Consider the following 461,373-nt stretch of genomic DNA (forward strand, 5'->3'; position numbering starts at 1 on the left):
ATCAGCACCAATATGCTCGGTTATATGGTGGAGCTCATATCAGGAAAAAGCCTTCGCGATTACATCAAATCGACCATCCTCCTTCCGCTGGGCATGAACGACACGGATTGGTATTATGATTCGGGTGCGCTTAACCGTTTTGTGAAAGCGTACAGTTTGGTAGATGGGAAACTGGTCCCGGAGTCGAACAAATACAGCGAGGCCACGATCAGCCCGGTCCAAACCTACGCAGAAGGCGCGATAGGGCTCAACGGACCCATCGGCGATTATGCGAAATTCTGCCAAATGCTCCTCAACCGCGGCGAATACAACGGCGTACGCATTCTGAAACCGGAAACGATCGACCAGATGACGAAAGTAAACCGCTTGCCAGCGAAAAACTCCGGCGGCAAGGGGTTTCAATTCGGGCTGGGATTCGAACTTTATAACAGTGAAAAGAAGCCGGTTCCCGAAGTTTCGAATACCGCATTTGCCTGGGGCGGCCTGTATGGCACGGAATACATCATCGATCCGGAAAACGATATGATCGCATTGTTCTATCTCAACATGCCCCGCCGCGAGCCGCTTTATCCGAAATTTTTAAACAAGGCTTACCAGCTGTTCAGGTAAATGTGGCTGCTTGTCGGGCGCTGCGATAGGAATCATTGCTGCGCATCTTCACAGGCCTTTCACGGAATAAACATCCGTTTCCCGGAAGTACTTTTTCCAGTCAAAATCCTTGTAGCGCAGCTTGTCACCCTCGCTCATCTGGTGGCAGCTCATGCAGAGCGCGCCCGAGCCGGCGATCATCACATTGTCGATTCCCTGCTGCGTCTCGTCGAGGAATTTCACGGTGTTCTGCTGCGCATTCGTGATCCGTTTTTCCAGTACATCTTTAAATACCCAATTATTGTAATCCGGCGAAGCCTTTGCCAGCTCGTAGATTTTGACGGCCATCGCATGGTCGCCCGTTTTCACGATCATGTCGCCCATATTCAGGAAATAGCCTTCGATGTTGTGCGGCGCGAGCCAGTTGTTGTAGCAGGCGCGGTCTTTCCCCAGGTTGTGGCCCGAGAGGTCGCGGTTGAGAATATGCCGGATGTCCGGATTACTGCGGTCGATCGGTGAGGTGTAGCAATCTTCGAGCGTGGTCCACTGCAATTCCAATGCATATTTGAACGCATCGGCTTGCGGGGGCAGGCCGGTATAGCCAATGCCGATGGTGAATTTGTTGAACTCCGGCCACGCTGCGATCGACTCCTGCCCTTTTTGCATGGCGCTTTGCTGCACGGGCCCCGGCTGGGGCTGCAAGCTCGACCAGGCCATTTCGGCATTGGACAGAAAGCCCAGTATGCGCTTATCATTCGTGTTGAGCTGGTAAGCCCTGCCGAAATATTTGTAAGCATTATTAATGTAATCGGGAATGCTGCCCAGCGGCTGCGTGCTGCGCATTCCCTCCGAAAGCACCCAGAAATTGGCAAAACCCAGATGCGCCGCAACGACGACATTCGTAGAATCCCCGGCGTATTGCTTTTCCAAACGGCTGATCATCGTTTTCACATTGCTGATATTGCCGCTGTGAAACTGCTCCCAGAAATACTCGTTTTCAGGGTCGTTCACGCTATTGTAAGTTTTGTCAAAAGCGGAAGGATCCTGCTGGTGGTCGGAGCAGGCATTCATGCACACGGCACCCGCAAAAATCATGATGGCGATAATGGTCTTTTTCATGTTTGATTTATGGCTAATGGTTGGATTATCAAAAGCGGCCCATGATCCGGGCGACGATACTGCTGACGTTTCTTTCAATGCTTTCCAGGTCGTGGGCGAGCCACTGCCCGCTTTGCAGCGCCAGTTTTCCGTTGATCACGATGGTATCAATGTTGGGTTCCTGCAAATAGTAAAATGCAGGATTTTGCAGAAATGCCCGGTTATTCAAGCCTTCCAACCTGAAAAGCGAGAAGCATGCCTTACTGCCTGCCCCGATGCGTGCGGAGGTGTTCAATCCGGCGTAAGCGTTGGCGCTTTCCATCGAATCGAAAAAGAACTTATTAGCGGCATAGGGCATTTGAACCGGAAATTCCATGTTTTCAATCACGCGATGGTTCACCAGCGAACGGTAATACTGCAGGAGTAATCGCTGCTGAAACAGCAGACTGTCGGTGGACCCCGTGGGGATATCGGTGCCTATCGACCATTTCAACCCCGGAATATCGGCCATAAACCTCGCTGCGGGCTCTCCAAGCCCGGTCTGCATTTCGGCTTCGGGCGTAATGGTTACCAGGCTTCCGGCCTGGGCAATCAGGCTCATTTCCTCGTGCGAGAGTGTATTACAATGCACCAGGTTCAGGTTTTGGGTCAGCAGGCCTTGTTCCGCCAGTTGCAGCGCAGGCTTGTGGATTTTCCCTAAAAGCGAACTGCCGATGTGCATCGACGCCGGAATGCCTAACGCGTCGGCCAGCCCGATGTCTGCCCGGTTCACATCCATGGTCGCGAATTCGGGCCCGCGGATACCCATGCCGATCCGCACGTTGGGAAATGCATGGCCATGCCTGGCAACCAGCGTTTCGATGTACGGATCGTGGCGGGTAATGCTTTGGTTCCAGTACTTGTCGCGCTCGGTAGCGGGCGTGGCGTGCAAAAAGAGCACATTCAGGCCCGAATCCACGGCTGCCTGCACCGCCGCATCGGCATGCTCGGCCGAATTCATGATGTGCGACCAGTCGAAAACAGTGGTAATACCGGCCAATGCGCACTGGATGTAGCCATAAAGATTAATGTAGTACAACTCTTCGGCGCTGATCTGCGAGCCGATGCCGCCCGCCACTTTGTCGAGGTATTCCAGCAGCATCAAATCGGCAGCAACGCCTTTGAAAGGTGCCTGCCACACATGCCGGTGCGCGTCGGTGAGGCCGGGCAATGCGAGCATTCCGCGGCCGTCGATCATGTCCTCGCCCGGCGTCGGGGCGCCGCTGCCGGTGATGGCGGTAATAATCCCTTCCTGCGAAATGTGGATGTCCGAAGTGCCGGTAACCGGCTCCCCGTTAAAAATGTGAACGTTTTGAATGATCATGGCTGATAGCAATTTGTTAAGCGTTACCGGAAGTGCCTCTCCCGATTTTTTCAACAAAAATGCCTCTCTAACCCACTCACGGCCAATCGCAACCGGACGAAGTGGGACATTCGGGGGGCCAACCGGCGGATATCACTGCTTATCCGTAGAAATCCCAGTTCAAACGCTTTTTATCCCCGGCCATCTGAATGCAGTTCGAAAATCCGGGCGCGTCAGCCAATTTTGGAAAAATCAACAGCGAACACAGCATGTCTTCCGTAAGATTACCGAAATACATTACCAGTGAATACCAGCTCATGCTGGGCATTCTGGTCCCGTATTCGGTGCTGCTGAACTTCCTGATTTTCTCCCGGCCCTATTTAACGGAGTCCGTTTTGTTCATTCAGGCGACGCTCATCACAATGTGCGTCAAGGTGGTAGCCTGGCAGCTGCATACCTTGATCGCCATGGCGCTGGCGGTGAAATTTCCCAAACCCGCCGATACCATGCGACGGATAGGCGCTTCGCTGCTCGCTTTTGTGCCGCTCACGGCGCTGGTGAACACGGGTATTTTCATTTTTTACCAAAAAACCGGGCTTGCGGATGGCGATTTTGGCATGGTAAACTATTTCCGGGTGCTGGTATCGGGCATCGGGCTAAACACCCTGGCGACGTTCCTGCACGAGGGAATGTCCAATTTTGAGAAATGGAAAGCCACGCTCACTGAAACCGAACAGCTGAAAACGGAATATGCCAAAAGCAGGCTGGAAGGGCTCAAAACTCAGGTTAACCCGCATTTTTTGTTCAATAGCATCAACACGCTGTCCAGCCTGATCGGCGAAGACCCGGAGAAGGCGGAAACTTTCCTCGACGAAATGTGCAAAGTGTACCGCTACCTGCTCAAAACCGACGAAGGCGAATTTGTGAGCCTTCAAACGGAGCTGCAATTTCTGCATTCATGGTTTTATATCCTGAAAATCCGGTACGGGCATGCGGTCCGGTTCGATATGGACGTCGACAACGAATCGCTCGAAAAACGCATTCCGCCGCTCACCTTGCAGCTGCTGATCGAGCACGTTCTCAACCGGAACATGATCAGTAAAATGAAACCGCTGCACATTAACATTTCAGTGACGAACGCCGGCTGGCTGGCGTTGCAGCATACGGTGGCTTCCAAAATCACCGCCGATGCGCAGCAGGACGATGCGGGGCTCGAAAACGTAATCAACAAGTTCAGGTTGCTCGAATTGAGCCCGATGCGCATTGCGCGGCACGACGATTGGCAGGTGATTGAAATCCCGCTGACCTGAATGCATTTGCTTAACTTATATTAAAATCCACCGACACCAGCGACGAATGCTACAATACCGACCCTCATTTATCGAATGGCTCACGCTCATCTTCATGTTTCCGATTGTGATCGGTACGGCGGGCTACCAGCTTTTCGGCAGCCGGTATTTCCATGATCCGGAGGTTTTTGCAGCAACTACCGCCCTCATCATGGCCATTTCGCTCACCTGCTGGTATTTCCATTTCATGCTCATCCAGCAATTCGCAGCGCTTTTCCCGACATTCAAGGACATGTGGAAGCGCGTGCTGGCGATGATCCTGCTGGATATAGTGGTTGTAAAAATCAATATGGCCATCATTTTCTACGGTTTCGATGCAATGCATTTGTTCGGCTACGTGTTTGTACGGGAGAATTTTGTTTTCAGCAGCATTATCGGAATTACCGTGACCGTGATCGGCATCACGCTTTGTGAAACGGAATATGTTTTCAAAAAATGGAAGGAAAGCCTGGCTATGAAAGAACGGGCGCAAATGCAGTACCACGAGCAGGAATTCGAAAACCTGATCCGGCAGATCAACCCCCATTTTTTATTCAATAACCTCAACACACTGTCGTCGCTGATCACCACCGACCCGCCCAAGGCCGAATACTTCCTCGACGAGCTGAGCAAAGTATACCGCTACCTGATGCGCAACAACCAGGAAGCGCTCTCGACGCTCGGCAGCGAAATGCAGTTCATCGGCTCTTACGTGGCATTGCTCCAAATCCGGCACAGCGATGCCATACGGTTTCACGTGGGTAACCTGGCGCCGTTCGAGGACCGGCTGTTGCCTTCGCTATCGCTGCAACTGCTCGTCGAGAACGCGGTAAAACACAACATGGTGCGGAAAAACCAGCCGCTGCATATTTCGATTTCCGTGGACGCGCAGCAAAGACTGGTGGTAGAAAACAATTTGCAGCAAAAGCCCGGGAACATCCCCTCTAACAAAGTCGGCCTCTCCAACATTTCGCTGAAATACAAGATGCTGGGCCAGCCCGCAGCGGTGATCGAGCAGGACGAGCACTGTTTCAGGGTCCGGCTGGCATTAATGCACCGGAGTTACGTGGAAGAGCACCACCAGGTTCTCGCCCATTTACCTGTATAACAACCTGTTATTCCCATGTTATTTCAAATATGATGAAAGTACTGATTATCGAAGATGAAGACCTGGCCGTGGCCAAACTCAAACGTTCGCTGCAAAGCACCGGACGGGACATTGAAATAGTGGGTACCACCGACAGCGTGGAAGGTACCGTAGAATGGCTGAACACCCACCCCGCCCCTGACCTGATCCTGGCCGACATTGAGCTCGTAGATGGGCAGAGTTTCGAGATTTTCAACCGCGTGGAAGTGACCAGCACGGTCATTTTCACAACTTCCTATGACGAATATGCATTGAAAGCATTCAAAGTCAACAGCGTGGATTACCTGCTCAAACCGGTCCAGAAAGAGGAGCTGGAAGCGGCTTTGAACAAATTTGCCAACTGGATCGAAAAACCCCGACAAACCGGGGCGCAGGCACAGCCGGTCGTAAACATTGAAAACCTGGCCGCACAGCTGCACCAGCGCATGAACACGCAGCAATACCGCAGGCGTTTCCTGGTTAAAAGCGTGCAGAAGCTGGTTTCGATCAATGTGGAAGACATTGCTTACTTCTATTCGGAAGACAAGCTGGTGCTCTTCAAAACGTATAACAACAAACGTTTCGTGGTGGATTACACGATGGACGAGCTGGAAAACATGCTTCCGCCGGAAGATTTCTACCGGATCAGCCGGTCGTTTTTCGTCTCCCCCGCCGCATTGGACCAGATCAGCGATTATTTCGGTCACCGCCTGGCCCTGAAACTCCGCCCCGAACACGAGAAAGAGGTGATCGTGAGCCGGGAAAAGGTGACGGATTTCAAACATTGGCTGGGGAAGTGACGAGGCCCCGCGCTCTTCACCCTCAAATTATTCCAATTCATCTTCTTCCCATCCCACTTCGCGCCAAACGCCCTTGCCGGGGTGGCTGCTTTCAGGCAGTTTTACAGCACGGTGCCGCTCTGCGGCGGCCGTGGAGCATTTAACAGATATTAGTCATGAAAATCACCATCACAGGAGCAGGGATCGCAGGCCTTACTGCGGCCATTGCCTTTTCGAAAGCAGGTTATGAAACGACGGTGTTCGAAGCCGCACCTACCCTCAGTCCCGTCGGGGCGGGCCTGGGGCTGGCGCCGAATGCGATCAATGCACTGGCGGTGCTCGACATTGCCGACGATATTATTCCAATCGGCCGCCGCCTGCCCCATTTCCGCATTCTCGACCGCTCGGGCCGGGTTATTTCCGAGAACGACAGCGACATTATCGGCCGGAAGTTCGGCCTCGATAATTTCACCATCCACCGCCGTCACCTGCACGATGCATTGCTCGGCGGAGTGGACGCGGCCTCGATCCACACCGGAAAGAAGGCCATAGACCTCGAAAACGACGGCAGCCAGGTACGCCTGCATTTCGCCGACGGCACCAGCTACAAAACCGATTACCTGATCGTGGCCGACGGAATCAACTCGAAGCTGCGGCAAAAAGTGGCCCCGCACGCACAGAAGCGTTATGCGGGCTACACCTGCTGGCGAGGCGTGATAGACCATGCCGGTGCGCTCGCCGATGGCGCCTCCGAAACATGGGATACCACCGGGCGTTTCGGCATTGTACCGCTGCCCGATGAGCAGCTCTACTGGTTTGCATGCGTGGCCGCCGAAGCGGGCGACGCCCGGTACCGGACGTTCCTGCCGGAAAACCTGGCGCAGCGTTTCGCCCATTTTCATGATCCCGTCCCCGAAATCCTTTCCAGAGCACAAGGCCGCCCGCTGTTCCATCACGACATTTACGACCTCGCCCCGCTGGACCATTACGCTTATGGCAACATACTCCTGATCGGCGACGCGGCCCATTGCGCAACGCCCAACATGGGCCAGGGTGCATGCCAGGCCATCGAGGACGCCGCCATACTGTACACCGAGCTGCGCAAGGACATTTCACTGGAAGAAGCGTTCATTGCATTCGAAAACCGGCGGCTGGAACGCACGCAATATATCATTAGTCAGTCGAGAAAAATAGGGAGCCTGGCGCAAATCGGGAACCCATTGCTGGCGGGGCTCCGCAATGCCGCCCTCCGCCTCGCCCCGGCATCACTCCGCGAGAAGCAGTTTGAAAAACTATATAATGTTACCTTCTGAGTCCGCGCTTCAATCGTAAATCCTTTGCGCATTGGCAGGAAGTGTTTTTACATGGTTTAAATGCGCCGCCACATGCTGATCCCAGTGTTCCGGGTAGTCGTAACCCAGCTCAGCGGCAATGGATTTTGCCAGGTATCGGAACAAATCCATGCTGGCAAAGGTAGCTTCCCACAGGTCGGGTAAGTTGGCCGTGGCATAGGTTGCGAGCAGTTTTTGGTGTAAATCGGGCGCCAGGTAGCGGTGGTAGAACTTTCCCCATTTACCGGTATCCACCTTGAAATCGTGGCGGCAGGCGATGTACCAATCCAGCATCTGAAGCAGTGCGGCACGGGTGACCTGGTTTGACAATTCCTGGACATATACCACCTCGCCGCGCCAGAGGGCCTTACCCAGGCTGGCGGTTGTGAACCAGTATTCGTTGCAGCAATCGGTAAACGACCGCTCAGAGGGTTTCTGAATCCAGTAGCTGGCATCGCTGGCCTGGGGCAAGGGGCTTGCGTTGAAAATACCGTTTTTGTCCAGCAGCACCTTGCAGAGGCTATCGGAAGTGAACTGATCCAGCTTTTGCAGCGGAATCATCACGAGGTCGATCCGGTTCCCGTCCGTGAACAGCATGAGGTATGAAAATGTGCCGTCGAGCTCGGAATCGGCCGGGTACAGCTCCATATCTTCCGGCATCTGCATGATCATCCTTTCTCCAAACACATCCACCCAGCTGTGGTCCTGCAAGAAGGGCGCGAGATCTTCGATCACGTAAATAATGTCGAAATCCTGAAAAATATCGGGCGTCACATTCGGATTGGACCTGGACCCATCCTGCAACACCGCCAGGATACGATGGTCTTTGCGGGCCACTTCCAATATCAGCTCCGTCATGTCGGAGGCGGTTCTGCTTGTCTTTCCTATTATCATAAGTACTTACCTGCTTCTCAATTTGTGGTTATGATCTTTTGCGTCGTTGCTGAAATCAGGCAGCTGTAAATACTCTGCGCACTGAAAATCAGAATATTATGCCCGGATCGCAACGTTGTCCGGGCCAGGCTTGTCCTAACCATATAGACATTCAAAGTTTTTTTGTCTTTTCCAGCGATTCGCTGGATTGTCTCATTGTTCCACATTTCTCCAACTTGCTATGAAAACGTTTACATTCGCAATTTGCCTTTTGTTTTCAGCGCTTGTTTCCTATGCTACCGCTCCCAAAGGCGGTTATACCGGTGAAATTTTCAGAACTTCCACAGCTGACGCAGCGGCATTTACGCAATGCGTCGAGGCCGAAAACTCCGGGGGCACGGGCCCGGTTAGTGATGATCCCAATGCTTCAAACGGCAAGACCCGCGGGGAGCGCAATGACCAGGACTACTATGTTGATTACGAAACCCACGATGCCCCGGCCGGAAAGTACCAGCTCACGATCCGCTACTATGCCGAATCCAATGCCACTGTGCATGTTGCCGTGAATGACGGTTCCATGTTTGCCGTTAACCTTGCGGCCACGCATTCGTGGAACATCGTGTGGGCGGAACATACTTTCGAAGTTACGCTCCATGAAGGGCATAACAAAATCCGCATTCAGGAGCAATACGGGTACAATGTCCGGCAGGATAAAATCTGCCTGGCGCAAGTGGACGGGCCCATGCCGTGCGACTATTCGATCGGCACGGTGATCAGCAACAATAACCCTTCGTGCGGGCAGGGTGTAGGCGTGAGCGCGAATTGCCAGGGACCTGATTGTGTGGATCTTAATTACAAGTGGAGCGGGCCCGGCGTCGACATTTCGGGCAATTATGCCAATTATATCGCCTTCAACGCACCTTCTGCCAATGGTACGTATATCTACACCCTGACCACCTCCAAGCCGGGATGCCCGGAAACTACCCGCGAAGTTGAGCTCACCGTAAGTGGATGTGACAGCGCGCCGTTCAGCGCCTGCGTGGAAGCCGAGGATTCCGAAGGCAACGGGCCGGTTACAGAAGACCCTAACGCCTCGAATGGCCAAACAAGAGGTGCCCATGATAATTGGGACCATTATGTAGAATATGCCGTGAACGGCGTGCCGTCGGCTGGCCCCTATGAACTGACGCTCCGCTACTACGCGGCGGGTGACGGGGCAGTGGATGTGATCGTGAACGGCGGCGAACTGGTGCCGGTGGTGGGCTTGCCGTCCACCCATTCGTGGAATATTGCCTGGGCAGAGCGGACCGTCACCGTGCACCTGGCAGCAGGCAACAACAAGATCCGGCTCGTAGGGCTGCCGGGTTACAGCCCGGTCCGTCAGGACAAAATTTGTGTCGTTACCAGCAACTGGACCGGCACGCCTCCTGCCTGCAATTACACCATCGCGGCCAATGCCGTCAGGATATCACAGTCATGCCACGACGGCGTCGCCATTGTGGCGCGGTGCCTGGGTGAGGACTGCGAGTCGGTGAGTTACCGGTGGAGCGGCCATGGTATCGATTCGGAAGAAGCGATTGTGCGTCTGCCGCCTTCTGAAACGAACGGGTTGTTTTCGTACACGGTTACGGCTACCAAGAATTTGTGCGTGCCGAAAACCGCGACCGTCGAGTTCACCACTTCCTGCGACATAGGCGCACCATTCGGCGCGTGCGTGGAAGCGGAAATTTCACTTAGCAACGGCCCCATTTCCGACGACCCCAATGCATCCAACGGCCAGACCCGCGGAGCGGAAGACAACTACAACTACTACGTCGACTATGCCATCAACAACGTCCCGGCAATGGGCACCTATCCTGTCAAGCTGCGGTACTATGCGCCTCAGGATGCGCAGGTCACCGTCATTCTCAATGAAGTAATGCTCATTCCGGCACTTCACCTGCCTGCTACTCACAGCTGGAACATCGTTTGGAGGGAAGAAACGTTTTATGTGCCATTGCATCAGGGAAATAGTATTATTCGCATCCAGGGACTTCCGGGACCGGCCATCCGCCAGGATCGGTTGTGCGCATTGCCGGAAGAGCCAGGCGCCCGTATGGCAGCGCCCGAGCGCATTGAAACCAGTAACAATGCTCCTTTGCTGCGGGCATTCCCTAACCCTGCCCCGGGCGCATTCAAGGCAGCGTTCTATCTGGAACCCGGCCAGGCAGGGACTATCCGGGTCACGGACGTGCAGGGCAAAGTTTGGCATACGCAGCAACTCAAGGGCAAAGGCTCCCATGAAGAGCGCATTCCAGTAGGTAATGCCCCATCGGGTATTTACCTGCTGCAAGTGAAGAAAGCCAATTCCGTTGAAACCCAAAAAATCCTCATCAACCGCTAGGCTTACCGCGGTTGCCTGCCCGGCATTCACTGTATTTCGCCGCCGTTCCGGACTGGCGAAATACAGTGGGCGGGATGGAAAATCTTATTTCATTTTTGCAGGCTTAGCCGATTCAGCCGGCATGTCATAGGGCAATTGCCAAACATTCCCCTTGCTGTCGCCGAAATACAGCAGCGATTCGCTCAGCTTGTCGGGGTTGCCGTCGGCCCAGAAGTAGTAGAAAGGGTCGCGGCCGTTTACCACCTTTCTGACATAATTGTGGTTTCGCGGGCTGTTTTTGGTGAGTTGTCTGGTTTTTTTCCAGGTTTTGCCTTTGTCGGTGCTCTTCCACATTTCTATTTCGCCGCCTCCTCCCCATTTTTGGGGGCTGTTCTCCGTCGGCGCCACTACCGTCCATTCATTCCCTTTGACGAACAGGCTTCCCGTGTCATAGTTGTGATCGGAAGTGGTGATTTTGTGGTCTTCCCACGTTTTGCCATTGTAATACAAAATCGACCAGTCCTTCAATCCATTGTGCGGTCCCGGCTGGTGGCCGGTGCCCGACACGTGGAGCGCGATCGGATTACCTTTTTCGTCAAAATTCACATCCTTGATATAGACATTTTGCTTTTTGCTGTAATATTCCCTCAGCATAATGGGCGACGCCGGGTCGGTGACGGGAATCTGAACGGCGTTTCCTTCCACGTCTGTCCAGGTCTTTCCGAAGTCGGTGGTTTGTAAATAGTAAATGTTGGTGCGCTGGTCAACGTTGCCGTTGGGGTGCCAGTTAAAAAAAAACACGACCTTCTCCCCGTGCTGCCCGCTGATCTGGTAATGCCCGCTGTTTTTGTCTTCGGGCCGTTTCATGCCAGCGAGCTTCACATCGTCCGTCCAGGTCACCCCGTCCCTGCTGGTTTCGAAATACAACTCCCGGACACCGGTATATTTCGTAAAAAGGTGCAGGAAGCCTTTTCCGCTGATGTATTTCGGTTGCGGATAGGTCATTTCTTCTTCCCGGATCACCTCAAACCCATCCGTGCTGTATGGAAGTTTGCTGCGGTATTTGAACCCGGGCCTGACTTTCCCCCTGCCGCTTACAAATACCCAAAGGTAGCCGTCATCGTCCATCGCAAGGCTTGGATTATCGTGGGGGTCGTCTACGCCCTTTTTGTCATAAACCACCACTGGCTTGCTCACCGTGCCGGTCTTGTGATCGAAAGAACCGATCATGCACAGCAGGTATCGCTGGTCCGGGCCGGTGGTGCCGCCGTAAACGAAAAAGGTTTTGTTCACCTTTGGCGCGTAGATCGAAAGCGGTATATGCTTGGCGGTGTATGTGCCGAGCCCGCCGGAGTATTTATCCCCATATTCGGAGCGCTGCCCGAGGGTAAACCAGATTCCCTTGTAACCATCTACTTTGCGGACTTCGGTTTGCTGCGCTACCGGCTGGGCGCAGGCCGTAATCGCGCCGGCAATGCACAGCAATGCATATATCAGTGTTCTCATTATGTAATTGTCAATATTTTGGATCATAAAATAAAAGTGGGCTAAAACCTATTGGTAACCTTCGTTCTGGCCGAGGCCCGGAGTGGCGTCCAGCGCTGTTTGCGGTACGGGGAACAGGGCATGATGCGGCCGGATGGATTTTTTGGTAAGGTGAAAAAACGCGGGCTCGTCCATGCTGTATTGCTTCGTGCGTTCGTACCAAAGGCCCAGGCGGTTCAATGTAATCCTCCGGGGTTCTTCGATGATCAACTCCCTGGCGCGTTCGTCGAGGATGTAGGCGATGTTTATCTGCGCGGGTGTGACAGGCTTAGCCTTTGCCCTCGAACGCAGCTGGTTAATGTCGAGTGCTGCCGCTGCCAGATCGCCCTTCATCCAATGTGCTTCCGCCCGGATCAGGTACGCCTCGGCCAGCCTGTACACGATAAATTTGTAGTCGGGCGTGGAGCTGCTGTTGATGCTTTCGATCACGCCCTCCCCTTTCCGCACCATCGGGTAAATGAATTGGATGGTATCGATCAGGCCCGGGGCTTTGAAATCGACTTTTTGGCCGTAAAGCGGGTTGGATTTGTTGTTGTAATACCAGTCGCGCTTGATGTTCCAGGGTGAGTTTCGCATATCATTTCTGTTGTCGCCCGCCCAGATGTCATAATTGAAATAATTGGTTGTGCGCACGTAGCCTACCGGCCTGCCGCCGAGCGAATCGGCCAGGGTCATTCCCTGCTTGCCATTGGGCGCGATGAGGTTTCCGTAATACGGCCCCCAGGTTCTCGATAAGCTGGCGCCTGCCGCTCCGCCGGGCACCCGGTTGGCGGTTTGGATCACCCAGATGCTCTCCATATTCCCTCCGCTCCGGTTAGCATTGTTTTCCCAGAAAAGGTCGGAAAACACGTCGCCGCCGCCTGCCGGGAAGTGGCCGTCATGGGTCGGGTCGCTCCCGAACCGTTCGGTCATGAGCTTGTAATGCCCCGAGTCAATAATGCGCGTGGTGGCGGCAATGGCTTCATCGGGCATTTTCAGTTGGAGATAGAGCGTGGATAGCAGCATATCTGCCGCCGCGCTGGTCAACTGGCCCTCCGCGGCTTGCGCGGGGTTGGATGGCAAATGCTGGGAAGCGAATTCCAGGTCCTGCCGGACCAGTGCCAGGATATCCTCTTTCGAGGATCTTGTGAAATCGAATTGGGGTGTGAGGATCTCGTCCGTAATGAGCGGGACGTCGCCGTACAAATTGGCGATCGTGTAGTAGGCATACGCCCGAAAAAACCTCACCTGGGCGATAATTTTGTTCTTTTCAGCCTCATCTTTCCAGGGGACTCCGGGGACTTCGGCTCTGGCGATGATGGTGTTGGCACGCGGAATGAGCGTTTGATATGCTTTGTCCCAAAAATACCTCGCCGCCTCATGGGTTGCATTGAACAGCGAAAAGTCGACCATCAGGTACGGACGGTGCTTCTGGCCCACACTCGCCACATCCGTCCCTATTCTCAGGTATTCGCGGTAAGGATAGCCGCCGTTGTCGGACCCATTGTCGTTAAAAATGAAGTTGCGCGCGTCGGAATACAGGGTGTTCACGGCAAGCTGGAATGTCTTGGCATCGGTAAACGCGTTTTCCGTACTAAAAAAATCCTTGGGCGTTTCTTTCAGGATGTCGGGATTGCAGCCGCTGCCTATCCAGGAAAGGAACAGGACCAGGGTTACTTTTTTCAAAGTATTGCGATAGATTATTTTCATCATGATCTCAGTATTTAAAGGCTCAGGTTAAGTCCGGCCGTAAAGGATTTCATCGTAGGGTACTGTCCGCGCCCCGACCCGGTGGTCTCGGGGTCCCATCCACCCCATCTGGAAAATAGTACCGGGTTTTTGGCACTCACATAAACCTGCAACCTGCTCATTTTGAGTCGTTCGGTTATTGCCTTGCCAAATTCGTAGGACAACGACACATCCTGCACGCGCAGGAACGTCGTACTTTGCAGCCAGGCAATGCCGTACGAGTTCTGGTAGTCCATGGAGCTGTATTTGTTGGTAGGGTTTTCAGGGGTCCACCAGTCAATGTATTTGTCCCGCACGCGGTAAGTGAAGCTCGATGCCGGGTTGTAGATGCTTGCATTGTTGCGCATTCCGCCTACTGAGCCGCTGAGCTGTACAAACAGGCCCAGCCCTTTGTACCGCAGGTTTGTACTGATCCCATAGGTGAATTTCGGAACATTGTACCCGATAATGGAGCGGTCCGCGTCCGGGGTAATACTGCCGTCGCCGTTGAGGTCTTTGAGCTTGAAATCGCCGGGTCGGAAGCCGGCGGGTATCTCCTCGCCGATCTGCCACACGCCGTCCACCTCGTAGTTATAATACGCTCCTACCGACTTGCCGATAAACCAGTTGTTGCTGATATCGTCCATTTCGCGTCCCGAGGCGTCTTTTTTCCCGTACAGCTTCGTGATTTTATTCACATTGCGGGCCATGTTCAAAGAGGTGGTCCATTCGAAATCCCGCTTACGGATATTGACGGTATTCACCACAATCTCGATACCCTTGTTGTTCACCGCACCCAGGTTGGACAACACGCTGGAAAAGCCGTTGAGCGTAGGAATGGTGCGCGATACGAGCAAGTCTTTCGTGTCGGAGTTATACAGGTTCAGGTTACCGGAAATGCGATTTTTGAATAATTCAAAATCAACACCCAGGTTGGCCGAATAGGTGCTTTCCCATTTCAGGTTTTCGTTGCCCATGCTTGTTTTGGCAATGCCGTACGCCGTGGCGCCCCCGAAAAGATAATTGTAGCCTGTGCCGGGCTCAATCCTGCTGAGGGACTGGTAGCGGTTGATCCCCTGGTTGCCGTTCACACCGTAGGAAAACCGGACTTTGAGGAAGTCTATCGCCCTTACATTTTTCAGGAATGCCTCATCGGAGATCACCCAGCCGAGCGCCATGGAAGGGAAGAATGCAAATTTGTGATTGACGCTGAACACGGAAGCGCCGTCGCGTCGCCCGGTGAGCGTGAGCAGGTATCTGTCCTTGTATTTGTAGTTCAGCCTGGCCATCATCGCAATTGCCCGGTAATCCGAATAGGAGGCATTGGAGATCTGGTTTTCCCCGAGGCTCAGGCTGTAATAGGTAAGCACGTCAGTAGGAAAGGTGTTGGCACTGGCGGTTACGGTATTGTCATGTGCGTAGTTGTAGTTATAAAGAAATGTAGCGTCGATATGGTGATGGGTGCCAAATGCACGGTTGTATTTCACCAGGTTTTCGAGGTACATGTCCTGCGATTCGAAAGTCATGTCGCTTGCGCTGGACACCCGGTTGAGGCCGCCCGCATTGAACGCCGGTGTGAAATTGAATTCCTTCCGGCTGATGATGTTGTTGGAATACGTGAACCGGTAACTAAGTCCCGGCACAAACGGCACGTTGACTTCCCCATAAAAGATGCCGAACAGGTCCTTGCGGTGATTGGTAAGCAGGTTCAGCGTGGGCAGCAATGGATTGGCCACCAGCCCGTCCGTCATCGGGATCGGGTTCAGGACGGTTTGAGCCGAGTCGAGATACCACCTCGCATAAGGACTGAGCTGAAAGGCGGCGCCCAGGTTGGCCGGCGAATCGGAAACATCCACAAAAGAGAATGAGGAGTTTGTCCCGAATTTGAGCCAGTCGGTAATATTCGTTTCCAGATTCAGGCGCAGGGAGGCGCGTTTGAACTGATCGCCCATTACCTTACCCTGCTGATCCGTCCAGCTGCCCGCCAGGTAATAGCTCGTTTTGGCTGTTTTTGCCCCGATATTCAAATTATAACTCTGAATGGGAGCACGCTGGGAGATTTTCTCAATGGCGTCGATCGTCCGTCCGTTCTCGAAATTCTCGATTTCATCCGTATTCAGATACTGGGCCGGCCGGCTCAGGTCGGGCTGAGGTGCGACGCCCCTGAATGCCAGGGTTTTCTGATAGTTCAAACGCTTCTGAATGTACTGCTCCGGCGTTTCCATGTCCATCGACATCAGGAAATCCTGCACGCCGGCGTAGCTGTTAAACTGGATCGTTGGCTTTTCCGTAGTTCCTTTTTTGGTGGTGATCAAAATCACCCCGTTAGCCGCTTTTGCTCCAAAAATGGCGGCCGAACTCGCATCTTTGAGCACGTCAATCGATGCGATGTCGTTGGGGTTCAGGTTGCCGAGCTGGCCACTGTAAATAATGCCGTCCACGACGATCAATGCGGCATTGTTCGCGGTCAGCGAGTTTTGTCCGCGAATGGAAATCTCGTTGCCCGATCCGGCATTACCGCCCGCGCTGATGCTCACCCCCGGTACCGTCCCGCGCAGCGCCTGAATGACGTTCGTGTTGGGTAATGTTTCGTTTTTCGTGTTGTCCACGCTGGAAACCGCCCCGGTAAGGTCGCGCTTCTTCTGCGTGCCATAACCGATCACGACCACTTCTTCCAATGCCTTCTCGTCCGTCGCCAGCAATACGTCCAGCACTTCGCGGTTGCCCACTTCGAGCTCCTGGGCAATGTAACCTACGAAACTGAATATCAGCACGGGATTATCGGCCTGTAATTCAAGGTGATAGTTCCCATTTTCGTCGGTAATGGTACCGTTACTCGTTCCTTTTATCACCACGCTGACGCCGGGCAGCCCCTGGCCGTCCTTATCCGTCACCCTCCCCTTCACCGGGACGCGGGTACTGGCTTCGGGCGAAGCGGCCGCTCGTTCGGTGAGGATGATACTTTTACCTTCCTGCCTGAAAACCAAGCTCGTACGCTCCAGCATTATTTCCAGCGTACGGTGAACGGTACGCGTTTCCTTTCGCATGGTAATGTTGCCGAAGGGTGCAACGGATTTGGAAAGATAGAAGAAATTGTACTTCGATTCCCGTTGAAGCGCTTGCAGCGCTTCCTTCAAAGACGACTTTTCCAGGCCGATGGTGACATTGGTTTCGCGGATGTCCTGCGCACCGCTTACCCCTGCCAGCAGCAGTTGCGTCGCCAGGATGAGAACGCCCATACCATACACACTGATCTTCATGAGGTTGCAAAGATATCGACACAATATCTGTCGCCGTAAGGCCACAGTTCTCCTGCCTACGGATATAGGTTTTTTCATATATTTGTACTGTCTAGAAATTTGTTTTACGGGTTTTCTATTCAAAGCTCCCTATCGCTGTCCAAGGCCGGGGAGCTTTTTCATATCTATTCCGGGAGCTAAGGCGCACGGCCCGAATGGATGGAGTTCTGTTTCATAAGCATTTGGTTATCAGTTATATCAATTACATCCCTCGCCGCTGAGCGTCAGTTCGCCGCCTGCCATCGCGAATTTCGTGTTGCTGGTCATCGAAAGCACCCTGAAAACTTCTTCCAGCGTTTCGGTACCGGCAAACCGTCCGGTAATGAGGCATTTCCGTAATTCCGGGTTCTGAAAGCCGATTTTCACCCCGTACCGCGTTTCCAGCATTTCCGCCAGGGTCCCGAAAGGAATGTCCTGAAAGATCATATCAGCCTGCACCCAGGCGGTCAGCTCTTCCGATTTCACCACCTTTTCGTCTGTAACCGCCGTGCGGGTGTCATAGGTCATTTGCTGGTTCGCGGTCAGCAGCACTGTCTTTTTGTGGCCGTCGTCCACGCTCACCTTGCCCCGGGTCACGGTCACTACCACCTCCGCCTTGTTCGGAAGGGCTTTGATGCTGAATGCCGTTCCGAGTACGGTTGTCCTGATTTTCCCGGTTTTAATGACGAAGGACACCGGCCTTCGGCCTTGCGGATTCTGGTGCACCACATCAAAAAATGCTTCTCCGATGAGCGTCACCTCCCTCGTTTTCTGGTTGAAATCGCGGTTGTATTCGATGCGGGCATCCCCGTGCAATACCACCCGGCTGCCGTCGGGAAGCACCACAAAGCGGGTCTGGTCTTTGGCCGACACGTGCGTCACCTTAGCCGCAACGGACCGTTCTGCCGTGGAATGCTGATTTTTTACCAGGAAAAACCCCCAGGCAGCCCCGAGCACAACGAACACGGCCGCCGCGGCCCGCCAAAACAAGCCACCCGACAGCATGCGCGACTTCGCCGGCGCAGCGACAGTCCGTTTCCTGATATTTCCTTTCATGCGTTGCTGCACATCGGCAAGCTCCTCAGGCGACAGTTCCGACAACCGGTCGAATTTCCCCGCGAAAAGTTCATAGTATTTTTCGACCATGTCGGATTCGTCCTCATCCGCTTTCCCGGCAAGGTATTTCCCTACGATCGACCTAAACTTTCTCCTGTTTTCACTTGGCATGTTTATAGAATGCTTGTTTATCTACCAGTTGAGAAATTCCGGTAAAAGTCCCAGGCAAGCGCCGATTTTTTTTACTTTTTTTTCGGCAAGAAGGATAAATGGCTATTGCAGAAGCCAGTACAGGGCGACGGTCAGGAGCCTGCCGATGCTTTCCCGCAGGCTTTGCTGAGAAGTAAGAAGCTGGTTTTGAACCGTTTTTCTCGAAATATCGAGCAGGTTTGCTATTTCAATGGTGGACAGGCCTTCCAGATAACGTAACCTGAAAATCTCCCGCCGTTTTTCGGGCAGCGTTTCCAGCCACAGCCGGATGCCCGACAGCAGTTCTTCCCGGAGATAGTCGGAGTCGGCGGCGTCGTGGGAAAGCGCCATGTAATCAAGCGGCTCCTCGAATGCAGGCAGGTTTTTCCGCTTGTGATAGACTGCGAAAACCTGGTACCTGACAGCGCTGAGCAAATATCCGTGCAGGTTATCTATTTGCCGCACCTCCCTTTTTTTCCAGAGATCAACAAATACGTCCTGGACAATCTCTTCGCTATCAGAAGAATTGTTGAGCCTTTTATAGGCTTCATTATATAATCTTTTCCAATAGCGCTCGTAAATCAAGTCGAATGCCGACTCCGAACCATTCACGATCATGGCTATCAGGTCATCGTCCGCAGTGTTTTCGTTGATATGCATTCGGGAGGTGTCGAGTTTTACAAAGTAAAAATAACAAAAAAATAAAGAAGTTATATCCAATTTTTTACTGACAATCCAACGGACGAAGTGATAGGCTTGGAAAAAATGCCAAACCCGAAAGTAACGATTATTATTATACGTCATTCCAATTATTTGGCATTGCCTGCATTGTGAACAGTACCCGACGCTGCTGGCGGCGAAGCAATTCGGAAACAGGCCGCATTTGCATTTAGCACTTTAAATGGCATTATTTGCATATTTATAACTATATTCAGGTTTTTGTTGGTTTGAATAATTGGTTTTTTCTGCCGCGTGATGCAAGAGATTTTAACGAATGATGCTGAATTGCTCCAACTCCTGCGGTTGGGCGACCGGGCTGCATTCGAAGAAATTTATAACCGCTACCGGATCAGGATGTACCGCGCTGCGCTCAGCAAAGTCGGGACGAGTGAAAATGCGATGGAGATCGTGCAGGAGATATTTCTGGACTTGTGGCTGCGGCGGGACCAGGTTGTGATCGAAGACCTGGAACGATATCTTTTCTCTGCCACCAAGTACAAGGTCCTCGATTTTTATAAAAAGGAATTTACCCGCAAGCAATATGCCGAATCGGTCCAGGTGACGGGGCCGGGCAAATCGTACGATACCGACGAAACGATTGCCTATAACGAGCTGTCGAGGTCCATTGTCGCATGCATCGAACAGCTTCCTGAAAAAACCCGCGTCATTTTCGACCTGAACCGCATACAAGGCAAGAGCGCCGACGAAATTTCCGGCGTCCTCGGCATTCCGCTGCGCACCGTCGAATACCACATTACCCAGAGCCTGAAAGCGCTCCGCTTCTCGCTGCGCGATTACCTTCTTACCCTGATCGTTACGCTCGGCCCCTGGTGGTAGGCCGAATCCCTGCACTGTGACGAATCCAATATTTTCTTCTTAAAACGCTGCATTATTTATAAACTTTCAAAGATTTTATAAAAGCTTTTGCGGTGTTTGGCGGGTCGTTCTACTTGATTTTAGGACAGACTAATCCCCGACAATTCCCCTGACATAATGATCAAAAATATTAAAGGTTTTCTCCGGCTGCTGGACCGTTACCAGAGAAATCTGGCGGGCCCCGAAGAAAAGAAAACGATGGATATGTGGTATGATTCAATCGATTATACCGCAGAAAACCATCATGTGGCAGACGAGCATGAGGCCGACAAAGCGATGTGGTCGACGATCAGCAGCCGAATGGACCAGCCGTCCGAAGCGGAACACCGGCTTCCGGCGCGGGCGTGGGTGCGCAACTTCTACTTCCGGCTTGCCGCCGCGTGCGTTCTGTTTGTACTCGGGCTCATCGGCTACCGGTTCGCATTCGACGACGCCGAGCAGATCGCCGGGGTGAAGAACGAGCTGATCGAGCACATGAGCCAGGTAACCAACAAAGGGACGGATAGGAAGCGCTTTACATTGCCCGACGGCAGCCGCGTCACCCTGGAACCCGGCGCGACGCTCTACTACCCCGCCGAATTTGCCCAAAACCAGCGCGACGTTTTTTTGAAAGGCGATGTGTTTTTCGATATCGCGCATGACAAATCGCGGCCTTTTTACGTGCATGCCAACAATATCGTGACCAAGGTGCTCGGCACCAGCTTCACGATCAGGGAAAACAAATCGACCAACGCGATTGAAGTGGCCGTTATGACGGGCGTGGTGGAGGTAAAGCAGGTCGATACCGAACCGCGTGCCGAACAGCAGGAACAGAAAGTAGTTTTGACCCAAAATAAAAAGGCGACCTTCTACCCCGAGGAAGAAAAACTGGTGACGGGCCTCGTGGAACAGCCGAAGGTGATCCTCGAAAAATCGGGGCAAATGCCTAAAATCGTTTTCAACTACATTGAAAAACCATTGCCCGACATTGTGAAGGTCCTGGAAGAAGCCTACGGCGTGAAGATCGCGATCGGCAATGAAAATCTGCGGAATTGCATTATCACGGCCGATTTGTCGCAGGAATCCACGCTGTTCAACCAGCTGGAAATCCTTTGCGAGAGTATTGATGCCCATTACCAGCTGAGCAACGACCAGGTAACCGTATCTGGAAAAGGATGTGAACCCACAAAATAGCTATCAACCCTAAACCCTCCTCATGCCTATGTCATAGTGTACGATCAAAAGCAAAAAAAGCCGAAGATGCTGGAAACATCTTTCGGCTTTCTCCCAAACCGCCTGGAAGCGGACATTCATCTGGAAAATGAATGATGGGAGTTGTAAATCACCGTGTTAAGAGATCTAACAATCGCAAATCAATGAAAAAAAGACTTAAAATCATAAGTCCGCTGTGGACAATTATGAAAGTTTCAGGCATCCATCTATTCTTAATGTTTATCGCAACCGCCTACTCCTACGCCCACACCACGAGCGCACAGGAGCTGTTGACGCAGCGCGTATCCATTCGGGTAGAGCAAAAACAGATCCGGGAAGTGCTGAGCACCCTGGAAGCGAGTACCCGCGTGAAGTTCGTATATAGTGTACAGTTACTTCCCGTCGACCGTAAAGTAACGCTCCGCATGGAGAACAGGCCGTTGAGCGAAGTGCTGGAAACGATATTTTCTCCGGATCATATCAGCTACAAGCTCATCCGGAACAAGGTTGTGCTTAAAAAAATGGAACGCGCAGCGGCTGACATTCAGATTATCGAGCCTGCCAATGCGCTGGCCTCCCTGGGGCGTGCGATCGACCGGACGCTGACGGGCGTGGTGAAGGATGAAACCGGGGCGGGTTTGCCGGGCGTAAACATCGCCATCAAGGGCACCACTTCGGGCACGTCCACGGATGTGGAGGGGCGTTTCTCGCTTTCGATTCCCAATGATGACGTCACGCTGGTTTTCTCTTTCGTGGGCTACACGGCGCAGGAAATCCGGCCGGGCGTTCAGAGTGCATTGCAGGTAACCCTCGCAGCCGATACCAGGGCGCTGGAAGAAGTCGTGGTAGTAGGTTATGGCACGGTGAAGCGGCAAGATTTTACGGGATCGGTAGCCTCGATGAAGCTGGAAAACTCCCCGATGGCCATGCTGCCCAGCATGAATGCATTGGAAACATTAAAGGGAAGCCTTCCCGGCCTCGATGTGGGCGCGAGCAACACAGCCGGCGGCCAGCCTACCGTGCAAATCCGCGGCCAGAACTCGATCAACGGCAACAACGACCCGCTTATCGTGCTGGACGGCGTGATTTTCCTGGGTAGCCTGGCGGACATTAACCCCGCCGACATTGCCAGCTTCGACGTGCTGAAAGACGCTACCTCCGCCGCCGCCTACGGTTCCCGATCGGCCAACGGGGTGATCGCGATCACGACCAAAAGAGGAAAAGCCGGCAAGCCGGTGATCACATTGAACTCGTCGACGGGCTTCCAGACGTGGCAGCGACGCCCGGAAATGATGAAAGGCGAAGAATGGCTCAGCGTCGTGAATGCCCGTAACAAATACACCGAAGGATCGACCAACTGGCTCAAACCGGGCGAGATCGCCAACCGCGATGCCGGCCGCGAAACCAACTGGCTGGACGAAACGACCCGCACCGGGGTAATCCAAACCTACCAGGCAGCCGTGTCGGGCGCGAGCGAGAAGGTGAATTACTACCTCTCGACGTCGTATGACGGCAACCGGGGAATTGTGAAAGGCGACCAGTTCAAACGGATATCCGTGCTGGGAAAAGTGAAAACAGAGATCACGAAATGGCTCGAACTCGGCGTGGACGGCAGCTTTTCGAAAAGGGACTACTCGGGAATTGCGGCCAACATCGGCGAAGCGCAAACAATGTCGCCCTACGGCGTGATGTACCGCGACGACCAGGGGAATCTTGAAAAATACCCTTACACCCAATCGGCCGTAAACCCGCTTTGGGGCATCGAAGACGGCACGCGCGACAACAGGGATAACCTCTACAACTACCGCCTGAATACCAACGCGCTCATTACCGTGCCCTGGGTGGAGGGCCTTACCTACCGGGTAAACTTTCTGAACAATGTGAACAAGAACGAAAGAGGCACATTCACCCACGAAAACTTCTATGTACAGGAAGGTGAAGGATTGGACAGGTATTCGCCGGCAGTGATCCAGGGCTTTCTGACCAATGCCACCGGTAACCTGGAAAGAAGCGGCGTCACCAGCTGGGTTCTCGACAACATTATCAACTATAAGAACAATTTCGGCAAACACGGCATTGACCTGACACTGGTAGCCACGCGCGACAACCAAAAGGCGACCTACATGAATGTGACCGGCAACAATTACGCCGCTAACGGAAATACAGCGCTGGGACTCGACGGGCTGCACAAGGCCACGGTGCAAAGGGTGGACCTTACCGGTGTTCCCACGGGGCAGGACATGAGTGTGTTCCAACGTTCCAACATCGGTTACCTCGCACGTGTTAACTACTCCTTTGATGATAAATACTTCTTCACAGGCTCATTCCGCCGAGACGGAGCGTCCGTATTCGGTGCCAACAACAAGTTTGCCAACTTCATGGCGGCCGGCGTGGCCTGGAAAGTGACCAGCGAAGAGTTTCTCCGCAACTTCCAGCAGCTCAACAACCTGAAAGTCAAATTCTCGTTTGGACAAAACGGAAGCCAGGGCGTTGAACCTTACGGAACATTGTCGACCATTGCCAATGCGGCCGGCGGCGGCGTGCGCTACCAATGGGCCAATACCCCCGGGGCGATTTATTACGGCTTGTACCAAAACACGCTGGGCAATGCGGACCTCGGCTGGGAAAAAACCACTTCCTGGAACGCGGGCTTCGAATCGGCGTGGTTCAGAAACCGCGTAATATTCGATGTGGATGCCTATTTCGGCGCTACCACCGACCAGATCTTCACGCGCAGCATTCCCGTAATGACCGGTTTCAAAACGATCAAAACCTCGATGGGCCAGGTTAACAACCGCGGGATCGAGATTACTTTGCGGACCGTCAACTATCAGGATAAAGACCTGACCTGGGGAACGTCGTTCACTTTCTGGCAAAACCGGAACAAACTCGTGAAACTCTATGGTGAGGACAAAAACGGAGATGGCCAGGACGACGACGACATCGCCAACAACCTCTTCATCGGCCATCCGCTGGGCTCCATTTTCGGGTACGAGCAAATCGGCATAGTGCAGGAAAACGACGCGGAATACATTGCACTGACCGGCGCGGCACCGGGAGCGCCCAAATACCGCGATATCGACGGCACGCCGGGCATTTCAGCCACCGACCGCAAAGTGCTCGGGTACAGCAAGGAAAACTTCCGCCTGAACATGAGCAACACCGTGAGCTACAAAAACTTTGACCTGTATGTGCTCGTATCGGGTATTTTCGGAGGTGGAAACTGGTACAAGAAAAACAACTCAGCTGCTTACCTCACTGCCGGAACGGGCCGTTTCAATGACAACATGACCTCGAAGCCTTACTGGACGCCCGAGAACCAGAGCAATGAATTTCCATCGGCATACTTCGCCGGCGACGGCCGCTTCCTGGGTTTACAATCGAGAACATTTGTCCGCATTCAGGATGCGACATTGTCATACCGCCTGAAACCGGAATGGCTTTCGAAAATCAGGATGAATTCCGCGAAGGTGTTCGTGAGCGGCCGTAACCTCGCCACATTCACCAAATGGTTTGGAGGAGATCCTGAAACAGGAACGCCGGTGCGTGAAAACACTTTCCCTGTTCCGTCCACCTACTCCATTGGCGCAAACATTAGCTTCTAAATCCCATTTTCATGAAAAATATATTTTCTAAAAAGACTTTCTGGGCTTTGGTCCTGGTGGCGAATTTTGTGAGCTGCAAGTCCAACGATGATTTTTTGAAAGAGAATCCAGAAACGTTCTATACCGTCGACAATGCATTTGCAACCTCTGCACAGATAGATCAGGCCCTGGTGGCGATCTACTCCCAGATCCGCGATTTGTGGGCCAATCCTTCGGAGGAAGGCTGGATTTTCGTGCTGCGCGGAAACGGTACGGATATGTACGATGTGGCGAGCATCCGCAAAGGCTCGACTTTCAATAACTACGGGCTGATCAACGCCGATAACGGCACTTTCTATAACATTTACAGCACCTACTACCAGATGATCGCCAAGGCGAACCTGGCATTGGAAGCGACCAATCTCCCGCACATATCCTTTGCCTCGGACGCTGAAAAAGCCTCCCTGGTGGCGCAGGCGCGGTTTTTCAGGGCATATGCCTACCGTAACCTGGGCGAGCTGTTCGGCGGCGTGCCCATCGTAACCACCGTTTCGAAAACGCCGCAATACGATTTCAAAAGGACAACACGCGTAGAGACCTACCAGTTTGCCATCGACGACTTGCTGGCTGCCGAGGCCGACCTGCCGGAAACCACTACCGCGGGCGGACGGGTAGTAAAAGGGGCCGCCCAGCATTACCTGGCGGAACTGTACCTCGCACTGGGCACGCAGCTCGCTGCGGAAGGTCAAGGCGGGGATGCACAAGCTGCATTCACAAAATCCATCGCATATGCCAGCAAAGTGATCGACGGCGGCACGTATGCATTGATGAAAACGCGTTTCGGCGCAAGAAGCACCGAGGCGCAGGGTAATGTGTACTGGGACTTGTTCCAGGAGAAAAACGTGAATTTCCAGGACGGTAACCGCGAGGCGGTATGGACCCTGCAAGTGGACTATGCCGCTTACCGGGCCGAGGACGGCAAATCCAAACTGCCTTACTCCCGCACCTACGGGGCTGTTTTCCGTGACGGAGCGAAAGACCACCTCACCGGCACGCTGGAAGACGTGGGCGGCCGCGGCATTGCCCAGATCATCCCGACAATGTACACCCGCGATGACATTTACGCAGGCAAATACGGCGACGATATGCGCAACTCCGACATCGTGTTCCGCCGCACTTTCATTGGCAATGTGAGGACGTCGCCCTACTTCGGCAAGCCTGTCCCCTGGGAAGTGATATACAACGGCAGCCCCGATGCGACCACGAATTTCAATAACCGCAGCCTTTGCTACCCGATCTCCTGCAAGATCGCAACCGACAAATACACGGGCGTGGCCGATGGCGAAAACATGAGCAACCTTTTCCGCGACGACTATTTCATCCGTCTGTCGGAAACGATCCTCCTGCGGGCGGAAGCGAAGCAGCGCAGCGGCGACAAAGCCGGCGCAGCTGCCGACGTGAACCTGCTCCGGGAACGCGCCAATGCGAGCTACAAGGTGAGTGCCGCCGATATGGACGACAAATTCAATACCATTCTCGACGAACGCGCCCGCGAGCTGGTGTACGAAGAAGCCAGGTGGAACACGCTCCTCCGCATGGGCGGCACGATCGCCGTTGAGCGTATCCGCAAGTATGCCTACTGGCCCGAAGCGCAGGCCACGCTGACCTTCGATTACAACCTCTGGCCCATCCCGCAAACCATTATCGACACCAACAAGGACGTCGTTCTGGAACAAAACCCAGGCTGGCAGCGCTAAGCGGCCCGCATTACTTTTAAATTGCTCAGTCATCCTGCCGGCATCTCTGGCAAGGTGGCTGAGCTAAACCTGAAATCCAATGTTTAAGATTTTACGCCCAATAGGCTTCCTCGCGGCACTCTTGCTGCTTACCGGGGAAATGGTAATGGGTCAAAAAAGTACACAAATCATATCCCCTTCTGTTTTTCAAAACCCTCCTTCCACTTACGGCATCCGCTGCTGGTGGTGGTGGCTGAACGGGAACGTCGACAAAGAAGTGATCACCCGCGACCTGGAAGAAATGAAGGCCAAGGGATTCAGCGGGGCATGCCTTTTCGATGCGGGCGGCGCCGAGCAGCGCGGGAACGCGCAGGTACCGGCCGGACCGATGTTCGGCTCACCGCAATGGAGAGAGCTTTACATACATGCCATGCGCGAGGCCGACCGGCTGGGGCTTGTGATGTCCATGAGCATTCAGAGCGGGTGGAACCTGGGCGGGCCCGACATTACCGCCGAAGAATCGGCCAAGCAGGTGGCGTTTTCGCAGGTGCAGGTAAAGGGTAACACCCGAATCTCGCAGGAGCTGCCGATGCCCAAAACGCACCACGATTTTTACCGTGACATTGTGGTACTCGCCATTCCCACGAAAGTATTTGCCAACCGGCCGCCTATCCGGGATTTTGAGAACAAAGCCGCTACCCGCGAAGTAGGCGCTTCGGTGCCCGAAACACGGCCATTGCTGACGGACATCCCCGGCACACCAGGCGAAGAAGACGCCTCCAAAAAGCAGGTATTGAACATTACGAGGCATTTTAAAAATGGTAAACTCGAATGGAGAGCACCGGCGGGCGAATGGACCGTGCTGCGCTTCGGCTACACCGCTACCGATGCCGAAGTGTCCACATCCAGCGGCGACTGGCAGGGCCTGGTGATCGATTATATGAGTGAAAAAGCATTCAACCGGTATTGGGACACGAATGTGGAACCGCTGTTGAAGGCCATTGGCCCGCTCGCCGGGAAAACATTGCGCTACCTGCAAACCGACAGCTTCGAAGCAGGCGGAATGAACTGGACGGACGGTTTTGAAAAGGAATTTATCAAACACCGCGGCTACGACCCGATCCCTTACCTGCCCGTGCTGGCCGGCAAGATCATCGATAGCCGGGAGGTAAGCAACCGCTTTTTATCGGATCTGCGCAAAACGCTGGCCGACCTGATCGCGGAAAAACATTACGGCGTCTTTTCCAAAAGGTCCGCAGCCTACGGTATCGGCATCCAGCCGGAATCCGCAGGGCCGCATGCGGGGCCTTTCGACGGTTTGAAAAACTATGGTTACAGCGAGATCATGATGAGCGAATTCTGGTCGCCGTCTCCCCACCGCCCACGCCCTATCGACCGCTTTTTTGTGAAACAGGCAGGCAGTGCGGCGAAAATTCATAACAAAAAGCTCGTTGGCGCCGAGTCGTTTACGACCATCGGGCCGCATTGGAACGATGTCATGTGGTCGGATATGAAGCCGAGCGTGGACCATGAGTTCTCGGCGGGGCTAAACCTCGTTTACCTCCACACCTTCACCGCCTCGCCGAAAGCGATGGGCATTCCGGGCCAGGAGTATTTCGCAGGAACGCACTTTAACCCGAATGTAACGTGGTGGAACCAGTCGACGGCATTCATCCAATACCTCACGCGCTGCCAGTACCTGCTGCAAAGCGGCACTTCCGTGGCCGACGTGCTGTATTACTACGGCGACCACTCCCCTAACCTCGGCAGGCTCAAAGAAGACGACCCCGCCAAAGCATTGCCCGGTTTTGATTATGACCTGATCAATGAAGACCGCCTGATGGAATTGCAGGCAAAAGACGGCAAAATCTTCCTTCCGCATGGCGTTTCGTACCGGGTGCTCGTGCTGCCGGACCATAAGACATTGTCGCTGAAAGCATTGCAGAAAGTGGAAGCATTGGTGAAAGAAGGCGCGTCGGTGATCGGTTCCAAAACCGTGACGACGGCCAGTTTGGTAAAATACCCTGCTTCGGAACAAACCGTGCGCCAGATCGCCGACGGGCTTTGGGGAACGGGCAATGAAGCAACCGGCAGCCGTAATGTCGGCAAAGGCACCATTGCCTGGGGCATTACCGCCGCCGACTTCCTCCGCTCCAAAGGCGTCCATTTCGATATGGAAATCACGGCACGGGAAACCGGCTCGCGCTACGACTACATTCACCGCGAAGATACCGGTGCGGACTTCTATTTCATCAGCAGCCAGAATCGCGCCGCGTCCAAAATGACGGCCGCTTTCCGGATGACCGGCAAGCAACCCGAGCTTTGGAATCCCGTGACGGGAGAAACAAGACCCGCGACATCGTTTTACCAGAAAGACGGCAAGACTTACATTCCGTTGGAATTCGATCCGTACGGATCGGTGTTCGTAGTCTTTCGGGATGACATTGCCAAAGATCAGAACGGCTCGGCCGCGTCTAATTTCGTACACCTCGAAACGGCCACCACGCTGCACGGCTCGTGGGATGTGGCCTTCGACCCCGCCTGGGGCGGCCCGGCGGCGGTCGTTTTCAATGAGCTTGTGAGCTGGCCCGATCGCAACGAGGAAGGCATCAAGTATTATTCCGGAAAAGCCGTTTACAGCAAGAAATTCGATGCCAGCCAGGACGTTGCAGAAAGCAAGCAGGTGTTCCTTGACCTGGGCGAAGTGAAAGACATCGGCATTGCGAAGGTTACGCTCAATGGAAAAGATCTCGGCATCCTGTGGGCGCCGCCGTTGCGTGTACCGGTAGGAGGTGTGCTCAAAGAAAAAGACAATGTCCTGCAAATCGAGGTCGTGAATACCTGGCGCAACCGCCTGATCGGCGACCGGACGAAGCCGGTTGAAAAGCGGTTTACCAAAACCAATGTGAAAGTGCTGGAAACCTGGCAGTTGACACCCTCCGGCCTTCTCGGGCCTGTGAGGCTGCTGACCGGCTCCGAGCAATAAGGAATGAAGAAGATCAATACGGGAATGTGCCCTCGGCACCTTCCTGTATTGATCTATCAAATGTCCTGTTACAAGTCAATTACTTTTCCATCCTGCACAAACCGCGTGTCTTTCACTGCCCCCGTGCCATTGAAACGATATTGCACCCCTACAATATCGGCAGGCTGGTGGTCGAAACGCAGCGAATATGCTTTGGTGTCATTGACGTAGATCGTGACATTTTTGTTTACCACTTCCAACCTTAGCTTAGTCCAATTACTCAGATCTGCGCCAAACCCGGACAAGTCGGCATTTTCGCTGTTGACGTCCTGTCCGCAAACCCACAACTTCAAATCGCCCACGCAGGGTTTGGCGGCCAGAGGCAGAATAATGATATCGTCCTTGCATTGAATCAGCACTTGCATTTTCTGGCACGCATTGCTTCCGGATTTAAATGTGTTTTTTACAAAGGTTTCAAATGTAAAGTTGTCGTTTCGAAGCGTTCCAAAATCGCGCTGGTTGAACAATCGGATGCGCGGCGCCTGCGGATGCAGTGAAAGGTCGTACTTATTCAATACCTGCTCACTAACCTCCACGCCCCCGTTTGCGACGCATTCTTCTTTTTTGAAATAAACAGGCATTTCTTTGCCCTCCGCCAGGCATAACCAACCATTGGAAGTGATCTGCAAGTCGTGCGTTCTCACGACCTCATTGTCCGCAATCAGCTTTGTGCGAAAGTAGCCGGGATAGTAGTAAATCGCAGAATGCGCCTGGCCGTGTTTCGGCACCCTTTTTCGACGTCTGCTGTCCCAGGTCTGGACGATAAACACACAATCCGTTTTGGCAGCGCTGGCGTTGTAGTGGAATACGACCGAGTTGGGCACGCCATCCGTAAGGATCTTATTCGCCCTGAATGAAAATAATGCGTGATTTGCCTTGTCGGTTACCTTCTCGGCGCTGATAAATGTCAGCGCGTAAATGCCGGCCAATATTGAAATGATCAGCAGCCCGAATAATGTGAATCTTTTGTGACCGGATTTTGCGGGCAAAGTCTTGGGCAATGCAGTTTCGGGTGAAGGGCTGGCCCTGTCATTGTCCGCCTGGGTAAAAGTTCGCCAGTCGGCGTAGCCGGCAAATTGGGCGAGTGTGTTTAATGTCGTCTGCGTCGGAGCGCTTTCGTATTTCAATTTTCCCCATATTCTTTTCAGCGTCGTAACGCTCAGCCGCACGCCGGTGGTCAGATTTACCTGATCGCTCAATTTCTCAAAATCATAATTTGTCCAGTTAGCACTATCGCCCCAACCCAGCTTTTGCTCAATGAGCGAAAGACACCTGTCGATGGCCGATTCCTTGCTGTTTATATCCATAATGCTTCCTTTGGCTGAACTTGAACGTACTTGGCGCGGCTTTGAACAAGCATTCCAGCGATCGCAAATCCATATTTGCACACACCATTGCCCAGATTAAACATCAATGACAACGCGATCTACTTGGCTGCCAAAAACACTTTTTTGATCCGCGGAGCCGTATCGCTAACCGAATGCCATTCATTTTAAATCCTACCCCAATGAAAGTATTTACCATGTTCACCGCCTTGTTTTTAGTTGCCTTTTTGTCTGCCAGTTCGCAGAAAACGCCTGCCGCTTGGGAAAGCACCGAAGATTTCATTACTTACAATCGGACAATAGAAGCGATCCGGGAAAACGGCCGGGTGGGAATCCGGTTCAACGAGTCGAAAGGCGCTGGGATGGCCTGGCTGAAAAACAAGGAATTCACCGGCGGCACCATCGAGTTTGACACGAGAGGCCGGGATGTGATGCAAAAGAGTTTCATCGGCATTGCATTTCACGGAACGGGAAATGACCAATACGAAACGGTTTATTTCCGCCCGTTCAACTTTCATTCCCAGGACCCCGTGCGGAAAATACACGCCGTGCAGTATGCATTTGAACCGCGCTTCGGTTTCGAAGCGCTTCGCAACAGTCGGAAAGATGAATTCGAGGCAGCCATCGAACCTTCCGATATTTCAGCTACGGACTGGTTTCATGTAAAAATACAGGTGAAGGACAATAGAATCCGGGTATTCCTTAATAATGCAGAAAAGCCATGCCTGGACGTAGAAACCCTTAACCCCTCCCCCGCTGGCAAGAAGGTCGGTTACTGGGTAGGCAACAATTCAAACGGAGACTTTGCAAACCTGACATTCTCGGAGTAACCCGCGGTCATTAGCAGCATCCGAACTGTCGTGGAAGCATCAAAATAGCGCGTACCCTGGCGCACAGGCAAGCAGTTTTTTCTATTCATACAAATACCCCGGACAGAGCATCCGGGGTATTTGTATTTGAAACCGCTCTGCTTACGGGTTTTGCGTGAGCTTCGGGTTACGATCAATTTCCGCCTGCGGGACGAAAAATATCACGCGGGGGGCTGTGGGCAACACCTGCTGAGTGATGTTCGTGGTCGGCGTGTTGTTCAATGAATGCGTTCCGGGGTAATTCCTTTCCATCGGCAGGTTGTTCCTGAAAAGGTCGTACGCGCGGTGGCCTTCGAATGCGAGTTCGAGCCAGCGCTCTTCCATCACCACGTCCAGCACTTTCTTCGAGCCGAGGTTTGCCATGCTGTACAGCTTATTACCGGTGAGCCCCGCGCGCTGGCGGATCAGGTTCACGTCTTCCAGCGCCGCTGCGGCCTTGCCCAGTTTGGCATTGGCTTCCGCGCGGATCAGGTGCATTTCGGCCAGCCGCAGGTACACCGGCGAGCTCAGGTTGATCACGCCTTCCTGCATGGAGTATTTATTGATATAATACATCGGCGTCGACGGCGTCAGTTTCATATTATGCTGTAATACGCCATTTACCAGGTACGGAGAAATGAAACTGCTTCTGAGATCGTCCGGATTTTTGCCGAGGAAGTCGACGTACTTTTGCGAAGCATAAATCTCCGCCCAGCCGCTCACGCCCTGGCCCTGCGCCGCCCCGGATGCATCGCCGCTGAAATACATCGAGCCGATGGCCGAAAAGCCCCTGTCCTGCACCCTCATGTGCCGGATCGCGAAAATCGTTTCCGCATTGCTGGCAGGGGCCGTTCTGAAATAGCCTGTAAATTCTCCGCCCTGAACGAGCTTGTACCGGCCCGAATTGATCACCAGGTCGGCGTACTTAACCGCATTCTCATTGTCGCCCTTATACAGGTAAACCCGCGCCAGCAGGGCCTGCGCCACTTCTTTCGACGCAAAAGAGTTCGATTTGTTTTCCGACATCAGGTCGGCGGCCTTCGTCAGATCCTGGATCACGGCGTCGTACACTTCTTTCACCGAACTGCGGGTAATGTTGTTGATCTGGTCGTCGCTCAACCCGTCCATCAGAAGCGGAACACCCGGATTGCCGCCATTGTCCTGCGGGTACGGACGACCGAACACGCGCACGAGGTTGAAATGCATCATTGCCCGCAGATACAGGTTTTCGCCTTTCAGCTGCCGCAATGTCACCGACGACTCGTCGGGAACGTAGGCGATAATTTTGTTGGCCGCCGCGATCACCTTGTAAGCCTGGCCCCAAAAGTTGGTGCAATGCCCCGACGTGTTGATATGCGTATACCGGTAAGCCCGCGTGAGGTCGTCACCCGAAGACTGCCCCTGCGCGATCTCGTCACTCGGATATTCCATCAGGAAGTGCACGCTGCGGACATAGGCCGCATTAAGCAGCACCGCATAGGTCCCGATGGTGGCGGTTTCGACGTCCCCCGCATTGGTAAGCGCCGATTCTTCGTCGATGGACGTCGTGGGTTCGTAGTACTTTTCACAGGATGCCGTACCGAGCACGAGCGTTCCCATTAATAGTAATTGATGTATCGAATATTTTCTCATGTGATTTTAGAAGGAAAAGTTGATCCCGAAAAGGTATTTTTTGCTGATGGGATATCGGAGGCTGGATAGGCCGGAGCTCAAATCGACCTGTGACAGGGAAACTTCCGGGTCGGTGCCTGAAAAACGGGTGCCGGTCCAGAGGTTATCGCCGCTCACAAACACCGATACTTTCGAAAACCCGCTTCTGCCCAGCAGATTATCCGGCAGCGAATAGCCCAGCCGGACGTTTCTCAACCGGATGTAACTTCCGTCTTCCAGGTAGCGTGATGACGATTGGTTCGAATCCTTGTTACCGCCCACGATGGGTTTTGGGTGGGTCGCATTATCGCCCGGTTTTTCCCAGCGGCTCCATCCCTCGGCAAGCACCATCTGGTTATAGCTTTCGTAAAGGCCGTCGTTGTCGAAGTAAACGCGGCTCTCGTTATACACCCAGTTGCCATACACGAAGTTGAAGAATGCCGATAAGGTAAAATTCTTGTAGGTCAATGTATTGGAAATACCTCCTGTGAACTTTGGTGCAGCGGTTTTTCCTGAAAACTGACGGGAATCGGCCGTTTGTGCCTGGCTGTAAGTGCTGGTCAGTTCCTTGGTCACATTGCCATTGGCATCCTTCACGATCCGCTCCCACTGCGGGTCGCCGTTTTCCGGATTCACGCCCGCCCAGATCGGCAGGTTGTACTCATCCATATTATGCCCGACAGCGATCGGCTGGCGCGCGCCGGAATTGAACACCGTAGCGCCGTCGCTCAGTTCGAGGACCTTGTTGCGGTTAAAGGCCATATTCAGGTTGGTTTCCCAGTTGAAATCCTTGCCTTTCACATTTGTAGATGTCAGGCTGAATTCAATCCCCTTGTTACGGATTGACCCTGCATTGACCCAAACATAGCTGTAACCGGTGGTAGCTGCCAGCGGCTTGCGATAAAGCAGCTCAGACGCCTCTTTCACGTAAGCATCCACTACGAGATCAATGCGGTTGAAGAAGCTCAGGTCAAACCCGATGTTGGACGATTTGATTTTCTCCCAGGTCAGATCGGGGTTGCCTTTCTGCGAAGGCGCCGCACCGGGCAGGCCCGAGTAGGAAGCATCGGTCGAAATCGTGTACAAGCCCAGCGAAGCGAAATTGCTGATCCCATCCGCATTGCCGACGGTACCATTGCTGGCGCGGAGCTTGGCGAAAGTGATGGTTTTGTTGTTTTTCAAAAACTCCTCATTACTCAATATCCAGGACGCGCCCAGCTGATAAAAGTTGGCCGTGGAATTGTTTTTACCGAAAAGCGATGAGAATTCGTTGACGAACGATCCGACGAGGAAATACTTGTTGTCGTAGTTGTAATCCAATTGCCCCAGAAACTTCCGGAAAGCGACCTGCTCGTTGAAGCCGGTAGGGTTTGTGAGCACGTCTGTCGCGACGGACATCACATCACGGCCGGGAGGCAATCCCTTACCCGCGGCGCTGCTGCTGCTGGAATAAGTAGTCTCCGCCTCGGCCACACCGAGCAAGGTAACACCGTGCCGCCCGAAATCCTCCGAGTAGCGGATGCGGTTCGATGTCAGCAGGCGGTTCGAGTAGGTCGTTCCATTATAGAGCTCCCCGCTGTTGGCACCGCCTTGCTTGGTGCGTTTGTCATTGTAGCTCGCACTCTGGCCGTTTAAGAAATTGATCCGGTTGTACGACGATAGCGTGATCTTGTCTGTGAGCTCGTAATCAAGATTCACATCGGTCGAAACATTCAGGCTTTGCGCTTTGGAATAATTGTATTGGATGGAATGCAGGAAGTTCTCCCGGTCGCGTCCCAGCCACCCCGGATAGCTCCTCGCGTCGATCGGGGCGCCGGCTTCGTCATAGGCCGGGTCGAACGGGAGGTTGTTGTAGGCGTCGTACAGCGTGTTGCTGTTGGCATAATTATCCTTATTAAACACACCGTTGAAAAGGACTTTGGCGGCCAGCTTCTTTGTCAGCTGCGTTTGCAGGTTTGCGCGGAAGTTGTAGCCGGTCTTGTCGTTCTCGACCTGCGTGCCCTGCTCTTTGTAGTAGTTGGCGGAAACATAGTAGGTAGTTTTTTCACTTCCACCGGATGCCGAAATGTTGTGGTTGTTCACAAACCCGGTCCTGAAAGCCTCGTCCCACCAGTTGGTATTGGTTCGCAATACAGAGGGGTCGCGCGGGTAGAAAGTGCTCTGGAAGTCGAACAGCTCCTGCGAATCCATCAACCGGAACTTGCCGGTAGTAGCCTGGGCAAATCCGAGGGTGTTGTTGAATGAGATCTGCGTTTTACCCGCTTTCCCCATTTTGGTATTGACGATAATGACCCCATTGGCCGCCCGTGAACCGTACAAGCCCGTCGCCGCCACGTCTTTCAGCACCGAAATACTCTCCACATCCACCGGGTTGTAACTTCCTCCGATGTTACCGTCCACAACCACCAGCGGCGAGGTGCCCGCCGAGATGGTACCTGCACCGCGGATGAGTATACGTCCCGCGCTGGTGGGATCGCCCGACGAGCTCGAAACCACCACGCCCGGCGCTTTGCCCTGCAACAGATTCGGCAGTTCGTTGGACGTCACATCCCGCAGCTTCTCGTTGTTGATCGTAGACACGGAGCTGGACAGGAATTTCACCTTCTTGGCCGAGTACCCCACGATCACGACCTGATCGAGCTGGCTGATCGACGAGTTCATGGCGATGTCCAGCCTGGTTTGGCTGCCCAGCTCCGTTTCCATCGGCGCATAGCCCACGAAACTGAACACCAGCGTGGCATTATCCAGAAGATTCTGCGGAATCGTGAGCGAAAACTCGCCATTGAGGTCGGTGGTGGCGCCGATGGCATTGTTGTTCTTGACGGTGACCGTCACGCCGACGAGCGGTTCGCCCTTCTCGTCTTTCACGCTGCCGGTTACCGTGCGGTCGGCCTGAAAAATCCCCGACGGGGCTCTGCCGGCGAGCGGAAGCGCGATGCCGGGGGAAGCGCTTGCGAGGGACAGCCCTATCATCCACGCGAGGGGACATCGCAGCGACCGGGCCATTGTGTAACTGAGAATTGGTTTAGGATCAGGTTTTTTCATATAAGCAAAAGGTTAGTTACAAAGCAATGTAACTAATATTGCACTTATAATTACCATCGCGGTTTACTAAAATAATGCAATTTTATACGGACGTATAGTAAGTTTCGCCGAAGAACTTTTGCCAGTTGCATTATATGTCCCAATAACACTTCCGGATTTCCGGGCACCGTTACATACCAAATGTGCACGAGAACACGCCCGGAAGCACTTTGTCACTGCCTTCCAACAGGACAGGCAGCGGCATTCCCGGTATGCAAATAAGGCTTCTTGGATTAAGCCTATTCACCTTCCCGACTGACTGCCGCGCCCGCATGTCAGCGGACAGGCGACGGGATTTCCCCGCTTACGCCGAAATACCTTTCGAAAAATGCCTGGATGGCATGGAAATTTTGATTCGCCGGCATGGATTAAGTTATATCACCAAAAACGTCTAGTGTTATGTCCAAAACAGTCGTCGGGATTTTTGAATATGAAAGTGATGCGCAAAATGCACAAAACTATTTGCTGGCAAACGGGTTCGGTGATGGCGATGTCGACATCAAAACCGCCAGCTACAAGCCGGAAGTGAACGATACGGAAGATGGCCTGCTCGACAAGATCGGCCATTTCTTCAGGGAGCTTTTCAATGGCGATAATGATGACGAAACCGAACGGTATATCGAAGCCGGTAAGCGCGGGACCATTGTGACCGTACATGCATTGAGTGCGGACGAGGCCGTGGCCGCCGCACACATTATGGACGAATACGGCGCCCTGGATGTGACAGACAGCAAGCATGCCCCACAACCGGGCGCGCAATATGAAGATGCGATCGTAAATCCGCCGAGCACCGCCGAGAGCGATCAGCCCGTTCCCGATAGCGTGCCTGCCCGCGGTTTACATTTGCGGAGCCGCATCATCGACCGCACTTTACCGCAAGAGCACCGCCTGCGCCAGCGGGCCGCCGATGGCCCTCCCGGCTCCGATCCCGGCCAGCAAACCACGGAGCTCCACAAGACCATCGCCGAGCGCGACGCGTTGATCAACGAGATTGTGAGCAATGAACCAAATAATAAGGCATAACAAAACGATAACAGAACATCTGGCAAAACCGATAGTAACCTTGCGGCGAATTGCCGTATTGATTCTACTGATCGATGTTATTTACAGATGTTTCTAAAATCCGCCTTTATTTTCGCAAGCTGCCTCCTGGCATTCACCGGTTACAGCCAGCCGGGGACAAGTTCCACCGCATTACCCCGGCCCAAGCTGGTCGTAGGCATTGTCATCGACCAAATGCGCTACGATTATCTGTACAGGTATTACGACAAATACCAGGAAGGCGGCTTCAAGCGGATGCTGAATGAAGGGTTCAATTGCCGCGACCACCATTACCATTATGCCAATACATCCACCGGGCCCGGTCACGCGTCGGTGTATACCGGCTCATCCCCTGCCATTCATGGGATACTCGCTAATGACTGGTATGTGCCGGCATTGAACAAAAACATCAATTGCGTTGCCGACAGCACGGTTTCAGGGCTTGGCACGGCGAAGAACGGCAAAGGGTCGCCGCGCAATATGCTGGTGACCACCGTTACGGACCAGCTTCGGATTGCCCAGAATTTCAGGTCGAAAACAATCAGCATTGCATTAAAAGACCGCTCGGCAGTGCTGCCCGGCGGGCATACGTCCAACGCCAGCTACTGGTACGACGGCGACACGGGCAACTTCGTCACCAGCTCCTATTACATGTCGGAATTACCGGAATGGGTACGCGCATTCAATGCGAAAAAACTGCCTATCAAATACCTCGACAAAGGCTGGAAACCATTGCTCCCGCTTCGCGCCTACCAGGAAAGCACTGCTGACGACCAGGCTTATGAAGAAGGCCTGGATGGGAATGAAAAGCCAGTATTCCCCTACAAACTGGCCAGCTCCGAGCCCGACCTGGCAGGCTCCACGCCCTGGGGCAATACCCTTACGAAAGACATGGCGCTGGCGGCAATCCGTGCCGAGAAGCTGGGTCGGGGCGAGTTTACCGATTTTCTGGCATTGAGCTTCTCCGCGCCGGACGGCGTCGGCCATAAATTCGGGCCGAATTCCATTGAGCAGCAAGATCTTTACCTCAGGCTCGATCAAGAACTGGCCGAGCTGTTCTCATTTCTGGATAGCTGGACCGGCAAGGGCAACTACACGGTTTTTCTCACAGCGGACCACGGCGTGATGGATGTACCGGAGTTTTTGGTTAATAACAAAATTCCCGCGGGACGTTATAGTTCGTCGGAGATTTTTGGCAAAATAAAGAAAGATATAGCCAGCGAATTCTCCGAGGATTTTGTGAAAGCCATCTCGTCGGGCCAGATACATCTGGACAAAAAGCGAATGAAGCAAAAGGGCGTGAGCGTGGCGGCGATCCAGGATGTGATCCGGCAGTCGATCAGTGAAATGCCTGCTGTGGCTAATGTAGTGAACCTTCGAAATCTGGAACAGGAACCGCTTACCGATCTGCAAAAACAGCTTTTCAGGAATGACTATAATCCCAAACGCAGCGGCGATTTGCTCCTGGTAATGCAGCCGCACTGGATCGGCCGCGGCAAACACGGTACCACCCACGGGACATCCTATAATTACGACACGCAAGTTCCATTCCTGCTGTTCGGATGGGGCGTCAAGCACGGGGAAACGTTCGACCGCACGTACATCAGCGACATCGCACCCACCGTTTCCGCACTGCTTCACATTCTGCCGCCAAGCGGATCGATGGGAAAAATAGTGGGACCGGCGCTGGTGAGCACTCCGTAACCGTCTCAGGCTCTCATTGGTCGACAAATCGGACATATCTCCAAAAGTGTGAAAGAGATGTATTAAGTTTAGGATAACTTAATTCACTACTCATTTTCCAGTCCTTTTCAGTAATACGGATGATTTCACCTTCAAAAAAGGCTGCTGTGGTTTTCATGCTGGCCTTGCTTGCCACCAGTTGGAGAGTAGCTGCCCAAAGCTGCATTGTAACCGGCCAGATCAACGGCGTTGGCGCTATACCCATTCAATTCAGATACATACAGAATGGCGTGGATAAGATAGATACGGTATTCGCCACGGGTGATCGGTTCCGGTACGTCGCCCAGAAGCCCGACAATGGTATGTTCGATATTTTCATCCAAAACCCGGCGTGGACAGCCGTGTGGTATGAGGCCGGAAACCTTACTGTTTCGGGCAACATCGACAAAGCGGGCCAGCTGGAAGTGAAAGGCACTAAGGAAAACGACCTGCTCACGGCCTTCAACCAACTGAGGTGGGCCTACCGCGAAAAGGCTCAGGGGCAGCCTGCCGAAGCGGTGGATAAACTGATCGAAGAACACACGCGGAAGACCTGGGCATTTATGAAGGTAAACACGCCATCGTTAACCGCCATGTACCTTTTGAACGGGCTGACCAACGGCGCCGATGTCAAAATTGAAGACCTGGACGAAGCATTCCACGAATTCCCGCCCCAAATCCGCGAAAGTTACTATGGAAAAAGGGCCAAAGAACGCATTGAAATTGTAAAAAACCAGCCTGTAAAAGGCAAGAAAGCGCCTGATTTCAAACTGGTTTCGTCGAAAGGCGACTCGGTGCAATTGTCTCGGCATTCAGGTAAATATGTACTGCTGGATTTCTGGGGACATTGGTGCGGGCCGTGCATCCGGTCCATGCCGGAACTGCGGGAATTTCATGAAAAGTATAAAAGCAAAATCACCCTTATCGGCATTGCCGCCGAATGGGGCGACGACAAGGAAACCTGGCTCAAAACGATCGAAAAGCACCAGGCCAACTGGATTCAGCTCACCGATTTCCGGTTTGACCAGGGCGACATCATGAAAACCTACAATATATCCGGGTTCCCCACTTATCTTCTCATCGACCCGAAAGGAATGGTGGTAGCGAGGGAAAACAATTTCCAGGCGATAGCAAAAATCGTCGCCGAAACGAAAGCGCTCCGATAGCACGGCATTGTGCATGAAGGCGACGGACAACTACCTGCCCCTGCTCAGCCAAAGCTGGTAAATGTACAGCGGCACCGACCACCCCATCCAGAAAAGCGACGGGGAAATGTCCGCAAAGCTGCCCAGCGATTGCACGATGGGAAGTTTGACTGCCAAACCTGATATGATAAATGCCAGCGTAACAAGGTAGCTTCTCACCATCCACTCTTCATGCAGCCTGAATTTACGCTGGATGGCAGCATAATAGGCCACAACGGTGGCACTGATCCACACGGTGACCCAAACCTGTAATGAAAAAGCGTAGGCCCAATTGACTGCTTTGGCGGTGGTGAAAGCCAGGATAACGGCGCAAAGACTGCTCAACAGAACGGCGAGCAGATACAAAAAGCCGATAACCCGGTGCAGTTTCCGGCTATAAGTGCGCAGCTTTTTCCAAAACTGAACAAAACCCAGGACAAGCGACCCGCCCCCCGCGGTGATGTGGGCAATCAAAACCCACCTCCATTCGAAATATTTGCCCAGGGCCGCGGGCGTCAGCAACAGGAAATGGTCGGCACCGTGCATGAAAAGCCAGGTGAGAAAGAAAATCAGTCCCCAGGTAAGCACCGGTACGAGGTCGGAGACAGTCAAGGCAAAGCCGGCCCAGTTGTCAGTTTTAGTCGTCATGATCGATAGATTTATGACCACAAAATTGACTAACCGGACCGCTTGGGGCAATAACCGAGAAAAGATTCGGTAGGTGGATGGGAATTTGAGACGGATTTAATGGTAGGTATGGAAAGATTGCCCTAGAGGTTCACGAAGAAAGTGATGCATTAACCTCATCCGCTGCGTGATATCCCGCTTGAATAGCTCCCTCCATGTATCCATACCATTTCGTAGCCATTTCGCTTCCTGCCCAGTGAATATTTCCAATCGGGTTGCGAAAATCTTTGCCGGTCTGGCTCCATAAGCCTTTTGGGAAACTTGCGGCATATCCACCTCCCGACCATCGTTCTTCGATATCATTCCAGATATGATCTTTATAGGCAAGAATATTGGCGCCCTCCGGGCCATACAATCTCACTATCTGATCGACAAGTAGCGCCTTTCGCTCCTCCATCGAACGGGATGTAAATTCACCCGTGGTTTTCTCTTTTACGAAGAATAAAAGTACGCCAGGACCCGTTCCGGGAGAGCAGTCATAACTTGCTACAAACGGATAACGGTCGGTAACTACCTGGCCCGACAATGCGCGTTCACGATAAAACGGCCGTCTCTCACGCCAGAACGGGCGGTCGTAAATTGCAAAGCACTTAATAGGTGTTCCGAGTTTCAGCTTTTCAACCAGGCTCTTTCTCTTTTCAAATAAAGGATTACTTCCTAAATCAATCGGCAGCAAATGTGCCGGAGGAATCGCCAGGATTACCTTTTGAGCATAAACGGATTCGTTCGAAGTGAAAATTCTTACGCCAGTATCGGTATGAGCTATCTTCATGACAGGCTGGTTAAATCTGATCCTGTCTGAAAATTTTGCCGAGATATTTGATAACAGATTTTGAGAACCTTCTCGAATGATGGACTGCTGCGCGCCGCCATCGACTTTGATTATTTTCCTGAACTCTCCGGCCGAATAAATATTGTGAAGCGCATGCAATAATGACATGTCGCCGCTGCGCTGGGCAGAGGATATTTCAAAGCCTTTGCTAATGCCAAAATAAGATCTTCCGGTAAGAGGTTTGATGCATTTGAAAAAATCCTGAACCGTATACTTGTCCAGGATCTCGCTCAGACCATTAGGGAAATTATTCCAGGTGAGCCTGGCAAAAGCGTCTGAAAGGCCGAGTACAGCCCGAAAACCGGCGCGATATACAAAGTTCATATCAGGGCCTTCCTCCGCAGAAGTGTAAAAACTTTGGCGGCCTTTATGTTCGTAGATGTGATGCTCGTGATCAAAAGTATCAAATGTATGATAGCCGGCTTCCGCGATCCATTCATACATCAGATCATGCCCCGGCCCAATCCATTGAGCTCCCAATTCAATATTCATATCATGCTGAATCGGATAAGTAAGCACCCTACCACCGATGCGGTCACGGGCTTCAAGAACCATGAATTCTACGTTTTTTTCGTACAATCTTTTAGCTGCCGCGATACCCGAATATCCGGCGCCAACAATAACCACCTGGGTGTCGAATTTGTCGCGCTGCATAATACACACGTTTTGAATGTTAAGTCATTCGTTTGTCAGGGATTTCAATCAGGCAAGTGAATCCTTTCCCCGGAAATGAGCTGATTTCCATACTTCCCCGAAGATATTCAAGCCTGTAACGGATATTCTGTAGTCCCATTCCTTCCGAACCAGTCAGCGTTTCAATTTCAAACCCATTTCCATCATCTTCATACATGAGTGAAACACTGTCACTCAAATCGATCAACTGAATGCCTATTTCGGACGCATTCCCATGCTTTACGCTGTTGCTGACCAACTCCTGGATAATTCTTAACAAAATAATTTCACTGTCCTGAGCCAGGCGTCTGCTCCCAAACAACTCCGGCAATAATTCTGATTGCCGGAGTTGTTTGTTTTGAATAAATTTCTTCCAATGCGGCTAACACCCCATTATTCGCGAGGCTTACAGGCATAACGTCATGAGATACCCGTCGCACCTCTCTCGCCGTATGATCCAGCAAATGGTAGGTTGCCGTCATAGCCTCCTTTTCTTGACGGGGAATAAGGTCGTCAATCGATCCGAGTTTCAGACGCAATGCGCTAAGCAGCGAGCCGACCGAATCGTGAAGGTCCCTGGCAATTCTCTGCCGCTCTATTTCCTGAGTTTGGTTGACTGCCAGGAGCATGTCCGTTTTTGCCTGACTTAACTTCAGGATAGCGGCATTCTGAAGTTTCAAGGTATTTTGATAAACAAAACAGACTACCACGCTCAAAATCAGAATTTCCCATATCGGCCCGTACTTGTACAATTCAAATATGAACCAGCTTTCTGGCAAAAAACCTAATGTGCTCGAACTGATATAGACGGAACATATTGTAAACGGGGTGATCGCAACCAGATACATTCGCGCCACCGGACGCCTGGCCCGAAATGCCAGCAGATTGTAAAGCACATTGAGAATGCTGAAAGCCAGACCTGTAAATAGCGCAGGAGCATATATGACACGTGCCGCTCCTGGTATGAATGCTATTAAAAATATAGTCGCTGCAACAAAAGTCAGCATCTTCCCTGCCATTGCCCAGTAGCGGTGCCCCGAATCTTCTATCCCCAGAAATATAAGTGAGAAGCGGACATGGCAAATCACACCTATCGCGAGAAAATAAATCCAGGTATTGTGTGTCGGCAGGATGTAGTATAGTTGCGGGAGGTATTGATTAGGTAGCCCTGCTCACTTACCACCATGCCGCTAACGGAAAATATGTACCCGCTATAAAATGCATACATGACGTCCCGGGACAGCAGGTATAAAGCCAGTCCCATGACAATCCCCAACAGCATGATACCGACAGCGATCCCATGTGCATTATAATTGATTTTGGAAAGATGCACGAATTCGTGATAATCAAACATTCTTAACGGGACAGCCAGATAGCCGTCTTTCTTTTGTATTCTTAACGCCCAGACATAAGCACTATCAGGTGCAACCGGGAAGTCAATGGCAAACACACGATGAGGTATCGGGCGGAGCCGGGATGCAGTTCTCCAAGAAAAGTTACGGACGGACTTGATCAGCTTCCCCTCCTCCCACACATAGAAATCTAACCTATCCATGTAAACAAAATCAACCTCCACTACAACTCTCCGAAGTTCCGAGGTAACATTTTCAACCTGCATGCCCAACCACCAAAATGAGTCGCTTTTGTCGAAATACGGCATTTTGGAATCACCCACGTCGACCTTTCCCTGCTGATACAGCCGGTAGAAATCTTCCGGAGTCATTGAACCTTGTTTGTCTTCAATATGAAAAACCCGGCCGTGACCGGGGTAAACGTATTTGAAATCTGCTGTAATCTTGACTGTACTCACATTGTGACCATATGCAGTATACGCAGGGGCAAAAGTTAAGAGAAACAGGACATGCAAAACATTTATTTTTGTCTCCATATCCGGTATCATTTTAAATCAATTTCCATTTGTGGGCAAAATTGACCAAGCTAGCAATATTTTTTGCTGCCAGCTTTCGTATGATACTTTTCCGGTATGTTTCCACGGTGTATTCACTCAGGCATAGCTTATCGGCAATCTCAGCGGTGCTGAACTCCCTGGCAACCTCTGTCAGGATATCAACTTCCCGTTTTGTAAGATTATACATTGAAACAAAATCATCATGGGGATCGGGACGGCTCTCGCGGGTTTTGATTATCTCCTTGACGGAATCCGGCAAATACGGTTTACCATCCATGATGCTTCTTACAGCTGCGTGCAACTCCTCCTTCCCTGCGTCTTTCGGCACATATCCCATAATGCCCATATTCAGAACCTTTTTGATCAGCGCGTAATCCAGGTAATACGAAAGCACCAAGATCTTTGCTTTCAGCGACGATTTCTGAATATAGCTAAGGATTTCAACGCCGTCCTTTTGGGGCATATTCACATCAAGGATCAACAAATCCGGCGAAATGGTTTCGAGCTTATAAATCACGTCATTTCCCCGACTCACTTTTGCAACAATGTCTATTTCTTCGATTTCGCAAAGCGTCTTTTCCAGACCATCCAGGAAAATCTCATGATCGTCGGCCAGGATCGTACGAACTCTGTTCATATTGAATGACAAGGTTTTAGACAATTCAATAATAACAAAAAATCATGGAATATTTCTAACATACCGGAGAACCTGGCAGAAGGCCTGATTCCTCCGGCATGTAGACTCATCTGTTAACGCTTTGCCCAGTCATTAACCTGAGGCTCAATCTTCATCGTCGAATTGGCTATATATCCTGCGCGCTGATCCGCCCAGGCTTTCCTCGCTTCGTCTTCCGAATTATGCCACTCTGTTGCTTCATTGATAACCTGATATCTTTTGCGTTTGAGATATTGTTGCCATGAATCCATGATTTTACTCATATTTGACTCATGGGTGCTCGGGTTTCCGCTTACTATGAGATGATCTACTTTCGAGTACAGCACGTGACTTTCCCTGGAAGAGGGATTGGTCTTATAGATCGCCCAGGAATAGTAGAAAAGTTTCTTCTGTTGGATTGGCCTGGCTGGCGACATAGTGCCTATGTTACAAGCCAGGAGCAGGATCAGAGTTAAAGTTTTCATAAGATACAGATTGAATGTGATACAAAGATTTTGAGATAAAAGAGTCGGCATGAAAAAGCTGTTATGATTGCTGGTGTTAAAATCTTGCGGAAACACCCAGCGAAACAGTTCGTAAGCCTGAATTCAACGTTGGAGTCAATCGAAGGGATACTGTTTCGCCCCTTCGGGAAAGTTCATTTCTGATGATATGGACTCGCCTGGCCCTTTTCGAGGCCGTCCGGTAGATCAGGAAGCTCAAACCGCCGCCCACCACTGTACTTGTGACGACTGTTCCGATAGCCAGGGCCCTATAATCGCTAAGTTCTTCATCATAGGACGCATGCCCGTATTTTACGGCATGGGAATTTAACGCAGTGTCCTTGGCATCAGCAAGCTGGACAAATCCCACAATCGTACCAATCAAGGCGGCACTTCCGAAGAAGGTTCCCCAAAAGACGCCAGCACCCTTCGCTCTTTGCTCTTCTTTGAACAGTTTCCGTAAGTCAGGTGTACTTTTGCCCTGAACGTCCCTGGCATACGTGAGCATAGAGGGTCGAACGCTTTGATTTACCGGAGGGGATAACGCCTCGCCTGACGGCTTTCGAATAGCATCTACCTCACCATTTGCATATAGGATTGTTACGACCTCTTCTTTCTTGATCGTGTATTGCGGGCCATTGGGATTGCTGAAACGCTTGTATTTAACCGTCGTTTCATCAATCTCCTTTATGACCGCATCTATTTTGACATTGTCCTTCGTGACAATGACGTCAGCTGACGGTGTTTGTGCCACGCGTTATGTGCCTGGCAACAAGCACAGTAAACCATAGATAATAGTTTTCATGGGACTGGATTAGCGCAGAATTCCTACTCGGTTAAAGGCTTTTCGGATGGGGCCTGGTGCGAGCCATGGCCTCTCAGCTGCGATTCCGTGGTTCGTACCAAAAATATCTCCACGCAGCTCCCATCTTCAATACCTACCAGTAGGTATATTACTGTCAATCAGAACCCTGAATATGAAATAAGGGCATAAGCCGCAGTCTTAATAGCGGCAGATAAAAATGCATGTAAAAATGCCAGAAAGATAATTGTCATTAGCATGGACATCACCAGCGACCTCTGTGACCGCATCGTAGCGCGGCAGCTGCGGCACAGCCTGCTGGATTACTGGAACCCGGATGCCTTCACCACCTTCACACTCTGCCCATCCTGCATCCTGAGCAGGTAAGCGCCGCTGGCATTCAGGTCCAGGCGGAATTTTTCGGCGGTAATGCTGATCGTTTTCAACACTTTGCCTGAGCCGTCGATCAGCGTGGCCTGGCTGCCTATGTAGCGTGGGCTGACGCGCACCTGTACCGGTCCGGAGGCGGGATTGGGGTACAGCACCACTTCGTCGGATGGCTGGAAAGTCACGCTCCGCATTCGACTGTATGTGAAGCTCGCGTCGCGGTCGGTGATTTTGAGCCTGTAAATGTTCTCTCCGCTGCGGGGCGATGAATCTCTGAATGCGTAGGATTGCGTCACCTGGCTGTTGTTCATCGCGGGTACTTTCCCGATGGTTTCCCAAGCCTTGCCATTGGTGCTGCGCTCAACGGCGAAGAAGTCGCTGTTGATTTCCGAGGTGGTTTTCCAGTTCAGCAATACCGCGTTTCCTTCCTTAGCGCCCTCGAACGACGCCAGCGTAACGGGCAAGGGATCGCTGGTGCTTTTGGCAAAAAAACCGCTGAAACCCGTTACGTTAAAGCTTACTTCCCAGCGACTGAGCGAACTGTTCCAGAATATGTCCGTATCCGCCGGGTCAATGGTGGTGATGGCCCCCGCGTAGGTCTCCGGCAGGCCGGTGGCGTCCGCAGCCCCGTTGCTGCTTTGCCCGTCACGCTTTTCTATTTTGAGATTGGCTATGCCGGAAGCATCTCCGGGACCGGTGGGCAGGCCGATGGAGTTAATCGCATTAAAATCGTCAAACTCTTCCTGGGTGAAATAGAGCGTCACCTGCCCTGATCCGTTGGTGGCTGGGGTGATCTCATAGTGGCGCTTCACATACTGTGCCGGCTGGGTGCTTTCGATCCACAGTTTGGCAGTGGTGCTGCCGCTTGCACCGTCCGTGGTGTTGCTGCTTACCCGGGCGATCACCTCCGGGCACGCGCCGTAGTATACCGTACCCTGCTGGGTGGAGACGGACGTTGCCCCATGTGCAGCCAACGCAGCGGCTCCTACCGGCCCCTGGTATTCATAAGCGCCCAGGTCGTAAGTACCCACGCGCGTGTAGCCGGTGATGTCGGTTGGAGCGGCTGTCGATGCCGGGTCACCTGCATTGACAGCCGGGCTGCATGTGATCAGGTGATAATCGCCTGCCATGGAAGGTGTCGTGTAAGTTGCACTATTGTCGGGATTTGCGAATACCTCGGAAGCTGTTATATCTGCGCCATCTATTTTCTTGCTGCTGATGTTGCCGTTATCGGTATTGGTGAGTTCTTCTATAAGGCTAAAAGCGATGACGGGGACAGAATTGGTTACATTGTAAATGCCATTGTAATAAGTGGCGCTGTTCCCCAAAATAATGCTGTTGCGGATTTCGGGGCTGCTGCTATCATTATAGATGCCCCCGCCGTAGGCGTAGGCGCTGTTGCCGCTGATGGTTACGTTGGTGAGCACGGGTTTGGAATTGACAATATTGGATATACCGCCTCCAAAGTTATAGGCACTGTTGCCGCTAATGAGTACATTGGTGAGTACAGGATGACAATTGACTTCGTTATGCATGCCTCCGCCGAAGCGCATGGGTTGCCCGGCACCGTTCTGGCCGGTGAGGTAGTTTCCTTTAATGACCACGTTGCTGAGCACGGGGCTGCAATTTGTGGTACCAAATATGCCTCCTCCACGATCTATCGCATTGTTTTCGCTGATCATTACCTGGTTAAGCATCGGGCTGCTGTTCTCATTATATATACCTCCTCCCCAGTTGGGGCCTGTATTTCTGCTGATGGTCACATTGTTCAGGGTGGGGTTACTACGGAGATTGGCGATTCCACCGCCACGGTCACTGGCTACATTCCCGGTAATCACTACGTTGGTCAGGACCGAAGTGCTCGCGCCATTGTACATTCCGCCGCCATATGCTTCGGTGCGGTTAGAAGTGATGATAAGGTTGCTTAATGTGGGTGAAGCATAGCGGTTGGACATGCCGCCGCCCCGATCGAGGTTGGTGTTTCCGATGAGATGGCCACCACGGAGTACAAAACCATCGAGGACGGCCTCGTCGGTCATGGGATTGGCCTCCGAAAAATGATTGGTAACGATGCGAAAATTGCTAGTTGCGGTGGCGGGGCGAAGCAGTATGCTGCTATCAGCGCCAAAAACCCTTTGCGACAGGTACTCCTCCGTACCGGCAAAACTGCCGTAAATCTTCACACTGTCTTTCATACTGATCGTGGCCGTCAGGCTATAAACACCCTTTTTCACAAACAGGCTGTCGCCGAAAGCGGCATGGTCGATCGCCGTTTGCAGATCGGTGTAGGCATCGGCCCAGGTGCTGCCGTTGTTGGCGCCGCTGGCTGTGGCGTCCACAAAGTACTTGTTCCGGTATTCGTAAGCCCCCATATCGATCGCACTTCCTACTACCCGGGGACCTCCCGACAGATCTCTCGCAAGCGCAAAAGTGTTAAGGCTGCTGTTTCCCTGATTAATGACCGGGGACATGGCCGATGGCCTGAAATCGCTAGCCGCTACACTCACGAATCCCGGCGCGGCGCTGATCACCGCCGACGCGCTAAAACCGCTGGCGGGATTGTTAACATCGGTGGTTTTGATCAGCGAGTTAGCGGCCGTTCCCGTTGCCGCGCTGCCTGCTACCGTAATGGCATCGGCAGCACCATCGGTCCACAATATACTGTTGATCAGCCCGGTAATTACATTATCCTGCACTTTCAGCACCGTGCCGTCAGGATTATATAGCGTGGTGTTGTAAACTTTCAGGTCGGGTATCAATTCGCTTTTTCCGGCTGCATAAATTACCGGCTTATTGCTGGACACGTTGTACAACAAACTATTGGTCACAGCGACTTTTGCACCGTTGCGCAAGCCTATTGCCGCACCATCATTGGTGCTGGTGTTATTGCGAAAAGTGCAGGCATCCAGCCGCAGGTAGCCGCGTCCCGTCGCCGCCACTCCCCCGCCGATGCCGCCGGCTGGGCCGCCCTGCGAGTCGTTATTTGCGCTTTGACCGACGAATTCGGTATTAGTGACCTTTACATTGTAAAACGCATTTGTACCATCGTAACCAATATCTGCCAGGTTAAAAAGCGCCAAACCGCCTCCCTGGTATTCTGCAAGGTTGTTTTCGAAGTGGCAGTCTGCAATCCGTAACGTATCCGTAGCACCCTGTTTGGCGGCAGCGTCAATGTAAACTGCCCCTGTTTGAAATGCCTGGTTGTTTTTAAAAACGCAGTTGCGGATGGCTGGCGTACAGCTCACATCTTCGCCCCAGGTGGTGATCATCATGGCGCTGCCGCTGTGGCGCGGGAAGAGGTTGTTCAACACCGAACCGGCATTGGCGTTACCATCACTGAATTCGAAGCCATCGATCACCGTCGAATTATCTACCGGACTGAATGGTGCAGTTTGTGTTTCGTCAATGCTGACGACCATGATATGATAACTGTTATCCTCGCTACTGGCTGCGTCGCCGATATTCCCGCTGAGTATCGTCTTGTTGGCTGCCCAATCCCGCTGGCTGAGCGATGTTTCGTCGCCAGCAAAGCCGCCGTACAGCTTTAAATTGCTTCTTCTGACACGAAAAAAATCATCGCGGTTGTTGGTGGAAGACGGATAGTAGGTGCCTGCCGCCACCCAAACCTGCTCGATAGCGGTATTGGTATGGGCCTCCTGAAGTACGGTTGCCAGACTGCCCGCGGCATTGGCCCAGGAACTGCCGTCGCCGGTTCCCATGGCAGAGGGCATCACATACACGACCCCGTTAACATCGCCCGAAATCTGTGCAGCAATTGACAGCGGAAAACAAAGTAGAAAGAATAGAAAGCGTAGCTGTTTGTTCATATGTGTCGGCATGGACCATTTACATGGATAAGGCATTCCGAGGTCCAAGCCATGAAATTGGGAAGACAAGGCGGCGCTTTCCGCTTTCCGATGCGGACAAAAAGCGGACAAAGGTTTATCAGCTGATAATCAGTTACTTTTCACCCAAGGCTGTGATAAAGCTTTCCAACTTATCCTGTTCGGGAAGATGTAGTACAGCCCGCAGACGCCGCTTACCGCGGGCCACGCTGGCTTTGCCGATACCGAGGCTGTTGGCTATTTGATAGTTATCGAGCTTCAAAAAAATAAGGGCCGCCAACCGTTCCATAGCCGGGGTGATATTGTCCGAATTTTCTTGGAGTTTAAGGAAGAAATAAGGATAGGCCCTGGAAAATTCCACCCTGAACTTTTCCCATCCCTCGTCGGTAAACAACGGTTCGTTCAGCAGCTTTTCGATGGACGCCGCCGAAGATGATTGTATGTTTTTTAAATCTATTTGCAGCGATTTAATGAGATTGTTCTTTTCAATAATGTGATTCGTAAACAGCGCTATTTTTTCACGGGCATCACTTATTTTTAACTCCGCGGCTTCATGCTGTAAGCGGAGCTCGCTCAGGCGGTTGATATTTTTTATGCGTTTTCGATTGTAGAGAAGCGCAATGATGATGGCGAGCAACACAACACCCGCGATAAGCACTCTCCTGAAATTCCTTTCCTGCCGAACCGACGCTTCCGCCAAAACCAGGGAGTTTTGAAGTTTGTCGAAATCTATCTGTGCTTGAAGCGTTGAAAATTCGCTCTTTTTTAGTTGTTCGCGTTCTACATCCCGGTATTTGTTTTGCAAGTTGAGACAATAAAAAGCGCTGTCATATTGACGGGTATCCTGGTATATGGTGGTCATCCACTTCAATGCGTTGATCATTTGTGGATTCAGGTTTTTGATTCTGGATAAATTCCAGGCTTCCTGCGCCGCTGCCAGCGCCGCTCTGCGATTATTCTGCCCGTAATAGAAAGCTGCGTATGCATTTTGCGCCATAGCGATATTCAACGTATCGCTACAAGCTATGCTGGTATTCAAATAGTTTTGAAGCAATGGCGATGCTTTTCCGTATTGCTTTTCGTGGATATATGTTTTTGCAATATTCCCCTGGGCAATCCCTTCCCATAGCTTTTTATGCCTCGCGTCCGGCTCGGATTTTATCCGTTCGAGAATTAAATGATAATATCTGCGGGCGCTATCGCATTGTTCCAATTGTAAATAACTGCTTCCCAGGAGATCATATTGGAAAATAAAAACCCGCTCGTCGCGATGGAGAGGGTCTTTATCCCAATGTGCGAGGAACCGCTTGCCATAGTGAATGGCACGAGTGTAATCTTTTTGGGAATACAAACCCGCACTGATCCCAAAAAAACGATTGTGGGTAAAAGGGAAATATTTGGTGCCTATTTTTTCCTGGATTTCTACGGCTTTTAAATTGTAAAGCAAATAGGTTTCATCGCCCGGCGGAACATCCGCCCTGATACTGTACAACTCGGCATTAAGTTGTTCATCGTGTAAGGGATAGGCCAGTTTAATGGCTTTCTCCACTTCCGGGTAATACCTTTCCTGCATGCCGTGTTCCCTGGCCGCCATTATTTCAAACATCATCAACCGCACCTGAAGTCTGCGATCCGGGTGTTGGTCAATATAATGACGCAGCTTGTTAATATCCCTCCAATACTTTTTCCGGCTCGCAGGATCTTTTTTCAATCGAAGCGAATCAAAAAAAACCTGCGAAGCATAGCTCTGATCCCTCCCCGATTTCTCCCAGGCTTTTAGATAAGGCCTAATGGTTTCATCCTGCCCAAAAGAGGCGCGGACAAAAACAATAAGAAAGAAAAAGAGGGGCCATTGTAATTTTATTATCATCGACTATCATACTAATATTCCGTCACAGGCGAAACGAATTCACCCCTTGAAGCGATGACAATATAAAGAAAAGATTGAAAGCCGGATGTTTACAACTTAATGCGCCAGACTAACATTTAATGATGGATTTCAGACAATTCAACAAAACGCCTGTTCTTGTACAGAACTTTCTGGTGCACCTTCGCATCGGGAGGCAATCAGCCTCGTGTAAACATGACATTACTTTTAAGCTGGAAACGATGCAAAAACAAGCTTTTCTTACCCTGTTGTTGATACTTACGTCAGTTATTACATATGCGCAGCAGACTGTTAATCGTAAAGATTTGCTCTCGGCGGGGGTGGCCAATCAAACGATTGATAATGTCCAGGCGAAAGAAATCACCATGAACCCGGGCCAGCGTGCGCCGCGGCATCATCATGCCTGCCCGGTGGTGGGCTATGTCGTAAAGGGCACAATTCTCTACCAGATCGAAGGCGGGCCCGCAAAGACACTCAACGAGGGTGAAGCTTTTTTTGAGCCTGCCAATAAGGTTATCACCCACTTTGACAATGCATCGGCAGATACGCCAGCCAAATTTGTTGCTTTCTACCTCCGTAATGGGGAGCAGCCGCTGGTAGAAATATTGCCTGACCCAAAGTGACCATTCGATCCCGGAATTACAATGATCAACAGCAGCAATTTATTGGCTCTGGCCGTGCAAAACAATGCCGATTGGTGTAGTGTTGTTTGTGAAAGCCACGGCGCAGCCAGTATTTGGGAGCCGACCGTCTGGCATTGTTCGGGACAGCCTCCGATGTTTTATCCTGACATCATTTCGCTAAGTCCTGCCTGTGATTTGCAAACGATAGCCGGGAAAATCGAGGATATGGAACGGAATATATCCATCAAAGACGCTTACGACTCGTTAGATCTGCCATCTCTCGGTTTTAACCGCTTGTTCAGGGCACATTGGCTGGTGGCCCCACCCGTAACATCCGGGCCACTAGCCTTCCGCTTCGTATCGACCGACGACGAGCTTTCTCGCTGGCAAAGAGCGTGGAACAACGGCAGCGACCACAATATCTTCCGGACAGGCCTTTTGAAAAATCCCGATGTCCGCTTTGTTGCCATTTACCGGCAAGGCGAGCTCAGCTCCGGAGCGATTATCAACCGGACCGGGCCTGTCGCCGGAATTACTAATTTTTTCTGCAATGCCCAGGATTTTGGCAGCTCTTATCTGACCTGCATCGCTGCTGCGCGCTCAGTTTGGCCTGTTAGCGAGGTTGTAACCTATGAAAGGGAACAAAACCTGGACGACTTCAAGGCCATCGGAATGAAAGAGCTGGGGGCATTATCGGTGTATCTGAGGCGCATTGCAACAGCCAGAAGACAATCGACAGGGCGAAACATTTGCCCAGCTCGTTGAAATGGTTGTGAACCGACGGGATTGTACAGTTTGCCATCCCGGCGACTTATATTCGGCTAATTAAATGAAAGTGACTTGCAGCAAATGGCCATCAACATTATACCACTACAAAAAGACTCCTACCAAGACATCATCCAGGTATGGGAAGCATCTGTCCGTGCGACGCACTCGTTTTTGTCAGAAGCGGATATTCAATTTTATAAACCGCTCATTCTGAATCAATATCTGGATCAACTGTCGCTTTTCGGCATTCTCGATCACGCCAACAAACTTGCGGGTTTTATTGGCATCGAGGGGGTTAAAATCCAGATGCTTTTTGTGCATCCCGACAATTTTCAGCAAGGGGTCGGTCGGGCACTCTGCATGTATTCGGTGGAAGAACTTGGAATATGCCAGGTGGATGTGAATGAGGATAATCCGGGAGCATGCCTTTTTTATTCCAAACTTGGCTTTAAAATAGCGGGCAGATCGCCGTTGGACGAAAGCGGCAAACCGTTTCCTATTTTACATCTTGCAATTTGAAATTGATAATTTCCTCATGAAGCTAAAAGAAGATCAGACCGGCATACTCCTTTCATTTAACATCTGGGCTAACCGACGGTTGACAGATCAGATCAAGTCCCTTTCGCAGGAGGAATTCACGCGCGAAACAGGCGGCAGTTTTCCTTCGCTCCGCCTGACGCTCATTCATTTGCTCGAATCTGACTGGCTCTGGCTCAACCGCTGGCAGGGAAAACCACTGGTTTTACCGCCCGAGAATTGGGATACTCAAACCCCCATATCGATCTCGGAGATCTGGCTGGGGATTCAGGAGCAAATTGAGGAAACTTTTGAGTCGAAAGCCGAAGGGGCCATGCAACAGGTTATTCATTTTGTCACCAAAGCAGGTGCTGCACTTGAAATGCCGTATTGGCAAACCGTGAGTCACATGGTGAATCATGCCACATACCACCGCGGCCAAATGGCGAATATGATCCGCATGATGGGTCACAAGCCCGTGGCCACCGATCTGTTCCTGTTCTATATCGAAGAAAACGGGAGGCCGGAGTAAATTGATTTTTGGCCGGACGCTTAGATTACCTGCATTTAAAGAACTGCTGCCTGCCAGAATTGCCATTTTCCAACGTGAGCGTGCTGTCCGAGAGATCGGTGATTTCGTAGCGGATATCGGGAATGGTTATCAGCCCGTGTGATATACCTACGTAGCGCGCGTGGAAGGTTTTTCCTGTCACCCGATATTCCCAGGGTTGTCCTTCGGCGGGCCGGCAAGTGTCTGAAGCACTTGTTGCGATGTATAGGTAGGCGGGATCGAATGTCCAACGTGTTTTGGACGGGCTGGTTGACGACCGCAATTCCCATGTCCCATGCAACTTATTCGCATCAATTGAAACTTCCGATTTGTTGCAGCAACAAACCAGCACGGTCAAAAGGAAATATAGTATAGCCTTCATCTTGCCTGAGGTTTTATAGATGAAGATAATATTTTTGATCCAAAGGTTGGATTTAGAATATGTAGCAAGTCACCTCAGCTATTCACTCTTAATAACATGATAATCAAAAGAAGAAATCGTTACCGGCCCTAGTAACCCCGAAGGTTGCAGCAGCGAAGAAGCTTTCCAGGGATTTTCCCTTGTCCATGTTTTTCGGTGCGACTCAGGTAAATGCTGATCGCCGATCAACCGGTTCATCCAGTTGTTGACCACCTCCACCCGAAGGGTATTTTCGCCTTTTTGAAGAAAGTCAGTTATGTTTAAGCGGTAAGGTTTTGTCCACACGCCGCCGGCATACTTGTCATTTACATAAACTTTTGCCATCACCATCACATGGCCCAGATCGATGTACTGCGCTTGCTGCGGCAGGGAATCCATGCTGAATGTAGTACTGTATGAAGCGGTACCTGAAAAGTATTTGATGGTGGAATCCTTCGAATCTTTCCAATCTATAAGGTGCTCAAACGTGATAGCCTGCGCCGGGGCGTTGATACCTTTGAAATGGACCTGCCAGGGCCTTTCCAAAGCCAACAAACGCTTGCCCGCGGGGAAGTTTTCAGGTTGTTTTTTTGACTTTGATTCAACCTCATTTGTGCGGGAAAATACGATGAACGTACTTCCGTAAGCCTCTAATTCCAGCGGAAGGGTTGTCGACTGGGCTGTGCGGCTGTGCTCCGGGAGCGATCGCACTTCACCCGTTAAGGGGTCCCAAAGTTGAGGTCGCCCCTGGTTTTGCCGGAATGTGGCCTGGAACTTCACTTTTTGGGGCTGCTGGTTTGATAAAAAATAAATATTTCCATCCGGAAGAGCCCGATGGCAGAACAGCACGGAAGCAGAATCTGCGGCAATGTGTAAGTCGGGTATAACCGATAATGTAGCCAGAATGTTTTCGAGCGTATTCTGATCGCCAAATACATATCCTTTCCCCACCTTTCCAAATCCGGTTGGCGTGGTGGCTTTCCACAGGGCTTGCGCCATTCGCTTCACCTCCTGATCCGCCTGCGGATAATTTGCCAGGCTCGGTGAGCTTTGCGGGGCCGGCCCCAGGATCGCAAGTCCCTGATTCACTAATGCTGAGATTTTACGCAAAACCTCCGGACGCATGGTTGTCAGTCGCGGCAGTACCAACACTTTGTATTGCATTCCGCTTGCCAGTGTGAGTTTCCCATCTTTCACAGATGCCTCCTGCAACAGGACTTCCGCGTTGATGTAGTCAAACGAATAGCCTTTCGGCAGCGCTGGATCACAAATGCCTGTCATTTTGGGCGTGTCTTCACCGATAAAATAGGCCACGTCCGCCACAAATCGCCCCTGTTGAAGCAGCAGATTGGTTCTTTTCAGATAACCGGCAAATACATCCATCTGATCAAACCAGGTGTTCTTACGGTTAAATTCATTCCCAAACTCCGTGTTCATCCCCGGCCAGCGATCTTCATAAGGCTGGTGGATAAATACGTGAAGAAGGGTGCTGTTGATCCCTTCCGTAAAGAACCTGTCCCCCCTGGCTTTCATCACATAAGGATAGCGTGCAAAGGCCTTCCCGCCAGCGGTAAACGATTCGGCCCATACTTTTTGCTTACCATAAATGTGGGCAGCGGAGGACGCAGCTTTATTCTCGATATCACCCAATGAACCTTCGCTCCAGAACTCCCCGCCTACCTCGTCGGACTGCCCGCCGTATTGCAAGAACTCCCCGGGAAATCCCCAGTGCCCGTAGTTTTCGAGCCAGGTGGTAAGCCCGTGCTTGTGACTTTGCTCGCGCAAACCACCCACATAATCGTAAGCGACGCGGTCGGCAATCAGGCGGCGCAAGTCCCAGAGAAAGCGGTCCGATTTGTCCTGACTTTCCACCACCTTGCCGCTCAGTGCCGGCAGAAACGGCACAGGGTTATACCCATATGTTTTGACAAAACGGGCTTCCATATCGTCCGTCCAGTTTTGGCCGCCTGTTTCATAGCTGTCCTGCACCACGACTTTGAATGTCCGCCGGTCCTGCGGAGGTATCCTGCGCAGGATTTCGCCGAGATAGGCGTCGAAGTGGGTGGCAACGTGGCGCTTGCTCATTTTATCCACTTCCAGCCCGGTGCCTTCCGGAGTTGCCGGTGAATTGGTCACGCTGGTGGTTTGCATCGCCAGCCTGACTATCTTCCACTCCCCAGCCGGAACATCCCAGGTTAGCTGCCCATTTTTGTAAAAGGAAGTCAGGTCTCGGACAGCTTTGGCCTGAACAATGGTGCCGGGATCCGTCACCTGCGGCTGCTGCCGCCAGAGATAGTCGGCCCAAAGCGGAAGTGGTGTTTGAAACATTTTGGCCAATGTTTTTTCCGGGTACCGTTCCACCTGCGGCTCCGACGATAGCGAAACGGCTATGCGGGCAGTTCCCGCAGGAGCCACCACCAGCCTGAATGCAGAAGCCTTCACCTCGGGCAATGAAATCACCACCGGGGCCAGGGGCGCAAAGCCCACATTCAGTGCGGTATTACTGCGATCTACTTCAATGCGCAAGAGTTCCCGGTATTCATTTCCTTGCTTATAGTAGAGTACGGCGGAAGTTTTGATGGGCTTGTCCACCTGAATGGTCAGGCTGCGCATGGGTTGATTGCCCGAAACTGGCATTTCAACCGATGCCTCCGCTTTGTCTTTCTTGGCGAGTATTTGGGAATACGCTTCTGGCTTGGTCTGCACGGGATAAGCCAGCACTTTTACGTCCTGCGCGTCTGGCCCCAGCTCGGGCAGCGGGCCCTGCATCTTTTTGGGTCCGGAAACCGGTACCTCGGTAGACGCAAGATACCGCATGCTGGCCTCCGGCTTTATCCACGGCCCGCCGGACTGGCTCCACCCCGGCGAGTTGAAAAGGCCAATTTCAATGTTCAGTTCGCCTGCTTTTTTCAAGGCAGTATGCAGGATTTCCCACCAGGCATCCGAAAATAGTTTGTGCTCACCATAGGGAGCGCCCACATTGATATGCCCGATGAATGCGCGGTTGATCCCCACTTTTTTCATCGATTCCAGATCCTTAACAACTCCTTCTTTAGAAATATGATCCGAAAGCCAGTACCAGTAAACAGCCAGCGGAAGCGAGTCCGGGCCCGTGCGGAAGGAAGTTCGCAAGCTGCTGATCGGCACGTTTAATGGCGGAGATTGCGGTACAATCTGCGCCGAACAGGTAAGCGAAAACGCCAGGCAGACTGCGAGATAGAATTTGTTCATAACGTATACCGGCGTTTTCAGCCGATTGGGTTTCTTGAAAGTAATATTCCTTTTTTAAATTAAACTTTAACAATAATCCAAACGCTTAACCTGCGATTGGTTTTTATCAAAAAGTACAAAATATTGACCAGGAAAGGCCATTTCCACTTGTTGCGACAGCCAGGCTATGTTTCCCTTCTTCGAAACGCAACAGGCGAGAGCCCGTTTTTCTTCTTGAATAGTTTTGAAAAGTAAAAGACCGACTCAAATCCTGTCTGGTGCGTAATTTCACTGATATTCAGGTTTGTATTAATGAGCAGATCGCGGGCGCGCGATAAGCGGAGATTGAGATGGTATTGGTTCGGCGAAACGCCGGTTATCTTCTTAAAAGCCTTTCTGAAAGCGGAATAACCCATGGGCAGCTGGCTTGCCAGTTCTTCCACGTCCACTTGCTTCTCGTAGGATTCCTGTAAAATGAATTCAGCTTTTGCGATCAATCGGCCAACCGGGTCATTGTCATAATCCTTGAATTTCGAAATGGTATTCAATATGCCCAGTATCTGAAGTGTAATGCCCGCAATCTGCTGATGGTAACCCAGGTTAGCCGCTTTTAGCCGGTCGAAAATCCGGTGCAGCAATACCAGGATTTCCTTGTTCGATTTGATATCCACGAAAGGTCGCGCCGGATGGAAGTTCAGATTGTTCATCAGCTGCCGGATGTAATATCCGTTGAATCCCAGCCAGTATTCTTCCCAGCCCGATTTCACATCCGGCTTGTACCGGTGCCACACGCCGGGAAAAAGAAAAAAGCACTGCCCTGCGCTAACTTCCGTCGGCGGCAGGTTTTCCGCTTCAAATATGCCCTTTCCCCTGGTAATGAAAATGATGTAATAGTCATTCAGTATCCGCCCCCTGTTCCAGGTGAGCTTGTGGCTGTCGGGATGCGGCTCATTGGGGTATTGCTGGTTAGGTTCTACTTTGGAGTAACCCGCGGTGGTCAGGTAAAGCCCCCAAAGCTCCTCGGTTTGACTGACATTTAAATACTTGATAAAGTTGTTCGTCATTGTCTCTGCATTAGAATGATTATTCAGATAAAAGCAGCTGCTTTCTCTATGATCAGCGATTTAAATATCAAAAAGTATAAACTATGCTGAAATCTCCTGTTAGCGTTGGTGTACGTGCTTCGACCGCCGGGCGGCCCCGTGCGCTCAACACTAATAATTGACATAATTAAACATAATTTTGTACTTTTTGATAAAATTACGCAGCACACCGAATTGTCTCATATTGGCAAAATGTAATTTAGAATCGAAAAATTACTGTTTTGTAATTTCATTTTCTGACCATAATCCTTTGCCCTATGAGAAAAAACTACCTCGGTGGCTGGACTCCCTGTTCGGTCATTCTCACACTTATTATTCTTTTCAGCCACCTCGAAGTGGTTGCACAAAACCTGAACATCACGGGTACCGTCCGCGACGTGCAGGGAGCTCCGCTTCCGGGAGTCAGCGTTGTGATGAAAGACGCAGCAACGGGCACGATTACAGATGTGGATGGAAAATTCTCCATTCAGGCTCCAGAAGGAAGCACGCTCACTTTCAGCTTTATCGGCTATCAGACAGCAACCGCAAAAATTGCCAATTCGGACGTGCTGAATATCCAGTTGCTCACCGATGAAACCGATTTGAGTGAAGTAGTGGTGGTTGGCTACGGTACGCAAACGAAGCGCGAGCTGACAGGAGCGGTGACGAGCATTAAGGCGGCCGAAATGAAGGACATTCCCGCCACCAATATCAGCCAGCGGCTTCAGGGAAAACTGGCGGGTGTGCAGATCAACCAGAACACCGGCCAGCCGGGGGCTGAGCTGAGCATCCGGATACGGGGCGCGGCGTCCATTAATGCAGGAAACAACCCGCTGATCGTCGTAGACGGTTTCCCGACAACCAGCGGCCTGAACGTGATCAACCCGGATGCCATTGAATCGATAACGGTGTTAAAGGATGCGGCAGCGGCCTCGCTTTACGGCTCGCGGGCTGCCAACGGGGTGATCCTGGTTACCACCAAGCAAGCTAAAAACGGACAAAGGAATGTGCAGTTCAGCAGCTTCGTGGGCGTGCAGTCGGTATCGGACCGCGGTAAACCCGACCTCATGAATGCCCGCGAATTTGCCCAGTTCAAAAAGGAATATTACGAAGATGCCGCGCTTTATGAGGGCTACACAGGCGGCGTTCCCGAACAGTACCGGAATCCCGAACAATACGGCCCGAATGATGGTACAAACTGGTTCGACGTGCTGCTGCGTACGGCTGCCATTCAGGATTATAACCTGTCATTTTCTACCGACGCCAAAACCGTGCAGTCTGTCGTGCATTTGGGTTATAACAAGCAGGATGGCGTGATGCTCAACAACTCGGCCAGCCGGTTCACAGTCCGGGCAAATAATGTGTTTTCCATCTCCGAAAAACTACGGTTTGGTCTTAACCTCGGGGCGACGCATTACACCACCAACATCACTCCCAACCTGGGCGAGGGCCGCAATGTAATCCAGATCGCCTACCTGTCGGACCCTACGCTGAAATACAAAAATGACGATGGCACCTACCCGATCGGTTTCGCGCCTCCCGGGATGTTTTCAACGCCCAATTATTATCAGGTACTTAAACAAACGGTAAACCCGGCCAAGTACATGATCCTGATGGGAAATGCTTATGTGGATTATCAGATATTGAAGGGGCTGACATTCAAGTCGAGCATGAACATCAATACGAGCAATGACATTAACAGGCTATTCCAACCATCGACCATTCTCGGAGGGCCTACGCCCGCAGCCTCGGCCAGCGGAAGCTACAATACGGCCAATTACATGTCGTGGTTATCAGAGAATACTTTGACCTACAACAAATCTTTTGGCAACCATAACCTGGAAGCGCTGGCGGGTTATACCACGCAGAAGGTTACAAATGAGAACAGCAATATCAACGGCAGCCAGTTTCCGGACAACAGCATTGAATGGCTGAATGTAGCCGCCAACCGGATCGGGAATGTGGGCGCCAGCGACTATTCCCTGATTAGCTACCTGGGGCGGTTGAACTATAACTTCAAAGGAAATTACCTGGTTTCCGTGGCTTTCCGAAGTGACGGTTCGTCCAAATTCGGCTCCAATAACCGCTACGGCACATTCCCTTCGGCCTCGCTGGGGTGGGTGGTGTCTGATGAGCAATTCATGAAGCGCTTCAAATCTATCGATTTTCTCAAACTGCGGGCGAGCTATGGAAAGGTGGGTAACAACAACATCGGTAACTACACTTACCTGGCAGGTGTGAATCCGGCCAATTATGTATTCAATAATGCTTTGGCATCCGGCCGCGCACTGGCGGGAATCGGGAACTCCAATCTGACCTGGGAAACGACCACCGGTTACGATTTCGGTCTGGACCTCTCACTGCTGAACAACCGCATCAATTTCACTTACGATTATTACAAAAAGAAAACAGACGGCCTGCTGTATGCCATTGATATTCCGGTACAATCAGGCTACTCGGCGGTTACCTCAAACATCGGACGGTTTGATTTCTGGGGACATGAGTTTGCCATTGACACGCGGAACATTGAAGGGAAATTCAACTGGAGTACCAGTTTCAATATTTCATTCAACCGCAACCTGGTCCGTAAGCTTGGCACCAACGACGCGCCTATCGGTGGCTATCAGGAATATTGGGACGATAACCGCACGGCTGTCGGCAATCCGATCGGACTTTTTTACGGGTACATCAACACCGGGGTGTACATGACCCAGGAGGAATTTGAAAACCAGCCGCATGGCGCCACTTCCATGGTAGGTACTGCGCGTTTTGCGGACATCAGCGGGCCGGATGGAGTACCGGACGGAAAGATCGACATCAACGACCGCACATTTATCGGCAATCCAAATCCCGACTTTGTGTACGGAATGACCAACACGCTAAGCTACAAAAAACTGGATTTCTCCATGGTTATCGCCGGAACAGTTGGTAATGATATCGCCGACGACGCATTCCAGTCCACCGAAAATATCGACGGCGTCTTCAATGTGCGCAAAGGCGTAGCGAACCGGTGGCGCTCGGAGGAGAATCCGGGGGATGGCATTTACCCAAGAACGCGTGCGGGTACCACAGCCGATTTCCGGAATTTCTCCACGCGGCAGGTGTTCAGCGGTAGTTATCTGGCTGTCAAGAATATCACGCTGGGTTACCTCATTCCAATCGGCAGTAAAACAACCGTAAAGAGCGTCAGGGCGTATTTCAGTACGCAAAACCCTTTCATGTTTACCAAATATCCGGGCATGAACCCCGAAGTTGGCCTGGCGGGACTGAACGGTTTGAATCTGGGGCGTGACTTTACCGCTTTTCCGATTGCGAGGGTGTACACGCTTGGCCTTAATGTTAATTTCTAAACCCGCATTTTGAAAACCTACCGGTAATTATGAAAAAGACACTTATAATCGGGATCGTGGCCGTGATGCTATCCGGCTGCAAGGAAGACTTCCTAAACCTCACACCGCCCACCAGCCTGAGTTCCGCAACCTATTTTCAAAACGAAGAACAATTCAGGCAGGCAATCAACGGCGCGTATACACCCATGCGTGAATTGACGGACGTAGGCGTATATGACGACGAAATGCGGTCGGATAACACTTTCTTCACCATTTATCAGGCAAACAGAGGTCTGGATAAAGCGCGCGAAGCTTATCCCCAGTTCCTGATCGATGCAACCGCTTCCGCCATTCCCAACACGCCCGGCAGCCGGTGGCGCGCCAGTTACCGGGGCATTGCGTATGTGAACACGATCATTGACCGGCTGGCAACCAATAACGCGGTTTCCGCCGAAGCGAAGAATGCCATTCTGGGCGAAGCACTTTTCTTACGTGCCTATTACTATTTCAGTCTGGTAACCCATTTTGGCGGCGTTCCTTTGTTGCTGAAAGAAGTTACCAATCCGGAGGAATCTTTCCAGCCACGAAACACGGCTGCGGAAGTGTATGCCCAAATTAAAACCGATGTAAAAAGCGCGATTGACCTGCTTCCTGTTGCCAGCACTTTTCCGCAAAGCGGACGTGCTACCAAGGGAGCGGCCAAGATGTTGCTCGCTTATGCATTGATGTCGGGTGACACCAGGGACTATGCCGCTGCCGAAAAAGAGCTGCTCGATATCACTAAAATGAATTACGCGCTCTTGCCGGATTACGCCAAAGTATTTGACCCCACGAACAAAAACCACCAGGAGTCGATTTTCGACGTGCAATACATGGCCGACCGGGTGAGCGGGCAGCAAAGTGCTTTTGCCTGGCAGTTTATGCCCAAAGTCACCAATCCGCAGTTCCTGATGGGTTTTGATGGTGGCCGTATGAACATTTTTAGCGGCTGGAACGTGCCTACCGATGAGATGGTGGCTTCTTATGAAAAAGGTGATTTAAGGTTGCCGGCGTCGATTGCTGTTGTCGAGGGGACCATCAGCGGAGTCGAAGATTTCACGGCCGAGCTCCTTACTTCTCCTGTCAATTACACGCCGAAGGCCGGGAAGGCATTCCGCTACATGATCCGTAAATACTTCCATCCCCCTTACGATATCGCCTTCAATACGCCGGACAATTTCCCCGTGTACCGCTATTCCGGGGCATTGCTGTTGCTGGCTGAATGCCTGGTACAGCAAAACAAAGCCGCGGCTGCCCTGCCCTATCTGAACCAGGTGCGTCGCCGGGCTGGATTGCCCGACCTGGGAGCTGCTACGCTGGATGCCGTTTCCAAAGAAATGCGTCATGAGCTTGCCTTTGAAAACCGCCGCTGGCAGGACCTGATCCGGATTGGCAAGGCCATTGAAGTAGCCACAGCCAAAGGAAACCGGTTGAAAGCCCAGTACGGCTGGATTCTTCCTGCCGCCTTCAATGTGACACCTCAGAAACTGCTCGACCCCATTCCGTTCCGGGAAACGCAGATCAATACCCAGTTGGAGCAGAATCCGGGTTATTGATTTTCATAAACAAATTGGTTCAAAATCCCTTGCTTATCCGGCTGAAATGTCCCGGCCGGATAAGCATCAGTTTCGCCTCAAATTAGAAAGTATTATCATGTATATCAGAGTACAAATATTGGTAAGAATGAATGCATTGAACCGCTTGCTGGTGTTTGTACTCTGTTTATGCAGTTTGCAGGGGAAAAGTCAGGCAAAGGAGCCTTATCTGCCGTTGTATGGCGGGGAGTTTAAATCAAAGTCTGTTCAAAATTCACCTGATCCGATCATCCATTATCAATGGAAAAATCCCCGGGCCGACGATAGTTTGCAGATTTACACGCTGCTTCCCCGTCAGATAACTCCCAGTCGTTCAAACGCTTTCCGAATAAAGGATTCGGGCATTACCGTCTCAGGCACGGGCGATTTGCAATTTGATTTCGGTCAGGTCAATGCAGGATGGATCGAGTTCGATTCGGACGATCTGAATGGTGATGTGCAGGTAAGCCTCAGCGAATACAACGAACCTGCCATTCTCAATGCAGGCGCGCAGCACCCCGTCAAAACGCTCAAACCCGCGCGATATGGAAACACTTACCGCCTCGAACTGAACCAGCAGCTATATGAAGGTGTCCGGTTTGCGTGGCTGCATGTAAAATCGCTCTCGAAACCGTGGAGTTTGACCAATTTCCGGCTGATCTGTCAGACCAAACCAGTCAACTACCTCGGCAGTTTTTCCTGCAATGATACATTGCTCAACCGCATCTGGTACACCGGCGCATACACCGTAAAACTCAATCTCTTGCAGGATTACCTCGGCGCGATCCTGATGGAGCGCAGCGACCGGCATTCGTGGACAGGCGACGCATATCCTTCGCAGGCGGCGTCTATGGCGGCTTTCGGCAATTTTGATTTTGTTAAAAAGAATATCGCATTTACCGCACCGCAGGACAATGGTATTGCCGCCTATTCCATGTACTGGGTGCTGGGACTGGTGGATTATTTCAGGTATACAGGCGATGCGGACTTTTTCAAAGCGTACCTGGATAACGCCGCAAAACGGCTGGACGCCGCCTATGCGCATTTCGACAAACTACCCAACCTGGCCTTTATGGGCTGGGACGAGCGGCTGGGTGCGGGATTTGAGCGACCAAACCTGCCCGAAAGCGAGCGGGCGTATCGCTGGCTGTGTGTTAATGCATGGTCAAAGTTTTCCGAATGCCTGTCGGTGCTCGGGAACCAAACGCTTGCCGAAAAGTACCGCCAGTATGCGGCCGCTAAGAAGAAACAACTTTCCAATGACCAACTTTCGGGCTACGGCGTACACGCACTTGCCGAGGTTTTCAATGCCGAACCAAATAGCTCTGAAACCGTGCTGAAACTGGCTTCAAAATGGTTTACAGACCGGAATGCGCGCCTCTCCTATTCGCCTTTTAACCAGTATTTTATTTTGCAGGGAATGGCCAGGGCTGGCTACATGCGGGAAGCGCTCACCACAGTCAGAGACCAATGGGGCGGGCAAATCCGGTACGGCGGTACCACATTCTTTGAAGTGTTCCGCCCATCGTGGAACGATGCACTGGCACCCAACAGCGCGCCCATTAACAACCAATGCGGCTACACAAGCCTGACGCACCCCTGGGGCGCTGGCGTAACGAGGTGGTTGTCCGATGAAATCCTGGGTGTACGGCCCGTTTCCGCCGGCTTTAAAATATTCAGCATTATGCCGTTTCTGAACGAATCGCTGACCTGGGTAAAAGGCGATGTACCCACGCCGTCGGGCATTATATCGGCGTCTTTTAATTCGGTAACGGGTGATTGTGAAGTGCAAATTCCAAAAGGTACCACCGCGGCGAAAATCGGACTACCCAAGAATGGAAAGTCCATTAACAGAATTACGCTTAACGACCGCCCGGTAAAAATCACGAGCGAAGATGCGCGCTACGCCTATCTTTCGGACCTGTCGGCAGGCAGCTATCACATCAAAATCACTTACGGAAAATCTGCGCCTGCGGTCAGCAATACCGGAAAGGATGAGCTGACTTATGCGCTGGCCCGGTTTACGGTCGACTCAACGATCGGCGGTAACCGGAAAACCCGTTTAGGCAAAGACGGATACTTCCTGGCGGGCCGCAGTACGAACGAAAACACGCTTAAAAAGCCAGCTTACATTGATTCGATACGGATCGACAGGGCGATCAACCAGACGTGGGCAGATCAGCATTCGGACGAGAATTCACCACAGTCAGCCGGCACGAATGCCAGTGCGTTCGTCACACAAGATCCCAAACCGACGCTGCAGACATTTACGCTGGATATTTTTCAGCACGATTCAACGGCTTACGAGCTGACACTCCATTTCGTCGATCCCGACCGCAAAGGAAGGCGCTCGGCCATTGAAGTGTTCGACGCGCATACATTGGAACTCCTCGCTCCTGTTCAGGTAATCGGCAATTACCAAAACGGGAAATACCTGAGATTTAAAGTGGACCGCTCCATTCGGATACGCGTCAATCACGTGCGGGGGCCCAATGCTGCTCTTGCGGGGATCTTGTTTAATTAATTTAAATCTCACTTGTTAAAAATTCACTTTCATACTCATCATTCAAATAAACAATTGTGTTTCAATAAAGCCATCTCACAAGCTTTGCTAAATAGCATTTCTTCGCAAATCGTATTTCGTATTTCATTTAATTATCTCTTTAAAAATAGATCATTAAATATAAATCAAATGCCATTTTGTATCAATTTAAAACCCACACAAAAACTAATTTAGACCTAGCAAAATTATCATTAAATTATAGTCAATAAATACCAATGAAAACAGAGATCACACCGCAGGATATATCCAGTTACCAACAAAATGGCTTTATTGTCATTGAAGATTTTTTATCCGAGCAGGAACTAGCAGAGTGGCGAAATGCGCTGGACGAAGCATTGGCCAACCGCAAAGGAAACAAACTCCCCGACCGAAAAGAGGTTTACGGAAAAGGCGATGATGCCGACAAATCGTACTACGATAATGTATTTGACCAGCTGCTGAACCTCTGGCAGGATAATGCCGGAATCAGGAAACTGATGCTCGACGAGCGCATTGGGAAAATGGCCGCCCAACTCGCCGAGGTAGACGGAATACGAATCTGGCACGATCAGGCGCTGATCAAAAAACCCTGGGCCAACCCAACCTCCTGGCATTTGGACACCCCTTACTGGTCGTTTACCGACCGCCGGGCATTGTCGATTTGGGTTGCCCTGGACGATGCAACATTGGAAAATGGCTGCCTGTTTTTCATTCCCGGATCGCACCACACGACGACATTTGAAAACCCGGGTATCGGCAAAAACATGGGTGCTATTTTTACAACTTACCCACAATTTTACAAAACCAAATCGGTGGCAGTTCCGATGAAAGCGGGCAGCTGTTCATTTCATAATGGCCTCACCATTCACGGCGCACATGCCAACATGACCCCGGGATACCGGCGCGCCATGACCTGCGCGTATATGCCGGATGGAAATACATTTAATGGTATCCAGAATATATTAAGTGACGAGGAAGTTGCTGGCTTATCGATTGGAAGTTTATTAAATAAAGACGCAATAAACCCATTAATTTATTCGCGTTCCTAATACTTATTTAAAATGAAAAAACCCGCATTCACATTTTGTTTAACAATCTGTTTATTATGTGCAATACATGCATATTCCCAACATCAAACTTACTCCGATGGCCGGCCCGCCGCGCACCGTCGGATTGAATGCCGGGATGAAGGTATTGTGCTGCAATATGGCGATGGGCAGGACAGTTGTGATGTGTACGGCGCGCGGGAAGCTGTCGTGAATAAAGTGGGCAATACGTATTATTTGTTTTATGATGGAGCCGGGAAAGACGGTTGGAAAGCTTGCCTCGCTACCAGCACCGACCTGAAAAACTGGAATAAGAAAGGTGCCGTTCTGGACTTGGGTGATTCGACGAGAATGGATGCAAAAAGCGCATCATCCCCTTGGGTAATCAAAGAAAGAGACACCTGGCATATGTTCTACCTGGGCACACCCAATGCAACAGCCGCTCCCGACCGTGTTCCCGGCTTCCCATACCTGACCATGAAAGCGAAAGCGCCATCGCTGGGAGGTCCGTGGACGAAGCAATATGACGTACAGCCATTCACAACTAAGCCGAATACATTTTATTCACTTACAGCGAGTCCGGGATTTATCGTCAGGAATAACAATGAGTTTTTACAATTTTTCAGTGGATCTGCTCAGGATGGCAAGGTCGTAAAGCGCACCGTTGGCATTGCCCGAACGAAAAACCTCAACGGCAGCTGGGATATTTTGGCAAGTCCGGTCGTGCCGCTCGATGAGCAGATTGAGAATTCAAGTTTATATTATGATAAAGGCCAGAAAACGTGGTACCTTTTTACCAATCATATCGGCATTAATGAAAAAGGAAACGAATTCACGGATGCGATCTGGGTGTATTGGGCAAAAGACCTTTATCATTGGCAAAAAGAAAACAAAGCCATTGTATTGGACAAGCAAAACTGCAACTGGTCCAAAGGTGCCATAGGCATGCCAACCGTAATTCAAACCGGAAATAAACTAGCCCTGCTTTACGATGCGGCTCCCGGCGAAAGCATCAGTCACATGAAAAGGAGTATCGGTCTGGCCTGGATTCCGCTGCCGATTAAAATGGAGAATTAACGAATGGATATTAAAATTCTGAGTCCTCAATGGGGACATGAACACCTGCCAGTGGACGAATTTATTGCCAAAATAGTAGATGCCGGCTATGATGGCATTGATACCTGGCTGCCGGACGATCCGATGACCAGAAAAAGGCTTTTGAATCATATCGAAGAAGAGGGTCTTGTTTTTGTTGCACATCAGCATCAGGCTGCCGGCAATAACTTTAAAGAATTCCAGGCCAGCTTTAAAATTAACCTCGAAGCATGCGCGGCTGCCTCACCCGTTCTGATCAATTCACATACGGGTAGAGACTACTTTACGCACGATCAATTGCTCTCGCTTATTGACATTGCTTCGGAAATAGCAGATCAAACAAACATTCCAATCGTTCACGAAACGCACCGCGGCCGAATGGGCTATTCGCCGCAATCAACAGAACAGCTTTTTATACAAAGACCCGGTTTTGAAATAACCGCTGATTTCTCGCATTGGGTATGCGTCACGGAAAGCATGCTTGGCGATTTTGAATCGGTTTTATATGAAGCGATTGACAGGACGCGGCACGTTCATGCCCGTGTAGGCTATGAGCAAGGACCGCAGGTGACCGATCCCAGATCCCCCGAATGGGCTTATGCACTCAACCGGTTTTTAGTTTGGTGGGATGCGATTGTAGCCGTTAACAGGCAGAAAAACAGGAAAATACTGACTTTTACAACTGAATTTGGCCCGTTTCCATATATGCAAATGATCCCATTTACAAACAAAGCCATTGCAAGCCAATTCGACATTAACTGCTATTTGAAAGATTTGCTCAGGGAGAGATATATCGTGAAAGTAGATCCGGAATCCTGGTCGATAGGCAAGTAGAGTTCAGAATCACGATTAATCTTACCCAGACATGCATTTAAAACCCATATTTACAATAATAGCACTACTGGCATTAAACCTGACAGCTTATGCTGAAACGGAAGACATTGTAATTCAGGATAAAACAAAGTCGGTAACATTAAGTGTTCCCGGCAAGAAATTATCACTGGTAATCGATTACGGGGCCGGGTGCATGGTCAGGCAATTATTGGTTAATGGCGTAGAAACATTGTCAAAGAGTGGTGCTTATACGGGGATCAAAACAGGCGACAGTATTTTCAACTCCACCTCATCACGCCAGGTTAAGCTCAGCCGAAAATCCGACGGCATTACCCTAAGCAATATAACTTATGGAGGCGGTGCAATGATGGTGAATGAAACCTGGGATTTTGCTATTGCAGGTGACCAAATTCACTGGAATATCACCCGAAATTACAGCAATTCGGCCCGGGTACAGGAAGTTGCTTTTCCCAAATGGAATTTTGCCGGACTGGATGTTTGGAAAGGTGGAATTCTGGATAATGGCGGCATGGTTTGGTGTAAATATTTAAAAGGGAATAACGATACGTATGGCGTTCATACCGGCGGCGTTACATTCTGGAACGACAAGTCAGGAAATGGATTACGAATAGCGCCACCGAAAGGAAAAGAGAATTTTTCAACAAAATTCTCCAATGAAAATAATGCTTTTACGTGTACTCAGCAGCTTAGCCCGGTAGCATTAAAGCAGCAACACAACCTCAGCAGGTTCGTTGCAGGCAAGGCGGATGTTTTCGCTCCGTTTATGGTGGAAGCAGGTACTGTGAGCGCTACTTTCTCGCTGCAATATGTTGACTATTTCAAGGAGTATTCGCGGGGGACATTACCGGGTATCGACGCCGGGGCTGTTCGTGAGTTGATGAATACCACCGGACGTTATGGTGTTGTCGATAACAATATCATTGGCGCCAATGGCTGGCTTACCAATTGGAAATGTCTGCATGAGCCCTTTTTCTCGCAGATCGGCATGGCGCTTAACGACATGAACTACACCGCAAACATGGCCGCAACACTTGACCAGGAGCGTGATTTGGCCATGAAGCCCGACGGCCGCGTACTGTCGCGCTGGCATAATGCCCCGGGAGATGAGATACCAGGTACATATAACCCCGAAACCGGTTATTATGAAGCCATGTGGGGTTATACGATCGATTCGCAGCCCGGCTATGTGATCAACACCAGCGAACAATTTGATTTGAGCGGTGATCTGCAGTGGCTGCGTTCGCATAAATCGGCATGCGAAAAAGCGCTGGACTGGCTTATCAGCCGCGATGCCAATCAGAATGGGATTTTTGAAATGATGAACAACAATATCGCCGAGAAAAAAGCCAGTGATTGGCTGGATATTGTGTGGGCAAGTTACGAAAATTCATTTGTAAATGCGCAGATGTTTGAAGCGCTTAATTTATGGGCTAACTGCGAGGATGTATTGGGAGATCGCGACAAAGCAGCATATTATCGGGCGGTCGCGGCAAAACTTAAAACGGCATTCAACAAACCCGTTGAAGAAGGCGGTTTTTGGTCGGCTAAAAAAAAGCAATACGTTTATTGGCGTGATAACGATGGTTCTATTCATGGCGATAACCTGGTTACTCCGGTTAACTTTGCAGCCATCGCATTTGGAATTTGCGATGACAAAGAGCGCATTGCCCAATTGCTTGATCAGATCGAGCAGCATACCGCAAGCGAAGATCTGTTTCACTGGCCTTTATGCTTTGATTCGTTCACGCAGGCGGAGGTATCTCCCGGAAACTGGCCCTTTCCCAAATACGAGAACGGAGATATATTTCCCACCTGGGGATATTTAGGCATTCGTGCCTACACCCAATACGATAAAAGCATTGCGCTAAAATACATCAACAAACTACTGCTTCAATATAAAAAGGACGGCCTCTCATCGCAACGGTATAGCCGCACTACGCAATTGGGTTTAGGCGATGATATTCTTGCAGGTATTTGTACGAGCATTACCGCACTGTATCGGGATATCTACGGCATACGTCCGAAATGGAATAGAATGGGAATTGAACCAAACCTTAGCCAACATCTCAACGGCACACAGTTCAGCTACCGCCTGCGCGATACACTTTATCAAATAAAACTAAACGTTGACGATTACAGCCTTGCTACCGATCGTTTCATGATCAAGAGTAAGCAAAGTTTCGGCGCAAATAATAACGGCAACCTCACTAATATCTATCCGCAAAACCGTGAAGATTTGATATTGCAAATCGAAGCGAATTCAAATAGTCAGTTAAAATGTAATCTTGGCAAATCGTCACCCGAAGGGCTGGCCTGGACAGTGGCATCCGAAGGCACTTACAATTTCAGATTAAAAGGCTTGTTGACCAAAACACAATACCAACTGATCATTGACAATCGCAAGACGTTAGTAACACCCGATTCGAATGGCAATATCGCTTTTAGTCATACATGTAAAGGCTTGTCAAGTTTTGAAATTGCGAAGGTTTTGTGAGGACAACCCGCCTTCATTCCTGCCTTGTTTCGCCGAAAGTACCACTCCACGTTGCCGGCAAGGTCCCATAAAATGGCTGCCCTCCTCCCAAATCTATAAATATATGCTGCAATACCACGCCGGGATCGATCATGTAAATGGCGAGCTTGTGATTACCGGCCGGTAGTGCTGGTATTTCCAGCGTGCGCTTCGCCGAGTTGGCGAGCACGTTTTGCTTCCATTCGGTGCTGCGGCCGATGGTTGTGAAATTGAATATGCTAACAGGTCCATCGTCCACTTTCACGGCATAACGCATTTCGAAATCCTTATTGAGCGGATAAGTGGGCAGGGTACTTACGGTGATGGTCGCCGGGGCGTCCGTGAATGTGTGAAATTCGTATTCCGCCGCCGGGTTGTTGGCAACGTTCGTCGTATCCGGTGTTCCGCTGAATGTGAGCGGGAATGCCTGCAATGCGTCCCCGTTACCTGCCAGCGCATCTACGACTGTCCAGTTACGCGTCGAAGTGTTTTTCAATGCAGTGTACCTGGCCGCATTCATAAAAATGTGCTTATCGCTGGCAACATAGCCTTTGAAACCCGGCAATGTGTTCGCATCCGCGTTGTTGGCGGTGATTTTGAAATCGTAAATATCCTCTCCCGCTTCCACCCGGACGTTACCGCTCAAATCGCCGATGCGCGCTTTCGCCCAATCGACCTCCACCCAAATGCGCTGCTCGCTTTGGGCATTTTCCGGCTGCAATACGCCTTGCGTAGCGCTTACCCTGATCCACGGCTCCGAGGCAGTGACGCGGAAGTTCCTGGTGACATTTTGCGTCAGAAATACGTCGATAAACCGCTTCTGCTTGTTCCACCGGTCGAATGCAGGCAGGGTAAACTGGCGCTTTTTGCCTGATGCCGCGTAGGTAGTGTCCAGGCCTTCGGGCAATGCGCGGAACGCGGGCAGGTTTGGCGTCACAGCAAGTTTGATGTCCGGCATTTTAAACACCGGCAGCCCGCGCGGCATCAGGTCCATCATGCCCTTCCATTTGCCATTCAGTAGCTTTTCGTTGAAAATACCCGTTTCTACCACGATTTCGGCATAAGCCTGCCCCGAAAGCCGGGCGTAATGCGCCGCACTCAGGCGTCCCTGCCGGGCGTATAGCAAGGCTTTGTCGCGGTAAAGGAATTTGCGGTTCATCAGAGCAGCCCCTTTCACGGGGTAACCTGCCAGTTCAAAAAACGCGGGCTGGTCTTTTTCAGCGATTTGCGACTGGATGGCGGCGGTTTCGGATACGAGCTTATTGTGATCGTCGAGCCGGCGCTGCGCCTGGTCGCCGTAATAATTGTGGTTATAAGCGGTATTGCGAATGCCGGTAGTCGGTTCAGTCTGGCTCCAACCCATGTATTCGGGCTTCCTTTCGAATGCGAGGTTGTAATATTGCCAAAGTACCTTCGAAATGGCGACGCTGTTTTTATTCCCGAAAATGCCGGCCAGCCATTGTTGCAAATGCGTTTTGGAATAGCCCGGTTTTTCAAATGGTTTTACATGATAAGCCATATCCAGGAAAAGCTGCATGGCGTATTCGCCGGGTTTGATATCGCCGATATTCAGCACCCACAAATGCCGCGCATTCAATGCAAACGCCTTCGTCATTTCCTCCTGCATATGCGCGGGATGCGTCGTGTTCAGCCACAGATAATCGTGCGGGCGGCCCCAATACGAGGCGTGATAATACACGCCCGAGCCGCCGGAACGCTGGTTTTCTGCCGCATTGCTCAGCCTTTGGATATAACCGTAGTTATCATCCGGCCATACGAGGGTAATGTCTTCGGGGACTTTCAATCCGGCATCGTATATTTCCAGAACCTCCTTATAAGGTGTAAATACCTGCGGTACTTTGGTAATGTCCTTATTCACATACTTTCGGAGCATTTCGCGCTCCACGCGGATGATCGTATCGAGCAATGACACGGTTTCGGGAATGGTTTTCACGCCCTGGATTTCGCCATCGTGCACGCCCCGCATTCCGGTGGTGTAAATGCCGTTGAAATGGCTGCTCTCCTTAATCCGCGATTCCCAGTATTGCTCCACCTTCTTCCGGTTGGTCACAAAATTGAAATGCCCCATCGTCTGCTCGTCCCATTCGCTCACATTGTTGCGGAGCATGGGTTCCGCATGCGACGAGCCCACGACGATCTGGTAATCTTCGGCGGCTTTAATATTGCCCGGATAATGGTAGAATGCCTTGGTGCTCGGGTGCATCGCCGGCCAAATGAGGTTGGCTTTAAGGCGCAAAAGCAGCTCGAACACCTTCGCGTAGGTCTTCGGACCGATGTCATTCGTTTCCGGCTCGAAGGTTTTCGCTGCCCAGGGTTGCAGGCCCCAGTCCTCATCATTAATGAATATCCCCCGGAATTTGACGGACGGCGACGCCGAAGTGTAGTCCGGAATGTCCAGCGAGAGCGTTTTCCGGTGCGCCGGCACCGCATCCGCCCACCAGTACCAGGGCGTAACGCCTATCTTTTCGGAAACCGCAAACGCACCATAGGCCGTCCCGCGCACGTCGCTGCCGGCTACCACCAGTGCCTGTGCAATATTTTTCAAAGGTTTATTCAAAACACGCAGCGAATACCGCTCCCACTGCCCTGTCAATGCGCCATCGGCGTCCTGCTTTCCCAGGCGCCCGACAATTTCCGAACCGGCGCGACCAAGTACGATTACATTCCCGCTTGCATTAGCCAGGTTGGTGCCCACTGTCGGTAAATACCCGCTTACCCGCTCAATGTCCGCCGCCAGCAAATGCGCAACGATCGAATCGAGTTTAGGGCCGCCTTGCTGGTAGTAAACCGAAACTTTGGCGTTGGCAGTGACGAAGTCGAACCGGGCCGAATGGGCCGTATTTAATATAAACAATTGACATAAAACCACTAATGCAGCAGCTGCAATCATTTTGAAGCGCAAAATTTTCATTAAAACTGACATAACACGCCCCGCTTTCAATGCTGAAAATCGAGGACGTTTTCGTGGATTTCCTTTTGTTCCTGCACCTTGCCGGTCGTGATGTTTTTCATCGATACGTTTTTAACCGGCAGCTCTTTCTGCCCCAAAATGCGCGACTCGAACTTCACGTCCTTCACTGAGATATTGCTCAGGTAAATGTCCGAGATCGGCGTCAGTTTGCGGATTTTGGTCGGTACGAGCGTGCGCCATTGGTAAAGTACGTCGGTTTCGATGCCCAGCACGCCCAGGTCTATTTTCCCGGCGGTCAGGTTCGAGGCGTAGATGTTTTTGACATAGCCCCCCATTCTTTCATTGGTTTTAATAAAAAGCAAATGGTTGAGCTTCGCGCCGTCGACCACCTGGCACTGCGAAATGTCCACATTTTCGATCCCGCCCGAAAGCTCGCTGCCGATCGCCACCAATTGGTGCCCGTTTTTGACCGTCAGGTTGCGGATCACGATGTTCTTCGAAGGCGTTTTCAGCCGCCAGCCTTCCGGATTGCGGCCGGATTTGATGGCAATCGCATCATCGCCCTGGTCGAACACGCAATCGGTGATGAACACGTTCTGGCTCATTTCGGGGTCCACGCCGTCGTTGTTATGCCCGTGCGCGTATACCTTCAACCGGCTGATCACGACATTCTTGCACAGGTAGGGATGGATTGTCCAGAATGGGCTATTGGTGACCGTAAAGCCTTCCATCAGCACATTTTCGCACCGGTTAAACTGGATAAACTGCGGCCGCAAATGCGCCGTGTCGTTCACCATCTGCCGCTGCTCCACGGGCGTGTAGTCCTGCGCGAGGTTATAAAGCCGCTTAATGCTCTCCATATGGGGTTTCGGTCGGGCAAACCATTCTTTCCAAACCTCCATTTTCGCCCGCACCTCGCCCTCGCCGGTGATCGCCACGTTTTTGCATTGGTAGGCATAAATCAGCGGCGAATAATTGTAGCATTCAATGCCCTCCCAGCTCGAATGCACCGCCGGCAGGTAATCCTCCGGCTTTTCCGAAAATAGCAGCACCGCACCTTTGTCCAGGTGCAGGTTCACATTGCTTTTCAAATGCACCTTTCCCGTGAGCCACTCGCCCGCAGGTACTACCACCTTGCCGCCGCCTGCCTGGTTCGCCGCGTCGATAGCCTGCCGGATCGCCCCGGAAATTTTTTCCTTATCGCCCGCCACCGCGCCGAAATCGGTAATAAGGAAGCGCTTCACTCTGCTGAAATCGGGTACCAGAATCTCCGGCATCTCAAAACGCGCCGGAACTTTGAGCTTTTTCACCGGCACGTCGGCGCGGGAACCAACGGCAAGCAATGCAAATGCGACGACGAGTAACCGTAATTTTTGAGTCATAAAATATTCCATTAGTGATTTAAAACCGGGGCACAACGACAATGCGCCATGCCCGGTTCACCGTATCAATACTCTGGATTCTGCGGATACCCTTCCGTATCCCGGTCGATGACCGACTGCGGAATGGGGCGCAGGTAATACTTCTCACTCACGCCGCCGGGGTTCGTCAGTTTGGTGAGCGGGTTGTGCTCGAATGCGCGGTCGAGGCGGTGCGTGCGTTTCAGGTCGAGCCAGCGCTTGTACTCGCCTGCTAGCTCGCGGGCGCGCTCGTCGAGGATGAAATCGAGGTCCACATTCGCGGCGGTGACGTTCAGGCTTTGGCCGGTTACCGCGGCGCGCTGGCGCACTACATTCAGTTTTTCAGCGGCTTTGTCTTTTTGACCTAATTTAAAATAAGCCTCCGCAGCGAGCAGATACGTTTCCGCCAACCGGAACAAATAGATGTCGCGCGTGCTGGAATAGGCCCGCTCGTTGTTGCCGGGGAAGTTCGCGAGCGGATCGAAAAACTTGTTGATCATCGGAAATTTCAAAACGCCACCTATGTCCTGGAAATCCTGTTTCCATTTGTCAAAACGGACGATTTCCACATTCGGGTTGGCCTGTTTCAATGCTGCCGAGTCGGCTGCGGTAAAGGGCTGGTCCGGGTAAGGAAAATAGAAGCGCAGGTCGCCCTTTTTGATTGGCTGATTCCCTATTTTATCATCCCTTACCGCGTAGAATTTGCTCAGGAAAGTACCGTCGTAGCGGCTGTCTTTGGCAGTATTATACAAGGTGTACAAAAACTGCGTCGGCATGAAATCGCTCGTGCGGCGGCTGTAAGTCTGGTATTCGCCATCGTAGAAGCCAGGCTCGCGGAAAATGCGCCAGCCGAAAAACAGGTTCTGGCCGTGGCCGATGGTTTTGTTTTTCAAGCTGATCGGGTCAAACTGGATCGAGAAAATGATCTCGCTGTTCTGCTGGTTGGTGGATTTAAAAACGTCCGCAAATGCCGGTACCAGCTTGTAGTTACCACCTGCGATCACCTCCTCGGCATATTGGGCGGCTTTGGTGAAATCCGCCGACCCGCCAAATGCCTTGTAGCCGCGCGTGAGGTGCACGAGCGAGAGCAAATGCTTCGCCGCGCCCTGCGTCACCCGCCCGAACTCCGCCGTAGTTGCGTCCACACTGGCCACCGACGCATTGAGATCTTCCAGTATAAAATCATAAACCGCCTGCTCGGTATTCGGCTCGAAATGCGTCACAGCGGTATTGATCTCCTCCTTTACAATAGGCACACCCCCGAAATTCTCCGCCAGCAAATAATAGTAGTAAGCGCGGATAAACCGTACCTCGCCTACCCGCTTGCTGCGCGCGGCATCGGTCAGGCCGGGGATCGTGGCCGCCTTGTTGATGGCCGTGTTGCATCGCTGAATGCCCGCGTACAGGTTGGAAAACAGCTCTTCCACCGCCGAGTTGTCCGATGAAAGCGTCCGGTACTCGTTCAGCTGCGTGGCGCGCACCACGCGGTCGCCCACGGTACCGCTCACGGGCTCGATCTCGCCGCGGGTGATGATGTCGGTGCCCCAGCAGAAAAGCTTCGGGTCGGTTTCGTACACATCGCGCATCGACGAATAGCAGGAATTGATCAGTTTTTCAAAACCTGCGGCATCCGTATAAAAATTTTCGCTTGTGACGCCGCTGATATTTTCCTCGGTGAGGAAGTCCTGGCAGGACGACAGGCTCATTCCGGCCGCCAGCATTGCTATATATAATGTCTTTTTCATAAATGTCGGGAATTAAAAAGCCAGGTTTACGCCGAAAAGATAGGACGAGGTGCTCACCGCCGTGCCGTAAGTGTTGGTAGCAGGCCATTCGGGGTCAAAACCTTCATATTTGGTGAACAGCAGCGGGTTAGTAGCCGTGGCGTACACGCGCAGATTGCTGATTTTCAGGCGCTGAATAAGGCCGTTAGGCACGTTATAACCGAGCGTAATGTTGCCCACGCGCGTAAAATCCACCTTGCGGAATGTCGGGATCACCGTGTACGGGCCTGGATTGCCGGGACGGAACCAGGTTTGCGACGGGTTCTCCGGCGTCCAGTAGTCTACCTTCACCTGGTTGTAGTCCGAGTTGTAGTTCATCAGCGTCGCATCGAACGAGCTCTGGTATTGTTCGCCGCGGCGGGTGTACACGAGAATGTACAAGTCGAAATTGCCGTAGCGGAATGTATTCCCAAGCGAACCGGTCCAGCTGGGAACGCGCTTGCCGATGATCTGCCGGTCGGCCGCATTGATCACGCCGTTGCCATCGAGGTCTTTCACGCGGATCTGGCCGGGCGTCTGGTTGTATTTTTTCGAGGCTTCGGCCTCGGCGGTCTGCCAGATGCCGTCGAACACGTAATTGTAGTTCACCTGCACCGGCTGGCCGATGAACAGGCTGTTACCCACGTCGTCCTTTTTGCCGCCGTTCAGTTCCAGGATGCGGTTTTTGTTGGAGTCGAAAACAATGTCGGTCTTCCACTGGAACTTGCCCGCAACCACATTAATCGAACTGATACCCAGCTCGATACCCCTGTTCCGCAGCTTGCCCACATTATCCATAATAGAGCCCCAGCCCGACGGCGCGGGGAGCTGACGGCTCAGCAGGATGTTGTTGATCAAACGGTTATACACATCCACGCTACCCGTAATGCGGTTATTGAAAAACCCGAAATCCAGGCCCACATTCACTTCCCGCGTCGTTTCCCAGGTAAGGTTCTTGTTGGGAAGCTGGTTAGGCGCGTAGCCTTGCGCGAAACTGCCGCCGAAATCATAGAACGTCTGTCCCAATGCCGCCTGCGTAGAATAGGCATTTACGCGGTCGTTACCGGTCACCCCGTAGCTCACGCGCAGTTTGAGGTCGGTGATCTGGTGTATTTGTTTGATAAACTGTTCCTCCGACAGTCTCCACGCGACCGAAGCCGACGGGAAGAAACCCCACTGGTTACCTTCCGCTAAGCGCGAAGAGCCGTCCCAACGGCCGGTGGCGGTGAGCAGGTATTTGTCTTTGAAACTGTAATTCACCCGGCCCATTGCCGAAGCCAGCGTCGTTTTGGTGTAGTTCGAGCCGTAAGCCAGCACCCGGCCGCCGGTCGCCAGGTTGTACCAGAGCGATTTGTACGGAATGCCGTCCACGGTAATGTTGCTGGTTTCGATGCGGTCCTTCTGCATGCTTTGCACGATGGTGGCGGTGAGCTTATGCTCGCCGAACTGCCGGTCGTAAGTGGCCTGATTATCCCACACCCACGTAAGCTGCTCGCTGCTGGCATTGCCGGCCTGCGTCGGTACCGAGCCGCCGAGGCTTTGCTTGGACAGCGGGCCAAAGTAAAATCCACTTCTCTCGGTAGAGTAATTCGGCGAGATGGTCGATTTCAAAGTCACGCCTTTCACCGGCTCGAACTGCACGAAAATATTCCCGAATGTGCGGGCATTGCGCACCTGACGGATCTCATTTTCCTGGTCGAACGTCGGGTTGGTCACTGCATTCGTCGTGTACACACGGAATGCGGGCGCGCCGGTTTCGTCGTACGGGTAGGTCATCGGCGGCAGGCGGTAAGCCGAGCGCAGCGCTTCGGAGCTGCCGAGGTTTTGCAGGTTTTGGGAAAAATAAATATTCAAACCCGCTTTCCATTTGTCGGTAATCTGGCGGTCTACATTACCGCGGAGAGTGTAGCGCTTGAAGCTTTCGGGTTTCACATTCCCGTCTTCCTGCAAAAGCCCCGCGCTGATAGCGAAGCGGGTTTTCTCATCGCCGCCGCTGGCGGTAATGTTGTGGTTCATTTGCAGGCCGTTTTTGAGGATCAGCTTCGGCCAGTCGGTAAACTTGCCTTCGTCGATATTCCGCCATTGGTCGGGTGTGAAGAACGCTGCATTGTTGCGGGAAATATCCTTGCCCTGTGCTTTGAACATCTCGGTGCGGAAGGCTACATATTCCTGGCCGTCGAACATCTCGGGCAGGTTCGTGGGCGTGCGTACGCCGGCATAGGCGTCGTAGGAAATGGTCGTCTTGCCCGATTTCCCGCGTTTGGTGGTCACGATCACCACGCCTTTCGCCCCGCGCGAGCCGTAAATGGCCGTCGCAGAAGCATCTTTCAGAATGTCGATTTTCTCGATGTCGGCCGGGTTGAGTTCGTTGATACCCGTCGTCGAGGGAATGCCGTCGATCACGTACAGGGGCGAATTGGAGCCGCCGATAGAGCTGATACCGCGGATATTGATATTATAACCGCTCCCCGGCTTGCCTACGTTTTTCACCACCACCACACCCGGCATTTGTCCCTGCAATGCGCCGGTAGCGTCGGGCGTGGCTGCGCGGGCGATTTTAGTATTGTCCACCGAAGCGATCGCTCCCGTCACATCCGCTTTTTTAATAGCCCCATAACCCACCACGACCACCTCTTCCAGCACCTTGTTGTCATTGGCAAGCTGCACATTGAAAGTCGTCTGGCTGCCTACGGTCACCTCTTTCTGCGAGTAACCCACGTAGCTGAACACCAGCACCGCCGACTGGTCGGGGATATTGAATGTAAAGCCGCCGTCCACGTCCGTTACCGTGCCGCGCTGAGTGCCTTTGAGGATAATGCTCACGCCTGGCAGGGCTTCGCCTTTATCGTCGGTCACTTTGCCGCTTACCGTAATATCCTGGTGTACACGGGCTTCGTCTTTCGGGCCAGGCTTGGCACCGGAGTTGTTTTTCCGGAGAATGATAAAATCCCCGCTCGTCTGGTAACCGATGTTATAAGGCTCCAAAAGGTCGCGGAGCACGTTTTCGAGCGATTCGTTCTTTACTTTCACCGACACCTTCGCGTCCGGCGGGAAAATGCCGGGGAGGTAGGTGAATTTCACATTGGCCTTGTGCCCGATCATCGTCAGCGCCTTTGAAATCTCGCGGTTGCTGAACTGCGCCGTCACGGTTCTTTTCATCAAATCCTGCGCACTTCCGTCGCTGGCAAAGGCGAGCGTCGCCAGCGAGAGGAGGATAAATATGGGAACACCTAGTATTTTCATGATGTGCAACGGTTTGGGGACCGTGTTGAAAAACTTTTGCATATTTTTACCCGTGTTTTGTTTTAAATGTTTTGAAATGAAACATAGGATTCCCGGTTCCTGCCGCGGGCATTGCCTGGCAGGAAAGTCATTTCGCGATGGTTGGGGAATCAGTCAGGACCGGACGCGTGGCAGCGCTTCCGGTTTTTTGTTTTTGGGTTAAATGGGGCTAATGTCTGGTCATGGTGCTGGGGTTCTTGGGTTGAATTTTAGTTTAGCTTGGTCAGAGGTCGCAATCGCCTCCTGTAATGACTATTTCAGTCCCGAATACTTCATAGGTAGCGCCTACCGTCTGGCAGATAATGTCCAGCTTTCGGAACATCGGCATATCGCCCAGCGGCGCGGTGAGTTTGCACGACGCAAAGGCCGCATTATCGTGGCGGATCGTCACGCCGTAGGCCGTTTCGATGGTATGAAGAACATTTTCTACGGAAGTATTGTCAAAGAAAAACTCCTTCACCTGGCCTGTACCACTCACCTGAACGGGCTGATCGACAAGCCCTTTCGCAAATGCCTGGGTATTTGCATCGAACACCACCTGCTGGTTCGGAATGAGGAACACGGGTTCTTTACCTTTCCCTGCCCTCCCGGCAGCAAACACTTTCACTTTACCCGACGTCACCGCCACCCGGCTTTTGATTTTGCCCGTGTTGGAAGTCACACGAAAGCTGGTACCCACCACTTGCACAACAATGCGCCCCGCGTACACAATGAATGGTTTAGCGGGATTTTTAGCCACATCGAAATAGCCCTCCCCGTCGAGATACACCACCCTTTCATTGCCGGAAAAATTGGAATAGCTGAGCTTGCTGCCGGATTTCAGCTCCACCGTGGAACCATCGACGAGCCGGATGGTATGCTGTTTGGCGCTTACATTGACTTCTTCTTTTAATGGAACGCTGGCTACGTCAACTTGCTCGCGGTACACTAACGGTTCGTCCCTAAACGTCCCGCGAAAATTCCACGCCAGTCCGCCCACGATTAATATCGCGGCGGCGGCCATCCACCAGCGGTACAATGGCCGCGCGGGGCGTTCGATCATCATTTCCGGCCCGGCCTCGTCCAACGCTCCGGCCACATTCGCCCACACTTTTTCGCGAAGCCCCGGCTCCGGCTGCTCGCGCATTTCATGCAGCGACGCCCACAGCGACCGCGCCAGCCTGAGCTCACCGGATTGATGAGGATATTGCTGCTGAAAATCCGCCCAGAAACCGGCCTCTTCGTCCCCGCCGGAAACCATCCAGCGGCGGAAGCGATCGTCCCTTAAAAAATCCTCAGCCTTGAAGTCACCGTAGTTGTTCGCCATCTCACTTTTGCATTATATACATACAAAGGAGGCTTAATCCGGGTTGACCCAAAGAATTTTAATATTTTTTTCCAAAAAGCTGATAAATGTGGCTGATCGTGCGGAAACGCGGCATCAATGCCAGATAAAAGCCAGCGCCAGCTCGAAAACCGTGTAGAAAAGGCGGGAATTTTTGCGGAGCAAGGTCAGGGAATTGTGGAGCGTGTTGCGGACGGTTTTGTCGGAAACGTCCATGATTTCGGCGATTTCGCTGATGCTAAAATTTTCGTAATAGCGCAGCGTAATCGCTTCCAGCTGGCGTTTGGGGAGGTTTTGAAGCACCGCTGCGAGCTTTTGGGTGAGCTCTTTTTCCTCGTCGTGAATGCTGTGCTCCTCGCCGGGAAGGTCGTACTCGTGCAGGAAAGCGTCCAGCTCCACTTTCGGGAAATTTTTCTCCTTTTCGGTGATGCGGTAGATGTCGCGGCGAAGGCTGCGGAAGAGGTAGAACTTGATATTATCTACCGGGGACACATTGGCGTGACTGCGCCAGAGGTTGATGAAAAGGTCCTGAATAGCGTCCTCCACGCGGGTTTCATCGGCGATAAAACGCTTGCCGTAGGAATACAATGCATCGAAATACAACGCATAAATCGTCGCAAAAGCGTCTTTGTCCCCCGACCGAAACGCATTCCATATGTCGATATCCCGTTGCAAATCTTTTTCCGCTATCAGAGAGTTTGACGGTCAAAAGCGGGATTTGCCCTTAACTACTATGCTTTTTCTTATAATTTTTATAATAGTTACTACCGATACGAGCAAATAACTATTTTCAACTCGTCATAGCTCCTTTGTAACCATTGACTGCACAGATAAAGGAAGAATGCACGAATGTCTGCGGGAAGTTACCGAGCATCGTGTTCGTTTTCAGATCCATCTCTTCGCTGAAATAGCCCAGATCGTTGGCGCAGCCCAGCACCGCATCCAGTATTGTCTTTGACTTTCCCAGATCGCCGGCCAATGCATAGTAGTGCGCCATCCAACAGCTGGCTGCCAGAAAAACGCCTTCCTTGGCTGAATCAAATTACAATAAATGCCTGCGGTAAAGCGCACCTTCCCGGTATCGATCTTCAATTGCCAGGACGGTGTTTTTTAATACCGGGCTGCCGGGATCATCAAAACCAAATGGCGCAAACAAAGCGCAAGTGATATCAACATCCTCCGACCCGGGGTGAACCGCATAGGCGCCTTCGCTGGTAAGACAATGATCATTGATAAAAGCACGGATAAGCCGGGCATTTTCCAGCCATCGCGATGCTGTATGCAGGTCGGATTGGTAAGGTGCCATCACTTCAAGCGCCCGCGCAGCAAATGCTTTGCTGGTCGTATAATGCTGCTGTTGCTCTTCCTCCCAAATACCGTTATCCTTTCGCTCCCAGTTCTCGCAAATGTAGTCGGCTATTGCCTCGGCAGTGTCCCATTCTATTTTACTGCCATATTTTTGATAAATCCAGTTGCAGGCTAACAGAATATGCGATTCCGCATCGAGCTGAAACTGATTGGCAGCGGTGTTTCCGATGATGGCCGGCACACTGCCGCCGTACCCCCGAAGCGGCAAAGTGAACGCCTCTTTACGAATCGTTTGGTCAATTCCATAAAAGCACGGCACATGCGATAACCCGCTCCTCTTTCTCGCGCCCGCGACAAATGACAGGAACTTACGCTCAACCTCCCCGTTGGTTTCAAGGCCGACCAGCCCGGAGGTAATTAATGCCGCATCACGCATCCACACGTACCGGTAGTCATAGTTTCGCTTACCTCCTATCACTTCCGGCAGGCCGACCGTCGGGGCAGCAACAATTCCGCCCGTAGGTTCATACACCAATTGCTGTAATGCGCGCAGCGAACTGCACACCTCTTTTTCGTAAGGGCCTTCGTATTTAATGTAATCTTCGATCTCGTCCCATTTTGTCAAAGTCGATTGCAATGCATGATCCATTTGCTGCTTGCTGATTACGGCAGCGTCAATCAATGCAACCCATCCTTCCTCCCCGGCGGGCACGCGGTATGTGACCACCTGTCCATCCAGGATCAGCTCATGCGACCCATGTATCCATAATCCATTGGATTTGAACTCAATAGTATGCGGATCAACGACCGAAAGCGCTGCCGGGTCCAGACCATAATTTTCTCTTAGCAATAGCGTGCCGTAAATGTCAACCGGCGTGGGGCCCGTCAGCCTGCAAATTCCGCTAAATCAGTGCAAAGGCATAAAGTCAGTCAGGTGAAACTCGCCATTCGGGACCGAGAATGTCGTGTACAGGACGCTGCTCCGGCCGTCGAACCTTCGCGTAACAAAATTTTTCCCTTCCGCATTGATATCCCAGTAACCTCCTTTTTCTTCATCGATAAGCGAGGAAAAAACTGCTGGCTGGTCGAAGGCACCGGGACAATACCAGCTGATTGTTCCGTCCCGGTCAGGTAATGCGCATGTATGGCGGTCGCTGATCACGGCTAGTGAAACGATATCAGGTTGTCTCATAAGAGAGATTTTGGCATTTTAAAGCAGCAAGCACAACCTGTGAGGCCATGCTTGCTGTGGTTTTCAGAAAGATTTACACATTACGGATGCCCGCTTCCTCCGGCAGATCCGTAGATTTGGCCGGTGGCATAACTGGCATTGGGGTCGGCCAGCTGTACATATATCGAAGCCAATTCAGCCGGTTGGCCGGGCCTTCCCAATGGGGCAGCTTTTCCGAATTCAACAATTTTGTCCTGAGGCTGACCACCGCTCGTTTGCAGCGGCGTCCATACCGGGCCCGGTGCAACACCATTTACACGGATGCCCTTGGGTCCCAATTGCTTGGCCAGCGATTTAACAAAAGCTACATTCGCGGCTTTGGTCTGCGCATAGTCAAACAGATTTTCCGACGGGTCGTAGGCCTGAACAGAAGAAGTGGCAATGATCACCGCACCCGTAGCGAGATGCGGCAATGCCGCCTTGGTAATCCAGAATGGCGCGTAGATGTTCGTTTTGATCGTGGCGTCGAAACTTTCGGAAGTGATGTCAAGCAGTGAATCGACTGCCTGCTGACGGCCTGCATTGTTGACCAGAATATCCAGCCCGCCGAGCTGTTCAACTGCCTGGCTAACGAGTTCTTTACAAAAAGCCTCGCTGGTAATGTCTCCGGGAATAGCGATCGCTTTTCTACCCTCAGCCTGAATGAGCGCAATCACTTCGTCTGCATCGGACTGTTCATCGGGCAGGTAATTGATAGCGACATCGGCCCCTTCACGTGCATAAGCGATTGCGGCCGCCCGCCCAATCCCGGAATCTCCGCCGGTAATCAGCGCTTTCCTGCCAGCCAGCCGACCTGAACCTTTGTATGATTTTTCGCCATGGTCGGGAACGGGGTCCATTTTGGATGCGAGGCCCGGCATTGGTTGTGGCTGTTTATTGAATGGGGGTTGTGGATATTTTGTAACTGGATTTTCAAGCATAATCGGTCTTTTTCGGATGTTTGATGAATTTTTACTGGTTTGTCAACAAAACCTTGCCATCCTAATCCGGCAACGCATTAATATCGGTGGCCCGATCCCTGGAGCAAAAAGCAAATGCCCGTAACTCATTGAATTACGGGCATCTAACAAAATTTGAAATAATTAGAGTGGAGATGGAGGGAGTCGAACTCCTCCCCTACCCCATATGATTATCAAGCAATTAGAATGACCTATAAAATTTGCTCACCGAAGTGCTCACCAGATTGAGCCGACAAACAAAAATACATAATCCTGCGCGAATCGTAGAAGAGCAAGTCGAATAATATAATAAATAAGAGTTTAGGTCTGCCTTTTCGCTGAATAACCCACCAAGGTTGGACATAGGGCTAGATACCCAAACTTTCCCACCAAAGTTACTACCAATCTTCCAGAATTGATGCGGTGCCCGTCAGGATGTGCTTTCAGAGTCGGATTTATTGTACATGCGCTACGAGGATAACTTCTTGTCGTATGGCTGCCAGAAAATGATTTTTTTGCAGTCGCCGCAGTCAGGTCAGGTACGAGTGAGATACCCGAATCCAGAACGTAAGGCGTTACGAAGAGCAGCGCTCGCGGAGGCACCGCTATGTCAATCCTCTTAAATAACTGTAATACATTTGATCATGAATTAATGTCAGGCTATTTCAGGGCAATACCATTCGTTGTATAACCGATTTTATCGTATCTCGAGGCGATGCGATATTGTTCTGCACCAGTGCTAAGGCTTGTAGACAACAGGCGTTTAGACTATGGTCTAAACGCCTTAATTGCCAATACCCGGAATCTTAGCTCTGATCAATAAAATGTGAAGGAGCTCAATACCCCACCGAATTATCTAATTACTAGCGTCTCGTTTGCCGGGAAGTCACCAAGTAGGCTTACGCTCAATAATTTCTCCGAACTTTGTCCAGCTAGCTGGCTGAATTAACTAAATCGTGGTCAATTGCCATCGTTGAAGCCATACTTGCTCCAATACTAAATCATTGGCTTTATAATAAAGCTCTTTTTTGAGTCAACCGGGTGAATTTCGAAGCCCTTCAAAAACATGCAATACAGAACTGTACGTATATATGTATTGCTTGTGTCAGGAATTGAATCTTTGAGTGTAAAAGTCCCAGAACTATCTTGGTCACAAAACCGGGCAGCAAATTCATCAGAGCTAGAATGTTCAAAAATTTCGATTACATCTGCTTCAGGTATAAAGGGGTAGGCCTGACGTCCATCAAAAAACTCTCGTGGAATTTCAAAGTTGCCATTCAGTGATTCAGACAAAAAATCTGAATAATGGTCAAATTCTGTTTCAAAACCAGCTCGATAAATAGAATGCAAGGCATCTACCGACGTTTCAACGATCCTTTTATCATTAGAACGGAAAAACAGGATGTCAAAGTTTCGCCGAGACGGAATTTTGAAATCCCCCTCTGCCAATACACTGACATATTCGTCGGGAATTTTCCCCTGGTCTGCCATTTGAGAACAACTGCAAACCATAATCTGGAAAAGTATTGTCAATCGTCGAACTAATTTCATATCTATTCTTTTAATAGCTTGGGGTCAATTTTCTCTCCGCCATAGGTTGTTCTTAACGGAATCTTCTCAATAGAACGTGCCCGATTTTCATTTTTAACAGCTCTGATCTCTGACGGATCATTTGCAGTATTCAATACTTGGTTATCCTTTGTATTGCCCGATCGATTGTCGATGGAAGCCCAAGTTCAGAGTAGATTTTTTGTATATGATAACGTCCTTTATCAGTTGTATAACGACAGCAAAATTATGAATGAACTGATTCTAAAAGTAGCGGAGCTACCGGCGTTGGTGGTCGGTCCGACGACCGGCACGCTTCCTGGAATTTTTAGTGCCTGCGATCTGCAACCCCAATACCCGTGCGCCTACTGACGGGCGGCCACTGATTTGTTGACCCACTGTGCGGAGCTCGGTGCCAGCTCCATCAAAAAGGACATGCCGCTTCATTTGCAACTTGGATGACAACATCTTGCCGTTCGGCCTACTAGTGAATTGTGGAGGGCGACCTTTATCCCATTTATTGGATTGGCTTGTGACTGGCCAGGTTATCGGGCGTAAATTCGGCATCGTAGCCCCAAGTGCCGCGACATTCTCTTTTTAGGGATAAAGAATCAATATTTTGGGAGTGCAACGCACTCGCACTTAACATAACTGTAAATTATACAATTGTGTCGATTTAAAGACGCCAGCCAGCTTTATTTTAGAATCTCAAATCTTTGCGTTGGCTCATTGTTCAAAGTCGTCACCACCGAGAAATCAATGACCAGATTGTTGTCCGGTGTTGCTGGTCCATTTGTCCATTTACGCACTATGGAATACTTATTTTCAGCAGCTTTTTTCAAGAGAGCAAGTAATTCTGTTTTTGTTCGACGTGAACTGAATAGCTGCATTGTGCCACCTTTAAATTTGTCCAAAAAATCAATATTAAAGCTACCATACTCTTTGGGAAGAGCAATTGATGGATCTGCCCAATATCGTTCAAATGCTGTTGGAGCTGCTGGGAATACCCTGCTTTTATAAATTCCTTGCGCAGGTGCTAAACGAGCCGCGATCTGCGATGTCTGGTTGACATCAAGTGGAACATCGACTACGAATTCAATCTTGTTGACGCTGTAGTTTTTTGAAGCAGTCTTTGCTTTGAAAAACGGCTTCCCATCAATGGTTGAGATTACAATCTTAGAACCTTTAGTTGGATAAAAGATAGCACCTGAACTTACTAGGTATTTATCATTTGGAAGCGTTTTGGACTCGACATCGAAATCTTCGAATGCGATCTTGACATTCCCTCTATTACCGCAGTCAAAGTTTGAACTATCGCAAAACTGGTCTGTTGTTATCGGTAACCGAAACCAAGTGCTTTTGTCATTACTGGGTAAATAGATCAAATTGAAATACTCTATTATGTCGACTGCATTCGTAAACGCCCGAGGACCGAAGAAAAATTGTTCCCCTACCCAACTGATTCGCAAACTTGTTATAGTGTCACCTTTTGCTGGGGTAACAGTGGCCGGGTCAGGCTTGATCGAATCTTCATTCTTCTCTGGACAGCCAAGAAGAAATATGGATGTAAGAATCACAAATAAAGGTAGAGTGAGTTTCATGATTGACACAAAAAATTGGAAGGAATTTACTCTACAACAATAGAAAAACGATATGACTATTCAAAATGGTTTCTTGTTGGCAAAATATCCAGAAAATGCCCATCACATCAAAAATAGCCCAGAATGCCTTGCATCGACTGACCAGTTCTTTTAGAGGCTAGTATTTCATTTAATACAGATTTAGATATCAACAATAACCTTGCGTATCAGCGAAAACTCGTCATGTTCCAAAATATCGATTTTGCCTGAGGTAGCCATATGGACCTGGTCGTGGAACCGCTTCACCCTGGATAGCATCGGCGCGATGATCGTGTTGCTGTGGCTGACGAAGTCATAAAGATCTCCCTGACTTGCCGGCAACTTATACCCGCGCGAACTGCTTGCGATCAGCACGCCGGCGTCACGAAGCTGGGCTATCACCTTTGTCTGAAAAATAATGAAGGGAAACTTTCTTCCCAGTCCTTGCTTTGATATGTTCTATTAATTCAAAACTTGTAATGTAGCGGGTGGGGTTAATGTGCCGGAAATGAAATAACAGATATCCTAAACAGCTTACCTGGTCTTTCACCTGCGGAACGGGGCTCAATGATTTGCGGTGCAGAAAATCATTAGCCAGATTGATACTTAATGTGGCCAGCATCTCATTGTAATCCCCGCCGCTTGCTGGCACGGTTGCCGGACTGTTACCGAAGGAGTCTGGAAAAAACTGGATAGAGATCAATTTGCGCCGGAGCAGCTCAATGAAATCGCCCCGCTGGTCGGTGATGACCGTTTCGTCATAGCAGCGCGCGAGTGTTCCTGCGATGTAAGCCGCTGCCTGGACCAAATCATTGTTTTCAAATCCTACGAACCCAAATGTGGATTCACTGAACAAATTTGAAATATGGTTCTGCTCTATGTACTTGACAAACCCTGTCATGAACGTGTTGTCGCCCAATTTGCTACTTACTAATTCAAGATTTGGCAGCAGCCGGAACAGCTCCCTGTCGGCCAGGCTGTGAAGGAATTTGTAAAATGAGCCTTTGTAACGCAGCCCCTCTCCTATCAATTGCCGCTTGTCGACAATGACCGAGAATACTTTGAACGGTGCTTCGTCCATGTCTTCCAGGACCTCTTGTCGCTTTTGGTGGTTGGTACCTGTAATCTCAGAATCAATGACAGCGCCCGAGAAGTGCCGGTCGCGCACGGCTTGTAGGACCCGCTTTACAAGGGCTATATCTTCTTTGTTTACAATGAGTGCTGTAACGATAAAGTGCGTAGTAGGCACGTCGGCCCCACGCTTAGAAAAATCAAGGGTGTCGTTACCCCATTCGGACAGGAAGGCGACGGTTTGCTGCATGATAATTATTTTTGCTCTGAGGATTGTTTTTCATTGACCGACCGCTGTTGCTGCTCGATCTCTTTAATGTACCGGTAGACAGTAGCCCTGCTGATACCTAAGACCCTTCCGATCTCTTTCCCAGTCTTATCCTTTTTATCGTAGAGTGCTTTGGCGGCATGCGCCTTGGACATTGCGGCTTTGCTCAGGCCTTTGGGCTTCCCTCCCATCCTACCCCTGGCGCGTGCAGCTGAAAGGCCGGCCTTCGTCCGTTCCCGGATCAGGTCACGCTCAAACTCTGCCAGGGATGCAAAAATGTTGAAGATCAAACGGCCTTGCGCAGTCGTCGTATCGATCGCATCGTTCAGGCTCCGGAACCCGATCTGCTTCTGCTGAAATTCAGTGATCAGATGGATCAGGTCTTTCAACGACCGTCCGAGCCGGTCAAGTTTCCAAACGATGATGGTGTCCCCTGCCCTGGCCGTGTCGAGCAGCTTGTTGAGCTCGGGCCTTTCTTTGACCGAAGACACCTTTTCCCGAAAGATCCGGTCACAACCGCACTTTTTCAAGTCGTCGATTTGCAGGTTCAAGTTTTGGTCTTGGGTCGAAACCCGGGCATATCCGAAAATCATATCAATTGTCTCACTTATTCAACCAAAGATAGAAGATAAGACATAGAAATATGAGATAAAGATTTAAGACAGATTCCTATAACTAAATACATAGTAGGTTGATATGTCACCTTGTAAGTATCCCGAAACGACAGACAGTTTGAAATTAGAGATTAAACCTTAATTTTAAACTGATGAAAAAGACCAGATTCACAGAGACGCAGATCGTTTCGATCCTCAAGCAGCAGGAAGCAGGCATCCCAACCAAGGAGATTTGTCGGCAGCATGGCATTTCTGAGGCCACTTTTTACAATTGGAAGAGTCGGTATGGAGGCATGGAAGCTTCCGACGTCAAAAGGCTTAAGGATTTGGAGGAAGAGAATTCCCGGCTCAAAAAGATGTTCGCGGACCTGAGCCTGGATAACCAAATACTCAAAGAGATTTTCGTAAAAAAGGGCTGGGCTCTGCCGCAAAAAGGGAATTGACAGAGGAGATTGTTCGCGAGCACGATATCGCTGTGAGCAGAGCCTGTAAAATCGTTAGCCTTGTTCGCTCTCAATATTATTACAGCAGTAAGAAGGATGATTCTGAGGTAATTGAGTCGTTGCAGGACTTGGCATTCAAACACCCTTCATACGGGTTTAGAAAGCTGTTTGCCTACCTGCGAAGATCAGGTAAGCCATGGAATCATAAGCGAGTTCACCGCATTTATCAAGTTTTGAAGCTGAATAAGAGGCGAAAGGGGAAGCGGCGATTACCCGATCGGGTTAGGCAACCTTTAGCTCAGCCAGCGCAGGTGAATGAAGTTTGGAGTGTCGATTTTATGAGCGACAGTATGGTCGGCAACCGCAAATTCCGAACGTTCAACGTCATTGACGACTGCTCACGTGAGGCATTGGCCATAGAAATCGATACTTCACTTTCCGCGAAGCGGATCATTAGGACTTTGAACCGTATTGGAGAAAGCAGAGGATTCCCAATGGCGATCAGATCGGACAACGGACCGGAATTCACTTCCGGAAATTTCACGATCTGGTGTGAGGAAAAAGGCATTGAAGCCAAATTTATACAGCCAGGCAAGCCAACGCAAAATGGCTATATCGAACGATTTAATCGACTGTACAGAGAAGCTGTATTAGACGCTTATTTGTTCTTCGACCTGGATCAGGTCAGGCAATTAACCGCGGAATGGATTGAAGAATATAACCAGCGACGACCACATGAAGGACTGGGCAATTTGACACCATTTGAATGGAAGGAATCGCTGGTGAAAAAGAAAATTCACCACCAAATGACTGTCTGAGAAACGGGGTACTTACAACCTGTTCTCATAAAACGCACGGAATTTGAGACAAAATGTGTCTAGCCAATGCGGGGAAGCTTACATATTAGTGAGTAGGATCTTTGACTTTCAATGTGAATCCAGCATTGATAGAGCGGAAATCCGTGGTGGATAGAGGATGTGTCAACATTCAATCACCAGAACATGATTAAATGTCTCTTAAACGGACATTATTTGCGACGAGACGATTTATCTCCCCACCAAATGTATGTTAATAGTTGGACTTCGGTTTTCAAGTCTAACTCCGATATTTCCAAAGGACCTTCTGGTTCTGCATTGTAACAATCACAACTAGTAAAAATCCTGTCTATTAAGCGTGCAAATCTTTCATCGTGGTTCTGGCCCGTATCGCGGTCTCTTCTCCACTGTTCAAAGAAGGATCTGATGAATTCTTCTACTACAACGTGATCGTTTAAATATCGGTCAATGAACAGTTTATAGATTGTTTCTGATGGAATAGGTTTTAAAGACATTGCAATGAAATGAGTTAAGCAAGGATTAGAGCCATAGGCAGGTTTTCAAAGCTATAATAGTTACAACCAAGGATTATATTATATAAAATTTTGTCTTTCTCACGAAACCCTGGATTTCGTGACACAATTGGCTATCTACCGCCGACAGCGGTTGACACAACAACCGTGAGTCAAATCTGTGAGTGTGCTGACCGACGGTTCTCCTATCAACCGTTTTTACCGCGTGTTAATCGCTGCTGTCACATATTTCGCAGGTATTTTGAGACAGTACGCGCAAGGTTACCTGTGATTAAAAGGCTCTATGGCGGTATTGATTAAATCGGCAGATTTTTGAGTTCCAATAAGAAATTTGCTGCCATTATTTAGTTCAAGTGCAATCCCTTTATTTCCAGAAACATTATTGACTGTCCCATATTTACTGCTAAACCTCCATCCATAACCTACAAAACTGTAAGTTGTAAATTGGATTGATTTTATTTCTTGCCAAGAAATGGTTTTAGCCTTTTTTGGAAACGGGAGCCAGGCAAAAGATACCCCTTCTTCGCTTATCCTGCTGACTAACCTAACATTGCAAGCATAAATTACTAATAACATGATTGCTGGAAAAAGCGTCATTGATAGATTGAATATCAGCTCTACTGGGCCAAAAGTTTTTCCGTTTAGTATGGAAATCGTTAAGTCTCCAACTAAAATCACTTCGATCAAAATCAAAATAACAACCATCCAAACTGGTCTAAACTTTTGTTCTTCTTGGAATACTATCGGCTTCATAACGGCTATATTTTGTTTTGAGACAAAGCGATGTTTAGGATAAAATACTCGAATAGCTATTCAAAAGGCAAATTCATCCCCTCAGGAGCTCCCTAGGGCATAACCACTCCATGACAACTAGGCAGAGTCGCGTCTTCTTGTACTAATCGAAGAACTTACACAGATCGGCCTGCGTCCCCTTGTTCTATGTTTTCTCATTTATAAAATGAGTTATCTGAACGCGGGTGGCGTTTTCTGGTTTCTGTCCTCTTTTGGCTCTCGCTGATGAAAAGAAAGGATTGGATTTTTCAGGGTCTCATTTAGTCCAGGGAGATTTATTCAAATGTCAATCACATAGATATCCCAACTAAAATTTGCGTTTTGTGTCCAATGATGGTACATAGTAGCAAGATCGATCTATATTTTCAAGTAAACTTCAATGAACATTCACAGATTAGTCGTTGCAGTAGTATTTATCTGCGCATTTGGTTGCAAGGAAAAGGAGGTCTATCCAGCAGAAACCCAACAAGGTCTTAACACTTTTGGAGTTAAGATTGATGGCAAAAAATGGCATCCCAACCAAAAATTAGGAATAATAGTGCCGGACAGACTCTCAGGCGAGTATCATAAACAGGACGGTATTTTGGGAGTTACAGCTACCAGAGATGGTAATGACGAAATAATCGTCCTTACGATTGTTGGAGCTACTAAACCAGGGAATTACACTTTCAACAGCGATTCTAGCAGAAGCACCAGTACACACCTCGGGGGAAATGAAGTTGATGACGAGTATCGATTATTCCCAGGAGGAATTAATGAAGTTAATATTACCAAATTGGACACTATCAACAAGGTAGTAGCAGGTACTTTTAAAATCCAGCTCAAAGGGGTGAAAAATCAGACCATAAAAAACCTTACTGATGGGGTTTTCGATATAAAATGTCAAACGTATTAACAGGCTTAGATACTCATATTCATCCCTTTACCTTTCCCAGTCTCCAGCCCTTTGGTGCGCAGCTGCTGCCGGTATCCGGCCAGTTCCATGGCATTTTTAGCCGTGTCCTTTTCCAGCCATTTCCGGGCGTGCTCCGCGCCAGCGAGGCCGCTATCCTGGGCAACGCTCCAGCAGATCAGCCCGATATCATTTTCCCCCAGGTTTTTCAGGTAAGCCGACACTCGTGGGGCACTGCCTTTGAAATTGGCGAAGATCCCGGCCATGATCCGCTCATAACTCTGCCGGCTGCTTTGCTCGACCTGGTTGCTGCGGATCCGCTCCGAAAATTCCGCCAGCGCTGTACCGCTCGCCCAGCCTTTGTGACGATATCGTTTTTCCTTTCCCATCCTGGGTAGTAGATATCCCCTTCGCCTTGCTCGATCCGGATGCGCCGCTTTGCCAGAAATTCACATTCACAGGTCGAACGCGCTAACGGTTGACGCGACAAGCACACCCCCGATGTGGCCAATGGTGCCTGATGGTTCACCCGTCAACAACTTTTTTGACCTATTAGTGGCGGTTGTCCCATTTTATCCAGGCTATTTGAGACAGGCAATGTTAGGACCCGTCCTAAAAAGTATTGATCGTTTTGCTGTTAATCCTGTTTTGAATTTACTACTTTGAATTTTTACTCAAATTCAGCGTAATCCTGACAGCAATGAATTATCAACCAATTGACGGGTTAAACGTATATTGAAGTGAACCTGGCCACAAAAAATTTATCAGCTTACTAATGTCATCATAAATTGCCCTGATTTTCTCTTGCATGGTTATTTTTACACTATTGAAACCAAAATACGATTGCCATTATCTGAACTGTTTCTACGTAACCTTCTCAAATTGATGTTTTTGCTCCTGTGTTTTACTTGCACAGGTGTAGTCGGGCAAACTGTGAGAAATATTTCTCCCAAAGAAGGCCTTCCGCAATCTTTTGTTTCTGGTTTGGAACAGGATAAGACGGGGTTCGTTTGGGTTGGTACCCGAAATGGTCTTGCCCGGTACGATGGTATCAATTTCAAACTTTTTCAACATAATAATGCTGACAGCTCCTCGCTCTCATCCAATCTGATCCTTAATATAAAAGCGTTTAACCAAGCTATATGGATCGAGCATGAAACTGGCGAAATAGACAAGCTCGACCCGGTTTCTGAAAAGATCGAGCGCTATCCTTTTTCTTTGAAGCTAAAAAGCAATGCCATTCTTCGCCGCGCCTGGTTAGCCGATTCAAAGGGTATAATATGGCGGATCGCGGATGGCAAAGGACTGATTCGATATGCTGCAACAGCACAGATTTACGATAAAAAATCCAGCGGATTCGATAGTGATACATTGTGGGGCCTTTGTGAAGGTGCGGATCGGCAAGTATGGGTTTTGACGCGGTACGGCCTTAGCAAACTCGACAGCAAATCAGGCAAGGTTGAAAATTACGGATGCCCGCAGGTTCCAGACTATCACGATTACCGCTATTCGGTCCGGTTTCCGGTGGGGCTGCATCAGCGCAAGAACGGTGAATTGATGTGGGCCGACAGAAAGTTCCTGTACCTGTTTTCAGTTGCTCAAAAGAAATACGTAAAAAAGATTCCCTTTAATTCACCAAGTGACCGCGGGGTTACCTGGATACGCACGGGTCCCGATGGCCGCGAGTACTTCGAGAGGGGCGAAGCAATATACCGGTATGACGAGCAAAACGGTCTCAATGTGGTGTATGGGCGAACCCAAGTAGATAAGGACCCAATCCAATCCTTTTTAATAGATCAATCAAGCCTGGTTTGGCTGGGAACTAACGCTCACGGTATTTCCCAGGTGGATCTGACAACTCCCTTCTTTCCATCTTTTCCTGTCAAGGAAGGCTTTGCTGGTGATGTGATCAAAGCCGAGTTCGGGCAATCGCTGTCAGCCTTGTTTAACTGGGAGCCAAAAGATGAGCGTTTTGCGGCATCGGGATACCATGTCCGCTCAGCATATTCTAAAACCGGCACACTATGGATGGGTCTGAAAAGGCGGGTTGTCCGGTTTGATGCCAGTACCAAAACATTTTTTCCACTTCCTCAGTTAACCTCCATTACAAACGATTTCGAAACCTCAATAGCAGGAGTGGTTATAAGTCCGGAGGGTGAACCTGTCGTAATGGGTTTCAACCGTATCGCGCTGATCTACAATCCGCGAAAAAATACGTGGGACTGGTTAATACCCGCAGGAGAAATCAGCCGTCAAATCGGCGTAGATGTGACGCCCCAGGACATTTCCATGGATACAGACCATATCTGGATTACAACGGAATTGGATGGATTGGTATATATGAATCGCAAAACAGGCAAAATCAGGCAGCTTAAATATGGCCAAGGACAACAGGGGTTACCGACAAATCAGCTGCTGGGTTTGAGGCCCGACCCCACAAGGCCTGACCTGCTTTGGATCGGCAGCCGAAATGGCTTAATCTGCCTGAACAAAAAAACACTTAAAGCCGAGGTTTTTAACACAGCAGCAGGCCTTCCTGATAATACGATCTATACATTACTAGCCGACAAATATGGCAGTCTATGGTTTGGTACTAATAAAGGACTATGCAGTTTCAGTCCTGTTACGCATAAAGTAAGGATCTTTCAAACCCGTCATGGCTTGTGGGAGGACGAATTCAACCGCTTTCACCAGTTAATGTTTCCCGATGGGCGCCTGGCGTTTGGCGGAACGCATGGCTGGACGGTATTTGATCCGGATAAGATAAAAGATGACAGTTACCAGCCTTCCATTGCCTTAACTGCGCTTAAAATTAATAATGAGACTATAACCCCATCACCCGATGGTTTGCTTACACAGCCCATTAATGCAATGCGTGAACTGGTGCTGCCATACGACCAGAGCACGGTCACGTTTTTTTTTGCCGGACTGCAATTTAATCAGCCGCAGGATTTGCATTACCGGTATCAGTTGTCGGGGTATGACAATGACTGGGTGGCCGCCGGGCAAGTACCATTTGCAAACTACACCAAAATACCGCCCGGTGACTATGAATTTCTGGTCAATGCCAGCAACACAACCGGACATTGGAGTAAGGAAATTAAGAAACTCGTCATCACAGTCAGCCCTCCCTGGTGGCGTACCTGGTGGGCGTATTTGCTTTATGTCGTGATTATAGGAACCAGCATTTGGTATTGGATGCGGCTGCAACTGATCCGCATGGAGCAACGCAAGGCAGCCGAGCTTAAAAAGCAGGAAGCGCAGCAGCTGCGGGTGCTGGTAGACCTGAAAGAGCGCTTTTTTACCAATGTAACCCACGACTTCCGGACGCCGCTGACGCTGATCCTGTCGCCGCTTGCGCCGCTGATCCGCAAATATGCAGGTACGGAGGACGAGGGAAAAATGTTGTCCATTCAAAGAAATGCCCAACAACTGCTGGCACTTATCAACCAGCTGCTCGACTTTTCAAAACTCGACGCCAAGATGCTCTCCATCGAAGAGTCGGCAGGCGACCCCGGTTTGTTTGCGGAAAACGTGTTCGAATTGTTCACCGAAGAGGCCGCCATGAAGGGTGTCACAATCCTTTTCAGCAACGAGCTGCACGGGCATTTCTGGTTTGACGGCCCTAAGCTGGAACGGATTCTGGGCAATCTTATCGGGAATGCGATCAAGTTCACACCTGCGGGTGGAACTGTGAATGTGGCCGCCGCGAAAGTGAACGGGCAGGTATTGTACTCGGTGACCGATAACGGAATTGGTATTCCCGAGGACAGGGTCGCGTATATTTTTAAGCGTTACTATCAGGTGAATGGGAATGAAAGCCAGGCTGTGAAGGGCAGCGGCATTGGATTAGCCCTGGTGAAAGAGCTTGTGGAAATGCAGCAGGGGCGTATCGAGGTTGAGAGCCGGCCGGGGCGAGGGAGTACATTCCGCATCTTCATGCCCTACCGGCCCGCTGCGCAGGTTGCGCCACCTGCTTTGAATGACCGCGTGAAAGAGGAATGGGAAGTGCCGGTAATGGAAAGCGAACAAGTCCGCATTCTCCTGCTAGAAGACAATGCCGAGCTGGCAGACCTGATCGCAGGCAGTCTTCCGCTGCATTATCAGGTCGACAGGGAAGTGAATGGGGCGGACGGCCTGAAAAACGCATTGGAAACAATCCCGGACCTCATCATCAGCGACGTAATGATGCCGGTCATGGATGGTTTTGAGTTCTGCGAAAAGGTGAAACAACACGAGCAAACCAGCCACATCCCGATAATCCTGCTGACCGCTAAAATGGGCTTCGATAGCCGTATGCAAGGATTGACGACCGGAGCGGACGACTACCTTACCAAACCGTTCCACGTTCCCGAGCTGAATTTACGGGTCTACAATTTGCTCGAACGCCAGCGCAGATTGCGCGCGCACATTCAAGGCCAGATCAGCTCACCGCTGTCGGAACCCGGCAAAGCAATAGAACTGGACCCGTTCCTGACAAAATTCCATGAGATGATCGAGCAGGACCTGGACGACTCTTCAGTGAGTGTGGATCAGCTAGCTTCGCGGATGCACATGAGCCGTTCGCAGCTGCACCGCAAAATGCGGGCGGTGGCAGGGATGCCCGTCAGCGATGTGGTCAGGAATTACAGGCTGAACAGGGCGGCGACGTTCCTTAAAGAAGGGTTCGGCAGTTCTGAGTCGGCTTACAAGGCAGGCTTTGACAGTCCGGCCTATTTCAGCAAATGTTTCCGGGCGTTCTTTGGGGTGGTCCCATCCGAGTTTTTAAAAGGGACTATTTGAAGTACCAATATGACAATTCCCATCATGCAACGTCAGTTATAGGATCTGCAACGTCAGTTATAGCCTCAAAAATGATTCCTATCCAATTTTGCATCAGAAAACTTATCTGCAAAATTGTAATACATGAAGCCAAGTTTATTTCCATTCCGTCTGCTTATTATTCCAATGCTGGCCTTTTGCATGCTGCCCTTCTCATGCATTAAAGATCATAAGGTTGAGCACTTCATCATTGATAAGTCTGCTTCTGCCATGGAATGGAAGGGCTACCTAAAAGATGGTAGCGGCAACAATGGGACCATCAAAGTGACAGGAAGATTGTTTGCAGCAGAGCCCGGGATGATCACGGGTGGACAAATCAGTTTCCCACTTTCTTCACTTATCAATATCAACCTGCCTACCGATGAGCTGAAACAGCAGTTGATCCATCACCTGCAAAGCCGCGATTTTTTCGACATGGCTACCTATCCACACATTCGGTTTGACATCATATCCATGGTGCCTGATAAGGATATATCGCATACTTATCACGTAGCCGGCGAACTTATAATGCTGGGGAAATCCAATCCCGTAAGCTTCCCTGTAAAAATAAAGTTGCAGGGAGAAAGGTTGGAAGTGACCGGCGAAACCGGCATCGACCGGACGCTTTGGGGAATGAACTACGCCAGCGACGAAAGCGCACCGGACGGCATGTATGTCAAACCCGGAATCGATGTGCAATTCAAGGTGGTGGCGCTAAGAAAAGTTCATTGACGACTGAACCTATCCGTGCAACGCCATGCAGAAATGTCTCCCCGGGGCGAAGCGCTTTCAAATCTGCTTATTCAATTCTCCACATATAGTTTCAAATAATCAAAACCATCTAGTTATGTCTTTACAAAAATTAATGCACCGCAGGAAATTCATCGAGCGCTCGCTACTCGGGGCGGGAGGCGTGCTGTTTACGTCGGCAGTGTTGGAAAGTTGCACGTTGAAAGATCATGTGATTCCCAATCCGAATGGGCCTGTGATCATGCCGCCCATAGGTGAATACGAACTTGACGTGAATGACTCTATAAAAACCGCTATTGTTACCGGACTAAGCATGATTCCTGTGGCTGGCGAAATTCTTGGAGGCCTAACCGAAATCTTCTGGCCAGCCTCAAAAAAGGATGTCTGGAGCGAAATCCGAAATCAGTTAGACACATATGTATCTGACAAAATTGCTAATGATGACTACACACTAGTCGGAACACTATTGACCGGCTTAGGTGGATCCCTAGATCTTTATACCAAAGCAATTGCTGCAGGAGACATAGCTGATACTGCTAAGCAATGGGATGATACAAGAAACACGTTCGTTACCGCTCTTCCTGAATTTCAATGGAATGGTCACGAGCTGAAGTTACTGCCTCTGTTTGCGCATGCCGTAACTATGTACCTGGGCCTACTACGCGACGGGATACTCTATGGGAAGGAATGGGGCTTCAATGATATTAAAATTCAGCAGTTAGTTACAGATTTGCAGGATCGCATCACAAATTACACCGCATATGTTAATGGATGGACTCAGAACGGAGCTGCTGCATTGCAGGCGGTAACCAAAGTAAACAAAGCGACTTGTGAGCCATTCAAGTCACTTAACGCTTATGATCGTACACTGAAGCTTTCGGTGTTAGACTTTCGGGATACCTGGCCTTATTTCGATGCAACTGTGTATCCTGCAGGAGCCAAGTTCGAATCTTTTCGTGAAGTTTATTCAGATCCGTTTGGTTCGATATCCAACAGCTCTAACAATAGCCCTATCAGCTTACCATCAGTCCCAATGCAGCTTCCTACGAATGTAACTGTGTGGGGTTATAATCGCATTGATGCAGTTCAATTAACCTATCCAACGGGAACTGGCCCCGGAGGCGTTACGCAAACTGCACGAATGGGGGATGCTGCCGGTGGCAGCAATCAGGCCCCACACGGCGGCGTATTTAACCTAGCTATCAATAATCCGATAACTAAGGTCAGGGCCTATTACGCTGCTTACCAGAAAACAGTAGGCGAATCAGACCCCATTGTTGGTGCGATGCAGTTTCAGTTTCATGACGGTACAACAACAGATCTTCTCGGTGGCTTAGACAAAGGAGCTCCTGGTGGTTGGTCAATGGATACAGGCCTTATTGGTTATGACAATAATGTATTGTCTAGTATTTACATTCACGGAATAGAAAAAACGATAGGCAGCGCTGATTGCGTGGTGTTTGGTTTTCAATTTTGGCAGTCACCACAAGCAACGTTTCAGGCGATTGGCAGACTTTACATAACAAGTCCACAAGAGCGAGCAGCAACAGATTTCCATAGTGCTTTTCCACACCTTGGAATATCTGCCGGGTCGATAAGCAATGAACTGAAGTCGGCCCGCGAGGCTTATTGGACCAAAAAGCGCGGATAATCAGCGTCACTGACGGATGTATGTCAATGGCCTGGGCAATTTGCCCAGGCCATTGAGACATGCTGTATGCAGCATGCTCCCAGATTTGATCTCTGGACCACAACATTCTCACAACTTGCAAGATGAAAAGGAACTTTCCGTTTATCGCAGCCATCCTGCTGGCGTTGGCAACCCTGGCCGCATGTACCGATCACAACTTCCCACCGGTGGCGAGTGAAGCTACACCCCCCACCGAACCCCATAAACGCATTGCATTGCTGTGCATGCTCTCCAATGTAAACTACGACCTGGTTGCTGCCTCGGAACAGGAGCTAAGTCAGAACACACTGAGAATCAATGACGCCTTGCAGCACAATGCCGATGTTCGGGATTACCTGGGCACTGACTGGCAGGTGGTTTGGGGGCCGGCGATTTCCAACAGCATGAAAAAATCCACCACCAGCGCCGTGGACAGTTTCGTTACCGATAATACCATGTATGTCGCCCGCGGCACCGACCTGGCGACGGGCAAAGTCATGCATGTAGTGGCCATTGCGGGGACGAATGCGGTGTCGCGGAAAGGTGCGTTTGGAGAAGATTTTAATGTGATCAGAGAAAAGGATTGGGGCGCGCCGAATAGCGGAAAAATCAGCGCGGGCAGCGCGCTGGGGTTCAATATCCTGAATGCAATGACCGATCCTGCCACCGGAAAAACGCTGCTTGAATTTCTGGGTACACTGAATGATGCAGGCCCGGCCGAGGTCGCCTTCACGGGCCATAGCCTGGGCGCAACATTGTCGCCGCTGATGGCCCTGAAATTCATCGAGCAAAAGCAGCAGAAGGGTTACACTAACGTTAACGTAAGCGTTTATCCCATCGCCGGTCCTACGCCCGGCGACAAAAAGTTTGCCGCGTATGCCGGCGGACAATTTGGCGCGGGATATCATTCGGTGATCAACGCCAACGACATTGTTCCTCATGCCTGGCAGAAAGATATGTTCGGGAAAATTCCCTCGATGTACAAAAATGCTCCCCCGTTCAACCCGGGCGGTTCAGGCGGGTTTCACTTGGCGGTTAAGGAGCAGTTGGAGTTTGATGCGCTCAAACTGGTTATCGACTTAAAAACCTACCAGCGCATTGCCCCCGAGCGGGAGTTTGTTTTCCAGGGCAAAGCGAATGTTTACCCGGATGGGTCCGGCACCTACTTTAAAGAAGCCAAGTATCAGCACGTCATTGCGTATTACATCGATGCATTCCAGTTTCCACAATCGGTTATTGATGCCATTTCTGAATGATTTGAAACAGGACTGAAAATGAATGATATGATGGCTAAGCTCTCCGCAGTTATTGTGGTTTAAGTAAATACAAAACATGAAAAGAATATTTAATCTGCTCACCCTGATCATCTTTGGAATGCTTGTTTGGATGACTTCCAGCTGTGATGATAAGGAGGGTAACAAGGCAGGTCCGCAGCCTGGAAATGGTACATTCATTGATCTGGGTGAGATTCCCATGCCAGTTGCCGGACATGCTGACTTTGCTGAAAATGAATTTCAAATAGCCGCATATAGCAACAATGTAGTTTTTGTGGCCACCTCCGATGGTTTATGGAAGAACAATCTGCTTACCAAAGAATGGTCCAGAAGCGGTTTCGATGGAAAAAAAGTTTCCTGCATTTTCAAGCATCCCAATATTGTAAATAAGCTTTTTGCCGGCGTCATGCCAGCCGAAAATTCGACTGAAAAATCGCTGTTTATTTCCAATGACAGTGGTGAAACCTGGAAAGCTGCTCAGTCGCCTGTTCACGATGATCTGGACAATGTTTATGAAACCTACGTGTGCATAGCCGTAAGGCCGGATCATCCCGATCACATTTACGCCAATTTAGCAGGAGGTACCATGATTGCGGTTTCGACCGATGGAGGGAATACCTGGAAACGCATGAATGATGAAGCGCATTCCAGTTTTGGTTACAGAAGCAATATCGTGTTCCTGCCCAATAATCCGGACCAGCTCTTTCAGGGAAGTGAAAACCCCTTCGATGATGCCTGGCTGGGCCGATACGACATTGATGCGAAAGACCCTGCTCGGCTCAAAAATTTTATCAAAGTAGCGGATGTAAATGTCTTCGGAAACAGAAGGCCGGTTGAACTTCAAACTAATGCATTCACGGGCAGCAGCATTTACGTGGGCCAGGAAGGCGCACTGGCCAAGGTAACCGGCTCAGCTACCCAGTTCATATTTAAAGCCCAAGAAGAAAATCCGGCGGTTCCATATACCTATGTCTATGGTATCTGGATAGATCCAAAAGATCCTAAGCATATCCTGTTTGGTGGCAGTGTGAATGGTAGTCAAACATCGGCAAACCTGTTCGAAACCTTCGACGAAGGAAAGCATATCATTACGGTAACGCAAGTTCCAGGTCCGGCCAACATCCAAGTCGCTAAGATACTCGCGACGGAAACAGATCCTGTGATTGTTGCATACGATCCTGACATCAGGAAAATCAGGCTGTTTGTTTACAAGCCAAGGTAAAGCTTTGCAGTATGTCAGCCTGTTCTGAAACAAGAATTTTATCTCATTTAAACTTCAATAACCATGATTTCTGCAAGCATTTTAGCTTTTGTGCGCCTGGGCGGCCAGGAAATGATTTTTCTGTTGGTGGCCATCCTTCTGTTGTTTGGGGCGAAAAAGATTCCGGATCTCGCCAAAGGATTGGGGAAAGGCATCAGAGAATTTAAAGATGCCACCAGCGATGTGAGGAAAAGCATTGAGGATGCCCAATCATGATGCATGCTGTCCTTATTGTAGGCGCGGGCCCGGTTGGCCTGGTAATGGCCGCTGAGCTGGCCAGGCATCATGTCCGTTGCCGCATCATTGATACCCTCCAAAAGCCATTGCCTTACTGCCGCGCGCTAAGCACTACCACCAGAACCCTTGAAGTCTTCGAAGACATGGGTATCCTGCAAAAAGCAGTAGATGCAGGAATCTGGCTCAGCGGGCGCCGTGTCGCCTACGCGGGCGGACCAGCCCGGGACTATCCCGAACAGTCGGGTGATTTTCCCTATTCACACACTTATTTAAATATTCCGCAGCCTGAGACCGAGCGTATTCTCACCGAGCATCTATCTGCATTAGGTATAGAGGTCGAGCGCGGGCTTACCCTCAAAGGATTAACGCAGGATGATGATGCGGTTTCTGTGCTGCTGGAATCCAGCGATGGAAAAATGGAAGAAACCCAATTTCCATACGTAATTGGTTGCGATGGGGCCCATAGCTTTGTCCGCAAAGCAGCAGGTATTGATTTTGAAGGTGAAATGATGCCCTTTGAATTTATGCTAGCCGATGTTAAGATAGATTGGCAACTTCCCAGCGGTTATTCATTCCAGTCAATTCATCCAGCTATTAATACTCCGCCGGATTTTCTTGTTGCAGTCCCCTTGCCAGAGCCTGGCCGGTACCGGGTTTCTATGTTGGCTCCTACCGCTGACATGACATCAGAATTAGGTACGGACCACGGGATCCAATCCGAGCGGCCAGCACCTGGTCTGGATGTATTTCAGAAAAAAGCAAACGATCTGATGGGTGAACCTGCCCGGCTCAGTGCGCTTCGCTGGTCGTCTATTTTCCGGATCAGTATGCGACTGGCAACATCTTATCAGGCGGGTAATGTCTTTATAGCCGGCGACGCTGCACATATCCACCCCCCGACAGGTGGCCAGGGAATGAATACAGGTATACAGGATGCATATAATCTAGCCTGGAAGCTTGCGCTCGTCCTGAAAAAAAAGTCGCCACAGAGCTTGCTGGAAAGTTACACGCTAGAACGGCGGGCAGAAGCCGAAAACGTGATTGAGCGTACGATCCGGGCGACCATGAACACTGGTCCGGCTGGCTTCAAAAGTGACCGGTTGGCTGATAGCCAACTTCTTGTTTCCTACCGGAGCTCTTCCTGGGTTCATCCAATCGGAGACCAGGCTTGGACCTCCGATCTCAGGCCGGGAGACCGTGCCCCTGATTGCGCTGGTTTACGGCAGCAGAGGATCGGTTATCCATTTCGGCTTTTTTATCTTTTGAAAGGCACAGCACATGTTTTGTTGTTTGACTTACGTGATCCTACACCGCACTGCCCGGATGAGCTGCACGCTTTGGTGCGAGACTTGCGGTCCGAGTTTGGTGAAGAAATCGGCCTGTACCTGCGTATCATAGCCATTACCTCAAAGCCACAGCAGTTGAATGTTCACACTGTGTCTGACATTACCTGGGTATTCGATCCGGACGAATCCTTTGCAAGGGCCTATTCCTCACAAAATAAAGCCAGTTGGTTGATCAGACCTGACGGGTATATAAGCTGGTGTCATGTAGGTTATAATAGCCAAGATTTGTTGCCTTATCTGCGAAAGGTCTTTATTAGTGATATGAGTACTTGATAGGCTATATCGAAAAATCCATTACTTTTCTGAGGTATCTTCTATCTGCAGAGTATTGGTATTTAACATAATGTAGGTTGTATAACTTACATTATGTTAAGTAACAATTCTTACAACCATCTACTTTAAGTGAATGCTGCTATGAACTAAAATTAGCTCCGGTTAGTTACATGTTAATTTTCTAACCACTAGCAGGAAATGATACCCTACGATTACCAAAAATTTGTCGACTCACTTCGCAGTCACCTTCAATCCAATATCGAATTTTTAGGACTAGCGGTCGGAGGATCGTGGATAGACAATCAGCTTGATTCGTTTTCCGACATTGACCTTATACTAGTACATCGAAGTCCTCAGATTCCCATGGCTGACCGTCGAGCGCTTGCCAAGGCATTTGGAAACTTATTAGCCTGTTTTTCAGGTGAACACGTTGGGGAACCAAGATTATTGATCTGCCTTTACGACAATCCAATACTGCATGTTGATCTTAAATTTGTGGCAATGACTGACATGAGTAGCCGTATAGAAGAACCTATCATTCTGTGGGAACGCGATAACATGCTGACAGCTTACCTAAAACACTCGCAAGCAAATTTTCCCTTTCCGGACTTTCAGTGGATCGAGGACAGATTCTGGGTCTGGATCCACTATGCTGCTGCAAAAATTGGGAGAGGCGAGCTATTTGAAACGCTGACTTTCTTTTCTTTCATACAGCAGACAGTTTTGGGACCATTACTGCTCATTAGAAATGGCTTACTTCCGAAAGGAGTCCGTAAACTGGAAATGTTACTTCCTAAGGAAGATTTGTTGGCTATGCAAGCCACTATCGCGAAATATGACCAAATCTCTTGCCTCGAAGCATTAAAAAACATCATTGATCTTTATCTAAGCTTGCGCGAAAGCGTTATACCATCTTCGGTGGTCCGCCAAGAGCACGCCGAAGCAAGGGTAAAAGAATATGTAAATAATTTTTCATTTTAGGCCCGATTACTTTAGACAGGTAATTCTCATGAGACACATTGCCCATGTAAGCCTCGTTGTACATGACTATGACGAAGCGATTGCTTTTTATACTCAAAAACTTGGTTTCGATTTGATTGAAGACACTTGGTTAAGCATCGAAAAGCGTTGGGTGCTGGTAATGCCTAAAGGATCTACGTGCAGTATATTGCTAGCAAAAGCGACAACAGATGAGCAGAGCGCCGTGGTGGGGAACCAAACAGGGGGACGAGTCTTTCTCTTTTTATACACTGACGATTTTTGGACCGATTATGCGAGCCTACTCGAAAACGGTGTTTCCTTTGTCAGGCCACCGACGGAGCATGATTATGGCTTGGTAGCTGTGTTCACCGATTTGTATGGCAATATGTGGGACCTGCTACAACCTGCCAGCAACGGGCAAGAGTAGTGCCTTGTAAAGTGTGCACTACATAAAATTTATATAAGTTATCTTATGTTAAATAGAATTTGTAAGGTTAGGAATGCGATTCCTAGTTTTACAGACGTAATCATGTTGGATTTGAATACAAAGCTCTAGCGGACTCCCTGCGTTATCTCATAAGATCGGCACTAACCTGCTGATCGTTTTTACGAGGTTACTATAAGAGGTATTACCCGATATCTTTACACCTTTGCCGGCGACCGTCATCGAAATGGTCGGACACGTATCGATCCGGTTGATAACCGCTTTCTGCTGGTCGTGATGGAGCGCCTTTCGTGAAAAATGTGAGCCTAGATCCCTGCCAAACCGGTTCATTTCAAACATTCCCGAATTGATTCTGCTTACCCGCTTCGCAATCTCAACCAAGGTATCAAGTTTGGAAATATCCAGGTGCTGGTTAATAGACGCATCACGTAGCGCATCCAGGTAAATCCCAGATGCCTGCGCGGATTGCAATGAAACGGCTTTAACGGCCAGTGCTGCATTCTGCCCACTACTTCTCCCCTTCTTTTCTTCCGCATATTCGGGCGTGTTTGTCATACAAATCTGCAATTTGAAGAGCTTGCCGAACTCATCGGTAAACTGCTTCCAGGCCTCACGCATTGCCCAGCTGTCAGTACATGCCGGGTGCGTATAGTAAATTACTCGAAGTTGATTATCAGTATGCATCCTGATTCAGGTTTAGGAATTTCAATATTACTTACTCGCAAAAAGCGAATGGTTCGCACTCTCGAGAACGATCTCATCACAGCTGATGCACCTCCAATCATATACGAGCAGCCGGGATAATAGCGCACATAGCTCAGGATAGGTCGATGGTTTACAGATGTAAGCACTCGCGCCTAGCATTTGTGAGGATTCAATCAATGCCTTCGAAGCTGCTGTCGAAAGCATTATGACCGGTACAGGGTCAACTAGTGCTTTTCTTACCTCAGAAAGCGTCTCCATTCCGTTTTTGATCGGCATATTGACATCTAGAAAGATAATGTCCGGCGTGGAGTCCGCACTAATTAGCTCCTCAACCAACTGCTGACCATTGGATGCAATGTGAAGCTTGTGCGGCAGGTTAATTTCTTCAAGCGCCTGCTGGAAAAACAGGACATCATCACTGTCATCATCTGCTAAGAAAATAGTGATCTCGTCTTTTTCATATGTTTTTTTTGATCCCATCTCATAAAGGATAACGTAGAAAAAGTAGCCTAATGGCTAATGAGAAGAGAGGTTCGCGTGTAAGAATAATCAAGGTACGCCTTTGTCAGCTAAATCACTAATTAAAAGACTGTTAATTCACGCCGAATTAATAGAAGCACCTCGATCAATTCTAACCGACGAGAAAGCATTGAACGCAATATTTTTACCGAAACCTACATTTGCAGATTTCTTCATTGCTAGCAATTTTTAAGCGGTTGCTGACCGCTTGTGCAAATAAGCTGGGTGTATCAGAAACTCGACTGCATCTTGTCGATTCGAGAGGGGTAACGTTGTTGAAACCAGAATGCTGGTTTCATAACTAGCTAAGCACTGAAAGCTCGCCGATAAAATTGAGGTGAGCTCTAGTCTAAATAATTTGAATCTCGTCTGGCCTTCGCTTTTGTCCAGCGAAGCGGACTATCATAACTTTTACTGAAGAATCGACGATTACTGACACTCTGTCCGGTAGGTCGCAGGATCGTGTAATATATTAGATTTTCGACCTTGTGTACCCGATAGAACTCATTCTTATAATATCGGAACATCCGGCCATGTCGATCTTCATAACCCCAAATGCTATCTTTTGGTATTCGTTCAGTATGACCATCCTTATATTTGACCGTTATCACGTTTGAAAAAGCCCAATTCTGTCTAATCGATTTAATAGCTGCCCCTTGGCCAGATTGATTTATGGTATGGCTTGAATACAGTACCCGTTGGGCCTGCCCTTGCCCAGCAAATGCTAGTGTCATTCCGAATAGGCAAATGAATCGATTCATAATCAAAGCCTTTTAAGTTGAAACTACCAATTTACTAAAATTAACTTTGTTGAATCAATGATATGAACTGTCAGAAAGCAATATCGTAATTAAGACTTAGAGACCGGGAACACCCAGCGGCTACAGTACAGACTGAAGGGAGACACATGATCTTTGAAATCATAAGTGTCGTGGACACCATAATTTAATCGAAGACATTTAACGGATACTTTAATTTCGCAGCCCGACTCTTTTTCAAATCAATATCAATAGTTGAAAATCGCGATTTTGACGAAGTTAAAGTTAAAATCGAGCCGGTCACAGGCTCTGTAACCCAACCGGCTCCTCCCCATAAGAACCCGTTGTCCCCTTCGCCGGCACGGTTCGAACTGAGGCAATATGCTCCCGAGACTACTGCTGATACCTTGCCGCAGTCGACCCATTGCTGAACGCTGCCTTGTGACGTAGCCCTGGGACATAATAGCAAGTCGATACCTTGTTTGCCATAGTGGCGCGCCCACTGGTTAAACCATAGCTCAGTACAGAGCAGAATGCCAACACGGTAATCGCCAATATCGACGGAGTCGAAAGTCACCGCTTGTTCCCTTTCAAACCATGTTTGTTCCCAAAAATGCGGCTCCTGCGGAAAATAGGCTTTGCTATGCAGCCGCTGATGTCCTTTTTCTGGCGTATAAACGTAGGCGATATTCAAATACCTGCTGTCTTCGATGGTCGGCATCGAATACACAACTGAGCACACGCCGAGCGCCTCAATTTCAGCTAGCCACTGCTTATGGCGCTGAATACCTCGCAAGCGGAGCTCCTGGGTAAGTTCAGGAGTAGCCGCCATCCACCGGCAGAAAGGCATCTCCGGCAGTAGCACCAGGTCGGGCCGGTTTTCTGCGATGTGAGCTTTCAGGTCCTTCCAGTCCAGCAGGAACTTGGCTTCGTCGTCGCTCAGCTCACAAACTGTTACTCTCATTTTGTGAATGGATATGGTGCTTATTTGATGGTGACGACAATTTTGCCTTGGGTGTGCCCCTTTTCGATTTCACGATGTGCGTCGGCCATTGCTTCAAGAGGATAGCTCGCCGAGATATGGGGCACCAGCCTGTTTTCCTCTAACAGGTTAGCAATGAATTTCATATTCTGTCCATTTGATAATACCATATTATAGAATGCATTGACATTTCGTCGGTCTGCCTCCGCCTTTTCCTCATCGTTAACGTGTGACCATAGGCTGATCAATGATCCACCCGGCTTGACGACCTGCATACTTCTTTGAATATGCCGATCTTGTTTGACTGCCTCTACCACAAGGTCGACGTCTGCAATTTGCTGCTCAAACCGGCCTTGTTGATAGTCGACAAACTCGTCTGCTCCCAATGAAGTTACAAAGTCCTTTTTCCCTATTGAAGCAAGTGCGATTACATGGGCACCAAAATATTTGGCAAACTGAACGGCAAAGTGCCCCACACCCCCTCCCGCTGCTGTGATCAGGACGCGATCTCCATCTTTAATACCGACCTTGATCATCGGTTGCAGGGCAGTAAGCGCCGCAAGAGTGGCAGCGGCAGCCTGCTCGTGACTGATGTTGGATGGTTTATGCGCCAGGTCACCCTCTGGTGCAGCCACGTACTCGGCGTAAGTCCGCCCGATGTACGGGTGCCGCAAGGCGCCGAACACCTGGTCGCCTATTTTAAAATCTGCAACCTTGGTACCAACCCCAACAACCTCGCCTGAAATATCCCATCCCGGGATCAACGGCTGGTCGCTGCCAAACACCCAACTTACATCTTTGTTGCTGCGAACGATAGCGTCTGCCGGGTTAATGCTGATTGCCTTTGTCCGCACCAGGACCTCATTTTCTTTTATTTGAGGAATAGGTAGCAGTGCCATAGCGAAGTTCTCAACTCCACCATGACCTTTAATTGTCATTGCTTTCATAGTCGTTTTGAAACGCTGTCCCGGTTATGAACATCTTTATTAAGTGAAGCCTTTTGCTGGCCACCCGGGACTGCTGAACAAAATTATAGCAAGTTCCGCGTAACTTTGCCGCAGGTATCACCGTTGATACCTCCTCCGGTCATGAACCCAAAAGAAAACACAACCCAGATCCAGGCCCAAATCCGCGCATTGCAGGATACGATCTACGTGATCGGTGGTAAATGGAAGCTACCGATAATCCATTCCATTTGTAAGGGCAATAGACGGTTTTCGGATATTCAGCACAGTATTCCGGGTATTACCAAGCGGATGCTGTCTAGGAGCCTGAAAGAACTAGAAGATAATAAGTTGATCGTCAGGAAAGTGGATCCCGACTTTACAGCAACGATCGAATACGAATTCACCCATTATGCGCTTGAATATGGCAACCTGATACTGGAAATGATTAGGTGGGGCCAGAACCATCAAAAGGTTATTACCGGCAAGGCTATCTCAATGACGAAGCAATAAATGTTATTAGTACGGCTGCGTATATACGGTTGGGGAAAACCAGGCACTAGTGCAGTAGTATCAGCGTGCTCTCAACCATTCTTTCACATTCGGCCTGGGTCATTCCCGCTTTGGCCGAAACAACGATCCCGTTAATACAGTTCTGTAAATAATCTGCCATCGTCTCAGCATCGAGACTATCAGAAAACTTCCCCTCTTTCTTGCCGTCAAGCACAAAATGAAGCAATGCCCCCCTGGTAGCATCAATACTTTTCCTGACGATTTCAACCGCTGCCGGCTCGTCCGGGCCGAACTCGATAATGGAATTGATCAAAAAGCAGCCCTGCGGCATGCCGCCGGGATATGTGCCCTCAATCGACAGTTTGAAGATAAGCTTTATGCCCGCTAGCGGTTCTCTCGTGTTCGAAATAATATTCTCCAGCCCCACAACCGTCTTTTCGTGATACCGGTGAAGTGATTTGAGCAGCAATGAATGTTTGTCCCCAAACGTGTTGTACAGACTGGATCTGCTTATACCCAAGGTGCTCACCAAATCCTCAGGCGTTGTACCACGATACCCGCGAATCTTAAATAGCTCGATTGCCCTGTCTAGAATATCCTGCTCGTCGAAATTACGGTTTCTGGCCATTTAATTGTGATTTAGCTTCAAAAGGTACTGTCGCGATAAAAATACAAACTTATTGGAACTATAATTCCAATATTTTGATTCTGGAACTATAATTCCAAAATCAAACAGTTCAATCATGAAAACTCTAGCAGAAAAGGTCGCATTCGTCACAGGTGGTACACGCGGGATGGGCGAAGCAATCGTCAGAAGACTCGCCTCGGAAGGCGCAAGCGTTGCCTTCACATATGTCAGCTCGCAAGAAAAAGCGCAGAAATTGACGGACGAGATCACACAAAATGGAGGGAAAGCATTGGGGATCAAAGCAGATGCAGCACAGAGTGGCGCACTGACCAAGGCGATAAACGACACCGCCGAAAAATTTGGGAAAATCGATATTCTGGTAAATAATGCAGCAATCGCAGTCGCAGGTCCACTAGATCAAGCTGCCGAAAGGTCTGGGGATTATGATCGTCAGGTTGATGTGAACATCCGGGCAGTGTCCGAAGCTGTGCGCGCTGCTGTGAAATATATTCCAGAAGGCGGCAGGGTCATTAATATCGGCTCGGTAGGTGGCAAAAGGATCGGTGGACCGTTTATGTCAGACTATGCCGCAACCAAAGCCGCCATCAGCGGCTACACCCGTGGACTGGCCTGGGATCTGGCGCCCCGGAATATAACTGTTAATACGGTTGAACCCGGTGCGATCGACACTGACATGATGCCGACCGATCCAGCGGTTCGTGAGGCTTTCACCAATGCAATTCCGTTGAAAAGGCTGGGAAAACCCCAGGAGATTGCTGCGATGGTAAACTTCCTTGCAGGCCCAGAGGCAAGCTACATTACAGGAAGCAGTTTCACTGTCGACGGTGGGATAAATGCTTGATAAGCAGCAGTTGGTTAGGCCAGTATCGCCATTTCAAATAAATTGTGATACTGGCTAAATCTTCGTTGGAAGACACTTTTCTCATATTAAAATCTATAAGACCTAGGGATTGAATTCCTTGATTTACAGGCTTGCACGCGGATGAGTTATTTCCTCTCCTAGCTACGCCATAAACAGAGATCGTGATAAAGCAACATGTTTTGTTTAGCTTCCCGACCAGCTGACCTTCTTCGAGTTTTCTGGTATTTTGTCAAAGGCAGTTTAACGATCATATCAAATGTGATCTGGATATGCCAAGTATAAGTAGTAGAAGTTCAGGAACGACGTTAAGGATTGCCTGCTTACGATGAAAAGCACACTTGTCAAGCATAGAGATCATCCACATCGAGCCCCCACACGGCACCGATCGGGTTGTAAATCTGACTACGACAGAAGTTGTCTTACCGAACATAAAAATAACCTCCCGGCATCGCCAGAAAGCTATTTGTGATACTCAACGTTAATAATGCAAAGGTACGATGTTCCGGCGAGTTGACTTATAAAAGTTGAGCCTAAAGTTGTAGATATGTATCGATTATCCGCGATAATCAATATGAATAGTTCGAAACCCTCGTGATTTACAAAGCCAACATTTGTAGAACAATTTCTATATTTGATACTTCGTCTACAAAGCACCCTTCATACAGGAATGAAACTATTACTTCTTTTTATTGTCCTTTTTACCTTTTCACGAGTATCCTTGGGGCGGCAGGCGGAAAGTGTCCAACTGGACAACTTTCGAATCGAGCAGTTTACAGATGAAAATGGTCTTCCACAAAACAGCGTGTACACAATTGTTAAGGATGAGCTTGGCTTCGTTTGGCTTTCAACAGAAGGTGGCTTGGTGCGCTTTGACGGACAGGAATTTACAATATTTCGTAATTTTGGAAGTACACATTTGTCGGTTAGCATTGGCAACATCGGGATTGATCCGCGGCCAAAGAAGCGGGGCTTGTACGCAGTCAATAACGAAAATGAATTTATCCTCATAGAGAAAGGGGTTGCTTCGGTGGATAAGAGATTCCAGAATCGAAACGGCCAGTCACCGTTCCCATTTGTTCAACGTGGCAAAGGGCATTTATATGAACGGCTGCCAACGTTAAGTCATGACAGGCCTGCGCTGACCCCCTTTGTGATCCCGGCCGGTGAAAATCGCTTTTTTGTATACGATCGGAAAGATCTGTCTTGTTATGTAAACAAAAAACTGATAGGAAAGACGCATTTCGGTAATAAGTATCCGTGGGCTTTTTTTCGCCTGGGCAATAATCTTTACTATCTACAAAAGGGAATATTCACACGCTATAATTGCGTTGAAAGCAAACTCAAAGCTCAGTCGGCAAAGTTATATGGTGATCTGCGGCTAGACAAGCTTTCTGGTCATCCCGATGCGATCGAACTGTTCTGGAACAATGCTAGCGAACAGGCATTGGTACGTTTGGACAAGGCATTGTACATATTGCTTAAAGACAAAAATGGCGACTTAAATTCAAAACTTATCCTGGAAGGATTTGATTTTACAACGGACATCATCAAGTCGGCGTACTATGATCAGAAGACTGACAGGATATTTTTAGGAAGTCAGTTAAATGGGCTTTTTGTCTTTACAAAAAAGAAATTCCAAGTCCAAACCAGTGATTTTCCAGGAACTGACCAGGTTTATTACGGTCAGGCCGCATTCGGTGATCGTCAAGTACTTTCTGCCCAAGGCATCGTTTTTCGAGCCGACCCTTCCATAGGAAAATCCGTAGCCAGCCAGCTCCCTTTGGTAACAGAAAGCGTAACCTGGGATAAGACAAGTATCGCTGTTGATGCTTACGGGGATATTTGGTGTAAAAACCAGAACAGATTAATGGTAATAAGCGCCGATGGCTCTACAATGAAGGCGTCTTGGGAGCTGGCATCGGAAATTTCCCAGCTCTACCAGGCTCCTGATTCGACAATTTGGATCGGTACTCAGACATCGGGCATTTACTACGTTAAACCGTCGTGGAAATTAGGGACTTCACCTAGGCATTTCTTAAATGCGCCAACGGAGATTTCATACATCAAGGACTCATATGGCTTCCTTTGGGTCGGCACAGCACACGGCCTGTTCCGCATTAACAAAACCACACGGCAAATGGTTAGGATCAACGGGCTTGACGGCATGTATATCAGAAGCATTCATCTGACTGATGACGGCCGCCAAGTCTGGATCACCAGCTCGCAACATGGCTTTTTCCTGTTGCGGGACAAGAGATTAACCCGTTTTCCTCTCGATCGGAAGGGTTATCTGGCCAACTCTCATTGCATTCTCGAAGACCGAAACGGCTATTTCTGGATTACAACCAACCATGGGCTTTTTCAAGTGCTCAAATCAGACCTGGTTGAGTATGCAAGGCATGGCGGTATGATCTATTACCATCTCTATTCAAAGTCCGACGGATTTAACACCAATGAGTTCAACGGCAGATGTGAGCCTTGTGCACTGCGGCTGTCGTCAGGGCTGGTATCGCTACCTTCCATGAATGGCTTGGTATGGTTCACGCCAGAGCGCATAACGCCTGAACAGCCAGACAAAGCGATCATAATCCATAGTTTGGAAATTGATCGTAGACCTCTGCCAGTTTCATTTGATAATCAACAGGTGAACTTCTCTCAACAAGCAAAGGAGTTCCGCATCGAAATGTTAACACCATTTTTTGGCAACCCCCAGAACCTAAGGTTTCACTACGCTCTCCAGCCTAAGGGCTTACAGCCGGCAGAAACGGATTGGTTGCCCATTGACGCCATTTTTGGCAACCGGGCGCTGATCACTATTTCTACGCTAAGCAAGGGCGACTACACGCTATTCGTACGAAAAATGGATGGCTTTGTTCAGAAGAACATCTCCTATAAAACGGTTCAGATCACCGTTCCCCCATTCTGGTACCAGACCTGGTGGTTTTACTCACTTGCCGCCGCCCTACTGATCTTGGCCGGCGCGTGGTACATCAGATACCGGATCAACAGAGTCAAACGAGTCAATCTGACACTTGAACAGCAAGTAAATGCGCGCACGGCGCAGCTTCGCGGCGCCCTAAGGGATCTGGAAAAATCCCAGCAGGACACAATTAATCAAATGCAACTGCAATCACGTCTGATGGCCTCCATCGCCCACGATGTTCGTTCCCCGCTTGGTGCGGCGATTACCGTTTCGGAAGAAATGCAAAAAATGATTGCCAGAGGCCAGTACGAAATGGCAACGATGGTAGGAAAAAACATCGAGGACTCTATGCGACAAGTGAAAGCCTCACTGGAAGAAATGCTTTCCTACGTAAAAATTCGCATTTACAAAAAACAAGCGACGACCGAATTAGTCGATTTAAGCGCATTGATTGAAGAAAATATGCAGCTGTATGGTAAAAACACACGGATCAATGCCAACACCTTTCTCAATGAAATACCATTAGATACGTGTATCGAAACGAATGCACCGCTTCTAAAAATAATCGTCCACAATCTGATCGATAATGCCAATAAATTTACAAAAAATGGTGTCGTCCGCGCCTATGTTTCTGTGGAAGAAAAGCAGTTGCGCCTGTTTATCGAAGATTCGGGTCGTGGAATCCCTAGCGAGCTGCGCGATTGGTTCCAAGCAAACGGCAAAAATCAAAGTGAACCAGCACACACCGGTATCGGACTTGTCATGGTTAAAGAGTTGGCTCCTAGCGTGGCCGAAAGCATTGTTTTAGAAGAACTGTCACCCGGGACACGAATAGTAATTACTTTTAAACGGCAGATATTTAATCATCAGTCAGTGCTCACCAGTGACGTTATCGCGCCCTAATTTTCTCTGCCAATTCAATGATATTATCGACGCCAAGCTTCTCAAAAATCCGCGCTTTGTAGGTACTAACGGTGTTAGACTGGATATCCAGCAACGACGCGATTTCTTTTACCCATTTACCGGTAATTAACAGCTCGGCAATCTCTCTTTCCCTTACGGAAAGACTTTTAATTCCGGTCGGACGTTTTCGCGCCTGTTTTTGGAATACTATCGCGTTTAGAAGCCGCTCTTGCACTGCTTCGCTCACATACCGGTTCTTTCTCATGACCGTTTGGATAGCCCGCACTGTTTCGGACTTCTCGGCACTTTTAGACAAATAACCGTTTGCACCGGCCGACACATATTCAAGCGCGTTGAATTGCTCATCAGCCGCGGAGCATACCAGGATTGGCACCAGCTGTTGATGCTCCCGGATACGGGCGATCATGCTCGTACCTACCCCGCCAGGAATGTCAATGTCCAGCAAAATTAAATCATATTGATGATTAAGCAGGTACGACATGGCATCTTCAAAGTCTTCTGCTTCATGGACAATAGAGTGAGGGTAAAGGTCTTCGAGCACCAATCTCATGCTCATCCGTACCAAAAAATGGTCATCAACAACAAGGTAAATCATATCACAAGGCGAACTGGGTGCAATGCTAGCAAGAATTATTATGGAGGGCAACAAAAAAAGATTATCGCTTAGCATCCTTACCTAATTGCCATGTCAATTTCATGGCTAGTTCCTCATTATTGTCCACACTGAGCTTTTCAAAGATAGCTTGTCGATACTCAGAGATTTTTTCAATATTAATCTTTGCAGCCTCCGCAATTTGTCGGTAAGGGACATTTGCGGCCAACAAGTCGGCTATTAGCCTTTCCCTTCGGGTTAGCTCACGGCTAGCCGGATCGGCTGCAATGTGAGAAAGCAACACCTGCTGAACATCAAAACCGATAAACCGGGCTTTGCGCTGAGCAACCTGGATCGCCTCGAGAATTTCAACAGCGTCGGACTTTTTGGAAATCAATGCATGGATACCCGTCCGAATAAAAGCATAGATGTACTGGAAATCATCTCCCAAATGCACGACAACAGCTACATCGGGATGGCACTGCCGGAACGCATCGAGCAGTGATGCATCTTTCCCGTCTGCCACACCAGCGTCAAGAACCAGCGTCTTAACCTGTCCTGCCTGATAGGCAGAAAGGCTGTTTTGTAAACTGTCCGATTCAAGAATGAGGGTGTCATCGAATTCACTGATGATAATTGAACGGAGGCCAATATTTAAAGCGGGATTATCTGTAACGATCAAAATCGCCATTGGATGACGGTGGGTTATTGCTTTCCAGGGTTTAACTAAATTAGAGTCCTTACCATGTAAAAAGAAAGGGTTCCAGGGCTTGAAAATGCGATGCCCTGAAACCCTTAACCAGTGATTACCTTGATACGGCGATCTTTTGTGTGCTAATAGTGCCGTCAAACAGGGTCATAGTAAGCGTATATACACCAGGTGCCAGACTGCTTACATCTACACCACCAGCAGGAATGCTGCGGCTACTGAACACCTGTACACCTGCGACGCTGGTCAGTGTTATCTGTTTAACCTGGCCGTGGTCGGCGATCAGAAGCTTATCTGAAACCGGGTTTGGATAAGCAATCGCCATCACACCTTTCAGCTTCACCTCACGAATGCTGCTGAATGCATAAGTGCCGTCTGTATCCACCATTTTCAGGCGGTACAGATTGGTGCCCATGGCCGGTCTTAAATCGTTATATGAATAATCGAGCAGTGCATTGCTCTCGCCGCGCGAAGCTATGCTACCGATCATTGCCCACGATTTCCCATCTACACTGCGCTCGATCTCAAAGCGGTCGCTGCCTTTCTCTTCGGTTGTAGACCATGCCAGCAGTACGTTGCCAGTTTCGGCCGTTGCCGTAAAACGGGCCAAAGTAACTGGAAGCGGATTTTCAAATGCGATGAAATAATCTTCCACTTCACCGTCCGCTGCTGCGCCGTTGACGCTGGCAGCCGTGAGCGGATCGGTGGTGAGCCTAAAACGTGCGAACACACCGGTAGAACCTGTTGTCCCGCCCAAGGTCGAGCTGGGCCAAATAAGCGTTGCGCTCGACGCGCCGGGGGCGACTGTTGTGCAAACGCCTTCGCTGGCTTCAAATGTTCCGTTGTTATTCCAGTCGATCCAGCCGCAAAGATTCGCCGTCGATGTGGTCAGGTTAACAGTGGCAACATTGACTGTGTAGTTGACGATCGAGGTGGTAGATCCTCCGGCAATCGCAGGGAACGCCGTCACACCGTCTTCATCATTCAAGCCGGTGTTGTTATCACCATTAGCCTGTTGGCCCGGGGCTCCATCCGTTTCCGCGTCTATTGTGCTGCCCATGGTCAGGAAGCTTGTCACGCGGTGCGAGGGGCCGTTTCCGGTCGTGAGCGTACTGTACGAATCCGGTGCGTCGCCATAGTCGCAGCCAATTCCGATGGTTATGTCGTCAATGGCGAAATCGTTGCCGTTGATCCCTGGGACCTGCTGATTGTTGCGGATAATGAAATCAACGGTCCCAGAGGCGTCAGCGACAAATGTCATCGAATACTGGCGCCAGTCGGTTTCGGACGTAAACGGTATATCACCCGTCGATTGCGAGGAAATCAGACCACCTTGCAAGTTTCTTGCTTCCAGTACCAGGTTTGGAAGCACATAGCCCGGCGCGGTTGTTAAGTTAGTGGCCCAAAGTGAAAGTGAATACGATGCACCAGGGAGCAGTCCGCTAAACCTGCGACGGAAAACCTCGTCCTGGCCGAAACCTCCGTTCACATTTAAAAAGTAACCTCCTACATCGCCGGCCGTGTGGTCAGGGGCAACTGTCCCGTAATATAGCGCCTGAAAGTTATTTACTACCGTGTGGGTTTCAGCGCCGTATTCATTGAAGTGGTACGGCGAGTATATCGAAGGAATTGACGAAACTGTTTCAGAACCAGACGCGCCGAATGTCTCAACAAAAGGGGTACCACACGAATTTGAAATCGGTGAAGTCTGGATATTGTAATTGACGAATTCCAAATGTGCCGTCTGACCGGCGGTTACTGTTACAGTCGCTGTCCGGTTAGCAATGTCGGTGCTTACTGATCCGCCGGCAGTGTTGATTTTGATCAGCTCCCATGATCCAGGCGCTGCGTTTTCGGAAATCGTGTATGTACCTGGCGCAACGTTATAAATGATGCTATTGCCGGCACCCGCAGTCCTGACAGTATGGTCATTGAGCCATCCCCCATCTTCCCTACGCTGTATAAGTCTTCCGCGCATCGTCGTTGGAGCATCCGCCTTGGCATTGTAGGTCAGCACTGGTGTGTCCCCATCGGCGCCGGCGGAGATACCGCCATTGTTGCTTCCGGAAAGCGCCCCTCCACTATTGGGGTCTACCACCCAATTGTTTCCGGAAAGACGGTACGCTTGCGCACTGTTGACGGCCCAAACGCTGCCATCAGCAGCAACCGTGATATCTGAGAACCCCTGGGACGGATATGTTTCAGCAATCGTTGCAACATCACCGGAGACTGTGATACGGTAAACCTGTCCAGCCGTTTCACTAAGTACATATACCGACCCATCCGGCGCTACGTCCACCCGGGAACCGCAAACGTTGGGAAAACCGGTATAGCTGTTGCCGCCATTCCACCTGAACAAATTGTAGCAACCGGCTGTGTTGAAAGCAAGCAAATAAGCCGCTTGCGTAGCACCGGCCGACATTCCAATATCAAAAGCGTTGATCGTTGTCGGCGTTGTGGGAATAAAAGCGCTTCCATCCCATGTGTACATAAAACCCTCGGCGTTGACCAGTATGGGCGTACCATTTTGATCTACATCAACGCGTGTACCCAAGCCCGGAGCAGTCGTCCAGCTGGATGAGCCGGCGGCACGGTAGTACACCCCACCATTGCCCGTTCCTGACGCCGGAGCGCCAATGGCCCAAATCGTATTGTTAGTTCCCATCCCCACGTCCTGCAAAGAGACGAATGCCGGATCGTCATTCAGCGTAAATGAGCTGCCGGAAGGCAGGTTGGTTGTGAAACCAAAATCAACACCTGGGCTCACTTCCGATTGCGCTTTCTTTGCAATCACAATCGTGGAAAGTGGCGCCAGCTCGCGCGACGCAAAGGTGTAGGCAATATAGGAGTCCGGTGAAAGGGTTCCTGTCGTGGTAATCGAGCCTGCATTCAGATCACTGCCCCCCCCGAGCACCGACGTAGGGTCAATAGATGAAGGGATGGCTACCCATTTAGTCCCGTCCCAACCGGCGATTGTCAAATTGGCAAGCTGGCTGGCTGTCAGGCCGGCTATGCCGCTGGACGCGTCCCAGGTAAGGGTGAGCGGTGTTTCGCTCGCGCCGTCGATGTCCCAGTATTCTACCGTGCTGACGGCTGTCACGCCTGCACCCCTGCTGCTGGTACCAAACGGACCGCCGGTTGGAAGTGCCGGGTAATCTGTGCCTGAAAACAGGTTGCTGGTCGCGGCTGCATTGGGATCGGCGCGGAAGTAGGCGCCCATCGTTCCATCGCCCGAAGCAGCAAACGGGCCTAGCGAGCCGTTATCGCCCACCGGAAAAATGAACTGTCCTGAGCCGTATTTACGTACATATCCGTCCACATACCCGGCGTCGGATGCGCCATTAGATGTCAGATTGTCACCGACAAAATTAAGAACGCCGAAGTTGCCGGCCGCGCGCTCGGTCAGGATCACACCCGGCTGCACGCCCGCACCGCCTGCTACGAAATCATGATTGGAAAAAAAGCTCATCTGGGCGCCGCCGAAGATCGTGGTATTGCCCTGGCTGCCTTCCTGCGCCCAGCCAAAATGTGCATGGCCCATCAGGGCGGCACAAACCGCGATGCTGGCGCATACCCTTCCAGGTAATTTTGAATGTTTTAGTTTCATATAAAGTATGCTTAGTACTTTGATGTCATAAGGTTTGATCGGTTTGACTGGCAAATGCAAGTCAGCGTATGCTATCAGAATGGCCCTACAGCGTAGGTTTCTACGAATTGTAGCTCTCCGGAAAAGGAACCTGTCCAAAACCAGAAGTGAAGAGTTTGGCCTTCGGTTACAGTTACCCGAAACGCTGGCGTTGTATGGTGAGCCGTTGGTGCCACAAGTACCCATTCAGCGGTAAGACCAGCTAGTTCAAAGGTGGACGAACTGCTCGACAATGCGGTATTTATAAAAACTTGATTACCCACCGGATAGCTGGTCGCACCAGTCGGCATTACCCAACGGGTTGTCACCATATATGTACCTGCTCTCGGGAAAGTAATACTAGCCCCAGAGTAAAATTGCCCATCACCCGGCACGGTTACCAGATTTCCCAACGTACCGTTTACCATCCCCGGGGCCGATGGGGTTTGCCAGGTGGCGCCACCGGCCGCGTCTGAGGTTAAAACCTTTCCCGCCCCTTGCGAACCGTCTGCAATCGTCACTTTGCCAGTGTTCTTGTTGATGCTGACCTTTTTGGCCGGATCGGTACTTTCCACTTCGAGGTTATTGCTTGGATCAATCGTTGTTGGGTTGGAGCCGATTTTTACCTGTGCGGAAACGGCAGTGGCCGCCGCGAGCATCAGACCGATGGTCAATGTCGGAATAAGTCGAATTGTCTTCATAGAAATTTGTAATTGATGCAAAAGAATTGCGATTGAAGTATGCTGTTGAATTTCCGCATGGGTGTTCTAGAGCCAAATTGGCGGTAAACAAACTACTCTATTTTGGTGATCGTCATATAAGCGCGGCCACATGTCCCAGTCCAGATAGGGTTAATGGGCGGGTTCCCGTCGGTTTGCATCGTATACCCTTCCAGTGAAATTGCGTCCCCCGCTGATAACCTTCCTGTATATACGACAGACTGCCAGTCACCCGCAGTGCCTCCCAACGGAGATGTGCCTTTGAAAAGCGGGCCCCCGTTTTCCGAGACAACCCAGATCCTGGTCCAAAGAACTACCCCTGCACCCGTAGTACTGTTACACGACAAACCCACCTGCACTGAGTACGAGCCATCAGCAGGAATTGTGTACCGTTTTTCGGCAGGCAGCCAATTCTCACCGCCGACACTTGGGACCAGGGGCAGACGCTGCGCGGGATCGTCGTGTACCGTAAACGTAGGTACAGTCGTAGGCGCAGTAATCGCTCCATTGAATACCGTCTGAGGTATTTTTGCCGTTGAAAGTGGCAGCCATGTGGCGACTCCATTCGCATCAGATGTAAGCACAAAGCCGTTTCCCTGTGAACCGTCGGCAATAGTGACCTTGCCAGTATTTTTATTTATACTGACTCTTTTGGCCGGGTCAGTGCTTTCCACTTCCAGGTTGTTGCTCGGGTCGATCGTTGTAGGGTTCGATCCGATTTTTACTTGCGCAGATGCAATGGTAGCCGCAGCCAGCATGAAACCAATGGCGAATGTTGGAACAAGTCGAGTTGTCTTCATAAGTATTAAATCGGTTGATATTCGGATAATTGATACGCTCTACCTGAAAAGCGGTAGCACTACTACTTCGAAGTCTTAATGATGCACTCACTACACCGGGCGTCCCTGGTTTAGCATGGCACAAACATAAGTCCGATATCAAATTATTTTTGTCGACATGAAAAATTAGCAGTCGTAGATAGCGCCCTACATTGTAGTATTTATTCTATGAAATTTACGTATTGCAACACTTGACGACGTATAATGCAAAGGCCCAGAATGTTGACTAGTACTCTGAGAGATACGGTGATCACCGCAATTCCTGCTATTGCGCACCATTTTTGGTCAAAACTCTGGCGGTCACATAGCTCTATGGCGTTTGAAAGGCAAGAACAATTGTTCATTTACGATTGACCAGTATTACTCATTAAAATTGCAATCGTCACCTTCTGGCACGACTCAGTAGACAAGACCAAACAAAATATACCATCCTGTTGTTTGGCGAACAGCGTGTATGGCCCGGAAGCGTCCACATATCAGCTCCATGCATCACGTTGCTCAAGGCTTCTGGCGCTCAAGGGATAAAGCATTTTCAAATGGATTGCATTCTCACCGAAAGAGCTATAATTGGTAAACAAAAAGCCAGCAGACAAAAATCTGCTGGCTTCAACAATACATCCTCTATCAGTGAAAACACTGATTTTACAACGAAGCTACAGCTACATCGAAATACCAATCTATCTTCGGACAAGTAAAAGGTGGTTGCTCTAAAAGATTAAGGTGACGATCTGTATGAGGCCTCCCTTTGGATAGCAGCAAGCATATTTGAGCATAAAATGAGATTCGGTTGTCATCAGCTTTCCTAAATCTCCGCAGATTAGCGTAGTTATATATTTGGCGGTAAAATTGATCGTCATAGGAATGACACATGTCAAAGTGAAGAACAACCATAACAATTAGTATTACTACCTTTACAATATTCACCCTTTGATCTGTTGGATGAGTAAGCATTTAAACACTATAAGACCGGCCATAGTTGACCAGATTATTGAAGCAATACTGGAAAGCAGTGCTAACTCTAACTGTTTGTTTTATACCTTTTTTACATCAAAAACGCCTGTTTCTATCATCAAGATGGTGATTGCTGAACTTTCTCACAAAGGCATCCTTGTAGAAGTTGACGAGTTTGCACTGGAAACCCAGCCAGTCGAACCGATGATCAATCTTTACATATATAGAGTAGATAACGACAGACCATTAGCCTGCTGAACTTCCGTTACGAAGCTCTGCTCAAATAATAGTCATGAACAAAGTAAAATCATTGTATAAACCTGGTTAATACACATACAAGTGACCGTTTACCTTTATAGGATAATAGATAGGAGGATTTGATTGCACTAATTGAATTACAGAAGCAGAACTCTTAACCCGGTAGTTGGACTTTTGAATGGCAACACCCGTATCGATTTATCCAAGTCGTGAGGGCCTTCGTACAAGAAAAATCAAACGCGCTAACGTTGCTGCTATCCGGGACGGATCATACCTCGTTCACCACGGAGCCGGAAGACTTTGTTTGAACGGCCAAGCCTTGACGGCGCAGCGCTTGCCTAAACTAAATGGCTGGCCATAAAAAGAAGCCTGGGTGCAGGACAACCAGGCTTTTTACTTAAACCCTCCTCTAAAAGTGTATAGCATAACAGACTGGCAAAGCTATACAAAATGCAAGTCTTCGCCCTTAGTTGATTTGCAAATTGAATTATTGCTACACGACGGTGACCGGTAGTACCGTTTTTGGCTACGAGGCATGAAAGCACAGTTAGTGCGTAAACGGTAATATTACCCACGTCCTTTGGGAATCCCAAAGGAGGTTTTCTTAATTGATAGCCTTACACCAGTGAGCAACTACCGTTATTTTCTGTGTATTGCGCGCTGCCCTGGTTGGAAGACGCCTTCAATCCACCGAATGAAGTTTTCTGAATGCGTTTTATATATTTTAGCTGATAAAGGTTTTAAATCGCTGTTGTCAATTTCGGTGATGTACTGCTCATGCAGCCGCCGGATCTCTGCCAATATGTTCAAATTTGTTCTCATTCGTTTTAAGCGCACTATATATACTTATATAGTAACGTTTTGAACCATACTTTCGGCATTTGGTCCGCGCTTGTCCTAATGAAAAGCACTTTTCTAAGACCATACCAAGAAACCATTGCAAAGAATTTAGATGAACCTGTCGACCTGCCTAGTTTTCAGTTCATGTGGGCTATCTTTGCTCGTATACTCTTATAACCCAGCACCCATGCTATTTAGCAATGTCCCCGATTGGGGACATTGTGCTGGCTTCTCTTTTATACAAAGGTCGATACACACGTACACCCGGAACACTTGAATTCTTAATTGCTGGCCCATTCTTGATGCTGTGGCTGTCCAACTATGGCGCAGCATTATCTGGCCTTGCAACTATCTTCTCCTGAATTTCTTTGAGCTGCTTCAAGATGGTGTCCATAGTTTGCGAAATATGCTGCACCTCTGACACCCTTTCAGGCACATCCTTAGAAAAGTAGCTGTGAAACTTCCAGATTTCAAGCACGTCTCCGGCACTGATCTCATATGGCTCATAAGCCCGGTTCAAAGATTCCAACCGCATCTTATTCCCTTCTGGCAAAATAGTGACCTTCTTAAAGACAAAATCCTGCTCGCCATCCAGGATCACAATGCATAGCGTCCCCGGCTTCAAGGCCGTCCAGTCCTCGACATACCGGCAGATCACGTCCGCGCCCTCCGGCACCGGCAGCATCGAGTCGCCCGTCGTCGGAAACATCCGGAACGTCCCTGTCTGCGGAAGGCCTGGCACAGAAAACTTCGGAAGCGAAGCGATAAATTCTGGGTTGGCATACCCGCTCCGGTAGCCCGCCTTCGCCTTGACTGGCACATACTCAACGTTTTCCTTATTGGCTTTGTCTGTCGAGATAGCCAGCACCCGAAGGTTCGTCCCTTTCATGTAGAGCGGGCTCCCCGCTTCCAGCTCGCGGAGTGGCAGCTCCCCTACCCCACGCAGATCGATCCTAAAAAGATTATCGATCGAAAGCCCGAAAAAATCAGAGATTTTGATCAGGTCAACTGCTGACGGGTTTTCCGTCCTTCCAGCCTCTATGGCAGCAAGTTTGACGCGAGTGACGCCCAGCTGCTCGGCGAAATCTTCCTGGGTGAGCCTGCGTCGCTCGCGGAGAAACCGGATGTTGCTACCGAAAAAAAGTTTTGCGCTTGTCATGGCATAATGTTATTATTGAAATCACATCAATGGTACTATTAATACCAAAGATAGCAAAACATTCATACTATGGAAACTGCATTGAAAAAAAGTGAGCTGGTTGCCAGGCTCAGAAGCGACATCGCCGCTTTGCAGGGCTTCCGTGCGCCGGCGTTGGGCGTAAAACACGACGACTTTGGCCTGGGGCCAGTAATGAAAGCTTTCCCGCAGGGCGTATTCCCTCGCGTGGGGATGCACGAGTTTATCAGCCAGTCAGCCGAGCAGACTGCGGCCACATCGGGCTTTATGGCCGCCCTGGCCGGTAAGATGATGAAACAGGACGGGCTCTGCGTCTGGGTGGGTACACGCCGAACGGTCTACCCTTTCGGTCTGAGCCAATTCGGAGTGTCACCCGACCGGGTGATCTTCGTCGATCTGAAAAAGGATAAAGACCTTCTGTGGGCTATCGAAGAAGCGCTCAGATGCGATGCGCTATCAGCGGTCGTAGGCGAAATCAAGGAGCTGAACCTGACCGAGTCGCGAAGATTACAGCTGACTGTCGAAGAAAGCAAGGTCACAGGCCTTCTGCATAGGGTTTCGCCCCGGCTTTCAAACCCGGTTGCCGCAGTCTGCCGCTGGCGGATCAGCCCGCTCCCCGGTGTAGAAGACCAAGTTCTGCCTGGCATCGGCTTTCCACGCTGGCAGGTTCAGATCGAGAAAGTACGTAACGGCGAGCCAGGCAGCTGGCCACTGGAATTCCGCGATGGCAATTTCGAGCTCGTTGGTGACTCTGTTTCTTTTCACCAGTATATATCCAAGGTTGGGTAGCGGTCATGAAAAGGTATGTGACGATATGGCTTAGGCACCTTTTGGTAGACCGCGTGCTGCTTACCCAGCCCGAGCTGGAAGGCAAACCTTTTGTGCTTGCCGCCAAGGAGCGTAACCGCATGGTGGTGAAAGCATCCAGCCGGGATGCTTTGAAACTGGGTATCGAGGTGGGCATGGTGCTCGCCGACGCCCGCGCGGTACAGCCGGATTTGCAGGTACTCGACTATGATCCGGCCTTACCTGAAAAGCTGCTACGCGCCCTGGCAGAATGGGCCATCCGCTACTCGCCGCTGGTGGCTGTTGACCTGCCTGACGGGTTGATCCTGGACGCTTCTGGCTGCGCGCACCTTTGGGGATCGGAAGCAGCTTACCTGAAAGACATTGCAACGCGCCTGAAATCCTCTGGCTATGATGTGCGTACCGCTATGGCTGACACGATCGGCACGGCTTGGGCGGTATCTCGCTACTCGCGCAGTTTCCCGATCATAGCGCCAGGCGAGCAGCTGTCTGCGCTCTTGCCGCTGCCGCCGCATGCGCTGCGGCTACCGGCCCCGGTAATTGAGAAAATGCAGAAACTGGGGCTCTACCAAATCAAAAGCTTTATCTATATGCCGCCCTCGGTGCTGCGCCGAAGGTTTGGCCAGGCGACGCTCGACCAGATCGGCAAAGCGCTTGGCACGACGCACGAGGCCTTTGAGCCCGTCCAGCCAGTAGAGCCCTACCAGGAGCGGCTTTCCAGCCTGGAACCGATCCAGACAGCTTCCGGCATCGAGATAGCGATCCAGAAGCTTTTGGAAAAGCTTTGTGAAAGGCTGGTCAAAGACGGCCAGGGTGCGCGCCAGGCTGTGCTGCGCTGCTACCGGATCGACGGACAGATCCAGCAAGTCCAGATCGGCACCAGCGGGCCCTCATGTAGCGCTTCGCATATGTTCAAGCTTTTCGAGCTGAAAATTGCCAGCATCGAGCCAGCCCTGGGCATTGAGCTGTTTGTGATGGAAGCCCCGGTTGTCGAGCCGCTGGCCAACGCGCAGGAAGCGCTTTGGGACTTAAACAGCGGTAATAAGATCACGCGAATCGCAGAGTTGATCGACCGGCTCTCGGCGCGGGCGGGCACAGGCGTCATCCACCGCTATCTTCCTGCCCAGCACCACTGGCCAGAGCGCGCGATTACCGAGGCAACCTCCCTGACCGATCAGCCGGAAATAGACTGGCGGACCGACCAGCACCGGCCGGTGCAGCTGCTGCCAGAGCCCGAGCGCATCATTGTCTCCGCGCCGGTACCGGATTACCCGCCTATGCTCTTTCGCTATAAAGGGGATATCCACCGCATCAAAAAAGCGGACGGACCAAACCGGATCGAGCAGGAATGGTGGATTACCGGCGGCTTGCACCGCGATTATTACGCTGTCGAAGATGAGCAGGGAGGCCGCTACTGGATCTTCCGGCTTGGCCACTACAATGAAGAGCTAACCGCCGAGTGGTTCATCCACGGCTTTTTCGCATAAATCCTTCCTGACCTCATGCAGTACACCGAATTACAGGTAACCAGCAATTTCAGCTTCCTTCGTGGGGCTTCGCATCCGGAAGAGCTCGTCGAGCAGGCGATGCACTTTGGCTATACGAAAATAGCCATCACAGACCGGAACACGCTGGCAGGGATTGTGCGCGCGCATTCGGCCGCACGCGGCAAAGGGTTTGAGGTCATCCCAGCCGCGCGGCTGGATCTGATCGATGGGCCCAGCCTTCTGGCCTACCCGACGGATAAGCCCGCTTACGCGCGGCTTTCGGCGCTGTTATCACTGGGAAACCGAAGGACTGAAAAGGGAAAATGCGACCTGTACCGAAGGGATGTGTATGAACACGCCGAAGGGATGAAGTTCGTTGCCGTCGCGCCGGTGACACTAAATGCATCCTTTGAATTTGAACCGGGCTTTGAAAGGGCGCTGCGCGAATACCGCTCCGAGCTGGGCAGTGAGCTTTACCTGGCTGCTACCCGCTCCTACGTGGAAAGCGATGTCAAAAAGTTCTTCCGGCTGTCCGAAATCTCAAAGCGCCTGGATGTACCGCTGGTGGCCACCAACGATGTGCATTACCATCACCCGGAGCGCCGGCAGCTGCAAGACATCGTTACCTGCGTGCGCGAGAAATGCACGATCTACAATGCCGGCTTCCGGCTGCACCAGAATGCGGAGCGCTACCTGAAAGACCAGGCAGAGATGCTGCGCATCTTCCGCGGGTATCCGGATGCCATTGCCCGCACGCAGGAAATCGCAGAAGCCTGCACCTTCTCACTGGACACCTTGCAATACGTGTATCCGGAAGAGATCACCGGCGGCGACCGCAGCCCGCAAGAAGAACTGACCTACCTGGCCTGGAAAGGTGCCAGGGACTTTTACGGGGAGCCGGTGCCTGAGAAAGTTGCCAGCGCCATCGAGCATGAGCTCAAATTTGTAGCCGAAATGGATTATGCGGCTTATTTTCTGACAGTTTACGATATTGTCCGTTTCGCTCGTGAGCGCGGCATCCTTTGCCAGGGCCGCGGCTCTGCGGCCAACTCGACCGTCTGCTTCTGTCTTGGGATCACCAGCGTTGATCCTACCAAATTTGATCTGCTCTTTGAGCGCTTCATTTCATCAGCCCGTAACGAGCCGCCGGATATCGACGTAGACTTTGAGCATGAGCGCAGGGAAGAAGTGATCCAGTACATCTACCAGAAATACGGCCGTGACCGCTCAGCGATCGTGGCCACTGTCACCCAGCTGCACCAGAAAGGCGCTGTGCGCGATGTGGCCAAAGCGATGGGCATGTCCGTGGATGCGATAAACAAACTATCCAGCTCGATCTGGGAATTTACCGATGAGTGGTTTGAAGGAAAACGGATTTCGGATCAAGGCTTTAACGCGAGTGACCCGCACCTTATGAAAGTGGCGGATCTGACCAAACAGTTCATGGGCTTTCCGCGGCAGCTGGGCCAGCATACCGGCGGGTTTGTGATCACCCAGGGCAAGATCACTGACCTTTGCCCGATCATCAACGCCCGGATGGAAGACCGCACCAATATCGAATGGAACAAAGACGATATCGATACGCTCGGCTTTCTGAAAATTGATGTGCTTGCCCTGGGCATGCTTACCTGTATCCGCAAAGGCTTTGACCTTTTAAGAAACCATTATGACAAGACCTACACGCTGGCGACTATCCCGCAGGATGATCCGAAGGTGTATGAGATGATCTCGCATGCCGATACGATCGGGGTTTTCCAGATCGAAAGCCGGGCGCAGCAGTCGATGCTGCCCAGGCTTAAACCAAAAAACTTCTATGACCTGGTAATCGAAGTCGCCATCGTCCGGCCGGGTCCGATCCAGGGGGATATGGTGCACCCCTACCTGCGCCGCAGGAACGGGGAAGAACCGGTAGAATATCCTTCCAAGGAGCTGGAAGACATTCTCGGCCGCACGCTGGGGGTGCCCCTGTTCCAGGAGCAGGCGATGAAGATCGCGATCGTGGCGGCCGGCTTCACTCCTGCCGAAGCCGATAAGCTCCGGCGCAGTATGGCGACCTTTAAGCTCAACGGGCTTGTCACCCAGTTTGAAAAGAAGCTGATTGATGGGATGACCGGACGTGGCTATACGGAAGAATATGCGCGCCGGATCTTCCGGCAGCTGGAAGGGTTCGGTAGCTACGGGTTTCCTGAAAGCCACGCGGCCAGCTTTGCGCTTTTGGTCTATGTCTCCTGCTGGATGAAGTGCTACTATCCCGATGTATTCGCGACAGCGCTGTTGAACTCTCAGCCTATGGGCTTCTACCAGCCCGCACAAATTGTCATCGACGCGCGTAAACATGGGGTTAAGGTGCGGCCGGTGGATGTGAACATTTCCAGCTGGGACAATACGTTAGAGGAACCAGAAGGGGAATATAGGGCGATCAGGCTGGGCTTCCGTCAGGTGAAAGGGCTTGCGAAAAAGGACGCTTTGGCCCTTTTGGCGGGGCGCACCGGGCCCTATAAGGCCATTCATTTGATGCGGGACGCTGGGGTCTCCCAAGAGGCGCTGGAAAAGCTCGCTGACGCGGACGCCTTCCGCTCGATGGGCATGGACCGGCGTCAGGCGATGTGGGAGGCCTCTGCCCTCTCCGAACGGCCGATGGGCGCTTTTGCGGGCCACAAGTCAGCCAGCGAGTTTGAAGCGCCCGTCGAGCTTCCCAAGCTCTCGCTTTCCGAGCATGTCGTCCAGGATTATATGTCCACCTCGCTTTCGCTGAAAGCGCACCCGGTTTCGTTTGTCCGCCAGGATTTGGTAGCGAAAAGGGTGATCAAGACTGCGGATCTTGCGGGGTTGCGCGATAAACAGTTTGTCCGGGTAGCAGGCCTGGTGCTCGTGCGCCAGCGGCCAGGTACTGCCGGCGGGGTCTGCTTTATCACCATCGAGGACGAGTCGGGCGTGGCTAACCTGGTCGTGTTTCAAAGCCTTTTCGAGAAATACCGTAAGGAGATCCTCCGGTCGCGGCTTTTGATGGTCGAAGGAAAGCTGCAAATCGAAGGGGAAGTGATCCATGTGGTCGTCCGGCGCTGCTATGATATGTCCCCGCTGCTGCGAAATCTTAATCAGAAAGATGAAGATCCGGATCTGCTTACGTTATCGCGCGCCGACGAAAAAGACGAATATGTATCCCAGGCTGTTAACCGCAAAACACAGGTCCGAAAAAAGGCGGTGCAATTGGAAATCTTTCCTTCCGGCCGTAATTTCCGTTAACCAGTATCACCTGCCATGGTAGCCGCATACAACCCTTTCGAAATCCTGAACCTGCCTATGATCCGGCGTATCACCCAGCACGGCAATCATTTCATTGTGCTGCAACGCTTCACCTGGTCAGGGATCAAGGAGGGCTTTGGGTTTATGGCGACTCCTTACAAGGATGAGAAATCAGGGAAGGTGCATGCGGCGCAGCTCTCCGGGAACGAAGGAAAGCTGCTCAATCTTTCCGCTGATATCGAAAAGATCACAGCCCTAATCAACGATCCGCGGTACAGCCTTTTCCTTTGCACGTTCCGGGAAGAGTCCTGGAACAAGAAAATGATCAAATTATATCAGCGGAATATGGATATCTTACATTAAAGCTCACATGCCGGTCGCTTCCAACGATGCGATCGTCATTCAAATGGATTTGAAATTCGGAAGGCTCAAAGCCACTGTTACGGCCAACGGGCCCGAGCATGAGTTTGACCTGTATGAAATGATCAGATAAGCACCCCTTTTATATATATGATTCCGTATCTGCGCGGGCGTCAGCTCTGTTACGACATATCCCTTCACAGCGATATTGAGCTGACCAAGGAGGTTTTTCCCAAAATCAAAGACAAGCGGATTATTCAGGACTCACCTGTCTATGACCACATCAGCTCTTTCGCGTTTCCACAGTATCCAGTGATAACACGTCAGGGCACTGAGTTGATTCTTTCAGAGCTGGAATGGTCGCTGGATCCTGTCTACGAGAAAAATCCGGTCGAGCGCCGCAAGCGCCGTACCAAAATGGCGGACATACAGTCGGAGCGGGTGCTCGGCGACAGTCGCTCCTACGCGCATCGAATCAGGCAGAACCGGTGCCTTATTCCAGTAACGGGTACTTACGAGCATCGTGCGATCCAGGGGTGGGCAAAGAAAGTCCCCTACTACATCTGGCCAAAAGACCGGAAAATGCAGTTTCTGCCGGGGCTGTTTCAGATCATTGAAACGACCGGTCCAGCTGGTGAAAAAAAGCAAAGTAGCAGTTTTGGGATGCTCACCCGCACGGCTAACGAGCTGATGGCCAATATTCATAACGACGGCGAGTTCCGTCACCGGATGCCATTGTTTCTCACGCCAGAGCTGGAAGAGTTTTGGCTATCTGAGCATTTCTCGGACACGGATATGAAGGCGGTGTTTGATTTCATGTCGCCTTCACAGGCGCTGGACTATCGGACAGTTTTTAGCATCAGAGGGACAAAGCCGCGGCCGGATGGTGAGCCAAAGTTTGAGTTTTGGCGGTATGAGAATCTGCCACCGCTGGGGAATGACGAAGGACTCCAGTCTCAAATGTCTCTTTTTTAAAGCTGCTTTTCAATACAAAATATGCCATTCCGTCTCATTTCTAGCAATTAAAGCACTGCTATTCAAGAAGATCACTATGGTCGTACCACTCTAAGTGTTGTGGCTTCCGTCGGTGTAGAAATTCTAAACAAATAAATCCCTGACTGGCGCAGTAGAATAGCTATTTCTTGCCGGTTCGGGCGCAAATGTGATGATATGAGTGTGCCGTTTTGATCGGAAATTGTGAGCTGAGAAGTGTTTGCTGGTAGTTTTAGGTTTACTTTTCCATCAATGGCTGGGTTCGGATAGGCCGCTGCCATTCTAATAGATTCATGCATAGGAACGATCGAAACAATTCTAGAGAATGTCGAGCTTTCGTCCCAGTCGATCTGTTTGAGCCGGTAGTAACTTGTAGTATATAGGTCATTATCGGAAAAGCTATAAACGCCGCCCCGGTCCCCTTTTCCATCAACCCACCCGGCCTTTTCAAAATATTTCCCGTCAACTGATTTCTGGATTTCAAAACCTGCATTCGATGTCTCACTGGCCGTCATCCAAGTTAGCTCTGCCTGGTTTGCCCCGGTGGAAACCCCTTTAAAGTAGATAAGTCTTACCGGAAGCGCCGCGTATACCTCGTTTGTCGCACCGACGCTACCAAGCGACCAATCCAGTGAAACGTTCTCGCCAGAGCCACTAGCGGACGCCCCGAAAATTCCCAGGGAAAAGGATTGTGCCCAAATTGCCTCGCCCAAAAATACCAGAAGAAGAGTAATAAATATTGTTTTCATTGATACAATGATTTAGATACGGCAAACACTTGAAAATCTCATGATTCTCCGTTAAAAGCAATCAATATTCTAATGTGACAGTGCCAAGGCTAAGCCCGCCGTCATTCCAATTTGCTGCGGTGGTAGCATTACTAGCAAAGCCAACCATTCCGACTTCATAAGTTCCAGGTTCAAGATTGGTTTGATAAACACCATGGAAAGGAATAAACAAACGCGTTCCCAGAGATACACGGAAACCTGGGACAGCATGTGAAGGATCAAATTCAAGAATGGGCTGATTGGGAATATCCACGCGACGATACCCGAGATTTAGCGTTAAACCAGTTCCTCCCCCAGTGGCAACTGACCCAAACGCTTTTGAAAACATCAGGGTTAGTATCGGATTAGCTTGATTAACTTGAATTTGCACCTTAACGGACAGAAAATTCATCGCCGTGCTAGGTGGTAAACCAAATCCTGTATTGTGATGATACCTCCGTTCAGGCCGCTTCTGCCACTGATCTCCTTTGAAAACCATCATATCCCCTTCCTGAGGATCATTGATCCCTTCTAGATTCTTGGCCATGAGTGCGTAAGGAACACTTTGCAGCTGAGACGTGCTTACATTTAAATAATTACTTCCACCAGCAGCATCCAGCTCCACTTGTAAGAAATACGTTCCGCTACTCCAATGGATATTTGCGAACGCTCCTGATTGTACGTTACCTGCTCCGACCGCTACATTGAACGTGCCGTTGGCGGTGGTCTGCGGCGTATGTATTTCCTGATACACCGCAGCGCCTGATGCAGAACCTTGATGCAAAGTGAAGCGGACCGAAACGGTTTTATTTGCGACCGGTTTATTGGATACATCACGCGCCACGCCTTGAAAGGCGAATTGCTGCGGGATCTGAGCATGGGCGGTCAAGGCAAGCAATATGCCGATGAATAGAAAGAATTTATACTTCATGATCTTTCGTTTAGTAGTTAATAACTTACTTCTACGAATCCCGTCGATGGACCGTTGTCATTCCAGGATCCCCCGTTTGACGATTTGCCCAACATACCAACCTCGTAAACCTCACCAGCCTTGAATGTTGTTGCATATGAACCTGTTAGCGTAAAAGGCAACCGAACCCGCGTTGTTACACGAAAATTGTTGATTACATCCGTTGTAATAAAAGGAGTATAGTCTTCCTGTGTATCGCCTACTTTTCGGTACCCTAAGACAAGGCTCATGGACTCTCCACCATCAGTCAGGTTTGACCCGAATGTTTTCGTTGCTGAAAGAGAAATGTTGGGATTGTCTTTTTCGATCGTGATCGTGGCCATAGCTGAAACAAACCGAAGGGTACCTATAAGATTACTTCCAGATCCACTAAAATGGTAGCGTTTTGTCTTAGGCTTCTTCGTCCAGGACCCGTCTTGAAACTCCAACATATCCCCGTTTTTTGGGCTACTGACGCCTGTAAGGTTGTCAGCATGGGATGAAACCAATGCATAAGGTACACTTTGCAGCTGGGTTGTGCTCATCGTTTCATAGTCACTTCCCCCGGCAGCATCCAGTTCTACCTGTAAGAAATAAGGCCCGGCGTTCCAATTGATCGCCGAGAAACTGCCCGACAATGTATTTCCCGCACCTACGGAAATATTAAATACACCGCTTGCCGCTGTTTGCGGTGAATGTGTTTCCTTGTAAACCGTGGGTCCGGCCTCGGAACCCTGGTGCAGCGTGAAGCGGACCGAAACGGATTTATTTGAGACCGGTTTATTGGCTGCGTCACGCGCCACGCCTTGGAAAGCAAATTGCTGCGGAACCTGGGCGTGGGCGAACACAGCTGCTGTAAGCGCTGCCAGCAAAAAAATGAACGATTTCATGACTGTTTGATTAAATAGATGTTAGAGACTGAGCAAATACCTATTCAGTAAGCTTTTTTCGCACGCATTCATCCTCTTTGAAAGTAATCGTCCAGTCATCCCAGATGCCTACTTCTTTGTTTTCAAGGATTTGCTTCACCTCGATCGCTCGCGGTCCGGCGGTTACCGCCGTAGTAAAAACTGATTCGGTCGCCTGTTTCCCGCAATCGGGAATGGCGGCGGATGTCGCAGTGATGCTTCCGGCCAGCTTTCCGTCAATGTAAACATCCAACCGGTCGAAATCGGATTCAATTTGCGTGTAGAGCGTGAAATACGCCTGGGGAGCTGGGTCTTCATCCTTTTTGCACCCCGATACTGAAAAGGCAAGCAGAAAAAGGATTGGAAGCAGACGCGGGCTTGATAGCAGTTTTATCATAACAGTACTATTTTGTTAAATTGATCATCGTTAAGCGGCATTTTCACAAAAGAGAAGGATAGCGATTACCCAATGCATTATTGACGCATCAAAACTAGTTCGCTCCTGGATGGTGGTAAAATTGAAGTTGCTAAGGCGTATAGGATCAGCTGCGGAAGCGGGCATGATCTCCGCTGGAACCGCTTAATCAATTGCTTTCCTTTTTGGCAATTTGAAACCGTTAAATATGGATTTTCGCTACGCTTCGAAAGCGGTTCTTATACGTTTCGCCAAATTAAAGTGGCAACCTTTCGTTCGGATTAACATTTTTGTGCAAGACATATTAGAAGTCCAATCTTGATCCGCTTGCCCACCTTTAACTTTAATCTGAGCCTGATGAAACCTGGCAGATGCTGGAAATCTTTGCTGCTGTGCATTCAGCTATTGGCCGGTTGGGTGCATGCACAGGACCGGGTCTTCGAGGTGAATCAATACGACGAGCGCCAGGGGCTCAGCAGCCGGCTGGTGCATTGCATGATCCAGGACAAAAAAGGATTCCTATGGCTGGGCACATCCGACGGGCTGAACCGGTATGATGGTCACGGCTTCATCACGTTTCGGAGCAGCGCCGATAACCCCAAAAGCATGGCCGGCAACTACATCACCGCTTTGGCAGAAGATCTGAACGGCAACATATGGGTGGGCTTCTACACCGGCGGGATCAGCTGTTACAATCCGGTGCGCGGCCAGTTTACCAACTACGAGATGACCGACGTGCAGGGCCGGGACCTGTCAGGCGAAGAAGTGAAAATGCTGTATATCGATCGTCAGAATACGGTCTGGACCAGCATTAAGGGAGAAGGGCTCATACGATTAGACCAGGCCGGCGGAAAGCACAGGCAATATAACATTGTAGAAACAGCGACCGGAATAAACCAGCCCGAGTACCGCAAAGCTTTCAACATCGTCTACCGCGTTTACGAGCAGCCGGGCGGCCGCTTTTACCTGCTCACGCACACTGGTTTGTATTTATTCAACAAAACGAGCGGCAACTTGAACGCCATTCCCGACCCGGATGCAAGCGGGCACCTGGTGCCGCAGAACCTGTTCATTTCCTATACAGTAGAAGATGACGTGCTTTGGCTGGGCTCTTGGGCCGGGGGCCTTGCTGCTTTCAACATAAAAACCGGCGGATGGAAGCGCTACCGGTTTGACCCGCGCATACTCCCTACGACCAACATCATTTCTGGCATTCACCATTCCGGCAGCGATACCTTGTGGCTTACTTCCATTGACCGGGGGTTTGGATATTTTGACAAGAAAAAGGAGGAATTTGTTTTTCTGGCTGGCAAACAGGGGTTTCCCACCGGTTCCTATAATGGCCTTTTGGCCGATCGGGAAAATAACCTTTGGCTCAATACCGAGAACATGCTTGTTGCCGCATTCCGGCAATCCAAACCATTCACCTTTGTGCCGGTCAATGTTAAAAAACGTGACCATTCCGTATTTCATTCCATTACTTCCATTATCGAAGATGATCATTTCAAGCTAACGGCCACCCTTTGGGCCGATGGGCTGCAAGTGCACAACAAGAAAACCGGGGTGACGAAAGCATTGGGTGTCGACACGCACATGGACGAGCCCTTGCAGCGGGTGAATAACATTTGGAAGGACAAGAGCGGAACGGTCTGGGTGATTTCGCGGGATGTCATTTATACATTCGATCCCGTGCGGGAAACGCTGGTCAAAATCCCGCAACCGCCCGCATGGACGGCAGAGAAGCCCAGCAATTTCTTTTTATCCATCCGGCAAGACAAGGCAAACACGTTTTGGATAGCCACCGCAAGAAACGGCCTGTTCAGGTACGACCCGCGCAATGCGAAATACACGCATTACGCACCTTCGGCCACAAGACCGATCGCGACTCGGCTGATTTCGGCCATCGATACCGACGAGTACGGCACGCTTTGGGTGGCGGGCAAAAACGGGTATCTGGCGTTTTACGATCAGAAACAGGACGCATTCCTACCGGTGCCGGTGGCCTACAAGGACCGAAAGGCTAAGAGCGTGAGCTCGGTGTTCTGTCAGCCGGGCGGACGCTTGTACGTAGGTACGGAGCTCGGCCTGCTGCTCTACGACATTTCAAAGTCCGAAAAACGGCCTGTTAGTCTCTACACTGGCAGTGATGGCTTGAAAGGCGATATCGTCAGCAGCATGCAAAGCGATCGGTCCGGGAAAGTTTGGTGTATTACTCAAACGGCGCTTTGTAGAATTGATCCTTTAACGCACAGGATCAGTTCCTACGGGCTTTCTGATGGCATTACCAAGCCCGACATCGGCTACGGGATCAGTCATTTGCCCGGTGGTTTTCTGGCGGTTACGGCCAACAACGGCTACTACCAGTTTCATCCGTTCACCTTGCTCGGCCAGAAGGCCGCAAAAGTGCCGGTGATCACCTCATTCAAGGTCTATGGTCAGGAATATTATTACCAGAAAGAGCTTTCACGCAATGGCTTTGTGCGCCTGGAACCCGACGAAAACAGCTTCTCCTTCGAGTTTTCCGTTCTTGACTATAAAACACCCGATGCCTATCAGTATTTCTACAAACTGGAAGATATCGATGCGGACTGGGTGCGAGCGGGGAGCCGCAGGTATGTAGGCTACACCAATATTCCCGGCGGCCGCTACAATTTCCGGGTGAAAGCGGCCATTCATCCCGACGATCTCACGCAAGCCGAGCTTACCATACCCTTTTACGTCGAAACGGCCTTCTACAACACCTGGTGGTTCAGAATTGCGGTTATGATTTTCCTGGCAGGCCTTGGATTTCTTTATTATCAAAATCAAATACGGAGCAAGTCGCGGATTTACGGGTTGCAAAGCCGGGCGGCAACGCTTGAAAAAGAAAAGGCGATGATCATGTACGAAAGCCTTAAACAACAGCTCAACCCCCACTTTCTGTTCAATTCGCTCACATCACTGGGAAGCCTGATCTGGATCGACCAGAAGCTTGCCACCCGGTTTTTGGAAAGCCTGGGCAAAATGTACCGCTACATTCTGCAAAACAGGGATACCGAGCTGGTGCCACTGGAAGACGAGATCCGGTTTGTGCAGATGTACATTGACCTGCAGCAAACCCGATTCGAGCAAAGCCTGCTGGTGACTTTTGATGTCGATCAGCAGTTATTGAATCTCAAAATCGTGCCTGTAACCCTTCAAAATCTGATTGAAAACGCGATCAAGCACAACATCATTACCATCGAAGACCCACTGAAAATCTGCATTTACACGCAGCAGACCTGGCTAGTCGTCGAGAATAACCTGCAAAAGAAAAACTTCGTCCAGACCAGCAACCGACAAGGGTTGGCCAGTCTGGTTTCGCTGTACCGCTACCTGTCGCAGCGGCCCGTGGAAATCGAGGAAACGCCCAACGCATTTAAAGTAAAAATCCCCCTGATATGAAAGCTGTTATTATTGAAGACGAGAGCCTGGTTGCGCGCCAGCTCAAACAAAAAATCTCGAATGTTGCAGCAGACGTAGAAGTCGTTGCGATCCTGCATAGCATCAAAGCCGCCCGGAATTGGCTTTCCCAAAACAATGAACCCGACCTGATGTTTATGGATATTCAGCTGGGCGACGGGCTGAGTTTTGAAATATTCGACCATTTCCAGTTGGAGTGCCCGGTGATTTTCACAACCGCTTACGATGAATATGCCCTAAGGGCATTCAAGGTCAATGGTATTGACTACATCTTGAAACCAGTCGACGAGACCGACCTGAAACGTGCGCTGGACAAATACCGGTCATTGGTGAATGGTAAAACTGCATTACCAATCGACATTGCTAGCCTGATGGCTACGCTGACTACACGCCAGCCTGCTGCCCAAACCTACCGCGAAACCTTCATTGCTACAAACCACCAACAGTGGGTTCCTTTGAAAACGAAGGATATAGCATGCTTTTCGAAAGACCACACGCTCATCGTGTCCACACTTCAGGGCGAACACCACAGGATCAACAACGACAGTTTGGAAGAATTGGAGGAAGTCCTGGATCCTGACCAGTTTTACCGTGCAAACCGCCAGCACATCGTCGCAAGGGAAGCCATTCATCGTATCCAGCTGGCCGATAACAACAAGATCATCCTGGTGCTCAGGCCACCGTTGAAGTTGCAGGTCGACATCAGCCGCGAGAAAGCGCCAGCATTCAAGAAATGGTTCGACAGATGAACGCTGAGATATGAAACCTGACACTAAATCCATCTTGCGGAAGGAGCTCCGGGTGATGTTTCACAAGGATTCCCAAAAGCCGGGCGTCCGGATCGTGAAATATCTGTCGTTATCGATACTAATCCTCGTTTTCTGGCGCTCCTGGCTCTTTTGGTGGATCATGGCCGGCCTGGCGCTGAGCGCCGTACTACTCCACAGTTTTTACCGCTACAAAACCCGCGGCTGGACCCGCAGCTACGGCAAGGGAATATTCCGCTGGGACTATGAAAAAGTCTTTCATGCCCACCAGTGAAACCCACATTGGTCTAACTACCCATTGATTAAACGGTTCGAAGCCTTCGACTACCCTGCTCAGCAACCGCTTCTCACGCTTCGGATTCTATTTTTTTCCTCCGCCCTGCTGCCCCGTTAGTTTTGCGGGCGTCAATAATTGACGCTCACATTTATTTAAACAAACAATTCTCAAACTGGTCATGAAATTCAAAATGAGACATTTATGTCAACAATGCCGTTATGGCATGGCAGTACTCGCGTTGGTATCGCTCACAATGCAAAGCTGCAAACAGCCAGACGAACTGGTTTCGCAGCCACCGGTTGCGGGTACGGAAACCGGCCATTCCGATACACAAGCGTTGGCTGCTTTTCTGAGCAGCGAGCTGGGTGTTGCCTCAACAGAGATCGTTTACGAAGATACAGTCCATGCTTTTGTAGTCGAAAAAGACATGTTAGTATCCGAAGCAGATGTAAGGGTGCGTATGAAAGCAGGCATCGGTGCCAAAACCACCCAACGCCGGGCAAAATGGTTACTGTCCGATGCGGTCGTCGGCTCGCTGGGTATTTCGATCGATGCGAATTTTCCAGCCGAATGGAAGCAGGCGATCAACGAAGTGGCACTGACGTGGAACCATAATAATCCAAAGGTCAAATTTTACATCACCAACGACAATCCCAAAGTGCGTTTGAAAACATACTTCTCCGGGAAAAACGATTTGTCGTACATCGTGAAGGCGCCATTGCCAGCACAGGACGGCAACGTGGGCGGAGAAGTGCTGGTCAATTACAACTACTGCTATTACGGACCGCAGATACCGCTTTCCATGAAAAAAGCGGCAATCGTTCATGCACTGGGTCATGTTCTCGGACTTACACATACGAATCCCGACGGTTCATACGATAATATGCATATTCCGGGCACTCCGACTGTTGACAATGCCTCGGTAATGAAAAGTACATTCGCTGCGTGGACGTCTCTTTCCTGGGGAGACTGGATGGCTGCAAAGTACCTGTATCCGAGTAATACGGGATGGTCGACCATGGGGACCGGCTACGATCTTGCCGCTGGTGGGGGAAGCGACGCAACACTTTGGAAATTAGGGACGATTCCCCTACCTAAAGGTATGATGGTTCATAAATTCAACTGGTCAACCAAGAATTGGGATACAGTACCTTGTCAGGGCGCAGCCCGAATAGCGGTAAATCCGATTACGGAGCGGCCCTGGATCGTTGACAGCACCGGCGACATTTTTGAAATGCTTGCTAACGGAACTTGGAAGAAGTACCCAGGCAAGGCCGGAGACATCGGCGTGGGAGCAAATGGGCAGGTTTGGATTATCGGCACCACATTCATTGATGGTGGCAAGTCCGGATGGTCTATTCACAAACTGGAGAACGGTAAATGGGTCCAGAAACCTGGCGGGGGTGTTTACATTGCCGTGGACGCTGACGGGAACGCATGGGTAGCAAACTCAAAGGGTGAAATATACCGATACAACGGGACCAAATTTGTGCAATTGCCAGGATTAGCTTCCGACATCGCCATTTCAGCTGACGGTTATGTCTATATTACTGGCCGGTCCGACGCTTTAGGAGGCAAAATCTATCGTTGGCAAGGTAATAGTTGGACCCAACTAGGGGGATTCGGTTATAATATTACTGCGCTTGAAGCTCCCTACGGCCCACTTGTTTCCATTAACGGTACTATCCAGTCATGGTTTAACTTCAACATGTAAAGGATTAAGCTGCCAGTAACCCGATTTTGAAGCGATAGCAGGCCAAAAGTCTGCTATCGTCTTTTATTTATATTGCAGAGAAGCGCTTTTTGTCAAATGCTTTTAAGAATATTCTTAAATAGATCGAGCTAGCCAATTTTAGTATCCCTATGGCGACCATATACCGCTTTTTATGCATGTCTCAGCTTTATAAAGATCAGGGTAAAATGCTTGATACTGCTGCTACCAATGCCTATGTTATTAACCAATAAGCAACCCTCAACCTCATTTTAGCATCCATTCCGTAAAGTCTGCTCCATCTTGATGAAACACAGCCTGCCCCGTCTATTTTATTTCGCATTATCGCTTATTTCAGCAGCAATAATCGCAGAACCAAACCCAAGCATGCCAACTGGCCAGCCCAGCCCTGTCGCCAGCGCTTATTTCGAGCAGGCATTTACTTTCATCAAAGACAATGCCTACTTCCATAAACATCTGGATTTCGCCAAAATTAAGCAGCAAGCACTTACCAAAATGGTGCATGCCCAGTCGCCAGCCGACACGCACGAGGCGATTCGTTTTGTATTATAACAACTAAATGACCGACATAGCTTCTTACAGCCTGCATCAAAGGTCCCAGGTCGGCCGGTTAGCAATGTAGCCGCTACCCGTGCGAATATTCCATTCGATGTTTCGGTGGAAAGAAACTATGGAATTATGAAATTGAAATCCTACAATTCAACCGATGCAGCAAACTCTCATAGAATTTCAGATAGCTTGTATAATTGTCTGCTGTATTTCGATAGAGTGCAGGTGAAAGGCACCATTATCGATCTGCGGGAAATGGAAGGCGGAACCTACATTCCCTTCGTCACTGGTCTGGCACCGCTGATAGATGCTGAACAATTGATTGGCTTTGCTGACCGAAACGGCAAAAAGAGCCGCACGGTCCGCTACAAGAACGGCATATACTATCAACAAGGCAGAAAGAAGTCACGGCTCGGCTACCTTTCTCGCTACGAGCGCCCCGGCGTTGCAGATCTCCCTATTGCGGTACTAACAGGACAATACACAGCCAGCTCAGGCGAAATGATTCTCTTATCGCTAAAAGGGCTTTCGCAAGTACGCACCTTTGGGGCGGCCACTTATGGCGTTCCTACCGGGAAAACGAACTTCTTCCTTTCGGACAGCAGCATGATTTCACTTACCAATACTGTTTGCTGTGACCGGCAAAAACGAATCCATTCAGGCCCCATACAACCAGATTCAAGCTGCGCGGAAAACGAAGCAATGCAGTCGGCGAAAGCCTGGATCGACGGTCATTGATGCAAACAGCTGAAATGGCCACATAGGGGGTTGGCACCAAAGTCCTTCTTGTATTTGTCACTTAACATAGTATTCGTTATCAGAACAAAAGCGGATTTTCACAGTTTTGTCATATTGACTTGCACATTGATTGAAAAATATTCGGGAGGTGGCCGCCAAAAACAGCAAGTCCCTCAAAAGCATCTAATTCGTCGCAATTAACAACAGAAACTACTAAACACCTGTTTCTCGAAAATTCACTGCTGGATTATTTGAAAGGCAAGCTCGATATATGTATATCAGGCTTTATACCAAGGTTTCCCAAATGATAATAAAACGCCGATGCCCACTCGTCCGGTTTATGCACTTTCGGCCCAAGAGTTATTTTAATGATGCTAGAACAAATCGGAAATGTTTTTATATAAACTCTTGGCGGATTGAAGCTGGTGTCAACAGATTTCGGAAACATACCTCCACGGATAATGATTCGAACCTCCTGCTCATGCTTATAATCATCAGTTTTAAAAAGATATTTAATCTGATTCAATAACGAATCTAATTCATACATCCTTTGCCCGCGATTCAAGGAATAAACATTCCAATCATCGACCCATCTCTTGGCGCACAAGCTGCAAGTGCAGGTATCGAAGCTGCGAAGACATTTCTCGGCCGAAAAACAAAGCTGATCCAGGTTTCAGTGAAAGCCGGCTACAAGGTGCTTCTCAAAGACGCCAACGCCAAATCAATCTAGTCTCCATTCATTCTAAGAGTCAATTATCATGAGAAATTTTCTTTTGAGTCAGCTACTGCTGTGCCTCAGCTTGTCCGGAACAGCCATTTGCCAAGGCGTCGAAACGATCGTTATAAAGGCAATTCCACTTGAAATCACCACCAGCAAAACTACCCACCTTGTATTTCCATACAACATCAAAACGGTGGACAGAGGGAATGGAGAAATTCTTGCGCAAACGGCGGCTGGCTTTGACAACATCCTGCAAGTCAAAGCCGCTATGGCATCTTTCGATACGACCAATCTGACTGTTATCACAGGTGATGGGACGCTTTATTCGTTTCTAGCGAGCTACTGTCCGAATCCTGTCTCAATCAACATAAGAATCGGCAAATCAATGAACGTTGGCGCTACGTCAGTAGCAGAACCAAACGAAGCTGAGATTGAGCAGGCGTTGATCCAAGCAAGTCAAAACGATTCCAGTAATGTCAGTATAAAAGACCAATCTTCTCAAGCAAAATTGGAGCTATCAGGCATTTACATCTGCGGCGATATTTTGCTTTACAAATTGATACTTACCAATAACTCGCCTATCAAATATGATATAGAGACCCTCAGGTTTTACATCAGGGACAAAAAACGTCCCAAGCGTACAGCGATTCAGGAAAGCTATATCACACCATTCCGCGTGCTGAGTGATACGACCTCAGTCGGCCCAAGCGCGCAGCACACTTTCGTTTACGCAATACCAAAGATGACCATTCCGGACAAAAAGCTTTTGTCAATCGCGCTCTATGAAAAAAACGGCGGCAGACACCTACGCCTGAAAGTCAGAAACCGTCACATTCTGAAATCCATCCCATTGCAAGTAAGTCCATCAAACCTTTAAACTTGAAAATCATGAACGAGAAAAACTTTGAATACCTAAAAGACCAGGTCAAATATTCCGGCTTTGGCGATGAATTGGAAGCACAGCTCAGGGAGCAGATCAAAAAGCAGCCGTCGGAATTCACTTTGCAGCACCAAACCACATTTGGCAAAGATGCATTGGATTCATCCCTGCATTTCAAACGGTCGAGTGTAACCGACATGTACTTCTTCAATAGCTACACCGCAGCACTCAAACAGGAACAAGCAGCTGAAAACTTGAAGCAAACCTTTTATATCGGCCGGGATAATAATGTCACCTTGAAGGAAGGATACAACCTAATGAATGGACGTGCGGTAAACAAAGACCTTACCAATAAAGAGGGAAAAATCTATAATGCCTGGCTGCAAATGGATTTCAAGCAGACAGACAACGCAGGGAATTTCAAGCTAAAACAGTTTCACCAAAACTACGGCTTCGATCTGGAAAAGGAACTGGGTAAGCTCTCAATCAAGGAGATGGGGAACGCTCAAGACAAGTCGCGAGTCATTGAGTCGCTGCAAAAAGGGAACCGGCAAGTTGTAACTATTTCCGAAAATGGCAACGAGCAGAAACGCTACATTGAGGCCAATCCGCAATTTAAATCTGTGACTGTTTATGATGCTAACCAGCATCGCATGCAGAATAAGCAGTCACAAAATGTTTCAAAGTCTAAACAGCAAGAACAGTCTGCCGCGCCGGACGTCGATGGAGAAAAAGGCCGAAAGCAAGAGCGGAAGCAGAAGAAGGACAAAGGTATGTCAATCAGCGGATAAGCTATGGATATCACAAACCACCTTGACAGGTTCTTCGCCGGGATCAGTGTCGACGCCAGGATAAGTGTTACCCATATCAGCGTCTTCACTGCGATCTTGCAAACCGCTGGTAGACTCGGCAGCAGTACGCTTTCCATGTTCGGGTTTGAGCTGATGCAATTAGCAAAAATTTCCAGCGGCAAGACCTATTACCGGACAGTCCGGGAACTGAGCGAATTTGGCTACATCGTTTATGAACCGTCTTTCAAGAAGAACCGGCCCAGCACCATCACATTGCCTGAGCAATCAGTCTAAATCTGTACAGAAATGAATATTGAAGTCATCACCAAAGAGGATTTGCAGGTACTAAAAAGGGAGCTTTTGGAAGATTTAAAACAGATTCTCAAAGCTACCCAGACAAAGCCACATCAATGGCTCAAAAGTGCCGACGTGCGTAAAATGCTTAATATTTCGGCGGGTACACTTCAAAACCTGCGAATTACCGGCCATTTGAAACCCAACAAGATCGGAGGATCATTTTACTACGCACTCGGGGATATTGAGAACCTCTTGCTCCCCGAAACAAAACGAAAGAAATAATGGAAAGATCTATTTCAAAATATCTCACGAAGATCCTGAAAGACAACGGGGTGAAAGTCTGGCACGTGGGGACTTACCTGGCATTGGTGCTGATCTGGGACAGGAACCGAAAGTCTAGTCCATTTCAGGTTACCCGCAAATTGATCATGCAACTGGCAATGACACGAAGTTCGGCAACCTATCACAAATATCTTAAAGAGTTAGAGGTACTGGGCTACATTCATTATCAGCCGTCCTTTCACCCCAAACAAGGTAGCAAGGTGTGGCTGCTAGACTGAGCATAAATTCTGTGCAAGCCTGTATCAGATCTGGAATCGCGTAGCTGACAAATTTACCTTGTAGCGAAATCTGAACCAAACTTTAATTTGATATGATCTTGGCTTTCAACATCACCTCGGTAATGATGTATGGTTTTGTTCTCCTCGCGACCGGGATCGCTATCCGGTTTGTTGTAAACAGGCGAAGGTTCAACCGGCGGGGAATTGGCGGCGCTCAATTCTATGACAGCTATTGGAGCTCCGTCCTTATATCAACCTTGGAAGGTTTATCAATGCTCGCTTCCGCAGGGTGTATTGTGGTAGGGCTTTTGCTATTTTTCATTGAGCTTTTCAACAGCCATTGATTTCATAATTCCTCAAAAAAATCCGCCTTCGGGCCGGAGCTGGTCAAAGCTTCGGCCCGAAGGCGGATTTTTTTGAGCAAATCAATTAGTGGATTTTAGCGCCCACCAAACCAGTACAGGCTGGAAAAATAAACGAGCGAAACGCTTTTGATCTGTATCCAGACCGAATGCATCCCGGTGCTCGGTGTATTGGGCGATATTACCGGGGAAGATCGCAGTGAAAAATGAAGCAGCTACTTTGCCAACCGTTTCACGGTACTTTTTCGGGGCTGCCACCAGCGCGGCACCCATGCCAATCTCTACCAACCCGGAATAGACAACCGTATCATCCTTTTTTAACGGTACAAAGTCCGGTACCTGCGCTTGAAATTCCTTCCGTGCAAAAGTTAAGTGGCTGATGCCCGCGTAAATCAATCCCGCACCTAGCAGGAGCCGTCCCGCTGTTTTGATATTATCCTCGTTCATAGTTGTCGATGTTTTCAAGCCATCCGAAAAGAACCATACCCGCCCCGCTGACGGGGCGGGCGAAAATTTGGTCAATTCAGGCTTAGGCAATCTATACCATGCAAGGCAAAATCCGCACAAAGGTTAAAAGCAGCTTGCCCGCGAAGCTGCGCTGTACCGCCCAATACAATCGATTTCAATTTTGATTCATCGTCAGCAAACTTGCGTACGTGTTGGAAATAGCCTGTTATGGCATTGTATGCACCGAAAACGGTCCCCATGGTGGTTGGCATCTGCTGCGTCGGATTGCTTAATGCATATTCATATACATCTTCAACAATGTTAACAAACTGGGTGGATAGGGCGTTGGCTTTGCCGTCACGAACATTTGCCAATACCTCCTTATTGGGAGCCATTGCAATTTCAATCAATTTTTTAAGCTGCGGATCTGTGATTGGCTTCTTCGCCCATTGATTGAAGATTTCGCCAACCTCATCGCTGAACCGGTTAGCTATCCCCATTACTTTGTGGGCGGAGCGGAGCCGTTCCGAGGCATTGCTCGTATGACGAATTTTAACAACATTGGTCATATTTTTCATTGCAGCGTTGAGAGTGTTAGCACAAACAATCCTAATCGGGGTGAATGCTGCTGTGATACTACCGCTTCCATCATGCGAGGTTGTGAGGAAAAGATACTTTTCGATCAAATCATCGGATCCAACGTGAATATAACCGGGCATTTTAGCTGTGATAAATATCCGCTCACCTTTGCCTAGTGCTCCGGCAGTTTCGTATAAAATTCCATCCCCCCCGACTATACTATCAAAGAAAGTGAACGCGTCGCGATTCTGTACAATTTGGTATTCCCGCCCAACCACTCCCAGGACAGCCTTTGTATCTGTGCGCATCGTTGCGAAGTATCCGCCAACCGGAACAGTTTGCTGTGCCTCCACGTTTCCTGCATTGCAAAGACTGGCCAGAAGTGGCACTTTATCAACTTGATAATCAAGCCCTGCAAACGCGATCGCTTCGCTACTTGTCGGATACTGCTCGACGATTTGGCCTAGTCCGTGCCACGCTTTTTCTTTTACTGAGAAGAAAGAGAAGTTACCAGTGCTTTCGTTGAAATTCAGATTGTGAGCCATGATTTTGACATGTTAGAAGTTAGAAAATCGTTTTCTTTCTTCCTCTCGCTCCCTGAAAATGAATGTTTGACAAAGAAAAAGCGAGAAAAAGAAAGCCCTTCTAACAGTGGCCCTCAACAGCCAAAAGGAAACGGAATAAGTGCCCGGACGGGCTGGCAGCTTAAATTTTTGAAGTTGATCTCGATAGAGAAAGCCGCCATTATGCCGTAAGCTTTTGGCGGCTTCTAACAATCCTGAAAACTAGGGCCACTTATTTAGCTGCCCTTTTGCCGAGTTTGTTTGTCAAATGTTGAATTCTTTTGGAACCCTACTCTTCTTTGCCAATACAGCACCCAATGCCTTCATATCTTCACCGACCTTTTTATCAATCACCTTCGCGTAATGCTGAGTTGTGCGGATATTCTTGTGACCCAGCACTTTAGATACACTTTCAATCGCTACTCCATTCGCCAGAGTAACTGTTGTCGCGAAGGTGTGGCGGGCAAGGTGAAATGTGATATTTCTATCGATATGGCACAAATCCCCAATCTCTTTTAAATATGAATTCATTTTCTGATTAGATAATACGGGTAGCAACTGATCCGCAACGGCGCATTGAGCGTGGTCTTTATACTTATCAAGGATTTTAGCGGCCGAATCGAGAAGCGGGATTCGTGATGCCGTGTCTGTTTTCTGCCGCTTTAGTGTTATCCATCGATTTTTGTCAACCCCTAGTATGACCTCGCTTCGTTTAAGTTTGTATACATCTGCATAAGAAAGCCCAGTGTAACAACAGAACACAAAGATGTCTCTCACCTGATCCAAGCGTGTAGTTGGCATCTTCTTCGACATAATTGAAAATAATTCTGCCTCAGAAAGGACCTCACGATCCACATCATGCTTACCCAATTTAAACGATACAAATGGGTCTCTAGGAAGCCAGCCGCGTTTAACGCAGGACAAAACAATTTTTTTGAAATTTGCCAGATATTTCATGGTTGTATTATGGTTACAACCCCGTTGACTTTTCAACCAAAACTCATAATCCGCTATGAAGTCAAAATCAAGCTGGGTGATTTCCAAATCATCACATTGATACTTCCAACGGATAAACGCTCGCGAATGAAGAAGCGAAGTCTCATATCGGATGTATGTATTTTTCGAAAATTCTTTTCCGATCAAAGCACGTACCCTATCGTTGTGTTGCTGGAACAACTGTAAAACCATCCTCTTCTCTTCTACGGAACCGCTGAGCTCTGCCTTTATTTGCTTACAGGTTATTGTACCACCCCTCGTAGCCAGCTCACGATAGATTTCATAAACCTTACCTTGAAGTATATCAAGATACGCGTTCAGCTTTTTAATCTCCTCTTTGTTCCCGGATGCCCGTCCCGATGAAGAGTTCCAACGAGCTGGTTCGCACTCCGACTTCACAGCGATCTCAGCCCGCTTTCCGTCGATGGTAATTCGCATGTATACTGGCAACTTTCCTTTTGTTTGCCCAGTTCTCTTTTTAAGGTAAAAGAGTAAACCAAAACTTTTTGTCAACATACCATTCTTGATTAAGTGGTAAAGAAACTTTCTCTGTCGACTAAAATCAAGATGCTCACGACGTGAACAGGCTATGAATCAGACCGTTACTACCGATGTGGTGAGCTAATTATTAACGTCAAATTTGCTCACCGAAACGCTCACCCAAACTTTGAGAATTTTTGAAAGTTTTGGTACGGCCGAATAATGAAAAAAGTCTGCAAATCAACGATTTACAGACTTTTGATAGCTTTTACAATTGCTTTTGGTGGAGATGGAGGGAGTCGAACCCTCGTCCAGAACAGGGAAAACCTGCGCCTTCTACATGCTTATCCGTGATTCGGTTTTCGAGCCTGACAAGGTTCCCGGCGGACCTGCGTCATAGCCTTAGATACTAGGGTCTCGTTGGTTTTACGCATCAATATACCAACCAGCGCTGCGGTTCGACACCTCTGAACCCACCCGGCAGCACGTGAGGTGGAGAGATGATGGCATTTGCTTAATCCTCCGGATTAGGCAGCCATGGCGTAAGTAGATTCGCCAGTTATTGTTTGAGAATATTATTTCCGGGAGGTACTCTCAACTCCCGACATGCTTACACACAAGCCCTCAGCCCGCTGTCAAAACCGGTCACCCCCATTTTGTTGGTAGTGCAGCCTCAAACAAAGCCAAAGTTTGATTGCTAAAAACTTACAATTTTAAAACCCAGAAAGTTCAAAGCATTTAAAAAAACAGAATCTCATTAAAAGTAAATCACTGGCAAACAATCCATTGCAGGAGAATAAATTTTCAGCCACTCCCCATCCACTCATTCCCCGTTCCACGGCGGCTCATTCACCCATTCACTCATTCACTCATTCACTCATTCAATCATTCAATCATTCAATCATTCAATCATTCAATCATTCCGCGTTCCACCGCGGCTCATTGCCCTTAAAACTCCCACCGATAACTCAGCACCGGAATCAGCCCGAGCTGTTTTTGAACCACTATCTGTTTCAAGAAAGCGTCGTACCGGTGGTAACCCTCGTTTTGCGTTCCCGACACGTTTTGCAGATCCAGCGCAAGTGTGCGGCTGTATTTGCGGTGACCCTTTTTCCAGTAAATCCGCAGGTCCGGGCGGAAGTAGTCGCGGAGTTTTACGGAGTAGATATTGCTGCTTTCAATGGCGAAGTTCAGCTTTTGCGAATATGCTTCGTCGATCGGGCGCTCGCGAAAGCCGCCTATCCACAGGATTTTCGCATTGATTCCCCAAATGCTGCGGTCGCCGCTTTTGATTTCTTTTCCCGCCGTGAGGCTCAGCGTGTGGTGGCCGTTGAACCGCGCGTCGCGGCGCACGCCGGTCCGGTCGACGTACGTGGCGCTGTACAACGAGCCGGTTGCGAGCAGGTAGAAGTCGCTCGTGAGCAGTTTCTGGTAGGTAACCTCGATGCCGTAGTTCCGCGCGGTGCCTTCGTTGACGAACCGTTCGTCGGGGATTTTCTCGATCAGGTTCACCGCCGAATAGTTTCTGAACTCGTCCCCAGCCACGGGAATGTCGTACTGATGCTGCCAGTAGGCTTCCAGTTTCAGCGACGATCCCTTCGGCAGTTCGCGCTGGTAGCCCATTGTGAGGTAATGCCCTCTGGATGGCGCCAGGTGGAGGTTCAGCACGCGGGTGCTCATCCCGTAAGGCGCCATGTACAGCATGTCGTTCTGCATCTGGCTATGCATTCCATAAGAAATCGTCCACCGCGATGCTGCCGAAGCCTGCCATCTCACGGCCAGCCGCGGCTCGATGTTCGTGTGCACGTCCGCGATATCGGCGCGCACCTTGCTGATCATAGCGTGCAGGCCGACTTCCGTCGTGACTGATTCCGCGACTTTCCACGACCAGTTCAGATAAGGCTGTACCGTCCATGAACGGAAGTGGTCATCCGGCCAGTCCGGGGCGGTATCCGAGTGCTGGAAAAGCACGAATATTCCTGCCGAAAGCCTGCTTTTTGCGCTGATCCTGTGGGAATAGGAGGTATTGAACGATATTTTACCCGTGTAGAGATAATTTTTACCTTCAATATCACCCGACGAAAGCTGGCGCGGATACAACGGCGATGCGTCGCGTGTGGTGTTGAGCCCCGAAATCGCAAATGCCATGCGGTAAGTGCCGCGGGTGCCGGTGGGTTGCGTGAGCGTAAAGCCGGCCGCGCCCATTTTATTTTTGTAGCGGATGTTGTAGGCATCCTTGTCGGTTTCCCATTGCAATGAATCTTTTTGGCCTGTAAAATCATTGCTGCTGATCCCTCCAAGCCCGAAAAGCGTGAAGCTGCCATTGCCTTTTGTGGGGATTTCGACATGGAATGACAAATCCTGAAACCGGATGTCCTCGCCGCCGAAATTAACGCCCATCGCGCCGAGCAGCCCGGTGAACGAGTACCGGTAATTGACCAGGTAAGAGCCCTTATTGCGCTTTGACAACGGCCCTTCCGCAGCAATATCCAGCCCGATAAGCCCCGCCTGCGCAGTGAATTCATTCTTTTCATTATTACCCTTGCGCAATGTCATATCCAGAATGGCCGACATCGCATTGCCATATTGCGCCGGAAAGGGCCCGCTCATAAAATAGGATGTACCCATGAGCTGCGTGCTCAGGATGTTTACTCCTCCCCCCGTGGATGTCGGCCTGTCGCTGAATGTCCCCGCGTTCGACAAATGGTTCGGGTTTACGATTTCGACACCTTCCAGCCGCCATTGCATGCTGTTGGGCGAGTTGCCGCGCACCACGAGGCCATTAGCCTGGTCGTTGGCGGCCGCTACGCCTGCGAACGAGGTCGCAACGCGCGCCGGATCGAGGTAGGTGGCGGCGTAGCGCATGGTTTGCTCGGCAGTAATGGCCTGAACACTGTTGAATGCCGGCGTTCTGCTGCCCGACACCGTCGCTTCCTCCAACTGCCTGCCCGTGCCGCTCAGCAACACTTCCTGCACGTTTTCCTTGCCCGATTCGAGCAGAATTTCCGAGATCACGCGCGTTTGATAACCCACAAATGAAACCGTGAGTGTGTGCCTGCCCGTGGTGACGCCCTCAAACCGGAACAGCCCCGCCTCATCGGTGAGTGTTCCCTGGCCATCGAGCTGCACGGTTGCAGTGCCGAGCGGCTGACCGCTGTCGGCGTCCTTCACACTGCCCCGAATGACCGACGTGAGTGGTTGCGCCCAGGCAGAAGTTGCAGCAAGAAGTATCAGTAAAAATATGCGGATCATAGAGGTCAGATTGGTATTTAAAACTATCAGTGACAAAAATAGGCCGAATCGTTGCACCTGCCAGCTTTATTTTTGGACTTGGCACGGCCACTGTTGTCATTTGACAGAAAAAATAGTCGACGGCATAGGGGGGAATGCAGCGACGGTTGTCAGGGATTAAATCAATACTCAATTTAACTGACAACAATTATGAAAAAACTGGCATCAATTCTGGCCTTTCTTCTATTTGTGGCTACGGCCTGCGACAAGGATAAAGTAGTGGATGAAGCAGACCTGCCGGTCAATGCAAAAGATTTTATCGAAGCGCATTTCCCCGACGCGCGCATTTCGCAGGTGGTACGCGACCGCGACGATCTCGAAACGAGCTACGATGTGATCCTGGACAACCAGGTGAAACTGGAATTCGATAAAAAAGGTGATTGTTACAGCATTGAAAGCCGCACCACCGAGAAGCTGCCGGATACGGTAATCCCGCTTAAAGTACTCGAATACGTGCAGGAGCATTATCCCGACGAGTTCATTACCGAATGGGACAAAGACCGCACCGACCAGGAAGTACGCCTCTCCAACAGAAAAGAGTTGGTATTTAACCTCTCGGGCACATTTCTTCGTATCGACGACTAATGGATGTATAAATTGAACGGGAAGCAGGGCATTCGTCCTGCTTTTTTTGTGCCGTGCCAGCGCATTTATCGTACTTTTGCGGCTTCAAGCAAGAATCCCGACCATGACAGTTGACCATATAGAGTCCTTTTTCAAAGATTTGCAGGACCGTATTTGCCAGGCCATCGAAACGACCGACGGCGGAGCGACATTCCATGAAGACCTTTGGCAGCACCATTCCGGCGGCGGCGGCCGCACGCGCCTGATCCAGAACGGCGCGGTGATCGAAAAGGGCGGCGTTAATTTTTCGAGCGTGAAAGGCGAAGTGCATCCGCGGCTGCGCGCGCAAATGAACCTGGCCGAAGACGCCAACCCGCAGTTTACAGCCACCGGGGTGTCCATCGTAATGCACCCGCGCAACCCGCATGTGCCCATTATCCACATGAATGTGCGCTATTTCGAGCTCGACAACGGTACATGCTGGTTCGGCGGCGGCATCGACCTGACGCCGCATTATGTGGTGGAAGAAGACGCACGCGCATTTCACCAAACCCTGAAAACCGCCTGCGACAAGCATCACCCCGCATTTTACCCGAATTTCAAAACCTGGGCGGACGACTATTTCTTCATCCAGCACCGCAACGAAACGCGCGGCGTAGGCGGTATTTTCTTCGATTACCTCAAACCCGGCGAACCCGGCCACGGCCAGGGCCTTTCGAAAACTGAGCTTTTCGATTTTGTGAAAGAGGTGGGCGAAAACTTTGCGCCTGTTTACACGGCATTGATGCGGAAATACGCGGATAAGCCGTTTACCGACGAACAAAAACAATGGCAATACCTGCGGCGGGGAAGATACGTGGAGTTCAATCTCGTGTGGGACCGCGGCACGAAGTTCGGGCTTGAAACGAATGGGCGTACGGAATCTATTCTGATGAGTTTGCCGCCTCAGGCCAACTGGGAATACAACCTGATCCCCGAACCGGGCACGCCGGAGGCCGAAACCTTAGGCTGGCTCCGCAAGGGCGTGGCCTGGTAATGTCCAGGCTATTTCTTTCCGGTAGTACAAATGTCCGTCTTCGACCGTGAGCGGCGATTCGAAGTTGTTGGTGTAGAGCTGCCCGGTGCCCAATCCCTGCGGAAGGGGATTATGGAATGAGGCAGTGTACTGTGCAATCGCATTGAGGCCGATGTTCGATTCCAATGCGGAGGTGATCCACCAGCCGATTTGCAGACGGTTGGCGATCTCGATCCATTCGCTTGTGGCGGTGAACCCTCCGAGCAATGTCGGCTTAAGAATGATAAACGGCGGCGCGAGCTTTTTCAGCAATGCAAATTTCTCACGGTAGCTGGTAACGCCGATCAGTTCCTCGTCCAGCGCCACCGGCACGGGCGAGGTTTTACAAAGTCCGGCCATCAGTTCGTGCTGGCCGGCTTTCACCGGCTGTTCGATCGAATGCAGGCCGAATGCGCCGAGCCGCTCCAATCTTTCATGGGCGTTTTCAGCCGTGAATGCGCCGTTCGCATCTACGCGCAGCGTGATCGCATTGGGATCAAACCTGCTCCGCACCGCTTCCAGTATCCGGCATTCCTGCTCAAAATCAATCGCCCCTACTTTCATTTTGAGGGTCGTAAAACCCTGCGAAAGCTTCTCTTCCACCTGCGCGAGCATGTTTTCAAAAGATCCCATCCAGATCAGCCCGTTCATCAGAATGCCTTCGCCGCGGTCGGAAAAGCCATTTTTGAAAAGCATTCGCTGCCCGCCGTTCATGATATCGAGCAGCGCCATTTCTACTCCGGCGCCGATAGACGGCAGGTTTTCGGGAATGAGCTGTTCGAGTATAATGCCGAGGTTGAATGGAAAAACTTCCAGATCGAGCTCGTTGAAAATGGTGCAGACATCCGCCAGCTGCGCTTCGAAATCAGGGATATCGTCGACGCTCAGGCCGGGCAATGGTCCGCATTCACCATACCCTGCGACACCCGGCTTCTCGGAATCGGTCACGATCACAATCCAGGATGTCTTTTGTGTAAGTACCCCGCGTGAGGTGCCCGCTTCCTTGCGAAAATGAAGCGTATGTGGCTTATACACAATTTTTAACGGCATGATTTTGCGGTGTCAGATATTAAAAGGGGCACAATATTAGACAAAATTTACGTAATTATGCACCAGGATGAAAGAACTGCGCCTGATAAAAAAAGCATTGCTGCCCCTCTCGTGGGTTTACGGTTTTATCACCGATGTCAGGAACTTCCTCTTCGACCGCCAGTGGCTGGCATCCGAAAAAGTACCCCAATTTGTGATCGCCGTCGGCAACCTTACCGTCGGCGGAACGGGCAAATCCCCGGTTATTGAATACCTCACGCGGCTCTTCGCCCCGCAAACGCCCACGGCCATCCTGAGCCGCGGCTATGGCAGGGAAACGCGTGGTTTTATCCTGGCCGATGCCTCCTCTTCCGCCGCGACGATCGGCGACGAACCTTTCCAGTTTTACAGCAAATTCAGCGGCCAGGCAGTAGTAGCCGTTTGCGAAAAACGGGTGGAAGGCGCGAAACGCATTCTCAGCCTCCATCCCGAAAACCAACTCTTGCTGCTGGACGACGCCTACCAGCACCGCGCCATTCGCCGCGACCTCAATATTTTACTGAACGACTACAACAGGCCGTTTTACGAGGACCATCCATTCCCGGCCGGCCGGCTGCGCGAAAGGCGGCAGGGTGCAAAGCGGGCCGATGCGGTGATCGTGACGAAATGCCCGGCGTCGCTCGCCGATCAGGAAAAGGAACAGATCAGGGAAGATATACTCCGCTACACCCGCCCAGGCGTGCCGGTTTTCTTCGCTACCATCCGCTACGACGTCGCCAGGTCGTACGATGGCTGGCCGGTGGAGTTAAAGAATGTTAAAATGGTGGCCGGAATCGCAAATCCGTTGCCATTCGCCGCATATTTGAGCACCCGGTTCAGCGTTACTGACCAGAAGGTTTTTCCCGATCACCACAATTACACGCCAAGTGACGTGGAAGACCTTATTAAGAACCTAAAAAACGATACTTTTGTGGTCACGACTGAAAAGGATATGGTCAAATTAAAACCAATGGTTGTCTCAAAAAGCTACGCTGCGCGCTTCGCGTACATTCCGGTTTCCGTGGATTTCGGTAGCGGGGAGCAGGCTTTCAGGCAATGGGTCACATTACAGGCCGGCAACCGGTTTTAAAACGGCAGAACGAGTTTCCCCTTTATGAGAATTGTTTTATATAGCTTACTGTGTGTTTTATGCAGCTTCATCCTAACCATACCGACAGCCAGCGGCCAGGTGAGGTTGCCGGGCAACATGCGGATGCCGGGCGGCGGCGGTGGAAGTGGCGGAGGAGGAGGTGCCGGCGGCGGCGGGCAGGCCATCCTGGATGATAGCACGAAAACGATCTACGGGCCGCAAACTACCCTGCATTTTTACGAAAACGACATTTTCAACAACCGCGATTCGGTCCGGTACCGGGTGGATACGGGCCTCACCAACTTTCACCGGTGGATGCCGATGGACAAGGCCTGGGGCAAGCTCGCCGACCTCGGTAACCATGTGACCGCAACGCGCAACCTCTTTTTCCAGCCGCGCGAGGACATTGGAACCCAACTCGGCCTCCGGGTCTACGACGCATATGCGATCCGGCAGGAAGACGTAGCCTATGTGGATACGAAATCGCAGCATACCGAGCTGGATTTTATGTCGGGGCCTAAAAAGACATCGCTCGGTACATTCGCCTACACGCAAAATGTGCATTCGCGGTTCAACTTTGGTATCCGCGCCACGCGGTTGACGTCCAATAAGGTCTATGGTTTTGCCAATACGATTAATTCGGGCGCATTGCTGGGCCAGAACTGGACGTTCCTGGCACACACGAGTTTTTTTTCCAAAAACAAAAAGTACCTCATCCTCGCGCATTACCGGCACCTCAACATGCGGGTGAAGGAACAAGGCGGGGTGATCCCGGACGTGGACGAGAACGGCGTGATCGACAAATACTCTTATGACGGTGCAGCCAATATCAGCGATAATGCCAATTCCTGGGAGCGGCGGCATGTTTTTCACGTGTACCAACAATACAGGCTGGCAAATGGCTTCCAGGTTTTCCAGCAAGCCGATTTCCAAAGCACGATCGACCATTACACAGACCTGCAACTGACGCGCGGGCTGGAAAAGAAAGTATACCCGGCCGCCCGCTTCGATACGACGCAAACGAGGCAGGACATTTATTACAAATTGTTTGATAACAAGGTCGGTATCAAAGGGTTTTACGAAGGCTTCAACTACCGTGCTTACGTCCGGCAGCGGTTTTACGGCATGCGCGGCGGGGCGCAATCGCCGAATGAACGAGGAGCCCCTTACCTCACCTACCGCAGCGGGCTGAAATTCGACAACATCATCGGCGCCTGGCTGGGTTATTATCTCAAAGACTCCGTGCAATACCTCACCGCCGAGGCCGACCTGAACCTGGCCCGGAACGTGGAATACCGCCTGAAAGGCGAGCTGAATACCCGCTGGGGGAAAGCCGGCTTCCAGAGCATCCAAACCGCCCCCGACCTGCTGGTACAGCGGTACATCAGCAACCATTTCGACTGGCGTAACAACTTCGACCCAACCAAGGTCCAGACCATTTACGCGTCACTGGTGCTGAAAACGAAGAAAATCGAGTTTGTGCCCGAGGCGCAGATCCACCAGATCAACGACTACATTTACTACGACACCGCCGCCGTGCCCCGGCAGCTCAATTCCGGTTTCAGGTTGCTGCGGCTAGGCTTCAACTCGGGCATTCATTTGAACCGATGGAATTTTACCACCATGGGTTACCTCACGCTGAACGACAATAAGGACGTGATGCGCATTCCGACGGTATTTGCCAGCGGTGAAGTGACCTTCGATTTTGTGTATGCCAAAGTGCTCTTCATCCAGCTCGGACTGGCGGCACGCTACCGCTCATCGTACCTGGCTGACGCCTACATGCCCGTAACCCAACAATTTCATTTACAGGACACTACGAGGCTGGACCAGAATGTGGTGGTGGACGGGTTTGCCAATGTGCGGATCAAAAGGGTGCGATTGTTCTTTAAAATGTCTTATCTTAACCAGGGAGGCAACTTTGGCCTTTTCCCCAAAGGGTATTATGTTACGCCCGGTTACCTGGGCCTTGCGAGATCATTTTCATTCGGTGTCAACTGGCCGCTGTTCGACTAGCTGACGCATACTTTTGATCCTATGGCTACATCACTCACTACGCTCGGACTGGAACTTCCGACCGATCCCCGCTGGACCAATATTGCCGCCATGCAAATCGGCGACGTGCTGATAGACCACGCGTATTGCGAACAAAAAGCGGCATCGAGCTGCATTTCGCTCATTGTTCATTATCCCGATAAAGCATTGCTCGTTGAAACCCTCACGCCCATTGTGGCCGAAGAATGGGGGCATTTTCAAAGGGTTTTAAAAGAATTGAAGAAAAGAAATATCCCGCTGGGGCGCCAGAGAAAAGACGAATACGTGAACCAGCTCATGCAGCTGATCACCAAGGGCGACCAGGAGAAAATGTTCCTCGACCGGCTGCTCATTTGCGGGCTTATCGAGGCGCGGAGCTGCGAGCGGTTCAAGCTGCTTTCGGAGAACCTGGAAGACGAATCGCTGCAAAAATTCTACCGCGAACTGATGATCTCCGAAGCAGGCCATTACCGCACGTTTCTGGAACTGGCTGAAACCTACGTCGCCCACGACAAGGTGCGGAGCCGGTGGAAGGAGCTGCTGCATGCAGAGGCCGCGATTATGAACACATTGTCGCCGCGCGGCGACCGCATCCATTGAAATAATTACCCGCATTCCCATTCCGATTCCCGATGCCATCATTCCTGAACCTCATAGCCAAACGCATTCTCGCCAACCATACCTCGCTCGATCGCGTGCAGATCGTGGTGCCGACGCGGCGGGCGGCATTTTTTCTGATGCGGGAAATGGCCGGCGAAACAACCGAGCCGCTCATGAGCCCGGGCATTATGGCCATCGACGATTTTGTGGAAAGCATCTGCCGACTCGAAATCGAGGACCCGGTGCATTTGCTGTTCGATCTGTACGAAACATTCCGGGAAATAGACCCCGACGTGCAGTTCGACCGGTTTATGGGCTGGGCTTCGGTGCTGCTGAGCGACCTCGATAAGATCGATCAGTACCTGGTGAAAACCGATTTCCTGTTCGAATACCTTTCGGAAGCGCATGCGCTTTCGCGCTGGCAGGAAAGCTTGCCCGAAGGCCGGTCGCTCAACAGCGAGGGCGGTTCGAGGCAGTATTTCTCGCTGTTTGAGAACATCCATCAGGTGTACCGGTCGTTCAGGCAGCGGCTGCTGGCCAAGGGGAAAGCCTACCGGGGCATGGCCTACCGCGAGCTGGCGACGGACATTGCCAACCTCTCCGCCGATCTCCCCGAGATGGAACGGATTTATTTTGCCGGTTTCAATGCATTCACAACTTCCGAACGGGTGATCGTGACGGCCCTGGTGAAGGCCAAAAAGGCCGAGGTACTATGGGATTCGGACCGGTATTATATGTCGGAAAATACGGTGGTGGAAGCCGGGAAAAGCCTGCGCGAATACCAGCGGAGCAAGGAGTTCGGTGAATGGAACTGGACCGGCGACGAACTGCTGTCTACCGAAAAGCACATTACCCTTTACGGCGTTCCCAATGCCACGCTTCAAACCAAGGTAGCCGGAGAGCTTTACCAGCGCATGAAACGCTTCGAAGCGGAAGACGCGCCCGTGCCTACGGCCATTGTACTGGCCGACGAAAACCTGCTCCTTCCAATGCTCTATTCGCTGGACGAAGAAGTGCGGGATCTGAACGTGACCATGGGGCTATCCATGCGAAATTCGCTGCTTTACACGCTGGTGGACGGCATTTTTGAGTTGCAGCAGAATGTAGTCGAGCTCCGCAGCAGGAGCGGCAAACTGATCCGCATTCCGAAATTCGGGCATAAGTCGGTGGACAAAATCCTTAACCACCCGTTTATCCGGCATTACGAACACGTAGCGCTCACGCCGCTGGAAGACGGCCAAACGATCATTCAGCGAACCCTGCGCGAGATTACCGAAGGCAACCAGGTGTTCCTGAGCTCGGAGGAACTGGTAACATTGGGCGATAACCACCCGCTTTTTCAGATCCTTTTCACGCATTGGCAGAAAAACAATGCACAGCAGGTGATCCGCTCGTTTTACCAGCTGATCGAGCTGTTGCGGGAGGTTTACAAGGATTACAAGAATGCCCTGGAAACGGAATACCTCTATTTGTTTTACACCTTACTCAAACAATTCGAACAGACTATCGAGGAGCGCGCCGAGCTGATCACGCTGCGGACGCTGAAATCGTTTATGTTCGAACTGATCCGCCAGACGCGCATTCCATTCAGCGGGGAGCCGGTGAGCAACCTGCAAATTATGGGAATGCTCGAAACAAGGGCACTGGACTTCGAGCGGATCATTATTCTATCTGTCAACGAAGGTGTGATACCGCAGGCGAAGCGACAAAACTCGCTGATCCCGTTCGACGCCGCGCAGGCTGTGGGCCTGCCTACGCACCAGCACCAGGAGGCGGTCATGTCGTACCATTTTTACCGGCTGCTCCAACGCGCTTCTGAGGTGCATATATTGTACACCAGCACCAACGACGCGCCCGGCGGCGGCGAGAAGAGCCGTTTTGTGCGGCAAATCGAATATGAGCTCGCGCAATACAACCCGCTGATCCGCATCGAGAACAAAACCGTGGTTTTCGAAGCCCAGGCCCGGCAGGAGCTCGAAGAAGTGGTGCACAAAGACGACGCCCTCATTGCTGCCATCCGCGCTTATCTCGACGGAAAAGGCATTTACCCAACGCATTTGAATGAGTTTATCCGCTGCTCCATGCAGTTTTACCTCAAACACATTGCCGGCGTGAAGGAAAAAGAGGAAGTAGAGGAAGAGCTCGGAATGGACAAAATCGGGACCTGGCTGCACGCTTCGCTGGAACGCCTGGACCTGGAATTTTTCCTGCTGGACAAAGATCCATCCGAAGAAGAGATCGTGCAGGTGCTGCGCGAGGAATTCGACCGGCTGTTCAAAGGCTATGTTACCAACCTGGGTCTCAACCGCATTTACTACCAGATCGGCGAACAGCAAATCCTGACCTTCCTGCGCCACCACATGGCGCAAAAGCCCCGCCGGCAAATCCTGGCCGCCGAGCAGCCGCTGCACACGCGCATTCAGCTCGTGCTGCAAGGCGCGTTCACACCCGTGCGCCTGGGCGGGAAAATCGACCGTATCGAGCTGGGGGAAGACGGCATATTGTATGTGATGGATTACAAAACCGGCAGCGTGGAGCTGACGGGCAAGCAAAAACTGGCCGATCCTGTGGCCCGGGAGGAAGTAATCCGCGCCGACCCGGACCGCAAAATGGGTTACGTCCGCCAGCTCTGGATTTACGAATACCTGATGTACCGCAGGATGAAGGAGGAAAATGGATTGAAACTACGCGGCAACACGTACAATTTCGGCGAATATGCAGTCAAATCGGGCTTCTATTCCTTCCGCGACCCTAAAAACCTGATCGCCAACCCGCTTGAACTTACCGACCAGCTGGCCCCAGGAGAGTTTATCGAAAAATCGGAAGTGATCCTGACTGACATCCTGAATGTAATGCTCGATCCCGATGTGCCCTTCCGCAAAACGGACGACCTTACTACCTGCAAATTTTGCGATTTCACCGGCATTTGCGGGCGGTAACCTGCCGCAATGCCTCTCAAAAGCAAAAGGCGGACGAGTGATCCCGTCCGCCTTTCGCGCCGTTGAGAATTCAATTATTTCTTCTTGAATTCGAGATAAATTTCCTCGTCGGGCAGGCTTGTGCTGGCTTCGGAGGATTTCAGGGTAATGTTGATCTGCGGGATGCCGTTGGTATTCACGATCCGGCTGCCGATGCCGCTCACGCGGACGTTCAGCGCTTCGCCTGTGCTCTGGGTCACATTCACTTTTTCGTTGATCTCGAAATTATCCTGAGCCGTGGTTTTCACCGCAACGAGCGGATATTCCTGGTTCAGCGTGACTTTCGTGCCGGAAATGGTGATTTCCGTGTTCTTGGTATATTTGATGTTCAGCTGGTTCTTGGTTTCCGTGGTAATATCCCATTTATAACGACTCGTCACACCTCCTTCCACAGTGATGGTTTCGTAAACCCCTACAAAGCTCGGTGCATAATCCGCCTCCGGTTCAGGATCTTTCTTGTCATCCTTGCAAGCGCCCATTAAAACGACCAGACAGCAAAAAATCAGCTTTTTCATACTTCAATTTTAAGAGTAAACAATTTTCAAATATAAACACGCATCTCAAATTTCCTACTATAACGGCGTTGCCCCGGAATGCGCATATCGGGACAGGAAAAACTTACGCTCAACGCTTTGTCAAAACGGCAGCCTACCCATGTCCACATTACCACCGGAGATGATGATCCCGACGTTTTTCCCCTCGAAAACAGCCCGGTTTTTAAGAACAGCTGCCGTAGAAACCGCTCCCGACGGCTCCACGACCATTTTCATGCGTTCCCACAAATACCGCATCGCCTGAATGATCTCCTCGTCGGAAACCGTGAAAATATCGGTCACTTCCGATTTGATGATCGGGAAAGTTTTATCGCCCAGGTGCGTAAGCAGCCCGTCGGCAATGGTGTTCACGTAGGACGCTTTTTCGATTTTACCGCTCCGGAATGATAATACCGCGTCCGCCGCGCCTTCGGGCTCTCCTGCGTACACCTTCGTGCCGGGCGAGAAATACCGGGCGGCCAGTGCCGTTCCGCTCAGCAAGCCGCCCCCTCCTACCGGCGCCACAATCGCGTCCAGTTTCGCACCGGCGTCCGCGATGAGCTCCTTCGCGGCGGTGGCCTGGCCGGCTACCACTTCGTAATTGTTGAATGGATGTAAAAAAGTCGCGCCTGTGCGTGCAACGATCTCGTCAACCGTGCGCTGCCGGTCCTCGGGGGTGTTTTTACAAAAAGTAATGTCGGCCCCATAGCCTTCCACGGCAGCTATTTTCACCTTCGGCGAGTTGTCAGGCATGACGATGTAGCATTTCGTCCCGGTTTTCCGGGCGGAAAAAGCGATGGCCTGCGCGTGGTTGCCGGACGAATGCGTGATGACCCCGTTGGCCAGCTGCGCCGCCGACAGCGAGAGCACCGCATTCAGTCCGCCGCGCGCCTTGAATGCCCCGATCTTCTGGAAGTTTTCGCATTTGAAATACAGCCGGGCGCCGGAGAGGCCGTTCAGGAATTGGGAAGTAAAAACGGGGGTTTGATGAATGTAGGGCTTTACGCGCTCGTGGGCCGCTTCGATGGTTTCCCGGGTAGGTACAGTTTCTGGCATATCGGTGAATGTTATGAAAATTGTTCCTGCTGTTAAAAGAAAAAGGGCCCGTCCTGTTACCGGAGGGCCCTCATTTCGAAAATTGGTCAGTTTACCTTATTTACCGGCGTTCGGTGTATAAAGGTTGAAGAACTGATCGAGTTTCGGCGTAATGATGATCTCCGTGCGACGGTTCAGGCTGCGGTTAGGCGCTGAATCGTTAGCCACTTTGGGGAGATATTCGCCACGGCCGCCGGCGATCATACGTACCGGCTCAACTCCGTATTTCTTTTGAAGCGTACGGGCAACGGCAGTTGCACGCAGTACGGAAAGATCCCAGTTATCCGCCACTTTGTCTGTCGCGATGGGTACATTATCCGTGTGACCCTCGATCAGGATTTCGATCTCTTTGTAGTCGTTCAGGATCTTCGCCACTTTGCTCAACACATTGTCAGCAGCAGAGTTGATCACAGAGCTTCCTGAGCGGAAAAGCATTTTGTCGGAGAGGGAAACGTAAACTACGCCTTTTTTCACTTCGATCTGAACATCCTCGTCGCTTACATCAGCCAATGAACGTTTCAGGTTCAGTACCAGCGCCATGTTCAAAGAATCCTTGTGCTGGATGCTCTTGTTCAGGTCGCGGATCTGAGCGCCCTGCTGGTCCATCATAGCCAGTGATTTCTTGATGCTTTCTGAACCTTCTTTCGAGATCACGGAAAGATCCGACATGCGGTCCAAAAGGTTGTTGTTGTTCTTTTTAAGGAATTCAACCTGGTCTTCCAGCTCTTTCATTTTCGCGTTTTTGCTGGTCAACTCGTCATTTTTTGCCTTCAAATCATTATTCAAACCAGCAGTTCTGCTGTCACAATCATTCAGGTCGGCTCTTGCTTTGTCCAGTTGGATTTGGATCTCATTGGCTTGCTTCTGTGCGGAGAGCAATTTTTTCTTGCTGGCACATGAGCCCAGTACAAAGAGCATAGCAACGGCTAAAAGCGTTTGTTTCATAATCGTCTTAGGGTTGTTAAAAATAGATAAACACTGTTAAGTAAAACATTTGGTACTCCACTGATCGCTATCAATAATCGAGCCACAGACATTGAAAGTCGCCGCCCGGGGTGCATTCAAAACGCGAAAGTACAAAAAAAAGGGGACAATGCCGTAGCGGATCGTCCCCTTTTTCTCAATGAATGAAGTAATTAACTAGTAAGGCATCGACCAGAACGGATTTCGCCGCGCCTTGATACTGTCGCGGATATGCGTTGACACCAAATCCTCGTATTGTTTATTATTGAGCTTGCGTCCTTTTACCTTTTTGGGAAGATTAATATCCTCTGCCGCAACCGGTTTCATTTTAATGTCAATGGCGCTAATCACAATGTCGCCGTCATTGATGTCCAGTTCGAGAATCATCCCCGGCAGGCCCGCGTACATTTCCGGCCCGGCCGATACCGGCAGGTCGTTCGCAAACCAGGCCGTGATCTTCTGGTCCTTGATGGTATCCTGCGTTACCGCCATCATACACATCCGCCCGGCCACTTCCTTGATCTTGTTCATTACCTTCCAGCTCGGAGTTTTCAATGAATCTTCTATCACATAGGTTTTACCGAGCATGCCGATGATATCCGTGCGGGTTTCCTTTTCGAAATTCCGGTAAATCTTGTAATCCGCCTCGGACCACGACCAGCCGTGCTCGTTCTCGATCACCTTCGGGTAACCATAGAAGCTCTGTTTTTCATTGAAATACAGGGTCATTTTCTGCTTATATTCGTCGTTTTTGCCCCAGGTTTGTTTCATCCTGTCCTTTTCCTCGTTGCTCAGGAATGACAAACGGGAGTTGATCCTCGTCCAGTAATACACCCTTTCATAAGTAATCTCGCCTTCCAGCTGCTGTGCGAATAATGGCGCGGAAGACATCACCATCATCCATATCAATGTTACGACTGTTCTCATAATCTGGTTTAATAAGTATTTAAAAGAATCCCGGACCGCGTTTCACCGATGCCGTCATACCGCGCATGTTGTAGGTAAAGCTCAGCATGAAGTACCGCGACAATGTGGCCACACGGCGTTCGGAATAGAAGTTCTGGTTTGCATTCTGCGTGATACCCAGGTTTTTCTTGAACACGTCGTTGGCGGTCAGGCGGACCTCCCCTCTTTTGTTTTTCAACACTATTTTGTACACCGAGAGGTTCAGGATCGGCACCTGCTGGTTGAAACCGAATTGGTCGTTTTTATAGCTCCGGTAGTTCAGCCGGCCGCTGAAATAGATTTCCTTCGGCATTTTAATGTTCATTTCAGCATTGTAGGTCGCATTGACGATCTTCTGGTTCTGGCTTGTGTTAATCGAGTATTTGGTGTCGCTGATATTCCAGTTTGCATTGGTATAAAGCGTAAACACATCGCTCGGGGTCAGGTCCAGCCGTGCGCCGAAGTTATATCCGTCCGTCTTCGTCTCGTTTTTGACATTATTGATATAAGTCAGGTTGTTGCTAAAATTAATCCCCGTGTTCACTCCAAACGTCGCTTTTGTTTTCTTCAACGGAAACCCGAACCCAATGTAGCTGCCGTAATTGTTCCCGCCGCTGATGTTCATCGGCTTGGTGGTGGTCACGAGGTCTTCGCTGATGGTGCGGTTGTACACGATCTGGTCCTCGTTGTAATTATAATAGGCATTCACATAAAGGTTGGTAAAGCTCGCCGGATTGAACATGTTGAAACCCGCGTAGGCATTATGGGTAGTTTGCGGGATCAGGTCGGGGTTACCTTCCACGATGTAGAGCGGGTTGCTGTTGTCCACGATCGGCTGCAAGTCGGTAATGGATGGCTCGCGCACGTTCAGGCCGTATTCCGCATACACGTATTTGTTGTTTTTCAGACTGTAATTCAAAGACACATTCGGTACCAACTTTTTGAATGTACGGTCTACGCGCGTCATATCCTGCTGCGATTCGTCGAGCGCGAACTTACCGCGGAGGTCAAACTGCACACCTGCAAGTCCCATAGCGAGATTCAGGCCCTTGTGCGAGTAGCGAACACTCGTTCCGAGGCGGTTGTAGGAGAAGTCGTTGGTGTAGTACCGGGTCAGGAAGGGGTTCACTTTGTCCACATTGCCTTCCACGTCGAACACGTCGCGGTCCACCTTGTCCTTCCGCGTGCTGTAATTGTAAAAGGTTTCCCAGAAAAACTTCTTCGCAAATGGCTCCACGAACGACAGGCTTCCCTTGAAGTTGCCGCGGGTGCTTTCGGTTTGCTGCAACTGGTTGATCACGCTGTTTTTCGTAGAATCCTGCAAGAAGAGGTTCACCGAATTCTGATGCCGGTCTTCATCCGAATTGTTAATGTTATAACCTACGCTGGCGGCGAAGTTCCGACCTTTTTTCTTGAATTTGTGACGGTAGAGCAGCAGGTTCGCCATTGCAAACGAGTTGTAATCGCTCAGGTTGTTCACGGTCGACTGGTTGGTGAGCATGCTCTCATTGCGGTACGAGCGCTGCTCGGCGGTATACTCATTATCGCCGCCATTGATCCGCGAGTTGCTGATCAGGATAATGGTGTTGAGCGAATCGATATTGTGCTCGAAACGGAATGCCGGGCGATGGTTGCCGGTAAATGCAATCGTTTTGTTTTTACCGTCGGTGAGGTAGGAATCGTTGGTGAGGAAGTTCTCGGAGCTGGTTTGCACGTCCGTAATGGCACGTGTGGAATTATAGAAATAGCTGGTGCTCAGCTTTGTCTTCTTCGTATCGAAGTTGTAATTGGCGCCGCCAGCCCAGTTTTTGGTAAACCCTTCCGAGCCCTGACCGCCCCAGTTGGGCTGGATCGTGATATCGTCGCCGCCGTAGTACCGGCCGCTGCTGAATCCGAAATCCCCGTCGTCGCCCCAGTTGAACGACTGGCTGCCTTTGAAATCCTGGTAATCGTTACGCGCAATGCCCGACTGGTTGGTATTATTCCCGAAACCAAGCAATGCAAACTGCTGCTTCTCATCGAAGCGGTTGTAGCTCACCTTCCCTTCCATCCGCGAATCCGTCCCGACGCCCGCAACTGCCTTTCCGAAACCGCCTTTTTTATGGCTGTCCTTCAATTCCAGGTTCAGCGTTTTTTCGCGCTTGCCGTCGTCCACGCCGGTAGCTTTGGCCTGCTCGGTTTTCCCGTTAAAGACCTGCACCTTGTTGATCGCCTCGGCGGGCAGGTTTTTGGTGGCCATTTTGGGATCGTCGCCGAAGAAGCGCTTACCGTCCACCGTTACACGTTTAATCTCTTCACCCTGCGCACGAATGTTCCCGTCGCCATCCACCTGCACACCCGGAAGCTTGCGCAGCAGGTCTTCCACACTCGATCCCGGCGGTACTTTAAATGCCTTGGCATCAAACTCCACCGTATCGCCCCGGATGCTCAGCGGCGCCCGGGCCGTTTTGATCACGACTTCGTACAGTTCTTTTTGCAAAACCTTCATTTTGGCTTTACCAAGATCCACAACTTCCTGATTTTTAGGATCGACAATCTCCTGATAAGGCACATAACCCACGTACGACACTTTGAAAATATAGGTGGTACGTCTCAGGTTTTTCATTTCAAAAGTCCCGTCTTTGGCCGTTCTGCCGAAGTTGACGAGTGAAGAATCTTTGGGGAGCAGTAACATGATGGTCGCTTCGGGGAGCGCTGTGCCGGAAGTGTCGGTAACGGTTCCTTTCAGCGTGAATCGCCCCCCGGTTTGCGCGTGCGCAACCGCCATCGAGAGACAGAAACATAACAGAAGTAGGATTTTTTTCAAGGCTAGCTGGTGGTTATGTGAATAGAGGTTTGTAACTGTTCAATTACATTTTGCAATAATAGATAAAGCACAACAAGTTTACAACTAAAAAATTAGTTTAAAGTTGTTTTTAGACGCAGAAAAGAAACATTTAACTTTTATTAAGATTTCAACCATTAAAGTACGCGTTTTGGTATATATAAGTTACTTTAATTCGATAAATTTTTCGTTAAATTATTTCCGTACGAATTTCATTGACCATATTTGCCCTCTAGTTGTTACTCTCTTAGTGTTTAAATGAAAAGTATCGGAGTATTATCAGACACACACGGCTATCTTGACGAGCGTATTTTCGATCATTTTGCCAATTGTGACGAGATATGGCACGCGGGTGATATCGGTTCGGTGGAGATCATCGGGCAGTTGCAGGCTTTCAAACCTACCCGCATTGTTTACGGCAATATTGATACGCCCCAGGTGCGTGCGCTCACGCACGAGAACCTGCATTTCGAAGTAGAGGGTTTCAGGGTCTGGATCACGCACATAGGCGGCGCACCGCCGCGCTACAACCCGCAGGTCATGCCCGTTTTAAAGTCGAACACACCCGACATTTTCGTATGCGGGCATTCCCACATCCTCCGCGTAATCCGCGACAAGGCATTAAATAACATGCTGTACATAAACCCCGGCGCCGCCGGCCGCGAAGGCTTCCACAAATTCCGGACACTACTCCGTTTCAACCTCCACGAAGGACTCATCAGCCAGATGGAGGCGATTGAGCTGGGGAAGCGAGGGGTGGTGTACAATGATTGAATGATTGAATGACTGAATGACTGAATAAATCTAATATTCAATCATTCAATCATTCAGTCATTCAATCATTCAGTCATTCAATCATTCAAAATTAATCTCTCAAAACGTCACCTTCACCCTCCTCGTCTCGCTGCCGCGCTGGAATTCTGCTTCTACGGTTTGGCCTTTTTCGTGCTTGCCGAGGATTTCCATGTAGTCGTAAATGGTGCCGATGGGCTCACCGCCGAGTTTGGTGATGATGTCGCCGGCTATGATGCCTGCCTTCTCTGCCGGCCGGGCTTTCGAAACGCCGTCGATTTTCAGGCCTTTTCCGGTGTAACTGTAATCGGGCATTACACCCAGCGTAACTTTGAAATTGCTGGTAGTACTGCCGGAATGCGGATTGCCCGCGGTGAGGAATTCAGGCTCGGTGGTTTCCTTGTCCAATCCTTCGAGGAGTTCGGATATCAGAGTAAGTATTCTTACTTCGCCTTCATAGTTGATCTTATCGGGATCGTCCGAAATTTTATGGTAATCGCCGTGGCCGCCGGTGAAGAATTGTACCACGGGAATATTTTTCAGGTAAAACGAAGTGTGGTCCGAAGCACCTACGCCGGAGGAATCGACCGTATAGTTCAGTTTTTGCTTTTTAGCGAGGTCGGGAATCAGTTTGCCCCAAACCTTACTCGTGCCCCAGCCCGACACGATAATGCCTTTCTGCTCATCCAGCCTGCCGATCATATCCATATTGATCATCGCCGAAAAGCTGTTCAGCGGCAAGGTTGGTTTTTCCACATAATGCTTTGAACCGATAAGCCCCAATTCTTCGCCGGAAAAGGTGATAAACAGGAAGTTATGCTTCTCTTTCACCTGATTACCCGCAAAGTAACGGGCCAGCTCGATTACCCCGGTCGTGCCCGAGGCATTGTCGTCGGCTCCATTATGGATTTTGTTCTTGCTGTCGGGAGAAAGCGAACTTCCCTGAAACCCCTTGCCCAGGTGATCGTAATGGGCGCCGATCACGATCGTTTTAGGAGCACCGTTATCAAGAAACCCGACCACATTCCTGCCCGTGAGGTCATGGGCTTCGCCATCCACCGCGAACGACACTTCGAACGGCTGGAAATACCCTTTCGTGCCCGCCGGTTTCAAACCGATTTCCTTGAATGCTGCCGCTATGTAGTTGGCTGCCCGCACTTCGCCGAGGGTGGCCGTTCCGCGACCTTCGAGATCGTCGGATGCGAGGTATTCGATGTGCTTGCGGATCGGTGCGGTTTGAAAACGCTGCGCAAGCGCGTCCGAGGCGCCCGCGAGCGCCAGTATGGCAGAAAACAGGTATTTCATTGGTTGATGTGTTGATATGAGAATGCGTATGCTGCGTCGGGACACCGGGCTGGTCAGAGCACGTCGTGAATGTCCGTCAAAAACTTCCGCACCCGCAGCAGGCGCTGAACGAGCAGCTGAGCCTCTTCCTTCCGGCGCAGCTGCTCGCGTGTACCCTTGATGGTGCGCCCCTGCTTGTCGCGCTGGTGCATGATCTTGCGAATGATCTCGATGTCGCGCTCGGTGTAGCGCCTCCGGTTGCGGGAATCGCGCTTGGGATTGAGCTGCGGGAATTTTTTCTCCCAAAAGCGGAGCGCCGAAGGCTCGCAACCTACCATTTCGGCAACCTCGTTGGTGTCGTAGTATAATTTGGTATTCGGTTCCATATCTTTGAAGCGGTTACTACAAAGATAATCGCCCCTGCTATTAAAGTCTGTTTTCGGACAAATTTTTGATTTTTGCCAGGGCCGCCGTCGCAAATTCTTCCGAAGAGGCGTAATAATCCTTCCCATCGGGCAATGCCGAAAAATCTCCGATCTCTGTTTCCAGCATGGTCCCATTCTCCTGTTCAGCCAGCCGGTAGCGGTAGCTGATGTCATAATGCGAAGGCGGCTGCTCCCATTTGGACACGTAAAGCGACAGTTCGAGGAGTTTATTGGGCTCATAGCCGGTAACGGTCAGGCGTGTCATGCCCGTCCAGTCGATCACCCTGCCGAGTTCGAGGTAATAGTCTTCGAAATCATTCGGCAGGTCGTCCCATTGCCGGATGTATTTCGGGGCGATCAACACCTCCCACACCTTCGCCGGAGGTGCGTCTATCGAGATTTTTTTGCTAACGGTAAGCTGCTGTGCCATAAAGCGAAATTTGAAGTTGTAAGGCTTATCCGGCAAAAAACTGTGCCGCATCCGGTGTACAACTATTTACTTGTTGTAAATGCGAAACACTTTTTGTTATCTTTCGTTTACAATTCAATTCACTACCGCTCAACGTTATACTGTTATGAATAAAACCAACACACTGTCTGTCAGGACAATGCACCCATATTCGTTATCAGAAACCCGCAATTTTCCGATCTGTGACACGGGCCATCGATTTTCTGTGTCAATGATTTAAGTAACGGATAATTAACTTATCAATTCTGATCGGTATGGGACAGGAGCATAGCCTGGGCCGCGCAACCCGTGAATCCAAGTTAAACAGTATTCAGGTTCTGAGGGGCATCGCCGCATTGTACGTCACGGTTTACCATTTGAAGGATGTCATGAAAAAAGGCGATCCCTTCGAAAAGGAAATCGACTTTCTTGTCGGCTCCGGTCCTGCCGGCGTGAGTCTTTTTTTCGTGATCAGCGGCTTCATCATGGTGTACATCACCCGCAACACGGAGCTTACCGGCAAAAACATCTTAAAGTTTATTGCCAAACGACTCATCCGGATCTGGCCCGCCTACGCCATTGTAACCCTGGCCTACTGTTTCCTGCAAAGCCGCCTCTCGCTCAGTCCGGAATGGCCTTCGGAGCTTGTCAAAAGCCTTCTCTTCATTCCGCTGGACACCACACCGCCGCCGTTCTACGGTTATGCATTGCTGAATGTGGGTTGGAGCCTTAATTATGAAATCTATTTCTACCTGCTGATCGCCGTGTCGATGCTTTTCGGGCGGCTTCGCTGGTATGTTTTCTTTCTGGCAATAGCCGTCACGCTCGTGGGCATTCCTACCTATTATGGCGTTTTCACATTAAAGGCCGACAAGATGCCCGGCCTCGGCGTACCCTATCTCAACATGCTCACCAATCCGATTATCTGGAACTTCGTGTGCGGCGTGTTCCTCGGCCTCGCTTACTACCACCGTGCACTTCATGAGCGGATTAGCGGTTTCTTATCAATCAGTCTCGTGGCGCCGGCTTTCGTTTGCCTGGCCATCTGGCAGTTCATTTCCGGCTTTTCGGGCGGTTTTGGGCCATTTGAATGGGGAATTGGCTCCGCGGCGATTTTCATCGTTTTTGTTTTCCATTACCAATACCGCATCGGGCAGTTCCCGGCGTGGCTGGTAAGGCTTGGCGATATGTCGTTTTCGGTGTACCTGCTGCACGTTCCGGTGGCGGTAGGGACTGCTTTTTTGTTCCGCAAAATGGGCTTCCCGATTTACAGCACCGGCAGCGCCATGTTTTTCCTCACGCTCACCCTCACGCTCATTGCCTCGCGCATTTCGTACGAATTGATCGAAGTGCGGCTTACCGCTTACCTAAGCCGGCTACTTCCGGCCGGCAAACGATTGGTGCTGAAAGAACCCGTCAGCCGGTGATCATTGGAGCGCTACGTCTTCCACGTTTTTATAGCCGTCGTTGGTGAGCTGCCGCAGGTTTTGCGACCATAGCCGTTTCATAAATTCGGCATAGCGATCCACCACGTAATCTTCGGGATAGCTCAGATGATGCCCTTCAAGGTTTTCATAGTTGAGTTCGAACGGGATTTTGAATTGTTTCAACCGGTCGGACGCCATTTTTGCACCTTCCATGGGCAGGTATGTAGGGCAGGAAAGGAATGTACCTTTATAATAGGGCAGCACGTTATCCCCTATTCGCTGGAAAAACAAGGTGGGCATGGCCTTGCTCTCGGTGATGTATTCGCTGCGGAATATGCCGTAGCCCAGTTGCGTGAGCAGCGCGCGCACGCGGAAAGGGCTGTTCTCAGCCTGGGGATCCAGCGGGCCCAATGCCTGGGTAATGCCTGGCGAAAGCGCCTCGAAATCGGCCTCTCTCATATATACGAGCGCTGTGGCCGTAATGGCCCCGGCACTGCTGCCGGCCAACATCAGCTGCCGTGTATCGATCCCGAACTCGTCTGCCCGGTCGACGAAATAATGAATGGCAGTATACAAATCCTGCACCGACCGGTAAACCGCCCGCACTGCTCCATTGCCGTTGCCGCCGCATGGGTTTTGTTCACTAGCACCGTCGAACCCGAGCCGGTAGCCAATGGAAGCCGCCGCAAAGCCGCGCTGCGCAAGCCCGCGGGCCTTGCCCATTTCGTTGTTCAGATCACCAAAAAGAAATGCGCCTTCATGTACCATCAGCACAAACGGGCGATGTTTCATGGTATCGTTGGCGGGAGCTATGAATTCGTATTTAAGCTCGGTATTCTGGCCGCGGTAGTCGGCCGCGGTGCCATAAATGCCACCGCTTTGGGTCAGCGCTTCGATCGCGAAGAGTTTTTCGGCAGTAAAACGGGAAGTGCGCGCGAGCAGCGAATCGGGATTCTTGGCTGGAATGGTGTCAATAATCACCGTGTCGGGGTTATTGGGGACAGTCGTGTCAGCGCCGCCGCCATCGACAGGGCCCGGTTCAGCTGCGGGATAGCGGCAACTGAGAGATAGGCCGACCAGAATTACCAAACTATATGCCCAGTAGAGTTGCTTCAACATTTGTAAGGATCGATAATGCGTAGTTCATTCATGCTTACACGGGAAAGCCGGACGTTTGCGGTCCGGCTTTCTTGTGTTATACCCGGGGCTATTGCATGCGAAATTAATCTGTTTTCAATTCAGATTTCAACTGCTGTGCCCGGAACGGCTCATTTATTTACATTTTTCGTAACCGGCATATCCTGTACTGGCCAGCTGGCCGGATATGCCCCCGTTTTGTCGCGTGGTTCTGCATCGTTTCTCCCCACATCTTCGCCGATTGTCCGCCTCGTCATGCCGCACGAGATCACAAACAGAAAGACGACGATCCCCGTTATAATGCCGATGATTATACTTTTCTTCATTTCCCTCCCGGTTTAGTTTATTGATATTCAAACCGGTGCCCTGCAAAAAAGATACCAAAGCCGGTTCGGGGAGCGGGCCGGGAAACGCTTCTGGTACGGTTTTTACTGATTATCAGCAGTCACCCACTATATGAAGTTATGGACATTATCATTTTTCTGAAAGCAATCGGTAACCTGCTCTTCGCAGCGATCCTCCTGATGGCGGTCGCGTTTTCCACGGCATTTTCGATGCTTACCTATATGTTCCGCGGCTCGCGGCCTTCGCTGGCAGGCATCAGAAACATCGTCCGCAGAAAGTCGCGCTAATCTTTAAGAAAGCAGATTTTGGCGCAGCAGGAATTCCAGCTGGCCGTTCACATCGATGAGTTTCTCGATCAGCTCCTTGTTTTCTTCCCGCAGGTGGAAAATTTCGTACGCATTTTTGATGATAATGCGAAGCTGCTGCTCATCCCAGGGTTTATTGAGGTAATAATAAATGTGCCCTTTGTTCACCGCGTCGATCACGGCGGTAATGTCCGTGTAGCCCGTGAGCAGGATACGGACGGGGTCTGCATAGTCCTTCAAAACTTCGATCAGGAAATCCACACCGGTCATTTCGGGCATCCGCTGATCGGTGATGATGACGTGCACGACATTGTGCTTCAAAAGTTCGAGGCCTTCGCGGCCCGAAGTCGCAATTAAAATATTGAAATCCCTTCTGAAAGCGGCCTTGAATGAGTTGAGGTTGTTGATTTCATCATCCACATACAGTACGCTTATTTTTCCTTTTTCCATCCTGAAATACTTGGTGCTTGACGGGGCACGAACTCGTTACGCCCCGAACTAATTGATAATATTATAATATTAATTCTATATTCGCATTAACGGGCACAGCAGTTTCGACAAATTTTTTATGCAACGCACCGGCACAAGGTTCTGCTAATAAGGGAATTTTTGGCACATACGTCCAAATATTTTACCCTCCAATGAACCAGAGGTTAGTTTTACAAAAATAAATTCAGCAATTTGTGTAATTATTGAAGCAAGTAAAAATGCGTGAATATACGGCATTCGGGGTATGCAATTGCTGGTTCGGTGATTTTTATACGAAGATCGGCACAATTTTGTGATTTGTTAAATCAGGCCACGGCCCATTGAAGGACAGGCTTCAGAATTATTCTAAAATGTACCATAACACAAAGATCAACTATATCTACAAACCGGTTTTCATCTCCAAAGAGCGCTACGCAGATAAAGAAAAATTCCTTTCCTTCATAGAAGACTATCGCGGCAAAACCATCCTGGATTTATTTGCTTCCCAGAAACAAGAACTTATCCGAATCCGGCACCCCCGAAAACGGCTCGCGACCGCCGAAATCGAGGCGCTATACCGCGATTGGGCCGAGGGGAGGGATGTCGAAACAGAAGGTGTATGGGTGTATTACCCGTGGTCGGAGCGGCTTCTGCACCTGGTGGACGAGGCCGAATTCACCGAACTGAGGACGAGCCGCAATCAGTATAAAATCACTCCCGAAGAGCAGCAGCACCTTGCCGGACGCTCAATCGGCATTATCGGACTTTCCGTGGGACATTCGGTGGCGCTCAGCATTGCCACCGAGCGCGCTTGCGGCAGACTGAAACTCGCCGATTTCGACACGATCGAGCTCAGTAACCTTAATCGTATACGTACAGGCTTGCATAACATCGGCGTCAACAAATGCATTGTTACCGCCCGCGAGATCGCCGAGATCGACCCGTTTCTCGACATTATTTGTTTTCCCGAAGGCATTACGAACGAAAACCTCGACGGCTTCCTGCTCGACGGCGGCAAGCTCGACATCCTGATCGACGAATGCGACGATATCGCGCTGAAAATCAAGTCGCGGCTCCGCGCTGCGGAACTGCGCATCCCGGTAGTAATGGAAACCAGCGACCGCGGCATGCTGGATGTGGAGCGGTTCGACAGCGAGCCCGAAAGGCCTGTTTTCCACGGCTACCTTCAGGGACTGCCGCTGGATAAATTCGAACATATTTCAGAAGAAGACCGCCTGCCGCTCGTGCTCCGGATCGTGAATGCGATCAATGGGTCCAAAAGAGGCAAGGTTTCCCTCGTGGAAATCGGGCAGAGCATCGGCACCTGGCCCCAGCTGGCCAGCGCCGTCACGCTCGGCGGAGGCGTGGTTACCGACGTGTGCCGCCGCATCCTGCTCAACCAGTTCCACGAGTCGGGACGGTATTATATCGATTTGGAAGAACTCATCGGCGACAAATCGCGGAGCCCGGTGACGGCGACGCGCGACAATCCGCACGCGCCTTTCGACGTTTCCGAAGCGGTTCGTATAGCTGATTCGTTACCACAAAAACAGGCCGAAAGTATAGCGGAAAATGTGCTGGCCGACATTGTAAAAGCAGCCTGCCAGGCACCGTCCACCGGGAACGACCAGCCCTGGAAATGGCTCTACCGGCACGGAAGATTATTTCTTTTTCACGACCGTTTCCGCTCGTTTTCCTTCGGCGATTTCGACCAGATCGCTTCCAACATTTCATTTGGGGCCTCCTATGAAAACATTCTGCTGAAAAGCCGCGAGGCCGGCCTGGACGTGGCGGCGGAGACATTCCCGCTCGGCGAAGAATCGACGCTCATTGCCGTGATCGACTTCCACCGCGCCGGGACGGCGGCCAAAGCCGACCCCGTGTATGCTCCCGAGGCGGTGCAGGTGATTTACGAGCGCACCACGAACCGCAACCCATCCACAGCCGTTCCGATTTCGGAAGCTATTTTCCAGCAACTGAAAGAAGCGGCAGAAAGTGTGGACGGTGCGGCATTTCATTATTTTGCCGATAGAAAATCCATTAATGCCATTGGAGAAATAATAGGCGAATGCGACCGGGTCCGCCTGCTGAACCCCGACGGCCATTACGACTTCGTTCACCGCGAAATGAAATGGACGCCGACCGATGCCGAACAGTCACGGGATGGCATCGACGTCCGCACGCTCGGGCTTAGTAATGCACAGATTGCGGCACTTTCTATCATCCGCGACCGCGAAATATCCCAGACATTAAAGGGTATTCAGGGCGGCGGGGCATTGGTGGATGCCGCGCTTAAATCCGTGGAGACGGCCTCGGCGCTGGGTATGATCACCATGCCGCGTTACAGTTACGAAGATTTTTTCCGGGGCGGGATGGCCATGCAACGGCTCTGGCTCCGGGCGGAGCAATTGCAATTTGCGATCCATCCATTAATTTCCCCGTTTTATTTGTTCCCTCGCATTACAAAAGGGCACAATGCCGGTCTCGACGAGTCCGAAGCATCAAGATTACGCACGTTAAGAAAGAGATTCATGGAATTGGTTCCGTTTGGTGAGGATGGCGCGGAAGTGTTTTTATTTAAAATAGCACAGGCTGAAAAGCCCGGGATCAAAAGTTACCGATTGCCGTTGAACGAAACACTTTTTATTGTAAACCCATAACAGTACATGGTAGCACATATTCAAGCATACCGTGCACCGGATGATGTGGAGACGAGCCTGAGATACGTTGAAGGGCACCGCAAGGTATTGGAAGCATACGGCGTGAAACAGGTCACATCGGCCAGCCACACGTGGTTGGAAGACCCTAATACGTATGTGATCATCGTGCAGTCGGAAGACGGGAAAGATATTTACGGCGGCACCCGCGTGCAGGTCCGCTCCCCGAACCTGAAAATGCCGATGGAAGATGCCATCGCGAAAATTGACAAAAGCATTTATGGCTATGTCGACAAGATTGGTGATTACAAAGTGGCCGAGTTTTGCGGGCTTTTCAATTCCAAGGAGGTGGCCGGATACGGGATCGGTAGCGTATACCTGGGGCGGACGGCCATGGCGATTGCATCGAAAGTCGGGATAGAGCACCTGATGGGCCTTTGCTCGCCGATCACACTGGTAATCAGCCAGCGCATTGGATTTGAAGTACTCACGGACCTGGGGAACAACGGGACATTCTATTACCCGAAAGAAGGGTTGATCGCAACATCGCTCATTGCCCGCGACCTGCACAACCTGCCGTTTGCCACAGACGAGGAACGTGAAAAAATATTCAGCCTGAGAGCAAACCCTACGCAAACCGTCGTTGAAACCGGCCGCCGCGGGGACTTAACGATAATTTACGATATCAATAAATGGATGTAAAGTTCTACCGCGGGATTATTGGAACATTCCTCTTGCTCATAAGTGCTCTGCAATGCGCTTGTGCCGGTGAGGTCGTGTTCAAAGGGGACGATGTGACGATCGGCAAGCAGGTTGAAATCCTGGAAGACACGACCTCCGCCATGACGATCGACGACGTGACCGCCCGGGGGATATTTACGCCCAGCACCGAAGAAACGCCCAATTTCGGGGTGAGCGCATCCACATTCTGGATACGCCTCAATATTCGCAACACGAGCGCGGAGGACAATATTTTCCTCGAACTCGCCTATCCGCGTATCGAATCCGTTACGCTGTATTCGTCCGGCGAGGGCAATCCCAAAAAAGAGACCATTTCATGGAACGATGCTTTCGACAAACGGCGCGTCAAGCACCAGAACATCGTTTTTAAACTCAATATTCCCCGGCAAAGCGCGCAAACCTTCTATTTGCAAGTTCACGGAAGCGAGCAGATCGTCGTTCCGCTTATCGTGCGCAGCGAGATGAACTTTTTTCAGTTTGCGCTGACCAACGAGATCATTTCCGGAATCCATATCGGCGTGCTTTTCGTGATGATGCTGTACAATTTCTTCGTGTACTTCTCCATCCGTGAAAAAAGCTATCTGTATTATGTGCTTTACATTCTCTTTATCGGGCTCACGCAGACGACGATTACCGGTTACACATTCAAGTTCCTCTGGCCCGATACGCCCGCATTCAACGAATATTCCATCATCCTTTTCCCCGCGCTGGCCGGCACTTTCGCATTGATGTTCTTCCAGAACTTCCTGCATATCCGTGAGCGATCGACGGCCACTTACCGCATTATCACGGTCATTATCGTTACTTACGGCGTGGCTGTGTTATTTAACCTGATCGGACTGAATATGGTCAGCTACCGGATCATCGACGTGCTGGCGCCGTCTGCGGCGCTGTTTGCGCTCATTGTGGCTGTAATGCTGTCGATGGAAGGTTACCGCCCGGCAAAGTTCTTCCTTGTAGCGTGGTCGATGTTCCTGATCGGCATTGTACTGTACTCGCTGCGCAACCTGAACATTTTGCCTTATAATACCTTTACAAACTATACCATGCAGGCCGGCACGGCGATCGAGGTGATCCTCCTATCGTTTGCCCTGGCCGACAAGATCAACATTTTCAAAAAAGAGAAAGAAATTTCCCAGGCACAGGCGCTGCGCATTTCGATGGAAAACGAGAAGATTATCCTCGAACAGAATGCCTTCCTCGAAAAGAGCGTAAACGAACGCACGGCCGAGTTGCAATTTGCCAATACCGAGCTCAACCTCACACTCACGAAGCTGAAAGACGCCCAGACGCAGCTGATCGACTCGGAGAAAATGGCATCGCTGGGTCAGCTTACGGCGGGCATCGCGCACGAGATCAACAACCCGATCAACTTCGTAAGCTCCAACATCCGGCCGCTGCGGCGTGATATCGACGACGTGCTCGAAATCCTCGATTCGTACGACGGCATCCGGGAGGTCAACTCGGTGGAAACCCTGCAAAGCAAGGTAAGGGAAATCGAACAGCTGAAATCCGATCTGGACCTGGATTATCTCAAAACCGAGCTCAATACGCTACTCAAAGGCATGGAAGACGGGGCCCACCGCACGGTAGAGATCGTGAAAGGCCTGAAAATATTCTCGCGTGTGGACGAAACCGACCTCAACCTGGTCAATATCAATGAGGGAATCGAATCCACACTCATTATCCTCAATTACCAGATGGGCAACTCCATCACCCTCGTGAAGGAACTGGGCAACATTCCGAGCATCGAATGCTATGCCGGAAAGCTCAACCAGGTGTTCATGAATATCCTGACCAACTCGATTTATGCTTTGCAGAAGGATAAACAAGAGGGTAAAACGCCGACTATCTGGGTAAAATCCTGGCTGAAAGACCCTGAAACCGTGGCTATTTCGATGCGGGACAACGGGCCGGGCATGACGCCGGAGGTGCGCGCGAAGATTTTCGAGCCGTTCTTCACCACCAAACAAGTGGGCGACGGTACCGGCCTGGGGCTTTCAATTGTGTTTAAAATTATCGAAGTTCACAGCGGTAACATCCACGTGAACACCGAAGTAGGAGAAGGAACAGAATTTTTGATCACGCTGCCTGTAAAAAGAAAAGCACGCCCAATCCCTGATTTTCAATGAGCGAAAAAGCAATTACCATTCTGTATATTGACGACGAGGAGCACAATTTGCATTCGTTCAAGGCTTCGTTCCGAAAGCAATACGATATCACGATCACTTCCTCGGTAGTAGAAGCAGAGCAAATGCTGGAAGACAAGGATTTCTGCATCATCCTGGCCGACCAGCGGATGCCGGTGATGACGGGCGTTCAATTCTTTGAAAAAATACGGACCAAGTTTCCCAAGCCGATACGTATCCTGATTACCGGCCACACGGACATCGGCGCGGCGATCGACGCGATCAACAAGGGTGAGGTGTTCAGGTTCATCGACAAGCCGTGGGATTACAATTATGTCGAGAATGCGATTTCCAATGCATACGACATCTACAAAACCCGCGAAGACCTGAAACAGCGGAACATCGAGTTGCAGAAGGCCAACGAGGAGCTCGATAAGTTCGTGTACAGCGCGTCGCACGACCTGCGCGCGCCGCTCATGTCGGTACTCGGCATTGTGAACCTCGCATTGCTCGAAGAAGATGTAAAATCGCAGAACGAATACCTGGAACTGATCCGGCAGTCGGTGAAGAAACTGGATACGTTCATCATCAACATTATCGACTATTACAAAAATGCCCGCGGCGTGCCGGTGGTGACGGACATCAGTTTCGAGGAGCTGGTAACCGAGGTGCAGGCTACCATTCAATATCTGCCCGAATACGGCAACCTGAAAATGACCACGGATATCCAGCAGGACGGCGTGTTCAATTCGGACGTGATGAAGCTGCGTATCATTTTCAATAACCTGATCAACAACGCCATCAAATTTCAGGACAAATCCAAGGCCAGCCCGTTTGTCCACCTGACCGTGAAATCGACTGCTTCGGAGGCCAAAATCATCGTAGAAGACAACGGAACGGGCATTAAGGAGTCGGATCAGGACAAAATTTTTAAAATGTTTTACCGCGCCGGGGCCACCAACAGCGGCTCAGGAATAGGACTTTACATTGTCCACGAGGCGATCTCGAAATTAGGAGGAGAAATCAGCGTAACATCAAAAATCGGCGAGGGTAGTATTTTTGAAATCAACATTCCTTCTATTAACAAATAACCCGACATGGAACCACTGCTTAACTTCTTTTTGATAGATGACAGCGCATTCGATCTGTTCATCTACGAAAAGTTATTGATCAAAAGCGGGATTACAAACTCGGTTAAAACCTTCAATTCGGCGCGCGACGCCCTCAAATACCTCGTCACCCAGGCCGATACCCTGCCCGACACCGTTATTCTGCTCGACCTGCAAATGCCCGACATGAACGGCTTCGAATTCATCGACGAATTCGATCAGCTGTCCGACGGCCTGCGGCAGAAAGTCAGGATCTTCATGCTCTCGTCGACCATCGACACCCGCGACATTGAAAAGGCAAAAGCCAGCCAGCATATCATTGATCTGCTGCCCAAACCACTCGAGATACCATTCCTGAAAAAGAAGCTGGCTATCTGATCTTGTAGTATAATTTTTGCTAGATAACTAAATTAACTGGATCAGGTCATAATCGTATCGACTACCGACCGGAGTCCAATATTGCGTAAAACGGCCTTTGGATGCATATTTAATGTATAAGTGACCGATCGGTAATCTTACAAACTGATAGTCAAACAGATAAGCCGGTTTACAAAGCGAAGCAAACCTCCACAAATTGCCCTATTATGTAACAATCCGGACGAGCATTGCAGGCTGCGATGCACGGGCGGAGCTTTGTTTTTGCCCCACTACTATAAGGTTTCAAATCAATAATAGGATTTTTTAAATATTAAAAGATTTTATGAAGGGTCGGGTATGCCTTTATAATACACTGTCCGACAACCAGTGTACACCTTAACACAATGATTTAATGAAAACTGACAGCAAAACCCTGGCCGAGATTCTGAAGTTGCACGCACAGTACGTTAAAGAGGTTGAATTCAGCGGTATCAAGCCTTTATCGATGGAGATTTACAAAACCAACTCCCATAATTTTGTACGCTGGATACAAGACGAATTTCACCCCGGAAAGAAGCTGCGCAAAGCGGCATTGTCCTGATTACAAAAAGCACTCATTTATACTCAACGTTAAGATCATAAGCTGCCGGTGAATGGGAACACCGGCAGCTTTTTTTTATAGCGCGTTCTTTAGTAAGTTTGGAATAGCTAATGGGTTGTTTTCCCCTGGCATCTTAAATCCTATGATATTTACGATTTTCAATCTTCTCAAAGGCCGGTTTTCCAAAGAAGCCATCAACGAAGCCAAGTCCAACGAAAAAGCCATGTCCCGCCAGGAGGCATTGCAGCAAATGCGCAACATCGCCAGCCGCCGGTCGGGAAAGAAAAACTAGCAGCCCTGGCCGTAATAGGCATCTTTGCCGTGTTTCCGGAAGTAATGCTTGTCGATCAGGCTTTGCTTGATGGTCGTGACCGAGGGGTTGATCTGCAACGTGAGATAGGCCATTTTGGCAATTTCTTCCAGCACAATTGAATTGTATATCGCCTTTGCCGGATCTTTCCCCCAGGTAAATGGGCCGTGGCAGGCCACCAGCACCATTTCCACCTCTTCGTAGCTCAGGTTTTCCTTTTTGAACAGATCCAGTATCTGATTGCCCGTTTCCAGCTCGTAGTCGCGCTGGATCATCTCGTCGGACATCACTTCCGTCACGGGAATAGCGGCCGTCAGGTGGTCGGCGTGCGTCGTTCCCAGGTTCGGAATGGGCCGGATCGCCTGTGCCCACGCTACCGCGTATGTAGAATGCGTATGACAAACGCCCCCAATCGACGGGAAGCTTTTGTAGAGCAAAGTATGCGTCTTAGTGTCGGAAGACGGGCGCATATTCCCTTCTACTAACGCATTATCCAGGTCCACGATCACGATATCCTCCACTTTCAGCCGGTGGTAAGGCACGCCGCTCGGCTTGATCGCCACCACGCCTTCCGCCCGGTCTACACCGCTCACGTTGCCAAAAGTCACGATCGCCAGCTCTTCCCGCGGGATTTCCATATTGGCCTCGTACACCTGCTCTTTCAGGTATTTGTATTTAGACATTTCAGTCGATATTTCAGGTTACCGGTAATAAGCCTCGCTCCAACGCAGCTCGTTTTTCAGCTGCCGCAAGGTCGTATTTTTGTCGATCACGACCAGCTCTACGCCCACCATTTCGGCGAATGTTTCGATGTGGTCGGTGGTGAGATTCTGGCTGAATGCCGTATGGTGCGCTCCACCCGCGTGAATCCACGCTGCGCAGCCGGTTTTCATATCGGGCTGCGGCTTCCACAGCACGCGCGCCACGGGCAGTTTGGGCAGCTGCTCGGTCGCTTCCACGGCTTCCACCTCATTCACGAGCAGCCGGAATCGGTTGCCCATATCCACCAACGACACATTGAGCGCCGGGCCGGCAGGTGCATTAAACACCAAACGGACAGGATCTTCCTTCCCTCCTATCCCCAACGCATGGATCTCCACCGACGGCTTGCCTGTGGCAATGCTCGGGCAAATTTCCAGCATATGCGAACCGAGCACAAGGTTGTTCGAAGGATTGAAATGATAAGTATAATCCTCCATGAACGAGTTACCGCCCGGCAGGCCGCTGGCCATCACTTTCAATGCGCGCACCATGGCCGACGTTTTCCAGTCGCCCTCGCCGGCATACCCGTATCCCGCCGCCATCATGCGCTGTGAGCCGATCCCTGGCAGCTGCTTCATGCCGTGCAGGTCTTCGAATGTGTTGGTATAACCTTTGAAATTGCCATCGCGGAGGAAGTATTTCAAACCCAGTTCAATTTTAGCAGCATCGCGCAATGCCTGGTGGCGCTGGCCACCGTTTTCAAGACCGGACGCGAGTTGGTACGCATCCTGGTATTCCTGAATCAACGCAGCGATTTCACTATCCGAAACCTGGTTGATCACCGCCACCAAATCGCCCACCGCGTAGGTATTTACAGAAAACCCGAAGGTCATTTCCGCAGCGACCTTATCGCCGTCGGTAACAGCTACCTCGCGCATATTATCGCCGAAACGGACAAACTTCGCGCCTTTGAGGTCGTGCCGGCCGGCTGCCACCCGCGCCCATTGGCCCAGGCCGTCGAGTACATGATCCTGCTGCCAATGCCCTACGATCACCTTACGGTTCAGGCGCATACGCGTCATCATGAAGCCAAACTCCCGGTCGCCGTGCGCCGACTGGTTCAGGTTCATGAAATCCATATCAATGTCCGCCCAGGGAATATCGCGGTTGTATTGGGTGTGCAAATGCAGCAGGGGCTTTTGCAGGATCTGCAAGCCGCGTATCCACATTTTGGCGGGCGAAAATGTGTGCATCCACGCCACGATACCAATACAGGCGGAAGCGCTGTTAGCCTCCTGAATGATGTTATAAATCTCATCCGGCGATTTCACCACCGGTTTGAAAACAACCCGCACGGGAACCTGCGGGGCCTGGTCGAGGTGCCGGGCAATGATTTGTGAATGCTCATCAACCTGCCGGAGCGTTTCCTCGCCATACAAATGCTGGCTTCCGGTGATGAACCAGACTTCAAACTGTTTTAAATCAAGCATCAGGTAAGTTCTAAATATGCTTTTTGTAAAAATTCATTTTCGATATAAGCCCCCGCTTCGAGGTATTTCTGATAAAGCTGCTGGTAAATGGCCGACTGGGCCTCGCGCGGCTCATACACTGCGTCGAAACCGGAGCTCATGGCCTCCTGCGCTTCCTGCAAATTGGCGTGTACGCCTGCCGCCACCGAAGCGAACATGGCCGCTCCCAATGCACAAGCCTGCTCGGAGGTGGCCACTTTAATAGGCATATTGAGCACGTCGGCCAGCGTTTGCATCACAAATGCCGACTTCTTCGCCACGCCGCCAATCGCGATTACCTGGTGAATAGGCACACCTTCGCTGCGGAACCGCTCGACGATCGCTTTGGAGCCATAAGCGGTAGCTTCTACCAATGCCTTGAAAATCCTTGGGCTGTCGCTGGCGAGGTTCAGGCCGAGCAGTCCGCCTTTGAGCGTATGTTTTGCGTCGGGGGTGCGGCGGCCGTTCAGCCAGTCGATGGCGATGATGTCTTTTTCGGTAACTGGCAACTTCGCCGCTTGTTCGGCCAGGTGCGGGATCAGCTTTTTCGATAGTTCAGCCGCTTCCTCCTCGCCGAGCAATGTGCGTACAGGCTCGATGATCAGTTTGGAAAACCAGGCATAAATGTCACCAAACGCCGACTGCCCTGCCTCCATACCGAGCATACCCGGCACGATGGAGCCATCCACCTGCCCGCAAATGCCCTTGATGAGCAAATGCCCGACTTCCTCGTTCGGTGCCACGAGCATGTCGCAGGTGGAAGTACCGATCACCTTGCACAACGAATACGGCTCGATCAGCGCCCCTACCGCGCCCATGTGCGCATCAAACGCCCCTACGCCGATCACGACGTTTTCGGGAATGCCCAGCTTTGCCGCCCATTCTTTTGAAATGGTGCCCATCGGTTGGTCGGAAGTTTCGGTGGTGCTGAAAAGGCGGTCGCGGAGACCGTCGAGCAATGGGTCGAGCTCGGTGAAGAATGCATTGGACGGTAACCCGTCGAAATCCTGGTGCCAGAGCGCTTTGTGCCCTGCGGCGCAGCGCGAACGTTTCAGTTGGAGCGGATCGGTCATGCCCGTGAGCTCGGCAGAAATCCAGTCGCAATGCTCTACCCATGAGAAGGCTTGCTCGCGCACGGCCGTGTCCACACGTAACGTGCGCAGGATTTTGGCCCAGAACCATTCCGAGGAATAGATCCCGCCTACATATTTTGTAAAATCAATGTCATAACGATGCGCCAGCCGGTTAATCTCCTCTGCTTCGGCATTGGCCGTGTGGTCTTTCCAAAGGATAAACATCCCATTCGGATTTTCGGCAAACTCGGGCAACAGCGCCAGCGGCGTGCCCTGCCTGTCGACGGCCACGGGTGTGGAACCGGTAGTATCCACCGAAATACCGCGCACCTGCTGCCGAACGGCGGCCGGCGCCTGGTCCAATGCTCCGCGAACGGCGCTTTCCATACTTTCCAGATAATCGAGCGGATGTTGCCGGAACTGCGAGCTGCCCGCATCGCAATACTTGCCCTGCTTCCAGCGCGGATATTCCTGCACGGCCGTCCCGGCCTGCTCTCCCGTATTCGCATTTACGACTAATGCCCGCACAGAATCGGTACCGAAGTCGATACCAATGACGTAGTTCTCTTCCATAGATGTCGGTTTAGGATGTTCTCAGACCAGTTTGACGCATTTATTTAACTTATCACCTAACAAATATAAATAAATTTGTTTTTAGTGTATTGTTGACACAATTTAAATTTTAATGAGGGAGGAAAGGGAGGAAGGAGAAAGGGAAGGAAGGAGAAAAGGAAGGAAGGAGAAAGTTGGAAAGGATTCTTTCTAAGACCAAATGCCGTTAGGCATGTAATATTGGTAGCAGCATCATAGTTTTGCGTTGAACAAATGCCCTTGGGCATGCAACAACCACGCATCTGCTATACCCGGCCTCGTAATTTTTGTTGTTACATCCCTAACGGGATTTCCGAAATACCCCGCATTTCCATTGCTACCAATATTACATCGCTACGCGATTTCGCTCATTCCTTGCGCATGGCGCGAAGGTCAACCTTTGTGACTAAATATTCGCAGGCCTCCGGCAGGCCGGTACGGCATAATCGCCTTGCGGTATTGACCGGCCGGAGGCCTGCGAATATTAGGTACAAATCAAGAGATTCGCACCAGCGTCGCACATTTTTGTTCCTCCATCCTCTCCTTCCTCCATCCTCCCCTTCCTCCCTACTGGCTTTTCATCGAGTCCGGCATAAAGTTCCAGAACGAGTGGAATTTCGTCTTGTACCGTTCGGCGTCGAGTTTGTAGAGTGCTGCCTTCTTCGTGGCGCTATTATTGTTTTTAAGCCCCGTATCGATGAGCAGGCCGGTGGAAAGCAACTTCCGGCTGAAATTCCGCCGGTCGATGGGGATGTTGTAAATGGCTTCGTAGAGCTTTTGCAGCTGCGGGATCGTGAAGCGCTCGGGCAGCAGCTCGAAGCCGATCGGGTGCAGGGCGGCATTGTATTTAAGGTGCTCGATGGCCCGCTGTACCATTTTTTCATGGTCGAATATGAGCTTCGGTCGGGCATCGAGGGTGATCCACGAGGCGTTGTGGCTCTTCACCGCGTCGGAGTCGTGGTCGTCGATTTTGATTAATGCAAAAAACACGACGGAAACCGTGCGCTCGCCGGGGTCGCGGTCGGCCCTGCCGAAGGTTTCGAGCTGCTCTACATAAATGTCTTGAAGGCCGGTAAGATTGTAGAGAATGCGGGCGGCGCCGTCGGCCAGGTCTTCGTCGGCATTCAGGAAGCCGCCCATCAGCGACCATTTGCCTTGCTCCGGCTCGAAGTTTCTTTTGATCAGCAACAGCTTGATATCCTTTCCATCAAAACCAAAAATAATGCAGTCGATGGCCACGAGAATCCGGGAGGCCTGGGGATAGTTAGTCATCACAAAATATTTCCCCGGCGAATCCCGGAAAATGTTAAGTTTATGTTAAGAAAGTAAAAAAAAGAACGAGATTACTTAATCTGTTCAAAGAGTTAACTCACAAATTTAAGTACGAATTTTGTACCGCTTCTCAGCGAAAATAATCAGATTATTAAAAGGCTATCTTCATGATGAACAATTTTTACGCTACCTGTTCCGATGAAAATATCCTTGCGCTAATCAGCGAGCAGGACGATGAGCTGGCCTTCGGGGAACTGTACAACCGCTACTTCAAAACGCTGTTCAATTACGCTTATTCAAAGGTTAATGACCGCTTCACGGCGCAGGAAATCGTTCAGGAGCTGTTTGTGAATGTCTGGCAGAAACGCCGCCAGAACCAGGTGGAATGCGGCCAGTCATTTCTTTTTACAATTGCCAAACGGCTGATAATATCTTTCTACCGGAAAGAATACACGCGTCAGCACCACTATGGGCAATGGGAAATCCACCGCAGCGAGGCTTCCGAGCCCGCCGACCAGCCTACTCTCGCCTCCGATCTTCAGCACCGCTACGAAGAAGGGCTTCATTTGCTTTCTCCCAAATGCCAGGAAGTGTTTGTGATGAGCCGCCAGGGCTTTTCCAACAAGCAGATCGGCGAGCAGCTCGGCATTTCGGAAAAAACCGTGGAGCAGCACATTACCAAGGCGTTACGCATTTTGAAAGCGCATTTGAAAGAGCACATGATCTGCGCCCTGCTCCTTTTTGCTTCTATCTAAAAAAATTTTCAAAAGCTACTAAGGGTTACCCTTTCGGCGCGCGACTTCCGGGTTGACAACATCCCCGATCTCATGAAGCCAAACGGTATTCCGCCTGCGTTACTCGAAAAATATCTGTCTGGTGCCTGCACCGATGCGGAGAAAGAAATCGTCGAAGCCTGGTATGCGTCGCTGGACGGCGAGCCGCGCTACCTCGATCATTTGCCGGATGCGGAACAGGACGAACTGCGGCACACGACATTCGGGGAGATACGCCGGGAGCTGGATATGACCGAAGAGCGGCCCGTGCGCCGGTGGCCATGGCATTGGCTGGCAGGAATCGCGGCTTCGGTCCTCGTTGTACTGGGCATTTTCCTGGTTGGCAATATGAAAGCTATCCGGTTACCCGAGCTGACCGTGACGGCCAAAAAGCCCATTCCGTCGAAAGCATTGCCCGTTACCACTTTCGAAAACACCGGCACACAGATCGTACGCCACGAGCTCCCCGACGGCAGCGTGGTGACCATGCACCCGAAAGCGATCATTGTGTACAGTACCGGATTTGCCAACAATCAGCGGCTGGTGCGGTTTTCGGGCGAAGGTTTTTTTGATGTGAAAAAGGATAAAAAACGCCCGTTTCACATCACAAGCGGCGATATGGACATTCGCGTGCTGGGGACGAGCTTCAATGTGAAGGCGATCGAAAACCAGAAGCAATTTGAAGTGGACGTGGTTACCGGAAGTGTGCAGGTGACGGCGCAGGGCCAGTCGTTCGATAAGCAGGAAGTGATCCTCAAACCGAAGCAGCAGGCATTGTTCGAACTCGATTCCAAGCGCCTGATCTCGAAAACCTCGCCCCTGCAAGCCAAAAAGGAGATTTACCAGCCCGTTACCATCATTTTTGAAGAAACACCACTGAACAGCGTGATCGAACAGCTCGAAAAACGCTTCAATGTATCGATCTCACTTGCGAACCCCGGCCTGGCCAAATGCGGCCTCACCGCCAATTTCGAGTCGCAGACTTTCCCCAGCATTCTCGAAATCCTGTGCACATCGCTGGATGTAACTTACGCCATTTCAGACCATAACATTACCATCACCGGAGAACCATGTGAATAATCTTTAATACCCATCCATGAACTTATGAGCCCGTCCGTACCACCGTAAAAAAGGCCGGAAGTGTACCACCACTACCCGGCCCCAATGCCATCCTTTTTCCTCGTACCACCGTTTCAAAAGGATGTTTTATCCAACAGTGCCTAACCATCAGACAATCAAAATTATGCAAAAAACAGTACGTAACAAGCCCGTCGACTGGCGAAAAATTATGCGCATTGGACTGCTTCAATGGATTCTTGCCGTCTCGCTCGCAGCCGGCAGTTATGCGAAGGAAACTGCGGCCCAGTCTGTGCTTAGCAAGGATCTGACGCTCACGCTTCGCAATGTTTCGCTTAAACAGGCCCTGAACGAGATCCAGGCCCGTGCCAATACCCGCTTCGTGTACAGCAGCCGGGTTTCCGTGAAGGAGAACGTCAGCATTGAGGTAAAAAACCAGAAGCTTTCCAAAGTGCTGGACCAGCTGCTGGCGCCTCGTGGAATTAATTACAAACTCATCAACAACCAGATCGTACTCGCCCGGACGCGCGTCAGCCGCGAGGAATCCGTAATCCCCGAATTGGAAGAGAAGTTGCAGCAATACGTGCTGCCCACCGAAATCCAGGTGCGCGGGACCGTGAGCTCGTCCGACGGCCAGGGCACGCTGCCCGGTGTGAGCATTGTCGTGAAGGGAACGTCGCAGGGTACCACCACGGACGGCGACGGAAAGTTTGAGATCACGGTGCCGAATGTGGAATCGGCGCTGGTTTTCAGCTTTGTGGGTTATGTTCCGCAGGAAATCGTGGTGGGTACCCGCACCGAAGTGAATGTGACTTTACAGGCGGATAACAAGGCGCTGTCGGAACTGGTGGTGGTGGGTTATGGCACGCAGAAACGCGTGAACCTGACCGGCGCCGTGTCGCAGGTCCAATCCAAAGACCTGGAAAACAGGCCTTTGAACAACATGTCGCAGATCCTCCAAGGTATGGTACCTAACCTGAACATTACATTCAGCACGGGCCAGCCGGGCAAGGGAGGCGCATTGAATGTACGCGGAGAAACTTCGGTAAACGGCGGTGCGCCGCTCGTGCTGATCGACGGTATCCCGGGCGATATAAACCGCATTAACCCGGGCGACGTGGAATCGGTATCGGTACTGAAAGATGCCGCGGCATCGGCCATTTACGGTGCGCGTGGTGCATTCGGGGTGATTTTGGTGACTACCAAAACTGCCAAAAACGGCAAAACAACCGTGTCGTACAGCAACAACTTCGGCTGGTCGAAACCGACGATCAATACCGATTTCATGACCAATGGCTATGATTATGTAAAAATCAACGATGATGCGTTCATCCGCGCAACGGGGAACAGCTATACCCGCTATTCCGAGGAAGATTATGCGGAAATTGAAGCGCGCCGGTACGATAAAACCGAAAACCCGGCCCGTCCGTGGGTGGTGGTGAAGAATGTGAATGGCAAGGACATTTACAATTATTATGGCAACTACGACTGGTGGAACACGATTTTCAACATGAGCCAGCCCTCGCGCCAGCATAACCTGAACCTCTCCGGCGGCACGGACAAGATCAACTACTTTCTGTCAGGCTCCGTGTTTGAGAAGGACGGGATCATGCGGATCAATACCGATAAATTCACATCCTACACGCTTCGCAGCAAGATCAACGCCCAGCTTACGCCCTGGTTGAAGGTGAGCAACAATACCCAGTATTTTGATTCAAAATACAAATATCCGGGCCTGGAAGGCGGCGCCAACTCCAACTTCGTAGCCATTACCGTGCACGCTTTGCCCATTTACGCACCGCGTAACCCCGACGGCACGCCGACTTACAATACATTGAAAAACAACTATTCGATCGGCGACGGGCTATTCGCCAACCTGCTCAAAGGCATTGCCGGCGGTGAGCAAAAAGTGCATGAGTTGACGACGATCAACACGGTTGAAATGAATCTGGCCAAAAACTGGAACCTCACCGCGAACCACTCCTACTCATTCTACATTACCGACGACTGGTACCGCTCCGCCGTGGCTACTTATTCGATCCAGCCGGGCATTCTCACGACCGTTCCGAACTACAACACCGATCAGTTGAAGAAAACTTTCTGGTTCGATCCGCAGAATGTCGTGAACGTGTTCTCGTCGTTCAACCATACGATGGGCAAGCATTACTTCGGCGCAACGGCGGGTATCAACTACGAATCGCGCAAACATCAGGTGCTGGCGGGCTCGCGTAAAAACCTGCTGTCCGAGAGTATTAACGACCTCAACCTTGGTACCGGCGAGCAGCTTTCGGGCGGTGGTGCGTACCAGTATGAGCTCTTCGGCGCGTTTTTCCGTGCGAACTATGATTACCAGGGCAAATATCTGCTCGAAGTGAATGGCCGCTACGACGGTACTTCTCGTTTCGGTGGCGGAAAACGCTATGGTTTCTTCCCTTCGGTGTCGGCGGGATGGCGTTTGAGCGAGGAGAATTTCTTCGAATCAGCGCGAAATGTGGTGAACAACCTGAAAATCCGTGCTTCTTACGGAACGCTGGGTAACCAGCTGCCTCCGAAGTTCAACGACAACCCGAGCTCAGCAAGCTTCTATCCTTACGTTCCGATGATGCCTACGGCGCAGTCGAACTGGATTACCAATGGCCAGAAACTGCAATATGTGAGCAGCCCGGCACCTATTTCGTCCGGCCTCACGTGGGAATCAGCCACGACGTCCAACATCGGTCTGGACGCCACCTTACTGAAAAACCGCCTGAACCTATCGTTCGACGGCTACATCCGCAACACGACCGACATGCTCATTCCCGGGCAGGTGCTGCCATCGGTGTACGGCGCCACCGTTCCTACCCAGAATGCGGGCGATCTGCAAACGAAAGGTTTCGAGCTATCCATCGCGTGGGCTGATATGTTCAAACTGGCCGGCAAAGCGCTCACCTACAATGTGTCCTTCATTGTTTCGGACTCCAAATCGAAAATCACCAAATACGATAACCCGAACAAAGTGCTTTCCAGTCCTTACGTAGGCCAGACGATCGGTGAAATGTGGGGTTACTCGATTGACGGCATGTTCCAGAGCAATGAGGAAGCGCAGGCTTACAAGATCGATCAGACATTCGTGAACAGACAGCGCCTGAGCGCGCCGGGAGAATGGAGCAAGCTGCAAGCAGGCGACCTCCGGTTCCTCGACCTCAACGGCGACGGCAAGATCAACAACGGCGCCAACACGCTGAGCGACCCGGGCGATTTGAAAATCGTGGGTAACAACCGCGTTCGATTCCGCTACGGCCTGAACCTCGGCGCGTCCTGGAATGGATTCGATATTTCGGCACTCGCACAGGGTATTCTTCGCAGGAACTGGTACCCAGGCAACAATGCCGATAAATTCTGGGGGCCCTATTCAAGACCCTACTATTCATTTATCCCCAAAGATTTCGGCGACGACGTGTGGACGCCCGAAAACCGCGATGCCTATTTCCCGGTATTGCGCGGCTACACGGCACTCAACGACGGTGGCGACCTGCGGGCTGTCAACGACCGTTACATTCAGAACGTGGGTTACCTGCGCCTGAAAAACGTCGTGATCGGTTACACTGTGCCTGAGCGCATCAGCAAGATGATCCGCGTTCCGAGAGCGAGGATTTATATCAGCGGCGAAAACCTGCTGACCTACACCCCGCTCCGCTCGAAATACATCGACCCCGAGCAGTTCGATGGCGACGGCACCAATGGTCGTACTTATCCATTGTCCAAAACCATTTCAGCCGGTCTTAACCTCACATTCTAAATTCCGATGAAAAAAATACTTAGCATCATCGCCATTTCGCTCGGCCTGGTGGCCTGTGATCTGGACCAGCTCCCGCAGGACGCGATCTCGCCGGAGACATTCTTTAATACCGAAAACGACCTTTTGCTTTATACCAACTCATTTTACAATGCACTGCCGTCGGCGGAAGACGTGTATAATGAGGATGTGGATAATATAGTCAAAACCAGCCTGCGCGATGAGCTGCAAGGTACCCGGGTGGTGCCCACCAGCGGCGGCGGCTGGGGCTGGGGCAATTTGCGGAATATCAACTACTTCCTGGCCAATTCCAACAAATGTCCCGACAAACGGGCGGTTGCCAAGTACAATGGCCTCGCACGCTTTTTCCGCGCCTATTTCTATTTTGGAATGGTAAAACGCTTCGGCGATGTACCCTGGTACTCGACCACCATCGAGCTCGAAGATGAGGAACTGCTCACCAAAGCCCGCGACCCGCGCACGCTCGTCATGGACTCGGTAATGGCAGACATCGATTACGCGATCGCGAACCTCGACGCAAGCCGCCAGGTGAATACCATCACCAAGTGGACCGCATTGGCATTGAAATCCCGCGTTGGTCTTTTTGAAGGCACTTTCCGCAAATACCACACGGAATTTAACCTGCCGGATGCGGATAAATTTCTCGACGCGAGCATTTCCGCTTCCGAAGACCTGATGAAAAACAGCGGTTATACCATTTACAAAGCCACGCCGACGACCGCTTATCTGAAACTTTTCTCTTCGGATAATGCCATTGCCGACGAAGTGATCCTCTCACGTGATTTCAGCGATGAATTGCAGGTTTACCATAACCTCAATTACTACACCATGACCGCCTCCTACGGCCGGCCGGGTTTGGAGAAAAAGCTGGTAAACAGCTATCTGATGGCCGACGGCTCGCGCTTTACCGATAAAAAAGGCTACGAAACGATGCAGTTTTTCGAAGAAGTGCAAAACCGCGATCCGCGTTTGGCACAAACGATCCGCACGCCGGGCTACACGCGCATTGGCGAAACGACGAAGCTCGTTCCGGAATTCGGCGCGACCGTGACGGGCTATCAGCTGATCAAATTCGTGTCGGAACCGAAATGGGATACATTCAACAAGGACATTACCGACATGCCGATTTTCCGCTATGCCGAAGTGCTGCTGAATTATGCCGAAGCCAAAGCCGAAAAAGGCACATTGACGCAGGCCGACCTCGACATTTCTACGAAACTCACCCGAGACCGCGCCGGCATGCCGAACATCGATATGGCTCAGGCCAATGCCAACCCGGACCCTTACCAGGCGCAGCAGTACACGCAGCTTACCGGCAAAAATTCGGGTGTAATCCTTGAGATCCGCCGCGAGCGCCGCATTGAACTGGTAATGGAAAACTTCTTCCGCTGGGATGACATCCTCCGCTGGAAAGAAGGCCAGGCTTTGACCAAACAATACAAAGGCATGTACTTCCCCGGCCCCGGCCAGTATGACCTCGACAGAAACGGGACCATTGACCTGGTGATTTATGAAGGCAACAAGCCCGATATCAAAGGAGCTCAGCTGCTGAAACTCGGTAGCGAGATCATTCTCGAAAACGGTGCGAAAGGCGGCAACATGGTCATAAACGGCCACATTACCAAGAAGTTTCTCGAAAACAGGGACTACCTTTACCCGATCCCCAAGCAGGAGCGCTTGCTGAACACCAACCTCACGCAAAACCCTAACTGGGAATAATGCATTATCATTCGACTATTCCTAACCCTTGACTTTATGCTTTCAGACAGAAGGTCGTTTTTGGAGAAAATGTCCCGGATCGGGGCGCTGAGTTTATTGCCGGCCGCGGGCGCACAGGCGGCCGAAATGCAGCCCGCAGCAGCCGAAAAGAACCATTTCGTAGCCGGCCCCTATTTGCAGAATATGGGTTCGAACGAGGTCACGATCATGTGGATTACCCATAAAAACTGTTTCAGCTGGGTAGAATACGGCGCGGGCACTTACACGAGCAAGCGCGAATTCGGCTATAACAACGGGCTTATCGAGGCCAATAACCGGATCAACAAGATCACATTGACGGACCTCAAACCGGGCACGGAGCACAAATACAAGATCGTGTCCACTGAGGTGCTGGGTTACAAAGGCTCGAAAGTGGAGTTCGGCGAAACCATTGCCAGCCCGATGTACGGTTTCAAAACCTGGCCGCAGAATGAGGATGAATTCAAAATGGTGGTTTTCAACGACATCCACGACCGCCCGCAGATCATCCCGCAGCTGCTCTACCGCCATGGGTACACGGGTAATGCCAAAGATTACGATTTCGTCGTCTTCAACGGCGATTGCTTCGACTGGGTGACCGAGGAACAGCAAATGGTGGATCACCTGATCAAACCGTCGGTTGACATTTTCGCGACCGAATTTCCGTTCCTGCTCACGCAAGGCAACCATGAATGCCGCGGCAGCTTCTCGCGTCACATTCCGGAATATTATGCCTACCCCGACAGCAAATACTACTTCGCATTCACCCGCGGGCCGGTGCGGTTTGTGGTGCTGGATTCGGGCGAGGACAAAACCGACGACAGTGTGGAATACGGCGGGCTATCGGCATTTGACCGTTACCGGGAAGTGCAGAAAAAATGGCTGGAAAGAGAAATAGAGTCGCCAGATTTCAAAAAGGCCGATTTCCGCGTTGTACTAATCCACATTTCCCCCTACCATTCGGGCGACTGGCACGGCACGATGCATTGCCGCGCACTGTTCGGGCCGGTATTGAACAAAGCCAAAATCGACTTGCAAATTTCCGGGCATACGCACCGCTACATGACGCACGAGCCCGACGCCGACCATAACTGGCCGATCGTGATCGGCGGCGGACCGCTGGAAGGAAAGCGGACGCTCATCAAGCTCCACGCCACCCGCAAGCAGCTGGACCTCAAAATGATCCGTGACGATGGCGAACTGGTAGGAAAATTCCTGATCCCGAAGAAGGGCAAATGACCCGGATTTTCATCATGAGTTAATATTAATCGCATATTTTTGAATCCGAAACAGGAGACCCTTCGGGGTCTTTTGTTTTATAGTTAACCAATCATCTTTCATACCTAATGAAAAAATTTGCCCTTTACCTGCTTGCGATGCTGCTCGTTACAACGGCATCGTTCGCTCAGAAAACCGCAACTATTAATGTAGCGTCGTACAACCTTCGTTACAACACCCCCAACGACGGCGTGAATGCCTGGCCCAACCGCAAAGAGAATGTCAAAGGCCTCATCCGCTTCCACGAATTCGACATTTTCGGCGTGCAGGAAGCGCTGGTAGGCCAGCTGAAAGACGTGGCCGAGCTCCCCGAATTCGCCTACTACGGCAAAGGCCGCGATGATGGTAAGGAAGGCGGCGAGCATTCGGCTATTTTTTACAAAAAAGACCGTTTCAAACTGCTCAAATCAGGCGACTTCTGGCTGAGCGAAACTCCCGACAAACCGGGCCTGGGCTGGGATGCTACCTGCTGCAACCGCATTTGCTCCTGGGCGCAGTTTGAGGATTTGAAAACTAAAAAGAAGTTTTTCTTCTTCAACGTGCATTTCGACCACCAGGGCGTAGAGGCGCGCCGGCAATCGGGCCATTTGATGGTCAAAAAAATAAAGGAAATCGCCGGCAACAGCACCGCAATCCTGACAGGCGATTTCAATTCCACACCGGAAACCGAGCAGATCAAAACCTTGGGCGCCGCGCTTAACGACACGCACGACGTGACAAAACAAGCGCCTTACGGCCCGGAAGGCACATTCAACAGCTTCAAATTCGATGCGCCGATGAAGGCACGCATTGACTATATTTTTGTGAGCAAAAATGTGGACGTGCTGAAATACGGCGTTCTTACCGATTCCAAAGAGCAGCGCTATCCGTCGGACCACCAGCCTGTGTTGGTGAAAATTGAGATCAAGTAAATTTTACAAATGATCTATCGGCAGCCGGCCCGTCGCATTTCGGAACCTATCCAATCGCGATTGGCCGGCTGCTGATATTATATGCCGGATAAGTCTTAAATTGTAAGCGTGTTACGAATATCGTTTGCTCAAAATGCTTAAAACGCTGCTGCTGTTCCTTACCATTTTCCCGCTTGCTTTCAGCTCCACCGAAAGGGTCAAAATCAAGATTATTGCGCCAAAGGCATGGAACGACAGAAAAGCCATTCTACTGACGCGGGAAAAGGGTTTCGCAGCTGTGGTGCATTCGATCCGCCTCGGTTTCGACACCACGCACCTCAGCATGGACGCCGACCTGCTCCCGGACCTCTACCAATTCCAGGTATCTCAAAAGAAGGGCGCATTAACCTTCTTCTTCGACCCCGGCACCGAAATCCGTCTCGACACATCCAACCTTGCCCGATCACAGGTAAGCCGTTCTAAAAGCAACGAGGAATGGCAGGAATACCAAACGCGCATCCAAACGCCTTCCGACCAGCGGCAGAACGCCTACGTTCACGCCGAGGCGCTTGCAAAAAAGCGCAACCACGCCGACAGCGTAAAATACTGGGTCGTCAGGCAGGCCACGGAACGCGAAATGCAATGGGATTCGACCGCCGCATTCATCACCAGCCACCCGAAATCCTACGTGAGCCTGTATCTTCTGAAAGTGAACTGGTTTGCATTGAAAGACCGCAAACTCTTCGAAAAACTGCATCCTTCACTCGCGCACCATCGGAATTATCGGTTTTTGAGAGAGCGGAGCAAAGGGATCGTCAGAAAGTAATTGAATATAAACGAAGCTTACTCTCGCAAACATTCCAATCAAGGGCAATCGAAAAAAATGCACGGTCCTCCCAAAACTATTTGAAAGAACCGTGCGATTTATAAAGCAACCGTGTACATCATACTGGTCAGGTTCACTCAGTGCGCCGCTAGTTAATCCCGCTACTGAGAGATGTAATTATCGTGTTGTTGGTCGTGATCTGCTCTCCGCCTCCACCTGCGGCAGGAATAATGATGGATACGCTTTGCGTAGTGTTGGCCGGCGTCCCGCTGTTGCGTGTTACCTTAAAACCGATATCGGAATAGCCATTGGCCGCAATGCCATACTTGGAAGTAACTTTGATAAAACCATTATCTTCCGTGAAAGTCCAGAAATCATTATTGTTAAAAATCCCGCCATCAACATCCGACTGCCCGGCTCCGGGATTATACGAAATCGTAAAACCCGGCATCTTGGAAACCATAAAATAAACCGAACAATTGCTATCCTCCGCCTTAATGTTGTGTATCCTGACGACGAAGTCCCTGCTTGCGTTTGGGGCGAAGGTCAAGGAGTTGATACTCATGGTAGGGCCGAGGTTGGGGATGCCAGCATTGACAGCGTTTTCTACATGCACCTTCGAAGTCGTCGCCTGACCTGGCAAAAGAGACCATGTCCCTTCAAGAAAGTCATAATAAAAAGCATAGTAATCGCCGGGAGGGGCGGCTTTGGGGTCAGGGACCGATAATCCCGAATGCGTATCATTGTTATACCAACGCACCTGCATTCCGGGATTTTCCAGCAGCGTTAGGTCAGTCGTAGTAGCCGGGCACGAAATTGTTACGTTTGTCGCTTTGAGCGAAACATGCGTTGGCTGATGCATAAACTTCATTTCAGCCGTAGATGTCGGTACGTTGTAACAATTAAGATCTTTGGCATAATAGAATGCATAGTAAGGCTTCAAGGTTGCCGTTGCATTCGAAATGGGCGCTTTCGCTACCTCTTCCGGCGTCAAGCTTGGATCGGTAGAGTTAGGTCCGGATTTCCATACAAGCTCATAGTTCTGCGGAGGTGTGCTGTTGATTGTCACTGCGTTCAAATTCAACTTATCAGAAGGAAAAGGTGTATTGATCGGCGACGGGGTGCCTATGGAAACCTGAGCGCTTGGTGTACAATCGAAGGGATATTTGTCGATGCTGAAATGTACGTAGCCGGGTGTACTGCCAGGTGTTTTGCCCGACATCCTGAATCGAAGCGTGGGGGACAATGGTTTAAAACTTATAACTCTCGTTGTCCAATGCTGTTGGCTCTGTGCATCGGGGAAATCAGTTGTTTGCGACTTTACTAAAATATCGGGATTTTGACCGACAGTTACAATTTCCATCTTAGCAGATTCCGCATAAATTATCTCATCAGTGTTACCACCATCGTAAACATTAGCTGCACATACGCTATATCTGAATACGTAGGTTTTGTTAACATCGAACCCACTTACATCCACATAAAGTTTGTCGTTCACTGCTCCTTCAGAAGTCTTAAGTGAAACGAACGAATTCTTACCAGCTCCATCAGGTAGACCCTGAGAATAGGTGGATGGAGGAACATCCAGCACTCCCATATAAATGTACCATTGGTAATCAAGTTTTGTAACATCAATACCTGGATTGTAGATATCCGATATAAACGGCGTACCAATGGCATTGTAATTGGTCGGCACACAATTAGGGCACGGCACGCCGGTAGTCGGAGAAAACTGTTGCGCATGAATTGCAACCGAGCAAAGGAGAAGCGCGCCAATAAGGCAAGATAGAATAGATTTCATATATTAATAGAAAATGCGAATGATAGTTTAGCATCCGCGATGCATAGCCACCGCGGACGCGTAGTGATTAATTACTTAGTTAGCCGTGAAAGCGGTAATGACCTGATTATTGTCAAGAACATTCTCGCCACCACCACCCGCGGCCGGAATGATGACGTTTAAAGTCTGTGTGGTTCCGGCAGTGGTTCCGCCATTTCGAGATATTTTAAAACCAATGACAGACTTCTCTCCGGCTGCCATGCCCGTCTTCGATGTCACCGTAATGAAACCTGCATTCTCCGAAAAAGTCCACTTGTCATTGTTATTTGCAGTCCCTCCGTCTACGTCAGATTGGCCAGCAGTGGTTTGGTATTGAATGTTGTAACCCGGGATTTTAGAGACCAGGAAATAAACGGAGCAATTGCTGTTTTGCTGGGCAATGTTATGAATGTTGACAACAAAGTCCCTGACAGCGCCCGGCCCGAAACCTAACGAATTAATACCGAGCGTCGGTCCAAGATTCGGGGTGCCCGCAGCCACTGCATTAACGACAGATACCTTAGGAGCCGCCACCTCCCCTGGTTTAAGCGACCAAGTGCCTGCCGAGAATTCATAATAAAAAGCATAGTAGTCGCCCGGCGGAGCGGCCTTCGCATCGAAAACGGGCAATCCCGAATGCGTATTATTTTTGTACCACCTCACCTGGGCGGCGGGATTGTCTTCCAGTAGTGTCAGGTCAGCCGTGGTGTCAGGGCATGCTATCGCGACATTCGTTTCTTTTAAGGGAACCTGTTGAGAGACATGCATGAATTTCAATTCTGCTTGCGATACAGGTACATTATAACAATTAAAGTCCTTCGCATAGAAGAAAGCATAGTAAGGTTTAAGGTTTGCAGGATCGAGATTTGAAACAGAAACTTTCGATGCTTCCTCAGGTGAAAGTGATGGATCGGTGGCATTAGGGCCAAGTTTCCACACCAGTTCGGCAGACTCCGGTACGCCGCCATTAATGCTAACTGTTGATAAATCGAGTGTGCTTGAAGGGAACATAACATTATATTTGCTCGAAGGAAATGTAAAGTTTACCTGGCTCGATGAAAGTGGACATTCAAGCGGGTACTTGTCAATACTAAAATTGACATAGCCTGCGGATTGACCGGGTGTGCTACCAGACAGCTTAAATCTAAGTGTGGGAGCCAGAGCTTCAAATGTAATTTCCTCGGTAAGCCACTGATTCCGAGTGAGATTTGTAAATGTGGTTATCTTCTCTGCAATGAACAAATTAGGATTCTGCCCAACTGTGAAAATGTTCATAGTTGCGGACTCTCCGAAAGGCGAGTTATTACCAGCTTGATAGTGGATACTTGCGGAAAGGACCGCGTAACTAAACTTATAAGTTTTCCCAACAACAAAACCGCTAACATCAATAGCCAGCTGGTCATTATAAATCCCTTGAGAAGAAGTTTTAAGCGTCACAAACGAATTTTTTCCTTGCCCAGATGGCAGTCCCTGAGAATATGTCGATGGGGGAATCGGCAAGAGCTTACCAGGAAGATTCCAGGAATCTACCGAACTGCCATATGGATCCCAAACATTTGAGATGCTGGGCGACTTTGACATAGAATAGTTAACGGGATGGCAATTGTAACAGGAATGACCCGTAGTTGGAGAAAACTGCTGGGCATTCCCAACACTAATTGCCAGCAAGAAAATGCAAAGAGAAGAAATTAGTAAAACTTTCATACATATGGGGGAGAAAAATGTAAAACATAAATTACCTGACAACTGCAACACTGTACCTGTTTTCGGAACCGTCCGCATTTTTAATCCGAACCGTGTAAATGCCGGGAGTGAACGGTCGCACATCGATTTTGGATTCAGGCTCATTTCCCGAAAAGTACATGCGCCGGCCCGTGTTGTCGTGAATGGACACCTCCGACACCTTCTCCCAATTCTTATCGCTCAAATGCAGAAAATCAACCACCGGATTTGGATATACCATTGCCGAGGCAATTTCGAATCTCAGGCCCTTTACACTGCTGAATGCGGTACTTCCGTCGTTATCGATCATCTTTAACCGGTAAAGGTTTTCGCCGTTCATCGGACTTCTGTCTACTGCTTCGTAGGTTCGGATTGTGGTGCTTTCTCCCGCAGATTGGACCGTTTCGATCGTCGCCCAGGCTTTGCCATCAGCACTGCGCTGCACCTCGAACCGATCACTGTTTGTCTCTTCGGACGTCGCCCAGGTCAGGGACGCATTCCCCTCTTGCTTTACGGCTTCAAACTTTGTTAACTTCACAGGCAGGTTCACAACGACCGGGATGGTTGTAGTACTGTTGTCATCGTTCGGATTGTTGCTCAACGGGGTCGTGTATGCTAAATTTGCCGTGATGAGTCCGGTTCCAATGGCATTCCCTTGCACCCGAATCCGAAAAGTGTAGCAAGTGAAATTCGGCAATTGCGGAAGGTATAGCACTCTCACGTTATGTCCTTGCACCGGATCATTTTCAAGCTTTTGAATCTCGAGTTCAGCGGTAGGTGCGCTTCCATCCAGATTAGTCACTTCCAAAATCGTCAGATTGTCAGGAAAACTAATAAGCGGCCTTAAAACACCTGCGGGAACGGCATCCGCTACAACGTCCTGAGCGCAGATTGTCACGTCCAAAAATCCCTGAGCTCCTTCCATGATGGACGGCTGTGCAGGTTGGATGTTGATGCCTGCATTCTGTGCGCGCACCAGCTGCGGCATCAATAAAACGGTCAGCGCAATGACGCTGAACCACATTCTTCTTGTTCTCATAGTATGCTTGTTTAAAGTATTGATATAGTAGAAATCAAATTTCTGCACTTTGAATTAGGGTTAATGCATGCATTGAGCCTGAGGCAGAAAGAGATGACCGACCGGTTTTCAATGCCCGTAACCCTGGACCTAGCTGCGTATTACGATGAGCCCCATTCACCGAATATTCCGTCACGTCGTTTACGTCGCGGTCATATTAGCCCTCGTCCGATGTACCGTTAACAGACGAGCGGTCGATAGTGCGGCTTATATCCGCGAAGTCAATCATAAGGAGATTGCCTCCGAAAGCGGCATCATCGCCATCATCGGCGCGACCATCATCGACGGGACTGGGAACGTGCCTCTGCACAGCGGCTGCGTCATCGTCGAAAACGGGCTGATCACCGCGGCAGGATCCATGAAAAATACCGTAATCCCACCCCGCGCACAGGTCGTCGATGCCGCCGGCCTCACATTGTTGCCCGGCTTTATCGATGCCCATTTTCATCTGGATGGCGTTCATAACCTTCCGGCCCGGTTTCTCCTTAATGGCGTTACTTCGCTCCGCGACCCGGGTGCATGGATCGAGGCGTACGATGGCGAACGGGCCGGCTCCGAGCCGGTCCCGAGGCTTTTCCTTGCCGGCCCTCACCTGGATATGTTTCCACCTGCCTACCCGCGCGACGCCTACGTGGTGAGGGATGCCGGAGAGGCCGTGCGCCAGGTGAACCGGTTGGCCGACCGGGGAGCGTCGGTGATCAAGGTATATTATCGCCTACCTCCGGCCATTATCCGCGAAGTGTGCAAAGCCGCACATGCCCGCGGACTGCCTGTGACCGCGCATCTCGAAATCACCGAAGCCCGCGAGGCGATCGAAGCAGGCCTGGATGGCATTGAACATATTACGTCGTTCGGGCTGTCGCTCGTTCCGCAAAGGGCCGGCGAGCGGTACCGGCAGATGGTCATGGCCGACAATAATGCGAGAAAACAAGGTCGTTACGACATTTGGAAAAGCATTAATCCCGACAGCCCTATGACCGATTCGCTAGGGATTTTTCTCAAAAGTAAAGGAACATTTGTAACCCCTACACTCGGTGCATTTGAATACCAGGCCGCCGACGGCCAGCCGCTGGACACTGCGCGATTGGAAGGGTTTTTGAAAATGAAAAAGATAACCGGCAAGCTGCACCGCGCCGGGGCAAAAATCGTGGTAGGGTCGCATTCGATGATCCCTTACGCCGAAACAGGCTGGGCTTTTCAGCGGGAAATGGAATTGCTGGTAGCTAGCGGCCTTAGTCCAGCCGAGGTGATTACTGCGGCTACGATGCAAAATGCACGCTTTTTCCGTATCGACAAGCGTCTTGGCAGTATCGAAAAAGGTAAGCAGGCCGATCTGATCCTCATTAAAGGCAATCCATTGAACGACATTTCCGCGTGCCGCAATGTTACCAGGGCAATGTTGAACGGCGTTTGGATTAAATGAGCCGGATAGTTACATTGCTTAAAACATCGAGATAATGAAAACTCGCCTTCTGATCTTGCTGAGTGCGCTGATGCTCTGGACCGGTAGCCGCTCCTTGGGGCAATCCGAAGAAGAGAAACTCGACCTTCCCGGCGATAACCTCAATTTATATGCGGTTTTAAAGCTGTTTCGGGAGTCTGAAACGCTGGAAGGTTTTGAGCGAAAACTCAATGAAGAAGATTCGGAAATCAACAACCTCGACCTGGACGGCGACAATCAGATCGACTACATCCGCGTGGAGGACAATGTGGACGGCAACATGCACACGATTACGCTGAAAGTAGCAGTGAGCAACACCGAAGATCAGAACGTGGCGGCATTTTATGTAGAAAAGAAGGCTGATGGCGAGGTTTGGATCCAGCTGGTTGGCGATGAGGATCTGTATGGAAAAGACTATATTATCGAACCCAATGCACAATCCGGAGCGGTAGCCGAGACGCCCAACCCGGGATACACGGGCGACCGCCAGGTGCAACCGGACAGGGTTCAGGAAAACGTGACCTATGTTTCCAACTGGCCGGTGATTCAGTTCATATATGTTCCCCGCTATGTGATCTGGCGTTCGCCGTGGCGCTGGCATTATTATCCCTCCTACTGGCGTCCGTGGCGGCCCCGGTACTGGCATTACTACTATGGCTATCACTATCATTGGCATTATTACTACAACGGGCATTTCCGTCGCTGGCCGAGCTACCGCAATCCGGTGTGGCACACGCACTACTACGGCGGAGACTTCCGGTCTCGGTCGGTGATCGTGCGGACGCGCTACACGCGCGGAGACTACCGTAAAACATACACAAAGCCTTCATCGGCACGACAAGGTTCGGCGCTGTTTGCAAAACGCTATCCTCAGGCTCCTACCACTCGCGAACGATTGCCTAAGTTTGATAAAACCGGCCGGCCGGTAATGGCCAGGCCTTCGACCGCGCGACCCGGTACTGCGCGACCCGGATCTACGCGACCCGGTACTATGCGACCCGGTACTACGCGTCCGTCAGTAGATAGGCCCGGCAATGGCAACTCGGGCCGACCAGGCAATGAGCGCCCGGATGCAACGCGGCCCGGCACTACGCGGCCGTCCGTGGAAAGGCCTGGCACATCGCGACCTTCCGAACCCGGCTCGGAGGTTACACGCCCGGATATCGAACGCCCGACGCGGCCTGCGCGACCCGATGTGACGCAGCCGTCTCCGCGACCCGAAGTGACGCGCCCCGCGCCCTCGCCAAGGCCGGAGGTAACCCGCCCGAATGTCGAGAGGCCGACACGCCAGGCGCCCGCGGAACGTCCTGCGCCAGCACCACGGCCCACAACGTCACAACCAACGCCGTCGGCACGGCCGGCCACACAGCCTCCGGCCCGGCAGCAGAGCACACCGCGCTCATCCCGAGAAGGAGAACGTTCGCAACCGAGAGGAAATTAAGAGGATAACTATAAGTCAGCCAAATACTTCTGCCCGCCCAGATACCGCATTTGCCGGACGATCTGATTGGTACGCTTGTTCACATACGCAGATGGGTTCTGGATCGAGAAACGGATCGGGTTCGGGAGTACTGCGGCGATCCGCGCGGCCTCGTAGCGCGTCAGGCGTTTGGCCGATTTATTGTAGTAACGTAGCGAAGCCGCCTCCACTCCGAATGTCATCTTACCCATTTCAGCCACATTCAAATACACTTCCAAAATCCGCTTCTTGCTCCAAAGTACTTCGATGAGGACGGTGAAATAGGCTTCAAGGCCTTTGCGGATGAAACTGCGCCCGTGCCAGAGGAAGACATTCTTCGCAACTTGCTGGGAAATGGTACTGGCACCACGGGCACGCTTGCGGTCCTCGGTCATGGCGTTGTAGATCTGGTCGAAGTCGAAGCCCCAATGGTTGGGAAAATTCTGATCTTCGGAGGCCACTACCGCCAATGCGGCCTCTTTCGAAATATTCTCATACGGCTCCCAGTCGTGGTGGATCTCCGTATCCTCATCAGCCTTGAAAGCGTCGATTTTACGGGAAATCATATAGGGCGTTACCCAGACAGGCACAAACCTCAAAACAACCACCCAAACGACTGAAATCACGATAAATGCGAGGAAGATTCGGAGCGCAATGAATTGCAGACGGCGGAGCATAAAACTTTTTTACTTCTACAAATAGAAACCAGGGAACGAAAACAGCGTACAAAGAACAGAAACTAATCAGGTTTAGGCAAAGAAATGTGTGCCTTAATCATCAATTTTTTCAACGACGCTGTTTATGAATGAAGATCTGCTCAGTTTTATCTGGCGCTTTCAGTATTTTGAGAAGAAAGGCCTCCAAACCGACCAAAACCGCCCGCTTTCCATCATTCGCCCGGGGCACAGGAACCACAATGCAGGCCCCGATTTCCCGGATGCCCGCCTGATGATCGACGGCGTGCTGTGGGTCGGATGTGTTGAAATTCACGTCCGGTCGTCGGATTGGTTCGTGCATGAACACCAGCACAATGGCGCTTATGATGGCGTAATCCTGCATGTGGTGTGGGAAAACGATGTGCCCGCTACAAGACGGGACGGCACGACTGTCCCAACGCTCGTTTTGAACGGCCTGGTGACGACATCGGTTATCGAACGGTACCGCCTGTTGCAGGATGAAAAGGAAACCGTGCCTTGCCACAGCCAGTTTGCGGCAGTGAGCCAGATTCAAAAGTATGCCATGCTCGACAGAGTGCTGCTCGAAAGGCTTGAAAGGAAAGCGCTCGAAATCCAGCATTTGCTCGACACTAACCAGCAAGATTGGGAGCAAACCGCCTATCAATGGCTGGGCCGGCATTTCGGGCACAAGCTCAATGACGCACCCTTTTTGCGCCTCACGACGATCGTCCCCTGGAAAGTGATCCGCAAGCATGCCGACCGGCTCATCCAGGTCGAAGCGCTGCTTTTCGGCTGCGCAGGACTGATTTCAGAAGATTCGGAGGATGTGTACATACGACAGCTCCAACAGGAATTCCGGTTTCTGAGCGCCAAATACAAGCTGCACGACCGCATCATGCAGCCCCACGAATGGAAATATGCCCGGTTACGGCCGGCAGGCTTTCCGACAGTACGCATGGCGCAATTTGCCCGTCTGCTATGCAATACAGGCGGTTTTCTCAATCGCGTCGTTGTTTCGGAGCATTTCAATGAAGTGCGGGATTTGTTCCGGATCAGCCAGTCGACCTATTGGCGGGAGCATTTTATCGCAGGCCGCAAAGCCCGGAAACCGGTGCCGGCATTGGGCCAGGAAGCGGCGGATTTACTGATCGTCAACGCCGCGGTGCCATTGCTCGTGGCTTGCTCGCGCCAGCGGCAGCAGCCCGAACTGCTCGACAAAGCGATTTACTGGCTTTCAGAAATTTCTGCGGAAGACAACCGGATCACCCGCGAATGGGCGTCGCTCGGAATGCGTGTCAAAACAGCAGCCGACTCGCAGGCATTGATCGAATGGTTTAATAATTATTGTACGCCAAGGCGATGCCTGGAATGCACTGTCGGCGGAGCGCTAATCCGCGGGACCTAGCCTTTGACGAGGTTCACGCCCGTTAGCAAGAACACCGTCCCTACCAGAAAAGGCACAATGGATTCCCATTTCGAAACCGTAAGCCCCAGCACCGGCTTATCGGACAAAAACGCAACGCATGCGAAAAGGAGTACGGCAATGCCGAGGATCGTGAGCAGCGATCCGAAAAAACGTTTGAACTGGGCGTTTTCCATGAAACGTGTCTATGAGGAGATTAAAAGTTCGCAAAAATATCAAATAACGGTTGTCATTGACGTGGGCTCTAACAAAAAATGTGCCTTACACCTTTTTTAACCCCATTTTTTCGCCTTCCCGGATCATAAACGCATAGGCGGGTTCATACTCGTTCGGCACGATGCCTTCGAGAATAGCCTCCCGAATGGCCTCTTTGATCACCCCGACCTCGCGTGCAGGTTTAAGCCCAAATGCTTCCATAATCATTTCGCCGGTGATAACAGGCTGGAAATTACGCAGCTTGTCGCGTTCTTCAAGGTCTTTGAGCTTCTGTTCTACCAGGTCGAAATTGCTGATGAAGCGCCTTACTTTTTCTGGATTTTTGGAAGTAATGTCCGCCCGGCAGAGGTTCATGAGCGCTTCAATATCCTCTCCCGCCTCCACAAGCAGCCGCCGCATGGCAGAATCGGTAATTTCCTCCTTCGATAGCACGATCGGCCGTAAATGCAGCCTTACCAGTTTTTTTACAAACCGCATTTTCTCGTTCAGCGGCAGCTTCATGCGGCGGAAAATGACGGGCACCATGCGCGCACCCACTTCTTCGTGGTTGTGAAACGACCAGCCGTGCCTTTTATCAAACTTCTTGGTGGCCGGCTTTGCGATATCGTGCAAGATAGCCGCCCAGCGCAGCCAGAGGTCGTCCGAAACCTGGGCCACATTGTCGAGGACCTGCAATGTGTGGTAGAAATTATCCTTATGCCCTTTCCCTTCGATATGCTCCACGCCTTGCAATTCCACCATTTCCGGAAAAATAATAGCGAGCAAGCCGGCATGATACAATAGTTTAAAACCGTAAGAAGGTGTTTTCGAGCGAATGATCTTGTTCAGCTCATCAGAAATCCGCTCCATCGACACAATGGAAATGCGGTCCTTCATCTTCACAATTGCGTCGAACGTGTCGGGTTCGATATCGAAATTGAGCTGGCTCGCGAAGCGGATCGCGCGCATCATGCGCAGGGGATCGTCGGAAAACGTAATTTCGGGATCGAGCGGCGTGCGGATGATCTTCTTGCGGAGATCGCTCATGCCTTCAAACGGATCGACCAGCTCGCCGAACGTGCCCGCATTGAGGCTGATACCCATCGCATTAATGGTAAAATCGCGGCGGTTCTGATCGTCGGCAAGCGTACCATCTTCCACAGCGGGCTTGCGCGACTCTGAGCGGTACGACTCTTTGCGCGCGCCTACAAACTCAATTTCAAGATCTCCCTGGCGGATCTGCGCGGTTCCAAAATTCTTAAAAACGCTCACAAACACATCCGGCCCAAGCCGCCCAGCCACCATTTCCGCCAGCTCGATACCGCTTCCGATCGAAACAATGTCGATATCCTTACTATTCCTTTTGAGTATCAGGTCCCTGACGAAACCGCCGATGATATATGCCTCCACACCCAGCTCCTTCGCAGCCGCTGCAACTTTTTCCAGAACCGGATATGGGATCAATTGCTCTTTAAAATTCATCCCGCAAAGGTAGGGAATTCTTGTTTGGCATGGAGTGGGGCCAAGGAAATGCCGCCTAGTCATTCGCTTTGGCCTCAGGATAAATCTACGAAATGGGTCGAACGAGGAAGCCATAGTTTAGGTGATGCTTACGGTTTCTCCATTTGATAATTCGATCGAGGTATTCAGATTTATCCGAACACTCCGTAACAAGCCCGTCAAGATCTATTTTTCCGGAACACTTTTCCACTACACACTCCGCGATTCTCGAAAAGCAATAGCTCCTGCCTTCTACTACGACCACCACCATGTAACAGGCGTCGAAAAACCGATCACAAACCTCAAAGCGCTAAAAGAAACGTCCTTCGACTCCGATACGCTCTCTTTCGTGATCCTCGACCGATGGCAGCAGGAAGAACTGGGCAACAAGTACCGGCCTGTCTTTGATCCAATGCCTGTATTCATTCATCAAATCAACCACCGGAATTGGATGAAATTAGGGTTTAATTCGTGGAAGCTGTATCAGTTGGAGCCTGGGGATTACGAAAAAAGGGCCAACTCAAAAGGAACTCCTCGCATTGATTAACAGCAGATGACGAAGTTGTTTAAAAATCCGAAATCATTAAATTTGTACAGGAGCAAAATGGAGTAATGCCGTGGTAATCTTGACAAAAAAACAGGTGGGCGATTCGGTGCTGATGGGCTATTTGTCCAGAAAACACGAATTAAAGGAGAAAATCAATATCCTTATAAATAAGTATCACACCGATTTGCAAACATTTGAAGCTCAACTTGAAAATTCCTCTGTTGAAAATTTTGAGGCTTGGGAGGACCTGATCGAATGGAAAGCCTACGATCAGTTTCTACTCGAATTAGAAATCCAAATTACCGACATCAGGAATGGCAATTTTCAAATGGCTGACTGACTATGATGAAATAATTACCAGCTACATTATCCACGATTTGCTCGAATCAGAGGGAATGCATTATGTCCACATGGAAGTTCATCTCAGCGATTCTTCCAGATTATTTATCAGAGAGTTCAGGCAAAGCAGTCGCAGGAAATATGCTTTCCATTGGCAGAAAAACACCGGCGAATTAATTCTCCGTTGGGACAATGCACCGCATTTTCCAGGTCTTCCAAACTTCCCTCACCATAAACATCTTGCTGACTCTTCGGTCGAAGATAGCTATGACATCTCGCTGGACGACGTGTTTCGATATCTTGTAAGTCGAATCCGCTGATTTCAGCTATTCACCATAAAAAACGCCGTCCGCGGAAATCTATCGAATAGCTCATCTTTCAAATCCTTGCTTAGAGGCAGCGACTCTACTGCCGAGGCCATGCATTGCAGCCAGGCTACGGCGTCGTCTTCGGTGATGGTGTGGGGCATGTGGCGGGCGCGCATCATCGGGTGGCCGTATACTTCCGAATAAAGCTGAGGGCCGCCCAGGAATTGGGTCAGGAAGAGGCGCTGCTTTTCTTTGATGAGGTCCTTGTCGGTTTTGAAAAGCCGGGAAATGAGCTCGTGGTTGAAGACGAGGTCATAAAACCGATCGGTGAGCTGGCGCAGCGCCGCGTCGCCGCCGATGCGCTCGTATAATGACTGATGTTCCATAGATAAATCACCGGATTCACGACCGGCCGACTTTACAACTCCGAATCTACCGGCGGAGGTTCCCGCCGGAATGATGACAGTTGTCAGCTCTCGAACCGCAAATGTTTAACCGACTCTCCCGACCGCGCGAGCTCCGTCAACGCATCGATGCCGATCTCGAGATGCTGCATCACATAGCTGGTGGTCACTTTCTTGTCGCTTTCTTCCGTTTTGACACCTTCCGGAACAAGCGGGTTGTCCGAAACGAGCAGCAATGCGCCGTGCGGAATCGAATTGGCGAAGCCGACAATGAATATCGTGGCCGTTTCCATGTCGATTGCCATGGCCCGAATGGCGCGAAGGTATTCTTTAAAACTATCGTCGTGCTCCCAAATGCGGCGGTTTGTGGTGTAAACGGTGCCGGTCCAATAGTCGAGTTTGTGCTTTTTGATGGCGGCGGAGACGGTGCTTTGCAGGCGGAACGATGGCAGCGCGGGGATTTCAGCGGGCATGTAATCGTCGCTGGTACCCTCGCCGCGAATGGCGGCAATGGGAAGGATAAGGTCGCCGACCTGCGTTTTTTTCAACCCGCCGCATTTACCCAGAAACAATACTGCTTTCGGGTTAATGGCTGATAATAAATCCATTACCGTGGCAGCCATCGGACTTCCCATCCCGAAATTGATGATGGTAATGTCCTTCGCCGTGGCGGTTTGCATAGCCCGGCCAGCCCCCCGCACTTCCACCCCGAATTTTTCGGCGAACATAGTCACGTAATTCCCGAAGTTGGTGAGCAAAATGTAGTTCCCAAACTCCTCCACGGGCGTGCCGGTGTAACGCGGGAGCCAGTTTTCGACGATCTGTTCTTTGGTGGTCATGAAATCAGCAGGTTTGTTGGCGGGGCAAGCCGGGGTTGATTATCTTCGTTGATGGAATCATTGAACCTTCCCGGATTCGCCTACAAAGTTAAGCAGGTTAACGGGAAACCGCATATTTTTGACATTATCCGCAGGAAATTCGTGACGCTCACACCCGAAGAATGGGTGCGGCAGCATTTCATTCATTTGCTCATCACCCATTACGGTTATCCCAAATCACTCTTCGCGGTAGAGACTGGCTTGCAATACAATACGCTTGCCAAACGCACCGATATTATGGTGCTCTCAAACCATGCATTGCCGTTCCTGCTCGTCGAATGCAAGGCGCCCTTCGTGCGTGTCACCGACGCCACTTTTGCGCAGATCAGCCGGTATAATTTTACATTACAACCTCAATATCTGGCTGTTACAAATGGCATGTCTCATTATTGCTTTCAGGCCGTGAACGGCCAGATCCATTTCATGGACGATTTCCCTCAGTACCGCGATTTTAACCAATAACAAAAAGAACCTGCCCAGAAGGACAGGTTCTTTCAAAAATTCAGGTCATACAAAATGCAGACGGCCGATACCAGGCGACCGCCGGCGGGTAATTATTTTGCGGCAACCAATTTCACGTCGATCGTGAAATCGTCATTGATCATTTTGTCGCCCAGGTTATCGAAGAAAGACTTCGAGTTGTATTTGATGTCGTATTTCGAACGGTCAACCACCAATTTACCGGTAGCTTCTGCGCCGGCAGCAGTAGTTTTAACGGTTACCGGGAAAGTTACCGGTTTGGTAATGCCTTTGATCGTCAGGTCGCCGGTTACATCGTACACGCCGGTTGCTTTTGGAGTCGCTTTGGTTACTACGAATGTTGCGGTCGGGTGCTTTTCAACGCCGAAGAAGTCGTCGGATTTCAGGTGACCGATCAGTTTGCCATTGTATTCTTTGTCGGTAAGGTCCGTACAAGTAATGCTATTGAGGTCGGCAACGAATTTTCCACCGGTCAGTTTCGCGCCGTCCAGAACGATCGTTCCTTCTTTCAGAGAGATTTTACCTGTGTGCTCGCCGGTAACTTTTTTACCTACCCAGGTAAGCTCGCTTTTCGAAGTGTTCACTTTCAGATTGTTCACCTTTTTACCATTGTCTGCTGACACAGAAGAAGATACAAACAATGCTACTGCAAGAGATGCGACAAAAAATTTAAATGATTTCATTGTAGTTTTAAATTAAAATTAAATTGAATTATGGATTTGTGTTAATTGTGTTTCATGTTAATCGTTCGGTTCCCGGAGCTTGTCGAGCAATGCGCTGATCTGCTCCGCCTCCTCTTCCGAGATGATGTTGAACCGGTTTTCCCAATCCTCGATAAACGGATCGAGTACTTTCAGCAGTTCTAGCCCTTCGCTGGTAATCACCACATCCACCGCACGGCGGTCGCTTTCACACGAAGTCCGTTTGGCCAGATTTTTCGCCAGCAGCTTGTCGATGAGCCGGGAGGTGTTGGAACTCTTATCGAGCATGCGATCGGTAATTTCGCTCACCTTGATCGGGTTGCCTTGCTGTCCCCTCAAAATCCGCAGTACATTATATTGCTGTGGCGTAATGTCGTGCTCCTTGAACGATTCGAGCTGCTTATATTCGAGCCACTTGGTGGTGTACACCAGGTTTAACGCCAACTTTTGGTACGGGCTCCGAAATTTTTTCTGCTTGATATCAGTTTCAATAGACATAGCCAAAAATGTTAAATGCATTAATGATGTATATACATTTAATGTTGAAACATCTATTAGGAAGAGAATAGTTCAGTTTGGGGGAAAAATATTTGGAAAAAGTTTTTGACTGGCTTGAAAGCTTTTTGCGCAACAGTTCAATTCGAACAATAAAATCCTGACTATCAATACTTAACAACGAAAAATGATCGAACTCCAGAAGCCCCTGATCCTGGCTTCCAACTCTCCCCGAAGAAAACAATTATTGCACGACGCCGGCTTTGCATTCACGGTGGAAGTGCTTCCTACCGATGAAAGTTACCCGCCCGGCCTCCCCGCCGAAGAGGTTGCCGGCCACATTTCGAAGGAAAAAGCCCGCATGTTCGAGGGCATCCGGCCTGGTTCGCTGGTACTTACCGCCGACACCGTCGTGATCGCCGATCACCACATTCTGGGCAAGCCGTCGGATTCCGGAGATGCTTTCAGGATGATCAGCATGCTTTCGGGGAGAAGCCATAAGGTCGTGACGGCGGTCAGTTTGCTGGCGGACGGCAGGATCAGCACGGTGGCCGACGCGGCGGAAGTTTATTTCCGCGACTTGGAAGATTGGGAAATCAACTACTATATTGAGCAGTACAAACCCTTCGACAAAGCCGGGTCGTATGGCATCCAGGAATGGATCGGGATGGTAGGCATCGGAAAAATCGAAGGGTCGTTTTACACGATCATGGGCTTGCCCGTCCATGTCGTTTACCAATTATTGAAACCGCATTTCCGATAGCATCGCTATGCCTGCCGACAAGCCAGCTAATGTCCCGAAAATCTGTTATGAGATATTTGTCCGCTCTTTCTGCGATTCGAACGGCGACGGCATTGGCGATCTGAACGGCATCATTTCCAAACTCGATTACCTGGCCGATCTGGGCATCGAGGCGATATGGCTCACGCCGATCCACCCTTCGCCGACCTATCACAAATACGACGTCGTCGATTACTACGCCATCGAGCCCGAATACGGCACGATGGACGATTTCAAGCGCCTCCTTGCCGGTGCCCACGCGCGCGGGATTGCCATTTACCTCGACCTGATTATCAACCACACCAGCACGCTGCATCCGTGGTTCAGGGAAGCGCGGAAAAGCAAGGATAGCCCCTACCGGCAGTTTTACTGGTGGATGACCCAGGACCAGATCGATCACCTGGGCATTTCCGAGCGCGAAACTTCCGACGACTCGCAAGTGGTGTATCCGTGGCACGACAACCCGGACGACGACGAAAAGTACTACGGCCTTTTCTACAAAGGAATGCCCGACCTCAATTATCATTCGGAACCTTTACGGGAAGAAATAGCCAAAATCGTGCACTTCTGGCTGGCCGACATCGGCGTGGACGGCTTCCGCCTCGACGCCGCACGGCACATTTATCCCGAATGGGACAGCGAGCAAAGCATCACTTTCTGGGATTTTTTTTCAAAAGTCGTCGCCAGGTCCAACCCAAATGCATTCACTGTGGGCGAAGTTTGGGCTGATACAGAAGAAGTTGCCCCCTATTTCCGAAATCTGAACGCCACATTTCATTTCGACCTCAGCTTCGCGTTGCAGCGCATGCTCACCGCCGGCCGCGACGAACAGCTGGTGGATAAACTGCTGGCCAGCTTCCAGCTTTTCCAGAAATACAATCCGCTGTTTGTGAATGCAATCATGCTCACCAACCACGATCAGGAGCGGATCGGGAGCGTTGTGGGCGGGGATATGGATAAAATCAAACTGGCGGCTTCCATTCTGCTCACACTTCCCGGCCAGCCTTATCTCTATTATGGTGAAGAAATCGGCATGCTAGGGTCGAAGCCTGATCCCTACATTCGCGAACCGTTTCTCTGGACGGCCGAGCCGGACGACCCGCAGCGTGCTTCCTGGATCACCCCGGAATTTACCACGCTGAAAACAGTGGCGCCCCTTTCGGAGCAGATCGGCGACGAAGCGTCTGTTTATCAACATTACCGAACCCTCATACATCTCCGCAGGACCGAACCTGCATTGAGCCAGATCCTCGCCCCGAACCTGCAACCCGTTCGCCTTAGCGACGACCGGCTGCTCGCCTACTTCCGCCCGCACGTGGACCGGTCGCTGGTGGTGATCCATAATCTTTCCGACGAGGCAACGGAATTCACCATGCCGGAGGATAAATCACTTTACAGCGAAGTACTTTTCTCGACCGACCCGCTGCATGCCACCACGCTCGCCGCGAGCCGTTTATCGCCCCACGCTACGGTCATCCTCGCGCCCGCCCGCACTCGTGCCATGCGCAAAAACCAGTAGAGAACCGCCGTTTCCGTGCTTTGTTGCGTATTCCAAATTGGTACTGCTAATGCACTCCCTATGAAATCCGGTATTATCTCAGTTTGTCTGATCGTTGTTCTGACCTGTACTGCTATGGCGCAAAAGTCCTACCCTACCATGGGCAAGATTGTTTATGAAGATCCGTCGTTCGAAAAGCTTTTGTCCAAAGATGCAAAGATAGAAGTGCTGGCGTCGGGTTTCGAATGGTCGGAAGGGCCGGTGTGGGTGAAAGACGGAGGTTACCTGCTGTTTTCGGATGTACCGAAGAATAAGGTTTACAAATGGGATGAAAAAGAAGGGCTTTCGGTGTTCCTGGAACCGTCGGGCTATACAGGTCGCGGCGTTTACAGCGATGAGCCGGGCAGCAACGGCCTCATCATCGACAACAAAGGCCGCCTCGTTTCCTGCGAGCATGGTGACCGGCGCATTTCGGCCATGCCGTTGCAGGTAGGCGGTAAAATTACCCTGGCCGACCACTTCGAGGGAAAGCGTTTCAACAGCCCGAATGACGTGGTGCAGCACAGCAATGGCGACTATTATTTTACTGATCCGCCTTATGGTCTTGCCAAAAAACACGAAGATCCGACGCGTGAAATCTCTCAGTTTGGTGTTTACCGCATTCATAAGGACGGCAAAGTGACTATGCAGGTAAGCGACCTGAGCCGCCCGAACGGCCTTGCATTCTCACCGGACGGCAAGACATTGTATGTAGCGCAATCCGATCCTGAAAAGTCAATCTGGATGGCCTACCCGATGGATGCGAATGGCAATGCTGGCAAGGGAAAATTGATTTACGATGCTACGCCGATGGGCAAAAAAGGCATTCCCGGCCTGCCGGACGGCCTCAAAATCGACAAGGATGGCAATTTATGGTCATCAGGGCCGGGCGGAATGCTCATCATCAGCCCCGCAGGCAAGTTGCTGGGCCGCATTGAAATGGGCGAACTGACTTCCAATTGCGCCTGGGGAAATGACGGCTCCACGCTGTACATGACCGTGGACGGTTACGTGTGCAGGATCAAAACCAACACGAAAGGCGTGGGTTGGTGATCAGTTTTTCTGACGGTATTCGCGCAAGGTATTGTCCACGTCCCGCTTCACATTAGCCCAGTCGGATTTGCCGTTGCGGTAAATGTTGGTGTAGGCTTTGTAGAGCATCAGCCGGTCGTCGCTAATCTTGTCGAGCTCCATTGCCATCACCTGCCGCGAGGATGATTTCGCATTTTTATACTCATTCAACAGGTTATTATAGCGGTTTTCGAGGTTATCCAGCTCGTACAATACCACTTCTCCCAGCTTGTCCATTTCGGCATACTGGCTCAGAAGACGGTGATTATAATCCGCATTACCGCTTGCCGGCAAGCCCTGAGATCCCGTCTGGCTGCTGCCATCCACCACACGGTCGTAATCCTTTCGGTAAGTGCCTGTCTCGGAATCCCGGTCATTGGTCGGTGTGCGCGACGAGCGGTCTGTCGAAGATGTGCCGTGAATCCTGTCGTGCCGGCGCTGCAATGTCTCCGAGCAGGAGAAGATCAGGGCGGCCAATATCAAAAATGAACCGAGTATATAGAGCTTTTTCACCTGTAATCCCATTAAAAGTTATGTCTCAGACCCATGCTGAGATTGGGATTAAAGTAAAATAATTTGGGAATAAATTCAAGATAACCACCGCCTTCCACGAAAAAAGAAGTCGGTTTTTGTGCGAAGAAAAATTCCAGACCCCCGGTTGCCGAAGGACCGGTGGAAATGTTGGTTGTGTAAACGGAGCGGACATTCCGGTCGGGATAATAGCGCCGCGAGTTGATCTGCACACCCGGGCCGATATAGGCGATCATCCGGTCGTTGAACATTGGCACGTACCACAGATAAGTGGCGTTGAACATCACGCCCAGCCCGCCCAGGTCGTCGTTGCTCACCTTGTAATTGTCCTTGCCCTTAAACATGCCGAGGTAAGTACCAAAACTCACATCGAGCGCATTTCTGTCACCATATTTCCTCAAACTGACGGCAATAGGCTCACCCGCCTCGAAACCGACGGCCCATTTCTGGGTCTGCCCGTACGAAACAAACCCGGTAAGCAACACCACGAGCAATAGACACAACTTCTTCATAATGATACCGATTAGCGATAAACGAACCGGTCTCCCCATCAGCCGGCGAGAAGCGGTTCCGGCCTGAACATTGCAAAAACGGTACCATTACGGGATTGTGCGGCGGAAAACCCATTTACTCAAAATCGGAAATGTGGTTTTGTTTCCAGACCATTTTCTTTCTAATATTGGGGCCTCAATCAGGTTCGCCGTCCAATCTAACTAACACACCAGTGACCCAAATCAAGCAGAACAAGATCTTCAATCCCAAAGATATCATTGCCTATTTTCTTGTTGCGGGTACCGGTGCTTTGATCCAGTTAGTTTCCAGCAGTCTCATTCAGGACTGGTTCAATATCTCGTGGAGCGACTCCATTGTGCCTTCCTACATCATCGGTTTTTTCTGGGGCTTCACACTCACAAAGCTCTTCGCATTCGACGCCCGCCGCAGCAATCAAACGCGCCGCGAAATGGTGAAATTCCTCATGGTTTCGATGGTATCGCTTTTCATTACCTGGGCATTCACCATCGGTTCGTCCAAGTTCCTGGTCGATTACCTCGGCATGGAGGTTTACAAAGTGAAGTTCTCCTTCGCCAAAAAGGAAGTGAATGTAACCGAAATGGTCTGTTACGTGATCGGAATGGGTTTCAGTTTTGTGAGTAATTATATTTTGCACAAAACCTTCACTTTTAAGAGCACCGGTTTCTACAATCGCCTGAAAGTCCTGATCCGCTAGTCGTTACAGCCTCTCCACGATCATCGCCGACGCTCCTCCCCCGCCGTTACAAATGGCGGCCAAACCGTATCGCCCGTTTTTCTGCTCCAAAACAGACAGTAATGTGGTAACAATGCGTGCCCCGGAAGCGCCCAGCGGATGCCCGAGCGACACCGCGCCGCCAAACACATTCACTTTCTCCACATCCAGGTCCAATGCCTGCATATAGGCCAGCGCAACCACCGCAAAGGCCTCATTCACCTCGAAATAGTCGATATCGGAGATTTTTAAACCTGCTTTTTTCAACACTTTTTCCGTAGCCAGCACCGGGGTGGTGGTAAACCATGCCGGCTCTTGCTCAGCGTCGGCAAAAGCCACAATGCGTGCGATCGGTTTCAGGTTCTGCGCATTCACCGCGCGGCTACCCGCTAGCACCAGTGCCGCCCCGCCGTCGTTGATAGTCGACGCATTGGCGGCCGTAACCGTCCCGTCTTTGGAAAAAACAGGTTTTAATGCAGGTATTTTATCAAATTTAACTCGCTTGTATTCTTCGTCCTCGGCTACAACGGTTACGTCTCCTTTGGCAGAAACCACTTCCACGGGCACAATTTCACCCGCTAACGAACCATTGGCCGTCGCTTCCGCGGAACGCTGGTAGGAACGGATGGCAAATTCATCCTGGGCTTCACGGGAAATGTTGTACTTCAATGCAGTTTTATCGCCGCAAACGCCCATGCCGATCTGGTCGTACACATCGGTCAGCCCGTCTTTCAAAAGTCCGTCGATTATCTCACCATGACCGTAACCATAGCCATTACGGCCTTTGGGTAAATAATACGGTATTTGCGACATATTTTCCATTCCGCCGGCCACTACCACGTCCGCATCGCCCAGCTGAATGGCTTGCGCGCCGAAAGCCGCGGCCTTCATTCCCGAAGCACAAACTTTGTTTACCGTCGTACAAATGACCGAAACCGGCAGCCCCGCATAAATGGCAGCCTGCCGCGCCGGCGCCTGCCCCAGATTAGCAGAAACGACATTGCCCATCAGCACCTCGTCCACCGAATCCGGTTCGACACCCGATTTCGAAAGTGCGCCCTGAATAGCCGTAGCGCCGAGTTTCGCAGCATGAATAGAGGAAAGAACACCTCCAAAACTACCAATGGGAGTGCGGGAAGCAGAAAGAATGAAGACGTCAGTTTGCATGATGAATGAGTGAATTTCGAGTAGGCTCACCGGAACTCCAACGGCCGGCACTGGCAAGATACAAATAACCGCTTAATATGAATAAAATGCCGTCAGGCGTGTAATATTTGTGGCAAAGAAGCATCCATCCAACGTTCAGGAAATGCCCTTGGGCATGTAACGACAAATGCACGCGTATCCGCGTAAATGCCGTCAGGCATGTAAAATTGGAAGCAAAAAGCCCCTTATCCAAAGCGCCACAAATGCCGTCAGGCATGCAAAATTGGTAGCAAAAAGTCCCTTATTCAAAGCGCCACAAATGCCGTCAGGCATGTTACAACAATGCACCTGCGCTATCCGTGTTGTTACATCCCTGACGGGATTTGTGGACTATCGGGTAACCATTTTTCTACCAATATTACATCGCTACGCGATTTCTGCGTCTGATCTATTCACTCATTCACTCATTCACTCATTCACCGTTCCACGGCGGCTCATTCACTCATTCACCGTTCCACGGCGGCTCATTCACTCATTCCTCCCACCTCACAACTCCTCCGAGCTCTCCGGGAGGTGGTCGTATTCACCCTTCCAGGCGTAGTAGCCGAAAATGACGAGGCCTGTGCAGATGGGGATGAATATGAGGATGATAATCGCCCATTGCAAGGTTGTGTTGGTGCGGGCGATGCCTTCTGCTGCTTCACCGATCTTGTCGGCTGCCTGCATGAAGAGGAAAACAATGATAACCGGACCAAGCGCGATCCAGAGCAAGCCTAGTATTTTCTTTAAACCACTCATTTTGTATTGGTTATTAAATGTCAAATGCTTTTTTCGAACTCAATCCATTACATTCTCATCCCGCCGGTTGTCGATATACACCGCACCGATGACGAACGACAATGCCGCGATGCCGATGGGATACCAAAGCCCGGAAAGCGGTGTCGAGCCCTGGAAAGAGGCGATGAGCGTGGCGATAAACGGCACCAGTCCGCCGAAAACGCCATTACCGATGTGGTAAGGCAGCGACATGGAGGTATAGCGGATCTGGGTTGGGAAAAGTTCTACGAGAAATGCGGCAATGGGGCCGTAAACCATCGTTACGAGCACCACCTGAAAGAACACCAGGAGGATCACCATGATGTACGACTCCCGCGAAAGCGTCACGTCCTTGATTACCGTTTGCACAGCGGGAACCTCCGCCAGCACATCTTCGGTGATCACTTCTACCTTCGATTCCTTGAATGTCATTCCATTGGTGAGGGTCTTGGTAACGGTGGTTGTGATGAGCGAGTCGGCCTTGTCGGGAACGAGTCCGCGCTCGATCACCGGCTCTGATTCGCTCAGGAGCATGGTTTTCTGCATTTCGGTCACGTTGGTGGCGTCGAGAAAATATTGGTAAATCGGCCGGTAGCAAAGCACGCCGAGCAGCATACCCGTGAGCATGATCCATTTGCGGCCCACCTTGTCGCTCCACGAACCAAAAACGACAAAAAACGGTGTGGCAAAAACGATCGCCCAAAGCAGAATGTAACGCGACTCGTTAAAATCGAGCTTACAGGTATTTTCAAGAAACGATTGCGCATAGAATTGTCCCGTATACCAGACTACCCCCTGCCCCATCGTTGCGCCAAACAGTGCGACAAGCACCATTTTGAAATTGGCCCTTTTCTGAAAACTTTCTTTCAAAGGATTAGCGGAGACTTTTCCTTCGGCTTTCAGTTTCGAAAAAACCGGCGATTCATGCATTTTCATGCGAATGTAAATCGACACCACCACGAGCAGGATCGAAACCAGAAACGGAATGCGCCAGCCCCAGTCGGCGAACTTTTCGGCGCCCATGATATTTTTTGTCAACACGATCACCCCCAGCGACAGGAACAGCCCCAGCGTCGCGGTGGTCTGTATCCAGCTTGTAAAAAAACCTCTCCGGCCTACGGGCGCATGTTCGGCCACGTAGGTAGCCGCGCCTCCGTATTCGCCCCCGAGCGCAAGCCCCTGCACGAGGCGGAGGATCAGCACCAGAATGGGTGCTGCATAGCCGATGCTGGAATAGGAAGGAATGAGGCCGATGAGGAACGTAGAGCCGCCCATGAGCACGAGCGTAAGCAAAAACGTGTATTTCCGACCGATCAAATCGCCAAGGCGGCCGAAGACGAGCGCCCCGAAAGGCCGCACGATAAAGCCCGCCGCGAAAATTGCCAGCGTGTTGATCAGCGCCGAGGCACCGGCGTCGCTCGGGAAGAGCTGCTGCCCGATAATGACCGCCAGGCTGCCGAAAATGTAGAAGTCATACCATTCAATTAATGTACCTAATGAAGATGCAGCGATTACCTGCGTAATGCTTTGTGTAACATTGGATTCGGTGGAACGCATGGGTTTAGGAAAGGTGAGGAATTGAACAATTTAGGTGAATAAGTCACAACCCTCAGTTCATTACTCATAACCCGGACATAAAAAAGCCCCTGAAAATGTTCCAGAGGCAGGTCTTGATTTGCAAACGGATTATCAGAAATCGTCGTCGTCGTCATCGAAATCGTCGAGCCTTCTCAGCAGCTCATCGCCGTCTTCGATCACCACTTCGCGGTCCTCTATATCTTCATCATATTCGTCGATTACCTTTTCATCATCGACATCCTCATCCAGATCTTCATCCTCTTCGTCATCTTCGTACGGATCTTTTTGCGCTACCGTACGGGTCTTTTTTGTGCTCCCTTGGTAGTCAGGGAAAACAGCTGGTTCTAAAATCGCCTCGCTGATGTCAGCAAAGGCCAGTTCTCCACTTTCGCGTATCATGACAGTGTTTTGTTAAATGGTTTCAATTTAAACGTACGACCTAAATTATTAAAATATTCTGCTAGCCTATCTTCTTTGCTGTCGAAAGATTTCATCAATAATTGACACTACAAAAATAATGATTTGGTAAAATGTAAAAACCTCTTGAAATTGCCAGAGATAAAAAAATCGCGGTCTGCTGCCCCGGAATGCCCTGCATGGCCGGTTCGTTTCCATTACATCTGGCTGCAAATGAACACACTTCCCGATACCCGAACCCGTTTTTCCCAATCCTAACCCTTTTGACTGAATGCTGAAAAAATTTGTTCTCATGGGACTGCTCGCGTGTGGTCTTATGCACCGGGGACTCGCCGCCGACGCCGTGCCCGACTCATCCCTGACCGTCAGGAAGACGACCGACTTCAAGGTGAACGGCGAAGGGACTGCCTCCAACTGGTCGGCCGCGCAGTGGTTCAACATCACCGTTCAAAAAGGCCCCAACCAACCCGCGCCCGGCAAGCAATTCCCTACCCGTGTGAAAATACTTTACTCCGAAAAAGGCATGTATTTCCTCTTCGAATGCACCGACCGGAAGCTGACTTCGACGATCATGGAGGACTTTGGCGCGTTGTTCAAAGAGGATGTGGTGGAAGTATTCCTCTGGCCCGACACCTCGGTGCCCATTTACCTTGAATATGAAGTTTCCCCGCTGAACTACGAGCTGGCAATCCTCGTCCCGAATATCAAAGGACGCGCGCAAGGCTGGAAACCATGGCATTACAACGATCGCAACCGCGTCCAGCACGAAACCAGCGCGCAGGGCGGACAAAAGAAAAGCATGGCGGCCGTGGATGGATGGAAAGCCGAATTCTTCATTCCATTCGCACTCATGAACCCGATCGCCAACGCCGCCCCGAAACCGGGCGAAAAGTGGCGCGGCAACTTCTACCGCATCGATTACGACAGCGAACCGACCTATTACTCGTGGCAGAAAACCGGCGGCAGTTTTCATGAATTCAACAAATTCGGCACGTTGGTATTTGAATAGCAGCGTGGGTTAGGAGGCACCTCCGGAGCCCCCGAATGTTGATTTGGACGTGTTTCCTATAAACAGGACGCCCCTCCGGGGCACGATGCCACCGGCCCGGGCCATCCTGTTTATGGCAGTTTACATAAACAAAATGCGCCGCGAAGGTAGCGCGATCGCAGGCCCGGAGGGCCATCCGTTTATGGCGATTTACACAAACAGAAGGCGCCGCGAAGACCGTACGATCACAGGCCCGGAGGGCCTTCCTGTTTCTAGGAACCACCGGTGTACACCTTAATGCCAAACTCCGTGAGGAGTTTCCTAAATTACGCAACCACATCACTTAAAACATTTAACCACGATCATGAAAAGAACCATTCTTTCATTCATTCTTTTATTGTCGGCTATGACTGCATTTGCACAAAAACCCAAAAAGGAAATACTCTACCTGGGTACCTATACGCAGAAAGGCGAAGGCATTTACGTATACGAATTCGATCGCAGCAACTTTTCTTTTAAGGAATTGCAGGTGGTGACCAGCAAAACCAGCCCGTCGTTCCTCGAATTTCACCCCAATAAAAAATACCTCTATGCCGCCAACGAAGGCAGCAATGCGGTTTCTGCCTATGCCATCGACCAGGCCAGCGGCAAGCTCACGGCATTGAACACCCAGCCTGCGCAAGGCAAAGGCCCATGCCATGTAAGCGTTGACCCAAAGGGGCGTTTCATTTATCTGTCGAACTACGGAAGCGGCGATCTGGCGGTGTATAAACTGAACCAGGATGGCAGCATCGGTGCGCTGGCAGATACGATCCAGGACAAAGGCCGGCCCGACCAGAAGCCGCATATGCACTCTATCATTCCTTCTGCCGACGGGAAATACCTTTACGCTTCGGACCTCGGCATTGACAAAATCATGGTTTATTCCATTGATCCACAAACCGGTAAGCTCACGCCGGGCTCCGTTCCTTACGCAGAAGTGAAAGCCGGCGACGGTCCGCGCCATTTCGCCATTCACCCGAACGGCAATTTCGGGTACTCGGCCGGTGAGCTGGCATCCGTCGTGAACTCGTTCAAGATCGTGAAGGGAAGCGGGGCATTGGTGCCGTTTGAGCGCGTGACGATGCTGCCTGCCGACTTTACCGGCAAAAGCTACGCCGCCGACGTCCATTTTTCGCCGGACGGGAAGTTTCTCTACGCCTCCAACCGCGGGCATGAAAGCCTCGCTATCTACGGCGTCGACGCGAAAACGGGCAAGCTCACCGTTGCCGGACATGCCGATACGCACGGCAAGCATCCGCGCAACTTTCTCATTGACGCAAAAGGAGAGTTTGCCATTGCAACCAACCGCGACAATGACAATGCGGTGTTCTTCAAACGCGACGCCGCTACCGGGCAATTGACTTATACCGGGAAAGAGATCAGCGTGCCTACGCCCGTGTGCGTGAAGCAACTGTTCCTGAACTAATTCTTCCTGTTTATCCGCCCTGATGGAAATGGGCGCCAATGGCTGAAAAAACATTATTCAAGAATATTTTCAGCGATTGGCGCTTATTTCCATCAACTTTTCTAATTTTAGAAATCTGAACGCTATTATTCGTTATAATTTGAGATACACCGAAGAAAATATTACTTTTTTGATATTTGGCACAAATTTCACTTGTACCAATTCTAAATAAGCAGTTCGGCCGATCACTCCGCGCCCGAAAGGTCATTGAATAAAGTTTTGGAATTACCTGATACCCAATTTAGCCACAGTTATGATGAACGGCCAGGATGATTTGCTTCTTATTTCCCTGATCAAGCAAGGAGATAACCGGGCGCTCGATTGCCTTTTCCGGAAATACTATTATTCACTTTGCCGTTTTGCCACTTACCTGAACAACCGCAAAGACCTGGCCGAAGAAGTCGTGGCCGACGTATTTTTCAAGATCTGGGAAAAGCGCGAAAGCCTCACGGTTGAAAAGAATGTCCGGTCGTACCTCTTCACCGCCACCCGCCACACCTGCATTAATTACATGAAGCAGGAAAAGTATGTGATGGAGGAGCTCAACGACGATATGATCGAAGAAACGCCCGGCCCGGACGATGAACTGATGTACCACGAGCTCGAAACGCGCATTACCGACCTGATCAACTACCTCCCCCAGAAAAGAAAAGCGATTTTTCAACTGAACCGGTTTGAAGGTTTTACCTACAACGAAATCGCTGAAATCCTCTCCCTTTCCGCTAAAACCGTAGAAAATCAAATGGGTAAGGCCATTAAGCAGCTGAAACTTCTGCAAAAAACTTATCAGATTTAAAATTTATTCTGAAAGGATGGGGGTATCCCCATTTTTTATTTGTCCTAACATTAGAAAGCTCCGAATTTGATGTCTGATCATACCCCATGGCCCCTTATCGCCAAGTACCTTGCTGGCGAATGCAACCCCGAAGAGAAACTGGCTATGGAATGGTGGCTTGAAGACTATGATAATCTCCGGATGTTCAGGCGGATAGAAGCCGCATGGAAGCAGGAAAAAGAACCGGAAAACGATCCGGCGCATAATCTGGAAAGCGGACTTGCGAGGCTGCATGCCCGCATGGCGGAACATGCAGAAGTGCCCGCCCAGGCCCTTTCCGGCACGTCCAGGCTTGTGAAGCTCAGTTCCTGGCTGGCCGCGGCGAGCATTGTACTGGCAATCGGATTGGGCTATTTCCTGGTGAACAGGCCGCACAGCGGCCATTCGAATGCCGGCATTGCGATGGAAACCCGCACCAGCGGCTCGAAAGAAATTGTGAGTATCGAACTGTCCGACGGGACGCAGGTTTGGCTCAATAAAAACAGTAAAATCGAATACCCGAAAGCGTTCGACGGGGACGAAAGAGCGGTTTACCTGCAAGGAGAAGCGTTTTTTGAGGTAGTCCCGAACCCGGACAAACCATTTATCGTGAAGTGCGACAAGCTGTCCACGCGGGTTTTGGGGACGTCGTTCGATGTAAAAGCCTATAATGGGGACGAGACTGCATCGGTGTCGGTTGCGACCGGAAAAGTAGAGGTTAGCAAGGAAATCGAGGAAGGCGAGCCGGTCCGGATTACGCAACTGACGCCCGAGCAGGAACTCGTGATCAATACAGAAAAAGACGAAACGTATATAAATATCGTTAGCGTCGCAAACATTGCGCCGTGGCACCTGGGCCAGCTTGTTTTCCGGGACAATACTTACGACGAGGTAATGCAGGCATTGCAGGAGCGCTTCGGCAAACGGATTGTTTTTAAAAGCAGTATTGGTCAATGCCGTGTAATGGCCAGTTTCAATTCCACTGCATCATTAAATGATGTGCTAAAACTATTGAGTATGTCCAATTCTTTCGACTATGTGATCGGCCGGGACGTCGTCACGATCACCGGGGGGACGTGCCGTTAGGCATTCATTTCCATCCTTTTTCACATACATCTCTAACAGAATCCTTGCGGCCACAACTACCCGCGCGCCATCGGCTGTGTATGAGCCGCCGTGGTAACCGGCCGTGCTTAACCGGCCGTGCTTAACCGGCCGTGCCTAACCGGCTGTGCCTGACCGGCCGTGCCCAGTTGTAAGCAAGGTGTTTTGACTATGAATTATTATGAAGTTGCTCTGATAATTAATTCCCTCAAATCCATTTAACCTCAATCTACTCAAAACAGTATGCGAAAAAAGTTACCCGACACCCAACAGAAAACAGGAACGGCGCTCAGGCGAGGCTTGGCTGTGATCCTGGCATGTTTGATGTTCGTTCAACCGCTCCTTGCAGCAACGCCCCGGTCGATTCAGGGGATCGAGGAGGTCAAGATCTCGCTGGATCTGAAAGAAGTGACCCTTCAGAATGCCTTCATCGCGATTGAAAAGAAAAGCGATTTCAAGTTCATCACCACCATCGAGCGTATCGACAAAAAACGGAAGGTGTCTATCCACGCGGAGAAAAAACCGGTGAAGGAAGTGCTGGAAAGCATCCTGAACGGCACCGGACTGGGCTACACGCAGGTGGATAACAACATCGTGATCAGCAACAAAACTGCTGAAAGAGCCACCGGACAGGTGATCGCACCTGCTCCCACCGCCATTCAGCTCGCAAAGGAGATCAAGGGCACCGTGAAAGACAATGCCGGAGCGGGCATTCCGGGCACGAACATCCTCGTGAAAGGCTCCAACGTAGGGACCACTACCGGCGCGGACGGCACGTACGCGATCAATGTGCCCGACGAAAACGCCGTGCTGGTGTTTTCGTCGATAGGCTATGTATCGCAGGAAGTGACCGTAGGCGGCCAAACCACGATCGACATTACGCTGGTGGAAGATGTGAAGCAGCTCGGCGAGGTGGTGGTAACGGCATTGGGTATCGAACGTAATGCCAAAACGCTCACCTACGCGACGCAGCAGATCGACGGTAAAAAGCTCACCGACGTGCGCGACGCGAACTTTGTGAACACCCTCTCCGGTAAAGTGGCCGGCGCGGTGATCACACAGGGTTCGTCGGGCCCCGGTTCCGCAACCCGCGTGGTACTGCGCGGTAACCGTTCTATTGCCGGTAACAACAATGCATTGTTCGTGGTGGACGGTGTGCCGATCGACAACACGGCGCGCGGCCAGGTAACGAGCGATTTCGGTGGTATCAACGGCTCCGATGGTGCCGCGAACATCAACCCGGACGACATCGAGTCGATGAACATCCTGAAAGGTGCGGCAGCTTCGGCATTGTACGGCAGCCGGGCAGCCAACGGGGTGATCATGATTACAACTAAAAAAGGTAAGGCCGGCAAGGTAAGCGCGGACATTAACTCCGGCGTGGTGGTAGAAACGCCATTTTTGCTGCCTAAGCTTCAAAACACTTACGGACAGGGCAGTGGCGGTGTGGAAAGTACCAATTCCAGCCAGAGCTGGGGTCCTGCCATGCAGACCTATCCGAACAACATCAGCGATTTCTACCGCAATGCGATCTCGACCAACAATTCGATCGGCGTTTCGGCCGGCTCGGAAAAGATCCAGACGTATTTGTCTTATACCAACAATGCCAACCAGGGTATTCTGCGGAACAACAAGCTCATGCGGCATACCTTCAACCTCCGTTTGAACACACAGATTACCAAGCGCCTCTCGGCCGATGCCAAAATCACCTATATCAACTCCGACATTCAGAACAAACCACGTTCGGGTGAAGAGAGCTCTGTAACCATGAACTTGTACAAAATCCCGCGCAGCGTGGATTTGAACCAATACAAAAATTTCGAGGACGCCGCAGGTAAACCTACTTACTGGGCAAGCTCGGGCATTTACATGAACCCTTACTGGACGATCAACCGCACGTTCGAATCGGAAAAACGTAACCGCGTGATTTCCCTGGGTTCTGTTAAATATGAACTGACTGACTGGCTGAACGTGCAAGGCCGGATCAGCTACGACTGGTATGCCGACCGAGTGAATCGTGGTTTTTACAATAATACTTTGCTTTTTGCAGGATCGGGCGGCTCCTACTGGGACTGGACGGCCGAAACTGTGGAACGCAACATGGACGTGATCGTTTCGGGTAATAACAATCTGGGTAAAGACCTGCACCTAACCTACAACTTCGGTGCCGGCCAGACTTACCAAAAATATTCGCAGGTAGGCGGCACCACGACCGGCCTTACCGTGCCTAACTTCTTCGACCTTTCGTTTGCCGCCGCATTGACACAGCTGACTGCATTCAGCCAGAAAGAGCTGCAATATGTGTTTGGAACGGCGTCATTGTCGTACCGCGACTTCATCACGGTTGACGGCTCGGTTCGCAACGACTGGTCTTCGACATTGCCTAAGCCTTATTCATACGCCTACTTCTCATTCGGCGGTAATGTGATCCTCACGGAAGCATTCAAACTGCCGGAAGTGATCAGCTTCGCAAAACTGCGCGGATCGTGGGCGCAGGTGGGTAACGACACCGACCCTTATCGTTTGCTGCAAACCTACACATTCACGCAGGGTGGCAATGGCGGCGGTTATATCAACCGCAACACAACCCGTCCGGCCGAGAACCTGAAACCGGAGATTTCGTCTTCAACGGAGTTTGGTCTGGATCTGCGCTTGTTCTCGGGCAAACTGGGATTGGATTTTACCTACTACAATACCAACACGGTGAACCAGCTGCTCACATTGCCGCAAGCTACGCCGACCGGCTTCCAGAACCAGTTCATCAATGCGGGTAAAATCAACAACAAAGGTTTCGAGATTTCATTGACCGCCTCGCCATTGAAGGGCAAATCGCTGACCTGGGACGCGACGCTCAACTTCGCGCGCAACGTGAACAAGATCATCGAACTGCACCCGAGCATCAAAACCGCCAACCTCGGCGGAAACACCCGCACTACCACGGCCATCGTACGTGAAGGCGGCTCATACGGGGATTTGCAGGCATTTGGCTGGAAAAAAGACGCAAATGGCAATTACGTCGTGAATGCGAAAGGACTTCCGGTTGCAACGGCATTCGATAACATCGTAGGTAACTTCAACCCTAAATTCACGATTGGCTTCAACAACTCGTTCTCTTACAAAAACTTCGTATTTAGCTTCCTCGTGGATGGCCGCGTGGGTGGCGTCATGACTTCCGGAACCGATGGTAACCTCGCTTACGACGGTACCGCCGACTACACCGAAGCGCACCGCCAGGGCGGCTGGGTATTGCCTGGCGTGACCGAAACCGGCGAGCAGAACAATGTTGCGATCGACGCGCAGACATTCTGGCAAACCGTTTCGCAGGGCCGTTATACCTGGGGAGAGTTCTTCACCTACTCCACCACGAACTTCCGTTTGAGAGAGGCGACATTGGGCTACAACATCCCTACCCCTCCGGGATTGTTCATCAAATCGCTGCGCCTTTCGCTCACTGCTCGTAACCTGTTCTTCATTTATCGCGGCTATGCGAAAATGGATATTCCGGGACTTGCAAAACGTAAACTTCCATTCGATCCGGACGTGAACCTCGGTGCAGGTAACTTCCAGGGATCGGAATATGGAGCCCTCCCTTCAACACGTACTGTTGGTTTGAATTTGAAAGTTGGATTCTAATTAAACAGAGACTTAAAATACTGGAACATGAAATTAGCATTGAATAAATATATCAGAGCAACCACATTGGGCGTCCTCACCGGCTCGGCCATGGTCGTGGCAGGTTGTACCGGTGATTTCGAAGAATTGAACACCAGCCGCACGGCGCTCACCTCCATTACCGACGCAGAACTTCCTTACGTGTTCTCGCGGGCCCAGCAGCAATCGTCGTACGCGGCAGGAACTTACCAAACGGCCCAAAACCTGTTTGCCGACCTGTTTGCACAATATTTCGCCACGACCACGCCCAACTTCCAGTCGGACCGCTACTTTATGCACCCGACCTGGATCGACAGCCACTGGAACCCGGTTTACACTCAGGTAGTGCCGCAGCTCCAAATTCTGTTCGAAAAACTCGACAAATCGACGGCGCAGTACGCATTGGCCAATATCTGGTGGGTATTCTCGTTCCACCGCGTAACCGATTACTACGGCCCGATCCCCTATTCGGAAGCAGGCAAGCTTAGCACGCCCATTAAGTACGATTCGCAGGAAGAGATTTACAATGATTTCTTCAAACGCCTTGCCGAAGCCACCGAGCTGCTGAAAGGCAAAACGAGCGAAAAACCTTACGGCACTTACGACATCGTGTATGGCGGTGATGTGAACAAATGGATCAAGTTTGCGAACACACTCCGCCTCCGCCTGGCGCTGCGTATCTCGAAAGCCAATCCTGCCAAGGCGAAAACCGAAGCCGAAGCGGCCATTGCCGGCGGCCTGCTCACCGAAGTTGCTGATAATGCTTACATGTCCAAAAGCCTGCTGGGTGGAGATAACAACGGCCTGGCGACCATTTCGGGCTGGGGCGAGTTCCGCATGAGCGCCGCAATGGAGTCCGTTTTGAAGGGTTATGAAGATCCGCGCATCGGCATTTACTTCCAGCCGGCCTTCAATACCAAATCGTACGAAGGCCTGCGCAATGGCCTCGGCCCAACCGAACTGGCCGTGGCTGCGAACAGCAACGACAACAATTCCAATATCGGAGAGCGCTGGATCCGCAACACCGGCGGCGGCTCGGCATGGGACCGCCAATTGGCTGTGAAACAGGACGTAATGCACACCGCAGAGGCCTATTTCCTCCTCGCGGAAGCTGCATTGAACGGCTGGAATACCGGTACCGGAACGGCACAATCGTTTTACGAAAAGGGCATTCAGGCGTCAATGGAAGGCTGGGGCATCAGCGGTGCTCAGGTGACTACCTATATCAACAGCACAAAAACGCCTGTGGCACCGGGCGATCAGCAACAGTCGCCGGCGATGTCCAACATCCCGGTGAAATGGGGCGCAACCGAAGCGGTGCAGAGAGAGCAGATCGCAACCCAGAAATGGTTGGCGCTCTATCCCGACGGCATCGAAGCGTGGGCGGAGTTCCGTCGCACGCGTCTGCCTAAGCTCTACCGCGTTGTCAATTCGGTTAACACCGACGTACCGACCACAGCGGTAGTGAGAAGAATCCCTTTCCTTTTGCAGGAAAAACAAAACAATGGCCAGGCAGTGGAAGCGGCCGTGCAGCTGCTCGGCGGCCCCGACAATGCTGCTACGCCACTCTGGTGGGATAAAAACTGACAATTCTTATGGAAAACCCCATGCCCTCCGGTCATTTACCGGAGGGCAAAACCTTCCACGGAACAAAAAGGCATCAAAACGGAACATTGACCAAACTTTATTTTTTAATTTTCTCCTAATTGAAAAAATAATCCTACAAAACAGAGTATCGACGCTGCTGGAAAGCATCTTTTCTCTGCATACTGTCAAAGTCGTTTTGTAAAGCCTTAACCAATCTATTCAGTCCTTAACCGATATGATCAACCGTAGAGATTTAATCAAGCATTTGTCCGCTTTCCCGCTCCTGGGCGGATTTTTGGGCAATGGCACGGCCGAAGCAGCCGGCCTGCTCGCGAAGGCACCCGCACGTAACCTCGCCAAGGAACTGGGCATCCGCACGTTCATCAATGCCGCAGGAACTTACACCGCCATGACCGGCTCGCTCATGCAGGACGAAGTAGTGGCAACGATCCAGGGCGCAGCGAAGGAGTTCATGATGCTCGATGAAGTCCAGACGAAAGTAGGCGAGAAAATCGCCGCCATTACCCACGCCGAATCGGCCGTGGTGACGGCCGGCTGTTTCTCCGCGCTCACGCTCGGCCTCGCTGGCGTGCTCACGGGCATGGACCAAAAGAAAGTAGAAGCCCTGCCGCACCTGGAAGGCACCGGCATGAAATCGGAAGTGATTATCCAGAAAGGCCATAACATCGGCTACTCGCATGCATTGACCAACACCGGCTGTAAAATCATCCAGGTTGAAACTGCGGAAGAATTGCAGAAGGCGATCAACGAGAAAACCGCATTGATGTGGTTCCTGCACATCCAGTCGGATAAGGGGCAAATCAACCACCAGCAATGGGTGGAAATCGCTAAAAAGAACGGAATACCCACCATGATCGACATGGCTGCCGACGTGCCGCCGGTCGAAAACCTCTGGCGCTTCAACGACATGGGCTTCGACCTCGTGTGCGTATCGGGCGGAAAAGCGATGCGCGGGCCGCAAAGCGCGGGTATCCTGATGGGCAAAAAGCAGTTCATCGACGCTGCCCGCCTGAGCATGCCGCCGCGTGGCTCCACCATCGGGCGCGGTATGAAAGTGAATAAAGAGGAGATCCTCGGCATGTACGTCGCGCTCGACAATTTTGTCAAAATGGATCACAAAAAAGAGTGGAAAACCTGGGAAGACCGCGTGGCGACGATCGAGAATGCAGTCAAAAGTGTGAAGGGGGTCATGACCGAAGTGACTGTACCTGAACTCGGTAACCACACACCTACATTGAAAGTATCGTGGGATGCCGCCAAAGTGAGCCTGCCTGTGAAGACATTGCAGGAAAGCTTGCGCAAAGGCAACCCGTCTATTGAAGTAATGGCCGGCGAAAACAATTCGCTCAGCATTACCACCTGGATGCTCAAATCGGGCGAGGAGAAAATCGTGGCATCCAGACTGAAAGAAGAACTGTCGAAAGCAGTTGTTTAAATATGTACAGTACCATTTAATATTCCTAAACCCAAACCCTTAACAAGTAACATGCAACACAGGTCCACCCTTATCATTTTCCTGGCCTGTCTGCTCGGCGTGGCCTGCCACGCGCAGACGTACAGCATCCTGATCAAAGGCGGCACGGTGATCGACCCGAAGAATAACATCAATCAGGTGATGGATGTGGGTATTCTCGACGGGAAGATCAAAAAAGTGGCGAAGGATATCGATCCGAAAGAGGCCCGCCAGGTGGTGGATGCCAAAGGGATGTATGTCACACCCGGATTGATCGATATTCATGGACATGTGTTTTTTGGTACCGAGCCAAACCATTATCTAAGTAATGGTTTGGTGGCGTTACCACCCGACGGTTTTACCTTCCGCGTCGGCGTGACGACGATCGTCGACGCGGGCGGTGCCGGCTGGGATTCGTTTTCGGAGTTTAAAAACAATGTGATTTTTAATTCCAAAACCCGCGTGCTCTCCTTCCTGAACATCGTGGGCCAGGGAATGCGGGGCGGGGCCTGGGAGCAGGACACCGCCGATATGGACCCGAACCTGGCCGCCGGCGTGGCGATCAAAAACCGCAACGATGTGGTCGGTTTTAAAGTCGCGCATTTCATGGGCAAAGACTGGAAACCGGTGGATAATGCCGTGAAAGCCGGTAAGCTGGCCAACATGCCGGTTATGATCGATTTCGGCGGCAACACGCCTCCCCTTCCGCTCGAAGAGCTGTTTATGAAACACCTTCGCCCGGGCGACATTTATACACATGCATACACCTTGCTCGAAGGCAATGTAAGAGAAACCATCGTGGATGAAGCCACGCAAAAAGTGAAACCTTTCGCCATTGAGGCCCGCAAAAAAGGCATCGTGTTCGACGTAGGCTATGGCGGCGCAAGCTTTAACTACTCCCAGGCGATCCCGGCCATGAAAGCCGGTTTTCACCCCACCACCATCAGCACCGACCTCCACACCGGCAGCATGAACGGCTCGATGAAGGATATGCTCAGCATTATGTCGAAGTTTTACAATATGGGCATGGACCTGCCGGCGGTGATCAGGGCCAGCACCTGGGAACCCGCCAAAGTGATCCATCGCGAGCAACTCGGCCACATTTCGGAAGGAGCGATCGCAGACGTAGCCGTTTTCTCAATGCGCAAAGGCAATTTCGGTTTTTACGATAAAACCGGCTACAAAGTGGAAGGCAAAGAAAAACTCGAATGCGAGCTAACCGTCATGGGCGGAAAAATTGTATACGACCTGAACGGAATTACTCAGCCGATATATTTGACGAAGTAGGCTATAAGCTGTAAGCCATAAGCTGTAAGCTGTAACCTGTAAGCCATGGACCTGTGAACTACCAGAATTAAAAGCATATAGCCTAAAGCTTATAGCTTATAGCTTACAGCTTACAGCCTAAAGCCCCCAAACCCCTCTTACCCATCTATGCAAAGAAAACGTTTCAAATGGTCTGCCTCTTTCCTGATGTTGATTGCATTGGGTTTCACGCAGCATTCCGACCGGGAATTGCCGGTTGTTAATACGAAAAATGGCGGCCTGTTTTTGCCGGACGGCTTTGAGGCTACGGTGGTGGTCGACAGCCTGCCGGGGCGTGCGCGGCACATTGCGGTGAATGACAATGGCGATATTTACGTCAAAGCCCGCTTTGCCGACAAGGGCGAATCCGTGATCGCATTGCGCGATACCAACAAGGATGGACGTGCGGATATTGTGAAACATTTCGGCGGAGCCGCCAAAGAACGCGCTTATGGAACCGCCATGCGCATTTACAAAGGCTATCTGTATTTCAGTTCCGAGCTTGTTGTTTATCGCTACAAACTGACGCCCGGCAAACTCGTGCCCGACAGCCCGGAAGAAGTGATCCTGACCGACGACCACCCGCACGGCATGCATGAACACATTGCAAAGCCGATCACGTTCGACGATAAGGGCTTCATGTACGTGCCTTTTGGTGCCAATTCCAATGCATGCCAGGAACAAAACCGCACGCCCGGCTCGAAAGGAATGGACCCATGCCCTATCCTCGAAGACCATGGCGGAATATGGAAATTCGACGCGAATAAAACCGGCCAGTTGCAGAAAGACGGGACAAAGTTTGCCACCGGCCTTCGCAGCGTGGTAGCATTGGACTGGAATTTCCAGGATAACAACCTGTACGCCGTTCAGCACGGCCGCGACGACCTGTTGCGCCTCTGGCCGCAGCTTTTCAATGGGTGGCAAAGTGCCATGCTGCCTTCGGAGGAATTTTTGAGGGTAAAAGAAGGCACGCACGCCGGCTGGCCGTATTGCTATTGGGATCAAATGCAATCTAAAAAAGTACTGAACCCGGAATATGGCGGTGATGGTAAAATTGTAGGTCAATGCGATCAATATGAAAAACCTTTGATCGGTTTTCCGGGCCACTGGGCGCCTAATGACATCCTGTTTTACCAGGGCAGCCAGTTTCCGGAGCATTACAAAAACGGTTCGTTCATAGCATTCCACGGCTCCACCAACCGCGCGCCTTATCCGCAATCAAGCTATTTCATTGGTTTCGTACCATTCAAAAACGGCCAGGTTGCCGGTGAATACGAAGTGTTCGCAGACGGTTTCGCCGGCCTCGACCCTATTGTGAACGTAAGCGACGCCGTGTACCGCCCGATGGGCATCGCCATGGGCCCCGACGGCTCGATTTACATTGCTGAAACCGAAAAAGGCAAGATCTGGAAAGTGACCTACAAGGGTAATAAGAAGAAGTTCAACAAAACGGCGATGGCGAAAATGGAGCAGCGCAAAACGATGTCGCACATTCGCACGCCCGATTTTGTAAACGACAACCTGGACAAGGACAAGCCGGTAGCCGGCGGAAAAGTGTACAGCGTGTATTGCACGGCCTGCCACCAGCGCAACGGCATGGGCGACTCACAGCGCTTCCCGCCGCTCGGAGGGGCCGAATGGGTCACCGGCGATAAGGAACGGCTGATCAAAGTGTTGCTGAACGGACTCGAAGGCCCGATTGAAGTAAAAGGACAAGCCTATAACAATGTGATGCCGCAGCACAGCTTTTTGAAAGACGAGGAAATCTCCGAAGTCCTCACCCACATTCGAAGCAATTTCGGCAACAATGCGAGCCCTGTTACCACCGAGGAAGTAGCCAAAGTAAGGGCCTCGCTCAGATAGCAAGCAACAACGCCATTCATCTTCCAACCCCGTTTAAGCGGATATTACTCTCCGGCAATTGAGTGTTCCTTTAAGGGGTTGGAGGAAGAATGGCAAAAGTAACTAATCCACCATTTCTGTATATTCATGCTGAAAAATAAAATAGTAGCCGCAAGCTTTATTATTCTTTCAGGAGCTGCCTTAGCCGGGTTTTCTTCCAAAAAGAATGCATTCACACACCACGCGCAAGATCCGTGGAAAGCCCCCGCCTGGGCCGACACGCTGAAAAGCCCTTACCATGAAGAACCGCTTACCCTCGCGCAAGGAGAAGAGCTGTTTACATTATACTGCTCGTCGTGCCACGGCGAAGGCGGCTATGGCGACGGTGCCGCAGGCGGCGCTTTGGGCCAGCAACCGGCCAACTTTCACGACACCCTCGTGAAGGCGCAAAGCGACGGCGCGCTGTACTGGAAAATGTCGACCGGCCGCGGCAACATGCCTCCTTTCGAGGACGTCTTCACGGCCGAACAACGCTGGCAGCTGGTGGCGTACATCCGGCATTTGGGCAAAAGCGAGTGAAAGTACTTCGGCTTTCGGCGGTCGGCTATCGGCTTTCCCGATATTTGAAAACGCCGATAGCCGATAGCTGACAGCCGAAAGCCGATAGCCGACAGCCGACAGCCGACAGCCGATAGCCGAAAGCCGATAGCCAAAAAAAACTAAACCCCTAAAAAATAACATGTTACAGTACAGCCGCTTTATGAAGTCCGGATTTACGTCGGTGCTCGCCCTGGGCATGGCGTTTCATGCATTCGGACAGCAGCGGGAAGTCACGACTTCCCTCCCCAAGGCACTTCGCGACGACATCACCATCGAAGAGTACATGAAAGTGGAACCGGAAGCCGTCCGCCTGATCCAGCATCCCGTCACGGGTGAAATTTACTACACGACATTCTTCGGCGATGTGGTTAAAATCGTGATCGAAGATGGTAAGCCTGTTAGTAAAAAACTCCTTTCTGTTGAAGATCACGGCATTCCACGCCTGCAAGGTGCTGCTTTTCACGGCAATACTCTTTTCCTGGCGGGTAATGTGAGTGTGAATAACAACAAGGGCAACAAAGGCCGGATGGTCCGCTACGAAATGACAAAGGGCGCGGGAACACCCGGCGCCGCGAAGCCTGAAATGACCGTCGTTTTCAACACGGTTGAATATGGCGCTAATAAAACCACGTTCGATCACGGCTGGAATGCATTGGAAATCAGTCCGGACGGCAAGTACATTTACGTCAACACCGGTGCCCGCACCGACCATGGCGAGGTGCAGGACAATGGCGGCGAATACCCGAATGCCCGTGACAATGCCCTCACCGCAAACATTTTCCGCTTTCCCATCAACTCCAAGGACCTGGTACTATCGACAGATCTCGCGAAACTGAAAGCAGACGGCTACATCTTCGCAGAAGGCATCCGCAATGCCTACGACATGGCCTTCGACGCCAAAGGGAATCTGTTCGCGGTATCGAACTCCGGCGACTACGACCATCCCGAGGACATGTTTTGGGTGCGGAAAGGACATCATTACGGCTTTCCCTGGATCATGGGAGGCATCGAAAACCCGCAGCAATTCCCCGACTTCCAGCCCGATCCCGAAAAAGATCCTTTCCTGAGCAAGTTCGCATTCGCATTCCTCATGAAATACTTCCATAACGACCCCGACTTTCCCAAAAAGCCGGCCGGCGTGAAATTTACACCCGCGGTACAAAACCTCGGCCCCGACGCCAACGAGTACCGCGACCGCAAAACCGGGATCGTCATGGACGGCGACACCACCGGCGTTACCGTGGGAACATTCAATGCCCACTCCTCCCCGCTCGGCATTTTCTTCGACACACACAATGCATTGGGCAAAGAGTTCACGGGCGACGGCTTCGTGATCCGCTACACAGGCGGCCCGCGCAACGGAGTCGTAAACCCAAACCCATTGCGCAGGTACGGCAAAGACCTCCTGCATTTGGAAATGACCTACGATAAAAAGGCGGACAATTACAAAACCAAAACTACCAGCATCGTCAACAACTTCACCGCTCCTACCGACGCCTTGCTGGTGGGCAATACGCTGTACGTGATCGAATATGGCGGTAAGCAAGGCGGCAACAAAGCGGGTGGCAGTCTGTGGAAAATCACCTTGCCGGCCAACGAAAAAATGGCAAAAAAGACCAAAAAGAAAACCTCGTAATTATATCTCGTTCTACATATAACTTTAATTAATCTGTTATGAAATCTGAAAGACGATCTCTTATTAAAAAACTTTTCGCTTCCGTTGCGGGCATAGCCGGCATCGGCGCCGCTTCGAAAGCGGTGGCAGAAGTAGCCCCGGCTGCGCCCCAAAAAGAAGTCGGCGACGTGGTAATGCACCAGGACGTTCCCCTGTTCTCCGGCCATACGAAGTTCAACAATCTGGTGTTCGTAGCAGGCAAAGGCGCCCACTTCGATGGCGACATCACCGCCCACACCAAACACGTGCTCGACGAGCTGGAAAAAGAGCTGATCAAAGCCGGTTCCTCTATGGAAAAGGTCCTGAAATGCTCCGTATTCCTCCACGACTTGAACGACTACAAAGCCATGAACGAAGCCTACAAAGGCCGTTTCGGCAGCAAGCCACCTTGCCGCACCACCGTGGCCGTCTACGGCGGCGTCCCCGGCGATTCCCTCGTTGAAATCGACTGCATCGCTTACGTTTAGGTCGTTTTTAAGGGAGGAAGGGGAGCAAAGTAACGAATGGAGGAAGCGGAGAAAACTGCGAAGCGACAAAAAATCCACAGAGTGGCTGCCTGTTTATAGAAATCAAAAGCCGATTCAGCGGCCGGCTCCGTCGGAGCCTCCTGCGGTCTGTCAGGCGGCTCCTACGGAGCCAGGGCATGGTCGGTATCCGGATTGCTATAAACAGGATGGCCCGCCGGGCCATGTTTCTTCGGACACTTCTTCCATGCTTGGTTTCTCCATGCTCCGTTTCCTCCCTTCTCCGTTTTCTCCTATCTCCTATACTCCATTTCTACATTCCTCCATTCTCCGCATCCGTTCTCACTACATCTACCTTTCATCCTACTTTCCCAATCATTTATCCCATTCAAATCAGCCACTTACTAGCCATTTGTCAAATTTTTATTTTGGAATAATACAATTCACCAGGATTAAATTCGCTAACAAAAAATAAAGTCGCATTTAAATTTTAGATTATGCCGATTAAACAGTTAATTTGTTTAACTGACCCAACGAGAATTGAACAAGAAACAACGCATAGCCGAAGAGAATGAAGTTCTGTTGAATCTCTGGCACCAAAGCCAGGCCGGGGACAGTCTGGCATTTTGCCAACTGGCCGACAAGCAGTATCGAATCCTGTTCAACTACGCCTGCAATTTCACTTCCGACCGCGAATTCATCAAAGACGCAATTCAAGACCTGATGATCCACATCTGGGAAAGGCGCCAGAGTATTCAGATCCAGTTTGTTACCATCTACTTCCTCCGCGCATTGCGCAACCAGCTCATGCAGGAGTTCCGCCGCAATAATGGCTCGCATCCGTTTCTCGACATTGACGAGGCTGGCCAGCTTTCCGACTATCAGACGGTAGAAACCGAAATCGAACGCAAGGAACTACTGAGCGAAAACCAGGTTAAAGTGCGCTGTGCCATCGAAGAGTTACCTCGTCGTCAGAAAGAGGCCGTTTTCCTCAAATACTTTGAAGGCATGGACAACGAGCAGATCGCCGACCTCATGCAGGTAAACCGGCAGTCCGTCGCCAACCTGCTTTTCAAAGCTATCTCGGCGCTCAAACAACACATCCACCCGATCAGCAATCTGCTGCTGCTTTGCTTCGCGCTGAAATTTTAGCCCCGGCGCAACTTCGTGACGCCAAAATTCCAAATCTTCTTTCCTTAAACCCTCCGCTTGATGCAACCGGAAGTTGAATTCGTGCATCCTTCCGACAACCAATCGTAACTCATGCAGCAACTTCCCGGCCGAACCCTCTGGATAGATTACCTTCGCTCATTTCTGACTGTTTTGGTGGTTGCCCACCACGCTTCGCTGGCCTACACCACGTTCGCCAGCTTCGATAAGGTGGCCTATATCCGGTCTACCCATCCGGTGGTAGACAACCGTCGCTGGGTAGGAATGGACATTTTCGAGAATTTCAACGACGTGTTCTTTATGTCGCTCATGTTCCTCATCGCCGGACTTTTCGTCGTCAGAAGCATTCAGCGAAAAGGCACCGCCGCATTCATCCGCGACCGGTTTTACCGGCTCTTTATACCCTTCATCTTCCTGGGCACTATCCTGAACCTGATCGCGCACTACCCTGCCTACCTGCTTGCACACGGAACTACTCCGTTACCCGCATATGTGAGCGACTTTTTCATCGTCGAGCAATGGCCGGTTGGGCCTCCCTGGTTTATTTGGGTACTTTTCGTATTCAATGTGGCATTCGCACTGACCTACTTTTTTGTTAAGAGAAAAGCCTCTGGAACCGAAACCTCACCCATATCAGCACATTCGCCGGAACGCTCGCGCACAACTGCGCCCATACACGCGTACACACACAAACTACACTCATACACGCCGACAAAAACAATCCTCTTGTGGTTCCTCTTCACATTCGCGCTGTATGTCCCATTCGCATTCTGGCTCGGCCCCGGCAAATGGATCGGCTCCGGCCCGTTCGACTTCCAGGCGAGCCGCGCTGCATGGTACTTCGGCTATTTCCTTCTCGGCGCGTGGCTTGGCAATACACGATTTAACGAAGGAATGTTCGGCACTTCCTCCCGGCTGGTCCGCGCATGGCCGCTTTGGTTATTCCTGTGCGTAGGTGCATATACGTCGCTCACACTTGCCTCGCCACTATTGACGCAGCTTGTCAAAAAAGGCACACTCCCGGAACTAACCGGTTACCTCATCTATTTTTCCATCTACGTTCTGTCCTGCACATTCAGCTGCATAGCTTTCCTGACCACATTTCGCGCAGTCGCTAAACAGCCCAATACCGCCTGGGATTCCCTTTCAGATCACGCCTATCTGATCTACCTGCTTCATTATCCATTCGTGATCTGGACGCAATACGCGTTGCTGAACGCTCCGGTTCCGGCGTTTATCAAGTTTGCTATCACTTTCACAGTGTCGTTAGCAGGTAGTTGGCTGCTGGCTATTTAACTGCGAAAAATAAGATTAGTGGCGAAGTATCTTTAGCGTATTCAAATCACCTAGCTAGAATTAATTACTTCTTACTTGCAACTGCCCCTCTTCCGAACAGATAACCTAACGAAGTCCCGGCGAAAGTCAACGCTTTCAGACCCGCATCAGACCAAAACTGCGCGTCAGTTGGCTTCCTATATGCCGCGATCAGGCAGATTGCAAAGATCAATAACCCCGAAAACACAGCCATTAATGCAACGAACGTCAAGGTATTGCGCCCGTCACCGAAAAACCAGCCCAAAAAGCCAAGTTCCGTAGTCCGCATTTCCTTTTCGTGCCGGTTATGCTCTTTGGTAAGTTCGAGCTCCATTTGATGAGCTTCGAGTTGCTTTTCAGTTAATGGAGTCCCGGTCTGATCCTTCTTTATAATCCCCTTCTTGGCCTGAACCCTGTTAGGCTCCATATTCAAAAGAAATCCGGTTTTTGATTACGGGAACGGATACCACGAACAATTGTGAAAGTTGGGTAACAGGTACATCTTCCCAATATTTATCCAGCATAAACCGCGGCACCAACAGGTTGGCCGCGAATACATTAGCCTCGGCTTCCTTGGGATCGCTCGCGCCTCCACCTTCCCGCATAAGCACCTTGTAATCAGAAGACTTAGCCCACTCAGCATGCAGAATCCTGTGGCCTAACTCATGCGCAATTGTGAAGGTTTGCCTCAAAGGATATTCTTCCATGTTCACAAAAATGGTATCCTCCTCAAAATCGTAAAACCCCGAGATATTATTCAATTTCCTCTCAAACTCGACAAACGACACCTTTACACCCAGGTGTTGCGCAATCTCCATCGGATTGACAGGCGGCCTTTCCAGCCCGAATTGGTGCAACAGGTGAATTGCCTCACCTTTCGCTCTTTGATAGTCAGGTGCCATATTGTATTTCATGTCAGTTTCTCCACCTAAGTTAACAATTTATTTTCCAGGATAATCTTGAATTCCTTCCATAAAATTACAAATTGATACCTATTCAACCAAACATATGATACCCAAAAAATCATTCAATGAATCTCCGGTCAACTTCCGGAGATAAACGGTAAAGCCCCAAGTCCCCGCACGCGTTCCCAACATCCTACTCCCCCGATAAATTTTCCCGAAAATTATTTCCAAAAAAGGAGTATCAGCACAATGTTCTCGCATCCTTACTAAAATTAGCCATATTATTATTTGCCCAATATGCTCCATTACCGCAATTTTCTTCCGGAGGAACTGGCCGCCGATCCATCTTTCAGACGCTGGGTGCTGTTTAATAACCCCGCCGACGAGGCCGTATGGACCGAATGGCTCGAACATAATCCGGATAAGCAGGATCTCGTGAACCGCGCCAGGAATTTCCTGACGATGACGGAAACGGCATTCGACCAGATTTCGGATGAGGAGGTGGCTAACGAAATTTACCGGCTGTCGCACGCGATTGGCGAGCATCATGCGAAAAAATCGTCGATCTGGCTGCGTTTCAGGCCAAATTGGTACCATATGGCGGCTTCGGTGCTCATTCTCATGTTTGCCGGATGGTGGTATAACAAGCAAACGCTTTCGCAACAGCAATCGGATCAATATAAGGTGATCCTCAGCCAGATCAGCGAGCCGCTTATCGAGGCGGTGAACCAGGGCAATGAGGCGAAATTGGTGACCCTCGAAGACGGCAGTTCGGTGCTGTTACAGCCCGATAGCCGCATTACCTACCCCCGGCGCTTCGAGGGCCGCAAAAGGGAGGTTTTCCTGAAAGGGGAAGCGTTTTTTGAAGTGGCCAAAAATCCTGACAAGCCCTTTTATGTGTACGCACATACGCTGGCAACCAAGGTGTTAGGCACAAGTTTCAAAGTGAGCGCGTTCGACGACCAGGAAGTGAAGGTGGTGGTTAAAACGGGTAAAGTGTCCGTTTTCCCGATGACGAAGGAGGCGATCGCCAGCCAGCATGCGGACGACAAGCTCGGCGGGATGGTGCTTACGCCCAATCAGCAGATCACATTCGCACCTAATGAGTTACGACTTACGAGAAGCCTCATCCCGGACCCGAAATTATTGGAATTACCGATACAGAGACAGTCGTTTGAATTCAAGGGAACGCCGATCACCGAAGTATTTGCCGCATTGGAAAAATCCTATGGCGTAAAGATCGTGTTCGATGCGGAAGTAATGCAGAACTGCTACCTCACCGCTTCGCTTTCCGACGAGCCGCTTTTTGAGAAAATTAACCTGATATGCAAAACCATCGGCGCGCAATATGAGCAGCTCGATGCCAGCATCATCATCAATAGCAAAGGATGTTAAAGAAACCCCTTTTCCTCAGTACTTTATGACAAATTCACCCGTGCCTATGACCAGAAACCATTACTAATTTTTCAGTTCCAAAGAAGGTCGATGATGCTGCAACACCACCGACCCGACCGACCCCCATGCTTGTGTACGCTTAGCAGCATCTGAATGAGGCTGTTGTGGGAATCATTATGCCGAATTTTAACCCGACAAAAATCAAAATTATGTCAAAAAGAGTACAATTTCACCATGCTTTACAGAAAATCATGCGCATTACTCTGTATCAAGCCCTGCTCGCCATTGCTTTCAGCACGATCGTTCACGCCAACGACGTGCGTGGCCAACGCGTGCTGGAACAAAAAGTGACGCTGCGTTTAACCAATTCCGAGATTGACAAGGCATTGGAGAAGATTGAAAATGTGACGAAGGTTAAATTCATGTACAATCCTCAGATCTTCAATAACCAGAAAAGTACCTACAAATTCCAGGACGAATCGCTGTCCGAAGTACTGAACAAAATTCTGACCCCTTACAAAGTAACTTACGAGGTAGTGCAGGACCGCATTATCCTCCGCCGCGAACAGGCCGTCATCGAAGAAAATCCTGTTAAAACCGCTCCGAAACGCAATGTAACGGGGACGGTAAAGGATGAAACCGGCACCGGCCTGCCGGGCGTGAGCGTGCTCGTGAAAGGCACGCAGCGCGGTACTTCATCCGATGGAGATGGGAATTTCTCGATCGATATCCCCGACGGTGAAGTGGAAACCGCCGTACTGATTTTCAGCTTCGTAGGTTATACTTCGCAGGAGGTAACCGTTGGAAACCAGACCGCCGTGAGCGTGCAGCTCGCTCCCGAAGCCAAGGCATTGAATGAAGTAGTGGTAACCGCTTTGGGTATTGCCAAAGAGAAAAAGGCCCTTGCCTATGCGGTAACGGAAGTGAAAGGTGCTGAATTTACGCAAGCACGCGAAAACAACATCGGTAACGCATTGACCGGTAAAATCGCCGGTGTGAACGCTACCGGTATGGCTACCGGCCCCGGCGGATCGAGCCGCATCGTGATCCGCGGTAACGGCTCACTGAATGGTAACAACCAGCCTTTGTATGTGATTAACGGCATGCCGATGGACAACACCACGCCGGGCGGAACTACTGCCGACGGTAACGGGATGAACGTCGACCGTGGAGACGGTATCGGTGGTATCAACCCCGATGACATCGAGTCGATCAGCGTTTTGAAAGGTGGCCCCGCAGCGGCGCTTTACGGTGCACGTGCTTCAAATGGTGTGATTCTGATCACCACCAAAAAAGGCCGCGCGCAAAAAGGCATCGGCGTGGAGATCAACAGCAACACGACGTTTGAATCGCTGGCGGTGATCCCGAAATGGCAATATGAGTACGGCCAGGGCGTGGACGGCGTAAAACCGACCACTTTGGAGCAGGCCAAAAGCACAGGACGCCTTTCGTACGGTGCGAAAATGGATGGCCAGCCTACCATTCAGGTGGACGGGCAAATGCATCCCTACTCGCCTCAGAAAAACAACCTGAAAAACTTCTATAACACCGGTACCAACTACATCAATTCAGTAGCATTGACCGGCGGTAGCGAGGCGATCAACTTCCGTTTGGGCTTGAACAACACGAAATCGAACAGCGTTGTGCCCAATTCTTCATTCGTTCGCCGCATTGCTAACCTGAACCTGAATGCGTTCCTGGGTAAGAAACTGAGTGTTGAAACGGTATTCCAATACAACCTCGAACAAGGTACCAACCGCCCGAAAGTGGGTTATGCAGACATGAACCCGCACTGGGCTACTTACCTGGTGGCCAACACCGTGGATATCCGCAGCCTGTCGCCGGGATTCGACGCTGTAACCGGCAAAGAAATGGAATGGAACCCGGTACCTGCTGCGCCAAACCCTTATTTTGTGATAAACAAATTCAAAAACGACGATACCAAACATCGCTTTTTGAGCCAGGGAAGCCTGCGTTACGACATTCTTGAAAACCTGTACGTGAAAGGTAGCGTGAGCCAGGATTTTTACAGCTTCACTTCCGAATACGTGCAGCCGACCAACAATGCATTTTTCCCGCTCGGTACTTACGAAGGAAGAAAAACCACTTCTTCCGAAACGAACGGTATGGTAACCGTGAACTACAACAAGGAGTTTGAAAATTTCAGCTTCTCGGCCATGGCCGGTGCGAATGCACAGCGCAGCGTTTTCGACCAAACGGTGATTGCAGGTAGCGAATTCACGATCCCTTATTTTTACAGCTATACCAACCTCGCGGCGATGACCACCACGCCGACTTACATGAAAAGCGCCATCAACTCGCTCTTCGGTTCGGTCGATTTTGGGTACAAAGGCCTGGCTTATCTGACCGTTTCGGGTCGTCAGGACTGGTTTTCGGTGCTGAATCCTAAAAGCAACAGCATTTTCTACCCGTCTGTGGGTGGTTCGGTGATCCTCTCGGAAGCGATCAACTTCCCTTCGGCGATCAGCTTTGCGAAACTGCGTGGTTCATGGGCGCAGGTGGGTGGTGCAACTGTGAATGCGTATCAGATTTATCAGTACTACAATATGCAGCAAGGCGGCCACAACGGTCGTCCGGTACAAGGCCTCGCTTCGTCGCAAGTGCCTAACCCCGACCTGAAACCGCTGACTTCGACAACCTATGAAGGAGGTTTGGAAGCAAAATTCCTCAACAACCGCCTCGGATTGGATGTGACATTGTATAACAGAAAAACTACTGACGACATCGTTACTACCAACATTGCATTGTCTTCCGGCTACACTTCTGCATTGCTGAACGTGGGCGAGCTGAGCAACAAAGGGATCGAGTTGCTGATTACAGGAACACCGGTTCAAAAAGCGAATTTCAGCTGGGATCTGAGCTATAACATGGCTTATAACAAGAGCAAAATCGAACGTCTGGCCGAGGGAATCAACCAGATCGACATTGCTACCGGTGTAGGTGGTGGTGTGGTCCGCAACGCGATCAACAGACCTTACGGAACTGTGTGGGGTTTCCGCAAAAAAACCGATGCAGCCGGAAATATCGTCTATAACCCTGCCAGCGGCTACGCGGTGCGCGGCGACCTCGAAGAAATCGGACAAGGCACGCCTCCTTTGACCATGGGAATCACCAACAACTTCCGTTACAAAAACTTCTCGCTGAATGTATTGGTGGATGGTAAATTCGGAAGCATTGTGTACTCCAACCTTTATCAGTATGCCTACCGTTTCGGTTTGCCGGTTGAAACCCTGCCAGGCCGCGACACCGGTGTAACCGTGGAAGGTGTAACGCCGGAAGGCGCTCCTTTTACCAAAACATGGGAGAAAAAGGATGTGGACACTTACTACGACAACGACAAGAACTACACCGCGATGTTCATGTTCAACAACGACTTCATCAAGCTGCGCCAGGTGGTATTGAGCTACAATATCCCGGTGAACAAGCTGGCGTTCCTGAAACTGCAATCGGCCTCGGTATCATTCGTTGCGCGTAACCTGGCGATCCTTTTCAAAGACAAGAAGCAGCAGTACTTCGATCCGGAGTCGAGCTACACCAGCACCAATGCACAGGGTCTGGAAGCATTCGGTGTACCAAGAACCCGCAGCATGGGCGTGAACCTGATGGTGAAATTCTAAAAAATGAACTGTACGATGAAAAGCTTATTTCAAAAACTCATATATGCGGCCCCGCTGGCCATGATGATCGCCTCTTGTGACAACGGGTTCGAGGAAATGAACGTCGATCCCAACAAATACTCGCAGGTAGTTCCCGAATTTTTGTTCACCCGGGCCCAGCTGGATGGTGTTTCGACCAACTTCACCGGTGCGGCTTACCTCACCATCGGGCAATCCATGCAGCATTTTGCGACCTACAAGGAAGTACCTGCTGCGGGTGACAAGTATTTCAATTTCAGCTACTCGCAGGGAAGCTGGAACGCCTACGCCGGTACTGCACAAGGCCAGGGCTCGGTGATTTCGATTACGCAGGTGATCGAGGCACTGAAAGCCGATCCGCTCGCTGTGAACAAACTCTCGGCCGCCAGGATCTGGAGAGCCTACATTTTCCACCGCCTCACCGATGTGTATGGTGATATCCCTTATTTCGATGCAGGCAAGGCGCTGGCCGACAAAAACTACGGTCCGAAATACGATACCCAGCAGGCGATTTATGCTGACATGCTGAAAGAGCTCGAAGAGTCCATCGCGGCATTCGACGCTTCGAAAGCCAATTTCGCAAACGCCGACCTCATGTACGGAGGCAATATCACCCAGTGGAAAAAATTCGCATACTCGCTGATGCTCCGCCTGGGAATGCGATTGACGGAAGTGGATAATGCATTGGCTAAAACCTGGGTACAGAAAGCCATTGCTGGCGGTGTGATCCTGGACGACGCCGACCGTGCGATCATCGGCTACGTGGACGGTTCACAAACCCTGAGCCGCAACTTTATCGCCAACGGATTGATGGCCACCGACTACATTACCCCCGGCGGCGACAATGTGGAAGGCGGAAAACTGGCCAAGACGCTGATCGACCATTTGAAAACCACCAAAGATCCACGTCTGAACGTGATCTCGATCGTATGGCGCGAAACCGGTAACAATACTTTCGTGGCGGATACTTCCACGGCATTGCAGCAAGGCATGCCCAATGCGGCTTTCAACAGCCGTCCGGCAGAATTCAACTCGTTCTCCGAGCCAAACCCGGCCACGATACTGCGCTATGCATCCCCGCTGATCGTTTTCGGAAATGCGGAAACCAACCTTTTGCTGGCCGAAGCGGCGGTTCGCGGATGGTATACAGGCAGCACGGCGGCTGCGGCATACGATGCGGCAGTAAAGGCAGGACTTCGCCAATGGGCACTTTTCGGCGCTGCCGGAACCATTTCCGATGCCAAAATCAATGCCTACCTCCTTGCTAATCCTTACAATGCAACCGGCACCGTGGCGCAGCAGATCGAGCAGATTTCGACGCAAAAGTGGGTGGCCTTGTTCCTGGAAGATGAATATGAAATCTTCGCAAACTGGCGCCGCACCGGCTTCCCAAGGCTAACCCCGACCAACTACCCGGGTAACCTCACCGGGGGCCAGATCCCGACCCGCTTTGTGATCCCCGATTCGGAGGAACAATACAACAAAGTGAACTTCATGGAAGCACGTACACGCCAGGGCGGCACCAACACGCTTTCCAGCAAAGTTTGGTGGGATAAATAAGCAGTCCCGGCACTGCGCATTTGAAAATTAAATGACCGATACGGATCGCTGACCAAAATCGGCGGTCCGTATCGCTTTTAAAGCCTGAAAATTTTTCCCCTCTGAATGAGGAATTTTCGTGTATTTCTTGTCTTATCCATAACAGCTTTTCCTAAACCAATACCCATGATCAAAAAAGTACTATTCGCCGCAGCGCTCTTGTGCTCTGCCGGCATCGCGCAAGCGCAGAAATACTCGATCGTCATCAAAGGCGGTCATGTGATTGATCCCAAAAACAATATCAACAGCATTATGGACGTCGCCCTGAAAGGCGACACGGTCATGCTCGTTGCTAAAAACATCGACGCCAAGGAGGGCGTGCAGGTGGTGAATGCGAAAGGCCTTTTCGTGACCCCGGGCCTGATCGACATGCATTCGCACAACTTCTTCGGTACCAAAATGGACCAGACTTACAGCAACGGCCCCAACGCCCTCCCACCCGACGGTTTTACATTCCGCACGGGTGTAACCACGGTGGTGGATGCAGGCTGCGCCGGCTGGAAGTCCTTCCCCGATTTCAAGAAACAAACCATCGACGCATCGCGCACCCGCGTCCTCTCATTCCTGAACATCGTGGGTGAAGGCATGCGCGGCGGCACCTACGAGCAGAATGTCGAGGACATGGACGCTGCCGCAACGGCCAGGGTCGCCAAAGAATATCCGGAATACATTGTGGGCATCAAGCTCGCGCACTTCAACGGCTATAACTGGACGCCCACCGACCGCGCCGTAGAAGCCGGCAAGCTCGCCAACATCCCGGTCATGATCGATTTCGGCGGCAGCCAGCCGGTATTGCCCATTGAAGAGCTTTTCATGAAACACCTCCGCCCGGGCGATATCTTCACGCATTGCTTCGGCCAGCTCGCCAGCCGCGAACCGATCGTGGACGTGAAAGCCGGCAAAGTGAAGCCGTTCGTGTATGAAGCGCGCAAAAAAGGCATCATTTTCGACGTGGGTTACGGCGGTATCAGCTTCGCATTCTCCCAGGCGATCCCGGCCATCAAAACCGGCTTTTACCCCAACACCATCAGCACCGACATCCACACCGGCAGCATGAACAATGCGATGAAAGACATGCTCAACGTGATGTCGAAGTTCCTGGCAATGGGCATGGACCTGCCGGCGGTGATCAAAGCCAGCACCTGGGCACCCGCACAAGCCATTCACCGCGAAGAGCTGGGTAACCTCTCGGTAGGCTCGCGCGCGGACGTATCCGTGCTGCGCGTGCTCGACGGCAAATTCCAGATGAACGACACCGGCACATTCGGCTTCTTCGATTACACCGGTACCAAAGTGCAGGGCAAGCAAAAACTGGAAGCAGAAGTGACAATCCGTGCAGGCAAGGTGGTGTACGACCTCAACGGTCTCACCAACCCGATCGTCGTTTCCAGAAGATAAACCTCTAAAAGTGTGATGCAATGATGCTGAAATCCCTCCGCGCCTCCATGCTGGCGGTTCTGGCCATGCTATCGTCCGTGCACGCCCTGCTTGCGGATACCGTGCTCAATGAAGTCCGCATCGAGCGGCACAAGGCTGTCCGCATGCGCGACGGCGTGGTGCTGTATGCCGATGTGTACATGCCCGCGACACCCGGCCGCTACCCGACCATCGTCACGCGTACACCCTACGGCGTGCAGCGCGATGGCGTGCACCAGACGATGATCAAGTTCGCGCAGCGCGGCTATGCGGTAGTGGTGCAGGATGTGCGGGGCCGCTACGAGAGCGATGGCAAATGGGAACCGTTCCGCGACGAGGCCAAGGATGGCTACGACACCATCGAATGGGCGGCTGCGCAGCCGTTTTCGAATGGCAAAGTGGCTACACAGGGAGGAAGCTATCTCGGACATAACCAGTGGCAGGCTGCGAGCCTCAACCCGCCGCACCTGGTGGCGGCGTTCCCATCGCTGGCCTCCACGAATATTTATGCCAACTGGATCACCATGGGAGGCGCATTCCGCCTCAGCTTCAACTACGGCTGGGGCGTGGTGCGCATGCCCAACCGCATTATGCTGCCGCAATACTGGCATACCGAGGCATTCACGCCCGAAGAACTGAAATACGCCAACATCCTCATGCATTTGCCTTTGCAGGACGGCGACCTGCAAAGCGCCGGCGCCGTGGTACCGCATTACCGCGACTGGATCAAGCACGAAAGCTACGACGAGTACTGGAAGGCGATCAGCGACGAAGAGCGTTTCGACAAAATCAAAGTCCCTACCTACGTCTCCGGCGGCTGGTTCGACATTTTCGTGATGGGCACCATTAATGGCTATGTGGGCATGAAAAACAAAGGCGCTACACCCGAAGCGCGCAAAGGCGCACGGATGATCATCGGCCCGTGGGGCCATGGGCCATCGCAGAAATTCGGGGATGTGGATTTCACGGCGGCCGCTTATGTGGACCAGTTCGAAACCGAGCTGTCGTTTTTCGACTACCATTTGAAAGGTATCCGAAACGCCATCGAGACCGACAAACCCGTGCGCCTGTTTTATATGGGTGTAAACCAATGGCGCGCCGAAACCGACTGGCCCATTCCCGGCACGCAGTTCAAAGAGCTGTATTTAGGAGGTGAAAATGCCAACTCGGTGCGCGGAAAAGGAACATTATCTTTTGACAAACCCACCAAAGCGACCACCGATACATACCGCTATGACCCGCAGAGCCCCGTGCCCACCACCGGCGGTAATAATTGCTGCGGCACGCCCACGCCCGCCGGCCCGCGCGACCAGCGCCCGCTCGAACAGCGCGAAGACGTGCTCGTGTACACCAGCGCATTCCTCGAAAAACCGGTAACCATCGCAGGGCCTGTCAAAATGAAACTCCACGCCGCCACCGACGGCCGCGACACCGACTGGATGGTAAAGCTCGTGGATGTACACCCCGACGGCTTCGCAATGCCCGTTTCCGAAGGGATCATCCGCGCCAAATTCCGCAAAGGACTCGACAAGATGAAGCTCCTCACGCCCAACCAGGTTTACGAGTACGAAATAGAAATGACGGGAACAGCGAACGTGTTCCGCCCCGGCCACCGCATACGGGTCGATATTACATCGAGCAACTTCCCGCAATTCGATAGAAACCCCAATACCGGCGAGCCGCTGGGAACAAGCACCAAAACGCGCATCGCCCAGCAGACCGTCCACCATGGCGGCGCCAAACTGAGCCATATTGTGCTGCCAGTTGTCACCGATCTCAGCCAGAATTAATATTTTCCCTAATTTTATTCACTCAATTTCAGCCGAACTCTTTTTTCTTATCTCATGAAATTACCGATTCTCTCTTTAACGACGATCCTTGCCCTCACCTTTGGAAGCCTGCAAACCGCGAAGTCGCAAACCATCCCGAAAGAAGAACTGATTTTCCTGACCTCGGAGTGGAAAGGCGAGCGGTTCCCCGACGGCCGTCCTAAAATCTCCGACGACCTCGTGCGTCGCGCCAGGGAAATCAATATCGAAGAAGCCTGGGTAGTACTCAAAAATGAAGGCTACAACTGCCAGTTCGAAGGCAACTGGAAAATTGTACACGACGACGTGGTGATCGCCGGACGCGCATTGACGGCGCAGTTCCTGCCCTCCCGCCCCGACATTGAGAAGAATATCAAAGACCGCGGCGCCAAACAAGGCCGCATCGGCAATACCAACTCCTGGCCGATCGACATGCTTAGCAAAGGCGACGTATATGTGGCCGACGGCATGGGTAAAATCGTGGAAGGTACGCTCATCGGCGATAACCTCGCCAACTCCATTTACGCCAAAACCGGCAACGGCGTGGTGTTCGATGCCTCCGTGCGCGACCTCGACGGCCTTTCCAAAATCCCCGGTTTCAATGCATTCGTACGCGATTTCGATCCTTCTTACCTTAAAGATGCCGTCGTAACCGGCATTAACACGCCGATTCGCATCGGTCGCGCTGTGGTGCTTCCGGGTGATTTGGTTTTGGGTAAAAAAGAAGGCGTGATCTTCGTGCCTGCCCATATGGTCGAGAAAGTAGTGCAAACGGCTGAATTCATTGCATTACGTGACAAATTCGGCATTCAGATGCTAAAAGAAGGCAAATACACGCCCGGCCAGATCGACAGCCAATGGACCGACGCTTTGAAAAGCGACTTCCTGAAATGGCTGGACAAAAACCCGAACGAAATCCCCATGAAGCGTTCGGAACTCGACGAATACATGAAAAAAAGAACCTGGTAAGCGGGTAGTCCGGCCGGTTCTCAGCATTTCCTGTTTGGTGAAACAGACAGGAATTTTCTTTCGCATTTCAAAAATTGCATTTTAAATACATTAATATGAATATTTACAAGCTCATGTCCGGCATTGCCGCGGTTTGCCTGCTGATAGCGCTTTACCTCGCATTCACCGGAAGCCTCCCTTCGGCCGGTCCCTTCTTTATTGCATTCTTCCTATCCACAGCCATCAGTTTCAGGGGGTATGAAAAACTGAAAGGCTTTACCTACACCACCGTCATCTTTGCGGCGGTGACCACTGCATTATATTATCCGCAGCATTTCCTGACCGTCGGCGACTTTAAACTTGCAGCGCTAATCACTCCACTCATCCAGATCATCATGTTCGGAATGGGCACTTCCATGAGCTTCGGGGATTTTGTGGGGGTAGTTAAAATGCCGAAAGGTGTATTGATCGGCGTGATCAGCCACTTCATCATCATGCCTACGATCGGTTACACGCTTGCTAACCTCAGCGGCTTTCCCCCTGAAATAGCGGCGGGGATTATCCTGATCGGCTGCTCGCCCAACGGCATGGCATCCAATGTGATTTCCTACCTCGCGAAAGCGAACCTGGCATTGTCCATTACCATCACCGCCATTTCCACCATGCTCGCCCCGATCGTCACGCCGCTGCTGATGAGCATGCTCGCGGGTGCATTCGTGCAGATCGATACGCTGCATATGATGTGGGATATTATCAAAATGGTGATTATTCCAATCGGCGCGGGACTGATTTTCAATAAGCTGTTCAGCGGCAAAGTGAAGTGGCTTGACGCCGCGATGCCCATCGTGTCAATGGCCGGTATCGCATTCATTATCGTGATCATCACTGCTGCCGGTCGCGACAGCCTGCTATCGATCGGTCCTGCATTGCTATTGCTCGTGCTGATCCACAACCTGTCGGGCTACACGCTTGGCTACTGGTCGGGCCGCCTGTTCCGCATGAGCGAGCGCGACTGCCGCACGATAGCGATCGAAGTGGGAATGCAAAACGGCGGATTGGCCTCCGGTATCGCCAAGGAAATGGGCAAAATGGCCACCGTAGGCCTCGCCCCGGCCATTTTCGGGCCGCTGATGAACATTACCGGCTCCATCCTTGCTTCCTGGTGGCAAGGCAAGCCCACCGGCGATGAAGAAACTTATGTAGAAACGGGCAGAGCCCATTAAATGCAAACGAGGCGCAGTTATTAGCTGCGCCTCGTTCGTTGTTATGTACTTTCATGCTAAACGCATCCGAATCACTTACGCTAACTTTGCACGTATGGACTGTCTTCGACTGCGCTCAGACTGACAGCTTGCGATTGCCTTCTTTCATTTTCCTTCTTCCCAAATTTCAATCTTCCTCCAATAACAGCTGCATATAGATCAGATCCAGCCACTGATCGAACTTGTAGGCCACTTCTTTCAAATATCCTTTTTCCACAAAGCCGTATTTCTTGTGAAACTCAATGCTGGCGCGGTTCGACGCGTCGATGCAGCCGATCATCGTGTGCAGGCCCGACTCTTTGGCGCGTTGGATCAAGCTGCCGAGCAGTTTGCCGCCTACGCCCATCCCGCGTGACTTTTCATCGAGGTAAATGGAATGCTCCACACTGAATTTGTACCCGATTTTCGGACGGAAAATGTTGTAGGAACCATAACCGATCACTTCGCCTTCCAGCTCGGCCACGATCACAGGCATACCGTCATAGAACATCTGCTCAAACCAGGCCTTTTGTTGTTCCAGGGTCCGGGGTTCGTAGTCGTAAATAGCCGTGGTGTTCAGAATAGCGTGGTTGATAATGTCCAACAGCGAAGGCAGATCCTTAGGAGCAGCACTTCTGATGATCAAATCCATCAAAATAAAGCAGGTCGTTATTTAGGTTTATTATTAAGGCCAAAAATACCTTATAATTTTAAAAAAATTCACGTCCAATCCTTGTAACGGCTTACGTTTTTTTCTAATTCTTTTGAAAATCCTGAATTTCGAATAGCTTTGCCTCAACTTTAGGGGTGTCCCGCATGCGGACTGAGATCATACCCTTTGAACCTGATGCAGCTAGTACTGCCGAAGGGAAAAGCAGGAGTTACTTTGCACGTAGCTCCGTTCCATCTTTTCTTCATAGGTCCATTCCTAAGGTTTTTTGTATCTAAAACTGTATTTGGAATGGAAATCATCCTGAACGGTCAGGCAAAGCCAATCGACGCCGCTTACACGGTAGGGCAACTCGTTTCCGAGCTGTTTCCGTCTGGCAAAGGCATTGCCGTGGCTATCAACCAAGCTGTAGTCCCGAAATCCGACTGGCCTACCCGCCGGCTCTCTCCCAACGACCAGGTTACGCTCATTACCGCCACGCAAGGCGGCTAGTCGCGCATGTCCTGTATTCCCACCATTTAACCCAAAATACCATCATGAAAACAGAGAAAACGCCGGAAACCATCACCCGCGACCCATTCCCGAATTCGAAGAAAATATATGTGAAAGGGCAAATCCACGACATTTCCGTAGCAATGCGCGAGATTTCGCTGAATGATACCCGTATACATGGCGGCCCGCGTCCCGGACGCCTGGGTGCCAGCGAGCCGAACGAGCCGGTAACAGTTTACGACACCAGCGGCGCCTACACCGATCCGAATATTGATATAGACGTCAAAAAAGGTCTTCCCGCATTGCGTGCAGCATGGGTACGCCAGCGGGGCGACGTGGAAGAGCTGGAAACCATCACTTCCGAATACGGCCGAATGCGCCTCGCCGATGCGAAGCTCGACCATTTGAGATTTGCCCACAATGCCAGACCGCTCCGCGCCAAGGCCGGCCAGAACGTGTCGCAGCTGCATTATGCCAAAAAAGGCATCGTCACGCCTGAAATGGAATACATCGCGATCCGCGAAAACCAGCGGATCGACGCGCACCTGGCATCGCTGAACGGCAAGGCGGGCGCATTGGCGCACCAGCATGCCGGCCACAGTTTCGGCGCCAATACGCCGAAAAGCCACATTACCGCGGAGTTCGTGAGGTCGGAAGTGGCAGCGGGAAGAGCGGTAATCCCCTCGAATATCAACCACCCCGAAAGCGAGCCAATGATTATCGGACGGAATTTTCTGGTGAAAATCAATGCCAATATCGGTAACTCCGCCGTTTCCTCATCCATTGAAGAAGAGGTGGAAAAGGCCGTTTGGGCCTGCCGCTGGGGCGCAGATACGATCATGGACCTCTCGACGGGCAAGAATATCCATGAAACCCGCGAATGGATCATCCGCAACTCGCCGGTGCCGATTGGCACGGTGCCCATTTACCAGGCTTTGGAAAAAGTGAACGGCAAAGCCGAAGACCTCACGTGGGAGCTTTTCCGCGATACATTGATCGAGCAGGCCGAGCAGGGTGTGGATTACTTCACGATCCACGCCGGCGTGCTGCTGCGCTACATTCCGCTCACGGCAAAGCGCATTACCGGCATCGTGTCCCGCGGGGGATCCATCATGGCCAAATGGTGCCTGGCGCATCATAAAGAGAACTTCCTCTACACGCATTTTGAGGAAATATGCGAGATCATGAAAGCCTACGACGTGGCATTCTCGCTAGGCGACGGCCTGCGCCCCGGCAGCATTGCCGATGCCAACGACGCCGCGCAATTCGCGGAGCTGGAAACGCTGGGCGAGCTAACCAAAATCGCCTGGAAGCACGACGTGCAAACGATCATCGAGGGCCCCGGCCACGTACCGATGCACCTGATCAAGGAGAATATGGAAAAGCAGCTGAAACACTGCCACGAGGCGCCTTTCTACACGTTAGGCCCCCTCACGACCGACATAGCGCCTGGCTACGACCACATCACGTCGGCCATCGGCGCGGCCATGATCGGCTGGTTCGGGACGGCCATGCTTTGCTACGTGACGCCGAAAGAGCATTTGGGACTACCCAATAAAAAAGACGTGAAAGACGGCGTGATCACCTACAAGATCGCCGCCCATGCCGCCGACCTGGCCAAAGGCCACCCGGGCGCCCAGTACCGCGACAATGCATTGAGCAAGGCCCGCTTCGAATTCCGATGGGAAGATCAGTTCAACCTCTCGCTCGACCCGGACACCGCCCGCGAGTTCCACGACGAAACATTACCGGCCGAAGGAGCCAAAGTCGCGCATTTCTGCTCGATGTGCGGCCCCAATTTCTGTTCGATGAAAATCACCCAGGATGTACGCGACTATGCCGAAGAAAACGGACTGGGCACCGAAGAGGCCGTGGCCGAAGGAATGCAGCAGAAGGCACGTGAGTTTGCGGAAAAAGGCAGTGAAATCTATTTGTAATGGAACTGATCGTTATCACACATCCCGAAATGCTGCCCGGGGAAGCTGGGATCATTAACCAGCTTTTCCAAAGCGGCCTCGCACGCCTGCACCTGCGCAAGCCCGATGTGCCGAAGGAAGTCGTGCAGGATTTGCTGGAAAACATCACTCCCGCATTCCGGAACCGCATTGCATTACACCAGCATCATGAGCTGGCGGACGCATTCGGTATTACGGGGCTACATTTCACGGAGCGCGCGCGCCTGGACGTTGCGCCTGAAACATGGAGCGCATTAAAAAGCAGGGCTTACACGCTCAGCACGTCCCTGCACGATCCCGCGCAACTCGAAACGCTATCCCACGACTTCGACTACGCATTCCTGGGGCCCGTTTTCGACAGCATTTCGAAAGTGGGCTACGCTGCGAAATTGCCTTCCGATTTTAAATTAAACCCATTCACCTTCCCGAACAAGGTAATCGCGCTCGGAGGTATGGATGCCGAAAACCTTGGCCTGGCGTCCCAAATGGGCTTTGCAGGCGCGGCGCTGCTCGGGGCCATCTGGCAGAATCCGGAGCAGGCCGTCACCCGATTTGCGCATTTGAAGTCGTTGCAGGTAGAACGGCCGTTTGTGGACCGCTTGCATTTCATATCGAACGAAACGCCGGATATGTCGCACATCGATAGCATCCGCCTGGCGCTGGAAGCCGGCTGCCGGTGGATTCAACTTCGGGTGAAGCACCGGCCGGAAGCAGAAGTTTTGCCGATAGCCTGGGAAGCCACCCGGCTGTGCGACGCTTACGGAGCGAGGCTCATTATCAACGACTTTCCCCGCGTGGCACTGGCGGTACAGGCTTACGGCCTCCACCTCGGCCTCACCGACATGCCCGTACCCGAGGCCCGCGCGCTGGTAGGGAACAAAATCGTGGTGGGCGGAACGGCCAATAGCTGGGAGGACATTGAGCTGCGTATCCGCGAAGGCGCAGATTACATCGGCCTCGGCCCGTTCCGTTTCACGAGCACCAAAGAGAACCTCAGCCCGATCCTGGGCGTGGAAGGCTACGCGGCATTGATGCAAAAAATGGCCGACGCGGGGTTCAGCAAGCCCATTATCGCCATCGGCGGCGTTACGCCGGCCGACATTCCCATAATCCGTTCCACCGGCATTTACGGCGTGGCCATGTCCGCCGCATTGACGGGCGCGACGGATCCGGCGGAAACTTTTTACGAAATCCAACAAGCATTATGTTAACCATTGCAGATAAAACATTCCAATCCCGGCTTTTTACGGGAACCGGCAAATTCAGTTCGGCGCAACTCATGGAGGAAGCCTTGCTGGCATCCGGCTCCGAGCTGGTGACGGTGGCGCTGCGTCGTGTGGATATGCACGACGCCACCGACGATATCCTGAGCCATTTGACGCACCAGCACATCCATTTGCTGCCCAACACCTCGGGCGTCCGCACGGCACGCGAAGCCGTTTTTGCCGCACAACTTGCCCGGGAAGCGCTGGAAATCAACTGGCTGAAACTCGAAATCCACCCCGACCCGAAGTACCTCATGCCCGATCCCATCGAGACATTGAAGGCCACCGAGGAACTCGCCAAGCTGGGTTTTGTGATACTCCCCTACATCCACGCCGACCCGGTCCTTTGCAAGCGGCTGGAAGCGGCAGGCGCATCGGCAGTAATGCCCCTGGGATCGCCCATTGGGAGCAATAAAGGCCTCAAAACCATCGACTTCCTCGAAATCATCATCGAGCAAAGCAAGGTACCGGTGGTGGTGGACGCGGGCATCGGTGCCCCTTCCGATGCAGCCAAAGCCATGGAAATAGGCGCCGATGCGGTGCTGGTTAACACGGCGATTGCCGTAGCCGGCGACCCGGTAGCGATGGCAGCGGCATTTAAAATGGCCGTAGAGGCCGGGAGGATGGCTTACGAGGCCAAACTAGGTTCAAAAGGCAGCCTGGCCGTGGCCAGCAGTCCGTTAACTGCATTTCTGGATGAGCTTTAAGGAAGAATTCGCGCGGTATTCGTGGGACAACGTGAAGCAGGATATTTATTCCAAAACGGCGGCCGACGTGGAAAGAGCACTCATAGCCCCGAAAAGGACTTTGGAAGATTTCAAAGCATTGATTTCGCCCGCCGCGGCCGCTTACCTGGAACCCATGGCCAGGCTGAGCCGGCAGCTGACGCGCAAGCGCTTCGGCAACACCATTCAAATGTACGTGCCGCTGTATTTGTCCAACGAGTGTACCAATATATGTACCTACTGCGGGTTCAGCCTGGATAATAAAGTGCGGCGTCGCACGCTGACAGAGCGTGAAATACTGCAAGAAGTGGAGGTGATTAAAGGCATGGGCTACGAACACGTGCTGCTGGTGACCGGCGAGGCGAACCAGACGGTGCACGTGGACTATTTCAAAAAGGTGTTGGCCCTGATCCGTCCGCATTTCGCGCAGGTATCCATGGAAGTACAGCCGCTCGACCGCGATGAATACGAGGAACTGATCCCGCTCGGCCTGCATTCGGTGCTGGTGTACCAGGAAACTTATCACCAGGAAGATTACCGCAAACACCACCCGAAAGGCAAAAAAGCGAATTTCAACTACCGCCTCGAAACGCCCGACCGTCTCGGGCAGGCAGGGATTCACAAAATGGGCCTCGGCGTGCTGATCGGCCTGGAAGACTGGCGTACCGACAGTTTTTTCACTGCCTTGCATTTGCATTATCTTGAAAAAACCTACTGGCAAACGCGTTACAGCCTATCCTTTCCGCGCCTGCGCCCATTCTCCGGCGGCCTCGAACCGAAAGTGGAAATGAGCGACCGCGAACTGGTGCAGCTGATTTGCGCCTACCGCATATTTGACGAGGAAGTAGAACTATCCCTCTCCACACGCGAATCGGACCGATTCAGGAACCATTGCATTCAATTGGGTGTAACATCCATCAGCGCCGGCTCCAAAACCAACCCCGGAGGCTACGCCGTAGAACCGGAATCACTCGAACAATTCGAAATTTCCGACGAACGAAGCCCCGCGGAAATAGCACAAATGATCCGCCAAGCCGGCTACGAGCCAGTTTGGAAGGATTGGGACGCTGGGCTAATTTTGAATGAGTGAATGAGTGAATGGGTGAATGAGTGAATTTTGAATGAGTGAATTTTGAATGACTGAATGATTGAATGACTGAATGATTGAATATTTTTGATGTTCAAATCAGCTGTAAATTCAATACAAAAGCATACTATTCGATCATTCAATCATTCAATCATTCAATCATTCAATCATTCAAAAACTCACTCATTCACTCATTCAAAATTCACTCATTCCCCCCCATGACTCCCATCGAACGCAAACGTTATGCTCGCCAGATTATCATGCCGGAAATGGGCCTGGCGGGCCAGGATAGGCTGCGGGCCGGTAAGATTGCCGTCGTGGGTGCGGGCGGGCTGGGCTGTCCGGTGCTGCAGTACCTGGTGGCGGCGGGCGTCGGTGAGATTGGCGTTATCGATGACGACACCGTGGACCTCACCAACCTGCACCGGCAAATCCTCTATTCCGCCGACGATATAGGCAAGAATAAAGCGATCACGGCAGTGGAAAAACTGTCGGTGCTGAACCCTTTCGTGAAGCTCACCGCCTACCCCGACCGGCTCAGTGCCGAAAACGGAGCAGATCTGCTCAATGCCTACGACCTGATCATCGACGGCTCCGACAACTTCGAAACGCGTTATTTAGTCAATGATTTTTGCGTACAGCTGGATAAACCGTTCGTCTTCGGCTCTATCCTGCGTTTTGAAGGACAGGTTTCAGTTTTTAATTGGAATGGCGGACCTACCTACCGGTGTCTTTTCCCGGACGCCGAAGAAGGCGACAATTGCGCGGAAGCAGGCGTAATGGGCGTTTTGCCGGGCATTATCGGCACCTACATGGCTAACGAGGCGATCAAGATTATCGCGGGCATTGGCGAACCGCTTTCCGGCAAATTACTGGTGATCAACACATTGACCAATAATCATTCGGTTTTTCAATTTTCCAGATCAGTGGCGGCGAAGCCTGCTGTCCCGTCCGAAAAAGCCGCGGAGCTGCCATTGGAAGAAAACACCCACGAAATGTCGTTCGACGAGTACGAGGCATTACAGGCAACTGACCCTGAGCAGATTCTACTGGTAGACGTGCGCGAATACTATGAATTTGAGGCGGATAACTTCGGCGGTGAGAATATCCCGCTTTCGGATATTCCTGAAAGTATCGGCACATTCCCATCGGGCAAAAAGGTCGTTTTTTACTGCAACACTGGCAAACGTAGCCTGCAAGCCGCCAAGTTGCTGGCGCAAAGCGGCTACGAGGGACAAAGTTTTTGGGCGCAGCATTGGTAGTTCATTAATTTGCAGGAAAAAAGCATAGCTATGAAACCGATTAAGATTGCCACTGCACAGTTTGAAAACAAGAGCGGCGACAAAGATTACAACCTCGGGGTGATCCGCCAGATGGCGGGGGAAGCCGCTAAGTCGGGTGCCCAGGTGATCGCATTCCACGAATGCTCCATTACCGGCTACACATTTGCCCGCAACCTGTCGCGCGAGGAAATGCTCGCCATCTCTGAACCGATCCCCGACGGCCCGAGCGTGCGCGCGTTGCAGGACATCGCCGCAGAACACGACATTGTGGTGCTGGCAGGCCTGTTCGAGAAAGATGCCGACGATAAAATGTACAAAGGTTATGTATGTGTCGACAAAAACGGCCTCGTAGCCAAGTACCGGAAACTTCACCCGTTCATCAACCCACACCTCACGCCAGGCGACGAATACGTGATTTTCGACCTTTTCGGCTGGAAATGCAGCATGCTCATTTGCTACGATAACAACATTATTGAAAACGTGCGGGCCACGAAACTGCTCGGCGCGGACATTGTTTTTATGCCGCACGTGACCATGTGTACGCCATCCACACGCCCGGGTGCCGGGTTCGTCGATCCAGCGCTGTGGCATAACCGCGAAGCCGATCCTACATCACTTCGCCAGGAATTCGACGGCCTCAAAGGTCGGGCCTGGCTTATGAAATGGCTGCCCGCGCGTGCTTACGACAACGCCATTTATGCAATATTCTCCAACCCCATCGGCATGGACGCCGACCAGCTCAAAAACGGCTGCTCGATGATCCTCGACCCATTCGGCGACATCATCGCCGAATGCCGCAAGCTCGGGAACGACTTCGTGATTGCCACCCTCACCCCCGAGAAACTCCAGCAAGCCGGCGGTCACCGCTACATTCAGGCCCGCCGCCCGGAGCTCTACGGCGATATTCTCGGCCAGGAGCACACGTCAGAGCAGCGGGTTGTTTGGCTTTAAGGTTTAAATTAGTTGTGCCTATTCAATGAATTCAGCTAAATTGGTTGAGTAAATTCAATGAATTTAGCTAAATTCGTTGAGTTGATTCAACCAATTTAGGTAAAATGGATTTTTCGAGACACATTTTTGACCAACTCCTCGCGAAAACTACTTCCAACAAAGTGCTGATCCTTTACGGCGCGCGCCGGGTCGGGAAGACGCACCTGATGCGCGAGGTAGAAGAGCAATTCAATGGAAAATCGTTATTCCTGAATGCGGAGGATCTGGATATTGTGGCGCTGTTGTCCGACCGGCGCGTCGCTTCGTTCCGGCGATGGGTAACTGATGTTGACCTTCTGATCATTGATGAAGCACAGGTCGTGCCTGAAATCGGGAAGTCGCTCAAACTGTTGATCGATTCGTTTCCTAAGCTTACCATTCTGGCGAGTGGCTCGTCGGCATTTGAACTCTCCAATAAAACAGGCGAACCGCTCGTCGGCCGCCAGATCAGCTTCCAGCTCTTCCCGATTGCCCAAATGGAGCTATCCGGACAGGAAAATTACCTGCAAACAAAACAGCAGCTGGAAAACCGGATGATTTTCGGCAGCTACCCGGAAGTGCTGAAACTGGATACAGCCGAGGCAAAATCCGACTATCTTAAAGAACTTGTGAATTCTTATCTTTTGAAAGACATCCTCATGTTTGACCAGGTCCGGTATTCCCATAAAATGCTGCAATTGCTCCAACTCGTTGCCTACCAGACGGCACAGGAGGTTTCGTACGACGAATTGGCTAAAACCCTGCAAATAGACCGGAATACCGTGGAACGATACCTTGACTTGTTCTCCAAGGTGTTCATCATCACCCGCGTTGGCGGTTACAGTAAAAACCTTCGGAAAGAAGTTACCAAATCGTCGAAATGGTATTTTCTGGACAATGGCGTCCGCAATGCGCTTATCAATAACTTTTCCCCGCTCGGCCAGCGGACGGATACAGGTGCGCTGTGGGAAAACTACCTGGTTGCGGAGCGCATCAAATACAATTCCTACACCCGCAAAACGCCGCATACTTACTTCTGGCGCACCTACGACCAGCAGGAACTCGATTGGCTCGAAGTAGCCGACGAGCAACTGAGTGCCTATGAATTCAAATGGAAAGACATTAAAGTGAAATTCCCGAAAGCATTTGTTGAGGCTTATCCCGACGCCGCCAAACACTGGATTAACCAGGGAAATTTCATCGATTTTGTCACGGGCGAAGTGTGATTCAAGGTTACCCTCAGACACTTTTAAGTAAAATTTAATAATCTATCAATTACGTAGATTAAATAGTTTTGCTATTTTTGTAAACTCTTCATTCCAAAATTCTAAAATTCAAGGTATGCTTGCCAAAGTGCTTTCACTCAAATTGCCCTCTTCACGGACCTGGATCATCGTTCCCGCTGCGGCTATCCTGTTGCTGCTGGGCCTGCTTCTGACAAATGGAGTCATTTCCGTTTCATCCGAACAGGTGACCGAGTTCCTTACCGGTGATTTCGCCTTGTACGTCCTGGTGGGACTGGCGGCGCAGCTGGTGGACGGTGCTTTGGGAATGGCCTATGGCGTTACTTCCAACTCCTTTTTGCTCAGCGTGGGTGTTACACCGGCCGTAAGCAGCGCGAGCGTGCACTTCGCCGAGATGTTTACCACAGGCGCGTCGGCGATCTCCCATTTCCGTTTTAAAAATATCAACAAGAAGCTGTTCAAAAGCTTGCTGATTCCCGGCGTTCTGGGCGCGATCGCGGGTGCTTACCTACTCTCGGATGTGATCGATGGCGACTTCATCAAGCCGTTCATTGCGTTCTACATGCTCATTCTCGGAGTGATTATTATCCGCAAAGCATTGCAAAAGACTTTTGTAAAGAATAAAACCAAACGCATCAGCGTCCTGGCAGCGGCAGGCGGATTCCTGGATTCCATCGGCGGTGGCGGCTGGGGCCCTATTGTTACTTCTACACTCCTCGGCCAGGGCCGCGATCCACGGTATACGATCGGATCGGTGAATGCCGCCGAATTTGCAGTTGCATTCGCGAGCGGTATCACATTCATGCTTTTTACGGGTGTGGATAGCTGGAAAGTGGTGCTGGGATTGATCGTCGGCGGTGTTATTGCCGCTCCGGTGGGCGCAATGATGGTGGGCAAGATCAAACGCAAACCGCTCATGCTGCTGGTAGGAACGCTGGTAATCGGACTGAGCATCCGCACCATTCTGCTCAGCATTTAATCACTTCACTTCCTCGATTTCCCGCGCATTTTGCCTAGTTTTGCACAAACCAGGCACATTACCATGCTTTCCGATTTCGGTTACATTCTGCTCTTCATCATTGCCGCGCTGGTATTGCTCGGCCTAATGCTTACTATCGCCAGGTTTCTGCGCCCGCATAAACCCAATGAAGAGAAACTGACCACCTACGAGTCGGGCGAAGAGCCGCTGGGGAATGCCAATATCCAGTTCAATGTCCGGTTTTACGTCGTAGCGCTGATCTTCGTGCTGTTTGAAGTGGAGCTGCTGTTCCTGTTTCCGTGGTCGGTGGTGTTCGGCAGCGAGGAGCTTATCGAACAAACTGGCGGCCAATGGGGCTGGTTTGCAATGGCAGAAATGACCGTTTTCATCGGTATCCTCATCTTCGGCCTCGCCTACGCCTGGGCCAAAGGTTACCTCGATTGGGTACTACCCAAACCTCAGATCCCGGAAGTAAAATCGCCCGTGCCTGCGGATTTGTATGCGAAGGTGAATGAGCGGTATAAGAAGTAGCAACATGTTAGTCTATCCAGTTTTCCAGCCCGCGCAGAGGTAAATTGACAAAATCTTTTGTGTTACGTGTGACCAGCACTAGATTATGGGCGATTGCAGTAGAGCCAATCAGCAAATCAAATTCGCCAACCGGTTTTCCAGCCCGTCTCAGACGAACTTTCTGCTGCGCATATGTTTCGAATCCGTCGCCAATCAACAATATTCTTCCAGAGAAGGCACTTTGTAACCAGTTGAGATTGTCACGATTCGACTCCCGTCGAGCTGGCGCACTGTTTTCCACGCCGAACATTAACTCCAGAACAGTGATTTCCGACAAAAAACATTGAGCTAACCCGATAGCTTCAATTTTACCAAGCAGTTCGTCGTCACCTTTAAACAAGTGGATGCAGATATTCGTATCCAGTAAGTAGCTCATAGTTCAACATCGCGCGGCTGATCGTTTCGGGCATTATATATGGCTGCTTCCAGATCATCCGCCGTCTCGTCCCCACCCCAACTTCCCGCGAACTTCCGCAAGGCGTTTTTCTGATCTGAATGAATGTCATCATCCTCGCCGGAACTTTCCCACACAGACAGGCCTAAACGCTCAGCCAATACTTTCAGCAGCGCCAGGTCATTGTCATTTTTCGTTTCGATGGTTATTGTATGTGTCATATATATCTCTTCTTCGCGCAATCTAGTCAGTACATTTACGGGTCAATTTAAGTCAAATTAATGAGTTCTTCAATACCCGTTCTCCACCTTCTTAAATATATAACTTTCTGATAAACAACCGCATGAATTACCGAACGGCCGGTTTGTTTTATTGAATTATATTGACAGTTACTTAAAAATTGCCGACTTTTCAGGCTTATTACCCAGTTCTGTCATCATCAACAAAACAATATGGAGGCTTTCGCAAAAAACCTGCGCGAGAAGCGGGAGCGGAAAGGATTTTCCGCAGCTCACCTGGCATCGCTGCTCCTGATCAGTGAGGAGCAGTACAACGACCTGGAAAACGGGCACACCAGCCCGAGCGTCGGTACCCTGAAACAACTCTCCGTGATCCTCAACAGCACCGTGCCCGAGCTGCTGACCGACCGCGCCGTGCTGGAACTCGTACACGGCCAGCAAGCCGGGCATTTCACGGCGGAATCGCTGAGTGAGTTGGATAAGGATACCTATATTAAAATACTGGAAAACCAGCTGCGCACGCTCCTGGCTGAGAAAAAGGGCACGCTATCCTAGTGCATTCCGCCCCATTTCTTCATGTTCGGCCGTGGGAAGAATACCAGTCCCAGCTGCACATAGAGCTGGTTCACTTTCAACCGCGAGAGGTCATCGACCGTTACATTATCGCCTTTCCACTTCCGTCTTCCGAGAATGGGCTGGTGGTAAGTCAGCTTGCCGCTCAAGTATACTTTTTCATGGATTTTCGGCAGGAAATCCATCTTATAGTCCACACCGATACCGCCGTGCAGGTTGATATTACCCGTGTAGAGCTTCACCGCTTGGTAACCCGACGGATTGTTGAGCAGCTGCTGGGCAGATACCGAAGCATTGCTCTTGATATTCAGCCGGTAAAGCATGAAATCGGCGCCGAGCGGGATGGTCACGTTCCACCGCTGGTTATTCACGAGCTTCGGCCCGCCGTCCGTTCCGATGCCAATTCCATTCAGGTAAGCCTTGCGGACGTCGCGATCGGACGTGTAGTTAGTGCTGTTCATGAGGATGATCCTGGCCTCCGAAAACCATCTTTGCGATTCGGTGCGGCGTGCGAGCACGAGGTTGCCCATAAAAGAAGTGAACGGTTTCACCTGCAAATCCGACAGCTGGTTGCGCAAGGTCTTGTTATTGGGCAGCGCGCCCAGTTCGACGTAGATTGCCATTCCGCTTTTGAAGATCCGCACGGTTGAATCGGATTGCGCAATGGCGCTTCCCGCGAAACATGCCGAAATCAGGAAACTGAGAAGTAATTTTTGTTTCATACAGTTGAAGTGTTGTCTTTGTTTTGTAACGCGGCCTGAAACCGATTCTTGCCAAATATGGTTAGTTTTGCAGGAGATAGTGCATAAGCAATGCAATATCCATACCAATAGACGCTTCATTACAATATAAATGAGTGAAAGAACCAAAACCGGCGACGGCGGCATTATCCTGACCAATGCAGAGGACCTGATGAACTGGGCCCGGCTGTCGTCGTTGTGGCCGATGGGTTTCGGATTGGCCTGCTGCGCGATCGAGATGATGGCTACCTATGCCGCTAATTACGACCTCGAACGTTTCGGGATCATGCCCAGGCCTTCGCCCCGGCAGTCGGATGTGATGATCGTGGCGGGAACCGTGACTTTTAAAATGGCCGACCGTATCCGCAGGCTTTACGAACAAATGCCCGAGCCCCGCTATGTGATTTCGATGGGCAGCTGCTCCAACTGCGGCGGACCGTACTGGGAACACGGCTACCACGTCGTGAAAGGGGTGGACCGCATTATTCCGGTAGATGTGTATGTGCCCGGCTGCCCGCCCCGCCCGGAAGCGCTCATCGGCGGTTTTATGAAATTGCAGGAGAAAATCCGGGGCAAAGAAGAAGCCGTGCCCGGGCTGTTCCTTGAAATGGAGGCCGCAGGGCAACCAGCCGTTTTATCTTAACCCGAATCATGACTTTTCAGGAAATCACAGACATCGTTACCGGCCGGTTCCCGGAATATACCATCGTGCCCGACACCAGAAACCCGCAGCCTGCGCTGATGGTGCCGGCAGCAGGAATTGCGGCCATTTGCAGTTTTTTACATGAAGACGAAAGGTTGTATTTCGACTTCCTGGCCTGCATTACCGCGATCGACAATGGTGCCGCGGCCGACTCAATGGAGCTGATTTACAACCTCACATCGATCCCCTACGGCATTGATCTGACGCTCAAAACGGTTTTTCCGAGGAATACCGAAGGAGTTGCATTGCCGTCCATACCGACCGTGAGCCACATCTGGCGCACCGCCGACTGGCACGAGCGCGAGGCCTACGACCTGATAGGCATCCGGTTTGAAGGGCATCCCGACCTGCGGAGGATTTTGCTTCCCGAAGATTGGGAAGGGCACCCGCTCCGCAAGGATTACGATGCGCAGGAAAGGTACCACGGTATTTACGTCCGCTACGAGGACGGCCCGACGCTCGAACCGGGAAATGATCCCGACAGGGTTTAGAATTCGCATTCGGTGCATTCGGGCAAATAATCGCGCAGATTTGGTAGCATGGAAAAGCCTCATTATTTTTCGTTACCAAAATTTAATGATCACCCGCATGCGCTTCATCATATTGACAGCCCTCTTTCTCGGTTCTCTGCATTCCGCATTTGCCGTTACCGATTCGCTTATCATCAAGGGCCGTATCACAAACCTAAACGGAAGGCTGTACCGCCAGGCTCCGTTTATTACTTTTTCACGCAATAACATCCTGCAACCGCAGTCGGAGCTGAGCAAACAGGCTGATTTGCAAGCCGACGGCACGTTCCGCGTGTCGCTCCCGATGCTGTTTCCGCAGGAGGAAATTTACCTCGAATACGGTGGACGTGCATTCACGACTTTCCTGGGCTCGCCGGGGACCGTCGAAGTCACATTCGACGGCGATTCCATCGGCAAGGCCAGAAAGCTGTTCTATTTCGCCGGTGTCAATGCCGATGCCAACAATCAGTATCCTTTGTACCTGGCCGCAGAAAACCAGCGGCTGAGCAGCAGCAGAACGCTCGGTACCGAGTTTTTTAAAACTTTTTGGGAGAAAAGCCCGTCGGACGCCCGCTTTGCCGCCGAAGGCCGCGGCGAGCTGCGATTGGGATCGGTGAAAGCTGCCACGCAAAACACGGTCGCCTCCCCGATTTTGTACAATTGGATCAAATCGGTGACGGACGAGGAGCAGTTACAGGTTTTGTATGAACACGCATTGGGCAATCAATATCAGGTCAGTAGAGCCCTGCTCGACAGTCTCAAACGCCTCGACAAGGCGCCGCTGACCGGCCAGCGGGTGATTTGGGCAAACCGGTTTGGAAACTATGCCGACCAGCTTGTGGAGGGCAAAAAGTTCGAAAATCCGAGCAGGACCAACTCGCTACCCGTTAAGCTTATGGCTACCCTTATCCGCGACAATTCGAAAAACCTCTCCGCCGACGACCGCCAGCACCTCGAACGGATCGCGGTGAACGGCCTGGCCGAGAAAGGCGAGCTCGACTTTATGAACAAGCTTTTTGCCCGAAATGAATTGGTTTTGAACCTGTTATTCAATTTTGAGCGTGAAAACCGCATTTACGGGGATTTGTTCGATAGCACTGCCACAGAGTTTCTCAAAGTGCGGTATTTGGCCAAAAACCTGTACAAGTACACCTATCCGCAGCAGATTTTACTCAATAACCACATCAAATCCCGCACGGGCATCCCGCAGTTCAAACAATCGCTCGACGAGATTGTGCAGCTTGAAATCAAGGACAGCGCAGACATCCGTAAACTCGTGAATTTCAAAGATGTGCGCACCGCGCCGGTGGAAGCATTGCCGGGTTATTTCCTGACCGCTTCCAACGACAGGGGCAATTCCTGGTTCAATGGAGTTCTCGATGGGTTGAAAGGGAAGACGGTTTACATCGTGAAATGGAATATTGAAGATGCCAAAAGCCGTGAAGAGCTGGATTTCATCCCGGCATTGCAAGCCAGGGTGCCGGAAGACGTCGTCTTTTTATTTGTACACCTTTCCACCGACGATTACACGGTATCGGATGCGATTCTGAGGCAATATATGGTAAGGCACCGGCTGAAAGGCATTCATATGTCGGTCAATGAAAACCAGGCTATGGACCTGTTGTTCAGGCTGAACCCGCTCGACCTGGCCACGTTTTCACTCGTGCGCCCGAACGGAAAATTTGCAATGAAAAACGCACCTGCGCCGAGCGAAACAGAGAAAACAGCCAAGACGATTATCGAAGCCGGCGGGCAGTAAGTGCCCTGCCGCCATACCTCGCACTGGTGCATTTGCGTTAAGAGACAGTTGATTTGGAATCCGGATAGCCCATGTGTAGATATTTGCTGTTGTTTCTGATGCTTTCCTTCTGCGCGTCGGCCCAAAACCCGGACAGCCTGGAAATACACAGCCGCGACAGTATCCGCTACACCAACCTGAAAGCGCGGATGTCCAAAACGAAGTTTTCGCGGGCCGTGTACCGGCTGTTGTTCAGGGATGTGTATAACCAGGGAAAGGTTACCGAAGTAAAAGAGATCGAAACCAACCCTTTCACACCCTATGAAGGCATGGTGATCCGGAAAATTTATATCCGGCAACTCGACATGCTCGGTGAGTCCGTTTACGACACGACCCGGAAAGGGAACCAGCTCGAACGGTTTTTAAGTAAAAGCCTGCATACCAACACCCGCGAGGGCATTATCCGAAGATCCTTCCTGCTTTTTTCGGAAGGCGACGATATCCAGGCAAAAGTTCTGAAAGACACGGAGCGGCTCCTGCGGGAGAACCGGATGTTCGTCGATGCGCGTATTATAGTGATACCGCGAAAGGACGTGACCTGGATGGCCGATATTATAGTACTCATCCAGGATTCCTGGTCGCTCAATTTCTCGGGCGGTTTCAGCTCTTTCAACAAATTCCGCGTAGGCCTGGAAAACATCAACGTCCGCGGGACCACGCATTCCCAGCGAACGGCCATCCGGTGGGATTCCAAGGATTCGATCCGCCCTTTCCAGTTTCGCGCCATTTACACGGTTCCTTATATTGGCAAAACCTTCATCACGGCCCAGGCGAGTTTTATCCGTGAACGTGAGCTCGGTGAACAATCGGTGCGGTTTTTCCGCCGGTTTATCACCACGGAAACCAAATACGCGGGCGCACTCGAACTGGGGCATTACAAAACCCGGCAATACAGGCGCGAGATCGAAACAATAGATTCCCTCACGCTGCTCGAGACCGATTACAATTACTACGATTTCTGGATCGGGCGCGCATTCAAGTTCCCGTTTCCCGACAGCAAGCTGGCACAGAACTCCCGCATTGTCACGGCATTCAGGCATAACAAATACGATTACGACGAGCGCCCCGACGTAGCGCCTAATCTCAACAAAAACTACTGGAACCGCACGGCTACCCTGGTAAGCCTGGGCTTTTCGAACCGAAATTATAAACGCGACGTACTCATCTACGGCTTCGGACGGACGGAGGACGTGCCCGTCGGTAGCCTGTTTGCGCTTACGATCGGGCGCGAGAATACGGAGTTCGGCGCGCGCGGTTATGGCGGTCTGCAATTTGCGACGGGCAAATACCTGCCGCATAACCTCGGCTATTTTTATGGATTGGCCAACCTGGGGACATATTCCAAAAACGGTAAGGCGCAGCAGGGCGTTATCAACGGCGAGGTTACCTACATTAGCAATCTCATTCCGTTCCGGTACAGTTTCTTCCGGCAGTTTGTCAATGTCCGCTTCGCCAAAGGCATTGCCCGCGACCCGCTCGATTACCTGAACATCAGCGGCGACCGGGGCATCCGGGGCATTAACAACGATCGGCTCATCGGCACGAAAAAGCTGACGATCGGCACCGAAACTGTGTTTTTCTCTGATAAAAGCCTTTTGGGCTTCCGTATCGCCTATTTTGTATTCGCGGACCTGGGGCTCGTGAACGGCGTTCCGCATTTGTGGGAAAGCCCCTTGTACCAGGGCTACGGGCTCGGTTTGCGGCTCCGGAACGAGAATCTCACCTTTAATACCTTGCAGCTGCGTTTCGGATATTATGTCAATATCCCCGAACTCTCCTCACCTACCCGCTTCGCAACTTCCGGCAACGTGCCGCTGCGCCTGCGCGACTTCGACATCTCCGCTCCTTCCATCGCGCCATTCCAGTAACTCACAAATTCGTTTTACAACTACCTGACTAGCTGGCAATTAATGGCAGTTTTCTAAAATTTTACAGTTATTTCAATGCACTTCCTGTCCTTTTTCGGATATGAGGATTAACTTTGTGGAATTTTTGGACGTACCCCTGCTCAAAATCGTCAGGCAACTGCCAAAAGTTGTTCAAGTATTTCCTTCATTTCTACAAATTACCATTTACTGTGCCCAAAAATACGAATATCAAATCCGTTCTGATTATCGGTTCAGGTCCCATCGTTATCGGTCAGGCGTGCGAGTTTGACTATTCCGGCTCTCAGGCAGCCCGCTCGTTGCGCGAAGAGGGGATTGAGGTAGTTCTGATCAACTCCAATCCTGCAACCATCATGACTGACCCTATCAGTGCAGATCATGTGTACCTGTTGCCGCTGGAAAAGAAGTACATCGTTGAAATTCTGGAAAAACACAAGGCGATGGGCAGGCCCATCGACGCGGTACTCCCTACCATGGGAGGCCAAACGGCGCTGAACCTGGCAATCGATTGCGACAAGGCAGGTATCTGGAAAAAGTATGATGTGGATATTATCGGTGTGGATATCAAAGCGATTGAAACAACCGAAGACCGGGAGAAATTCCGTCTGAAAATGCTCGAACTGGGCGTAAACGTATGCCAGGGCCGTACCGCCCGCTCCTTCCTCGAAGGAAAGGAGATCGCCCAGGAAATCGGCTTCCCGCTTGTAATTCGTCCTTCATTTACCCTTGGCGGTACGGGAGGTGGATTTGTGGACAAAGAAGAGGATTTCGACAAAGCCCTAAACTACGGTCTGCACGCATCTCCTGTACACGAAGTACTCGTTGAGCAGAGCGTAATGGGCTGGAAAGAGTACGAATTGGAGCTCCTTCGCGACAGCAAGGGTAACTTCATCATCATCTGTTCGATCGAAAACTTCGATCCGATGGGTGTGCACACCGGCGACAGTATCACGGTTGCACCTGCCATGACGCTCCCCGATACATTATACCAGCAAATGCGCGACCTGGCGATCAAGATGATGAACGGGATCGGCAAGTTTGCGGGTGGCTGTAACGTACAGTTCTCTGTAAACCCTGCGGACGACAAGATCATCGCGATCGAAATCAACCCGCGCGTTTCACGCTCGTCGGCACTCGCCTCGAAAGCGACCGGTTACCCCATCGCGAAAATCGCGGCGAAAATGGCGATCGGTTACGACCTCGACGAGCTCATTAACCCGATCACCGGCAGCACCTCGGCATTCTTCGAACCTTCGATCGACTATGTGATCGTGAAAGTGCCACGCTGGAACTTCGATAAGTTCAAAGGTGCCGATCGTTCACTCGGCCTTCAGATGAAGTCGGTAGGTGAAGCAATGGGTATCGGACGTAACTTCCAGGAAGCATTGCAGAAAGCTTGCCAGTCGCTCGAAATCCGCCGCAACGGCCTGGGCGCCGACGGCCGCGAGCTCCGCGACCAGGAGGCGATCAAGCAAAGCCTGGCACATCCGAGCTGGGACCGCCTGTTCCACATTTATGATGCATTCAAAATAGGTTTGTCGTTCAAAACGATCCAGAACCTGACCAAAATAGACGCGTGGTTCCTCCGCCAGATCGAAGAGCTGATCGAGCTGGAACACGAAATCGAGAAATTCGACCTCGACGACCTGCCGAAAGAATTGCTTTTGACAGCCAAACAAAAAGGATACGCCGACCGCCAGATCGCACATTTGCTGGGTACGAAAGAAAGCAAAGTGTACGATCGCCGGAAAGAGCTGGGTATCAAACGCGTATACAAATGCGTTGACACCTGCGCAGCCGAATTTGAAGCAAAAACGCCTTACTACTACTCTACTTTCAACACGTCGCAGGAATTCCCCGACAACGAATCGGTGGTAAGCGACCGCAAGAAAGTAATGGTACTCGGCTCGGGCCCTAACCGCATCGGCCAGGGTATCGAATTCGACTACTCTTGCGTACACGGCGTGCTGGCCGCGAAAGAGGCTGGTTACGAGACGATTATGGTTAACTGTAACCCTGAAACCGTTTCTACCGACCCGGATATTTCCGACAAACTATACTTCGAGCCGGTATTCTGGGAGCACGTTTTCGACATTATCGAGCACGAAAAGCCTGAGGGCGTGATCGTTCAGCTGGGTGGTCAGACGGCCTTGAAAATGGCTGAAAAACTCGAAAAATACGGTATCAAAATCATCGGTACCGACTTCCACTCGCTCGACTGGGCTGAGGACCGTGGACGGTTCTCGTCGCTCCTCGAAGAGCTGGGCATTCCGTTCCCGAAATTCGGCACGGTAAGGTCTTCCGATGCCGCGGTAGAGCTTTCGCGCAGCCTGGGCTTCCCGCTGCTGGTTCGTCCGAGCTACGTATTGGGTGGACAAAGCATGAAAATCGTGATCAACGAGAAGGAACTGGAACAGCATGTGGTGAAAATCCTGCACGACATTCCGGATAACAACATCCTCCTCGACCACTTCCTCGAAGGTGCATTGGAAGCAGAAGCCGACGCGATCTGCGACGGTGAAGACGCTTACATCATCGGTGTAATGGAGCATATCGAGCCTGCGGGTATCCACTCCGGCGACTCCCACGCAGCATTGCCGCCATTCGACCTCACGGCTGACGAAATCCGCCAGATCGAAGAGCATACCCGCAAAATTGCATTGGCAATGAATGTAAAAGGGCTCATTAACGTACAATTCGCGGTGAAAGACGGCGTGGTGTACGTGATCGAAGCCAACCCGCGTGCATCGCGCACCGTTCCGTTCATTTGCAAGGCTTACCAGGAGCCATATGTGAACTTCGCTACCAAGCTGATGCTCGGCGACAAGAAAGTGAAGGATTTCAACTTCAAACCGGTGAAAGAAGGCTGGGCGATCAAAATCCCTGTATTCTCATTCAACAAATTCCCGAATGTGAACAAGGAGCTCGGTCCTGAAATGAAATCGACCGGTGAGGCAATCTACTTCATCAAGGATCTCGAAGACGAATTCTTCCAGAAGATTTACGCCGAGAGAAACCTGTATCTGAGCCGCTAAAAATAGCTCATAAAGCAACCTGCAAAGCCCCGGAGCAATCCGGGGCTTTTTGCATGCAAGCTATTTGTAAACCAATACAAAATAGTGGTTACCATTTTCCCCGAATATTCTGCACAATGTGCTATTTTCGGGAAATAATTGTAACCACTCCCCTACATGTTTAAGTTTTACGCTTGCATTCTTGCAATGTGGCTCTGTGTTCATTTCGCCGCATTTGCACAATCCCCCACTATTGCCTTTAACAATGATTATTCATGGAACGCCTGCCTGAACACCACTTACCGGTACGGGGTCACAACCACCGGAGCATTCAATTCCGACAACCAGTTTTCGGTCCAGGTTCGGAAGACGGAGAATTCGGCATTTATTGCGGAATTACCGGCCACGCTCAGCAATGGTCGGCTGGAATTTGTGCTGAAAGATTCACTCGCCTATTCCAACATTGCCGTGCAGTTCAGAGCGATGGCATCATCCCCGAAAGTGCAGAGCGAATGGTCGAACAGCATTTTTATATATTCAAAAGGCCGCGTCACGCTGAGTTCCGGTAACGTCCGCGACACGATCAATGCATTCGACAGGGCTACGATCAATTTTGCCGGCATTGGTGCAGGCGATATCCGGGTAACATTGAGCGACAGCAGCAAATTCAATTTTTATGGTAACCCGGGCGGTTTCTCGTCGGATCAGACACTCATTGTGCCGGGGACGCATCCTGCGTACAGCATTGCCCACGCCGAAAACACTTGCGGCGCCATGCTGGTGAGCGGGCGTTATCAGCCGGTGATCAATGCGACTTCTATCAAAGCGGTTTCCGCTTCACCGACCCAGATTTGCGAGAATAGTGATGTGAAAGTAACATTTTCGACGCTTGGAACGCCATTTACGGCTCAAACGCGCTACCGACTGCGTTTTAGAGAAGCGTACCCGGCAGGCGCACCCAGAGTAGTTGAAGTTCCCGCCACGTTGCAGGGAAACTTGCTGGTAGCTACATTCCCCGACCGTTTGAAATTACCTAACGGACTGCAATTCAGCGTGCAGGTTGTTACGGACAATCCATCGACGGTGTCGTCGCCTGCGCCCTCAAACCTCGAAATATACCCGAAGACCGGTGCCAACTTCAACACGTCGAGCCAAACGGTGGACATTCATTCTCAAACCTATCTGAGTGTGAAGACCTATGGCCTGCCGCCTTTTACGGTAGAATTGAATGACGGCAGCATTGCGACGTCCAGCTACGGCAGCGACGTGTCCTTTTGGCTTAAACCGACGAAGGACCAGAATTACAGCATCAAAACCGTGACTTCCGGCTGCGGCCGGCTGGAAGTTACCGATCCGGAAATTGTACAGGTGAAGGTAAAGCCAGGCATTCGGTTTGCGGATGGCGTCCAGACCATTTGTGCAGCTCCCAATATGCGTGTAAAGTTCGTCAGCAGCGCGCAGCTCACCGACGCGACTCAATTTAAGATCGGGGTGAGTCCGGCGAATGGCAACAGGTACTTCGTAGACGCACGGCGATCGGGCGACTATCTTGAATTTTCACTGCCTTCCGGCCAGAATGGTTCTTATTACAACCAGTATCAGATCGTGACCACCAGTCCGAACTTCGAATCGAACTATACTTCCGATGTGGTGGTGCAAACGCAGCCGACCATACGCTACTACGTCAGCGGTTGGGGATCGACGACCCTGACCGTTCCTTCGCGCATTTCGCTCAGCTATTCGCTGGATGGCGGCGGCCCGTTTACGGTGGAAGAGGCTGACGGCACCATTAAAACCACTCCGTACACAAGCATGGACGGCCCCCAATTTTTTGTGAAAGAAACGACTGAGTACAAGGTCAAATCCGTGTCCAATGGTTGTTTCAAGAATAGCAATCCATCTGGTGTGACATTGACATTGCAGCCGGGCAGCGAAGCGGCCATTTATATTGAACCGCTCAAAACGGCCATCTGTAACAACGACAGCCTGGAAATCACGTTCGGTACAGTGGGTCAGTTCGGCGCGGGCAACAAATTCAGCATTCAAACCAACCAGCCGTGCTGCGACTTCAAGGCAATGAGAGTGGTGGAACAAGCGGGCAAATACAAGGTAAAAGTTGCATTAACGCAGATTTATTCTTCGGACGTCGAATTTCGCGTTGCGTCTTCTAATCCGGTGCTTTTCAGCAACATTGAGCGCGTGAGACTGAATGTACCTTTGAGCGATTTCTCACTTTCTCCGCAAACCCGGCCCGAAGAACCCCAGAGATATGTGATCACGCCAACGGGCGCGCAAATTTACCTGTCGGCCAACTCGCAGATCCACAGCATGGTTTACACGGATAATGGCGTGGAGAAAAATGTGGTTTTCGACCCGTATTCCAATTCCGTATTTACCACTCCAAAACCGGGCGAAGTAAATACTTACGTCGTCAAATCGGCTACCAATGCTTGCGGCACAGTCCCGGTGGATAAAACGACCTACATTCGTGCGATGCCCGGTTTTATCCAGTTTTCATCACTACAAGCCCATGTATACTGTACCGGCGCGCCGCTCGCGATTTCTTTCGGGATCACGGCCGGTGTGGAAACGCCCGATGCCACCTATTCGCTCGAAATCGCTCCGGCCAATACGCTGGATTTCAGAACGCTGGTAAGCGGACAAAAAAGCAAGCATTTTAGCACCACCGTACCGCAGGACCTGACGAACGGCTATTATAGCCTCCGCATTGTCTCGTCGGACGGGTCCATGTCCGACCCGCTGAATGTCCAGATTTCGACCCCGGCAACGGCTACGCTGACTGCGGAGAATGGACAGGGGAATCCGGTGAAAGTGGATGCCGGGCAAAGCCTATGGCTGCGTGTCCGGTCGGAAGGTGCCTCCCCGATTATTGCCATTTTCAGCAACAACACGCGTCACGAGTTATCCAGCGGCGAGCAGAGCATTTATGTATATCCATCAAAAAGTGAACAGTACAGCATCGCGTCGATCAGCAATGTATGCGGCTATGGCACTGCCAGCGGAAAAGTAGACGTTTCCGTGAACCCCAGGCTGACCGTGAATGCGTCGTCGGGCAGCGTTTGCGAAGGAGGCTCCATCGGCGTTAGTTATGAGCTGATGGGCGATGTGGATCTATCGAATGACTACCTGGTTTTTTCAATCAGGGATCAATCCAACAACAGCACAATCCGCCTCGATTCGACGCGTGCGCTTAAAGGAAACATCACTTTGAAACTGCCCAACTCATTGCCCGGCAGCTATTATGCCGTCGTTTGTTCAGTGGCTAAATACAACCTTTCGTCGAATGTGGGCGTAAGCGTTACGACAAAACCCAATGTGACGCTTTATGGCAGCACAACCATCAACAGCGGCGAAAGCACGCAGCTCGTGATCCGCGCCAACAAGTACAATACCGACATTCCGACCTTCACGCTCTCGGATGGAACAACCGGCAATATCTACACCGGCGTAGGCGCATTGAACTACGTGCGGGTTTCTCCAAGGCAAACGACGACCTACACCATTACCTCCATCAACAATGCGTGCGGCAACGGCCAGACGGCCGGGTCGGCGACCGTTGAAGTGAACCCGCCTTCGGCCCGCTCCGTGACGGTGACAGCGCTGACTTCCCAATCCGGATACAGCATGTGTACCGGCGATACCATTACCCTGGAATACAAAACCACCGGCACATTCTCTGCCGGGAACACATTTACGGCACAAATTTCGGACAGTACCGGCCGGAATTTCCGCAACATCCCGACATTGCCGGGAGCCAGAATCCAGGCCGTACTACCCGCCGACCTCGCGCCCAATGCACAATACCGCATTCGCCTCACGGCCTCTGACCCGAACACCGGGAGCGGCGCCTACGGATCGCCGGTGGTGGCTATGCAAAAGGCCAAAGCCCGATTTGCTTCCGAAACGGTGATTTTTGATGGCATCAATAATCCGAAGGTGACGGTGCTGCTGGAAGGCGGCGGTCCGTGGTTTTACCGCTTCGGGACGGATGCGTCGGTGATGAACCGCCAGTCCTATACCTCCACGGACGTGATCGAACTCTACCAGGCGTCGCCAAGTCAGTATTATCGCCTGTTCAGCGTGTCGAACGGCTGCGGCGCGGGTATTATCGAATCCCCGTCCACGGTGAAAGTGGAGGTCGTCACGGCAGCAGAGCCCAATGCACCTGCATTCCAGGTGAACGTCGCTCCAAACCCGGCCCAGGATATGCTCACCGTGAAATCCGGCAATAATGATGAAAAACGCATTCAGCTGATTTCCCAAACCGGCAACGCCGTACGCAACATTACCACGCGCCGCCAGGAAGAGCAAATGGACATCCGCAACCTTTCTCCCGGCATTTACGTGCTCCAAATCGAATCGAAAGGCAGGATGGCGACATTCAAAGTCATCAAACAATAAATTTACATTAACTGCCAAAACAAAGAAGCCCGGATCGCTCCGGGCTTCTTGCATTATACTGATTTCTGAAATTTATTTCACTTCCTCATAATCCACATACTCGCCGCCTTTGAACCTCGACGACTCGCTGCTGTCGGGCGGCGTGCTGTCCACCCGGATGCCCCCGGGCTTGGTGCGGGCGCGTTCGGCCTGCTGTTGGGCGCGGTATGCTTTTTCCTGCTGCTTGACCAGCTGCCTGCCCACCAGCAAGTGGAAAAGGAACCGCCGGAAAAACGGCACAAACGCGATCAGGAGCAGGAGTATGAATAATATATTAAATACCAGTTTCATCTTTCAACAATTTTTTACCTCTATCAATAACGTAAACCTAGCATAAATAACACACGAATATAAGTAAAACCTCATGAAAGACGAAACCGGGCAGTGAGCGGCGCCCTGCGGTTACCGGCGGTTGCTATGCCAGATCGACCGCCTTGCTGTTCTCCACCACGCGCTCGTAATAGGCTTCATAATGCGGTAGAATTTTGGCCACATCAAACTCCTTCGCTCTCGCCAGGGCATTGGCTTTGAAGGTCGGCAGGTTGGCATCGTCGAGGATATAGGCGGCGTGCTTCACCATGTCTTCCACATCACCCACGTCGCTCAGGAAGCCGGTTACGCCATGCACGTTCAGCTCAGGCAGTCCGCCGGCATTGGACGTGATAATGGGCACTTCGCAGGCCAATGCTTCGAGGGCCGCGAGGCCGAAGCTCTCCGATTCCGAAGGCATCAGGAACAGGTCGGCCACGGAAAGTACTTCTTCGATAGCATCCAGCTTACCGAGGAAACGGACGTCCGACAGCATATCCAGGTCCTTGCACAGGCGCTCGATGCGCATACGATCGGGGCCGTCGCCTACGAGGAGCAGTTTGCTCGGCAGGAGCGTGCGCAGCTTTTCGAAGATCATGATCACGTCGTCGATCCGCTTTACTTTCCTGAAATTGGAGGTATGGACAATAAGCTTTTCGTTGTTGGGACAGATGGCAAGTTTGAAATGGTCTTTCTTTTGCCGGTTGAACCGGTCGAGATCGATAAAGTTGGGGATTACCTCAATGTCCTTGGTGATCTTGAAATGATCGTAGGTATCTTTTTTAAGTGATTCGGAAACAGTGGTAATGCCGTCCGATTGATTAATACTGAATGTAACCACCGGCTCGTAAGAAGGGTCTTTTCCGACCAGCGTGATGTCCGTTCCGTGCAGCGTCGTAATCACCGGGATATGAATGCCCTGTGCGGCTAAGATCTGTTTGGCGAGGTACGCCGACGATGCGTGCGGGATCGCGTAATGTACGTGGAGTAAATCGAGGCCCGCATTGGCTACCACATGCACCATTTCGCTCGAAAGCGCCGACTCGTAAGGCGGGTACTGGAACAACGGATAGGCAGGTATATTTACTTCATGATAATAGAGGTTCTCATTAAAAAAATCCAGCCGTTGGGGCTGGGAATAGGTAATGAAATGAACCTGGTGGCCGGCTTTCGCAAGCGCTTTTCCAAGCTCGGTAGCTACCACACCGCTTCCTCCGAAGGTAGGATAGCATACGATACCAATTTTCATAATAGGTCAGCAAATGGTTGAATGTCCGGGATGAACAACCGTCCGGATAACGGTTTGAAATAGCTAACAATAAATGCACGTTTTTTATCCCACAAATGGATAAAGAAGTGAAGAATTGTCGTTAATGGGATAAAATGAATAATTTTATTGCCTAAACCTTCTTTTTCCAGGTTCAAACTTCATGAATGTGTCGGCCAGACCCAAGATCACAACGTGGGATTATGTCACCGGGAGTGCGCGTCTTGTGCGCATGACCAACCTGATCATTGTGGTCCTGACGCAATACCTCACCCGCATTCTCCTCATTGGCCCAAGGCATGAATGGAAGTCGATCGTTTCCGACCCGGACATGTTTGTCCTTTCGCTCTCGACGGTGTGCATTGCCGCTGCCGGTTACATTATAAACGATTATTTCGATGTCAAGATCGACATCGTGAACAAGCCCGAACGCGTGGTGGTGGGGCGCTACCTAAAACGCCGCTGGGCCATGGGGGCGCACCAGGTGCTCAATGTACTGGGCGCGGTGCTGGGGCTGGTGGTGAGTCCCTACATCTTCATTATCAACGTGTTTTCCATCACCCTGCTCTGGTTCTATTCCGAACGTTACAAGCGGCTGCCCTTCATCGGGAATTTCATCGTTTCGCTGCTTACCGGGCTTACCTTGCTGATACTCACGGTGCATTACCAGGAAAACAGGCATCTGGTGTTCATCTACGCCGTGTTCTCGTTCTTCATTTCGCTCATCCGCGAGGTGGTGAAGGATATGGAGGATATCCGCGGCGACGAAGCACACGGTTGCCGCACATTGCCGATCATCTGGGGCATCCGCCGCACCAAAACGTTCCTGTACTCGATGATCGTCATTTTTGTACTCACCCTTTTCGTGATGGCCCGGGCGCTGCAGAACAACCTGCTCACGCTGCTTTTCCTGCTCCTGCTGATCCCGATCGCCTGGCTCGCCCTGCGCCTCTACCAGGCCGACACCCGCCGCGATTTCAGGGAAATCAGCAGCCTTTGCAAGATCGTCATGCTCCTGGGGCTGATCACCATGATCTGGGCCTGAGATTCCCGTTAATTTAACACTTCCGGCCACTTACTTAACTGGTTGAAAGGTTATATTTGACTACCTCAAAAACTAATCGAGCTACGAATATGAAAAAGTTGATCCTATGGAGCATCGCATGCGTGATGATGCTCAGCCTGAGGGCGTTTGCCCAGCAATGTGCCGGCTATGACTTTAAAGAAGGAAGCGGGTTTGAGATGAACAACTTCGACGGCAAGGGCAAAGCCATTGGCAAGCTGATTTACAAAATCACCAAAGTAGCAGCGGAAGGCAGCAACACGGTGGTGACGATCGACATGGAGTCTTTCAGCAGTAAAGGTAAATCCGAATTCAAAAACACTTACCAGATGAAATGCGACGGCAATGTGCTGATCCTTGACGCCGCGTCGATGATCAGCCAGGAGCAGCTGAAATCGTTTCAGAATATGGAAATGAAATTTACCTACGACAATATCGAAATCCCTTCCAAGCTAGCCGCGGGCGATAAGTTAAAGGATGCGTCCGTCAAAGGTGAAGGGAAGTCGGGGCCGATGCCGGTGACTTTTAATATGGTGATCAAAAACCGTACGGTAGCCGGACAGGAAAAGCTAACGATCCCGGCCGGGAGCTATGACGTGTATAAAATCAATTCAGATATGGACATGGCCATGGTTATGGGCTTTCCGGTGAAGATGGAAATGCAAACGGTTTCCTACCGCGCGCCCGGCGTGGTGTGGGACCTGAAAACCGAAACTTACCGCAAAGGAAAACTGATGGGGTACAGCGAACTGGCCAAAATCTATTGATTTCGCGGAACGCAATATTAACATTTCCATAAAGAACGGCTTGCGATTCGTCAGCAAGCCGTTCTTTTGATAGCTTTGTCGGGGTATTTTTCAACGATATGCCTTATCTATCATATTTCAACTACGCTTAATAATGAAGAGAATTGCCATTTTTGCATCCGGCTCGGGGTCCAATGCCGAGAACATTTGTGAGTATTTCGCCCATCGCGAGGATGTGGACGTGTCGCTGATATTCACGAACAACCCCATGGCCGGAGTGATCAAAAGGGCGCTTAAATCGCAAATCCCCGTCGTTTTCTTCGACAGAAAAACCTTTTACCATACCGGCAAAATTCCGCAGATCCTGCAAAACGAAGGCATAGACCTGGTGGTGCTCGCCGGATTTATGATGCTCGTACCACCTGTGCTCGTAGAAGCATTCCCGAATAAAATGATCAACATTCATCCGGCATTGCTTCCGAAATACGGCGGAAAAGGCATGTACGGGCATTTCGTGCACGAGGCGGTTGTGAATGCCGGCGAAACCGAATCGGGCATCACGATCCATTATGTGAACGAGCATTACGACGAAGGAGACATCATTTTCCAGGCCAGCTGCGAGGTGACACCCGGCGACTCGCCCGACGACGTCGCACGCAAGGTACACACCCTCGAATACGCGCATTATCCGCGCGTGATCGACGAAATCCTGAACAGACAGTAACCCATGCTGTTTTTCCTGCTAGCGGTCATTTTCACGGTCATGCTCTACCTGATCATGCGCGCCTACCCGCGCTACCAGGTGGACTCGTTTCATGCAGTAGTGTTCAACTACTACTCCTGTGTGCTTACAGGACTTTTGCTAACGCCCGATCTAAACGTGTTCAGGCAGGTGGAATGGACTTCCGAGGGTACATTACTAACGATGGCGCTGGGCGCAATGTTTGTCACGGCGTTTATGCTAATCGGCCTCACAGCGCAGAAAGTGAGCGTAACGGCCACGTCGCTGGCAGGAAATATGTCGCTGGTGATTCCCGTGCTTTTCGGACTTTTTGTTTTTAAAAATAACAACAAAGACTTCACGGCGCTCAATTACCTAGGCCTGGTGCTGGCGCTGGTCGCCCTCGCATTAGGCGCGATCCAGCGAGCACCGAAAACCGCCGCGCCCCATGCAGGCCATCCCGGGCACGGGACAAATGCAAACCAGCCGTTGCAAGCGGCAAAGCAGGCATTGTGGATATTTCCGGTATTAACGTTCTTCGCGAGCGGGACCAACAACACACTGATCAATTTCCTGTCTTCGAAGTATTATCCCGCCGGACAAATCACCGTTTTCATGATCATCGCGTGCTTCGGGGCGGTGGTGATCGGCACCTCCATCCTCGTTTACCGGATCATTGCGCATGGCCACAGCCTGAAATTCAGGAGCGTGGTCGGCGGCTTGCTGCTGGGCGTGCCTAACTTTTTGTCGCTCTATTTCCTGTTGCGCGCGCTGGCGGCATTCGGAAACAGCGCAGCTTATGTTTTTCCGATTTACAATATCCTCACCATGCTCGTTTCGGCGCTCGCGGCCTGGCTGCTGTACAAAGAGCGTTTGAATGCCTTAAATAAGTGGGGCCTCGTGCTTGCCGTGATCGCCATTGTGCTGATTTCCTACCAGGAATTGAACCTGTGACGCCGCGGCCGCGTATAGAATATCATGACAGACACCGCCATACTGCATATCCCCGGGCAGGACAAACCGCTCAACAAAAAGCAAAAAGAGTTCAATCTGCTCTCCGAAACGATCGAAGCCCTCGACCGTCAGATTGCCGAATTGAAACACGCCTACGACGAAATGCTGCGGCGGATGCCGGCTGAGCTCGATCCGCTTGTGCGCGAATACCAGGGTATCCGCGCCGATATCGTGAACCTTTGGGACCGTGCCTACGAGGCGGAGCATTTCAGGAACGCATATCAAACGAAGCTGTCCTACCTGATCACCGAAAATGCATACGATCTGATCAAGAATCATGGCTTAACCGACCTGAAAGCGGTTTTCAACAAATACAGCGTCGTGCCCGCCGATGTGCTGCTGGAAGAAGAGCGCCGGCGTGAACAAGTGCGGATTAATGACCCGGCCTTTTTGCTCGAAAGCGAAAATGAGCCGGCGCCGGATGTGGCATTCCACGAACTTTCCAAAGCCGAACAGGAGCGGATCAAAGCCGCACGCCGCGAGCAACGCATGGACGAGCGCATCCGCGAGGCGCAGCAGGCCAAAACGACCAAATCGGTGCGCAGCGTGTACATGGAACTGGTCAAAACATTCCATCCCGACCTGGAAACGGACGACGCCGAAAAGCAGCGCAAAACCGAAACTATGCAGCGCATCACCAAGGCCTATCAGGACAACAACCTCCTGGCGCTGCTGAAACTTCAGATGGAACTCGAACAGATCGACCTGAGCGGCCTCGAAAATATCGACAAAAACCAGCTCAGCTACTATAACAAGATCCTCAGACAGCAAATCGCGGAGCTGGACCAGGAGAAAATTCTGGTACAACAGCAAATCGCCGCGGCCTGCGGACTACCCTACCAGCATGCCAACTCGATGGTGACGGTCATTGCCCGCTTCAACACGAATATCAATGAATTAAAAGCCGAGATTAAAAATATCAGAAAGGTATATGCGAATTGGCTGGTGCCGTCGCAGCTCAAAGCCTACCTCAAACCTTTCCAAATCCCCGAGCAGCCGGACGATCATGCGTAACATTAACGCGTAATAGCCCCGTACTTGCGGGAAACGTATACAATGCGTAGAGGTTTTTCCACGAATTTCATCGCAAATTTAAATATGATTATATAAATATCGGTCGCAACGATGCTAACGCTAAGCTGCTTACACCGAAAAGTGCGCTGAATGCGCTATTGGCATATAATTTATGTTTGTAGACAGCAACGCACCCAAACTCATATTTACATGAAAAATTGTATTTTTTTGCTGCTCGCGATCGCTTTTTGTAGCTTGCGGGCACAAGCGCAGGAGAACGTTTCCATAGGCCCCATCGCCGGAGTTTCCATTGCCAACTTCCGCGGGGATATTACCAACACTGACTGGAAACCCGGATTGACCATAGGCGGCTTCTACAATTACAGCTCCGAATCGGGCTTTGGTTTCAGCGGCCAGCTGCTCTTCACCCAACTTGGCGCGCAGATCAATAACAAAACCAACGAGATTAACCTAAACTACATCCAGGCCCCATTGCTGGCCACTTTCTTCTTCGGACGCTATGGCGATCGTGTCCGTCCCAAAATTTTCCTCGGCCCGAACCTGAACTTCCTGGTTGGCGCGAGAGATAAAAACGGGAACAATATCAACGGCGATTCCAACAACCGCGTTTACAGCCCGTTCGACCTCGGCCTCACATTCGGTGGAGGATTGAATTACCGCCTGCAAGAGAAAATCTGGCTGAATTTCGACGCACGATATGGCGTGGGCCTGCTGGACGTGACGCGGGTTGACAATTCGAACATTAAAAATAACAACTGGGGTATCAACGTGGGACTGAGCTTCCCGTTGGGTACTTACAACAAAAATACCGGAAGATTACGTACGCGCTGACACACTATAAATGCTGACACACTATTACTCTTGAACAGAAGGGCATCCAACTTTGAATGCCCTTCTTTATTTTTGCATCCGGTAGGTTAAAAACGCACACTGCCTATGCTTCAAAAGGATTTGTTGAAAATTACTAAATGGGCTTTTGCAGCTGCCGTGCTGATCTGGATGATTGGCTGGCTGATGCTCATTCCCGAGGACTTATCGGCCCAGATCGCCGCCGTGGCTGCCGAAGCCGTAAAAACCGGGCGTTTATCGGAAGATACCGGCATTTCGGCGCCGGTTCTCTGGTTATCGGTCGAGGCAATGAAGCTATTCGGGATCAACCAGCTCTCACTGCATATTCCGGGCTTCCTGGCCGTTCTTTTCGGCCTGTTCTGCACCTACCGCCTTGGCAGAGTCCTTTATGGGCCCGAATCCGCCGTCCTTTCGGTGCTCGTACTCACTACCGCGCAGGCGACCTTCGTGGTCAACAATGAGCTGGGCGATGCCGCGTACCTTGCCGCTTGCTATGCATTCATCATGTGGCAAATCAACAGCTACCTGAAAGATAAACGGATCCATAATCTCCTTTTTTCGCTCGCCGGGGTAGTCGGATTGACTTTCCTGAAAAGCACATTTCCGTATGAAGTGCACCAGTGGCCAAGCGACCCGCTGCTTACGCTGGTGGTTACGTTCTCGCCATGGACGATTTTCCTTATCCTCGGGCTCATCGAACTCGTTCAGCGGGTCATTGTGCCGGAGCACGACGAAACCTCCAAGAAAGCGCTGGTTTGCCTGCTGTCCGTTACCATGCCCTTTATTTTTGCCTACGTCAACCCGTTCCGGACGACGATGGACGTGTACATGGCCTATCCCGTGGCTGCGGTGGTAACGGGCGGGTTCATTATCGGGCGGCTCAAAAGCGATCCTGAGAGCTTCTCGGGCCTGCTCGCCTATGTGCATGCCGTGGCGGCGTATGCGGCGCTGGCGTTGCTCTTTTGCCTCGTCTGGTTCACATTCCCGGCCGATAATTATTATGGATTGATCCATTTTATGGCGCTATTAAGCGTGCTCACCTGGCTGATTTTCTTTTTGCGGGTGCGGAACAAGCTTATCGTCGGCTGCGTCGTGTTCGCGATCGGGGCCAACCTCGTGCTCACCACTTATTTTTATCCCAACATTTACGAGTACCAGGCCCCGGCAAAGCTGGGCATCCTCGCGAGGGCCAAAGGTGTGCCGCAAAACCGGCTGTTCAGTTACCAGGCGGGCGCTCCGTACAGTTTGCGTTTCTATTCCGGTGTTCAGGTGATGGAGGTGAATGATTTTGGAAAACTGGTGGGTATGAAAAACTGCTTCGTTTATACCCATCAGCATCTTTTGGGCGAGTTCAGGGCCATCCGGCCGGACCTGGAAATCGTCGGAAGCTGTGAAGAATATCCCCGCCGCATCCTCGATTTCCGCTTCCTCGATCCCAATAAACGGGCCGCGTACGTCACTTCAAAAGTGCTCATCAAACTCTGAATCTAGCCGCATTCGGCATAGCTGCTGCATTCCTCAGTCAGCAACCGAGCAGATAAAACGGTTCGGGTAATGCGTGCAAGGGTGTTTAGCCGTACCTTTGTAGTCTTTTACAAGAATGCATGATGACTTTTGAAGATTTAAATCTCACAAAACCGCTCCTGAAAGCACTTTCCGAAGCGGGATATACCACGCCGACGCCCATTCAGCACAAAGTTTTTTCGGTTATGATGTCCGGGAAAGACGTGTGCGGCATTGCGCAGACGGGCACAGGAAAAACATTTGCCTACCTGCTGCCTACCCTCCGCCAGATCGAGTACGCGAAAGACAGGCTGCCGCAGTTGCTGGTTCTCGTGCCTACGCGCGAGCTCGTGGTGCAGGTGGTGGAGGAAGTGCGCAAACTTGCCGCATACACTACCCTGCAGGTGGTGGGCGTTTACGGCGGGGGCAATATCAAGGTTCAGATGGCCGAACTGCACGAGGGGGCGGATGTGGTGGTGGCCACGCCGGGCCGGCTGTTCGACCTGGCGATGAATGGCTCGCTGAAAACCAAGTCAGTCAAAAAACTGGTGATTGATGAAGTGGATGAAATGCTGAACCTCGGCTTTCGCACCCAACTGAAAAACATCCTCGACCTGCTCCCCCAGCGGCGCCAAAACCTGCTCTTCTCGGCCACCATTACCCAGGAAGTGGAGGCGCTGATGAAGGCGTATTTCAATGATCCAGTCCGCATTGAGGCCGCACCGGTGGGCACGCCGCTGGATAATATCGAGCAGCAGGCCTATTATGTCCCCAATTTTTACACGAAAGTAAACCTGCTCGACAAGCTGCTCGAACAACACGAGGAGATGAACAAGGTGTTGATTTTTGTGGCGACCAAAAAGCTGGCGGACCAGCTGTACGGCCAGCTGGAACTGGGTTACCTCGACAGGATCGGCGTGATCCATTCCAATAAAGACCAGAACCACCGTTTCAACACGATCAGGCAGTTTCACGCAGGAAATTACCGCCTGCTCATCGCTACCGACATTATCGCACGCGGGCTCGACGTCGCCGAAGTGTCGCACGTGTTCAACTTCGACATTCCGGAAATCCCTGAAAACTACATTCACCGCATTGGCCGCACCGGCCGCGCCGATCGCAAGGGCATAGCGATCTCCTTCATTTCTGAACGTGAGAAGCCGTTCCAGGAGCAGATCGAAGCGTTGATGGATTTTGAAATACCCGTTTTACCATTACCCGAGGATTTGAAGATCTCGGAAGTGCTTACACCCGACGAGGAGCCGAAAATTTTCATGAAAAACATCGAACTGAAACGTCCCAAACGCGAGGATGTAGGGGCGGCATTTCATGAAAAGAAAGCTAAGAATCAGAAGGTTAATGTCCGTCGTGATCATGCGAAGGAAAAAATGGCCAAATACGGGCGGCCTATCAAACGCTCGGGCAAGAAACCCAAGAAATAGTGAGGAGCCGGATATTCAAATCATTTTGCAGGATTTCGTGTTGAACCTGCATGAATATCTGGCAAATCTTTCAAAGGCTCCGCCCGTTCATTAAGCCTTACCACCGGCAAATCGCATTTGCATTATTCCTTACCTTACTAGGCGCCGTTACCGCCCAGGTAAACCCCTGGGTGCTCCGCTACACGGTGGACACCGTTCAGTCGATGCTCGACAAGCAATGGAGTTTGCTGCAAGGCAAAGAGCTTCTGCTGCGCATTACAGCCATTCTTTTTATCAAGGAAATCGTGAACTCGCTCATCGTGTTCGGGCAGCGGTATTTCGGCGAAAAGATCCGCATTAAGGTTTCCAGTGAATTGTCCCACAATGCCGTCAACCGCATCCTGACCTACAATCTCGCGTTTTTCAGCGATAACGACAATCAGAAAGGCAAGCTGCAAACGCGTATCGACCGCGGCGTGGAAAGCCTCACAAAGTTGATCCAGAATTTTTTCATCGACATTCTTCCGCTGTTTGCCAATGCAATGGTGGCGCTGGGACTGATGTTTTCGGCCAATTTCTACGTCGGCTGCATTGCGCTGGCCATTCTGCCGGTTTACTTCTGGGTGAGTTACAGGCAGGCGGGCGAGTTGCAGGGTGTTCGCCGCAAACTGAAACGGCAGCGTGAAAACAAAAGCAACGGGCTGATCAGTCTCATCGAGTCGGTGATCGTGATCAAGTCCTTTGTCCGCGAGAAACAGGAAGGCGAAAAACAATACGGCCTTCAAATGGAATTGATGGATTCGCAGCTGAAAACGCGTAAAACCAATTTCACTTACGACGGAATTAAAAGCTTCATCGAACAGATCGGCGTCGTGCTGATCATCATCCTGACCGCCTACCTCGTGCTCGACCGCCAGATGTCCATCGGCGCGATCATGTTCCATATCCTGCTGTTCAACAACGTATCCGCACCCATCCGGCAGCTGCACCGCATTTACGATGAGATGAACGATGCCCTTACCTATTCGGAGGGTTTCTTTGATATCCTCGATGCAAACGAGTCGGTAGAAAAAAGCGGGAACACCAATTCCGGCCGGTTCCGCGGCGATTACCAGCTCCGGAATGTTTCTTTCGCATATCCCAACGGCACCAGGGCGCTGTCCGGCATTAATATGGATATCAAAGCCGGACAAACCACCGCACTCGTGGGGCTATCGGGAGCCGGGAAAAGTACGCTTATCAATCTTCTGGTAGGATTTTACGCACAGGATTCGGGAGAGATCATGCTCGATGGCAAGCCGCTGAAATCCTACGATCTGTCGTCGTTGCGCAATGCGATCGGAATGGTTTTGCAAAAGAATCACATTTTCAAAGGATCGATCGCCGAGAACATCCGATACGGCAAGCCCGATGCCAGCTGGGATGAAATGATCGCGGCTTCCCAAAGCGCTTACCTGCACGAACAGATCATGGAATTGCCTGCCGGCTACGAAACGGACGCGCAAATGCTTTCCGGCGGCCAGCAGCAGCGCATTGCCATTGCGCGCCTGTTCCTCAAAAATCCGCCCATTATCTTCCTCGACGAACCCACTGCCAGCCTCGACGCCATAGCCACCGAGCAAATCAAAAACAGCCTCGATGCAATCAAAAAGAACCGGACGGTGGTGATCATTTCGCACAGCCTCGCGCAGATCCTCGATTCAGATCATATTTATGTGATGAAAAAAGGGCAGATCGCCGAATCGGGGCGGCATGAAGAATTGTATGAGAAAAATGGCGTTTACAGGCAAATTTTCGATGCTTCCGCCCGGAGTTTGAACCTTGGAAAAATGCTCGAAACCATGAGCCGCGACCAGGATTAAAAAAAAGTTAAAAAAATTTTCGGTCCGCTGATCTAAAGTCCCTTCCGCAACGTATGTCGATTCGTGGTGACGAACGACTCATCCGAACCGCCGGGCAATGGCCCCGTGCGATAAGGATTTCAAGATAACAACTAATTATTGTGGAGGGTAAGGTAATACATAGAGAGGGCGGCATATGCCGCCCTCTCTTTTTTGCATAAAAAAACTCCCGGACGCGCGCCCGGGAGTGTGATATTGGAAGAGGTCTATGTGATATTAATGGCTTTCTTTCTCTTTCTCCAGATTGAAGAGGTCGTTCAGCACGTCGATCAGCGTTTCCGCCTCGCCTCTTTTACAAGCTGCTTTCAATTGAAGCACAGGCAGTTTCAGGATTTTCTGCATCATGCTGGTGGTAATGCGCTCTACTTTTTCCAGCTCCGAATCCGTCAGGTTCTTGGTAAAACGGGTCAGTTCTTCCTTGCGGATCTGCTCCAATGCCCCTTTCAGCTTCTGGATAGTCGGCGAAACGATCATCTCGCGTGACCAGTCGTTAAACTCCAGCACCGCTTCGTTGATGATCTCTTCCACGTGCGGAACCGAATCCAGGCGGCGCTGCAATGCTTCGTCGGCTTTGGAACGGATCGAGTCGATCGTGTAGAGCATTACGCCCGGCACTTCTTCCACCTCCGGCGACACGCTGCGCGGCACCGAAAGGTCGATGAAATATTTAAATGACATCCCGCGCAGGCGCACCATCATTTCCTTGGTGAAGAAAGGCTCTTCGCGCTGGATAGACGACACGATCACATCGGCACGTGAAATTTCTGATTCAATATCGGCAAAATCCGCAACCCGGAATCCCAGCTCCGCACCCAGCGCATCAGCTTTGGCACGGGTCCGGTTCACCAGCGTTACATCCGCATCCGTATTTTGGGAAAGGTTACGGCAAACATCCGTCCCGATCTCACCCAATCCCACTACGAGGATTTTCGGGTTCGGCATCAGGCCTTCGAGGAGCTCCACGGCCGCATAGGAAACGGAAGCTGCTCCATCGCGGAAGAATGTCTCCTGCGCTACGCGTTTGTTTGCAAAAAATATCGTGTGTAGCAGGCGGTGCAAAAACGGACCGGCCATATTCAGGTCGGCCGACCATTGGTAGGCGTGCTTGATCTGGTTCGGGATCTGCATATCGCCCACCACCTGCGACTGCAAGCCGGTAGCGACGTGGAACAGGTGCTTTACCGCGGCTTCGCCTTCGGAGAATTGCTCAAAAAACAGTTTGAAATTTTCTACATCCTCAACCCCTTTTTCGATCAGCAACAGCTTGATAATGTCTTCATTAAGATCGGTGGCAGAAGAGTAATATATTTCGGTACGGTTGCAAGTAGAGACTGCGAGGACGTCGGAGATATCGAAAAAGTCTTTAAGACGAAGCATCATGCTCTTTGCCTCCCCCTCATTCAACGCAAGCTGTTCCCTGATGGCAAGAGGAGCATTCCGATGTGATAAACTGACTGATTTGAACTGGTTATACATCACTAGGTCTAATTCGATTCACAAAAATACTGTACAAAAACCATAATATGAATGTGGAACTATGACCGTTCACTTATTTAGAAAGCATTTAAATAAATCTGTCATAAGTCATACAAATTTCACCCTTCCGAACTCCTCAAAACATGACTTTGGTCAGCTTCTGAACTGATCGGCGGGGGTTACGAAAAACGGTCATGAAGCCACTAAGCTTAAATTATTTACGTTATTTGTAGACTATAACATTAACATCGGGCAGAATGTGCCCGGCCCGGAATGATCAGCGAAACCCCAAAAGAAAAACCACGTTTCAAGCTGCACCCCGTAGCCATCCTGAACAGCCAGCGCCTGCGCCGGTCACTGATGGATACTTACGATCAGAAAAGCTTTTATAAATACGGGATCGGTCTCATTCTGCTGATCCTTAGCATCGGCTCATTGTTTTACACCGACAAGCTGGTGGAAGAGCTCGAAGAACGGGAAGAAAGAGAGGTGCAGCTGTATGCCGAAGGTCTGCGCTATGTCGTCAACAGCCCGCTCGATGAAAACTTCAATGTCGTTTATCAGGTGATCGAAGACGCGGTGAATTTTTACCAGATCCCTGCCATTTACGTCGACGAAAACAACATTCCCAACCCCAACAAAAACATTAAATTCCCCGAGAAAATAAGCCGGCAGGAACGCGAGCGCATTATCCAGGAAAGATTGGAAGAAATGAAGCTCGAACACCCGCCTATCCCGGTGGAGCTTGGCAAGGGACGTGCCGGCAAAATCTATTACAGCAACTCCTTTTTGCTCACGCAGCTGCGGTATTACCCGTTTTTGCAGCTATCGGTCATGCTGCTGATCGGCTACCTGGCCTATCTCGCATTCAGCTCGGCAAGGAAAGCCGAACAGAACCGCGTGTGGGTGGGGCTGGCGAAAGAGACGGCGCATCAGCTAGGCACGCCGCTTTCCTCGCTCATGGCATGGGTGGAGTATTTCCGCAGCGATCCGTCCATTGACCCGTCCATTGCCGAAGAGATCGAAAAGGACGTGATCCGGCTTGAAATGATCACGACGCGCTTTTCCAACATCGGCTCCGTACCCACGCTCAGGCAGGAACCAATTGCGTTGATCGTCACGAACTTTGTCAATTACCTCGAAAAACGGGTCTCTTCCAAAGTCAAATTCGAAGTGCATAACCAGCTTGCCGGTGAACAAACGGCATTGCTGAACAAGAATTTGTTCGAATGGGTGATCGAGAATATCTGTAAGAATGCGGTGGATGCCATGGGCGGCATCGGCCAAATCCACGTGACGCTGCAAGCGCCGCCGCGTGCGAAGGAAATCTGGATCGACATTGCCGATACCGGTAAGGGAATGAACAAAGCGCAGATCGGCAAGATTTTCAACCCCGGGTTCAGTACCAAGAAGCGCGGCTGGGGATTGGGGCTTACACTCGCCCAACGGATCATTGAAAACTACCACTCCGGGAAACTGTTCGTCAAAAGCTCGGAGGTAGGAAAAGGAACGACATTCAGGATTACCCTGAATGCCGAAATTGTAGAAGAACCCTAAATTATTGCCAGAGCTTCACGGTTACCGGATCGGTCTCGATCTGGTTGCTGATCCGGAAGCCGCGGTCCATGATCCGTACCTTGAATTTGATTTTGGTAGGCACGGCCGTATCCAGCCGGCGGAAACGTGCATTCATGTCGAGTTTCCCTTTGATAGGCCCCGCTTTACCGTCAGTTTTCAGCAAGGGGAAGAACTTGGTTCTGTCGCCCTGCAACACCGACTCCGTCCAGGAGCTGTCTCTTTGCTGGATCATCGTCACGAGCTCATAGTTCGCTTCCAGTCCCCAGCCCGGCACCTCTTTGTATTTTTTGGTAAAATTTGTCGAATCCTGCACCTCCGCGCTGGAAGCGCCCAGGTCGCCGTCGCCGTCCTCGAAGTCGATTGTCACCGTCACCACTTCGGCTTCCTGCGGAACGCCGAGAATGGTATCTACCCGCACCTCCTGTGAAATGCCGTTATAGTATATTTTGGGGGTGTCGCTGAAATCGGGAATATCTACACAGCCGGCGGACACGGCTGCCAATAGTATGAACAAGGAAACTTTCAGCTGCATATTACTTCTATTTTTAACTTTGCCTTTTTAGTATCTACGAAAGTAAGAGGATTGGAACTGCAAAACAATAAAACGATTGCCGAAATACGGGCGGGCCTCCGGGAGCAGATCGTGACGGTCGAACCCGCCGATTTCGAGCCGCTTGCGCTCAGCGTTTTCCGCTACCAGGCCGCATTCAATCCGGTTTACAGCGAATACATCCGGCACCTGGGCATTGATCCCGCGCATGTAGCCGCATTGACCGAAATCCCTTTTCTTCCTATCCAGTTTTTCAAAAACCATCGGGTCGCTACGGGGCATTCTGCGGATGCACCGGTGATATTCAGGAGCAGCGGCACCACGGGCCAGGCCACGAGCAGCCATCATTTGTACGACGAGCCGCTTTACAAGGCCATTTCATACCGTATTTTCCAGCACAATTATGGCGACCTGAACCGCTTCCATATCCTCGCTCTGCTACCGTCATACCTTGAACGAAACAACTCTTCGCTGGTGTATATGATGCAACATTTTATTGAGGAGAGCGATTCGGAATACTCGGGATTTTACCTGAACAACACCGGCGAAATGCTGCAACGGCTGCGGCACATCGCCGCTAACCCCGATGGCCGGGGGGTGCTTCTGCTGGGCGTCACGTTTGCGCTGCTCGACCTTGCCGAAAGCAGCTTCGATCTTTCGTTCCTGAAAGACATCCACCGGCTTACGGTTATGGATACCGGCGGCATGAAGGGCCGGCGTACCGAATTGCTCCGCGAGGAAGTGCACGACATATTGACGGCAAGCCTGGGCGTCCCTGTGATCCATTCGGAATACGGCATGACCGAGCTGCTTTCACAAGGCTACTCACACGGCAACGGCCTGTTCACGCCGGGGTATTCCATGCGCATTCTGCTGCGCGACGTCAACGACCCCTTTGCCGTGAGCGACCACAACCTGGGATTGTCCAAAACAGGGGGCATTAATGTGATCGACCTCGCCAACCTTGATAGCTGCTCGTTTATCGAAACGCAGGACCTGGGACGCTTCGGGGAGAAACCCGGGACGTTTTACGTGATGGGCCGTTTTGACAATTCGGATATCCGCGGGTGCAATTTAATGGTACTTTGAGTCGTTCCAGTTTCCAGGTTTGATAGCAACGCGCGGTGACATTTTAATACAATTTTAATTCCCCTCATTTCGCTCTGAAATAGCCTGGTAGGCCTGAAAAGCCTATATAGAATCATTCTAACCAACTAACGGATGAGAATATTTCATAAATTAGCAGGCTGTTCAAAATTGCATTAATCAAATGCAGAATTACACTTTGGATTGTTAACCTATATTAAGTATATCAGATGAAAAGACGTGATGCCCTTGGTCGTGTGGCACTGTTAATGGGTGGCACACTCTCCGCACCCACTATGCTGGCTTTTCTGGAAGGCTGCAAGCCTTCATCGGAAAGTTCGGCGATGACTTTTCCGTTCTCCGAGGACCGCAAGGCACTGGTTTCGGAAGTAGCTGAAATAATCATTCCAAAAACGGACACTCCGGGTGCGAAAGACGCCAAGGTTGGTGAGTTTATCGAGATGATGCTGAAAGATTGCTATGCGGCAAAAGACCAGGATAGCTTCAACAAAGGTTTGGCCGAACTGGAAAAGAAGGATTTCCTCAAAGCAAAACCCGAAGAGCAGACCAAAATCCTGAAAGAAATGGAAGCTGGTGCCAAAGACGAGCTTGCCAAGGCAGGTGAAGAGAAAAAGAAATATACCGAGGCAGGCAAGGAATACACCGATGCCGGCGTGCCTTTCTTCCGCCTGATGAAAGAATTGACGTTACTGGGCTATTTCACATCCGAGCCGGGCGCAACCCAGGCACTGGAATATGTGGCGGTTCCCGGCCGTTACGATGGTTGCATTGATCTCAAACCAGGCCAGAAAAACTGGGCAATGTAATCCTCCGGGGATATCAGGTAACAGGCCGCGAGGCCATATTTTAAAATTTTTTGAAGCATATTCATCATGAATCTGAACATAAAAGCAACAAAACAAGCCACTTACGATGCGATAGTGGTGGGTTCGGGAATAAGTGGCGGCTGGGCCGCAAAAGAGCTGACGGAGAAGGGTTTGAAAGTCCTGATGCTGGAAAGAGGAAGGGATATCAAACACATCGTCGACTACAAAACGGCGACGCTCGCTCCGTGGGAACTTGAACACCGCGGCCGCGTTACCACCGTCGCAAAGGAAGAATACTGGGCGGGAATACGCACTGGCTACACCGCGAACGAAGAGCACCGCTACCTGTTCGAAAACGATAAGGAAAATCCATACGAAGAAACACGCGGGTTCGACTGGATCCGTGCCTACCACGTGGGTGGCCGCTCGCTCCTGTGGGGACGCCAGAGCTACCGCCTCAATGCAGCGGATTTCGAAGCGAATGCCAAGGAAGGCATCGGCGTCGACTGGCCGATCCGCTACGCCGACATCGCGCCGTGGTACGACTATGTAGAGAAATTTGCAGGTATCAGCGGTGCCAAAGACGGCCTCGACGTGCTGCCCGATGGCAATTTCCTCCCGCCGATGCAGATGAACTGTGTTGAAAAACACGTAAAAGGAGAAGTAGAGAAGAAATTCCCCGGCCGCCATATCATCATGGGCCGCGCGGCGCACCTTACCCAGCCGCAGGCATTCCATACCGAGCTCGGCCGCGCCGCGTGCCAGTTCCGTAATATGTGTATGCGCGGATGCCCATACGGCGGTTATTTCAGCACGCAGGCTGCTACATTGCCGGCAGCACAGAAAACCGGTAATCTGACCCTGATCACGGATTCCATCGTATCGGAAGTGATCTTCGACGACAAGCTGAATAAAGCGACCGGCGTGCGGGTGATCAACCAGAATACCATGGAAACGAAGGAATATTTTGCCAAAATCATATTCCTGAATGCTTCCGCCATCGCATCCTCCTCGATTTTGATGAACTCCAAATCGAAACGCTTCCCGAACGGAATGGGTAACGACAGCGACCAGCTTGGACGTAACATCATGGACCACCACCTGGCAGTAGGTGCAAGAGGAGATATCGACGGATTCGAAGACAAATACTACTTCGGACGCCGCGCGAACGGTATCTACATTCCGCGCTACCGCAACTGGGGCAACGATAAGCGCGACTACGTGCGCGGATTCGGCTACCAGGGCGGTGCAAGCCGCGAAAGCTGGGGCCGCGGTGTGGGTACCGACGGTTTCGGGGCCGATTTCAAAAAGCAAATTTCACAGCCCGGCGCTTGGAGCATGAACATCGGTGGTTTCGGCGAGATGATTCCCGACGAGAAAAACCGTTTCACATTGCACCCGACGAGAAAAGACAAATGGGGACTGCCCGTAGTCGTTTTCGATGCGGCTTATGGTGAAAATGAAAAGAAAATGCGCCAGGATATGATGAACGATGCCGCCGAAATGCTCGAAGCGGCCGGTCTGAAGAACGTGACGCCTTATAACGACGAATCGAAACACCCGGGCATCGGTATCCACGAAATGGGTACGGCGCGCATGGGTAACGACCCGAAAACATCTGTTTTGAACAAAAACAACCAGGTTTGGGGTGCGGAAAACGTATATGTTACCGACGGATCTTTCATGACTTCGGCATCCTGCGTGAACCCGTCGCTGACCTACATGGCTATGACCGCCCGCGCTGCGGACCATGCCGTGAAGGAGCTCAAAAAGATGAACGTATAAAATCAGGCACATTCCCTGATCCAAACCCCGCAGGTAAATCCCGCGGGGTTTTTTCTTTTCCGATGTAACCCATTCCTCCGATTGTCCAGTATTACCCGTAACGTTACCTAAACCGACCATTTTGAAAGAAACCATTACCCTGCCGCCTCAACGTGTTTCGTCTGTCGACGCCTACCGTGGATTTGTCATGTTCCTGATGATGGCCGAAGTGCTGCGGCTCAGCAGAGTGGCCGAAGCGTTCCCGGACAGCACATTCTGGGCATTCCTCGATTTCCATCAAAGTCACGTGCCCTGGGTGGGATGCTCGCTGCACGACCTCATTCAGCCGTCGTTTTCGTTTTTGGTGGGCGTGGCGCTGCCCTACTCGATGGCCAGCCGCGCAAGCAAGGACCAGTCCGTTGCCACCATGTGGGCACACACGATCCGCCGCTCGCTCATCCTTATATTATTAGGCATTTTCCTGCGCTCCATGCATTCGGAGCAAACCAACTTTACATTTGAAGACACACTCACCCAAATCGGTCTTGGCTACCCCATTCTGTTTGCCTTGGGCCTTGCTTCCGAAAAAACACAGCGTGACGCGCTGGTTTGGGGCGCATTGGGCATTATTCTCATAGGTTACGCGGGCGTGTTTGCCGCCTATCCCCTGCCTGGCCCCGGCTTCGACTGGTCGCAAACCGGCACCACCGCCGACTGGGAGCATAATCTGAAAGGCTTTGCCGCGCATTGGAACAAAAACACCAATGCCGCCTGGGCATTCGACCGCTGGTTCCTGAACCTGTTCCCGCGCGAAAAACCGTTCGAGTTCAACGGCGGCGGATACAGCACGCTGAGCTTCATTCCTACACTCGGCACGATGATATTGGGATTAATCGCAGGTAAATGGTTAAAAACCGCCGTGTCGTCGACATGGCTGCTGAAACGCTATGCCATTACCGCCGGAGTGCTCTTCTTGCTCGCCCTGGCGTTCCATTTCACCGGCCTCAATCCGATCGTGAAGCGCATCTGGACGCCGGCCTGGACATTGTTCAGCGGCGGATGGGCGTTTCTGCTGCTCGCCGCATTCTATTTTGTAGTGGATGTGAAAGGACAAAAATCGTGGTTCTTCCCGCTGATCGTCATTGGCACCAATTCTATCGCCGCCTACGTGATCGCCGACGGTTTCGGAGGTTTCATCCGCGAATCGTTCAAAATCCACTTAGGCCAGCATTACGATGCATTTCTGGGCGAAGGTTATGCACCGTTGGTGAGCGGGGCGCTGGTACTGCTGATCGAATGGCTGATTTTGCGCTGGATGTATAAAAAGAAGATTTTTATCAAGATCTGACGGCCGCAGCTATCTTTGAGGGTATTTTCAAATGCCTTTTTTATGCTGAAACTGGAAGCCGTACACCATATCGCCATCATTTGCTCTGACTACGAGAAGTCGAAGCGGTTTTATACCGAAGTCCTGGGGTTTCAAATTGACCGGGAAGTTTTCCGGGAAGCGCGGGGATCATACAAGCTGGACCTTTCGCTGAATGGCCAGTACCTGATCGAATTGTTCTCGTTCCCCTCGCCGCCGCCGCGCGTATCACGTCCGGAGGCTTGCGGCCTGAGGCACATTGCATTCAAGGTTAGCGACATAGAAACGGCGATAGCGGCACTCAATGCGCAGGGAATAAAGCCTGAGCCCATTCGCACGGATGAGTTTACAGGCAAAAGATTTACCTTTTTTGCAGATCCCGACGACCTGCCGATTGAGCTGTATGAGATTTAGCCGTTTGTGAGATTGGCTGAAAAGATCAGGCTGCTGCCGTGAGGCTGTAACCGCGGCGACCGCCCGATTCCAGCTTGCAGAGCATTTCGTGGAATTCCGATGTCCGGATCAGATGCTCGTCCATCAGGCGCTGCGCTTCCGGCTCTTTTTCGAGGTAGCCGCTAATCGCCTTATAAAGCTGCATTACCGTCGCTTCGATCTTTTTAAGGCAGGAAGCGACTTCTTCTTTCCCGTTTGCATTGTCGAGAATTTGCAATGAGGTCCGCGAAGTGATCTGGTTTTGATCGGCGAGCTCTTTATCGTTAAGAAAACACTTGAAGTAGTCGTAAACAGCACGGATTTCCTTTTGGAACAGCAAAGCACTGACGTGCCCCTGGCTCAACACCCGCCTGAATGGCCCCATACCTTCCTTTTTCAGGGCCTCGAGATACAGAACTTCGCGCTTTTTCTGCTCATTCCATAAGGCCCGGATCATTTGAATGAACTCGTTTCCTTTGCTCTCTTCCATCTGCTGTATTAGTTAAAGCGTTGTAGAACAAGTTCTTAAAAAAGTATACCCAAAATCGTTCAAAGGGCTGTTTTTCGAATTTTTAAATACTAATTCCCTTTTAAATCATAAAAACCGGTTAATAAACTTTTTTCAAAAATCCGGACACAAATGGGCGGCGAACTTTTGGGCAAATTTTGCCATAGCACGGCCTGGGGAATGGGGAAATGTGAACGGCCGAAGCACATCGCCCGGAGCTTTTTTTTGTCCTGACCAGAAAGCGGCTAACTTTGCTGGCTTTACAATATTTGAGCGCTAACGCGGTTTTACTATGAGCGGCGATAGCCTATTACTTAATTTGAATATGTCCAAAATTCAGTTCCATATTGGTCTCATTACGATTTCACTTGTCAGCGCTTGCAAAACTTCGGCCCCGCCCCAGCAGACGGTAACCGAAGCTCAGCCCCTCGTCGAGATCGGGAAAGAGCAGTTTTCCATTGATGATTACCAGGATTCCTACAATAAAAACAAGTTCGCTTCCGATTCGACCAAAGCATTGTCCCCGGAAGAATACCTTCCGCTTTATACTGACTTAAAGATCAAAGTATTACAGGCGAGATCCGAAGGGAAAGATACAACACTCGATTACCGCGAGGAAATTGCCTCCTACCGCGACCAGCTTGCCAAAAATCACCTCGTAGACAAGGACCTCGTCGAGAAACTCACCACCGAAGCCTACGACCGCCTGAAACAGGAAGTGCGGGCATCGCATATCCTCGTGGGCGTTTCCGAAGATGCTTCCCCTGCCGACACCCTCGAAGCCCACCGGGCCGCAATCGCGCTGCGCGGGCGACTTGAAGAAGGCTCGGACTTCGCCGATATGGCCTCACGGTTCTCCAAAGATCCTGCCGCGAAGACCACCAGGGGCGATCTCGGGTATTTCACGGCATTCCAGACGCTCTACCCCATTGAAACGGCAGCATATACCCTGCCCGTGGGCAAAATATCGCAGCCGGTGCGTACCAAGGCAGGCTATCACCTCATTAAGGTGAATGACCGTCGCACCAACCGCGGCATGGTGCGTGTGGCGCACATTATGGTAACGGTGGACACGGCCGGCACGCCAGCTCAGAAAGAGTCCGCCAAAACGCGCATTGACGAAGCCTACGCACAATTGCAGGCTGGCGACGAATGGAACCTGGTGGTGGAAAAGTTCTCCGACGATCGTGAGTCTCGGAAGAACGGCGGCTTACTGCCCCTCTTCGGAACCGGGCAAATGGTGCCGGAAATAGAGGAAGCGGCATTTGCGCTCACACGCCCCCAGTCCTATTCAAAACCGGTGCTTACAATGTACGGCTGGCACATTATCCGCCTGATCGAGAAACGGCCGATCGAAACTTTCGCCAACATGGCACCGGCGCTGCGCAAAAAAGTGGTGACGGATTCGCGCGGAAAAGTGATCGAGCAGGCCAATGCGACGCGTTTGCGTAAAAAATATGCATTGCAGGAAGCGCCCGAGCAATGGAAACTCGTTGCCGCCCTGGCCGACAGCACGCTGCGTACAGGCAAATGGGATTACCAGCGCGCGGTATCGGCGGATTGGTCCACGGTGACGCTCTTCCGGATCGAACAGCGGCCCTACGACGCCCTGTCGTTCCTCAATTATGTGAAACGCAAACAGACGCCCCGCCCGAAAGACGCTTCGCCGGAAGTCGTTTTCAGGCGCCATTACACCGACTACCTCACCGAATCGCTCATGGAATACGAGCGGGACCATCTGGAAGAAACAAACCCCGAATTCCGAAGCCTAATGAACGAAATCCGCGAAGGCGTGCTCCTGTCGCAGATCATGGAGGAGCAGGTATGGCAGCGCTCGCTTTCCGACTCTACCGGCCAGCGGAGCTTTTATGAGCGGAACAAAGAGCGCTACAACTACCCGGAACGCGCCCTGGCGACGATCGTGACTGCGAAGGATACACAAACGCTGAACAGCGTCCGCAAATCACTGGCGACGAGCCCCTACAAACTCGAACGAAAATCGAAAGAGCTCCTTTTCCCCGTCAATTCTGTGGAAATAGGCAACGAGCAACTCGACGCGCTCACCGACCTGTACATTATCATGCAGAAAAATGCGGATTATGTGGTTGAAATAGCCGGATACCGCTCGGCCGACGAGCCTGAAATCACTTCTTCGACACGCGTTCGCAACGTGGTGAAATATTTAAATGCACGAAACATCCCGATTCTGCGTATCATAGAAAAAGACTATGGTTCTTTCCGGCAATCGGCCGAGCCGGAACGCAATCGAAGGGTAGCATTCCAGTTTTTCAGCCAGTCGAAAAGTGATGTTGAAAAAGTGTACAATGCAGATGCCCCGGGCGCTGTGACCATCCGGGAGGGCTATTTCCCGAAATCCGACCCGCTGCTTGCAGGTTTTAAATGGCAGACCGGCGAGCAAACGGCAAATGCGAGCGGCACATTTACCTGGCTGAATGTGGCGAAAATCGATCCGCCGAGGGCCAAAACGTTTTCGGAAGCCCGCGGAACGGTGATCAACGATTACCAAAAGGAATTGGAAAAGCAATGGCTGGCCCGGTTGCAGGAGAAATACCCCGTCAAAGTGAATGCACAGGAATTAGAAAAAGTTAAGCGTTAGCCGTATTTTAGCATTAAAAATAGAACCCGCATTAATCCAAATCAGCATACAAGGAATACCTATGAAAGTAAATAAATGGATCGGGGCTCATCTGGCAGCCATTTTCATGCTGCTATGCAGCGTGGTGAGCTTCGGGCAAGGTCAGCAGGGAGTGAGCCTGGACAAGATTATCGCGAGGGTCGATAACCACTACATCCTCAGTTCGGAACTGGAAGACATGTACAACCAGTACAAAGCCGAAGGAAGAGGCGCTCCCGAGAAATGCCAGCTGCTCGAATCCCTGATTATCAACAAAATGCTCCTTGCAAAAGCCGAAATCGACTCTGTAACGGTGGAAGACAAGGAAGTAGACGGCGAACTGAACGCGAAGATGAACTACATGGTGCAGCGTTTCGGTTCGGAAAAAAACATTGTGGAGGCTTACGGAAAAAGCATTGAAAACCTGAAAGGCGAGCTGCGTCAGCAGGTGAAAGAGCAAAAGATCGTCGAGAAAATGCAGCGTACAATCTCGGGTAATGTCAAAATCACCCCTGCCGATGTACGCAAGTTCTTCAACAGCATTCCCAAAGACAGCTTGCCTTATATTCCTTCGGAAGTGGAGGTGGGGCACATTGTGAAAAAAGGCACGGTAACCCGCGAGCAAAAGGAAAAACTGCGTCAGCAATTGCAGGAATTGAAGCAGCGTGCCGAAAAAGGCGAAGATTTCGCAATGCTTGCACAGATTTATTCCGAAGACCTTGGCTCGGCAAAAGTGGGCGGTGACCTGGGCTTCGCGAAACGCGGACAAATGGTGCCGGAATTCGAAGGCGCAGCGCTGGGGCTCAAACCCGGCGAAATGTCGAACGTAATCGAATCGCAATTCGGTTTTCACCTCATTAAACTGATCGAAACCCGCGGTGCGGAATACCATGCACGGCACATTCTGCTCCGGCCTGACTACAACAAAGGCACGGACATGACCGACGCCACCCGCGCACTCGACAGCCTCCGCGCGCTCATCAAAACCGATTCATTGAAGTTTGCCAAAGCGGCACTGGATAATTCCGACGACAAGGAAACGGCCGAATCGGGCGGACTTATCCAGGACAGAAGCACCGGCCAGGCAAGACTGACGCTTGACGCCTCAATGGACCCCGCGCTGTATTTCGCGATCGATACCATGAAAGTGGGCGACCTGAGCATGCCGGTATCTTACCGCCTCGAAGATGGCAGCAGCGCCATGCGTATCCTTTGGTACAAAAGCAAATCGGAGCCGCACACCGCTAACCTGCACGACGATTACGAAAAACTCGCCCAGATCGTGCTGAGCAACAAACGGAACAATGCGCTGGAAGAATGGTTCAAAAAAGCGCAGGGCGACGTGTACATCAGCATCGAACCGGAGTACAAAAATTGTAAGGTACTCGGGCTTGCCGCCAACGCGGACGATATATAGCGGTAAAACGGCGGTGTTCATTGCTTTTAACGAGTGAAAATCTAACCAAACAAAACGTGAAGTATTCATCGGACGTAGAAGCTGCCGAAGCTATGAAAGTAGCTTATGATAAAATCCGGAGTGAGATCGGGAATGTGATTATCGGCCAGGACGAGGTTGTCAAGCGATTGCTCACCGCCATTTTTTGCCAGGGGCACTGCCTGCTGGTGGGTGTTCCGGGCCTCGCGAAAACGCTTCTGATCCAGACCATCGCCTCTTCGCTCGACCTGAATTTCAACCGGATACAGTTTACGCCCGACCTGATGCCTTCCGATATTCTCGGCTCGGAAACGCTTGATCAGAACCGCAATTTCAAATTCATCAAAGGCCCGATCTTCGCGAACATCATCCTGGCCGACGAGATCAACCGGACGCCGCCCAAAACACAGTCGGCGCTCCTGGAAGCGATGCAGGAATACTCGGTAACCATTGCCGGTGCCAAACATCCGCTCGACCGGCCCTTTTTCGTGCTCGCGACCCAGAACCCGATCGAACAGGAAGGTACCTATCCCCTGCCCGAAGCCCAGCTCGACCGGTTCATGTTCATGATCCAGCTCGACTATCCTTCTTATGCAGAGGAAGTTAATATTGTAAAAAGCACTACCACCGACACCCGATACCAGGTGCAGAAGGTGATCACAGCCGAAGAAATCACTGATTTTCAGCACCTCGTGCGCCGCGTACCCGTAACTGACCATGTGATTGAATATGCCGTGAAACTGGTGCACAAAACGCGTCCGAACGGCAGTTTGGCCATTAAGGATACCAACGATTACCTCGAATGGGGCGCCGGCCCGCGCGCTTCGCAGGCGCTCATCCTTGCCTCGAAATGCAATGCTTTGCTTTCTGGTAAGTATTCGCCGGATATCGAGGACGTGAAGGCGGTCGCATTGCCGGTTTTGCGTCACCGGATTATCCGAAATTTCAAGGCGGAGGCGGAGGGCATTTCGGTAGACGACATTATCGGAAGATTGCTGTAAGCCGGCTGCCGGTTTCAAGAAATATCATTTTGAGTCATAAAGTTTGTGTCGTCCCGCATGGCACAAACTTTTGTTTTTTTAAGCCATTGACTATTCTACATCATCGCTATGATCAGCATTCAGGGTAAAAACATCATCGGCTACGCATCCTCGGCTGCGGGCGAAAAGCAGTTCCAAGCATACGCACCTGCCAGCGACACTTATCTTCCGGAAACGTTCCGGTGCGCCACCACGGAGGAAGTAAACCGGACCATGGAACTGGCCGCGGAGGCATTCGACAGCTATTCTCAAATCCCCGCCGCCGAGCGCGCTGCATTCCTGATCGCCATTACGGAAGAAATTATGGCGCTGGGCGACCAACTGCTCGAACGCGCCAACCTGGAAACCGGCTTACCGATCACCCGGCTGCAAGGTGAACGCACCCGGACGATCAGCCAGCTTACACAATTTGCCGAACTGCTCCGCGAAGGCTCGTGGGTAGAGGCATCCATTGATACTGCCCAGCCCGACCGGTCGCCAGTACCGAAACCCGATATCCGCAAAATGCTCGTTCCGATCGGCCCGGTGGTCGTTTTTGGGTCGAGTAACTTTCCATTCGCCTACTCCGTGGCCGGCGTGGATTCCGGTCCTGCATTGGCAGCAGGAAATCCGGTGATCGTGAAGGCGCACCCCGCGCACCCGGGTGTAAGCGACCTCACCGCGCAGGCGATTGTACGCGCCGCCGAGCGCACGGGTATGCCTGAGGGTACGTTTTCGATGCTTTATGACGATGGATTTGAGGTAGGAACCGCCTTGGTGAAACATCCGGCAACGAAGGCGGTCGGCTTCACTGGCTCCTACAAAGGCGGCATGGCGCTTTTCAGGCTGGCGCAGGAGCGCGAGGAGCCTATTCCCGTTTTTGCCGAAATGGGCAGTGTGAACCCGATCGTGATTTTGCCTCAATACCTCAAAAATCACCCGGTAGAGCTCGGAAAAACGCTGGCAGGCTCTGTCAGCTTGGGCGCAGGGCAGTTTTGCACCAATCCGGGTTTGGTATTTATCACCAAATCGGAAGGGCTGGACGATTTTCAGAAATCCTACAAAACCGAGATCCTGAACACATCGTCCGCCACAATGCTCACTGCCGGTATTTGCAAAAACTACAATAAACTGCGTGCAGAAGCATTGGAGCAGCCGAATGTATCGGTCCTGGCGATTTCCGATAAGCATTCCGAAGGCGAAAATCAGGCGGAAGCGTCGATCGCGCTTGTTTCGGGAAAGAATTTTATTGCTAATCCCAAATTGCACGAGGAGGTTTTCGGGCCGTTTTCGCTGCTGGTCGTTTGCGAGGATACAAGCGAGCTTTACGATGCCGTTGCGCATCTGAGCGGGCAACTTACCGCCACTCTGATCGCCGAAGAGACGGAAGTATTTCAATACCCGAAAATCGTGCGACAACTGGCCAAAATCTCCGGCCGCTTTGTCATGAACGGCGTACCTACCGGCGTGGAAGTTTGCCCTTCCATGCACCACGGAGGCCCATTCCCCGCCACAGCCGATCCGAAATTCACGTCGGTCGGCAGACATTCCATTCTTCGGTTTGTGCGGCCGCAGTCGTTTCAGAACTGGCCGGACGCATTGCTTCCCGATGAACTGAAAAACAGCAATCCGCTCGGCATATTCAGACTCGTGAACAATGTGCAAACCCAAAACCGCATTCAGCCCAGCAACGACGCCGGGTAACCTACTTCCACGAGGAACAAACCTTCTGCCGGGGCCTGTGCTCCGGCATTTTTTCGGTTACGGGAGAGGATAATCTGTTCAAAATCGTCCACCGTAATTTTCTGGCGCCCTACTTCGAGCATCGTGCCTACCAGCGCCCGCACCATGCCGCGCAGAAAACGGTTCGCCTTGACATGAAATACCAGCATTTCCCCGACCTCGACCCAACGCGACTCGGTGATGGTGCAGCGGAAATTGTTCACATTGGTGTGGATCTTGCTGAAACTCTCGAAATCGTTGTGAGCCAGCAGCAGTGCCGCGGCTTCATTCATGCGGGGTACGTCCAGATTGCGCCGCATTTGCGTTGCCAGATCCGTCAGAAACGGGTTCTTTTGAAAGGTAATGCGGTATTCGTACTTCCGGTGCGTGGCTGCGAAGCGGGAATGCACATCCTCAGCAACGGGAATGAGTCGCTGGACGGCAATGTCTTTCGGAACCAGCGCATTTAATTTATAAACCATTAAATCCACATCCGGGATTGCCGCCGGCAAATCAAAATGGGCGAATTGTTGTTCTGCATGAACACCCGCATCGGTACGGCTGCTGCCGGTAACCTCCACCGGTGCCCGGAGCACTTTGGCAAGGGCCGCTTCCAGCACTTCCTGGACGCCCAATGCGTTGTTTTGTTTCTGCCAGCCGTTGTAGGCCGTACCGCGGTAACTGAATTCGATGAAATAGCGCATGCCGCAAAATTAAGCCAAAGCGCCGGATTTACGATTTAGGAAAGCCGATTGCGGAATTTGCGCGAAGAAGGTTAACTTTGAAAATTGGAAAATTTCATTTTAGTATGATTACGGAAGATAAAAAAGAAGAGAAAAGCCTGAACTTTATCGAGGAGATTATTAACGCTGACCTGCAATCAGGAAAATATACTCAGATTATAACACGCTTTCCACCCGAACCCAATGGCTACCTGCACATTGGGCATGCTACCAGCATTCACCTGAATTTCGGGCTGACCAAGAAGTTTCCGGGTTATACCAATCTGCGATTTGACGATACCAATCCGGTGACCGAAGACACCGAATACGTTGAAAATATCAAGAATGACATCCGCTGGCTGGGTTTCCAATGGGAGAATGAAAACTACGCCTCCGATTATTTCGATACACTTTACGGCTACGCGATCAGGCTGATCAACGAGGGCCTTGCCTACGTGGACGATTCCACTTCGGAAGAAATAGCGACATTGAAAGGTACGCCTACCGAGCCTGGCAAAGACAGCCCCTACCGCAACCGCAGCGTGGAGGAAAATCTTGCACTTTTCGAACAAATGAAAAGCGGCGCATTCCCCGACGGAAGCCGCACTTTGCGTGCGAAGATCGACATGGCGCACATCAATATGCTCATGCGCGACCCGATTTTGTACCGTATCAAGCACGCACATCATCACCGCACCGGCAACAAATGGTGCATTTACCCGATGTACGACTTCGCGCACGGACAAAGCGACGCGATCGAAACCGTGACGCATTCGATTTGTACCCTCGAATTCGCCCCACACCGCGAACTATATGATTGGCTGATTGAAAAACTGGGCATTTACCCGTCTCACCAATACGAATTTGCGCGCCGTAACCTGAACTACACTGTCACCAGCAAACGGAAATTGCTGCAACTCGTACAGGAAGGCCACGTGAGCGGATGGGACGACCCGCGCATGCCGACGATCAGCGGAATGCGCCGGAGAGGTTACACCGCATTCGCGATCCGCGATTTCTGCGACCGCATCGGTGTGGCCAAAAGGGAGAATATGGTGGATGTAGGCCTGCTGGAATTTTGCGTGCGCGAAGACCTCAACAAAATAGCGCTGCGCCGGATGGTGGTGCTCGACCCGCTGAAAGTGGTGATTACGAACTTCCCCGAAGGCGTAACCGAAATGTGCCACAGCGAAAACAACCCCGAGGACATATCGACAGGCAACCGCGAGATTCCTTTCACCCGCGAGATTTTCATCGAAAAAGAAGATTTCATGGAAGTGCCTTCGAAGAAATATTTCCGCCTCGCGCCGGGTAAAATGGTGCGTCTTAAGGGTGCGTACATAATACAGTGTGATGATTTTGTAAAAGACGAAAACGGCGAAATCACCGAAGTTCGCTGCACCTATATTGAAAACAGCAAAAGCGGACAGGATACGACCGGCATTAATGTAAAGGGAACGCTGCATTGGGTTTCGGCCCAGCATGCGCTCGAAGTGGAGGTCCGGTTGTACGACCGCCTGTTCTCGGTCGAAGATCCGTCGTCCGAAGAAGGCGATTTCAAAGATTATCTCAACCCCGACTCGCTGCATGTAATTACCGGCTACGCCGAACCTGCACTGCTCGAAGCCCAGGAAGGCGAAGCATTCCAGTTCCTGCGCAAAGGCTACTTCGCCAAAGACCCCGACAGCACCGTCGAAAAGCTGGTTTTCAACCGCACATCGACCCTGCGGGATAACTGGGCGAAGGCTGGGAACTGACAAGGCTGAACCAGCGCCTGAAAACAGAATGACACACACTATATATGATCGTTTCTATCAGGCACAAAGCATTGCTGGCCTTTTATCGTGACGGCAACGGGGCAAGATTACCGGCGCCGTATCTGAAAAAGATCAACCGCATCCTCGATCAGCTCGATGCGGCTACCGATGTTGATGATATTGTACAGATGAGTTCGGGCGTTCATAAATTATCGGGAGAGCTTGCAGACTTCTGGTCGATCAAGGTCTCGCCCAACTTCCGAATCATTTTCCGGTTTGAAGATGGTGATATTCATGATGTAGATTACCTCGATTACCATTGAAACTATGATCAAGAGAAACCTACCGCCGGTTCATCCGGGCGAAATATTGAAGGAAGAATACATCGTTGAGCGGGGACTCACAATTACGGAAGTTGCCAAAGGCCTCGGAATCAGCAGGAGCAGCCTGTCGGCTATTGTCAATGAGCAATCGGGTATTACGGCCGAAATAGCTGTCAAACTTTCAGAAGCATTCGGTAATTCATCTCAGTTCTGGATCAACCTCCAAACGAACTACGATATCTGGCACGCTGAAAAAAACGTCGATCGAACGGCTATCACGCATTTCTGGAAAGATCCTAACCGGCAATCGGCATAATGCATCATTTAATTAGATTGTTTACAAATAAACTTGCTTGGCAAAAAGTTTGAATCTATCTTTGTGCAACAATTTCCACGATTCAAATTTTTTGCTGTCAGTGAATACCCAGAATGAATTGTTCAGTACCGCGAAAGGTTACAGCGTACAGTGTGATTTAACTTCCAGAATTATTCTTCACTTTGGCGAAATCAAAGCCTCTTTCCGAATTCTGGACTTCCTGAATTTCCGCCGTTTTATCAACAGCATCGATATCCACAGCAAAATCTTCGACCTCTCCGACGAGTCTGACTATGAGTTCGTTGAAGTGCCCCGCCTGAATACCGGCCACAAAATGACCCTCTGCGAAGTGATCCAGCTCCGCGAACTTGTGAACGGTACCCACTTCGCAATCGAGCTTAATTCCATGCTTCACGAAGTCCTCTTTTCAGAACAAGAATTAGTCTAAATTACTCATTCAGACTACATTAGACCGTTTCCAAATTTCTAAAACGATTTGGAATGCTGAACTTTCGCATGATATTTGCACTTGTTAAGACACGAATAAACAAGCAATATCATGAAAGACTTACTTAGAGCACGTACTTCCCTCAAAGAGGAAATAGAGATACTTTTGAACAACCAGGTAAAGATGGAAGCGGAAGCTTCTGCCAAATACCTCGCCATGGCTTCTTGGTGCGACCGCAACGGCTTCAAGCACAGCGCCAAGTATTTCCTCAACCAATCCGACGAAGAACGCGGCCACATGCTGAAAATCTTCAACTACCTGATGACGGTAGGCGGCACGGCGATCTCTCCCGAAGTTGCGGGCGTTAAACAGGAATATCCTACTTTCAAAAGCGTGTTCGAAACGGCGCTGCAAAGCGAAATCGCGGTAACGCAATCCATCAACCGCATTGTGACGGCTGCCCGCAGAGAAGAGGATTATGCCACTGAAAACTTCCTGCAATGGTTCGTGAGCGAGCAAATCGAAGAAGAAGACAATGCACGCCGCGCTATCGAACTTTTCGATGTGATCGGTGAAGAAGGAACCGGCTTGTATGTGATCGACAAGGCGATCGGCAAACTCGGTTCGGACGAATAATATCGATCCTTATAAACGAAAAAAAGCTGCCCGCAAGAGCAGCTTTTTTTCGTTTATATCCTCGTGAAATACTTCCGCTCCCATACTTTGTACCAGTTGCGGTTGGCGGGGTATTTGCGGTGGGCGGCAAAGCGGTTGACCATCACCGCCACGAACAACAGCACCAGCACGCCGCTCAGTACCGGGTTGAGAACATACATATAGCCCAGCGCTTTGATTTTTTCGGAACCGATGTTCGCGATGAGTGCCGTGGCGCCGCCCGGCGGGTGGAGCGTTTTGGTCACCTGCATTAGCACAATGGAAATAGAAACGGCAAACGCAGATGAGAGCCAGATGTGGTCGGGAATAATTTTGTGTACGGTTACCCCCACCAGCGCGCATATAACGTGCCCGCCGATGAGGTTACGCGGCTGCGCGAGCGGGCTGTTCACGATGCCGTAAATGAGCACCGACGACGCCCCGAAGGAGCCGATCAGGAACAATGAGTCGGAATCCGTGAATTTTTGATCGTTCAGCAGGCCGATGATGCCGATACCGAGGAATGAGCCGAGGAAAGTCCAGAAATGGTCTTTGAAGTCAATGAGTGTTTCCTTGTAAACTACGTAACGGACGAGTCTTGCGTTACGTTTGATCCTTTTTCTCAAAATATCAAAACTTTGGGTTGAAGACGCATTGAAAATAGAACTATAACGGGATGCCGATGGTTCGTAAAATAGCGGGCATTTCCGAATTTTCTCCCGTTCACCCATCCTAATCCCTTCCAAATATACAAAAAACAGCCCAGTGCAGACGGTTCAGCAGGCGGCATCGGCCATGAAAATTTGGTACGGCTTTTGTTGGGTTGCGAAATTTAAAATAGTAGTATTGCAATAGCACACCGAGACTTGACGCCATGAATTACCTCGACGAGTTCAAAAAGTTTATTTCCAGCCATTACCTGTCGACCGGTGTACGTCTAACCCTCGGAACGATCATTCCCAGCGTCATTTTTCACCATTACGGCATCCTGAGCGAAATGATCGCATTTCCGCTCGGCACACTGCTGATCGGCGGCACCGATAATCCGGGGCCCTATCATCGCCGCCGCAATGCATTGCTTGTCGCTATTGCCACCTGTTTTGTCGTGGCCTGCGTTACCGGCTATCTGCGGCATTTTCCACTGATCATTTTTCTCGAAATCATCGTGTTTGGGATGTTTTTTTCGCTGGTGGGCGTGTACGGCAACCGCGTTAACAGCATCGGGCTCATTTCGCTGCTTGTTTTTGTATTTAATATCGACGATCACCTGAGCGGCGACATGGTGCTCCGCACGGCGGCCATTTTCTCTGCCGGCGGCATCTGGTATTTCATATTGTTTATGGTGTTGCAAAAACTCCTGCCCTACAAGCTCATTCAGCAGCTGCTGGGCGAGAATTTTGTGGAGTTGGGTAAATTGCTGTCTATCAAGGCCGACTATTATTTTGCCAATCCCAACTATGACGAGCTATTTAACAGAATGATACACCAGCAGGTGATCCTCCGTGAAAATCACGAAAACCTGCGTGAAATCCTCTTCAAAACCCGCGAGATCGTGACGGAGTCCACTACCAAGAGCCGCATTCTGATGCTGATGTTCCTGGATAGCATCGACCTCTTTGAACGCATTCTCAACTCGCAGCAAAACTATGCGAACCTGCACCGGGCATTCGACCACACGAAGGTGCTGCGGCTGTTTGGGACCTACATTACCTGGCTTGCGGCCGAAATACAGCAGATTGGCCTGGCCGTGCAGAGCGGGTACGCGTCGCATCCGCGGCATGACCTCGACGAGGCGTTCAACAAGTGTCAGCGTGCTTTCGAGCGTATGCGCGAGCACAAGATGAACCACGACAATATGGAGGATTTCATCATGCTCCGGCAGATTCTCAACAGCTTGCAGGACGTGACCGAGCGGGTGAAAAAGCTACACCGCGCTACCAAATACGAGGCCGATGCCACTAGTGACTACAAATTGACGGTCGAAGCGGAAGATTTTACGCCCAAGCAGGATTACCACCCGCGCATTCTGCTGGATAACCTTTCATTGAAATCCAGTCATTTCCGTCATGCCGTGCGCGTAACGCTCGGCTTGCTGGCAGGCTATATTGCGTCGTTGTTTTTCGCTGTGGGGCACGGGTACTGGATTTTGCTGACGATCGCGGTGATCCTGAAACCGGCATTTAGCATTACCAAGCAACGAAACCTTCACCGGATCGGGGGAACGATGCTTGGCGTGGTGGTAGGATTCCTGTTTTTATACCTGATTGAAGAGAAAACACCGCTGTTCATCCTCATGATGGTATCGATGATTCTCGCTTACAGCTTCCTGAAAATCAATTACTTTGTGGCGTCTACGAGCATCACCTTGTACGTAATTCTCTCATTCCATTTCCTCAGTCCGCAGCATGTGACGGATGTTTTGCAGGACCGGGTGATTGATACGGTGATCGGCTCGGTGATTGCCTACATTATTTCTTCCTACGTGCTGCCCGTGTGGGAGCATTCGCAGATTAAGCAATACATGAAAGAAGCGCTGAACGCCAACCGGAAATATTTTGATATAGTAGCCGCCAAATTCACCGGCAAACAATTGGATATCAACGAATTGAAATTACTGCGCAAGAATGCGATCATCGCGATGGCGAATCTTTCGGATAACTTCCAGAAAATGCTTTCGGAACCGAAAAAGCAGCAGATGAATATGGAAGAATACCACCAGTTTGTCGCGACGAGCCATATGCTTACGTCCTACATCGCCTCGCTGTCCACGTATGCGCAAACGCTGGAATATTCCGAGTTTTCGGTGGAATTTGAATTGATGATCCGGCAGATCGACCGGCAGTTGCAGGCCGCTACGGACATTATCGACGGCAAAACCGGCAACAGCCTCGAAATTGTGCGCGAATCGCTGCCGCAGAATCAGCGACTGGTGGAGTTGCTCACAAAACGCAAAAAGGAAATCAAGGAGCTCGGCATCGAGCGGGCCGATCAGTCGCCGGCGCGCAAAATGCTGTCCGATCTGAAAACGATCAATGGCCTTTTCGAGCTGATCAGCACCATTTCCATTGACGAAATTAAGATACTTCAAAAAATAAAACCCGCGAAAGCCGCCTGATCATGACCTCATTAACAGGAACCGAAAGAAAGAATATTGCTCCCGGACTCGCCGTGTCCATTGTGCTCAAAAAAGACCAGCGGACCGGAAAGCTCACGCAGGGCATTGTGAAAGACATTCTGACCAAAGCGCCCCTGCATACACATGGCATTAAAGTGCGCCTCGAATCGGGCGAAATCGGCCGCGTTAAAGTGATCGAAACCGAAGATTAGCCGCAGCCATTATCTTTGCGTCAATTCCTTTCATTTTATGTCAAATCCCCGCATCAACCTGATTATCGGCATTGCAAGCATCAGCATTTTTCCGGTGCTGGTGAAATGGGCGCCGGTCTCCGGCATTACGTCCGCATTCTACCGCATGTTCATCGGGCTGGTGTTTTTGCTTCCGTATGTGTTTATTCGCCGAAAATTTACCATCCCGGCGCGGGAGTTGTGGCTGCCTATTATCCTTTGCGGGATCATTTTCGCGTCCGACATTGCGGTTTGGAACCTTTCCATTCAATATTCCAATGCCACGCAGGCCACGCTGCTGACCAACCTTTCGCCGGTGTGGGTGGGCGTGGGCGCATTCCTCTTCCTGCCCGACAAGCCCGGCCCACGCTTCTGGCTGGGCACGGTGGTAGCGCTGGCAGGAATGGTGATATTGATCGGCATTGACACCTTTGCATCCATGCAGCTCGACCTGGGCTTCACCCTTGCGGTGTTTTCAGGCATACTTTACGCTTCGTATATGCTTATTGGCAAAAACGTGTTGAATAAGGTCGATATCGTCAGTTTCATGACAATCAGCATGGCCGTGTCGAGCATTTACCTGCTGGCGATCTGCCTGATTTTCAATCATCCGATCTGGCATTTTGAACCTGTAATATGGGGCGTTTTCATGATCCAGGGGCTGGTTTGTCAGCTCATCGGCTGGCTGGCGATCAGCGTGGCCATGCAGCAGATGGATGCCAAAAGCGTTTCGCTCAGCCTGCTAAGCCAGGCTATCGTGACGGGGCTATTCGCCTGGATTTTGATTGGAGAAAAAATCACGGCTCAGATGATCGTCGGAGGCGTCATCATCCTGATCGGTATTGCCGTCACTTACACCGGTCGCGACAAAACTGTGGCGCAGAAATCGTAAATCAGGCCTCCACAGGCAGGTAAATGATGAATGTCGAGCCAACACCCGGTTTCCCTACCGCGTCGATCAGTCCTTTGTGGTTTTCCACAATTTTTTTACAAATAGCGAGACCAATGCCCGTTCCCTCGTACGCAGCGCGGTTGTGCAGCCTTTGAAATACCTGAAAAATACGGTCTTTGTATTGCGGCTCAAACCCGATCCCATTATCAGCAAACGATATGAACTGGTAGTTCTTCGCGGCGTCCGCGCCTGCCAGCGGAATGGCTGCACCGGCTACCATGCCGGACCGGATGTCAATCACCGGGTCCCTGCCGGGGCCGATGAATTTCAATGCATTGGCGATCAGGTTCGTAAATAGCTGTTCAAACTGGTAAACGATCACATGCCTGTGCGGCAGGTTATCGCTCGTGATCACTGCATTTTCCGTCTGAATAATGTGGCTCAATTGCTCCTTCACGTTTTGGAGTACCAGGTTGAGATCTGCGTTTTCGAGGTGTTTTTCGGCAACATTGGCGCGCGAAAACGCCAACAGATCGACTATCAGCTGCTGCATGCGCGTGGACGACGCCTGCATGCGCACGAAGTAATCTTTGCCGCGCTCGGATAAATTGTCGTTTTCCGTTTCCAGAATGCGTGTCGCAAAGGTTTGTATCTTCCGCAAAGGCTCCTGCAAATCGTGGCTGGCCACGTAGGCAAACTGCGCGAGCTCCATGTTCGTTCGCACGAGCTCATCGTTGGCGACGGTGAGCTGTTGCGTCCTTTCCTGCACTTTGGTTTCGAGCTGGTCGATAAACAGCCGGTTGTCGTGAATATCCAGGCTCGTCCCTACCCACATTTCGATCACGCCGTCGGCATTGCGCTGCGGAATGGCGCGGCATTGGTACCAGCGGTATTCGCCGTCCGCCCGTTTGAGGCGATGTTCGAATGCGAAATCACTGCCTTCCTGAACGGCCTTCGCCCAGAGGAGCAGGCTTTCGGCGCGGTCTTCGGGATGCACGAGTTCGAGCCAGCCCTGCCGCACCATTTCTTCGCCGCTGTGCCCCGAGTACCGAAGCATCGAACGGTTGAAATAATTGAGGTTCCCGCCCGGATCGGCCGTCCATACAAACTGCGGAAGCGAGTCGGCCAATGTCCTGAACTTGCCCTCACTCGTTTTGAGCGCCAGTTCCGATTCCTTGCGGTCGGTAATATCCATCATAGTGCCCAGCATGCGCTGCGGCACGTGATTATCGTCAAAAAACACTTTTCCCTGCGTCCGTACCCAGTGAACGGATTGGTCGGGGTGGATAATGCGCGCTTCATAATAGTAAATACCCGTTTCGAGTGCTGCCTGAAATGCTTTCTCCACGATCGCCTGCCGGTCTTCGGGATGTACCTGCTCGCGCATTTGCGGGTGGCTAAGCACGGTGGCTTCGTCATACCCGAAAATAACCGCCAGCCTGCCCGAGTGGATGACTTCCCTCGTCTGGAGATTCAGGTCCCATATCGCCAGGCGGGTCCCCTCGGTAGCCATGGAAAGGCGGGTGGCCGTTTCTTCAAACTGCTGCCGCAGCATTACTTTGTCGGTCACGTCGTTCACCGAAGCCATAATGCCCGACACACTTCCGTCCAGCTCGAATATGGGGGCGTATTGAAAGTCCAGGCAATGCTTTTTCAAGCCGCCGGGACCATCTACATAGGCAATCGCCTCGTTTTCACGGTAAATTTTGGCAGTCGTGTAAACTTCGTCGAGCAGGTCGAGGAATTTTTGTCCTTTGAGTTCAGGGAAAACATCCACCAGCCTCTTCCCTACCACCTCGTCCAGCCCTCGCCGCCAGATATTGAGCATACTTTCATTGGCAATGCTGATCACCAGATCGCGGCCTTTGAAAATAGCTTTTGCAAATTGCGACTGTGTGACGAGGTTGCGGAACTGGTTTTCACTGCTTTGCAGGGCCTGTTTGGACAAAACCTGCTGCGTTACCTCGGTGGCCACCACCATTACCCCGGAAGCGGCATCGCCGCCGTCCTCGAAAAGCGGCTGGTACACAAAATTGAAATAGCAAAGCGCAGGTTGCCCGAAACGGCGGAGCGTCACTTCAAACTCGTTGCCGTGATAGGCAATCCCGGTATGCAGTACATTCAGCAGCACCGGCTCCACATATTCGCGGACTTCCGGCAGGCCTGTAAAAAGGGATTTACCTACGATTTCGTTCTCGGTGCGGTCCACAATGCGCAAATAGGCATCGTTGGCCATTTCAACCATAAAATCCTCGCCGCGCAAAATCGCCATACCCACAGGCGCCTGCTTTACGGTATCGCGGAACTTGGTTTCGCTTTCGTACGATGGATTGGCCGGGACTGAGGGGCCGGCGATGAATTCGGAAGTGTGTTGGAGTTGTTTGTTCGACTTGTCCACCTGTTTTCACAAAGAAGTATGCTCAAAAATAAGTGGACAAGTCGGGAGAAGTCAATATTGATAATAAAAGTTTTCAGGAGCTGGCGTCCAGTTGTGCTTTGTCCAGTCGATATCCAGGATTTGTTTGATCGCCTGTTTTAGCTTTGGAAACGATCCCGGCTTACGGATGAAGAAATTAGCACCTTTCTCATGCACTTTCCTGACCATTTCCTCCTGACCGGTTGTTGAGAAGATCACTACCGGAATACCTTCCCATGCCTTGGTTTTGCGTATCTGGTCGAGACATTCGAAGCCGTTTTTACGTGGCATGTTCAGATCCAGGAAGATCACGTCCGGCGGAGGTGGAACGGTTTTTTCCATCAGGTCAATCAGCTCGACCCCGTCACTCGCCTTCAAAAGCTCGGCGGAAGTGCTCACTTCCCTGAGCGCGTCTTCGAAGAGCATGCAGTCATCCTCGTCGTCGTCGGCCAGGAAAATAGATTTATTTGGTTTTGTGCTCATAACCTGATTTTAAGTACTCTTGAAATAACAAAAATGTTGCTCAATACATTCAACCTAATCGAGGTACAGTAGCAATCAATCCCATTGATCGAGGAACAAGATAGGCATTAATTACCGAATACTAAATTAATTCGCATTAAAATTCGCCTTCCAGGCTTTCCTTCGGCTTCTTCTTCGCCTGGTGCAAACGGTAGTTCAAAGTGAGATTTATTTGCCTCAAACGCCCCTGCGAGGTGTTGCGTGCGTAGAAGTTCGCCCCCTCGGTGATCGACCGGAATTTCCTTGAATTGAAAACGTCCACAACCGTGAGCGTCAGCGTGCCGTTGCCGCGCAGAATATCTCTCGTGGCTGCCAGGTCGAGCGTCGCCAAGGCCTTTCTGCGGCCCTGAGGCGTTTGCTGCGGCGCTTCGTAATTGCCTCTCAGCTGCACATCGGTATTTTTCCAAAGCGTAAACCGCGACATGGCCCGCACAAACCAGCTGTAAGTATCACTCTGAAACTCCTCGTCCACGCCTGTCCCGTCAGTAATCGCGCGGAAGAAATTGGCGCTGCCATCGAGCTTCCACCACGGATACGGGTTGAATGAGCCCGCAAATTCGGCGCCGTAGGCATCCTCCGTACCCAGGTTTTCGGGACGGGTGTAGGAGCTTCCATCGTCGTTCACCGTGCGGATACTGATGATTTTGCCATTCGTATGGCGGTAGTAGATCGACGACGTGAGCGAGCCTTTGTTCATATATTTAATGTGCCCGAATTCGAATGCATTGGTGAATTCAGGGTTCAGGTCGGGGTTGCCGCTCCAATAATTACGGTTATCGCTGAAAGTGGCGAAGGGTGTCAGGTCGTTGTATTGCGGCCTGCGTACGCGGCGGCTGTAACTGAGCTGGAATGCATTCTGCTTCGCAAAATCGTAGGTAATGTGCATGCTCGGGAAGAGATTGGCATATTTGCGGTCGTTCACCTCGTTGGTTGTGCGCAAGGTCGTGGTAACGCCCGTCCATTCGGCCCGCACGCCGCCCTGGTAGGAGAATTTGCCGGTTTTGTTGCCGATCATCCCGTAGAGGGCATTGATATTCTCCTCATATAAAAAATCGTTCGTCAGCCCGGGCAATGTAATCCAGCCGCCGTCGCTGGTTTGCTGGGTCACGGTGTAGTCGTTGGTCATATCCCGCGAGCTGCTCCGCCCGCCCGCCTCGATCTTGCCGTCCTTACCGAAAGGATGTACATAATCGACCTGGAAAAGCAGCTGTTTCTCCGTTTCGTAGTTAACCGCCCGCTGTAAAAGCGGCGGGATGCCCGACGGGCTGCCGTCCGGTTTGTACACATTCTCGCGGTAATATTGGTCCGAATCTTCCCAGTTGTCGAGGTAGCGCACATCGGCGGTAAACTCCTGGCCCTTGCGGTTGAATGTCTTTTTGTAGGTCAATGCATATTCCGAATTTGGCTCGGTTTCGGTTTCGTCCTGGGTCCGGCGCGTGTAGCTGGTCATGTTGTTCAGGCTGGACAGGTAATCCCGGTAATCGAGCGTCGAAAAGCGCTTTCCTTTGCTCGTACGCCAGGTGTACGCGGCGGTGAGGACGTTTTTAGTATTGAAATAATAATCCAGACCACCGCGGGCGCTGTTGGCCATGCCTTTCAGGTTACTCTTCATATCGCGCTCCATAATGAAGGTCGAATCGTTACGGTACAGCTCCTGGTACACGTAGTTCTTGCCCGGCGTATTCCGGTACGACATGGTGTAGTTGATGAAGAAATTGAGGTTTTTCTTCCGGTAATTGACGTTCGCCGCGCCGCCAAAATTGGTAGGATTCCCAGTAATAATGTCGAAAGAGCCATTAATCCCCTCTTTCCGCTCCTTTTTCAGCACAATATTGATCACACCGCCCATGCCCTCGGCCTCGTAACGCGCCGATGGATTAGTGATAATCTCCACACGCTCAATCATGCTGCCCTGCAACTGGGCCAGCCCGCTCGCGCCCTTAATGCTCACCAGCCCCGACGGCTTGCCATCGATGAGAATGCGCACATTGCCGCTTCCGCGGAGGCTCACATTCCCTTCCACATCCACCGCCACGGAAGGCATATTGGTAAGGATGTCCACCGCCGTGCCGCCCGCATTCGCCAGGTCTTTGCCTACATTGAACACCTTTTTATCGAGCGACAGCTCCATCGAACTCTTCTCCGCCTGCACAGTCACCTCGTCGAGCGTTTTGGCAGAAGCCGCTGCTTTGATCGTCCCCAGATCGAGCGGTGAATTGGCGGCACTCACTTTAATGTTAGTGGTATAAAGCGGCTTATAACCGATGAATTCGGACAATGCATAATAGTTACCGGCGGAAATGTCCACGATAAAACCGCCCGTTTCGTCGGTGATCGCCCCGGAAACGAATGAGCTATCGGCCGTTTTGAAGAGCCGGATGCTCGCATAGCCGAGCGGCGCATTGCTGGCCCCATCCACGATCTTGCCGGTCACTTTCAACTTCCCGCCACTCTGCGCCACAGCCGACGCAGCCATTAATACATTGAATATTAACACAATGCACACAAAACCCCGCGACTTTCCCTGACGAAAGCCCTGCTTCAAACTGCTCCTGATAGCCATTATCCTGTTGTAATATTTTCCCAAATCCTTTACTAGTTGCTATCCATACAAACCGGTTTACCCTGCCGTTTTACTCTACCGTAATGATATATTAAAATGAACTTTCCGGCCGTCCGCGCTCCCTGCCTCCGGGGGATTTTTGTACCTTTGCAGTCTTTTTGCAATCCACACGTGCCATGAAGAACGAAGCATCACAAACTTTAAGACTAGCATTCCCAATTATCATCGGAGAACTGGCCCAAATGGCCCTCCACCTCATCGACAGCGCGATGGTCGGCGCGATCAGTTACAAGCAACTCGCCGCAGCGGCGCTGGTGATCAATGCAATGAACATCCCGTTCGTGATCGGGATCGGCATGACGATCTCCGTGTCACAAATGGTGTCGCTCGCCAACGGCCGCCGCGATGCCCAGCAGGTTTCACATTACCTATTCAATGGCTTTTGCCTCTGCACGCTCACGGCGCTGGCCATTTCGATTACATTGCTTTTCGGAAAAGATTACCTGCGTAACCTCGGCCAGGACCCCGAGGTGGTGGAACTCGCGATCCCTTTCATGCGACTTATGGGCCTTTCCATTATCCCGATGCTGCTTTTCATGACCTTGAAGCAGTTTGCCGACGGCCTGGAACACACGCGCACGGCGATGATCTTCTCGCTGGCCGGCATGCCGATTAACATTGTCCTCAACTGGCTGCTCATTTACGGTAACTGGGGCTTCCCGCGGCTGGAACTGGAAGGCGCCGGCTGGGCGACACTCATCACCCGGAGCATGATGTTCCTCGCCATGCTTTATGTGATTTTGAGACATAAAATTTTTGAAAAATACATAGCCGTAAGCCGTAACCAGTGGTATTTTAAAGGAAAAACCTGGCGGGAACTGTTGCACATCGGCGTGCCGAGCAGCTTGCAGATCGGCATGGAAGCGGGCGCATTCGCGGTATCGGGCATTATCATCGGTACATTGGGCGCTGTGGCGCAGGCAGCGCACCAGATCGCACTGAGCAGCGCCTCGTTTACATTCATGGTGTCGATGGGCCTCGCGCAGGCGGGTTCCATCCGCGTGAGCAACGCGCTCGGGCGCAGCGATTGGGGCAAGATCTTTGTGATCGGCAAAAGCACCATCATCACCGCATTGATTTACGGCACCATCTGCGCAATCAGTTTCGGTTTGCTCCGGAATGTGCTTCCTTTGGCGTTCAACAAAAACGAGGAAGTGCTTGCGCTTGCTGCGTTGCTGCTGCTTTTTGCCGCTGTTTTTCAGATTTCGGACAGCACCCAGGCCATCGGTGCGGGCTTGTTAAGAGGAATTAAAGATGTAAAAACGCCCACGGTACTGATCGGGATCGCCTATTGGGTAATCGGCATTCCGGTTGGGTACACCCTCGCTTTCCATTTTAACATGGGCGCTTACGGCATGTGGCTAGGGCTGATATTAGGGTTGACAATGGCCTCTATTTTCCTCATTACCCGCTTCTTCAAGATGACGAAAAGAAATCAGGTTTAGACAAAAGTTCGTCAAAATCCGACTTGTTGATAAGGATATAATTGCGAAACTTCGTCATTAATCCAAGTGCGCTTTTTTATATCAATCTTATCCACAAAAATCTGATTCAATGGATTTCAATTCCACGTTAAGGAACATCTTTGTTGAAGAAAAAGACATTCCGGCGGAGTTCAGCCTGCCATCGCTGATCCACCAGCGGGAATACCTTTGCAATGGCGAAATGAAGACCTGGGACGGGCCTTTCCACGAAGTTTACTCACCGATTGCCGTGCAAACGCCCAACGGTCTGGAACGCAAACTGATCGGCAGCTACCCCCTATGCACAGCTACCGAGGCATCGGAGGCGCTGGAAGCCGCCGTAACCGCCTACAACAGCGGGCGCGGCGAATGGCCTACAATGGGCGTAGCTGAGCGCATTCAATGCGTGGAGCAGTTCACCGGCCGCATGATTGAGAAGAAAGACATCATCGTGAAGCTCATCATGTGGGAAATCGGTAAATCATTCGCCGACTCCGTTAAAGAATTCGATCGTACCGTTGAATACATTTACGCAACCATCGATTCCCTCAAAAACCTGGACCGCGACTCGTCGGGATTCGATATCGTGGACGGCATTGCCGCGCAGGTTCGCCGCTCTCCGCTGGGCGTTGTGCTTTGCATGGGGCCGTTCAACTACCCGCTCAACGAAACGTTCACAACCCTGATCCCCGCACTGATCATGGGTAATACATTGCTTTTCAAACCGCCGAAATTCGGTACGCTGCTGCATTATCCATTGCAGGAAGCGTTCCGCGACTGCTTTCCGAAGGGTGTGGTGAACGTAATTTACGGTCGTGGTAATGCCATCGTGCCGGGCCTGATGCAATCGGGCAAGATCAACGTGCTGACGCTCATCGGTTCGAGCAAAGTGGCTAATGAGTTGAAAAAATCCCACCCGAAAGTGAACCGCCTGCGCGCGGTACTGGGGCTGGATGCCAAGAATGCGGCCATCGTCACGCCGAATGCGGACCTGGAACTGGCGGTGAAAGAGATCATTACCGGATCGCTTTCGTTTAATGGTCAGCGTTGCACGGCCCTAAAAATCATATGGGTGCACCGCAGCGTAGCCGACGCATTCCTCGAAAAATTCAGCGCGGCCGTGGCCGAACTGAAATTCGGGATGCCCTGGGAAAAAGGTGTGGCGCTCACGCCGCTGCCCGAAACCAACAAAATTGAATACCTCAACGACTGCATTGCCGACGCCCAGGCGCACGGCGCGCAGGTGGTGAACGAAAACGGCGGTAAATCGGAAGGCTCGTTCTTCTACCCGGCCGTGGTGTACCCGGTGAACAGCCAGATGAAACTCTATCACGAAGAGCAGTTCGGCCCGATCGTCCCAGTGGTACCATTCGACGACCTGGAAGAAACGATCGACTTCCTCATCGAATCGACGCACGGCCAGCAGGTCAGCATTTTCAGCAACAACGCCGACGAAGTAGCCTCCCTCATCGACCCATTGGTAAACCAAGTGAGCCGTGTGAACATTAACACCCAATGCCAGCGCGGCCCTGACGTATTCCCGTTCACCGGTCGCAAAGACAGCGCCGAAGGCACCCTCTCGGTACCGGACGCCATCCGCGCCTTCTCGATCCGCTCGCTGGTAGCCTTCAAAATGAATGCCGCCAATAAGCAACTGATCAACGAAATCGTGCATGAGGACACCTCCAACTTTTTAAGTACGAAGTTTATATTCTAAGTTTCCTGATTCGTCTTTTTCAACTACCCGCCCATTCGCTTCAACCGGATGGGCGGTTTTTTATGCCGGAGGATCATTGGTGGTGGGAAGTAGGGTTAGGGGGCATGTGAACTCTTCTGCCCCTTGTTCAATCTGGCATTTGGTGATGTAGTCACCTTGGAGAGCGGTTGGACATTTGATGACAGTGTAAGAACCGGGAATGGGGATATGCGTAAGGTTATAGCAACAGTAGCTGCCATAGCAATGGATTTTTTGATGAGTCACCCCGACTCTTCGTTGTCGTTCCAGGGATATGCTGATCAGAAATCCGTACTTCTTGGTAAAAACCAGCGCAACATGCTTTATCAAACGCGGGATCAATTCATACTGGGAAGAACTCTCAAGAAAACTCGACATCTGGGGTGCAGCGGCAGGCGAATTCGAAAAATATACGCCGGGCAGTTCCTACGACCGGATATTGGCAAAGCTCAAATAAAATATGTAACTTAACCTGATCACAGCATGGAGATTTCTATGAAAAAGGGAAACAGGGTAGACGGCGAAGACTGGATTGAAGAAATTCTTTCGAACAAAGAGAGGTTCATTGCGGACATCAAAAACTCGCCTGCTATACTCAGGAAAAACCGGGCAGCAACTGAGCAGTTATTAAACCTTAAACCACGGCTCCCCCACAAAAAGACCGTTTGCCAAACCACGAATAAGACATAAAGCATTAGCGATCATTCGCCTGCTCACACGCAGGCGAATGATCGTAGTCCGTAATATCACAAATTCGCCTCCGCCAGCACCCTCTCAATCTCCCCTTTCGGCGTTACGCCGGTTTTCTTCCAAACCACTTTGTCGCCCCGGTAGAGAATCAATGTCGGCAATGCGGTCACACCTACTTGCTTGATAAGCGCCTTGTTTTCATAGGCTTCGATCGTGATCACCTTCACGGCATTGGCCTGCTCATGTTTGATAGAATCCACAATGGGAGCCAGTCGTTTGCAGGAACCGCAGTAGCGCGAGCCGAAGTCCACGAGTATTAGCTTGTCCGATTTCAGCGACGCCTGGTAGTCGGCGAGGGATAAGCCCGGGCCAACCGTGGACACTACCGGCTTACCGAGGCCGATCCATTTGCTCAATCCGCCCGGCAGTTCGGTAACGTCTTGGAACCCGTTGTCACGAAGGTCTTTCGCCAGTTTACCGCTGCGGCCGTTGCCGATGGAGTAAATGAAGGTTGGTTTGCCTTTGTCCAGCTTGGCCACGGCGTTCGAGAAATCTGCTTCGTTGGCGACGCTGAAACTCAAAGCGCCTTCGAGGTGGTTCTGGGCGTACTCCTCGGGCAGGCGGGCGTCGAGGATCTGTGCGTTTTTGCCGGCCCGCGCCAGTCGTGTTTCAAATTCTTCAAAGGAAACGAGGTCACGCTTTGCAGCGGCGGCTGGTGCCGTCTGGGCATTCAGTGCGGTATGGGCAATGAGCAGCCATACCAATGCGAACAATGGTTTGAAAGTTTTCATGAAAACAGCGTTTAAAGTGATTTTGCTTTCGGTGGTTGGCCGGCTATCTACTTTACTTTGAATTTTTGAAATTATTGAGCAGCACTTTGGCAGCGCGAATGTCGTAATCGAACATTTCAGGCTTTTGTGCTGCGATTTGCTCCGCGCCCGGAATGGCCGGAGCGGCGTCTTTGCCCGCCAGGTCGAGCACATTCAGGGCTTGCAGCCGGGCGTACGGATTATCGCTTTTCAATGCGTCGGTCAGCGTCGCTACGGCCGCGGTCTTGTCGGCACCGGTCACGTAGAGTGCTTCGGCGGCGGCAATGCGCACGGCGGGTTCAGGGTCTTTCAGCGCTTTCCGCAAAGCGTCTTTGCCTGCTGCTGCTTTCAAGACCGTGAGGCCGGTCGCGCCCCAGTACCGTACCGACGGATCAGTATCCGCCAGGGCTTTGATGAGCGCCTGCGTGTGAGCAGCAGTGCGTGACGACGCCAAGTCGGCGGTAGCGGCTATTTTCCCGAAATTGTATTGCCCGCTCCGCGCATAATCGTACAAAGGAGTCTTTTTGGCGATTTCGTAGATGATCGCTTCGGGGATAAAGCCTACGTCCTTGTACTTCGCCATCCACTCCGCATTCGCCTTCCGCAATCTTTCCAGATCCTTTTTATATTTCGGATCGTCCGCCAGGTTCTTGATATTGTGCGGATCGGCGTCTACGTCAAAAAGTTCTTCGGCAGGCTTCGCTTCCCAGAATTTCGACTGCACGGCATTCAGTTTTCCAGCCTTGTAGAGCTCTTCCCACGACTTCACCGACGGCGCACGCCACAGGTATTCCAGGTATTGACCATAAATTTTATTGGGCAGGTAATTCCGGATATACCGAAACTTCTTGTCCCGCACCGACCGCGACATATCGATCCGCTCGTCCATTCTGCCCCTGAAACCGAATGCATACGGAGGCTCCGGCTTCTGTTGTTTGCCCAAAAATGCGCCTCCCTGCATATATTCCGGCACTTTAATATCCACCAGACTCAGCACCGTAGGCGCGAAATCCAGGAACGTCACCAGCCTGTCCGACACCGTACCCGATTTTTGGCTGGCCAAATGCGCGTATTTCGGCGGCAAATGGACAATTAGCGGCACATGCAAACCCGATTCATACATAAACCGCTTGCTGCGCGCCAGCACACCGCCATTGTCGGCATAGTAAAAAACGATCGTATTTTCGGCCAGCCCTTCGTCCTTCAATTCCTGCAATAAGCGCCCGAATTGCCGGTCCATTTCTTCCAGCTTATCGTAGTATTGCGCCCAGTCGTGTTTCAGCTCCGGGGTCGCCGGGTGATATGGCGGCAGCGGCACTTTTTCGGGATCGTGCTTCAATGCAGGCAATGGCTCGTGCAGCGAACTTTCGTGAGACACATTCAGATTAAATACCGCAAAAAACGGCTGTCCCGGTTTCCGGTTCTTGTAAGTCGCCTTGTTGCTCGATTCGTCCCAGGCGTCGGTTTGGTCGGGCGTGTTGTAATCCTTTTTGGCATTGTTGGTGGTATAGTAGCCCGCTTCCCGGAGGTATTTCGGGAAAAACTTCACGAATGCCGGCGACGGGTACACGCTCCGCATGTGCTCCGTGCCCAGCGATGGCGGGTACATGCCGGTAATGAGCGTGTTACGCGAAGGTGCACACACGGGAGCCGTCGAAAATGCATTTTTGTAGCGGATGCTTCCGGCCGCAAACTGGTCCAGGTTGGGCGTGGTGGCAAATTGATCGCCGTAGCTGCCCAGCAGAACGGTATTATCCTCGCTGACAATCCAGAGGATATTCGGACGGTCCTGCGCAGTGGCCGGGGACATGGCGGCGGTGAGCACCGCCAGAAGAATTGTAAGGGTTAGTTTATACATAATGAGGTTGTTACATTGCTGTCTGGCGCTATTTCGCACCCAGATGTGCCTGCTGCGCCGGGGCGAGGTCGATGGTTACTTTCCTTATCTTATCGGTAAATGCAAAAGGCACTTTGTAGGTGTCCCCTACCGGCGTAAGGTCATCAAAACCTACGTTCACGCCTTCATGCAGGTACAATGCATCCGAGGTTTTCGGAAGCGTCCCTTCCCCTACCTTGGAATTATTGACATACAAAGTAACCGCGCCGCCGCCATTCTGATCATATTGCACGCTTGCTTTGAGTTCTGCCTTTCCGGCCGGCAGCGTGGCGTTTGCGGAACTTACCACATATTTGTTGCCATCGCCCACGGCGTAGGTGAAATGCAGTTTCTGATTTTGGATAAAAAAGCTCAGCCCGCCCGCCGCTCCGCCTCTCGATAGCAGCACACCTTCTGCCTGCACGCCCGACAACTCCACATCCGCGATGATAGAAAACGAGCGTTTCAATGCAAACGGGCTGGCGATGTCGATGATCGTCGATTGGCCTGGGTACAGCACTACCCTGTCCACATGGTTATAGGCCGTCGGTAATGTAAATGGCTCCGTTCCGTCTTTGAGCGGGTAAACGTTGTATTTCAAAGCTTCACTATCGAACAATGCTTTCAGCTCCTTCAACTTGCCCGGATTGGATGCTGCCAGGTCGTTGGTTTCGTTGAAATCTTCATTGACATTATAAAGCTCCCATTTGTCTTTTTCAAAATCCTGGCCTTTCACGTGCAGAGAACCTGCCTTCCACCCGTCCTTGTAAATCGACCGTGAGCCGCGGATCTCGTAGTATTGGACCGTATGGCGGCTTTTCGCGCCGGCGTCATTGAGGCTGTAAGCCAGGCTGGTGCCCTCGATCGGGTCTTGTTTGATACCGTTCAAAACGGCGGGCGCCTTGATGTTCAGCAGTTCGAGTGTGGTAGGCAGAATGTCGGAAACATGCCCGTACTGGTTGCGGATTCCTCCTTTTTCCTTGATTCCCTTTGGATAAAAAACGATGAGCGGATTGTGCGTACCACCTTCCGAATTCGCATCCTGCTTCCAATGGCGGAATGGCACGTTGGTTGCCGCGGCCCAGCCGAGCGGATAGTTTACTTTGGAAAACTCAGTGCCGATGAGATCGATTTGCTCAATGTTCTTTTTCAGGCGCTCTTCCTCCGGAATGCCGGTTCCGAAATTATTGACCGTACCCACAAAAGTCCCCTCCTTGCTCGCGCCATTGTCCCCTACCGACACAATCACGATGGTATTATCCAGTTCGCCCGTTTCCCGGATGTGGTTAATCACCCGCCCGATTTCGTAGTCTGTTTGTTCCAAAAATCCCGCATATGTCTCCATAAAACGCGCGTAGAGCTTTTTCTCATCGGCGCCCAGCGAGCTCCATTCCTTCACGCCCGGGTTGCGCGGCGGCACTTTGGCGGTTTTCGGCACAACGCCCAGCCTGATCTGGTTGGCCAGCACCTGCTCCCGGTAAGCATCCCAACCGGCATCGAACTTGCCCTTGTACTTATCCGACCATTTTTTGGCAACCTGATGCGGCGAGTGGCCCGCGCCGGTTGCCACATAAAGGAAAAACGGCTTGTCGGGACTGCCGGATTTCTGGCTCGCCAGATAGCTGATCGCCCGGTCGGCGATGAGTTCGTTGAAATGCTTGCCATCCTGCCGGTCGGGCTCGCGGTGGGTGCCTTCCCAGAGCTCGGGGTGCCACTGATCAATGCTACCGCGCGATGGAAACCCGTAAAATTGCTCGAATCCGCGCCCTGTCGGCCAGCGGTTGAAGGGCCCCGCAGGCGTGAGGTCCGCGAGCGGGGTTATGTGCCATTTGCCCAATGCAAATGTGTTGTAGCCGTTGTCTTTCAGGATTTCGGCGATGGTACCTTTTTCAAGCGGGATGATCGCGTCGTAGCCGGGCGTGCCAATGGCCGTTTCCGGGAATAGGCCCATATGCACCGAATGCTGGTTGCGGCCGGTGAGCAGCGATGCCCGCGTGGGTGCGCAAATGGCGGTAGTGTGAAAATTGGTGTAGCGCAAGCCGTTGTTGGCCAGGCTGTCGAGCGTCGGGGTGTTGATCAGCCCGCCGAATGTGCTGATGGCGCCGTAACCAATGTCGTCCAGCAAGATCCACACGACGTTGGGCGAGCCTTTGGCGGCTTTTTTCTTCTCCGGCCACGATTGCTGCGTTTCCGCCACCGTTTTACCGATTTTGCCCTGGTAAGCGGGCGTCGGTGCATATTGCGCATGCACGCCGCTCGCTGCGAGCACGGCCAGTGCACCCAGCGATAATTTATTCCACGGACGATAAATTTTTCCCATCATACACGGTTTTGAATGTGTTTTAAAACCCAAATACTACTAACCGGTTTCCCGGATTCCGGCAGCCCGCTTTCGCTTGCACCCGCCCGGGCGCTTGCGAAAGGGGGCTTGCCATTGATTCAATTTTCCATCACATCAGAATGCCTGCCCTATTCCCAAAGCGGGTTTTGTTTCAGCAAAGCATTATTGTCTATTTCCGACTGCGGAATCGGGTAGAACACGTGCTTCGGTGCGGCGTTGGTTTTGCCTACTTTTTGCTGGTTGGCTACGAACGTGCTGTTGTAGGCAGCGTCGCGCTGGCGGATCAGGTCAAACCAGCGCTGGTATTCGTAGGTGAGTTCCAGGCGACGGTCGAGGTATACCGAGTCGCGGAACTGGTCTTTCGTCAGCCCGGTAGTTAGGTTGGGCAGGCCCGCGCGGTTACGGACCCTATTCAGCGATTTGTAGGCTTTTTGCGTAGGGCCGTTCGCTTCGTTTTCGGCCTCCGCGTGGATCAGCAGCAGTTCGGCATAGCGGATAATGGGGACATTGGCTGCCGACTGGTTTGTAACAGCCGTCGATGAAGGATCGGCATATTTATTCCAAAATGGCGTCGAATCGTTCGGTACGGCCGCATTGACGATCGGAAGCGAATACTTGCGGCCGTTTGACGGGCTGGTGAAGCTCCTCACGAAGGTAACGTCACGACGCTTATCACCAGGCTTATACAATTTGTAAACGCTGAAAAACTTGTCGTTGCCCTGCGTGTAGTACCGCACCATGTGGGCGTAGTTGCCATTCAGGCCCGGCACGCCGGCCAGGATCGAGCGTGGCCATTCGTTGTTGCCTTGTGCGAGCGAGTTGGACTTAAATTGTGCGGAGAAAATGTGCTCTTTGTTGTTTTTGAATGCAGGCAGGAAAACTTCGGCATAATTCGTAACAAGGTCGTAACCATAATTTCCCGTACCGCCGTCAGCAGCCGACAGCGCTTCCTCCGCCTTGTTCACCGCCGACTGGTATTTTGCACTCACTTTCAACGGAAACGAAGCCTCCGCCAGGTACACTTTCGCAAGCAACGCCTTGGCAGCACCGGCCGTGGCACGCCCCACATTCGGCGACGCATAGCTAGCCGGAAGCACGGCTGCGGCTTCCGTAAGGTCTTTCTCGATTTGCGCATAAATGTCCGCCGATGGCGATTTGGCGACTTCATAATCCGATGCATTCACGTATTTCTGGTATTCGAGAATCAACGGAACGTCGCCATACAAGCGCACCAGGTTGAAATAATACAATGCACGCAGGAATTTGGTCTCACCCAGCAAACGCGTTTTCAGAGCCTCATCAAACTGAATGGCAGGCACTTTTTCCAGCACCACATTCGCTTTTTTGATAGCGGCATAATGCTGCTGCCAGATTTCGTAAATCCGAAGATTGGTGGACGAATGCGCCAGCACGGATAGCGAACGCACGTCGGGATTGGTGGCACCCGGCCCCGGATCTTCGTCGTCGCCTGCCATGTTCATACCCGTGTTAAAAAGCGTATTATAAGGCGTTTGAACCGAAGACCCTCCCGAATTCAGGAAGAAATACACCGCATTCACGGCATTGACGGCATCCGCCTGCGTCTTGTAATACTGCTCTTCTGACAAAAATGCCTCGGGCTCCTCTTTCAGGAATTCCTCGCAGGAAAGCGACGCAAATGCCGTGAAACCCAACAGAATATATTTAAATGCTTTCATTTCAATCAATTTTGAATGGTGGTTATCAGAATGTGAGGGACAGACCTGCCTGGTACGATTTGTTGTTCGGATACACGCCCTGATCCACGCCCTTGTTGATCAGCGACTGCCCGTTCAGGCTCACTTCGGGATCGAAACCGGTGTATTTTGTCCAGGTTTTCGGGTTTTGCGCCGATACGTAAATGCGGAGGTTTTCAATGTGCAGTTTCGACAACAGCTCTTTCGGGAAGTTGTAGCCCAGCGAGAGGTTTTTCAGGCGATAGTAAGTCGCGTCTTCGATAAACCGGTCGGAAATCGTGATCGCGGGGTCCTGGTAGGCTGCCTTCACGTCGGTGTTCGTGTTGGTCGGCGTCCAGCGGTCGAGTACCACGGTGGAAGCATTCACGTAGCCTGTTCCGAGTTCAAGGTTGGCGCGGTTCGCATTGTAGAGCTTGCCGCCAAGCGATGCCTGGAAGAAAATCGTGAGGTCAAATCCCTTGTAATTGAATGTGTTGGTGATACCGCCTGTTAATGCCGGCTGGTTTTTCACTACCACCCGGTCGCCTGCCTGGGTAATCACGCCGTCACGGTTAATGTCCTTGTACTTCTGGCCGCCCGGGCTTTTGTTTTGCTGCGGCGTCAGCGGCGCATCACCTTCCTGAATGATTCCGTCGGTTTGGTACACGATGAATGAACCCAGCGGATAGCCCACTTTCGCAATGGATGGCGCGGAAATGACCGGAATGATCTGGTCCACACCGTCGCCCAGGCTCAGGATTTTGTTGGTGTTTTTTGAAACAATAAAAATCGTGTTCCATTTGAAAGCACCTTCCAGGTTCCTTGAATTGACATATAACTCAATACCCTGATTCGACACTGCTCCAATGTTCTGATACACCACGGACGCCTGGCCATTATAGAAATCCGAAAGCCCGGAAGTACCTGGAACGGTGCGTGTTAGCAGCAAATCGGTCGTTTTCTTGTAGTAATAGTCGGCGATAATGTTGATGCGGTTTTTAAATAAACCCAGGTCCACTCCAAAGTCTGTCTGGAATGTTTTTTCCCAGCCGAGGTTCGGGTTCGGCACCGTATTGGGCGCAAAGCCGGAGACGGTCGTATTCGAGAAGTTGTAACGGAAATAGCTGAGCTGCGACAGCGACTGGTACGACGGAATGCTCTGATTACCAGTCTGTCCGGCGCTGAGTCGCAGTTTCAGCAGGCTGATCTTTTTGAACCGCTGGAAGAATTTTTCCTCATTCACATTCCAGCCGATCGCCGCCGACGGGAAATAACCCCATTTGTTGCCGCTACCAAATTTCGACGAACCATCCGCACGCACGGTGAATGTGAACAGGTAGCGCTCGTCGAAAATGTAGTTGATCCGGCCCAGATACGACGCCAGGGCCCATTTATCGGCCAGCGAGCGGGGTGCGATGTTGGTAATACCTGTTGCCAGGTTGTTATATTCAAAATCGTCTGTCGCGAAGCCGGCCGCTTCCGCAATGGCCCCTTTGGTTTGGGAAACCTGTGCCGTAAAACCCGCTACCGCATTGATTTTGTTCTTCTCGTTAATCTCCTTGTCGTAGCTTATCGTATTCTCGTTCAGCCAGTTGGTCGTAAAAATCGACCCTACAATCGCATTACCGCTCAGCGCCTGACCTTCCGACGTAGTACTAGGCAGGTAACGGTTCTGCTTGTTGCCCACAATGTCTGCACCGATCAGCACTTTCGCTTTCAGGCCCTCCGCAAGGGTATATTCACCCGAAACATTGCCCAAAAACCGGTTGGTAATCGTCTCGTTCAGCTGGTTATAAAGCGAGTTAATGGGGTTTTGCAAAGCCGATTCGAATGGGCTGTTCACGACAAATGAGCCGTCATTCTGGTAAATGGGCAATGCGGGCGGCGTCAGCAGCAGGTTGGCCACGATGGCGGCCGGCGCCACATTTGCCTTGGTGTTGCTCGCATTCAGGCTTGTGAAAATGCGCAGGCGATCGCTGTACTGGTGGTCCAGATTGATCCTCGCCGAGAAACGGCGGAAGTCCGTATTTTGCAGGATACCATTCTGTTTGAAATAGTTACCCGAAATCGCAAGCTTCGTTTTGTCCGATCCCGAGAGAATCGAAAGGTTGTGGCTCTGAATGGACGCGCTACGGAAAGCGGCATCCTGCCAGTCGGTACCCACGCCGGTGGTATCGAGCGAATAACCCGCGATAGTAGGCACAGAGGCCGTTTTCCCTGAGTTGCCCGCCGCGTCCTTGCGCAGCTGCCACCATTGTGCGGCATTGAGCAATGGCAACGTGCGCAGTACTTTTTGCGAACCGTAAAAGGCGTCATAATTGATAGACGATTTGTTTTTGCTCCCGCTTTTGGTGGTGATAATCACGACCCCGTTCGCCCCGCGCGAACCGTAAATCGCTGTGGCAGAAGCATCTTTCAGCACGTCGATGTTTTCGATATCCGCCGTGTTAATGGAAGAAAGCGGGTTGATCTTCGAACCGTTCGTAACACCGGCGTCGGTGAGGTTGTAGTCGTTGTTAATGGGAAAGCCGTCTATGACATACAATGGATCGCTTCCCGCGGTGATCGAGTTGTTACCGCGTATCTGCACGCTCACGCCTCCGCCCGGCTGCCCGGACGTTTGCGTCACCACCGCGCCCGCCACGGAGCCCTGTAACAGCCGCTCTACCGATGCAACCGGCTGGCTTTTAATTTCAATCGGAACCGAAGCCACCGAACCGGTAATGTCCTTCCGCTTTTGCTCTCCGTAGCCCACTACCACCACCTCGTCGAGCAGGTTAGCGGTCTTAAGCACCACTTCCACCGCCTCGGCGGGTTGTTCGTAAATCTCGATTTCCTGCTGCTGGAAACCGGTAATGCTGATTTGCAATGTAAATGGAAACTCCTTGGCCGGCGGAATGCTGAATTTGCCGTCGATGTCTGTCAGGGCATATTTGGCAGAGCCTTTTTCGACCACCGTTGCGCCGGGCAATCCCTGCCCGGATTCGTCCTTAACCACACCGGTAATGGCGTCCTGCGCCAGAGCACGGTCAAAGCCTGTGAATACCAAGCCCGTCAGCAAGAACAGGCGGAATAGATGTTTGATCATTATTTGTGATAATAAAATGGGAAATCGAGGCATAGGCATACTAACCCTAATACATATACGCATCACCTGCGACACTTCGGCGGTGTATACGCGATGAGGGTTCCGGATCTGCATATGCCTCTTATGCCGACCGGTGAAACCGTTATGAATGATTCAGGAAATGAGGGATCAACAACAGGAACAGCAAGCAGCTGTGGAACGGGGACATTTGGAAACCACCATCCATCCGCGACGTGAACGCCGGATAAGAAGTACATCTTTCGTTTTCATAGGTACGATAAGAATTTTGGACAATGTCGTGCCTGACTGGTGGTTAATCTGGCAAACACACAAATATTAGTCTATAAATATGATAGACAAAGTAAACTTATTGAAAATTAAAACGCAAGGGTTTTGAAAGATTTATTGCTCAGAAATGCTGGCAGGGATGCGAGCGTACCGCCAGTGCCGGTGTGCCCCAGCCGGTCCTTGATCAATTCCGCCTAGTGGTGTTCAGTGCGCCGTCGCAACGCATCCATTTCGGCAAATCGGCGACTCAGGACAGAAGATTCTGTCTCAAAATGGAAGTCCAGCTCGCCGGCAACATCTACAACGGAAGCCTTGCACCGCACTTTCTCAACAAGAATATTTCATAAGAACCGTTAATTGCGTCGCGGATCTGATCTTCATCCCACGGCTTTTCCATCCGGTAATGCACTTCGCCTTTGCTTAGCGCTTCACTAATGGCACTAACTTCCGTGAATCCTGTCAACAGTACCCGCGATGCATCCGGACATCGAAGCAAAACTTCTCTTAAAAACTCCACGCCAGTGACGTCAGGCATTCGCTGGTCGCTGATCACTATATGTACTAAATTCTCATCCAATATTCTGAGTGCTTCAATAGCAGATCCTGCAACGAGTACATTAAATTCTTTTCGGAATGTTGCCTTAAACGAATTGAGGTTGTGAATTTCGTCGTCAACATAAAGAACCGAAATTATTTTCGAAGTAGCCATCATTAGCGTGCAGTTGAGGTTAGGGCTAACAAATTGACCGTAAATTTTTCACGGACAGATAAAGATTGCGCTTACCCTGAAATCCTCCACGATCAGTTTATCAACTGGGCAGACTAAAAAATCAAAAGGTTATTTTATTAAATTAAAGGCATGTGATTGCAGTCGTGCTAAAGTTAAGCATTTCAATTGCTTGAATTTTTGGGATACCACATTTGGTAAAAAATACCGGCAAGCTTCTTTTAATTGCATTGAGATTGGGGAATTGTTTTAATTTTATACGAATTAATTCTATATGTCCGCTATGCCATCCAAGTTCTCTGCCGAATCGCTCGATATGGTCATTTCCGGGATCAACGCCGGGATATGGGACTGGGATTTCAACACGGGCAAACAAGTGTGGTCCGACCGGTTTTTCGAACTTCTGGGCTACCAGCCGGGCGAAATTCCGACTGGCTATGAATCATTTACGCAAAAACTGGTACATCCAGAAGACAAAAGTATCGTCGCCGATGCCATACGCGAACAGCTCGAAAACAATGTACCGTATCTGGTACATGTAAGACTAAAAACCAAAAATAACGATTACCGCTATTTCGAATGCCGTGGAAATGTGCGGTTTGAAAACGGCAAACCCGAACGAATGGTGGGTTCTGTCAGCGATATTCATGACAATATGATGCAAAAAGAACAACCCGGCAAACTCGATGGCGTTTTGCAGGACCTCACCCAGCGAAAACTGGTGGAAGAAAAACTCAGTGTAATCTTTCAATATTCCACCGATGCGCATTTACTATTGGACGAAAGCGGGATTACGGATTGCAACGAGGCGGCCGTCAAAATGCTGAAATGCAAAAATAAAAGTGAATTGCTTTCTATTCATCCGGCGCGGTTTTCGCCCGAATTCCAGCCTGATGGCCGGCGTTCCTCCGAAAAATCCATTGAAATGGACCGGCTCGCCTATGAAAACGGATACAATCGTTTTGAATGGGTCCATAAGCGAATGGATGGCGAGGAATTCCCCGTTGAAGTGACCCTGAATCCGGTCATGATCAGCAGCAAAAAGGTGCTCCTGGTTGTCTGGCACGACATTACGCACCGCAAAAGGGCCGAGGAACTGATCCGTCGGAACGAAGCCATGCTCGCCGAGTCCCAGCAGCTCACGCACAGCGGCAGTTGGGAGGCCGATCTCATTACGGGCCAGAATTATTGGTCGGACGAAGCATTCCGCATTTTCGGCCTTGAACCCGGGAGCGCCGGGCCGGAAACCGAGCTTTTCTCTAAAATGATCCATCCCGACGATATGCTTCTTTACAAATCGCATATCCGCGACGCGATCAATGAACTGAAACCGGCCAGTTTCCATCTGCGGATCGTTTTACCCGATGGCCGCGTAAAATTCATCCATGCGATCGGCAAGCCGCTGATCGATTCCGGTGGCAGGGTGACGAAGCTTTACGGCGCCATTATGGACATCGACGAGCAGAAAAAAGCCGAGCAGGAGCTGATCAAAGCAAAGGAACAGGCTGAAATGGCCGCCGTTGCCAAGTCACAATTCCTTTCGACGATGAGCCACGAGATCCGAACGCCCATGAACGCGGTGATTGGTTTTACCCATTTGCTTTTGCAGCAAGACCCCAAACCTGAGCAAATGGAGTATCTGAACATTCTAAAATTCTCGGCAGAAAACCTCCTGGTACTGATCAACGACATTCTGGATTTCAGCAAGATCGAAGCCGGCAAAATTGAGTTTGAGGAAGTTGATTTCAATGTACTCGCGTTGCTTGAAAACATCCGTTCGGGTGTGCTGCAAAAGGCCAACGAAAAGGGCATTATGTTGAAACTGAAAGTGAGTAATGATGTCAATATCATGGTGGTGGGCGACCCTACGCGGCTGGGACAAATACTGACGAATCTGGTCAGCAATGCGGTAAAATTCACTGAAAGCGGCAAAGTCACCATTTCCGCAGCGGTATCGGCACGTGCGGATAAACATGTCACGATCGACTTTCGTGTAGAGGATACCGGTATCGGCATCCCGCCCGAAAAACTGGAAAACATCTTCGACAGTTTTACGCAGGCCACATCCGACACAACCCGGAAATACGGCGGCTCCGGGCTGGGTCTGACGATCACTAAACGCCTACTGGAACTTCAAAAAAGCAACATCCACGTCGACAGCGAGCAGGGCAACGGCTCTGCGTTCTATTTCAGCCTGTCATTCCCGATCAGCGAAAAGCACCTCACCGAACTCGCCAACGGAGCACCCGCCAATCATTTCGACTTGCAGGGCATGAAACTGCTCATCGTGGAAGACAATAATATAAATGTCTTGCTGATGAAAAATTTCATGAAGCAATGGAATGTACAATATGACCTCGCCGAAAACGGCCGCGTAGCACTCGAAAAAGTACAGGCAAACGACTACGATCTCGTTCTGATGGACCTTCAAATGCCCGAAATGGACGGTTACGAAGCGACTCACCATATCCGCCATCTTCCGGGCGAGAAATACAGGCAATTACCCATTATCGCACTCACGGCTTCGGCCATGATGGATATTAAGGACATCGCGTTCACCGTCGGCATGAACGATTACATCAGCAAGCCGTTCAGCCCGGCCGAGTTGTATGCCAAAATCGCCTCTTACCGAAACAGGTAAAAAATGCCCTGGCTCGAATCAGCGGCAGCCTCCTTATGGCCGTCGGGATACGAAATGCCTCGCTCTTTTTTCCCTATTAACTTTAAGTTATTTCTTCCTTTTTCGACTGTGACCTGTCTCTTTTTACCAAAAATAATCGGGTCACAAAATCTCAAAAGTGCACAAAAAGCAAGCATCACCATTGCCCAAACCGGTGATTTTACGGTTGGCCTGGCCGGTGCATTCAAATCTCCGATCCGTGAGTCATCGGCGCCGGCATCAAACTCGGACATATGAATGGCGTTGTGTAGTGGATTTCAACTCAGTCATTGTTGATGTTACACAAAAGCAGAAGTGCATCCAGGTCGAAATGCACTTCTGCTTCCGTGAGCAGATGTGGATGATTACAGGTCTTTATTCAATGCAATTTTCACCGACTCCCGTCGCCCATCCTGATAAGAAATCACAAGCAGATAGGTTCCTGCCGGCAGTTTCTCCACATTCAATTCGGGCGTAAACTTGCCGCTTTCGAAAAAGATCTGCCCCGCCGCATTGACAAGCTGCAATGCAGAAACGCCTTCGGGATTGCCCTGGATTTGTATCTGATGCGATGCTGGATTGGGATAAACGGTCACCGAGGCGCCTGCGAGCCCATCAAATGTCACGGACTGAATGCTGCTGAAAGCATAGCTGAGATCAATGTCCACCATTTTCAACCGGTAGTAATTCTTTCCTGAAACCGGTTGGCCATCAGCAAAATTGTACCGATTCTCCCCGTTAGCCTCATTCCTCGCTGCTACTTCACCGATAGTCATCCAGCTTTTCCCATCAACGCTTCTCTGAATTTCAAAGCTTTTGCTATCGATTTCCGACGAAGTGACCCATTCGAGATCCACCTGCTTTTCTACCGCCCTGGCCACAAAGCTCACCAGGGTCACAGGAAGCGGCGTCCCCTCATTCACACTCCCGCCGGACGACAAGGTGACAATATACCGCCACGGGCTGTACATTTGGCCGGTAATGGCTGTAACGGGATCATATTTGGTTCTGGCGCGGACCTTCGTCGCTTTGCCTTGTTTGACAACGATGTCCATTAGCTGAATACCTAAGGTACCCAGGTCCGTGTAACCCGCATTTTGCCCCGTAAACTGCGTGCTGTTTGTGATCGGCACGTTCGAAAAGCTCTCTCCCTCCTTCCCGGACTCCCAGACCAGCTTAGCGTTCGTCCGTCCCAAAAACGACTTCTCCCGCAATCCGATTCCAAACTCGGCCTTGGCAACGGTACTGTGATCGATCAGATTGACGAGGTCGGGGTTGTACAGGAGCAGGTTGTTGCGGGTACCCGCCGCATTGCCTTGATTGCCAAGATATACAAATGCACCTCCCTCATTGTTTTGTCCATTCACGTAATGACGTCCACCGATGATCACATCACTGTATCCGTCGCCATTCACGTCACCTGCACCGGCTGCCGCAAAGCCAAACTGGGCTCCTACCTGATTTAACCTTATGGTCGCTTCGGCATGCGCGTCCATGGCTGTTGGCGAGCCGTGGTACACAAAAGCAACACCCTCTTCGCCATTGCCGAAGTTGTAGGCGTAGGCTCCCACAATGATATCGCTGTAACCATCACCGTTCACATCTCCCGCGCTCGCGGCCGCGTAGCCCATGCGAGAATCGCTTTGGTTATTGTCTAAAATTATAGTAGGGTCCTTGCCCACACCGGCAGCGGAACCATGGTAGATGAGTGCCGCTCCTTCGTTGAGTTCTCCATTAAAATACCCTACTGCACCGATCACAATATCGCCGAAACCGTCGCCATTCACATCTCCTGCTCCACTCACGGCGGAGCCCAGGTTAGCCTGTAATTGATTTCCCACAAATGACTGGCTCGTATTGTAATTGATCCCAGTTGGCGAACCGTAGTAAACGAACACTATTCCCTCACCATCCTGGGTTTGCGTATATCCGGGCGCGCTTACAATTACGTCACTATAACCATCGCCATTTAAATCTCCCGCACCATTTACAGCGTATCCCATGATAGAACCTGACTGATCGTGATTAATGGGCTCGCTGGGAGAAAGGTCAATACCTTGCGAAGAGCCGTAGTAGACAAATGCCGCTCCTTCATCAATTTGGTCGTGATCGTACAATATCGCACCCACGATCACATCGCTGTACCCGTCGCCATTCACATCACTGGTTCCAGCAACCGAATAACCAAAACGAGCATCCTCCTGATCAGCATCCAAAATCAATTGCCACCAACCAAAGCTGACGCCTGTGGCATCCCCTTTAAAGATGAATGCTGCACCCTCGTTTGCCTCTCCATTATTATAGACCGGCGCCCCCACGATCACATCGCTGAAGCCATCACCATTCATGTCACCTGCACAGCTTACCGAGAAACCCATTCGCGCACCCTGCTGGTTTCCCTCAAAGCTTCCGCCGACGAACAACAAACCTGAAATACTTCCATGAAATACAAAAACGGCGCCTTCATCCACCTCGCCCTGATCGAATAGCGGTGCACCTACTATTACATCGCTGAAACCGTCCCCGTTCACATCCCCGGCACTGGCCACCGAATAGCCAAAGGATGCATCTGCTTGATTCATTTCCTTCGTAATCTTGAATGCAGTAGCGGAGCTGGCGGCCGAACCGTGATACACAAATGCACACCCCTCGGTAGTTTGGCCCAAATCATACGTGTAAGCACCTACGAAAACGTCGCTGTAACCATCCCCATTTACATCACCAGCGCTTGCTACCGAGAAACCCATACTTGCAGAAGCCTGGTTTCCCTGGATTGTAGATACCGCCACATCATTTACCCCTGCAAGCGAGCCCTGGTAGATGAATGCGGCACCTTCGAGGCTTTGTCCGTCCGAAAACTTCGGTGCACCTACGATGATATCGCTAAAATTATCACCATTGACATCACCCGCGCAAGCAACCGAATTGCCCATTTGCGAGTCGGAATCCACGATCGTGAGTGTGGTCGCAATCGTGGAATTTACTCCGACAGCCGAACCATGGAATACATACGCAGCTCCATCGTCTTCCCGGTGTTTGTTCGCGCCTACGACCACATCGCTGTATCCATCGCCATTCACATCACCTGCTCCTGCTACCGAGAATCCCATATTGGCATCCGTATTGGCCCATAGTTTTTTATTAAAAGAAAATCCGATTGCCGAACCATGGTAAATAAATGCAGCACCGGTTGTATTGGACACCGCCTGATCCTCATAACCAAGCGCCCCGGCTATCACATCACTGTATCCATCGCCGTTCACATCACCCGCACAAGCGACGGAAAATCCAAGCATTCCTCCTGCAAAATTGCTTTGCCCGAAACTCACCGCAACATTAGCTACGCCGGTTCCGGAACCATTGTATACGAAAATAACACCTTCATTGTCTTCACCCATATCAAAAAATGGAGCCCCTACGAGCACATCGCTGAATCCATCCCGGTTTACATCACCGCCTGTCGCGACAGAATAGCCGCTATTCGCATTATCCTGACCCGATTCCAGGACCGTTACCGACGATTGCGACAAGCCGGACAACGATCCATAATAAACGAACGCCGCTCCCTCTTCCACCTCAACATTCGAATATTTGGGTGCACCGATCACCACATCACTGAAACCATCGTTGTTCACATCCCCCGCCCCCGCTACCGAAAATCCAAACTGCGCGCCTGCCTGGTTGGCTTCCAGAATAATGGCGGGCGTCGACGAAATTCCAGCGGCAGATCCGTGGAAAACAAACGCGACCCCTTCATTTGCTTCACTATTATCATAAGCGTAGGCCCCAGCCACGACATCGCTGTAACCATCACCGTTCACATCGCCTGCACTGGACACGGAACAGCCCAATCCCGCGGCGCTCTGGTCGCCCTGCACCGTTGCGGCAGCATTACCGGGATTTCCGTTGGCAATAATAGGATCGATTGTGACCGGGTAGTCTGCCTCTGCTGCATTCACATCCAGAACAATTTCCCCGTCCCGAAAACCAAGCGATGATTCCAGCACCTTTCCGTTAGCATCCCAGCAGTGAATATCATTATAAATCAATCGAAGACGTTTTTCACCGCCGCTGTTTGCATAAAGGCGCAGTTCATCGTTCCCGCGATCCTCTACTTCCAGACCTTCGGCACGAAGATGCGCCGCAAGATGCTTGGTTCCCTTCGGAGCCCTGTGGATCACAAAATTCTGCCTGATCCCTTCCTTCGTATTAATAAATTCCTCCGTAAAAGCGCCATGTGCGATTTTCAACTCATTGGATGAAGGCTCCTGCGCAGCATTTATCTCCGGCGTGTACAGCTTTTCGCCATCGGCATAAATTCCCTTATTAATTAATTGTAGGCTGAAATGATTTCCCGCGTCGGCCCGGCGATTTTCGATAGTCAATCTTCCCGGCTTATAGTATGCCCGGAGATTCTGCTCGCGGTTCGGGCTCTGGAGACGTCCCTGGGCATCCTTTGTAATATGATATTCGCGCTCGGAGATGATTTGCATGATCTTCGCGTTGTCGACATTGCTTCCTTCTAGCTCCTTTTTCGGCGTAAGGTGTGGCTGTGCTACCTCCTTACCTTTTGGAGGCGGGGGAGCCGTTTCCCTATTTATCTTCCCGGCAAAAAAAGTCACCAGAAACAACGCAAAGACAATTTTTAGTAAATCCTTTTTTTCCATCGCTTAGTTGTGTTTGTATGAATACTGACCAGCCCCGAGTGCGGGTTGGAGCAGGCAACTTGGCGTGTTCAGAAGAGATTTCATAAATCGATGAGCAGTGTTACTGGCTCAATGATCAAAAGGCAAATCCGCGGTTAGGGAGCAGGCATGCGGCGGGTACAAGCTGTTCTATGTCACAAATGGAGGGAAGTGGATGGGCAAATAGGATTTCAGAACCACGAAAAATACCGTTTACTCGTCCGTTCCAGGCCGATCGTTTATTATTTTCTTTGAACGAGAATCTCCCTCCCGATATTCCGTCATTGATTTCGCAGACCGGCCGGTTACGCATCTATCAACTGTCAATTGAGCACCAGATGAAACACCGATTTTTTATACTGTTCACGATGTTATCAGCTTCCCACGTATGGGCACAATCAATATCTCCCGGCGGGATATATGCCGCCAGCGCTTCCGGTTCCGCCAATGGGGTGAGCGTAACGTGGGTACTGGGGAATCTCAATACGTTTGCAGAACTGTCGGCACTGCCTGTCCGGCTGATCAGTTTCGAGGCCCGGCTTACCGCTTCCGGCCACGCCGAGCTGCAATGGAAAACAGCAGAAGAATTAAATAACCTGGGGTTCGAAATACAAAAATCAACCGATGCAAAAAAATGGGAATTGCTGGCTTGGGTAGACGGCGCGAAGAATAGCAACACGGCACAGAGTTACCGGTTTGTGGACGAGACATTTAACACAACCAGCTACTATCGCCTGCGCCAGGTAGACTTCGATGACTCCTACACATACAGCAAGATCATTTCCCTTATCCACGAAAAAGAAAGCCTCGACAGGTTCGTCGTTTACCCGAATCCTTCCAGGCAGAACAAAATAAGCCTTGTGCTACCAGAAAAAACTCAACGTGTATTCCTCTACGATCAGCTTGGGAACAAGCTGGTCCATATAGAATCGCCAGCGAGTGAGACTTCCATCTTGCTACCGAATCCGGGCTCTTTCATTATTCAGATAGAGACTCCCGTCGGCAGAAAAGGTGTAAGACACACTTTTCAGTGAGGGGTTAAGCTGCGGTTCACACAGAGGCCGCCAGTTCGGCGGTCTCTGTTTTTCAAACATCGAATAGGCAAACATTCAAGTCACACATTTATTCAAGCTGGTTTATGAGAAATGGATCATTAATGCTTTTCCGTGGCAGGATATATTTGATAGTTAAGCGAAGATGGTTTTATACCTCGCTGGGGAAGATGTTGTTTGCGGTTGTCTTTTTGCTGGGAGTTGCTACGACTGTTGCGTTCTCCCAAGTGCATAGGTCATTCAACTTTCAGGGTGTTGCAAGAAATGCCGACGGCAAAGTCATAGCTAACGGTTCTATTCAATTGCGATTTACTATTCATAGAGACGATCCGGCGGGTGAAGTTGTGTTCTCGGAAGAAAAAGAAGCGATCACAAATTCTTTCGGTTCTTTCGATACGTACATTGGGACTGGTGGATCACTGGCCGGAATAGACTGGGAACACGGGAATCTATTTTTACAAACAGAAATTAGTACGGGTCCAAATAACCCACCAGCTTTCGTTGATCTTGGCGTCACACGACTACGAAGTGTTCCCTACGCGCTCTACTCAATAGAAACAAAAAAATTGTCTAACTACAACCCTATGGTTCTACTAGGCGATCCATTAAAGGGTGATATATTTCCCACCGTGGGCACTGGTTCAAGGTTGATCTGGCATCCAAAAAAAGCGGCATTTAGAGTAGGATATGTTTCCAATGACTTTTGGGAAAACCCTCAAATTGGTGAAAATTCTTTTGCAGCAGGCAAAGATACATGGGCGGGAGGAAATGCCGCGATTGCACTTGGTCTTGGTACCATCGCAAAGGTCGCGAATTCGATCTCTGTGGGATCTTACAACGACAATTCAGACCCCATTCACAACACCAGCGAGGACAGACTTTTCGAAATTGGCAACGGTATTAATAACGCTAATCGCAGCAATGCCCTTACGGTTCTAAAAAACGGCAAAGTCGGGATTGGCCCAAATTCTAAGTCTCCGATGTACATTCTTGACATTGATAGCCCCCTTAGAATTAAACATAGCAACACAACGGCTCGGGTCTACTTTAACAACTCATCCGGTGTCGCAGAAAGCTTTGTAGGAATGGCAAATGATAATGAAATAGGTCTCTACTCCGGCGGGAAATGGTTGCTAGTCGCCAACAAAAACGGTACGGTCTACATGGATAACTACTACCTGACATCCGACAAAAGGCTTAAAACTGATTTCAAAAACCTGTCTGCCAGCTTAGCGAAAATATCGCAGTTACAGGGATATTCTTACCGATGGCTGGATACCACAAGAACTCAAACCTTGCAAACTGGCCTTATCGCCCAAGAGGTGGAAAAGTTGTTTCCTGAATTGGTCAATACAGACGACAATGGCTATAAGTCCATGAACTACAACGGACTTATTCCTCACCTGATCGAAGCAGTGAAGGAGTTGAAAGGCCAGACCGCACAGATTGCGGAGTTACGAAACGAATTGAACGAATTGAAAATGCTGACCGGACAAAAGAGCCCCAACGGCACAACGGCGGGAAGCGGCAAGAGCAAATAAATGTTTGAGGTACGGTTGTATTTAGACGGGGCTGCCGTGTGAGCAGTTCCCGTTTTTTTAAGTAAGGATAATATTTTATGAGGGTTAAGTGATTTGAACAGAGGCCGCCGCTTGGCGGTCTCTGTTTTTTTACCCGTCGAAATTTTCGCGACCCACCATCATGAATGCAAAACCTCCGGCATGTCCTTCCGGAAATCCTCGCCGTAAATACGATTGTACTCGCGGGCGAAGTTTTCGAACGTCGTTTTCGCCAGGGAATGTTTGCCCAAGTACGCCAATGCCTTACATTTTAATATCATCGCCTCTTCGTTCACCGGATCAAAGTGGAAAACGTTGTTGGCAAGGTTAACGAGGAATTCCGCGTCGTCCGAGACCTTGACGGAGGCGGCGTAGCGCAGGTAAGCATCCACAATTTCGTTGGATATCTCGGATTTGAAACTGTCGAGCCATTCGTATTCGACATTCGCGAGGAAGTTTCCGCGCCTGGTAATACTCGCAAGCTCTGTGATAGTTTCCTTGGTGAGTAGTTTCTTGTTGCCGATGAGCGAAAGGTAATGTATATAGTCAACGTCGATCTTATCGTAATCGATGTTGATCTTCCAATAGCCGGTTTCTTTCGATACCTGACAATGCCTCATTTTGTCGAGGATCGCTTTCAGCTTGGCGATGTTCACCGAACGGTTGTTTCGGGCACTTTCCGAAGGTTTATCGAACCAGAGAAGCTCTTTCAATTTTTCGGAGCTGATACCATCCCCACGGATCGAATACAGCAATATTACCAGGAATAGCTCCTTTACCAACGGGCTGAATTGTTTCGTAATTTCATTTCCATGCTCGTCATAGAGCTGCAAATTCCCGAAAAGAAGGATACAGCTCTTGTATGGCACCGCCTTTTCGGCCACCTCCTCCTCATGTGCCAGCGCGCCTGAATCAGCTGCCAAGGACGCCTCTTCCACCTGCACCGGCCCGACTACCGGCGCTTTGGTTGCCTTTTGTTTGCCCAGTTGCCCCGGCATGTAGCGATACAACCAGTACACAAGCGCTAACCCGCCAATCACCGCCCCAATAATCCAAAGGCCGCCGCCAGCTGCGTTTGCAGTCGATGCCGCTCCTGGGTCGATTGTTTCCAATGGCGGGGCGTGGAGCGAGTAAATAGCGGCCTTCGTTTGCAAATTAGCATCCCTGTAAAGCGTCACAGCCACAAACCGCTCGTTGGCCTTGTCGTAATACAGATCAACAAATGACTCAATGTCAACAAATTGATAAGGAATTTTGGAACCGACTCTTGTATACTCCGGCCGAGTAAGCGAGCCACGAATCAGTTGCAGTTCTGAGCTATACCGGTGCTTTGGAAAGATCAGTGCGTAATATGAGCTGTCTTTTTCATTGATAATCATCGAATTACCGAACACAAAGTCCTCCTTGGGCACTTCCAGCTCATACATTTTGGTAAATTTTCGTTCGGCACGGTCGAAGTACAGCAGATCATACCAATTCCGGGGATTGAGCATTTGCTGGCCGGTGGAACTGCCATAACCTCCGATGACGTATGCACCTGTACGTGTGGCGCCCAACGCGGCCAGGTAGCGTGGGGCGAACAGCGAATCTTGCAGAGGCACTTGTTGCCAGGTGCCGGAGGGTAAATGATAACGCTGCACTTCCTTCTTGTATGCAAGGTGTCCGTAGCCCCCCAGCAGGTAAATGGACGAATCCGCTGGGGAAAGGAACTTGTTCGCATGCAGATAATAGGTCTTGGCCTGTGGTGCGATATTACTTTTGTCCCAGCTCCGGCTCGCGGTATCGAATGCGGAAACCTGCTTTTCATTCAAAAACACATTGTACAAGCGGTTTCTGCGACTATCGAACAAGACCTGATTATCGACGTAAACTGGTTGCTTGCCGCTCCGATAGGGCATTGGTGTCAACCGGTTACCAGCCAAACTGAACCGCACGAGCGAATCCTCTGCGACCAGAAACACGTTGCTGCCTTTTTCATCAAACCCTACCCTCACATAACCTTTCAAGGTGACGGTTTCTAGCAATTTCCACTCGTAATGCAGCTTTCTGATCCAGACAGGATTAGCCGCCAGCGCAGACCTCCGACGGATTCGTTCAGAAGCCTTGACACCCTCCGTTTCATTCAGCGGCCAATTGTACGCCAGTCGTCCATTCTCCCGAAGCTCGACATGCCTGATTTTCATCGGTGGCACATCGGTCGTTCGGAATTCCTTGTATTGATTTGCCCCGAAAAGAATTTTATAACAACCTTTCGCTGCATATTTGACCGGTTGAGAAAAACTCCGATTGCCGTAGATGACAGTAATCTGCCGCTGCTTTTTCTGAAAACGCAAAGTAATACGGTTCCACTTAGAGAAAAGGTTGTCGCCGCGGAAATCGAACGCGACGGGCGAAAACTGTTCGCCGATGATGAGCTTGAAATGGTCCTGGTTGACGGAACTGTTGTCGTAGATCAGGTCGATATTCTGTCGGTCGTCGCCGATGACGCGGACAATGTATCCAAAATAGGTCTTTTTGTTTCTGAGAAATGACAGTTCAAAGGACAGCTCAAAGTCGCCGTCGAAGCAAACGGGGCCTTCCGGGCTTAGGTCGAGGCCGGTCCTTTTATCCTGCACTACTTCGAAGCTTTCAAAACCGATTCCGTAGGATTGGGTTTGTGCGGCGCAGTCCATGCCCGATAAAATAAGCAACGAGATTAAAAAGAGAATAGAGCTGAATTTCATAAGAGGTTGCAGGAAAACGGCAAAAATTTTCCTCTCACAATGCATTTAAGGGTTCCGTTAATGGTTTGTTAAGCATTTCTTAAGTGACACCCTTTTATTTCGCGTTCGTTTTCCGGCTGCCACCAGGACGATATCCAGTTAAAATTAAACAATAACCGGGTTTTTCAATAACCCTTCAAACACAACAACCATTTTCAGGAAAGCCCGGAACCAAAGGCTATCCCTGATTTTCGAGCCAATAACTTCCCTGATATTAAAACCGAAACGCTAACTAAAAAGAAGTCAAGCCTAAACCCTGCCAAAAAAATAGCCCTCCGGCCAATACGGTCGGGGGCTATTTGTGATACTCAACGTTAATTATAATACAAAAATACTGTATACCATTAAGTGCCGGTATAGCGCAAAAACGTTGCAGGTGTAGACTAATCGCTACACGCCATATACAAGTACTTTCCAATCTTTTGCTTTGCAACTAACTATTGAGCCGCGCCATTCATTTACCTCCTTTGCACCACCCGGAAATTATCAAATGCCATATCGCAGTCCAGATCGCCGCCGCCGTGAAAAAGCAAGCGTGTGTAGTAGCCTTTCTCACTCACAACAAGCTTGGACCCGGCGCTTTCGTAGCTTGCCGCGATTTCCTGGAATGGGATTGTCACCGTCTGCCATTGCCCTTTGGTGTCGTACGGCGGTAGCCAGGTGTATTGGCTGTCGTTGAATCCGGCGGCCAGCCCGGCCGTGATCTTTAATACGTTATTGTTGTAAGGCTTAACCGTATTCACTTCGAATTTGAGGACATAATCAGCAGGTTTCAGGATTGCCGAATCGGGGATGTTCTTGCTGATGGCGCCCATTGCATCCGGCGGGCCACCGGCAACCTCAGTCCATTGCCAGCCACCGATTGGCTTTTTCACGTGGATATAGTTGCCATTAATGGCGGACGGATCGCCTGGGCCGGGCTTGGACACCACAAACGATGCATTCCACCAGCCGGTAAACGGATCGCTGCTGATAAATATGTTGCGGTTATCGCGAAACCAGAGATCGGATTTCGTCTCACCAAACTTCGTTTTTACTGTGATTGGACCTGGCTGGGCGCCTTCGGGTACGGTGACCTGGATTTCCTGGTCTTTTACCGCCACCACCGCTCCCGGCTTTCCACCCGCAAATGATACCGTGAGTGGCTCATAGAAAAAATCGCCGTGAATGGTTGCTATGCTGCCAGCCGGCACATATTCGCACACCATGGAGGTAACGAGCGGCTCGCTGATTTTCACCTCAAAATCGTGTTCGACTATTTTGCCATTGCCGAAGACGATCCGCAATTTATTACTAATCTCGCCAGGAATGTGGCCCGGAACCGTCACCAGAATAGTTGTGGCTGTGATGTAGCTTGGCGTGAGGCTGGCACGCTGGTCGTTGAACCAGATTTCCCGGGCATCATGCAAATTCTCTCCAACAATGGCGATCAGCTTGTCCTGTCCCGCGCTTGTGAGCAGCGAATCCGCAGATTCCGGATCGGTAACGCGAATGAATTTGATCACCGGCTCGCCGCCATTCGGCAAGTCGTCTTTCTGGCAGGAAACCGCCAGCACACCGATCAGCACGCAGATCGCACGATATATTATCCCGAAAATAAATGTCTTACTCATAAAATATTGGATGCTAATGCTGATAATCAATGGCCGGTTTTTGAAGATTAGGTGCCTGACTGAGCTCAGCCGACGGGATGGGCAGCAGGAAGTTGCCGCTGTTTGCATCTATTTTTCGCTCGGCGGTCGCCCAGGCTGTTTTGGTAAATGTCCACGATGTCGGATCGGGGAAACGATCGGGTTTGGTAAAGAAAAACCCGCGGTCTTGGGCATTCAAAATGGAGTAGGCCTTCGTAGGATTATAGTAATGCAAACTTACAAGATCATACCACGCCATTCCTTCCATCGCAAATTCAATGATCCGCTCCTTGAAAATCTGGTCGAATGTGAGCGCTCCCGTCGCGGGCGGCAGGCCCGCTCTTGTATGCACGCGATTGAAATATTCCAATGCGGTAGCATCCGTCGTCGAGGCGTTGTTGCCTACAACCGCCTCGGAGTAGGTCAGGTACATTTCGGCCAGGCGAAGCATATAGGTGTCGTGCCCGTAGTTCTGTTGCGCTGCCTGTCCTTTCACGTCAACTGCCTTTCCGGTAATGTATTTCTTAATGGCGATGAAGTTATTGTCTGTTCCCGCAAAAGGGAAAACCAGTTTCTGGCTCCCGCCGGGGATCGTCTGGGTGATCTCGGGATAGCTTGCGCCGGGCAGCATGAATGTCGCTTTCAGCCGCTGGTCTACCGTCCGGCCCTGAAGTACGTTTTCAGAAACCGTTTTGATGCCTTCGTACTGCTGGATCATCCACCAGGTGGCGCCTTTGTCGCCGCCCCAGCCATCGCCATTGGCAATATCCGGGCCGTATGCGAGATATGCCGGTGTGGAGTTTTGTGTGCCCCAGGCGCCCGGTGAGTACACCCATTGCAGCGAAAACAGCGATTCGGCATTGTTGTCGTAGGGAAAAAGAAATAGGTCGGAATATTTGCTGAGCAGCGACGCCCCGCTGAGCTTGATGACCCTTTCGGCATAGTACTTTGCGCTGTCCAGAAAAACCTGGTTGCGCTGCCCTGATGCCCCCGCTTCCACCCCTGCCCGCGTGAGGTAGAACCTGGCCATCATCCCCTCGGCCGACCATCTCGTGAGCCGACCCGTGCGAAGCGGCTTCTCTGGCAGGTCTTCGGCGATCTGCCGCATTTCGCCGGTGATGAATTTCCAGACGCTCTTGGGCGTGTTCCTTTGTACGGTTGTATCCGAAAGCAGCGTGAGGTTGTTTTCAATGATGGGCACCGCTCCCCAGTTCATGACCAGGAAACGGTAGGCAAGCGCGCGCATAAAACGTGCTTCGGCAATCGCATGCTTTTTGATGGCTGGCGAAACGGCGGGGCTTGCATATTTCTGGATGTTCTGGATGGTCAGGTTCGACTGCCCGACTACAATGAAAAACGAACGCCAGGCATAACCGTTCTCCGGCGTGTTCCCGGTAGTGTTGAAAAGCACATTGCCCCTGTCATTCCATGCCGAAAACGCTGTCCCGGCGCGAAAATCGCCCAGATTATAGGATGCCTTGTCATTGTAATCGAACCAAACTTTACTGTACAGCAATGCCGTACTCGCCAGCACCTGGTCGTCGGTCTGGTAAAAGCCTGCATCTACGATCGCATCTTTGGGCGGGCGTTCCAGAAAATCCCCGGAGCAGGCGACAAGCAGCACAAGCGGGAACAGCGCGATCAGTTTGGCGGTGATGTTTTTAAAGTCATTCATTAGCAGCCGTTTTTAGAAATCCAAACCTAAACTGAATGTGTACACGGCCGTCAGCGGATACCGTCCGTAATCCAGGCCGATCGCCTGATTAGCAGGGCTGGCGTCCCGAGAAACATAGGCGCCTACTTCGGGATCGAACCCGGAATAGCGGGTCAGCGTTGCGACGTTCTGAGCGCCCACCGTTAGCCGCGCTCCTCTGATCACCTTCTGCCGCGACACAAGCGAAACCGGCAGGTTGTAGGTTAGCGATATGTTTTTAACGCGAACAAACGAGCCGTCTTCCACCCATTTATCGGTATGCCGGCCAAAGTTGCCGTTTGGCCCATTGGAAATGCGCGCGACGTCCGTTCCCGGGTTCGACAGCCCGACCGTCCCGTCCGTGTTGGTGACGGGCCGGGCGTAATCCATCGCATGTATAAGCAAGTTCCGGCTCAGGTTGATATGACTGGCATTGGTATTGAGCTTGCCCAGGAAATTGTAGACGTCGTTTCCGTAGGTACTCGTTAGCAAAATGCTCAAATCGAAACCTTTGTAAGAAAATGTATTGGTGAATCCCGCGAACATTTTCGGCCACGGGTTGCCGATTACCGTCTGGTCTTTCTCATTGATGATGCCGTCCCCGTTTACATCCTTGAATTTCACATCGCCTACCCAGATATTACTTTCATTGACAGGCAATTTCACACCGTTGTTATCGACTGGCAATGGACTGTTTTCTATCTCTTCAACCGTTTGAAATAAGCCCTCTTCAATGTAGCCGCGGAATAGCCAGGGCGCCTTACCCACTTCGCAACGCTGCGTCCAGTCGGCGAGCCACCAGGAAGTGCGATCTACAAACGCCGCATCGGAATAGAACGATTTGATTTTAGTCTTGAAACTGGAAATGTTCAGGCTCGACTCCCATTTGAAACCGCCCCGGTTTACATTGACGGTGTTCACCGTGATCCCCCACCCTTTGTTCTGCAACGCGCCGATGTTCACCGTCGGCGAACCCACGGCACCGGTCCCATTCGTGCCCATGTACCACGGCAGCGGCTTTTCCATGAGCAGGTTGTCGGTGTTTTTGATGTAATAGTCAACTTCGAGCTGAATGCGGTTCTGGAACAGGGCCAGGTTCAGGCCGAAGTTGTTTGTTTTTGTCTCTTCCCATTTCAGCCCTGCATTGGCATATTTGGTGGGAAGAAACCCCGTAGTGGTGGGCGTGGCGCCGGTACCCATGGGCGAATAAATGCCCCCGCTGCCCTGGTTACCGGTCACACCGGTTTCAAAACGCAGTTTCAGTTCGTTTACCGCTGCAATATTGAAAAACGGCTCCTGCGACACGCGCCACGCAGCCGACACCGACGGGAAAAAGCCCCATTTATTATCCGCACCGAAATTGGCAGACCCATCCCTCCGAACGGTTCCCGTCACGATGTACCGGTCGCCGAAGTTGTAATTAAGCCTTCCCAGATACGATTCCATTGCCCATTCGCCCGATCCGCCCGAATTACCGGCAGTGAGCGCATCTCCGGCTGCCAGGTCGAGGATGTCGTTCGTCAGAAAGCCCGTCCTCGATCCGGCCAGGTTTTTCCACGACGATTCCTGCGATTCGTGGCTGAGCATGAGGTTGATACTGTGCTTGCCCCACTGTTTGTTGTACTCCACCAACTGGTTCCAGTTCCAGTAGGTATTCAGGCCGGAGCCGTTCGTATATGAGGCAGTTACGTTTTGGGCCCAGCCTATTTTGTAAGTCGGGATGTAGTAGGATGAGTTGGAAAAACCCAGGTTCGTATTGAACGACGTTCTGAAATGCAGCCCTTCCATGAGCCTGACACCGACGTTAAGCCCGCCGAGCAACTGTCTTCTGGTCAGTTTGTTGGTCGTCAGATTGGCAATGGCGATCGGGTTCACGGGGGCGAAAATGTTGGCGCCGTTATTTTCATCGCCGCCGCCCCAGCTACCGTCCAGGTTCCGGACCGGCACTTGCGGCGTCAGCTGCAATGCATTTGAAATGATGTTTTCCTGGCTGGATGTGAGGTTATCGTTTGTTTGGTTAAAACTGAGATTGGCCCCGATGCTCGCCCATTCACGTGGTTTATTGTCGAGATTGACGCGGAATGCGTACCGGTTAAATCCGGAACCGAGGGCCACACCGTCCTGCTTGAGGTATTCGCCCGACAAATAGTAAGTAGTGCGCTCGTTGCCGCCGCTGAGGCTAAGCTGGTGTTTGTGCATGGCCGCGTTTTTGAACAATTCCTTCTGCCAGTCGGTACCTTTGCCGAGCAGTGAAGGGTCCAGAAATTCTTCGGGCGTTTCACCGCCAGCAAGTTGGTGGTATTCTCCCACCATTTGCGCGTATTGTTGCAAATCCATTACTTTCAATGGCTTAGGCGGAGTTTGAAGGCTGAATTGATATCCATAGGAGACCTTCGAATCGCCGGATTTGCCTCTTTTGGTGGTGATCAGGAGTACGCCGTTCGTGGCCCGGGAGCCGTAAATTGCGGTAGCAGACGGCCCTTGCAGCACTTCCACCGATTCGATATCGGCCGGGTTTAAACCCGCCAATGGATTGGAAGAGCTCTGCGCCCCGAACGACACCGACTGTCCCTGGATTTGTACACCATCCACCACATACAATGGCTCATTACTGCCGCTGATGGAATTGACACCCCTGATATTCACCGAAATACCGCCGCCCGGTTGCCCCGAGTTCTGCGTCACATACACGCCAGCCGCCCGACCCTGAATGGCCTGTTCCAAAGTAGTATTGGTCGTGCGGGCAATGTCCCTGGCCGACACCGAAGTTTGCGCAGTCGTCAGATCGGCCCTTTTCATTTCACCATAGCCCACCACAACTACCTCGTTCAATGCTTTGGCATCGACTTTCATTGTCACGTTCACCTCCGAACGTGCCCCAATCGGTATTTCCTGCGACAGGTAGCCTACAAAAGAGAAGATCAGCGCATCCTCTCCGGACGCGGTTTCCAGCTCATACCTCCCTGCCGCATTGGTAGTCGTTCCGCGCGAAGTGCCTTTAATTACCACGCTTACCCCGGCCAGCGGGTCGCCTTTTTCATCACTCACATGCCCCCTTATCATTGCATTCACACCCTGTTCGTTCCCCACCAGCGGCACCGCCACGGCAACGCGATGCGCAAGCGTGAGTAAGGAAAACACCGCGACTGCAAGCATCCGGAAAAAGAGCTTTTTCGTGACACCCAATACAAGTTTTCTGAGAGGTAGATTTCCGGGCATAGTATCGATCACATTGGTTCCGATTGTCAGAAAAGACAGGTTATAAGCCTGCCCAGCCGTGCCGCAAGACGCTGCGTTACAGACCATTCATTGAGACAAATTACCCTCATTAGGATACACCAAGCAACCGTGAATCCGCCCGTTGCATCGCCAATCCAGCGAACGACGGTGATGATTGACAAGTAGCAAATGTGAATGATCAGGCGGGAGCGCCCGCCGGGAGAGAAGTTGGTATTTTGAGCGCAAAGAGATTTGCGTGCGCCCCTACTCGGGCATGAAGTCGCCGAAGAAACGGCGCAGTTTTTCGGAGCCGATAATGCGGCGGCAGGTCTCGATCGTGAGGGGTTTTTGCTGGTAGTCGATCACCTGGGCGAACATCAGCGCGCGGGCTTTCTCGCTTTCCTCCGTGGCGGAGCTTACCATCACGATCAGCAGTTGTTCAAGATAGGGCTTGTCGCGGACGGCGCTCAGGAATTCCCAGCCGTTCATGACCGGCATATTGATATCGAGCAGCACTAAAAAGGTCGTTTCCACAGTCTGGTGGGCATCCAGGTAGTCCAGCGCTTCTTGTCCGTTGTAACAAAGCACGGCATCGCGCGACACGCCGCTCCTTTTGAGAAACGTCTCATGGAGAAACAACATCACCTTGTCGTCGTCCACCAAAAGGATTTTAAGCCCGTCATTCGTCATCGTTCTGAACTTTATCTGCTTTGTGTACAATCTCCCGGATCACTTCGTCCAGTTCACCAGCCGACGACCTGATCAGCGATAGCACCGTTTCAAGGGGCATTCCCCCGCAGTCACCCGAATGGAGCAAATCGGCGAGGCCCATCAGGCGTGTCAATGGCGCCCGCACCACGTGTGATTGCGTCCAGGCAATCTCCCTCAGCCTTTCATTCTGCTGGCGATAGCGTTCGTTGCTGACGAGCAGCGCCCGTGCTTTCTCCACCGCATCGGTGATGTCCCTCGAATTGGCCACGACGCCGCCCACAGCCGGATCGTCGCTCATATTGGTAGCCGTTGTTGTGATCCACCTGTAAGTGCCCGCCCCGTCCATAAACCGGTAGGGTTCCGTTTTGATCTGCCGATGCTCGCTGATGGTTAAAAATAGTGCCAGAACTGCCTCGCGATCATCGGGATGTATCCAGTCGAATGCATTTTTACCTATAAACTCCTCGGGCCGAATTCCGAGAATCGGGTGGCTGCTTTCGCTGACGAACATGTAGTTACCCCGCTTGTCGACGATCGCAATGAGGTCTGCCCCTTCCTGGACCAATGCCTTAAAGCGCCGCTCGCTCTCCATGAGTTCGCGTTTCTTTTCCAGGCGCTCGGTCACGTCGGTGATTACGCACATGTGCATGCCGGGAAGAATGTTGGGTTTTGCATTGAAACTTCCGGTGATATGAGAGCCGTTTTTGCGCGCTATTTTCATCAAACCGTTGAGAATTTCACCATTGAGGAAGTTCTTCCATACCACATGAAAGGGTATTCCCTGCGGCAGCTGGAGAAAATCGTCGATGTGCATGCCTTGCAGCTCTGCCGACTGATAGCCGAGGAGACGGAGTGTGGCTTCGTTCATGTCCACGCAGCAGCCATGGTCGTCGCAGAGTACGATGGCGTCGGTGGTGTTGTCGAAAATCGCTTTGAATTTGTTCTCGGAAGCCCTGCGCTCGCGTTCGGACGCAACCCACGTGGTGACGTCGGTGGATAGGACCAATTCCGCTTTCCGGCCTTGCATGTACACGATATTGCTCTGGATCAGCACGTCGATAACCTCGCCGTTCTTCCTGCTGTGCCTGTAAAATCCGGACGTATACAGCCTGGTGTGCTGCCGCACCAGTTCTACGCTTTGCAGCACTGCCGGTACGTCTTCCTGTGGCCTGAGCGCCAGGATCGTCATAGTCAGGAACTCCTCGCGGGTGTAACCGTAGTTGCGCACGGCCGCCTCATTCACATCCAATATGCGATAGGTTTCCACGTCATATACCCACATCGGCTGTGGGTTGAGGTCAAAAAGTTCGTGGTACATTACCTCTGAAGCCAATGGCTTCTCATTCTCAAATCCTTCCTGCTTCTCTGTACTCATTCAATTTCACCCCTGGCGGGAATAGGTGCTTTGCCTTTCGATAAATATACAAGCGTTCGCGAGAGAACCGTGAACCGACTCCCGCAATCTAGTTTATTTTTTTGATTTTGTAGAATTAATAGTACTAATCTCCGGAGCACGTTGGCACAATAATTATTCCTCAATGGCAAAAACAAACTAAAACTATATGCGCGGTTACATACTCCTGCTACTTACAGCCATTTTTTTTGCAAGCGCTGCCTGCGAAGACGACAAGACGGCCGATTCCGGTTCGCTCACTGATATCGACAGACAATTTCTCCTCGCTGCGGCCGACGATGCCCTGTACCAGGTCAATGCGGGAAAAGTAGCCGCCGCGGGAGCTACCGAAGATAAAATCGGAGAATATGGTGATGAAATGACCAAAAACCACACGCAGGCCGGACAGGAGTTACAGAGGCTCGCCGCCGCCCGCGACCTGAACCTCCCTACCACGCTCTCGGACGACCGGCAACTTCAACTCGACAGCCTCTCGGGGAATTCGGGTGTAACATTGGATACATTATATGTAAAGCAGATGATCTCGGCGCAGGAAAGAGCCGTGCATATGATGGAAATCCAGTCCACCAGCGGGCATGACGCCGAACTGAAACAATGGGCAACCGGCAGGTTGCCCGTGGTGCAGCAATTTGCAGAACGCGCCAAAGCAATGCGGGATTCGGTAAATTGAACAGGCAATAACCCCAATTGACATGCAAAGGACACTCATTGGAATATTTGAAAGCGCCGCCGAAGCCCGGCAGGCGCTGGAAGCATTGCTCACCGCCGGCTTCCGCCACCACATCATGGAGGTCAGCGATCATGTGGATACCGCCGACGACCGCCTGACCGACGGGCAAATGACCGATACCACCGACCCCCCGGCCGCAGACGACGGTACACTAGCCCCGGAGAAAACCGGCGCCATCCTGACCATCCGGCTCGACGACGCCGATGAAATCCTGCGGGCAACGGAAATTATGGACGATTTTGGCGCAATGGACATCAACGAATTCACAAAACCGTAACGCCGCCTGGCATCAAAACCAGAACCCGAGCTGCACGGCAATCCGCGGTTTTTCTTCGCTTTTTTCTTTGGGAATAAATGCGCCTGCGGCAATGGTGAGCGCGTCCACAGGCGAAAGCCAGATGCCGCCGCCGTAATTGTAATGCCATTTGTCCGACGATTCGCCTTCCTGCCACACGCGGCCGTAATCGAAACCGGCGAAAATACCGTACGTGAGCGGCAATGCGGGGTTATAGCTGCTGCCAAGGCGGAGGCGCAGGTCGGTATCGTGCCACAGTGCGCTATGTCCGTAAAAGCGCTCGGTCCGGTAACCTCTCAGACCGAGTTTCCCGCCGATGTTGGGCATTTGAAAAAACTGGAACCCGCTGCCGAAATTGACGCCCGTTCCCACCTGCGTGGCCAGAATGAGGTTTTCCTTCTGGTCCAGGGCGGTATACCAGGCAAACTGAGCGCGAAGCCCCGTGAAATTCCGGTCTGTTTTGAGGTCGCTCGTCCAATTCAGTGCCGCATTGAAACGAATGCCGGTATGAGGCGAGAAAATGTTGTCAACGCTGCTGAAACTGAAGGTAAATTTGGCACCGCTGTAATATTTTGTTTTGAAAATATCCTCAGGCAAGCCGTTTTCACTGTTCACGATATATCTCCCCCCTGTTGCCTGAATGTCGTTTACCTCGAACACCGGCCCCAGTGTAATGAAGCCATTATGCCCTCCAAAGCGCTTTTTCAATGCAGGATAAATGTAGAACGCACTCTGGCGCACGCGGTAAAAGTCGGCGTCGTCCACTACCCGCACGCTTTCATTGCCCAGGCCGGCGTAGTTGAATGCATAGCGCGGGCCGCGGTAATGGCTGTCGATATAAAAATCAAATTTTTTGAATGCATTGATAAAATCACCCGTGTAGTTGACCTTGAAGCCCTGCGTTTTGGCGGCAAAGCTCGCGCCGATGGACTGTACCGAAGCATAAGGCTCTTTTTTGAAACCATATTTAGTCACATTCACGGCACCGCCGATGAAAAAGCCGTCGTCGGGGTTGGCTCCCAGTACGGGCAGCGGCAGGGTGATGTCATAGTTGCTATCCGCGCTCCGGCGGTCGTATACATTGAAACGGTACAGGCTTGTGCGCTTGTCTTTTGTGTCCGGCCCGGCGATAATGGTATTATTTTTCAGATCGTCGTAAAAGAGCGTTTTCTTCCCTCCTCCGCGCACGCGTGCACTGTCCGCAAAAACGTCCTTGCCCAGCCCGCCGATCAGCCGCAGTTTAATGCCCTTGCGAACATCGCCTTTTACGATAAATTCGTCGTCGTCGCCATTTCCATAAATATTGATAGCCTGGGTCACGGCATTTTCGAATATGCGCTGGTAATTCTGGTGCTTAATGCGGCCTTCCTTCCCTGTTTCGTACACCGTCACACGCGTACGGACATCGTCCATTCGTTCGATCACGAAGCGTTCCTTTTCCTCGGTGCCGATCACATTCACCTCCCTGCTCACGAATTCGTAATGCGTCCGCGCTATTTCCATCAAATGCGCCCGGCGCGCCTTCAAGCCTTCGATCATTCTGGGCGCGGCCATTTCACGCGCTTTCGCCGGCCAGTCTTTGAATGAGGCCTCTATCACCTCGTCGGTCATATTTTGCTGGATGAATTTCACTTGCTCTTCCCATTGCTCCCAGGGAAGTTCGTTCAGGAATGTGCGGTCGAACAGGCGCGCGCTCCATGTGGTCCATTTCATGCTCTGAATTTCGGGGCCGTAGGTTTGCAGCTGCCGCAGGAATGGCAGTGTTTGCCTGGCGATATTGGTCAAAAAGCCGTCGTAGCGCGAAAATGCCTGGTCGCGGTCACGCGGGATCGGGCGGTAGCGCGTCGTGCCATCCGGTTGTTTGGTCGATGACCAGGCCCATTGGTCGTCGTGGCGGTCCCAGTCGCCGATGAGAAAATCGAGCAGGCGCGTGCGGATCGCCCACGGTTCGTCGACCTTGTTTTTACTTTTTTCAAGCAATGCTTCCACCAGTTCGGGCGTGCTTACGATCTTATCGGGGTTTCCGAAGAAATCGGCATGCTTCCATCTCTTGCCATCGGCGCGTTCTTCGACGAGGTTCATCGTGCCGCCAAAAAGACCATTGAAAGTCCCCAGCCCGGGCTGCGCAGGCACGTAGTACATGCGGGGATTGGTATGATATACATTGATCGCCTCCGCCAGCGCAGGCATATTCAAGGGGGCAAAGGGGTTAGTCGACAAAAAGTTGTCCTCCACCAGATACTGCGCGGCGATCATCTGGTTGAACGGGAACGGCAAAAACCGGCTCACGTCCTTGGTAAGCCCGCGCATGGCATACTCCCTGCCGTCTTTGTCGCGGAGCCGCAGTGAGTTCGTCTGGTTTCCCCCACCCTGTTTTACAGGCACTACCCCGCCTCGATAAGTGGCCAAATCGAGCACCGGGAAGCGGTATTGTTGCAGGTAAAGCGGCCGGTAATGCTCGCCGAGCATGGCCTTATGTATTTTTCCAATGGGTTTGACCTGCCCGCTCGTGATAAATTTCGTTGTCGAATCGGCGTGCTGGTTGTATTCGGTGAATGCGACGGTGGAATCGGGCACCTCAACCTGCTGCTTGTCCTTCACTTTGTGCTGAAAAACGAGCTTCGCGTCCTTGCCATCGGGCGTCACTTCCCAGAATTTCGCCCAGGTTTCGCCTCCGGCATAGAAGCTCAGCGTCGAAAATCCGAGTTTTGAGGCAGAAAACAGCGAGCCCTTTCCCAGGCTTACCGGACTGCTTTTAGATCCGCTCCCACTTACGATGAACTCCTGTCCATCGTTTTCGATAAACTGCAATGCATGTTCGTGGCCGCTGGCGAAGATGAACTTGCCATTCTTTTTCGCACCCGCAAGCACCGCCGTGCGCAGTTCCTTATAATGTTTGTTGGCCACATCCTGTCGCGAGCCGATCGTGGCGCGGAACAATGCGCTCAGGCTTCCGATCACCGGAAGCGGGATGTAGAGCTTCGGGTTCAGTTCGGTGAGCGGGAAAATGTGTTGTTTTATGGTAAAACGACCACCGTGAGGCCCATAAGTGTAGGGCGGATGGTGCATGGCAATCACCACGTTTTTGTTCCGGTACTTCCGTACTACATTCTCCCATACGAATCGGAACTGCTCCCGGTTCTTGATCTCGCAGCCGTCGTTGATCTTCTGGTCCCGGTCCCAGTCGGTGAGCCACCATTGCGAGTCGGCGACGATGATCACGACATTATCATTCAGTTCCACCACTTCCGGGCCGGAACAGCCGTTCAATGGCAGGAAATAGTCTTCGTATTCTTCCTTATCCTTCTTCCCGCGTGCCTCATTAATGTGCTTTTGAATGTACTTTTCCTGCCTTTTCAAACCTTTCACGCCCCAGCCGCGCCAGTCGTGGTTGCCGGGCACGAATATGGGGTGGCCTTTGAAATTTTCCAGCATTTTGAGCTGGGAGTCAATGCGGAATTCAGCCACTTTTCGCGCGGCGGAATCTTCCGAAGGCGGCATGCCCGATTCATAAATATTATCCCCCAGGAACAGGATAGAGCTGTTTTTCGACTCGGTACCGAGTTTCGTTTTGAGGTATTCCAAAACCGGCGCGCGGTCGTCTGGCGAGTCGTTGCCCGCGTCGCCTACCAGGTACATCGTATGTTTCAGTTCCAATGCCGCATCAGGCGAGGCCGATTGCCATTGTGCACCTTCCTTCGAAAACCGGGTTTTGTAGGTGGCGCAGGAGGAAACGCCTGCCAGAATGGTCCCGAATGCAAGTAACCGGAGTAAATATCTATTCATAGGATGTCGGCAAGGCCCTAGCGGCCTGTTTTTCTGAATTTGAGCACATTTCCGCTGAACAGATCGTCGCCTTCGTTGGAAATATAAAGATTACCCGCATTGTCGAACGCAATGCCCTCCGGCTGGATAAACATGTTGCCGTTCAGGTGGTGTGCGTCGCGGACCTTCCATTGCCGGTCGGCCACCACGAGCAGCTGGTTCACCGCCGAAATGATGTACCACTCCGTCGTCACCGGGTTGCGTGCAATGCCCGACGGCCTGAATCCCCGCGACACCTTACCGGTGATCGCCTTGATTTCGTCTACATTGATCGAAAATGTCCTCGACTGTGCAATCGCCGAATCCGGCCCGGTTTTGAGGATATAGCCCGAAACACTGTTCTTGGAATCGTCGCCGGCGCAATTTTTACAAATAATGAATAGCTCGCCCGTCCCTTCGTCGCCATACATGCCTTCGTACTCGCCTTTGGGCAACATTCCTTTCACTTCCACCACGCCCTCCGGCTCCTGAAACACGGCCTCGGCCATTGGGAATGTGTAAATGGTGCCGTTGCTTTTGAGGATATAGGCGCGGTCGTTGATGATCGAAACATCCTCGTAGTCGCCTTTTTTACCGAATTTGGAATGCCGTTGCTTAGGCACGTCCCAGGCCAGGCGGAACAGCTTGCCTTCTTCGTCCTGGATCGCATAGATCGTATCGCTCCGGCCTTTGTCGAATGCAATGCCCGATACCTCGAAAAGGCTTTCGGGCAGGTTGAATTTTTCGGGTTTGCTGAGGTCGTACTCGCGGAATTGCTCCGCTTCTTTTTGCGTTGAGTTGCAGCCGGCCGCCAGCAGTGCAACCACCACCAGCATGTGTCCGTATCGTTTTTTCATGGCAATGTGTTTTTAAAATTCCTAACCGGGCCCGTCAGGTAATGGTAAATGGCTTCCTGCGAGCGCACCCCGCCAGGAAGGGTGGTGACGGCTACATTTTGCAGGTTTTCGTCGATCCATACCGCCTGCACGGTGTCGGCCCATTGCAGGGCGAGCATATCGGTGAGCTGCTTTTTCAGATCTTCGTGATAGATCGGGAAAGAGACCTCGATGCGCCGGTAAATGTTGCGGTTCATCCAGTCGGCGGAGCCCATGAATACCTCGGGCTGACCATTATTATGAAAAATAAAAACGCGGCCGTGTTCGAGGTAGCGGTCCACGATCCGCTTGATGCGGATGTTTTCGCTCTGCCCGGGCACACCCGGCACAAGCCTGCAAATGCTGCGTACGATCAGCTTAATGGTGATGCCGGCATTCGAGGCTTCGTAGAGTTTATTGATCAGAACTTCCTCTTCAAGGTTGTTCAATTTAATGGTAATACCCGCGGGAAGGCCGTTTCGGGCATTCGTTATCTCGCGGTCGATGAGCGCTAAGAACCGGTTTTGCAGGTTAAATTGCGCCACGAGCAAAAGCTCGAAATGCATGACGTCGATTTTCTCCGGCTTTTTCTTTTTACTCAAAAAACCGAAAAGCTGCTCCGTTTCTTTGAGCATGGTCGGATGCGCCGTGAGCAGGATGTGGTCGGTGTAGAAGCGCGCGGTGCCTTCGTTGAGGTTACCTGTCGCCAGCAGCCCGAGGTAGGGATGCGTTTCGTGCCTGCGTTTCACCAATGCGAGTTTCGCATGCACTTTCAGCGCATTTACGCTGTGGATGATCTTCACCCCTGCCGATTTCATTTTTTTGGCCCAGCGGATGTTGTTCGCCTCGTCGAAACGCGCTTTCAGTTCCACGAGCACGGTTACTTTCTTGCCGTTTTTCGCGGCGCTGATGAGCGCGTGGGCAATTTTGGAATCGTGGGCGACACGGTACATGGTGGTGTAGATCTCCTGCACCGAACGATCAATGGCCGCTTCGTTGAAAAAGCGGAGAATCGTGTCGTAAGTCTGGTAAGGTGCGTGCACCATCAGATCACGGCGGGTCAATGCTTCGAACAATGTTTCCGATTCTTCAAAACCTTCCAGATGCTGCGCGGCGGGCCAGGCCGGGTAGGAAATGGCCGGAGAGGCTACGGGGAGCGACGACAGGTCTTTGAGGTTATGATACCGCCCGCCTTCTACGAGCGAAGCCTTTTTGAGGTCAAACACATTCACAATGTATTGCAAATGCCGCAACGAAAGGCCCGGCTCATACAGAAACCGGGTAGCGAGGCCGAAATCACGTTTGCTAAGCTGCTTCTCGACCTGCTCGGCCGTATCGTCACCGTCTTCGTCGAGCAGGTCGAGCTCAGCGTCGCGCGTTACCTTGATATTGAATGCTTTGATATCCAGCGCGTCGGTAAACAGCACATTCAGGTTACAGCGGATCAGGTCTTCCAGGAAAATGATGTATTCGCCATCCGACTGCCTGATTTTCACAAAGCGGTCGAGCTGCGGCACGGGGATATTGACGAGCGCGATCTTTTCCTTATCGCCCGGCAATTGCAGCACCACCACCATGTAAATCTGGTTGTTTTCCGGGAAAAAGGAGGTTTTGTCGTTCAGGTATACAGGCTGCAAGAAGCCCGCTATCTGCGTATAGAAATAGCGGCGTGCGAAAGCGGCAATCTGTTCGGAAATGGGTTCTTTGTACAAAAAATGAAACCCCTGCCTTGCCAAAGCCGGTATGATTGACTTCCCGAGAATGCGGCCGAATTCCTCCTGCTGCCTATTTATGATTGCACCAGCTTCCAGATAGGCATTGTTTGCGGCGTTCTGCAAGGCATTTTTTTGCAGGTAAGGCATCCGCACGCGGTAAAATTCATCGAGGTTGGACGAATAGATCGACAGAAACCTGATCCGTTCCATGAGCGGGACGGCCTCATTGCCCGCTTCCATCAAGACCCTCTCATTGAAGGAAAGCCAGCTGATATCCCGGTTAAAATAGCGGAACGCTTCCATAAAAACGGCAGGTCAGTGTTCGAAGAACGTGGAGGCTATCACAAAAGCAACAACGGAAATGACGATCCCAAACATGAATACATTGTAGGCCACACGCAGCAAGCGGTACTTCCGGCCCAGCACAACACCCTGGGAATAAACATCTTTGGTAAGGCTGCCATACAAAAACTCGCGGTCGTTCATCATCGTCTGCATGCCGCTCGAATAGTCATCGAACGACATCCGGTAGAAATTCCCGAAAAACAGCAGGTTCACACGCTTCGCGTCGATATCCTCCTGGGTGAATGTGCCGCGGGGAATGGTCGGGCGGGTGGAAAGGATCGAAAACACCATCGTGACCATGCACACCGTGAGTAGCATCATGGTCGGGATAATCAGGTAGGCATTGTCTTCCAGCTTCCGCACGAGCACGCTCAAGAGCACCGAAATGATGATTGACGTCGTTGTGATCATAATATGTGCCTTATTATCAGCCATATCGCTCAGGCGCTGGTGGTTATTGGAGCTGATCCGGAACATGGTTTCAATGCCCTTGTCCGGCCGGTCGTCCTTTTTCTTTTTACCTTCGGCTATTTCCGGGATGAATGGCTGCTCTTCCTTTTGCTTAGGTGCATTGGGTGCAGTGACAGTTACCGGCTTATCGCTGATTTCCAGTGGCTGCCGCTCGCTTTCGGCTGCGGCTTCGAGCGTGTCTTCGAGCAGTTTCTGCTTTAATTTTTCGAGGTTTTTTCTCTTTTGTTTATCCAAAAGCTCGCGGCAGTAGTCTGTCTGGAATTCGTGGCCTTCGAGCAGCTTAATGGTGCTTTTGCGCCATTCCATCTTGTCGATCTTCCGGCCCAGGCGTTGCTCGGCCTCTTTGCGCACGAGCTTGTTCCAATCGCCGAACCCGGGCGTGCCGAAATGGTAGAGGTCGGCGTCGCAAACGATTTGTTGCAGCAAATTGGCCGGACTTTGCGGCCATACCGTCGCCAGGATGCAGCCCTCCACTTCGGCGATCGTTCCGTCATCCACCTCTTCCGACCGCAGGAATTCCGCCGCCATTGCAGCGCCGCGCTGCTCGTGCCCTACGGCCTCTCCGGTGCTGTACCCCGTGTCGTGAAACCAGGCGGCCGTGACGACGATGAAGGTTTCCCTGTCCTCCAAGCGGTAATGGTTGGCGATCTTCACCGCATTAGCTACCACGGCCTCCGTATGAACGAGGTTGTGATAGCTGAGCTGCGACAGCGCTTTCGTGCCAAAAAAATGGTGGACGTGATGCTTAACCTTGTCGAGCCGGTGGTTATAGTTCATAGAACGTTCAGTTATATTTTCAGCGCTTCGCTAGTTCCAGTCCGATTGCAGGTTCACGCCTACGCGTAACGCTTTCAGCCCGGTAACTCCCTGCAAGTCTTCAAGATCGAAGAATTCCAGGTCATCCAATAAAGTATTTTTTTCCTGTAAATACCGGACATAGCCCACATATTCTTCGGCGGATTTATTGTTGAAATACACCAGCGCAATCTTGCCCGGCTGCGTAAGCCTTTCGCCGGTGCCTTTCACATGCACTTTGTCGATCCGCTTCTTGATTACCTGGTAGCGGATGTTGTAGGCGCCTTCAACATCGAACCGCCGTTCGTCGTCGCGGAAACTGATGTCGATACTGCCCGAATTGATGAATATCAGCTGCGTCGTTTCCAGCGGTTTTTCCAGTTGGGGTATCAGCGAATGCGTGATCCGGGCAATGGCGGCCATGGTCGTCAGCTGCCACAGACGGATGTTTTTCAGGTAAAGTTCATTAAACCGCTTTTGCGGTTCAATGGACTGACCAATGTAAATGTCGTACTCAATCCCGTCCGTCCTGAATTTTTCGAAGTAGCAAGGGTATGATTCCTGTATTTCGGTGCGGAAAAGGTCGAGGTAGAGGTTCACCGACGAATTGATGGCCTGCATAGACGCTTCCAGCTCACGACGATTGGCGAATGCGGCACCGTGGTCCTCGTCGATCATGTCGAAATATTGATCAATGCGGTTGCGCAGTACCAGCTCGCCGGGGTCCATCGCTCCCGAACCGAACAGTTTCAGGCTCTCTTCCTTGAAATGCTGCAAGAATGGGTGCGCTTCGTTTTCGAGGAAGTCGCGGATCTTCATCTCGTCGTTGTCGGTGCTTTCGTCGGATATTTCCGTGATCCATTTCCGGCATTTGAAAATCATCTCGTCGGCCAGCCCGAAACCGAGTTTTTGTTTCAGTACGGTAAAGGTTTCTATCAATACATTGAATTGAAGGCGCAGGTCTTCGCGCAATGCTGCATTTCTTTCGATCGTGGAGTTGCGGATGTCGATTGCGCCGTAGAGCGGGTACACGTTCCGGAACTGAATGCTTTCGATTTCGGCATTCTGCGGGTTGAGCGCTTTGTCGCGGATATAATGCCAGGCAGTTTCGCGGAAACGCCATTGCACGGCGGGCTGCAACGACGTAAACTTGTCACGGATCACCGTGTCGATCTGCGAATTGAATTCATCGATATAGTTGGTCATCATCTGCGCGATCCACGGCAACGCGATATCCAGCTTCGCCAGCAAGCGCTCGTCGATCGACTTCTGCTCTTTGGAATACACTTCCAGCACACCCACGACCTTGTTATCATGATAAACGGGCAGCAATGCGTAGGATTCCACGCCGTCGTTTTGCAGAATGCGGATAAAATCCTGCTTTTTCACATCTTCCGCACCCAGGTTGCGCAGCAGCAGTGTTTTCGGCGATTCGAAATACTGGGTCGCCATATCGAGGTACGTTTGCTCCGCCATATCGTTTTCGGTGGCGGCGCTCATGAGCTTGCTGAAAAGGATGGAGCTGCGGTCGAAAACGAGTTTGTTGTTGACGCGCAGCACGGCCATGAGCCCGAAGTCGACGCGCGGGTTTTCCACGAGCATTTTCAATGCGCCGGCCACGTAGTTGAAATACGTTTTGGGGTCGTAAGAAGCGCGGTCGAGGATGGTGTTTTTAATGTTTTCAACAGCATGCTCGGCGGTAACGTCGTTCAGTGTGATCACTGAAAAGCCTTCGAAATGAAACAGGCTGTGCGGCAGCAGGCTGGAAAACGCATTGACATCGAAATTCTCATGCAAATCCGAGCGCAGGATATCAAGGTCAAGCTCGGGCAGGCTGCCTTTGGCATACACCTCGCAAAAGCGGTTATCGATGTGCACCCGGTAATACTTTTGAAGGCCCGATTCCTCGTCCTTCAACGTGATGATCATATCGGGATGGTGCAGCGGGGGAAAATGGTAGAGCTTTTCCAGGATGAAGGAATAGAGCATCTGCATTTTCTGCTTGTAATTCACGCCGCGGTCCTCGATAAGGTCGCAGCGAAGGTCGCCGCTTTTTTCAAAAAGCAGGCTATAAAAACCCGAAGTGCCGTAGAAAACAACCGGGCTTACGGGGGCACTCAACGCCCAGAAAACTTCCTTTTCGTTGGCGATAGGTGGCATAAGCATGCCATAGATCAAACTCAGTTCTTCCTTGTAGTTGGTGACTTCCGAGAGCGGAATATCCTGGCTGAAACCCGGTTTGGACCTCAGCTTGTCAAGAACCAGCGAGAAAAATGTCTTTTTGACCGTTTCTTCCTGATCGATTTTGCTTTCCAGGAAGCTGATGAAGCCCCGGAAAGAGATGGATGAGTCAAGTTTCTGGAGACCGTATGGTGTGTTTTGAGTTACATCAATCGTGATCGGTTCCATTATTCGGTTTTTTGCACACTGAATGAACGCCCGGAGGGCTTTCGGTTACTAAAATTCAGTGTTTTTTGTCAAACTGCCAACGATAAACGTTGAAATACGGTTCCATCAAACCGATTCGACCTTTTCCTGCGCTACCGAGGGCTTGATGATCATGCGCAAGGGCTGATCTTTGGTGAAATAGGCAACCATCCAGTTGTACAGCGTTTTCATGCGGTTACGATGGTTGATCAATGAAATGAGGTGTATGAAAAGCCACGCCAGCCACGCGATAACTCCTTTGAAATGCACCTTTGGCGAAGGCAGGTCCACCACGGCTTTCGCCCGGCCGATGATAGCCATCGAGCCTTTGTCGTGGTATTTGAATCCATGCAATGGCTGGTGCTCCGCGATGAGCCCGAAGTTGCGTGCGAGGTTTTTACCCTGCTGGATCGCCACCTGCGCTACCTGCGGGTGGCCGTTCGGGAAATGCTCGTCGGTGGTTTGCAGGCAGCAGTCGCCGATCGCGTAGATATTATATGTGCTATTGACCTTATTATAAGCATCCACAAGCAGCCTGCGCCCGCGGCCGTAGGCTTCCGCCGGAATGCCTTCGAATACCCGGCCCGTTACGCCGGCGGCCCAGATGAGCGTTTTGGCTTCAATGGGCTCACCCTCGGAAAAGTACACCTTGTCGTCGACGAAGTCGGACACGTGCGTGTTCAGGCGGATTTTCACGCCGAGCTTGCGCAATGCCTCGTAGGTATCTTCTTGTGACGCCTTGCTCATGGGCGAGAGCAATGCTTCGCTGCCGTCCACGAGGTAGATTTCGCTGCCTTTTCCGGCCAGCTCGGGATATTCCTTGCGAAGAATGCCGTTGCGCATTTCGGCGAACATGCCGGAGATTTCCACGCCCGTAGGCCCGCCGCCGGCGATTACCACGGTTAGCAGCTTTTTAATCTCCGCCGGATCGGTGCTGAGCGTGGCCTGCTCCATTTGCATGAGCAGCTTGTTGCGCATGCTGATCGCATCTTCAAGCGTTTTCATGGGTGTAGCATTCCGCTGAACGTTCTCCATTCCGAAGAAATTCGTTTCGGCGCCCGTGGCGAATACAAGGAAATCGTACGTCAGTTCGCCATTATGCAGGATGATTTTGTTTTCTCCCGGCACCACTCTTTGCAGCTCCCCCAACCGGAAGTGAAGGTTTTCCTTACCTAAAAAAAGCTTGCGGAAAGGGTAACTGATGCTCGACGGCTCCAAAAACGCCGTGGCGACCTGGTAGATCAGCGGCGGAAAGAAGTTGTAATTGTTCTTGTCGACCAGTGTTACGTCAAATTTCTTGCTTTTTGCAAGGTCCAGCGCCAGGTTGACGCCGGCAAATCCTCCTCCTACGATTACGATATTCATGGTGCTTAAATTATTAGGGGGTTATGAAAATGTGTGATTCATCGTGTCGGTTCAGGAGGGGCAACCAATAGTGTGCCAGGGCGGTGTATTTCGGATGGCGTTTTTCTGAAAAAGCGCCATCCGTGTTTCGTTCACGCCATGCTGTCGGTCATTTTGCCCGACTTCTTCAAGTGCCGCACATAGGCGTATAAAACGCCGAGTATCAGCACGATCACCGCGAAAACGATGATCCGGTTACCGGCCTCGGGCACCACCTGCGGATACCTGAAAATCAGGATCGCCGCGATACCTATCAGCCACACCAGCAGGGTGTTATATTCTTTCAAAAGCCAGCGCTTGTAATTAAAGCGCATGCCGCTCAGGGTTTCGGAAATACCGCTGAAATTAATCAGCCAGCGATTCACCCGGCTGCAATACGCATCGAACTGCGCGCCGAATTTGTTCCTCAGAAAATTCTCCTCAGCGAGAACGATCGCCTGATATATGAACAAAAACAATGGCATTACGATTCCGACGTAGATCAGTGAATTGGCCAGAATGCCCACACCGAGCAGCATCAGGATATTACCCACATACAGCGGGTTGCGGCAATGCCGGAAAATGCCTTCGGTGACCAGTTCTTCGGCATACACCTTCTTATCGCGCCCTCCGCGGATAATGTAGGCCAGCCCAATGGTCACTCCCCGGATGATCTCGCCCGAAAACGTTACCAGCAGGCCCAGTATGATCGGGTACAGGTAGTAATCGGGGCCGAACTGGCCGGGTGCAAAAAGCTGCGGCGACGGCAAAAACAGCAGCAGGTACAGGAGGATAAACAAGTTATTTCTGTACTTGAAAAAGAAGTTACCGATCGCAATCATGATTTTTTGTGAGCTATCATTCCTGAAAAATTGTACCACTTGAAGAAAATTTCGCAGTCGGCGAAACCGGCCTCTTTCAGCAGAAGCATGTTTTCAGACAACTTGTACGGGATCAGCACGTTTTCGAGCGCTTCGCGTTTCTGCGAAATTTCGAGCTCGCTGTAATGGTTCCGTCGCTTGTAGTTGTAATAGTATTTGATAAAATCACGATTGAATATGCTGCTCTCCGCCAGCACTTTCTCCACCAGCAGCAGCACGCCGCCGGGGTTCAGGCCGTCGTATATGTTTTTCAGGAGCCGCTCGCGGTACAATGGCCGTACGAATTGCAGCGTAAGGCAGAGTATCACGACGGAGCCGTTGGAAATCGGAAGCTGCTGGTGCAAATCGCCCGCAACGAGGTCGTAAGGCCTTACGAAACCCGCCTCTTTGAGCTTCACATCGCATTTATCGAGCATTTCCTGAGACTCGTCGATCCCGATAAACCGGATGTCCGAGGGAATGAGCTGGTCCAGACCTATCAGCGTGGTGCCGGTTGAACAGCCCAGATCGTACACAAATGTTCCTTCCTTCACATGGTCGGCAGCGATCTCGGCGAGCATCCGCTGCATCTCGTTGTAATAAGGTACTGACCTGCTGACCATGTCGTCAAAGACATTGACCACCGTGGTACCGAACTTAAAATCGGATACTTTGGTGATTTCATCTTTGAAGACCTGGTCCAAATGCTCATTTCCAAGGTTCTTCATAAGTTAAAGTTACAGTTAGATTAGTTAGATCTCGGGGCGCGGCCTTCGTTTGAATCGAAAACCCTGTCCCAAATATCTGAACTTACACCGTAACCTTTACTAGCATCCGAATAATGATGTTGCATGTGATGCCTTTTTAATTTCTTCCAGAACCCGGATTTGAAATTGGCATGATGCAACGCATAGTGGCTCATATCATAGAAAAGATAACCTGCCATAAACCCCGAAAAAAACGCCGCCACATAGTATTCACTCAAAAAAACAGTGAACAGAAAATAGAATGCCGTTGCCAGCGGAATGCTCACCGATGGCGGCATTACCAGCCTTTTGGCGTCGTTGGGGTAATCATGATGCACGCCGTGGAAAATGAAATGGATGCGCTCCATCACCTTGCCGCGGGGTGTAAAATGAAACACGAACCGGTGCATAAAGTATTCGGTGAACGTCCAGAAGAACAGCCCCGCGAATACTACGCCAACAAAAGTATACCAGGCCATTTCCCCCGGACCAAGTGCTTTCCAGGAGAAATAAACGATCACTGGTATGAAAATGAAAAGGGGCACCGAATAATGTACCTTGGAAAACGCTTCGAGGAAGTCGCTTTTAAACATCCTTGAAGATTCCGTGGAATTGGAGACATAGTTTTTACGCATGTCAGGATGGCTTTATTCGCTGAATTATCGTTTTACCGGTGGCGATTTCGGTGCCCTTCAGCTCGATGTAGAGCACATTGGGCGACCAGAACGTACCGCCGTCGATGCGGATGAACACCCTTTTGAGGATGCATTCACGCTTATCGATGCTGGTATACACGTGATACTCGTTGCGGTTGTCCCTGCGGAGATAGAGCGGTAATTTAGAGTACGCTACCGACCGCAGTTCATAGCTTGCATTACCGATCGCTTTGGAATTGATACCGTATGCAAATTTACGCTGCAAATAATTGAGATCTTTCTTCACCCCGCCTTCCGGGTACCTGATCCAGAATGTGTTGACGGGGTTTTTCTCGCTAAGTTTTCCTTGTTTGTCGACGTTAAGCTGATAACAAATTGTATTCGTATTCGGATCGCGCTGGATGTAAAAAAGCAACCCGGGCACCTCGTTGGGCACCGGAAAATCGTCCGGGTCCGTGGCGTTGGTGCGGTCTTTCTTGTCTGCTGATCCTCCTGCATACGAAACAAGCGTCAGGCTGAGCGCCATCAGAATGCTGAGTATGGATTTCATGACTTGGGTGGATATTATAATAAAATGGCTTGCGCGATCACTTCACGGTCGCATTCGCCGTACTGCAATACTTCGTGCACATCACCGGCATTACCCGAGAACGGCCCCGACGACTGGATTTTCAGCGTGGCCATCGCCGCCCCGAACTCCCCTGCTTCCTGCACGCCCGCACCTTGTACGCGCTGACTGAGGTAGCCCGCCATATAGGTGTCGCCGCAGCCGGTGGCGTCCACTACATCGGTCGGTTTGTAGGCTGGTATCTGGTAAAAATGGTTGTCTTTGTAAATCAAAGAGCCTTTGCTGCCGAGGGTGATGATTACTTCTTTCACACCCAGATCGGCGAGGTATTTCGCACCTTCGATCACGTCGCTGGTCCCAGCAACTACCTCCATCTCGAACTCGTTGGCTTTGAGGATGTCGATGTAAGGCAATGCTTCTTTTTTATCTTCCCAATCCTTGTAAAGCACCTTCTGGTCTTTCACATAGCGCAGGTAACCCTGAATGTCGAGCGAAACCTTGCCTTTTGCGGCCAGCATTTTAATAAGGTCCACGGTAATGTCGTCCGAAAGCAAAGGTCCCAGATGGAAGTATTTCGCTTCAATGGCCGGCATTTGCGACACGGTGAATGGTGCAGCCTTGTGCAGCACATTCTGCTCGCGGTGGTCCTGGTTGGCGCTGTAAATGTTTTCGAAATAAACGGTGTAAGGACTGTTCTGGGAAAAAACTTCGATGTTCTCCTCCCGCAGGCCGGCCACAACATGGGCTTCCTTTTCGGCCAATGCCGTTACGAGCATATAGCGGACGTCGAACTGCCGGAGCGCCTTCGAGAAATAGAACGAAGTGCCCCCGGGCATATACTTGACAGACTGGGCAGTAACCACTTTATCCAAAGTGATATGCCCGATGGTACAAATGTCGTACATGGTACTTTTCATTTTATTTTTCTGCCAGGCATTAAGATGCCTGGGAAAAGTGAATTATTAACCCAGGTTTTTAATGGTGTCAGCCACCTGGGCGAAATCTGTAATTTCGGCATCGGCCACCGATACCTGCGCTTCGGCATCGTCTTCGAACCCCGCCACATTCAGCCAGATCGCCTTCGCGCCCGTTGCCTTCGCAGGCAGAATGTCTTTGGAATACGAATCGCCTACGGCCACGCATTCATGCGGAAGAAAGCCCTGCGCCTCCACGCCCAGCTGCCATATGGCGGGGTCGGGCTTCCGGACGCCGACCACTGCCGATTCCACGACAGACTGGAAATAATGCGCAATGCCAAATTCCTTCAAAACGCTGTTCAGGTTTCCGTAAAAGTTGGAAACCATCACGAGGGGGTATCCGGCAGCCAGTTTTGCCAGTTCCGGCGCTGCCTTTTCAACACTAGTGCGTGCGACGCGGTCGCATTCGCGGGCGATGGCCTCGATGGCCTGGCTGTCCAGCTCGTATCCGTTTTCTTTCAGGTAGCCAAACTGCTGCTCTACTTTCAGAAACAGCACATCATAAAACACATGATGCGGCTGGATAATCGGATGGATAGCCAATGCCCTCTCGCCAAACTTGTATGCACTCGCAAATGCTTCTTTGTCAACCTTTACCTGATTATGCACGTAAGCGTCCCATAACACATTGGCCCAATGCAAGCCATTCGTATCGATCGTTCCGCCGTAATCAAATAATATTCCTTTTATCATTTTTCTATATCATTTTCCAGGGATTGAAATCCCTGGCTGTTTGACATGCGACGTGCCTCCGGCACTTCTTAATCATTCAGTGCCGGAGGCACGTCCATCCCATCGCCCCGGATTTTGTTCCGGGGAAGGAAGGATCAATCAAATCAGTTAGAGCTAATAGGAACTGGTTCCAGTTTTTGATCTGGGTTGTCTATTTGATTGTTTTTTGTTTTCCTATTAATGAGAGCTAAGCCGATAATGATCCAGACGATCTCTCTGATTCTCAAAACCACTCCTATAAAAATCCCTTGCGCCGCGGGCAATCCCACGCTTCTCAATGCCAATGCGAGGCCGCCTTCGCGGGTACCGAGCTGCATCGGGAAGAAGAAGATCAGGTTGGCGAACAGCGACGAGCCGGAGCTCACGATGAGCGATTGCGCCAATGTCATATCCATCCCGATGGCGTGGGCTGTGAAATAGATTTCCAGACAGCCGATCACCCTTGCTACAAATTCATAGAACAGCGAAGCGTAGAATGCATCCCGGCGATCCGAATACAGCACACGGATTTGGTCGTCGACTTCATACAGCGTCTCCGCATTTTTAGTGGCGAACTCACGTGCTTTGTTTTTAATAAAAGGCACCTTTTCCAGCAAGCGGAATGTGCTCACTGTGAAGCCTTTTTTGTATACATTAATAAACCAATACCCTAAAATCAACCCTACCACCAGCAGAATGGCGCAGCCCGCCAGCATGACGTCGCTCAATGGAACTACCGCCACAATGAGCACAATGGAGGCCAGCCAGAACAGCACGTGCGAAAACATGTGCATCAAACTGTACAGCAGCACCGAGGAAGTGGCCTTCTGAATGCCGAGCGTCGGTTTTAGCTCCATAATGCGGTACGGCTCGCCGCCCAGCGCCACGAATGGCGTAATGTAGTTGATCGCATAGCCCGAGATCGTCAGCCGAAGCACGGACCAGAACGACATGTTCGTTTCCGGCAAGTGCGGCTCGCGGATGATCGCCCGGAATGCAAGGGCGTTCAGGATGTAGATCACCAGCCAGCTCCCGATCACCGGCAAAAACCAGATGCCCGTGCGGTTGATGTTTTCCCAAATCACGAGCAACCCGGTGCCATAAATCATATAGCCCAGCGAGAATATGCCGATTGCCATGAAAAGGGCTTTATACAACTTGCTACCCATTGTACTTGCCGGAGGTTATCTCCTTGTAAAAATGTGAACTCACCTTTTCCTGGCGTACGATCATGTATATCAGGATCGGGTTGAGAATGAAAATGTCGAAAAAGAAATAGATCCACGACTGGTCCAGGAACAGCCAGAGGAACAGGAATATCACCCGCGTATTGAACTGGACGATATTGGTATATTTCATTAAGGGCTTGTTCTGCGCACGGAAATCGGTGACCACGTTCGCAGGCAGGCCGTTCTGGTACTTTTCCTTCACCACCGCCAGCAGCTTTTGCAGCTTCGGCGAGAAGAATTCCTGTTGTTTGGTATAATTCAGGTACGTCCGGGCTACGAGTTTCATCCCGAAATCGCGCGACCAGCTCAATTGGTCATATTCCTTTTGCAGATCGCGGCTATTGTCTAGCTCGCTGCCGCTGGTGCCTTTGATGAAGAACAAATGCACATTGCGGTAGTAATCCGCCATCGCCGATTGCACCACGTGCGAGGCACCCGCTACCACGCCCGGCACCCATATCCACGCGCTCCACCCCTCTTCCATGCTCCGCAAGCAGATCGCAATGTGAATGGCGATGAACCAGAAATCGCCCGCAGCACCGTCGAGAATGCGGCCCAGGCGGCTCTTGTCGTTCGTCATGCGCGCGAGCTGGCCGTCGGCGCTGTCGAGCGAGTTGGCAAACATCAGCGACAGCATCCCGATCACATTGATCCACAGTTCCTGCGGGTAGAACATGATCCCCGCCGCCACGCCGAAGAAAATGCTGATGATCGTCACCGGGTTCGGGCGCAGGCCTACTTTCGCACAAAACAGCGCGATTTGGTAGCCGATCGGCCGGTAAAACCAGATATCGATCTTCTCCTCGGTATCATTCGATTTCAACGAGTTTTCGAATGCCGAGGTCTTTTCGGGTTCTTCTGCGAGTGGTCGTGGTGTGGTGGTTGTCTCCATTAATTGTTGTTCAAAAATCTTTCATAAAGCCGTCCGGCAATGTGTCCGGCAGCCTGGTCGCGGCACGGTGCGAAACTCGGCCAGTCGTTCAGGTCGATGATGCGGTAATCGCCGTCCTTCCCGATGATGGCATCGCCCCCATAGATATCTATTCCTACTACGCCCGCCGCTTCGTTGGCGGTGTTCTGCAAACCTTCCGCGCTGAACGGGTAATACACCGAATCGCCATTGATCTGCTGGTATTCCGCGTACTTGTGGTGGTTGGCATCGTACGGGTAGAACCAGAAAAAGAAATCCGTGCCCCTAACCCCGTAAAATTTGACCAAATCACCCACCAAATGCTGGGAGATCACCGCATCGGGAATCTCGCGCAATGCGTATTCCCGCAAAATCTCTTTGGCTTCCTCGCGCGATGCGGCAAACGACACATCTTCCTTGTGGATAGCGTGGAAATCGCCGCGCTTGATCCAGTAGCCTTTTCCTTTAATTTTGTCAAAAACCTCGTCACCCTGGTAGTCGGTCGGTACAATGTAGCTATCGGCTACCGGAATGTGGGCGTTGTTCAATGCATTGGTCAGGTTGGTGCGGAAGCAGTTTTCGATCCCGAATGCGGAATTCAATATCTGCGTGCCGTTTTTTTCCAGTTCCTGCAACTTCGCCACGACCTGCTTTTGGCGCGCCATGGTGAAAATCTTACTGTAATTCACTGTTTCCATCGCCAGGAACTCATCTTCACAACAGATAGTAATGCGGCATCCCAGTTTTTCGAGCTCTTTGGCCGTTTGGGTGAAAATCGCATCGTCGTTCCCGATATGGTTGGGCGAGAACTTTTTGTTTCGGTGCACGCCCAGAATTTCTAATTCGTTCATCTAATGGTGTTGACCGGCAAAACGCCCCGGTCTGTTCGTAAAAAATTGGTGTCAGTTCGTGTGTGCTAATGCTGTTGCTAGTAAACCGCCTCGCCGCTCAGAAACAGCTCGGCCGTCTGGATGTCGCTCACGTGGTCCACATCCACGATTTTAGTAAATGGATATGCTTTCAAATGCAGGCCATCCGCCACAAGCTGCCGCTGGAAGTTCCGCATCCGGCTCACGCCATTTTCCACAGCCGCATTCACGGTTTCAATCGCTTTCCTCCTGAGACAATAAATCCCGCCTGAAACAAACGGGGTATCGGTACTATTATCATCAGTGAATGCAGTAATGCGATCGTCGTCGTCAACTGCCACGTACAGAGGGCTTTCGTCGTCGATAAATGCAGTTACGGCCATCTGGCCTTCCAGTGTTGTGTTTTCTTCAAATTCAGAAATGAATGCGCTGAATTCTTCTTCTCTGAAAACAGTATCTGTTGTAGTCAGGCACACTTCGCTCAGCTCCGGATCGCCTTTGAACAGCTCGTACACACTGTGCAGCGAGCTCGGCGTCGATTTCCTCACGATTTGGATAGGCAGGTTTTCGGCCAATCCCATCAAATGCATTTCCAGCAGCGGCGATTCTTCGTTTACGATGACCATGATTTTCGTTGCATTGTTCCGCATGAAAATCCCGATCAGCCGGTCGATCAGCATTTCGCCGTGCAGGCTCACCATTGGTTTGGGAAGTGTGAATCCTTCCTTCGCCAGCCGCGATCCTTCCCCTGCTGCTATAATTGCGTAATTCATAATTGGTGTCTCTTTTAAAATCAATGCCTTAAAAATCAAGCCTGAACCGCGCCCGGATACCCCATTCCGACACATTCGGATTGTCGAGGTACGTAAAACGTTTTACCAGATCCACACGCAACAGCTTGAAAATGTTGGCAATACCCACGCTGCCTTCGATATAAGGCTCGCGCGACAATGTATAAGTGATCGGCCGGCCGTCGGCATCGCTCGCGAAGCGGTACAAGCCCGGATTGAACGCCGGATTGTTTTCATCCCGCAAGCCGCCTACCAGCCCTTTGAAGCTCACTACCTCACGCAGTTTCAGCTTTTTCAGCAATGGTATTTTATTAAACAAAAAGCCATTGAGATAATATTGCACATCCAGGCTCGCGTAATGGTCGCTCGCGAATTCCAGGAAGTTCATCAGGTTGTATGAATTCAGCTGGTAAGCGTAAGTCTGGTTGGCGCGGTGGATGGTGAGCAGCGGAAACTGGATTTGATTACCAAAAATATAACCGCCCTCCGCCGTAATGTCCGCGAAGCCGAATTGCGACAGGTAGAACCGCTTCTGAATGTTCAATGCCACATTATGGTAGTTGTTTTCACCTTCAAAAACGCCTTTCAAACCTGCATTGTAGCGCAATGTGAAAATCGGGTACTTGTTGATGATCGGCGTGCGGTACAGCTTGCCCTGGTAATATTGCTCTTTCGGCGCGTAGCGCAGCTCGATGTTCGCCTCCGTATTATTCAGTGATTCGGCGCGTTGTAGTTCGCCGCCTTCGCCCATCCGCTCGTAGCGCAGCACGCCGGCGGGAGTTTGTCTCCATTGGGTGAAACCGATTTTGTAGGAAAAGCGGCTCTCGAACTCGCGCACGTATTCCAGTTTGTAAATATCGTTGTACAACCACCGGTTATTATCCCCGCGCTTGAACGACAACAGAAAGTTATCCTCCTGCACAAACTGCAACTCCTGACCGGGAATTTTGGTGTCGCGCTGGAAGCTCGCCCGGATGTAATGCAGCGGGAAGTGGTAAACCGATTTATTATTAAATGAATAGGTTCCGCTCAGAAAGTACTTCCATTTCCGGTCCTTGAAACCATAAGCCGCGTAAGTTTCGAAATACACGCGCTTGCTCAGATCCGTGGTGGTACGGCCACCGAAACGGAGGCGGAAACCTTCCACAGGGTTGAAACTGTAAAACGTGTTCACCGGCCCCACTTCTACCGCGCCGAATGACTTGTAGCCGGAAAGGAAGAGGGTAGCAATATCCATCGTGCGCTTGAATGACGGGATGGTTTGCAGCGTGTCGATATTCTTGTAAATGTCCTGCTCGGTGCGTTCCAGTGGGATGTGGCGCTTGCTCGCCCAGAAATCCTCATTGGTCTTCACCTCCGGATTGTACACGATTTCCTCGCCCGGCCCACGGTAAATGCTGTCGGGCTGCGGCTGGTTGATGATGTAATCCTTGAAATTCACCGTGCGCTGACCGTACAAGCCGCCGTTTTTCTCGCCCAATGCAAATTCCATTGCGAGGGTCGACTTGGTCATGAAATACCGGCCGTCGTCGCCTTTCTCAAATTCCAGACGCGCTTCGAGGTCGCGCATGAAGTTGAGGTTAATGTCTTTGTTGACCGTCAGATAGGCATTCTGCACGCCGTACTTACCATCTAGGGTAATGAATAGTTTACCTTCAAAAAGCATATCCGTTTTGTTGCGTGGCACAAAACCCAGCTCAATCAGCCACGGCGTGCTCGTTTTCACGGTGTCGCGGATGAAGAACTTATAGAATGTCGGTGCGGAGTTCGCGATCGGGCTCAGCAGCAGGTTGGTGGCAATGGAGATGTCGTTGTCGTAAATGTTGACATCTTCGTACAAACGGTTGAAATAAGCGCTCAAACCATCGTTATCCACAAACTTGGCATCGAATTCCGCCCGGCGGTTGGCCAGCACGTATTGTTTCTTGTTATAAGGACTTTTCCGGAAATAGACCTTAGAGAGTTTCTCCTGAATGTAGGCCGGAAGCATATTTTTGCCGCCCATCGCCGAGGAATCCTGGCTTTTGAACAAAAACTGGTAATTCCTGAAAATGCGTTTCTCCTTGAACTGGTCGGAAAGGTTGCTCAATGCGAGCGAAATCTTCTCGTATTGTTCGTATTCCAAAAAGTTGTTGCTCGATGGCCTGTTCTCATCCTTGTGCGCGATCACCTCGCGTATAAGCTGCACCGCCGGATTATCCTTGTTGCGGTAGCGGGCTTTGGTTTTAACGGTCACTTCTTTGAGCATGGAGGCATCCACGGCCATTTTCACGTCGATCGTCTGGCTTACGCCCGGCTTGATCGGCTTTTCGATGGCTACATAACCTACATAAGTGAATTTGATCGTGGCGTGGTCTTCGCGCAGGGTCAATGCGTAACGGCCATCGGCATCGGAGGCGGTCCCCATGGTAGTTCCCGGGATAAGGATCGACACGAACGGCAGGGTTTCCCCGGTTTTCGCATCTGTAACGGTACCTTTTATAGTAGTCGTCGATTGTGCATTGGCCAGTCCCGCGCCGATCTGCAAGATGCTGATCACCATGAGTATATACTGCCACATCGACTTGTTGATTGCTTTCATGTTGGAACGTTCGTCACATGTTTGGACTGCCCTGCCTGTTTTGGATCAATTACGCTTCAATCGTCCCGGCAGATTGCCGGTCGCAGTGCATGATCAGGCGGGTACGCTAGGTTAGAGCCACTTATTCTCCTTATACCAGGTCAATGTCTCTGCGAGGCCTCGGTGCAGATTGTATTGCGGTTGGTAATGCAGGCGACTTCGGGCCGCATCTATGCTACATATCCAGTTAGGGGCTGTGAGTTCTTTTAGTTTTTCTTGGTTTAAAACCGGTGTTGTTGATGATTTTGCATAAACAAGATCCAGGAACCTGGCTACCATTTCGACGAGCAGCAGCGGCAGGTGCGTGCGGAAAATGGTCTTCCCGCTGATGGCCCTGAACTGGTCTGCCAATGCGTAACGGTCATATGCCTGTCCGTCCGAGATATTGTAAACAGTCATTCCCTTGTCCGTTTCCCTCAATGCCGCCATGGTAGCCGTCACGAGGTCTGTCACATATACGAAACTCAACCGTTGCGGGCCTTTGCCGATGTAGGCATCCAGCCCTTTGCTGAGTGTTTTAAAAAGGACGAACAGGTCCTTTTCGCCGGGGCCATACACTGCTGTCGGGCGGATAATGCTCAGCGGCAGGCCATTCACTGTTTTCAGGTATTGCTCAGCCAACAGCTTGCTTCTTCCGTAATCCGTCACCGGAACAGGCAAGGTTTCTTCCGTAATCGGCTGGGCTGCATTGTAAGCCGCCGGGCCTAATGCCGCGAGGCTGCTCAAAAACACAAACCGCTTCAACGGAACGTCCACGGACACGGCCGCCTGCGCGAGGTTCAGCGAGTAATCTGCATTCACCTGGTTGTAGGCAGCAGCGGTTTTGGCTTTGGTCACTCCCGCCGCGTGGATGATGTAGGCATAACCGCCATCTTCCAGCAGCTTTTTCAATTTATCTTTCGAAGTAAAATCAGCATTCACATACACGAGGTCCTTCGGATCTGCATTCAGCTTTTTAAGGAAACTCAGGTCGCTGCTGGGCCTCACCGCCGCATGGACTTCCATGCCTGCTTCGAGTGCCGCTGCTACCAGGTGGTAACCTATAAATCCGCTGGCCCCTGTGATGAATAGCTTTTCCTTCATATCGGTTTTTCAAACAATCTGTACCGTTTGTACAGCTTCCCGTTGATCTGCTCGATGGCGTGGTTCATCATGTAATTGTCTTCCAGCATCCACGAGCATTCCCCGCCCGTCACTTTGGTGCCGTAGGTGTTCTTGATCACGCGGCCGTACAAGCAGGCTTCGATGCCCATTTTGCGGTAGCCGTCAATCACCCCGAGCGTGAGCACGCGGATGCGTGTGATGTTCTTTTTGCCAAACAGCAATTTGAAAATCCCGGTAGGCAACAAACGTCCGCGCTTGATTTTGATCAGAATCTGGTTGATATCCGGAATACCGAGTATAAATCCGACCAGTTCGTTATCCTTTTCAGCCACCAGACAATACCTCGGATCAAGGATCATTTTCAGGTCCTTGGCCAGGTATTCAAATTCCGCCTCGGTAGTTGGTACAAAACCCAGGTTTTTGTCCCATGCCTTGTTATACACCTCGCGGATCTTCACGACTTCGTTTTTGAAGTCTTTCAGATTCACCTGCCGGATCGTGATCCCGCTTCGTTGGAGCCTGCCTTCCAATGCATCGATCATCCGCACAGACTTGTCATTCGAATCCGCCACATTGATTTCGTAGGCCAGCAAGTCGGTTTTCTTCATCAAACCGGCCTTTTCGAGCAATGGCAGATAATAAGGTGCATTGTAGGGCATCATCGCCATCGGCGGCCGGTCGTAACCTTCGATCAGCAGTCCGCAGGTTTCGTTGGTGGATAAATTCACCGGCCCTACGAGCGTGTCAGCCCCTTTTTGCTTTACCCAGGCGGTGGCTTCCTTCAAAAGCGCATCCACCACCTGCTGGTCGTTCACCGTGTCGAAAAAACCGAAAAAGCCGTCTTTCCGGTTGGTAAACTCATTGTGGTTTGTATTATAAATCGCCGCTATCCTTCCGTTCACTTTGTCTCCGTCGTAGGAGAGAAATAATTTTACCTCCGAATGCTCATGAAACGGGTGCTTACCCGGCGTGAGCATGTCTTTTTGTGCAATGAACAATTCCGGTACATAATTCGGATCGTGCTGATACAGATCATGCGGGAAATCAATGAACTTGCCTAATTCCTTCGGAGAGTTTACGGGGGCTATGCGGGTCATAGTCTTTGTCTTTCGATAATAGCGTCGGGACAAACCTCACGGTAAATGCGGGACATTTTATCCACTGCCTCCTCAATCTGGCTGAATGTATGCGTAGCCATGAGCGAGAAACGGATCAGCGACTGTTCCGGGCGTACCCCTGGCGAAACCACCGGGTTCACGAAAACCCCCTCGTCCTGCAATCTGCGTGTCATGATGAAAGTCTTCTCGTTGTCGCGGATGTACAGCGGCAGGATCGGGCTTTCGGTTGCGCCCAGGTCGAAACCATTCACGAGCAGCAACTCTTTGGCGTATCTGGTATTGGCCCAAAGGCGTTCCATGTGGTGCGGTTCCGTCTCGATAATATCCAAAGCGGCCAATGTGCTTCCCACGGACGCGGGCGTCATGCTCGCGCTGAACATGAGCGAGCGCGCGCGGTGTTTCAGGTAGTCGATAGTGGCGGCGTCACCGGCAATGAAACCTCCCAGCGAAGCCAGCGACTTGCTGAATGTTCCCATAATGAGGTCCGTTGTTTCGGTTAATCCAAAATAAGAAGCAGTTCCCGCGCCCTTTTCACCGATTACACCCAGGCTGTGTGCGTCGTCCACGAGCACTGTTGCATCGTATTCCTGTGCGATCGCATTCAGTTCAGGGAGTTTGACGATGTCCCCTTCCATACTGAAAATACCGTCGGTCGCGATCAGTTTCACAGCTTCCTCGGGCAGGAGCGCCAGCTTTTTGCGCAGGTCGTCCATGTCGTTGTGCTTGTATTTGATCACTTTCGAGAACGACAGGCGGCTTCCGTCGATAATGGAAGCATGGTCGCTTTCGTCGAGGATGAGGTAGTCGTTACGGCCTGTGAGGCAGGATAATGCACCCAGGTTGGCCTGATAACCGGTGCTGAACAGCACTGCTCCTTCTTTGCCAGTGTATTTGGCGAGGCGGCGTTCCAGCTCCTCGTGGATATCGAGGGTTCCGTTGAGGAAGCGCGAGCCCGCGCAACCTGTTCCGTATTTCTGCGCGGCTTTTTGCGACGCTTCGATGATGTAGGGATGGGAAGTGAGTCCCAGGTAGGAATTGGATCCGAACATGAGGACCGGCTTCCCGTTGATGATAACCTCTGTGTCCTGTCCGGACTCGATCGGTCTGAAAAAAGGATATACACCTTTTGCTCTTGCGATCGCCGGGTCTTTGAATTCGGCGATGCGATTATTTAAGATTTTACCCATAAGTAATTTGTGTCAGAATCAACAGCTTGTTTTAGTGGGGTGCCTACCGGCATCAGGCTGCGGCCTGATAGAGACATCAGGCAAGTCAGTTGGTGTTGTAGCTTTTATTTCCCATGTTTTGTACTATTAGATCGTGAGTCTGTACATTGATTTTTACGCTTGTTGACCCATCATCTATTGCCTTTGAATAATTCGTTTCTGCCGTTGAGAAACTAGTATTTTGAATCGGCAATAATTCGGGTTAAGAGTTAAACCCAATACCGGGCGGACTAGTTCATTAAAATACCCGTTCATTTTGTATTTTTCGGGTAAAAAGAAAAAAAATGTTTTGCCCTGTTTCCGTGCCTACACCTATAACCACCAAGCTCTGACCGACTTTGCGTTTGGAGTGCGAATTTAAAGAAGCCGAACAAAACATTAATTTTTTCATGTTACCAGACTCAGTTTCCTTAAATTTCTTCCACTACAACGCTTTCCTGTACCCTGCCCGACTTGGCGCGCCACGCATTCCACTTTTCCCCGAGGCGATCTACCAGGTAGTACGCCATCGGCACGAGGTAAATCGTGAGGATCATCGAACTGGTGAGACCGCCGATGAGCACCCATGCCAGGGAATTCTTCCATTCGGCCCCGGCGCCCGTTGCAGTCGCGATCGGCACCATCCCGATCACCATCGCGATCGTGGTCATCAGGATCGGCCTCAGACGCTCCTCCCCGGCTGTCAGAATGGCCTTGCGGAACGGTACGCCCTCGGCCTTTTGCTGGTTGGCAAAGTCGACGATCAGGATCGCATTCTTCACCACCAATCCTATGAGCATCAGCATCCCAAGCATCGCGAATATCCCGATATTGGACGATGACAATGCCAGCGCGAGCAGCGCCCCGATCACCGCTACCGGGATCGAGAACAGTACCACAAACGGGTACACAAAACTGTCGTAAAGCAGCACCATGATGAAATATACCAGCATGAGCCCTGCCAACATTGCCAGCCCCAGTGAACCGAAGCCTTCGCTCTGGTTTTTGGCGTCGCCGCCCCAGGTAAGTATAATGTCGTCCGGGAGCGGATTTTCCTTTAAACCGGCCTGAATATTACTCACCAAAGTTCCCGATCCAATCCCTAATGTATTGGCGGTGACTGTGACGGATGAACGACGGTTTTTGCGCTCTACAATACTTGGGCCAGTGCTGAGCGTTACATCGGCAAACTGAGCCAGCTGCACGGATTGCTTAGCCACCGGGCTATAAAATGTGATCGCCTTCACATCTTCCGGATTTTTGCGGTCGAATGCGTCGAGCATAATGCGGATATCGTAGTCCTCTCCCCCATCGCGGAATTTGGAATCGTCGTTGCCGGCGAATGCATTCTGCATGGTTGCGCCTACTGTTTGAATGTCCAATCCCAGTTTCGCCATTTTTTCACGGTCGATGTCCACGCGTACTTCGGGGTTACCTGCTTCTACGGACACGTTCACGTCGTTTACGCCGGGCGTTTTGCGGAGGCGGTTGGCGAGGTCGTTGGCAGAGGCGAGAATTTTGTCCAGGTTATCGCCGCTCAGGAATATTTCAATGGGCGCCGTGCCGGAATTCACCATCCCGATGGCCGCGGAGTTGAATTCCACGCCAGCGAATTTTTGTTCCAATTCCTTTCGCACGGCCAGCATATAATCTTCCGTCGGTTGTGCATTCTGGCGCTCCGACACGGGGGTAAGCTCAACGGTCAATTCGGTGCGGTTGGTTTCGCCGCGGCCGGAGCTGCTTAGGCCGGTACTCGCGCCGCCCACGTTCGCGAAAATCGTTTTCACCTCCGGTTTCTGACGCAGGTAGTCTTCAATGCTTCGCGCGGTGAGGTTGTTTTGTTGCAATGAGGCGCTTTTGTCGAGCTTCATCGTGAGCAGGAATTTCCCCTGGTCACCCTCCGCCACAAACTCCGACCCGATAATGCCCAGGCTCATCACCCAGCCGGTCATCACCACAATCGCCACCAGAATGCCCGAGAATGCCAGCTTATGGCCCAGCACCCATTGCAGGGAGCCGTGGTACCATTTGGTCAACGCCGTCAAACCTTTTTCAAACCAGATCAGGAAAGCCTGCGCGGGATTTTTGGGGTTCAAATGTTCGACTTTCGCCATGTTGGACGTCATCCATGGCGTTAATGTAAAACTAACGAGCAAGCTGACCATCGTCGCAAATGCCACCGTGAGCGAAAACTGGCGCAGCAAGTCCGCGATCACCGAGTTTACCATCGTGATCGGCACGAACACGACCACGATCACGAGCGTAATGGCCAACGCCGCAAAGCCAATCTCCGTAACTCCTTCCACCGTGGCATCCCAGCGGTTTTTACCCATTTCCAAATGCCGCTGGATGTTTTCCAGGATCACAATGGAGTCATCCACAAGGATACCAATCACGAGCGAAAGTGCAAGCAGCGTCATCAGGTTAAGCGAGTAGCCCATCACATACATAAACAAGAATGCGGCAATGAGCGAGGCCGGTACCGACACCATTACGATGAATGCGTTCCGGAAGCTGTGCAGGAACAACAGCATTACCACCGCCACAAGAATTACCGCGATCACCAGGTCGTGCGTCACCGCTTCCACAGATTCCAGTGTGAATATCGAACTGTCGTAAGCGATGGCGAATTTGACCTTATCTTTGGCATTCACCTTCTCAATGGACGCCAGTTTCTCCTGCACGGTTTTACTGATTTCCACGGCATTGGCATCGGATTGTTTTTTGATAAACAACCCAATCCCGTTCACGCCATTGTACCGGCTGATGCTCTCGGCGTCGGTAAGGCCGTCGGTAATGTTGGCCACATCCCCCACGCGGATCGGGCTGCCACTCACGGGAGAGGTGATCACGAGGTTGCGAATGTCATCGAGCGAGGCAAACTTACCTGCAAGTCGGAGCGTCATATTTTCCGACGTGCTTTTTACTTTTCCGGTCGGAAAGTCGAGGTTGGCCTGGTTAATGGCCTGTGTCACCTGCAACAGCGACAAGCCGTAAAAACGCAGTTTATCATTATTGACATTAATACGGATCTCGCGCTGGTCGCCGCCGGTCATGGTGATCTCCGCCACGCCTTCGATCTGCTGCAACATCGGCAGGTATTTGTCTTCTACCTGCTGGTAAAAAACTTCGTTGGGCAGGCTGGACGTCGCCAGAAGCTGCATAATGGGCTGGTCGCTCGGCGAGATTTTGGACAATGAGGGCGTTTCCGCATCGTCGGGCAGGTCGCTGAGCATGTTGTTCACATCGCGCTGGGCATCTTCCAATGCCTTGTCAATGTCGGTACCCGCCTTAAACTGCACGATCACGAGCGAGGCGCTTTCCATGGATTTGGAAGTCACGTCTTCAATATTATCCAGGCCGGACACCGCATCCTCGATCTTCTTGCTGACCTCGGCCTCTACCTCCGTGGGCGCCGCGCCTGGATATAATGTGGTAATGGTAATCGTCGGAACGGAAAATTCCGGCAGCAGCACATAGCTGAGCTGATTGTAAGAAGCCAACCCGCCGATGAACAGAATCGCGAACAACACGATGATCATCGAAGGGCGCTTCAGAATGGTTTCAATGAATTTCATGAGTTTGTTGATGAAGTGTTATTGCGCAATAACCGATGTGCCGTTTTGCAGGTTGATCTGCCCGCTCGTCACCACGCGGTCGCCGGCTTTGAGACCTTTGGTGATTTCGTAGTATTCGTTCGTCGTCGCGCCCACACTCACGTCGCGCAATGCGGCCTTGCCGTTTTCGACTACATATAGTTGCGGCTGCTTCGCCGAGCCCATAATGGCCTGCCGCGGCACGGCCAATGCCTCGCCCTTCACCTTCGAATCGCTCGCAATCGAGCCGTACATACCGGCCTTCAATGGATTGGCACCTGAATTCTGCACGGTGATTTCTACCGGATAATTGTGCGCCTCGTCGCCCTGTGCGGCTACCATCGTCACGCGGCCGTTGAAATTCGCATGCGGGTACACATCCGTACGCACGGGAATCCTTTTACCGGTTTTGAACTCATTTACCGATTTCTCCGGGATATTTACCACCAGTTTCAATGAAGAAATGTCGGTAATTTCCGCGATGGGCGTTCCCTGGCTTACTACCGAGCCTTTTTCCACCATTTTGGCCGTGATAATGCCGCCGAACGGGGCGATAATGCTGGTGTTTTTAATCTGTTTGTTCAATTGCTTGATCTGCGCCTGCGTGCTGCGGATGCTCAGCTGGGTGCGCTCGATGTTCACTGCCGGCACTGCATCGCCTTTCACCAATGCTTCATAGCGTTTCAAATCGTTCTGATAACCTTCCAAAGTCACCTGCAATGCTTCCACCTGGTAATGCAGCTGCTCGTCGTCGATTTTGGCAATCAGCTGACCTGCCGCCACATGCTGGCCTACTTCCACATTCAATTTCACGATCTCGCCGCTGGCCTGCGGACGGATTTCCGCCTTCCGGTTAGGATTAAACGACCCCAAAAAACCCGATTCCTGCGACAAATCACGCACCTCTGCCACGGCCACCTTCACCCCTACCTTGGGATCAGGATCGGGGATATACACTTTTTGCTCCGTTTTTTCCTTGTTGCTCAGCAACTTCGCCGCCGTAAGCCCCAGCACGGCAATAATTCCCAGGAAGATGAGTAGGCGTTTCATTTGTTAATGATTGAATGATTGAATGACCGAATGATTGAATGATTGAATGATTGAATGATTGAATGTGTGACCGGGTCGCCGGAGCGATGAGTGAATTTGGGATGCTCGAATGGTGATTTTTCTGACTGAATGAAAGAATGAACTGATCGACTATTCGGTCATTCAGTCATTCAATCATTCAATCATTAATTTTTAGTTGTTGATGAATACGGCAAGATTGATGAAGTATAATGTTATTTCTGAACGAGTTGCCCGGTGGCTTTTTTCCATTCGAGCTCGGCTTTCAGGAGTTGTACGAGTGATGTCAGGTAGTTGTTTTGCGCGTCGAGGAGGCTGTTTTCGGCCTGGATCACGTCCGTGAGCGACACCGTTCCTTCCTTGAATTGCAGCTGGATTTGCTTGTACACTTTTTCGGCAAGCGCTACCTGGTCTTTTTTGGCATTGATGTTCTTTTGCTCCACGCCGAACTTGTTGCGTGCATTGTTTTCTTCCATTTGAATGACCTCGCTAACCTGCCGGAGCTGCACGTCGAGCTTCTGCTTGTCGATCATATTCTGGCTGCGTTTCGCCCTTCGGGCCAGGCCATCGAACACATTCCAGTTGAGCTGCAAACCGGCCCAGTAGCCCGGTACATCCTGGAAGGTTGAGTTCTCGCCGCCTTGTGCGTAGAAGGCCATGTTTGCCACGCCGTAGGCATTTACGGTCGGGATCAGGCCAGAGCGTATATTCTTGTCCTGCAATTCGTTAAGGTCTTTTTGCTTTTGCAGCAATGCCACGTCAGTGCGTCTGGTTTTGTCCCAATCGGCATAGGTCGGCAACGCCACATCACGAACGCTTATCATTATACGCAAAGAATCGTTTTGAGGAATGCCTGCGTAGTATTTCAAAAGGTTAACAAGCTGGTTGTAATTGTCCCGAAGCGTTGCCTGCTGCGTTTGCGTGCTTGTTTTGTTGATCAAAATCCTGTCCACATCCACGCGCTGGCCTAACTTGTTCTGATATAGGAGGTCCGACACTTTATACAATCGATCGAGGGAAATGAGGTTGCTGTCCAGAAACGCCATTTGCTGCGACACGGTCACGAGGCTATAATAGGCGTCGGTTACGTTATAAGCCACATCTTCCTTCGTTTTCGTGGTGCTGAGCGAGGTCAGTTCGCGGTTTAGACTGGCGGCTTTCAATGCGTATTTAAGGGATGGATTATACAGAGCCTGAGTCACTTGCGCCGTGGTCGACAGGTTATACGGCAACCCGAATGCAAGCGTGGTAAACTGTCCCTCGGGCCCGCCGAACGCACTCGCCGGCACCACCTGGCCCGGGATTTTGAAGTATCGCTTGTAATCCCCCGACACATTGAGCGTAGGCAGCATGCCCGCTTTCACCTCGCTGATCTGCGCATTCACCTTTGCTTCATCCAACTGCGCCGTTTGCACGGTAAAGTCGTTTTTCATAGCCAGGTCGAGCAGTTGGTTCAGGTCGTATTCCTGCGCTTCCGTTCGTTGAAAAAGCATCAGGCATAGCATTCCTGTGACATGGAACAGGTGTTTCATGGCTTGAACAAATGTTTATTTTAAATGTTTGTTTAATGAAGCGGCAAAAAAAATCCTACTTCAACACGAGGTAGTTGCACACCATTGCCTTAATGTGCTCTTTCTGTTCCTGCGCATACTTTTCAAATTCCTGGTCGGTCATTTGAAACAGCTCCTTGTGAATTTCCCGGCCCATGAAAATGAATTCTACACCGCATTTGATCAGCGGAAGAATGTGTTCCAGGTCCATGGCCCGCAACGTGCCGTTAGCCACTCCCTCTTCGATCTGCTTTTTCAGGTAACTTTCCCGCACCTGCCGGAATATCGACATATCCGGAAACAGTCGCTGAGGCGCCTTGTGCATTTCGTTCATGATGAAAATTACCAGGTCGGGCTCCTTTTTCATCATTTCGAAGTCGTTGTCGATCAGCTCCGAAATCTTATTTTTTATATCAGTCTCCTTGTTCAGGATCGCGAGCATCCGCTGGAAATAGTCTTCTAGCACATCTTTGAATATTTCCAGAAACAGCTTTTCCTTGCTCCTGAAATAGTAGTTGGTCAATGCAATGTTCATATCGGCCTCCTTCGCAATGTCACGCGAGGTGGTGCCGTCAAAACCCTTTTTCAGAAAAACACGCTTCGCCGCTTCCCTTATCCTGTCTTCACTTTTTTCTGTAACGCACTTCACGATTCCGGTGTGTTAGGTTTCTTGTTAATGATTGCAGCTGCTCATTGAATCAACAGTTCAAAATTGGGCAATTGAAACAACAATGCCAAACGATTTAAATAATAAATTTAAACAAGCATTTAAAATATATATTTGAAACTAATATTTATCTGTTTTATCCTATTTGCTATTCTTCTTCACAAAGCTGATTTGTCCGTTGATTTCCATGTAGGCGCTTTCGATGGTTTCAAAGTCTTCGACATGCATACTACTTCGCAAACTCGCATAAAGATCTGATTCACTGACCAATGCACGCCGCATGTTCTCGTGTTCGAGCTTGCCGTCGCGGAACAGGACGATCTTCGTGCCTTTGATGAGTGCGCCAAAACGCAGGTCCAGCGTCCCGAACCAGGCCCCCAGCCGGTGCAGCACGGCGATAACCGTCGCCGCAGTAATAGTAGGCAAAAATTCGGACGCACCCACCACCGCGCGACTCAAAATGGCGCCGAGGAGGATCACGATGATGTTGTCAAACGGGGATTTCATGCCGAAAGAGCGCCTTCCGGCAATGCGCAGCAGCAGCAGCGTGATGACGAAAATCACCACCGCCCGGAGCGACATTTGGAGGACGGTCTGATTTTCACCTTCTCCGAAAAGTTGGGTAAGGGTTTCCATGGTTGTCGGTCTTTTTTTGCTTTGTCAGCAAAAAACAAACCAGGGCTGACGCCGAGCCCGACGCCTAGTCGAGCATATTCCATTCAGCCAGCCGGTCGCCCTGCTTCTCGACGAGCCAAACCTTGCTCCCTTTGAAACGTTTGAGATACCGTTTGCTCTTTTGAATACCCGCCACGCTAAATGCCGTCGCAAGCGCGTCGGCAATGGTGCCATCGGGCGAGATGACGGTTGTACGTACGTGAAACAGCAGTCCGATACCCGTTTTAGGGTCGACAATATGCGAATAGCGCACGCCTTTGTATTCCATATACCGATAAGTGGGGCCGGAAGTAGCCAGCGCCACATTCGAGAGCTGCATGGCTGCCAGCGAATCGCTGCCGTTGGAGACATTGATGTTCCAACCCTTCGAGCCCGGCGGCGGGTTGGTCAGCACGATTTTTCCGCCTGCGTCCATCATCGCCGAAGTGATTCCCAGCTTTTGTAATTCCTTAATCGCCTCTTCCGCGGCGTAGCCCTTCCCAAGACCGCCAATGTCGAGCCTCATGCCCTTCTGGGTAAGCATAATGCTCCGTGTCCGGGCATCCATTTTCATTTTGGTATAACCCGTGCGTGCCAATGCGTCGCGGATCTCGTCCTCCGGCGGGAAAATGCCTTTGCGCGTGGCACGCCGCCACATTTGCACTACCGGCCCAAGGGTAGCATCGAAAACGCCGCCGGTTTTGGCGCTGATGTCCTGCGAAATGGCCAGGATATCGAAAAGGTCCTTGCTCACCGGCACCCACTTGCCACTGCCCGAAGTCGCCGAAAGGCGATTGATCTCACTGCCGTCGCGGTAGTCGCTCATGATCTCGTTCAGCTCCTCCACCCTCCCAAACGCATTATTGGCTGCGATACGGGCTATGGAATCGTTGGCTGCGTAAAACACCAGCTTGAACGGCGAGCCCATCAGGCCTTTTTCAAAAGTGTAGCGCAACTCCTGCGCCCATGAAGATGATGCGGAAACGGTGACAAAAAGAAGGAATAATAATCTGGAAAACCTTGAAAATAAAGCCATTACAACGAACTCGGATAAATCGACCCGAAAATTACGCCATTTTTAAGAATCGCAGGCAGCGTCCGCACGATAATCTGTGATAATACTTAAAACGACGGAAGGGGCACGGACGTCCTGTCCGCACCCCTTCCGCTTCCGGTTGTTATATATTAGTAATCGCTATACTCGTCTATCAGATCGCTTTCCTCAGCGTGATGATGTTGATGTGCATTAATTGCATCCTTGATCATTCCTGCACCTATGAACGGCAGGGAAACAACAGTCGAAATAATCATTGCGAAAAACATAATAGTTGCAAAAAATAACTTCCCGGAATATCCAACTAGGTTCGATAAGAAGTTCATACTAATGCAATTATTTATTGGATAATCTTTCTTACCAAAGATAAAAAAATAACTGTGCCACTACAAGAAAATATGCTTATTTTGGGATATAATTTAATGATTTATAGAATTTCCACGACGACCCAAACTTAAAATAGTAGCACCGCTTCTACAAGCCCTAGAATCTATTTTCCCCACTTTGTAACCGCGGTGAAATTAATTTTACAACAAACACTCCTCCTCTTTTTGCATGAATAATTTTTTTACCGCCTTCCTGCGTATCGTGTTTGCCGGCATCCTCGGCATTGCTACGGTACTTACGACGCTTATCATGTCTCCATTACTCCTGCTCATGTGGATCTGGAAGAAGCTGAACGGCACGCCGCCCCGCCGGTAAGAAGAGTGCGTTTAGGGCCTGCTGCCCATTGTTGCGCCGCGTCCGCCAAGTGCCGAGCCGTCGGCGTCTAACGGTCGGGCGAGGTAGAGCTCGTAAAATGATCCTTCCTGACCGACAAACTGATTGGCTTCCTGTTGTGAGTAAATAGCCTTGCCGAGCTGGTAGAAATCCTCGTACTGGTCGTACGGATAAGGGGTAAATTTCACTTTATCAGGGAAAAGCGTGTGGGTAACCACATTTTCGGTCAATGCGCGTTTGAGGTGCGATATAGGAACCACCAGGCCGAGTACCAGGAAAATGACGATCGGATACGCAACACGCATTTTGTACCAGCCGGGGTGTTCCTTGACCCATTCGGCAAACCGGTGCAGGATAAAAAGCGACAGCAATGTGAGCACGGGCGTGCTGCCGCGCAGGAACCAGTCGTTCCATTTGCCCATCCGGAAAAGTGAAATGGCGATCAGCAGGAGGAACAAACTGTGGATGACATTCGCGTACTGGCTTTTGTGCAGCCTGAGAATGAGGACGATCCCATACAGCACCGCGAGGTCGATCACCACCCCAAAAAAGTAGTGGAATGCGATTTCGTTCAGCGGGTTGAACTGCCAGATGAAACCGGACACGACCGAACTCCGGCCCTGTAAAAAGAAAAAGAATGTGGGTATAAACAGCAGCCCCGGCACGAAAAGGTCGAGCATGGGCCTGGGTTTGAGGAAATACTCCGGCTCTTTATAATACCGCAGGATAATCAGCATCCCAAAAATGATCACGAAAACGATCGATGGGAAAATCCCCCAGATGAAGATCGAAATGACGGCCAGAAAGCTTTTTTCGGGCTTTTTGACATACACATAATCGTTGAAAAGAATGCATGAAACGATAATGATCGGAATGAGCTGGTTGGGCGCCCATTGGGTTTGGTACAGCACCGGCCATATTTCCGTGAAAAACGGCGGCACGTGGTAATTAAGGCCGATCGCGCGCAGAAAGAGCACTTTACAGACATGGCCGACCCCTCCGAGCGAAAGGAAGAAAATCAGCGCGAGGTAGCTCCTTTGGGTAAAAATGAATATCCAGCAAATGCCGATGAAAAGGCCTATCGAAGCCCAGAGGTACAATGCAATGCCCGAGGGCTGCCCCAAACCCTTGGAAATAAGCGCAGGAACGAGGAAGAAACCGAAGTAATGGCATGCATAGCGGCCATTTTCCTTAAAAAGCACCGGCCACGACTGGTTGTAGAGCGTGTAATATTTTGAATTATGCGCCCAAAAGTCGAAAGCCTGGAAACATAAGCCGCCGATGCCCGAAAAAGCGATGATGGCGAGCGAAATAAAGGCGATCTCGACCATGTGCCGCGTGGCCAGGTCGGTTTTCAGTGTCTTTTCACGTTGGTAGCTGATCACGAACATAAACGCAAGCCCCACGGCCAGACACACAGAAATGGGCATTCTGAACCAGCTGATTGAAAAAATCAGGTTTGGCAGCAGCAGATATCCCAGACTCAAATTGCGAAGTACAGTTGTTTTCATTCAGTAACCGGCATTCAGTTGGTCATTCCAAAATATATTATTCAAAAAAATCCGACAAAAATAATCGAAATAGCTTGTCTTCTAATAGTGACAACTGCGTTGTTGTAACCGTTGCAACCCTAATGTCATTTTAATATTAAATATAACTAAAACCGCGCATTGCCCGATCATGTAATTCGTAAGCGGACCGACATTTATCGATATACATCCCAGTTAGTTTCAAGTAACACAGCACGTTTTGTTTCTTTTCCAGGCTAAATACCTAACCCAACCTTCATGGACAGAAGACAATTCGTGAAAAACAGTGCGCTTACCTTGTGTGCATTACCCGTAATCCCGGCGGCGGGCATTGTTCCGAGCCGGGCGGACCAGATGCCGGAATGGCTCCGGGCACTGGTGAAGCAGGCCGACAAAGCCATCGAATCCCTGCAAAACTTGCAGGTGAAAGATTCCAAAAGCCCCGACCTGGGCGGCGTGCGCGACGGTTTCGACCTGCTGAACCCGCACAGCACTTCGGCATTGATCCAATGGGGCGCAAGCGGCCTGTTTTCCCCTTCTTCCAAATTCCACCAATCGAGGGAACTGCTCGCCGACATGGACCTGGCGGCTTCTTACCTTATAAAAACGCAGCATCAGGACGGCACGATAGACCTGCTTTCGACCAATTTCCATTCTACGCCCGATACGGGATTTTTGGTCAAACGCCTTACCATGGCCTATGTCCTGATCGAAAAATCGGGAACGGAAGGCGCTCCGAAAATGCTTGCTAACCTGAAAACCTTCCTTCTGCGGGCAGGCGATGCGCTGAGCGTCGGCGGCATTCATACGCCCAACCACCGCTGGGTAGTGTCGGCCGCGCTTATGAAACTGAACGAGCTCTGGCCAAACCCCAAATACGTGGCGCGGGCGGAACAATGGCTCGCCGAGCATATCGACATCGACCGGGACGGGCAGTACAATGAGAAAAGTACGTTCATTTACTCCTCCCTCACCGACCGCCTGCTCATTACAATCGGCAAGAGGCTCAATAAGCCGGAACTCTTCGACGCAGTCCGCAAAAACCTCGATATGACCATGTATTACCTACATCCCAACGGCGAAATCGTGACCGACGCTTCGGGCAGGCAGGATAAGGCCATTGTGGGCACGTTGGAAAACTACTATTATCCTTACCGCTTTTTCGCGCTACGGGACGGAAACGGGCAATATGCAGCCATGTGCAGACTGATTGAGAAAACAGCGGGGCTCAAAACAGCAGGATTTCTGGATTACCTGCTCACGGACCCGTCGCTCTGGAAGGAGCTGCCGGCGGATAAACCGCTACCCGTGAATTATGTCAAAACCTTCCCGAACTCCGGCCTCGTCCGCATTCGCCGCGACAGCTGGGACAGCACCCTGATCGCCAACAACCCGGTTTGGTTTACGTTCATGAAAGGCAATGCGGTGCTGCAAGGCGTGCGGTTTGCGTCGTCATTTTTTGGAAAAGGACAGTTTCAATCGGAGAAGATTGCTGAAAATGGCAAGGAATGGGTGCTCACACAAAAGCTCGACGGGCCGTATTTTCAACCCTACCCCAAAGAATCCATTGCTCCTGACGGCGACTGGGAGAAGATGCCTCGGAATTTCAGGCCGCAGAGCGAGGTGCAGATTCTGGAAACCAAAGTCATGATCCGTGAAACCTCCGGCGGGATGGAAATAGAGGTGGTAACGAATGGTACCGAGCGGGTGCCGGCTGCATTGGAACTGATTTTCAGGCCGGGCGGAACGCTCAAAGGTGTTTCCAAAATTGAAAACACCAAAGATGCATGGTTACTGAAAGAGGCAACCGGCTCTTATGAAATGGGCGGAGATACGATCACTTTCGGTCCGGGACTGGCATTGCACAAGAACATCGCATTGCGGGGAGCCCTGCCGGCGATGGAAGCGCCTACTGTTTTTCTCACCGGGTTTACGCCTTTCAAGCATGTAATCCGCTTTTCGTGACGTATATTCTGGAACCATTTTCCACCTCAACGGCGGCCGCTGCGCCGGGTGGAAGCGGTTTCAGTGTTTGCTGATCCAGTCGAGGATGTAATCGGCATCCTCTTTCCACGTGGGTTGGCCTAACACGTAGTGGTTGCGGCCGGGGAATTCTTTGTAATCTGTCACAGAGCCGTTTTGTTTGTAGGCTTTGAAGTTGCGGAGGTTCAGCGACGCGGGAATAATGTTGTCGAACTCGCCTGACGTGATCAGCAATGGCGCGTGCGCTTTTTTAAAATCCACCCGGGCTGCGGAAGTAATACCGCCGCGCGCTACCGTTTTGGATTCAGGGATCACGTTTTCTTCCCAGGTTTGCATTTGCTCTTCCAGCGTCATGCCGTTGGTGAAGGCATATTGCCAGTCGGCGAGCGACATCAGATATGTTTTTTTCAATGAGGTAAACAATCCGAACACTTTATAACCCGCTTTCAGGAACGAGAATTCGTAGGGGATCACACCTTGCGGCGGAACGGGGTGGATGGCGATACCGGCAACGCCCAGGTCGCGGTTGATCAGGATCTGGGTGATCAGCCCGCCGAGCGAGTGCCCGATGATAATCGGTTTTTCGGGTAATGCTTTGATGAAATTGGCATAATGGTCGACCAGCTCTTTAAATGTGAGACCGGCCAGCGCGGTATCATTCGGTTGTCTGTCTCTCAGCTCGGCAGCGGGGGCATCTTTGTGGGGCCAGGCAGGCGCATAGGTGGTGTATCCCTGGTTTTCAAAATAGGCTTTCCATTGGTCCCAGCCATTGTGGCTTACAAATGCACCTGTTACAAAAACGACGGTTTTGGTGTTATTGGCTTTCATGATTTCTATCGGTTAAAAGTTGATTTTTCGTCTCGTTCAATCTTTGAACATGACAAAATTCAGCACGTTAGCCGACTATATTCTTAACCGAAGTTAAGATCGTCATTTGCCCACCATTCTTTTCCTTATCCGGCTCAGCGAAGGAGCCTGAATGCCTAAGTATGAGGCGATATGGTACAAGGGAACATTGCTAAAAATATCGGGATGGTTACGGATCAGTTCGAGATAGCGCTGCTCGGGCGTGCGGAACATGAACTCCTCGGCGCGGTTCATGGCCAGGTTAAATGCGGTTTCCGCGACCAGCCGCCCGAACCGCTCCCAATGGTGCGACTTGGCATAAAGCTCGTTCAGGTGGTTGACGTGAATGTAAAGCACCGTCGCGCCCGTCATCGACTCGGTGTAATAGCTGCACGGCGTTTGCGTCACGAAGCTTTTATACGCCACCACGACCTGGTTTTTTGAAAAGAAAAATACATTCTTCTCCTCTGCCGATTCTTCATCGATGTAATAGGTGCGGAACACGCCGTCAAGAATGAAGCCCAGGTACTTGCAAACGTTTTTATACTCGTTGTAAAACTCCCCTTTGCCGTAGGTCTTCCGCTGCCAGTACGGCGCCGATAGTTCGAACGCCTCCGCGTCGATGCCTGCAAACTGATTGAGCGCGTAATTCAGGACTTGTGTTTCGGTCATGACTAAGTTGAATAAACGTATATTCCAAAAATAGCCAGCAAATGAATGATTTCCGAGCGGAAATGCCAGCCGGGCCTTGAAAAGCCTGCGGGCCATACAAAAACCTCATTTTCAGCTACCTAAAATGATGATTATTCGTTAAATTTGATACACCTCCCCTGACGATGCAGCTTCGGACTTCAAACATTTCTGGCTATGCTGAGAAAGATTCTACCGCTCGTGTTGGTTTTCCTGTCGCAAATCTGCCTCGCAAACCAGATCCTCATCCCGATGGATAATGCCCAAACGAACCATTTGAAAGCCTACGGACTGGCCTACATTCTGCTGAAAGGGGATGTGGAAGTGGAATGGCTGCTCAATTACCGCGGCGGCAGTTTTAAGGTGCAGTACTCCAAATCCATTGAAAATGAATGCAAACTGAGGGCGGTTGCCTACGAAGTTCTGTCCGAGGCCGCGAGCGCGCAGATCGTGAGCGAGATCAGCAATCCCAATGTAAACATGGATGTGGTAAAGCTGTTTAAAGCGGCAAAAATTGCGGTGTATTCTCCGATCAAGATCAGTCCGGCCGAGTTCGAGAATACCGACGCCGTACTGCTCGTGCTCAAATACGCCGAAATCCCTTTCGAAGTGATCTACGACGAGGAAATCCTGCGCGGCGACCTGCCCAAATACGACTGGCTGCATTTGCACCACGAAGATTTCACAGGGCAATTCGGCAAAAACCTTCGCCGCACGAGCGAGGCCGACATCAAAGCGCAGGAAGCCATCGCCAACCGGTACGGGTATTCCAAAGTTCCTAAAATGAAACTCGCCGTCGCGAAGGCCATTAAAGAGTTTTGCGCGGGCGGCGGATTTCTGTTCGCGATGTGCTCCGGAGCGGAAACGTTCGACATTGCGCTGGCAGCCGAAGGTATCGACATTGTGGACAACCTCGACGGCGACGGCATCGACCCCGACGCCCAGTCCAGGCTAGATTTCGACAAAACCTTCGCGTTTTACAACTTCAAACTGCAACTCGACGAATATGACGGGATGAACTTTTCGGACATCAACTCGGCAGCGGGCCGATACCGCGGCTGGGGCGAAAACGATGCATACTTCTCCCTTTTCGACTTTTCGGCCAAATGGGACGTCATTCCGGCCATGCTGGTGCAAAACCACGAGCATCTGATCCGCGAATTTTTCGGGCAAACCACCGCATTCTCAAAATACACCGTCAAACCGAGCTCGCTCGTGATGGGTACCAGCAGCACTTCCGACCGTTACATTTACGGCGAACTCGGCCGTGGTCAATGGACCTTCTACGGCGGCCACGATCCCGAAGGCCGCGGCGGAGGCGGCCGCCGCATGCCCACCGACCTCAACCTCTACCCCAATTCCCCCGGTTACCGGCTGATATTGAACAACGTGCTGTTTCCTTCGGCCAGGAAGAAGAAACGGAAGACTTGATAATTAACAGCTGCCGGTTGCTCATTGAGTATTGTACATCGGACATTTGCCGTTGACTTACAGGCGTACTGGACTAGATTTGCGACAAATAACGCCACGTATGCAAGCTCCCATAACACACATTAGCCAGCTGGATCTAAATGGAACCTACACATACGCGGATTAATACCAATGGGAATTTCATGAACGCGTGGAGCTAATCCATGGTAGGATTTACAAGATGGTATCTTCGCCTGGCACGCTACATCAGTGCATCTTAGGCAGATTCTGTTTGAGATTATTTGAATATTTCAAAAGTCGACAATTAATCCTTCTATCCGCTCCATTTGACGTACGCCTGCCGGGGAAAGATCAAAGCACGGCAGATGAAGACGTCCTCTCCGTCGTGCAACCAGACATCTGTGTTTGTGAAGAATCAAAACTTGACGAACGTGGATGCATAGGAGCGCCGGAATTGGTTATCGAAATTCTTCTCCCGGACTATTCGAAGACTGAACTACACAATAAGTTCGATTTATACCAGGAAAGTGGTGTCAGAGAATATTGGATTGTCCAACCCGCCTATCAAAACGTATTGCTATTCACGCTCAGCACTAACGGTAAATACATTGATTCCAAACCTGCAACTGAGGTCCTCCATTCCGTCACATTCCCCGACCTCACAATCGATTTAAAAGAAATTTTCAGTTAGCTTAACACCAGCTCCATTTTAATATCCGCCCGCTTAAAGTTATGCCCGATAAGAGGCACTTCTGCAAAACCGAGCTTTTTGTAAAGATTAATCCCTGCCGCCGAGCCTTTGCGGTTCGAGTACAGAATTACCTTGGCAGCACCCAGCTCCCGCGCTTTGTCGATCACCGCATTACCCAGCAGATCGCCGATCTTCTTGCCCCGCATGCTTTTTGAAACCGTCATTTTGCTCATTTCCACTACATCTCCATTGCGTTTTAATGCACAGGTACCGACGGGCTCGTCGCCGTACAATGCGATCAGGATGGCTCCGCCGTCTTTCAAATAGTAGGTTTCGGGATCTGAAAGCGTCTTTTCATCTTCCGGTTCCACTTCATAGGTTTCCGAAATCCAGGCGTAATTGAGGTCGTAAAATGCCTTTGCATACTCCGGTTGGTAATCCACAATGCGGATTGCGGCATTGGTTTCCTCATTTTCCATCCGTTTGTAGCGCTCAAAAAACCCTTCTTTTTTCAATTGGTACTCTGTTTCGTCCATGGCTTGTAACAGGTGATTGGCATTATCGATAATTTGTTCGGCTGTTTTGCGGATTTTCTCCCAAACGGGCTGCATTTGCGCCACGAGCTTGTTGGCCTTCTTTGTGAGCCGGACCATTCGCTTCCTCGTGTCGCGCGCGTCCCTGAACGATTCCACCAGCCCTTCCTTTTCCAGTTCCTTTAAAAGCGTAATCGTGGAAGGATGTGCATACCCGATTTCCTCTGAAAGCTCCATGATCCCCAGCGCCCCTTTCGCATGCAGTGCATAAACAATCGGAAACCATTTCGGCTCGAAACTGATACCGTTATGCTGATAAATGAGCACGCCGTCCTTGCGAAACTGGTCGCTCAGGCGTTGCAGTCGGGTAGAGATAGCCAGGGCTCCTACTTCATTGAAGATGTTCATTTCCTACGACGTTAAAATTCGAGTTCAAATATACGTAGGAGCCTACGTATTATCCAACGGTTAGGGCATTTTGGAGTGATTTTTCTTTTGGTTAAATTTGGTAAAAACTGAAAAACTTATGAGCTCAGCAATGATAATGGCAGCTTTTATGTCACTTCCGGAGGATTTGCAGGAAAAGGCATAAGAGTATATTATTTCGTTAAAAAACGAGGCACGTCAGCGACTTTTGGACCAACATGGAGGAAAGCTGCCGCCTCGACAGTTCGGGCTTCATAAGGGAAAGTATATCATGGCACCTGACTTCGACGAACCGCTGGAAGATTTTGAAGACTATATGTAAATGAGATACTTATTGGACACACACACTCTAATCTGTTTAATCGAGGCAACCCACTCCTCGAAGAGTCAGAAACGACTTTGGTAAGTTATCGGAGATATTTAACGATCAATCCCCCCGTCCGCTCGGAAGCTCCCGGGCCGCCAACCAGCTTCGCAAGCTGCTGGTAATCCTGCATTTGCTTCTCGTGCTGCTCACCGCCGGGAAGAATGCGCTGCAATTCCAAGACAAGGTTCCTCTCATTCAACTCATCCTGGATCAGCTCCCTAACCGCCTCTTTTTCCAAAATCAAATTCACCAGCGAAATGAACGGAATGCGGATCAGCCGCTTGGCCAATGCGTAGGAAATGGCGCTGGTGCGGTAGCAAACAACTTCCGGCACTTTGAGCAATGCAGTTTCCAAAGTGGCGGTACCCGAGGTTACAAGTGCCGCGTCTGCTACGGAAAGGAGGTCGTAAGTGCTTTCATAAACGATGGTCGCCTTGCCGCTGGATAAGTAGTGATCGTACAATTCCGAAGGCAGGTTTTTAACACCCGCGATTACATATTGATACCCCGGAAAATGCTTCTGCGTGGTAAGCATCGTGTTGAGCATGCCGGTGATTTCCTGCCTGCGGCTGCCGGGGAGCAGGGCGATAATGGGCCGGTCGTCGAGACCGTGCTTCGTCCGAAATGCGGGGTCGGGCGTGAATGCCGCGATGGCGTCCATGAGCGGGTTGCCCACGTAGTCGACGTCATAGTCGTATTCTTTGTAAAAATCTATTTCAAACGGGAAGATGACGAACATATGGTCCACGTTCGCCTTGATTTTCCAGGCGCGCTTCTGGTTCCACGCCCATACTTTGGGGGAAATGTAGTAAAACACTTTCAGTCCCCGCGACTTGGCGAATGAAGCAATGCGCAGGTTGAAGCCCGGATAATCAATCAGGATCAATGCATCGGGCTGATAATCGAGGATGTCCGCCTTGCATTTTTTGAGGAAGCCGGTGATCGTCCGGAGGTTCATCACCACTTCCAGGAACCCCATGAACGCCGTGTCTTTGTAATGCGTGACGAGCTGCATACCCTCGGCCACCATCATATCGCCGCCCCAACCCCTAAACTCGGCATCGGGATCGTTGGCCCTGATGCCCTTGATCAGGTTGGAGCCGTGAAGGTCGCCCGAGCGTTCGCCGGCGATCAGGTAATATTTCATAGGCAATCGGCTATGGGTCGGCGGCTGGCGCTGCGGCTACTCGCCGTAGTACTCCACGAAGTTCTTCGGTGTTTCTATGAGCTTGATATAGTGCAGTTTCGCATTAGGAGCGGCCTGTTCGATGGCCGGCGCCAGGATGTTCCATATTTCCATCACGAATATCTCGCAGGAGGCCATTTTGCCTTGCATGAAGTCCACATCGAGGTTCAGGTTCTTATGGTCCACCTTGTCCACGATCTGCCGTTTCATGATATCGCCCAGCACTTTCAGGTCGATCACGAAACCGGTTTCAGGGTCAGGCTTGCCTTTTACCGTAACAATCAACTCAAAATTATGCCCATGCCAGTTGTTGTTGGCACAGGGGCCGAACACTTCCTGGTTTTTCTCTTCACTCCACGCCGGGTTATAAAGCCTGTGCGCCGCATTGAAATGCTCTTTTCTTGTTACGTAAATCATAAAACTTCCTGCCACTTGATAATTCTGGTGCAAAATTACAGCTTGTATCCGTAGTTTTGTTTCTTAACAAGCGGATAACTAAAAAAAATCCTATTTCGCACTTAATATTTAAGAGTAGATCGGCGCGTTCCATTGCTCTTATCTGGCATTCTTTTTACAGTTAAACATATAATCTCGATGATTATCGTAACAGGAGCAGCCGGCTTTATTGGCAGCGGGCTTATCAGCCGCCTCAATCAGGACGGCTTTCAAAACATTATTGCAGTGGATGATTTTTCCAAAATCGAGAAGGCTGAAAACCTCGAAGGAAAGACCATCAAGGAAAAAGTAGAAAGGAATGCACTTTTCGAATGGCTGGATGCGAATAACCGCGACGTGGAATTCATTTTCCACATCGGTGCCCGCACCGACACCACGGAGTTCGACAAAGGAATTTTTGATGAACTGAATGTAAATTATTCCAAAGGCATCTGGGAAAAGTGTGTAGCTTACCAGATTCCCCTCGTGTACGCATCGTCTGCGGCCACTTATGGCCTCGGCGAGCACGGCTACGACGACAACGAGGCGACCCTCGGCCAGTTGAAGCCCCTCAATCCTTACGGAGATTCTAAAAACGAGTTTGACAAATGGGCACTGGCACAGGAGAAGAAGCCGTTTTTCTGGGCAGGCCTCAAATTCTTCAACGTTTACGGTCCGAACGAATACCATAAGGGACGCATGGCCTCGGTGATTTTCCATGCTTTTAACCAAATCAAAGCCACCGAAAAAATGAAGCTTTTCCGCTCGCACAACCCGGATTTCAAAGATGGCGAGCAAATGCGCGACTTCATTTACGTAAAGGACCTGATCGACGTTTGCATTTTCTTCATGCACCACCGCAAAAACTCCGGCATTTATAACCTCGGAAGCGGCAAGGCACGGACTTTCAAGGACCTGGTTACGAACACATTCCACGCCATGGGCAAAACGCCGGACATTTCGTTTATCGACACCCCGGCCGACATCCGTGACAAGTATCAGTACTTTACGCAGGCCAATATGAGCAAGTTGCGCTCGATCGGATATACCCGCCCGTTCAGCACGCTCGAAGAAGGCATTGATGATTATGTGAAGAATTACCTTTCGTCCAGCGCATATCTTTAAGCTGCCGCTACGACCAAAAAATGTGAAAAGACCTGCCGCCGCGGGTCTTTTCTGTTTTTAGCAGCCCGTAACCTATTTCCTCCGCCAGCTGCCGGAATCTCCACAATTTTGCGTATTTTTGACCCTCTGATTAAACTCAATCCCACTTCTCTGTGTTAGGATATTAGCAAACACAGTGTGACTTTATTACGACTATGAGCAAAGAAGAAGAATTGTTGGAGGAAATCACCAGTTCGGAATACAAGTATGGCTTTGTAACTGATATTGAGGCAGATGAGGCCCCTGCGGGCCTTAGCGACGATATTGTCAGGTTCATCTCGGCCAAAAAGAACGAGCCGGAGTGGATGCTGCAATGGCGTTTGAAAGCGTACCATTTGTGGCTCACTATGGACGAGCCGAAGTGGCCTAATGTGCACTATCCCCCCATCGAATTCCAGGCTATCAAATATTACTCGGCACCGAAGAAAAAGAAGGCTGTCGAGAGCATCGACGATATTGATCCGGAACTGCGCAATACATTCGAGCGCCTTGGGATTTCGTTGAACGAGCAAAAAAGGATCTCCGGCATCGCGGTCGACGCGGTAATGGACTCCGAGTCGGTTTTCACGACATTCAAGGATACGCTGAAAGAAAAAGGCATTATTTTTTGCTCAATCAGCGAGGCGATCCGTGAGCATCCGGAGCTGGTGAAGAAATACCTGGGCTCGGTTGTTCCGCCGAAGGATAATTACTACGCGGCGCTTAACTCGGCCGTGTTCTCCGACGGATCATTCGTTTACATTCCCAAAGGCGTTCGCTGCCCAATGGAGCTTTCGACCTACTTCCGTATCAATGCAGCGGGAACAGGCCAGTTCGAAAGAACGCTGATCATCGGCGACGAAGACAGCCACGTGAGCTACCTTGAAGGATGTACAGCGCCAATGCGTGACGAGAACCAATTGCATGCTGCGGTGGTGGAAATTTTCGCACACGACAATGCGAACGTCAAATATTCGACCGTACAAAACTGGTATCCAGGCGATAAGGACGGAAAAGGCGGTATTTATAACTTCGTAACGAAGCGCGGCCTTTGCGATGGTCCGAACTCTAAAATTTCCTGGACGCAAGTGGAAACAGGCTCGGCGATTACCTGGAAATATCCTTCGGTAATCCTGAAAGGCGACAACTCGATCGGTGAATTTTATTCGGTAGCTGTGACCAACAACATGCAGCAAGCCGATACCGGCACCAAAATGATCCACATTGGCAAAAACACCAAAAGCCGGATTGTTTCCAAAGGTATTTCAGCCGGAAAGAGCCAGAACTCCTACCGCGGATTGGTGCAGGTGTTCAAGAAGGCGGAAAAAGCGCGTAACTTCTCGCAATGCGACTCCCTGTTGCTCGGCGACAAATGTGGCGCGCACACGTTCCCTTACATTGAGGTGAACAACCCGTCGGCCACCGTAGAACACGAAGCGACCACTTCGAAAATCGGCGAGGACATTCTGTTCTATTGCAACCAGCGCGGTATTCCTACCGAGCAGGCGGTTGCGTTGATCGTGAATGGATATGCTAAAGAAGTATTAAACCAACTCCCGATGGAATTTGCCGTAGAAGCTCAAAAACTACTGGAAATCAGCCTCGAAGGAAGTGTAGGTTAAACCATCAGATAAGATAATACGCAAAAAGCCTTTGATTCGTCGAAGGCTTTTTGTATTTTATTGATCTTAAGTAAAGTTTTCCATCAACGATTTTCCCTTCATGACCCACGTTCCGCAACTAATCATTGACCTGTCGCTCATTTTGACGATGGCCGGTATCATTACCGTAATCTTCAAGAAATTGAAGCAGCCTATCGTGTTGGGTTACATTCTGGCCGGATTACTTGTTGGTCCTAACTTCCATTTGTTTCCCACCATTACCGACATCAAAACCATCGAGATCTGGGCCGAGATCGGCGTGATATTCCTGCTCTTCAACCTCGGTCTGGAATTCAGTTTCAAAAAACTGGTCAAAGTCGGGAATACGGCTGCTATTACAGGTTTGTTTGAAGTGTCCATGATGCTCGTCACGGGTTTTGTAACCGGGCAACTGCTCGGTTGGAGCAAAACCGACAGCCTTTTCCTAGGTGGCATTATCGCCATTTCCTCCACCACCATCATTTTCCGCGCATTCGATGAGCTGGGGCTGAAAACACAGAAATTCACCCGCGTCGTGATGGGCATACTGGTGATAGAGGATTTGACGGCGGTATTGCTTATGGTCTTGCTTTCGACGCTCTCGCTTAGCCAGCAGTTTGCCGGTTTTGAACTCATCCAATCCAGCCTCAAACTGTTCTTTTTTCTGACGATCTGGTTCCTGGGCGGCATTTTCGTGTTCCCTACCCTGCTTCGGCGCTACCGGCATCTGATGAACGACGAAAGCGTGCTGATCACTTCGGTGGCATTGTGCTTCGGAATGGTTTTTCTGGTTACCAAAGCGGGCTTTTCGGCTGCGTTAGGCGCATTCATCATGGGTTCTATCCTCGCCGAAACGACGCACGCCGAGAAGATAGAGCATTTGCTTAAACCCGTAAAAGACCTTTTCGGGGCCGTTTTCTTCATTTCCGTGGGGATGCTGATCAACCCCGGCCTTTTGCTGGAATACGCAGTTCCGACGGCAATTCTGGTGCTCGTAGTGATACTTGGCAAAACGATGTTCGTCACATTGGGTGCGGTTATCTCCGGTCAGCCATTGAAAAAATCGCTGCAATCCGGCATGAGTTTATCCCAAATCGGCGAGTTTTCTTTCATTATTGCCAATCTGGGCCTTTCCCTGAAAGTAACGAGCGGGTTCCTCTACCCGATCGCCGTCGGGGTTTCGGTGATCACTACGTTTGCTACGCCTTACATGATGAAGGCGTCCGAGCCCCTGTACGAATGGCTCGACCGGCGCCTGCCCGAAAAATGGCGGCATTATCTCAACCGGTACAGCACCAGCACCGAAACCATCACGCAAACTACTCAATGGAATGAAATCCTGAAATCCTACGCCCAGACAGTGATTTTGAACTCCGTCGTCGTGGTGGGCATTATCCTGGCGTCGTCGCGCCAGCTGGCCGAGCAGCTACACACGCGCGTGCCTGAGACGTTTATCACCAATTCGGTACTTTTTGGCATTACATTCCTGCTTATTTCGCCGTTTTTGTGGGCTTTGGTATTTAAAAGAGGCAACAGGAAAGCCTATTCGGCCATCTGGCTCAGCCGGAAATACAGCCGCGGGCCGCTGCTCCTGCTTGAACTTTCCCGGGTATTCATCGCCATTCTCCTGATGGCCTTCCTGCTCAACTCGTTTTTCTCGACCAAAACCGCCTTCATGGTGGCGGGCGGCATCATGATATTGGGCTTTGCCATTTTTTACCAGCGGCTACAACAGTTTTATCACAAAATCGAAGACCGGTTCCTGCAAAACCTCAATGCACGCCAACTCGAAGGAAGCGGCAAATCCAAGCGCATTCTCCTGCCCTGGGATGCTCATTTTGCTTTCCTGGAAGTGAGCGCCGACTCGAACCTGATCGGCAAGAGCTTGCAAGAGCTCAAAATCCGGGAGAATTTCGGGATTAATGTAGTGCTAATCGAGCGGGGCAGCAAAACGATCCATCTGCCGCGGCCCACGGAAGTACTTTACCCATGCGACCGCATCGAAGTCATCGGCACGGACGATCAGCTCGATATATTCCGGAGCCATATCGAGGTGAATACCAATGGCGACGTGTACATGGCGCACGAGGACAATGTGGTGCTGGAACGCGTGGAGGTGAAAACGCACCATAATATCCGCGGCAAAACCATCCGCGACAGCCAGATCCGCGAAATGACACACGGCATGATCGTCGGGCTGGAACGCAATGGCGAGCGCATTCTCAACCCCGATTCTTCGATGGTGATCGAAAACCAGGATGTGCTCTGGATCGCGGGCGACCGGGAGCTGATCAAGGAGTTTATGGCCAACAAGCCGGCCAACAGTGAGGAAGAAATGGTAGCCGTTACGCGCTGAGCGCTCCCTGTAACCCGCCGGTATGCACGGCCACGATGGTCGTGCCCCGCTGAAAACACCCGCTTTTGATCAGATCAAACAGGCCATAGAACATTTTGGCCGTGTAAACCTGCTCCAACCGGACGTCGAATTCGGCTGCGAAGTCGTGCATGAAATCGAGCAGTTCCTCATTCCATTTGGCATAACCGCCGAAATGGTAGTCGGTCAGCAACGAAAGCGTTCCTGATTGCGTGTAACCATCCAGCTGCTGACGAATGTCGTCAGCCAGAAAATCGCCGCCTTTTAATGCAGAAAAAGCGAGAACATCGGCTCCGGCGGAGAGGATACCCGCCGCGGTGCCGCCCGTTCCGGCAGCGGTGGCTATGAAATCCGGCATTGCACCGAGCTGCTCTTTGATTTCGGATACCATTTCGGCTACGCCCTGCAAGGCAAGGCGCGTCGTGCCGCCCTCGGGAACAATGTAGGGCGCGCCGAATCTTTCCGAAAGCTGTGCGAGGTAATCAACCGAATCCTTTTGCCGGTACTCGGCCCTGGATACGAAATGCAGCTCCATGCCCTGCTCCCGGCAAAACCGGAGCGTGGGGTTTTCCTTGGCTTCTAGTTCCAGCCCTCTTACAATGCCAATGGTGGCCAGGCCGAGCGCGCGGCCTGCCGCTGCGGTTGCGTACAAATGGTTGGAATACGCACCGCCGAAAGTCAGCACCGCCCGCTCGCCGCGTGCTTGTGCGTCGAGCAGATTGTATTTCAGTTTCCGCCATTTGTTGCCCGAAACCGCCGGATGAATGAGGTCATCTCGCTTTACATAAAGCTGTACGCTAGCATTTTCAGTGTCGGCATTCGATAGCCGCTGCAAGGGAGTGGGTGCTGCCGGACTTAGTAAATCCACTTATTTTAATAATTTTGTTGATAGCAAATCAAAACAGAATGTCCGAAGATCCAGTTGAAATTACCTCCGACGAGGACGATTTATTTGAACATTACCGCATTGTCGCCGACAAAGGCCAGAGCCTGATGCGGCTCGATAAATACCTGAATCTTCATGTAGCCAACGCTTCCAGGACAAAAATACAAAACGGCATCGAAGCAGAAGCGGTGCGTGTGAATGGCCAGCCGACCAAAGCCAGCTACAAGGTGAAGCCGTTCGATGTAGTTACGCTCTCATTGCCCCAGCCGCCGCGCGATACCGAGATCATCCCCGAGAACCTTCCGTTGGACATCATTTATGAGGACGATGTACTGCTGATCGTCAACAAAGCCGCTGGAATGGTTGTACACCCGGCTTTTGGCAACTGGACGGGCACGCTGATCAATGGCCTCGTTTACCATTTCCAGCAACTGCCTACCGGGCGCAATGGCGAAGGCCGCCCCGGTCTCGTGCACCGGATCGACAAAGATACTTCCGGCCTGCTCGTGATCGCGAAAACAGAATTTGCGATGACATTCCTCGCCAGCCAGTTTGCCGATCACTCAATAGAACGCACCTACCACGCATTGATCTGGGGCGAACCCAAAGCCGAAAAAGGCACCATTACCGGCCATGTCGGACGCAGCGCGCGCGACAGGCGTGTGATGGATGTGTATGTCGACGGAAGCCAGGGAAAGCACGCTGTAACGCATTATGAGGTGATCAAACCGCTTCGGTACGTATCGCTGATCAAATGTAACCTGGAAACCGGGCGCACGCACCAGATACGCGCGCACATGAAGCACATCGGCCACCCGATCTTCAACGACCCAATGTATGGCGGTGACAAGATCCTGCGCGGCGGTTCAAGCGGCAGTTTCAAAGCGATGGTCGAAAATGCATTCGGCCTTATCTCCGGCCAGGCGCTTCATGCCAAATCATTGGGATTTATACATCCTACTACACGAAAATGGATACAGTTCGACACCGAACTACCCGAAGGATTTCGAGCTATCCTCGAAAAGTGGGAAAACTACGTAAACTCTCAGTAGGAAGTAGTATATTCTCGTTTCTTAACCTTTCTAATCAATAAACCGCTTACCATGAATATTTCGACCAGGCAAGGGACAGCAGAGGATATACCCGCAATTTTTGAATTGGTGAAGGAGCTTGCGATCTACGAAAGAGCATTGAACCAGGTCACCAATAATGTTGATAAATTAACCCGCGACTACAACGAAAAACTGTTCGATTTTTTCGTTGCCGAAGTGGACTCAAAGATCATCGGGCTCTGCTTGTATTATTATCGATACTCCACCTGGAAAGGCAAGCGGCTTTATATGGAGGATATTATCGTCACCGAATCAATGCGTGGCAACGGAATAGGAAAGATTCTGTTCGATGCGACGGTGGTAGCCGCTAAAAATGTAGGCTGCACCGGGATGATGTGGCAGGTACTCGACTGGAACACGTCGGCGGTCAACTTCTACCGCAAGTACGGCACAAGCTTCGATAATGAATGGATCAATTGTAACCTGGACTTTTAAGGTCACAGGCTAGTGAAGTGATATAAAAAGGCCGGACCCGGTTGCTATTGCAACAGGTCCGGCCTTCTCTCTTTCGTTCTTTTGAGCGATTGCTCATAACGCCACTCCTCGATCTTCGCTTCATGCCCCGACATCAGTATTTCGGGCACTTTATGGCCTTCGAAATCAGCCGGGCGGGAATATACAGGCGGAGCCAGGAGGTTATCCTGGAATGAGTCCGTCAATGCGGAAGTTTCGTCATTCAGCACCCCCGGAATGAGTCGGATAATGGAGTCGGCCAGCACCGCGGCAGCCAGTTCGCCTCCTGAAAGCACGTAGTCTCCAATGCTGATTTCCTTTGTTACAAACAGATCGCGCACGCGCTGGTCGACGCCCTTGTAATGCCCGCAGAGCATCATCAGGTTGCCTTTCAGCGAAAGCTGGTTCACCATGCGCTGCTGCATTTGCTCGCCGTCCGGTGTGAGGTAAATGATCTCGTCGTACGTACGCTCCGCCTGCAATGCACGGATGCAGCGCGCGATCGGCTCGATTTGCAACACCATGCCCGCACCGCCGCCGAATGCATAGTCGTCGATCGTGCGGTGCTTGTTGGTGGAATAATCGCGGATGTCGTGGATAACGACTTCCACATGATTCGCCTGCTGTGCCCTTTTCAGGATAGAATGCGCAAAAAAGCTGTCGAGCAAGCTCGGTACGCAGCTCAATATATCAATCCGCATCATCGGGAATGCTATCAGATGAGTTATCGAGATACACTTCCAGGAGACCTTCCGGCAGGTTTACAAGCAGCGATTTGGCATCCTTATCCGCTTTGATCACAATGTCATTTGCAGTAGGGATCAGCACTTCCGAGCCCTGGAAGTCCATCGCGATCAGGTCCTGGCCATTCAGCGAATAGACTTCCCGAACGATGCCGAGATCGCCTTTCGTTTGATCTACTACTTTAAAACCTTTGATTTCGTGATAGTAGAATTCGTCTTCGCCCAGCTCGGCCAAGTCTTCCAGCGGCATGTAAAGTGAGCTTCCTACCAGCTTTTGCGCCTTTTCAATGGTGTCGATATCCTCAAAAGTGACGATCGCATTGCTTTGCTTCTGCAAATTGATCTCATCCACAAAGTAAGGGACCAGTTCGCCTTTAATCTCGACGTAAACCGTTTCCAGGTCTCCGTAATCTTCCGGATAATCCACATCCAGATAAATCACCACATTGCCGGCAGTCCCGTGGGTCCGCACGATATAGCCCAATAAATAACAGTTATCCTGTGTCATTTGCGGGAATTCTTAGTTTGGTTCTGTATAAAACAATATGAGTCTGTGCGGAAAACCGACAGACCCATAGCGCAATGTATGTACATTAAATTATTCTGCTGACTCTTCCGCAGTAGCATCGGCTTGTGGAGCTTCGGCTGCGTCGGTAGTTTCTGCTGCGTCGGTAGTTTCTGCTGCGTCGGCAGCTTCGTCAGCCACTTCCTCAGTTGCAACTTCTTCCGCAGGAGGAGTGTTTTTCTTAGCGATAGCCTCAGCACGAGCCTCGTTAACTTTACGTTCAGCGTCCAGTTTCGCTTTTTTGTCAGCGTCTTTCTTCTGTGCCAAGGTATCGGCAGCAGTAGTTTTACGATCTGTTTTCGAACCTTTCCACTCTTCAAAACGTGAATCGGCAACGTCCTGCGAGATTGCACCTTTCAATACACCTACTTGCAAGTGTTTGCGGAGCAATACGCCTTCGTGTTGCAAAATCGAACGCGCGGTGTCAGTCGGCTGAGCACCTTTCAAAAGCCAGTCAACCGCCTTGTCTGATTGCAGAACTACGGTAGCAGGCTGTGTTCCCGGGTTGTAAATACCCAATTTTTCGATGAAGCGACCATCACGTGGTGCTCTGGCATCTGCGACTACGATATCATAGATCGCTTTCTTTTTGCGTCCCCGACGCGCTAATCTGATTTTAACTGCCATTTGTGAATTTGTTATGGTTGGGAGCTCGTCCCGTAATTAAACAGGGTGCAAAGGTACGCAAAACTTTCCTGCTTTTGAACATTGGACAATAAAAAAGGGAGACAATTTCTTGTCTCCCTTCAAAGTGTTTCCCATAACTACTAGCGGCGGAAACCAGCCGGGTAAGTAGAGCGGATTGTATTGTTAGGCAGGATCTTGATCTCAACGCGACGGTTAGATTGAAGACCTTCCACAGTTGTGTTTTCTGCGATCGGGCGATATTCACCGTAGTACTCAGCGATGATACGGCTAGGATCTGTAAGTCCGGCGCGAACCAGGAAGCGTTTCGCTGCATCCACACGGCGACGTGACAGGCTTACGTTATAAGCGTCGGAAGCACGGGCATCGGTGTGACCTACGAGTACGATGCGGCAGTTGGTACGCATGTTCAACAGTTCAACCACTTTGCTGAGTGTTTCTTTCGAAGCATTGCGGATGATCGCTTTGTCAGTATCAAATTCGATGTTGCTGAACAACGCTTCGCATTCGTCTTTCGGCAGGTTGTTTTTGATCGCGTCGCGGATGATTTTGTCGATATCCAATGCAACACCACCACCTGATACGATGCTACCTGCTGGCGTGTTCGCTTCTTTGTCGAACAGGTCGGCTACGCCGTCACCATCGGAGTCAGTGTAAAGACGTGGGTCAACCGGCTTAGGCATGTTTGCTTTTGCGATTGAATCCGCATCGTTCATGGTCGGGTTGTAAGGAACCGGGATCAGCTGTTGCGGGTTAGCCCAACGCAGGTGGTAACGACCAGCAGCTGCATCGTATTTGCCGTCTTTTGCTCTCACTGCATTTTTACCCAGTTTGTAGGTCAATGCGAGTGAAACCATTCCGTAAGCATCGTTTCTTGAATCACCTTTGTTGAAGGTCCAGATTCCTTGCTGCGTAACGTAGTCGCTAAGGTCGCCTACTGTTGCATCCAGTTTTTCGGTGTTTACGAAGTTATGCGTGTAGTCGATACCGATGTCAAACCGCGAAGAAAGTTCGTAATGCAATGCAAAACCTGCTGGAACTACCCATTCACGTGTGTAAGTAGAACCGTCGCGTTCCCATTTACCGGCTGTTTTCGAGCTGGCGTCGGTGTTGGTGGAGAAGCTTCCGTCGATACCTTTCGTAACGTTGGTATAGTCGATGTCGGTGTGGTAGTAAATGATACCCCCTCCCAAATGCGCATCCAGTTTCCAGCGGCGGAACTTGTTATACCCGAACAGCAAACGGTTGACATTCAACGTTCCATCCAATGTCAACTGAACAAACGAAGGGCTGTTGAAGGTAGCGCTGTAAGTGTCACCGGTAAGTGAGCTGTAATGATTGTCTTTGGCACCTTGCAAGCGGCCGTTAAAGCCGGTCAGCTGGATACCAAAAAGCGGCGTAAGTTGCTTGTTTACTGAAAGCCCCCACGCGCCTGTTAATTCTTCCCGGTCTCCACGCTTGAAGCCATTGTACTGGGTCAAATCTCCGAAGAATTTTGTAATACCTCCGTAACCTGTAATTGACCACGTATTCATTTTGTTTGGTCCTTCATACGTACGGTTTTGAGCGTGCGTATTGTAACTCAGGAGGGTAGAACAAAGTAAAGCAACGTAAAGATTCTTTTTCTTCATGGGAAACACGCGTTATGTGATTCAATTCAAATATAGCATTGTAAATAAATTCAAAAATCAGAAAAAAAGCCAAGCCTGTAAGCCGGGTTCTGTCACGTAAACCAGGGAAATCCCCGATCTCCGCTCCTGCCATTTATCCAGGATTCCGGTCGCCCGGAACCTCTAACGATCTACCCGTGCCAGCGCCCCGAAGAGCAGGGACGAGCAGCCCCATAAACCGGCACCTATTTGATCTTTCAGCCCGTAAGGTTTACCATGCATTCCCTGTCGCCAGGAAACCGGTGGGCTCTTACTCCACCTTTTCACCCTTACCGTGGCGTACAAAAAATATGCCAGGGCGGTATTTTTTCTGTTGCACTTGCTGTCAACGAACCGTCGCCAATCCGTTGCCTTCCCGTTAGGAAGTACGGCGCTCTGTGCTGCCCGGACTTTCCTCCCCGGTTAAAAAACCGCAGCGGCAGGACAGCTTAGACCTTTCCTCTGACCACAAAGCTAAGAAATACTTTCTTTCGATCAGCAGTCAATATACCATAAAAAGTAAAAAAAAATGGCACTTACACTGATTATTGTACAAATTTCTAATCAGATTCCTTTCAATCCGTCGACTTTCAAATTCACTTTTCCAGTCGCAAATACAACAGAATAAAGATGTTTCGGAGTGAGGTAAACCTTATCGGGTACAATATCGGAAAGTATTCCTTTTACAACTACACCTTCGGTGACTTTATAATTAGCCAGCGTTTTCTGGATCGTGCTCTTGGCATCGGCGATCTGGCCGCCCACAGGGAATATCATTTTCTTCTCCATCATCCGGCTGAACTGCCCCTGCAATAGCCAACCCGCCGTTCGCACGATCGTATTTCTTGTGTCCAGGTCATAATCAAGCCCTTTCAGCGACAATTGCTGCGTCGCGGGATCATAATAAGGGATTCCCTTTAAGTAAATATCCCCGCTGATGCTCCCTTTCAGTCCGGCCTTGATCACCAGCCGGTCGTTCTGCCCGTACATGTCGATCGACGTCACTTCTACATGATACTGTCCGCCCAGAAAAGAGAATTTTTCCCCGGCAAACTGCCTTGTGGCCAGCCGTGCGGCATCTTCGTACGAGACCAGGCTGATGAGCCCGATTTTGAAATCGTCCTGAACTTTCTCAACAATCCGCAGATCCGGCAGCTTTTGAGCAGGCGCGACCGCCGGTTTCATGGCCGAAGTCACTGTTTGAGTATAACCTTTAATCCCGATCACCGACCGCAAAATGTTATTTTTCGCCAATAACGGGGTCATTTCCACGCCCGTAGGCACAATCACGAGCCAGGTGTCGTACTCCTGCGCCAGCATTACCGGCTGCCGCGCCAGGTTCCAGGCCACTTCGGCATTCTTTTTCAATTCAAGGTTCGATGACACCTGCTGGTCGATGGCGTCGGTGATTTTGTCAAAATTCTTACTCAGCATCCGGCTTACCATCCCTTTAATGGGGATATTGATGCCCGCCACGCGGATACTCGGCTCGCTGATCCAGTCGTAACTGTCCACATACGTGTCCGATTTGATCTGCCACGACGGCGTAATGCCTATTTTGGAAATCAGCCGGATGCGGATGGAAAACTCTGTATCCTTGTATCCCGACATCGTCATGCCCAGCGGACTGACCTTGTAACCCGCACTGACCCAGATTTTCAGGGGTACTTCAAAAAGAAAAGAGGAATCGATCGCCACGACTTTGATCGGGCTGATTTTCCAGACTTTCGCTTTCAGGTTGTCGTTATTATCGTCTTCGTAACTGTTGTCGTCGTAGATCAACCCTTTGATCTGGTTGTTGATCTGCTTCTCGATCTCAGCAACCGGGACCTCGACGGGCACATTCAGTACCGATAAATGCTTCTCGTTTTGGATCTCCTTATCCGAATATTTGTATTCTTCCATAGGGGCCTTAGGGGAGGTTTTCTTAGAACCGCAGCTCCAAAAAACAGCGGTTGTCAGAACGATTATCCAAAAATAACCGCGCCTGACGCCTGCATTACTTGATTTTGACGAGCGTTGCACCGTATCCGAATTTCTCTTTTAATGCATCTTTGAAAAACTGCACATGCTGATTTTTGCCCAGCCTGCGGTGCAGCTCGTTCTTCAACGCGCCGCTGCCTGCGCCATGTATAAACGTGATCTCGTCCATTCCATTGGCAATGGCCGATTCGAGGCTGCTTTCGAATACATCGAGCTGCTTTTTCAGGATCGTGTCGTTCGACAGCCTTTTGGCATTGTTCACCAGTTTTTCGATGTGCAGGTCAACCACCTGCTCGGGTTTGGGAATGCTCTTCTGCTCGGGAGCGGGCTGGCCGAGCATGCTTGCCTTGATTTCCCCTGCCACGTCGTCGGAAATGCCCGGCGTTTCGCGTTTCAGGTTTTCTTCATCCAGCTGATACACAAAGCCGTCCTTCGCCAACACAGGCACTTTGCCCTTATTTTTGTAGAACGACTGAGCCCGGCAGCGAATGCGCTTGTTCAACGCGACGGGCAACTGGTGGTTTCCCTCCCTGAAATACAGGACTTTCATGTCAAACACCGGCCAGGTTTCGAAATCTTTCATCAAAACCTCCGTCAGTTTTTGGCATGTGCGCGGTTGCAGCACGCCCGCAGCCAGTCCGGTCGTCACCGATTCGGAAGCCGCCGTGGCTGTAAATGGCAATATCCAGTCGGTGTTGTTGATCACGTGCACGGTCAAAGCGCGATCGTTGATGGAAATAAATGCCAGGTAAATGCCTTTTTCGGCAAATGGCGCATTGCGCGGCACGATCACATCGGCACGGGCTGCTGCGGGCTTTGGCTCTTCCGGCTTCACCATCCGCTGCGATTCCACAGGTGAAATCGTAACGACTTCGTTCTTCATGACAGGAATGCGAAATCCGTCTTCAATCTCTATTTCAACCACATTACCAGGAAGAAACGCATAAACGACGCCTTCTTCCCTCCCGTGGACCAATCGTACTCTATCTCCGATATTCATAGTCAATATTGCTTTCCAACCGCCCGAACATATTGTTCAAGAGGTGTTTAAAAATAAAATGGTTTAAAATCGACGCCGTTTTTGGTGATCTGCAACGCCGGTGCGGGGATCTTGACCGAATTCAAGAGGAAACCCAGCGTTTTAACAAACTTGCTCCTCGTTTTGATCTTCGTCAGATCGATATCCATGGATAAATAATACTGCCGGTAAGGCCGGTAACCCATTTCAATGCTTTTGTCCGGTTCAGCCGACACCATATCCTGAATCCCGTAACCTACTGAAAAACATAGCCAGGCAGGCCATCGCGAACCTTTAAAAAATGATTTCGGACTCGCCGAAAACCAGTAAGTCTGCCCATTGTAATCTTTCAGCCACCGCTCCGACCACGTGCTTCCGAGCAACTCCGGCCGTACCCGCGCCAGGGAAGTATAATGGAATGAGAACTTGGGTTGTATACGAACCTCGTCCCACAGCGCCACCTGCCCCAGGTAGAGCGCCGAACCGCTGATGTTCGCGATCATATCGCCCGGCGAAAAGCCGTAGTCGGGCGAGAAGCCATCGAGTATCTCGATCGGCGTTTGGAAGATTACACCTGAAATGGCGCCGTAAACAAGCATTTGCCGTTTCGAAATCCCTGTTTTTTTGTACAGCGCGGCGGTGTGGCGGGCAATTTGGTACGATGTGTAAAGGTGCCCCATTTTGTCCATTTGTAACCACTCGTGGGAGTCGTCCTCAATGGTGAAGCGAGTCAGCTTGTTCTTATACCACGATTTGCTTAGGCCGTACAGTGTGCCCAGGTAAACCGCCGACTGCGCCGCGAAAATCCCGCGCAGCATTTTGTAATTAGGCCTTACGGCGGCGGTAGAGTCGCTGGCGAGGGTATCGCCCGGCATAATGGCCCCCTGCGCATTTGCATGCGAAAGGCTGCCGGTGAGTACAGAAATCAGTAAACAATGAAGAATAAAACGCATTCGATTATCGCGGGACCAGAGCTTAATAACCGCCATGGTACTTTCTGAGGCCCCATTCCGCACCCAGCAACACAACGAGCAGGAAGAACAGCCATTTCAAATGGATCAGTTCCACCATGTCTTCGGTACTGTCGAGCCTGTCGGCCGGGCGGTCATTTTTTAGTTTTTGAATAAATTCTTGCAGCGATGCAGGCGTGATGAAAGCACCTCCCGACCGCCTCGCCAGATCTCGGAGCATTCCGAAATCTGCCGTGGTATTATTAAGTTCAAGATCGGCATTACGGATCACAAACTGCCCTGAAACACTTTCCTGCTTTCCCTTCAACGTCGTGGATGCGGCGTAGCGGTACACGCCGTCGGCCAGCCCGCTCACGTTGAACCGGGGCGTTTCTTTGGAATGGGTGTAAGAAAACTGTTTCCTTTTACCTTTTTCGTCCACCACTTCCAGCTTCACTTCCTGACCGAAAACCGGCTCGTAAATATCATTATACACCTCCGTCTGAAACGAAACCTGCTCGCCGGCTTCGAATTCGTTGCTGATCGGATACACGCGGAATTTCCGGCGGTCTTCTTTCACTGAAAGTACCTGGATCAGCTTCTGGAAAAGGTTATCCACCACTTCCTGCTTGTTGGTTTGCGCAAATTCCTCCTGCCGCCATTGCCACAGTCCTTCTCCGGCGAGAACAGCCGTCTTATGGTCGCCGTTGGTGTTCAATACCAGCAGCGGCTTGTTGGTATTCAGTGTTCCTACCTTTTGATAAAGGATCGTTTCCGTTCCCGAAGCAAGGTTGTACTCGCCGAAAGGCACGGAAAGCGGCGGAAGGCGTTCCAGCAATTTAAGGCTCTCCGCATCGAGGTTTAGCTGTGAAAACGAAGGGTTAAAACGCGCCGTCACTCTGTCGACCTGGTTATTCGCCGATGCATTGATAAACAGCGACCGGTTCAGCGAGCTCGCCAGCGGTACCGCCGACTGGTTACCCAAAATGAAGAACAGCGGCGTTTTCGCATCGAGGAACTTCCTCACCTGCGCATTGCCCAGTCCGAGCACATTCGGGATCTGATGCAGGATGACGAGGTCATAAGGCTTGGCGCTTGCAGGCGGGTTATTCGCGATGGACAGAATGTTGATGTCCAGCTCGTAATTATCATTCGCTTCGATCAAACTGCGAATGCCCTTGATATCCGGGTGCGGTGCGAGGGCCATAAGCAGGATCTTTTGCCGACCGTCGATAATGTCGATATAAACCTCTTTCCGGTTGTTTCTGCCCGAAGTTTCGCCCGAAACCGCCCCCAGCTCGATGGTATAATGCTGGACGCCTTTTTGTGCGGAAGAGGTTTTGAAATCAAATGCCTTGAAATAATCCGCGCGGTCGATCACCACCGGCTGGCTCTGGATCACGCGCCCGTTTTGCTTCAAAGTCACGGTCGTGCTTTTTCCCTGCAAGCCGTTTGCCGCAATTTCGGCCCGGATCGGAAACTCATTTCCCAGGTAGGCAATGCGGTTGCTCACCACATCTTTGACCCGGATATCTAGCTTCGGAACCGAGTCGCCCACTGCCAATGCATTCACCCGGAACGGATAACGGTTGTAGGCCGGCGATACGCCCTGGTTTACAATCCCGTCCGAAAGCAGCACCACGTCGGTCAGATTTCTGCCTTCGAAATTGCCCCGCACATTTTGCAGCAGCGCGGCCAGGTTGGTTTTGTTTTGGTTAAATCGAAGGGAATCGGTATTCTTTTCGGTGCCTTCGAGCGTTTCTACACTCACCTCAAAACCCGCATCGTTCAGATCGCGGGTGGCAGCCCTCACCTGCTCCATTGCGGCCTGGCCGTATTTCCCTACCGATTCGGAATTATCGATCGCGAAAACGATCTTGGCCTTATCGACCGAACTTTGCGTGCGCCGCACAAGCGGGCTCAGCAGGAGAAAGCAAATCAATGCCACCACAATTCCCCGCACAGCTGCCAGTCCGTAGTTCAGTTTCTTCCCCCAGGCCGGTTGCGGCTGATACAGCAGCCAGGCATAAGCCAGGCCCGCAAGCACGCAGAATATGATGAACCAGTAAGGGGTTTGGAATATGAGTTCTGACCGCATGTGTTGGGATTCAATAGCTGGCGACGTTACAATATAACGAAACCGCCAGCTATTTACTAACGTAGAAAGACGCTATGTTAACATACCACCGTCAACCTGGATTACCTGGCCGGTGATATAGCGCGACATATCCGATGCGAGGAACACGCAGGCGTCCGCCACTTCTTCGGGCTGGCCTCCGCGTTTCATCGGGATAGATTGTTTCCAGTCGTCCACCGCTTTGGCATCTACCGCGTCGGTCATTTCAGTTTCGATAAAACCCGGCGCAACGGCATTCGAGCGGATATTTCTGGAACCCAATTCCAATGCAATCGACTTGGTGAAGCCGATGATACCGGCCTTGGAAGCAGCGTAGTTAGACTGCCCGGCGTTGCCGCGTATACCAACCACCGATGTGATATTGATAATCGAACCGCTTTTGGCGCGGATCATAGATTTCGTAGCGGCCTTGGTAAGGTTAAAAACCGATTTCAGGTTGATGTTGATCACGGTGTCCCATTGCTCTTCGCTCATGCGCATCAGGAGCCCGTCGCGGGTAACACCTGCATTGTTGATGAGCACGTCCAGTTTCCCGAAATCGGCGATCACGTCGGTAATGAGCTGGTCAGCCGCCTGGAAATCCGATGCATCGGAGCGGTAGCCTTTCGCCTTCACGCCGAATGCTTCCAGTTCGCGGGCAAGGGCCTCGCCTTTCTCGACGCTGGACAGATATGTAAATGCGACATCAGCACCTTCCTGAGCCAGGCGCAGCGCGATCGAACGTCCGATACCCCGCGAAGCCCCTGTTACCAATGCAACTTTATTTGCTACTAACTTCATAAATACGATTAGAATCTGTCAAAATGTATACTGCCGGCAAAAATAGGATATTGGGCAGAGACCGGCAAATAAACGGAGTATGGTACTTTATTACAAAATGATGTAATATTCAGGCAAAAAACCTTCTCCAACAATTTAACTTACACGGTCATGAACACTACAAATGCCCAGAAAACCTCGGGAGCCTTCATTGCCGCGTCCTGGATCGCATTGGGCGTAGGGATGGCAGGCTTCATCATCGGCCTGTGGCGGTCGGAAATGCTGCTGAGTGAAAAGGGTTATTATTTTACGGTATTAATGTATGGACTATTCGCAGCGGTATCCGTGCAGAAAAGCGTCCGCGACCGCCTGGAAGGTATCCCGGTAACGGCCATTTACTACGGAATCAGCTGGTTTTCGACCATCCTCGCCATCGTGCTCCTCGTAGTAGGGCTCTGGAATGCCACCTTGTTTCCGAGCGAGAAGGGTTTTTATGCATTTGCCTATCTGCTAGGTATTTTCGGGGCTATTGCGGTGCAGAAAAACACCCGCGATATGCAGATTTTCGAAACCGGCAGCTCATTTTCCAAACCTTCTGATCAATGATACTGTTAAGCCGTTACGTGTAAATTTTTGAAATAAAAACTCAGGTAATGGCAGAAACAATCAAAACAGCCCTGATCACAGGAGGCTCCAAAGGCATAGGTTACGGCATCGCCGAAGTGTTGATCCGCGACGGTATCCGCGTAGCGATCACCAGCCGCTCGAAAGCGAATGCAGAAGAAGCGGCCAAGGCCCTGAACAAAATCCGCGACGGCTACGCGCTGGGCATCGAGTCGGACGTGCGCGACCTTTCTTCGCAGGAAAATGCGGTGCAAACCGTGCTATCGCAATGGGGACGCCTCGATTACTTCATCGCCAACGCAGGCGTGGGCCATTTCGCCCCCATCCAGGAACTAAGCGCCGAGCATTGGCAGGAAACGATCGACATTAACCTGACCGGCGTTTTTTACAGTGCAAAAGCATCCTTGCCGGCATTAACCGAGTCGAAAGGCTATTTTATCAACATCGCGAGCCTGGCCGGTACCAACTTCTTTGCGAACGGAACTGCCTATAATGCCAGCAAATTCGGCCTAGTAGGCTTCTCGCAGGCGATGATGCTCGACGTGCGCAATGCGGGCATAAAAGTAACGACTATCATGCCGGGCTCCGTGGCAACGGAGTTCAACAACCACCAGCCATCGGACAAAGACGCCTGGAAAATTCAGCCGGAAGACATCGGACAAATCGTATCAGACCTGATCAAAATGCCGGCACGGACGCTGCCTAGCAAAATTGAGGTCCGCCCGACAACACCGAAATAATGACTTTGTAAAGCCGGACACGTTCCGGCTTTATACTTTACACCACTTTGGAAATGCGTAAAGAGAGAACAGCATCCCGCACGCCGCGAGCAGGAGCAGCGGTATTTTGTATAATATGATTAGGGTAAGCCCCACAAATCCGAACAGAATGACCTGCAAGGCATTCTCCGGCAACCCTGCCTTTTTATATAAATAAAGGTGCAAAACGATCAGGATCGACAGACCTAGCAGGTACAATTGGGCCACTTCCGCAAACCCCAGAGCGCCATTTCGGAGCATTACCACCGTTTCGGGAACGATCAGCACGATATGGGCGGCCACTACCCTGCCCCAACGCTTCCAAACCGGCACCGGCAGCGCCCTTCCCCACAGCCATATTTCCGCCTCCCATTGATATAATTCCAGCGAAAGTCCCAGGTTGAGCAGGTAGGCCAGCGACATGCCCACGGCGGGCATCCGGATGTCGTACTCGCCGGTGCTGTAATACAGCATTGTACCCGCCGCCACCAGCATTGCACCCAGTTTTCCAACCAATAATGTAATCCCACGCTCTCTCACCAGCCATTCCACCGACCAGTACAGCCACGATTTCGGGCGTGGAAACGGCCATCGGATGATGCTCTTGCGCCTGGTAGCCACGTATAAGACCGGCCTTCGGATACGCCATTCCGCAGCAAGCGCTAGCAGCAGCATTAATACAATGTAAAAAGGAATGACCGGCCAAAGTTGTCCCAGCAGCTTGTCTTGAATGGCAATGATGAGCAAATACACGCCGTAATACAGGATCGGTTGAAGAAAACCTGCCGCCTGCACTGCAAACCGCCGGGCGCGCACCGGCGTGGGCCACGTGCGTGCATGAAAAATGAATGTGTATTCGGGCAATTTCCAGGTGTTGATCAGGAATTGGGCGCAAAGCAGGGTGTAAAGCAGCCAGATCGCGAAAAGGGCGAGCATTCCATAAGAGCCGGTCAGGAAAAACAGGGCGAAGGCATGGTGCTCATTCGCGCTCAAAAATCCGAACAGCACGCCCAGCAGCACGAGGAACGTACCGGCTCGCTGCCTGAAAAACGCCGAAACAGTGGAAAGCAGTAACATTTTCATAGCAGGTCGGTCGCTATGAGTGTTTTGTCCTTTAATCGGAAACTTTGTGAAACGTGCAACCCTTCCTGCTCGAAAAGCTGGTGCGACGAAAGCAAAAACGTGACGCCGTTGCGATGGTGTTCTTTGATAAGCCCGAAAAGCACTTCTCGCGCCTCGCGGTCGATGGTAATGAGCGGCTCGTCGAGGATAATGATCGAAGGGTTTCCCAGGAATGCCAACAGCAGCGACACTTTCTTGACCATCCCGCTCGAACAACTGCCGAAAGGATTTTGCAGGTAATTGATCCCGAATGCTTCTATGAGGGTATCGCATTGCTCGCGCGTAGCCCTTTGCGCTTCGGCCACAAACCCGATCAGGTCCGCCGGCGTCAGGAACGACGGGTAAAGCGGCTCAGCCTCGCCCAGGTTCAGGCGGAGGCGGTATTCGACGGGGTCCTTTTTCAGATCATACTGATTGTCAATCCGAACTGATCCTTCAAACGGCAGCATTCCTGCCAGCGTCCGGAAAAGCGTCGATTTACCCGCTCCATTTTCCCCCTGTACCCAGTAGATGCCTTTTTCGATTGCGAAAGACGGAATGGAAAGGATCTCCCGCTCGCCATACCGCTGTGTCAGCTCGTTGATTTCCAATACCATATCTCGGAGTGGCAGAGGTTACATCAGGGAATGATATTGAACTCGTCTTTCAGCACCTGCAAGGCCACCGATTCTTCATATTTGTACAGATCCTTATTGAACATGGCATTGTGGCCGGCATTCTGCAAGCTGATCCAGCTGTGCGTCGCATAAGGATCGTAATCGAAATGCTTAAAACTGTGGCCCATATTGTTCATATCCGCGAACCATTTCACGCCCACATCGAGGCGGTCGTATGCACCGAATGCGGCGCCTTTGCCGAGCGGCATGGTGTCTTTACGGGTCTTTTCAAGGTCGATCATCGCCACATATTCATTCAGCCGGCACTCTGGCAAAGGCCACGGTGCCGCACGGTCCACCACGCGGGCATATTCACCTGTCCGCGCCTGCGGATGCGCTGCCGCGAGCTGCATTACTTCTTCGTAGGCGGGCTTGTATTCCGTGTATTTCTCGGGGCCGCAAAGGCCGGCCTCCATTGCAGGGCACACCCAGCATTGCCCGATCCGCCCGATACCCGACGCGCCGCCGATGCCATTGATATACTCTCCCACAAGGTCGCCTTTGAAATACACATCGTTATGGATCACAAGCAGGTATTTCTGGTCCGATTTCTCCCACGCATACTGGTACCGCACTGCGTGCCGGTATCGCTTGAAATTCAGCAGGAAATCAAACTTTACATTATTGGTCCAAAGCCATACATTCGGCTTGTAGTAGGCGATCTTGTCGCCGAAATGATCGAAAATGAATTGGAAATTCGGCGGCTCCGGCTGTTTCGCTTCTTCCACAAAGTAGATCTTGTTAATCCATTGCTGCGAATGCTTCATCAGTGTGAGCAGCGTGATCGCCGTCTGGTACGGCTTGCCATAGGCATTGATCGCCACATCTACACATGCCTTTGGAGAGTTCGTCATCGTGTATGTCGTTCGTTTTTCTGAAACTGGTAGCCCAAAGGTTGCCATTTAATCAGAAATCACCCGTTGTTAGGTTGAAAAAATTAGTAAGTGACCGCATGCCGCAATGCGCCCCGGCCGGGCATTATTTCCGTACAAACATTTCAAAATAAGAATCTTGCCCCAACGGATCATATGAAATTTCATATTTTCATTGATCACAAATTTCGCACGATGTATATTTGAAAAAATTTTAATTAAGTAGCGGAAATATTTTCAAAATTTTACAAAACCGCTTCTATCCATTCGCGAACCCATATTCCGGACACCATGAACACCAATCGTCGCTCCTTTCTCCGCTTGTCGGCCATCGCTTTGCCGTTCACGCGCGTGAACCAGTTATTTGCCAAAGCACCTGTGGCCAGCGGCCCGGTGGTGATCTCCACCTGGGACAGCGGACAAATTTCAAATGCGGCGGCCTGGCCCGTGCTGGAAAAAGGAGGCCGCGCCCTCGACGCCGTGGAGCAGGCGGCCATCGCGATCGAAAACGATATCAACTGCTGCGTAGGCCTCGGCGGTAACCCCGACCGCGACGGCCACGTGACGCTCGACGCCTGCATCATGGACGAAAAGTCGAACTGCGGCGCGGTAGCATTCCTCGAAAGGATCAAACACCCGGTGTCCGTAGCGCGCAAGCTGATGGAAACCACGCCCCACGTGTTCCTAGTAGGCGCTGGCGCGCAGCAATTTGCATTGGCAAACGGTTTCAAGCTGGAATCGGGTAAACTTTCGCCCGATGCGGATAAAGAGTATAAAAAATGGCTAAAAAAGGCTGAATACAAGCCTGTTATCAATATCGAACACCGGCAGTCGAAAGGCCACGGACCATTTGCACCAGCCCGCCTGGACGACGGCTCGTTCAACCACGACACCATGGGCACACTCGCGCTGGACGCGAAGGGCGACCTCTCGGGCATGTGTACCACAAGCGGAATGGGCTTTAAAATGCGCGGCCGCGTAGGCGACTCCCCGATCATCGGAGCAGGCTTGTTCGTCGATAATGAAGTGGGCGCCGCTACCTCGTCCGGCCAGGGCGAAGAAGTGATCCGCGTTGCGGGGACGCACTTGGTGGTCGAATTCATGCGCAATGGCTCCTCACCGGAAGAAGCCTGTAAAAAAGCGGTCGAAAGGATCGTAAACCGCGACCCTGCGCGCGCCAAAACGTTCCAGGTAGGCTTCCTGGCAATCAATAAGCAGGGTGAAGTAGGTGCTTACTCGGTGCAGCCGGGATTTGCCTACACCATCACCACCGGCGACGGAAAAGGCAAAGTGGTGGCCTCGAAAAGTCATTTCGCGTAAACCCTCATATTGAAGTATTTATCAAACACTTAACCATCCAATGAATTTCAGATCAACAGCAGCCCTGCTTGCCGGGCTGTTCTTTGCGTCCGCGTCGTATGCGCAGCAGCATTCGGAGCAGAACCACTCCAAATATGTAGCGCCCACCGACCCGCTTGTGCAGCAAAAACTCTCCAAATGGCAGGACGTCAAATTCGGCTTGCTCATGCATTGGGGCACATACAGCCAGTGGGGGATCGTGGAATCCTGGTCGCTATGCCCCGAAGATGAAGGCTGGTGCGAACGCCGCGGCCCGCATTCACACGATTGGTACGAGTACAAAAAGGCTTACGAGGATATTGCCAAGACATTCAATCCAGTAAAATTCAACCCTGAACGCTGGGCGAAAGCCGCAAAAGGTGCGGGTATGAAATACTTGGTTTTCACGACGAAGCACCACGACGGCTTTTCGATGTTCGATTCGAAATACACCGATTATAAAATCACCAACACGCCGTTCAAGAGCAATCCGAAGGCGAACGTCACCAAGGAAGTACTCGCCGCATTCCGCAACGAAGGCTTCATGACGGGCACCTACTTCTCGAAACCCGACTGGCATACCGACTCCTACTGGTGGCCTTACTTCCCGCCGAAGGACCGCAACGTATCCTACGACCCGAAAAAGCGCCCGGATCTTTGGAACAAATTCAAAGACTTTACTTACAACCAGATCGAAGAACTGATGTCGGATTACGGCTCGGTAGACATCCTCTGGCTCGACGGCGGCTGGGTCCGCCCGAAAAGCAGCATCGACACGACCATCAGCTGGCAGAAAACCATCCCCTACGATCAGGACATCGACATGGCGCGCATTGCCAAAATGGCCCGCTCGCATCAGCCCGGCCTGCTGGTGGTGGACCGCACTGTTTCCGGCGAATTCGAAAACTACGTAACACCGGAGCAATCGATCCCGGATCATTATATGTCGATCCCCTGGGAATCGTGCATGACAATGGGCGACTCCTGGTCTTACATTCCGAAAGAAAACTTCAAGTCGACCCAGAAACTGGTGCACACGCTGGTGGACATCGTTGCGAAAGGCGGCAACCTGCTCCTGAACGTCGCCCCGGGGCCCGATGGCGAATGGCACGAAGAAGCTTACACGCGCCTGGAAGAAATGGGTAAATGGATGAATGTGAATGGTGTAGGTATTTATGAAACCAAGCCGCTCGCGCCCTACCGGGCCGGCAAATGGGCTTATACCAAAAAAGGCAACACCACCTACGCCTTCTACCTGGCCGAAGCCGGCGAAAAACTCCCGGCAAGCCTAAAACCGGAAGGCCTGGAAATCCCCGCAAAAGCAAAAATCACATTCGCAGGCAACAAAAAAGCCCTGAAAGTGAAAAACGGCGCCATCGAACTCCCCGCCCGGACAATCACAGAAATAGGCACGCAGCCGGCTTATTTGTTTGTGATTAATTAAGAGCCAATAGGAAAACATCGATAGATTTGGTGAACTCGATTAAAAAAAACGATCTTCACTTTCCATTTGCTTTCCGTCGTAACAACCCCTATCTGTATCATCAGAAACACCTTTTCAAAATGATCAAACAAATAACCGGTCTCCTCTGCCTGACAGCGTCGATCGCCTTTGCCCAAACACCCCCGAAACCTTACGGTGCCCTGCCGGCGCCGCGCCAGCTCGCGTGGCACGAGACCGAAGTGTACGGTATCATGCACTTCACGCCAACCACTTTCGAAAACAAGGAGTGGGGCTACGGCGATGCAGATCCCAAGACTTTCAACCCCACCGATTTCAACGCCGACCAGATCGTCTCGGCCGCCAAAGCCGGTGGCCTGCGCGGGATCGTGCTTGTGGCGAAACATCACGATGGTTTCTGCCTCTGGCCAACCAAAACGACCGACTATAACATTACCAAAAGCCCTTTCCGCGGCGGTAAGGGGGATTTGGTGCGCGAAGTGGCCGATGCGGCGCGCAAGCAAGGACTGAAATTCGGAGTATATTGCTCGCCCTGGGACCGTAACAATGCGAAATACGGCACGCCGGAATACATCAAAATTTACCGTGAGCAGCTGCGTGAGCTGTATACGAATTACGGTGACCTGTTTATGTCGTGGCACGACGGAGCCAATGGCGGCGACGGCTACTATGGCGGCGCAAGAGAGAAACGCTCGATCGACAACACAACCTATTACCAATGGGATTCGACGTGGACCAACTACACCCGCAAACTCCAACCGAATGCGAGCATTTTCAGCGATATCGGCTGGGACGTGCGCTGGGCAGGCAATGAAGACGGCAGCGTGAACCCGACTTCATGGGCTACGCTCACTCCCAAGCCATCGGAAGGACAGAATGTGGCCGTTCCCGGCCAGGCCAACGCAACGGAAAACCCCGGCGGTACACGCGGAGGCAAGTTCTGGATTCCGGCGGAATGCGACGTACCATTGCGTAAAGGATGGTTTTACCACGAAAACGAAAAGCCGAAAACACCTGAAAAGCTTTTTGATCTGTACCTCAAAAGCGTAGGACGCGGCGCCGCGCTCGATCTGGGACTGGCACCCGACACCCGCGGACAACTGCATAACGACGACGTGGCCGTGCTGAAAACCTTCGGGGACCGCGTGAAGAACACCTTCGCCACCAACCTGATCGCCCGCGGTTCATCGAAAGCCGTGAACGTTCGCGGTTACAATTCGATTTACAGCGCCAAAAACCTGCTCGACGGCAAGCCGGACACTTACTGGGCTACCGACGACGATTTCAAAACACCCGAAGTGGTGATCGAATTATCGCAGCCGATCGTTTTCGATGTGATAAGCTTGCAGGAATACATCAAACTCGGCCAGCGCATTGAAGAATTCGCCGTGGACGCCTGGATCGGTAATGAATGGAAGGAGATTTACAAAGGCACCAGCGTAGGTGCCAAGCGCATTGCGCGGCTGGACGTCCCCATTACTTCCAACAAACTGCGCCTCCGCGTTACCAAATCTCCGGTAAGCATTGCCATCAGCGAGTTTGGTGTTTACAAGGATGCAGAATAATCCGAAATAACTTACAAAAACGGCCAAAGCAATCAAGCTTTGGCCGTTTTTCTTCCTGTCAAATCTATTTCACTGAAAGCCGCTCCAACCGCGCGTACATTTCGAGCATCGCGCCCTGGTCGATCAGCGTCTTCACGGGCTTGCGGCCCAGCAGGCCCTTTTCGTCCCTTTCTTCTTTCCAGATCCGCTCGGCATCGCTGATGAATATGCCGAAATCGCCGGCTTTCGGGTCTATTTTGTGCAGCTCCTCAAAGCCTCTCAGTAGCACCACATTGAACCAATAGTTGTCCGGCAGCTTATTGTTTTTGTAAAAATGCTTTTTTGAACCTTCTGCCAGCGCTTTGGCCTCTTCCAGGTATTCGCCTTTACCCGTAATAGTATGCAGCAGCACGGCCGATTGCAGCATGGTGCCGGTGTTGTACGTGTATTTGGCAGAATCTATCTTTAAGGACGGTATTTTAATGGCGTCATAGTATGTGCCATCGGCAGCGCGCAGGTTCTTTTTGGTCCAGTCGTAAAGGCTCACGGCGGTTTTCAGCAATTCCGGGTCCTTTTTGAGCTGGTATAGTTGCAGTGCTACCAGAATCCCGGGACCATTGGAGCAGGTGTTTTTCGTATTCTTCTCGTCCTCTTTCCAGTAAAAGCCGCCACCCGCCTTCTCGTCGAAGCCGGTCATCATAAAACGGTAGATTTCCTCTGCGACGGTCAGATAATCCTTCTCGCCCGTGCGCTTGTACGCGTCCAGGCACGCGATGGCGATCCATTGGTTGTCATCGTAAAACCGCGAGTCCTTTTGCTCACTCGTTACGTACGCCTGGTAACCCGGCGCGGGTGCATCGGTGGTATAATATTGCCGGATCGCCCCGAGTACGGGCTTCATGTACTGTTTGCCGGGGCTCACCGCTTCCGCCTCCGTGGCTGCTTGGAGCAGCGCGCACAATGGCCAGAGGTACGAATGCGGCTTCTCATTCTTGCCATTGGTTTCGATAAAAAGGCCCGTCGACGATTCGTAAAACACGCCTTCAATGTTGTGGAGAATCTGTCCGCGGCGCGATTTGTAGTCGGGCGCGGTTTGAGATACGGCGGGGTCGATGCGGGCCATGCCGAGCAGGACCAACGCCGTTGTGAACATACTTTTCATACAAGAGTTTCGATTTTTTTGAATAGAAGCATCCGCCGCAATATTCTCTACTTAATGCGCGCTGCCCCCATTTAGCTTGGAAATGAACTCTTTTTACCAAAATCTATAAAAGTGACAAATTTTTAATATTATTATCCAAAATTTAATCCCATGCAACACCACGACCAGGACACTTCTCGCCGCGACTGGCTAAAAACCGTCGCATTAGGCGGCGCGGCCACGCTTGCGGCCCCGATTGTACAGGCAGCACCGGCACAACCGGCCCCGGCAGCGCGGAGGATACCCATTGCCATCTCGACGTATTCCTACTGGCATTTTCAGGAAAAGAAGTATCCGATCGACAAAGTGATCGAGGACGCGGCGCGCCAGGGCTTCGACGGCGTAGAGATTCTGCACCGGCAAATGGAGAATGAAACCCTGCCCTACATGAACAAGCTCAAGAGGCTTGCATTCGACAATGGATTGGCACTTCCGTTACTTTCTATCCATCAGAGCTTTGTACAGCCGAAGCCGGAAGATCGCAAAAAGGACATTGAACATACTTTAAAATGTATTAATCTTGCGACCCAGATGGGCATTCCGGCGATCCGGATGAACACCGGAAGCTGGCGGACCGTGAAGCGCGACGCCAACTATTACAAGGACGGCAAAGAGCCGCCGATCCAGGGTTATACGGATCAGGATGCGATCAAATGGTGCATCGAGTCAATGCAGGAATGCCTGGTAGCTGCGGAGAAAGCGGGCGTCGTGCTAGCGATCGAAAACCACTGGGGCCTGTCGTCGAACATCGACTACCTGCTTGAAATTTACAAGCCGCTGGCATCGTCGCCGGCCATGGGCATGAATGTCGACACGGGTAACTTTGTAGGTGATCCATACCCCCAGTTCGAACGCCTGGCACCTCACGCGACGATCGTTCAGGCGAAGACCTATTACGGCGGCGGCCATTATTACGACCTCGATCTGGATTATAAACGGATCGCAGGCATTTTAAGGAAAGTGAATTTCAACGGCTACGTATCGCTGGAAATGGAAGGGAAAGAAGACCCTGCCACAGCGGTACCCAAAAGCCTTCAGATATTAAGGGAAGCACTAAGCTAACCCGGAGCCCCAGGCTTCAAAGAGTTTCATAATTATATTCTGTAGTTAATAAAGTGCAGCTTCTCTGGGGCGGCACTTTTTGTTTTACTAGTAATGATACTTGCACTGGGCGATGATAATGCACCCATCCGCCACCTTGTACACCAGCCGGTGCTCATCGGTGATCCGGCGGGACCAGAAACCGGAATAGTCCGAGCGCAGCAATTCCGGTTTACCCTTTCCTTCGAACGGGGTTCGCAAACATTCCTTGATCAATCCGTTGATTCGTTTCGCAATGTTTTTATCGACCCGTTGCCATTCGACATAATCCTCCCACGCATGAGGATGCCAGGAGAGCATCACAGGTCGGTAAGGTCGCGGGAGAAGATGTGATTGCCGGATTCAATGTCTTTCATTGCTTTCAGCAAACGGGCTTTGTTTGCCGGGCTTTTCATGAGGTAGTCCGTCGCATCCATTTCTTGCCCAGCCTTCCGGATTTTCCGCCGGTTCAGGATTTTAAAGAGATTGTAGATGGATTGCTGCTTTTTCACAGGGAGAGCGAGTTTCATATCTATCCTTTTAAGTGTGTTGATTTAAGCTGATTAAAATTAAGGGTTTAACGATTGCTATGCAAACTATTGAGGCAGTCAAAATTACCTGCACCGCTGCGACGACCCGCGTACGACCAGCTCTGTACTCAGAACCCGCTTTTCGTTCACGATCGCCTCTTCGGCATCGACGAGCTGCAAGATCCATTCGGCGGTGGTGCGGCCGATTTGCATGGTTGGCTGGCGAACGGTGGTGAGGCCCGGGCCGATGTACGCCGATTCTGCATTGTCGCTGAAACCGACCACCCCGAGTTCGTCGGGAATGGATATACCCTTTTCCCGGGCCATAAGCATGATTTCGATGGCCGACGAGTCGTTTACGGCAAAGATCGCGTCGGGGCGGTTGGCAAGGTCGAGGAGGTATTGGCCGTAAATGCGCGCTTTCTGCTGCGTGAGCATGCCCTGGATGATCATGTGATCGTCGATCGGCTTGCCGTATTTCTCCATCGCCGCACGGTATCCGCGGAGGCGCTCCTGACTTACCTGTAAAGTGAGCGGACCGCCCAAATGCGCAATGCGTTCGTAGCCATTCAGAATGAGGTGTTCTACCGCCCGGAACGACGCTTCGAAATCATTCACGACCACTTTCGGCACGTCGATCTGATCGCATACACGGTTGAACTGGATCAGTGGAATGCCGCGCTTGGCGAACACGCTCAGGTGGTCGAAGTTGTTGGTTTCCTGTGTAAGCGAAATCAGCAGGCCGTCGATGCGGTTGGCGAGCATGGCCTTTGTGTTCGATATCTCGACCTGGTATGACTCATTACTCTGCATGATCGTGAGGTTATACCCGGCCTCCGTCAGCACCTCGTGCGCTCCGATGATCACATTGGGAAAGAACTGGTTCTGGAATTCCGGAACGATCATTCCAATAGTGTTGGTCTTGCTCTTAACCAGGCTGTAAGCGAGCTGGTTAGGCTGGTAATCCAGCTGAGCGGCTTTATCGAGCACCGCCTGGCGGGTTTCGGGACTGATGTCCGCATGGCCGTGCAATGCCCGCGAAACGGTCGAGTTGGATACGCCCAGCGACTTCGCAATATCGATAATGGTCGTCTGATGCCGCTTCCGCTTCACGAGCGATTCAATGGAGTCGTCCTTTTCGGCATGGGTGAAATAATAGTTACACCATTTGCACAGGTAGCGCTGCTTGCCTCTCACATAACCCGCTTTCATAATGCCGTCCACCTGCGCACACTTCACGCACTCGATCATACCCTGTTGTACTTTTTAAATAAATATGCATTTAAACCCATTCGCTACCACACTTCCCGGTAGACATCGCAAAAATATAAAAATCTCCTATTAATCATCAGCAAAACCATATATCGGTATCGTTTCCGCAAACGTTACCGATAGTTTTTGTTCGATTTCCGGATTTTTCTGCTTTAATCCGGCATTCGCATCGCCTCGAATCTCACCTATATTTAAGTTAAAAGCGCATTCAGGCTGGCTAATGCACTGCCAGGAAAGTTTATCAACAGCGCTACATCTGCTGTAAACAATTGCACTATTTCAATATTTAAGAGTTCACATCAAACCCTAATTTTTTACTTACATGAAGAAAAAGATACGTGACTTGTTCCTGCTCGGCTTCCTGTGCCTGGGCGTCATGCAGTCGCTGCTTGCGCAGACGAGCACCGTGAAAGGCAAGATAACCGACGACAAAGGCGAATCGATCCCCGGCGCGAGCATTACCGTGAAAGGCACCCAGCAAGGCACATTGGCCGACGCCGACGGTGTGTATTCCATCGACGTGGCGGGCAATGCAACCCTGGTGTTTTCTTTCCTCGGATATTTAAAAGAAGAAGTGAACGTCGCCAACCGCTCCACCGTGGATGTTTCATTGAAAACCGACACCAAAGCACTTGAAGAAGTGGTGGTGGTAGGGTACGGAACCCAGCGGAAGATCGAAACGACTGGCTCCATTGCCTCCGTGAAAGCGGCCGATCTGGTGCAGACGCCCGTTGCCAACGTGGCGCAGGGCCTTCAATCGCGAATCGCCGGTGTGCAAATCAACCAGAACACCGGTTCTCCGGGCGGGAACGTGAGCGTGCGTATACGAGGTACAAACTCTATAAACGGCTCATCCGAACCGCTTTACGTGGTGGATGGAATCCAGATCTCGAATGGCGGCGGCATCAACGACGTGAGCCCGCTTTCGACGATCAACCCGAATGATATCGAATCGGTGGAAGTATTGAAAGATGCCTCTGCATCAGCCATTTACGGCGCCCGCGCTGCCAACGGTGTGATCCTCATCACCACCAAACGTGGTAAAAGCGGCGCTACCCGTGTCACCTATGACGGCTATTACGGCACCCAGAAAGTAAACAAAACGCTGAAAGTGCTCGATGCGGCCCAGTTTGCACAAGTTGAAAATGAGGTATTTAAAAACAATTACTACCCTGATCCCGCTTCCTTGGGCAAAGGTGTCGACTGGCAGGATGTAATTTTCCGCCGTGCACCGATCCAAAACCATCAATTGTCGATCAATGGCGGTAACGAAAAAACGCAACTCGCGCTATCGCTCAACTATTTCGACCAGGAAGGCACGCTCCGCGGATCGGCTTTCACGCGCTATTCTTTCCGGCTCAATCTCGACCATCAGATCAGCAAGAGCATTAAAGTGGGAACAAGTATTCTGAGCAGCCATTCGATAGCGGACGGCATCCAGACCGGCAGCACCGATATCGGTAATGCAGGTGCCGTAACGCAAACCGTGCTCGGCGCAGCCATTGGCGCGCCCCCTACCCTGCAACCCTACCGTCCCGACGGCTCCATTTTCCCCTTCGGCGAGCAGGCGGGCGGGCAATACCGTGAGGTGGTAAACCCGCTCAATTTTACCGAAGTACTGAACAAAAGGGCGATCAAACGCATCCTGGCAAATGTTTACGCCGATTTCAGCCTGTTCAAGGGCCTGACTTACCGAGCCTCGTTCAACATTGACCAGAAAGGCGAGCTGTACGATTTCTATTCGCCCCGCTCGATCGTCAACAAAAGCGACCTGACCGACAATTCCGGAACGGGTGAAAAGGAGAATGTCAACGGGCTTGCACTGTTGCACGAAAGCATCCTTACTTACAGCACCACATTCGCCAAAATCCATTCCTTCAAAGCCACTGCGGTATTCGGCACCCAGCTCGATCAGAACAACTGGAACAAAATGAATGCTACCGGCTTCCCTAACGACGCCACACAAAATGAAGCCATGCAGCTGGCATTAACCCGCAATGTAAGCAGCTTTCGAAGCAGTCAACGCCTGGATTCTTACATGGCCCGTGTGAATTACGGCTTCAAAGACAAGTTCTTCCTGGATCTCACGGCACGCGTGGACGGATCGAGCAAGTTTGGTGCAAACCACAAATACGGCGTTTTCCCGGCGGTTTCGGCTGCCTACCGCCTCATCGAGGAGCCGTTTATGAAGGACATTACCTGGCTTTCGGACCTGAAACTCCGGGGAAGCTACGGTATCACCGGTAATGCCGGCGGTATCGACCCTTACCAGTCCCTGGCCACCGTGGCGGCAAACGGCAGCAACTACATGATCAACCACGGCTACGTGACAGGCATTGACCCTACCCGCATCGCCAACCCCGATCTTCGCTGGGAGCGTTCGCAGCAGACCAACTTCGGGGTAGACGTGAGTTTGCTCAACAACCGGATCAGCGTCATTGCGGATGTTTATCATAAAAAAACCAATGACCTGTTGTATGTCAAAACGCTGCCGCTGAGCTCCGGCTACGGTACCATCACGGGTAACTATGCCGGCTTGCAGAACAAAGGGCTGGAACTTGCCGTGAATGCACGCGTGCTCGACGGCGCATTGAAATGGGACGTATCGGCCAACACCACCATTAACCGCAACAAAGTACTCGGCCTCGACGGCGGCGTGACCAGCGAACGCTTCATCACCACTTACACGCTGTTGAAAGTCGGTGAGCCGCTGGGTGTTTTCAAAACTTATGTGTTCGACGGCATTAACCAAACGGGCGAAACCATTCTGCCAGGCTACGACGGCCGCGTAGGTGGCCACAAGGTGAAGGATGTCAACGGCGACGGCCAGATCACTTCAGCCGACCAGATGATTACCGGCAATCCAAACCCGAAATTCATTTACGGCTTCTCGACCAATCTTTCGTACAAAGGATTTGACCTCGCCGCATTCCTGTCGGGCTCGCAGGGCAATGACATTTACAATGCCAGCCGCCTTTCATTCGAAAATCCCCTGGGACAGCGCAACCTGCTCGCGGGCGTGGCGGACCGTTGGTCGCCGACCAACCCCAGCAACCAGTATGTGAGCGGATTCCAGGGTGGCCGCCTGCCTATTACCAACTATGTAGTGGAAGATGGCTCTTATTTGCGCTGTAAAAACATCACGTTGGGTTACACCATTCCGCGCTTCAAAGGCGTGCAGGGCATCCGCGTGTACGTGAGCGCAAACAACCTGTTCACCATCACGAATTACAGCGGTTTTGACCCCGAAGTGAACACCTATGCCGGCTCTAACACAGCCATCGGCATCGACAACTTCGTGTATCCGCAGGCGAAATCGTTCCTGGGCGGTATCCAGGTTTCATTTTAAACATTCCTGAATCCTCTTGCCTGTTACAGGGCCAAATTGATATGAAAAAGCTACTGAAATTAACCACATACCTGGGCATGGCCGGCACCGCGCTGATCGCCCCCTCGTGCCAGCTGGATGAAACGATTTATTCGTCTATCTACACGGAAGCATTCTATAAAACCGCCGCGGATGCGGAAAAAGGGCTGATCTCCGTTTACGGCGCATTGGGCAGCCTGGGCGGCGGTCCCGCGTTGACGCTCGTCGGCGATTTCAGCGACGACCAGACCTACCCGCGCGCCGTGGTGGGCCGCAACACGCTCACGCAGTTTACCTACGACGTGAACTACACCACCCAGAAAAGTAATTCCCGCCTCAACGAATCGCCGCAGCAGATTTGGCAATCGTGCTACAACGGCATCGAAAAAGCGAACTGGGTGATTGCCAAGGTGCCGGATGCCAACATGGACGAGACGCGCAAGAAGCAGATCATTGGTGAAGCGTACTTCCTGCGGGCGTTTTACCATTGGTTTTTGAGTAAAAATTTCGGGGACATCCCGGTTAAAATCACCCCAAGCTACACCGAAGCCGAAGCGTCGACAGCCAAAAGCCCCAAAGCGGACGTGTACAAACAAATTTACGCCGACCTCGATCAGGCTTTGAATGCCGGGCTCGTGTCGTACCCCAATGTGGAGAAAGGCCGCGTTGCTAAGGAAGTGGTGAATGCATTGTATGCCAAAGCTGCCCTGTATAATGAAGACTGGGCCAAAGCGCTGGAACAAGCCAAGGTGGTCATCAACTCAGGCAAATATGTGCTCATGACTGATGTGCGCGACGTTTACAAATATGACCAGGAAGATGTTGCACGCATTGAAAACATGTGGGCATACGAGGCAGACCCTGTGTCGCCGGGCCTCGGCCACCAGCTGACGGGCCTCTGCGGTCCTTCGGGAAGTGCCGGCGCGGAATATGCCCGTACCTCGTATGGCTCGATGTTCGCCTACCAGGCATTCTTCGATTCGTTCGACCCGGCCGACAAACGCCGGACTTTGCTGGACACCACCTACATCGACAAAGCCGGCAAAGTGGTTCCGCAGCGAAGCATCACGCCCATCACGACAAAGGGTGTGCTCATTAAAAAGTATCAGGACCCTGTTTCGACTGTGGGACTGATCCCGAACATCCCGATCTTCCGCCTGCCCGACATGTACCTCATCGCCGCCGAAGCGGAAGCCCGCCTGAACGGCGCCACGTCGGCCGCGTACGGTTTCGTGAATCCAGTGCGGAAGCGTGCAGGCCTTCCGGAACTAAAAACCGGCCTCACCAAGGACGCATTCATCGAGGCAGTATTGCAAGAGCGCGCCTGGGAGTTTTTCGCAGAAGGCGACCGCTGGTATGACCTTACCCGCACCGGCAAATTCCTGACCGTGATCCCGAAAGCGGTAAACGACGTGTACCCGACCCGCAACGTTACCGCCAAAAACAGGTATTTCCCCATCCCGCTGGATGAAATCATCGCCAATACGAAGCTGGAACAGAATCCTGACTGGAAATAAAGTTATCGAAATCAATGCTGATCGCCCAAGCGCTTTTATTCCTGGCAACACTCCTATCCGCCCCTTTTCCCGACAGGCAAAAGGGGCGGGTCAGGGAGTTCACGGTCACGGAAAACGACACATTGACCTACACCTTGAAACTCGCGCTCGACGACAAGGGACAGCCGCAGTATTTTTTCAGGAACATTTTCACACCGGTTTGCTACACCAATGAATGCAAACCGGTGTATATCAATTTTTACTGGGATTTACTCGGCAACTATCAGCGTTTCGACCTGCCTGAGGGCAAAGTACTTACGAAAGTCGATCACGACGAATTTAAAGAAGAAGACTACCAGAAGTTGCAGGATATCCTGACCCAAAACAATTCCATTTTCGCAGACCTCAAAATGGAAGACCTGATTACCAAGGGAACGGACAACCTCACCGATTCGGTAGACGCCAAAGCGGGTGCGACATTAAAAACCATCAAAAACCAGGTTATCGACGGCGCCGTTTACACCTGCTATACATTGTGGCACATCGCCTATGGCAGAGCCGTGCCCGAAATGCGGAAAATCATCGAAGCATATTCGAATGATGTCCTGCTGCACCGGTTTCTGGAAAGCAAAAACCACCATTATCAGTACTGGGCGATGGCCAAAGTAGTGAATGCGAACGGCCAGGTGAGCAAGCCGTTCGAGAAGGATATCGAGGGGATTATTGCCGGGAAGAACGGCTTTATTGCCAAATATGCCTTGCAGCAGGTGGGAAGCGATTTTTTCAAAGGCGCCGACCGGCAAAACTGGCTTTGGGATACTTACCTCAAAACCGGCTACGCAATGCAGGTGGCGATTCTCAAAAAAATGACGGAACTGCAACTCGCCAAACCGGTTACTGCCCGGCTGAAAGAGAGCCTGGCCAATGCCAATGAAGAACAAACCAAATTGATCAACAGCATTTTAACAAAACAATAAAATGAAGAAAACGCTCCTGGCAGTATGCATGATCCTGTCGCTGTTGCCCGCGATGGCGCAAAACCATGTGTTTGTGGAAACCGAATCCTTCGAAGACAAAGGCGGCTGGGTGATTGACCAGCAGTCGTTTGTCGTGATGCACTCCTCCTACCTGATGGCCCACGGAATGGGCCGGCCGGTGAAAGACGCGACTACCACGGTAAAACTGCCTAAAACCGGAAAGTATCGCATGTGGGTGCGTACCAAAGACTGGGCACCATTCCCGAAAGGCCCCGGCAAGTTCCAGGTCGTGATCGACGGCAAATCCACCGGACAGACGTTCGGTGAAAGTGGCTCGGATGCCTGGAAATGGTACGACGGCGGCGTGATCGAAACGAAAAGTGCGGATATGAAACTGGCATTAAAAGACCTCACGGGCTTCAATGGCCGCTGCGACGCACTGCTATTCACCGACGACCTGAAATTTACCCCTCCCAATGAGCTGGAACCGCTCACCGCATTTCGCAGAAAGCTCCTCAACCTGACCGACAAGCCACAAGACGCAGGCCGCTACGACCTCGTGGTGGTAGGCGGCGGCATTGCCGGGACCTGCGCGGCCATTTCGGCAGCGCGCATGGGCCTCACCGTAGCCCTGATCCAGGACCGCCCCGTGCTCGGTGGAAATAACAGTTCCGAAGTGCGCGTGCATTTGATGGGCGACGTCGACAAAAACCATTACCCCAAACTCGGACGCATTGTGCGCGAAATGGACAACGGCGATCCCGGCAATGGTAACCCCGATGCCAAAGAATACGGCGATGCGCGCAAAATCGCGATTGTTAAAGCCGAAAAGAACATTTCGCTATTCCTGAACACCCACGTTTTTAAAGTAGAAAAAGAGAACGACATTATCACCGCGGTGGTCGGCCGGGACATTGCTACCAACCAGGAGCGCCGCTTTTCCGGCTCGTTCTTCTCAGACTGCACGGGCGACGGCACGGTGGGCTTCCTCTCCGGCGCCGAATTCCGCATGGGCCGCGAAAGCAAGGCTGAAACGGGCGAGTCGCTGGCGGCGGAAAAGTCCGACGATTTCACATTGGGAACTTCCAATTTGTGGGCTTCGCTCGATCGCGACACTGTTTCGTCCTTCCCTGAAACGCCCTGGGCCATGCAGTTCTCCGACGAATACCACATCGACGAGCCCAAATCCGACTGGCAATGGGAAACCGGTTTTGGGAATTTCAACACCATTACCCAGGCCGAACAGATCCGCGACCATAACCTGCGCGCCATTTACGGTAACTGGTCTTATCTGAAGAAAAACAAAGCGGCCAAATACGGCAAAAAGGAACTCGCCTGGGTGGCTTACATCGGCGGCAAGCGCGAGTCGCGCCGCATTATCGGGGATTATGTTCTGAACCAAATGGATATCCAGGAAGGCAAGTTTTACCCCGACGGCTCGGTGACCGCCACCTGGACCATCGACCTGCATTTCCCGGATGCCAAAAACAGCAAGTATTTCGAAGGGCAGGAGTTTTTCGCGGGCACCAAGCACATCAAAGTAGCGCCCTACACGATCCCCTACCGTTGTTTGTATTCCAAAAACATCCAAAACCTGTTTATGGCCGGCCGAAACATCAGCACTACGCACGTGGCATTCGGAAGCACGCGGGTGATGCGGACTTGCGGGATGATGGGCGAGGTGGTAGGCTTTGCGTCCTACATCGCTAACAAATACAAAACCAGCCCGCGCGGCGTGTACAAAGACCATTTGCCCGAACTCACCGGAATTTTGAAAGGCGAAACCCTCGCTCCGCAGCCCTGATGGATTTTGAATAGCATTACATTACATATTGCCGGAGTAATATCCACTTTCCTTACCGTGCTGCCATTGGCGACAATGGCGGCCACGGCTGTGGATTCCATGGTTTCGATTGATGGCGAAGCGCAGGGCACTACGTATCATATCCGCTATTTCGATCCCAAAAACAGGAATTTCAAGCATTCGATCGACTCGATATTAACTGAATTTGACAAATGCCTGTCGCTCTACCGGCCTGATTCAGAACTATCTGCATTCAACACCAATGGGCAGCATCGCTTCCGTTCGCAATGGTTTTATGAGGTTTTGAGTAAATCAAAAGAAATCCATGAAGCAACGGGCGGCGCATTTGATCCTACGATCATGCCGCTTTCGGAGGCTTATGGTTTTGGAAATAAAAAGAATACCGATCCTGAAAATGCGAACATCGATTCACTGCTGTCTCTGATTGGTTTTAAACAAATTGAATTCAATGAAAAGGAAGTTCAGGCACGGCCGGGCGTGAAACTGGATTTCAACGGCATTGCACAGGGCTATTCCGTGGATATCCTCGGCGCATTCCTGAAAAGCCTTGGTATCGACCGGTTTATGGTCGAAATCGGTGGAGAAGTGCTTTGCTCGGGCTTCAAAACTGGCGGAAAGCCTTGGGTAACCGGCATCGAAAATCCGCTTAAAACCAATGCCCTCGCCGCGACGGTCCGGCTCACCGACCGCGCCATGACCACCGCCGGCAACTACCATAACCACATTATCCGCAACGGCATCACCTACAACCACATCATCGACCCTCGGACCGGCGGCCCGCGACCCGGCGGCCGGCGATCCGGAGCGCCGGAACAGCCCCTGCTGCTGAGCGTGACGGTGTTTGCCCAGGATGCCATTACCGCCGACGGCTACGACACGGCATTTTTCGTGATGGGCCTGGAAGCTACCAAAACCTTTCTGAAAAACCGGAAAGATATGGACGTGTACATGCTTTACACCAATGAGGAAGGGCAATTAATGTCCTTCGCAACAGACGGTATCAAAGATTTTATTGAGGAAAAATGAAAAGAATAACCCTGCTAATACCCGTTTTACTGAACATTCTGACCGTTCTTCCGGCCCCGGCCCAACAGGGTGCGCAACGGACGTCCGTGAAAGCGCTGGCCAATAATTCCGTACGCGTGCAATGGCGCGAAACGGACGGTGCCATGAAAATCGAAGAGGTATCGGTGAACAAAAAAGGCCAATGGAGTAAGCTCGCGGCACCGTCCGGCGAGTACACGCTGCTTTATTCAGAAACCAAACCTTCGACCGAATCAGCCGAAACATTTGAAAAAATCACCGGTGGAAAATTCCCGGAAGACGCCTACCATTACCAGCAGGTGCAATGGAAAGAAAGCACCACCGGCGTGGCATTGAACACCGCCGGCAAGGCCATCCACTTTTTCCCGAAAACCGGCGAAGCGAAAGACAATGGCCTGGAATTCAAATCCGAAACCGACGTCGCGAACGTCACCGCGCATTGGAAACTCGACCCGCGCTTCCCGAACGACGTGCTGGTAACCCTTACGTTGCAGGCTAAAAAGCAGGGTTTCTTCTCGCTGGCGACGCCTACTTTGGCCGCACTGCCCGTGGAGCAGATGAGCTGGGTGTCGGTGCCGGGCTATTTTCAGGGGAATTTTATGCAAAAGAACTTTGCATTGGCCTATGCTTACGGCCACGGCGTGCCCGACCGCCCGGCGGTGTACCGCGAACGTTGTGCGTCTACATTAAGTCCGCTTGTCAGCAACAAGGACGGCATTACCTGGTCGGTGGTGCCGGAGCCCGGTCTCGCGCGTGACCCGTGGGCGAAGGACCAGATCACGCAGATAGACTGGCACCTGGGGCTCTCGCATATGAACCGCAAGGCGCAGCTCTCGCCTACCTTATATTACCCCGTGCTGGGAGAAGACAAGTCCGAAATGCAGGCCGGGCAGTCGGTTTCCTACACCTTTAGGTACAGCATGATCGCCGGCGACTGGTTCGAGGCGACCAAGCACGCGGCCATTGACATATACAAATTCCGCGAAACACTCGCACTCCGCCAGAGCAAACAGGCGCTCACCGACCGCATCGAGAAAATGCACCATTACCTCACCGACCCTAAAACGTCGCTGTGGAACATCGAGGAATTCAAAGGCAAGCAAATCGGCGCCCAATCGTACCTCGGCGGTGTGGTAGGCTCGAACAAGGATGCCATGAAAAACTCGGATTACGGCGCGATGTGGATGCTTGCCAATGCCACCAATGATCCGGAACTGACCGAAAAAGTGCTTCCTCCCGCCGAGAACTTCAAACTTGTGCAGCAGCAAACCGACGAAGGTTTTTTCAAAGGTGCCGTGGAAGGCCAGTATTATTTAGCCAAAAAGAAAACATTCGTAGAAGAATGGGGTGAGGTGGTGGAACCCATCGCGCTGACCTACTATGTGATGCTCGATGTGGGCAATATGCTGCTTTTCGAGCCGGATAATGCCGAATTGAAGGAACGCCTCAAACTAGGCGCCGAGAAACTGCTCAGCTGGCAGCGCCAGGACGGCAGCTTTGCCGTTGCGTACGACCGCAAAACCGAGCAGGAAATTTTCAAGGACATTCAGGATGTGCGGCCTACATTTTACGGGTTAATCGTCGCACACCGGATTCTCAAAGACGAGAAATACCTCAAAGCCGCCGAAAAAGGAGCCGACTGGTTCCTGAAAAACGCCGTGCAAACCGGTGCCTTCCTGGGCGTGTGCGGAGACGCGCGCTACGCCCCCGATTTTGCCACAGGCCAGTCGGCACAGGCATTGCTGGATTTGTTTGATTTAACCCAAAACAAAAAATACCAGGAAGCGGCCGTGACCTGCGCGAAAATTTACACCTCATCCATTTACACGCACCCCATAGCCGATCGCCAGCCCAAAACGGTGAACGGAACGGCGCGGGAGGATTGGGAGATCAGCCAAACAGGCCTCAGCTTCGAGCATGGCGGCATTTTCGGTTCGGCAACGCGGCACGGACCTATCCAGCTTGCGAGTCACGCCGGACTGTTCATCCGCATTTACCAGCTCACCGGCGAGCAGCTTTTTGCCGATATGGCCCGCGCTGCCGCCATTGGCCGCGATGCGTTTGTGGATAGCAAAACTTCCGTGGCATCCTACTATTGGAACGCCATGAACCGCGGCGCCGGCCCCTACCCGCACCACGCGTGGTGGCAGGTGGGCTGGATCACCGATTACCTGCTTTCGGAAGCGGCATTGCGTTCGAATGGCAAAGTTTCGTTCCCGCGCGGCTTCGTAACACCGAAAGTGGGCCCGCACCAAACGTACGGTTTCGCGCCGGGCGAGGTGTTCGGCGACAAAGCGAACCTGATAATCCGGGAAGGCTTTGCAGTAGCCGACAGCCCGTCCATCGACCCGATCATTTCAAAATCGACCACCAAAAACATTTACTACATCACGCTGCTCAACAACAGCCCGCAGCCGACGGCCTTCAACCTCAAAATCGACCACAACAAAATATCCGAAAATAACCCGCCCGTAACCATAAAATGGGCCGAAACGAACCAGAAAGCGGCCATTACCAATATCAAACTGCCGGCATTCGGTAGCAGAACGTTGGTTTTAAGCTATAAGCTTTAGGCTTTAAGCTATAAGCTTATAGCAACCATATACAACAACCAAAAGCATAAAGCTTACAGCTTATAGCTTATAGCTTAAAGCCTAAGGCTCACAGCAGCATACAGAAATTCTATGAACAATACCACCGATACCATTGTCATTCTCGTTTTCTCCGCATTCGTGATGGGCATTGGGATGCTTTTTGCCCGGACGGGGCGCAATTTGAAATCATTCTTCGCCGGCGGTGAGGCCGTGCCATGGTTCATTGGCGGGCTCTCGCTTTTTATGAGCTTCTTCTCGGCGGGCACCTTCGTGGCGTGGGGTTCCATTGCCTACAAGCACGGCTGGGTGGCCATCACCATTCAATGGACAATGTGCATCGGCGCGCTCATTACCGCCCTTTACCTTGCGCCGCGCTGGAAACGCACCGGCGCATTAACCGCCGCAGAGTTCATTCGCGAGCGGCTCGGACTGTCGGTGCAGAAGACCTATATCTTCATTTTTACACTTGTTTCAGTGTTTATCAAAGGTTCGGTGCTGTACCCGGTTGCCAAGCTGGTGAGCGCTTCGCTGGACTTGCCGCTTGTGCCTTGTACCATTGGTTTGGGGCTTTTTATGATTGCCTACACCGCTGTGGGCGGACTGTGGGCGGTGATGGTGACGGACATTCTGCAATTTGTGGTGCTGTCGGCGGCGGTGTTCATCCTGCTGCCACTGTCGTTCAACAAAGTGGGCGGCTGGGAAGGCTTCACCAACAACATCCCCGATGACTTTTTCAACCTGCTCAATGGCGAATACACCCTGGGCTTCGTGGCCGCATTTGTGATTTACCACATTTGCTACATCGGCGGCAACTGGACGATGGTGCAGCGCTACACGAGTGTGGATAGTGAAAAATCCGCCAAAAAAGTGGCGTTCCTTTTCGCTGGCCTGTACCTGATCAGTCCGGTGATCTGGATGTTCCCGCCGATGATCTACAAGGCCATTAACCCCGCACTCACCGGCCTGGACACCGAAAACGCCTACCTCATGATCTGCAAGCTCGTGCTCCCTCCCGGCTTGCTCGGGCTGATGCTCACGGGCATGTACTTCTCCACCTCCGCCAGCGCCAACACGGCATTGAACGTCGTATCCGCGGTTTTCACGAATGACATTTATAAAGGGATGGTCAACCCCGCCGCCTCCGACCGCCAGCTCATCCGTGTAGCGCGGGGCTCGTCGTGGTTTTTCGGGCTGGGCATGATCGGCATCGCATTGCTGGTACCGGCCGCGGGCGGCATTGTGGAAGTAGTGCTCAGCATATCGGCCATCTCGGGCGGGCCGCTGCTAGCGCCGCCGCTTTGGGCCTTGTTTTCCAAACGCCTCAACGGCCGAATCACGCTATGGATCACGGGAATCGGGCTTTGCGTGAATTTGTTTTTCAAAACCCTCGCCCCGCTCCTGCTGGATTTCAAACTGTCGCGCGGGATGGAAACGATTGTGGGCGTAGGGCTGCCGCTGCTGCTTTTGCTCGCCTACGAACTTTGGGCACGCTCTAAAAACAAGGTGGCTGATGAATTCACCAGCTACATGCATTCCAAAGACCAGCGCAAACAGGAAGCCACCGCTGTGGATGCCGAAGAAGCATTTGAGATCAAAAAGCAAAACCGCTTCGGCTTGCAGGTAATCGCCGGCGCATTGCTATTCACAGCAGTGATGTTATTTATCCTGAGCGTGTTGACAACCGACGGAAAGATGGTAACGGCAGGTGTGGCAACGGTGGTGCTGATTTCCGCAGCGATACCGTTTTCCGCGGCGCGGAAGGTGGTGCTGGTGCGGGAAGACGAGACGCGGGTTGCCGCGTAGGTTTCTCGCTGGCGGTATTGTTACATGCCTTACGGCATTTTTTGAACAGCAATTAGCCCATTTGATCCTACCAATATTACATCCCTGACGGGATTTTACTTGGAAAGTCCAATACGCCTTCGGCTCACATTAACGGCGGCGAGTCCCGTAAGGGACGCAACATTGGTAGCAATATGAAGTGTGGATATGGTAAAAATGCCGTCAGACATGCAACAGCAATACGAACGGGATGACGCGGGAATTAAATTAAAAATCAACCTCTCAAAAAACATAATCACAACCGAAAGACATCACATAATGAAACGCTTAACTCTTTTAGCCTCTTCCCTCCTGCTCACATTAACATGCACGCAACTTGCAGCCCAGCCGGGTGCGGCCCAGCCGAATGCGGCCCAGCCGAATGCGGCCCAGCCGGGTGCAGCCCAGCAGAACGCGCCCCGTTACCACATTCGGCAGCATGATGCCATTCCGCTGCATGGCGAATGGTGGTTCCTGCTCGATCCGGCCGGGTTGGGGATGGCCAATGAATGGTACAAGGGCATTAATGCGCAGGAGAGCCGGCAGGATAAGGTGACGGTGCCGCATTGCTTTTCGACCGACCGCCGCTACGAGTTTTACTCGGGAATGGCCTGGTACCGCAAGAATTTTGCCTGGAAGAAAACGACCGGCAAACGCGTAATCCTGCATTTTGACGGAGCTTATTACCAAACCAATGTGTGGGTGAACGGCCAGAAAGTGGGCGAGCATGAGGGCGGCTACACGCCGTTCAGCTTCGATGTGACGGAGCAGCTGAAAGATGGCGATAACCTGCTCGTGGTGGCGGTGGATAATGATACCTGGAAAACGAACACGATCCCGGGCATTAAGGACACCGGCAATGTGAATGATGGATTTATTGGCTGGGTGAACTACGGCGGCATCATCCGCCCGGTTTACCTGACGATCGAACCGGAGGTGTATGCCGAAAACGTGAAGATCGAACCAATTCCCGATCTGGCGAAGGGTACGGCGGTGGTGAAAGCTAAAATCCGCGTGCGCAATGCCTCTGGCGCTGCGGCTACCCCGAAAATGGCGTTCGTCGTTTCGCAGGAGACCAAGCCTCTGCCTTTAAAATGGAAGACCAATGCAGCGAGCATTCCGGCAGGCCGGACTGCGATTCTGGAAGCGGAAGCGACGTTGACAGCCGCTCAGACGAAGCTTTGGGACCTCGATCAGCCCAATTTGTATGAATTAAAAACGATCGTGGGCACGGATACGCTCGCTTCGAATTTCGGCATCCGGGAAGTGAAAGTGAGTGGCACGCAGATCCTTTTGAATGGCAAACCCATTAAAGTCGGCGGCGGAAACCGGGTGATCGATTACCCCGGCCTGGGGTCGGTGGAGCCGGACTGGCTGATCGAAAAAGATTTCAAATTGATGAAAGAGGCCGGTATGGAATTTCAACGCCTCACGCATTACACACCTTCGGAATACTTCTACGACCTCGCCGACCGCTATGGGATGCTCATCATCACCGAGGCCGGTAACTGGCAGCTCACACCGAAGCAAATGGATAACGATTCGATGCGTACGAAGTTCCGATCGCAATTCCGCGAAATGGCCGAGCGCGACTGGAACCACCCGAGCGTGATCGCATACAGCGTCGGCAACGAATATCAGTCGACGACTGCTTCGGGCCAGCGCTGGACGAAGGACATGATCGCCTACGCCCGCGAGCTCGATCCCACACGCCTGTACACCTTCGCAACCATGCTGCTGAATCGGTTGCCCGCCAAACCGGAGGATGAGGCGAGCCAGTATGTCGATTTTGTATCAACCAATACCTACGGCGGCCATGCCAAATCCCTGGACCACATCAATAAGCTCTATCCCAACAAGCCGGTGTTCATCAGCGAATGGGGCACGCGGTCGGACGGCAAAGGCGGCGAAGCGGGACAAGCGCAGCATTTGAGTGATGTAATGGTGGAAATCCGTAAGCGACCGTTTGTGGTCGGCGCTTCCTGGTGGACTTATAACGATTACCGCAGCAAGCTGTTCGGCACGAATGTAAATGGCTTCCGGCCGTGGGGCATCGTGGGGCCTGAGCGTCAGGAGCGGCTTGCCTACCCCGTACACCAGAAGGAGTTTTCCCATGTGATTGTGGAAAAAGCCAGCTTCAAAACAGGCGACCAGGGAGTGCATCAACTGGTGCTGAAAGTGACTTCGCGGGGCGACTTCCCGGCGCGGCCTATCAAAAACTATACTATGAATGTGGGCGAAACCAGCATTGCATTACCCGAAATCAACCCCGGTGAAAGCAAGGAAATTACCGTTCCGATCCGCGGGTTCGACAAGCAAATCCACATCACCGTGAGCAAACCGACCGGTTTCATTACCACCCAAACTGACATTGACCTCAACTGACAAGGCCGGAAGAGGCTGCAAACTCGACATATTAAGACCTGAGAAAAATGATAATCGGAGAATCGACACACAAAAGAGAACCTAAAACCATTGCGCTTGCGGCGGACCTGGTAATTGTAGGAGGCGGACTGACAGGCACCTGCGCGGCCGTTACCGCAGCCCGTGCGGGGCTGAAAGTGCTGCTTGTGCAGGACCGGCCCGTGCTGGGCGGGAACTGTTCGAGCGAAGTGCGGCTATGGATACTGGGCGCGACCTCGCATATGGGCAACAATAACCGCTGGGCGCGCGAAGGCGGCGTGATCGACGAGATCATGCTCGAAAACGCATACCGCAACCCGGACGGCAACCCGCTCATTTTCGACACGGTGCTGCTTGAAAAAGTGACGCAGGAAGCAAACATCACGCTGCTGCTGAACACGGCGGTTTACGATTTGGACAAGGCACAAAACGGCGACAAGATCGAGGCCGTACACGCATTTTGCAGCCAGAACAGCACCAAATACACGCTGACGGCACCGCTGTTTTGCGACGCTTCGGGCGATGGTATCGTCGGGTTTCTCGCAGGAGCTGCGTTCCGAATGGGCGCGGAGTCGGCGGAAGAATTTGGAGAGAAATTCGCGCCGGACAAGGCCTATGGCGAGCTGCTGGGGCATTCTATGTATTTCTATTCCAAAGATATAGGCAGGCCGGTAAAGTTTGTACCGCCTGCATTCGCTTTGAAGGACATCACGCATATTCCCCGCTATAAAACGTTCAATCCTAAAGACTTCGGCTGCCGGCTCTGGTGGCTGGAATACGGTGGCAGGCTGGACACGGTGCACGACACTGAAAAGATCAAATGGGAACTTTGGAAGGTCGTTTACGGCGCCTGGAACTACATTAAGAATTCGGGCGAATTTCCCGAGGCCGAGAACATGACGCTCGAATGGGTGGGAACCATTCCCGGCAAGCGCGAAAGTCGCCGGTTTGAAGGCGATTATCTGCTCAGACAGCAGGATGTGGTGGAGCAAACCGTATTCCCCGACACCGTTGCATTCGGTGGTTGGAGCCTCGACCTCCACCCTGCCGACGGCGTTTACAGTGATCAGGCAGGTTGCAACCAGTGGCATAGCAAAGGCGTTTATAGCATTCCATACCGCTGTTTTTACAGCAAAAACATTGAAAACCTCTTTATCGCGGGCCGCATTATCAGCGCCACGCACGTCGCATTTGCCTCCACGCGCGTGATGGCCACGAGCGCGACGGGCGGCCAGGCGGTCGCGATGGCAGCGGCAGTAGCGCACAAGCATGGCTGCACCCCGAGGGAAGTGGGCGAAAAGCATTTGGAAGAATTGCAGCTGGAACTCTGGCGTTCCGGCCAGTATCTGCCACAAACTGCCGTTTCCGACCCGGATAACCTCGTTAACAATGCGCAAATACAGGCTTCGTCCACATTAGAATTGAAAGAACTTACCGGCTCCGACCAATGGAAGCCGATCCAGCATTCGGTGGCACAAATGCTGCCGGTGCGGGGCAATATGCCTTCGGTGACCGTTTGGGTAGAAGCGGCGCAGGATACCGAGCTGGTGGTGGAGTTGCGTAAAAGCAGCAAGCCGTTCAACCATACGCCGGATGTGATTTTGGAAACTAAAAGCTACCGTCTGATCACTGGAAAGCACGAACTCGTGCTGGATTGGGACAGCCATTTTGCCGAAGAATGCTATACCTTCGTGAGCTTTCTCAAAAACGCAGACGTTAAAATCCAGTACAGCGAGCAGCGCGTTACCGGTTTGGTAACGGTTTTCAATGCGACGAATCCTGCCGTTTCCAACTACGGAAAGCAGGAACCGACGGAAGATCTGGGCGTGGACACGTTCGAATTCTGGTGCCCGCAGCGCCGTCCGGCCGGTTTGAACCTGGCATTCACATTAAGCGAGCCCATCCGTCTTTTTGGAACAGAAAACCTCCAAAACGGCTGGCACCGGCCCATCGCCTCGCCAAATGCCTGGGTAGCGGCGCCGGACGACCGTCATCCCGAGATCGACATTCAATGGAATGAAAATCAACTCGTTTCGAAAATCGAGCTGGTGTTCGATACGGATTTCGACCATCCGATGGAGAATGTGATTTACGTACATCCCGAAACCGTGATGCCGTTTTGTGCGCAGAATGTGGAGGTGATCGATGACGCCGGGAAGGTAATCGGCACAATTGCGGACAATCACCTTACCAAAAGAACCATCACGCTGGCTGCGCCGGTAAGCACACGTTCGCTGAAAATCAGGCTGCAAAACAGCCATGCACACGTGCCGGTGTCGCTTATGGAAGTCCGCGCGTATTAATGCGGCTTCCTTTTTATTCTTTGAAAACTAATAAATTGATCTTAAATTTGCCGTCCTGAAATAGCAAACATTAGTTTGCTATTTTCTTGAAAGTTTACTCTATAATTATAGTATACTACATAGACTTTGAAGGAAGCGGCGGATTTTACACCCTCAACTGAAAACAACGAAAAGACCTGGGAATCGCTACAAGTGGCTTATATCGCAAGTGGTGATCCTGAGGAAGATCGGCGTTTGGCTGCGCTCGCGCGGGAGCAGGGAAAGGCTGTTTTTTTGCGCGACCTGCCTGAGGAATCGGATGCCATTTTTCAGAATGCGCCCCCGGTACCCGAAAACGGGCAGCCAATCGTTCGCGCTTCCAGAAATAATCCAAAAACGCCGCTCACCTGGGAGACCATCCAGCAGAAACTCTGGGCGGCCACCATCCGCAAGCGCAGCCGCACCGAAATTGCGGTTAATATCTTCTCGGCGATCGCATTGATGATCGTCGGACACCTGCTTTTCACCTTTTTCACCTACGACCGCCTCACGCTCCTCTGGAACGAACTGGAAATGAGTGAAAGCTTCTTTTATTATGTTTTGGGCGGTTTCGTGGCGCAGATGATCGATGGTGCGCTGGGAATGGCTTACGGCGTTACGGCTTCCACATTCCTGCTCACGGTGGGCGTGCCGCCGTCGGCTGTGAGTGCGAGCGTGCACACTTCGGAGATCTTTACGAGCGGGGTGTCGGGCTACATGCACCTCAAATTCGGGAATGTGAACAGTAAGTTGTTCAAAAAGATCCTCTTCCCGGGCGTGCTCGGCGCGATTGTGGGCGCTTATGCGCTGTCGTCCCTCGAAAAATACATTTACATTATAAAGCCGTTAGTGGCAATTTATACGCTGGTACTGGGAATCCTTATCATCCAGAAAGCGTTAAAGAAACGAGTTGAAAAACGGCCGATCAAGAAAATCGGCTGGCTGGCGATGGCAGGCGGTACGCTGGATTCCATCGGTGGAGGCGGCTGGGGCCCGATCGTCACGTCGACGCTCATCGCCCGCGGACGGCACCCCAAATACACGATCGGCTCTGTGAACCTCGCGGAGTTTTTTGTGTCGCTGGCAAGCTCGGTTACCTTCATCAGCATTATCGGATTTTCGCACTGGCAGGTAGTGCTCGGCCTGATCCTCGGTGGCATGGTGTCCGCACCGATCGCCGCCACGCTATCCCGCCGCCTGCCGATCAAAACCATGATGATCATGGTCGGAACGATCGTCATCATCGTGAGTCTAAGGATTATTTATATGGTTTTAAGTGGGCTGTAAGCGGTAGGCTTTAAGCTGTAAGCAATAAGCTGTAAGCCTTGAATCGTAGAATGATAGTTTAGTTAAGACGAGTTATTTACTAGGTATAAATTGATTTACAACACATTACATAAAGGCTTATAGCTTAAAGCATACAGCCTAAAGCTTTAATATGAAAAAACAGACCAAAGCGATACGTACCCAAACAGGCAAAACCAAGTATCGCGAGCATTCGACTCCCCTCTTCCTGACCAGCAGCTTCACTTTTGAAAGCGCGGAGCAGGGCAAAGCGCTTTTTGAAGAAACCGAAGAAGGCAACATTTACAGCCGGTTCTCCAATCCGAGCGTGCAGGAATTTGTGGATAAGGTGTGTATGCTGGAAGGTCTGGAAGACGGCGTGGCCACGGCCACCGGTATGGCGGCGGTGTTTGCAAGCATGGCGGCATTGCTGAAAAGCGGCGACCACATCCTGGCGTGTCGCGCATTGTTCGGCTCGGCGCACCAGATTATCGCGCAGATTTTGCCAAAATGGGGCATTACCCACACTTACCTCGACGCTACTGCCACCGAGGAAGAATGGGAAGCAGCCGTACAACCCAACACCCGGATGATCTACCTCGAAACTCCTTCCAACCCTGGTTTGGACCTTGTGGACCTCGCGATGATCGGCCGCATTGCCAAAAAACACAGCATTATATTCAATGTAGATAACTGCTTTGCCTCGCCCGCACTGCAAACCCCGGCCGATTTCGGCGCCGACCTCGTGCTGCATTCCGCCACGAAGTTTATGGACGGCCAGGGCCGCGTTTTGGGTGGTGTGGTTGTAGGTAAAAAAGAATATATCAAAGACTTACGCTTTTTCTGTCGCCAAACCGGCCCATCCATGTCGCCATTCAATGCATGGGTTTTAAGCAAAAGCCTTGAAACACTTAGTCTGAGAATGGAAAAGCATTCGTCCAATGCATTGGCGCTGGCCGCTGCCCTGGACAAGCACCCCGACGTAAAAGCGGTAAAATACCCATTCCTGGAATCGCACCCGCAGCACACGCTGGCGAAACAGCAAATGAAAGCCGGCGGAGCGGTAGTTACCATCGAACTTGAAGGCGGCTTCGAACGCGTAGCGGCATTCATGGACGCATTGGAGATCGCATCGCTATCGTCCAACCTCGGCGACACCCGCACGATCGTCACCAACCCGAACACCACGACCCATGCCAAATTGAAGCCGGAAGAAAAAGCCGCGCTGGGCATTACCGAAGGTTTAATACGCATTTCGGTTGGTTTGGAAGACGTTGAGGACCTGATCGAGGATTTCACAAATGCTGTGGAGGTGTCGGTGAAAAGTGATATATTGGAGTAGCGTAAGCAGCTCAATTCAACATTAATATGAAAGCATTGACCATCAATTTACCGGAGTCACTGGAATCAGAAGAATTTGAAATAAAAATGCTTCTGGCCGGTCAGCTTTATGAGCGTGGCAAGGTAAGTGTTGGTCAGGCGGCTGACATCGTCGGCATCAGTAAAAAGGCTTTCGTCGAAATCATGGGAAGGTTTGGATTTTCCCTATTTAGCGATTCGCTGGAAGACTTGAAAAGTGATATTGCCAATGCGTGACGCGCTTGTTATCGCAGATTCCAGTTGCCTGATTTTGTTGTCCAAAATTGAAGAATTGGAAATTCTGAGAAGCATTTACAAGCGAATTTTTATCACGAAAGAAGTTGCGGGAGAATTTGGCGGCGAACTGCCTGAGTGGATCGAAGTCAAAGAAATTGAAAACAAAACCCTGCAATCGCTGTTTGAAGAAATACTGGATCTCGGAGAAGCATCTGCATTAACCCTTGCGTTTGAAACGCAGGGCTGCACAGTGATCCTCGACGATCTGAAGGCCCGGAAAACAGCGGCGAAAATGAATATAAAAGTGACCGGTACGATCGGGGTGATTGTGAAAGCCAAAACGGAAAACAAGATACCCTCGGCCAAAGCGGTTTTTGAAAAAATACTGGAAACTGATTTTCGGATCAGCGACCGCATATTAAAACAGGCTATCCATTTGGCCGGAGAACAACCATGAACGAAACATTAGCATCTTTAAACGCTGCCATCGAGGGCAAAAGTGAGATTGAATCGCTGGCGATACTGGCGGATCTTTTTCCCGGTGAAGTCGTTTTTTCTACCAGTCTGGGTTATGAAGACCAGGCTATTACCGACCTCATTTTAAAGAATAACATCAACATCGGGATCTTTACATTGGATACCGGACGGCTTTTTGCGGAAACTTACATGACCCTGCAAAAGACCAATAACCGCTACGACACCAAAATTAAGGTGTACTACCCGCAAACCGACGCGGTAGAGAACCTGGTGAGCACCAAAGGCCCGCTGAGTTTCTACGAATCCATCGAAAACCGGAAAGAATGCTGCTTCATCCGCAAGGTAGAGCCGCTGAACCGCGCATTGAAAGGCGCAAAAATCTGGGTGACGGGTATCCGGGCAGAACAGTCGGGGAACCGTCATGATATGCCGAGACTCGAATGGGACGAGGCACACCAGCTTTTTAAATTCCACCCGATTTTGCATTGGTCTTTCGAAGAAGTAAAACAATACGTGAAATCAAACGGCATTCCCTACAACCCATTGCACGACAAAGGCTTCGTAAGCATCGGCTGCGCCCCTTGTACCCGCGCAATCCAGGAAGGCGAAGATTTCCGCGCCGGAAGATGGTGGTGGGAAGACGAGTCGAAGAAGGAA

367 protein-coding genes, 2 other RNA genes, 2 pseudogenes and 1 riboswitch (2 of these 372 only partly in view) are annotated in these 461,373 nt (G+C 51.2%); of the genes and pseudogenes, 198 read left to right on the plus strand and 173 right to left on the minus strand.

Annotated features, from left to right (window positions below):
* Positions 1 to 609 carry the 3' portion of a serine hydrolase domain-containing protein gene (locus tag DFER_RS11085; protein WP_015811725.1) on the plus strand. The gene continues 690 nt to the left of window position 1, outside the view, so the window shows 609 of its 1,299 coding nt (coding positions 691-1,299); its start codon lies beyond the left edge, outside the window; the stop codon is at positions 607 to 609.
* 48 nt (positions 610 to 657) lie between these two features.
* Here DFER_RS11085 and DFER_RS11090 read toward each other — a convergent pair whose 3' ends face one another.
* Positions 658 to 1,707, minus strand: a complete 1,050-nt coding sequence (locus tag DFER_RS11090) for a hypothetical protein (protein WP_015811726.1) — start codon at positions 1,705 to 1,707, stop codon at positions 658 to 660.
* Positions 1,708 to 1,735: 28 nt separating this feature from the next.
* A complete protein-coding gene (locus DFER_RS29185) occupies positions 1,736 to 3,049 on the minus strand; it encodes an amidohydrolase family protein (protein WP_015811727.1) in 1,314 nt (437 codons plus the stop codon).
* Between the two features lie 188 nt (positions 3,050 to 3,237).
* Between DFER_RS29185 and DFER_RS29190 the strand changes: the two genes are divergently transcribed.
* The 4 genes from DFER_RS29190 to DFER_RS11115 all read left to right on the plus strand — a co-directional run bounded on the left by DFER_RS29190 (position 3,238) and on the right by DFER_RS11115 (position 7,574).
* Positions 3,238 to 4,338, plus strand: coding sequence for a sensor histidine kinase (locus tag DFER_RS29190; RefSeq protein WP_015811728.1), 1,101 nt, complete (start codon positions 3,238 to 3,240; stop codon positions 4,336 to 4,338).
* A 46-nt stretch (positions 4,339 to 4,384) separates the two neighbouring features.
* Positions 4,385 to 5,464: a sensor histidine kinase gene (locus DFER_RS29195; protein WP_015811729.1), complete on the plus strand. Its 1,080-nt coding sequence runs from the start codon at positions 4,385 to 4,387 to the stop codon at positions 5,462 to 5,464.
* Positions 5,465 to 5,496: 32 nt separating this feature from the next.
* Positions 5,497 to 6,282 carry a LytR/AlgR family response regulator transcription factor gene (locus DFER_RS11110; protein ID WP_041736359.1) on the plus strand — a complete coding sequence of 262 codons (786 nt, stop codon included), beginning with the start codon at positions 5,497 to 5,499 and terminating at the stop codon, positions 6,280 to 6,282.
* 155 nt (positions 6,283 to 6,437) lie between these two features.
* The gene (locus DFER_RS11115) at positions 6,438 to 7,574 is read left to right on the plus strand and encodes an FAD-dependent monooxygenase (protein ID WP_015811731.1); all 1,137 of its coding nucleotides are present in this window, start codon (positions 6,438 to 6,440) and stop codon (positions 7,572 to 7,574) included.
* A 9-nt stretch (positions 7,575 to 7,583) separates the two neighbouring features.
* On the opposite strand, the gene DFER_RS11120 is transcribed toward DFER_RS11115, so the two are convergent.
* Positions 7,584 to 8,450 carry an aminoglycoside 6-adenylyltransferase gene (locus DFER_RS11120; protein WP_222837330.1) on the minus strand — a complete coding sequence of 289 codons (867 nt, stop codon included), beginning with the start codon at positions 8,448 to 8,450 and terminating at the stop codon, positions 7,584 to 7,586.
* Between the two features lie 256 nt (positions 8,451 to 8,706).
* Between DFER_RS11120 and DFER_RS11125 the strand changes: the two genes are divergently transcribed.
* Positions 8,707 to 10,848, plus strand: a complete 2,142-nt coding sequence (locus DFER_RS11125; RefSeq protein WP_015811733.1) for a T9SS type A sorting domain-containing protein — start codon at positions 8,707 to 8,709, stop codon at positions 10,846 to 10,848.
* 84 nt (positions 10,849 to 10,932) lie between these two features.
* Here the strand turns inward: DFER_RS11125 and DFER_RS11130 are convergent, their stop codons facing one another.
* From DFER_RS11130 to DFER_RS11150, 5 genes are all read right to left on the minus strand, one after another.
* Complete coding sequence (locus DFER_RS11130; RefSeq protein ID WP_041736360.1) at positions 10,933 to 12,333, minus strand: BNR-4 repeat-containing protein; 1,401 nt, start codon at positions 12,331 to 12,333, stop codon at positions 10,933 to 10,935.
* A gap of 48 nt (positions 12,334 to 12,381) precedes the next feature.
* Positions 12,382 to 14,064: a RagB/SusD family nutrient uptake outer membrane protein gene (locus tag DFER_RS11135; protein ID WP_015811735.1), complete on the minus strand. Its 1,683-nt coding sequence runs from the start codon at positions 14,062 to 14,064 to the stop codon at positions 12,382 to 12,384.
* An 11-nt stretch (positions 14,065 to 14,075) separates the two neighbouring features.
* Positions 14,076 to 17,339 (minus strand): SusC/RagA family TonB-linked outer membrane protein, encoded by a 3,264-nt coding sequence (locus DFER_RS11140; protein WP_015811736.1) that lies wholly within the window; start codon positions 17,337 to 17,339, stop codon positions 14,076 to 14,078.
* Between the two features lie 237 nt (positions 17,340 to 17,576).
* On the minus strand, positions 17,577 to 18,584 hold the full coding sequence (locus DFER_RS11145; protein WP_015811737.1) for a FecR domain-containing protein: 1,008 nt from the start codon (positions 18,582 to 18,584) through the stop codon (positions 17,577 to 17,579).
* 102 nt (positions 18,585 to 18,686) lie between these two features.
* Positions 18,687 to 19,262: an RNA polymerase sigma factor gene (locus tag DFER_RS11150; RefSeq protein WP_015811738.1), complete on the minus strand. Its 576-nt coding sequence runs from the start codon at positions 19,260 to 19,262 to the stop codon at positions 18,687 to 18,689.
* 315 nt (positions 19,263 to 19,577) lie between these two features.
* Here DFER_RS11150 and DFER_RS11155 point away from each other — a divergent pair, with 315 nt between their 5' ends.
* From DFER_RS11155 to DFER_RS11175, 5 genes are all read left to right on the plus strand, one after another.
* Complete coding sequence (locus DFER_RS11155; protein ID WP_015811739.1) at positions 19,578 to 20,159, plus strand: RNA polymerase sigma factor; 582 nt, start codon at positions 19,578 to 19,580, stop codon at positions 20,157 to 20,159.
* A 156-nt stretch (positions 20,160 to 20,315) separates the two neighbouring features.
* Entirely contained in the window at positions 20,316 to 21,371 is a 1,056-nt protein-coding gene (locus tag DFER_RS11160; RefSeq protein WP_015811740.1) for a FecR family protein, read from the plus strand.
* Between the two features lie 254 nt (positions 21,372 to 21,625).
* Positions 21,626 to 24,994, plus strand: coding sequence for a SusC/RagA family TonB-linked outer membrane protein (locus tag DFER_RS11165; protein ID WP_187293456.1), 3,369 nt, complete (start codon positions 21,626 to 21,628; stop codon positions 24,992 to 24,994).
* 11 nt (positions 24,995 to 25,005) lie between these two features.
* Entirely contained in the window at positions 25,006 to 26,730 is a 1,725-nt protein-coding gene (locus DFER_RS11170; RefSeq protein WP_015811742.1) for a RagB/SusD family nutrient uptake outer membrane protein, read from the plus strand.
* A 79-nt stretch (positions 26,731 to 26,809) separates the two neighbouring features.
* Entirely contained in the window at positions 26,810 to 29,695 is a 2,886-nt protein-coding gene (locus tag DFER_RS11175; RefSeq protein ID WP_015811743.1) for a glycosyl hydrolase, read from the plus strand.
* A gap of 68 nt (positions 29,696 to 29,763) precedes the next feature.
* Here DFER_RS11175 and DFER_RS11180 read toward each other — a convergent pair whose 3' ends face one another.
* Entirely contained in the window at positions 29,764 to 31,041 is a 1,278-nt protein-coding gene (locus tag DFER_RS11180; protein WP_015811744.1) for a hypothetical protein, read from the minus strand.
* A gap of 200 nt (positions 31,042 to 31,241) precedes the next feature.
* On the opposite strand from DFER_RS11180, the gene DFER_RS11185 reads away from it, so the two are divergent.
* Entirely contained in the window at positions 31,242 to 31,889 is a 648-nt protein-coding gene (locus DFER_RS11185) for a hypothetical protein (RefSeq protein WP_015811745.1), read from the plus strand.
* Between the two features lie 141 nt (positions 31,890 to 32,030).
* On the opposite strand, the gene DFER_RS11190 is transcribed toward DFER_RS11185, so the two are convergent.
* On the minus strand, positions 32,031 to 33,539 hold the full coding sequence (locus DFER_RS11190; RefSeq protein WP_041734958.1) for a RagB/SusD family nutrient uptake outer membrane protein: 1,509 nt from the start codon (positions 33,537 to 33,539) through the stop codon (positions 32,031 to 32,033).
* A 6-nt stretch (positions 33,540 to 33,545) separates the two neighbouring features.
* Positions 33,546 to 36,602 (minus strand): SusC/RagA family TonB-linked outer membrane protein, encoded by a 3,057-nt coding sequence (locus tag DFER_RS11195; protein ID WP_083769095.1) that lies wholly within the window; start codon positions 36,600 to 36,602, stop codon positions 33,546 to 33,548.
* A 438-nt stretch (positions 36,603 to 37,040) separates the two neighbouring features.
* Between DFER_RS11195 and DFER_RS11200 the strand changes: the two genes are divergently transcribed.
* The 3 genes from DFER_RS11200 (at position 37,041) to DFER_RS11210 (ending at position 40,570) form a co-directional block, all read left to right on the plus strand.
* Positions 37,041 to 37,664, plus strand: coding sequence for a hypothetical protein (locus tag DFER_RS11200; RefSeq protein ID WP_015811748.1), 624 nt, complete (start codon positions 37,041 to 37,043; stop codon positions 37,662 to 37,664).
* 87 nt (positions 37,665 to 37,751) lie between these two features.
* On the plus strand, positions 37,752 to 39,386 hold the full coding sequence (gene pafA, locus DFER_RS11205; protein ID WP_015811749.1) for an alkaline phosphatase PafA: 1,635 nt from the start codon (positions 37,752 to 37,754) through the stop codon (positions 39,384 to 39,386).
* Positions 39,387 to 39,505: 119 nt separating this feature from the next.
* The gene (locus DFER_RS11210; protein ID WP_041734961.1) at positions 39,506 to 40,570 is read left to right on the plus strand and encodes a TlpA disulfide reductase family protein; all 1,065 of its coding nucleotides are present in this window, start codon (positions 39,506 to 39,508) and stop codon (positions 40,568 to 40,570) included.
* Positions 40,571 to 40,600: 30 nt separating this feature from the next.
* Here DFER_RS11210 and DFER_RS11215 read toward each other — a convergent pair whose 3' ends face one another.
* The 10 genes and pseudogenes from DFER_RS11215 to DFER_RS11260 all read right to left on the minus strand — a co-directional run bounded on the left by DFER_RS11215 (position 40,601) and on the right by DFER_RS11260 (position 52,750).
* Positions 40,601 to 41,236, minus strand: coding sequence for a DUF2306 domain-containing protein (locus DFER_RS11215; RefSeq protein ID WP_015811751.1), 636 nt, complete (start codon positions 41,234 to 41,236; stop codon positions 40,601 to 40,603).
* Between the two features lie 130 nt (positions 41,237 to 41,366).
* Positions 41,367 to 42,761, minus strand: coding sequence for a flavin monoamine oxidase family protein (locus DFER_RS11220; RefSeq protein ID WP_015811752.1), 1,395 nt, complete (start codon positions 42,759 to 42,761; stop codon positions 41,367 to 41,369).
* A 19-nt stretch (positions 42,762 to 42,780) separates the two neighbouring features.
* Complete coding sequence (locus DFER_RS11225; protein WP_041734964.1) at positions 42,781 to 43,059, minus strand: sensor histidine kinase; 279 nt, start codon at positions 43,057 to 43,059, stop codon at positions 42,781 to 42,783.
* 7 nt (positions 43,060 to 43,066) lie between these two features.
* Positions 43,067 to 43,408 (minus strand): sensor histidine kinase, encoded by a 342-nt coding sequence (locus tag DFER_RS30895; protein WP_229206262.1) that lies wholly within the window; start codon positions 43,406 to 43,408, stop codon positions 43,067 to 43,069.
* 135 nt (positions 43,409 to 43,543) lie between these two features.
* Positions 43,544 to 44,679 (minus strand): annotated as a pseudogene (locus DFER_RS11235) (7TMR-DISM family protein); the annotation flags it as partial.
* A 1-nt stretch (position 44,680) separates the two neighbouring features.
* Complete coding sequence (locus DFER_RS11240; protein WP_015811754.1) at positions 44,681 to 45,325, minus strand: response regulator; 645 nt, start codon at positions 45,323 to 45,325, stop codon at positions 44,681 to 44,683.
* A gap of 113 nt (positions 45,326 to 45,438) precedes the next feature.
* Positions 45,439 to 45,828, minus strand: a complete 390-nt coding sequence (locus DFER_RS11245; protein WP_015811755.1) for a hypothetical protein — start codon at positions 45,826 to 45,828, stop codon at positions 45,439 to 45,441.
* 76 nt (positions 45,829 to 45,904) lie between these two features.
* Positions 45,905 to 46,600 carry a hypothetical protein gene (locus DFER_RS11250; protein WP_041734971.1) on the minus strand — a complete coding sequence of 232 codons (696 nt, stop codon included), beginning with the start codon at positions 46,598 to 46,600 and terminating at the stop codon, positions 45,905 to 45,907.
* A 371-nt stretch (positions 46,601 to 46,971) separates the two neighbouring features.
* Positions 46,972 to 50,862 (minus strand): choice-of-anchor Q domain-containing protein, encoded by a 3,891-nt coding sequence (locus tag DFER_RS11255; protein ID WP_015811756.1) that lies wholly within the window; start codon positions 50,860 to 50,862, stop codon positions 46,972 to 46,974.
* 133 nt (positions 50,863 to 50,995) lie between these two features.
* Complete coding sequence (locus tag DFER_RS11260) at positions 50,996 to 52,750, minus strand: hypothetical protein (RefSeq protein ID WP_015811757.1); 1,755 nt, start codon at positions 52,748 to 52,750, stop codon at positions 50,996 to 50,998.
* A gap of 119 nt (positions 52,751 to 52,869) precedes the next feature.
* Between DFER_RS11260 and DFER_RS11265 the strand changes: the two genes are divergently transcribed.
* From DFER_RS11265 to DFER_RS11280, 4 genes are all read left to right on the plus strand, one after another.
* Entirely contained in the window at positions 52,870 to 53,391 is a 522-nt protein-coding gene (locus DFER_RS11265; RefSeq protein ID WP_015811758.1) for a cupin domain-containing protein, read from the plus strand.
* A 21-nt stretch (positions 53,392 to 53,412) separates the two neighbouring features.
* Positions 53,413 to 54,156, plus strand: a complete 744-nt coding sequence (locus tag DFER_RS11270) for a hypothetical protein (RefSeq protein WP_015811759.1) — start codon at positions 53,413 to 53,415, stop codon at positions 54,154 to 54,156.
* An 84-nt stretch (positions 54,157 to 54,240) separates the two neighbouring features.
* Positions 54,241 to 54,678: a GNAT family N-acetyltransferase gene (locus DFER_RS11275; protein ID WP_015811760.1), complete on the plus strand. Its 438-nt coding sequence runs from the start codon at positions 54,241 to 54,243 to the stop codon at positions 54,676 to 54,678.
* 16 nt (positions 54,679 to 54,694) lie between these two features.
* A complete protein-coding gene (locus DFER_RS11280) occupies positions 54,695 to 55,207 on the plus strand; it encodes a DinB family protein (protein WP_015811761.1) in 513 nt (170 codons plus the stop codon).
* Between the two features lie 25 nt (positions 55,208 to 55,232).
* Here DFER_RS11280 and DFER_RS29905 read toward each other — a convergent pair whose 3' ends face one another.
* The 3 genes from DFER_RS29905 to DFER_RS11290 all read right to left on the minus strand — a co-directional run bounded on the left by DFER_RS29905 (position 55,233) and on the right by DFER_RS11290 (position 59,899).
* Positions 55,233 to 55,607: a hypothetical protein gene (locus DFER_RS29905; RefSeq protein WP_015811762.1), complete on the minus strand. Its 375-nt coding sequence runs from the start codon at positions 55,605 to 55,607 to the stop codon at positions 55,233 to 55,235.
* A 78-nt stretch (positions 55,608 to 55,685) separates the two neighbouring features.
* Entirely contained in the window at positions 55,686 to 58,856 is a 3,171-nt protein-coding gene (locus DFER_RS11285) for a glycosyl hydrolase (RefSeq protein WP_015811763.1), read from the minus strand.
* A gap of 164 nt (positions 58,857 to 59,020) precedes the next feature.
* Positions 59,021 to 59,899, minus strand: a complete 879-nt coding sequence (locus DFER_RS11290) for a helix-turn-helix domain-containing protein (protein ID WP_015811764.1) — start codon at positions 59,897 to 59,899, stop codon at positions 59,021 to 59,023.
* A gap of 296 nt (positions 59,900 to 60,195) precedes the next feature.
* On the opposite strand from DFER_RS11290, the gene DFER_RS11295 reads away from it, so the two are divergent.
* The 7 genes from DFER_RS11295 to DFER_RS11325 all read left to right on the plus strand — a co-directional run bounded on the left by DFER_RS11295 (position 60,196) and on the right by DFER_RS11325 (position 72,891).
* Positions 60,196 to 63,267, plus strand: coding sequence for a SusC/RagA family TonB-linked outer membrane protein (locus DFER_RS11295; RefSeq protein ID WP_015811765.1), 3,072 nt, complete (start codon positions 60,196 to 60,198; stop codon positions 63,265 to 63,267).
* A gap of 29 nt (positions 63,268 to 63,296) precedes the next feature.
* A complete protein-coding gene (locus DFER_RS11300) occupies positions 63,297 to 64,841 on the plus strand; it encodes a RagB/SusD family nutrient uptake outer membrane protein (protein ID WP_015811766.1) in 1,545 nt (514 codons plus the stop codon).
* A gap of 97 nt (positions 64,842 to 64,938) precedes the next feature.
* Entirely contained in the window at positions 64,939 to 67,383 is a 2,445-nt protein-coding gene (locus tag DFER_RS11305) for an alpha-L-rhamnosidase C-terminal domain-containing protein (protein ID WP_187293458.1), read from the plus strand.
* A 254-nt stretch (positions 67,384 to 67,637) separates the two neighbouring features.
* Positions 67,638 to 68,450 carry a phytanoyl-CoA dioxygenase family protein gene (locus DFER_RS11310; protein WP_015811768.1) on the plus strand — a complete coding sequence of 271 codons (813 nt, stop codon included), beginning with the start codon at positions 67,638 to 67,640 and terminating at the stop codon, positions 68,448 to 68,450.
* Between the two features lie 147 nt (positions 68,451 to 68,597).
* Positions 68,598 to 69,524 carry a glycoside hydrolase family protein gene (locus tag DFER_RS11315; protein ID WP_143828717.1) on the plus strand — a complete coding sequence of 309 codons (927 nt, stop codon included), beginning with the start codon at positions 68,598 to 68,600 and terminating at the stop codon, positions 69,522 to 69,524.
* A 3-nt stretch (positions 69,525 to 69,527) separates the two neighbouring features.
* The gene (locus tag DFER_RS11320) at positions 69,528 to 70,376 is read left to right on the plus strand and encodes a sugar phosphate isomerase/epimerase family protein (RefSeq protein WP_015811770.1); all 849 of its coding nucleotides are present in this window, start codon (positions 69,528 to 69,530) and stop codon (positions 70,374 to 70,376) included.
* Between the two features lie 31 nt (positions 70,377 to 70,407).
* Positions 70,408 to 72,891 carry an alpha-L-rhamnosidase-related protein gene (locus DFER_RS11325; protein ID WP_015811771.1) on the plus strand — a complete coding sequence of 828 codons (2,484 nt, stop codon included), beginning with the start codon at positions 70,408 to 70,410 and terminating at the stop codon, positions 72,889 to 72,891.
* A 13-nt stretch (positions 72,892 to 72,904) separates the two neighbouring features.
* Here the strand turns inward: DFER_RS11325 and DFER_RS11330 are convergent, their stop codons facing one another.
* The 15 genes from DFER_RS11330 to DFER_RS11395 form a co-directional block, all read right to left on the minus strand.
* Positions 72,905 to 75,784 carry a glycosyl hydrolase 115 family protein gene (locus DFER_RS11330; protein WP_222837331.1) on the minus strand — a complete coding sequence of 960 codons (2,880 nt, stop codon included), beginning with the start codon at positions 75,782 to 75,784 and terminating at the stop codon, positions 72,905 to 72,907.
* A gap of 83 nt (positions 75,785 to 75,867) precedes the next feature.
* Positions 75,868 to 77,223, minus strand: a complete 1,356-nt coding sequence (locus DFER_RS11335; protein ID WP_143828718.1) for a glycoside hydrolase family 28 protein — start codon at positions 77,221 to 77,223, stop codon at positions 75,868 to 75,870.
* A gap of 65 nt (positions 77,224 to 77,288) precedes the next feature.
* Positions 77,289 to 78,986: a RagB/SusD family nutrient uptake outer membrane protein gene (locus DFER_RS11340; protein ID WP_015811774.1), complete on the minus strand. Its 1,698-nt coding sequence runs from the start codon at positions 78,984 to 78,986 to the stop codon at positions 77,289 to 77,291.
* A 12-nt stretch (positions 78,987 to 78,998) separates the two neighbouring features.
* Complete coding sequence (locus tag DFER_RS11345) at positions 78,999 to 82,247, minus strand: TonB-dependent receptor (RefSeq protein ID WP_041736380.1); 3,249 nt, start codon at positions 82,245 to 82,247, stop codon at positions 78,999 to 79,001.
* 262 nt (positions 82,248 to 82,509) lie between these two features.
* Positions 82,510 to 83,592 (minus strand): FecR family protein, encoded by a 1,083-nt coding sequence (locus tag DFER_RS11350; RefSeq protein ID WP_015811776.1) that lies wholly within the window; start codon positions 83,590 to 83,592, stop codon positions 82,510 to 82,512.
* A gap of 114 nt (positions 83,593 to 83,706) precedes the next feature.
* The gene (locus tag DFER_RS11355; protein ID WP_015811777.1) at positions 83,707 to 84,285 is read right to left on the minus strand and encodes an RNA polymerase sigma factor; all 579 of its coding nucleotides are present in this window, start codon (positions 84,283 to 84,285) and stop codon (positions 83,707 to 83,709) included.
* 115 nt (positions 84,286 to 84,400) lie between these two features.
* Entirely contained in the window at positions 84,401 to 84,607 is a 207-nt protein-coding gene (locus DFER_RS29200) for a glycoside hydrolase family 15 protein (RefSeq protein WP_050774683.1), read from the minus strand.
* 45 nt (positions 84,608 to 84,652) lie between these two features.
* Positions 84,653 to 85,768 carry a glycoside hydrolase family 15 protein gene (locus tag DFER_RS29205; protein WP_050774684.1) on the minus strand — a complete coding sequence of 372 codons (1,116 nt, stop codon included), beginning with the start codon at positions 85,766 to 85,768 and terminating at the stop codon, positions 84,653 to 84,655.
* Positions 85,769 to 85,825: 57 nt separating this feature from the next.
* The gene (locus DFER_RS29210; protein ID WP_050774685.1) at positions 85,826 to 86,110 is read right to left on the minus strand and encodes a trehalase-like domain-containing protein; all 285 of its coding nucleotides are present in this window, start codon (positions 86,108 to 86,110) and stop codon (positions 85,826 to 85,828) included.
* Between the two features lie 80 nt (positions 86,111 to 86,190).
* Positions 86,191 to 87,069 (minus strand): SDR family oxidoreductase, encoded by an 879-nt coding sequence (locus tag DFER_RS11365; protein WP_015811778.1) that lies wholly within the window; start codon positions 87,067 to 87,069, stop codon positions 86,191 to 86,193.
* A gap of 1,014 nt (positions 87,070 to 88,083) precedes the next feature.
* Positions 88,084 to 88,638: a hypothetical protein gene (locus tag DFER_RS11370; RefSeq protein ID WP_015811779.1), complete on the minus strand. Its 555-nt coding sequence runs from the start codon at positions 88,636 to 88,638 to the stop codon at positions 88,084 to 88,086.
* Between the two features lie 692 nt (positions 88,639 to 89,330).
* Positions 89,331 to 90,236, minus strand: coding sequence for a hypothetical protein (locus tag DFER_RS11380; protein WP_015811781.1), 906 nt, complete (start codon positions 90,234 to 90,236; stop codon positions 89,331 to 89,333).
* A 180-nt stretch (positions 90,237 to 90,416) separates the two neighbouring features.
* Positions 90,417 to 90,656: a hypothetical protein gene (locus tag DFER_RS11385; protein WP_041734989.1), complete on the minus strand. Its 240-nt coding sequence runs from the start codon at positions 90,654 to 90,656 to the stop codon at positions 90,417 to 90,419.
* Positions 90,637 to 91,575: a DUF3800 domain-containing protein gene (locus DFER_RS11390; protein ID WP_015811782.1), complete on the minus strand. Its 939-nt coding sequence runs from the start codon at positions 91,573 to 91,575 to the stop codon at positions 90,637 to 90,639. The genes DFER_RS11385 and DFER_RS11390 overlap by 20 nt, the downstream gene beginning before the upstream one ends.
* A gap of 5 nt (positions 91,576 to 91,580) precedes the next feature.
* A complete protein-coding gene (locus tag DFER_RS11395) occupies positions 91,581 to 92,186 on the minus strand; it encodes a recombinase family protein (RefSeq protein ID WP_015811783.1) in 606 nt (201 codons plus the stop codon).
* 173 nt (positions 92,187 to 92,359) lie between these two features.
* On the opposite strand from DFER_RS11395, the gene DFER_RS11405 reads away from it, so the two are divergent.
* A protein-coding gene (locus DFER_RS11405) for an IS3 family transposase (protein WP_222837289.1) occupies positions 92,360 to 93,468 on the plus strand; the annotation gives its coding sequence in 2 pieces (ribosomal slippage) (positions 92,360 to 92,609 and positions 92,609 to 93,468; 1,110 coding nt in all).
* 209 nt (positions 93,469 to 93,677) lie between these two features.
* Here the strand turns inward: DFER_RS11405 and DFER_RS30900 are convergent.
* Together DFER_RS30900 and DFER_RS11410 are read right to left on the minus strand one after the other, a co-directional pair.
* On the minus strand, positions 93,678 to 93,980 hold the full coding sequence (locus tag DFER_RS30900; RefSeq protein ID WP_083769102.1) for a colicin immunity domain-containing protein: 303 nt from the start codon (positions 93,978 to 93,980) through the stop codon (positions 93,678 to 93,680).
* A 279-nt stretch (positions 93,981 to 94,259) separates the two neighbouring features.
* Positions 94,260 to 94,751, minus strand: a complete 492-nt coding sequence (locus DFER_RS11410) for a hypothetical protein (protein WP_015811784.1) — start codon at positions 94,749 to 94,751, stop codon at positions 94,260 to 94,262.
* Positions 94,752 to 95,169: 418 nt separating this feature from the next.
* On the opposite strand from DFER_RS11410, the gene DFER_RS11415 reads away from it, so the two are divergent.
* Positions 95,170 to 95,685, plus strand: coding sequence for a Riean_0653 family protein (locus tag DFER_RS11415; RefSeq protein WP_015811785.1), 516 nt, complete (start codon positions 95,170 to 95,172; stop codon positions 95,683 to 95,685).
* Positions 95,686 to 95,690: 5 nt separating this feature from the next.
* Here DFER_RS11415 and DFER_RS11420 read toward each other — a convergent pair whose 3' ends face one another.
* The gene (locus DFER_RS11420) at positions 95,691 to 96,071 is read right to left on the minus strand and encodes a hypothetical protein (protein WP_015811786.1); all 381 of its coding nucleotides are present in this window, start codon (positions 96,069 to 96,071) and stop codon (positions 95,691 to 95,693) included.
* Positions 96,072 to 96,615: 544 nt separating this feature from the next.
* On the opposite strand from DFER_RS11420, the gene DFER_RS11425 reads away from it, so the two are divergent.
* The 9 genes from DFER_RS11425 (at position 96,616) to DFER_RS11465 (ending at position 108,700) form a co-directional block, all read left to right on the plus strand.
* Entirely contained in the window at positions 96,616 to 100,464 is a 3,849-nt protein-coding gene (locus tag DFER_RS11425) for a hybrid sensor histidine kinase/response regulator transcription factor (RefSeq protein ID WP_187293460.1), read from the plus strand.
* A 123-nt stretch (positions 100,465 to 100,587) separates the two neighbouring features.
* Complete coding sequence (locus tag DFER_RS11430; RefSeq protein ID WP_041734995.1) at positions 100,588 to 101,214, plus strand: YceI family protein; 627 nt, start codon at positions 100,588 to 100,590, stop codon at positions 101,212 to 101,214.
* Positions 101,215 to 101,329: 115 nt separating this feature from the next.
* A complete protein-coding gene (locus tag DFER_RS11435; protein ID WP_187293461.1) occupies positions 101,330 to 102,883 on the plus strand; it encodes an insecticidal delta-endotoxin domain-containing protein in 1,554 nt (517 codons plus the stop codon).
* 122 nt (positions 102,884 to 103,005) lie between these two features.
* Positions 103,006 to 104,157 (plus strand): lipase family protein, encoded by a 1,152-nt coding sequence (locus DFER_RS11440; protein ID WP_015811790.1) that lies wholly within the window; start codon positions 103,006 to 103,008, stop codon positions 104,155 to 104,157.
* Positions 104,158 to 104,233: 76 nt separating this feature from the next.
* The gene (locus DFER_RS11445; protein WP_015811791.1) at positions 104,234 to 105,397 is read left to right on the plus strand and encodes a WD40/YVTN/BNR-like repeat-containing protein; all 1,164 of its coding nucleotides are present in this window, start codon (positions 104,234 to 104,236) and stop codon (positions 105,395 to 105,397) included.
* 63 nt (positions 105,398 to 105,460) lie between these two features.
* Positions 105,461 to 105,652: a Sec-independent protein translocase subunit TatA/TatB gene (locus DFER_RS11450; RefSeq protein ID WP_015811792.1), complete on the plus strand. Its 192-nt coding sequence runs from the start codon at positions 105,461 to 105,463 to the stop codon at positions 105,650 to 105,652.
* A 44-nt stretch (positions 105,653 to 105,696) separates the two neighbouring features.
* Positions 105,697 to 107,292: an FAD-dependent monooxygenase gene (locus DFER_RS11455; RefSeq protein WP_229206263.1), complete on the plus strand. Its 1,596-nt coding sequence runs from the start codon at positions 105,697 to 105,699 to the stop codon at positions 107,290 to 107,292.
* 198 nt (positions 107,293 to 107,490) lie between these two features.
* Complete coding sequence (locus tag DFER_RS11460; RefSeq protein WP_015811794.1) at positions 107,491 to 108,273, plus strand: aminoglycoside 6-adenylyltransferase; 783 nt, start codon at positions 107,491 to 107,493, stop codon at positions 108,271 to 108,273.
* A 28-nt stretch (positions 108,274 to 108,301) separates the two neighbouring features.
* Positions 108,302 to 108,700, plus strand: coding sequence for a VOC family protein (locus DFER_RS11465; RefSeq protein WP_015811795.1), 399 nt, complete (start codon positions 108,302 to 108,304; stop codon positions 108,698 to 108,700).
* 147 nt (positions 108,701 to 108,847) lie between these two features.
* On the opposite strand, the gene DFER_RS11470 is transcribed toward DFER_RS11465, so the two are convergent.
* From DFER_RS11470 to DFER_RS11485, 4 genes are all read right to left on the minus strand, one after another.
* Positions 108,848 to 109,402: a DsbA family oxidoreductase gene (locus DFER_RS11470; protein ID WP_083769104.1), complete on the minus strand. Its 555-nt coding sequence runs from the start codon at positions 109,400 to 109,402 to the stop codon at positions 108,848 to 108,850.
* Between the two features lie 27 nt (positions 109,403 to 109,429).
* A complete protein-coding gene (locus tag DFER_RS11475; protein WP_015811797.1) occupies positions 109,430 to 109,903 on the minus strand; it encodes a response regulator in 474 nt (157 codons plus the stop codon).
* A gap of 984 nt (positions 109,904 to 110,887) precedes the next feature.
* On the minus strand, positions 110,888 to 111,664 hold the full coding sequence (locus DFER_RS11480) for a carbon-nitrogen hydrolase family protein (protein WP_015811798.1): 777 nt from the start codon (positions 111,662 to 111,664) through the stop codon (positions 110,888 to 110,890).
* Between the two features lie 20 nt (positions 111,665 to 111,684).
* Positions 111,685 to 112,629, minus strand: coding sequence for an NADP-dependent oxidoreductase (locus DFER_RS11485; protein ID WP_015811799.1), 945 nt, complete (start codon positions 112,627 to 112,629; stop codon positions 111,685 to 111,687).
* Positions 112,630 to 112,770: 141 nt separating this feature from the next.
* Here DFER_RS11485 and DFER_RS11490 point away from each other — a divergent pair, with 141 nt between their 5' ends.
* Positions 112,771 to 113,139: a winged helix-turn-helix transcriptional regulator gene (locus tag DFER_RS11490; RefSeq protein WP_015811800.1), complete on the plus strand. Its 369-nt coding sequence runs from the start codon at positions 112,771 to 112,773 to the stop codon at positions 113,137 to 113,139.
* A 46-nt stretch (positions 113,140 to 113,185) separates the two neighbouring features.
* Here the strand turns inward: DFER_RS11490 and DFER_RS11495 are convergent, their stop codons facing one another.
* The gene (locus DFER_RS11495; protein WP_015811801.1) at positions 113,186 to 113,767 is read right to left on the minus strand and encodes a TetR/AcrR family transcriptional regulator; all 582 of its coding nucleotides are present in this window, start codon (positions 113,765 to 113,767) and stop codon (positions 113,186 to 113,188) included.
* 115 nt (positions 113,768 to 113,882) lie between these two features.
* Here DFER_RS11495 and DFER_RS11500 point away from each other — a divergent pair, with 115 nt between their 5' ends.
* Together DFER_RS11500 and DFER_RS11505 are read left to right on the plus strand one after the other, a co-directional pair.
* The gene (locus DFER_RS11500) at positions 113,883 to 114,629 is read left to right on the plus strand and encodes an SDR family NAD(P)-dependent oxidoreductase (RefSeq protein WP_015811802.1); all 747 of its coding nucleotides are present in this window, start codon (positions 113,883 to 113,885) and stop codon (positions 114,627 to 114,629) included.
* 688 nt (positions 114,630 to 115,317) lie between these two features.
* The gene (locus DFER_RS11505) at positions 115,318 to 118,476 is read left to right on the plus strand and encodes a ligand-binding sensor domain-containing protein (RefSeq protein ID WP_015811803.1); all 3,159 of its coding nucleotides are present in this window, start codon (positions 115,318 to 115,320) and stop codon (positions 118,474 to 118,476) included.
* On the opposite strand, the gene DFER_RS11510 is transcribed toward DFER_RS11505, so the two are convergent.
* From DFER_RS11510 to DFER_RS11530, 5 genes are all read right to left on the minus strand, one after another.
* Positions 118,463 to 119,092, minus strand: coding sequence for a response regulator (locus DFER_RS11510; protein WP_015811804.1), 630 nt, complete (start codon positions 119,090 to 119,092; stop codon positions 118,463 to 118,465). The genes DFER_RS11505 and DFER_RS11510 overlap by 14 nt on opposite strands.
* A gap of 61 nt (positions 119,093 to 119,153) precedes the next feature.
* Positions 119,154 to 119,780, minus strand: a complete 627-nt coding sequence (locus DFER_RS11515) for a response regulator transcription factor (protein WP_015811805.1) — start codon at positions 119,778 to 119,780, stop codon at positions 119,154 to 119,156.
* A gap of 115 nt (positions 119,781 to 119,895) precedes the next feature.
* A complete protein-coding gene (locus tag DFER_RS11520) occupies positions 119,896 to 123,405 on the minus strand; it encodes a GEVED domain-containing protein (protein ID WP_229206235.1) in 3,510 nt (1,169 codons plus the stop codon).
* Positions 123,406 to 123,479: 74 nt separating this feature from the next.
* Positions 123,480 to 124,124: a hypothetical protein gene (locus DFER_RS11525; protein WP_015811807.1), complete on the minus strand. Its 645-nt coding sequence runs from the start codon at positions 124,122 to 124,124 to the stop codon at positions 123,480 to 123,482.
* Between the two features lie 92 nt (positions 124,125 to 124,216).
* Entirely contained in the window at positions 124,217 to 124,942 is a 726-nt protein-coding gene (locus DFER_RS11530; protein WP_041735000.1) for a hypothetical protein, read from the minus strand.
* Positions 124,943 to 125,920: 978 nt separating this feature from the next.
* On the opposite strand from DFER_RS11530, the gene DFER_RS11535 reads away from it, so the two are divergent.
* A complete protein-coding gene (locus DFER_RS11535) occupies positions 125,921 to 126,190 on the plus strand; it encodes a hypothetical protein (protein ID WP_015811810.1) in 270 nt (89 codons plus the stop codon).
* A gap of 1,159 nt (positions 126,191 to 127,349) precedes the next feature.
* On the opposite strand, the gene DFER_RS11540 is transcribed toward DFER_RS11535, so the two are convergent.
* Positions 127,350 to 128,189, minus strand: coding sequence for an XRE family transcriptional regulator (locus DFER_RS11540; RefSeq protein WP_015811811.1), 840 nt, complete (start codon positions 128,187 to 128,189; stop codon positions 127,350 to 127,352).
* A gap of 69 nt (positions 128,190 to 128,258) precedes the next feature.
* Between DFER_RS11540 and DFER_RS11545 the strand changes: the two genes are divergently transcribed.
* The 6 genes from DFER_RS11545 to DFER_RS11565 are packed head-to-tail and all read left to right on the plus strand — an operon-like array spanning position 128,259 to position 135,082.
* Positions 128,259 to 128,996 (plus strand): ImuA family protein, encoded by a 738-nt coding sequence (locus DFER_RS11545; RefSeq protein ID WP_015811812.1) that lies wholly within the window; start codon positions 128,259 to 128,261, stop codon positions 128,994 to 128,996.
* Between the two features lie 5 nt (positions 128,997 to 129,001).
* On the plus strand, positions 129,002 to 130,501 hold the full coding sequence (locus DFER_RS11550; protein ID WP_015811813.1) for a Y-family DNA polymerase: 1,500 nt from the start codon (positions 129,002 to 129,004) through the stop codon (positions 130,499 to 130,501).
* A gap of 15 nt (positions 130,502 to 130,516) precedes the next feature.
* Positions 130,517 to 133,747 (plus strand): error-prone DNA polymerase, encoded by a 3,231-nt coding sequence (locus DFER_RS11555; RefSeq protein ID WP_015811814.1) that lies wholly within the window; start codon positions 130,517 to 130,519, stop codon positions 133,745 to 133,747.
* A 15-nt stretch (positions 133,748 to 133,762) separates the two neighbouring features.
* Positions 133,763 to 134,110: a hypothetical protein gene (locus tag DFER_RS11560; RefSeq protein WP_015811815.1), complete on the plus strand. Its 348-nt coding sequence runs from the start codon at positions 133,763 to 133,765 to the stop codon at positions 134,108 to 134,110.
* A 7-nt stretch (positions 134,111 to 134,117) separates the two neighbouring features.
* Positions 134,118 to 134,240, plus strand: a complete 123-nt coding sequence (locus DFER_RS30720; RefSeq protein WP_015811816.1) for a hypothetical protein — start codon at positions 134,118 to 134,120, stop codon at positions 134,238 to 134,240.
* 17 nt (positions 134,241 to 134,257) lie between these two features.
* Positions 134,258 to 135,082: an SOS response-associated peptidase gene (locus DFER_RS11565; RefSeq protein WP_015811817.1), complete on the plus strand. Its 825-nt coding sequence runs from the start codon at positions 134,258 to 134,260 to the stop codon at positions 135,080 to 135,082.
* 74 nt (positions 135,083 to 135,156) lie between these two features.
* Here DFER_RS11565 and DFER_RS11570 read toward each other — a convergent pair whose 3' ends face one another.
* The 4 genes from DFER_RS11570 to DFER_RS11585 form a co-directional block, all read right to left on the minus strand.
* Positions 135,157 to 135,849 carry a T9SS type A sorting domain-containing protein gene (locus tag DFER_RS11570; RefSeq protein ID WP_015811818.1) on the minus strand — a complete coding sequence of 231 codons (693 nt, stop codon included), beginning with the start codon at positions 135,847 to 135,849 and terminating at the stop codon, positions 135,157 to 135,159.
* A gap of 61 nt (positions 135,850 to 135,910) precedes the next feature.
* Positions 135,911 to 136,798, minus strand: a complete 888-nt coding sequence (locus tag DFER_RS29215; RefSeq protein ID WP_015811819.1) for a DUF8740 domain-containing protein — start codon at positions 136,796 to 136,798, stop codon at positions 135,911 to 135,913.
* Between the two features lie 17 nt (positions 136,799 to 136,815).
* Positions 136,816 to 137,706, minus strand: a complete 891-nt coding sequence (locus DFER_RS29220; protein ID WP_015811820.1) for a DUF8740 domain-containing protein — start codon at positions 137,704 to 137,706, stop codon at positions 136,816 to 136,818.
* Positions 137,707 to 137,746: 40 nt separating this feature from the next.
* Complete coding sequence (locus tag DFER_RS11585; RefSeq protein ID WP_015811821.1) at positions 137,747 to 138,121, minus strand: hypothetical protein; 375 nt, start codon at positions 138,119 to 138,121, stop codon at positions 137,747 to 137,749.
* A 375-nt stretch (positions 138,122 to 138,496) separates the two neighbouring features.
* Between DFER_RS11585 and DFER_RS11590 the strand changes: the two genes are divergently transcribed.
* From DFER_RS11590 to DFER_RS11650, 12 genes are all read left to right on the plus strand, one after another.
* On the plus strand, positions 138,497 to 141,562 hold the full coding sequence (locus DFER_RS11590; RefSeq protein WP_015811822.1) for a ligand-binding sensor domain-containing protein: 3,066 nt from the start codon (positions 138,497 to 138,499) through the stop codon (positions 141,560 to 141,562).
* The gene (locus tag DFER_RS11595) at positions 141,559 to 142,329 is read left to right on the plus strand and encodes a LytR/AlgR family response regulator transcription factor (protein WP_015811823.1); all 771 of its coding nucleotides are present in this window, start codon (positions 141,559 to 141,561) and stop codon (positions 142,327 to 142,329) included. Before DFER_RS11590 ends, DFER_RS11595 begins: the two co-directional genes overlap by 4 nt.
* A 10-nt stretch (positions 142,330 to 142,339) precedes the next feature.
* The gene (locus DFER_RS11600; protein WP_015811824.1) at positions 142,340 to 142,621 is read left to right on the plus strand and encodes a hypothetical protein; all 282 of its coding nucleotides are present in this window, start codon (positions 142,340 to 142,342) and stop codon (positions 142,619 to 142,621) included.
* Positions 142,622 to 142,847: 226 nt separating this feature from the next.
* Positions 142,848 to 144,338, plus strand: coding sequence for a tectonin domain-containing protein (locus tag DFER_RS11605; RefSeq protein WP_015811825.1), 1,491 nt, complete (start codon positions 142,848 to 142,850; stop codon positions 144,336 to 144,338).
* Positions 144,339 to 144,641: 303 nt separating this feature from the next.
* On the plus strand, positions 144,642 to 144,908 hold the full coding sequence (locus tag DFER_RS11610; protein ID WP_143828720.1) for a hypothetical protein: 267 nt from the start codon (positions 144,642 to 144,644) through the stop codon (positions 144,906 to 144,908).
* Positions 144,909 to 145,034: 126 nt separating this feature from the next.
* Positions 145,035 to 145,643: a S41 family peptidase gene (locus DFER_RS11615; protein WP_041735007.1), complete on the plus strand. Its 609-nt coding sequence runs from the start codon at positions 145,035 to 145,037 to the stop codon at positions 145,641 to 145,643.
* Positions 145,644 to 146,193: 550 nt separating this feature from the next.
* Positions 146,194 to 146,373, plus strand: coding sequence for a conjugative transposon protein TraM (gene traM, locus DFER_RS11625; protein WP_041735011.1), 180 nt, complete (start codon positions 146,194 to 146,196; stop codon positions 146,371 to 146,373).
* A gap of 28 nt (positions 146,374 to 146,401) precedes the next feature.
* Positions 146,402 to 147,241 carry a conjugative transposon protein TraN gene (traN, locus tag DFER_RS11630; protein ID WP_015811826.1) on the plus strand — a complete coding sequence of 280 codons (840 nt, stop codon included), beginning with the start codon at positions 146,402 to 146,404 and terminating at the stop codon, positions 147,239 to 147,241.
* Between the two features lie 11 nt (positions 147,242 to 147,252).
* The gene (locus DFER_RS11635; protein WP_015811827.1) at positions 147,253 to 148,035 is read left to right on the plus strand and encodes a hypothetical protein; all 783 of its coding nucleotides are present in this window, start codon (positions 147,253 to 147,255) and stop codon (positions 148,033 to 148,035) included.
* Between the two features lie 3 nt (positions 148,036 to 148,038).
* Positions 148,039 to 148,329, plus strand: coding sequence for a hypothetical protein (locus DFER_RS11640; RefSeq protein ID WP_015811828.1), 291 nt, complete (start codon positions 148,039 to 148,041; stop codon positions 148,327 to 148,329).
* 12 nt (positions 148,330 to 148,341) lie between these two features.
* The gene (locus tag DFER_RS11645; RefSeq protein ID WP_015811829.1) at positions 148,342 to 148,614 is read left to right on the plus strand and encodes a helix-turn-helix domain-containing protein; all 273 of its coding nucleotides are present in this window, start codon (positions 148,342 to 148,344) and stop codon (positions 148,612 to 148,614) included.
* Positions 148,614 to 148,892 (plus strand): hypothetical protein, encoded by a 279-nt coding sequence (locus DFER_RS11650; protein ID WP_015811830.1) that lies wholly within the window; start codon positions 148,614 to 148,616, stop codon positions 148,890 to 148,892. The genes DFER_RS11645 and DFER_RS11650 overlap by 1 nt, the downstream gene beginning before the upstream one ends.
* A gap of 425 nt (positions 148,893 to 149,317) precedes the next feature.
* Here DFER_RS11650 and DFER_RS11660 read toward each other — a convergent pair whose 3' ends face one another.
* Together DFER_RS11660 and DFER_RS11665 are read right to left on the minus strand one after the other, a co-directional pair.
* Positions 149,318 to 149,701, minus strand: coding sequence for a DoxX family protein (locus DFER_RS11660; protein ID WP_015811832.1), 384 nt, complete (start codon positions 149,699 to 149,701; stop codon positions 149,318 to 149,320).
* A gap of 71 nt (positions 149,702 to 149,772) precedes the next feature.
* On the minus strand, positions 149,773 to 150,825 hold the full coding sequence (locus DFER_RS11665; protein WP_015811833.1) for a DUF932 domain-containing protein: 1,053 nt from the start codon (positions 150,823 to 150,825) through the stop codon (positions 149,773 to 149,775).
* A 9-nt stretch (positions 150,826 to 150,834) separates the two neighbouring features.
* Between DFER_RS11665 and DFER_RS30370 the strand changes: the two genes are divergently transcribed.
* Positions 150,835 to 151,035: a hypothetical protein gene (locus DFER_RS30370; protein ID WP_041735014.1), complete on the plus strand. Its 201-nt coding sequence runs from the start codon at positions 150,835 to 150,837 to the stop codon at positions 151,033 to 151,035.
* A 72-nt stretch (positions 151,036 to 151,107) separates the two neighbouring features.
* Here the strand turns inward: DFER_RS30370 and DFER_RS11675 are convergent, their stop codons facing one another.
* The 3 genes from DFER_RS11675 to DFER_RS11680 all read right to left on the minus strand — a co-directional run bounded on the left by DFER_RS11675 (position 151,108) and on the right by DFER_RS11680 (position 155,571).
* Positions 151,108 to 152,355, minus strand: coding sequence for a site-specific integrase (locus tag DFER_RS11675; RefSeq protein WP_015811834.1), 1,248 nt, complete (start codon positions 152,353 to 152,355; stop codon positions 151,108 to 151,110).
* Positions 152,356 to 152,600: 245 nt separating this feature from the next.
* Positions 152,601 to 152,972, minus strand: a transfer-messenger RNA (tmRNA) gene (gene ssrA / locus DFER_RS29580).
* Between the two features lie 295 nt (positions 152,973 to 153,267).
* Entirely contained in the window at positions 153,268 to 155,571 is a 2,304-nt protein-coding gene (locus DFER_RS11680; RefSeq protein WP_015811835.1) for a TonB-dependent receptor, read from the minus strand.
* A gap of 189 nt (positions 155,572 to 155,760) precedes the next feature.
* On the opposite strand from DFER_RS11680, the gene DFER_RS11685 reads away from it, so the two are divergent.
* Positions 155,761 to 156,195 carry a PepSY-like domain-containing protein gene (locus tag DFER_RS11685; RefSeq protein WP_015811836.1) on the plus strand — a complete coding sequence of 145 codons (435 nt, stop codon included), beginning with the start codon at positions 155,761 to 155,763 and terminating at the stop codon, positions 156,193 to 156,195.
* Positions 156,196 to 156,298: 103 nt separating this feature from the next.
* On the plus strand, positions 156,299 to 157,210 hold the full coding sequence (gene hemF, locus DFER_RS11690) for an oxygen-dependent coproporphyrinogen oxidase (protein WP_015811837.1): 912 nt from the start codon (positions 156,299 to 156,301) through the stop codon (positions 157,208 to 157,210).
* On the opposite strand, the gene DFER_RS11695 is transcribed toward hemF, so the two are convergent.
* Positions 157,178 to 158,278: an o-succinylbenzoate synthase gene (locus DFER_RS11695; RefSeq protein ID WP_015811838.1), complete on the minus strand. Its 1,101-nt coding sequence runs from the start codon at positions 158,276 to 158,278 to the stop codon at positions 157,178 to 157,180. The genes hemF and DFER_RS11695 overlap by 33 nt on opposite strands.
* A gap of 67 nt (positions 158,279 to 158,345) precedes the next feature.
* On the opposite strand from DFER_RS11695, the gene lpxK reads away from it, so the two are divergent.
* The 4 genes from lpxK to DFER_RS11715 are packed head-to-tail and all read left to right on the plus strand — an operon-like array spanning position 158,346 to position 164,959.
* Positions 158,346 to 159,386 (plus strand): tetraacyldisaccharide 4'-kinase, encoded by a 1,041-nt coding sequence (gene lpxK, locus DFER_RS11700; RefSeq protein WP_015811839.1) that lies wholly within the window; start codon positions 158,346 to 158,348, stop codon positions 159,384 to 159,386.
* Between the two features lie 24 nt (positions 159,387 to 159,410).
* The gene (locus tag DFER_RS11705; RefSeq protein WP_015811840.1) at positions 159,411 to 161,402 is read left to right on the plus strand and encodes a putative porin; all 1,992 of its coding nucleotides are present in this window, start codon (positions 159,411 to 159,413) and stop codon (positions 161,400 to 161,402) included.
* A 21-nt stretch (positions 161,403 to 161,423) separates the two neighbouring features.
* A complete protein-coding gene (locus DFER_RS11710; protein WP_015811841.1) occupies positions 161,424 to 162,020 on the plus strand; it encodes a MiaE family protein in 597 nt (198 codons plus the stop codon).
* A gap of 32 nt (positions 162,021 to 162,052) precedes the next feature.
* Positions 162,053 to 164,959 (plus strand): PD-(D/E)XK nuclease family protein, encoded by a 2,907-nt coding sequence (locus tag DFER_RS11715; protein WP_015811842.1) that lies wholly within the window; start codon positions 162,053 to 162,055, stop codon positions 164,957 to 164,959.
* 74 nt (positions 164,960 to 165,033) lie between these two features.
* Here the strand turns inward: DFER_RS11715 and DFER_RS11720 are convergent, their stop codons facing one another.
* From DFER_RS11720 to DFER_RS11740, 5 genes are all read right to left on the minus strand, one after another.
* Positions 165,034 to 165,513, minus strand: a complete 480-nt coding sequence (locus tag DFER_RS11720) for a hypothetical protein (protein WP_015811843.1) — start codon at positions 165,511 to 165,513, stop codon at positions 165,034 to 165,036.
* A gap of 120 nt (positions 165,514 to 165,633) precedes the next feature.
* Positions 165,634 to 166,587 carry a threonine ammonia-lyase gene (locus tag DFER_RS11725; RefSeq protein WP_015811844.1) on the minus strand — a complete coding sequence of 318 codons (954 nt, stop codon included), beginning with the start codon at positions 166,585 to 166,587 and terminating at the stop codon, positions 165,634 to 165,636.
* Between the two features lie 96 nt (positions 166,588 to 166,683).
* Positions 166,684 to 167,571, minus strand: a complete 888-nt coding sequence (locus DFER_RS11730) for an OmpA family protein (protein WP_015811845.1) — start codon at positions 167,569 to 167,571, stop codon at positions 166,684 to 166,686.
* A 195-nt stretch (positions 167,572 to 167,766) separates the two neighbouring features.
* On the minus strand, positions 167,767 to 168,516 hold the full coding sequence (locus tag DFER_RS11735) for a GLPGLI family protein (RefSeq protein ID WP_041735017.1): 750 nt from the start codon (positions 168,514 to 168,516) through the stop codon (positions 167,767 to 167,769).
* A 19-nt stretch (positions 168,517 to 168,535) separates the two neighbouring features.
* Positions 168,536 to 171,301, minus strand: coding sequence for an outer membrane beta-barrel family protein (locus tag DFER_RS11740; protein ID WP_015811847.1), 2,766 nt, complete (start codon positions 171,299 to 171,301; stop codon positions 168,536 to 168,538).
* 315 nt (positions 171,302 to 171,616) lie between these two features.
* Between DFER_RS11740 and DFER_RS11745 the strand changes: the two genes are divergently transcribed.
* Positions 171,617 to 172,132: a metallophosphoesterase family protein gene (locus DFER_RS11745; protein WP_015811848.1), complete on the plus strand. Its 516-nt coding sequence runs from the start codon at positions 171,617 to 171,619 to the stop codon at positions 172,130 to 172,132.
* 99 nt (positions 172,133 to 172,231) lie between these two features.
* Here DFER_RS11745 and DFER_RS11750 read toward each other — a convergent pair whose 3' ends face one another.
* The 3 genes from DFER_RS11750 to DFER_RS11760 are packed head-to-tail and all read right to left on the minus strand — an operon-like array spanning position 172,232 to position 174,289.
* Positions 172,232 to 173,455, minus strand: a complete 1,224-nt coding sequence (locus tag DFER_RS11750; protein WP_015811849.1) for a M20/M25/M40 family metallo-hydrolase — start codon at positions 173,453 to 173,455, stop codon at positions 172,232 to 172,234.
* Positions 173,456 to 173,508: 53 nt separating this feature from the next.
* Complete coding sequence (locus DFER_RS11755; protein WP_015811850.1) at positions 173,509 to 173,820, minus strand: MerR family transcriptional regulator; 312 nt, start codon at positions 173,818 to 173,820, stop codon at positions 173,509 to 173,511.
* Positions 173,821 to 173,860: 40 nt separating this feature from the next.
* Complete coding sequence (locus DFER_RS11760; protein WP_041736390.1) at positions 173,861 to 174,289, minus strand: SRPBCC family protein; 429 nt, start codon at positions 174,287 to 174,289, stop codon at positions 173,861 to 173,863.
* Positions 174,290 to 174,582: 293 nt separating this feature from the next.
* Between DFER_RS11760 and DFER_RS11765 the strand changes: the two genes are divergently transcribed.
* The gene (locus tag DFER_RS11765) at positions 174,583 to 175,734 is read left to right on the plus strand and encodes an acyltransferase family protein (RefSeq protein ID WP_015811852.1); all 1,152 of its coding nucleotides are present in this window, start codon (positions 174,583 to 174,585) and stop codon (positions 175,732 to 175,734) included.
* On the opposite strand, the gene DFER_RS11770 is transcribed toward DFER_RS11765, so the two are convergent.
* Positions 175,735 to 176,853, minus strand: a complete 1,119-nt coding sequence (locus tag DFER_RS11770; protein WP_015811853.1) for an alpha/beta hydrolase — start codon at positions 176,851 to 176,853, stop codon at positions 175,735 to 175,737. It abuts the gene before it with no gap.
* A gap of 149 nt (positions 176,854 to 177,002) precedes the next feature.
* Positions 177,003 to 177,197, minus strand: coding sequence for a hypothetical protein (locus tag DFER_RS11775; RefSeq protein WP_015811854.1), 195 nt, complete (start codon positions 177,195 to 177,197; stop codon positions 177,003 to 177,005).
* Between the two features lie 138 nt (positions 177,198 to 177,335).
* Here DFER_RS11775 and DFER_RS30105 point away from each other — a divergent pair, with 138 nt between their 5' ends.
* Positions 177,336 to 177,503, plus strand: coding sequence for a hypothetical protein (locus DFER_RS30105; protein WP_015811855.1), 168 nt, complete (start codon positions 177,336 to 177,338; stop codon positions 177,501 to 177,503).
* Positions 177,504 to 177,506: 3 nt separating this feature from the next.
* On the opposite strand, the gene DFER_RS11780 is transcribed toward DFER_RS30105, so the two are convergent.
* Positions 177,507 to 177,971 carry a response regulator gene (locus tag DFER_RS11780; protein ID WP_015811856.1) on the minus strand — a complete coding sequence of 155 codons (465 nt, stop codon included), beginning with the start codon at positions 177,969 to 177,971 and terminating at the stop codon, positions 177,507 to 177,509.
* Positions 177,972 to 178,360: 389 nt separating this feature from the next.
* Between DFER_RS11780 and DFER_RS11785 the strand changes: the two genes are divergently transcribed.
* The 7 genes from DFER_RS11785 to DFER_RS30110 all read left to right on the plus strand — a co-directional run bounded on the left by DFER_RS11785 (position 178,361) and on the right by DFER_RS30110 (position 185,875).
* The gene (locus DFER_RS11785; protein WP_015811857.1) at positions 178,361 to 180,649 is read left to right on the plus strand and encodes an Rv1355c family protein; all 2,289 of its coding nucleotides are present in this window, start codon (positions 178,361 to 178,363) and stop codon (positions 180,647 to 180,649) included.
* 6 nt (positions 180,650 to 180,655) lie between these two features.
* Positions 180,656 to 181,348: a hypothetical protein gene (locus DFER_RS11790; protein WP_015811858.1), complete on the plus strand. Its 693-nt coding sequence runs from the start codon at positions 180,656 to 180,658 to the stop codon at positions 181,346 to 181,348.
* A complete protein-coding gene (locus tag DFER_RS11795; protein WP_015811859.1) occupies positions 181,339 to 183,519 on the plus strand; it encodes a sensor histidine kinase in 2,181 nt (726 codons plus the stop codon). Before DFER_RS11790 ends, DFER_RS11795 begins: the two co-directional genes overlap by 10 nt.
* Positions 183,516 to 184,607, plus strand: coding sequence for a sensor histidine kinase (locus DFER_RS11800; RefSeq protein ID WP_015811860.1), 1,092 nt, complete (start codon positions 183,516 to 183,518; stop codon positions 184,605 to 184,607). Before DFER_RS11795 ends, DFER_RS11800 begins: the two co-directional genes overlap by 4 nt.
* Before the next feature lie 6 nt (positions 184,608 to 184,613).
* Positions 184,614 to 185,003 (plus strand): response regulator, encoded by a 390-nt coding sequence (locus DFER_RS11805; RefSeq protein ID WP_015811861.1) that lies wholly within the window; start codon positions 184,614 to 184,616, stop codon positions 185,001 to 185,003.
* A 391-nt stretch (positions 185,004 to 185,394) separates the two neighbouring features.
* Entirely contained in the window at positions 185,395 to 185,583 is a 189-nt protein-coding gene (locus DFER_RS11810; protein WP_015811862.1) for a hypothetical protein, read from the plus strand.
* A gap of 142 nt (positions 185,584 to 185,725) precedes the next feature.
* Positions 185,726 to 185,875: a hypothetical protein gene (locus tag DFER_RS30110; protein ID WP_015811863.1), complete on the plus strand. Its 150-nt coding sequence runs from the start codon at positions 185,726 to 185,728 to the stop codon at positions 185,873 to 185,875.
* Here DFER_RS30110 and DFER_RS11820 read toward each other — a convergent pair.
* The 4 genes from DFER_RS11820 to DFER_RS11835 all read right to left on the minus strand — a co-directional run bounded on the left by DFER_RS11820 (position 185,872) and on the right by DFER_RS11835 (position 191,039).
* A complete protein-coding gene (locus tag DFER_RS11820; RefSeq protein WP_015811864.1) occupies positions 185,872 to 186,576 on the minus strand; it encodes an L-ribulose-5-phosphate 4-epimerase in 705 nt (234 codons plus the stop codon). The genes DFER_RS30110 and DFER_RS11820 overlap by 4 nt on opposite strands.
* A gap of 18 nt (positions 186,577 to 186,594) precedes the next feature.
* Positions 186,595 to 188,085, minus strand: coding sequence for an L-arabinose isomerase (gene araA / locus DFER_RS11825; protein ID WP_015811865.1), 1,491 nt, complete (start codon positions 188,083 to 188,085; stop codon positions 186,595 to 186,597).
* Positions 188,085 to 189,749 (minus strand): ribulokinase, encoded by a 1,665-nt coding sequence (locus DFER_RS11830; RefSeq protein WP_015811866.1) that lies wholly within the window; start codon positions 189,747 to 189,749, stop codon positions 188,085 to 188,087. The genes araA and DFER_RS11830 overlap by 1 nt, the downstream gene beginning before the upstream one ends.
* Positions 189,750 to 190,334: 585 nt before the next feature.
* Entirely contained in the window at positions 190,335 to 191,039 is a 705-nt protein-coding gene (locus tag DFER_RS11835) for an NUDIX hydrolase (protein ID WP_015811867.1), read from the minus strand.
* 167 nt (positions 191,040 to 191,206) lie between these two features.
* Between DFER_RS11835 and DFER_RS11840 the strand changes: the two genes are divergently transcribed.
* The 7 genes from DFER_RS11840 to DFER_RS11870 all read left to right on the plus strand — a co-directional run bounded on the left by DFER_RS11840 (position 191,207) and on the right by DFER_RS11870 (position 201,416).
* Positions 191,207 to 191,794 carry an RNA polymerase sigma factor gene (locus DFER_RS11840; RefSeq protein ID WP_015811868.1) on the plus strand — a complete coding sequence of 196 codons (588 nt, stop codon included), beginning with the start codon at positions 191,207 to 191,209 and terminating at the stop codon, positions 191,792 to 191,794.
* A gap of 72 nt (positions 191,795 to 191,866) precedes the next feature.
* The gene (locus DFER_RS11845; protein WP_015811869.1) at positions 191,867 to 192,892 is read left to right on the plus strand and encodes a FecR family protein; all 1,026 of its coding nucleotides are present in this window, start codon (positions 191,867 to 191,869) and stop codon (positions 192,890 to 192,892) included.
* Positions 192,893 to 193,055: 163 nt separating this feature from the next.
* Positions 193,056 to 196,667, plus strand: a complete 3,612-nt coding sequence (locus DFER_RS11850) for a TonB-dependent receptor (RefSeq protein ID WP_041736394.1) — start codon at positions 193,056 to 193,058, stop codon at positions 196,665 to 196,667.
* 6 nt (positions 196,668 to 196,673) lie between these two features.
* The gene (locus DFER_RS11855) at positions 196,674 to 198,404 is read left to right on the plus strand and encodes a RagB/SusD family nutrient uptake outer membrane protein (RefSeq protein WP_015811871.1); all 1,731 of its coding nucleotides are present in this window, start codon (positions 196,674 to 196,676) and stop codon (positions 198,402 to 198,404) included.
* 36 nt (positions 198,405 to 198,440) lie between these two features.
* Positions 198,441 to 199,661, plus strand: a complete 1,221-nt coding sequence (locus tag DFER_RS11860; RefSeq protein WP_015811872.1) for a purple acid phosphatase family protein — start codon at positions 198,441 to 198,443, stop codon at positions 199,659 to 199,661.
* Between the two features lie 107 nt (positions 199,662 to 199,768).
* Positions 199,769 to 200,611, plus strand: a complete 843-nt coding sequence (locus DFER_RS11865) for an endonuclease/exonuclease/phosphatase family protein (RefSeq protein WP_015811873.1) — start codon at positions 199,769 to 199,771, stop codon at positions 200,609 to 200,611.
* Between the two features lie 133 nt (positions 200,612 to 200,744).
* Entirely contained in the window at positions 200,745 to 201,416 is a 672-nt protein-coding gene (locus DFER_RS11870) for a DUF4369 domain-containing protein (protein WP_015811874.1), read from the plus strand.
* Positions 201,417 to 201,564: 148 nt separating this feature from the next.
* On the opposite strand, the gene DFER_RS29585 is transcribed toward DFER_RS11870, so the two are convergent.
* The 3 genes from DFER_RS29585 to DFER_RS29225 form a co-directional block, all read right to left on the minus strand.
* On the minus strand, positions 201,565 to 203,217 hold the full coding sequence (locus DFER_RS29585) for a hypothetical protein (protein ID WP_015811875.1): 1,653 nt from the start codon (positions 203,215 to 203,217) through the stop codon (positions 201,565 to 201,567).
* Positions 203,218 to 203,292: 75 nt separating this feature from the next.
* The gene (locus DFER_RS11880) at positions 203,293 to 204,939 is read right to left on the minus strand and encodes a hypothetical protein (protein ID WP_083769107.1); all 1,647 of its coding nucleotides are present in this window, start codon (positions 204,937 to 204,939) and stop codon (positions 203,293 to 203,295) included.
* A 31-nt stretch (positions 204,940 to 204,970) separates the two neighbouring features.
* Positions 204,971 to 205,996: a T9SS type A sorting domain-containing protein gene (locus DFER_RS29225; protein ID WP_143828721.1), complete on the minus strand. Its 1,026-nt coding sequence runs from the start codon at positions 205,994 to 205,996 to the stop codon at positions 204,971 to 204,973.
* A 145-nt stretch (positions 205,997 to 206,141) separates the two neighbouring features.
* Here DFER_RS29225 and DFER_RS11890 point away from each other — a divergent pair, with 145 nt between their 5' ends.
* Both DFER_RS11890 and DFER_RS11895 read left to right on the plus strand, forming a co-directional pair.
* Positions 206,142 to 207,458, plus strand: a complete 1,317-nt coding sequence (locus tag DFER_RS11890) for an amidohydrolase family protein (RefSeq protein ID WP_015811878.1) — start codon at positions 206,142 to 206,144, stop codon at positions 207,456 to 207,458.
* A 34-nt stretch (positions 207,459 to 207,492) separates the two neighbouring features.
* Entirely contained in the window at positions 207,493 to 208,917 is a 1,425-nt protein-coding gene (locus DFER_RS11895; protein WP_015811879.1) for a hypothetical protein, read from the plus strand.
* Positions 208,918 to 208,925: 8 nt separating this feature from the next.
* On the opposite strand, the gene mtgA is transcribed toward DFER_RS11895, so the two are convergent.
* Positions 208,926 to 209,612: a monofunctional biosynthetic peptidoglycan transglycosylase gene (mtgA, locus tag DFER_RS11900; protein ID WP_015811880.1), complete on the minus strand. Its 687-nt coding sequence runs from the start codon at positions 209,610 to 209,612 to the stop codon at positions 208,926 to 208,928.
* Between the two features lie 124 nt (positions 209,613 to 209,736).
* Between mtgA and DFER_RS11905 the strand changes: the two genes are divergently transcribed.
* On the plus strand, positions 209,737 to 211,017 hold the full coding sequence (locus DFER_RS11905; RefSeq protein WP_015811881.1) for a DUF2851 family protein: 1,281 nt from the start codon (positions 209,737 to 209,739) through the stop codon (positions 211,015 to 211,017).
* On the opposite strand, the gene DFER_RS11910 is transcribed toward DFER_RS11905, so the two are convergent.
* Both DFER_RS11910 and DFER_RS11915 read right to left on the minus strand, forming a co-directional pair.
* Entirely contained in the window at positions 211,014 to 211,211 is a 198-nt protein-coding gene (locus tag DFER_RS11910; RefSeq protein ID WP_015811882.1) for a hypothetical protein, read from the minus strand. The two genes, DFER_RS11905 and DFER_RS11910, sit on opposite strands and share 4 nt — an antisense overlap.
* 85 nt (positions 211,212 to 211,296) lie before the next feature.
* Entirely contained in the window at positions 211,297 to 212,712 is a 1,416-nt protein-coding gene (locus tag DFER_RS11915) for a CCA tRNA nucleotidyltransferase (RefSeq protein WP_015811883.1), read from the minus strand.
* Between the two features lie 124 nt (positions 212,713 to 212,836).
* Between DFER_RS11915 and DFER_RS11920 the strand changes: the two genes are divergently transcribed.
* The 3 genes from DFER_RS11920 (at position 212,837) to DFER_RS29910 (ending at position 213,936) form a co-directional block, all read left to right on the plus strand.
* On the plus strand, positions 212,837 to 213,277 hold the full coding sequence (locus DFER_RS11920; protein ID WP_015811884.1) for a hypothetical protein: 441 nt from the start codon (positions 212,837 to 212,839) through the stop codon (positions 213,275 to 213,277).
* 79 nt (positions 213,278 to 213,356) lie between these two features.
* Positions 213,357 to 213,617, plus strand: a complete 261-nt coding sequence (locus tag DFER_RS11925; protein ID WP_050774687.1) for an MJ0235 family protein — start codon at positions 213,357 to 213,359, stop codon at positions 213,615 to 213,617.
* A complete protein-coding gene (locus DFER_RS29910) occupies positions 213,592 to 213,936 on the plus strand; it encodes a toxin-antitoxin system TumE family protein (RefSeq protein ID WP_015811886.1) in 345 nt (114 codons plus the stop codon). The genes DFER_RS11925 and DFER_RS29910 overlap by 26 nt, the downstream gene beginning before the upstream one ends.
* Positions 213,937 to 213,938: 2 nt before the next feature.
* Here DFER_RS29910 and DFER_RS11930 read toward each other — a convergent pair whose 3' ends face one another.
* Together DFER_RS11930 and DFER_RS11935 are read right to left on the minus strand one after the other, a co-directional pair.
* Positions 213,939 to 214,310 (minus strand): globin domain-containing protein, encoded by a 372-nt coding sequence (locus tag DFER_RS11930; protein ID WP_015811887.1) that lies wholly within the window; start codon positions 214,308 to 214,310, stop codon positions 213,939 to 213,941.
* An 83-nt stretch (positions 214,311 to 214,393) separates the two neighbouring features.
* Entirely contained in the window at positions 214,394 to 215,167 is a 774-nt protein-coding gene (locus tag DFER_RS11935) for an AMP nucleosidase (protein WP_015811888.1), read from the minus strand.
* A 51-nt stretch (positions 215,168 to 215,218) separates the two neighbouring features.
* On the opposite strand from DFER_RS11935, the gene DFER_RS11940 reads away from it, so the two are divergent.
* Positions 215,219 to 215,668: a type I restriction enzyme HsdR N-terminal domain-containing protein gene (locus tag DFER_RS11940; protein ID WP_015811889.1), complete on the plus strand. Its 450-nt coding sequence runs from the start codon at positions 215,219 to 215,221 to the stop codon at positions 215,666 to 215,668.
* 92 nt (positions 215,669 to 215,760) lie between these two features.
* On the opposite strand, the gene DFER_RS11945 is transcribed toward DFER_RS11940, so the two are convergent.
* Both DFER_RS11945 and DFER_RS11950 read right to left on the minus strand, forming a co-directional pair.
* Complete coding sequence (locus DFER_RS11945) at positions 215,761 to 216,369, minus strand: YceI family protein (RefSeq protein ID WP_015811890.1); 609 nt, start codon at positions 216,367 to 216,369, stop codon at positions 215,761 to 215,763.
* 57 nt (positions 216,370 to 216,426) lie between these two features.
* Positions 216,427 to 216,885: a MarR family winged helix-turn-helix transcriptional regulator gene (locus DFER_RS11950; protein ID WP_015811891.1), complete on the minus strand. Its 459-nt coding sequence runs from the start codon at positions 216,883 to 216,885 to the stop codon at positions 216,427 to 216,429.
* Positions 216,886 to 217,069: 184 nt separating this feature from the next.
* On the opposite strand from DFER_RS11950, the gene DFER_RS11955 reads away from it, so the two are divergent.
* The 3 genes from DFER_RS11955 (at position 217,070) to DFER_RS11965 (ending at position 220,253) form a co-directional block, all read left to right on the plus strand.
* Positions 217,070 to 217,645: a Maf family nucleotide pyrophosphatase gene (locus DFER_RS11955; RefSeq protein WP_015811892.1), complete on the plus strand. Its 576-nt coding sequence runs from the start codon at positions 217,070 to 217,072 to the stop codon at positions 217,643 to 217,645.
* A 7-nt stretch (positions 217,646 to 217,652) separates the two neighbouring features.
* Positions 217,653 to 219,182: an alpha-amylase family glycosyl hydrolase gene (locus DFER_RS11960; protein ID WP_015811893.1), complete on the plus strand. Its 1,530-nt coding sequence runs from the start codon at positions 217,653 to 217,655 to the stop codon at positions 219,180 to 219,182.
* Positions 219,183 to 219,296: 114 nt separating this feature from the next.
* Complete coding sequence (locus DFER_RS11965) at positions 219,297 to 220,253, plus strand: SMP-30/gluconolactonase/LRE family protein (protein WP_015811894.1); 957 nt, start codon at positions 219,297 to 219,299, stop codon at positions 220,251 to 220,253.
* On the opposite strand, the gene DFER_RS11970 is transcribed toward DFER_RS11965, so the two are convergent.
* The gene (locus DFER_RS11970) at positions 220,254 to 220,784 is read right to left on the minus strand and encodes a hypothetical protein (RefSeq protein ID WP_143828722.1); all 531 of its coding nucleotides are present in this window, start codon (positions 220,782 to 220,784) and stop codon (positions 220,254 to 220,256) included.
* Positions 220,785 to 220,795: 11 nt separating this feature from the next.
* Positions 220,796 to 221,314 carry a hypothetical protein gene (locus DFER_RS11975; RefSeq protein WP_015811896.1) on the minus strand — a complete coding sequence of 173 codons (519 nt, stop codon included), beginning with the start codon at positions 221,312 to 221,314 and terminating at the stop codon, positions 220,796 to 220,798.
* A gap of 212 nt (positions 221,315 to 221,526) precedes the next feature.
* Between DFER_RS11975 and DFER_RS11980 the strand changes: the two genes are divergently transcribed.
* The gene (locus tag DFER_RS11980; RefSeq protein WP_041735033.1) at positions 221,527 to 222,030 is read left to right on the plus strand and encodes a GtrA family protein; all 504 of its coding nucleotides are present in this window, start codon (positions 221,527 to 221,529) and stop codon (positions 222,028 to 222,030) included.
* A 3-nt stretch (positions 222,031 to 222,033) separates the two neighbouring features.
* Here DFER_RS11980 and DFER_RS11985 read toward each other — a convergent pair whose 3' ends face one another.
* The 4 genes from DFER_RS11985 to DFER_RS30115 form a co-directional block, all read right to left on the minus strand.
* Positions 222,034 to 223,215, minus strand: coding sequence for a thiolase family protein (locus DFER_RS11985; RefSeq protein ID WP_015811898.1), 1,182 nt, complete (start codon positions 223,213 to 223,215; stop codon positions 222,034 to 222,036).
* Positions 223,216 to 223,740: 525 nt separating this feature from the next.
* Positions 223,741 to 223,992, minus strand: a complete 252-nt coding sequence (locus DFER_RS11990; protein WP_015811899.1) for a DUF6814 family protein — start codon at positions 223,990 to 223,992, stop codon at positions 223,741 to 223,743.
* A gap of 39 nt (positions 223,993 to 224,031) precedes the next feature.
* Positions 224,032 to 225,567 (minus strand): MFS transporter, encoded by a 1,536-nt coding sequence (locus DFER_RS11995; RefSeq protein WP_015811900.1) that lies wholly within the window; start codon positions 225,565 to 225,567, stop codon positions 224,032 to 224,034.
* Positions 225,568 to 225,699: 132 nt separating this feature from the next.
* Entirely contained in the window at positions 225,700 to 225,987 is a 288-nt protein-coding gene (locus DFER_RS30115) for a hypothetical protein (RefSeq protein ID WP_015811901.1), read from the minus strand.
* Positions 225,988 to 226,276: 289 nt separating this feature from the next.
* Between DFER_RS30115 and DFER_RS12005 the strand changes: the two genes are divergently transcribed.
* From DFER_RS12005 to DFER_RS12070, 14 genes are all read left to right on the plus strand, one after another.
* Complete coding sequence (locus DFER_RS12005) at positions 226,277 to 227,014, plus strand: carbohydrate-binding family 9-like protein (RefSeq protein WP_015811902.1); 738 nt, start codon at positions 226,277 to 226,279, stop codon at positions 227,012 to 227,014.
* Positions 227,015 to 227,357: 343 nt separating this feature from the next.
* The gene (locus DFER_RS12010; protein ID WP_229206236.1) at positions 227,358 to 228,461 is read left to right on the plus strand and encodes a lactonase family protein; all 1,104 of its coding nucleotides are present in this window, start codon (positions 227,358 to 227,360) and stop codon (positions 228,459 to 228,461) included.
* A gap of 292 nt (positions 228,462 to 228,753) precedes the next feature.
* Entirely contained in the window at positions 228,754 to 229,296 is a 543-nt protein-coding gene (locus DFER_RS12015) for an RNA polymerase sigma factor (RefSeq protein ID WP_015811904.1), read from the plus strand.
* A 69-nt stretch (positions 229,297 to 229,365) separates the two neighbouring features.
* A complete protein-coding gene (locus tag DFER_RS12020; RefSeq protein ID WP_015811905.1) occupies positions 229,366 to 230,400 on the plus strand; it encodes a FecR family protein in 1,035 nt (344 codons plus the stop codon).
* A gap of 261 nt (positions 230,401 to 230,661) precedes the next feature.
* Complete coding sequence (locus tag DFER_RS12025; RefSeq protein ID WP_015811906.1) at positions 230,662 to 234,051, plus strand: SusC/RagA family TonB-linked outer membrane protein; 3,390 nt, start codon at positions 230,662 to 230,664, stop codon at positions 234,049 to 234,051.
* Positions 234,052 to 234,078: 27 nt separating this feature from the next.
* Complete coding sequence (locus tag DFER_RS12030) at positions 234,079 to 235,656, plus strand: SusD/RagB family nutrient-binding outer membrane lipoprotein (protein WP_015811907.1); 1,578 nt, start codon at positions 234,079 to 234,081, stop codon at positions 235,654 to 235,656.
* A gap of 235 nt (positions 235,657 to 235,891) precedes the next feature.
* A complete protein-coding gene (locus DFER_RS12035; protein WP_015811908.1) occupies positions 235,892 to 237,112 on the plus strand; it encodes an aminotransferase class V-fold PLP-dependent enzyme in 1,221 nt (406 codons plus the stop codon).
* Between the two features lie 51 nt (positions 237,113 to 237,163).
* Complete coding sequence (locus DFER_RS12040) at positions 237,164 to 238,417, plus strand: amidohydrolase/deacetylase family metallohydrolase (protein WP_015811909.1); 1,254 nt, start codon at positions 237,164 to 237,166, stop codon at positions 238,415 to 238,417.
* Positions 238,418 to 238,564: 147 nt separating this feature from the next.
* Positions 238,565 to 240,298 carry a PQQ-dependent sugar dehydrogenase gene (locus DFER_RS12045; protein WP_015811910.1) on the plus strand — a complete coding sequence of 578 codons (1,734 nt, stop codon included), beginning with the start codon at positions 238,565 to 238,567 and terminating at the stop codon, positions 240,296 to 240,298.
* Between the two features lie 126 nt (positions 240,299 to 240,424).
* Positions 240,425 to 240,856 (plus strand): c-type cytochrome, encoded by a 432-nt coding sequence (locus DFER_RS12050; protein ID WP_015811911.1) that lies wholly within the window; start codon positions 240,425 to 240,427, stop codon positions 240,854 to 240,856.
* 160 nt (positions 240,857 to 241,016) lie between these two features.
* On the plus strand, positions 241,017 to 242,513 hold the full coding sequence (locus DFER_RS12055; protein WP_015811912.1) for a PQQ-dependent sugar dehydrogenase: 1,497 nt from the start codon (positions 241,017 to 241,019) through the stop codon (positions 242,511 to 242,513).
* 38 nt (positions 242,514 to 242,551) lie between these two features.
* Positions 242,552 to 243,019, plus strand: coding sequence for a RidA family protein (locus DFER_RS12060; protein WP_015811913.1), 468 nt, complete (start codon positions 242,552 to 242,554; stop codon positions 243,017 to 243,019).
* Between the two features lie 537 nt (positions 243,020 to 243,556).
* On the plus strand, positions 243,557 to 244,168 hold the full coding sequence (locus DFER_RS12065; RefSeq protein WP_015811914.1) for an RNA polymerase sigma factor: 612 nt from the start codon (positions 243,557 to 243,559) through the stop codon (positions 244,166 to 244,168).
* A 111-nt stretch (positions 244,169 to 244,279) separates the two neighbouring features.
* A complete protein-coding gene (locus DFER_RS12070) occupies positions 244,280 to 245,482 on the plus strand; it encodes an acyltransferase family protein (protein ID WP_015811915.1) in 1,203 nt (400 codons plus the stop codon).
* 64 nt (positions 245,483 to 245,546) lie between these two features.
* Here DFER_RS12070 and DFER_RS12075 read toward each other — a convergent pair whose 3' ends face one another.
* Complete coding sequence (locus tag DFER_RS12075) at positions 245,547 to 245,927, minus strand: hypothetical protein (protein ID WP_015811916.1); 381 nt, start codon at positions 245,925 to 245,927, stop codon at positions 245,547 to 245,549.
* On the minus strand, positions 245,917 to 246,414 hold the full coding sequence (locus tag DFER_RS29590) for an ImmA/IrrE family metallo-endopeptidase (protein WP_015811917.1): 498 nt from the start codon (positions 246,412 to 246,414) through the stop codon (positions 245,917 to 245,919). Before DFER_RS29590 ends, DFER_RS12075 begins: the two co-directional genes overlap by 11 nt.
* Before the next feature lie 288 nt (positions 246,415 to 246,702).
* On the opposite strand from DFER_RS29590, the gene DFER_RS12090 reads away from it, so the two are divergent.
* From DFER_RS12090 to DFER_RS12120, 7 genes are all read left to right on the plus strand, one after another.
* Positions 246,703 to 247,800 carry a FecR family protein gene (locus DFER_RS12090; protein ID WP_015811918.1) on the plus strand — a complete coding sequence of 366 codons (1,098 nt, stop codon included), beginning with the start codon at positions 246,703 to 246,705 and terminating at the stop codon, positions 247,798 to 247,800.
* 251 nt (positions 247,801 to 248,051) lie between these two features.
* Positions 248,052 to 251,438: a SusC/RagA family TonB-linked outer membrane protein gene (locus DFER_RS12095; RefSeq protein WP_229206237.1), complete on the plus strand. Its 3,387-nt coding sequence runs from the start codon at positions 248,052 to 248,054 to the stop codon at positions 251,436 to 251,438.
* A 15-nt stretch (positions 251,439 to 251,453) separates the two neighbouring features.
* On the plus strand, positions 251,454 to 253,016 hold the full coding sequence (locus tag DFER_RS12100) for a SusD/RagB family nutrient-binding outer membrane lipoprotein (protein ID WP_041735040.1): 1,563 nt from the start codon (positions 251,454 to 251,456) through the stop codon (positions 253,014 to 253,016).
* A 165-nt stretch (positions 253,017 to 253,181) separates the two neighbouring features.
* Entirely contained in the window at positions 253,182 to 254,453 is a 1,272-nt protein-coding gene (locus DFER_RS12105; RefSeq protein ID WP_015811921.1) for an amidohydrolase/deacetylase family metallohydrolase, read from the plus strand.
* A 20-nt stretch (positions 254,454 to 254,473) separates the two neighbouring features.
* Positions 254,474 to 256,261 carry a CocE/NonD family hydrolase gene (locus DFER_RS12110; RefSeq protein WP_015811922.1) on the plus strand — a complete coding sequence of 596 codons (1,788 nt, stop codon included), beginning with the start codon at positions 254,474 to 254,476 and terminating at the stop codon, positions 256,259 to 256,261.
* A 54-nt stretch (positions 256,262 to 256,315) separates the two neighbouring features.
* A complete protein-coding gene (locus DFER_RS12115; RefSeq protein WP_015811923.1) occupies positions 256,316 to 257,248 on the plus strand; it encodes an RraA family protein in 933 nt (310 codons plus the stop codon).
* Between the two features lie 95 nt (positions 257,249 to 257,343).
* Positions 257,344 to 258,450: a bile acid:sodium symporter family protein gene (locus DFER_RS12120; protein ID WP_015811924.1), complete on the plus strand. Its 1,107-nt coding sequence runs from the start codon at positions 257,344 to 257,346 to the stop codon at positions 258,448 to 258,450.
* A gap of 166 nt (positions 258,451 to 258,616) precedes the next feature.
* Here the strand turns inward: DFER_RS12120 and DFER_RS12125 are convergent, their stop codons facing one another.
* Positions 258,617 to 259,120: a GNAT family N-acetyltransferase gene (locus DFER_RS12125; protein WP_015811925.1), complete on the minus strand. Its 504-nt coding sequence runs from the start codon at positions 259,118 to 259,120 to the stop codon at positions 258,617 to 258,619.
* Between the two features lie 141 nt (positions 259,121 to 259,261).
* Positions 259,262 to 259,356, plus strand: a riboswitch (TPP riboswitch).
* Positions 259,357 to 259,429: 73 nt separating this feature from the next.
* On the opposite strand from DFER_RS12125, the gene thiS reads away from it, so the two are divergent.
* From thiS to DFER_RS12175, 10 genes are all read left to right on the plus strand, one after another.
* The gene (thiS, locus tag DFER_RS12130; RefSeq protein WP_015811926.1) at positions 259,430 to 259,630 is read left to right on the plus strand and encodes a sulfur carrier protein ThiS; all 201 of its coding nucleotides are present in this window, start codon (positions 259,430 to 259,432) and stop codon (positions 259,628 to 259,630) included.
* Positions 259,631 to 259,674: 44 nt separating this feature from the next.
* The gene (gene thiC, locus DFER_RS12135; protein ID WP_015811927.1) at positions 259,675 to 261,567 is read left to right on the plus strand and encodes a phosphomethylpyrimidine synthase ThiC; all 1,893 of its coding nucleotides are present in this window, start codon (positions 259,675 to 259,677) and stop codon (positions 261,565 to 261,567) included.
* Positions 261,567 to 262,796, plus strand: coding sequence for a thiamine phosphate synthase (locus DFER_RS29230; RefSeq protein ID WP_015811928.1), 1,230 nt, complete (start codon positions 261,567 to 261,569; stop codon positions 262,794 to 262,796). Before thiC ends, DFER_RS29230 begins: the two co-directional genes overlap by 1 nt.
* On the plus strand, positions 262,790 to 263,557 hold the full coding sequence (locus tag DFER_RS12145) for a thiazole synthase (RefSeq protein ID WP_015811929.1): 768 nt from the start codon (positions 262,790 to 262,792) through the stop codon (positions 263,555 to 263,557). The genes DFER_RS29230 and DFER_RS12145 overlap by 7 nt, the downstream gene beginning before the upstream one ends.
* On the plus strand, positions 263,547 to 264,665 hold the full coding sequence (thiH, locus tag DFER_RS12150; RefSeq protein WP_015811930.1) for a 2-iminoacetate synthase ThiH: 1,119 nt from the start codon (positions 263,547 to 263,549) through the stop codon (positions 264,663 to 264,665). Before DFER_RS12145 ends, thiH begins: the two co-directional genes overlap by 11 nt.
* A 215-nt stretch (positions 264,666 to 264,880) precedes the next feature.
* On the plus strand, positions 264,881 to 265,924 hold the full coding sequence (moeB, locus tag DFER_RS12155; protein WP_015811931.1) for a HesA/MoeB/ThiF family protein: 1,044 nt from the start codon (positions 264,881 to 264,883) through the stop codon (positions 265,922 to 265,924).
* A gap of 30 nt (positions 265,925 to 265,954) precedes the next feature.
* Positions 265,955 to 266,896: a nitrilase family protein gene (locus tag DFER_RS12160; RefSeq protein WP_015811932.1), complete on the plus strand. Its 942-nt coding sequence runs from the start codon at positions 265,955 to 265,957 to the stop codon at positions 266,894 to 266,896.
* A 104-nt stretch (positions 266,897 to 267,000) separates the two neighbouring features.
* Positions 267,001 to 268,140 (plus strand): ATP-binding protein, encoded by a 1,140-nt coding sequence (locus DFER_RS12165; protein WP_015811933.1) that lies wholly within the window; start codon positions 267,001 to 267,003, stop codon positions 268,138 to 268,140.
* Between the two features lie 115 nt (positions 268,141 to 268,255).
* Positions 268,256 to 269,137 (plus strand): sulfite exporter TauE/SafE family protein, encoded by an 882-nt coding sequence (locus DFER_RS12170; protein ID WP_015811934.1) that lies wholly within the window; start codon positions 268,256 to 268,258, stop codon positions 269,135 to 269,137.
* A 63-nt stretch (positions 269,138 to 269,200) separates the two neighbouring features.
* Positions 269,201 to 269,668 (plus strand): NADH-quinone oxidoreductase subunit A, encoded by a 468-nt coding sequence (locus DFER_RS12175; RefSeq protein ID WP_015811935.1) that lies wholly within the window; start codon positions 269,201 to 269,203, stop codon positions 269,666 to 269,668.
* A 7-nt stretch (positions 269,669 to 269,675) separates the two neighbouring features.
* Here the strand turns inward: DFER_RS12175 and DFER_RS12180 are convergent, their stop codons facing one another.
* Positions 269,676 to 270,083, minus strand: coding sequence for a type II toxin-antitoxin system VapC family toxin (locus tag DFER_RS12180; protein WP_015811936.1), 408 nt, complete (start codon positions 270,081 to 270,083; stop codon positions 269,676 to 269,678).
* A complete protein-coding gene (locus DFER_RS12185) occupies positions 270,080 to 270,322 on the minus strand; it encodes a hypothetical protein (RefSeq protein WP_015811937.1) in 243 nt (80 codons plus the stop codon). Before DFER_RS12185 ends, DFER_RS12180 begins: the two co-directional genes overlap by 4 nt.
* 231 nt (positions 270,323 to 270,553) lie before the next feature.
* Between DFER_RS12185 and DFER_RS12190 the strand changes: the two genes are divergently transcribed.
* Positions 270,554 to 270,895, plus strand: coding sequence for a helix-turn-helix domain-containing protein (locus DFER_RS12190; RefSeq protein WP_015811938.1), 342 nt, complete (start codon positions 270,554 to 270,556; stop codon positions 270,893 to 270,895).
* Here the strand turns inward: DFER_RS12190 and DFER_RS12195 are convergent.
* On the minus strand, positions 270,892 to 271,635 hold the full coding sequence (locus tag DFER_RS12195) for a hypothetical protein (protein ID WP_015811939.1): 744 nt from the start codon (positions 271,633 to 271,635) through the stop codon (positions 270,892 to 270,894). The genes DFER_RS12190 and DFER_RS12195 overlap by 4 nt on opposite strands.
* Positions 271,636 to 271,765: 130 nt before the next feature.
* On the opposite strand from DFER_RS12195, the gene nuoB reads away from it, so the two are divergent.
* The 6 genes from nuoB to DFER_RS12225 all read left to right on the plus strand — a co-directional run bounded on the left by nuoB (position 271,766) and on the right by DFER_RS12225 (position 283,985).
* Positions 271,766 to 272,296 (plus strand): NADH-quinone oxidoreductase subunit NuoB, encoded by a 531-nt coding sequence (gene nuoB, locus DFER_RS12200; protein WP_015811940.1) that lies wholly within the window; start codon positions 271,766 to 271,768, stop codon positions 272,294 to 272,296.
* A gap of 8 nt (positions 272,297 to 272,304) precedes the next feature.
* Positions 272,305 to 272,847, plus strand: a complete 543-nt coding sequence (locus DFER_RS12205; RefSeq protein WP_015811941.1) for an NADH-quinone oxidoreductase subunit C — start codon at positions 272,305 to 272,307, stop codon at positions 272,845 to 272,847.
* A gap of 97 nt (positions 272,848 to 272,944) precedes the next feature.
* Positions 272,945 to 274,624 carry a hypothetical protein gene (locus DFER_RS12210; RefSeq protein ID WP_229206238.1) on the plus strand — a complete coding sequence of 560 codons (1,680 nt, stop codon included), beginning with the start codon at positions 272,945 to 272,947 and terminating at the stop codon, positions 274,622 to 274,624.
* 71 nt (positions 274,625 to 274,695) lie between these two features.
* Positions 274,696 to 276,531, plus strand: a complete 1,836-nt coding sequence (locus DFER_RS12215; RefSeq protein WP_015811943.1) for a BamA/TamA family outer membrane protein — start codon at positions 274,696 to 274,698, stop codon at positions 276,529 to 276,531.
* Between the two features lie 209 nt (positions 276,532 to 276,740).
* Positions 276,741 to 279,584, plus strand: coding sequence for a carbamoyl-phosphate synthase large subunit (gene carB / locus DFER_RS12220; protein ID WP_015811944.1), 2,844 nt, complete (start codon positions 276,741 to 276,743; stop codon positions 279,582 to 279,584).
* A gap of 156 nt (positions 279,585 to 279,740) precedes the next feature.
* On the plus strand, positions 279,741 to 283,985 hold the full coding sequence (locus DFER_RS12225) for a T9SS type A sorting domain-containing protein (RefSeq protein ID WP_015811945.1): 4,245 nt from the start codon (positions 279,741 to 279,743) through the stop codon (positions 283,983 to 283,985).
* Between the two features lie 72 nt (positions 283,986 to 284,057).
* Here the strand turns inward: DFER_RS12225 and DFER_RS12230 are convergent, their stop codons facing one another.
* Positions 284,058 to 284,315 carry a DUF4834 family protein gene (locus DFER_RS12230; protein ID WP_015811946.1) on the minus strand — a complete coding sequence of 86 codons (258 nt, stop codon included), beginning with the start codon at positions 284,313 to 284,315 and terminating at the stop codon, positions 284,058 to 284,060.
* A gap of 124 nt (positions 284,316 to 284,439) precedes the next feature.
* Entirely contained in the window at positions 284,440 to 285,582 is a 1,143-nt protein-coding gene (gene bshA, locus DFER_RS12235; protein ID WP_015811947.1) for an N-acetyl-alpha-D-glucosaminyl L-malate synthase BshA, read from the minus strand.
* 181 nt (positions 285,583 to 285,763) lie between these two features.
* Between bshA and DFER_RS12240 the strand changes: the two genes are divergently transcribed.
* The 9 genes from DFER_RS12240 to DFER_RS12280 all read left to right on the plus strand — a co-directional run bounded on the left by DFER_RS12240 (position 285,764) and on the right by DFER_RS12280 (position 295,814).
* On the plus strand, positions 285,764 to 286,645 hold the full coding sequence (locus tag DFER_RS12240) for a geranylgeranylglycerol-phosphate geranylgeranyltransferase (protein WP_015811948.1): 882 nt from the start codon (positions 285,764 to 285,766) through the stop codon (positions 286,643 to 286,645).
* 89 nt (positions 286,646 to 286,734) lie between these two features.
* Positions 286,735 to 287,430: a TapB family protein gene (locus tag DFER_RS12245; protein ID WP_015811949.1), complete on the plus strand. Its 696-nt coding sequence runs from the start codon at positions 286,735 to 286,737 to the stop codon at positions 287,428 to 287,430.
* 133 nt (positions 287,431 to 287,563) lie between these two features.
* Positions 287,564 to 288,133, plus strand: a complete 570-nt coding sequence (gene purN, locus DFER_RS12250) for a phosphoribosylglycinamide formyltransferase (protein ID WP_015811950.1) — start codon at positions 287,564 to 287,566, stop codon at positions 288,131 to 288,133.
* Positions 288,134 to 288,136: 3 nt separating this feature from the next.
* A complete protein-coding gene (locus tag DFER_RS12255) occupies positions 288,137 to 289,084 on the plus strand; it encodes a hypothetical protein (protein WP_015811951.1) in 948 nt (315 codons plus the stop codon).
* Positions 289,085 to 289,108: 24 nt separating this feature from the next.
* Entirely contained in the window at positions 289,109 to 290,158 is a 1,050-nt protein-coding gene (locus DFER_RS12260) for a hypothetical protein (RefSeq protein WP_015811952.1), read from the plus strand.
* A gap of 210 nt (positions 290,159 to 290,368) precedes the next feature.
* Complete coding sequence (locus tag DFER_RS12265; protein WP_015811953.1) at positions 290,369 to 291,010, plus strand: porin family protein; 642 nt, start codon at positions 290,369 to 290,371, stop codon at positions 291,008 to 291,010.
* A gap of 105 nt (positions 291,011 to 291,115) precedes the next feature.
* A complete protein-coding gene (locus DFER_RS12270) occupies positions 291,116 to 292,513 on the plus strand; it encodes a glycosyltransferase family 39 protein (protein WP_015811954.1) in 1,398 nt (465 codons plus the stop codon).
* 122 nt (positions 292,514 to 292,635) lie between these two features.
* Complete coding sequence (locus DFER_RS12275) at positions 292,636 to 293,973, plus strand: DEAD/DEAH box helicase (RefSeq protein ID WP_041736406.1); 1,338 nt, start codon at positions 292,636 to 292,638, stop codon at positions 293,971 to 293,973.
* Between the two features lie 50 nt (positions 293,974 to 294,023).
* Positions 294,024 to 295,814, plus strand: a complete 1,791-nt coding sequence (locus DFER_RS12280) for an ABC transporter ATP-binding protein (protein ID WP_015811956.1) — start codon at positions 294,024 to 294,026, stop codon at positions 295,812 to 295,814.
* 255 nt (positions 295,815 to 296,069) lie between these two features.
* Here the strand turns inward: DFER_RS12280 and hemA are convergent, their stop codons facing one another.
* Positions 296,070 to 297,329, minus strand: coding sequence for a glutamyl-tRNA reductase (gene hemA / locus DFER_RS12285; protein WP_015811957.1), 1,260 nt, complete (start codon positions 297,327 to 297,329; stop codon positions 296,070 to 296,072).
* A gap of 273 nt (positions 297,330 to 297,602) precedes the next feature.
* Between hemA and DFER_RS12290 the strand changes: the two genes are divergently transcribed.
* Positions 297,603 to 298,886: a sensor histidine kinase gene (locus DFER_RS12290; protein WP_015811958.1), complete on the plus strand. Its 1,284-nt coding sequence runs from the start codon at positions 297,603 to 297,605 to the stop codon at positions 298,884 to 298,886.
* 1 nt (position 298,887) lies between these two features.
* On the opposite strand, the gene DFER_RS12295 is transcribed toward DFER_RS12290, so the two are convergent.
* Positions 298,888 to 299,439 carry a hypothetical protein gene (locus tag DFER_RS12295; RefSeq protein ID WP_015811959.1) on the minus strand — a complete coding sequence of 184 codons (552 nt, stop codon included), beginning with the start codon at positions 299,437 to 299,439 and terminating at the stop codon, positions 298,888 to 298,890.
* 51 nt (positions 299,440 to 299,490) lie between these two features.
* Here DFER_RS12295 and DFER_RS12300 point away from each other — a divergent pair, with 51 nt between their 5' ends.
* The 5 genes from DFER_RS12300 to gloA2 all read left to right on the plus strand — a co-directional run bounded on the left by DFER_RS12300 (position 299,491) and on the right by gloA2 (position 304,914).
* Positions 299,491 to 300,546, plus strand: a complete 1,056-nt coding sequence (locus tag DFER_RS12300) for an acyltransferase (protein WP_015811960.1) — start codon at positions 299,491 to 299,493, stop codon at positions 300,544 to 300,546.
* A gap of 227 nt (positions 300,547 to 300,773) precedes the next feature.
* Positions 300,774 to 301,370, plus strand: a complete 597-nt coding sequence (locus tag DFER_RS12305; RefSeq protein WP_015811961.1) for a gluconate 2-dehydrogenase subunit 3 family protein — start codon at positions 300,774 to 300,776, stop codon at positions 301,368 to 301,370.
* A 66-nt stretch (positions 301,371 to 301,436) separates the two neighbouring features.
* Positions 301,437 to 303,155, plus strand: a complete 1,719-nt coding sequence (locus DFER_RS12310; protein WP_015811962.1) for a GMC family oxidoreductase — start codon at positions 301,437 to 301,439, stop codon at positions 303,153 to 303,155.
* 121 nt (positions 303,156 to 303,276) lie between these two features.
* Positions 303,277 to 304,482: an acyltransferase family protein gene (locus DFER_RS12315; RefSeq protein WP_374754557.1), complete on the plus strand. Its 1,206-nt coding sequence runs from the start codon at positions 303,277 to 303,279 to the stop codon at positions 304,480 to 304,482.
* A 42-nt stretch (positions 304,483 to 304,524) separates the two neighbouring features.
* Positions 304,525 to 304,914 carry an SMU1112c/YaeR family gloxylase I-like metalloprotein gene (gene gloA2 / locus DFER_RS12320; RefSeq protein WP_015811964.1) on the plus strand — a complete coding sequence of 130 codons (390 nt, stop codon included), beginning with the start codon at positions 304,525 to 304,527 and terminating at the stop codon, positions 304,912 to 304,914.
* 25 nt (positions 304,915 to 304,939) lie between these two features.
* Here the strand turns inward: gloA2 and DFER_RS12325 are convergent, their stop codons facing one another.
* Positions 304,940 to 305,422 (minus strand): hypothetical protein, encoded by a 483-nt coding sequence (locus DFER_RS12325; RefSeq protein ID WP_015811965.1) that lies wholly within the window; start codon positions 305,420 to 305,422, stop codon positions 304,940 to 304,942.
* 343 nt (positions 305,423 to 305,765) lie between these two features.
* On the opposite strand from DFER_RS12325, the gene DFER_RS12330 reads away from it, so the two are divergent.
* The 4 genes from DFER_RS12330 (at position 305,766) to DFER_RS12345 (ending at position 312,233) form a co-directional block, all read left to right on the plus strand.
* A complete protein-coding gene (locus DFER_RS12330) occupies positions 305,766 to 308,057 on the plus strand; it encodes a peptidylprolyl isomerase (RefSeq protein WP_143828725.1) in 2,292 nt (763 codons plus the stop codon).
* A gap of 61 nt (positions 308,058 to 308,118) precedes the next feature.
* On the plus strand, positions 308,119 to 309,492 hold the full coding sequence (locus DFER_RS12335) for a peptidylprolyl isomerase (protein WP_015811967.1): 1,374 nt from the start codon (positions 308,119 to 308,121) through the stop codon (positions 309,490 to 309,492).
* 56 nt (positions 309,493 to 309,548) lie between these two features.
* Entirely contained in the window at positions 309,549 to 310,511 is a 963-nt protein-coding gene (locus tag DFER_RS12340) for an AAA family ATPase (RefSeq protein WP_041735047.1), read from the plus strand.
* A gap of 108 nt (positions 310,512 to 310,619) precedes the next feature.
* Positions 310,620 to 312,233 (plus strand): aldehyde dehydrogenase (NADP(+)), encoded by a 1,614-nt coding sequence (locus DFER_RS12345; RefSeq protein WP_015811969.1) that lies wholly within the window; start codon positions 310,620 to 310,622, stop codon positions 312,231 to 312,233.
* Here DFER_RS12345 and truA read toward each other — a convergent pair.
* Positions 312,209 to 312,955 (minus strand): tRNA pseudouridine(38-40) synthase TruA, encoded by a 747-nt coding sequence (gene truA, locus DFER_RS12350; RefSeq protein WP_015811970.1) that lies wholly within the window; start codon positions 312,953 to 312,955, stop codon positions 312,209 to 312,211. The two genes, DFER_RS12345 and truA, sit on opposite strands and share 25 nt — an antisense overlap.
* A 104-nt stretch (positions 312,956 to 313,059) precedes the next feature.
* On the opposite strand from truA, the gene DFER_RS12355 reads away from it, so the two are divergent.
* The 5 genes from DFER_RS12355 to DFER_RS12375 all read left to right on the plus strand — a co-directional run bounded on the left by DFER_RS12355 (position 313,060) and on the right by DFER_RS12375 (position 316,453).
* The gene (locus tag DFER_RS12355) at positions 313,060 to 314,730 is read left to right on the plus strand and encodes a glutamine--tRNA ligase/YqeY domain fusion protein (protein WP_015811971.1); all 1,671 of its coding nucleotides are present in this window, start codon (positions 313,060 to 313,062) and stop codon (positions 314,728 to 314,730) included.
* Positions 314,731 to 314,774: 44 nt separating this feature from the next.
* Positions 314,775 to 315,053, plus strand: coding sequence for a type II toxin-antitoxin system RelE/ParE family toxin (locus tag DFER_RS12360; protein WP_015811972.1), 279 nt, complete (start codon positions 314,775 to 314,777; stop codon positions 315,051 to 315,053).
* A gap of 4 nt (positions 315,054 to 315,057) precedes the next feature.
* Positions 315,058 to 315,369 (plus strand): HigA family addiction module antitoxin, encoded by a 312-nt coding sequence (locus DFER_RS12365; RefSeq protein WP_015811973.1) that lies wholly within the window; start codon positions 315,058 to 315,060, stop codon positions 315,367 to 315,369.
* Positions 315,370 to 315,469: 100 nt separating this feature from the next.
* Positions 315,470 to 315,817, plus strand: coding sequence for a hypothetical protein (locus DFER_RS12370; protein WP_229206239.1), 348 nt, complete (start codon positions 315,470 to 315,472; stop codon positions 315,815 to 315,817).
* Positions 315,818 to 315,928: 111 nt separating this feature from the next.
* Positions 315,929 to 316,453 (plus strand): ferritin, encoded by a 525-nt coding sequence (locus tag DFER_RS12375; RefSeq protein ID WP_015811975.1) that lies wholly within the window; start codon positions 315,929 to 315,931, stop codon positions 316,451 to 316,453.
* A gap of 53 nt (positions 316,454 to 316,506) precedes the next feature.
* Here the strand turns inward: DFER_RS12375 and DFER_RS12380 are convergent, their stop codons facing one another.
* On the minus strand, positions 316,507 to 317,100 hold the full coding sequence (locus DFER_RS12380) for an HPP family protein (RefSeq protein WP_222837354.1): 594 nt from the start codon (positions 317,098 to 317,100) through the stop codon (positions 316,507 to 316,509).
* A gap of 245 nt (positions 317,101 to 317,345) precedes the next feature.
* Between DFER_RS12380 and DFER_RS12385 the strand changes: the two genes are divergently transcribed.
* Genes DFER_RS12385 through DFER_RS12395 form a run of 3 tightly spaced genes read left to right on the plus strand, consistent with a single transcriptional unit; the run spans position 317,346 to position 320,708 of the window.
* Positions 317,346 to 319,586, plus strand: a complete 2,241-nt coding sequence (locus DFER_RS12385; RefSeq protein ID WP_015811977.1) for an FUSC family protein — start codon at positions 317,346 to 317,348, stop codon at positions 319,584 to 319,586.
* Positions 319,587 to 319,588: 2 nt separating this feature from the next.
* Positions 319,589 to 319,798, plus strand: coding sequence for a YwbE family protein (locus DFER_RS12390; protein ID WP_015811978.1), 210 nt, complete (start codon positions 319,589 to 319,591; stop codon positions 319,796 to 319,798).
* Between the two features lie 37 nt (positions 319,799 to 319,835).
* Entirely contained in the window at positions 319,836 to 320,708 is an 873-nt protein-coding gene (locus tag DFER_RS12395; RefSeq protein WP_015811979.1) for a DMT family transporter, read from the plus strand.
* A 1-nt stretch (position 320,709) separates the two neighbouring features.
* Here the strand turns inward: DFER_RS12395 and DFER_RS12400 are convergent, their stop codons facing one another.
* The 3 genes from DFER_RS12400 to DFER_RS12410 all read right to left on the minus strand — a co-directional run bounded on the left by DFER_RS12400 (position 320,710) and on the right by DFER_RS12410 (position 326,209).
* Positions 320,710 to 323,106 carry a PAS domain-containing sensor histidine kinase gene (locus tag DFER_RS12400; RefSeq protein ID WP_015811980.1) on the minus strand — a complete coding sequence of 799 codons (2,397 nt, stop codon included), beginning with the start codon at positions 323,104 to 323,106 and terminating at the stop codon, positions 320,710 to 320,712.
* A 51-nt stretch (positions 323,107 to 323,157) separates the two neighbouring features.
* Complete coding sequence (locus DFER_RS12405; protein ID WP_015811981.1) at positions 323,158 to 323,607, minus strand: response regulator; 450 nt, start codon at positions 323,605 to 323,607, stop codon at positions 323,158 to 323,160.
* Between the two features lie 136 nt (positions 323,608 to 323,743).
* Entirely contained in the window at positions 323,744 to 326,209 is a 2,466-nt protein-coding gene (locus DFER_RS12410; RefSeq protein WP_015811982.1) for a TonB-dependent receptor, read from the minus strand.
* A gap of 176 nt (positions 326,210 to 326,385) precedes the next feature.
* Here DFER_RS12410 and DFER_RS12415 point away from each other — a divergent pair, with 176 nt between their 5' ends.
* The 4 genes and pseudogenes from DFER_RS12415 (at position 326,386) to DFER_RS30120 (ending at position 329,924) form a co-directional block, all read left to right on the plus strand.
* Positions 326,386 to 327,714: an MATE family efflux transporter gene (locus DFER_RS12415; RefSeq protein WP_015811983.1), complete on the plus strand. Its 1,329-nt coding sequence runs from the start codon at positions 326,386 to 326,388 to the stop codon at positions 327,712 to 327,714.
* Between the two features lie 109 nt (positions 327,715 to 327,823).
* Positions 327,824 to 329,449, plus strand: a complete 1,626-nt coding sequence (locus tag DFER_RS12420) for an NADP-dependent glyceraldehyde-3-phosphate dehydrogenase (protein WP_015811984.1) — start codon at positions 327,824 to 327,826, stop codon at positions 329,447 to 329,449.
* 156 nt (positions 329,450 to 329,605) lie between these two features.
* Positions 329,606 to 329,734 (plus strand): annotated as a pseudogene (locus DFER_RS30905) (DUF6934 family protein); the annotation flags it as partial.
* 7 nt (positions 329,735 to 329,741) lie between these two features.
* A complete protein-coding gene (locus DFER_RS30120) occupies positions 329,742 to 329,924 on the plus strand; it encodes a hypothetical protein (RefSeq protein WP_015811985.1) in 183 nt (60 codons plus the stop codon).
* Between the two features lie 289 nt (positions 329,925 to 330,213).
* Here DFER_RS30120 and DFER_RS12435 read toward each other — a convergent pair whose 3' ends face one another.
* The 6 genes from DFER_RS12435 to DFER_RS12460 all read right to left on the minus strand — a co-directional run bounded on the left by DFER_RS12435 (position 330,214) and on the right by DFER_RS12460 (position 340,965).
* On the minus strand, positions 330,214 to 330,948 hold the full coding sequence (locus DFER_RS12435) for a thioredoxin domain-containing protein (protein WP_015811987.1): 735 nt from the start codon (positions 330,946 to 330,948) through the stop codon (positions 330,214 to 330,216).
* A 52-nt stretch (positions 330,949 to 331,000) separates the two neighbouring features.
* Complete coding sequence (locus DFER_RS12440) at positions 331,001 to 332,824, minus strand: sulfatase-like hydrolase/transferase (RefSeq protein ID WP_015811988.1); 1,824 nt, start codon at positions 332,822 to 332,824, stop codon at positions 331,001 to 331,003.
* 28 nt (positions 332,825 to 332,852) lie between these two features.
* Positions 332,853 to 335,165 carry an arylsulfatase gene (locus DFER_RS12445; protein ID WP_015811989.1) on the minus strand — a complete coding sequence of 771 codons (2,313 nt, stop codon included), beginning with the start codon at positions 335,163 to 335,165 and terminating at the stop codon, positions 332,853 to 332,855.
* A gap of 146 nt (positions 335,166 to 335,311) precedes the next feature.
* Positions 335,312 to 336,880 carry a RagB/SusD family nutrient uptake outer membrane protein gene (locus DFER_RS12450; protein WP_015811990.1) on the minus strand — a complete coding sequence of 523 codons (1,569 nt, stop codon included), beginning with the start codon at positions 336,878 to 336,880 and terminating at the stop codon, positions 335,312 to 335,314.
* Positions 336,881 to 336,905: 25 nt separating this feature from the next.
* A complete protein-coding gene (locus DFER_RS12455) occupies positions 336,906 to 339,965 on the minus strand; it encodes a SusC/RagA family TonB-linked outer membrane protein (protein WP_015811991.1) in 3,060 nt (1,019 codons plus the stop codon).
* Positions 339,966 to 340,551: 586 nt separating this feature from the next.
* Positions 340,552 to 340,965 carry a response regulator gene (locus DFER_RS12460; protein ID WP_015811992.1) on the minus strand — a complete coding sequence of 138 codons (414 nt, stop codon included), beginning with the start codon at positions 340,963 to 340,965 and terminating at the stop codon, positions 340,552 to 340,554.
* A gap of 298 nt (positions 340,966 to 341,263) precedes the next feature.
* Between DFER_RS12460 and DFER_RS12465 the strand changes: the two genes are divergently transcribed.
* Entirely contained in the window at positions 341,264 to 343,621 is a 2,358-nt protein-coding gene (locus DFER_RS12465) for a PAS domain-containing hybrid sensor histidine kinase/response regulator (RefSeq protein ID WP_015811993.1), read from the plus strand.
* Positions 343,622 to 344,004: 383 nt separating this feature from the next.
* Here the strand turns inward: DFER_RS12465 and DFER_RS12475 are convergent, their stop codons facing one another.
* Positions 344,005 to 348,306 (minus strand): FG-GAP-like repeat-containing protein, encoded by a 4,302-nt coding sequence (locus DFER_RS12475; RefSeq protein WP_015811995.1) that lies wholly within the window; start codon positions 348,304 to 348,306, stop codon positions 344,005 to 344,007.
* 356 nt (positions 348,307 to 348,662) lie between these two features.
* On the opposite strand from DFER_RS12475, the gene DFER_RS12480 reads away from it, so the two are divergent.
* Together DFER_RS12480 and DFER_RS29235 are read left to right on the plus strand one after the other, a co-directional pair.
* The gene (locus DFER_RS12480; RefSeq protein WP_143828728.1) at positions 348,663 to 349,358 is read left to right on the plus strand and encodes a T9SS type A sorting domain-containing protein; all 696 of its coding nucleotides are present in this window, start codon (positions 348,663 to 348,665) and stop codon (positions 349,356 to 349,358) included.
* Positions 349,359 to 349,462: 104 nt separating this feature from the next.
* Positions 349,463 to 350,917 (plus strand): tail fiber domain-containing protein, encoded by a 1,455-nt coding sequence (locus DFER_RS29235; RefSeq protein ID WP_083769111.1) that lies wholly within the window; start codon positions 349,463 to 349,465, stop codon positions 350,915 to 350,917.
* Between the two features lie 158 nt (positions 350,918 to 351,075).
* On the opposite strand, the gene DFER_RS12490 is transcribed toward DFER_RS29235, so the two are convergent.
* The 6 genes from DFER_RS12490 to DFER_RS12515 all read right to left on the minus strand — a co-directional run bounded on the left by DFER_RS12490 (position 351,076) and on the right by DFER_RS12515 (position 362,326).
* Positions 351,076 to 353,658: a transcriptional regulator gene (locus DFER_RS12490; RefSeq protein WP_015811998.1), complete on the minus strand. Its 2,583-nt coding sequence runs from the start codon at positions 353,656 to 353,658 to the stop codon at positions 351,076 to 351,078.
* A 497-nt stretch (positions 353,659 to 354,155) separates the two neighbouring features.
* Complete coding sequence (locus DFER_RS12495) at positions 354,156 to 355,310, minus strand: glycan-binding surface protein (RefSeq protein WP_015811999.1); 1,155 nt, start codon at positions 355,308 to 355,310, stop codon at positions 354,156 to 354,158.
* 13 nt (positions 355,311 to 355,323) lie between these two features.
* Complete coding sequence (locus DFER_RS12500) at positions 355,324 to 357,003, minus strand: RagB/SusD family nutrient uptake outer membrane protein (RefSeq protein ID WP_015812000.1); 1,680 nt, start codon at positions 357,001 to 357,003, stop codon at positions 355,324 to 355,326.
* Positions 357,004 to 357,015: 12 nt separating this feature from the next.
* A complete protein-coding gene (locus DFER_RS12505) occupies positions 357,016 to 360,177 on the minus strand; it encodes a SusC/RagA family TonB-linked outer membrane protein (RefSeq protein ID WP_187293463.1) in 3,162 nt (1,053 codons plus the stop codon).
* A gap of 327 nt (positions 360,178 to 360,504) precedes the next feature.
* On the minus strand, positions 360,505 to 360,930 hold the full coding sequence (locus DFER_RS12510) for a response regulator (RefSeq protein WP_015812002.1): 426 nt from the start codon (positions 360,928 to 360,930) through the stop codon (positions 360,505 to 360,507).
* A complete protein-coding gene (locus tag DFER_RS12515; RefSeq protein ID WP_015812003.1) occupies positions 360,920 to 362,326 on the minus strand; it encodes a PAS domain-containing protein in 1,407 nt (468 codons plus the stop codon). The genes DFER_RS12510 and DFER_RS12515 overlap by 11 nt, the downstream gene beginning before the upstream one ends.
* A 187-nt stretch (positions 362,327 to 362,513) precedes the next feature.
* Here DFER_RS12515 and DFER_RS12520 point away from each other — a divergent pair, with 187 nt between their 5' ends.
* The gene (locus DFER_RS12520) at positions 362,514 to 363,035 is read left to right on the plus strand and encodes a DUF4142 domain-containing protein (protein WP_015812004.1); all 522 of its coding nucleotides are present in this window, start codon (positions 362,514 to 362,516) and stop codon (positions 363,033 to 363,035) included.
* Between the two features lie 22 nt (positions 363,036 to 363,057).
* Positions 363,058 to 363,372, plus strand: coding sequence for a hypothetical protein (locus tag DFER_RS12525; protein WP_015812005.1), 315 nt, complete (start codon positions 363,058 to 363,060; stop codon positions 363,370 to 363,372).
* Positions 363,373 to 363,384: 12 nt separating this feature from the next.
* Here the strand turns inward: DFER_RS12525 and DFER_RS12530 are convergent, their stop codons facing one another.
* From DFER_RS12530 to DFER_RS12655, 26 genes are all read right to left on the minus strand, one after another.
* Positions 363,385 to 367,176 (minus strand): metallophosphoesterase, encoded by a 3,792-nt coding sequence (locus tag DFER_RS12530; RefSeq protein WP_015812006.1) that lies wholly within the window; start codon positions 367,174 to 367,176, stop codon positions 363,385 to 363,387.
* A gap of 17 nt (positions 367,177 to 367,193) precedes the next feature.
* Positions 367,194 to 368,051: an SdiA-regulated domain-containing protein gene (locus DFER_RS12535; protein ID WP_015812007.1), complete on the minus strand. Its 858-nt coding sequence runs from the start codon at positions 368,049 to 368,051 to the stop codon at positions 367,194 to 367,196.
* Positions 368,048 to 370,087 carry a polyphosphate kinase 1 gene (ppk1, locus tag DFER_RS12540; protein ID WP_015812008.1) on the minus strand — a complete coding sequence of 680 codons (2,040 nt, stop codon included), beginning with the start codon at positions 370,085 to 370,087 and terminating at the stop codon, positions 368,048 to 368,050. The genes DFER_RS12535 and ppk1 overlap by 4 nt, the downstream gene beginning before the upstream one ends.
* A gap of 12 nt (positions 370,088 to 370,099) precedes the next feature.
* Complete coding sequence (locus DFER_RS12545) at positions 370,100 to 371,377, minus strand: Pycsar system effector family protein (RefSeq protein ID WP_015812009.1); 1,278 nt, start codon at positions 371,375 to 371,377, stop codon at positions 370,100 to 370,102.
* Positions 371,378 to 371,407: 30 nt separating this feature from the next.
* Complete coding sequence (locus DFER_RS12550; protein ID WP_015812010.1) at positions 371,408 to 373,804, minus strand: GAF domain-containing protein; 2,397 nt, start codon at positions 373,802 to 373,804, stop codon at positions 371,408 to 371,410.
* A 105-nt stretch (positions 373,805 to 373,909) separates the two neighbouring features.
* Positions 373,910 to 375,187 (minus strand): NAD(P)/FAD-dependent oxidoreductase, encoded by a 1,278-nt coding sequence (locus DFER_RS12555; RefSeq protein ID WP_015812011.1) that lies wholly within the window; start codon positions 375,185 to 375,187, stop codon positions 373,910 to 373,912.
* Between the two features lie 131 nt (positions 375,188 to 375,318).
* Entirely contained in the window at positions 375,319 to 376,047 is a 729-nt protein-coding gene (locus DFER_RS12560; protein ID WP_015812012.1) for a methyltransferase family protein, read from the minus strand.
* A complete protein-coding gene (gene cmoA / locus DFER_RS12565) occupies positions 376,044 to 376,793 on the minus strand; it encodes a carboxy-S-adenosyl-L-methionine synthase CmoA (protein WP_015812013.1) in 750 nt (249 codons plus the stop codon). The genes DFER_RS12560 and cmoA overlap by 4 nt, the downstream gene beginning before the upstream one ends.
* A 20-nt stretch (positions 376,794 to 376,813) precedes the next feature.
* Positions 376,814 to 377,446, minus strand: a complete 633-nt coding sequence (locus tag DFER_RS12570; protein ID WP_015812014.1) for a sterol desaturase family protein — start codon at positions 377,444 to 377,446, stop codon at positions 376,814 to 376,816.
* Between the two features lies 1 nt (position 377,447).
* A complete protein-coding gene (locus DFER_RS12575; protein ID WP_015812015.1) occupies positions 377,448 to 378,017 on the minus strand; it encodes a DUF4833 domain-containing protein in 570 nt (189 codons plus the stop codon).
* A gap of 14 nt (positions 378,018 to 378,031) precedes the next feature.
* Positions 378,032 to 378,952 carry a PfkB family carbohydrate kinase gene (locus DFER_RS12580; protein ID WP_015812016.1) on the minus strand — a complete coding sequence of 307 codons (921 nt, stop codon included), beginning with the start codon at positions 378,950 to 378,952 and terminating at the stop codon, positions 378,032 to 378,034.
* A 45-nt stretch (positions 378,953 to 378,997) separates the two neighbouring features.
* Positions 378,998 to 379,705 (minus strand): HAD family hydrolase, encoded by a 708-nt coding sequence (locus DFER_RS12585; RefSeq protein WP_015812017.1) that lies wholly within the window; start codon positions 379,703 to 379,705, stop codon positions 378,998 to 379,000.
* 143 nt (positions 379,706 to 379,848) lie between these two features.
* Positions 379,849 to 380,862 (minus strand): lysylphosphatidylglycerol synthase transmembrane domain-containing protein, encoded by a 1,014-nt coding sequence (locus DFER_RS12590; RefSeq protein WP_229206240.1) that lies wholly within the window; start codon positions 380,860 to 380,862, stop codon positions 379,849 to 379,851.
* 22 nt (positions 380,863 to 380,884) lie between these two features.
* Positions 380,885 to 381,844, minus strand: coding sequence for a CDP-alcohol phosphatidyltransferase family protein (locus tag DFER_RS12595; RefSeq protein ID WP_015812019.1), 960 nt, complete (start codon positions 381,842 to 381,844; stop codon positions 380,885 to 380,887).
* The gene (locus tag DFER_RS12600) at positions 381,844 to 382,713 is read right to left on the minus strand and encodes a hypothetical protein (RefSeq protein WP_015812020.1); all 870 of its coding nucleotides are present in this window, start codon (positions 382,711 to 382,713) and stop codon (positions 381,844 to 381,846) included. The genes DFER_RS12595 and DFER_RS12600 overlap by 1 nt, the downstream gene beginning before the upstream one ends.
* 77 nt (positions 382,714 to 382,790) lie before the next feature.
* On the minus strand, positions 382,791 to 383,504 hold the full coding sequence (locus tag DFER_RS12605) for a nucleotidyltransferase family protein (protein ID WP_015812021.1): 714 nt from the start codon (positions 383,502 to 383,504) through the stop codon (positions 382,791 to 382,793).
* Positions 383,505 to 383,532: 28 nt separating this feature from the next.
* On the minus strand, positions 383,533 to 386,103 hold the full coding sequence (locus tag DFER_RS12610) for a DUF5686 and carboxypeptidase-like regulatory domain-containing protein (RefSeq protein ID WP_015812022.1): 2,571 nt from the start codon (positions 386,101 to 386,103) through the stop codon (positions 383,533 to 383,535).
* A 111-nt stretch (positions 386,104 to 386,214) separates the two neighbouring features.
* A complete protein-coding gene (locus DFER_RS12615; protein ID WP_015812023.1) occupies positions 386,215 to 387,225 on the minus strand; it encodes an NAD-dependent epimerase/dehydratase family protein in 1,011 nt (336 codons plus the stop codon).
* Entirely contained in the window at positions 387,222 to 388,343 is a 1,122-nt protein-coding gene (locus DFER_RS12620; RefSeq protein ID WP_015812024.1) for a GNAT family N-acetyltransferase, read from the minus strand. Before DFER_RS12620 ends, DFER_RS12615 begins: the two co-directional genes overlap by 4 nt.
* On the minus strand, positions 388,340 to 389,551 hold the full coding sequence (spt, locus tag DFER_RS12625) for a serine palmitoyltransferase (RefSeq protein ID WP_015812025.1): 1,212 nt from the start codon (positions 389,549 to 389,551) through the stop codon (positions 388,340 to 388,342). The genes DFER_RS12620 and spt overlap by 4 nt, the downstream gene beginning before the upstream one ends.
* Before the next feature lie 449 nt (positions 389,552 to 390,000).
* Positions 390,001 to 393,147, minus strand: coding sequence for an efflux RND transporter permease subunit (locus tag DFER_RS12630; protein ID WP_015812026.1), 3,147 nt, complete (start codon positions 393,145 to 393,147; stop codon positions 390,001 to 390,003).
* Positions 393,148 to 393,165: 18 nt separating this feature from the next.
* Positions 393,166 to 394,215, minus strand: coding sequence for an efflux RND transporter periplasmic adaptor subunit (locus DFER_RS12635; RefSeq protein WP_015812027.1), 1,050 nt, complete (start codon positions 394,213 to 394,215; stop codon positions 393,166 to 393,168).
* Positions 394,216 to 394,448: 233 nt separating this feature from the next.
* Positions 394,449 to 395,765 carry a TolC family protein gene (locus DFER_RS12640; RefSeq protein WP_015812028.1) on the minus strand — a complete coding sequence of 439 codons (1,317 nt, stop codon included), beginning with the start codon at positions 395,763 to 395,765 and terminating at the stop codon, positions 394,449 to 394,451.
* A gap of 55 nt (positions 395,766 to 395,820) precedes the next feature.
* Positions 395,821 to 396,432 (minus strand): TetR/AcrR family transcriptional regulator, encoded by a 612-nt coding sequence (locus DFER_RS12645; protein WP_015812029.1) that lies wholly within the window; start codon positions 396,430 to 396,432, stop codon positions 395,821 to 395,823.
* Positions 396,433 to 396,591: 159 nt separating this feature from the next.
* Positions 396,592 to 397,086 carry a DUF421 domain-containing protein gene (locus tag DFER_RS12650; RefSeq protein ID WP_015812030.1) on the minus strand — a complete coding sequence of 165 codons (495 nt, stop codon included), beginning with the start codon at positions 397,084 to 397,086 and terminating at the stop codon, positions 396,592 to 396,594.
* A 64-nt stretch (positions 397,087 to 397,150) separates the two neighbouring features.
* On the minus strand, positions 397,151 to 398,140 hold the full coding sequence (locus DFER_RS12655; protein WP_015812031.1) for an FAD:protein FMN transferase: 990 nt from the start codon (positions 398,138 to 398,140) through the stop codon (positions 397,151 to 397,153).
* A 573-nt stretch (positions 398,141 to 398,713) separates the two neighbouring features.
* On the opposite strand from DFER_RS12655, the gene DFER_RS30125 reads away from it, so the two are divergent.
* Entirely contained in the window at positions 398,714 to 398,860 is a 147-nt protein-coding gene (locus DFER_RS30125; protein WP_015812032.1) for a hypothetical protein, read from the plus strand.
* An 11-nt stretch (positions 398,861 to 398,871) separates the two neighbouring features.
* On the opposite strand, the gene DFER_RS12665 is transcribed toward DFER_RS30125, so the two are convergent.
* Positions 398,872 to 400,389, minus strand: coding sequence for a hypothetical protein (locus tag DFER_RS12665; protein ID WP_015812033.1), 1,518 nt, complete (start codon positions 400,387 to 400,389; stop codon positions 398,872 to 398,874).
* 276 nt (positions 400,390 to 400,665) lie between these two features.
* Here DFER_RS12665 and DFER_RS12670 point away from each other — a divergent pair, with 276 nt between their 5' ends.
* Positions 400,666 to 402,372 (plus strand): hypothetical protein, encoded by a 1,707-nt coding sequence (locus tag DFER_RS12670; protein ID WP_015812034.1) that lies wholly within the window; start codon positions 400,666 to 400,668, stop codon positions 402,370 to 402,372.
* A 60-nt stretch (positions 402,373 to 402,432) separates the two neighbouring features.
* Here DFER_RS12670 and DFER_RS12675 read toward each other — a convergent pair whose 3' ends face one another.
* Positions 402,433 to 403,218: an alpha/beta hydrolase gene (locus tag DFER_RS12675; protein ID WP_015812035.1), complete on the minus strand. Its 786-nt coding sequence runs from the start codon at positions 403,216 to 403,218 to the stop codon at positions 402,433 to 402,435.
* A 102-nt stretch (positions 403,219 to 403,320) separates the two neighbouring features.
* A complete protein-coding gene (locus tag DFER_RS12680; protein ID WP_041736426.1) occupies positions 403,321 to 403,908 on the minus strand; it encodes a Crp/Fnr family transcriptional regulator in 588 nt (195 codons plus the stop codon).
* Between the two features lie 195 nt (positions 403,909 to 404,103).
* Between DFER_RS12680 and DFER_RS12685 the strand changes: the two genes are divergently transcribed.
* On the plus strand, positions 404,104 to 405,357 hold the full coding sequence (locus DFER_RS12685; protein ID WP_015812037.1) for a hypothetical protein: 1,254 nt from the start codon (positions 404,104 to 404,106) through the stop codon (positions 405,355 to 405,357).
* A gap of 220 nt (positions 405,358 to 405,577) precedes the next feature.
* Complete coding sequence (locus DFER_RS12690) at positions 405,578 to 406,048, plus strand: Uma2 family endonuclease (RefSeq protein WP_229206241.1); 471 nt, start codon at positions 405,578 to 405,580, stop codon at positions 406,046 to 406,048.
* Here DFER_RS12690 and DFER_RS12695 read toward each other — a convergent pair.
* A complete protein-coding gene (locus DFER_RS12695) occupies positions 406,045 to 406,989 on the minus strand; it encodes a bifunctional helix-turn-helix transcriptional regulator/GNAT family N-acetyltransferase (protein ID WP_015812038.1) in 945 nt (314 codons plus the stop codon). The genes DFER_RS12690 and DFER_RS12695 overlap by 4 nt on opposite strands.
* A gap of 226 nt (positions 406,990 to 407,215) precedes the next feature.
* On the opposite strand from DFER_RS12695, the gene DFER_RS30910 reads away from it, so the two are divergent.
* Entirely contained in the window at positions 407,216 to 407,329 is a 114-nt protein-coding gene (locus DFER_RS30910) for a DUF2281 domain-containing protein (protein ID WP_222837332.1), read from the plus strand.
* Between the two features lie 85 nt (positions 407,330 to 407,414).
* Here DFER_RS30910 and lpxB read toward each other — a convergent pair whose 3' ends face one another.
* Positions 407,415 to 408,521: a lipid-A-disaccharide synthase gene (gene lpxB / locus DFER_RS12700; protein WP_015812039.1), complete on the minus strand. Its 1,107-nt coding sequence runs from the start codon at positions 408,519 to 408,521 to the stop codon at positions 407,415 to 407,417.
* A 36-nt stretch (positions 408,522 to 408,557) separates the two neighbouring features.
* Positions 408,558 to 408,977 carry a 6-pyruvoyl trahydropterin synthase family protein gene (locus DFER_RS12705; RefSeq protein WP_015812040.1) on the minus strand — a complete coding sequence of 140 codons (420 nt, stop codon included), beginning with the start codon at positions 408,975 to 408,977 and terminating at the stop codon, positions 408,558 to 408,560.
* A gap of 177 nt (positions 408,978 to 409,154) precedes the next feature.
* Between DFER_RS12705 and rfaD the strand changes: the two genes are divergently transcribed.
* The 3 genes from rfaD (at position 409,155) to DFER_RS12720 (ending at position 414,134) form a co-directional block, all read left to right on the plus strand.
* Positions 409,155 to 410,120 (plus strand): ADP-glyceromanno-heptose 6-epimerase, encoded by a 966-nt coding sequence (gene rfaD / locus DFER_RS12710; protein WP_015812041.1) that lies wholly within the window; start codon positions 409,155 to 409,157, stop codon positions 410,118 to 410,120.
* 194 nt (positions 410,121 to 410,314) lie between these two features.
* Positions 410,315 to 411,760 (plus strand): Fe-S cluster assembly protein SufB, encoded by a 1,446-nt coding sequence (gene sufB / locus DFER_RS12715; protein WP_015812042.1) that lies wholly within the window; start codon positions 410,315 to 410,317, stop codon positions 411,758 to 411,760.
* Between the two features lie 100 nt (positions 411,761 to 411,860).
* The gene (locus DFER_RS12720) at positions 411,861 to 414,134 is read left to right on the plus strand and encodes a monovalent cation:proton antiporter family protein (protein WP_015812043.1); all 2,274 of its coding nucleotides are present in this window, start codon (positions 411,861 to 411,863) and stop codon (positions 414,132 to 414,134) included.
* On the opposite strand, the gene DFER_RS12725 is transcribed toward DFER_RS12720, so the two are convergent.
* Complete coding sequence (locus DFER_RS12725; RefSeq protein WP_041735055.1) at positions 414,124 to 415,020, minus strand: 1-aminocyclopropane-1-carboxylate deaminase/D-cysteine desulfhydrase; 897 nt, start codon at positions 415,018 to 415,020, stop codon at positions 414,124 to 414,126. The two genes, DFER_RS12720 and DFER_RS12725, sit on opposite strands and share 11 nt — an antisense overlap.
* A 38-nt stretch (positions 415,021 to 415,058) precedes the next feature.
* On the opposite strand from DFER_RS12725, the gene DFER_RS12730 reads away from it, so the two are divergent.
* Entirely contained in the window at positions 415,059 to 416,090 is a 1,032-nt protein-coding gene (locus DFER_RS12730) for an RluA family pseudouridine synthase (protein WP_015812045.1), read from the plus strand.
* Between the two features lie 51 nt (positions 416,091 to 416,141).
* A complete protein-coding gene (locus tag DFER_RS12735; RefSeq protein WP_015812046.1) occupies positions 416,142 to 416,585 on the plus strand; it encodes a GNAT family N-acetyltransferase in 444 nt (147 codons plus the stop codon).
* Between the two features lie 44 nt (positions 416,586 to 416,629).
* Here DFER_RS12735 and trmD read toward each other — a convergent pair whose 3' ends face one another.
* From trmD to fabG, 10 genes are all read right to left on the minus strand, one after another.
* Positions 416,630 to 417,304, minus strand: a complete 675-nt coding sequence (gene trmD / locus DFER_RS12740) for a tRNA (guanosine(37)-N1)-methyltransferase TrmD (RefSeq protein WP_015812047.1) — start codon at positions 417,302 to 417,304, stop codon at positions 416,630 to 416,632.
* Positions 417,294 to 417,854 carry a ribosome maturation factor RimM gene (rimM, locus tag DFER_RS12745; protein ID WP_015812048.1) on the minus strand — a complete coding sequence of 187 codons (561 nt, stop codon included), beginning with the start codon at positions 417,852 to 417,854 and terminating at the stop codon, positions 417,294 to 417,296. The genes trmD and rimM overlap by 11 nt, the downstream gene beginning before the upstream one ends.
* A 90-nt stretch (positions 417,855 to 417,944) precedes the next feature.
* The gene (locus DFER_RS12750) at positions 417,945 to 418,538 is read right to left on the minus strand and encodes a 30S ribosomal protein S16 (protein WP_015812049.1); all 594 of its coding nucleotides are present in this window, start codon (positions 418,536 to 418,538) and stop codon (positions 417,945 to 417,947) included.
* A gap of 140 nt (positions 418,539 to 418,678) precedes the next feature.
* Positions 418,679 to 420,091, minus strand: coding sequence for an OmpA family protein (locus tag DFER_RS12755; RefSeq protein ID WP_143828729.1), 1,413 nt, complete (start codon positions 420,089 to 420,091; stop codon positions 418,679 to 418,681).
* Positions 420,092 to 420,249: 158 nt separating this feature from the next.
* Positions 420,250 to 420,661, minus strand: an RNA gene (gene rnpB / locus DFER_RS29445) — RNase P RNA component class A.
* A 108-nt stretch (positions 420,662 to 420,769) separates the two neighbouring features.
* Entirely contained in the window at positions 420,770 to 422,110 is a 1,341-nt protein-coding gene (locus DFER_RS12760) for a DUF4403 family protein (RefSeq protein ID WP_015812051.1), read from the minus strand.
* A 94-nt stretch (positions 422,111 to 422,204) separates the two neighbouring features.
* Positions 422,205 to 423,188, minus strand: a complete 984-nt coding sequence (locus tag DFER_RS12765) for a Smr/MutS family protein (RefSeq protein WP_015812052.1) — start codon at positions 423,186 to 423,188, stop codon at positions 422,205 to 422,207.
* 47 nt (positions 423,189 to 423,235) lie between these two features.
* Positions 423,236 to 424,159, minus strand: a complete 924-nt coding sequence (locus DFER_RS12770; RefSeq protein WP_143828730.1) for a DUF2279 domain-containing protein — start codon at positions 424,157 to 424,159, stop codon at positions 423,236 to 423,238.
* A 22-nt stretch (positions 424,160 to 424,181) separates the two neighbouring features.
* Complete coding sequence (locus DFER_RS12775; RefSeq protein ID WP_015812054.1) at positions 424,182 to 426,254, minus strand: vWA domain-containing protein; 2,073 nt, start codon at positions 426,252 to 426,254, stop codon at positions 424,182 to 424,184.
* Between the two features lie 72 nt (positions 426,255 to 426,326).
* On the minus strand, positions 426,327 to 427,073 hold the full coding sequence (fabG, locus tag DFER_RS12780) for a 3-oxoacyl-[acyl-carrier-protein] reductase (protein WP_015812055.1): 747 nt from the start codon (positions 427,071 to 427,073) through the stop codon (positions 426,327 to 426,329).
* 150 nt (positions 427,074 to 427,223) lie between these two features.
* Here fabG and yiaA point away from each other — a divergent pair, with 150 nt between their 5' ends.
* Entirely contained in the window at positions 427,224 to 427,658 is a 435-nt protein-coding gene (yiaA, locus tag DFER_RS12785) for an inner membrane protein YiaA (protein ID WP_015812056.1), read from the plus strand.
* A 47-nt stretch (positions 427,659 to 427,705) separates the two neighbouring features.
* Positions 427,706 to 428,416: an SDR family oxidoreductase gene (locus tag DFER_RS12790; protein WP_015812057.1), complete on the plus strand. Its 711-nt coding sequence runs from the start codon at positions 427,706 to 427,708 to the stop codon at positions 428,414 to 428,416.
* A gap of 30 nt (positions 428,417 to 428,446) precedes the next feature.
* On the opposite strand, the gene DFER_RS12795 is transcribed toward DFER_RS12790, so the two are convergent.
* From DFER_RS12795 to DFER_RS12805, 3 genes are read right to left on the minus strand one after another with little or no spacing between them, the layout of a single operon-like run.
* Positions 428,447 to 429,517, minus strand: a complete 1,071-nt coding sequence (locus DFER_RS12795) for a hypothetical protein (RefSeq protein WP_015812058.1) — start codon at positions 429,515 to 429,517, stop codon at positions 428,447 to 428,449.
* On the minus strand, positions 429,514 to 430,152 hold the full coding sequence (locus DFER_RS12800) for an ABC transporter ATP-binding protein (RefSeq protein ID WP_015812059.1): 639 nt from the start codon (positions 430,150 to 430,152) through the stop codon (positions 429,514 to 429,516). Before DFER_RS12800 ends, DFER_RS12795 begins: the two co-directional genes overlap by 4 nt.
* A 23-nt stretch (positions 430,153 to 430,175) precedes the next feature.
* Positions 430,176 to 431,066 carry a hypothetical protein gene (locus DFER_RS12805; protein ID WP_015812060.1) on the minus strand — a complete coding sequence of 297 codons (891 nt, stop codon included), beginning with the start codon at positions 431,064 to 431,066 and terminating at the stop codon, positions 430,176 to 430,178.
* Between the two features lie 309 nt (positions 431,067 to 431,375).
* Here DFER_RS12805 and DFER_RS12810 point away from each other — a divergent pair, with 309 nt between their 5' ends.
* The 3 genes from DFER_RS12810 to DFER_RS12820 all read left to right on the plus strand — a co-directional run bounded on the left by DFER_RS12810 (position 431,376) and on the right by DFER_RS12820 (position 435,449).
* Positions 431,376 to 432,404: an isoaspartyl peptidase/L-asparaginase family protein gene (locus DFER_RS12810; RefSeq protein WP_015812061.1), complete on the plus strand. Its 1,029-nt coding sequence runs from the start codon at positions 431,376 to 431,378 to the stop codon at positions 432,402 to 432,404.
* A gap of 40 nt (positions 432,405 to 432,444) precedes the next feature.
* Positions 432,445 to 433,866: an alpha-L-fucosidase gene (locus tag DFER_RS12815; protein ID WP_015812062.1), complete on the plus strand. Its 1,422-nt coding sequence runs from the start codon at positions 432,445 to 432,447 to the stop codon at positions 433,864 to 433,866.
* 119 nt (positions 433,867 to 433,985) lie between these two features.
* Positions 433,986 to 435,449 (plus strand): alpha-L-fucosidase, encoded by a 1,464-nt coding sequence (locus DFER_RS12820; RefSeq protein WP_015812063.1) that lies wholly within the window; start codon positions 433,986 to 433,988, stop codon positions 435,447 to 435,449.
* Between the two features lie 64 nt (positions 435,450 to 435,513).
* Here DFER_RS12820 and DFER_RS12825 read toward each other — a convergent pair whose 3' ends face one another.
* Positions 435,514 to 436,590, minus strand: a complete 1,077-nt coding sequence (locus DFER_RS12825) for a glycoside hydrolase family 76 protein (RefSeq protein ID WP_015812064.1) — start codon at positions 436,588 to 436,590, stop codon at positions 435,514 to 435,516.
* A 150-nt stretch (positions 436,591 to 436,740) separates the two neighbouring features.
* On the opposite strand from DFER_RS12825, the gene DFER_RS12830 reads away from it, so the two are divergent.
* Positions 436,741 to 437,691, plus strand: a complete 951-nt coding sequence (locus tag DFER_RS12830) for a sugar phosphate isomerase/epimerase family protein (RefSeq protein WP_015812065.1) — start codon at positions 436,741 to 436,743, stop codon at positions 437,689 to 437,691.
* An 87-nt stretch (positions 437,692 to 437,778) separates the two neighbouring features.
* Here DFER_RS12830 and DFER_RS12835 read toward each other — a convergent pair whose 3' ends face one another.
* The 3 genes from DFER_RS12835 to DFER_RS12845 form a co-directional block, all read right to left on the minus strand.
* Positions 437,779 to 438,030 (minus strand): Txe/YoeB family addiction module toxin, encoded by a 252-nt coding sequence (locus DFER_RS12835; RefSeq protein ID WP_015812066.1) that lies wholly within the window; start codon positions 438,028 to 438,030, stop codon positions 437,779 to 437,781.
* A complete protein-coding gene (locus DFER_RS12840) occupies positions 438,030 to 438,239 on the minus strand; it encodes a type II toxin-antitoxin system Phd/YefM family antitoxin (RefSeq protein ID WP_015812067.1) in 210 nt (69 codons plus the stop codon). The genes DFER_RS12835 and DFER_RS12840 overlap by 1 nt, the downstream gene beginning before the upstream one ends.
* An 84-nt stretch (positions 438,240 to 438,323) precedes the next feature.
* Positions 438,324 to 439,490, minus strand: a complete 1,167-nt coding sequence (locus DFER_RS12845; protein ID WP_015812068.1) for a LacI family DNA-binding transcriptional regulator — start codon at positions 439,488 to 439,490, stop codon at positions 438,324 to 438,326.
* Positions 439,491 to 439,833: 343 nt separating this feature from the next.
* Here DFER_RS12845 and DFER_RS12850 point away from each other — a divergent pair, with 343 nt between their 5' ends.
* The 14 genes from DFER_RS12850 to DFER_RS12915 form a co-directional block, all read left to right on the plus strand.
* Positions 439,834 to 442,860 carry a SusC/RagA family TonB-linked outer membrane protein gene (locus DFER_RS12850; protein ID WP_015812069.1) on the plus strand — a complete coding sequence of 1,009 codons (3,027 nt, stop codon included), beginning with the start codon at positions 439,834 to 439,836 and terminating at the stop codon, positions 442,858 to 442,860.
* A gap of 41 nt (positions 442,861 to 442,901) precedes the next feature.
* Positions 442,902 to 444,395, plus strand: a complete 1,494-nt coding sequence (locus tag DFER_RS12855; protein ID WP_015812070.1) for a RagB/SusD family nutrient uptake outer membrane protein — start codon at positions 442,902 to 442,904, stop codon at positions 444,393 to 444,395.
* 14 nt (positions 444,396 to 444,409) lie between these two features.
* The gene (locus tag DFER_RS12860; RefSeq protein WP_015812071.1) at positions 444,410 to 445,351 is read left to right on the plus strand and encodes a hypothetical protein; all 942 of its coding nucleotides are present in this window, start codon (positions 444,410 to 444,412) and stop codon (positions 445,349 to 445,351) included.
* A gap of 1 nt (position 445,352) precedes the next feature.
* Complete coding sequence (locus tag DFER_RS12865; RefSeq protein WP_015812072.1) at positions 445,353 to 447,155, plus strand: FAD-dependent oxidoreductase; 1,803 nt, start codon at positions 445,353 to 445,355, stop codon at positions 447,153 to 447,155.
* A gap of 6 nt (positions 447,156 to 447,161) precedes the next feature.
* Complete coding sequence (locus DFER_RS12870) at positions 447,162 to 448,202, plus strand: FAD:protein FMN transferase (RefSeq protein ID WP_229206242.1); 1,041 nt, start codon at positions 447,162 to 447,164, stop codon at positions 448,200 to 448,202.
* Positions 448,199 to 450,793, plus strand: a complete 2,595-nt coding sequence (locus DFER_RS12875) for a hypothetical protein (RefSeq protein WP_015812074.1) — start codon at positions 448,199 to 448,201, stop codon at positions 450,791 to 450,793. The genes DFER_RS12870 and DFER_RS12875 overlap by 4 nt, the downstream gene beginning before the upstream one ends.
* Before the next feature lie 111 nt (positions 450,794 to 450,904).
* A complete protein-coding gene (locus DFER_RS12880; protein WP_015812075.1) occupies positions 450,905 to 452,617 on the plus strand; it encodes a sodium:solute symporter family protein in 1,713 nt (570 codons plus the stop codon).
* Between the two features lie 297 nt (positions 452,618 to 452,914).
* On the plus strand, positions 452,915 to 455,020 hold the full coding sequence (locus tag DFER_RS12885; RefSeq protein ID WP_041736428.1) for a glycoside hydrolase family 2 protein: 2,106 nt from the start codon (positions 452,915 to 452,917) through the stop codon (positions 455,018 to 455,020).
* 47 nt (positions 455,021 to 455,067) lie between these two features.
* A complete protein-coding gene (locus DFER_RS12890) occupies positions 455,068 to 457,341 on the plus strand; it encodes an FAD-dependent oxidoreductase (RefSeq protein ID WP_015812077.1) in 2,274 nt (757 codons plus the stop codon).
* Positions 457,342 to 457,467: 126 nt separating this feature from the next.
* A complete protein-coding gene (locus DFER_RS12895; RefSeq protein ID WP_015812078.1) occupies positions 457,468 to 458,646 on the plus strand; it encodes a sulfite exporter TauE/SafE family protein in 1,179 nt (392 codons plus the stop codon).
* A 151-nt stretch (positions 458,647 to 458,797) separates the two neighbouring features.
* Entirely contained in the window at positions 458,798 to 459,985 is a 1,188-nt protein-coding gene (locus DFER_RS12900) for a trans-sulfuration enzyme family protein (protein WP_015812079.1), read from the plus strand.
* Between the two features lie 26 nt (positions 459,986 to 460,011).
* The gene (locus DFER_RS12905) at positions 460,012 to 460,239 is read left to right on the plus strand and encodes a UPF0175 family protein (protein ID WP_015812080.1); all 228 of its coding nucleotides are present in this window, start codon (positions 460,012 to 460,014) and stop codon (positions 460,237 to 460,239) included.
* Positions 460,240 to 460,294: 55 nt separating this feature from the next.
* Complete coding sequence (locus DFER_RS12910; RefSeq protein WP_229206243.1) at positions 460,295 to 460,696, plus strand: PIN domain-containing protein; 402 nt, start codon at positions 460,295 to 460,297, stop codon at positions 460,694 to 460,696.
* Positions 460,693 to 461,373, plus strand: the 5' portion of a protein-coding gene (locus DFER_RS12915; protein WP_015812082.1) for a phosphoadenylyl-sulfate reductase. Its footprint extends 21 nt past the window's final position; only the first 681 of its 702 coding nucleotides appear in the window; the start codon lies at positions 460,693 to 460,695; the stop codon falls past the right edge of the window. The genes DFER_RS12910 and DFER_RS12915 overlap by 4 nt, the downstream gene beginning before the upstream one ends.

Origin of the sequence: Dyadobacter fermentans DSM 18053 (genome assembly GCF_000023125.1) — a bacterium.
Taxonomy (GTDB): domain Bacteria; phylum Bacteroidota; class Bacteroidia; order Cytophagales; family Spirosomataceae; genus Dyadobacter; species Dyadobacter fermentans.

Excerpts from the sequence above, each read along its gene's own strand:
- DFER_RS11090 (WP_015811726.1), bottom strand. The coding sequence starts at position 1,707 with ATGAAAAAGACCATTATCGCCATCATGATTTTTGCGGGTGCCGTGTGC.
- DFER_RS29185 (WP_015811727.1), bottom strand. The coding sequence starts at position 3,049 with ATGATCATTCAAAACGTTCACATTTTTAACGGGGAGCCGGTTACCGGC.
- DFER_RS29190 (WP_015811728.1), top strand. The coding sequence starts at position 3,238 with ATGCAGTTCGAAAATCCGGGCGCGTCAGCCAATTTTGGAAAAATCAAC.
- DFER_RS29195 (WP_015811729.1), top strand. The coding sequence starts at position 4,385 with ATGCTACAATACCGACCCTCATTTATCGAATGGCTCACGCTCATCTTC.
- DFER_RS11110 (WP_041736359.1), top strand. The coding sequence starts at position 5,497 with ATGAAAGTACTGATTATCGAAGATGAAGACCTGGCCGTGGCCAAACTC.
- DFER_RS11115 (WP_015811731.1), top strand. The coding sequence starts at position 6,438 with ATGAAAATCACCATCACAGGAGCAGGGATCGCAGGCCTTACTGCGGCC.
- DFER_RS11120 (WP_222837330.1), bottom strand. The coding sequence starts at position 8,450 with ATGACGGAGCTGATATTGGAAGTGGCCCGCAAAGACCATCGTATCCTG.
- DFER_RS11125 (WP_015811733.1), top strand. The coding sequence starts at position 8,707 with ATGAAAACGTTTACATTCGCAATTTGCCTTTTGTTTTCAGCGCTTGTT.
- DFER_RS11130 (WP_041736360.1), bottom strand. The coding sequence starts at position 12,333 with ATGAGAACACTGATATATGCATTGCTGTGCATTGCCGGCGCGATTACG.
- DFER_RS11135 (WP_015811735.1), bottom strand. The coding sequence starts at position 14,064 with ATGATGAAAATAATCTATCGCAATACTTTGAAAAAAGTAACCCTGGTC.
- DFER_RS11140 (WP_015811736.1), bottom strand. The coding sequence starts at position 17,339 with ATGAAGATCAGTGTGTATGGTATGGGCGTTCTCATCCTGGCGACGCAA.
- DFER_RS11145 (WP_015811737.1), bottom strand. The coding sequence starts at position 18,584 with ATGCCAAGTGAAAACAGGAGAAAGTTTAGGTCGATCGTAGGGAAATAC.
- DFER_RS11150 (WP_015811738.1), bottom strand. The coding sequence starts at position 19,262 with ATGCATATCAACGAAAACACTGCGGACGATGACCTGATAGCCATGATC.
- DFER_RS11155 (WP_015811739.1), top strand. The coding sequence starts at position 19,578 with ATGCAAGAGATTTTAACGAATGATGCTGAATTGCTCCAACTCCTGCGG.
- DFER_RS11160 (WP_015811740.1), top strand. The coding sequence starts at position 20,316 with ATGATCAAAAATATTAAAGGTTTTCTCCGGCTGCTGGACCGTTACCAG.
- DFER_RS11165 (WP_187293456.1), top strand. The coding sequence starts at position 21,626 with ATGTTTATCGCAACCGCCTACTCCTACGCCCACACCACGAGCGCACAG.
- DFER_RS11170 (WP_015811742.1), top strand. The coding sequence starts at position 25,006 with ATGAAAAATATATTTTCTAAAAAGACTTTCTGGGCTTTGGTCCTGGTG.
- DFER_RS11175 (WP_015811743.1), top strand. The coding sequence starts at position 26,810 with ATGTTTAAGATTTTACGCCCAATAGGCTTCCTCGCGGCACTCTTGCTG.
- DFER_RS11180 (WP_015811744.1), bottom strand. The coding sequence starts at position 31,041 with ATGGATATAAACAGCAAGGAATCGGCCATCGACAGGTGTCTTTCGCTC.
- DFER_RS11185 (WP_015811745.1), top strand. The coding sequence starts at position 31,242 with ATGAAAGTATTTACCATGTTCACCGCCTTGTTTTTAGTTGCCTTTTTG.
- DFER_RS11190 (WP_041734958.1), bottom strand. The coding sequence starts at position 33,539 with ATGAGAAAATATTCGATACATCAATTACTATTAATGGGAACGCTCGTG.
- DFER_RS11195 (WP_083769095.1), bottom strand. The coding sequence starts at position 36,602 with ATGAAAAAACCTGATCCTAAACCAATTCTCAGTTACACAATGGCCCGG.
- DFER_RS11200 (WP_015811748.1), top strand. The coding sequence starts at position 37,041 with ATGTCCAAAACAGTCGTCGGGATTTTTGAATATGAAAGTGATGCGCAA.
- pafA (WP_015811749.1), top strand. The coding sequence starts at position 37,752 with ATGTTTCTAAAATCCGCCTTTATTTTCGCAAGCTGCCTCCTGGCATTC.
- DFER_RS11210 (WP_041734961.1), top strand. The coding sequence starts at position 39,506 with ATGATTTCACCTTCAAAAAAGGCTGCTGTGGTTTTCATGCTGGCCTTG.
- DFER_RS11215 (WP_015811751.1), bottom strand. The coding sequence starts at position 41,236 with ATGACGACTAAAACTGACAACTGGGCCGGCTTTGCCTTGACTGTCTCC.
- DFER_RS11220 (WP_015811752.1), bottom strand. The coding sequence starts at position 42,761 with ATGCAGCGCGACAAATTCGACACCCAGGTGGTTATTGTTGGCGCCGGA.
- DFER_RS30895 (WP_229206262.1), bottom strand. The coding sequence starts at position 43,408 with ATGCTCCTGGCAGTCAACCAAACTCAGGAAATAGAGCGGCAGAGAATT.
- DFER_RS11240 (WP_015811754.1), bottom strand. The coding sequence starts at position 45,325 with ATGAACAGAGTTCGTACGATCCTGGCCGACGATCATGAGATTTTCCTG.
- DFER_RS11245 (WP_015811755.1), bottom strand. The coding sequence starts at position 45,828 with ATGAAAACTTTAACTCTGATCCTGCTCCTGGCTTGTAACATAGGCACT.
- DFER_RS11255 (WP_015811756.1), bottom strand. The coding sequence starts at position 50,862 with ATGAACAAACAGCTACGCTTTCTATTCTTTCTACTTTGTTTTCCGCTG.
- DFER_RS11260 (WP_015811757.1), bottom strand. The coding sequence starts at position 52,750 with ATGATAATAAAATTACAATGGCCCCTCTTTTTCTTTCTTATTGTTTTT.
- DFER_RS11265 (WP_015811758.1), top strand. The coding sequence starts at position 52,870 with ATGATGGATTTCAGACAATTCAACAAAACGCCTGTTCTTGTACAGAAC.
- DFER_RS11270 (WP_015811759.1), top strand. The coding sequence starts at position 53,413 with ATGATCAACAGCAGCAATTTATTGGCTCTGGCCGTGCAAAACAATGCC.
- DFER_RS11275 (WP_015811760.1), top strand. The coding sequence starts at position 54,241 with ATGGCCATCAACATTATACCACTACAAAAAGACTCCTACCAAGACATC.
- DFER_RS11280 (WP_015811761.1), top strand. The coding sequence starts at position 54,695 with ATGAAGCTAAAAGAAGATCAGACCGGCATACTCCTTTCATTTAACATC.
- DFER_RS29905 (WP_015811762.1), bottom strand. The coding sequence starts at position 55,607 with ATGAAGGCTATACTATATTTCCTTTTGACCGTGCTGGTTTGTTGCTGC.
- DFER_RS11285 (WP_015811763.1), bottom strand. The coding sequence starts at position 58,856 with ATGAACAAATTCTATCTCGCAGTCTGCCTGGCGTTTTCGCTTACCTGT.
- DFER_RS11290 (WP_015811764.1), bottom strand. The coding sequence starts at position 59,899 with ATGACGAACAACTTTATCAAGTATTTAAATGTCAGTCAAACCGAGGAG.
- DFER_RS11295 (WP_015811765.1), top strand. The coding sequence starts at position 60,196 with ATGAGAAAAAACTACCTCGGTGGCTGGACTCCCTGTTCGGTCATTCTC.
- DFER_RS11300 (WP_015811766.1), top strand. The coding sequence starts at position 63,297 with ATGAAAAAGACACTTATAATCGGGATCGTGGCCGTGATGCTATCCGGC.
- DFER_RS11305 (WP_187293458.1), top strand. The coding sequence starts at position 64,939 with ATGTATATCAGAGTACAAATATTGGTAAGAATGAATGCATTGAACCGC.
- DFER_RS11310 (WP_015811768.1), top strand. The coding sequence starts at position 67,638 with ATGAAAACAGAGATCACACCGCAGGATATATCCAGTTACCAACAAAAT.
- DFER_RS11320 (WP_015811770.1), top strand. The coding sequence starts at position 69,528 with ATGGATATTAAAATTCTGAGTCCTCAATGGGGACATGAACACCTGCCA.
- DFER_RS11325 (WP_015811771.1), top strand. The coding sequence starts at position 70,408 with ATGCATTTAAAACCCATATTTACAATAATAGCACTACTGGCATTAAAC.
- DFER_RS11335 (WP_143828718.1), bottom strand. The coding sequence starts at position 77,223 with ATGACTCAAAAATTACGGTTACTCGTCGTCGCATTTGCATTGCTTGCC.
- DFER_RS11340 (WP_015811774.1), bottom strand. The coding sequence starts at position 78,986 with ATGAAAAAGACATTATATATAGCAATGCTGGCGGCCGGAATGAGCCTG.
- DFER_RS11345 (WP_041736380.1), bottom strand. The coding sequence starts at position 82,247 with ATGAAAATACTAGGTGTTCCCATATTTATCCTCCTCTCGCTGGCGACG.
- DFER_RS11350 (WP_015811776.1), bottom strand. The coding sequence starts at position 83,592 with ATGGCGAACAACTACGGTGACTTCAAGGCTGAGGATTTTTTAAGGGAC.
- DFER_RS29200 (WP_050774683.1), bottom strand. The coding sequence starts at position 84,607 with ATGGCGCACTACTATGCATTGGCCGGCGATCTGGGAAAGTCAAAGACA.
- DFER_RS29210 (WP_050774685.1), bottom strand. The coding sequence starts at position 86,110 with ATGAGACAACCTGATATCGTTTCACTAGCCGTGATCAGCGACCGCCAT.
- DFER_RS11365 (WP_015811778.1), bottom strand. The coding sequence starts at position 87,069 with ATGCTTGAAAATCCAGTTACAAAATATCCACAACCCCCATTCAATAAA.
- DFER_RS11370 (WP_015811779.1), bottom strand. The coding sequence starts at position 88,638 with ATGAAATTAGTTCGACGATTGACAATACTTTTCCAGATTATGGTTTGC.
- DFER_RS11380 (WP_015811781.1), bottom strand. The coding sequence starts at position 90,236 with ATGAAACTCACTCTACCTTTATTTGTGATTCTTACATCCATATTTCTT.
- DFER_RS11390 (WP_015811782.1), bottom strand. The coding sequence starts at position 91,575 with ATGCAGCAAACCGTCGCCTTCCTGTCCGAATGGGGTAACGACACCCTT.
- DFER_RS11395 (WP_015811783.1), bottom strand. The coding sequence starts at position 92,186 with ATGATTTTCGGATATGCCCGGGTTTCGACCCAAGACCAAAACTTGAAC.
- DFER_RS30900 (WP_083769102.1), bottom strand. The coding sequence starts at position 93,980 with ATGTCTTTAAAACCTATTCCATCAGAAACAATCTATAAACTGTTCATT.
- DFER_RS11410 (WP_015811784.1), bottom strand. The coding sequence starts at position 94,751 with ATGAAGCCGATAGTATTCCAAGAAGAACAAAAGTTTAGACCAGTTTGG.
- DFER_RS11415 (WP_015811785.1), top strand. The coding sequence starts at position 95,170 with ATGAACATTCACAGATTAGTCGTTGCAGTAGTATTTATCTGCGCATTT.
- DFER_RS11420 (WP_015811786.1), bottom strand. The coding sequence starts at position 96,071 with ATGGGAAAGGAAAAACGATATCGTCACAAAGGCTGGGCGAGCGGTACA.
- DFER_RS11430 (WP_041734995.1), top strand. The coding sequence starts at position 100,588 with ATGAAGCCAAGTTTATTTCCATTCCGTCTGCTTATTATTCCAATGCTG.
- DFER_RS11435 (WP_187293461.1), top strand. The coding sequence starts at position 101,330 with ATGTCTTTACAAAAATTAATGCACCGCAGGAAATTCATCGAGCGCTCG.
- DFER_RS11440 (WP_015811790.1), top strand. The coding sequence starts at position 103,006 with ATGAAAAGGAACTTTCCGTTTATCGCAGCCATCCTGCTGGCGTTGGCA.
- DFER_RS11445 (WP_015811791.1), top strand. The coding sequence starts at position 104,234 with ATGAAAAGAATATTTAATCTGCTCACCCTGATCATCTTTGGAATGCTT.
- DFER_RS11450 (WP_015811792.1), top strand. The coding sequence starts at position 105,461 with ATGATTTCTGCAAGCATTTTAGCTTTTGTGCGCCTGGGCGGCCAGGAA.
- DFER_RS11455 (WP_229206263.1), top strand. The coding sequence starts at position 105,697 with ATGGCCGCTGAGCTGGCCAGGCATCATGTCCGTTGCCGCATCATTGAT.
- DFER_RS11460 (WP_015811794.1), top strand. The coding sequence starts at position 107,491 with ATGATACCCTACGATTACCAAAAATTTGTCGACTCACTTCGCAGTCAC.
- DFER_RS11465 (WP_015811795.1), top strand. The coding sequence starts at position 108,302 with ATGAGACACATTGCCCATGTAAGCCTCGTTGTACATGACTATGACGAA.
- DFER_RS11470 (WP_083769104.1), bottom strand. The coding sequence starts at position 109,402 with ATGCATACTGATAATCAACTTCGAGTAATTTACTATACGCACCCGGCA.
- DFER_RS11475 (WP_015811797.1), bottom strand. The coding sequence starts at position 109,903 with ATGGGATCAAAAAAAACATATGAAAAAGACGAGATCACTATTTTCTTA.
- DFER_RS11480 (WP_015811798.1), bottom strand. The coding sequence starts at position 111,664 with ATGAGAGTAACAGTTTGTGAGCTGAGCGACGACGAAGCCAAGTTCCTG.
- DFER_RS11485 (WP_015811799.1), bottom strand. The coding sequence starts at position 112,629 with ATGAAAGCAATGACAATTAAAGGTCATGGTGGAGTTGAGAACTTCGCT.
- DFER_RS11490 (WP_015811800.1), top strand. The coding sequence starts at position 112,771 with ATGAACCCAAAAGAAAACACAACCCAGATCCAGGCCCAAATCCGCGCA.
- DFER_RS11495 (WP_015811801.1), bottom strand. The coding sequence starts at position 113,767 with ATGGCCAGAAACCGTAATTTCGACGAGCAGGATATTCTAGACAGGGCA.
- DFER_RS11500 (WP_015811802.1), top strand. The coding sequence starts at position 113,883 with ATGAAAACTCTAGCAGAAAAGGTCGCATTCGTCACAGGTGGTACACGC.
- DFER_RS11505 (WP_015811803.1), top strand. The coding sequence starts at position 115,318 with ATGAAACTATTACTTCTTTTTATTGTCCTTTTTACCTTTTCACGAGTA.
- DFER_RS11510 (WP_015811804.1), bottom strand. The coding sequence starts at position 119,092 with ATGATTTACCTTGTTGTTGATGACCATTTTTTGGTACGGATGAGCATG.
- DFER_RS11515 (WP_015811805.1), bottom strand. The coding sequence starts at position 119,780 with ATGGCGATTTTGATCGTTACAGATAATCCCGCTTTAAATATTGGCCTC.
- DFER_RS11520 (WP_229206235.1), bottom strand. The coding sequence starts at position 123,405 with ATGAAACTAAAACATTCAAAATTACCTGGAAGGGTATGCGCCAGCATC.
- DFER_RS11525 (WP_015811807.1), bottom strand. The coding sequence starts at position 124,124 with ATGAAGACAATTCGACTTATTCCGACATTGACCATCGGTCTGATGCTC.
- DFER_RS11530 (WP_041735000.1), bottom strand. The coding sequence starts at position 124,942 with ATGAAGACAACTCGACTTGTTCCAACATTCGCCATTGGTTTCATGCTG.
- DFER_RS11535 (WP_015811810.1), top strand. The coding sequence starts at position 125,921 with ATGAGTAAGCATTTAAACACTATAAGACCGGCCATAGTTGACCAGATT.
- DFER_RS11540 (WP_015811811.1), bottom strand. The coding sequence starts at position 128,189 with ATGACAAGCGCAAAACTTTTTTTCGGTAGCAACATCCGGTTTCTCCGC.
- DFER_RS11545 (WP_015811812.1), top strand. The coding sequence starts at position 128,259 with ATGGAAACTGCATTGAAAAAAAGTGAGCTGGTTGCCAGGCTCAGAAGC.
- DFER_RS11550 (WP_015811813.1), top strand. The coding sequence starts at position 129,002 with ATGAAAAGGTATGTGACGATATGGCTTAGGCACCTTTTGGTAGACCGC.
- DFER_RS11555 (WP_015811814.1), top strand. The coding sequence starts at position 130,517 with ATGCAGTACACCGAATTACAGGTAACCAGCAATTTCAGCTTCCTTCGT.
- DFER_RS11560 (WP_015811815.1), top strand. The coding sequence starts at position 133,763 with ATGGTAGCCGCATACAACCCTTTCGAAATCCTGAACCTGCCTATGATC.
- DFER_RS30720 (WP_015811816.1), top strand. The coding sequence starts at position 134,118 with ATGCCGGTCGCTTCCAACGATGCGATCGTCATTCAAATGGATTTGAAA.
- DFER_RS11565 (WP_015811817.1), top strand. The coding sequence starts at position 134,258 with ATGATTCCGTATCTGCGCGGGCGTCAGCTCTGTTACGACATATCCCTT.
- DFER_RS11570 (WP_015811818.1), bottom strand. The coding sequence starts at position 135,849 with ATGAAAACAATATTTATTACTCTTCTTCTGGTATTTTTGGGCGAGGCA.
- DFER_RS29215 (WP_015811819.1), bottom strand. The coding sequence starts at position 136,798 with ATGAAGTATAAATTCTTTCTATTCATCGGCATATTGCTTGCCTTGACC.
- DFER_RS29220 (WP_015811820.1), bottom strand. The coding sequence starts at position 137,706 with ATGAAATCGTTCATTTTTTTGCTGGCAGCGCTTACAGCAGCTGTGTTC.
- DFER_RS11585 (WP_015811821.1), bottom strand. The coding sequence starts at position 138,121 with ATGATAAAACTGCTATCAAGCCCGCGTCTGCTTCCAATCCTTTTTCTG.
- DFER_RS11590 (WP_015811822.1), top strand. The coding sequence starts at position 138,497 with ATGAAACCTGGCAGATGCTGGAAATCTTTGCTGCTGTGCATTCAGCTA.
- DFER_RS11595 (WP_015811823.1), top strand. The coding sequence starts at position 141,559 with ATGAAAGCTGTTATTATTGAAGACGAGAGCCTGGTTGCGCGCCAGCTC.
- DFER_RS11600 (WP_015811824.1), top strand. The coding sequence starts at position 142,340 with ATGAAACCTGACACTAAATCCATCTTGCGGAAGGAGCTCCGGGTGATG.
- DFER_RS11605 (WP_015811825.1), top strand. The coding sequence starts at position 142,848 with ATGGCAGTACTCGCGTTGGTATCGCTCACAATGCAAAGCTGCAAACAG.
- DFER_RS11610 (WP_143828720.1), top strand. The coding sequence starts at position 144,642 with ATGAAACACAGCCTGCCCCGTCTATTTTATTTCGCATTATCGCTTATT.
- DFER_RS11615 (WP_041735007.1), top strand. The coding sequence starts at position 145,035 with ATGAAATTGAAATCCTACAATTCAACCGATGCAGCAAACTCTCATAGA.
- traN (WP_015811826.1), top strand. The coding sequence starts at position 146,402 with ATGAGAAATTTTCTTTTGAGTCAGCTACTGCTGTGCCTCAGCTTGTCC.
- DFER_RS11635 (WP_015811827.1), top strand. The coding sequence starts at position 147,253 with ATGAACGAGAAAAACTTTGAATACCTAAAAGACCAGGTCAAATATTCC.
- DFER_RS11640 (WP_015811828.1), top strand. The coding sequence starts at position 148,039 with ATGGATATCACAAACCACCTTGACAGGTTCTTCGCCGGGATCAGTGTC.
- DFER_RS11645 (WP_015811829.1), top strand. The coding sequence starts at position 148,342 with ATGAATATTGAAGTCATCACCAAAGAGGATTTGCAGGTACTAAAAAGG.
- DFER_RS11650 (WP_015811830.1), top strand. The coding sequence starts at position 148,614 with ATGGAAAGATCTATTTCAAAATATCTCACGAAGATCCTGAAAGACAAC.
- DFER_RS11660 (WP_015811832.1), bottom strand. The coding sequence starts at position 149,701 with ATGAACGAGGATAATATCAAAACAGCGGGACGGCTCCTGCTAGGTGCG.
- DFER_RS11665 (WP_015811833.1), bottom strand. The coding sequence starts at position 150,825 with ATGGCTCACAATCTGAATTTCAACGAAAGCACTGGTAACTTCTCTTTC.
- DFER_RS30370 (WP_041735014.1), top strand. The coding sequence starts at position 150,835 with ATGTTAGAAGTTAGAAAATCGTTTTCTTTCTTCCTCTCGCTCCCTGAA.
- DFER_RS11675 (WP_015811834.1), bottom strand. The coding sequence starts at position 152,355 with ATGTTGACAAAAAGTTTTGGTTTACTCTTTTACCTTAAAAAGAGAACT.
- DFER_RS11680 (WP_015811835.1), bottom strand. The coding sequence starts at position 155,571 with ATGATCCGCATATTTTTACTGATACTTCTTGCTGCAACTTCTGCCTGG.
- DFER_RS11685 (WP_015811836.1), top strand. The coding sequence starts at position 155,761 with ATGAAAAAACTGGCATCAATTCTGGCCTTTCTTCTATTTGTGGCTACG.
- hemF (WP_015811837.1), top strand. The coding sequence starts at position 156,299 with ATGACAGTTGACCATATAGAGTCCTTTTTCAAAGATTTGCAGGACCGT.
- DFER_RS11695 (WP_015811838.1), bottom strand. The coding sequence starts at position 158,278 with ATGCCGTTAAAAATTGTGTATAAGCCACATACGCTTCATTTTCGCAAG.
- lpxK (WP_015811839.1), top strand. The coding sequence starts at position 158,346 with ATGAAAGAACTGCGCCTGATAAAAAAAGCATTGCTGCCCCTCTCGTGG.
- DFER_RS11705 (WP_015811840.1), top strand. The coding sequence starts at position 159,411 with ATGAGAATTGTTTTATATAGCTTACTGTGTGTTTTATGCAGCTTCATC.
- DFER_RS11710 (WP_015811841.1), top strand. The coding sequence starts at position 161,424 with ATGGCTACATCACTCACTACGCTCGGACTGGAACTTCCGACCGATCCC.
- DFER_RS11715 (WP_015811842.1), top strand. The coding sequence starts at position 162,053 with ATGCCATCATTCCTGAACCTCATAGCCAAACGCATTCTCGCCAACCAT.
- DFER_RS11720 (WP_015811843.1), bottom strand. The coding sequence starts at position 165,513 with ATGAAAAAGCTGATTTTTTGCTGTCTGGTCGTTTTAATGGGCGCTTGC.
- DFER_RS11725 (WP_015811844.1), bottom strand. The coding sequence starts at position 166,587 with ATGCCAGAAACTGTACCTACCCGGGAAACCATCGAAGCGGCCCACGAG.
- DFER_RS11730 (WP_015811845.1), bottom strand. The coding sequence starts at position 167,571 with ATGAAACAAACGCTTTTAGCCGTTGCTATGCTCTTTGTACTGGGCTCA.
- DFER_RS11735 (WP_041735017.1), bottom strand. The coding sequence starts at position 168,516 with ATGAGAACAGTCGTAACATTGATATGGATGATGGTGATGTCTTCCGCG.
- DFER_RS11740 (WP_015811847.1), bottom strand. The coding sequence starts at position 171,301 with ATGGCGGTTGCGCACGCGCAAACCGGGGGGCGATTCACGCTGAAAGGA.
- DFER_RS11745 (WP_015811848.1), top strand. The coding sequence starts at position 171,617 with ATGAAAAGTATCGGAGTATTATCAGACACACACGGCTATCTTGACGAG.
- DFER_RS11750 (WP_015811849.1), bottom strand. The coding sequence starts at position 173,455 with ATGAAATACCTGTTTTCTGCCATACTGGCGCTCGCGGGCGCCTCGGAC.
- DFER_RS11755 (WP_015811850.1), bottom strand. The coding sequence starts at position 173,820 with ATGGAACCGAATACCAAATTATACTACGACACCAACGAGGTTGCCGAA.
- DFER_RS11760 (WP_041736390.1), bottom strand. The coding sequence starts at position 174,289 with ATGGCACAGCAGCTTACCGTTAGCAAAAAAATCTCGATAGACGCACCT.
- DFER_RS11765 (WP_015811852.1), top strand. The coding sequence starts at position 174,583 with ATGGGACAGGAGCATAGCCTGGGCCGCGCAACCCGTGAATCCAAGTTA.
- DFER_RS11770 (WP_015811853.1), bottom strand. The coding sequence starts at position 176,853 with ATGTTGAAGCAACTCTACTGGGCATATAGTTTGGTAATTCTGGTCGGC.
- DFER_RS11775 (WP_015811854.1), bottom strand. The coding sequence starts at position 177,197 with ATGAAGAAAAGTATAATCATCGGCATTATAACGGGGATCGTCGTCTTT.
- DFER_RS30105 (WP_015811855.1), top strand. The coding sequence starts at position 177,336 with ATGGACATTATCATTTTTCTGAAAGCAATCGGTAACCTGCTCTTCGCA.
- DFER_RS11780 (WP_015811856.1), bottom strand. The coding sequence starts at position 177,971 with ATGGAAAAAGGAAAAATAAGCGTACTGTATGTGGATGATGAAATCAAC.
- DFER_RS11785 (WP_015811857.1), top strand. The coding sequence starts at position 178,361 with ATGTACCATAACACAAAGATCAACTATATCTACAAACCGGTTTTCATC.
- DFER_RS11790 (WP_015811858.1), top strand. The coding sequence starts at position 180,656 with ATGGTAGCACATATTCAAGCATACCGTGCACCGGATGATGTGGAGACG.
- DFER_RS11795 (WP_015811859.1), top strand. The coding sequence starts at position 181,339 with ATGGATGTAAAGTTCTACCGCGGGATTATTGGAACATTCCTCTTGCTC.
- DFER_RS11800 (WP_015811860.1), top strand. The coding sequence starts at position 183,516 with ATGAGCGAAAAAGCAATTACCATTCTGTATATTGACGACGAGGAGCAC.
- DFER_RS11805 (WP_015811861.1), top strand. The coding sequence starts at position 184,614 with ATGGAACCACTGCTTAACTTCTTTTTGATAGATGACAGCGCATTCGAT.
- DFER_RS11810 (WP_015811862.1), top strand. The coding sequence starts at position 185,395 with ATGAAAACTGACAGCAAAACCCTGGCCGAGATTCTGAAGTTGCACGCA.
- DFER_RS30110 (WP_015811863.1), top strand. The coding sequence starts at position 185,726 with ATGATATTTACGATTTTCAATCTTCTCAAAGGCCGGTTTTCCAAAGAA.
- DFER_RS11820 (WP_015811864.1), bottom strand. The coding sequence starts at position 186,576 with ATGTCTAAATACAAATACCTGAAAGAGCAGGTGTACGAGGCCAATATG.
- araA (WP_015811865.1), bottom strand. The coding sequence starts at position 188,085 with ATGCTTGATTTAAAACAGTTTGAAGTCTGGTTCATCACCGGAAGCCAG.
- DFER_RS11830 (WP_015811866.1), bottom strand. The coding sequence starts at position 189,749 with ATGGAAGAGAACTACGTCATTGGTATCGACTTCGGTACCGATTCTGTG.
- DFER_RS11835 (WP_015811867.1), bottom strand. The coding sequence starts at position 191,039 with ATGACTAACTATCCCCAGGCCTCCCGGATTCTCGTGGCCATCGACTGC.
- DFER_RS11840 (WP_015811868.1), top strand. The coding sequence starts at position 191,207 with ATGATGAACAATTTTTACGCTACCTGTTCCGATGAAAATATCCTTGCG.
- DFER_RS11845 (WP_015811869.1), top strand. The coding sequence starts at position 191,867 with ATGAAGCCAAACGGTATTCCGCCTGCGTTACTCGAAAAATATCTGTCT.
- DFER_RS11850 (WP_041736394.1), top strand. The coding sequence starts at position 193,056 with ATGCAAAAAACAGTACGTAACAAGCCCGTCGACTGGCGAAAAATTATG.
- DFER_RS11855 (WP_015811871.1), top strand. The coding sequence starts at position 196,674 with ATGAAAAAAATACTTAGCATCATCGCCATTTCGCTCGGCCTGGTGGCC.
- DFER_RS11860 (WP_015811872.1), top strand. The coding sequence starts at position 198,441 with ATGCTTTCAGACAGAAGGTCGTTTTTGGAGAAAATGTCCCGGATCGGG.
- DFER_RS11865 (WP_015811873.1), top strand. The coding sequence starts at position 199,769 with ATGAAAAAATTTGCCCTTTACCTGCTTGCGATGCTGCTCGTTACAACG.
- DFER_RS11870 (WP_015811874.1), top strand. The coding sequence starts at position 200,745 with ATGCTTAAAACGCTGCTGCTGTTCCTTACCATTTTCCCGCTTGCTTTC.
- DFER_RS29585 (WP_015811875.1), bottom strand. The coding sequence starts at position 203,217 with ATGAAATCTATTCTATCTTGCCTTATTGGCGCGCTTCTCCTTTGCTCG.
- DFER_RS11880 (WP_083769107.1), bottom strand. The coding sequence starts at position 204,939 with ATGAAAGTTTTACTAATTTCTTCTCTTTGCATTTTCTTGCTGGCAATT.
- DFER_RS29225 (WP_143828721.1), bottom strand. The coding sequence starts at position 205,996 with ATGAGAACAAGAAGAATGTGGTTCAGCGTCATTGCGCTGACCGTTTTA.
- DFER_RS11890 (WP_015811878.1), top strand. The coding sequence starts at position 206,142 with ATGAGCCCCATTCACCGAATATTCCGTCACGTCGTTTACGTCGCGGTC.
- DFER_RS11895 (WP_015811879.1), top strand. The coding sequence starts at position 207,493 with ATGAAAACTCGCCTTCTGATCTTGCTGAGTGCGCTGATGCTCTGGACC.
- mtgA (WP_015811880.1), bottom strand. The coding sequence starts at position 209,612 with ATGCTCCGCCGTCTGCAATTCATTGCGCTCCGAATCTTCCTCGCATTT.
- DFER_RS11905 (WP_015811881.1), top strand. The coding sequence starts at position 209,737 with ATGAATGAAGATCTGCTCAGTTTTATCTGGCGCTTTCAGTATTTTGAG.
- DFER_RS11910 (WP_015811882.1), bottom strand. The coding sequence starts at position 211,211 with ATGGAAAACGCCCAGTTCAAACGTTTTTTCGGATCGCTGCTCACGATC.
- DFER_RS11915 (WP_015811883.1), bottom strand. The coding sequence starts at position 212,712 with ATGAATTTTAAAGAGCAATTGATCCCATATCCGGTTCTGGAAAAAGTT.
- DFER_RS11920 (WP_015811884.1), top strand. The coding sequence starts at position 212,837 with ATGCTTACGGTTTCTCCATTTGATAATTCGATCGAGGTATTCAGATTT.
- DFER_RS29910 (WP_015811886.1), top strand. The coding sequence starts at position 213,592 with ATGGCAATTTTCAAATGGCTGACTGACTATGATGAAATAATTACCAGC.
- DFER_RS11930 (WP_015811887.1), bottom strand. The coding sequence starts at position 214,310 with ATGGAACATCAGTCATTATACGAGCGCATCGGCGGCGACGCGGCGCTG.
- DFER_RS11935 (WP_015811888.1), bottom strand. The coding sequence starts at position 215,167 with ATGACCACCAAAGAACAGATCGTCGAAAACTGGCTCCCGCGTTACACC.
- DFER_RS11940 (WP_015811889.1), top strand. The coding sequence starts at position 215,219 with ATGGAATCATTGAACCTTCCCGGATTCGCCTACAAAGTTAAGCAGGTT.
- DFER_RS11945 (WP_015811890.1), bottom strand. The coding sequence starts at position 216,369 with ATGAAATCATTTAAATTTTTTGTCGCATCTCTTGCAGTAGCATTGTTT.
- DFER_RS11950 (WP_015811891.1), bottom strand. The coding sequence starts at position 216,885 with ATGTCTATTGAAACTGATATCAAGCAGAAAAAATTTCGGAGCCCGTAC.
- DFER_RS11955 (WP_015811892.1), top strand. The coding sequence starts at position 217,070 with ATGATCGAACTCCAGAAGCCCCTGATCCTGGCTTCCAACTCTCCCCGA.
- DFER_RS11960 (WP_015811893.1), top strand. The coding sequence starts at position 217,653 with ATGCCTGCCGACAAGCCAGCTAATGTCCCGAAAATCTGTTATGAGATA.
- DFER_RS11965 (WP_015811894.1), top strand. The coding sequence starts at position 219,297 with ATGGCGCAAAAGTCCTACCCTACCATGGGCAAGATTGTTTATGAAGAT.
- DFER_RS11975 (WP_015811896.1), bottom strand. The coding sequence starts at position 221,314 with ATGAAGAAGTTGTGTCTATTGCTCGTGGTGTTGCTTACCGGGTTTGTT.
- DFER_RS11985 (WP_015811898.1), bottom strand. The coding sequence starts at position 223,215 with ATGCAAACTGACGTCTTCATTCTTTCTGCTTCCCGCACTCCCATTGGT.
- DFER_RS11990 (WP_015811899.1), bottom strand. The coding sequence starts at position 223,992 with ATGAGTGGTTTAAAGAAAATACTAGGCTTGCTCTGGATCGCGCTTGGT.
- DFER_RS11995 (WP_015811900.1), bottom strand. The coding sequence starts at position 225,567 with ATGCGTTCCACCGAATCCAATGTTACACAAAGCATTACGCAGGTAATC.
- DFER_RS30115 (WP_015811901.1), bottom strand. The coding sequence starts at position 225,987 with ATGATACGCGAAAGTGGAGAACTGGCCTTTGCTGACATCAGCGAGGCG.
- DFER_RS12005 (WP_015811902.1), top strand. The coding sequence starts at position 226,277 with ATGCTGAAAAAATTTGTTCTCATGGGACTGCTCGCGTGTGGTCTTATG.
- DFER_RS12010 (WP_229206236.1), top strand. The coding sequence starts at position 227,358 with ATGAAAAGAACCATTCTTTCATTCATTCTTTTATTGTCGGCTATGACT.
- DFER_RS12015 (WP_015811904.1), top strand. The coding sequence starts at position 228,754 with ATGATGAACGGCCAGGATGATTTGCTTCTTATTTCCCTGATCAAGCAA.
- DFER_RS12020 (WP_015811905.1), top strand. The coding sequence starts at position 229,366 with ATGTCTGATCATACCCCATGGCCCCTTATCGCCAAGTACCTTGCTGGC.
- DFER_RS12025 (WP_015811906.1), top strand. The coding sequence starts at position 230,662 with ATGCGAAAAAAGTTACCCGACACCCAACAGAAAACAGGAACGGCGCTC.
- DFER_RS12030 (WP_015811907.1), top strand. The coding sequence starts at position 234,079 with ATGAAATTAGCATTGAATAAATATATCAGAGCAACCACATTGGGCGTC.
- DFER_RS12035 (WP_015811908.1), top strand. The coding sequence starts at position 235,892 with ATGATCAACCGTAGAGATTTAATCAAGCATTTGTCCGCTTTCCCGCTC.
- DFER_RS12040 (WP_015811909.1), top strand. The coding sequence starts at position 237,164 with ATGCAACACAGGTCCACCCTTATCATTTTCCTGGCCTGTCTGCTCGGC.
- DFER_RS12045 (WP_015811910.1), top strand. The coding sequence starts at position 238,565 with ATGCAAAGAAAACGTTTCAAATGGTCTGCCTCTTTCCTGATGTTGATT.
- DFER_RS12050 (WP_015811911.1), top strand. The coding sequence starts at position 240,425 with ATGCTGAAAAATAAAATAGTAGCCGCAAGCTTTATTATTCTTTCAGGA.
- DFER_RS12055 (WP_015811912.1), top strand. The coding sequence starts at position 241,017 with ATGTTACAGTACAGCCGCTTTATGAAGTCCGGATTTACGTCGGTGCTC.
- DFER_RS12060 (WP_015811913.1), top strand. The coding sequence starts at position 242,552 with ATGAAATCTGAAAGACGATCTCTTATTAAAAAACTTTTCGCTTCCGTT.
- DFER_RS12070 (WP_015811915.1), top strand. The coding sequence starts at position 244,280 with ATGCAGCAACTTCCCGGCCGAACCCTCTGGATAGATTACCTTCGCTCA.
- DFER_RS12075 (WP_015811916.1), bottom strand. The coding sequence starts at position 245,927 with ATGGAGCCTAACAGGGTTCAGGCCAAGAAGGGGATTATAAAGAAGGAT.
- DFER_RS29590 (WP_015811917.1), bottom strand. The coding sequence starts at position 246,414 with ATGAAATACAATATGGCACCTGACTATCAAAGAGCGAAAGGTGAGGCA.
- DFER_RS12090 (WP_015811918.1), top strand. The coding sequence starts at position 246,703 with ATGCTCCATTACCGCAATTTTCTTCCGGAGGAACTGGCCGCCGATCCA.
- DFER_RS12095 (WP_229206237.1), top strand. The coding sequence starts at position 248,052 with ATGCGCATTACTCTGTATCAAGCCCTGCTCGCCATTGCTTTCAGCACG.
- DFER_RS12100 (WP_041735040.1), top strand. The coding sequence starts at position 251,454 with ATGAAAAGCTTATTTCAAAAACTCATATATGCGGCCCCGCTGGCCATG.
- DFER_RS12105 (WP_015811921.1), top strand. The coding sequence starts at position 253,182 with ATGATCAAAAAAGTACTATTCGCCGCAGCGCTCTTGTGCTCTGCCGGC.
- DFER_RS12110 (WP_015811922.1), top strand. The coding sequence starts at position 254,474 with ATGATGCTGAAATCCCTCCGCGCCTCCATGCTGGCGGTTCTGGCCATG.
- DFER_RS12115 (WP_015811923.1), top strand. The coding sequence starts at position 256,316 with ATGAAATTACCGATTCTCTCTTTAACGACGATCCTTGCCCTCACCTTT.
- DFER_RS12120 (WP_015811924.1), top strand. The coding sequence starts at position 257,344 with ATGAATATTTACAAGCTCATGTCCGGCATTGCCGCGGTTTGCCTGCTG.
- DFER_RS12125 (WP_015811925.1), bottom strand. The coding sequence starts at position 259,120 with ATGGATTTGATCATCAGAAGTGCTGCTCCTAAGGATCTGCCTTCGCTG.
- thiS (WP_015811926.1), top strand. The coding sequence starts at position 259,430 with ATGGAAATCATCCTGAACGGTCAGGCAAAGCCAATCGACGCCGCTTAC.
- thiC (WP_015811927.1), top strand. The coding sequence starts at position 259,675 with ATGAAAACAGAGAAAACGCCGGAAACCATCACCCGCGACCCATTCCCG.
- DFER_RS29230 (WP_015811928.1), top strand. The coding sequence starts at position 261,567 with ATGGAACTGATCGTTATCACACATCCCGAAATGCTGCCCGGGGAAGCT.
- DFER_RS12145 (WP_015811929.1), top strand. The coding sequence starts at position 262,790 with ATGTTAACCATTGCAGATAAAACATTCCAATCCCGGCTTTTTACGGGA.
- thiH (WP_015811930.1), top strand. The coding sequence starts at position 263,547 with ATGAGCTTTAAGGAAGAATTCGCGCGGTATTCGTGGGACAACGTGAAG.
- moeB (WP_015811931.1), top strand. The coding sequence starts at position 264,881 with ATGACTCCCATCGAACGCAAACGTTATGCTCGCCAGATTATCATGCCG.
- DFER_RS12160 (WP_015811932.1), top strand. The coding sequence starts at position 265,955 with ATGAAACCGATTAAGATTGCCACTGCACAGTTTGAAAACAAGAGCGGC.
- DFER_RS12165 (WP_015811933.1), top strand. The coding sequence starts at position 267,001 with ATGGATTTTTCGAGACACATTTTTGACCAACTCCTCGCGAAAACTACT.
- DFER_RS12170 (WP_015811934.1), top strand. The coding sequence starts at position 268,256 with ATGCTTGCCAAAGTGCTTTCACTCAAATTGCCCTCTTCACGGACCTGG.
- DFER_RS12175 (WP_015811935.1), top strand. The coding sequence starts at position 269,201 with ATGCTTTCCGATTTCGGTTACATTCTGCTCTTCATCATTGCCGCGCTG.
- DFER_RS12180 (WP_015811936.1), bottom strand. The coding sequence starts at position 270,083 with ATGAGCTACTTACTGGATACGAATATCTGCATCCACTTGTTTAAAGGT.
- DFER_RS12185 (WP_015811937.1), bottom strand. The coding sequence starts at position 270,322 with ATGACACATACAATAACCATCGAAACGAAAAATGACAATGACCTGGCG.
- DFER_RS12190 (WP_015811938.1), top strand. The coding sequence starts at position 270,554 with ATGGAGGCTTTCGCAAAAAACCTGCGCGAGAAGCGGGAGCGGAAAGGA.
- DFER_RS12195 (WP_015811939.1), bottom strand. The coding sequence starts at position 271,635 with ATGAAACAAAAATTACTTCTCAGTTTCCTGATTTCGGCATGTTTCGCG.
- nuoB (WP_015811940.1), top strand. The coding sequence starts at position 271,766 with ATGAGTGAAAGAACCAAAACCGGCGACGGCGGCATTATCCTGACCAAT.
- DFER_RS12205 (WP_015811941.1), top strand. The coding sequence starts at position 272,305 with ATGACTTTTCAGGAAATCACAGACATCGTTACCGGCCGGTTCCCGGAA.
- DFER_RS12210 (WP_229206238.1), top strand. The coding sequence starts at position 272,945 with ATGCGCTTCATCATATTGACAGCCCTCTTTCTCGGTTCTCTGCATTCC.
- DFER_RS12215 (WP_015811943.1), top strand. The coding sequence starts at position 274,696 with ATGTGTAGATATTTGCTGTTGTTTCTGATGCTTTCCTTCTGCGCGTCG.
- DFER_RS12225 (WP_015811945.1), top strand. The coding sequence starts at position 279,741 with ATGTTTAAGTTTTACGCTTGCATTCTTGCAATGTGGCTCTGTGTTCAT.
- DFER_RS12230 (WP_015811946.1), bottom strand. The coding sequence starts at position 284,315 with ATGAAACTGGTATTTAATATATTATTCATACTCCTGCTCCTGATCGCG.
- bshA (WP_015811947.1), bottom strand. The coding sequence starts at position 285,582 with ATGAAAATTGGTATCGTATGCTATCCTACCTTCGGAGGAAGCGGTGTG.
- DFER_RS12240 (WP_015811948.1), top strand. The coding sequence starts at position 285,764 with ATGAATGTGTCGGCCAGACCCAAGATCACAACGTGGGATTATGTCACC.
- DFER_RS12245 (WP_015811949.1), top strand. The coding sequence starts at position 286,735 with ATGAAAAAGTTGATCCTATGGAGCATCGCATGCGTGATGATGCTCAGC.
- purN (WP_015811950.1), top strand. The coding sequence starts at position 287,564 with ATGAAGAGAATTGCCATTTTTGCATCCGGCTCGGGGTCCAATGCCGAG.
- DFER_RS12255 (WP_015811951.1), top strand. The coding sequence starts at position 288,137 with ATGCTGTTTTTCCTGCTAGCGGTCATTTTCACGGTCATGCTCTACCTG.
- DFER_RS12260 (WP_015811952.1), top strand. The coding sequence starts at position 289,109 with ATGACAGACACCGCCATACTGCATATCCCCGGGCAGGACAAACCGCTC.
- DFER_RS12265 (WP_015811953.1), top strand. The coding sequence starts at position 290,369 with ATGAAAAATTGTATTTTTTTGCTGCTCGCGATCGCTTTTTGTAGCTTG.
- DFER_RS12270 (WP_015811954.1), top strand. The coding sequence starts at position 291,116 with ATGCTTCAAAAGGATTTGTTGAAAATTACTAAATGGGCTTTTGCAGCT.
- DFER_RS12275 (WP_041736406.1), top strand. The coding sequence starts at position 292,636 with ATGACTTTTGAAGATTTAAATCTCACAAAACCGCTCCTGAAAGCACTT.
- DFER_RS12280 (WP_015811956.1), top strand. The coding sequence starts at position 294,024 with ATGAATATCTGGCAAATCTTTCAAAGGCTCCGCCCGTTCATTAAGCCT.
- hemA (WP_015811957.1), bottom strand. The coding sequence starts at position 297,329 with ATGTATAACCAGTTCAAATCAGTCAGTTTATCACATCGGAATGCTCCT.
- DFER_RS12290 (WP_015811958.1), top strand. The coding sequence starts at position 297,603 with ATGATCAGCGAAACCCCAAAAGAAAAACCACGTTTCAAGCTGCACCCC.
- DFER_RS12295 (WP_015811959.1), bottom strand. The coding sequence starts at position 299,439 with ATGCAGCTGAAAGTTTCCTTGTTCATACTATTGGCAGCCGTGTCCGCC.
- DFER_RS12305 (WP_015811961.1), top strand. The coding sequence starts at position 300,774 with ATGAAAAGACGTGATGCCCTTGGTCGTGTGGCACTGTTAATGGGTGGC.
- DFER_RS12310 (WP_015811962.1), top strand. The coding sequence starts at position 301,437 with ATGAATCTGAACATAAAAGCAACAAAACAAGCCACTTACGATGCGATA.
- gloA2 (WP_015811964.1), top strand. The coding sequence starts at position 304,525 with ATGCTGAAACTGGAAGCCGTACACCATATCGCCATCATTTGCTCTGAC.
- DFER_RS12325 (WP_015811965.1), bottom strand. The coding sequence starts at position 305,422 with ATGGAAGAGAGCAAAGGAAACGAGTTCATTCAAATGATCCGGGCCTTA.
- DFER_RS12330 (WP_143828725.1), top strand. The coding sequence starts at position 305,766 with ATGTCCAAAATTCAGTTCCATATTGGTCTCATTACGATTTCACTTGTC.
- DFER_RS12335 (WP_015811967.1), top strand. The coding sequence starts at position 308,119 with ATGAAAGTAAATAAATGGATCGGGGCTCATCTGGCAGCCATTTTCATG.
- DFER_RS12345 (WP_015811969.1), top strand. The coding sequence starts at position 310,620 with ATGATCAGCATTCAGGGTAAAAACATCATCGGCTACGCATCCTCGGCT.
- truA (WP_015811970.1), bottom strand. The coding sequence starts at position 312,955 with ATGCGCTATTTCATCGAATTCAGTTACCGCGGTACGGCCTACAACGGC.
- DFER_RS12355 (WP_015811971.1), top strand. The coding sequence starts at position 313,060 with ATGATTACGGAAGATAAAAAAGAAGAGAAAAGCCTGAACTTTATCGAG.
- DFER_RS12360 (WP_015811972.1), top strand. The coding sequence starts at position 314,775 with ATGATCGTTTCTATCAGGCACAAAGCATTGCTGGCCTTTTATCGTGAC.
- DFER_RS12365 (WP_015811973.1), top strand. The coding sequence starts at position 315,058 with ATGATCAAGAGAAACCTACCGCCGGTTCATCCGGGCGAAATATTGAAG.
- DFER_RS12375 (WP_015811975.1), top strand. The coding sequence starts at position 315,929 with ATGAAAGACTTACTTAGAGCACGTACTTCCCTCAAAGAGGAAATAGAG.
- DFER_RS12385 (WP_015811977.1), top strand. The coding sequence starts at position 317,346 with ATGAATTACCTCGACGAGTTCAAAAAGTTTATTTCCAGCCATTACCTG.
- DFER_RS12390 (WP_015811978.1), top strand. The coding sequence starts at position 319,589 with ATGACCTCATTAACAGGAACCGAAAGAAAGAATATTGCTCCCGGACTC.
- DFER_RS12395 (WP_015811979.1), top strand. The coding sequence starts at position 319,836 with ATGTCAAATCCCCGCATCAACCTGATTATCGGCATTGCAAGCATCAGC.
- DFER_RS12405 (WP_015811981.1), bottom strand. The coding sequence starts at position 323,607 with ATGAGCACAAAACCAAATAAATCTATTTTCCTGGCCGACGACGACGAG.
- DFER_RS12410 (WP_015811982.1), bottom strand. The coding sequence starts at position 326,209 with ATGGCTATCAGGAGCAGTTTGAAGCAGGGCTTTCGTCAGGGAAAGTCG.
- DFER_RS12415 (WP_015811983.1), top strand. The coding sequence starts at position 326,386 with ATGAAGAACGAAGCATCACAAACTTTAAGACTAGCATTCCCAATTATC.
- DFER_RS12420 (WP_015811984.1), top strand. The coding sequence starts at position 327,824 with ATGGATTTCAATTCCACGTTAAGGAACATCTTTGTTGAAGAAAAAGAC.
- DFER_RS30120 (WP_015811985.1), top strand. The coding sequence starts at position 329,742 with ATGCTGATCAGAAATCCGTACTTCTTGGTAAAAACCAGCGCAACATGC.
- DFER_RS12435 (WP_015811987.1), bottom strand. The coding sequence starts at position 330,948 with ATGAAAACTTTCAAACCATTGTTCGCATTGGTATGGCTGCTCATTGCC.
- DFER_RS12440 (WP_015811988.1), bottom strand. The coding sequence starts at position 332,824 with ATGTATAAACTAACCCTTACAATTCTTCTGGCGGTGCTCACCGCCGCC.
- DFER_RS12445 (WP_015811989.1), bottom strand. The coding sequence starts at position 335,165 with ATGATGGGAAAAATTTATCGTCCGTGGAATAAATTATCGCTGGGTGCA.
- DFER_RS12450 (WP_015811990.1), bottom strand. The coding sequence starts at position 336,880 with ATGAAAGCATTTAAATATATTCTGTTGGGTTTCACGGCATTTGCGTCG.
- DFER_RS12455 (WP_015811991.1), bottom strand. The coding sequence starts at position 339,965 with ATGATCAAACATCTATTCCGCCTGTTCTTGCTGACGGGCTTGGTATTC.
- DFER_RS12460 (WP_015811992.1), bottom strand. The coding sequence starts at position 340,965 with ATGATGGCTACTTCGAAAATAATTTCGGTTCTTTATGTTGACGACGAA.
- DFER_RS12465 (WP_015811993.1), top strand. The coding sequence starts at position 341,264 with ATGCCATCCAAGTTCTCTGCCGAATCGCTCGATATGGTCATTTCCGGG.
- DFER_RS12475 (WP_015811995.1), bottom strand. The coding sequence starts at position 348,306 with ATGGAAAAAAAGGATTTACTAAAAATTGTCTTTGCGTTGTTTCTGGTG.
- DFER_RS12480 (WP_143828728.1), top strand. The coding sequence starts at position 348,663 with ATGAAACACCGATTTTTTATACTGTTCACGATGTTATCAGCTTCCCAC.
- DFER_RS29235 (WP_083769111.1), top strand. The coding sequence starts at position 349,463 with ATGAGAAATGGATCATTAATGCTTTTCCGTGGCAGGATATATTTGATA.
- DFER_RS12490 (WP_015811998.1), bottom strand. The coding sequence starts at position 353,658 with ATGAAATTCAGCTCTATTCTCTTTTTAATCTCGTTGCTTATTTTATCG.
- DFER_RS12495 (WP_015811999.1), bottom strand. The coding sequence starts at position 355,310 with ATGAGTAAGACATTTATTTTCGGGATAATATATCGTGCGATCTGCGTG.
- DFER_RS12500 (WP_015812000.1), bottom strand. The coding sequence starts at position 357,003 with ATGAATGACTTTAAAAACATCACCGCCAAACTGATCGCGCTGTTCCCG.
- DFER_RS12505 (WP_187293463.1), bottom strand. The coding sequence starts at position 360,177 with ATGCTTGCAGTCGCGGTGTTTTCCTTACTCACGCTTGCGCATCGCGTT.
- DFER_RS12510 (WP_015812002.1), bottom strand. The coding sequence starts at position 360,930 with ATGACGAATGACGGGCTTAAAATCCTTTTGGTGGACGACGACAAGGTG.
- DFER_RS12515 (WP_015812003.1), bottom strand. The coding sequence starts at position 362,326 with ATGAGTACAGAGAAGCAGGAAGGATTTGAGAATGAGAAGCCATTGGCT.
- DFER_RS12520 (WP_015812004.1), top strand. The coding sequence starts at position 362,514 with ATGCGCGGTTACATACTCCTGCTACTTACAGCCATTTTTTTTGCAAGC.
- DFER_RS12525 (WP_015812005.1), top strand. The coding sequence starts at position 363,058 with ATGCAAAGGACACTCATTGGAATATTTGAAAGCGCCGCCGAAGCCCGG.
- DFER_RS12530 (WP_015812006.1), bottom strand. The coding sequence starts at position 367,176 with ATGAATAGATATTTACTCCGGTTACTTGCATTCGGGACCATTCTGGCA.
- DFER_RS12535 (WP_015812007.1), bottom strand. The coding sequence starts at position 368,051 with ATGAAAAAACGATACGGACACATGCTGGTGGTGGTTGCACTGCTGGCG.
- ppk1 (WP_015812008.1), bottom strand. The coding sequence starts at position 370,087 with ATGGAAGCGTTCCGCTATTTTAACCGGGATATCAGCTGGCTTTCCTTC.
- DFER_RS12545 (WP_015812009.1), bottom strand. The coding sequence starts at position 371,377 with ATGAACTATAACCACCGGCTCGACAAGGTTAAGCATCACGTCCACCAT.
- DFER_RS12550 (WP_015812010.1), bottom strand. The coding sequence starts at position 373,804 with ATGGAACCGATCACGATTGATGTAACTCAAAACACACCATACGGTCTC.
- DFER_RS12555 (WP_015812011.1), bottom strand. The coding sequence starts at position 375,187 with ATGAATATCGTAATCGTAGGAGGAGGATTTGCCGGCGTCAACCTGGCG.
- DFER_RS12560 (WP_015812012.1), bottom strand. The coding sequence starts at position 376,047 with ATGATTGCGATCGGTAACTTCTTTTTCAAGTACAGAAATAACTTGTTT.
- cmoA (WP_015812013.1), bottom strand. The coding sequence starts at position 376,793 with ATGAAGAACCTTGGAAATGAGCATTTGGACCAGGTCTTCAAAGATGAA.
- DFER_RS12570 (WP_015812014.1), bottom strand. The coding sequence starts at position 377,446 with ATGCGTAAAAACTATGTCTCCAATTCCACGGAATCTTCAAGGATGTTT.
- DFER_RS12575 (WP_015812015.1), bottom strand. The coding sequence starts at position 378,017 with ATGAAATCCATACTCAGCATTCTGATGGCGCTCAGCCTGACGCTTGTT.
- DFER_RS12580 (WP_015812016.1), bottom strand. The coding sequence starts at position 378,952 with ATGAAAAGTACCATGTACGACATTTGTACCATCGGGCATATCACTTTG.
- DFER_RS12585 (WP_015812017.1), bottom strand. The coding sequence starts at position 379,705 with ATGATAAAAGGAATATTATTTGATTACGGCGGAACGATCGATACGAAT.
- DFER_RS12590 (WP_229206240.1), bottom strand. The coding sequence starts at position 380,862 with ATGGCAATCGGCATATTCTCGCTGGGCTATATGATTTATGGCACCGGG.
- DFER_RS12595 (WP_015812019.1), bottom strand. The coding sequence starts at position 381,844 with ATGGAGACAACCACCACACCACGACCACTCGCAGAAGAACCCGAAAAG.
- DFER_RS12600 (WP_015812020.1), bottom strand. The coding sequence starts at position 382,713 with ATGAACGAATTAGAAATTCTGGGCGTGCACCGAAACAAAAAGTTCTCG.
- DFER_RS12605 (WP_015812021.1), bottom strand. The coding sequence starts at position 383,504 with ATGAATTACGCAATTATAGCAGCAGGGGAAGGATCGCGGCTGGCGAAG.
- DFER_RS12610 (WP_015812022.1), bottom strand. The coding sequence starts at position 386,103 with ATGAAAGCAATCAACAAGTCGATGTGGCAGTATATACTCATGGTGATC.
- DFER_RS12615 (WP_015812023.1), bottom strand. The coding sequence starts at position 387,225 with ATGAAGGAAAAGCTATTCATCACAGGGGCCAGCGGATTTATAGGTTAC.
- DFER_RS12620 (WP_015812024.1), bottom strand. The coding sequence starts at position 388,343 with ATGACCCGCATAGCCCCCGTAAACTCTCCGAAGGAATTAGGCAAGTTC.
- spt (WP_015812025.1), bottom strand. The coding sequence starts at position 389,551 with ATGGGTAAAATCTTAAATAATCGCATCGCCGAATTCAAAGACCCGGCG.
- DFER_RS12630 (WP_015812026.1), bottom strand. The coding sequence starts at position 393,147 with ATGAAATTCATTGAAACCATTCTGAAGCGCCCTTCGATGATCATCGTG.
- DFER_RS12635 (WP_015812027.1), bottom strand. The coding sequence starts at position 394,215 with ATGAAACGCCTACTCATCTTCCTGGGAATTATTGCCGTGCTGGGGCTT.
- DFER_RS12640 (WP_015812028.1), bottom strand. The coding sequence starts at position 395,765 with ATGAAACACCTGTTCCATGTCACAGGAATGCTATGCCTGATGCTTTTT.
- DFER_RS12650 (WP_015812030.1), bottom strand. The coding sequence starts at position 397,086 with ATGGAAACCCTTACCCAACTTTTCGGAGAAGGTGAAAATCAGACCGTC.
- DFER_RS12655 (WP_015812031.1), bottom strand. The coding sequence starts at position 398,140 with ATGGCTTTATTTTCAAGGTTTTCCAGATTATTATTCCTTCTTTTTGTC.
- DFER_RS30125 (WP_015812032.1), top strand. The coding sequence starts at position 398,714 with ATGAATAATTTTTTTACCGCCTTCCTGCGTATCGTGTTTGCCGGCATC.
- DFER_RS12665 (WP_015812033.1), bottom strand. The coding sequence starts at position 400,389 with ATGAAAACAACTGTACTTCGCAATTTGAGTCTGGGATATCTGCTGCTG.
- DFER_RS12670 (WP_015812034.1), top strand. The coding sequence starts at position 400,666 with ATGGACAGAAGACAATTCGTGAAAAACAGTGCGCTTACCTTGTGTGCA.
- DFER_RS12675 (WP_015812035.1), bottom strand. The coding sequence starts at position 403,218 with ATGAAAGCCAATAACACCAAAACCGTCGTTTTTGTAACAGGTGCATTT.
- DFER_RS12680 (WP_041736426.1), bottom strand. The coding sequence starts at position 403,908 with ATGACCGAAACACAAGTCCTGAATTACGCGCTCAATCAGTTTGCAGGC.
- DFER_RS12685 (WP_015812037.1), top strand. The coding sequence starts at position 404,104 with ATGCTGAGAAAGATTCTACCGCTCGTGTTGGTTTTCCTGTCGCAAATC.
- DFER_RS12690 (WP_229206241.1), top strand. The coding sequence starts at position 405,578 with ATGGTATCTTCGCCTGGCACGCTACATCAGTGCATCTTAGGCAGATTC.
- DFER_RS12695 (WP_015812038.1), bottom strand. The coding sequence starts at position 406,989 with ATGAACATCTTCAATGAAGTAGGAGCCCTGGCTATCTCTACCCGACTG.
- lpxB (WP_015812039.1), bottom strand. The coding sequence starts at position 408,521 with ATGAAATATTACCTGATCGCCGGCGAACGCTCGGGCGACCTTCACGGC.
- DFER_RS12705 (WP_015812040.1), bottom strand. The coding sequence starts at position 408,977 with ATGATTTACGTAACAAGAAAAGAGCATTTCAATGCGGCGCACAGGCTT.
- rfaD (WP_015812041.1), top strand. The coding sequence starts at position 409,155 with ATGATTATCGTAACAGGAGCAGCCGGCTTTATTGGCAGCGGGCTTATC.
- sufB (WP_015812042.1), top strand. The coding sequence starts at position 410,315 with ATGAGCAAAGAAGAAGAATTGTTGGAGGAAATCACCAGTTCGGAATAC.
- DFER_RS12720 (WP_015812043.1), top strand. The coding sequence starts at position 411,861 with ATGACCCACGTTCCGCAACTAATCATTGACCTGTCGCTCATTTTGACG.
- DFER_RS12730 (WP_015812045.1), top strand. The coding sequence starts at position 415,059 with ATGTCCGAAGATCCAGTTGAAATTACCTCCGACGAGGACGATTTATTT.
- DFER_RS12735 (WP_015812046.1), top strand. The coding sequence starts at position 416,142 with ATGAATATTTCGACCAGGCAAGGGACAGCAGAGGATATACCCGCAATT.
- trmD (WP_015812047.1), bottom strand. The coding sequence starts at position 417,304 with ATGCGGATTGATATATTGAGCTGCGTACCGAGCTTGCTCGACAGCTTT.
- rimM (WP_015812048.1), bottom strand. The coding sequence starts at position 417,854 with ATGACACAGGATAACTGTTATTTATTGGGCTATATCGTGCGGACCCAC.
- DFER_RS12750 (WP_015812049.1), bottom strand. The coding sequence starts at position 418,538 with ATGGCAGTTAAAATCAGATTAGCGCGTCGGGGACGCAAAAAGAAAGCG.
- DFER_RS12755 (WP_143828729.1), bottom strand. The coding sequence starts at position 420,091 with ATGAATACGTGGTCAATTACAGGTTACGGAGGTATTACAAAATTCTTC.
- DFER_RS12760 (WP_015812051.1), bottom strand. The coding sequence starts at position 422,110 with ATGGAAGAATACAAATATTCGGATAAGGAGATCCAAAACGAGAAGCAT.
- DFER_RS12765 (WP_015812052.1), bottom strand. The coding sequence starts at position 423,188 with ATGAATATCGGAGATAGAGTACGATTGGTCCACGGGAGGGAAGAAGGC.
- DFER_RS12770 (WP_143828730.1), bottom strand. The coding sequence starts at position 424,159 with ATGCGTTTTATTCTTCATTGTTTACTGATTTCTGTACTCACCGGCAGC.
- DFER_RS12775 (WP_015812054.1), bottom strand. The coding sequence starts at position 426,254 with ATGCGGTCAGAACTCATATTCCAAACCCCTTACTGGTTCATCATATTC.
- fabG (WP_015812055.1), bottom strand. The coding sequence starts at position 427,073 with ATGAAGTTAGTAGCAAATAAAGTTGCATTGGTAACAGGGGCTTCGCGG.
- yiaA (WP_015812056.1), top strand. The coding sequence starts at position 427,224 with ATGAACACTACAAATGCCCAGAAAACCTCGGGAGCCTTCATTGCCGCG.
- DFER_RS12790 (WP_015812057.1), top strand. The coding sequence starts at position 427,706 with ATGGCAGAAACAATCAAAACAGCCCTGATCACAGGAGGCTCCAAAGGC.
- DFER_RS12795 (WP_015812058.1), bottom strand. The coding sequence starts at position 429,517 with ATGAAAATGTTACTGCTTTCCACTGTTTCGGCGTTTTTCAGGCAGCGA.
- DFER_RS12800 (WP_015812059.1), bottom strand. The coding sequence starts at position 430,152 with ATGGTATTGGAAATCAACGAGCTGACACAGCGGTATGGCGAGCGGGAG.
- DFER_RS12805 (WP_015812060.1), bottom strand. The coding sequence starts at position 431,066 with ATGACGAACTCTCCAAAGGCATGTGTAGATGTGGCGATCAATGCCTAT.
- DFER_RS12810 (WP_015812061.1), top strand. The coding sequence starts at position 431,376 with ATGAACACCAATCGTCGCTCCTTTCTCCGCTTGTCGGCCATCGCTTTG.
- DFER_RS12815 (WP_015812062.1), top strand. The coding sequence starts at position 432,445 with ATGAATTTCAGATCAACAGCAGCCCTGCTTGCCGGGCTGTTCTTTGCG.
- DFER_RS12820 (WP_015812063.1), top strand. The coding sequence starts at position 433,986 with ATGATCAAACAAATAACCGGTCTCCTCTGCCTGACAGCGTCGATCGCC.
- DFER_RS12825 (WP_015812064.1), bottom strand. The coding sequence starts at position 436,590 with ATGAAAAGTATGTTCACAACGGCGTTGGTCCTGCTCGGCATGGCCCGC.
- DFER_RS12830 (WP_015812065.1), top strand. The coding sequence starts at position 436,741 with ATGCAACACCACGACCAGGACACTTCTCGCCGCGACTGGCTAAAAACC.
- DFER_RS12835 (WP_015812066.1), bottom strand. The coding sequence starts at position 438,030 with ATGCTCTCCTGGCATCCTCATGCGTGGGAGGATTATGTCGAATGGCAA.
- DFER_RS12840 (WP_015812067.1), bottom strand. The coding sequence starts at position 438,239 with ATGAAACTCGCTCTCCCTGTGAAAAAGCAGCAATCCATCTACAATCTC.
- DFER_RS12845 (WP_015812068.1), bottom strand. The coding sequence starts at position 439,490 with ATGATCGAGTGCGTGAAGTGTGCGCAGGTGGACGGCATTATGAAAGCG.
- DFER_RS12850 (WP_015812069.1), top strand. The coding sequence starts at position 439,834 with ATGAAGAAAAAGATACGTGACTTGTTCCTGCTCGGCTTCCTGTGCCTG.
- DFER_RS12855 (WP_015812070.1), top strand. The coding sequence starts at position 442,902 with ATGAAAAAGCTACTGAAATTAACCACATACCTGGGCATGGCCGGCACC.
- DFER_RS12860 (WP_015812071.1), top strand. The coding sequence starts at position 444,410 with ATGCTGATCGCCCAAGCGCTTTTATTCCTGGCAACACTCCTATCCGCC.
- DFER_RS12865 (WP_015812072.1), top strand. The coding sequence starts at position 445,353 with ATGAAGAAAACGCTCCTGGCAGTATGCATGATCCTGTCGCTGTTGCCC.
- DFER_RS12875 (WP_015812074.1), top strand. The coding sequence starts at position 448,199 with ATGAAAAGAATAACCCTGCTAATACCCGTTTTACTGAACATTCTGACC.
- DFER_RS12880 (WP_015812075.1), top strand. The coding sequence starts at position 450,905 with ATGAACAATACCACCGATACCATTGTCATTCTCGTTTTCTCCGCATTC.
- DFER_RS12885 (WP_041736428.1), top strand. The coding sequence starts at position 452,915 with ATGAAACGCTTAACTCTTTTAGCCTCTTCCCTCCTGCTCACATTAACA.
- DFER_RS12890 (WP_015812077.1), top strand. The coding sequence starts at position 455,068 with ATGATAATCGGAGAATCGACACACAAAAGAGAACCTAAAACCATTGCG.
- DFER_RS12900 (WP_015812079.1), top strand. The coding sequence starts at position 458,798 with ATGAAAAAACAGACCAAAGCGATACGTACCCAAACAGGCAAAACCAAG.
- DFER_RS12905 (WP_015812080.1), top strand. The coding sequence starts at position 460,012 with ATGAAAGCATTGACCATCAATTTACCGGAGTCACTGGAATCAGAAGAA.